A 338149-nucleotide genomic window follows, 5' to 3' on the forward strand; every position below is an offset into this window, starting at 1 on the left:
TACATTATAAAGATTCAAGAGAAAGGCTGTCTGGAAAGACGGCCTTTTTTATTTATTAAGGAATTGTAATAATTCCTGCTCAAATTCAGGGCTACCGAATTGGATGTCTCCCTTAACGATAGTTCCGTTTGAGTTTACCAGGAAGATTTTATTTAAATACTTTCTATAGGTTTCCTTAGATGTGTTACGCCTGGCGATCTGAAATTCATTTTCCTTTTCATAGCCGAATGTTTCAATAGTTCTCAACCATTCTTCCCTTTCATTAAGATCTATATTAACGCCCAGGAAATCTAATTCTGGATATTTCTGCTTTAGCTCTTCGATGATCTTGTGTTGCCATCTGTGATGAGCAGGAGAATATAAGGACCATGCGTAGGTAATAGTCGGTTTACTTATAATATCTCCATATTTTATCTCATTGCCCTGGGTATCTATGGCGCTTAATTCATTTATGGAGTTGCCTACGAAATAGGTTTCCTGTATGTCTGCAAGTTCTTTTGCACTTTCAATTTCGCTATAATCAATTTTTTCAAGCAGCCCTATCACAGAATCCAGCCTGGTTTCTCCTTCAGCCATGGTTATGGCCTGGGCGGCAAGTCTGTCTATGAATTCGTTCTTCAGGGATTGAATTTCAGAGATGGAATCGATCAATAAAATTCTTCTTTCAAGGTTCTTGAAAGTGTTCATATTAAAACACGCTTTATGATCGTTGTGATCTTCAGCGCAATCCTCGATAGATTTAGCCCTTAGGAAATCATCTATAAGATTCGTGTAGACGTAGTAATCCTGAAGTTCTTCATTATTAAAATCTATCTCCTGGCGATATTCGTTGAAGTTCTCCGGTATCTTTTCAGCAAAGGTGTTATAGTATTTTCTAATAAGAAAAGTGTATCGCTCCCTCAGGTCGTAATACTCGTAATCTATACTCGCTCTGGCTGTTTTTAGAAATTCATCTGAAAATTCATTTCTGGACTTGAGTTCTTCTAAATTTTTAAGCCTCTCATTTTTGATGGAATCGGTGATCTTGGCGAATTCTGATGGCTCTATCTTGTAATAGGTAAGTATAAGGTCGTTATTACTCTGGTTGTTCAGGAACATATCCAAAAGGAAGTTGCTTTTTTCAGCACCCTGTCCGCTAAAGTTAAGGGATTCGTCAAAAGACATGGTGTTTAGCCAGATAACGATGCTGTCCCCAGGTTCCATATACATGATCTGGCTTTCTGGTGGATGTTTGAACGTGTAGATGCCGCTTTCAAGATTTTTAAAATCCTTGCCGAATTGATTTTTCTCGTCGAGGAATAAGGTATCAATAGTTTTATTGTCCTTTGATATTACGACATAATCTGTTTCGGGATTGTTGATCTGCCCGCCAATGAACACAGAATCTGCGGTAGACGAGTCATCGTTACAACCCGCTACTAGAAGGATGCAGCATAATAAGAATAAATAATAATTCTTCATTAATGGTATTGGGCGAATGAAACTTTTCGGTTAGCCTCATTTTTTAACAAATATAGAGGGTGGTGCAAACCAGCAATGTTAAGTGTGAGTTAAAACAAATATTTAAAACGTTAATCTTTCTTAGTAAACACGATAATAACTACTTTTGCAAAAAATTAATTTTATCTGTTTATGCTTTCAGTATCAAACCTTTCTGTACAGTTTGGAAAACGTGTTTTGTTCGATGAGGTGAATACAACCTTTACGCAGGGAAACTGCTATGGAATCATCGGTGCCAACGGTGCCGGAAAATCTACCTTTTTAAAGATCCTTTCTGGGAAATCTGAACCTACCTCTGGTCATGTTCATTTAGAGCCTGGTAAGAGAATGTCTGTTCTGGAGCAGGATCACAACCTTTATGATGACTATCCTGTTTTGGAAACGGTAATGAGGGGTAATAAGCCTCTATTCAAGGTTAAAACTGAAATGGATGCTCTATATGCTGATTATTCAGATGAGAATGCAGACAAGATCGGTGAGCTTCAGGTAGCATTTGAAGAGATGGATGGTTGGAACGCAGAAAGCAACGCAGCTTCGATGCTTTCAAACCTAGGGATAAAGACTGAATTGCATTACTCTCAGATGAAAGATCTTGATGGTCAGCAAAAGGTACGTGTACTTTTAGCACAGGCGTTATTCGGAAATCCTGACGTTTTGATCATGGATGAGCCTACTAACGATTTGGATTACGAAACCATCACCTGGTTAGAGAATTTCCTGGCTAATTATGATAATACTGTGATCGTGGTATCTCACGACCGTCACTTCCTTGATGCTGTTTGTACGCATATTTCTGATATAGATTTTGGAAAGATCAATCACTTTAGTGGTAACTATACTTTCTGGTATGAATCTTCACAATTAGCGGCAAGACAAAGAGCACAACAGAATAAGAAAGCAGAAGAGAAGAAGAAAGAACTTCAGGAATTCATTCAGAGATTTAGTGCGAACGTGGCTAAGAGTAAACAGGCTACGTCCAGAAAGAAGATGATCGATAAGCTAAACATCAATGAAATTAAGCCTTCCAGCAGAAGGTATCCAGCGATAATTTTTGAAAGAGAACGTGAAGCCGGAGACCAGATCCTGAATGTTGAAAAACTGGAAGCAAGTATAGAAGGTGAAACTCTTTTTAAGAATGTAGATATTAACCTTGCCAAAGGAGATAAAGTTGTTGTTTTCTCAAAGGATTCCAGAGCAACTTCTGCGTTTTACGAGATCATCAACGGGAAACAGGAGCCTGTAAATGGAAAATATCAATGGGGTGTAACCACTTCACAATCTTATTTACCTGCAGATAACTCAGATTTCTTTGATAACGATCTTACTTTGGTAGACTGGTTGCGCCAGTGGGCAACTTCTGAAGAAGAAAGAGAAGAAGTTTATATCCGTGGGTTCCTTGGTAAAATGTTATTCAGTGGGGAAGAGGCTTTAAAAACCTGTAGAGTGTTATCTGGAGGAGAGAAAGTTCGTTGTATGTTGAGTAGAATGATGATGATTAGAGCGAATGTTCTTATGCTGGATGAACCAACGAATCACCTGGATCTTGAATCTATTACCGCATTCAACAACTCTTTAAAGAATTTCAAGGGAACTGTTCTATTCACAACTCATGACCATGAATTTGCACAAACTGTAGCGAATCGTGTGATCGAGCTTACTCCTGGTGGAGTTATAGATCGTTACCTGAGCTTTGATGAGTATATGAGCGATAAAAGTATTAAGGAGCAAAGAGAAAAAATGTATGCTGTAGAAGCATAATCTTAATTCATAGAATATAAAAAAGCCCCTGCAATTTGCAGGGGCTTTTTTTGGCTAAAATAAATTACAACTAGAATACTCCGCCTCCTCCGTCATCGTCGTTTTCACGACTTTTACGTTTTAAGGCTTTGTTCTTTCCACCTCCAAACCTATATGAGAAACCAAGGTAAACGGTTTGGGTTTCTCCTTTGAATCTTCCTCTTTGTTCAAATGGGCGTCCATCTGTAACCCTGAATTCCTGAGTGTCGAAAACATCATTGAAATTCAGGCTTAAGGTGGCCTTATTATCCTCAAGGAAGGAATATCTCGCTCCCAGGTTCATGAAGTAGAAAGATTTTACGTCTAACTGAAGGTCCTGACTTTTACTTCGGTAAAATCCGAAAAGTGAAAAGGTAAGAGATTCAGTCGCTTTGAAATTATGATTGGTTCTGAAGGTGAAAGCTTTGTTGTCTATTTCTATGAATTCACTTCCCGCAACTCCCTTAAGCGTCTGCCCATATAGTTCCAATCCGGTGTTAGTGCTCCACCAGTCGGTGAATTTATAATTGGCAGAAAATTCAGCTCCATAAGAGTCATTAGAATCAAAGTTGTCAAAAGTCAAGAATATAGATCCCGGATCTCCTTCCTGGTTGTCGAAGACCTGGTTGATCTCATCTACAGTTCTTCGGTAGAAAACTCCACTGGTTAAACTTCCTTTTTTTCCAAGTTTACGAGTATAATTAAACTCAATAGAATTCGTGAATTGCGGCAATAACTCTGGATTTCCAGCAACGGTCAATCTTGGGGAGGCTACTTCACGTATTGGGTTTACCTGCCCAAAGCCTGGTCTGTCCACTCTTCGACTAAAGCTTAACTGATATGAATTCTTTTCACCCGGAGTGTAGCTTACAAATCCTGAAGGATACACTGTGAAATAATCGTCTTCGAAGACCAGTTCTCCATTAAAGGTTGCGTCTGCATTAAAGCTTTCAAGTCTTGCTCCCAATTGATAGGACCATTTTTCAAAATTCTGCCCGAAGGTGGTATAGAAACTATAAATATCTCTTTTGTACTGGTATTCGCTATTATTGAAAAGAGGGTTTGTGGTCTGGTAATCATCATTTGTGTCTAAAAGCCTTACTTCGGCTCCCATTTCCAGTTTTGAAACCTCGCTTAACGGATTCACGTAATCGATGTTTCCGGTGAAATTTTCTCGACTTTGTTCTACAAAGTCTCTATAAGGTACCAGACCTTGATTCGTTTCTTCGAAATCTATTAAGGTATTTTCCTCTTCAGCAAAGTCATTGAAATCTAACTCGAACTGGATATCATGACCGTCCTTTTCAAAATCATGGTCAAAAAGTAAGTTATAAGATGAATTTCTGTTATCCATGTTCATGTTTAGAAGCTGAGTGATATTCATGCTAGCATCGCTTAGGTCTCTTACCGCAATAAATCCATCTGGCCCACCGTCATATAAACTCTGGTTGGTATAAAAAGACAGGGTATTCTTGTCATTTAAGTAGTAGTCTACACCAACTTTGTATAGGTAAGATTCTCTTTCGTTATCGACCTTAAAGGTTTGTTCAATGTTCTGCTCAGGAAGAAAAATAGTTCCACCGTTTTCTCTGGGACCAAAATCGGTACCTAGATTAGTATAGAAATTCAGTTTTCCTGTTCTGTAGTTCATATCCAGCGTCCCGTTAAACCTTGTGTTCTCACCCACGGTAAGTCCTGTGGAAAGATTCCCGTTAAAACCTTTATTCGCATTTTTATGCAAAACGATATTTATGATCCCGCTCATTCCTTCCGGATTGTATTTCGCAGATGGATTCGTGATCAATTCTATGCTTTTAATAGAAGTTGAAGGGATTTGCTTTAGAAGCTGGGCCGGATCCATATTGGTTGGTTTTCCATCCACCAGGATCCTGACATTAGAGTTTCCGCGAAGGGCAATATTTCCATCCTGGTCTACATTTACAGAAGGAATATTATTCATGATCTCAGAAGCGCTGGCTCCCGTGGTCATAAGATCTTTACCCACATTGATAACCTTGCGGTCTACGCGTTGCTCTATGGTTGTTCTTTCAGCGATAACAACCGTTTCATCTAGCATGGCGATATCTGGCGCTAATTTTATGGTTCCTATTTCAATTTTGGTATTGTTGCGGTCTATATGTATTTCTCTCTGGTAGGTTTTGTAGCCTATAAACTGAATTTTGAAGACATAATCTCCAGCCTTAATGTCTTCGATCTGGAAGGTACCATCGCCACTAGAAGTGATCCCAGTCACAAGATTTCCATCCATGTCATTAATAATTATAGTAGCAAAGGGGATAGGTTCATTTAATTCTTCATCTATTACAGATCCTGAAATTTTCCCGGTTGGATCTGTAGATGCCATACTGATGGTTGTGGTAAAAAGAAATAAAAAGCTAAAAAATAACTGTCTCATTTTTTGATTGATTTTTGATGATTATTGTTATACAAGTTACTTGGTATTGCATAATAGATGGTCACAATACCCCGTATTTTAATGACCTTGTACTATAAAGACGAATGCCGAAATAGTTTGTTACAAGATTTTTTAAAAAAAGAACCTGCATCTCTTTTAAGAAATGCAGGTTTTAGCAAGATCATCCTTCTTAACACTAACCATCAAAATTAATAAGATGATCCCGCAAGGCCCGGACCTCATTCTAAAGACTATTCTGAATAATAATTGTTACACCAATTTTTGATTAACTTTGGAATATGAAGAAAAAAACCCTCGTTTTAGGAGCTTCTCTCAATCCTGCCCGTTATTCCAATCTTGCTATTAACAGGCTGGTAAAACATGACCAGCCAACTGTAGCTGTTGGTTTGCGCGAAGGTAAAGTAGAAGGAGTAGAGATAAAGACAGAAAAATATCCTTATGAAGATGTAGATACGGTAACTCTTTACCTAAATGCAAAACGTCAGAAAGAATATTATGATTATATAATATCCCTTCAGCCAGATAGGGTGATCTTTAATCCCGGCACCGAAAATCCTGAACTTTATGATCTTCTTCGGGAAAATGGAATAGACTATGAAAATGCCTGTACCTTAGTGATGCTTTCTTCTCACCAGTATTAATCCCAGGAAGGTTAGGAGTCCGTTGAGGATAAGGATGAAAAATCCAAATTCGAACCCGAACCATTTAAGGCTGTTAATGCTAATGATATAAGATAATACCGGTGCGGCAATAGCGATAACCGGTACCAGTTTATCCTTGATCTTCCACTTTGTAAATAATCCGAAAGCATATAGACCAAGTAGTGGGCCGTAGGTATAACCCGCGAACTGGAATAATTTGTTGATCACACTTTTATCTGCAATGGCGTATTTAAAAGCCAGCATCACCAGGATCAATAATACCGAAATAGCAACGTGAATTTGCTTTCTTATCCTAACCTGTTTCTTTTCATCATATCTTTTTTCTATATCCAGGATATCTATGCTGAATGAAGTGGTCAATGAAGTAAGAGCACTGTCTGCGCTGGAGTAGGCCGCGGCAATAAGCCCAAGAATAAAGAAAATGGCGACTCCCAGTCCCAGGTCTCCACTGGTGGCTATCGCCGGGAAGAGATCATCTCTAACTTCAGTGATTCCATTAATCTCAGCATAATCTGTAAGCAAAACTCCCAGGGTAAGAAACAGGAAGTTTACAAATACGAGCACTATGGTAAACCAGAACATGTTCTTCTGGGCATCTTTTAAAGTACGGCAGGTAAGGTTCTTCTGCATCATATCCTGATCCAGCCCGGTCATAACAATGGCGATGAATGCACCCGAAAGGAATTGTTTTACAAAGTGATCTTTGCTTTTCCAGTCATCAAAAAAGAACATTTTTGAGTGCTCGCTTTCAGCCAGGTAACCCATGAGGTTATTAAGTGAAAATCCTAGATCGTTGGATATAAAATAAATAGTGATCCCTAGGGCCAGTAACATAAAGAATGTCTGCAGGGTATCTGTCCAGATAATGGTCTTAATTCCGCTTTTAAAAGTATACAGCCAGATTAGAAGAATTGTGATAGAAACCGTTACATAATAGGGTACTCCCATGGCGTCAAATACAATTAGCTGAAGCACGTTTGCTACCAGGAATAATCTGAAACTTGCTCCAACAACTCGTGATAACAGGAAAAAAGAAGCACCTGTTTTATAAGAAGAATTTCCGAACCTGCTTTCAAGATAGGTGTAAATAGAAGTAAGGTTCATCTTATAGTATAGAGGAAGCAAAACCTGGCCGATGACGGCATAACCTGCGGTGTAACCAAGTACCACCTGGAAATAACTGAATGAATCAGATTCCACCGTTCCTGGTATGGAGATAAAAGTGATTCCGCTTAAGGAAGCTCCAATCATCCCAAAAGCCACCAGGTACCATGGAGCCTGTTTATTCGCTTTAAAAAATTCGGCATTGCTGCCACCGCGACCGGTAAAATAAGATATAAGGATTAGAACTGCGAAATAAGCAGCAACTAGAATGAGGACCTGGTATGGTTGCATAAGTAGTAATTCTGCGGAGCAATTTACAAATTAAGCTTTAAGTAATTTCATCCATCAAAAAAATCATAAATTCGCATATGGATTTTTCTTCAAAATTACTGGAGCAGGCAGTAGATGAAATGTCACAATTGCCGGGAATTGGAAAGCGAACCGCTCTAAGGCTCGTTTTGCATCTTTTGAAACAACCAGAAGAACAAACTGAACAATTGGCCAAGGCTCTTCAGAATCTTCGATCGAATATTAAACTCTGCAAGAATTGCTTTAATATTAGTGATACAGAGCTTTGCGAGATCTGTGCGAATCCATCCAGGGTTTCAGAGATCGTTTGCGTGGTAGAGGATATCAGGGATGTGATGGCTATAGAAAATACCGGTCAGTACAGAGGACATTATCATGTTCTTGGTGGTAAGATTAGCCCTATGGACGGGATTGGTCCTTCGCAATTGACTATCAAACCTCTGGTCGAAAAGGTGACTTCAGGAAAGATTGAAGAGATCATTTTTGCCTTGAGCAGCACCCTGGAAGGGGATACCACGAATTTCTATATTTTTAAGCAGCTTGAAGGTACCGGCGTGAAAACTTCAACTATCGCCCGCGGAATTTCGGTTGGGGATGAACTTGAGTATGCAGATGAGGTTACTTTAGGCCGAAGTATTACCAACAGGATTCCATTTGAAAATTCTATGAAGGGTTGATCTGGTTAGAGTCTTTCCACGATATAATTTTTTAAAATCTCCCGAAACTTTTTCAATTCCGTAGCTGAAATCGTAATTTTAGCGGGAATTTGAATCCTTAATGCTACTAGAAGAAATTCAGTGAAATCTAATTTTATTGATTTTTTAATATTTAATAAGTGGTATTTTGATTAAATTCGCAACTCAAACAACTAAAATCGCATCTGATTTAACGATATGGCAAAATTTGAATTAAAATTACCCAAAATGGGTGAAAGTGTTGCAGAAGCAACGATAACAAGCTGGCTTAAAGAGGTTGGAGATACAATAGAAATGGATGAGCCTGTGCTGGAGATAGCTACAGATAAAGTTGATAGTGAGGTTCCGAGTGAGGTAGATGGTAAGCTGGTTGAAAAACTTTTTGAGGCCGATGATGTGGTTAAGGTGGGACAAACCATCGCTATTATAGAAACCGATGGTGAAGTTGAAGATTCTTCAGTAGAAGGAGAGGAAGATAATGAACCGGAAGAAGCAGCTGAGGTTGCTGAAACGGTAGAGACTGCAAAATCAACGGCTACAGGAGGTTCAACTGAAGATTTTTCAGATTCTTCAAGATTTTATTCTCCTCTCGTAAAAAATATCGCCAAAGAAGAAAATATCTCTTTAGAAGAGCTTGAAAGTATAGAAGGAACTGGTAAGGAAGGTAGAGTTACCAAGAACGATATTCTGGACTATGTGGAGAACCGTGGTAAGCAATCTAAAAAAGCTTCAGAAGCTAAAAGTAAATCTACTGAGACAAAAGGTATGGCGGCCGGAGTTTCTAAGCAGCCAGAGCCTGTTGTGAGTGGGGAAGATGAAATCGTGGAGATGACGCGTATGGGTAAAATGATCGCTCATCACATGGTGGAGAGTGTTCAGAAATCTGCGCACGTACAGTCCTTTATAGAAGTAGATGTTACCAATATTTGGAACTGGAGAAATAAACATAAGGCGGAATTCCAGAAGAAAGAAGGTGAGAAATTAACCTTTACTCCAATCTTTATGGAAGCTGTCGCTAAAGCGATACGTGATTTCCCGATGATCAACATTTCGGTGAACGAGGATGCTACGAAAGTGATCAAGAAGAAGAACATTAATTTAGGAATGGCTGCAGCATTACCTGACGGTAACCTTATCGTTCCGGTAATTAAGAATGCAGACAGACTTAATCTTGTGGGTATGGCCAAGGCGGTAAACGACCTGGCGAATCGTGCAAGACAAAATAAACTGAAGCCAGATGAGATCCAGGGTGGTACTTATACCGTGACCAACGTGGGTACTTTTGGAAGTATCATGGGAACACCAATTATCAATCAGCCGCAGGTTGGTATCCTGGCGTTGGGTGCAATTAGAAAAATGCCTGCAGTTATAGAAACACCTGAAGGTGATTTTATTGGCATACGTTATAAAATGATCCTTTCTCATAGTTACGACCACAGAGTGGTGAACGGAGCTCTTGGTGGACAATTTGTTCAGCGAGTGGCGCAGTATCTGGAAGGTTTCGATAAGGACAGAGAGATATAATTTCTCCGGAATAAAATAGAAAAAAGCTGTGATTTATGTCACAGCTTTTTTTTGTTAAAGATTATTTACGAAGGAATTGAGCAGTTCCAGGGCATAATGATTTTCCTTTTCATGCTCTTCAGCAAAAACCTTTTTTTGCTCCAATACTTCATAACCCAGGATTTCTTCAGCCTGTTTCTCATTTACCTTTTTAAAGGCCATGGACCATTTAGAAAATTGTCTTTCAGAGATCAATCCTGAACTTAGTTCGATCACGGTATGGTGTCTTGGATCCTTTTTGATCTTTTGGAACAAAAGGTCAATTTGCGCTGGATCTCCTTCAATATATTGTATAAAAAGTCCCAGGTGTGAAATCAGCATCCCGGTAATATTATTCGCAGTGTTGTTTTTACGGCAGTTCGAAAGTAATGTTTCTAGGTCTGCATCTTTCAGAATATGGGATTGCTGGCTGATATAAGAAATGTATTTCAACACGACTTTAGTAGTTGTTTAGTTCCTTAAATATATAAAATGATTTTGTTGTGACCATTTTTTGGTTAGTTTGCCTGATTTCCTTCAAGCTTTTCAAAAATTACCCTGGTAATAAAATGCTTAAACAGGTTTCGGGGTCATGTTCATATTATACTATATTTGCTCTGATAAAATTATTAGAATGGAATTAAATCTTAGCAAGCCTATTTGTTTTTTTGATCTTGAAACTACTGGTACAAACATCTCTAAAGACAGGATTGTAGAGATCGCTATCCTTAAAGTATTTCCTAACGGAAATAAAGAAAGTCATACCTGGCTGGTGAACCCGGAGAGGGATATCCCTGCAGAGGTTGTTGCGATTCACGGTATTTCAAATGAAAAAGTTGCTAACGAACCAACTTTTAAGGAGCTGGCGACTAAGATCCATGATCTAATAAAGGGCTGTGATCTTGGAGGATATAATTCCAACCGTTTTGATATCCCACTTCTTGTAGAGGAATTGCTTAGAGCAGGAATAGATTTTGAGATGAAGAACGTAGTGGCCGTTGATGTACAGACCATTTTTCATAAAAAGGAACAACGAACTTTATCTGCAGCTTACCAATTCTACTGCGGAAAAGAACTTGAAGGCGCACATGGAGCCGAAGCAGATACCGAGGCTACTTATGAAGTTTTAAAATCCCAGCTCGATAAATATGATGATCTGGAGAATGATATGAAGTGGCTGGCCGGTTTCAGTTCCCGTAAGAAATTCGCAGATTTTGCAGGTTTCATCAGTTTCGATAAAAAAGGAAAAGAGGTCTTCGCTTTCGGGAAATATAAAGGTAAACATGTGGAGCAGGTTCTGGAAGATGAACCAGGGTATTTCGGCTGGATACAAAATGCCGACTTTCCATTATATACCAAGAAAGTGCTTACCGCTATTAAACTTCGTAAACTAAATAATAAACTTTCCTAATTGAGGTTCTTTCTTCAGCTCATACTCATTCTATCCTGTTTGCAGCTTTCACAGGCTCAGAACACGAATATAAAGGGTAGGGTTGTAGATGAAAATTCAGAACCTTTGCCCTATGCGCATCTGTTATTTCAGAATTATGCCATAGGTACTACTTCTAATGCCGAAGGATATTTTGCCTTCAGTATTCCCGATAGCCTCAGAAATGAAAAGGTGAGAGTGAGTTATGTAGGTTTTCATTCGAAGATCGCTAGGATAGAAAATATTGCCGGGAGGGATGTTAAACTAATTCCTAAAAAAGAGGACCTGGATGAGGTTCTCCTGAAGCAAATCCTGAAAAATAAAAGTTATACTTATCGCCCAGGGTGGAGGAATGGAACCATAGGCTTTGGAAATCTCAATGCCGGCCTGTATCCTTCGCAGATCGCTGTTTTTTATCCTAAACCTGATAAATTTGATGCATCCTGTTATTTGGAGGAAGTGCGGGTGTATTTCTTTAAGACGACCGAGCAGTGGCAGCGATCTTCAAAATTCAGATTACATATATATAATGTGGATGAAAATGGAAAACCCGGTGAAGATCTATTAAAGAACTTGATCGTTGAAAGAGATCCAGGAGAGTCCAGTATAGATGTGGAACTGCTTAAAGAAAAGATCAGTATTCCTGAAGATGGGATCTTTATTGGTGTAGAGCATTTATTTATCAAGGAAAATCAATTTACCGAAGCCAGGAATTACTACATTAATGATAGCCTGGTAGCTCAGGATTTTGAACTTGTTAAATATGCGCCTGTTTTTAAGGGTGTGCTAATGGACGAAGCTGAAGATGCCTGGTTCTACGGTCCTTTAGGTTGGCAGAAGATCTCTGAGCTAGAATTATCTCATGAAGCATTCGATTCTAAAATTCCTTTACCGGCTTTTAGAGTAAAGATTACAGATTAAAGAAGTTCAACTAAAATGTATCTAAAATTGGCTATATCAGCAGATTTTCTAGTGCTTTAAAATCCTTTAAATTTCTATATTTGAAACCCAATGGGGCCTTGGGACCCGAAATTCAATTTTCAATTTTATATTCAGTTTCAGATGAAGATCATTTGCGTAGGCAGAAATTATACAGACCATATTGCAGAGCTAAAAAATGAGAAGCCAGAGGATCCGGTGCTTTTCCAAAAGCCAGATACTTCAATTCTTCTAAAGAAACAACCCTTTTTTATCCCAGATTTCTCTAATGATGTGCATTATGAAGTAGAAGTGCTGGTAAAGATCAAAAAGATCGGGAAGCATATCCAGGAGAAATTCGCTCACAAGTATTATGATGAAATTGGCCTGGGAATAGACTTTACCGCGAGAGACCTGCAACAAAAATTGAAGGAAAAAGGATTGCCCTGGGAAAAAGCAAAAGCTTTTGACGGAGCCGCGGTGGTAAGCAATAAGTGGCTGGATAAGAAAGACTTGAATGATGTGAACGATCTTAAGTTCAGCCTTCAGAAAAATGATGAGGTGGTACAGGAAGCCAGTACCTCACTTATGCTGTGGAAAATTGATGAATTAATTGCTTATATTTCGACGTATTTCACCTTAAAAATAGGGGATATCATATTTACAGGAACTCCCTCTGGAGTTGGAAAAGTCTCTCCCGAAGATCGTTTGACCGGCTTTCTGGAAGGCAATAAAATGTTTTCAATCAGAGTAAAATAATTACTTAATGAGTAGCTATAATCTAGACGAAGTTAAAGAGATGGCCGGCGGGGATGAGGATTTCATGCTGGTAGTGGTGCAAACCTTTCTTGAAGAAATTCCGCCAGATGTGGCTGCGATGAATGAGGCAATTAGCAATGATAATCCATCTTTGGCTTATCAATATGCCCATAAGATGAAACCAAATCTGCAGCTTTTCGGTCTTAATCTAATGGACCAGATCCTTACCATAGAGGCATGGTCTAAGAAGGGGCAGCGAAAAGAGGAAGTGCCTCAGGCTGCTGAAGCCATTACCAGGAAAGTAGATGTGGCTGCCATAGCCTTGAAACGTGATTTCAACCTGGAATGAAAGCAGAGATAATCACAATTGGGGATGAGATACTTATCGGTCAGATCATCGATACCAATTCTGCATATATCTCCAAAGAACTAAATAAGATAGGCGTAAGCGTTCACCAGATAACTTCTATCCAGGATGAGCGTGAACATATTCTGCAAAGCTTAAAGGAAGCGGCAGAGAGGGTTGATGTGGTTATTATTACAGGAGGGCTTGGTCCTACCAAAGATGATATCACTAAAAAGTGCCTCTGTGAATTCTTCAATGATAAACTTGTCAGGAACCAGAAGGTGCTTAAACACGTTGAAGATCTTTTCGCAAAATATATAGATACTCCAATCTCAGATCTAAACCGGGACCAGGCATTATTGCCTTCCAAAGCGACTGCGCTACATAATGAATATGGTACTGCTCCGGGAATGTGGTTTGAAGAGAATAATAAGGTTTTTGTTTCCATGCCCGGTGTGCCTTATGAAATGCGTGGGCTCATGGAACGCGAGATCATTCCGAGATTGATAAAGAACTATTCCAGGCCGGTCATTTTGCATAAAACGGTGATCACTTATGGCCTCGGTGAAAGTGCGATCGCAGAAAAGATCGAGTCCTGGGAAGATGATCTCCCTAAAAATATCAAGCTGGCATATTTACCTAACCTGGGTAGAGTTAGACTTAGATTAACCGCGAGGGGAGATAATGAGGAGCAACTGATAGATGCGGTGGATAAGGAGATCATGAAGCTGCATGAAATCATTGGAGATATTATCTATGGATATGAGGGGGATGATCCTGTGGAGCTGGTCATAAGTAAATTACTGGTTGAAAAGAATTGGACCCTTTCTACTGCTGAAAGTTGTACCGGGGGAAGGCTGGCCTCAAAATTCACTAAAGCACCTGGTTCTTCAGCTTCTTTTAAGGGAAGCGTAGTTTGTTATTCTTCAGAATCAAAAATTGAACTGCTTGGCGTTTCCAAAGAATTGATAGAAAAGCATTCTGTGGTGAGTGCAGAAGTGGCTAAGGCCATGGCTCTGGGCGCTAAAGAAAAATTCCATACAGATTTTGCGATTTCTACTACCGGTAATGCCGGTCCTACCAAAGGAGATAGCGATGCCGAGCTGGGTACCGTCTTCATTGGGATAGCCACGCCAGATGGTGTTAATACGCATCAATTCAATTTTGGTAATCACCGTGAAAAAGTGGTTGGGAAATCTTTGAATAAAGCGATGGAATTGCTTCAGGAGAGCGTCATCAAACTTAGAGATGATAATTGATTTTCAGTTCTCTACTGAAAATAACTGAAATATTCGCTGTCCATTCCCTTGATTTGTATGTATTAAAAATATTATTTTTGCACCCGGAACAGCGCGAAGGCAAGAGCTTAACGTTTATTCAATAGAATTATTTTCAGCGTAAAATATTTTTTTTGAATTAGTTGCCTGTTAGGTAAAAAAATCGTTAATTTGCAGCCTGTTTTGAAATAACGAGAAAAGTATAGAGCAATGTCAAGAGTTTGTGAACTTACCGGGAAAAGAGCTATGGTTGGGAATAATGTTTCTCACGCCATGAATAAGACTAAACGTAAATTTAACGCCAACCTAGTTAAAAAACGTTTCTTTATTCCTGAAGAAGATAGATGGGTAACGCTTAAAGTGTGTACATCTGCATTAAAAGATATCAATAAAAAAGGCATTTCTGCCGTAATTAAGGAAGCTAAAGCAAAAGGATTTCTTCAAAAATAATCCTAAGCAGCACCTAAAAATATTTCACAATGGCAAAGAAAGGTAACAGAGTTCAGGTAATTCTAGAATGTACAGAGCATAAAGCAACTGGACAACCAGGTACTTCAAGATATATTACTACAAAAAATAAGAAGAATACACCGGATAGAATGGAGTTGAAAAAATTCAACCCTATTCTTAAGAAAATGACGGTTCATAAAGAAATAAAATAATTGAGTCATGGCAAAGAAATCAGTAGCATCTATTCAAACAGGATCTAAAAGATTAACCAAAGCGATAAAAATGGTTAAATCTGAGAAAACCGGTGCCTACACATTTGTAGAACAAATCATGGCTCCGGAAGACGTAAACGACTTTTTGAAAAAGTAAGGATCGTTCACAAACGATTTTAAATAATCTTTAAAAGCCGTCCTGGATTTAATCTGGACGGCTTTTTCTTTTTATGTATATTTATTGCCGCAATAACAGAGGGTTTTAACCTTCTTTTGTTTTAAACCTGCCAGAAAAAAATGAGTTTATTTAAAAAGATATTTTCTAAAGAGAAAAAGGAAAACCTCGATAAGGGACTGGAAAAGTCTAAAGCCAGTTTCTTTGATAAAATGAGTAAGGCTGTCGCCGGTAAGAATAAGGTGGACGATGAGGTGCTGGATGACCTGGAAGACGTGCTTGTAAGCAGTGATGTAGGTGTGGCTACCACGATCAAGATCATTAACAGGATCGAAGAAAGAGTTGCCCGTGATAAATACCTCGGGACAGATGAATTAAATAAGATACTTCGCGAAGAGATCGCAGCTTTGCTTTCTGAAACTAATGTAGGTGAAGGTTCCGATATTCAGATTCCAGAAGGGAAAAAACCATATGTGATCATGGTGGTTGGAGTGAACGGAGTAGGGAAGACCACTACCATAGGTAAACTAGCACATCAATTTAAGAGTAAAGGTAAAAAAGTGGTTCTTGGAGCTGCAGATACCTTTAGGGCTGCCGCAATAGATCAGCTTCAGATCTGGGCAGACCGAACAGATGTGCCGATCATAAAACAAAAAATGGGTAGTGACCCTGCCTCTGTTGCTTTCGATACTGTACAAAGCGCGGTGAAAATGGATGCCGATGTGGTTCTAATAGATACCGCCGGAAGACTTCATAATAAGGTAAACTTGATGAAGGAGCTTACCAAGGTAAAAAGGGTAATGCAGAAAACCATTCCAGATGCTCCACACGAGGTTCTTCTGGTTTTGGATGGTTCTACAGGCCAGAATGCTTTTGAGCAGGCTAAGCAGTTTACAGCAGCTACCGAAGTTACATCCCTTGCCGTTACCAAACTTGATGGTACTGCCAAAGGTGGTGTGGTGATTGGTATCAGTGATCAATTCCAGATCCCGGTAAAATATATCGGCGTTGGTGAAGGCATTGAAGATCTACAGGTATTTAATAAGTACGAATTTGTAGACTCTTTCTTTAAATAAGCCTTTAATAGGCAGTCTGAAAAGAAAGACAAACGTCAATTGAAAGATTTCAATTATTTCCAATAAAAGTTTTCCTGAATGAAAAGACTATTATTTCTTCTTAGCGCGGTTATTATTGTTAGTTGTAAAAATGATAAGAACGAGAATATTACTGAAGCCGAACAAGTACAGTCAGATTCTACAACCAATGTAGAAGAGATAAAGTTTAAACAGGTGGATTCAAAGATGATCAACAACGATAGTCTCTGGAAACCATTTGAAGCAGATCTTTCAGAATTTTCTACAGAAGTTTATGAAGAGGTAAAAGCCCTGGTTTTTGAAAAATCCATTCCAGAAATTCAAGAGGCTATAGCCAGTGATAAGTTAACTTACGAAGAACTAGCTCTTTTCTATCTTACCAGGATCAAGGAATACGACAGGGAAAATGAACTATCTCTAAATTCTGTCATCTCACTGAATCCCGACCTAATTAAAGAAGCTCGTGAAAAAGATGAGCAAAAAGGGAAAACTGAAAACCAACATCCTATCTACGGGATTCCGGTACTTTTAAAGGATAATATAAATACCTCTGCAGTGCCTACAACCGCAGGTTCTGTTGCGCTTAAGGATAACAAGACCAAAGATGCTTTTATCACAGAGAGATTAAAGGAGAATGGTGCTCTTATCCTAGGGAAAGCGAATCTTAGCGAATGGGCTAATTTCTTTTGCGAGGGATGTCCTAATGGTTTTTCAACTATGGGAGGACAGACTCTGAATCCTTACGGAAGAAAAATTCATGATACCGGTGGATCTAGCTCTGGAAGCGGGGTAGCGGTTGCCGCAAACCTTACTCCTGTAGCTGTTGGATCTGAAACTTCAGGCTCTATTCTTTCTCCTTCAAGTTCAAATTCTGTGGTAGGTTTAAAACCGACTATCGGAGTTTTAAGTAGGGGTGGAATTGTGCCTATCTCCAGTACTTTAGACACTCCTGGTCCCATCACAAAATCTGTTATAGATAACGCGATTCTTCTGGATGCAATGACAGGAGTAGATAAGGCAGATCCTGCTTCAACGAATGCAGGAAAACAAAATGCGGTCTATTACGCAAAACTCGGAAAGGGAACTTTAAAGGGTAAGCGCTTTGGTGCCATAAAGTCTTTAATGGAGGACACTCTTTATGTTAGAGCGATAAATGACCTTAAAAATTCCGGAGCTGAGATTGTTGAATTCGAGGCTGAAGAAATAGATCTTCCAAACTTTCTGAGATTGCTAAACCTGGATATGAAAAAAGATCTCCCAGCTTATTTAAAGAATTATGGGGGAGATGTTGCTTATAAAAATGTTCAGGACGTTATAGCCTATAATGAAAAGGATTCTTTAAATCGCGCTCCTTACGGGCAGGCTCTTTTTATTGGGATCGTAAACGATTCGGCTAGCGAAAAGGAATTTTCAGCCATCAAGGATACCCTGAAAAATAATGGAACCATGTTCTTCGAAAAACCTATGCAGGAACATAAACTGGATGCAGTTCTATCGATTAATAATTACCACGCTGGTTATGCCGCGGTTGCGAAATATCCCGCTATAACAGTTCCTATGGGATATACTGCTGAAAACAGGCCTAAAGGATTGACCTTTATTGGAAAACCTTTCTCTGAAGAGCAATTGCTTCAATTCGCATATATTTTTGAAAACACCACTAAAAGAAGAAAAACACCAGAAAATTATAATGAGTAGTAATTCCCAAAGATATCTCGTTCTAATCTCCAAGATCATATTCTTCTATAGTATCTTCTATGTGGTGATGAAGATAATAGCCATGTTTCAGGGTTCCTGGGTGATCCCAAATCTTATTTTATCTCTGCCATATCTTGTTTTCGCTGTGGTTGGCGGATTTATGGTAAAAAGAAACTCCTACCACTGGGCTTATGTTATTGCTGGTGCGATCCTTATTAGTATCGTGCGTTATTACGAAAGGGAATGGATGCTGCAATTACATAATTACTTTCAATAAATGTTACCTCAAGTAAGTGGGAAAACCTATCCAAAGGAAGTTTGCCTGAATAGAATCTGGCAAAAGCCTGAGGAAGCTAAAATTTCGGTTTTCGATCGGGGATTTATGCTGGGGGATTCTCTCTATGAAGTTATCCCGTTTTACGAAGGAAGAGTCTTTGCACTTGAAGAACATCTTTCCCGCCTGAAATATTGCCTCAAGGAGATCTCTCTGGATTTTGATGTTGAAATGCTCATTCCCTATATCGAGGATGCGGTTAGAAGAAGTGATTATGCCAGTAATGATGCAGCGGTATATTTGCAGGTAAGTAGGGGAGCAGCACCAAGAAGTCATTTCTTTCCGGAAAAGTCTGAACCTATCTTTCTTTTGTATTCTTTCCCGGTTAACCTTCGCGGATTTGAAAATAAACATTGGAAACTCCTGATATCTGAAGATATCCGATGGCATCGCTGCGATATAAAAACTACTTCTTATCTGGCTAATACCATGTTGAATGACAAATCCTATAAATTAGGATTAGATGAAACACTCCTGGTTAAGGAAGGAATAATTACTGAAGGTTCGCATTCATCTGCTTTTTTCGTTCAGGATGAAATCATTTATACCCACCCTGAAGGTCACCAGATATTATCTGGGATCACCCGTAAGATAGTTCTGGACCTATGCCGCAATTTGGGATTGGAATTAAGAGAAGAAGCATTTCCTTTTTCTGAAATTGCCTATGCAGATGAAGTATTTTTAACCGGGACTACGACTCAAGTTATGGCAATAAGTGAGATCCAGTTCCAGGATAATATTCTTTTTCAGTCATCTGAACCGGGTCCGATCACCCGAAAAATACAGGAGGCATTCATTCAAAGAACAAGAAATCTCCAGGTTTAGATCATTTATTTATCACCCCATATTTCTTTAAGATCGGCAAAACCTGATCTTTTGGTAAAGCTTTTATTGTTCTTCCCTTGTATCCAGTCATGGTTTCGGCCATAAAGAGGGAGTTTAAGATCGCCTCTTCGGTTGCCTCGATAGCTCCCATAAAAATAGGAGACATCAGGTCGTTGGGAACAACTTCCATTTGCAAAAGATTTGATTCAATTTTATAGGGAATTCTGTTGGATTCGTAAGTAGAAAAAGCGATCACATAGTCTCCGCTGCCATTAGAGGCGATACCTCCGGTTTTTCCCAGCCCTAACACGGCCCTTTTGGCAAGTCTTTTTAAATTTCTGCTGTCCAGAGGCGCATCTGTAGCTACCACGATCATACAGGATCCGTCTGCGCTATCCAGGATCCGGTCCCTGAAACTGAACTGTTGCAATTCTTCTCCAACCGGAGCTCCATCAATTTGCAGGTTTCCGCCGAAATTAGTTTGTACCAGTACTCCAATGGTATAACCGCCCAGACTTTCCGGTAATTTTCTTGACGAAGTTCCTATTCCTCCCTTGAATCCAAAACATATGGTTCCCGTTCCCGCACCAACATTGCCCTCTTCAACCTCAAGATCTGCATTTTCGATGGCAGAATTCACATCATCTATCTGTACGTGCTGACCTCTAATATCGTTCAGGTAACCGTCGTTAGTTTCGCCAACTATCGCATTTATAGACCTAACCTCTTCATTTCCCTGTTGCTTCAGGCTGTATTTTATCACTGCATTTATTCCTGTTGCTACGTTCAAAGTGTTGGTTAGAATTATAGGAGTTTCAATATTACCAAGTTCTTCAATTTGAGTACTGCCGGTAAGCTTTCCGAAGCCATTGCCAATAAAGACAGCTGCAGGAACCTTTTCCTGGAAGATATTACCATTGTGAGGAATAATAGCTGTAACACCAGTTCGAATAGAATCGCCTTTTACTAGGGTAGTGTGGCCAACTTTTACTCCCAGAACATCGGTAATAGAGTTTTGCTTTCCCGGCGCTAAAACCCCAGGTTTAATCCCAAGGTCACGAGCCCTTGTCTGGGCATCGGAATTTTTTATCGAAATAAAAGTGAAAAATAGGAGTAAAAGAAAGTTTCTCATCAGGTCATATTTTAGATTCTGAAGATACAAAACCGGGCCTTTCTTTCCAGAAGACTTTAAGTCTTAAGTCCTAAGCTTCTTGAAATCTATTTTTAGATTGTATCTTTGCACCCGCTTTGGACATTCCTTCGGAATTGATCAGGGCTAAAAAGTATATAATTTTATGAGGACGAAGTCACTAAAAAAGAACAGGATCAACGTGGTAACCCTTGGTTGTAGTAAGAATGTTTACGATTCCGAGGTTTTGATGGGTCAGCTAAAGGCCAATGATAAAGACGTTGTACATGAAGAGGACGGGAATATTGTAGTGATAAATACCTGCGGATTTATAGATAATGCCAAGGAGCAATCTGTAAATACCATTCTTGAATTCGTTGAAAAAAAGCAACAGGGTGATGTAGACAAGGTTTTTGTGACCGGTTGTTTGAGCGAACGATATAAGCCAGACCTGCAAAAGGAAATCCCAGATGTAGACCAGTATTTTGGTACTACAGAATTACCCGGGCTACTTGCGGCCCTGGAAGCAGATTACAAGCATGAACTTATAGGGGAGCGTATGACCACGACTCCTAAGAATTACGCTTATTTAAAGATCGCTGAAGGTTGTGACCGTCCCTGTTCATTTTGTGCGATCCCGTTAATGCGTGGAGGGCATAAATCTACGCCTATCGAAAACCTGGTAACCGAAGCTGAAAAACTTGCCGCTAATGGGGTAAAAGAATTGATTTTGATCGCTCAGGACCTTACCTATTACGGTCTTGATCTCTATAAAAAACGTAATCTGGCCGAATTACTTGAAAACCTGGTAAAGGTTGAAGGTATAGAATGGATAAGATTGCATTACGCGTTTCCAACCGGTTTCCCGATGGATGTTCTGGAAGTGATGAAACGCGAACCTAAGGTTTGTAATTACCTGGATATCCCGCTTCAGCATATTTCAGATGACCTTTTGAAGTCTATGCGTCGTGGAACCACTCATGAAAAAACTACCAAGCTTCTGAAGGAATTCAGGAAAACAGTTCCAGAAATGGCTATTAGAACAACACTTATTGTTGGTTATCCGGGAGAAACTGAAGAACATTTTCAGGAATTAAAAGAATGGGTTAAGGAGATGCGTTTTGAGCGTCTTGGTTGTTTTACCTATTCTCATGAGGAGAACACCCACGCTTATAATCTTGAGGACAATGTGCCACAGGAAGTAAAACAGGAAAGAGCAAACGAAATTATGGAAATTCAGTCTCAGATCTCCTGGGAGCTGAATCAGCAGAAAATAGGGGAGACCTTTAAAGTGGTGATCGATAGAAAAGAAGGTAATTACTTTGTTGGGCGTACTGAATTTGATTCTCCAGATGTGGATAACGAGGTGCTGATCGATGCTACTTCGGTATATCTAAAGACCGGTGACTACTACGAGGTAAAGATTACTGATGCTGCAGATTTCGATCTTTATGGAGAGGCTTTAAATGTTACTTCTGAAAAACCTAAACGTAAAGAAATAAAAGTAAGAACTGAATAAAACTATTCAGTATTGGAATTAAAAAAGGCGGGAAATAGATTTCCCGCCTTTTTTATTTTTGTTACGCTTTCTTAATTATTCGAATTGTCATCATTCAAAAGTATCGGCTTTCCGTAGCCGAGATCTTCCAGTTTATCCATCTGGGTTTCGGCATCACCAACGATCAGGTAATACATACGGTCAGGATCTACATATTTTTTTGCTAAATCCTGTATATCCAGAACGCCTATTTCCTCTACTTTTTGTTCACGCTCCTTGATGTAATCATAGTCATATCCATAATCGCTTATCTCGCGGAGCATATTTAATTTTGCACCAAGGGTTTCAAACCTTCTGGCGTTGCTCTTTATCATATAACTTTTGGTCACCTCAAGATCCTCCTGATCAAAGGTCGTAGCATAATCTTTCACTATATCTCTTACCAGTTCTGCAGCTTCATAGGTAATATTACTTCTCACCCCGCTGGTGATCATAAAAGGGCCTATATAAGACCTGTCTGTAAACCTGGATCGTATCCCGTAAGTGTAACCTTTTCCTTCTCTTAGTTCCTGGGTAAGTCTTGAAGCGAAGCTACCACCACCTAAACGGTAGTTCATTACTTCTGCCGGGTAGAAATCTTCATTTTTTGCAGACAGTGAGGGCGCTCCAAAAGCAAAGACAGATTGTTTCGCTCCCGGTACATCATAAAAATATACCCTGGATTTCTTCGGAAGTTCAAATTCCGGGATCTCGGGGAAGGCAACATTTTTTGGAGCCCAGCTAGCTGAAATAGCTTTTACTGAGTTTACCGCTTCAGATTTATCTACCGCACCCACGGCTAGAAAAGTCGTGGCCAATGGAGATAAGTTATCTTCATAATAATTCTTTAGATCCTCTATACTCAGACTTTTTACAGTTTCAGGAGTTCCCAGTTGATTGTAGGAAAGAATGCTGTTCTCGCCATAAACAAGTTTTTTAAACTCATTTTGTGCGATGGCATTTGGATCACCTTTTTCTTCCTGAAGTTCGCTTAAGGTTTGTTGTTTAAGCAATTCAAACTCTTTTTCATCCCATCTTGGTTCCAGCAAGATCTCCTTAACCAGGACCATGGTTTCTGCATAATTTTTAGCCAAAGTATTCCCGGAAATAGTGATCTTTTCCTCACCGGCATTTACATAGATCTCGGCACCCAGTAATTCGATGGCCTCTTCAAGTTCTGCCGGGGTTCTTTTAGCGGTTCCTTTGGTCATCATACTGGCGAGCATATTTGAAACTCCTGCTTTATCTCTGCTTTCCAGTAACTGACCACCTTTCATTTCCAGGCTGAATCGTACTACCGGTACTTCGTTATTGGTAATTCCCATAACCTGCATTCCCGATGGCATTCTTGCATCCCAGATCTCTGGAATATTCAACTCTGGTTTCCCATGATAGGGAGGTTCTATACTCCGGTCAAAACTCGAGGGAGTCTTCTTATAACTTACTTTTTGATTCGGGTCGAAATCTTCTTCTGCACCTTCCATGATCTTTTCTTCAACGACTTCAGCTTTTTGAGAATTTGTGAGAGCCAGGTCTATTTCTCCTTTCGGAACAAAGCTTGTTGCAACGTAATTCTTGTCTTTTATGTATTTCTTGAATACCCGCATCACGTCTTCTGCGGTAACTGCCAGCATTTTATCAACTTCCTTATTGATGAAGTTAGGATCTTTAGCGAAGATCTCATACTGGGCTAATTGAAACCCTTTCCCGAGAACACTGGATATAGAATTGTAGAAATTCGTTTCCAGTCCCGCTTTGATCCTTTTGAGGTCTTTCTGCGGAATCCCATTTTTTTCAAACTCAGAGAAAGTTTCCTCGATAGCCAATTCAACTGAATCTAGATCCTTACCGTCATAAGCTCTAACCTGAAGCATTAATTGCCCGGCCAGCTCAGAGGTATAATTGAACATGTCTACATCACTGCTAAGTTTTTCTTGTTCTACCAGTTTTTTATAAAGTGGTGCGTTCTTTCCTTCTGCCAAATAATTCGAAAGGATTTCCAGGGCGAAGGAGTCTTCGTGGTAAGAATAGACCGAAGGCCAGGCCAGGGTCAACTCAGGTAGTTTGGCAAAGTTGTCTTCATGATACAGGCTTTTAGATTCCTTAAGGCTCACTAATTGCTTATCCAGTTCCTGCACTTCCGGGCCACGTGGGATCTCATCAAAATATTTATGAACCCATTCACGCGCCTGTTCTTTATCAAAATTTCCCGAAATGGTTAAGATCACATTATTAGGTACATACCATTTATTATAAAAATCCTTTACGTCCTGCAAGGTAGCATTCTGCAGGTCTTCCAGGCTTCCAATTACCTGCCAGTGGTAAGGATGATCTTCAGGGTAAAGATTGCGGTCTACCACATAGAAAGTATGCCCATAAGGACGGTTATCCACTCCCTGGCGCTTTTCATTTTTAACTACCTGCTTTTCCTTTGCCAGCACTGGCTCGGTTACGGTATTAATGAAATAACCAAGTTTATCGGCTTCTGCCCAGATCATTTTTTCCAGGGCATCATTCGGTACGGTCTGGAAATAATTGGTTCTGTCTCTACTGGTAGAACCGTTCGCGCCCGAACCTCCTATACGTGCACTTAATTTATCAAGTCCGCCCTTTCCGAGATTTTCAGACTCAAGGAATAAAAGATGCTCGAATAAATGCGCAAAACCTGTTCTTCCATCTTTTTCCCTGGCAGAACCTACGTGAGCCGTTAATGCCACGGCCACCACTGGATCTGAAGTGTCCTGATGTAGGATCACTTTTAAACCGTTCTCCAGGTTGAAAGTTTCAAAATCTACCGAGAAATTTTCTGTCTTTTCCTGACCGTAAGTAAGGCTTACGACTCCCAGGATAAAAATGATTAGTAATGATCTTTTTAATTTCATTTTATGATGTCTTTTTTAATAGTCGTATCCGGTATTGTTGGTAAAGAAGAGGGCATTAGCAAAGAAAAGCTTTCCGTTTTGCCAGAATGCACGGAATAAAGGATTGTCTACCATATAAATGATACTTCCTTCACCCATTTTTACTTCTCCAAATACCAGTGAATTATCTAAATTTTTAACCGCATCGTTCCCGGCAAATCCTGAAACCACTTCAGGATCCTCAATATAGGAAACATTGTAGCCGTCGCTTAAAAGTGCATAACTGTCGCTGCTTAATTTAAGACTGAAATATTCGTCATCATATCCAAAGGCAAGTGGATGGGTATTATCAAGTTTAGTTCTTATGATACTACCGGTGATAAGGTTTTTGATGCTCTCGCGTTCTCTTTTCGCATAAGGGATAAGATTAGCATCGGTAGCTGTAGAATCTTTTTCTGTTTTCTTATTTTCGGAGATCCCGAAACCTTCTTTTTCGTTAAAGCTGCCCACGGCATTTCCAATTGCGATCAATTTTCCACCATTACTGACCCAGGAGGAGATCTTATCGAATGTTTTTTCATCCAAAAAATCGCTGTACCAGCCTTCAGGCATTATAAGTACATCGAGGTCATTCAGGTCAACTCTGTCAAAATATTCAGTATTTATAGGTGTTACAGGGTAATTAAGATCCTGCTCGAAAAAATACCAGATCTCACCATAGTTCAAGGAAGAAACTTCATTTCCTTTTAATAAACCTATTTTTTGTTCATTGATGATCTTGATATCTGGAGATCCAAAATCTGGACCGTTTTCGGCAAAACTGGTTTCGGTAGTTAATAACTGGCGCTCGTGAGCATCGGCGGTTTCAATCACCTTTGCATCAAAATTTTCCAGTTTCCTATTATCGCTTTTGGTAATGATAAGACTTCCCGGAGCGAATTTCTGTCCGTTGCTTTCAAATGGCACTTCGCTAAACCTAACTTTGATACCATTCTTAATAAGATCTGCCAGGAACTGCGCATCCTGCATGCTGTTCCACTTTGTGATATAGCCAGCCCCGTTTTCATTTGCTGTATTTTGAATAGTATTAGAACTGGTTCTATTTGATCCTGAAATTTTTCTGCTGCTGGCCACGGCATCCAGACCATAGGCATAAGGAAGACTCCAGGCAGTAATATCATAAGTAAGCGAATCCTGTAATTTGGTTTTAGGTTCGAATAAGACCTTTACCATTTTACCTTTCGGTTGATCTGTAGACACGATAAGGGTGTTCTCATCACTACTCAAACTTCCATTATCGTTCTCTTTATAACTATAACCGACTACTTTACCGGAATTGGCATAAGAATATTCAATTTCATGTCTATCCAGCAATTGCTTTAATGACTCTAATTTGTCCTTACTGCCATTTAGCGCATAACTTTTATATTCAAAATCCTCATCGCTGAAGTAATTCTGAAACTCTTTGTTCAATTCTGAAGCGTTCTTTGAAGCTACTTCAACGGTTGAAAGTCCGGTGGTGTAATGATGCTCGAGGCGATCTTTTAAGGTTAATATATAACCTTCGTCTGTTTTAATTCCCAGGCCTGCTCTTCCATGACCCGCCTGCTCATAGGTCATCCCGATTGCTCCCATATAAGTTGGATAAGTATCGCCGTAGCTGGGGTAGAGAAGGTCGAAGCGTTCCCCGGTGAAATATAACCAGCCCTCTTTATCAAAATATCTTGCGTGATTTTTCCCAATCCTGGTCTGGAAATCTCTCTGAAAAGGGGTGATCACCTCGTGAAATGGTTCAGCTGCGGGAGCAAAATAATAAGGCTCATTGATGCCCTGTTCATGGAAATCTACATGAATATGTGGCAACCATTGGTTGTAAACTTTTAATCGTTCCTGGGTCTCTATTTGCGTAGCCCAGGCCCAGTCACGGTTAAGGTCAAAAAGATAATGGTTTGGTCTTCCACCAGGCCAGGGTTCATGATGTTCAGATGCTTCCTGGGAAACGTTATAAGGTTCGGTTTTTACCTGATTGTACCAATTGGCGTAGCGATCTCTTCCATCTGGATTTACACAGGGATCCATGATGACCACAGTATTCTCAAGCCAGTCTTTTTTTTCCGTAACTAGGTTGTATAAAGTTTTCATGGCAGCTTCTGTGCTGGATGCTTCATTCCCGTGCACATTGTAGCTCAGCCAGACCACAGCAATTTCTGAATCTTTTTCACTGGTCTTATCATCGGTACTATTGAGATGGTTTTTCCTGATATTTTCAAGATTAGAAATATTCGCTTCAGAAGAAATTACGGCATAGGTGAGGGGCCGGCGCTCATTGGTTTTTCCGTAGGTATTATATTCGACCATCGGAGAATTTTCTGCGATATGTTCAAAATAATTTACCACATCGGCATGACGGGAAAACTGACTTCCAAGTTCGTATCCAAGAAAATCTGAAGGGGATTTTAATTCCTGTGCGGTTAAAAATTGTCCTATAAAAAGAAAAACGCTTATAAAAGCATACTGATATTTCATTCAATTCAGGGTTTGTGAATAATATCAGTAAATATAAAGCCTGTTTATAATATAAGAATATTGAATGCTGAAAAATTCTGCTGTTCCAGGAGTTTATTTAGTTCCAGACATCATTTTGCAGCCATGTTGCGGCATTCTTCAAATATTGCACATAATTACAGGGTTCATTATGGGTAAGTCCGGGAGCCACTTCCAAAGATACATCGCTGCCAACGCTTTGGGTAGCTTCCACCCATTCCTGGGTTTCTTCCAAAGGGAATAATTCATCCAGTTCACCGTGAATAACATACATGGGAATATTCATTCTTCTCGGATTGCCCTGAGTATTATAGGTGTTATAGGAACTGGCCATGGGGATAGCCGCGCTTAAAAGATCTGGCTGGGTCTCACCATAGAACCAAGCCCCGTTACCTCCATTGCTATAGCCGTTCACCACGATTTTAGAATCATCTACGGGTAAATAGTCCTTAGCAAGGTCAATAAGGCTTAGTACGAGATCCTGATTGGCAAATTGAAGCCAGTCCATAGTTCCGCCATTAGGGCTGATAATTATAGGGTTTATAGCTTCAAAACCGGGTTCAGCATAACAGGCAGTTGTTTTATGTGCATCCGGGCTTCCACCAGCGGCACCATGCAAGGTCATTACTAGGGGTCTTGGATTCGAAGAAAGGTCTCCTTCCGGAATTATCACTCTAAAAAACCACTCTCCACCAAAGGTATTTACTAGGGAAACATCATTAATTCCCGGTTGAAAATCCAGTTCCTGAAAATCTGCCTGCACATCTGCATAGGTCCTTTGCTCTGGCGGCGGATTGGAATCATCTGAGGAACTACATGATAAGAAAACGGCTACTGAAAATATTAATACGATCTTAAGAATATTAGAATTCATAATTCTGAAATTTAGCCTTAGAAAGTTATTAATTAAATACTTGGCTATTTTTCCGGTATTGTTAATAATTTCTTAAAAAAACAGACTTTTAGATAAGAATCCAAAACACCGTATATTTACGCCAAACATCATACGATACAATGTCGGAAGAAACAATTCTCTATCCCGAAACCAATTATTTTTCACCCTTTATTCTCGATTATCTGGCTGAAAAAAGCAGCCTTAAAGATTTCTATAATCGCTATCCAAAAATTGAAAATTTCGGACCTCAAATAGAGGAGAAAAAGAACAGTTATGATCATAGTATCCGCAAAGACCTTATCGAGGTTTTAAATGAACAGTATTCAGGGCTGGAAGTTTCAGAATTGACCAGAGAAAATATAGAGCTTTTCGGTTCAGAAAAAACTTTCACCGTTGTTACCGGGCACCAGTTGAACCTTTTCACTGGCCCGCTTTATTTTCTTTATAAGATCATTTCCACGATCAATCTTACCAGGCAGTTAAAAAATAAGTATCCCGAAAATAATTTTGTTCCTATTTACTGGATGGCGACGGAAGATCATGATTTTGATGAAATAAACTTCTTCAATCTTAATGGCAAGAAATTCAAATGGAACAATGCAGATAAAAGAGCAGGGAAGACCGCGGTTGGAAAACTTTCTACTGAAGGACTGGATGAGGTATTTAAACTTTTTTCAGCTGAAATTGGTGGTGGCGAAAATGCGGAATATCTAAAGAACTTATTCGAAAAGGGCTATCTGGAACATGATAATCTAACCGATGCCACCCGTTATATCGCTAATGAGCTCTTTGGCGAATCTGGACTGGTGATCGTGGCAGCCGGTGACAAGAGGCTGAAAAAGCATTTCATTCCTTTTGTGGAGAATGAACTCACCAAACAGGTGTCGCTAAATAAAACTACCGAAACTGTTGAAAAAATAAATTCCCTGGGATATAATATCCAGGTGAATCCAAGGGAGATCAACCTGTTTTATCTAACCGAGGAACTGCGTGAAAGGATCATTGAAAAAGATGGGAAATACTTTGTTCATGAAACCGAGATCTCCTGGACCAAAGATGAGATCCTTAATGAACTAAAGGAACATCCTGAGCGGTTCAGTCCTAATGTAATGCTAAGGCCGCTATACCAGGAAGTGATCCTGCCTAACCTTTGTTATATAGGAGGTGGGGGTGAGCTGGCGTACTGGCTGGAACTAAAGTCATATTTCGAGACTGAAAACATTACTTTCCCTATGCTATTGTTGCGTAACTCTGCTTTATTGCAAACAGCCAAGCAGAATGAAAAGCGTGAGCGATTGAATATCACTATGCCTGAGCTTTTTCTAAAGCAGCATGAGCTTATAAACAGGAAGGTTAGGAAGATCTCGAATATTGATATCGACTTTTCTCCGCAGAAAGAGCATCTTGTCCAGCAATTCCAGCAAATGTATGACCTGGCCGAGCAAACAGACGAGTCATTCCTGGGAGCCGTAAAAGCACAGGAGGTGAAACAATTAAAAGGACTGGACAATCTTGAAAAAAGGTTACTGAAAGCTCAAAAGAGAAAACTAAAGGATGAAGTGGAGAGGATCGCCAAATTACAGAACGCTCTTTTCCCGAATCGCAGCCTGCAGGAAAGACAAACCAATTTTTCTGAATTTTACGTGGAGTATGGTAAGGATCTAATCTCACATCTGATGGAGAATTTAGACCCTCTGGAATCTAACTTTAAAATTTTGACATTTGGAAAATAATAAAATGCATACCATAGATATGGATCTAGTGGAAATGACCCTGGATGTCATGAAATACACCATAGATCGTATCTCAAACGTTACCCCTGAACTTGGATCTCCCAAAAAAGAGGAAGATCTTTTAAGAATAGTAGGAGAAACCATTACTCCTGAAGGAATTGGAGGTGAGAATGCCTTCCAGTTATTCAGAGATGTACTGGTAAAGGCTACCGTGCCTATAGACCATCCCCGTCACCTGGCCTTTGTACCCGCTGCACCAACCAGGGCAGCGATCATGTTCGACCTTGTTACCTCGGCTTCCAGTATTCATGGAGCTTATTGGATGGAAGGTGCCGGTGGAATTTTCTGTGAAAACCAGGCTATGAAATGGCTTGTTTCCCTAACTAAATTACCTGAAGGCGCTTTTGGTGTTTTTACCAGTGGAGGAACAGCCGCGAATCTTTCGGCTTTAGTGACGGCAAGAGAAGAATGGAGAGAACAAAAGCCAGAACACGCCAGAGACAGAGCGTTATTATTAGCCTCGACAGGAGCGCATAGTTCTATAAAATCCATGGCTAAAGTAATGGATGCCGATATTCAGCTTATAGAATCTGAAGATGAATATCTTTCAGGGAATGAACTTAGGAAAGCGCTGGATGGTTTAGACGAAAATGACAGGAACAGGTTGTTCGCGATTGTAGCTACCGGTGGAACCACCAATGCTGGAATCATTGACGATCTGCAGGGGATAGCAGATATTTGTGAGGAAGAAAATATCTGGTTACATGTAGACTGCGCTTATGGCGGAGGAGCACTGGCGGCAAATTCAGTAAGGCATCTTTTCAACGGCATCGAAAAAGCAGACAGTATCACTATAGATCCTCATAAATGGTTGTTTTCGCCTTATGATTGCGGTGCGGTTATTTATAAGAATCTGGAGCTGGCCAAAAAAGCCCATTCACAAAAGGGCGCTTACCTGGAGATCTTTAAAGATGAAGGTGCCCAGGGATTTAATCCGGCAGATTATCAAATACAACTGACCAGAAGACTACGCGGGATGCCACTATGGTTCTCGCTGGCGATGCATGGCACCAATAAGTATAAGGAAGCGATTGAGCGCGGAATAGAACTGGCTAAAATTGCCGCAGAGAAGATCAAGAATAATGATAACCTGGAGCTGGTAAGACCGGCTAGTCTATCGGTCGTTCTTTTCAAAAGAAAGGGATGGGCGGCAGAAGATTACCGCGACTGGACTTACAAAAACCATAATTCAGGTTTTGCCCTGGTAACTCCCTCACTTTGGAAAGAGGAGAGCGTGGTGCGTTTTTGTTTTATAAATCCAGATACCACAGAGAAGGATATCGACGAGATCCTGGCAACGCTTGCTTAGTTGTAAGTGACTCTTAATTTGATATTTAGCGGCTATTTTTCATATATTAGAATACTTTAGGGAATTAATTAACCAACTAAACCAATTTTAATTATGAAAAAACTAATGTTGCTGCTATTTGCGGCCGTATTGATAAACTTCAGTGTGAAAGCTCAAAATTATTCGGAAGTGAGATCTGTGATCGAAAGGAACTCCAGGATTATGCAGAAAGCCATGGAAGATGGGGATTTTGATAAATTCGGGTCTTTCTTCGCCGATGATGTGATCTTCAAAATGTCTGGACAGGAAGCTTTAAACGGAAGAGATGCCGTTACTGCCGCGCATAAACCTATGGCCGAGCAAAATATGAAATTAGTAATTCATACAGATGAAGTGCTGGATTTTGGAGATTACGCTAACGAACTTGGTACTTACGAGATACATACCAAGGAAGGCCAGAAGGTAGATCATGGGAGATATTCAACTTTATGGAAGAATGTGAATGGTGACTGGAAAATATACCGGGACTTTGTAAGCACATCAGCTGGCGCAGGCCAACCCTAAAAAAAAGATCAATCAATTTCATATTCCAGCCTCATAGTAATTGAGGCTGTTTTATTTTTGTCTGCGGTATTGTAAGCACCACTCCAGCTGTAATCTTCCCCGCTATTCTGCCCGGTAATCTGAAATACACCCATACTCGCGCTTTTAAGATCTCCCAGTGATTCACCACTGTTGGCAGCGATCTTTTCCGCTCTTAATCGTGCGTCTTCTGTGGCTTTAGAGATCATTTCAATTTTAAGATCGGCGATCTTGGTATAGTAATATCTTGGTGGCGAAGAATTGAATTGTACTCCTTTGTTCAGTAATTCGGTGATCTCCCTGGATACACTTTCAATAAGTTCAACTTCGGTAGATTCTATTTTTATCGGTTGGATGAGTTCATAGCCTTTAAATATACTGCCGGTGAAATTCCCATTTTGATATTGGTTTTCCATCTGCTCGATGGTTTGTACCGAGTTAAAGACGATATTTTCAGCTTTGATACCCTGATCTACCAGGTATTTTCTCACGATCTCCTTATCCCGGTTCAACTGTTCATAAGCTTCTTCCAGGTTGGGATTCATTCGGCTAAATCTTCCTTCCCAGACGATGAGGTCTGAAATGAAATTTTCACTGCCAGAACCGGTCACCGAGATGACACCATCTGGATTAGCTCTGGAAACATAAGAATTGCCTAAAAACCAGGCGGCAAGGACTATCGCGATAGAAAAGATGATCGCACTAAGGTATTTCATGTGAAGAGGTTTATGCTTAATTAAATATAGAAAATTTATCAAATCCTTTGCTTTCATTTTTTCTCGTTTTCCTATTTTTGCGCATGCAAAACAACGTACTCATCCTAGACTTTGGCTCGCAGTACACACAGCTTATAGCACGAAGAGTTAGAGAGCTGAATATTTACTGCGAAATTTATCCCTATCACAAAATACCAGAAGATTTATCAGGTTTTAAAGCAGTCATCCTTTCCGGAAGTCCATTTTCGGTAAGAGCTGAAGACGCACCACACCCTGATCTTTCACAAATTCGCGGAAAACTGCCTGTTCTGGCAGTGTGTTACGGTGCACAGTACCTGGCGCATTTCTTCGGAGGAAAAGTAGAACCTTCAGATACCAGGGAATATGGTAGAGCGAATCTTTCTGTGATCAAGGATGCCGAACCTTTATTTGAGAACATTAAAGAGAATTCTCAGGTTTGGATGAGTCATAGTGATTCTATCATAGACCTTCCTGAAAATGCCGTGAGACTGGCCAGTACCTCAGATGTACTTAATGCCGCTTACAGGATAGATGGGGAAGATACTTTTGCAATACAGTTCCATCCTGAGGTTTATCACTCGACAGATGGAAAGCAATTACTGGAGAATTTCCTTGTAAAGATTGCCGGTACCCAGCAATCCTGGACTCCTGGAGCTTTTGTAGATCTTACGGTTTCAGAACTTAAAGAGAAGATCGGTGATGATAAAGTGGTACTTGGTTTAAGTGGTGGAGTAGATTCTACTGTAGCCGCGGTTCTGCTTCATAAAGCTATCGGGAAGAACCTTTATTGCATTTTTGTAAATAATGGTCTTTTGAGAAAGAACGAATTCGAAAGCGTTCTGGATCAATATAAACATATGGGGCTTAACGTAAAGGGAGTTGATGCTTCGGCACGATTTCTGGATGCGCTAAAAGGATTAAGTGATCCTGAAGAAAAGCGTAAAGCCATTGGAAACACATTTATTGAAGTTTTCGACGATGAAGCTCACGAGATAAAGGATGTGGTTTACCTGGCCCAGGGAACCATTTATCCAGATGTTATCGAATCGGTTTCAGTGAACGGACCTTCGGTAACTATCAAATCTCACCATAATGTGGGAGGTTTGCCAGACTTCATGAAACTTAAAGTTGTGGAGCCTCTTAGAATGTTGTTCAAGGATGAGGTGAGAAGAGTTGGTAAGGAACTTGGTATAGATAAGGAACTACTGGGTAGACACCCTTTCCCAGGTCCGGGACTTGCGATAAGGATCCTAGGAGATATCACCGCAGAAAAGGTGCGCATACTTCAGGAAGTAGACCATGTATTTATCCAGGGCTTAAGAGACTGGATGCTGTATGATAAGGTATGGCAGGCAGGAGCGATCCTGTTACCAATTCAGTCTGTTGGAGTAATGGGAGATGAAAGAACCTACGAGCAGGTTGTAGCTTTAAGAGCGGTAGAATCTACCGATGGGATGACTGCAGACTGGGTGAATTTACCTTATGAATTTTTACAAAAAACGTCCAATACAATAATTAACCGGGTAAAGGGCGTTAATAGAGTGGTGTATGATATAAGTTCAAAACCACCAGCAACAATTGAGTGGGAATAAGATAATTTTCATTTCAACCTAAATCGATCATAATGAAGTACCTATTTGTAATATGCTTTCTTTTTCAAATTTATTCGACTTCGGCGAATGCCCAGTCCTATAAATACCATACTGTAAAAAAAGGGGAAACCGTTTTTAGTATTTCTCAAACCTATAGTATAGATGAGGAAGATATTTACAAATATAATCCCGATGCTAAAGAGGGGATAGGCATAAATGAAAAACTCGTGATCCCGATCGATGCATCTACTTCCCAACCTGAAGCTGGAAGTTCAGTCAGTTTTAAAGAGCATACGGTTAAAAAGAAGGAAACTCTTTATAGTCTTTCCAAGGAATATGACGTAAGTGTAGATGAGATAAAAAGGTATAATAAGCAGCTTTACTCAAAAGAATTGCAGATGGGTGAAACCATTAGAATACCTCAGGGTGCTGCACGCAGCAACTCTATGATCGCTGAAAATACTCCTAAGCCGGCTCCTGTTTCTAAGCCAAAGGAATCCCAGATCACCAAGACCCGTGAACATATTGTTCTTCCCAAGGAGACCAAGTATGGTATCGCGAGAAAATACGGGATGACGCTGAAAGAGCTGGAAGCTATTAATCCACGTGTTGAAGAGCTTCAACCGGGAATGATGATTAGAGTGGGGACAGATGTTCTTGAAGACGAGCCGGTGATTATTACCGATGATCGTTTCAGATTTTACGAGGTTAAACCTCAGGAAACACTTTTCAGCCTTACCAGGAGATTTGGAGTTAGCATTGATTCATTAAAACAATTGAATCCGGCTTTAAAAGACGGACTTAAATTCGGGATGGTACTAAAAGTTCCTGAAAATCCTGATGGGAAAAATACAGACGATGAAGATTATACCGGTAGCGGCGAATTAGCCAATACCAAAATGGATCTTAGTAACTCTATAAATAACCGCAGCACCAAGGAGATCGTTCTAATGTTGCCTTATCACCTCAATAAGATCGAAGAGGATTCTATCGAGACCTACCGTAATTCTATTATGAATGAGAGGGTGGTTAGAATTTCCCTTGATTTTTACAGTGGGGTTCTAATGGCGATAGATAAAGCAAAATCTATGGGTATCTCTACGAATTTGAAGGTATATGATACCAGGCAGAGTGCTTCTGATGTGGCAAATGTGATAAATGCCAATGATTTTAGTAATGTAGATGCTGTGATCGGTCCGTTATTACAAACTCCTACTGAAGCTGCCGCAGCTAGGTTGGAAAGCAAGAATATCCCTGTGATCAATCCTTTATCTAACCGAAGTATGAGAGGATACCAGAACCTCTTTCAGTCTGTTCCAACAGAGGAATTCATGAAAAATGCCATGCTGGAGTTTATTTCAAGGAATTCTGCCGGGAAAAACGTGATCATTGTGGCTGATGGAAAGGCCTTCAAAATAAAGAGTGAATTAAGCAGTATTCTTCCTTCTGCAAGAGTGGTAACCCCTACAGATAATTATGTATCTGATGCCGCGCTGGCGGGAACCCTCACCGCTGGAAAAAACCTGGTGATCCTGGAATCTGATAATATAAATGTGGTAAGCAGTACGACCTCTGCACTTAACAGGCTGGCGAGAGAGCATGATATTACTCTTTTAACGACCAATAAGACCAATGCATTTGAAAACGACATCATTTCTAACAATCACCTTGGGAACTTGAAATTTCATTATCCTTCTGTAGATAAGGAATATGATAACACGGCTACAGAGAAGTTCAACGAAAGATATGTGGAGCGTTTTAATATCGAGCCTAACAGGTATGCTCTTCGAGGTTACGACCTAACTTTGGATATTCTTTTAAGACTGGCTTCGGCAGAAGATCTTTATGATTCATTTGAAAGATATCCTGGTTTTACGGAATATTATGAAAGTAAGTTCCATTATATGCCTAATCCAGAAGGAGGTTTTACAAACGATGCGATCTACCTGTTGAAACTGAATAAAGACCTAACCATAAGCGAAGCGAATGACCTCTAAAGTAAAATACCTGGGCAGTTTAAGAACCGAGTCTGAGCATTTGCAAAGCGGAGCAAAGATGATCACAGATGCCCCGGTAGATAATCACGGGAAAGGTGAAGCCTTTTCACCTACAGATACGGTTGCGAATGCGCTTGCTACCTGTATGCTCACGGTAATGGGCATAAAGGCAGAATCTTTAGGAGTAGATATGGATGGAGCTACTGCTGAGGTTACCAAGACCATGGCGGCAGATCCGCGCAGGATCTCCAAGATAGACGTTAATATACTTTTCCCGAGATCTTATGAGGAAAAGGAAACCAGGATCCTTGAAAATACAGGGAGGACCTGTCCTGTCCTACAAAGTTTACATCCCGATATAGAGAAGAATATTTCTTTTAAATATTCATGAAAATTCACGGCCTCTTAATTTGCTGCCTTTTATGCATCGCTAGTTCCTTGTCTCAGGAAGAACAGGAGAAGATCAAATGGCAGGAGGGAAGGCCACTTACCTGGGAAGATTTTAAGGCTGAACCAGATACTACTTTATCCTATTCTGCGAATACAAATTCCGGGATTAGCTATACCTGGAATTATAGCACGGCAACCGGAGTTCCTGTACTGGAACACGAAGTTTTTACCAATTTTTATCCAAATAAGTCATGGGTGCAGAAAGATATTCATGATGAGGATTACCTGCTGAAGCACGAGCAACTGCATTTTGATATTTCAGAATTACATGCCCGTAAGCTTAGAAAGGCTTTGGCTGAATATGAAATTCTCAGAAATATTCGCCAGGATCTAAAACGTATCTATAATCGAATTGAAGCTGAAAGAGTGGAAATGCAGAATAAATTCGACCGGGAAACTTCCCACAGCGAGAATAAAGAAGCTGAAAGGAAGTGGCGTGAATTTGTAAAGCAGGAGCTTAAAAAGCTAGCAAAATATTCCAGTTAAAGCTGAGCAACCTCTTTTTTCGCTGATTCAAATTCGCTTATCATTTCCTTTACAATTTCCGCAGCAGGTTTTATATCGTGAATAAGCCCGGATATTTGCCCTATTTCAAGTTCCCCTTCTTCAAGGTCACCCTCAAACATTCCTTTCTTTGCCCGTGCTCTTCCTAACAATTCTATAAGCTCTTCCTTGCTTGGAGCCTTAGCATAGAGATTCTGCACATCCTCATAGAATTTATTTTTAAGCAAACGTACCGGGGCAAGTTCTTTAAGCGTTAAAACCGTATCTCCTTCTTTAGCTTTCACCACCATTTCCTTAAAGTTCTTATGAGAAGAAGCTTCGGGAGTGGCCACAAAGCGGCTACCCACCTGTACTGCGTCTGCTCCAAGCACCATGGCAGCTAACATTCCCCTTCCGGTAGCTATTCCGCCGGCAGCGATTAGAGGAATGGAAATTTTTTCCTTCACCATCGGGATAAGAGTAAACGTAGTGGTTTCATCCCGGCCGTTATGACCCCCAGCTTCAAAACCTTCAGCTACAACGGCATCTACGCCGGCTTCTTCAGATTTCATAGCGAATTTCACACTGCTCACTACATGAACCACTTTGATACCATGTTCCTGCAGATGTTTGGTCCAGGTTTTGGGATTTCCAGCAGAGGTGAATACGATCTTTACATCTTCTTCAATAATGATCTCCATGATCTTATCGATTTCCGGATAGAGCATAGGAACATTTACCGCGAATGGTTTATCTGTTGCTTTTTTACATTTCTGAATATGCTCTCTAAGAACATCAGGATACATAGAACCAGAGCCAATAATTCCCAGTCCGCCGGCATTTGAAACCGCGCTGGCAAGTTTCCAGCCACTGGCCCAGATCATTCCTGCCTGGATCAAAGGATATTCTATATTAAAAAGTTGGGTGATCTTATTGTTGGTAGCCATTATTTTAAAGGATATAAGTGTTTCCTGAATAATTTTATTCAAACATAATAATATAAATCCCGCCGGAAAAGCCGGCAGGATCTATTTCTATAAGAATTCGATTTTTTTAAAAATGATTACCCGTTGCGGGAAAAGATCATATCAGGAAATAACACCAGATCCTAATAGCTCTTCGTTTTTATACCAGGCCACGAACTGACCTTCGGTAATAGACGCCTGAGGTTCTTCAAAGATGACATACATCCCATTTTCGGTCTGGTAAAGAGTTGCATCCTGTAATGGCTGGCGATACCTGATCCTAGCTTTAATCTTAAGTTCCTCCCCATTCTCAATGGCCAGATCTCGACGTACCCAATGAACTTCGTCCTGGGCGATAAACAGCCCCTGGCGATAGATGCCCGGGTGATCTTTACCCTGACCGGTGTAGATCACGTTCTCATCAACATCTGTATCTATCACGAACAAAGGTTCAGGAGTTCCTCCAACGGCGAGTCCTTTACGCTGCCCTTTGGTGAAATAATGCGCACCCTGGTGTTTTCCAACTACTTTCCCATCTTCCAACTGATAGTTGAACTTTTTAGAAAGATGTTTTAACTGGGCGATCTGGGTGTTGAAATTATTATCCTCTTCAGAATATGTATTATGATCTGCCGGAACTTCAACGATAACTCCTTCTTTTGGCTTTAATTTCTGCTGAAGAAAATCTGGTAGTCTAACTTTACCAATAAAGCATAGCCCCTGTGAATCTTTCTTTTCTGCTGTTACTAGGTTCTGTTCTGCAGCGATCTTTCTAACTTCAGATTTTTGCAATTCACCAATAGGAAAGAGAGTTTTAGAAAGCTGCTCCTGGGTTAACTGGCAAAGAAAATATGACTGGTCCTTATTATTGTCTTGCCCAGATAAAAGTTGGTATACAGTTTCTCCCTCCTTATTAAATTCCGCTTTACGGCAATAATGTCCTGTAGCAACATAATCTGCTCCCAGGGATAAAGCGATCTTCATAAAAACGTCGAACTTGATCTCGCGGTTACAAAGAACATCGGGATTTGGCGTCCGGCCTTTTTCGTATTCATTGAACATATAGTCTACGATACGTTCTTTATATTGTTCGCTAAGATCCACGGTCTGGAAAGGAATTCCCAGTTTATCTGCCACCATCATGGCATCGTTGCTGTCATCAAGCCAGGGACATTCGTCTGAAATGGTAACCGAATCGTCGTGCCAGTTCTTCATAAACAGCCCGATCACTTCATAACCCTGCTCCTTTAAAAGATAGGCTGAAACACTTGAATCTACACCTCCGGACAAACCGACTACAACTTTTTTCATTCTGCTCTATTTATTTTTTTGCTATGACCGATTTAAGAGTCGGATTAGCGGGCACAAAATTACGAAATAAAAAAAGGTGGCGAAAGCCACCTTTATATTCAATATATTAAAAACCTTTAGTTCCTGGCAAAAGTTAGACTTGAAGTTGGAAGATCATTCGGAGTAAAGGTAAATCTGTTCTCGTTACTGAAATTAACTGTTCCGGCTACAGGATCATCGAAACCAGGAATTTTAATGGTATACTGAGAACCCGAGGAATTGCTCCATGTTCCAGAGTCATTACTAGAGACACATTGGTCTTCAACCGTAGCATAGAAAGTCGAAGATGCGGTGTTATCTGCATTAAAGGTGATTGTGGATCTTCCCGTACAATCATCTATGGTAAATCCAGGTACATTGGTCGCTGCTACAAGTGTCCAGGTACCAACAATATTTCCTTCGGCACCAGAATCGTCATCGTCGCTGCATGCGGTAAACAAGCTCATTGCTAAAAATAGGATCAAAAACTTTTTCATAAGTAGATATTTTAGTTGTTCAAATATATTCAATTTTAATAATCTTCTTCACTGTCTATTTTTCCATCTTCGTAATATATCCAATGGCCAGACTTTCTGCCTTCAGAATAAAATCCTTCGATGGTCTTAACACCTTTTACAGTATAATACTCGGCAGTGCCATGTAATTGTCCATTTTTATAGTTCAGTTTTTTGGTGATCTGGCCATTGTCTGCATATATAATACTGAGTCCGTCTTTTTCTCCTTTAGTATATTCAGTCTTTTCTGCCAGGTTCCCGTTTTTGAAATATGTTTTTTGAAGTCCGTGTAGCGTATCATTCTTATATTCTTCGGTCATCATGATGCTATCTGATTCCTGATGGAAATAAACCCATTCACCTTCACGTTTCTTATCGACCATTTTTCCCTTACTAATAGGATAGCCTTTTTGAGTATAATAAGTGACCTGAACCGAATCTTTTCCTTTTTCGAAATCCATGATCGCCGCGGGATGATCATAAAATCCTTTCTTATAGAATTTGAAAGTTCCAATTTCTTCTCCATGTTCAAAATTCCCTTCAAATTTTGGGTTAGAAGTACCTTCAAAATCCACTTTCCAGGCTCCATGACGGCGTCCTTGCTCGTCAAACTGGTTGTTTTGCGATTTACAAATCGCTGAAAAATAGAGTGATACGAATAAAAAAAATAGATGTTTATTCATTTTTAACAAAGATTAAACAGAATTATATCTAATTTGGTTCTACTTTTATAAAAAATCAAAAGCTAATCAATAACTAAAACTTAGAATTATGAATTTTATTTTAAAAAATGCGAAGTTAAGTATTCTTGCACTTATCATTTGCTTCGGATTCACTTCTTGTGACGAGGATGATGATTTTCAATTTGAAGATGATGTCGTAGTGACACCAGATCCAGGTCCAGATCCTATGCCTGTATCTATTATTGACTTTGTAAATAACAACGATGATTATTCTTCTCTTGCTGCTGCCATCGAGGCTGCGGGTTTAACAGCCACTTTAGATGGTGATACAGAATATACTGTATTCGCACCAGATAATGATGCATTCCAGGCATTGCTTGATTCGAATGAAGACTGGAGTGAATTAGGAGATATTCCTGTAGATGTATTAACACTGGTACTTATGAACCATGTTCAGCCAGGAATTGTGATGTCTACCGATCTTGAAACCGGGTACATTCCAAGTTTAGCCGAGGCTGGACCAGATGGAGAGGCAGTTAGCTTATACATCAATGTTGGAGATGTGGTAACATTAAACGGGATGTCTGATGTAGAAACTGCAGATATCGAAGTAGATAACGGAGTGATCCATGCCGTTGATGCTGTAATTGGTTTACCAGATGTGACAACTTTTGCTTTGGCCGATCCTACTTTCTCAATTCTTGTTGAGGCATTGACTTTTGATGATTCTTATACTTTTGTTGAGACATTACAAGATGAAGGGCCATATACTGTTTTCGCTCCAACAGATGATGCTTTCGCAGCGCTACTTGAAGAGCTGGAGATAAGTGGTCTTGGAGATCTTGATTCTGACCTTTTAGCCGATGTTTTATCGTACCACGTTGTTACCGGGGCTAATGTAACTTCAGATGAATTGACCAACGGTATGGCGGTTACTACTTTCCTAGGTGAAGACTTTACAGTTAATCTTGCAGCCGATTCTAATAACGTTTCGATCACAGATGTAAATTCAAGAACTGCTAATGTTGTAGCTGCAAATGTGCAAGCTACTAACGGTGTAATTCACGCTATCGATATGGTACTTTTACCGACTTTAGAATAATAAGGATTATTAATGTTTTGTTTATTTGTTTGAATAGAAAGGCCTCTGAATTTTCAGAGGCTTTTTTCTTTTAGATACTTCCTGCGTGTTTCCCGAACTAGCGAATTACTCTATTGACCTTAATTATTTCACGTTTTTCTCCTTTGGTATTTTCAATTCCTTGCTCTTGTTTTTATTCGGTGCTTATTGCACATGGCTTAACCATCATTTTTGAATGTACTTTTATATGTTCTTCAAATAATTATATACTATCTATTTTGGTTGACGAATAAAACGATCAGAAAGGTATTCCCTAATTGATCTAATATGAATATTTCGATCTTTATTAATCGAAAGAGGTGTATCAAAAAATCTAGATTTACTCTACTATTTCAGTTAAGACATAAAAAAAGGCCTTGTAAATACAAAGCCTTCTTTTTAATAATGAGTGACGCTATTAACGTTTCTGTTTCTTTTGCTGCTCTTCAGCCTGCTCCATCATTTCCTGGAACTTTTTCGTAAACCTGTTCTGTTTCTTAGGTTTCTTTTTATTCTCCTGGATCTTCGCATGTATCTTATCTTCATCGATGATCACATATTTTATTACCAGCATGATACCTATGGTAATCAGGTTTGAGGTAAAATAATACAGAGATAATCCACTCGCATAATTGTTGAAGAATATCAACATAATAAGCGGAGAAAGGTACATAAGGAACTTCATGTTTGGCATTCCAGGTTGCTGACTTGCCTGCATGTTCTGTCCTGTGGTCATCATCATATAGATGAAGATAGCGATAGAGGCAAGGATAGGGAACAAACTAACGTGATCACCATAGAATGGGATATTGAATGGTAGTTCAGCTATCGTATCATAACTTGAAAGGTCATCTGCCCAAAGGAAACTTTTCTGTCTTAGCTGAAAAGCACTTGGGAAGAACTGGAATAATGCATAGAATACCGGGATCTGCATTAGTGCAGGTAAACATCCGCTCATAGGGCTGGCTCCTGCCTTGCTATAAAGCTTCATGGTCTCCTGCTGCTTCTTCATCGCGTTATCCTTATACTTCTCGTTAAGCTCATTGATCTCTGGTCTAAGGATCTTCATCTTGGCCTGAGACAGGTAAGACTTATAAGTTACCGGAGATAATACGATCCTAACCACAATGGTCATGGCGATGATCGCAAGTCCATAGCTTGGTAGTACTCCCGCTAAAAATGCGAAGAATGGAATGAAAAGATATTTGTTTATCCAACCAAAGATTCCCCAGCCAAGCGGAATTATCTCATCCAGGTTGCGATCATAATCGTTCAGGATCTTGTAATCTGAAGGACCATAATACCAATTCATATTATAATTCAACTCACCAGCTTTAAGATCTAATGGGATGGTAGAAGCGAAAGTCTTTGTGAATACAGTATCAACTTCTTCATCTTCCACCAGGTTTTCTACTTCAAATTTTGCCGTTTTAAAAGGAGTGTCTGTTAATAGAATAGAAGTAAAGAAATGTTGTCTGTATGCTATATAACTTACATTTTCATCTTCATCATCACCACTGGATAAATGATCGTCATCACCACCATCATATTCATAGATAAGGTCTGTGTATCTGTTTTCATAGGAAATACTTTTCGCATGGCGATATCCTTTCAGTTTCCAGTCAAGAACCGGAGTTTCAGCCGAGTTAAGGACACCGGTTAGACCCTGGGAACTAATGGTGAAGTCAAGCATATACTCTCCCGAACGTAGCGCATAGCGATATTCCAGGTATTCATCTTCAGAAACTTTAAGCTTCATAGAAAGAACCTGGTTGCCATTATTTTCGGTAAGCGAAGGCTCAAAATATAGATTTTCAGTATTTAAAGTTCTACCATCGGTAGTACTGAAATTCATATTCAATGAGGCATTGCCATCTTTAATAAGATACACCGGGATAGAATCGTAAGTCTTGAAATTTTTAAGCCTGGCTTCCTCAATATAACCTCCTTTGTTAGAGATCTTCAATTCCAGAAGGTCATTGGAGATGGTTGTAGTACCTCCCTGGGCAGAAGCCAGAGTTTCAGAATAACCAAAAGCTCCTAATCTGCGCTGTGCGTCTGCCAGCGAAGTAGAATCATTTTGTGCGGTTCTGGTTTCCGGTAGGTTATCTGGGGTTTGAGATTCCTGGGTATTTTGTTCAACCTGTTCAGTAGTGGTTTCATCTACGGCTTCGGTCTCTTCAGGAGTGTTATTGTAAAGCATCCATAAAAGGATACCACCAATTAGAATAAATCCAATTATAGATTGAATATCTATTTTCTTTTCTTCCATTATTTAATTTTACTTAATCTTCCTTTGTCAAAAAAACGACCAATTCTTATTTCTGTGCCATCTTGGCATTTTTTTGTTTTACAGAATGTTCATGTGCAGCTTTCACAAATGAGACAAAAAGAGGATGTGGATTGGCCACGGTACTTTTATATTCAGGATGATATTGTACCCCAACGAACCATGGATGATCTTTTAGTTCTATGATCTCCACAAGGCCGGTCTCAGGGTTGATCCCGGTACTTAGCATTCCTGCGTTCTCAAGTTGTTCTTTGTATTTGTTGTTATATTCATAACGGTGGCGATGGCGTTCCTTTATCTTATCGGTTCCATAGACCTCATGAATAATAGATCCTTCAGTTAATTCGCAGTCCCATGAACCTAGGCGCATAGTACCTCCTTTATGGGTTACCTCTTTTTGAGCTTCCATAAGGTCGATCACGGGATGCTTGGTATCTGCATCCATTTCAGTAGAATTTGCTCCTTTTAACTGCAGTACATTCCTGGCGAATTCTATCACCGCCATTTGCATACCAAGACAAATTCCAAGGAATGGAAGGTCGTTTTCACGAGCGTATCTTACTGCATCGATCTTACCTTCAATTCCACGTTCACCAAATCCAGGAGCTACAAGAACTCCGTCAAGATGGCTTATTTTGTTATGAATAGTGCTGTCATTAATGAATTCTGAATGAATATATTCTACATTCACATAAACTTCATTTTCGGCGCCAGCATGGATAAATGCTTCCAGGATAGATTTATAAGAATCCTGAAGCTCCACGTATTTCCCGATAAGCCCGATATGAACTTCGGCTTTCGGGTTTTTATGTCTTTTCAGGAATTGGTTCCATCTGTCCAGGTTAGGAGTAGAGTCATCTGGTAAGGCCAGTTTTTTCAATACCACTTTATCCAGGCCTTCTTCCAGCATCATATTTGGTACATCATAAATAGTAGGGGCATCGATGCTCTGGATCACCGCCTCCTGACGTACGTTACAGAATATAGCCAGCTTTCTACGAATATCATCTGATAGTTCGTGTTCGGTACGGCAAACCAGGATATCTGCTTTTATACCACTTTCCATCAAAGTCTTTACACTGTGCTGGGTAGGTTTTGTTTTTAATTCACCGGCTGCAGAAAGATAGGGTACAAGGGTAAGATGAATAACCAAAGCATTGTCATCTCCAAGTTCCCATTTTAATTGTCTTACCGCTTCTATGTATGGTAAAGATTCAATATCACCTACAGTTCCTCCAATTTCAGTGATCACGATATCATAATCACCATTCTTTCCAAGGATCTGGATTCTTTCTTTTATCTCGTTCGTGATATGTGGAACTACCTGAACGGTTTTACCAAGGAATTCTCCGCGTCTTTCTTTTTCAATAACGCTCTGGTAAATTCTTCCCGTGGTAACATTGTTTGCCTGGGAAGTATTTACGTTTAGAAAACGTTCATAATGACCAAGATCCAGGTCTGTTTCAGCGCCATCTTCAGTTACATAACATTCTCCGTGCTCGTAGGGGTTTAGGGTTCCGGGATCTACATTTATATATGGATCCAGTTTCTGAATAGTAGCTTTAAAGCCCCTTGCCTGCAATAACTTTGCTAAAGAAGCAGCAATGATCCCTTTTCCCAGGGAAGATGATACACCTCCTGTAACAAAAATATACTTGGTATCGGCCATTTTAATTCTAGTTTGTTGTGTTGTTTATTCAGGGCGCTAAATTACAAAGAAGAATAGAAAAAGCAGACAATTTAGAAAGCTAATATTAAGAGCTTTTTAACGATAGTAGAAGCTAGGATCTTGGGCGCGGATATCTTTTCCTTATCTGTCTCAGCAGGCCTTCCAGGCTGTTTATTTTAAGCTCAAAAACCTGTTGCATCTGGTCGCCAAGTTTACCAGGAGGGAAACCTTTTTGCCTGAACCATACATAATATGGCTCTGGAATATCTGAAAGATAATAGTCTTTATACTTGCCAAAATGCATTTTAGCATAGGCAAGTTCGAGTAATTTATTTGGATCTGGTTGCACTTATCTCAGGGAGATTTAAGAATTCTGAAAGTTCTAAAAACTTTTTCTTATTCATGGGTTTTACCATGTATTTTATTACAGCGGGGAAATCCTGTGCTCTGTCTATATCCATTTTGCTAGTGCTGGAGGTTAGAAGGATCACTTCATGTTTCACGTTATCGGCCTGCATGGCATTTAAAAAATCCCATCCGTTCATCATAGGCATGTTCAGGTCTAGAAAGATAAGGGCATCTTTATCATTTTTCAGAATTCTAAACGCCTCTTCTGGATCTGTAAAATCTATTATTTCGCCGGTGTAACCTTCAAGTTCAAATAACTTTTTAGTAATAAAATTAGATATAGGCTGGTCATCTACCAAATAGATCTTCTTCATAGTTCAGCGGCCTTTAGTTCAGTTAATTCTTTAGATGCCATCTCCACAACTTCTTTTAGAACCTCGTCCATTTCTCTGGCACTGGAAATTAGTTTCGGCACCAGTTCTTTCCGGCAGGTCTCATCATCCATAAACTCAAAAAGTTCTATAATTCCCTGTATCCTGGAAAGCGGTTCCCGCACATTATGCGCGTTTAATGCTGAAATATGCAGGAGTTTTTCATTCTTTAAAACAATCTCGCTAGTCCTGGCTTTGATAGTTTCTTTTTGATTCAGAACAATTCTCTGGATCTCTTCATTCTTCTCTTTGATCGTAAGGTAGGCATCAGAAAGGTTCTGATTCTGGATGGCAAGTTGCCTTTTCAGATAGATCTCGCTGAATTTTGCCTGGATACAATCAACCATCAGCTTCAGAATATCCACATCTCCAACAGAAAACGCTTTGTTTTGATCGGCGAGCAAAGATACTAATACTTTCCGTTCATTTTTATCAAAACACCAGCCCCAGAGTACGGGGTCATAAAGAGCATTCAGCCCCACCTTGTCTCTAACCAGTTTGTCTGGGATCTCGTTCGTGATAAGTGGAATTCCTCGTTTAAATAGCTCGTCTTCATAGGGGAATAGCTCGGTCTCCCCCTTGAGATCATACCAGATACTATTTCCAAACAATTCAAAAGTGAAAAGTTTATCACCCTGGAATATAGTCATCCTGATAATATGAAAATTAAGCAGATACTTTAAATGGGTCTTACAAACTTCAGCCACCTCTGCAAGATCTGAGCAGCGATTTACCTCATTGGCAAATTTGGAGTAAGCCTCATAAGTGATCCTGTAAAGCTGAGGAGTATTTTGAGATAGATTTTGCATCTAAAAAAGATCGTTCCTATTCAGGAGTTTCCAATAATTCATTATCGATCTTGATACCGGAAACATCAGCAATGGTATTCAGCATATTTACAAGATCTGCCTGAGCCATTAATTCCTGAATTTCTTTAGCCGTGAATCCCGCTTTTTCCAATTCAGAAAAATCTTCATCGGTTATTTGTGAATGTTCCAAAGCTGCTTTGGTAACGATCTGTACTGCGATCCTGTAACTAACAGGCATAGATGGTGAGTTTAAACTCTGGGTTGCGCGGAATCCTTCTTCCTCAGAGATCATCGAGCTCATGCTGTCTGCGAAAATCCCGTGAGCGTGAGAACAGTAATTACAGCCACGTTGCTTGGAAACATTATATATGATCAATTGTTTCAGCACATTGGGCACCTGACCCTCCATCAGGGTGTTCTTTAATTTGCTCCAGTTACCTTTTAATAAAAGGGCATTGTCACCCTGGCATTTGAACCAGTTAAGAACAAATGGTAATTGTAAGGTCTTTTTTGTGTCATCATAAATGGCTTTGACTTCTGCAGTTGCATCGTCATAAGACACCATTTTATATCTTGAATGGGTTTGGGGTATAGATTGATTCATAGCAATTTGTAGGGAATAAGGTTAGATTTTCGTTTTTTCAGACTGTAAATATTACAGTTATTCTTCAGTTTTACATTGGAATGAATAGACTTTAACGAATAATATAGGAATTCTTACGAATAATGGTGATTATGTAGGCTTTTTATTACATTTTACCGGAGTTAAATATTTGATAATCCCTGCTGCTGCTCTAAATGGTATTTCTAGATTTATCCTTTCAAATTCACTAGCATATTATGGCAATTTTCGGATCTATTATAAAAAGTATTATCGACTTAAAAGAAACGCTTACCCCAGAGGGAGAAGCGGTAAAGGACCAGGAGCAGGTACTTGTAAACCTTTTAAAGAAAGCAAAGGACACTTCTTTTGGTAAGCATTATAAGTTCGAGAAAATACTGGAATCTGAAGATGTTAGAAAAGCATTCGCGGAAAAAGTGCCTTATTTCGATTATAATAAAATAGATAAGGAATGGTGGCATAAATATCATGAAGGAGAGGAGAACGTAACCTGGCCGGGAAAACCGCCTTATTTCGCTCTAAGTTCGGGAACTACCGGTAAAACCAGTAAGAGAATTCCCGTTACTGAAGAAATGGTGGAAGCCATTAGAAATGCCGGTATAAAACAGGTAAGTGCTTTAAGTAATTTCGATCTGCCTCCAGATTTCTTTGAAAAGGAGATCATGATGCTGGGAAGCTCAACAGATCTTCATAAGGAAGGAGATCATCAGGAAGGTGAAATTAGCGGGATTAGCGCTAGCAGAATTCCCTTCTGGTTCAGAAGCTATTATAAGCCGGGCGAGGAAATTTCCAAAATTGATGAATGGGATGACCGCGTACAGAAAATAGCCGAAAATGCCGAAGAATGGGATATTGGTGCTTTGAGCGGAATTCCATCCTGGATGGAGCTTATGCTTAAAAAAGTTATTGAACATCACAACCTTAACCACATCCATGAGATTTGGCCAAATCTCCAGGTGTATACTTCTGGTGGTGTAGCCTTCGAACCTTACGAGAAAAGTTTTAACGCGCTTCTGGGTAAACCGATACAGGTGATTGATACTTACTTAGCTTCAGAAGGTTTTCTTGCCTTACAGGATAGGCCAGACACGCACTCGATGCGGTTAATCACAGATAATGGGATCTACTTTGAGTTCGTTCCGTTTAAACCAGATTACATCAACCAGGATGGTTCGTTGACTGAAGATGCTCCGGTAATTCCTTTGGAGGAAGTTGAAGAAGAAAAAGATTATGTTATTCTAATTTCAACGGTAAGTGGAGCATGGAGATATCTGATAGGGGATACGATCAAATTCACAGATAAATCCAGGAATGAGATCAGAATCACTGGAAGGACCAAATTCTTTTTGAATGTAGTTGGCTCACAACTTTCAGTAAATAAAATGAACGATGCGGTTCAGGAACTGGAAAATAAATTCGAGATCAGAATTCCGGAATTTGTGGTGGCAGCGAAAAGGGGGGAAGATGGAGAGTATTATCACTACTGGTATCTAGGAACTGAAGATAAAGCAGAAGACGATAAATTAGCCGAAGCTCTGGATGAGGCCTTAAAGAATGCCAATAAGAATTATAAAGTAGCCAGGTCCAAGGCGCTTAAAGGAGTCAAGGTCACCACCATAGATCCTAACATGTTCCATGAGTGGAATGCGAAAAACAAGAAAAAAGGAGGCCAGGTAAAGATGGAAAAGGTGATGAACGAGGAGAAGTTCGCTGAATGGGAAAAATTCATCAAGGAACAAAGCCCGGCAACTTAATCCTCATGACCGCTGTCTATCAAGACCATGATCTCTTCGGGAGATAGATAAAGGTCCTGGATTCTACTTTTATATGTATCTGAGAGTTTCGAATGATTAATGATAAAATTCTTGGTGGCGATAATTTCCTCGCCAAGGCCATGGTTTACGGCGTAAGTATCTGCAGCCTTTTCAGCTTCTCTTATATAGTTTTTTGAGGTAAGATATTTAACACCGAACCACACCAGGTCTGCGGCAGATCTCTCCCGGTAATCCATAATATGCCCCAATTCGTGGCCTATCCAGCCAATAAGCACTTCAGAAGGCACAGCGGTAATATCGAAAACTTCATCTTCAATAGTGAACTTTTCATTGATGAATACCAGATAACCCCTGTTCTTTTTACTTTTCAGCAAACTATTGACCTTGGGTTGAGCCTGCATAAAAGACTTTTTGATATTCTTCTTAAAGCGAAATTCGATAGGAGTATCCTTTAATTCCGGATAATGCGAGAGGGCGACATAGACTTCTCTCCATATAGTATCTGGAACGATTTTATTGCTAAATTCTAAACTGTCTTTTTGTTGCATGTTTGATTGCTGGGCATAACAAGCGGGAATAAATATTAAAAAAAATATTAGGTAAAAGCCTCTTTTTAATGTGCCTGTCATATAATTCATATTGTTTTCCAAATTACAACAAAATTGATGCCTTGGGAATTTTCAAGTTTTAAAATAGACTTAAATTATGTTGTATTTGATTATTGAAACTAAAAAAGCAGGCTACATAGCCTGCTTTTTTCATTTTAATTCAATTTATCTAGCTCTTCAGGATCTCCTGTAGTCTTTGTTGAAGCTCAACATCAGACCTCAGGGCCATTGCAAGTTGCTGATATCTTTCCATACTAAGATCGCTTTCGGTAATTACTTCCTGCATCTGTTTCTGGTATTTTGGTTGAATTACTTCAATTTCAGCAACCACAGCTTTATATTTTTTATCTTCTTCGCTTGTAGTTTCGATGTCCTTATTAGGATCCATTTCTGCCTGGTGGATCTCATTGAATCTTTGTAATTCAAGATCCTCATTAGTGACTACAGCCATCATTTCCTGTTGAACCTGCTGATTCATCATTCTCATTTTCTGGAAAACATCTGCGAATTTTTCCAGCTCAGCATCACTAACTTCTATTTTTTCCTGCTGTTGTGGCATTGCGGTAGATTGAGCCGTAACTGAGGCGGTTCCTAATGCAAATACGAATAACAGACTACTAAAAAACTTCTTCATTCTAACTTCTTATTTTATGATTTCACTGTTAAAGTTGCGAAAACTATGCCTTAGATCTGGAAATTCCCAGCCTTTAAGAACTCATCGCCAGTTCTTAATAAAATTTTAACAATATCGGCTCCTGTATTTAAGAAAACAGGGGAGTATAGGGGTTTATTTTAATGATTTCTGCATTCATCTGGCCAGGTGTAGCTCTTATATAGCCCCACCTGTCAAATTGTCGAGTACAAAAGTTTGCGTTCTCTGGCGTAATGTTCATCGGAACTGTAGAACTTTGAAGCAATAATTTCATCACAAATCAAAAATCAGAGATTCTGAATTCTATTTCTTTTTTACATTTTTTTCATAGATAGTTATCCATTCCTTAGGCGTTATTTTGCCAGATAATTCGCCAATTAGTTCGTACGGAATATCATCCATTTTCTTAAACCTGATACAGCTTTTACCCATGTCTGGTTTTTTACCAACCCGTTTTTTATATTCTTCGGTAAACCAATCAGATAGATCTTTATCGGCATAGATCCCTGAGTGGTATAATGCGATATAGTTTTTTTGCGAGGCGAGATTCATGAACGGCAGGGGGAGAGAAGTGTCGCAATGGTAACCTTCCGGATATATGGATTGTGGCACCACATAACCGATCATCCCGTAACTCATGGTCTCCTGGAAACCATCGGGAAGGTTTTCCTTGATCACCGCGCGAAGCCTGGACATTACATCCTTTCGTTCTTCAGGTACGTTATCAATATATTCCTGTGGAGAGTCAGCTTCAATTTTCATAATATTAATTTTGATGATACTTTAAATGTAAAGATTAAAACAGGAATAATTTCAGTTCCTTGGGTCTTTTCAATTCTAGGAAACTTTATTCTGAAAGATCAATTTTTGAAAATATGATGAACTAAAGTTTTGACTGAAATTGAATACCTTAGAGTAAATACTTTTAAATGACTAATGCTATGTGTTACCAGAAATCGCTGAACCAGTCTGAAGACAATCTCACCAGGTATATGGATAAACCGCCAATAGAGGAAGGTATCCTGGAGCCTTATTTCTTAAATGATGGTTTTGCGCACAACCATATTTATATTGTGCCTATGGATGAGCCGGGACACTGGTACCAGGCAACATGGGGATTGGTACCTACCTACACCAAACCTGAAGAGTTTTTTAAAAGCGGAAAGTATAATACCCTGAACGCCCGGGATGATAAAGTTTTTGATTCGCGATTATATTCAAAACCCATACGTGAAGGCAGGTGCCTTATCTTCGCTGATGGCTTTTTTGAACCGCATCATTCCGGAAAGGAAAGTCAGCCTTATTTTTGTTATCTCGAAGAAAGTAAGGATTACCGGGAACGCTCTATTTTCACTTTTGCCGGAATTTATACAAATGATGCCGAGGGTAATTATTTTACCTCGCTAATTACGGTTGATGCCAACCCGCTTTTTGAGAAGGTTCATAATAAGGCCAAAAGAATGCCTTTGGTGCTGGACAGGAAATATGAGCAGGAATGGATACAAACCGGGCAATCTGAATCTGTGATCAAAGATATTATGAGCGAAGGTTTTACCAGCAAATCCTTTCATGCCCATCCTGTGATCAATTACCGGCTAAAAAAGAACCGTGAACTAAAGAATACAGCAAAGGTCCTGGAACCTACAGAGCCTATAGATAAATCTCTTACGCTTTAGGAATTGGCGGTTGAAGTATTTCTTCTTCTGAAAAGAGCTATCAATCCAAAAGCTGGGCCTATTGCTAAAACCGTAAAGATCAGGTTTGGTGTAATATGCTTAATGAGCATATTCAATAACTGGATACTGAAAATGGTAATGCTGAAACCTATACAATTAACGATGGTTAAGGCCGTGCCTCTGGAATTGGCAGAGGCAGTTTTCGCGACCAGAGTAGAAAACAACGGAGAATCTGCAATGACTACTAAACCCCAGAAAATTAAAAATCCGATCAAAAGGATTTCAGAATTCGCATAAAAGATCAAAGGAGAAATTAAACAACAGATACCAGATAAAAATAGTGCTCCTCCCGCTGTTCTCCTTACCCCGTTCTTTTCAGAAATATAACCTCCCAGAACGCAGGCTAGTCCGCCTAATCCAATTACCAGGAAAGATATAAAAGGTATACTGAAGTCGGCTGCAGGGTGAATTTGCTTATAGAAACCAAGGATCACCGGGACAAAAGCCCAGAATGCATATAGTTCCCACATATGCCCGAAATACCCAAAAGCAGCTGAACGAAAATCTGCATTTTTAAAGATTTTGAAAATGAGGCTTAGATCTGGTTTTTGTAAACCCGATCGATATGGACCATTGGGCACCAGCCATAGAATTAAGAACCCACCAGAAAAGGCGAGAGCGCAAGTGAAATAAATGACCCATCTCCACTCCAGATCGATATTACCGGAAATCTCTTTTAGCAGATGAGGAAATGCCGTTCCCAGCACTAAAGCACCAACGAGATATCCCAGGGATCTGCCAAGGCCTTTATCAAAATAATCTGAGGCTATTTTCATACCTACCGGATAAATTCCAGCGAGGCTAAAACCAGTGAGGAACCGGAAGCTCATTAAACTGAAAAAGCTATTGTTATCTAGAAGAATTCCTGCATTGAAAACGGCGCCAAGCATGGCACAGAAAAAGAAAACCTTTGAAGGCGAGAACCTGTCTGAGATCGTGAGAAAGGCGAAACTCAAAGTTCCAAGTATAAATCCAAATTGGACCGCCGAGGTAAGATGTCCCAGGGCATCTGCATCTAGACCAAACTCAGATACCAGGTCTGGCATAACCGCGTTGCCGGCAAACCAAAGCGAGGTACAGCAAAACTGAGCTAAAACAATAACAGGTAATATCCTGGCTGCTGGTTTCAAAGAAATTCCTGGTTGTTATTGGTAAGATCGTGTTTCTCTTTCCCGGTATGTTGGGTAGATGCTGGTTCAAAAAGCATCACGTGCACTTCTTCCTCAGCAATTGGTTTGTGTTCAACTCCGCGTGGAACGATAAAAAATTCATTTTCATTCAGCTCTACCATTCGGTCCCGGAATTCGATCTTCAGCTTCCCTTTAACGATCCAGAACATTTCGTCTTCATCTTCATGGGAATGCCAGATGAATTCACCTTTTAGTTTAGCCAGTTTCACCTGCTGGCCATTTAATTCGCCTACGATCCTCGGATTCCAGTGATCGGAGAATTTTTCGAACTTTTCCTTTACATTCACTTTTCTCATAGCTATTCTGGGTTTTTATGATCGTAACTTAAAACTCTTTTCAGTATCCATTCTTCGTTCTTCAAGATCCACACATGGGTGAATTTGGCTGAACTGGTTTTATACATTTCTTTGCCAGGCTCTTTGATATAAAAATCGTGAACTCCCTGTTGTATGGCCCCATATAATTTACCATTTTCAAATAATGGATAAACTTCCAGGGTTCCGGGGGTGAGCAAACGGATTGGTTTCTTCGAAGCATTAGAACAAATATTATTTCTAACATTCCTGAGAAAATCTTCTTTATTCCCGGTTAAACCTCCCTGGTCGTGATAGAATTCAAGGTCTTCACTAATAAATCCTTCGAATTCGCTGATCTTGCATTCATTAAATCCCAGGTCGAATAACAAACTGTCGCGAGCTTTTAAGGCTTTGAAAAGTTCAGAGTCATGGTTAACCTGGGCAGATAGACTGGACCCAAGTAAGAGGACTATGAGAAATGGAATTATTTTTTTCATAAGGTTTAAAGCATCATTGCAATAACCAAAGATATGATTCTGCAAAATGACCGCTCCACATGGCTTCGTTATGCTCACCGTCTTTTACATATTTTACCTGGTAATTCTCAGGTTTCAGGCCGTTTTTAGTTAGTAAAGAGATCATATTTTTGAGATCGGGGACCATTTCTTCAGATTCTGCCGTACCTGCCAGGAAATAGAACCTGGTATTTTGATCGAATTCGGTCTCTTCCGCAAGTTCGTAGATCTTTTTATTAAACCAAAAAGAAGGGGAGAAGACACCTATCATTCCAAAAGTATCTGGATATTTTAAAGCAGCATAAAAAGAAACCAAACCTCCCAGGGAAGATCCGAATATTCCGGTGTTTTCATGATCTGCTAATGTTCTGTAATTGCTGTCTATATGTGGTTTTAGTTCTTTAACTATAAACTCAAGGTAAGTATCTGCTTTACCGCCACCATATTTTTCATGTGAAAAAGGCGTAAGCTCATCTATCCTTTTATTCCCACCATGCTCAATTCCCACAATAATAGCTTCTGGATTCTTTAAACTGTCCAGGCTTTCGTCTACCTGCCATTCTACCACGTAAGAAGTTTCCCGGTCAAAGAGATTCTGACCGTCGTGCATGTAGATGACGGGGTATTTTTTATCTGATTGCTGATAATTCTCAGGCAGGTAGATCCAGATCTTTTTCAGGGTATCCAGTTTTTCCGATTTAAATTCGATGGAAGTTACATTTTGAGATGCTGTGCTTTGGGCATATACGTTAAACGTTAATAGATACAGAAAGCAGATAATTATATTTCGGGTCATTAAGCATGCAGGTTTTAATTCAGTTCAAAATAAAGCTAAGTTTAGACAAAAAGCAATTTTATGAGTTTTCTGCTATTTAAATAATTTTAATAAGTAATAATGCGGCTTTAGCTTCGTTTTAGATTTAGCAAAATTTATTAAAATTCAGACTTATGAAAAATTGGAGAAAATTTGGAATTTTACTCAGCGGCCTTCTCGTTTTAGGGTCTTGTAGCGACGATGATGATGCAACTGGAAATGAAGTTGATCTGGATGCCCGCTATTTTAATGCAGATGTTCATGTTAGCACTTCCAGTCTCCCTCAGGATATTCTCGATTATGTAACGACGAATTACCCGGGTGTTACCATAAGGGAAGCAGAGATCGAGGATAATAACAATTTTGAGATCTATTTAAGTAACGGGCTGGAGCTTAATTTTAACCAGGACGGAGATTTTCTTGGCATCGATGACGATGATAATAATGATTTTGGGGATGAATATCTCCAGATTTCAGAGATCCCTCAAAACATACTTGACTTTATTGCAGCTAATTTTCCCGGGGTGAATATCGATGAGGCAGAGAGGGAGAATAATGGTAACTACGAGATAGAACTGGAAAATGATGTAGAGTTAATATTTGACGCCGACGGAAATTTTCTGGGGCAAGGAGAAGATGAAAACGAAGACGACCAGGATGAAGAGGAAATAAATCCTGCAGATCTGCCGCAGAACATTCTGGATTATATAACTGAAAATTATCCAGATAATACAATAATCGAAGCCGAGAAAGAAGATGACGGAAAGTATGAAGTTACTTTGAATAACGGGGTGGAACTGGAATTTGATTCCGAAGGAAATTTTCTAAGTGCCGAAGATGGTAACGGGGAGGATGAGGATGAAAACGATGGGGATGATGATTAATCCCTTTTAGATACTTGATATAAAAGCCCCATTATAAAGGGGCTTTTTTATTTACACTCAAAACAACGTATCAAAGGAGAATTTTCCAGATCAAGATCTTCAGAACCTTTTAGAGGTTCATTTAAAGCTCCTTTTTCCTGGATGATTGAATGGAAAGCCACGGCATATTCGACTAAGTTATCTCTTCTGCTTTTTAATTTTTCGCTTATTTCAGCCTGGTCCAGTTTAGCGATCTGCTCCGGCAATACCTGGAAAGCATCCTTTATGGCTTCGTTAGTTAGTGACTTTTGAAGTTGTTTTGCCTGTTCCACATATAACTCTTTTGGTGTATCTAGTAAAAAGTAGCGATCAAAAGGATACACCAGGCCGGGCATATAGTCTATTTCCTTTTCATAAGGCCTTACCAGTGGTTCAATTTTTTCATTGGTAATGATAGAAGGGATCACTCCACTTAAGTTAAAGAAGGCATTATCACGATCACCAGCCAGGGGAATGGCTTTCAGCTTATTGTCTTCCTTCACTAGCACCCAACCCCACTGTTCGGCGTGCCGGTCCCAGTCACCGATCAGCAGATCAAATAACCTGGCTTTTATTAAAGCAGCCCTGTCTATGCTCAGGTTATCTCCCTTTTCCTGTTTTAATTCCTGAAGATCCTTGGTTTCCACGATCTCATCAACATTCTTAAAAGAAGTCCAGTTCTTTTCGCTTTCGGTCTCATATTCCAGCAAGTAAAGGCGGTTGCCATATTTTTTATTGTATTCGCCCAGGGCATCCTGTTTCGGAATAAATAACATGTTAGGATGCGTATGAAGCACCCCGGAAATTTCAGCGAGTTTTGCGGCCAGAATCGCGCCAAACGGATGTTGAGCAGAAATTCCGTCTACAATGATATTCTCTAGCCCCAGGTCTTCTGCTACTTCAGGGATCAGTTTCTTTGGATCTTTGGTGACACTTCTAAGGGTGTAGATAGTACCATCCTTGCTTTCCAGTTTTAAGGAATGAGTTTGCTTACCGCCACCTTCTTTTTTGATCTTCAGGCCTCCCTTGAGGGTATCCAGAAAAGCGATGGGAACTTTTACCGGGGTAGACCAGGCTTCCCTATAGTTCTTGCCCTGCATGAATTCCTTCAAAATATTTCCTTCATATAGACTGCTCGGGGCAACCAGAACTGAATCATGATCTTTGAAATCGATCTTTTCCAGATCTTCAAAGTTCTGGATCTCACAGGTTTCAAATTCTTTATCGGTGCTTGAAACCGACCAGTATACGAGTGCCAGGAACACGATGAAAAGAATTGCAACGAAAGCAAGTATTTTTTTCATTTAGGATCTGTTTAAAGATTTTTCGGAAAATAAAACTATGATTTTAGCCAGTGAATAATTGAAATAAAAAGTTATAATATTCAGAAAATAATTCTGAACACCATGTAATAGTGCGTTAAGCGCTAGTCCATTTGTAATTCACTGCGCTTATTTCGAAGATCGGGGCCGTTTTGAAGGATAGATTTAAGGTTCAACATATAGAAGGTCCAGCCGGTCTTACAGCCTACATAGAAATTCATTCTGGATTCTTCGTCCTGCGGAATATTTTCCTGAATAAGGCGTAAAATGGTCTGGCCATGTTCCTGAACAATACTTACTCCCACCTTTCCGGCTTTTCCAAACTGAAATCTTAAAAACTCACCTTGTTCGGGATTAAGCAATTTACCATGCTCCTCTACAGTCTCTGGCCATCCAAACCATTGCCATCTATAAGCATCCCCTGGTTTAATTTGCTCCTGTCTTTTGCGTTTTTCACCATTAGGGGTAGTGAATTCTGCCAGCTTAAGGAACCATTTTTCCAATGCTTCCTGCGTCATCCAGGCGTTAATGATATCCTCTTTCTGTACATCGAGGGGAAGATTCACCGTGAAGCGGCTCCAGTCTAATTTTTTTCTTTCTTCCATAACCTAGAATTTTAAAGATCATCTATTAAATTTAAAGAAAAATAAGATGTCAGGAAAGTATAAAGTACCCGATGAAACCAGAATAGGTCATGTTCATTTGAAAGTTTCTAATCTGGATAAAGCCCTGAAGTTCTACAGGGATATTCTTGGTTTTGAGATCACCGAAAGAATAGGGGAACAGGCAGTTTTTCTTTCGGCAGGAGGTTATCACCATCATATAGCTTTGAATACCTGGCACAGTGAAGGTGCGAACAGGGCAGCTAAATCTGGGGTGGGTCTTTTTCATGCTGCAATACTGTATCCAACCAGGAAAGACCTTTCAGAAATCACCAGAAGATTATTTGAAAATGAATATCCGCTTAGCGGTGCGGCAGACCATGGAGTATCTGAAGCCATTTACTTAGACGATCCAGATGGTAATGGTATTGAACTTTATTGGGATAAACCACGGGAAAAATGGCCCACAAAAACCGATGGAAGTATTAAAATGTATACCAGGAGTTTAGATTTAGAAGATCTGATGAATGTGTAATTTATTGATTGTTAGCAGTCTGGCTTTAAAATCTCGTATTTTACACCTAACCGATAGTTTTTTGCTATTGATTTTCATATCATTGTAGCCTCATAATCATCACTATGCAAAACTTTATCATCACCCTTGTCTTATTTTTACTTTCTCTTTTTGTAAGTGCCCAGGAGGCACCTAAGAAATTTTTAATTGAAAAAGGAACCTGGAGTTTGGGAGGTTCTTTCGCTGTAGGTTCCGCCCACACAAGTAGTGAAAGAGTAGATTATCCCAGAGATTTCAAAACTTTTTCTTTTAATATCAGACCGGATGTAGGATATTTTATTGCTCCTAATTTACAGGCCGGTATTCAATTAGGATATGGTTATTCCAAAAACAAATATGAAGAATCAGTCTTAACAGAATTAAAAAGAAATTCGTTTAGCATAGCACCTTATCTCAGGAAATTTTTCGGTTTAAGTTCAAAATTTTCAGTATCCCTAACTGGTTCTCCTTATTATAATTTTTCTCAAAATGATGAGTATTCTGATAATGAGCAATTTGGCCAGTTAAGATCCGAAAATTATGGCGTTAATATCAGACCTGGAATCTTTTTTATGTTGAGTGAAAAGTTTTCATTGAATGCAGATTTTGGTAGGCTTTATTACTCCCATTTCAGTGATTCCAGGGATGGTGAAGACAGAGAAAAAAGTGATCAATTTGGGCTTAGTTTTAGTACCGATAATATTTGGATTGGGTTGCGATATTATATCAATTGATTTTGGTTTGCATAGAACCTTTTTCTTAACCAAAAAGAGACTCTAACCAGTAATATCAATGCCGGTACTTCTACCAGTGGACCAATAACCCCGGCAAAGGCTTGCCCACTATTGAGTCCGAAAACAGCTATGGCAACAGCAATGGCCAGTTCAAAATTATTTCCAGCCGCTGTGAACGAAATGGAAGCATTTTTATCGTAAGATGCTCCCATGGCTTTACTTAAAAAGAATCCTATAAGGAACATCAGGCTGAAATAGATCAATAGCGGAATGGCGATCCTTACCACGTCCATTGGTATTTCTACGATCAATTCTCCTTTTAGAGAGAACATCAGGATTATGGTAAATAACAACGCAATAAGGGTTAATGGAGAAATAGCCGGGATAAATTTATTTTCATACCAATTCTCTCCCTTTACTTTCACCAGGATCAGGCGACTAAGAATACCAAGAGCAAAAGGGATTCCCAGGTAGATCGCTACACTTTCGGCGATCGTGGCAATTGAAATATCTACGATAGCCCCATCAAAGCCGAAAAGAGGAGGAAGCCAGGTGATGAACAACCAGGCATAAAAACTATAAGCAAAGACCTGGAAAATACTGTTCAATGCAACCAGGCCAGCACCATACTCGCTGCTTCCTTCGGCGAGATCATTCCAAACCAGGACCATAGCGATACAACGGGCAAGACCAATAAGAATAAGACCTACCATATATTCCGGGTGATCCTGCAGAAAGATTATCGCCAGGAAAAACATTAAGAATGGCCCGATGATCCAGTTAAGCACCAGGGAAATACTAAGGATCTTTACATTCTTAAATACCTTTGGCAACAGCCTGTATTTTACCTTGGCCAGTGGCGGATACATCATAAGGATAAGTCCTAAAGCAATAGGAATATTGGTGGTTCCTGAGCTGTAAGAATTGATGCTGTCTGGAATTGATGGGATAAAATATCCTAAACCAACTCCAATACCCATTGCCAGGAAGATCCATAAGGTGAGATTCTTGTCCAGGTAACTTAATTTCTTTGCCATATTATTTTATGTGTTGGAATACATAGATCATTTCTGAAGCGATCTGGTCACTACGTTCTTCATATTTCTCCATTGCCAATGGAGTATCATCAAATTGTTTTGGGTCTTTATAATCTAGTGGGATCCTGGCCTTCGACCCAGGGATGAAGGGACAGTTCTCATCGGCATGGGAGCAGGTCATTACTGCCGCGAAATTTTCTGTTGGATTTTCCGGAGCATCATATACTTTGGAGTAACAAACCAGGGGTTCAGCTTCTTCGGAATAAAATACCTGGAAATGGGGGTTTTCTCCAGAGCCGGATTTTATTATAAAACCGGTTTCTCTTAAAGTTTCTACCGCATTCTTAAAAAAAACTGTTTCTTCTGTACCTCCCGAAAAACATTCGGTTTTGATCCCAAAATGAGCCGAGATCGCCTGCGCCCAAACCTGGGCTAACTGGCTACGCCTCGAATTGTGGGTGCAGATGAAATTCAGTTTAATTGCTTCTCCTGAATTCTTTTGCTGCTGAATAAAATCGATGAGAGGTTGCAGCACCTTTTTCCGGTTTTCGGGAATATCAGTACCTTCTAACTGATCTAGTTTTTTTATAAGGACCGGGAATAATTTTGTTTTGTACATAGAAAAATATTAGCAGCAACCAGATTCGGGAGTACAATAGGAATTCTGAAGTTCAGATAATTTCACTTTTGGTTTTTGTTCCTGGATTCCGCATTGATCTTTAGCCAGGCAGGTAGTTTGAGTATTTACCAGCAGGAAGTTCTTCCCGTCAAAATCAAGCGCAAACTTATTAATGCTTTCTCCCTGGTATTCCACCTCTATCTCTGCATCTGGTAAAGCCAGTTTATCCTTAGCCAGGTCTATGATCTTTACCAGTTTTTCAGGATGCAAACGATGGTTGTAATCGTTCTCTTCCCAAAGTTGAAAGGAGATCTTTTCTTCATTTCTTAAAGTTCCTCCGCAATCAATAAAGTGCTTGCTTATTTTTCCTACTTCGGTTACATGAAAATGTTCCGGTACTAATTGGCCAGAAGGAAGCTCGAAAGCGATCTCTTTTAGGCCAGATAAATGATCTCTAAATTCTGAAAGTTTCATATCATTAATCGTTTTATCGTATTATTACGATGTTTAATAATAAATTTTTTTAACAACATTCGCCAGACCCGCAATCCTGAATCTTATCGAACATGCCGTTGAAGAGCTGTTGCACTTTCTGCCATTTTTCAGGATTAATGCAATAGCTCATGGACACTCCTTCGATATTTCCCTGAATGAGTCCTACATTTTTTAATTCTCTTAAATGCTGACTAATAGTTGCCTGCGCCAGGCCAAGTTCATGTACCAAATCACTGTTAATACATTTATTAGACGCAAGCAAATACTGCAGGATAGCGACCCGGGCAGGATGCGCAAAGGCTTTAGCTAAATTAGCCAGCTCATTCTGCTCTTTGGTAAATAGGTCTGTTTTTGTAAGCCCCATATTATGGTATATTATATTGCAATATTACGATGAATAAGATTATTGGCAAAAATATTACTGAAAAATATTCTTAGATAAGGATTCTCTGGTTGGTTGCGGCTGCCTCGTTTATCTTCTGAACAATATGGATATCTTTCATGCCCTCAGATCCCGGCACTAATACTTGGGTGTCATTAATAATGGCCAGGGCATCATCATCCATTTGCACAGCCTGCTGGTTTTTCTTCATTGGCGGCAACACCAAACCATCGCTGGTCTTACCCTGAACTCCCGAATATGATTGCATAGGTCTTAAATAGTACCAGCCATTTTCTGCGGTGACTTCCAGGTTATTCAGATTTTGCCCGAAACTGGTTTTCCCATCCACTATGATTCCGCCTGGAAATTCCATTTTAAAACTGGTAGTTTCATCCACCTCAGTAAAAATGTCCGGTCTTTGGGTACTTTGTGTAGCCGTTACCGCAATAGGTTCCATGCCTGTGGAATATCGTGCTGCGTTTATAGAATAAACACCCATGTCGTAAATGGCACCACCTCCCATTTCTTTTTTAAGTTTCCATGGATTGATAGTACCGCCATTATAACCAGCTTCAGAAATCACATTTTTTATATTTCCATAGGGCTTGGTTTCAGCCCAGGTCATGATCTTTTGAGTATTGGTCTCATGCTGCATTCTATAACCAATAGAAAGTTTAACCCGGTTCTTATTACAGGTATCAATGATCTGCTGGCATTCCTCGGCAGTTCTGGCCATTGGTTTCTCACACCAAACATGTTTGCCGGCATTAGCGGCTTTAATAGCATATTCGGCATGTAGACCGGTTGGAAGAACAATATAGATCACATCGATATCATCATTGTTTACGATCTCATGCATATTCTGGTAATTATATACATTGGAGTCTTTAATGCCATACTTCTTTTGCCACACAGGAATCTTCTCTGGACTTCCCGTGACAATACCTCGTAATTCGCAATGATCTGTTTGCTGAAGCGCAGGAGCGAGAAGGTCCCGGCTATAATATCCCAGGCCAACCAGGGCTACTCCCAGTTTCCTTTGTGAGGAGGCGATACAGCTGGGAAAGGGTAATAAAGCTGCACCTAATAACAGGCCAGATTTTTTCAGGAAAGTTCTTCTGTTGTCCATATCTTAGAATTTACTATTAAAATAAGTTTTTTTTCAAACTTGACAGAGATCAAAAAAGACTGGAGGTTTTCCAGTCTTTTCAAAATTGTAAGCTTATTTTATCCTGATGTTTTCAATAATATTCGAAGGTCATCACCACATTTTCATTAATTAACTGTTTAATCGGCTTGCCCTCGACATTAAACTCATAAGTATAGTTGTATTCTGCATATCCCCAGCCATCCTGAGATTCTAAAGAGCTGTACAAATTCTTATGTACTGGTATAGTGGGAATGATCTCATTTAATGGGAATGGATTTAATACTTCTAAATAATCGTCATAAATATAAGAGGCTACCAATTCGTTTGCAGGTTTAGTATTTGAAGGGATATAGACCAGGATCTTATGTAAATTTCCATCTTCAAAGTATTCATATTCATAAAGGTATTGCAATACGAATTCGCCCTGCCCATTTTTGCCGGTCTGGGTATTCTTACTGATATTTCCTCTGGGATCATATTCATAGATGGAGTAGAGGATAAGTTCATCTTGAAATCTCTCTTCAGATCTAACAATTTTTTGATCTTCCCAGAAATATAATTTTTCAGAACCCAGATAGTCTTCATTTATTTTTTCTATCAGGCCATCTTCAGAGTAAAAATAATTTTCAGAATAATCCCACATGTCCATAGCTTTATATTCTATTTTTTTGATCTTACCATCTTCCCGGTAATGGTAGATAATATTTTCGTTTAGGGATTTCGGCATTCCTTTGAGCTCGTCATCGATCACTGTAATAGTAAGTCCATTATTATCTGCCTTGCGGAAACCGCTACTCATAGAATCGAAGGTTAAAGAAATGTTCTTCATCCCTTTAATCACATTATCGTCAACCGGTGCAAGCTGAAACGAAATTGATTCATCATCTTCTTTCACCTGAAGTGTGATTATGTTTTCTAATACTTCTGGAATAGTTTGAATTTCAAGGTCTTGCTGATGATGTAATTTTATCCTAATCTCACCAGCAGTGATTGCAGCCTGGTCAAAATCTATAGTTACAGTAGTGAAGCTCCCATTTTCATCAATAGAGTAGTTTTCTCTAAAACTAACTGTGGTTGCAAGGTTCCCGGGCGGGTCATCATCTGCCGCTATCTGCCCTGGACCATCATCTCCTGAGCAGCTAATAACCATAACTGCTAGAAATGAAAAGCAAAGTTTTAAAAATGCTTTCATGGTTATCTATAATTATAAATCTAAAATTGGTAAAACAGTATTCAAAGAATTGAGTTATGTTCCAAAAAATCCCTACTGATAATTAAAAACTGCTGTTTCATCATCTGTGGTTCTTTTAGTTAACTTTCCCTCAACATTAAATTCATAGCTGTAATTTAAAATTACAGCTAAAGCGCCCTCCTCTTCAATTTTCATAAATCCGGGTAGATTCTTTTGGTAAATAACTCCGGGGATTATCTCATTTACAGGGAAGGTACCCTCATACTCTACATACTCCCCGTAGGTGATTTTACTTACTGTTTCATCATCCTGACTATCCCATTCATTGGGATGGTAATAGGTTGTTATGTGTTTTTCGGTGAGATTGTCATTACCGTCATAGCTGTATATCGTTCTATAGGTTAGTATTGGTTCTTCAAGTGGGGATTGTACATAATATTCCTCAGCCATACTTACATTATGATGTGCATCATATTCATAAACCGTATAGTATTGTTTGATCTCGCCTGCCATATAATTTGTTTGAACTACCAGATCATTTTCCCAGATATATATAATTTCATGCACCTGTTGGGGATTGGCATCATCTAATCCAAGCGAATGTTTAGTCTTGATAAGTTTCTTTTCATCATCATAATAATATTTTATGACCTCGTTCAGATCGAACCAGTCGTCGCTGTATAATTGGTTGGTTTTATGTAGCTTTTTATCTGAATTATAAAAAAATTCGATGTTCAGTTCTGAACTTTTGCTGGAAGATTCAAAGTTCCTGGGCATGCCATTTAATTCGTCATCGTAGATACCGATTTCCAGGTTATTCTCGTTGGCTCTTCTAAAATATTCACTGAGCGCGGTGAGAGTGAAACTATAATCATGATAACCATTTATACCTTCATCATTTTGAGGAGTTACTATTAATACTGTATTGGCATCACCTTTTTTCACCTTGAAGCTGATCAATCCGTTGAGCATTTCTGGAATAGTCTCAAAATTGATCTCATCTTCAGTGTGTAGTGAAAGTTTGAATTCTCCATCTGAATATGCGTTGCTTACAAAGGGGATAATGATCTCCTGTGGACCTTGATCTTCAAAGAATCGGAATTCCTTTTCAATTTTTATCAGCGTATATCTTGGAGTTTGCAGGGGAGGTGTTTCGTCATCTTCTGAACAGCCTAAAAATACTATCATCAGAAAAGTGATACTTAGTTTTACAATTGTTTTCATTGGTTTGGTATTGAAAGAAGAGAAACCGGGAGGGGAATAATTAAAAAGAGGAGGTTAGTATTAAAGAGCTGGTGTAGGTTGAAGTTGCACCATGTCTTTAAATTGAATAATTCATGGAAAGAAAAAAGATCTATCACCGTTCTTTTCAGAAAATAACGGACATGAACTTTAAGGTGGGGAGTGTACATGGAAATCGATCTGATTTTCCGGTTACCTACACCATAGATGACTTTTAAATTTGATTTCCCAAAAATTAAAAGCCCGGAAAGATAATTCCTTGTCATTTAGCTTCATATAAAGCTTAAGACTTTAATAATCAGTAAATTACGTGAAAATAAATGATCTAACTGCTGTATGTCGCGTTAAATTATAAGGTGTATTATATTTATTTCTAACGGAACATTTCAACCAATTTGCCGTAAAACCTCTGCGAGTTAAACTTTATCTACGTCTTTTATCTCTCACTTAATGATTTCAAATTCCGACAAATAGAAATAATAATTAAAGGTTAATTTTTCTGAAAATTTTAAGCTAAAGAAAAAAACTTTTGTCTTAAAATCGGTTAATTATCATAAACTCAACAAAGCCTTAACTCTTTATTAGCAGGCATTGAGAGCATTACGGTGTAATTTCATCCTACCTAATCAAAACTACTGTTACGATGATACGCTTAAATGCATTAAGAAGAATTTCTTTATTATTTATATGTAGTGCCTTTTTCTACGCTTGTAATTCCAATACTCAGGTGGTAGAACCAACTGTTCCGCAGCCGGAAAAATTAAGTATGAGAAATCCGGTGATAAAAAAGGAGCCCAAGATCTACCGAAAAGAGATCAGTTATACCATCGATTCCTTAAAAACAAGAAAGCAGATAGATAGTCTGTTCAATGCTTATTCAGAAGAGCAATTACAAACTATACTTGCCTTAAACCGTATAGAGAAGAACCGGTTAAGGCCAGAAAGACCTATCGTGATCCCAGATTGCGCGTCAGAAGACTTTAAGGCCTATAGTCCTTTCCCTGAAACTATTAATTCCCTGCAGTGTATTCCTAAAACTGTTTTGATCTCCCAGAGAGTTCAGGCTTTTGGGTTGTATGAAAACGGGGAGCTCGTAAAATGGGGACCGGTGAGTACCGGGAAGAATTCAACCCGTACCCCAAACGGACTTAATTATGGAAATTATAAGGCTAAACGTAAGGTTAGTACCGTTGATGATTCATGGATCTTACCATACTATTTTAATTTCATGAATTTCGAAGGAGTAGGAGTACATCAATATGCCCTGCCGGGTTATCCTGCCAGCCATGGTTGTGTTAGACTTTATATGGATGACGCGAAGTATATTTTTGAATGGGCAGATATGTGGAATGTTGAAGGATCTAAAATTGCCAGAAACGGAACGCCTTTTATGGTATTCGGGGAATATGATTATTCATCAGATAAACCATGGATTAATCTTTCACAGAATATGAAAGCGAATGACCTTACTCAGGATGAAATTAATACCCTGGAGAATTATATCCAGGAATATCATGAGGACCCAAAGAATTTTCACAATATCGCTTCGAAAAATAAAGAAGGAGAATTAGCCAAAGCTTAATTGATTAAGTTTTAATTAAATTAGCCGGTAAACATTGATACTATGAAAGGTTTTAATTTTTACCGGCTTTTTTTCGTTCTTATTTTTTCTATTTTTTCAGCAAAAGGATTTGCCCAGGAAACTAATATCATGATCAGGGCTAAGGCCAAGGATGCTAAATTTATTGGTTCGTCAATTGGCGGAGCGAGGATATTGGTAAAGGATGCAGTTACAGGTGCGATACTGGATGAAGGAATGACCATTGGTAGTACCGGAGATACAGAAAAGATCATGAAAAATGACTGGAAGCGCTCACAAACGCTTTCAGATGATAAGACCGCGGGCTTCCTGGCAAAAATAGATATCGATGTACCATTGTTTGTAACGGTGGAAGCTCTCGCTCCATTTAATAAAAAACAGGCAAGCGTCTTAAGCAGTACCCAATTATGGGTGATCCCGGGTAAGGATATTACTGGCGATGGAGTAGTGCTGGAAATTCCAGGTTTTGTAGTAGATATTTTATCTCCGCAAACACATGAAAGAATAAAAGCTTCTGAAAAAATAGAGCTAAAGGCAAACGTCGTCATGATGTGCGGCTGCCCGGTTACCGAGGATGGTATCTGGGATGCCAGTCAATACGAGGTGAAAGCAATAGTTACAGATGCAGAAGGGAATTCTACTGAACTTGAACTAAAACCAACTGAAAAGCCAAGTACTTTTGGTACTGAAACTTCCCTGGAAAAAGGTTTATATGAGGTACTTGTTTATGCTTACGATGCTGCCACCGGGAATACCGGTGTAGATAAGACCAATATTATTATTAATTAAGCTTTTAATAATCCCAGAGACTCGATAGTTCTTAAGACCCCGTTATTGTTGTTATCATGGCTGGTCACAAAATTGCTGGCTTCAATGATCTCGGGATGCGCATTTTTCATGGCATAGCTATGTTTAGCAACCTGCATCATTTCAAGGTCATTAAGGTAATCTCCGAATACTAAAGTTTCCTCAGGGGTGATATTCAATTCTTTCTGAATTCCCTTGATAGCATTTCCCTTATTCGCATCCAAAGCGGTAATGTCTATAAATACCTTTGCTGCGATGGCTACTTTATACCGGTCTGTATAATTTACGAAATGCGGGAAAGTGTTGTCTTCCACCCCGTTAAAATTACAAAGAGTAACCTTTAGGTAAGTGTCTTCTACTTTAGTAAGATCATCTACCACTTGCAGGCGTTCGTAGAACTTATTGATCTCTTTTCTGAAATCTTCATCTTTGGTTTCTATATAAGCCGAATCTTTACCGCAAAGCACAAGACTGGTATTTTCTAATTCTCTACCAATTTTTATAAAATCTATAGCAGCACTTTTCTCAATCGGGTTCACATATAACTCCCTGCCTTTGTGCGAAACATAAGTTCCATTCTCTGCAAAGAACATCGTGCGGTCCTTGATCTTCTCAAATTTGGTTTCCAGATTGTAGAACTGGCGACCACTGGCAATAGAGAATAAAATTCCCTTACTGGTTAGTTGTTCTTCTATTTCCCAAAAATCTGGATGTAACTCGTGGTTATCATTCAACAAGGTTCCATCGACATCGGTTACAATTAATTTGATCATAGGATTATTTTTGAAAAATTAAAAGTAAGGGATTGGATCGTCAATTATTTTAAATTGAGATTAAATTTGGCTGTTTTTCTATAGTTAAACTTTATGCTAATAAAGCTTCAGAATGTGTTATATACGGAAAGGCCACCTGTTTCAAAAGTTATGGCAAAATAAAAAGGAAGAAAAAACAGGATGAAACATCTCACCCGGTAATTTTAAATTTTTAGAAAAGGATCGCGTCTACGATTCCGCCAATAATGGCGATAAGCACGGCCAGCCATATGGAAGCCCAGAAACCTTCGGTCTTAAAATCTGAAGTCATTTTATCTGCGATCTCAATAATAATAGCGTAAGCGATCACTCTGGTCACAAAACCAATTCCGAGGAAATAGAAAATTCCCAGAGTAGCAATATTGAGTATAGCGGTTAGCAGCCAGCTTAAAAGAAAGCTAAGTATCCCAATGATTAGAGCCACGATTAGGGCCGATCTAAATCCTTTTAAATGTACCTTATTCAGGAAGTTTGCAGCTATAAGAAGTACCAGGGCGTCTATAAGGATGTGAATGATCCACTGAAGCATATTCTTTAATTTAGAAGTTAGTAGTACTCTAAGATAGCTAAAAAGATATTAACTTATTGATTATTAATGCTTAAGCGTTGCTCCATGGTTTCAGGTTCTTTCCTTAATAAAACCTCCCATAAAGCTTTAAAATTTGCAAGTTTTTCTCTTTGTTTCAACCGGTATTCTGTTTGATAGGCTCTTTGATCTGCAGTAAAACCAATATAATTGAAGCCCAGGTTTGAAGCGATGAACAGGGCTCGGGGTAAATGAAATTCCTGGGTCACTACGATGGCATTTTCAATACCGAATACGTTTCCTGCACGATACATACTATCGTAAGTGTCCAGTCCCGCATGGTCTGAGATAATGAGATCTTTGCCTATTCCATTTTCTTCTAGATAGCCAACCATTGCTGCTACTTCATTGTAATCTTCGGTTCGGTGATCTCCTGTAACCAGGAAATTGTCGACTTTGTCGTTGCGGAATAATTTTATCGCGGTATCCACCCGGTCTTTTAAAATGGGCGATAATTTACCATCGGCATGAACGCTGGCTCCTAATACAATTACTGTTTTCGCATTCGGCACGGCAGATATGTCTCTATAGATAAGATCGTTGGTTTGTCTTTTAAAGATGGCCTCGAGACCAAGAATAGTGAAAATTATCAGTACCAGACCAATGACCGAGAACAGGATGAATTTTTTAAGCCGCCGCATTATAATGGGATAAAAGTCTTATCGAAGATAGCCATAATATTTGGATGTATCAGATTAATCTATGCGCTAACGCCGGCGTTACTTTATACATTGTGTACATTTGTAAAATATTATTTAAACAAATTTATGAGTAATATAAAAGCTTTGAACTGGCGCTATGCGACCAAGAAATTCGATGATTCTAGAATACTTTCTGAAGATAAGATAGAGGTGCTGAAACAGGCCTTTAATCTTACCGCGACTTCTTATGGTTTGCAGCCGCTTAAAATGCTTGTTATTTCTAATAAAAAGCTTCAGGCTGAGCTAAAGAATTTCTCTTTCGGCCAGGAGCAGGTAAATACTGCCTCCCATGTTCTGGTAATCTGTATCGAAAATAAGATCGATGAGGAATTCATTACCAACTACTTCAAAAGGGTAAAACACGTAAGGGAAACTCCCGAAAAAATTCTGAAACCATTTCATGAATTTCTTATCAATGATTTTAAGACCAAGGAAGTTGAAGAAATTGAAGCCTGGGCTATTAATCAGGCCTATTTGGCTTTAGGTACCTTGCTTACGGTTTGCGCAGCAGAAGAGATAGATGCCTGCCCAATGGAAGGTTTTGAGCCCGAAAAGTATGACGAGTTCCTAAATCTTCACGAGAAGAATTTAAGATCTGTGCTGGTACTTCCCGTAGGCTATCGCTCACAGGATGATATGTTCTCTAAATTCAAAAAAGTTAGAAGACCTTTGGACGAGGTCATCATCGAGATCGATTAATAATCTACATATTCGGTGATCTCAAGACCATAACCTATCATTCCCACACGTTTAGTATGCTGGGAATTTGAAAGTAACTTGATCTTATGTATCTCCAGGTCATGGAGTATCTGTGCTCCAATTCCAAAATCTTTATTGTCCATCTTAACTGGTGGAGCTTTTATTTCACCTTTCTTCTGACTTTCCTTTAATTCGGTAAGTCGGTTCAATAGGTTAGGGGACTGGTTGGCGGGATTAATAAAAACTATCGCACCACGACCTTCATCATTGATCGCCTTGAACATTCCGTCCAATTTTTTATCAACGTTATTGGTAAGCGTTCCAAGAAGATCATTATTCACTCGAGTAGAATTCACTCGTACCATGATCTCTTCATTTGGTTTCCATGATCCTTTGGTAAGGGCAATATGTACTTGAGAATTGGTAGTTTGTTTATAAGCACGCAGTCTGAATCTTCCAAACCTGGTATCCAGTTCAAAATCTTCTTTTTTCTCAATAAGAGAATCATGCTGCATTCTGTAAGCCACCAGGTCTTCTATAGAAACGATCTTAAGATCGAATTTCTTAGCTACCTCCATAAGCTGAGGTAGACGAGCCATAGTTCCATCTTCATTCATGATCTCCACGATCACACCAGCAGGTTCAAAACCTGCAAGCCTGGCGAAATCAATAGCCGCCTCCGTATGTCCTGTACGCCTTAGTACTCCACCTTCTTTGGCTTTCAACGGAAAAATATGTCCGGGTCTGTTTAGGTCTTGTGGTTTGGTTTCAGGATCGATCAAAGACTGAATGGTCTTAGCCCTGTCTGATGCTGAAATTCCGGTAGTAACGCCTTTCCCTCTCAGGTCTACAGAAATGGTAAACGCCGTCTCCATGGGGTCGGTATTATTACCCACCATCATTTCCAGCTTAAGTTCATTACATCTTGCTTCGGTAAGAGGGGCGCAAATAAGGCCTCGGCCGTGAGTGGCCATGAAATTGATCATTTCTGGGGTAACCTTTTCTGCTGCCGCAAGAAAGTCTCCTTCATTTTCACGATCAATATCATCTACCACGATAATCACTTTTCCTTCGCGAATATCATCGATAGCTTCCTGAATATTATCCAGTTTTACAGAATATTGATTGTTCTCCACCTGAGCCATAACATCTAGTTTTGTGGCTGCAAAGATATTTATTCTGTTTTACTTTTGTCCTTGAAAAGGCCAGCTTTTTTGAAGAGTTTCTTGATTGGCGCTATAAAATTATCAAAAACAAATAGACCCTGATCTGTGGTTGCCCTATAGGTTAAATAAACTCCTAATGGTAGCATAATCCAGGTAGATAACCAGGTCGCTATAAATGGGGGTATAGTCCCGTTCTCTGCAGAGTTCTTGGCGAAAATTCCTATAAAGTGATAGGTGAGGAATAACAGTATCGCCACGACTATAGGAAGTCCCATACCTCCTTTCCTAATGATCGCTCCTAGAGGTGCTCCCACAAAGAAAAGTACAATACAGGCAATTGCAAGGGCATATTTTTCGTGAAGGGCGATCTCAAATTTGTTGATCTGCTTGATGCTTACCTTGAATTCCTGTTCTTTCATGCCTAGGTGAGCAAGGGAAGAATTCACAGAACCAAGGGCCAAATTGGCGATCTGAGCGCCATCATAAGTATCATAATAAGATAACAGCCCTTCTTCCTGGTTAAAAACCGTATCCTTTCTTTTATAATTCAAATGTAGATTCTTAAAACCACTCCTGGTATACATGGAGTTCCTGAACTCGGCCATCTTTTTGTTATAGGCGACCGAAAAGGAATCTATACTTTCATCGAGCTCAGAGATCTTAAGCATTCCATGAGCAGAATTATAGGTCTCATCCTCCAGATCTACATTGTTGAAATCTGAAAGATCTATATTGATCACGTACCTGTCGAAATAGCTTTTGGTGAAAGGCTTACGCTTTCGTTTTTTATAATCACTGGGTTCAACTTCATCGTAGTAATTACCCTCTTTCAGAATAAGGGACAGTACGTCTGAATCTGTGCTTCCCACCAATTCTCCTTCTTTGGCTTTGATTACAGTGTTATTTCCACCAGTACTTTTTTTCTGGTGAATGATCACATCTGTAAGATACTGGTCGTTCTCACCGCTTTTTTCATCTACCTTGATGTTGAAAGTTCCAATGTCATTAAAGATACCTTCTGAAATCGCCATGGCCGGTTTGAGCTGGGCGATATTTTTCCGAAGGTTTATAGATTTAAATTCCGCTGCCGGAATCACATTATTGGCAAAGAAGAAGGCTATAAGACTAATAAAAACTATAAAAACCGTTAAGCTACGCATAGCCCGGCCCAGGGAAATCCCTGAGGATTTCATCGCTGCAAACTCGTAATTTTCGGCAAAAGCACCAAAGGTCATTATCGAAGTAAGCAGGATGGTGAGCGGTAATACCAGTGGCACCAGTTTCGGGGAGAAGTACAACAAGAATTTAAAGATGACTTCTGCATCCAGGTCTTTACCAGCAAGTTCACCTATGTATAACCAGATCGTCTGGAGAACAAAGATGAACATGAGGATTATAAAGACCGAAAAAAATGTTTTTAAAAAACTGGTTAGTATGTACCGGTCGAGTATTTTCAATTTAGTCTAATCTGTTGATGTAATAATCACTGTATCGCGATTCGTTAAAGGTAAACAGATTTTGCGCCAGTGGCTGATCTGTCTTGAAGCTTTTTACAGTAATGGTCACTTTAGTACCATTTTCCTGGGTCTGGATCAGGTTATAAATATGCTTGGTCTGGCTGTCTATACCCAAAAGGATATTCTTGATCTCTGCATTGCTGTCTTTTGGAGTAAGCTTAACATACTGTATCTCACGTCCTTTTACGTTTTGAGTGATGTCCATTTCATAGTTGTAGCCTTCTTCATAAAAACTGAACATCTTAGAAGGTGTAATGCTATTACTATCTTCCTCTACATAATTTGAAATGTTGATCTCCTCATCTTCAGGAATAATGGTATAGATCTTTTTTCCGTCGAACATTTGGGTAGTACCCATAAGATTCAAAACATATTTTTCTCCTTTGATACTAACATCTCCTCTTGTTTCCTGACTAACATTTTCGGCTTTGTTCTCCAGCGCGTACTTAAATTCGATGACCATATTGTCATAGTTCTTCACCTTGGAAGAAACTTCGTTAAGTAATTTTTCTGCTTTTGGAGAATTCTGTGCCTGAGCATTAAAAGTGAAAATTGCTGCCAGGATAAATACTAATTTTTTCATTTTGATTTTTTAATTGTCTGGTTCATTTAATAGCTGATCTAATGCTGCAAGATCTGTAATTAAAACCTGTCTGGCCTTGCTTCCTTCAAAAGGACCAACAATGCCTGCGGCTTCCAGTTGATCTATAATTCTACCTGCACGGTTGTAGCCAAGTTTCAATTTTCTCTGAAGTAATGAAGCCGATCCTTGCTGGGCGGTTACGATCACTTCTGCAGCTTCGCGGAATAGCTTGTCCCGCTCGCTCACATCTATATCAACTCCTGTGCCACTTTCCTCACTTTCATAGGCTGGTAACTGGTGCGCATCTGGATAAGCTTTTTGTGAACCTATGAATTCTGTTATTTTGTCAACTTCCGGGGTATCTACAAAAGCACACTGCAGTCGTTTTAATTCATTACCCTGGGTGAAAAGCATATCACCGCGCCCAATTAACTGGTCTGCTCCCTGGTTGTCCAGAATGGTCCTGGAATCTATTTTTGAAGTTACTCTAAAGGCAACCCGGGCCGGGAAGTTAGCTTTAATGATACCGGTAATTACGTTAACCGAAGGTCTTTGTGTTGCAATGATAAGGTGGATACCAATCGCACGAGCCAGCTGGGCCAAACGGGCAATAGGTGTTTCTACTTCTTTTCCTGCGGTCATGATAAGATCTGCAAACTCATCTACTACCAGAACAATATATGGCAGGAACTTATGACCGTCATTCGGATTAAGCTTCCTTGCCTTGAACTTGGTGTTGTATTCCTTGATGTTACGACACATGGCATTTTTCAGCAGTTCGTAACGATCATCCATTTCAATACAAAGTGAATTCAGGGTATTTATCACTTTGGTGTTATCTGTAATAATGGCGTCTCCAGAATCTGGCAATTTAGCCAGGTAATGACGCTCGATCTTATTGAATAAAGTTAGTTCAACCTTTTTAGGATCTACCAGCACAAATTTTACTTCCGCCGGATGTTTGGAGTAGAGCAGGGAAGTAAGGATCGCATTTAATCCTACAGATTTACCCTGTCCTGTAGCACCTGCCATTAACATATGCGGCATTTTCGCCAGGTCTACTACAAAAGTCTCATTAGAAATAGTTTTTCCAAGCGCCAGAGGTAATTCCATTTCGGCATTCTGGAATTTCGCTGAAGCGATCACAGAACGCATAGAAACAATGCTGGCGTTTTTATTGGGAACCTCGATACCAATGGTTCCTCTTCCTGGGATAGGAGCGATTATCCTTATCCCGAGTGCCGATAGCGAAAGTGCGATATCGTCTTCCAGGTTCTTGATCTTGGAGATCCTGATGCCGGCTTCGGGTACAATTTCGTAAAGGGTAACTGTAGGTCCTACGGTCGCCTTGATCTGGGCGATCTCAATTTTATAATTCTTAAGTGTATCTACGATACGGTTTTTGTTCTCTTCCAGTTCCTGCTGGTCTATGGTGATCGACCCACCATAGTCTTTAAGCAGTTCTATGGTTGGGAATTTATAATTCTTTAATTCAAGGGTTGGGTCAAACTCTCCAAAGTCCTTTACCAGCTTGGTGCTAAGATTATCTTCCTCTTCCTCTTCAGGAGCAGCTTCAACCTCCATGGCCACTTCGTCTTCTGGCGGGGTGCTTACCTCCATTTTAGGTGAAGGTTCAGGAGCTTTCTTAGGCTCTGGTTTTTCTTCGGAAAGATCTAAGCTTGGAGTTCTTTCTTCTTCTACTTTGGGCTGGATCACCGTTTCTTTCCAGTCTTTTTCTTCATCGGTTTCAGAAATGGTGGATTTATGCTCCTGCATGGCATCCTGTAATTCCTTTTTGCCAGATTTAAAATAACCTCCGACCATTTCAGGAGTAACCTTCAGGCGTATGGTCACATAGGCTATAAATAGGAATAGCATTAAAAGTGCAGTTCCAAAAAAGCCCAGATAATCCTGAATAAAATCATTGGTTTCAAAACCTATTCGTCCTCCCAGTAAGGCATTCTTTTCAGCAAAAAAGCCAAAAAATACAGATAACCAGATCATTACCAGAACTCCCCAGAACCAGAACTTTCTAAGATTAACACTGTTAAATCCAAAGAAAAGATAGATCCCGCTTAATAAGATCAAAAATGCGATAGAGAAGGAGGCAAGTCCAAATCCTTTATAGATAAAAAAGTCGCTTATCGTAGCTCCAAATTTACTAAGCCAGTTCCTGGCTTCGATCTCGCGGTTGGCAAATTCGTTCAGAACACTTTGGTCTGCCTGCCAGTTAAAAAGAAAAGATATAAATGCGACGATTAAGGCCAGGCCAAAAAGCATTAGGAAACTACCTAAAACCACTTTTTGCTGACGGTCCAGCTTCAGTGAAAAATTACGGGTTTTTTTGGCGGTTTTCTTGGTCTTAGCTTTCTTTTTAGCCATATGTAGGTTGAACGGTTTCGGCAAAAATACAAATTAGCCTTTGCCAAATTAAAGAAAAAAATCCTCAATTTTAAAAGTTATGCATTTTATAGGTTTTACCCTATGAACGAAAACTTTTAATTTCGGAATTTATTATAAACCGTGTTGCTAAAAAATGTAGGGAAAGTAAATAAAGCAGGCGATGATCACCGCGATTAGTGCCGCGATAAAAACAGCGCCGGCGGCGACATCCTTAATATGTCCTATCTTATTATGAAAGTCTGGATGTACAAAATCTGCCATTGCTTCCAGCGCAGTATTCAAACCTTCAGCAGCCATGACCAGGCCAATTGCCAGGAACTGAAAGATCCATTCGTACCTGTTGATCCCAAAAAAAAGACCGGCTATACATACAAGGATCGAAATTACGAATTGAACCTGAATGCTTGGCTCATGCTTAAGCAAAAGCCAGGCACCTTTTATGGCATATCCTCCTCCTCTTATTCTTTTACCGAGGAAACTGTCTTTCATTATAATAAGGTTTTCAGGGCGGCAAGATAATCTGGTTCGTCTTCGATCTTTGGAACCTGTTGTGAATGGATCACATGGCCGTTTTCATCTAATACCAGAACTGCTCTGGACAGCAGCCCTTCAAAAGCGCCATCCATCATTTCAACTCCATAGTCCTTACCGAAATTTCTATCTCTGAAATCTGAAAGGTTTACCACCTTGTCTAATCCTTCGTCGCTCACAAATCTTTGCTGAGCGAAAGGAAGATCACGAGAGATACACAAAACTACAGTATTTTTCAATTCTGCGGCTTTCTTGTTGAAGTTTCGAACAGAAGTTGCGCAAACACCGGTATCTACACTCGGAAAAATATTCATGATCACTCGCTTGCCTTTGAAATCTTCAAGGGTGCCTATGCTAAGATCTGCTTTAATAAGTTCAAAATGAGGTGCTTTTTCATCTAATGCAGGAAGGTTGCCATAGGTCGTCACTAATTCATCTCCAAGTTTAATCTTTGCCATGCTATTTTTTTATTTGGTCTATAAATTTATAAGATTGTCTTTCGGGAATTACTAAAATTATCATAAAACAACAAGGGCTGTTTCCCAATGAAAACAGCCCTTGTGAATTGATTTGTAAGAAAATCTATTTGTCTATAGAACCTAAGACTTTCTTTACAAAGTTATTTGCAGCGTCCCTTTCTGGAACACCATCTTCTATCATTTTGTGAACTTCTACAGCTCCGCAAAGATTGGTAAGCAATTCACCAATTACGTCCATTTCTTCTTCAGAAACTGAACGGTGCTCGGTGAAATTTTCAAGAACTTCAATTGTGTTCTCAAGCTTTTCAACCTCATTGTTCTTCTGCAGATGTCTAATTACTGGTAACTTCATCAACTAAGTTTTTTAACTGGTCAAACTTATTTGTCTGAACCTGATTCTTAAAACTTCCATTTTTGAATGTGGCGAAGGTTGGAAGGTTATCCACTTTCGCAAGTTTTCTTGATTCCGGAAACTTTTCGGCATCAACAAATACGAATTGTGCATCTTCATTTTCTGAAGCCAGTTTCTTGAATTTCGGCTTCATTAATCGACAGTTACCACACCATCCGGCCATATACTGAACCACAACGGTATCATTGCTGCTAATTACTTCGCTTAAGTTATCCTGATCTAATTCCTTAATCATAGCAATTTTTTTAGATTCTTAATTTAAGCTCTTTTCTTTTCTTAGTTTAAACTAAGGTAAGATGCAACACCTTCTCTATCGGCATTCATAGCTTCTTTACCTTCTTCCCAGTTTGCAGGACAAACTTCTCCTTTTTCCTGTACGTGGGTATAAGCATCGATCAATCTAAGGAATTCGTTCACGTTTCTACCAAGTGGCATATGGTTTATTCCTTCATGGAATACAGTTCCTTCTTCATCTATAAGGTAAGTAGCTCTGTAAGTTACATTATCACCTTCCAGAGTTACCGCTCCTGTTTCTTCATCGTAGGTTTCGCTCATGATATCAAGGATATCTAGTCTAGAACTCAGATTGCGGTTAGAGTCTGCAAGGATTGGGTATGTTACACCTTCAATACCACCGTTATCTTTTGGGGTATTTAACCATGCAAAATGTACTTCAGGAGTATCGCAAGATGCTCCGATCACCATAACATTTCTCTTTTCAAATTCTTCCATAGCATTTTGAAAAGCATGTAGTTCTGTAGGGCAAACAAAGGTGAAATCTTTCGGGTACCAGAAAAGCAATACTTTCTTATTGTTTTTCTGAGCTTCTTCCAAAACGTTTAATTTGAAAGTATCTCCCATTTCGTTCATAGCGTCTACGCTAAGATTTGGAAATTTTTTTCCTACTAAAGCCATATAATTTTATTGTTTTTAATTAAACTTTCTTCTTTTTCTACGGCACAAATTTAGGAACTAAGACTGCTTTATAAAGCTTGAAAAATTTTAAAATTTTATTGTTTAATAGGGTTTGTCTATGATTATATATAATCGCAATAGCGTGCCTCTATAATTGTCAAATTATCAGGAATTTAACCTTAGAACAGCAGAAATAGCAAGGATTATTTTTCGGTAAGCATTTTAATTTTTATTCCTACCGCCGCGAATAATAATGTCATAAACGGGCTCAGGTAATTAAAAAAGGCATAGCCGGCATAAGAAAGAACCGGTACTCCCAGAACTCCACTATGATAAGCACCACAGGTATTCCACGGAACCAGTACTGAAGTTACTGTTCCAGAATCTTCTAAACTACGGCTTAAGTTCTCCGGGGCAAGTCCTTTGTTTTTATAAGCTTTGGCAAACATTTTGCCGGGAACCACGATGGCCAGGTATTGATCTGAAGCGGTTACGTTCAAAGCCAGGCAGCTAAATACCGTACTGGCAAATAGACCGAATGTCGTATGGAACATATTAAGTAAAGCCTTACTGATCCTAGCCAGGGCGCCAATAGCTTCCATAATTCCTCCAAAGACCATCGCACAGATAATAAGCCATATTGTTCCTAGCATTCCTGCCATTCCGCTTGATGCGAAAAGATCGTTCAGTGCTTCAGAATCTGTTTCTACCGCTGTATCGACGGTGATAGCATTCATAATTCCTTTATACCCGCTAATGAAATTGAGGTTCTCCATTCCGCTTACGGCTAGAACGATATCTGGTTGGGCTATAAGTGCAGCTACAGCACCTAATAAAGTCCCGATTAGTAGCGCGATCAAAGGTGATGTTTTCTTTACGATCAATACGATCACAATAACAGGAACCAGGAATAACCATGGGCTGATGTTGAAAGAAGCCTCGATAGAATTCAATATAGAAGTAGTATCCGTAGAGCCACTGGTATCCAGGTTCAATCCTATGATGATAAAAGCTATTATGGTAATTGTAATGGTAGGTACAGTGGTTAGGGCCATATACCTTATATGGGTAAAAAGATCTGTTCCTGCCATCGCTGGAGCCAGGTTGGTAGTATCACTTAATGGCGACATTTTATCTCCGAAATAAGCTCCGGAAAGGATAGCTCCTGCCGTCATACCAAGAGAAATTCCCAGGGCATCGGCAATCCCGATCAGGGCGATACCAACCGTAGCGGAGGTCGTCCAGCTACTTCCGGTTGCCAGGGAGATCACAGAACATATAATTACACATGCTGCGAGAAAGATCGTAGGATTCAAAATTTGGAGTCCGTAATAGATCATGGTCGGGATAATACCGCTTATAAGCCAGGTTCCGGCAAGCGCTCCAACCATTAATAATATAAGAATGGCGCCAGCGGTACTCTGAATGTTCTTGGCGACCTCGTCTATCATATAGTCGAATTCCACTTTATTGAAATAACCAACGATAGCGGCAACACCACCTCCAAGAAGCAGGATGAATTGATTAGAACCACTTAGGGCATCATCTCCAAAAACAAAAACGTTAAAGGCGAGCATGGCAATAAGTGCGAATACTGGAATTAATGCTTCCCAGATATTCAACTCTTTATTCTCAATTACTGCTTCATTTTCTGGCTTCTCGGTAGAGTTTTCCATTCAGGTTAAGGGCTTTATTTGCGGTAAAAATAAAGCCTCACGGTATACCTGAATATCATCAGATTTACCGTGAGGCTTAGAATTTTAAAACCGGTCGTTAATATAGATCATTTTTTTTCTGATCGTAATTTTACGACTTTCGGCTTAATCCTGCAAAATTTTAGGCCATTTCAGTATCCATCACCCCAACTTTGGTCATACATTCTTTCATCATTTCATAAGTTCTTGCAATATCGTTATCAAGACCAATAGAAAAACGGATCAACCCATCACTTAATCCCATTTCCTTTTGCTCTTCAATTGGGATTTCTGAAGAAGTTGAAGTTCCCGGCGCACTGAATAAAGTTTTGTAGAATCCTAAACTAACCGCGAGGTAGCCCAGGTTGCGCTCCTGCATTAGCTCCATAAGCTCATTCGCTTTATCCAGCGAACCAACATCTATGGTCAGCATTCCACCAAAGCCATAACTTTCATTCATCATTTTACGGAAAGTCTCATGTCCCGGGTGAGATTTAAGACCAGGATAAACGGTTTTAAATCCGTCTTCCTGGAATTTATGAGCCAGGTACATGGCGTTATGACTGTGTTGTTTCATTCGAATATGCAGGGTTCTGAGATTCTTAAGAATGGAAGCCGCTCTCAGGCTATCCATAGTTGGTCCCAGCAACATCGCAGCACCGTCATTCACGTTACGCAGGTCGTTGATGAATTCCTTAGTTCCGCAAACAACTCCACCCACAGTATCACTACTACCATTAATAAACTTGGTAAGACTATGAATAACCACATCTGCTCCTAATTTAGCCGGGCTAATTGAAAGCGGAGAGAAGGTATTATCTACTACCAGTTTAAGTTTGTGCACTTTGGTGATATTCGATAAAGCCTCCAGATCTGCAACCTCCAGTAACGGATTGCTTACAGATTCACAGTAGATAAGCTTTGTGTTTTTTTGTATTGCTTCATTAACCAGAAGCGGATTGGTGATGTCCACAAAAGTTGTTTCTATCCCGAACTTCGGAGCGAAATTCTTAAGAAAAGCATAGGTGCCCCCATAAATGGTTCTGCTGCAAACAATATGATCCCCGGCATTGCATAACTGCATTAATACAGAAGTGATCGCGCCCATTCCAGAAGCGGCAACATTTGCTGCTTCGGTTCCTTCCATTGCGGCAAGAGCTTCACCAAGATAAAGATTTGAAGGAGAGGAATGTCTTGAGTATAAGTAACAACCTTCAGCATTTCCTTCAAATGTATCGAACATCGTTTTGGCTGAAAGGAAGGTATAAGTTGATGAATCGGAAATTGAAGGATTTACTCCTCCAAATTCTCCAAAGTATTGTAGATCCTGAATACGGTCTGCCGGTTTATATTTCATGATGAGTCATTTTATACTATCAAAATTGGTTAGAATATGTACTAAAAACAATGATTCTTATCATATTCAGAAAATAAATCTATGGTTAGTCTTAATTTCAGTTTTAAAATCTATATTTAATTGAAAACTGAGTGACTTTCTGAAAATTTGTAAGAATATGAAAATTGATGAAATAGATAAAAGGATCCTGAGGCATCTCCAGCAGGATAGTAAAAAGACCAATAAAGAGATAGCAAATGATCTGGGACTTTCGGTAACCGCAGTATATGAAAGGATAAGGAAACTGGAAAGGGAAGGGATTATTTCGAAATATGTAGCCTTGCTGAATCCCGAAAAGATCGAAAAAGGATTTATGGTGCTATGCCAGATCAAACTCATTCAGCATAAAAAAGATTTCTTGACTAAATTTGAAAAGGAGATCACCAGCCTCCCTGAAGTTATCGAATGTCTACACGTTAGTGGTGATTACGATTATATACTAAAAGTGCTGGTAAAGGATATGGATGCCTACCGGGAATTCATGGTTACCAAGCTCACCAGCCTTGACCATATTGGGAGCACCAAAAGTATTTTTACGATCAATAAAGTAAAGCAAAGTACGGTGATTAGTTTGTAGGAATTAAGACGATTCAACTATTTCAAAATGTCGGAATAAGAAAATTATAAATAAGAACTCTGCGAATCCTCTAGTCAGTAAAAAATCACCAAACTATTTTCATCGCTATTTTTCCGACCAAATTCTTGCCGTGATTTCTAAATAGCCTTAACCGTAATTTTATTCTTGTTTCTAAAGGAAGGGACCGCCTTCGATTCTTTTTCCATTGATCCTATCCAGGTATCAAAGTACCATAATAATTGAAACTCTTCTGCTTTTTTGAACAGACTCTTTCCTCCGTGAAAACTATTAATTCCGGGATTAATGGAAAATTAAACCAGTAAGACGATAAAAAGCTGTATATTAAGAAAGTAGTAGTAATTACCTTATAAGGACGCATAATTTCATGGTATGCGACGTCCCCTCCCTTCCAAATCCATAAAATAACATTTAAAGCATTAATAATTTGTTTTTCGTATGATCGAACAGAAAAGCCAGTCAGAAGAACTACTGGAAAGAAGAAAGAATATAGTAGCCAACGGAGTTGGAGTTTTTAATACAGCCACAGTAAAAGAAGCAAAAGGAGCAATAATCACAGATGTAGATGGCCGGAAACTTATAGATTTCGCCGGTGGCATAGGAGTAGTAAATGCAGGCCATTGTCCTGAGCCGGTAGTTGAAGCTATTCGGGAACAGGCAGGGAAATACCTGCACACCAGCTTTAATGTGGTGACTTATGAGCCTTATATTAAACTCTGTGAAGAGTTGGCAGAAATACTTCCACATGGTGAGAAAACTAAAGCCATGCTTATTAGTACCGGGGCTGAAGCCGTAGAAAATGCGATCAAGATTGCTAGGCAGGCTACTAAAAGACCGGCGGTATTATGTTATACAGAAGCTTATCATGGCCGTACCCTTATGGCGATGAGTCTTACGAGTAAGGTGAATTATAAGTTTTCTTCGGGACCCTTCGCTCCTGAAGTTTACCGTATTCCTTTTCCTAATTTCTATAAATACAGTGGGACACAGGACATGGATGATTTTGTCGAAACTGAGCTAAACCGCCTCCGGGATAGCGCCCATAGCATAGTTGATATTAATAGTGTAGCTGCGATCATTATAGAGCCTATCCAGGGAGAGGGAGGTTTTAATCCTGTACCTCAGAAATACCTGGAAGGTCTGCGAGCATTTTGTGATGAATATGGCGTGCTGTTGATAATGGATGAGATCCAGAGTGGCTTTTGCCGAACCGGGCAGTGGGCAAGCTGGCAACATTATAATGTACAGCCAGATATAAGTACGTACGCCAAGTCCCTTGGTTCTGGTTTACCCATAGCTGCAGTTCTTGGTAAGGCAGAAATTATGGATGCGGCTGGACCGGGTACTATTGGCGGAACCTATATTGGAAGTCCCGTTTGTTGTGCTGCAGCCCTTGCCACGATTCAGTATATGAAAGATCTGAATCTTAACGAAAAAGCGATTCATATTGGAAAAATCGTCACTGATAGAATGAAAAAACTTCAGAAGGAGTTTTCTGATATAGGTGATGTAAGAGGGGTTGGAGCAATGATAGGAATTGAGTTCGTCAAGGATAACGACCCAGGAAAACCTAACGGAGAACTTTGCGATAAAATAGTAAAAGGTTGCGCCGCCGAAGGTTTAGTGCTTTTAAGTGCGGGAACCTTTAAAAATGTGATAAGGATACTTTCTCCCCTTGTAATTTCAGACGAGCATCTAAATCAAGGTCTCGATATTCTGGAAGATCAGATCAGAAAAAATATAGGATAGGTACACTGGAATGAGTCAATTCTGAAAAAGAATGACGAAAAATTCTGTGTGCAGAAAGCTCATTCAGTTTAAACCCATTAACCATTTAAAATAATAATTATAAGTAATGAATCCATTCGCAATTGCAGGAATACAAATGAAAGTCTCAGCGGTCGCTCCCAATGTGGAGATGATGAAGCTGAAACTTGATATTACCATGAGCCTTTATCCATGGGTAGATATGGTAGTATTTAGTGAGTTATGCGGGTATGGTCCATTAACCCATACCGCGCAGGAAATACCTGGAGATTTTGAACAGGAAATGTGCAAAATGGCCAGAAAACATAAGATCTGGTTATTGCCGGGTTCTATTTTTGAAAAATCTGAAGGTAAGATCTACAACACAGCCACGGTAATAAATCCCGATGGAGAAGTAGTTACGAGATATAGAAAAATGTTTCCTTTTTATCCCTATGAAGTAGGGGTAACTCCCGGATCAGAATTTTGTGTATTTGACGTACCGGGTGTTGCGAAATTTGGTTTATCCATCTGTTACGATATGTGGTTTCCTGAAACCGTGCGTACCCTAACAGTTATGGGAGCAGAGGTAATTCTGCATCCAACGATGACGGGGACCATAGACAGAGAAATTGAATTATCTATAGTCAGGGCCATGGCAGCGGTTAATCAATGCTACTTTTTTGACGTAAACGGATTGGAATCGGGTGGAAGCGGTAGATCTATAGTATGCGGTCCAGATGGACGTGTGATCTATCAGGCAGAAGGGAATGAAGAAATTTTTCCGCTGGAATTAAATATAGACAGAGTAAGAAGAAGCAGGGAGCTTGGAATACTTAGACTAGGCCAACCCTTAAAAAGTTTCAGGGATCACATTGGCCAGTTCGGCATCTATCAACAAGGTGCGCAATTACCTTATCTCAATTCACTGGGGCCACTTATAAAGCCAACCAAACTCGACACCCTGTCAAAATTAAAAATGCAGGAAAATGAATATGAACCACCTGCAAATCCTACAGGTTATAAAGGCTTTAACGAACTATAAAATAAGAAAACTATGGGCGGAACTACATCAAAGAGAAAAAAGAAAGAAACCAATAAAGGCATTATAAGCTGGTTTGAGATCCCGGCTATAAATTTTCAGCAATCTGTTGATTTCTACAATCAGATCTTCGGAATTGATATGGAAAAGAACTTTGATGATAATTATGCCATGGCTTTTTTTCCAGTTGATAACGGTATAGGAGGGGCCATCGTAAAAGGTCCAGGCTCCACGCCAAGTGACACAGGACCACTGTTATATTTAAATGCAGGGCAAGATCTAAATACTATTCTGAAAAGGGTGGAACCTGCAGGAGGAAGGATCGTAATGACGAAAACACTCATTAATGAAGAGTCTGGTTTCTTTGCCATTTTCATTGATTCTGAAGGAAATAAACTGGCCCTACATTCAAACAAATAAAATTTATGCAAGAAAATAAACCGGATAGTTCATATCATTATAATGTCGCCCAACTTCGGCTGGAGTCCTGGAATAATTTAAAGAATGAATCCACAAAACTGGAAAAATGTAACCGCGGTTCTTCAGACGAAAAAAAGCTACAGAACAATCTTCGTCGTTTATTAAACGACATAGAGGTTATTGAGAGCTATTTTGCATTTCCTGGCATTTTACGTTTGCGCACACTGAATGAAATGCTGGAAAGGCAGGAACATACTGCTCTTACCAATAAGATAGCCGAAATTACCAAACATCTGGTAAGCGACAGGTACAGGAGCAATCCAGATTTGATGGAAGATGAAGACCAGGGTGTGGAGATCTCTGATAGAGGAGAATATCCCGAAGCTGTTAAAAAGAACTATTTTGAGGTTTTATTTGTTGAAGATATTTCACTTCAGGAGGAGTGTAAACTTCGTAACGACCTTAAAGATCTTAGGGGAGCTAACGAACAGTTTAATTACGGCATTGTGGTGCAACGCTCTTTTGAGGATGCATTAATCGCTTTGCACTTTAATTATAACATTCAGGCCGTGGTGGTTCGCTATGCGCCGCCTTATCATTCCAAGAAGTTAACTCCAACTTTAAAACCATTTGTTCAGAAAGTTTTGAACCTCGACCTGGCTTCAAAACCTTCCTCTGAACTGGGGCCGGTACTGGGAGATCTCGTAAAAAAGTTCAGACCAGAATTAGATACTTATTATGTTACCGATACAGCTCTGGGAAAACTTAAGGACACAACCTTAAAAAGTTTCAGGAGAATTTTCTACCGTACAGAAGATCTCCAGGAATTACATCTTACCATATTACGCGGAATTAGTGAGCGTTATGAAACCCCATTCTTTTCAGCATTAAAGGAGTACAGTAAAAAACCAACCGGTATATTTCATGCGATGCCTATTTCAAGGGGGAATTCGGTTTTTAAGTCAAGGTGGATCAATGATTTCGGTAATTTCTACGGAAGAAATATGTTCCTGGCCGAAACTTCTTCCACTACGGGTGGGCTGGATTCCTTACTGCAGCCAACCGGATCTTTGAAGAAAGCACAGAAAATGGCCAGCGATGCCTATGGCTCGTTGAATACCTTTTTTGTGACCAATGGAACTTCAACAGCAAACAAGATCGTAGTTCAGGCACTGGTAAAACCTGGGGATGTGATCCTGATTGACCGGGACTGCCATAAATCACATCACTACGGACTGGTCCTTTCCGGAGCCTATCCCGTTTATCTGGATTCTTATCCTATAGAGGAATATTCAATGTATGGAGCGGTGCCACTGGAACAGATTAAAGAAAAACTGCTTCGTTTAAAAAAGGAAGGCAGACTGGACCTGGTAAAAATGTTATTGCTAACCAATTGCACCTTTGATGGCCTTGTTTACAACGTTGAAAAAGTAATGCAGGAAATTCTGGCCATTAAGCCAGATATGGTCTTTTTATGGGATGAGGCATGGTTCGCTTTTGCAGGCTTCACTTACAATTATAAGCAAAGAACAGGAATGTTCGTAGCCAAGAAACTTTATGAAAAATACAATAGCAGCGCCTATAGGGAAGAATATGAAGAACATGTAAAAAACCTGAAGAAGGATGAGATCACGAGACTGCCAGATCCAGATAAAGTAAGGATCAGGGTATATTCAACCCAGAGTACGCACAAAACTTTGAGTAGCTTCCGCCAGGGTTCCATGATACATATCTGGGACGAAGATTTCAGAAGAAAGAGTGAAAATACCTTTATGGAAGCATATATGACGCATACTTCCACCTCACCTAATTATCAAATGCTGGCTTCATTAGACGTTGGCAGAAGACAAGTTCAGTTTGAAGGCTATGAGCTTGTGGAGAAAAGTATAGAGATGGCCATGGTGCTTCGTGCAAAAATAAATGACCATCCAAGACTTAATAAATATTTTGATGTGCTCACCGTAAGTGATTTTATTCCTGCTGAACTTCGTAAATCAGGTCTATCTGAATACTATAGCTCAAAAGAGGGCTGGAACAGGATGGAAACAGCCTGGGAAAAGGATGAATTTGTACTTGATCCTACTAAGATCACGCTGCATATTGGACGTACCGGGGTTGACGGCGATACCTTCAAGAACAAATATTTGATGGATAAATTCAATATCCAGATCAATAAAACCTCAAGGAATACGGTGCTGTTTATGACCAATATCGGTACTACCCGGGGAAGTGTTACCTACCTTACCAATGCGCTGCTCAAGATAGCAGATGAACTGGATAAGGAGTTGCTTTCCCTGAGTTCAAAAGAAAGTAAAATTCGGGAGGAGAAGATATATTCTTTAACCAAAGATTTTCCGCCATTACCTGATTTTAGTTATTTCCATAATTCGTTCCAGGCGGTACCGGGAGTTCCCGGAGGAAACATCAGGGAAGCCTTTTTTCTGGCTTACAATGAAGAAAACTATGAATATATGCCTCTTGAAGAGTGTCTGCCTGCAATGGAAAACGACAGAATTCTGGTAGCATCATCTTTTATTATTCCTTATCCACCTGGATTTCCAGTGCTTGTTCCTGGCCAGGTAGTTAGTAAAGAGATCATTAGATTTTTAACGGCATTAGATGTGTCAGAAATTCACGGTTATCGTGCCGATCTGGGATTGAGAATTTTTAAGGAAAATGTGCTGAACCGGCAAAAAACCGTGACCTCCATGGGAGCGATGGGAAATAATAAAAAGAAGAAATTAATTAAATAATAAAGCATTATGGATAATAAGAAACCAAAAACAACTAAAGATAAAAAGACCAAATCTGCAATTAAAACAGGTTCAGACAGAACTAAAATTCCTATCCGGGGGAAGTCTGATAATTCTAAAAAGCAAGCTCCGAAAGCTAAACCCCAACCTGCGGCGAAAAAATCGAGAGCCAAAGCTAAAACTGCAGCTTCCAAGGAAAAGGACACTAAAAAAACTATAAAAAAAGCTGTTTCGAAGAAGTCTGAATTAAATGGAGTTTCAGATATCAGAAGGTCTTTTCATAAGAACGAGGAACCTCTGTATTTTATCAGCGCCACCAATTTTAATCTGTTAGGAGCAGATGAATGGATCAAAGGTTTCAAATTCATTACTTATATCGAATGTTTTGACGGTTTGCATCCAAATGTATTTTCTCCAAAACAGGAAATTCCTCATGATGATTTTGAAGGAATAGAAGATATCAACAACTATTTGCTTCAGCATCCTGAAGTACAGGACTATCTAAAGACCAGATCTGTAGATGGAAGGCCGGGAAAAGCAATGTTTCTTATGTTCAATGAAGAAACAGAAAGACTTGCTGAGAAACTAGGCCTGGAGATCATGTTCCCAAGTGCCGAAATGAGAACTTTCCTTGATAATAAGGTAAATACTAATAGAATTGCTGAGAGAGCAGGAGTTTCCTGTGTTCCTTATGTACTTTCAAAAGTGAATGATTATGGACACCTTCAGGAAGTATCCAAAGAACTAGGGGAAAAACTCGTAATCCAAACACCTTTTGGGGATTCAGGGCATACTACTTTCTTTATTTCCAATGAGGAAGAATATCAAAAATACGCCGAGGAGATCGAGTCCGAAGATGAGGTAAAGATCATGAAACGTATTCGTTGCAGAGGTTCTGCAATTGAAGCTTGTGTAACCCGTCACGGAACTATCGTAGCCCCGCTAATGACCGAATTGGTGGGCTTTGAAGAACTAACTCCTTATGAAGGTGGTTGGTGTGGAAACGAGATCTATCCCAACGCTTTTACCCCTGAACTAAGGCAGAAGGCAATCGAGAATACCCAGTTATTTGGAGATCAGTTACGTAAAGAAGGTTACAAAGGGTATTTTGAGCTTGATTTTTTAATAGATCAGGATAACGGTGAAATTTACCTGGGTGAACTTAATCCAAGGGTGACCGGAGCGAGTTCTATTACCAACCATGCGGTATTTGCCCTTGCAGATGCGCCATTATTCGTTTTTCATATTCTGGAATGGATGGATATTGAATATGATCTGGACATAGCTGCGATCAACAAGCGCTGGTCCAATCAGGAAAATCTTGATGGCTGGAGCCAGTTAATAGTAAAACATACAGAGGATACTGTAGAGTATGTAACCGGAGCACCAAAATCAGGGATATGGAGAATGTATGATACCGGTCATATCCAGTATGATAGAATGGATACACACCGTAGAGCTGTGGAAAATGAAAATGAAGCATTCTTTTTAAGGATTTCCAAAAAAGGAGATTACCTGTATGAAGGAGCCGATATGGGAATTCTGGTAACCAGAGGTCGAATGATGACAGATGATTTTAAACTGAATAACAGAGCCAAGCACTGGATAAAAGCGATACGTTCACAGTATACATCTGAAATGGTAGAGGATAAGAAGAAGCCTAACCTGTCTGGAACTTTAACTAAATAAAATTTTTATTTAACAGCTAACACAAATAAAAGGAACTACTTTGCTCCACTTGTTTTTAGATTAAAATAAGAGTAAAAACGGGCTTACACAGTTTAATAATAAAAATTCATGCAACTACATTTTAATGCAGTTTCTGAAGCCGGTTTACCGGGGAAGAAGTGGCAAAATTTATATAATACACACTGGTCTGCCTATAAGAACTGGCTACTTTCCAAAGGAAAAGCCTATGAACCAGATCTGAAAACATCCCAGGCGGCACTTAAAAAATATATGCCAGAAATGTGGCCCACCTATAAACGTCTTTGCAAACTGGCAAAGGCAGACGATGTAGCGGCACGCTTTTTAACCGGTTTTCAGCCACCGGCTTATATCAGTGCCTGCTCCAATGCAGTACTTTCTGGTGAAGAGATACAACTGGTGCGAAATTATGATTATCATCCAGATCTTATGGAAGGCACGCAATTGTTGAGTGCCTGGAATGGTAAAAAAGTGATCGCGACCAGTGACTGCCTTATTGGGGTAGTGGATGGGATGAATGAAGATGGCCTCGCCATTTCCCTTACTTTCGGTGGTCGAAAAGAAGTTGGGGTAGGTTTCGGAATTCCATTTATCTTGAGGTATGTCCTTGAATTTTCTAGTAATGTAGAGGAGGCGGTCGCAGCCTTGATCCGTATTCCTTCGCATATGTCTTATAATGTTACCGTCGTAGATAAGACGGGAGCTTTTAAGACCGTTCGTATTGCACCAGACAAAGACGCAGTGGTTACCAATGCCGCCTTTACTACTAATCACCAGGGCGCTGTGGATTGGCCGGAGAATGCGGCTTTCAATAAAACGTTGGAACGATCTGCTTTTTTAGAAAAGGTACTGGCGAAAAAAGGGATAAATGCAACTAAAATTGCAGATGCCTTTCTTAAAAAGCCTTTGTATAACACTCAATTCAAAGAAGGCTTCGGAACCTTATTCACTTCAGTTTACCGCCCTCTTGATGGAGTTGTTGAAATGCGCTGGCCGGGTATAAAGATCAGTCAGACGTTTGAGGATTTCCAGGAGCAGTACAAATTGATCGAACTTGAGCAGCCTTCTGTAAGGCCTGAGAAAGTTTCAGCAGATACCCCTGTGTACAGTCCAGTCTCATTATTGAAGAGTCAGGATGAGGTGAATTGGCAGGAAACTGTCACCGCAGCAATTGCGAATGCTATGGCAACAGCGTATCCAGATTTAGATAAAGAGGAGTTGAAAAATCTTCAGGGAGAATTAATTCATCGTGGAGAAGTGTCCTGGGAGGTTCTGGCCGATTTCTGGTCCAGGGTTGGAACAGACTACGGCAGCAGATGGTATAATTAGAGATTCAAGGAACTCAAATATTTTATTTAAACTGCATAAATTCTTACTGCAGCAAAGTTTTATTGATCAAATCCTGGTATTCCGGATTCGATGTGGAAGCTGCATGAGGTGAAGTATTTTTCAATCCAGATAAGGTTCAATGGCAAGCCTTCAAATACCAAATAAACAGATGGAATTTCATAGTGTTAACCCATATAATGGAGAACAGGTAGGTAAATATAACGCTCAAAACAGCGTGGAACTGGATGAAGCTTTGAACAGATCTTCTGAAGCCTTTAAAACCTGGCATACTAAACCAATATCTTATCGTACGGGTTTGATCAAAAAAGCCGGACAGGTTCTTCGGGATAATCTTGAAGAATATGCTCAGATGATCACTTCTGAAATGGGGAAACCAATTTCAGAATCCCGGGCCGAAGTGAATAAATGTGCGTGGGTTTGTGATTACTATGCAGAAAATGCTGAAACTTTTCTTTCTCCCGAGATCATAAAAACCGATGCTGCTCAGAGTTTTGTAAGACATGATCCCATAGGGGCTGTCTTTGCTATTATGCCATGGAATTTTCCTTTCTGGCAGGTCTTTAGGTTTGCAGCGCCAACTTTAACCGCCGGGAATACTGGATTATTGAAACATGCACCGAATGTTTTTGGTTGTGCCGTGAAAATCGAAGAAGTTTTTACCAAGGCCGGATTTCCTGAAGGCGTATTTCAGAATTTGATAGTTCACCACGATCAAACGGAAAAGATCATAGCACATGATGCTGTAAAAGCAATCACGCTTACGGGAAGTGAGATGGCAGGATCTGCTGTTGCTCAAATAGCCGGAAAATACATTAAAAAAAGTTTGCTGGAACTAGGAGGGAACAACTCCTTTATTGTGTTAGAAGATGCTGATATAGATCTTGCGGTAAAGACCGCGGTTTCTGCGAGAATGCTTAATTGTGGACAAAGTTGTATCGCGGCAAAACGCTTTATTTTAATAGAATCTATACACGATGAGTTCGTATCGAAATTTACCGATGCCATAAAGAACCTGAAAGCAGGAGATACAAAAGATGGCGCTACCCAGGTAGGATCGCTGGCAAGAAAAGATCTGGCAGATCAACTTAACCGTCAGGTAAAAGAGTCTGTTTCGCAGGGAGCAAAGTTACTTCTGGGAGGAAAACAGGATAAGTGTTTTCATGAACCTACTATCCTGGGAAATGTAAAACCCGGAATGACCGCTTTTGAAGAAGAAACCTTTGGCCCTTTAGCTGCGATTATTAAAGCTAAAGATATAGACGAAGCTTTCGAATTATCTGAACAGTCAAAATTTGGACTTGGGGTTAGTGTTTTTACAAAAGACACTGCAAAAGCTGTGGAATATGCTTCCCGGGTTTCTGACGGAGCCTTTTTTGTAAATGAACTGGTGAAGTCTGATCCCAGATTGCCCTTTGGAGGAACAAAACGATCTGGTTACGGACGGGAACTGGCCAAGGATGGCATGATGGAATTTATGAATAGAAAGGTGGTTTACGTGAAATAGTGGAAAGAGAAAATTAAATAGTGAGAAGTGTGAAGTTTTTGATTACTATAGAAGTCAAGGTTTAAATTTTTATTTTCTGCTAACTGCTAACTGCTAACTGCTAACTGCTAACTGCTAACTGCTAACTGCTAACTGCTAACTGCTAACTGCTAACTGCTAACTGCTAATTGAGTATTGGTCATTGCAGAGAATAGTTGTACTTTTACGATCGATTTTTGAAAAACAAAAAAACAAACAATTATGAGTACATATGATGTTGCAGTTATAGGATCAGGACCCGGTGGATATGTAGCCGCCATTCGTTGCGCCCAACTAGGTTTGAAAACTGCAATCATAGAGAAATATTCCACTCTTGGTGGAACCTGTCTTAACGTGGGATGTATCCCAAGTAAGGCACTTTTAGATTCTTCTCACCATTTTCATGATGCAATCACGCATTTTGAAGAGCACGGAATTGAAATTCCGGGTGAAGTAAAACTGAATCTTGAAAAAATGATGGAACGTAAATCTTCTGTAGTGAGCCAGACTTGCGACGGGGTGAAGTTCCTAATGGATAAGAACAAGATCGATGTGATCGAAGGCGTTGGTTCTTTCAAGGATAAGACTCACATCAATATCGAAAAAGATGGTGAAACAAAAACGATCGAAGCGAAAAAGACCATAATCGCAACCGGTTCCAAGCCTGCAAATCTTCCGTTCATTGAACTTGATAAGGAGCGAGTGATCACTTCTACCGAGGCTTTAACGCTGAAGGAAGTTCCAAAACACATGATCGTAATTGGTGGTGGAGTTATTGGTCTTGAGCTTGGTCAGGTTTACCGTCGTCTTGGTGCTGAGGTTACTGTGGTGGAATTCCTTGACAGGATCATCCCAACCATGGATAGCGCCCTTTCAAAAGAACTTCAGAAAGTATTGAAGAAGCAGGGAGTTAAATTCCATACCAGTACTAAAGTGAAGTCGGTTGAGAGAAAAGGAGATGAGATCATCATCAAAGCTGATGATAAGAAGGATAAAGAGATCGAATTCAAAGGTGATTACTGCCTTGTTTCTGTAGGTCGTCGTCCTTACACCGATGGATTGAATGCTGAAGCTGCCGGAGTTGAGCTTGATGATAAAGGAAGAGTAAAAGTGAACGATCATCTTCAAACGAACGTAGATAATATCTATGCGATCGGGGATGTGGTTCGTGGAGCGATGCTTGCGCATAAAGCTGAAGAAGAAGGAACGATGGTGGCAGAATTGATCGCAGGTCAGAAACCTCATATCGATTATAACCTTATTCCTAACGTGGTTTATACCTGGCCAGAAGTTGCTTCAGTAGGGAAAACTGAAGAGCAATTAAAAGAAGCAGGTGTAAAATATAAAGAAGGTAAATTCCCAATGCGTGCACTTGGACGTTCCAGAGCCAGTGGTGATATCGACGGATTGATAAAGATTCTTGCAGATGAAAAGACCGATGAGGTTCTTGGAGTTCATATGATTGGAGCCAGAACAGCAGATCTTATTGCTGAAGCGGTGACTGCGATGGAATTCAGAGCGTCTGCTGAAGATATTTCAAGAATGAGCCATGCTCACCCAACATATGCGGAAGCGGTTAAAGAAGCGGCATTAGCAGCAACAGAGAACAGGCCTTTGCATATCTAATTGCATTGTTTCCAAAATAAATTTTAGACCCGGACGTTATAAAGTCCGGGTTTTTTGTTTTATTGCGTCCCTGCTACCTTAACCAACTTTTATGAAAAAAATATTCCTTCTGTTCCTGCTAATTACGGCCGTAAGTAATGCTCAAAATAAGTACAATCTAAACCTAGATCAATTCGTAAAAGATGGCGATCTGCCAGATGACTGGATTGTGTGGGGTGACTATGAAATTGAGATGGATTCCGTGGAAGTCGTTTCCGGGAATTATTCCGCAAAAATAACTTCAGACGAAAACGGAAATTCATTTGGAAGTATAGCCTATAAAATCCCGGCAAATTACGGTGGAAATTCTCTAATGCTGGAAGGCTACATTAAAACTGAAAATGTCGTTGACGGATTTGCCGGTTTATTGATCAGGGTGGACGGTTCAGCCGGCTCGCTGGCTTTCGATAATATGCAATCTGAAGGTTTGAATGGAACCAACGACTGGAAGAAATACAAGGTGACAGTTAGATTTCCTGATGATGCAAAGAATATCTACGTAGGAGGGATTATTACCGGTAAAGGTGTAGCCTGGTTCGATGATTTTAAACTACTGGTTAATGGGAAAAAAGATATCCAGTTTATGAAGGAAAAACCTATTGAATATAAACCGGCAGATCTGGACTCTACTTATACCAATAATTCTAATTTCAAACTTGAGCATCTAACTAATATTCAGGAAGAACGGTTATACAAACTCGGAAAAGTATGGGGTTTTGTTAAGTACCACCATCCCGAAATAGCCAGGGGAAATATCAACTGGGATAATGAACTGTTCAGCTTTTTACCAAAGATAAATTCGGTTGATTTTGATGCTGAATTAACTTCCTGGATTTCAGCATTGGGAAGTATCGAAACTGGAGAGCATGATTTACCAGATACTAAAGAATATGAGCACATTCCAGATTATAAATGGATCTATGATACCAATTTCATAAGTGCAGGGCTTTCCCAGGAACTTAAAAATATTCTGACCTCAAAACGAGAAAGGAATCATTATTATTTTGGGATTAACCGTGGAGTTAGGAATCCATCTTTTACCAACGAAAAAAGTTATCCCGAAATGGAATGGAATGATACGGGGATGAAACTTCTAGCCTTGTATCGATACTGGAATATGATGGAGTATTTTAATCCAAATAATCATTTAACCGATAAGGACTGGGATGTAGTTCTGAAAGAGTACATTCCAAGATTCGTTAATAATAATGAAGAGCTAGATTATAAACTCAACATGCTCCAGCTAATTGGAGAAGTTAATGATACCCATGCTAATATGTGGTATTATGATGAGGCTCTAAACCGGTTTTTTGGAAAAAGAAGAATACCAGTAAAAGTTGAATTCATTGAAGAAGAACCTGTTGTTTTAAAAGTAGGGGATTCCTTGAATTCGAAAATTCAGGTTGGAGATGTGATCACGCATATCGAAGGCAAAGCAATCGCAGATATAATTGATGAAAATTTGAAATACTTTCCAGCTTCAAATTATCCTACCAAGTTGAGGGATATGGCCAGAAAACTATTATGGACTAATAAAGATAGCCTGGAGATTAAATTTCAAAATAAGAACGGAAAGTTTAAAGAGAAAATAGCTTCAGTAGAGGAATGGAATAATATGGCGGACCCTATTCCAAGCCATAAAATGATCAAGAACGATATTGGTTATATCTATCCAGAATCCCTTAAAAAAGGAGAGATAAAAGATATCTTGAACAAGTTTGAAGACACTAAGGGAATTGTCGTGGATCTCCGTTGCTATCCTTCAGATTTTATTGTTTTCAGCATGGGGAATAAGGTAGTTCCCAAACCTACCGACTTTGTAAAGTTTACCAATACAACCATACAAAATCCGGGATATTTCAGTTTTAGGAACGGTTCGAAGGTAGGTTCTTATTTGCGCAGGAATTATGAAGGGAAATTGACGATCCTTGTAAATGAACAAACTCAAAGTAATGCAGAATATACCACTATGGCACTAAGCGCAGCCCCCGGAGCGGTAGTTATTGGAAGTCAGACAGCCGGTGCTGATGGTAATATTAGCAGGATTATTTTACCAGGAGGAATAAGGACTATGATTTCAGGAATAGGTGTTTATTATCCCGATGGTACCGAAACTCAAAGGATAGGAATAGTTCCTGATATTGAAGTGAAGCCAAGTATAGAAGGATTTAGAAATGGCCGCGATGAATTGCTGGAAAAAGCCATAGAAGTTATAGAGGATTCAAATGCAAGTACAAAATGATTTATCTAAACCTGTAAATTGAAATGCCCATTTCATAAAATTTTATTCAGTTAGTTCTGAGGGCGTTTTTTTAAAAAAAAGAATAGAACTTAACATCTGCGTTTTGATGACTTTACTTAAAACGCCTTGAATATTTCGAAGATGCGTCATGCTCACCCAACATATGCGGAAGCGCTTAAAGAAGCTGCAATACCAGCAACAGAGAACAGGCCTTTGCATATATAATTATTTAAAATAGACAGGTTTATTTTTGCGAATTTCGCAATAAAACAATCACTACATTTAACTGTTAATTCTAATCATAGAAATCATGCCTAAAGAAAAATCTCCTTCCAAGAATTCGGCTAAAAAAGAGCCGGTATTGAGCTTAAAAGAGAAGCGTGCAGCGAAAGCAGCAAAGAAGAAAAATAGAAGTTAGTAGAAGAGGTAAATTAAACCTTATTGCTTCCGTCAAGCTGCCCCGATTCTTCGGGAGTTTCAGCTTCTCATATTAATATCAATTATTTGAGATCCTGAAATGAATTCAGGATGACCATCATACTAAGATTAATAAAACCAAAAGGAGCGCCATAGCGCTCCTTTTTATATTTCTTTATTTTTTCCTTCTTCGGTTAGCGTTCTTGTCGCCACGTGTTTTAGGTTTTTTATACTTTTTGGCGATCTCTCTTCGATAGGATCCACCAAGATTAACCTTTTTATTCTTTTCCTTTTTTTCATGAAAGGCAGGTCCGGCCTCTACAGAATCTGAATGCGGATTATTGATCTCTATAGCTCTCGGCTTTTCTTCATCTATAAGTTCTTCTGAAATAACTACGTTCTCAGGAATTTCATGTTCAGGAATTTCCATGCCCATGAGTACCTCGATCTTATCAAAATTCTCTTCGTCCTTTTCGGTTTTGAAAATGATGGCAACTCCCTTTTTCTCAGCACGGCCGGTTCTACCAATCCGGTGCATGTAATTTTCAGGATAATGTGGAGTGTCCAGGTTTATAACGTGGGAAACATTTTCGATATCCAGACCACGTGCCATCACGTCTGTAGCGATCATGATGCGGGTACGACCTTCAGCAAATTCAGCAACGCTGTTCAGTCTGCTGTTCTGGCTTTTGCCGGTGTGTACCACGCTAATATCCCGGGTGAAAATATCATCCAGTTTTTCATATAGTTTATCGGCAAACCTTTTATCACTGGTAAAAATAAGCACCTTGCGATATTCTTCTTCATCCTGGAAAAGCTCAATCATAAGATTAGCCTTTGTATTGAAGTTTTCAATCTTATAAGCCCGTTGCTCAATATTTTCCAGTGGCGTTCCACTAACGGCAACAGATATCTTTTCTGGCGCCTTAAAATTAGCATCGATCATTTCCTCCACAGTTTCGGTCATGGTCGCAGAGAACATAATACTTTGTCTGTTGGGAGGAAGTAATTCCAGGATGTTGTTCACCTGGAATTTAAAACCAAGATCCAGCATCACGTCTACTTCATCTATCACGAATTTCTGGATAGACTTTAGCTGAACTGCTCTTCTCAGAACCAGGTCATAAAGTCTTCTGGGTGTTGCCACAAGAATGTCCTGTCCCTGCATTAGATCCTGGTGTTGAGTATTGATATTTACCCCACCATATACTCCGGAAACCCGAACATTGATATACTTGGCAACTTTTGCTATCTCCTCAACCACCTGTACGACCAGTTCCCTCGTAGGTACCAGGATTAGAATACGCGGATTCTTTTGTTCGGAATATTTAAGCATTCTTAAAAGCGGAAGTAAGTATGCGAAGGTTTTTCCGGTACCGGTTTGCGCTATTCCTACCACGTCTCTTCCAGACATGATAGATGAAAATGCCTGTTCCTGTATAGGAGTGGGAGTCTGGAAATTCAGATCTTCCAGGGCATTGCGTAACGGGGTGTTTAAATTTAGATCCTGAAAACTCAAAGTGCGTATTTTAATTTCGTGCAAAGGTACGTCATGAAACCCAAAGTATTACCTGCTTTTCCCAAGTAAAACTCAGGCGATGCTTATCGTATAGTCTGCATTGAATTCATTTTCTGCTGCAAGTTTTAAGATCCCTTCTTTTTTCTTAAGGTTCTGGTCTGTTCCTTCAACATCTGCAATTCCCAACCAGGGTTCAATGCAAACATAAGGAGCACCCGGCTTAGCCCATATGCCCAGGTTCCTGAAATCCTTGTATTCGACCGATAGGATCCTGCCATTTTTGGCGCTTACCAGATCCACTTTTTTAGACTTGATATTTTTAAAAATTAGGGCATCTTGATCAAAAATATGTTCAGTGAGCTGGATCTTATGCTCGTTCTTAAGAACACTTTCTGTTTTTGAACTCACCAGGCCTTCATCGTTAAGAAGGTAAGTTTCCAGGTCCATTTTTCTATCGAATTCCAGCGAATAGTCTTCGATCTTTTCATTTTTAAAATGCAGGATATTGAATGCAGGATGTCCTCCTAAAGAGAAATATATAGGTTTTTCGTCGAGATTGATAATGTGATGATTTACTTCCAGAGACTTTCCATTCAGGGTAAAGGCGATCCTGAAATCAAATTTGAAAGGATACATTTCCAGGGTTTCCTGAGAATACAATAATTCAAAAACCAGCTGGTGTTCAGATCTTTCTTTGAGCCTTATCTTTACGTTATGTCTTATAAAACCATGTTTTGGCACACTATACTCTTTACCCTCGAATTTATAAACTCCATCTTTGATCACGCCTATGATCGGGAAAAGGTTAGGAGCATGGCTGGCCCAGATCTCCGGGTCTGCCTGCCAGATATATTCTTTTTTGTTTTCCTTATTCAAAATACTGCAAAGTTCAGCGCCGGTCTCTTTAACAGTGATCTTCAGGAACTCATTTTCAATACTATGCTTTTTCAATACTTATAATTTTAAATAAAGTTACAAAAACAAGTAAGAGCGGGCAGGATTGATATGTATTGCTGATTAATTTTCGGTATTTTTAGCTGAAAATCGACCTGATGAAAAAAATACTGGCCTTCGCAGGCTCTAATAGCAGCACTTCTATAAATCAGCAATTATTGCATAATGTTTTAAGCAGGATCCAGGGTCATGAGATCAAGGAAATTAAACTGACAGATTATCCATTGCCTATTTATAGTGCTGATATTGAAAAAAATGAAGGTTTCCCAATAAACGCTACTATTATCAAGAATTTAATTTTGGAAAGTGATGCCCTGATTATTGCCGTAAATGAGCATAATGGAGGTCCTTCTGCATTTTTTAAAAATATAATCGACTGGGTTTCCCGGGTGAACAGGAATTTTCTGGAAGGTAAAAAGATCCTTTTAATAAGTACTTCTCCTGGAAAACGTGGTGCTGCCAGTTCGTTGGAATACTCTAAGAATATCTTCGGAAGGTTTGGCGGAAATGTTATCGAAAGTTTCAGTCTGCCTTCGTTTAAGGATAATTTTGAAGATGGAAAGGTCATAAACGAAGTTCTGGATATGGGAATTGAGGATGTGCTTACTACCTTTGCGCATCAAATTGAAGATTAAGTGCGCACTTCCAGAGTTTTTTCGGTAAAAGAAACAAAGAAATTTAAAGAACAGTTATTGTCCTGGAGCAGGCAGTTTCAGGAAATTGCCTGGTTGGATAGTAACGAATACGATTCCAAGACCGGCGAATATGAGGCCATTCTTGCCGTAGAAGCTTTTACGGCGATCAAGACCGATTATGTGCAGGCCTTCGATAAACTCAAAGAATACCAGGAAACCACTGCCGACTGGATTTTTGGGTATTTAAGTTATGACCTAAAGAACGATGTGGAGAAATTAAGTTCTAAGAATTTCGACGGACTGCATTTTCCCGACCTCTACTTTTTTCAGCCCCAGAAACTGATCTTTATCAAAGAGGGGCGGGTTGAACTTAGTTACCTGAGAATGGTAGATGATGAGATAGAGGATGACTTTAAGGAGATCCAGGATTATAAAGTGGAATTGGCATCAGACCACACACCGGTAAAAGTTGAAGCCAGGATTTCCCGGGAAGAATACTTGGAGAAAATAAGGTTGATGCTTAACCATATTCATCGCGGAGATATTTATGAAGCTAATTTTTGCCAGGAATATTATTCTGAAAATGTGGACATAGATCCTTTCAATATTTACAGATCATTAAATGAAATTTCTACTCCTCCTTTTGCTGCCTATCTGAAACTCGAGAATTTCAATCTTATCTCGGCTTCTCCTGAAAGATATTTAAAGAAAAAAGGAGATCATTTATTATCCCAACCGATCAAAGGAACTGCACGCCGGGCTGATAATGTTGAGGAAGACCTAAAGATCGCTGCAGAACTTGCTGAAGATCCAAAAGAGCAGTCTGAAAATGTGATGATCGTAGACCTCGTGAGAAATGATCTTTCCAGGATCGCGAAAAAAGGAAGTGTGAAGGTGGATGAACTTTGTAAAGTCTATACTTTTAAACAGGTTCATCAGTTGATTTCCAGTGTGACCACTGAAATTTCTGAAGATATTCCTCCGGTAGAAGCTCTGCGCACCAGTTTCCCCATGGGAAGTATGACCGGGGCCCCAAAGATCTCTGCCATGAAAATTATCGAACAGCTTGAGGAATCAAAACGCGGTCTTTATAGTGGAGCCGTAGGATATTTTACGCCAACCGGTGATTTCGATTTTAACGTGGTGATTCGCAGTATCCTTTATAATTCGGAGAATAAATATCTTTCCTTTTCTGTAGGTGGAGCCATCACCGCCAAATCTGATCCCGAAAAAGAATATGAAGAATGCCTTCTAAAGGCAAAAGCAATGCGTGAGGTACTTACCAATTTATAGGCCTTAACATGTTGTAGTTCTAAATAAATAAGGAGAGCGAAAAAGTACTTCTAACTTGAATTGATTTAGCACCGGCCTTTTGTATCTTTGAGAAACAATGGAAAAAACCTTCAAGAATCTTATAAAAGCAGACTATCCCTATTTATGCGGAAGTAAACTATTGCTGGCAGTAAGCGGTGGAGTAGACAGTGTGGTTTTAGCTCATCTATGTAAGCTGGCTAAACTGGACTTTTCCATGGCACATTGCAATTTTAATTTAAGAGGTGATGAAAGTGATGGCGATGAAAAGTTTGTGGTAGATCTGGCCGATTCTCTCGAAGTGGATGTATATACCGAAAGTTTTGACACCCTTAATTTTGCAGAAAATCATGGAGTTTCTGTCCAGATGGCTGCTCGCGATCTGCGTTATGAATGGTTTTCTGAACTCAGCAGCTCGGCTCAGTTCGAATATACTCTTACGGCACATCATGCTAATGATAACCTCGAAACCTTTCTTATCAATCTTATCCGTGGAACGGGTCCTGAAGGTTTAACCGGGATAAAAAATGAAAGGGATAATATTGTGAGACCCCTTTTGGGTTTTTCACGGTCTGAGATCGAAAGCTTTGCCAGGGAGAAAAAGTATAAATGGAGGGAAGACAGTAGTAATGCGTCAGATAAGTATATGCGCAATAAGATCAGGCACCAGATCATTCCCGTTATGGAAGAGATCAATCCGCAGTTGCTGGACAGCTTTGCCAAAACTCAGCAGCACCTGCAGGAAAGCCTGGATCTGGTCGAGGATTACATGAGCCTTTTATATCCAAAACTGGTGGAAAAGGATAAATATGGCTATACGCTGGATATAGAGTTCCTGAAAAAAGTTCCAAATCAAAAACAGATCTTATATCAGCTACTCAAATCATTTGGGTTTACTGAATGGGATGATGTGTATGATCTTATAGACGCGCAGACTGGGAAAATGGTGCTTTCAGATACTCATCGTTTGATAAAAGACAGAAAGAAATTGCTGCTCACTGAACATAATGAGAAGATCGGGAATAAAGAATATCACCTGGAAAAGGAAGAAGACCTAGTCATGATCCCGGGAATGGGAAGCTTTCATATAAGTGAAGTTGAGAAGATGGGACAGACCTCTCCAAGCTGTATTTACGTGCCTGAGCGAAAATTGAAATTTCCGTTAGTGATCAGGAAATGGAAAAAAGGGGACTTCTTTTATCCTTTCGGGATGAAGGGTAAAAAGAAACTTAGCGATTTCTTTAAGGATGAGAAATTTTCTCTGCCAGAAAAAGAACATACCTGGATCCTATGTTCTGGCGATGAAATAGTCTGGATCATTAATCATCGCGCCGATAATCGTTTTGCCGTTGAAAAATCAGATTCGAAAATTCTGAAGATCTGTATTACCTAAGAATAGTTCTACTACGAGTATAGTAAAAAATCAAAATTCCCATTTCTTTTTAGAGTCTTTGCGAGCGGAGTGCAACAAAGCGAAGCAATTCAGCTTAAAATTCAATTTTCTTTTAGGTTTAAAGAGTGAATTTCTATCTTTAGGAACTTTTAAAAAAATCTTATTGATGAAAATCTTTAAATGCCCACTGTTTACAATACTTTTCCTATTCATTTTACATCCGGTTCTGGCCCAAAACGAAACGGAATATGCTGTAAAAGAACACTATAATAAGATAGAGGTAGATATCCCGATGAGGGATGGTGTGAAACTTCATACTACGATCTACTCTCCTAAAGACACTTCACAGGAATATCCAATTTTAATGCAAAGAACTCCTTATAGCTCCAGGCCATATGGAGAAGATCAGTTTCGTTCCAAAATTGGCCCTAACGAGATCCTTATGAAAGAAGGAAATATCATCGTTTACCAGGATGTGCGTGGTAGATGGATGAGTGAAGGGAAATACGATAATATGCGTGCCTATATTCCAAATAAAAAAGGAAAAGATATAGATGAAGCCAGTGATACTTACGATACTATTGAGTGGCTGGTGAACAACGTTGAAAATAACAATGGAAAGGTTGGAACCTGGGGAATTTCATATCCTGGATTCTATGCGACTTATTCTCTGCTAAGCGGTCACCCGGCTTTAAAAGCTGCTTCGCCGCAAGCGAGTATCGGGGATTTCTTTTTCGATGATTTTCACCATAACGGGGCATACCTTTTAAGTTACTGGAGAGCTACCGCCGTTTTTGGATATCAGCATGATAAACCAACAGATTCTTCCTGGTATGAATTTCCGAAACTAGGAACAGAAGATCAGTACCAGTTCTTCTTAGACAACGGTCCATTAAGTAATCTGGATAAATATTATAAAGAAGACAACGAGTTCTGGCAACAATTGAAGGAACATCCAAATTACGATGATTTCTGGCAAAAAAGGGGAATCGTTCAGCATTTTAAAAACACCAAGATCAAGCCGGCGGTAATGATCGTTGGAGGTTTATTTGATGCTGAAGATCTTTACGGGCCTTTCGCCATATATAAAAACATTGAAGAGAACAGTGATAACTATAACAGCATAGTTTTTGGACCATGGAGCCATGGAGACTGGGCCAGGGAGAATGGTAGACAGGGAGTAGGGAATGTCTATTTTGGCGATAGTATTTCTACTCATTTCCAGAGAGACTATGAAACCGAATTCTTTAATCACTTCTTAAAAGATAAAACTCCAAATGAATTAGATCTTGCTGAAGCTCATATCTATGATACAGGATTAAGACAATGGGATAATTATACAGAATGGCCTCCAAAGGATACTACTTCCAGAACCTGGTACCTTGGAAATGGTCAGGGATTTACTGAAGAGCCAACAGACAATAAGGAGGAATATGTAAGTGATCCGGAAAAACCTGTTTCTTATAATAATGAGATCAAAATGGTTTTTACTCCGCGGGAATATATGACTGGTGATCAGCGTTTTGCCGCCAGAAGGCCAGACGTACTGGTTTTTGAAACTGAAGTTCTGGAGGAAGACATGAAAATAGTGGGACCAATTGAAGCGATGCTCAAGGTAGCGACCACTGGAACTGCGGGAGATTTTGTAGTAAAGGTGATCGATGTGTATCCGCCAGATGCTGAAAACTACGAAGAAACCATGCCGCATCTTAAAATGAGCAATTATCATATGATGGTAAGGAGCGAGGTGATGCGAGGTAGGTTCAGAAACGGTTTTGAAAACCCACAGCCATTCGAACCAAATACCAAGACCGATGTAAACATTACTCTACAGGGAATAAATCATACCTTTAAGAAAGGACATAAACTTCAGGTGCAGGTTCAAAGTACCTGGTTCCCATTGATCGATAGAAATCCTCAAACCTATGTGGATAATATCTTTGAAGCGGAAGAAGAAGATTTTCAGAAACAGACCCATACCGTTTACGGGGAATCTGCCATAAAATTTAATGTTCTAGAAGATAAGAAAGATGAAATTTAAGAAATATATACTGCCAGTTATACTGGGAATAACCATAGTTTCCTGTGGAGACGAAAAAAAGGACGGAGAAATATCTTCCAGTGAAATTCAAAAAGTTTCAGCGGAATTGAACGAATTCTTCGAAAAAGAGTTTCAGAAGGAAATCGAAGAATCCCCGATCATGCAAACCCGTATGGGTATGAAAACCGATTACGGGAAATGGGATGACTTCTCCAGTGAACAATATGCCAAAGACCTGGAACAGGCCAAAAGACGTCTGGATCACCTTAAAAGCATAGACGTTGAAACCTTGAACGATGAGACCAGGTTGAGTTATGAACTGGCCAGAAGGCAGGCAGAGAATGAGATCGATGATTACAAGTATCGTTTTTATAACTATCCGGTAGAGCAGATGCATGGCTGGCATGCAGAATTACCTGCTTTTCTTATCAATATGCACCGAATAGATTCGGTTCCAGATGCCAAGGCCTATATTTCCAGGCTGGTAGGATTGGAAAAAGTGATGAACGATATTATTGAGCAGCTTAAGCTTAGGGAACAGAACGGGATCGTACCACCTAAATTCGTTTTTGACAGGACTTTGGACGCGTCTCGTAATATCATCAAGGGAAAACCATTTACTAAAGCTTCTGAAGCCAGCACGCTTATGGAAGATTTTAGTGCCAAGGTGGATAAGCTGGAAATTACAGAGGATCAAAAAACAGGCCTTTTAAATGAAGCTGAAATGGCCCTGGTAGATCACGTTCAACCGGCTTATAAAAATCTAATTGAATTTCTCGAGAATCAGCAAAAAAGAGCGACAGATGAGGCAGGAGTATGGAAATTCCCTAAAGGTGGTGAGTTTTATGATAACGCTTTAAAAAGAGTTACCACGACCGATCTTACGGCAGAAGAAATCCATGAAATAGGTTTAAGTGAAGTAGCCAGGATACATGGTGAAATGGAAAAGATCATGGAACAGGTTGGTTATGAAGGATCTTTAGATGAGTTCTTCGATTTCATGGAAAGTGACGAACAATTCTATTATGAAAACACTGAAGAAGGCAAGGCTGCTTACCTGAAAAAAGCCAAGGACCTTATTAATACCATGAAAGCGAAACTTCCGGAATTGTTCAATACCATGCCTGAAGCAGATATAGTGGTAAAAGCTGTAGAACCTTTCCGTGAGAAAAGTGCTGGAAAAGCTTTTTATCAGCAACCAGCGATAGACGGTTCCAGACCCGGTACTTATTATGCTAATCTTTATGATATGGATGCGATGCCAAAATATGAAATGGAGGCCCTTGCTTATCACGAAGGGATTCCCGGTCATCATATGCAGATCGCGATCGCGCAGGAACTGGATAGCATTCCTAAATTCAGGAAATTCAGCTTTTTTACCGCTTATGTAGAAGGCTGGGGATTGTATAGCGAATATATTCCGAAGGAAATAGGTTTCTATGAAGATCCTTATTCAGACTTTGGAAGACTGGCCATGGAGCTTTGGAGATCCTGCCGATTGGTGGTTGATACAGGGATCCATGCTAAGAAATGGACCAGGCAGGAAGGAATCGATTATTATAAACAGAATACTCCGGCTGCTGAAAGTGCCTGTGTGAAAATGGTAGAACGTCATATCGTGATGCCGGGACAGGCTACGGCCTACAAAATAGGGATGAATAAGATCCTTGACCTTAGGGAGAAAGCGAAAGAGAAACTAGGTGCTAAATTCGATATCAGGCAGTTCCACGATGTAGTCCTTACAGACGGAGCCCTGCCGCTTAACATTCTGGAATCAAGAGTTGACTCCTGGGTAAAATCAAAAAACCGATAAGCTTGAACGAGATCCAAAAATCTGATCTGAAGATCATAGACCTTGTAAATTCGCATGGTAGCAAGTTGCAGATCCTTAATTTCGGGGCTACGATCTTTAGCTTTAAAATGCACGATAAGAATAATGATCTTATCAACTTGGTTGTAGGTCCGGGAAATTCTGAAGATTATATTTCTGAAGAATACAGGACAGAGAACAGGTGTTTTGGAGCTACGATTGGAAGATTTGCCGGTAGAATTGCTAATGGAAAGTTTAAGATCGAGGATGAAGAATACGAGCTTTACGAGCATGAAGAAGGAGTGCATTTGCATGGGGGAGAATTTGGCTTTCAATACAAATTATGGGAAGTAGAAAAGGTCAAGGAAGGAGAAAACCCTTCAGTAACCTTATCCTACACCAGTGAACACTTGGAAGAAGGATATCCGGGAACTCTGCAGGTAAAAGCAAAATATACACTGACAGAAGAGGATGAGATAAAAATTGCATATTCTGCGAAGACAGATAAAGCGACTATCGTAAACCTTACCAATCATTCTTATTTTAACCTTAATGGTGGCGGAAGTGTAAGCGATCACTTTATGCAGGTTCATGCCTCAAAGATCCTGGAATTAGATGATAATAATCTGCCTACAGGAAACCTAACCAAATTAAAGAATAGTCCTAAAGATTACCGAGAGAATAAATTGCTGGGCAATCGTGAGCTGGACGACGTTTTTGTACTGGATGTAATGGAAAATGAGGTTCAGGCGCAGCTTTTTGCACCCTTAAGTGGTATAAAGATGAGGTTGTCCAGCAATCAGCCGGTTTTAGTGGTGTATTCACCCGAAAATCTTCCTGATACCTGGAATTACCATAGTGAGATCGATAAGAAGTATCCGGCGGTGGCCTTGGAGGTACAGAATTATCCGGATGCGCCTAATTTTAGAAATTTTCCCTCAAGTTTATTAAAGCCTGGTGAGTTATATGAAAACAACATCACTTTTGCTTTTTCTGTAAAATAATAATTCTATATTTAACCGAAATTTTAAGAAATAATTATGATTGGAATTCTATCCTTCGTGGGTTTTACCGCCCTGGTAGCTATAATTGCCTATTTTGCAACCAGATCCACCGATGAAACCACCAGCGATGGCTATTTTCTAGGTGGTAGAAGTTTAACCGCCGGAGTGATCGCTGGATCGGTATTGCTTACCAACCTTTCTACAGAACAGATCGTAGGATTGAACGGGCAGGCCTACAGCGAAGGAATTCTGGTAATGGCCTGGGAAACTCTGGCCGCACTTGCTATAGTAGTTACCGCTTTATTTTTATTACCGCGTTACCTCAAAGGAGGTTTAACTACAGTTCCGCAATTTCTTCAGAATAGATTCGACAGGACGACGAAATCCATAGTTTCTGGTCTTTTCCTATCGGGTTACATGGTCATTTTTCTTCCTATTGTTCTTTATTCAGGAAGTTTAGCGATCAGTACTATGTTCGATGTGCCTGAAATGCTTGGTGTAAGCGATACCGCTGCGCTTTGGATCTGTGTTTGGGGCATTGGTATCATAGGTTCTATTTACGCGATCTTTGGAGGTCTTAAAGCGGTAGCAGTTTCAGATACTATAAACGCGATTGGTCTTCTTATTGGTGGTCTAATGATCCCGGTCTTTGGTTTGATAGCAATTGGTGACGGAGATATGTTTGCCGGTTTGACCACGCTTGTTGATTCCAATCCAGAAAAATTTGATTCTATTGGTGGTCCTGATGCTTCAGTTCCATTTTCTACGATATTTACAGGAATGATGCTGGTACAGTTGTTCTATTGGGGAACCAACCAGGCGATCATTCAAAGAGCGCTAGCCGCCAAGAACCTGAAGGAAGGTCAGAAAGGATTGATGCTGGCAGCTTTTATTAAAATATTAGGTCCAATTATCGTGGTGCTTCCGGGTATCATCGCATGGCATATGTTCCAGGGAGATCTTGATAATGCAGACCAGGCATACCCGGCTTTAGTGAACGAGGTATTGCCTCCGGTTCTTGTTGGATTCTTTGCCGCAGTCCTTTTCGGAGCGATCTTAAGTTCGTTTAACTCAGCTTTGAACTCTTCGGTAACTCTCTTCGGAATCGATATTTATAAGCATCATTTTAACCCGAATGCTTCCGAAAGAGAAGTGGTTAAAAAAGGAAAAACCTTCGGTATTTTTATCGCTATAGCTTCCATGTTTATTGCACCGCTTATCGCGAATGCACCTCAGGGACTTTTCGGTTACCTTCAGGAGGTGAATGGATGTTATAGTATTCCAATTCTTACGATCGTAGTGGTGGGTTACCTGTCCAAGAAAATTCCGGCAATCGCGGCAAAAGTTGCTCTTTTTAGTGGTGTTGGTCTATATCTTGTTTATTTAGGATTAAAATATTTCGTGGTGGGAGAGGATGCTTTACCGCATTACCTACATGTAATGGCCATCCTTTTTGTAATGAACATCGCAATTATGTATATCATTGGTAGAGTGAAACCAAGAAAAGAAGATTACGTACTTGAGCATACCAAGCAGGTTGATATCAGCCCTTGGAAATATGTGCTTCCTGTAGGTCTTGGAATCTGTGCCCTGGTAATATTCGTTTACGTTTATTTCGCACAGTAAGCAGAGACTATCTTAATCTCATAAAAAAAGTCCGCCCTTTTCGAAGGGCGGACTTTTTTTATTTCTATCAATTCATTTCGAATCTTATATCCTATTTGAATAGTGTTCTTCTGGTAGATCATTTAAGCGTGCCGCAGCCTGCTCTGCAGTAATATCGCGCTGAGGTCCTGCGAACATCTCATAACCTACCATGAATTTCTTGACGGTGGCAGATCTAAGTAACGGCGGATAAAAGCTCATATGAAAATGCCATTCGGGATAATATTTGCCATCTGTAGGGATCTGGTGAATTCCTGAAGAGTAGGGGAAAGAAGTCTCGAAAAGGTTATCATATTTGATAGTCAGTTTTTTAATGATCTCAGCAAATGCTTTTTCTTCAGCTTCGTTTAACTGACCAATATGCTGTAATTGTCTTTTCGGGATGATCATCGCTTCAAACGGCCAGACCGCCCAGTAAGGAATAAGGCTTACAAAATGCTCGTTCTCATCCAGGATCCTTTCTCCGGCTTCGAGTTCCTGCTCTAAATAATCTGATAAAATACTGTTCTTGTGCTGCTCCCAGTATTCCCTGAACTTTAAAGATTTTTTAAGGATCTCGGTGGGGATAGATGATTGTGACCAGATCTGCCCGTGTGGATGCGGATTGCTGCAACCCATGATCGCCCCTTTGTTTTCAAAGATCTGCACATAGTTTATATCCTCTGCTGAACCTAATTCCAGATATTCTTTTTTCCAGATCTGTACTACCTTGGTAATGTCTTCCAATTGCATGAGCGGTAACGTAAGCGAATGATCTGGAGAAAAGCAAACCACTTTGCAGATCCCTCTTTCGCTTTCCGCCTGTAGCAAACCTTCCTTGAAGTTTATCTCAGGTGAATCTGGAAGTAAGGATGAAAAATCGTTTTTGAAGGAAAAAGGTTCTTTATAATCTGGATTTGTATCTCCGCTTGCCCGAGTATTTCCAGGGCATAAATAGCAGGAGGGATCATAATTTTCTTTTTTATGAGACTTATTTTCTTCGGTTTTTCCCTGCCAGGGCCTTTTGGTTCTATGCGGGGAAACCAGGATCCATTCGCCGGTAAGTATATTATATCTTCTATGCGGAATATTATTCAGCTCGCTATTCATATCTTAATTTTTCAAAATTTGGGTGCCCTGACCTGGCAGCACACTAATCGCATCCAGTTTGATTTCGAATTCGCGGAAATATGCTTCTGAAACTTCCTGAATATAGGAATCTATTCGATCTTCTTCAATAAGGTTTATGGTACATCCTCCAAAACCACCGCCCATCATACGGGAACCGTAAATGAAATTTTTATTCCTGGAATGATCTACCAGGAAATCCAGTTCTTTACAACTAACTTCGTATAGATTCTGAAGCCCCTCGTGAGAAGCATACATGAGTTCTCCGAAGCTTTTGAGGTTACCAGACTTAAGTTCACTGGCTGCAGCTAAAACACGCTCATTTTCCTTAAGAACGTACAGACATCGATCATACATCCTGGCAGAGAGTTTATTTTTGAAATTCTTTAGTATTTCAAAGCTAAGATCCCTTAGAGATACTATTTTGGGAAATTCCTTCTGAATGATCTTTATGGCTGCTTCACATTCTTCTCGGCGTGAATTATAATCACTATCGGCCAGGTTATGAGAAACATTGGTATTCAGCAATAATAATTTACAGTTCTTGAAATCTGCCGGAATATATTCAGATTCGAGATTAAGGCAATCCAGTTTTATGATCGTTCCTTTCTTACTCATCACCGAGGCGAACTGATCCATGATTCCGCAATTAGATCCCACAAAATCATTTTCAGCCTTCTGAGATAATTTCACGATCTCAAGATCGGTTAATCCCAGATCAAAAAGAGCGTTAATTCCGCTGGCGACACCACATTCCAGTGCAGCGGAAGAGCTTATGCCGGCACCAACCGGCAACTTGCTTTCAATAAGGCAATCAAAACCCTCAGGTTTTAGATCCTTATTTATGATCTCCTGCACCACACCAAGGATATAATTTTCCCAGCCCTTACCTTTTTCTATAGGTTTATCCAGTTGAAATTCGAATCCTGTGTTAAAGATTTCACTATAGAATCGGCAGAAATTTTTAGTTCCATTCCTTTTAAATCTAAGGATGATCTTTTTATCAATGGCAGTTGGCATCACATAGCCGTTATTGTAATCGGTATGTTCCCCAATGAGATTGATCCTTCCCGGAGATTCTACCGTAAGATCAAACTCATCGCTTTTTAATGCTTCCGGTTTTATTGAAAAAGATCTGATGTTGGTCAAGATGTTTCGTTTTTGATTTGATTCAAAGATAATAAACGTAAATAATACATTTATTGTTGTTTCAATAATTTTATGAATTATCTATCTTTATCGAAATTTAATTAAATAATGACTTATAATTCCAAGGATCTGTACCAGGTTAAGGAGAAGATGTATGTGGCTACAGATTGTATAATTTTTGGTTTTCACGAAGGTAAATTAAAATTACTGGTCTTCAAACGAAGGGTAGAACCTTTAAAAGGTGAATGGTCTTTAATTGGAAGCTTTGTAAGACTGGATGAAGATCTTGAATATGCCGGCCAGAGGGTGCTCAGGGAAACTACAGGATTGGAAAATGTGTTTATGCAACAACTTAAAAGTTACGGTAAAAAGGACCGTGATCCTGGATATCGCTGTATTTCCATAGCGCAATATGCCTTGATAAGGATAGATGATTATGATGAGGAACTGGTAGAACAGCATGGTGCGCATTGGTATGAAATAGATCATCTGCCATTATTGATACTGGATCATAACGAAATGGTGCATGATGCTTTGCTGCAGTTGAAACAAAATGCCCGTTATAAACCCATTGGTTTCGAACTTTTACCCGAAAAATTCACCATTCCGCAATTGCAGGCTTTATATGAAGCTATCTACCAGCGGGAGCTGGATGCGCGGAATTTCAGGAAAAAGGTATTATCTCTAAATGTTCTGGAAAAGCTGGATGAAAAAGATAAGTCTACCAGCAAAAGAGGAGCTTTCCTTTATAAATTCAATTACGAGAATTATCAGAAACTTTTAAAATCGGGGTATAACTTCGAGATAGCCTAAAATTCCTTCGGAATGATTTTTCTGATTATTAATTGTAATATTTACATTTATTATTAATTTTAGAAAAATATATTCCATGGCAGATCGAATGAACAGACGAAAATTGCTTAAGAATCTTGGCCTGGGGGCAGGTATCTTAAGTTTTACCGGTATCTCCGGTGTTTTAGCTTCAGAATTAAGTTCCAAAGCTGAGCTTTCGAAGTCTTATTCCTTTTCAGGAAAGATAAAGCATTCGGTTTGCAGATGGTGTTACCAGGATATTCCGCTGGAAGATTTTGCCAAAGCATGTGCGAAATTGGGAATTACGGGCATCGATCTTTTAAAACCATCTGATTGGGATACGGTGGAAAAAGAAGGCCTGGTTTGTTCCATGGCTACAGATGATTTTGCCAGTATAACTGAAGGTTTTAATGATCTCAAAAACCATGCTTCCCTCCAGGAAAAGTATAGCGGTCTTATTAAAAAGGCTTCGGAACATAAAATCAAGAATGTCATTTGCTTTTCGGGAAATAGAAATGGGATGGATGAGGAGACTGGAATTACCAATTGTGTAAAAGGCCTCACTCCGTTACTGGATTATGCCCGGGAACTAAATGTGAACCTGGTTATGGAACTGCTAAACAGTAAAGTGGATCATAAAGATTATATGTGCGATCACACAGATTGGGGAGTGAAACTGGCTAAAAGGCTGAACAAACCTAACTTTAAACTGCTCTACGATATTTATCATATGCAGATCATGGAAGGCGATGTGATTAGAACTATCCAGGAAAACCACGAATACATAAATCATTATCATACCGGGGGAGTGCCGGGTAGGCATGAAATAAACGACTCCCAGGAATTGAATTATCCTGCGATTATGCAAGCAATTTATGCTACCGGTTTTGACGGATTCGTGGCCCAGGAATTTATTCCAACTTATGATGATAAGCTTTCCGCTCTTCGTGAAGGCATTCAGATCTGTGATATTTAATTGAAAATTTACCTCAAATGAAGAAACTAAAATTGATTTTTAGCCTGTTTACTTTTGCCCTGGTCATAGCTTTTACTGGCTTAAACGCACAAAATCAACAAAAGGGAGATGTTTATGTTGATGATTCCGGCATTATGAGATGGGGGCATAACAATGAAGAAGTGCATGGTTTCGGGGTAAATTATTCTGCGCCCTTTGCACATGCCTACAGGTCGGCAGAAAAGAAAGGTTTAGACATCAAAGCTGAAATGGATAGGGATATCTATCATTTTACCCGATTGAACTTTGACCTTTACCGTCTTCATGTCTGGGATACCGAGATAAGTGATGAAAAGGGAAATCTAATTGAAAATGAACATTTAGATGCTTTTGATTATTTACTGAACGAATTAAAGAAGCGCAATATAAATTTTGTGATCACACCCATTGCTTATTGGGGAAATGGCTGGCCCGAGCCCGATGAGGATACGCAGGGATTTTCCAATAAATATGGAAAGGAAAATAGTCTAACCGATCCTGAAGCCATAAAAGCGCAGGAGAATTACCTGAGCCAGTTTCTTGAGCATGTAAACCCGTATACGGGTGTTGCCTATAAGAATGAACCAAATTTGATTGCTTTTGAGGTCAGTAATGAACCGCATCACCGCGGAACTCCACAGGATGTGAAATCGTTCATCAATAAAATGGTTAAGGCGATGAAAAGTACTGGCACTAAAAAGCCGATTTTCTATAACGTGAGCCATAGCGTACATCTAGCCGATACTTATTTCACTTCAGAAATAGACGGAGGAACCTTCCAGTGGTATCCCACCGGACTCGGTTTTCAACAGGAACTGGAAGGTAATCTATTGCCTAATGTGAATGATTATAAAATTCCGTTTGAAGATGTTATCGAAGAAAATAATAAGGCTAAACTGGTGTATGAGTTCGATGCGGCAGATGTGAATAAATCTTATATGTATCCGGCAATTGCGAGGAGTATCAGGGAAGCCGGAATACAGCTGGCAACACATTTTGCCTATGATCCAAGCTTTTTAGCGTATGCCAATACCGAGTATAATACGCATTATATGAACCTGAATTATACTCCCCACAAAGCCCTGGCGCTGATGATCGTTTCAGAGATCTTTCATAGGGTTTCTATGAACAAAGATCTGGGGGTTTACCCTGAAAATCTTGAATTTGGTGATTTTAAGATCAGTTATAAAGGAGATGTCGCTACCTATAATTCTGGCGAAAAGTTCATTTATACCAATTCCAACGAAATTGAACCAAAGCAGGTTTCAAGATTAAAGCAAATCGCCGGGCTTGGGAATTCTGAAATTGTGAAGTATGCAGGGAAAGGTGCTTATTTCCTGGATAAACTGGAAGACGGAGTTTGGAGATTGGAGGTTATGCCAGATCCAATCCTGATTAGAAATCCGTTTGGTAGCAATAGCCTGGATAAAACCGTTTCAGTGATTAGCTGGAAAGAAAATAAGATCGAGCTGGACCTTAAAGATTTAGCCGAAAATTTCAAGGTTTCAGGATTGAATGAAGGAAATAATGCATCTTTTCAAGTGGAAGGAAAACAATTTGAAATCTCACCGGGTACCTATTTGCTGAATGCTCAAGGGAAAGAATTTGATATTTCCACCTACGATAATGATAAGAATTATGAACTGGAAGCCTTCGAGGCTCAGAAAAGTACGGTAGACAAGACTTACCTGGTTCACGAACCTGTGACCACAAGCACTGAAGGTACACCGATCAAGATCAAAGCGACCCTGGTTTCAAAAGATCCTGTCACTAAAGTAGAAGCCTGGTTAGAAAATGGGAACAATTATGAATCTTTAGAATTAAAGGCGGATAATAATTATGATTATTCTGCAGAGGTGCCTGAAAATCTACTGAAGAACGGGTTTCTGAAATACAGGATTATCGTTTCTACTTCAGACGGGAAAATTACTTTTCCAGGCGGGGTAGAAGGCAGTCCGGCCGACTGGGACTTTCATTCCCAAGAGAAATTTGAAACTGCTATTTTAGAAAAAGGCGCACCGGTCTACCTTTTTAATGCGGCTACAGATTCAGAAAAAGTCGTGCGACAATGGAATAAAGCTAATAATGTAGTGCCCGTAGGTTCTAATGAAGCGGAATTTCAAGTAAGGCTGGATAAGTTATTTGAAAAAGATATTGAAAACCTGGATGCAGATCCTATCTACGATTATTCTTTCAGGTATAACTTTTCAGAAAATCTGGGAGCAAGATCAATATCAGCTAAAGATAAGCTGATCATTGAAGCGAGAAGTCTGATAGATAGTCCAGAAAAGATCCAGGTAGCTTTGGTCATGAGCAACGGAGCGGCCTTTGGAAAGACCGTCGAACTTACAGATGAAGTTAAGGAAATAGAGATCGATATTAAGGATCTTAAACCAGTTAGAACAGTCACGCTGCCTAGACCTTACCCGGGATTTCTACCTTATTATTTTGATCATTCCTATCAAGGCGAACTGAAATTGGAGGAGGTTGAAGCGATCCAATTCTCAATAGGTCCGGGGATAGAAGAGGGGGAACTTCAACAACCACATGGGGTTGGTATTAGGAGTGTGAGGATTCAATAAAATCAGTGAACAATTAGCAATTAACAATAACCAATGAGCAATAATCAATTTGTAAAGGATTCTTCGCTTCTCTGCGTTCCGCTCTGAATAACAGATTGCATGTCTTTGGTTTAGGGTTATATTTCTTACCTCCCAGAAAGTTTAGATTGTGATAATTAATAAGATGTTGAAACAAGTTCAGCATGACGAATAAAATCCTCCGTCACCCTGAATTTATTTCAGGGTCTATAGTCGCAGATAGGAATATAGCTTGAGAATTATCAAAACGATCTATCAGTTACCAAAACAAAAAAGGTCCCGCTAAATGCCGGGACCTTTTTTTGCAGTTATAACAGAAAATTAACCACACTTAGAAGAACCACAGTCCTTACAGGTTAAGCATCCTTCCTGGTATATTAGATTTGAGGAATTACAATTGCTGCACTTTTCCTTTTTGGCAACAGTACCGTCAGCGATATAACGCTTAAGAGCTCTTACCACACCATTCTTCCAGGTATTGATAGATTCACTATCAAGCTGAAGGCTGTTAATAAGATCTACCACATTGTCTATAGACATTCCGTGACGAAGCGTACTGGAGATCAGTTTCGCGTAGTTCCAGAATTCCGGATTGAACTTATGTGAAAGACCTTCAATTGTCGTTTTATATCCACGTTTGTTCTCATACTGGAAATCGTAACGGGATGATCCGTCTTCATTTCTGGCCTTGATAATATAACCTTCGGTTACCCATCTTGGGATTAGGATACCTTCTTCATCATCGGCAAAACCGGTGAAGATCTCGTAAGGTCTTCCGTCTACCAGACCAATGAAAGCGATCCATTTGTCTTTATTATTCTGGAAACGAACTACATCTGCAGTTAGAACTTCCGGTCTTTTTAATGGGAAGTTACCCGCTGTAGTTTCAGTTTCCTCTTCTTTTTTCTCTTCATTAGAAATAAGAACTCCAGAACGTGAACCGTCACGATAAACAGTTACTCCTTTACATCCAGCTTCCCATGCTTCCAGGTATAATTTTCCTACCAGCTCCTCATCAACATCATTAGGGAGGTTGATGGTTACACTAATAGAGTGATCTATCCATTTTTGAACAGCTCCCTGCATCTTCACTTTGCTCAACCAATCCACATCGTTGGAAGTCGCCTGGTAGTAAGGTGATAATTTTACCAGTTTGTCAAGATCTTCCTGAGTGTAATTCTTATCGATCTCGTGACCATTGGCTTTCATCCACTCCTTGAAACGATGGTGGAAAACCACGTATTCTTCCCATGAATCTCCAACTTCATCTACAAAATCTACTCTTGCATCTTTATCATTAGGATTCACTTTTCTTCTTCTCTTGTACACTGGAAGGAATACTGGTTCGATACCAGAGGTAGTCTGGGTCATCAAACTTGTAGTTCCGGTAGGAGCGATGGTAAGAAGGGCAATGTTTCTTCTACCATATTCCAGCATATCATAATAAAGCTTTTCATCAGCCTCTTTAAGTCTAAGGATAAACGGGTTGTCTTTTTCTCTTTCTGAATCGAAAATAGAAAAAGCACCTCTTTCTTTAGCTGTATCTACAGAAGCCCTGTAAGCAGCTAAAGCAATATTCTTGTGGATATCTACAGAAAAGTCTATTCCTTCCTTGCTACCGTATTTAATACCAAGACCGGCTAGCATATCACCTTCAGCAGTGATACCAATTCCTGTTCTACGACCTTCATAAGCTTTCTGACGGATATTCAACCATAGGTTCTTTTCAACAGCTTTGATCTCATCACTTTCTGGGTCTGAATCGATCTTGGCCAGGATATTGTCGATCTTCTCCAATTCAAGATCAATGATGTCATCCATTATTCTTTGTGCCGCAGCAACGTGCTTCTTAAATAAATCGAAGTTGAAATGCGCCTTATCTGTAAATGCCTCCTCTACATAAGAAAATAGGTTGATTGCAAGTAAACGACAAGAGTCATAAGGACAAAGCGGGATCTCACCACATGGGTTTGTTGAAACCGTTTTGTATCCAAGATCTGCATAACAATCTGGCACAGATTCGTTGATCACGGTATCCCAGAACAGGATTCCTGGCTCAGCAGATTTCCATGCGTTATGAACGATCTTTTTCCAAAGCTTATTCGCTTCTATATCTTTCTGGAATTTAGGCTTCTCGCTAAATACCGGGTATTTTTGAGTATAATTGCTGTTGTTTTTAACAGCTTTCATAAATTCATCATCAATTCTAACCGAAACATTGGCGCCTGTAACTTTCCCCTGTTCCATTTTAGCATCGATAAAATCTTCAGCATCCGGATGATTAATGGATACTGAAAGCATTAAAGCTCCACGTCTTCCATCCTGGGCAACTTCCCTGGTAGAATTTGAATAACGCTCCATAAAAGGAACAATTCCCGTAGAAGTCAATGCCGAATTCTTTACCGCAGAACTTTTTGGGCGAATGTGAGAAAGGTCATGACCAACTCCACCACGTCTCTTCATTAATTGTACCTGCTCCTGGTCTATCTTCATAATACCACCATAAGAATCTGAATTCCCATCATTCCCAATCACGAAACAGTTAGAAAGTGATCCAACCTGGTATGGGTTTCCAATTCCTGCCATCGGGCTTCCCTGAGGTACGATATATTTGAAATTTTTGATAAGGTCAAAAACTTCATCTTCGCTCATAGGATTAGGATACTTTTTTTCAACTCTGGCGATCTCCTTCGCGATACGTCTGTGCATATCATCTGGAGTAAGTTCATAGATATTTCCATCGGAGTCTTTAAGGGCATATTTATTTACCCAAACTCTGGCGGCAAGATCATCGCCTTTGAAATATTTTAGAGATGCTTCATAAGCCTGTTCCTGGGTATAGGTTTGTGGAACGACTGGTTTTTCTTCTACAGGCATATAAATGAGATTTTTAGGTTAGAATTTCGTTTTACTGCGGTATAAAACTAATCAAAGAAATGAGACAATTAACAAATCGTTTAGAAAAAGTTATCAAGAAAAAACTGTTAATATATTGACTATCAGCAAACTAAAAAATTACTAACAATAGAAAGTTGACAAATAATGAAAATTATAATTTTCATATTTGAAATTGTGTTGGATAGTTCCAATGCAGAAATATTATTGCGGGAACAAACAGAATTCGTGAAAATTTGGTCAGAAATTCTTAAAACTACCCCTAAAAAAAAGAGGCCCCGCTGTGGGCGGAGCCTTCATTGAATTAACACCTATGAAAATTCAAAAATAAAAGGTTATTTGGTGATCGAGTAAATGGCATAACTATTTGCCGGTACTTCGATCTGAACCATCCCATTTTCATCGGAGGTAGGGTTATATGTTGTGTTACCACTATAATCCATCAGGGTAACATTATTCCAGTTTGAACTTACAGACCTTCTCTTGGTGCTGTTGCTGATGCTAATATAGAGAATTAATCCAGGATTTGTGCCTGTTCCGCTTCTTTTCATAATATATTCATCATTATCTGCATAGAGCACTTCCAACTCACCTGTAGCCAGGCTATTATGAATGTTTATAAGGTTCTTAATTTCCTCTTTAAAGGCTTCATCTTCATAATCCAGATAGAAAACAGATGGATATCCCGGGTGGGTAAGGATAAATGAGTAAGCTTTCATCTTGTTAGAACGCTTAATATTGTTATCCTCATTCGTATCTTTTTCGGTGTCGTGATTCGCCGTAAAGGTGATGGCTTTTTCCGGATAGGTCTGCCAAAGCATTTCTCCCTGCAGATTCGTAAGATCCTCGTACCTGTCTAGACTTTCTTCAAGTTTATAGAATGCCGCGAAATCGAAAGCTCCACTTCCAGTTTCTTCAACATATTCTTCCAGTACAGAAGCACGACCATCCCAAAGTTCAGCAACAGAAAAGCCGCCAACTTCATCCAGCCAGGCTTTTACCACCCATGGCTCGAAGCCAAGAACATAATCGAATCTCCAGCCATCAAAGCCCATGACATTCTTGTAATATTTAGCAACAGAATTATCCTCTTTCCAAAGCCAGTTCTGCACTCTTTCCCTGTTATGGTCAAGATTGGTCTCGGCATAGAAAAGACTACCCGGGTCGTAATTGCTTACGCTATTTGGATAAAAATCCTCATAATTACGGTTGAACATTCCAGATGCATTCCCATGTTCCTCATCAAACAAGGTATAGGTTTCCTTGTCTCTGTATGGATTATATTCAAGTCCGCCGCCGCTGTTATGGTTAATTACGATATCTGCGATCACTTCCACATCATTATCATGTGCCGTAGCAATGAAGGTCTCCAGTTCTTCTCTTGAACCAAAGCGAGTCTCAGTAGTACCGTGCTGCTCGTAATTTCCGAAGTCGAAATAATCTGAAACATCATATCCCATGGAGTATCCTCCAGACTGACCTTTCGTGGCTACAGGAACCCAAAGACGATCTATACCTGCATCGGCCCAACCAGGAACTTTTTCGGTAAGATTGGTCCACCATTCAAAACGCGGTTCTACATCCCAGTAGAATGCCTGCATCATTACACGACTCCCATTATCATAATCTGAAAGATTCAAGGGCTGTGGGTCTGGATTAGGGTCTGGATCTGGGTCTATGACCACATCATCTGTAGGATCTACCACATCTCCTGAATCATCGGAAGAACATCCGGTTAATCCTATCATAAGGCTTAAAGCACCGATTATCAAATACTTATTTTTCTTCATTTTTCGAATTTTAGGAAAAAAAAGGCTGCGGGAAGGCAGCCTTTTTCTTAGAAAATTTTGTTTTTATTCTTCAGTTACCTGAGGTACGAAAATATACCTTCCGGTAAGGTCGTTAAACCAGGCTTCGTAAATTCCCTCGGCAGATACGATGATATCATCTCCTGTAGCCTGACCACTAGGGAAGTTTTGACCACCACCCCAGTTTACGTCCCAGGTCTGGTTAGCTCTGAATTTGATCCCTGCTTCAGAAAGTTCAACATCTTTTGCATACCAGATGTGCGGATCAAAAGAAGACTGAGTTAAAAGGATGTCTGGTGTTGGGTTATCGTCACCTGGCCATCCTACAGTAGTACCTTCTCCAACAAGACCAATCATGTTGTATACAGTAGCTCCTGAAGCATCATACGATTCAAGGCTGTAGGTCATTTCATCTATATTGATAGTGAAAGTATAGTAACCTGCAGCATCTACAGGTATTGCCGGTGGATCTGCAACATCTTCGGTTGGTCTGTACATTAGAGTTCCGTTCTCACCACCATATTGTGGAGCCCACGCACCTCTATTCTCGATCACTTTTACACTACCGGCATTTAATTTCCCGGTATAGTAATAGATGTTCTCGTTTTCTGAATCTCTGAACAATGGATAGTTATTACTTGTTGCAGTGTTATCCCATCCAGTAGCGGTAGCATCTCCCACAAGGAAAAGGTCCATTTTCGCTGGAGCTTCTTCTTCACCTTCTTCTGGCAATACTACATTTAAAGAGATCATTTCTGAAATCTCTTCCAGGCTGTTGCTGGCACCGTCACCGGCATAAGCACGAACTCTGAAATATACCTGTCCTGAATTAGGCATTTCGGTATTAGGATCATTGTCAAGACCAGCATCCTCAGCAAGATCCATTAACTGGCTTACTGTTACTGCCAGGTTATTCTGAGAAGTAGTTCCAATTACATCAAACCCTGAAAAATCTGAAGCCGTTGAACCCTGTAGTTCATAAGTAACCGGGGTAGGGGCATTGAAGTCTACCTCGTTCCAAACAAAACGCTCAGCTATGTTGGCAGATGTCTGGTTAGTTAAAGTATAAGATTCTGCAGTTGAATTGGTGAACATGATCCCTTCAGGGTCTGGTTGTGCCACAAATACTACGTCATCATCATGGTCGCAGGAAGTGAATCCCACAAATGCGATTATCGTTAATAAGAAAATTGAAAACTTTTTCATTTTGATTCTATTGTTATATTAATATCCTGGATTTTGGGTTAAGTTGGTGTTCACACCTAGATCTGAAGCCGGAATTGGCATAAGATCCCTGAAAGATTCGGTAGTGGTTCCTTGTGGAACTCCGCCTTTAAATGGCCATACTCCGCCATCAGAGAATTGTCCGAATCTAATAAGATCTGTTCTTCTGTGTGCTTCCCAGTAAAGTTCTCTGGCTCTTTCAGCAAGAATGAAATTAAGGGATAGATCGCCTGAAGAAATGTTATTATCTGAATTTCCATAAGCTCTTTCTCTTAATTCGTTGATGTAAGCTACAGCATCGGCTTCGCTTCCACCTCCACCTCTAAGAACAGCTTCCGCGTACATAAGGTAAGCATCTGCTAAACGGAACATCGGGAAATCTGTATCTGGAAAATCTCCGGTTGGATCTGATCCTGCGTTGCCATCGGTATCGATATTCTTGTATTTAGCTACAGCATAACCATCTGTAAAGCTAGAGATATCCTCAATCTCTTTAGATTGTCCTTCAGTAAAGAAAATAGCTCTTTCATCCTCAACTTCTTCAATTGCATCATCCTCATCATCAAGGAATTTGTTTACCAGGGCAGAGGTAGTTCTTAGACCAGCCCATCCACCGTTGATACCAAATGCATCAGGATCCATTTCTCCACCTACGGCAGCGTGAATAATGAAGGTCATCCCTCCATAAGCCTGAGTGTTGATCCCATCAAAAGTAATTGGGAAAATGATCTCGTTTTGAGCACCGTTAGAATTGTTATCTGCTAGGAATAATTTCTGATAATCATCTACCAGGCTATAGTTGGCATCGATCACCTTATTTGTGTAATTCACTACCTCACTGTATCTGCCTGTACCGGTATATTTCTCGGCATTCAGGTACAACTTTGACAGTAACATCCAGGCAGCGGCCTTGTCTGCACGTCCATATTCATTAGCACCTGCATCAATAAGATCACCTTCAATAGCTAAAAGCTCACTTTCTATATAATCGAAAAGTTCGTTGCTTGAAATTTGTTCCGGAAGGAAAGCTCCAACAGCATCCTCTTCAGTTACGAAAGGAGGATTTCCATAAAGGTCCAGAGCATGCCAGTAACTAAGCGCTCTTAAGAACCTTGCTTCAGCTCTGTAAACAGCGATCTGATCCTGCGTTGCAGCATCTACACCACGGCCTTCCAGCACAGAAGGTTCTGTTTGTCTAAGATATTCGTTAGACTGTGCGATTTGGTACATCACTCTGGAATACATGGTTCTGATGAATTCGTTACCAGAAGTCCAGTTTTGGTTGTGAAGGTCTTTAATAGTACCATCATTCCATCCAATTACAGCCTCATCTGTAGTAAGTTCCTGTAATTTCCAGTATAAACGCATATACTGTGAAAATCCTTCGTCCAGTCCGGAAAGGTCTGGGTCACCGGCCGGTCCATCCTGACCGCTTATAGCAAATCCTGCGTATAGCTTAGCAAGAAATTGTTTGTATGCTTCCGGATCTTCAAATGCAGATTCAGAAGTTTCCCTGTTGTCCTCTGGCTTAAGGTCTAATTCGCTTTCGCAAGACCATAATACAGCCAATCCGAAGAGAACAAGGAAAGTCGATTTTAGTTTATTAAACATGATTCTTGTAATTTTTCTATTATTCATTAAAATGCAATATTCAGCCCAAGTACAAATCTTCTTGATCTAGGGTAGAAGTTGTTGTCTATTCCTCCAAATACTTCAGGATCCAGCCCTTCATAATCTGTGATTACCAATACATTGGTAGCCGTTAATGAAGCTCTGAAATCAACTTTTTCTCCAGGGATTGTATACCCAACACTAATGTTGTCAAGTTTTACGAAATCTGCTGCCTGTAGGTAGTAATCTGAAAAGAACTGGCTGTTTACAAAGCCTGTCTCCAGTACGTTAGAGTTCAGGTTAGAATAGTAATTTGAAGGTGTATTCGTTCCTGCCTCGATAAATCCGTTAGCAGATTGCGTGTTATTATAAATGTAATTCCCGAAGCTTCCTCTAAAGGTAAAGCTAAAATCAAGATTCTTATAATTCATCGTATTGGTTAGACCCATGTAATAATCTGGGGTAGCCTTCTTATAAGGTTGCTTATCTGCTTCAGTGATCTGGTTGTCACCGTTAACATCTACATAAGCACCTTCGATTGGCTGTCCCTGCTCATTATATACCTGTCTGAAAACAAAGAATGTCGTTGGATCATATCCTTCTTTCCATAGCTGAATGTTGTTACCAACACCACCGCTAATTCCTCCTTGAGGAATAAAGAAATTTGGATCGTCTCCAAGAGTTAGTTTTGTGATCTCCAGGTCCTGGAATGAGATATTGTAATTCAGGGTCCAGTTGAAATCTTCAGATCTGGCGATATCACCGCTTAATCCAACTTCGATACCTCTACTTACCGTAGTACCTACGTTAGTTAGCAACTGGTCTGAAAGGTTTGCCCCGGCAGGAACCGGCACGGTAGCGATAAGATCTTCAGTTTCTCTGTAATAAGCATCTACAGATCCGCTTAGTCTATTGCTGAAGAATCCGAAATCGATACCAGCGTTATAGTTGATAAGGCTTTCCCATTTAAGGTCTTCGTCATATTCTTCAGGTCTTAAAGTAGGTACAAAAGTACTTCCAAACTGGTATCTCGCACCTCCCTGGCTAGGAGTATAAAGTCCAAGGTAACCGTAGTTTCTTCCAATTTCGTAGTTACCGGTCTCACCGTATCCACCTCGAAGTTTCAATTCAGAAATAACATTTGAGGCGGCAAGGAAATCTTCATTATGCAATTTCCAACCTACAGAGGCAGCCGGGAAATAACCCCATCTGTTCTGTGGTGCTACTCTTGAAGAACCATCAGCACGAATACTTCCCGAGATAAGGTATTTATCATTAATATCGAAACTTGCTCTGGCGAAATAAGACTCCAGCGCGTTACGATTAATGTCTCTTGGGAAATCGAAAACCTGGTCCTGCTCTGTTCCTGTAACATCAGAAAAAGAATAGAATTCCTGGTAAGAATGTCCTGCCGTAAGGTCTACTTCAGTAGTATTCAGAAAATTTACATCTGTCTTATAGTTTAAATAAGTATCCAGAAGAAGGTTTCTGTTAATATTCTCGTAATTGCTGAACTGGTCTATGTTGGTAGTGTTCGCAGCAGCAACTAAAGGACGAAAAGTACCCCCGCTGGCTTCAGCATAATCGAAACCTGCATTTACAACTGCTTTCAATTCTGGAAGGAAGTGAAATTTATATTCAGCGTTCAGGTTGGTGATAGATCTCCTGGTCTGGTTATCATCTTCATAAAGATCCAGAAGTGCAACCGGGTTTCTCGTTGCAAGATTCTGCTGAACGATATCTCCGCCTGATAGTCTATTGAATTCGAAATAACCTCCAAAAGGAAGTGTATCATCGTATACAGATTGAGTAGGGTCGAAGGCCACAGCAGCACCAATAGCTCCCTGGTCGGCAAACTTATTCTTGTCTAAACTGTTCTTAGAAGTCAAAGACAGTTTCAGTTTATTATCAAAAAGATCCTGGTTCAAAGCTACGTTAAAAGCGTTTCTTTCGTAGTAATCTCCAGTAAGCACACCATTTTCAGCAGTGTGGTTAAAGTTAAGCCTGTAATAGAAATTACCAATACCCTGGGTTGCGGTAAGGTTGTGAATAGCACCAAAAGAAGTTTCATAGATCTCATCCTGCCAGTCTGTATCTGAATCTCCTAAAAGAGAAGGATCTGTTCCCGGGGTATTGTTGATCAAATTTCTGAATTCCTCAGCGTTAAGTACATCCACCTTATCGTTAATGCTTCCGGTAGATACCTTTACATCATAAGAAAACTGGAATGGAGTATCCCTTTTACCTTTTTTGGTAGTGATCAGGATTACCCCGTTTGAAGCTCTGGAACCATAAATAGAAGTTGCCGCAGCATCTTTAAGTACGGTAAAGTCTTCAATTTCATTTGGGTTAATAGAGTTCAGCGCGTTTCTGGAACCGGCAACACCTCTCTGGTCCAATGGCACACCATCTACTACAATTAAAGGGTCGTTGGAAGCAGAAAGCGATGAGCCACCACGAATACGGATGGTTCCTCCCTGTCCCGGAGCACCACCACCAGGGGTGATCTGTACACCGGCAGATTTACCTGCGATAAGTTGTTCCGGGGAAACAACCGCTCCCTGGTTAAACTGGTCTGCAGAAATCTTTTCCACGGCTCCGGTGGCATCCTGTTCTGAGGTCGCACCGTATCCTATTAAAACCACTTCTTCCAGTGTGGCAGAATCTTCATCTAATAAAATATCGATGGTAGACTGGCCACTATAAGTGATCTCTTTGGTTGCGAATCCTAAATAAGAAAAGGTGAGAATATCACCTTCCGCAACATTACTAATGGAATAATTACCATCAAAATCTGTAACAGCACCGTTCGTGGTACCCTGAACAATTACGTTGGCACCTGGAATCGGTAACCCTGTGGCGCTTTCGCTCACATTACCGGTAACGGTGTTTTGGGCAAAAAAGCTCATTGGCAGCATCAACAGCAAAAACAATGTGCTTTTAAATAAAGTTCTCATAAATTTTCTATTGGTTTTAAATAAAAATTAACCTTATATTTTTACTTCCTGAGGTTAAATGTATGTAAAATGATTGCCAATATTCGGGGAATTCCCGTCAGTACTGCGACGAAAACGTTTTCGTGTTGAAAACTTTTCATTGTTATGACATTAATAATTTAAATATGGTAAATTTGAAGGACTGAAAATCAGGGCTGCCCAAAATCAAGAATATCGAAACTAAATGAAGCCAAAACTTACCCTAAAGAAAATTGCGAAAGAATTAGATGTTTCTATATCTACCGTTTCAAAAGCTTTGAGAGATAGCCCCGAAATAGGGGAGGAAACCCGAGAAAAGATCAAGGCTTTTGCTAAACATTATAATTACAAACCAAACAATATTGCCTTAAGTCTTAAGAACAGGAAGACAAAAACCATAGGTATTATTATCCCGGAGATCGTGCACCATTTTTTTACTACCGTGATTAGCGGGGTGGAGAAAGTGGCCAATGAGATGGGATATAATGTTTTTGTGTGTCTTTCAGACAACTCCTTTGATAAGGAAGTACTTAACATGGAGATGCTGGCTAATGGGAGTACCGATGGTTTTATCCTTTCCCTGGCCAAGGAAACCATGCAAAAAGGAGATTATCATCATTTAATTGAAGCTATCAACCAGGGGATGCCCTTGGTGTTGTTCGACAGGGTTGTGGAGAATATTGCCTGTGATAAAGTGATCATAGATGATGTGGCCGGTGCTAAAAAAGCGGTTCAGCATTTATATGATATAGGATGTCGCAAGATCGCGTTGATCTCAACGGTAGATTACGTGAGTGTCGGGAAACTTCGTACCAAGGGATATAAGGAGAGCCTGGAAGAAAATGGACTGGTATATAATGAGGACCTTGTTCTTAAGGTGGAGGAGATGGAAGATTCGGAAGCTGAGATCTCAGAATTTCTGAAAGATAAGGACGTTGATGGTGTTTTTGCGGTAAATGAGCATTTTGCTATTTCAGCGATCAAGGCTATTCAGGAACAGGGTAAAAAAGTTCCTGAAGATGTTTCGGTAATTGGATTTACAGATGGAGAGCTTTCCAAAAGATTCATTCCAAGTTTAACTACCGTAAGTCAGCACGGGATGAGAATCGGGGAAGAGTCGGCAAGGTTGTTAATAGAGAAGCTTGAGCGCACTCCTACAGAAGAGGACTATTATAAAACGATCATAGTAGAAACAGGTTTGGTGGTTAGAAATTCAACAAAATCAAAGAAATAGGCAGGGCGTTTTAAAATTTATATATATTTGCCTCAGTTGAAATTTATCAGAACTTATATTTTTACTTCCTACCTTGTTTAAGTTTTGATAAGTCATTGGCTTATCGTGATCATTAAAATTTACGATATGCGTAAACGTACCTTAAGCTTCTGGGAGATCTGGAACATGAGTTTCGGTTTTCTCGGAATTCAGTTTGGATTCGCCTTGCAGAATGCCAATACTTCAAGAATTTTTGAAACCCTTGGGGCTAGTGTAGAAGAGATCCCGATCTTGTGGATCGCCGCGCCGGTTACCGGTTTAGTGGTACAGCCAATAATAGGATATTTTAGCGACCGCACCTGGACCAAACTGGGCAGGCGTAGACCTTATTTCCTTATTGGTGCCATTTTATCTTCCATAGCCTTATTCATTATGCCTAACTCGCCAACCTTATGGGTTGCCGCGGGAACACTTTGGATCATGGATGCTTCCATAAATATTTCCATGGAACCTTTCAGGGCATTTGTGGGAGATAATTTGCCAGACAGGCAAAGGACTCTCGGTTTTGCTATGCAAAGTTTCTTTATTGGAGTAGGGGCCGTAGTAGGTTCGTTATTACCATATATGTTTACCAATTGGTTCGGGATTAGTAATACTGCGCCAGAAGGGATCATACCAGATTCGGTAAAATGGTCCTTTTATGTAGGTGGTGTCGTCTTTTTACTGGCCGTATTATGGACGGTCATTAAATCTAAAGAATACTCCCCTGCAGAACTGGAAGCCTTTGAAAAAGAAAAATTGAAAGACAAACCTGAGAGGGTTGAGGTTATAGATAAATCAAAAAATATCAGGAACCAGCTTATTATTGGGGTGGTCATGACCGTAATTGGAGCTATTATTTCCTTTTTGATCTATCAGAACGGGCTTACCAAGGAATTATATATCCTATTCGTAGGTCTTATTATTGCGGGAATTCTCTTTATTATCGTTTCTACTTTAAGGAAAAAGAAGATACGAAATGGTTTTACGGTGATCATCACAGATATGCTGAATATGCCCCCAGCTATGAAACAACTGGCGTGGGTGCAATTCTTTTCCTGGTTCGCCTTGTTTTCCATGTGGATCTATACAACTCCTGCAGTTACCGGTCATGTTTTCGGGACTAACGATACCACTTCAGAATTATACAACGATGCCGCAGACTGGGTTACCGTGATGTTCACTGTTTATAATGGAGTTGCGGCAGCCGTAGCATTCTTATTGCCGGTGCTAGCCAGGAGAACAAGTAACAAAGTTACCCACTTACTTGCTTTGACCGTGGGTGGTTTAGGACTTATATCGGTCTATTTCTTAAGTGATAAAGTAGGCTTACTCTTAGCGATGGTTGGAGTAGGTGTGGCCTGGGCCAGTATCCTTTCTATTCCATATGCCATGTTATCTGGTGCGCTGCCTTCAGCAAAAATGGGATATTATATGGGAGTTTTCAATTTCTTTATTGTGATCCCACAGATCGTGGCCGCGACCATATTAGGGTTTTTAGTAAAAGAACTTTTTAATGGAGAACCTATTTATGCCTTGATGGTAGGAGGTTTTTCCATGATCTTATCAGGACTTTTAACTTTAAGAGTTCAAACAAATAAAAGAATAAATATAGATGAGCAATCATAAAGCATTCATATTCGATCTGGATGGTGTAATAGTAGATACTGCCAAATTTCATTTTCTGGCCTGGAGAAAATTGGCGAATGATCTCGGATTTGATTTTACCGAAGAGCAGAATGAGCAGTTAAAAGGAGTAAGCCGGGTAGAATCTTTAAAAAGGATTCTGAAATGGGGAAATATGGAGCTTGCAGACGATGAGTTTGAAAGGCAGATGGCCATGAAAAATGAAAATTACTTATCTTATGTGGATAAAATGGACGAAAAGGAAATTCTTCCCGGAGTTCAGAAGGTGCTGGATTATCTTACAGAAAACAATGTGCCTTTTGCCTTGGGTTCAGCAAGTAAGAACGCCAGACCCATTTTAAAGAAAATAGATCTGTATGATAAATTCGATGCCATAGTGGACGGTACAGATGTAAGCAGGGCAAAGCCAGATCCAGAAGTATTTTTAATTGCGGCAGATAAATTAAAGACAGATCCACAAAATTGTGTGGTATTCGAAGATTCTGTTGCCGGAGTACAGGCAGCGAATATCGGTAAAATGACAAGTATAGGAATTGGAGATAAGGAAGTGCTGAACGAAGCAGATCATGTCTTCCCCGATTTCACAGAGATTAAAATAGAATTTATAGAAAACTTATTGAGAAAATAGAACTAATGAATCAAGATTATATTAAACCTGATGCGTGGTCGATCATAGAAGAAGAGTTTGATACGGGCCGAGTAAAATCTTCTGAAAGTTTATTCAGTATTGGTAACGGTGCCATGGGGCAGCGTGCTAATTTCGAGGAGCATTATTCCGGGCCTAGTTTCCAGGGAAGCTATATTGGAGGTGTTTTCTATCCAGACAAGACCAAAGTTGGCTGGTGGAAAAATGGTTATCCGGAGTATTTCGCCAAAGTACTGAATGCACCTAACTGGATTGGGATCAATGTATTTATCAATGATGAGGCTTTGGATCTTTATACCTGTAAAGAGGTGAAGAATTTCCGCAGGGAATTGAATATGAAAGAAGGTTTCCTGGCCAGGTCTTTTGAAGCGACTTTACCTGGTGGAGCACAGGTGGAAGTGAAGGCGGTTCGTTTTCTTTCTATCGTAAATGATGAACTGGGAGCTATTAAATATGAAGTTACTCCTTTAAGTGGTGATGCCAAGGTTCGTTTTGATCCTTATCTCGACGGAAGCATTACCAATACAGATGCCAATTGGGAAGAGCGTTTCTGGAAAACCCTTGAGGTTAAAACCGAAGCAGATCGTGGGTATATAGTTTCTAAAACCCTTAAAACTGAATTTCATGTAGGTACTTATATGCAATCTGAAGTTCTGAAATCTGGGAAAAAGCTTGACATATCTCCAGAGGTTTGCACAGATGAAGATAGCGTGACCTTTTCTTACGTGGTTGAAGCAGCTAAAGGTGAAACAGCCGTGATCATTAAATATGCCGGTTATGTTACCGATATGAACCATAAGAGAGCAGACCTTATTCATGGAGCTTCTCTGGTACTGGATAAAGCAGTGAGCAAAGGATTTGATCAACTTAAAAATGAACAAAAGGAAGCCTGGGCTTCGATCTGGGAAATGGCAGATATCACCATCTCTGGTGATGTAAAGGCGCAGCAGGGAATACGTTTCAATATTTTTCAGCTGAACCAGACCTATCTTGGGAAGGATGAAAGACTGAATATTGGACCAAAAGGATTTACTGGAGAGAAATACGGTGGTAGTACCTACTGGGATACTGAAGCTTATTGTATTCCATTTTATATGGCTACCAAAGATCAAAAGGTAGCCAGGAAGTTACTTGCCTACAGACATAATCATTTAGAAAAGGCAAAAGAGAATGCCCAGAAATTAGGATTCTCTAATGGTGCTGCACTTTACCCGATGGTTACCATGAACGGCGAGGAAAGTCATAACGAGTGGGAGATCACCTTCGAGGAGATCCACCGTAATGGAGCAATGGTCTTTGCTATCTATAACTATGTTAGATTCACCGGGGATTTCAGCTATATTCCTGAAAAAGGACTGGAAGTGATGATTGCGATCGCCAGGTTCTGGCATCAGCGTGCTAACTTCAGCAAAGCAAAGAATAAATACGTTATCCTTGGGGTAACCGGGCCTAACGAATATGAGAATAACGTAAATAATAACTGGTATACCAACTATATCGCCAAGTGGTGTATAGAATATTGCCTGGAAATGATAGATAAGGTAAAGGATGGTCACCAGGAAGATTATACCAGGGTAATGGGATTAACTTCCCTGAACGAAGGCGAAATGGCCGACTGGAGAGAGGTTGCGGAAGGCATGTATTTCCCATATTCTGAAGATCATGGAGTATACCTGCAACAGGATGGTTTCCTGGATAAGGAAATAATCCCGGTTTCAGAACTCGATAAAAAACAACGTCCTATCAACCAGAAATGGAGTTGGGACAGGATCCTTAGATCATGCTATATCAAACAGGCAGATGTGCTTCAGGGATTCTATTTCTTTGCAGATCATTTCAGCAAGGAAGAGCTTGAAAAGCATTTTGACTTTTACGAGCCGTTAACGGTTCATGAATCTTCACTTTCTCCTTGTGTACACAGTATACAGGCGGCTTTATTAGGAAGAATGGAGCAGGCTTATGAGTTCTATGTTAGAACTTCAAGACTGGACCTGGACGATTATAATAAGGAAGTAGAAGAAGGTTGTCATATTACCAGTATGGCCGGAACATGGATGAGCATTGTAGAAGGATTCGGAGGAATGAGAGTTGAAAACGATCAGCTTTCTTTCAAACCTCAAATCCCCGAACAATGGGATGCTTACTCCTTTAAGATCAATTTCAGGGACAGGATCCTGAAGGTTCATGTTTCTGGCAAGGAAACCAAATTCTCTCTGGAAGGAGAAGATTCACTGGAGATCCTTGTAAACGGTAAAAAGGTTGAAGTTTCACCTGAAGCTCCAGTTAGTATCTAAAACGAATAAAAGCCTGTTCCTGCCTGGAACGGGCTTTTCTTTTAAAAACCTACAATGAAAAGACTTTTATACCTGCTTGCCTTTGTCATGAGTTTTAGTTCTGTTGGTCAAATTGAAAGAATCGAACCGCCCTTCTGGTGGAGCGATATGAATTTGCCGGAACTACAGATCATGTTCTACGGAGAAAATATTGCTGACTTCAATGTTACTGGAGCAGAACCTGTGATCATCAATAATGTTCGCAGAACCGAAAATTCAAATTATCTTTTTGTGACCATCAATTCGGCCGATCTTAAAGCCGGTAACTATACCTTCAGTTTTAATAAAGATGGAAAGAAATCATTTCAGCAACAATATGAAATAAAGAAAAGGGAAGATGGCTCTGCCGAAAGACAGGGATTTGATGCCTCAGACGCCATGTATCTTATCATGCCTGATAGATTCGCCAACGGAAATCCTAACAACGATTCTCATCCCGATATGCAGGAGAAAGCTAATCGCGGAGAACAGGGAGGAAGACATGGAGGTGACCTTCAGGGAGTGATAGATCATCTAGATTATTTGCAAGACCTTGGAATTACTGCACTTTGGAGCACTCCGCTTTTGGCAGATGATGATGAAAATTACTCCTATCATACTTACGCACAAAGTGATGTATATAAAATAGATCCAAGGTACGGTACCAATGAGGATTACCGCAGACTTGCAGATGAAATGCATAAGCGTGATATGAAACTCATAATGGATTATGTGACCAATCACTGGGGAGCAGAACACTGGATGATCAAAGATCTGCCAACCTATGACTGGATAAACCAGTTCCCGGGATATGAGAATTCTAATTACAGGATGACCACGCAATATGATCCACACCGGTCTGGCCGCGATTTTAAATATTGTGTAGATGGCTGGTTCACCAGGACGATGCCAGATCTAAACCAGGGAAATCCATTAGTTCAGAATTACCTGGTGCAAAATGCTATCTGGTGGATAGAATACGCTGGTCTGGATGGTTTCAGGGTAGATACCTATTCTTATAATGACAAGGAAGGGATCGCTAAATGGACAAAAGCGATCATGGATGAATATCCAAATTTCAACATTGTTGGTGAGGTTTGGATGCATGATCAGGCGCAGATCTCTTACTGGCAAAAAGATAGCGAGATCGGAGCGATCCAGAGCTATAATTCTCATTTGCCTTCGGTGATGGATTTCACCCTTCATGATGCTATTGGGGTAATGTTCAATGAAAACGAATCCTCATGGGATCGCGGAATGATCAAAGCTTATGAAAACTTCGTGAATGATTTTTTATATCCAGACATCAATAATCTTCTTGTATTTGCTGAAAATCACGATACCAATAGATTAAATGAGATCTATGATGGTGACCTGGCCAAATATAAAATGGCCATGAGCCTTATCCTGACCACCCGGGGAATTCCTCAATTATATTATGGTAGTGAAATTGGGATGCGTGGCGATAAAGGTAAAGGAGATGGCGATATTAGAAGGGATTTTCCAGGAGGTTGGAAAAATGATAAGAACAATGCTTTTACTGCTGAAGGAAGAAATGAAACCCAGGAAGAATTTCATTCTTTCACCAAAAAACTGTTGAACTTCAGGAAGAATAATGAAGTACTGCACTTCGGTAAATTATTGCAGTTCCTGCCTGTAGATAATGTCTATGTTTATTTCAGGTATAATGAGAATGACCGGGTGATGGTAGTCATCAATAATAGTTTAGAAACTCAGCAACTGGATCTTTCCAGGTATACCGAAGGTTTGAAAACACATGTCAGCGGCACCGATATTATTTCAGAAAAAACCATCGAACTAAAAGATAAACTTAGCGTAGAAGGCCAGACTTCTATGATCATTAAATTAAAATAATCACATTTATATTAAAACAATACGAATTATGAGAAGACTATTATTAGCCTTTTTAACGGTCTCATTGCTTATTTCCTGTAAAAATGAGCCTAAGAAGGACTCCATGGAGGCTACTGGGGAAGATACCTTAAGTATTGCACCTATAGATAATGAAATACTGGAATCTGCAGTGATCTATGAGGCCAACATCCGCCAGTATTCACCTGAGGGCACTTTTGATGCTTTCACTAAAGATATTCCGCAGCTAAAAGAACTGGGGGTAAAGGTGATCTGGTTAATGCCGATGTATCCAATTTCCATGAAGAACAGGAAAGCCACCGGTGGCCGTGATGTTGCCGATATTGAAGATCCTGAGGAGCGCAAAAAATACCTGGGAAGTTATTATGCTATCTCAGACTATTCTGCTGTAAATCCTGAACACGGGAATATGGAAGATTTCGATGAACTTGTTGAAACCGCCCATGAGAACGGTATGTATGTGATCCTGGACTGGGTTGCGAACCATACTGGTTGGGACCATCAATGGCTAACAGACCATAAAGACTGGTATACTCAGAATGAAAAAGGAGAAGTTGTAGACCCAATTAATGATGAAACCGGGGAGTCATGGGGCTGGACAGATGTAGCCGATCTAAACTTTGATAACCAGGAGTTGCGCAAAGCGATGATCGAGGAAATGTTATTCTGGGTTAGAGAGCATGATATTGACGGTTTCAGGGCAGATGCGGCGCATTCGGTTCCGACAGATTTCTGGGAGACAGCTGCTGAAAAGATAAAAGAGGAGAAACCGGTATTCATGCTTGCAGAAGCCGAAAGTCCTAAAGATCTTTTTCATAACGCCTTCGATATGGGATACAACTGGGAAGGTCATCACATCATGAACGAAATCGCACAGGGAAAAAAGACCGCGAAGGACTATGATGCCTATATGCAAAAGATAGACACCACTTTTCAGGATGATGATTATCTTATGAATTTTGTGACCAATCACGATGAGAATTCCTGGGCAGGAACGGTTAAGGAGAGAATGGGAGAAGCTTCAGAAGCTATGCTAGCTCTTACCTATACGCTTCCTGGAATGCCGTTGATCTATAGCGGGCAGGAGTATGATATGGATAAGAGATTATTGTTCTTTGAAAAAGATACCATCCCTAAAACAAAAGGGAAAGTATATCCGCTTTTAGAAAAGCTTGGGGAGTTGAAGAATAATAATACAGCTCTAAATGGTGGGAAGGAAGCCGCAGCTTATGCGAATGTAGAAACTTCAGCTGAAGAGAAGATCTTAGCCTTCAAAAGAGAGAAAGATGCAAAGGTTCTTTATTATGTAGCTAATATGACCGCGAAACCAGTGTCGTTTACTGCAGATCTTTCAGGAGATTTTCAGGATTATATGAGCGATTCTGAAGTACAAATTTCTGAAGGCCAGGAAATTCAATTTGGACCCTGGGAGTATAAAATTTTGATAAATAAGTAATTAAACTCATAAATATTTGCAAAAAGCCACTTAATAGTGGCTTTTTTTATTAGTTATTAACCGAAAACGTTTTAGTTTTTTCCGAAATTAGGTAAATGATTTGAAAGGAGTTAGCTTTGAGCTTAATGGGTGAAAAAATTAAAAACATTGCGGTTTTAACATCAGGAGGAGATGCTCCTGGAATGAATGCTGCAATTAGAGCAGTAGTTCGTGCATGTTCGTTTTACAAACTGGAATGCACCGGCGTTTATAGAGGTTATCAGGGTCTTATCGAAGCTGATTTCGAAACTCTTGATGCGCGTTCTGTAAGAAATATCATCAATAAAGGTGGAACTTTTCTTAAATCCACTCGTTCCGAAGAATTCAAAACCAAGGAAGGTAGAAAGAAAGCCTTTGAAAACCTTAAGGCCAACAACGTTGATGGCCTTGTGGTTATTGGAGGGGATGGTACTTTTACCGGTGGTCAGCTATTTAGCAAGGAATTCAATTTCCCAATTGTGGGAATTCCCGCGACCATAGATAATGACATTAATGGTACCGATTATACCTTAGGTTACGATACTGCATTAAATACGGTGGTGGAAGCGATCGATAAGATTCGCGACACTGCCAGCTCACACAACAGGCTTTTCCTTATCGAAGTAATGGGTAGGGATGCCGGTGATATTGCTTTAAATAGTGGAATTGGAGCCGGAGCCGAAGAGATCCTGATCCCTGAAGAAAGTATGGGGGCGGAAAGACTTATCGAATCTCTGAAAAAAAGTAAAAAAGCAGGTAAAACCTCTAGTATCATCGTAGTAGCTGAAGGTGAAAAAAGCGGTAAGAATATTTTTGAACTGGCGGGCTATATAGAGGAAAACCTTGATGAATACGAAATAAGAGTTTCGGTTTTAGGGCATATTCAGCGTGGTGGATCACCTAGCTGTTTTGATCGTGTCCTGGCCAGTAAACTTGGTGTTGGAGCTGTAGAAGCTCTTATGAAAAACAAGACCGAAATAATGATAGGTATACATCATCAAAAAGTGGTGCATGTAGACCTGGTTACCGCAATTAAAGGTGACGCCAAAATAGATAAAGAATTAAGAAGGGTGGCAGACATCACTTCTGTATAATTAAAAACCAAAGAAATGAGTACAAAAATTGGAATAAACGGATTTGGGCGAATAGGAAGAATTGCTTTTCGTATTGCCGCTCAAAATGAGAATGTTGAGGTTGTAGGTATTAATGATCTTCTGGATGTAGATCACCTGGCATATTTGCTTAAGTATGATTCTGTACACGGGAAGTATAACGGTACAGTAGAGGTTAAAGATGGTCATCTAATCGTAGATGGTAAAAAGATCAGAGTAACTTCAGAAAAGAATCCTGCAGATCTTAAATGGGGAGATATTAATGCTGAAGTAGTTCTTGATTGTACTGGAATTTTTACAGATAAAGACAATGCAAAAGCACATTTAGATGCAGGAGCAAGAAAAGTAGTTATTTCTGCACCTTCTAAAACTGCTCCAATGTTCGTAATGGGAGTAAACCACCAGGATGTGACTGCAGATGACCATATTGTGTCTAACGCATCATGTACTACCAACTGTCTTGCACCACTTGCAAAAGTGATCGATGATGAGTTTGGATTGGTAGAAGGGCTTATGACTACAGTTCATGCGTCTACATCTACTCAGTTCACCGTAGATTCTCCATCTAGAAAGAACTTTAGATTAGGAAGAAGCGCGATGGCTAACATCATCCCAAGTTCAACCGGAGCAGCAGTTGCGGTAACCAAAGTAATTCCTTCGTTAAAAGGAAAACTTACCGGGATGGCTTTTAGAGTTCCAACCACAGATGTTTCTGTAGTAGATCTAACGGTACGTACAGAGAAGAATACCTCTTATGATGAGATCAAAGCTGCTTTCAAAAAAGCTTCAGAAGGAGCCTTTAAAGGAGTGATTTCTTATACTGAAGAAGAAGTAGTAAGCCAGGATTTCGTGTCAGATGCACATACTTGTAACTTTGATGCCGGAGCCGGAATTGCACTAAACGATAATTTCTTCAAGCTAATCGCATGGTATGATAACGAGTATGGTTACTCGGCTAAACTTATCGACCTTGCTGCACACGTAGCTACTCTATAATATTTTAAATCTTAAATAAGCACAGTTCTCAGCAGATTAAATCGTAAATTTAAGTTACGAACTGTGTTTATTTCTGATTTTAATTAATCATAAGAACAAATGATCTTAATTGCTGATGGAGGTTCCACGAAATGTGATTGGATACTTCTAAATAATGAAGGAGAACAGGTTTTTAAAACCAGAACAAAGGGATTAAATCCCGCGGTTTTTAAAGAACCGGTTCTGGAAGAGAGACTTGCCGAGAATCCGGAGCTTGCAGAAGTGAAAGATAAAGTAGAAAAAGTTCATTTCTATGGTGCCGGCTGCGGTACTCCAACTCCACGAGAATTATTAAAAAGTATTATCGCGAACTATTTCACCAATGCAGATGAAGTGCTGGTGATGGAAGATATGGTCGCGGCAGTATATGCTGCTACCACAGAGCCAGGAATCGTTTGTATCCTGGGAACAGGTTCGAACAGTTGCTATTTTGATGGTAAAAACATCCATCAGGCTGTAGATTCTCTAGGTTATATCCTAATGGATGAGGCCAGCGGAAACTATTTTGGAAAGAGACTGATACGCGATTACTATTATAAGCGTATGCCTCCCGAAGTAGCTGAAAAGTTCGAAGAAAAATTCGATCTTAATTCAGATACTATTAAGATGAACCTTTATAGAAAAGAAAACCCGAATACCTATCTGGCTCATTTTGCTGAATTTATTTTCACCAACGAGCGCAATGGGTATTTCTATAAGCTTCTGCATGAAGGATTAACAGATTTTGTTCATTCCAGGGTGCTTTCTTACCCACAGGTAACTTCGGTTCCGGTTCATTTTATTGGGACCATAGCTTTCTTTAGTGAAGATATCATCAGGGCGGTTCTGCAACCATACGGAATTCAACTTGGGAATATAGTAAGAAGACCTATAGATGCCTTAATTGAATATTACAGACAAAATGTGATTAAAGTATCCTAGATATTTTTTCAGATCAAAATATATTGAGACCTGCTTTTAGCAGGTCTTTTTTTTGGTATTGTTTTAAGATTTTTTTTGTAATCATTTAAGATTTAGTGAGTTATGTATTAATAAATCAAAAAAATAAGTTAATTTCATAGGCTCTACACTAATGAAATGAAATTCGCTTCAGAAATATTAAAACGAAACAGTTCTCAAATTATGGAGAACTGGGAATCCCTGGTAAAGGAGGAGATTCCTGCATCTAATATTTCCAGTGATCTTGCTTTAAGAAACCAATTGCCTAATGTCCTTGAGGATATTGCAGATATTATAGATCGATACGACGAATTTTCTGAAATCGAGAAGAATAAGAAATACGAGGCTATCATCAAGAATAGTTTCGATCATGGCCGGCACAGGGCAACCACCTCGCATTATACTTTACAGCAAATACTCAGGGAGTATGTCATTTTTCACAAAGTGCTCACCGAAACGCTTATTAAAAATAAAGTGTATACGAAGAGAATAGGCAATACTTTAAAGTATACTCTGGAAACAGCAATGCTTACCTCGGCCACTTCTTTTAGCGATTCTTTACAGGAGATGCGGGAAAAACTTGTGGGTACCCTGGCACACGATATTAGGAATCCTATCTCTGCAGCATATTTTGCCCTGGACGTGATAAATTTTAATGATGATAAAGAAAGGATAGAAAGCCTAAGAGCCATGGGATTGCGTAGTCTTAAAAAATCGCTGGACCTGCTGGAGGGACTTTTAGATGCGATTAGCGTCAAGGCCGGTGAAGGAATCACCTTGAACTTTGCTGAAATAGATATAGTAAGAGAGATAAGGTGGGTTTTTAAAGAAGCTTCAGAGATCTATAATAACCAAATTATTTTTGAATGTAATGAAGAAGAAATCATAGGGATTTTTGATGGAACGGCTATAAGAAGGGTGATCGAAAACCTGGTTGCGAATGCCGTGAAGTATGGTTCCAGGAATTCCGAGATCAAAATGATCCTGGAAAATTTTGAAGAGGAGGTGGTTATAAAGATCCATAATTTTGGAAAGCCCATAGATAAAAGCAGTCAATCTGAAATTTTTGATTTTCTTAATCGCGGCACAAGATCTGAAAATACAGATATGGAAGGCTGGGGAATGGGGCTTACCCTGGTTAAAAGCGTAGCCCTGGCTCATGGAGGAATGGTTTCTCTTGAAAGCAATAAAGAGGACGGAACTACTTTTTCAATCAGTTTGAAGAAGAATTTCAATCAACCGGGAAAGGTGCGCACAGAACTCAATTATTTTACCGATTAATATTATTCAATAAATACTCAGAATCGAACAATAGATCGTTCGATCAAAATTCAAAGACCCTGCAATTAAATCTTTAAGATATGCTCGTAAAGGTATATGGCAGTGCTGTTTTTGGAGTTGAAGCTACTACCATCACAGTTGAAGTAAACGTAGCTCCAGGTATTGGATATCATTTGGTTGGTCTTCCCGATAATGCCGTAAAGGAATCCAGTTATCGAATAGCGGCTGCTCTGCAAAACAATAATTTAAAATTACCGGGTAAAAAGATCATTATCAATATGGCTCCTGCAGATCTTCGGAAAGAAGGCTCAGCCTATGATCTTACTTTTGCGCTAGGGATTCTTGCCGCGTCCAAACAGATAAAAGCAGATAATATCTCAGATTACTTGATCATGGGGGAGTTATCTCTCGATGGTAGCCTGCAGCCAATTCGCGGTGCTTTACCCATAGCTATACAGGCGAAAAAAGAAGGCTTTAAAGGCTTTATCCTTCCGGAACAGAATGCAAGGGAAGCTGCCATCGTTTCCGGGCTTGAGGTTTACGGGGTGAAAAATATCACCCAGGTAACCGACTTTTTCGATAAGGACCTTGAATTGGAAAGAACAGTTATCAATACCCGGGAAACATTCTACAATAACCTGAATAATTTAGAACACGATTTCGCAGATGTAAAAGGGCAGGAATCTATAAAACGCTGCATGGAGATCGCCGCTGCCGGCGGTCATAATATCATTCTTATAGGTCCTCCCGGTGCCGGCAAAACTATGCTGGCCAAGCGCTTGCCTACGATATTACCTCCCATGACCCTTCAGGAAGCTCTTGAAACTACTAAAATTCACAGTGTAGCCGGTCGAATCAAGGACAATATTGGTTTAATGTCTCAGAGACCTTTCAGGAGTCCACATCATACGATTTCAGACGTAGCCCTGGTTGGAGGCGGAGCATATCCGCAACCCGGTGAAATTTCACTTTCTCATAATGGCGTTTTATTTCTGGATGAACTTCCTGAATTTAAGCGGGGAGTGCTGGAAGTTATGCGTCAGCCTCTGGAAGATAGGGAAGTCACTATTTCCAGGGCTAAATTTACGGTTACCTATCCCTCAAGTTTTATGCTGGTAGCTAGCATGAATCCTAGTCCGGGAGGATATTTCAATGATCCCGGGGCTCCGGTAACTTCCTCTCCTTTTGAGATGCAGCGCTACCTGAGTAAAATAAGCGGGCCACTTCTGGACAGGATAGATATTCATATAGAAGTTACTCCTGTGCCTTTTGACAAATTAAGTGAGGAAAGAAGAGGGGAAAGCAGTGTGCAAATAAGGGAAAGGGTGACCAGGGCCAGGGAGCTTCAGACGAGGCGTTTTGAAGGGGTAGACCACATTCATTATAACGCTCAAATGGGGCCAAAACAGATCAGGGAATTCTGCAAATTAGAGGATAATTCAAAATTACTACTTAAAACGGCTATGGAGCGATTGAATCTTTCAGCGAGGGCTTACGATCGTATTTTAAAGGTTTCCAGAAGTATTGCAGACCTGGAGGGAAGTGAAGCCATTATGGGGGACCACATTAGTGAAGCCATACAGTATAGAAGTTTAGATCGTGAAGGTTGGTTAGCCTGAATATCTTGAGTTTTAATTAACTAAACCTAACCGGCTTTTTTATATTTTTGGGAAGACCGTAAAAACCAATCTGCAATTTCTGAAGGGAATTTCTTCGGAAAAAAACAACCTAAACTAATGAAAAGAATTTTTCTAATTTTTCTCTGTCTTGGGATCTTCTCATGTAAAGGAGATAAATCTAAAGAAGTTGAAAAAAACACAACCAGTAATGATAGTATCGATGTTGAAGGTCTTTTACCAGACGGTCTAATGGCTACTGAACCCGTTATTCTGGATGTGGAAGAAGCAAATAAACTTGTAGAGCTTCCTTTGGCCTGTATAGAAACCGAATATCCCAATAAGCTGGGACAAACTCTCGAAAATAAAGAGGCGATAGGTGAACCACATGAATTACACCCGGCTTTCTATGGTTGTTTCGACTGGCACTCTTCGGTACATGCTCACTGGTCGCTGGTAAGCCTGCTAAAACAATTTCCTAAGATCGAAAGGAAAGAGGAGATCAGGGAAACCCTTACCAAATCTCTGTCGGCTGAAAATATTAAGGGAGAACTTGATTATTTTAAAAGGAATCAGAGTGCTTCTTTTGAAAGAACATACGGATGGGCGTGGTTGCTAAAACTGGCTGAGGAACTAAAGACCTGGGAAGATCCGCTAGGACAGGAACTCGCTGCAAACCTGCAACCCTTAACCGAGCTTATTATTCAGAATTATATAGAATTTCTACCTAAGCTTAATTATCCAATCAGGGTAGGTGAACATACGAATACCGCCTTTGGACTTGCCTTTGCCTACGATTACGCGAAAGCGACCGAGAATCAAAAGTTTCTGGATATCATTAAAAAACGAGCCCAGGACTTTTATTTAAAAGATGATAATTGTCCCGTAACCTGGGAGCCAGGAGGATATGATTTTCTTTCGCCTTGCCTTTCTGAAATTGATATTATGAGGCGTGTACTTCCTAAAAATGCCTTCAGCTTATGGATAGACGATTTTATGCCTCAGCTAAAGAAAGATGATTTCCAGATGGAAGTGGGTGAAGTTTCAGATAGAACCGATGGAAAATTAGTTCATCTGGACGGGCTCAACTTTAGCAGAGCCTGGGTTTTTTATGGCCTCGCCAATGAGTATCCAGAGCAGTTTGGGCATCTAAAAAGCCTTGCCAATGAGCATGTAGCCTATTCTTTTCCAAATGTTGTGGGAGACGATTATGAAGGAGGACACTGGTTAGGATCATTTGCTATATACGCTTTACAGAAATCTCAGGGTAAAGTGAAGGAGTGAGAAACTTTTTAAAGAACTTAGGACCGGGAATACTCGTTTCTGCAGCGTTCATAGGGCCGGGTACGGTTACCATTTGCAGCGTTGCCGGGGTAAACTTTGGTTATTCTTTATTATGGGCTTTATCAATCTCCATTTTTGCCTGCATCATCCTCCAGGAAATGTCGGCCCGGTTAGGCCTGATCTCAGGGAAGGGTTTAAGTGATTGTATTCGCGACGAGTTAAAGAATCCTGCGATCAGGATCTTTATTCTATTCCTTATATTTTCTGCGATCGTCATTGGCAATGCAGCCTATGAGGCAGGTAACATTACCGGCGCCGTCCTTGGTGTGGAGGCTGTTTTTCAGTCAAAAAACTTTGAGGTTGGCGCTTTCAGCTTCAATATCTGGAGTTTACTAATTGGAGGAATAGCATTTTTTCTACTTTACCTAGGGAGCTATAAAAAACTGGAAAAGGTTTTCATTGGCCTGGTTTTGCTTATGAGCGTAGCTTTCATTCTAACCGCCATCATCACCCAACCTGATATTACCGGAATTCTTAGAGGATTTATCCCGGGATCATTTGATGCCGGACTTTTAACCATCATAGCCTTGGTGGGCACTACCGTTGTACCCTATAATCTTTTTCTGCATGCTTCATTAGTCAGTGAAAAATGGAATGGTCCGCAATACCTGGGAGCGGTAAGAAAAGAACTGGTATTCTCATTATTGCTGGGTGGAATGGTCTCTATGGCTATTGTAATATGTGCCGCCGCAGCGAATATAGATAAGATCGAGTCTGCCGCAGATCTGGCTCTGGGCCTTGAGCCTTTATTCGGAAATTCGGCCACCATTTTTATAGCGATAGGGCTTCTGGCAGCAGGAATCACCTCTTCAATTACAGCTCCATTAGCAGCTGCTTATGTTGTTCAGGGCTGTCTGGGATGGAAAGGGGGAATGCAATCCAAAAGGTTTAAGGCGGTGTGGATGATCGTAATTATACTTGGGGTTATATTTTCATCCCTTGGTATTAAACCAGTCGAAATAATACAATTCGCTCAAATCGCCAACGGTTTGGTACTGCCAGTCGTGGCAATTTTCTTATTTTGGATAGTGAACCAAAGTTCTGTCCTTGGAAAACACAAAAACAATCTATGGCAAAACATAATAGGTTTTATCGTAATTGCTTTATCTGTTTTCCTGGGAGTAAAATCTATTTTAAACGTAATTCAAAATTTTTAGATGGAAAGGACCATACATTTAAATTGTGATCTAGGAGAAGGCGGGAAGTATGACGAAGAGATCATGCCTTTGATCTCTGCCTGTAATATTGCTTGTGGAGGTCATGCCGGAAACCTGGAAACCATGCATAGAACTGTTAGGATGGCCATGGAACATGATGTTGAAATAGGAGCGCATCCTTCTTATCCAGACCGGGAAAATTTTGGCCGAAACCATCTCGAGATGTCTGCCCGGGATCTTAAACTTTCTATCGAAGGTCAGATCTTAAGTTTAAAACAGATCGCAGAATCTGAGGGCGGAAAAATGACTCATGTAAAACTTCATGGAGCACTTTATAATGACGCTGCGAAAGATGAAAATATAGCCCGGCTTATCGTAGAATGTCTGGAAGATCTGGAGGAAGATTTCCGGCTTTTTGTACCGCTAAATTCTAAAATTTCTGAACTGGCCATGGGTAAATTCGACCTGTTTTTTGAGGCCTTCGCAGACCGGAATTATGAGCCAGATTACAGCCTGGTTTCACGTTCAAAAAACCATGCTTTGATCACCGAAGATCAACAGGTTTTTGAGCATGTTTTTTTCATGTATAATGACGGGAAAATAAAGACGTTTTCAGGTGAAGAAATCAGCTGCAAAGCAGATACTTTTTGCGTGCATAGCGACACTCCATCTTCCCTTGAGATCATCCATTTTTTACATAAGAAATTTGCTGAAAAAGGAATAGGAGTAAAGAATACTTAATGACAGATTATCCAAAAATAACACCACTAGGAGACCGCTCTATTTTGATAGATTTCGGTGATAAGATCAATGATGAAACTCTGGATAAAGTGCTATTTTACAAGCAAAAGCTTGAAAATGAAAAGTTTAAACAAAGGGTTGAAGTAATAAACACATATAACTCGTTATTAATTAGTTACATGTTCACTATAGAAGATGTCTATAGTGAGTTTTTAAGGCTTAAAGACCTATTGACCGAGGCTAATATACCAAAAAAAACGAACTACAGAATTTTTCACATTCCGGTCTGTTATGATGAAGAATTCGGTCTCGATCTGGAACACATTTCCAGGCAGAAAAATCTTTCAATAAATAGAATAATCGAGTTGCATACGGTTCCAATTTATCAGGTTTATTTTATCGGTTTTCTACCAGGATTTTTATACCTCGGTGGGCTCGATTCCAGGCTTCAGATTTCAAGAAAAGAAACCCCTAGAAGATCGGTCGAAAAAGGCTCGGTTGGGATAGGTGAAAATCAAACCGGGATCTATCCAAAAAACAGTCCGGGAGGATGGCAAATTTTGGGCAGATCTCCACTTCAATTATTCGATAAAAATGAAGACCCACCTTGTCCTTTTTCTGCCGGCGACAAAATAAAATTTGAAGCGGTTTCTAGAGAGGATTATGATCGCATTGAGCAGGATGTAAATGAAGGAAATTATCAACTCAAATTTGAAGATCATCATGGCTGAAATTGAAGTTTTACAACCGGGATTATTTTCAAGTATTCAGGATCTGGGAAGGTTCGGTTATCAAAAATTCGGGGTGCCTCATAGCGGGGTTATGGATAGATATTCTATGCGTATTTGTAATATGATCCTGGGGAATCCTCAGGAAACTGCTGTTATGGAAATTACCATGCAGGGGCCGGAATTAAAATTTTCAGCTTCGGCCTATATTTGTATTTGTGGAGCCGATATTTCTCCTAAAGTAAATTCCGAAGAAATCCCACAAGATGAAATTATTGAAATTAAGGCCGGCGATATATTGAAATTCGGAGGTCTAAGGAATGGCTTTCGCGCTTACCTGGGAATTCGCGGTGGTTTTACCACTAAAGAAGTTCTGGGTAGCAAGAGTTGGTATGAAGGGATAACCGATGAATTCCGGCTTAAAAAAGGAATGCTCCTGGAATATGATAACAGGGATTTTAAAGATCCTGATACTTTTTCTGCACTAAAAACAGAACTGGATTATTTGGACTCCAGGGAGATAGAAGTATATCCGGGTCCGGAATTTGAGAAACTATCCCCAAACCAAAAGGAAGAATTTTTTAATACAGATTATACATTAGACCAAAGCAGTAACCGCATGGCGGTTCAGTTTAACCAGGAATTACCTAATGATCTGGAACCAATCATTACCGCGCCAGTGGTCCCAGGAACCGTTCAGTTAACGCCTTCGGGTAAACTTATCGCTCTTATGAGAGATTGCCAGACTACCGGAGGTTATCCCAGAATTTTACAGCTTTCAGAAAAAGGGATAGAGACGATCGCACAAAAACGACCAGGAGAAAATATCAGGTTTCAGAAGAAAGAATATCCGCAGCTATAATCCTTAATTATTTGAATCTCTTTAGGCAGGTTGAGGTTTATACAAATAAAAAAGTGCCACCTCGGTATGTTTTTATAGAAAAGACCCTACTCAGAACTATATTAACCTCGGTGAGCACTTTTTTGCCCCAAAACACTTTAGTTTTACTAAAATGACTAAGACAAATATAGAGCAGAAGGCTATTCACTGAAAGGGGAAAATTCCCCTTATTTAAAAGATTACTTGAAAAGATTATATATTTATTTCAAATTAGCTTCCTCAATATTAACCTATTAAATCTTATACTATGGCAAAACCTGCAAAATGCATTAGCGTAGAAAAAGCTCGTGAGTTACAGGATAACTGGAAAAAATCTCGTGGTAAAGAAATTGAGAATGCCCAGGGATACCAGGATACCCGCGAATTCTGGTATAGTTTGGAGGAACTTCAGGAATATCTGGATTACGTGAGAGAAGAATCTGCTAAACAGGAAATTAAAAAGCCGGGGATTCGTATCTATTTCGCATCCTATCCAAAATCTAATCAGAAGAAAAGTTATTCTACCGTTTTTCTTGCACCTACCAAAGAATCTTCTTCAGGAGAAGAGGTAGAAGCTGTAGCAAATCAAGAAAATAACTACGAGATAGATCCATTTAATTTGTCAACTGGAGGAGAGCCACCAATCAATTATTAAAACTTTTGTTAGACTATTTAGTTAGTAACCTGCCAATTTTTCTTTTAGAATTTTTGGCTGCGTTGGCAGGAACTCTTTACATCAAAAAAAATGAAAATCCAGGATATGAATTCAGGCTGATTGTCGCATTCTTATGGTTGAGTTTCTTTGTGGAAATTACCGCTCTTTATACGCTCGTTGCTTACTACACGGAATATGAATATTTCGGATTTGTTCAAAACACGAATTTCAGGCGTAATTTCTGGCTGTATAATATTCGGAATATCATTGAATACCTGGTATATATAATTTTCTTTTTTAACCAACTAAAAAGCTCTGGGTTCAAGAAGATCATGAGATATATAGCCTTTCTCTTTATACCGGCAATGATCCTGAATTTAATTTTTTCTGGGGTATACTTTGAAGCCTATTCACAATTTACCAGCCTGGCAAGTACTTTTATGTACGTCACTCTGATTTTAAGGTACTTCTATGAAATGCTTCAAAGTGAGGAGATATTATATTTTTACCGGTCGATGCCTTTTTACATTTCCACAGGAGTTTTATTATGGTATTTGGCGATTACTCCATTTATCATTTATAGTAAGTATTATGAGCGGCCTAACATGGAGTTCGTGGAGATACAAAGACTCACCTTCTTTATCATGAATATTTTCTTTTACAGTTGGTTCATCTTCGGTTTTATCTTTTGTTCTTCCAAACGAGCATCCGACAAGGTTTTAACCGGTTGATTCAAAATTGATGATGGGATCCTGAATTCGAAAATCTGATATTTTTTTAATGAACAGATATATTTTTTTGCATGAAATTACTTGAGTTCCTGGATGAAACTAAGCTTTATGTTGGCAATATATTCGAAATTATAGCTGCCATCGCTGGTATCTGGTATTTACAGAAGTCCCGGTTTACGGTTCAGGAAATAAGATTTTTTGTCTATTATCTGGTATTTATAGTGATTTTAGAAACCTATGCTTACCTTCCTATTTGGGCCTATCTGGAAGATTATAAAATTTTATCTTTTTACAAGGATTCCATTTTTCGTAGAAATATATGGTGGGGTAACTGTCTTAGGATTATAACAACCCTATGCATATCGTGGATATATATTAAAGCCATTGATAATAAGAGTCTAAAAAATAAACTTTCTATAGGTTTTTTAATATATCCGGTTTTTAGCATTATAAGTTTTCTCACAATCGGAGAGTTTTTTAGGTCCTACGATCCTTATGTGAACATAAGTGGAACTTTTCTAATGTTGATTTGCATTGGGTTATATTACCTTGAAATATTAAAGTCTGATCGTATTCTAAATTTTTACGGAGATATTAGATTCTATATTTCGGTTGGGATGGTAATCTGGAATTTAGCATTGATTCCGCTGATTATTTATAGCGGTTTCTTTAGTACACAAAATCCTTTATACATGGCACTGGATACCATTGTATATAGATATGCCAATATTTTTCTCTATTCACTTTTTACTATTGGGTTCTACATGGATTATAAATTCAAACAGAATGGTATAAAGCATGTTTTATCCCGATAATACTGGGGAGAAGGAGATCTAATATGGTTTTACTTATTTTATGTATACTTGTTTCACTAATCTACTGCTAAAACATGCTTCGTAAAGAAGAGATCTTACTCATTGTCTACTTTATCCTGGTAATACTTTTTCTGGCAGGTTTTACGGTGGTATTCTTTGTTACCTACCAGAGAAGAAAGAATAAGATATTAAAGGAAAAATATGAAGCCGAACAGAACTTCAAGGCTGAACTTTCCAATGTTAGGCTTGAGATACAGGAAGCTACACTAAAAAATGTAAGCTGGGAACTTCATGATAATATTGGGCAATTATTGGCTGTGGCGAGCATGCAATTAAATTTACTTAACAAGAAAGTCACCGAAGAAAATAAGAAAGGTTTTCAGGAGGTGAAGGGTCTAGTGGCAAGTTCTCTGGCCGAGATCAGGTCGCTTTCAAGGTCTTTGAATAATGAAGTGATAGATTATGTTGGCCTGGAGGCATCTGTAAAAAATGAAATAGATCGTTTTAACCGCTTGGAAGTAATAGAGGCAGATCTTAAAATTGAAGGAACACCTTTTCAGATAAACCAGGAGGATAGTATCATCCTTTTCAGAATATTGCAGGAGTATTTCTCCAATATCATCAAATATGCTTCGGCCTCAAAATTGGAGGTTAAATTCACTTATGGACCAAATTACCTGGAAATTGCGGCAGAAGAAAATGGAAGAGGTTTTGATGCCGAGGCAGAAAGTTCTGGCTCTGGACTTATAAATATGCGCAGCCGTGCCCAGATCATTAATACTGAATTTGATCTGGATTCTTCAATTGGTAATGGAACTTCGCTATCTTTACGATATCCAACCAAGAAAGCTAAAAATGAATAAAACGATAATAATCGTTGACGATCATAGACTTTTTGCCCAGTCTCTACAAATTCTCGTTAATTCATTCGACGGATTCGAAGTGACAAATGTTTTCAAGAACGGCGAGGAGCTTGTGAATTATCTTACCGCAAATGATCAAAATCCGGATATCATCCTTCTTGATATGCGCATGCCGGTGATGGATGGAATGCAAACCATGAAATGGTTAAAAGAAAATCATCCGGAACAAAAGGTCCTAACCCTTACCGTAGACCAGGAAGATGAAACGATCATAAAAATGCTCAGGTTGGGTAGCAGGGGGTATCTACTCAAAGATATCGATCCCGAAGAGTTTGAGCATGCACTTAATGCCATTGACCGCTCCGGTTACTATTCTAACCAAACAATTTCTGAAGCCCTTAGCCGTGAAGAAAGAAAGCAGAAATATGAGGAGCTTACAGGCCGGGAACTCGAATTCTTAAACCATGCCTGTAGCGAACTTACTTATAAGGCGATCGCGGGCGAGATGAACCTTAGTCCTAAGACAGTGGAGAACTACCGGGAGAGTCTTTTCAATAAGCTGCATGTGAAAAGCAGGGTAGGCTTGGTGATCTTCGCGATCAAAGAAGGAATTTGCGAAGTTTAAGAATACTTTAATTCAAATTTTTTATTTCAAATTCGTTAACTGCTCTTTCTGCAGTATCTTCGTTTATTCAAAAATTAAAGTGCCGTGATAGATTCAGCAAAAATTGAACTAAGAAATTTACAGGTAAAGGATTATGAGGAGTTGAAGATCTCCATGGTCAAAAGTTATCAGGCTATGCCTGATGAATACTGGAGCAAAGGAGAGATCAAGACCCTGGTCAATAAATTTCCCGAAGGTCAGCTTTGCATTGTGATCGATAATCGTATCGCAGGATGCGCGCTATCGATAATTGTAGATTATGATAAGTTTGACGATAATCATAATTATGAAGAGATCATTGGAGGAGAGAATTTCTCGACGCATACCAAGAACGGGAATGTGCTTTACGGAATAGATGTTTTTATTCATCCTGAATTCCGCGGAATGCGACTTGGGCGTCGTCTTTATGAAGCCAGAAAAGAGCTTTGCGAGCACCTTAATCTCAAATCGATCATTTTTGGAGGCAGGATCCCGAATTATTCAAAATTCGCCGAAGAGCTTACTCCAAAGAAATATATTGAAAAAGTAAAACTTCAGGAGATCCACGATCCCGTGCTTTCTTTCCAGTTGAACAATGATTTCCACGTAAAGAAGGTGATCAAGGGATATCTTCCAGGTGACCATGAGAGCAAGGAATTTGCCACACTTATGGAATGGAATAATATCTACTATACCAAACCACAGAAGCTGGTAAATACTACCAAAACGGTGGTGAGACTTGGCCTGGTGCAATGGCAGATGCGATTGTTCAAGGATTATGATGCCCTGGTTTCCCAGATAGAATTCTTTGTAGATGCGGTGAGTAATTACCAGAGTGATTTTATCCTTTTCCCGGAATTGTTCAATGCCCCTTTGATGGCGCAGTTCAATCATCTTTCTGAACCGGAAGCTATCCGCGGACTTTCAGACTACACTGAGCGTTTATTAGAGACTTTTAGAGAATTCGCGATAAACTATAACATTAATATTATTACCGGCAGTATGCCCCAGGCTATTGGCGAACACATGTATAATGTAGGTTTCCTATGTCGCAGGGACGGAAGTTATGAGCGCTATGAAAAATTACACATTACCCCGGCCGAAGAAACTGCCTGGGGGATGAAAGGCGGAAATAAACTGGAAACCTTTGATACAGATTGCGGAAAGGTTGGAGTATTGATCTGTTACGATGTGGAATTCCCGGAGGTTTCAAGGATCCTTGCTGAAGAAGGAATGAATATTCTTTTTGTTCCTTTCATGACCGATACCCAGAATGGTTATTCCAGGGTGAAGATCTGTGCCCAGGCACGCGCGGTAGAAAATGAATGTTACGTGGCCATGGCTGGATCTGTAGGTAACCTTCCGAAAGTTGATAATATGGATATTCAATATGCACAAAGTGCGGTGCTGACTCCTTCAGATTTTGCTTTTCCGGTTAACGGGATCAAAGCTGAAGCTACACCAAATACCGAAAGTACTTTACTGGTAGATGTAGATCTTGATCTTTTAAAGGAGCTACATAACTTCGGAAGCGTTCGAAATATGAAAGACAGGAGAAAGGATCTTTATTCTTTGAAAAAGAAAAAGTAAAGTGTTTAGTTGTCATTCCGACGCAGGAGGAATCTCATGTTGATTTATGTTGGAGAAAAGAGATTATTCGCTTCACTGCGTTTCGCTCTGAATGACAAAAGAAAGTCTTACGTTACCCTGAATGTAATTCAGGTCTCTTATATATTTATGTCAGGCCGAGCGGAGTAGAGGCTTCCTATCTATAATTCGATTGAATCCTAAAATGTCACCCTGCACTCGTTTCAGGGTCTTTTCATTATTAAAAAGGAGGATATTGAAATTAATACATTGATATTTAGCCATTTAAAAATTATTTCTCTACTTTAGGACTATGTTTAAGTCAAACCAGAACATTATTGCATCTTTTATTATTGAGGTCATTTCGATTATCGAAAACCGACCCTGAAAGATGTGCGTTCTATCCAGTATAAATCAAAGCCATCTTTTTAGATGGCTTTTTTTATTCCCGTAACTCAAGTTTTGCTTAAATCAAATCCATTAGCTATCGTAATATTAAATGATTTAAAACACTGGAAAACAATAAGTTATAATTTTCAAATCCAGATTGAAATTAATTGAGCACTTGTAAAGAGTCTTAAACAGTATAGTTAACCAAGTATTTTTAAATCTTATTGAAACCGAAACGAATTAAATGAATACCAAATACAGCAGCAAAATAACACAAAGTGATTCACAACCTGCCTCGCAGGCAATGCTTCACGCCATTGGACTAAATAGAGAAGATTTCAAAAAGCCATTCGTGGGTATAGGAAGTACTGGTTATGAAGGTAATCCCTGTAATATGCACCTGAACGATCTTGCTAAAGAGGTGAAAAAAGGAACTCAGAATGCAGGACTGAATGGGCTTATTTTTAACACTATCGGGGTGAGTGATGGTATTTCTATGGGAACACCGGGAATGCGCTATTCGCTTCCTTCCAGGGATATTATCGCAGATTCTATGGAAACTGTGGTAGCAGGCATGTCTTACGACGGGCTTGTGACTGTTGTTGGTTGCGATAAGAATATGCCCGGAGCTTTGATGGCTATGTTAAGACTGAACCGGCCTTCAGTCCTGGTTTATGGAGGTACGATCGCGTCTGGCTGCCATAATGGAAAGAAACTGGATGTGGTTTCTGCTTTTGAAGCCTGGGGATCTAAGGTTTCCGGTGAAATGCAGGAAGAAGAATACCAGGCGGTGATAGAAAAAGCCTGTCCCGGCGCAGGAGCCTGTGGCGGAATGTATACGGCCAATACCATGGCTTCAGCAATTGAAGCATTGGGGATGAGTCTTCCTTTTAATAGTTCTAATCCGGCGACCGGACCTGAAAAAGTTCAGGAAAGTATCAAGGCAGGAGAGGCCATGGAATATTTACTGGAAAATGATCTGAAACCGAAGGATATCGTTACCGCCAAGTCATTTGAAAATGCCGTGCGTTTACTTACCGTCCTAGGAGGTTCTACCAACGCGGTACTACACTTTTTAGCGATCGCGAAAGCAGCCGATATCAGTTTTGGATTGAAAGATTTTGAAAGAATATGTGAAGAGACGCCATTTCTGGCAGATCTCAAGCCCAGCGGGAAATATCTTATGGAAGACATTCATAGGATAGGAGGAATCCCGGCTGTGATGAAATATATGTTGGAAAAAGGATTACTTCATGGCGAATGTATGACCGTGACCGGTAAAACGATTGCTGAAAACCTTGAAAATGTAGATCCTTTGCCTTTCGACCAGGATGTAATTCATCCTGTGGAAAAACCGATCAAAGCCACCGGACACATCAGAATTCTATACGGTAATCTGGCTTCTGAGGGTTCCGTTGCTAAAATAACGGGTAAGGAAGGATTGAAATTTACAGGAAAGGCCAGAGTTTTTAATGGTGAATTTGAAGCTAACGAAGGAATTTCCTCCGGTAAGGTTCAAAAAGGAGACGTCGTCGTCATTCGCTATGAGGGCCCCAAAGGAGGGCCGGGAATGCCTGAAATGCTGAAACCTACTTCAGCGATAATGGGTGCCGGACTTGGAAAAGAAGTGGCCTTGATTACAGACGGTAGATTCTCAGGAGGAACCCACGGTTTCGTGGTTGGGCATATCACTCCTGAAGCTCAGGAGGGTGGACTCATAGGTCTGCTTAAAGATGGTGACGAGATCAGCATCAATGCTGAAACCAACAGGATCGAGGCTCATTTGAGCGATGAAGAAATTAGTGAAAGAAGAAAAGCCTGGAAAGCGCCTGCTTTCAAGGTTAGCGGAGGTGTACTCTATAAATACGCAAAAACAGTAGCATCAGCTTCACAGGGCTGTGTTACAGATGAATTTTAATACGGTGAATTATGCAGGTTAAAACAGCAAGTTTCGAAAAGGTAAACACAAAAGACACCTTGACTGTTTCGGGAGCCGAAGCGGTTATTAAATGTTTACTTGAAGAAGGTGTGGATACTATTTACGGTTATCCGGGAGGGGCAATTATGCCCGTCTACGATGAACTGTATAAATATCAGAAGGAAATTCACCATGTCCTCACCAGGCATGAACAGGGAGCTACTCACGCTGCCCAGGGTTATGCACGGGTTTCGGGAAAAGTAGGTGTTGCCATTGCCACATCTGGTCCCGGGGCAACCAACCTGGTTACCGGAATTGCTGATGCACAAATAGATTCTACACCAATGGTATGCATTACCGGGCAGGTGGGATCGCATTTACTGGGAAGTGATGCTTTCCAGGAAACCGATATCGTTGGTATTTCCACGCCTATTACCAAATGGAACTACCAGATCACTAAGGCGGAAGAAATTCCGGAAGTGATGGCGAAGGCTTTTTATATCGCTAAATCTGGAAGACCAGGACCTGTTTTGATCGATATCACTAAAGATGCTCAGTTTGCTTCTTTGGAATTCAGTTATAAGAAATGTTCCGGAATTAGAAGTTATAAACCTTATCCTGAGTTAAATCTACTGGAGGTTGAAAGAGCTGCCGAGGTGATCAATAATGCCAAGAAACCTATGATCGTCTGGGGTCAGGGGGTAATTCTTGGTGGCGCAGAAGATCTTTTCAAAAAGGTAGTTGAAAAAGCAGGAATTCCTGCTGCATGGACTATTCTGGGACTTTCCGCATTACCAACAGATCATCCGCTGAATGTGGGAATGGTAGGGATGCATGGAAATTATGGGCCTAATATGCTTACCAATGAATGTGATGTTTTGATCGCTATCGGGATGAGGTTCGATGACCGTGTTACCGGAAATCTTGACAAATACGCTAAACAGGCCAAGGTGATCCATTTCGAGATTGATCCAGCCGAAATAAATAAGAATGTAAAAGCAGATTATCCTGTTCTGGGAGATGTAAAAGAAAGCCTGAAAGCTTTGCTGGAACTTTTAGAGCCTAATTCTCATGAAGAGTGGCACCAGAAGTTCAAGGATATGTATAAGACCGAGTATGAAAAGGTCATTAAAGGAAACCTTGATGTAAATAAAAAGGACCTTGGTATGGCTGAGGTTATTCAGGAGATAAATACCCAGTCTAAGGGAGATGCTATCATCGTTTCAGATGTTGGCCAGCACCAGATGGCAGCTTGTAGATATGCCAAATTCAATGGCACTAGAAGCAATGTCACTTCCGGCGGACTTGGGACTATGGGCTTTGCCCTTCCGGCAGCTATTGGTGCTAAAATGGCCAAGCCAGAAAGGGATGTGGTTGCCGTGATCGGTGATGGTGGTTACCAGATGACCATTCAGGAATTGGGAACTATTTTTCAGACTAAGGTTCCCGTGAAAATTGTGCTATTAAACAATGGATTCCTGGGAATGGTAAGACAGTGGCAGCAATTGTTTTTCGATAAACGCTATGCTTCCACCACCATGGTAAATCCAGATTTTATAACTATCGCTAAAGGATATCACATCAAAGCAAAACAGGTGACCGATAGGAGTCAGTTAGAGGAAGCGGTGAAGGAAATGATGGAATCTAAGGAGGCTTATTTCCTTGAAGTGAAAGTTGAACAGGAAGAAAATGTGTTCCCAATGATTCCAACGGGAGCTGCAGTTTCAGACATATTATTAGAGTAATGGAAAAAAAGAATTATACAGTATCAATATATACAGAGAACAACCTTGGTTTATTGAGCAGGATAGCGGCCATTTTCTTAAAAAGGCACATCAATATAGAGAGTATTACCGCTTCACCTAGCGAGGTGACTGAAGTGATGCGTTTTATCATCATTGTGAATGTGACCGAAGAACAGATCAAAAAGATCGTAGGCCAGATCGAGAAACAAATAGAAGTAATCAAGGCATTTTATCATACCGATGCTGAAACCATCTATCAGGAAACCGCTCTTTATAAGATCAAATCTCAGGACTTTTTAGACGATCATAATATTCAGGACTTCATTAAGGAAACCAATGCCCGCATTGTGACGGTTACCAAGGAGTTTTTCGTCATCGAAAAGACCGGAAAACGAACTGAGGTAGACGCTCTTTACGAAACCCTGAAACCTTATGGATTGATGCAATTCGTAAGATCGGGGACAATCGCGGTAACTAAAAATGAAATGCCGATTTCAGGAATACTAGAAAAATTTAATACAACAAACTCATTATCATGACCAACTATTTTAACAGCCTTTCTACAGCTGAAAAACAAGATCAATTAGGAACCTGTCGTTTCATGGAACTGGACGAATTCAGTAATGGAGCAGAAGCCCTGTATGGTAAGAAAATAGTCATCGTGGGCTGCGGCGCCCAGGGTCTCAACCAGGGACTCAATATGCGCGACAGTGGACTAGATATTTCATACGCTCTAAGAGAAGGAGCGATCAAAGAAAAGCGCCAGTCGTGGAAAAATGCTACTGAAAATGATTTCAATGTGGGAACTTACGAAGAACTGGTTCCCGAAGCAGACCTGGTGATCAATCTAACTCCAGACAAGCAACATACTTCGGTGATCAAAGCTATTCAGCCTCATTTGAAAAAGGGAGCTGTACTTTCTTATTCCCATGGTTTCAATATCGTGGAAGAAGGAATGAAGATCCGTGAGGATGTGACCGTGATCATGGTTGCGCCTAAATGTCCGGGGTCGGAAGTTCGTGAAGAATATAAAAGAGGTTTTGGGGTGCCTACGCTTATCGCCGTGCATCCTGAAAATGATCCTAAAGGTATTGGCCTGGAATGGGCAAAAGCTTATGCTTACGCCACCGGTGGTCATCGTGCTGGTGTTCTTGAATCTTCATTTGTTGCGGAGGTAAAGTCAGACCTCATGGGAGAACAAACCATTCTTTGTGGTGTTCTTCAAACAGGTTCGATCCTTACTTTTGATAAGATGGTTGCTGAAGGAGTAGATCCAAACTACGCCGCGAAATTGATTCAGTATGGCTGGGAAACTATTACCGAAGCGTTGAAACATGGCGGGATCACTCAGATGATGGATTGCCTTTCAGATCCGGCAAAATTGAGAGCTTATGAAATTTCCGAAGATCTTAAGAAAACCATGCGTCCATTATTTCAGAAACATATGGATGATATTATTTCCGGGGAATTCAGTAGCCGAATGATGAAAGACTGGGCGAATGACGATAAAGAATTACATACCTGGCGAGCTGAAACCGAGAACACCGCTTTTGAAAAAACCGAGGCGACTTCTGAAGAGATCAGCGAACAGGAATATTTCGATAAAGGCGTATTGCTGGTCGCATTTGTGAAGTCTGGAGTGGAGCTGGCTTTTGAAACCATGGTAGATGCAGGTATCATTGAAGAATCGGCTTATTATGAGTCCCTTCATGAAACTCCACTTATCGCCAATACTATCGCTAGAAAGAAATTGTATGAGATGAACCGGGTAATTTCAGATACCGCTGAATATGGTTGTTACCTGTTCGATCATGCTGCAAAACCTTTGATCAAGGATTATGTGAATTCTCTTGAGCCTGAAGTTGCCGGGAAGAAATTCGAAGGTGGAAATGTTGATGAGCAGAAACTGGAAAAAGTGAATGAGGAAGTAAAAAATCATCCTGTTGAGGAGGTCGGAGCTAAATTAAGATCTGCGATGACCGCAATGAAGAAAATATACGCGTAATGAATACTTTGCTGGAAAAAGACAAAACATATATACCAAGCCTCGAGGCCGTTAAACAGGCTGCTGAAAGAATTTCCAAAGTTGTTTTAAAAACTCCTTTAGCCGAATCCTTTACTTATAGCAAACGCTTTGAGGCCAATGTCATGCTGAAAAGAGAAGACCTGCAACAGGTTAGATCTTATAAAATTCGGGGTGCATATAACAAGATTTCCAGCTTACCGCAGGAGCAATTAAAGAAAGGAGTGATCTGTGCAAGTGCCGGAAATCACGCCCAGGGAGTTGCTTTTGCCTGCAACAAATTAAAGGTTAAGGGAGTAATTTATATGCCCGGAACTACTCCGAAACAAAAGGTTGAGCAAACCCAGATGTTTGGAGGAGAATGGGTAGATGTCGTCCTTAAGGGAGATACTTATGATGATTCCTTTAAGAGTGCCATGAAACATATGGAAGAGCAGGGCCTTGTATTCATTCATCCATTCGATGATGAAAAAGTAATAGAAGGCCAGGCGACCATAGCTTTGGAAATTCTTGAACAGGCTGATGAGCCTATAGATTATATTTTCGCTCCCCTTGGAGGTGGCGGATTACTTGCCGGGGTTTCTTCTATGTTCAAGGAGTTATCACCTAATACCAAGATCATAGGTATAGAACCTCAAGGTGCGCCTTCGATGAAAACTTCCTTGCGGGAAGGTAAGGTAGTGGAATTAGAGAATATTGAGCGGTTTGTAGATGGTGCGTCTGTTCAGAAAGTTGGTGCCAGGAATTTTGCGATCTGTAAAAAGAATCTTGATGAAATGATCACCGTTCCCGAAGGTAAGATCTGCCAGACCATTCTTGATCTCTATAACCAGGATGCGATGGTAGTAGAGCCGGCGGGTGCAATGGCTATTTCGGCATTAGACCTTTATTCTGAAAAAATTAAAGGTAAGAACGTGGTTTGCATCGTTAGTGGAAGTAATAATGATATCATCAGGATGGCTGAGATCAAGGAAAGAGCCTTGCTATATTCTGGATTGAAGCATTATTTCGTGGTGGTATTTCCTCAAAGAGCGGGAGCTTTAAAGGAGTTTGTAGCTAAAGTTCTTGGACCCAATGATGACATCACTCATTTTGAATATTCCAAAAAACACAACAGGTCTAACGGACCTGCGGTGGTTGGGATCGAGTTAAAAGACCCAAATGACTTTAAACCATTGGTGGATAGGATGAAAAAGAAGAATTTTTATGGAGAGTATTTAAATGATAATCCAAATTTATTTCAATTTTTGATATAAAAAATTCTTTGGGCTAGGCCCTGAGTAACCGATTTACCTCTCCAGAAGGAGAGGTCGAAATTGCTTTTTGCAATTTCGGGAGAGTGAGGACTTAAAATTTTATTTAAAAATTTTAAGTCCTGTAAATGCTTGTCAATTAAAATTTTGCATACATTTGCATTATGATTTCGATCAAACAAATAATATTACCCCGTTTCAATTTCAGGCCCCGCCGCCGCTTCTAGGTCGTGCCACTGAAACCCTTTTCCATTAATATTATTTGATTTTTTCCATTTTGAATTACTTAAACAGCATAGAATACAAACTTTATATCAGCACTTTTACTGATATATCTCCTATGCGCCAACGTTTTCCCCGTCGCACGTAAGTGCGTCTATATATCTATGGAACTTAGGTGAGTCCGGTTCCGCTCTCGAAACCCCCAAATCAAAACATTTTTTCAATTTAATTTCTTAGCAGATGAAAATTATCATTGCTAATAAATCTCATGCTTCTTACGCTGAGATCATTTGTAATACTATCGAAGAGTCGGCAAAGGTCCGTGGGACCGGTATTGCCCGTAGGACTCCTGAATACATCATTAATAAGATGGAAAAAGGAAATGCCGTAATCGCTCTTGAAGGAGAACAATTTGCCGGTTTCTGCTATATAGAAACCTGGAGCCACGATAAGTATGTGGCTAATTCAGGTCTTATTGTTCATCCCGATTTCAGAAATCATGGACTGGCTAAGGAGATCAAAAAGGTGATCTTTAAGCATTCCAGAACTAAATATCCTACTGCCAAGATCTTTGGGATCACAACCGGTTTGGCGGTCATGAAGATCAATTATGAATTGGGATATCAGCCGGTTACCTTTTCTGAATTAACCGATGATGAGACCTTCTGGAAAGGTTGTCAGGGTTGTAAGAATTATGATATTCTAACAAGGACAGAAAGAAAAATGTGTCTTTGTACAGGGATGTTATACGATCCGGAAAAGAAAAAAGAGAAAAAGAAAACTCCCGAGAGCATTAGCAAATTCAACGACAAAGCTTTTCAGAGATTAAAACATATCAAACAAACCCTTTTCTATAAAAAGGAAAAGGCAGAAAAAGAAAACTGACCACCCCGTCCGACAATGTCGGACACCCCTCCTTAAAAAAAAAGGAAATAAAGAATGACGTAAATTATTAGTGCATTCGTGGCAAAAAAGGAATAAATATAAATAACTCGTCATCCAGTCCCGATACTTCGGGAGTTTCAGGATCTATTGAGAAGCTGAATCTCCCGATGCTTTGGGACAGCTTGACGTTTGAAGAATATATACAAATGAAAAAAGTAGTAATAGCATACAGCGGAGGATTGGATACCTCTTATTGCGCGAAATATTTATCTGAAGAAGAAGGATTTGAAGTTCATGCAGTGAGTGTGAATACTGGTGGTTTTTCAGAAGAAGAAATTAAGAAGATTGGCGATAATGCAAAAAAGATCGGTGCCAGCAGTTATAAGAATATCGATGCCATTTCTTCCTTCTATCAAAAAGTAGTGAAGTATCTCATTTTTGGAAATGTTCTTAAAAATGATACTTATCCCCTTTCGGTAAGTGCAGAAAGGATCATCCAGGCGATCGAGATCGTGAACTATGCCAAAAAAGTAGGGGCAAAGTATATCGCTCATGGAAGTACCGGAGCCGGAAATGATCAGGTGAGATTCGATATGATCTTTCAGATTATCGCGCCAGGTATTCAGATCATCACTCCAATCAGAGACAAACAGCTTAGCAGACAGGAAGAGATAGAGTATCTGAAGAGTAAAGGCGTGGAGATGAACTGGGATAAAGCCAAATATTCTGTGAATAAAGGACTTTGGGGCACCAGTGTTGGAGGGGCAGAAACGCTGACTTCAGAAATGCCGTTGCCGGAGGAAGCTTATCCATCTCAGTTAAAAGATAAAGAACCAAAACAGGTAAAACTTAGTTTTACCAAAGGAGAACTGACTGCCGTTAATGGTACTGAAAATTCACCTGAAAAGAATATAGAAATTTTAGAAGGAATTGCTTCTAAATATGCTATTGGCAGGGATATTCACGTGGGTGATACGATCATTGGGATCAAGGGAAGAGTTGGTTTTGAAGCCGCTGCTGCCTTGATCACGATCAAAGCTCATCATTTGTTAGAGAAACATACCTTGAGCAAATGGCAGCTTCAACATAAGGATTATACCTCAAACTGGTATGGTATGCATCTGCACGAAGGATTATATCTGGATCCGGTAATGCGCGATTTTGAAGCACAGCTTGAAAGTTCTCAGGCTAAAGTGACCGGTGATGTGTTCGTTACTCTTCATCCTTACAGATTTACTTTGGATGGAATCAAATCTCCGAATGATCTTATGAACAGCAGTTTCGGGAATTATGGTGAAGAGAATAAAGCATGGACCGCAGATGATGCTAAAGGATTCATCAAGATACTGTCGAATTCCGGCAAGATCTATCAACACGTAAATCAGGAATCATGATCGAAGCAGGAATTATAGGAGGCGCAGGATATACCGCAGGAGAATTGATCAGGATCTTAATTAATCATCCTGAGGTAAACCTGAACTTTATTTTCAGTACTTCTCAGCCCGGGAAACCGATTCATAGCATTCACCAGGATCTTATTGGGGATACCGAAATTCAGTTCACCAATAAGATCAATACAGAAGTTGATGTAGTTTTTCTTTGTCTGGGGCATGGTAATTCAAAAAAGTTTCTTGCTGAAAATCAATTTTCAGAAAATACAAAGATCATTGACCTGAGTACCGATTTCAGACAGAAATCTGATGATCACGCTTTTGTTTATGGCCTTCCGGAATTGAATAAAGCGGAAATTAAGTCAGCAAATTTTATTGCGAATCCCGGATGTTTTGCAACAGCGATCACTCTGGCAATTCTTCCTTTGGCTAAAAACGGACTTATTAAAGATGATGTTCATGTAAATGCAGTTACCGGAGCAACCGGAGCGGGAACTTCACTTTCAGAAACCACTCATTTTTCGTGGAGGGATAATAATTTTTCAGCTTATAAATCATTTGAGCACCAACATCTGAACGAGATCGGCCAGAGTTTAAAGCAGCTGCAGTTAGATCATGAAGCAGAGGTATACTTTATTCCTAACAGAGGTAATTTCTCAAGAGGAATTCATGCTACGGCTTATACCAGATTTTCAGATGATCTGGATGCAGCAGAAAAATTATATAAAGAGTTTTATGCCAACGCAGCTTTCACCTTTGTAACCGATGAGGATTTGCATTTGAAACAGATCGTCAATACAAATAAATGCCTGCTAAGATTACAGAAGTTCGGTGATAAATTGCTGGTGACCAGTATAATTGATAATTTGTTGAAAGGAGCTTCAGGTCAGGCGGTGCAGAATATGAATTTGATGTTCGGCCTGGATGAGAAAATGGGGTTGAATTTAAAAGCGAGTTATTTTTAGAATTGAGTATTGAGAAATGTCCTGCGAAGAATCGGTTTGAGCTTTGTCACAATGAGCGCAGTCGAATTGTGGTAGTTCTTAAACTTAAGATTGCGTCGCTTCGTGAACACTCCGCTCGCTATGACTGTTAAATATAATTAGGGTAGAGAGACCTCACAGGTTTCGAAACCTGTGAGGTCTATAAGCTGGACGATTTAAAAAGAATATTGATATGAAAATAGGAATTATTGGTGCAGGAAATCTGGGAGTCTCCATTGCGAAAGGACTCATTTTTAGTAATGCCTTTACTACATTGTATCTGAGTAAACGCAAACTTGATGACATTCAGGAGTTTTCTGAATATTCAAAAGTGACCGTAACTTCAGATAATCTGGAAGTTGTAAAGAATTCAGACATCCTGATCTTCGCCGTTCAGCCTACTCAACTGGAAAAGATCCTTTACGAGATCAAAGACGAACTCACAGATAAACATGTGTTGATCTCTACCGTTACCGGGTTTAAAATTCCGCGGATGGAAAGCATCGTGGGGGAAGATCATTTTATCATTAGGTCGATGCCTAATACCGCGATTGCTGTTGGAAAGTCGATGACCTGTCTATGCAGTAATGAAAAAGGACAGAAGAGGATCACGATTGCCGAAGCTATTTTCAATCGCTTAGGAAGCAGTATTATCATTCCTGAAAATAAGATGCAGGCTGCCACGGTGATCTGCGCTAGTGGAGTCGCCTTCTGGATGCGTTTGATACGCGCAACCACTCAGGGAGCCGTACAACTCGGTTTTGATGCAAAAGACGCTCAGGAGCTCTCTATGCAAACCTGTTTGGGGGCTGCAAGTCTGTTGATCGAATCTGGGAAACATCCTGAAGAGGAGATCGATAAAGTGACTACTCCCAGAGGATGCACCATTGAAGGTCTTAATGAAATGGAACATAACGGACTTAGTTCCTCGTTGATCAAAGGAATCCAGGCCTCATTCAAAAAAATTAATAATATTTCAGATCAGTAATAATGCAATTATTTGATGTTTACCCACTATATGATATTACGCCGGTAAAAGGTGAAGGCTGCTATGTTTTTGACGAATCCGGGAAAAAATACCTGGATCTTTATGGTGGGCATGCGGTGATCTCTGTTGGGCATGCACATCCGGAATATGTGAAATCTATTCAGGAACAGGCCGCAAAGCTGGGTTTCTATTCGAATTCGATCAAAAACCCCCTTCAACAGGAACTTGCAGATAAGCTGGAAAAAGTTTCGGGAGTTAAGGATTATAGTCTCTTTTTGTGCAGTTCAGGAGCAGAAGCAAATGAAAATGCCTTAAAAGTTGCCTCTTTTGAAACCGGGAAAGACAGGATCATCTATTTTGAAAATGCTTTCCACGGAAGAACCTCAGGGGTAGTTGCCATAACCGATAATGAATCTATTAAAGCGCCTTTTAATCTTGGCCATAAAGCTACAAAACTGGCTTTTAATGATACTAAATCTTTGAAAAAGGAGATCGAAAAAGGTGATGTGGCCGCGGTCATTTTTGAAATCATTCAGGGAGTTGGAGGATTGGATGAAGCTGAATCTGAATTCTATAAATCTGCCGCTGAATTATGTAAAGAGAATCAGGTAATGCTCATTGCAGATGAGGTACAATCTGGTTACGGAAGAACTGGCGATTTTTTCGCATTTCAGAAACATGGCATCAGGCCTGATATTATCACTATGGCTAAAGGAATGGGCAACGGATTTCCGATTGGCGGGATCCTGACCGATAATAATATTCAGCCTAAATACGGAATGCTGGGAACCACTTTTGGTGGAAACCACCTGGCCTGTGCCGCAGGAATTTCTGTATTGGATATAATTAAGGAGGAAAATCTAATGAAAAACGCTGCTGAGGTTTCCAAATTTGTAAAGGCAGAAGCTGTTAAAATTCCGGAGATCAAAAAGATCAAGGGAAGAGGCTTGATGATTGGATTGGAATTCGATTTTGAGATCGCAGCCCTCAGGAAAGAACTTTTATTTGAACACCAGATTTTTACCGGGGCATCTTCTAATAAAAAGTTGCTGCGTATCCTGCCACCATTGAATATTAAAAAAGAACATTTTGAAAGTTTTTTTGAGGCATTAAAGAAGGTTTTAAAAGAGCAACATCATAAAGTTTAAAGTCATCCTGTCCCGATGCTTCTGGAGTTTCAGGATCTAAAGAGAAGCTGAAACAAGTTCAGCTTGACGAAAAAATAAAATAGAAGAATGTCATTTCGAACTAAGTGAGAAATCTAAGATTCCTCAGTCGTAAGCTTCTTCGGAATGACAACTAACTAAATTCTAAAATGAAGAACTACATCACATTATCAGACATCGATCATGTCGAAACTATCATCAGGGAAGCAAGAAGCCTGAAATCTAAAAATGCATCGTCTAAGCCGGGAAAAGGAAAAACCCTGGGAATGCTCTTTTTCAATAACAGTCTGCGTACACGCTTAAGCACTGAAAAAGCTGCGAAGTTATTGGGTATGGAAGTAATGGTGATGAATGCCGATAAAGATGGCTGGGCGCTGGAATTTGAGGATGGTGCGGTCATGAATTCAGATAAAGCCGAGCATATCAAAGAAGCCGCGGCCGTACTTTCTCAATATTGTGATATTATCGCAGTGAGAGCTTTTCCCGGACTAAAGGATAAGGAAAAAGATGAATCTGAACATGTGCTGAATAGTTTTAAAAAATATGCTTCGGTGCCAATTGTGAACCTGGAAAGCGCAACTGGTCACCCATTACAGGCTTTGACGGACGCAATCACCATTCAGGAATTTAATAAAGCGGAAAGGCCAAAAGTTGTTTTAAGCTGGGCGCCACATCCAAAAGCCCTGCCTCAGTCTGTTCCAAATTCGTTCGCCGAAATTATGCAACGCCTGGATGTTGATTTTGTGATCACCAATCCTGAAGGATATGATCTTGCGCCACATATTAGAAATGGAGTGAAAGTGGAGCATGATCAGGATAAGGCATTCAAGGATGCAGATTTTGTCTATGTAAAGAACTGGAGTAGTTATGAGGATTATGGCCAGGTTTTAAATGTAGAAAAGAACTGGACAGTAGATCAGGCTAAATTGAAAAATACTAATAATGCGAAGGTGATGCACTGCCTCCCGGTGAGAAGAAATGTCGTGATTTCTGATGATGTTCTTGATAGTGAAAACTCGATCGTAATTCACCAGGCAAATAACAGGACTTTTGCCACACAGGCGGTTTTGAAGAGAATTTTAGAATGTTCAAAATAGGAGTAAATCACTGTCATCCTGAACTTGGTTCAGGATCTATTGAGAAGCTGAAACAAGTTCAGCTTGACGATAATGAAAAATGATGAAACAAACCCTGAAAGTCATAAAAATAGGAGGGAAGCTCATTGAAAACGAAGCTTCTCTGAATTCCTTTCTGGAAGACTTTGTGCAATTGGAAGGTCCAAAGATCCTTGTTCATGGAGGAGGCAATAAAGCCACCGAAGTCACCGGAAAACTTGGTTTTCAGACTAAAATGGTCGATGGCAGAAGGATCACTGATAAAGACTCCATGGAAGTGATCACCATGGTGTATGGCGGACTTCTGAATAAAAGTATCGTAGCTCAACTTCAGGCCAGGAAACAAAATGCAATCGGACTATGCGGGGCAGATGGTAAGGTACTGATCTCAAAAAGAAGAGAAGTAAAAGAGATCGATTATGGTTTTGTAGGGGATATAGAAAAAGTGAATTCAGATTTTATTAATTCAATTCTTTCTCTGGATATGGTGCCGGTATTTTCAGCAATTTCATGTACTGAGGAAGGTGTTTTGTTGAATACAAATGGAGATTCAGTTGCATCAGAGATTGCGGTTGAGATGAGTAAGTCTTATGAAGTAAAGCTTTATTACTGTTCGGAGAAAAAAGGTGTTTTGACCGATATTGAGGATGAAGACTCGGTAATCCCGGAGTTGAATTCTGATAATTATAAAGAACTGGTAGCTTCAAAAGTGATCACAGACGGAATGTTACCAAAACTTCATAATTGTTTTGAAGCAATAAATAAAGGAGTTTCTGCAGTAATTCTTGGGGATGCTGGGTTATTGAAGAAGAATTCTATCCATACCAAAATTGTAAAATAATGCAGTTAGAAAAACTTCAGCAAGAGGCAATAGAATTACTTAAAAACCTGATCCAGACTCAGTCACTTTCAGGTGAGGAAGAAAAGACAGCCGATCTGCTTGAGAATTGGTTCAAACAGCATGAAATTCCGCATAAGAGGTTTTTAAATAACGTTTGGGCCATTAATCAGCATTTTGAGAAGGACAAGCCTACACTTTTGCTAAACTCTCATCACGACACGGTAAAACCGAATTCAGCCTACACCAGAGATCCCTTCAAAGCAGATATCGAAAATGGTAAATTATATGGATTAGGTAGTAACGATGCCGGCGGATGCCTTGTTTCCCTGTTAGCCACCTTCACCTATTTATATTCAGATGAAAATCTAAGTCATAACATTCTGTTCGCAGGAACGGCTGAAGAGGAGATAAACGGTAAGAATGGAATTGCCGCGTTACTTCCAGAAATTCCTAAAATCGATGTTGCTATTGTAGGAGAACCTACGCTGATGAACCTCGCGGTTGCTGAAAAAGGCCTGGTAGTTTTTGATGCGGTGGTGCAAGGAACTCCCTCGCATGCAGCACATCCAAATAATGATAATTCTATCTATAAAACAGCGAAAGTTCTGGAGTGGTTTGAAAACTTCAAATTGGAAAAGGTTTCTAAAAACCTTGGAGAAGTAAAGGTGACCGTAACCCAGATCAATGCAGGCAGTCAGCATAATGTAGTGCCGGCAAAAACGCATCTGGTCATTGATGTTAGGGTAAATGATAAATACAGCAATAAGGAGATCGAGCAGATCTTAAAAGATGAAGCTCCGGTTGACGAGATCAATGCCCGAAGTTTACGATTAAATTCGTCTTCAATTCCATTGGATCACGAACTGGTTAAAGCCGGGATAAATCTGGGAATGGAAACTTATGGTTCTCCAACTTTGAGTGATCAGGCGATGTTGAGTTGTCCGTCCTTAAAATTAGGACCTGGTGATTCCACCAGATCTCATTCGGCAGATGAATTTATTTATGTAAAGGAGATCGAGGAAGGAATAGAAAAATATATAAAGCTGCTTGAGAAGGCGTTGAAGTAAAACTTGAATTAAACCTGATGCACTGAGCCTTTCGAAGTGCGACAAAGAAATAAATAATGTCATTTCGAACGTAGTGAGAAATCTGAGATTCCTCAGTCGTAAACTCCTTCGGAATGACAAAATTAAAAGACCTCTCGACTGCGCTCGAGGTGACACTTAAAACAAAACAATTATGAAACTCTGGGATAAAGGTATTTCAATAGACAAACAGATAGAAAAATTCACCGTTGGTAATGACCGCGAACTGGATATGCATCTGGCCGAATATGATATTCAGGCTTCCAAAGCCCATGCTAAGATGCTGGGGAAGATTGGTATCCTGACAGAACAGGAAGTAGAGTCACTTGTAGCAGAACTTGATGTTTTAAAAGATCAGCTTGAAAAGGGTGAGTTTCAGATCGAAGAGGATTTTGAAGATGTTCATTCTAAGATAGAACTTGAACTCACCAAAAAACTAGGAGATACCGGAAAAAAGATCCACACCGCCAGATCAAGAAACGACCAGGTTCTGGTAGCCCAGCAGCTATATTTCAAAGAGAACCTGCAACAGATCTCCCAAAAAACAAAAACCTTGATAGATGTTCTCCTAGGCCTGGCCGATGAGCACAAGGAAAAGGTCCTTCCTGGATACACCCATCTTCAGGTAGCAATGCCATCATCTTTTGGGTTGTGGTTTTCAGCTTATGCCGAATTGCTAATTGATGATCTTTATTTATTAGAAGCCGGATTAAAAATCGTGGACCAGAATCCTTTAGGTTCCGCAGCCGGTTATGGTTCCTCATTTCCTATTGATAGAGAATTTACAACAAAGGAATTAGGCTTTTCAACTCAGAAATTTAATGTGGTGGCGGCACAAATGAGCAGAGGAAAATGCGAGAGAACGGTAACTTCCAATATAGCCTCACTGGCAAATACATTATCCAGGTTCGCGATGGATATCTGTTTGTATATGAGTCAGAATTTTGATTTTATTACTTTCCCGGATGAGCTCACCACAGGTTCCAGTATCATGCCCCATAAAAAGAATCCCGATGTGTTTGAACTGGTTCGAGGCAAATGCAATAAGTTGCAGGCTATTGCCAATGAAATGATCCTAATCACCAACAATCTGCCAAGTGGTTACCACAGGGATTTTCAGCTTATCAAAGAGAATAGCATTTATGCCGTTGAAAATATGAAAGAGATCCTGGATATTTCTACGCACTCCATCGCCCAGATCAAGGTCAAGAAAGTAGATCTTAAGGATGAAAAATATAAGTACCTGTTTACTGTAGACAGCATCAACGAACTGGTGATCAATGGTAAATCATTCAGGGATGCTTATAAAATAATAGGGGAGCAGGTTCAAAGTGGTGCTTATGAAGCTTCAGAAGGAATGAAGCACACGCATTCGGGAAGTAAGGATAACCTTTCTTTGAACTTGATCAAGAACAAGTTGCAGCAGCTTTAGGCTATGAATGACATTCGGTTGTCATTCCGAACACGATGTTTCGGGGGAGGAATCTATAGTATGAAGATTCTTCACTACGCTATCGCTATGTTCTGAATGACAAAGATCTTTTCGTAAAAAAGCCTCCTGAAAATCATAACTTTCAGGAGGCAGCTTTTTAAAAACAATTATGAACTAATTCCTAAATAATGGTCATTTGTCCCAGGTTGAGGTTTTCGTTGTTTACGATGTGACCTTCGGTATCGCTGATCACACTTTCAAGAAAATCTCCAACCCGTTCGGTTGAATAATGATTGTCTTTATTGATGTCTATCGTACAAACATTCAATTTTATGCTTAATTCCACGGCCATTCTCACCGTTTCAGCTTCTTTCTTCAGTCCTAAATGATCCAGCATCATCGCTGCTGATAGCACGGAAGCTATAGGATTCGCAATTCCCTGGCCAGCAGCCTGCGGATAGGAACCATGAATAGGCTCGAAAAGGGCATTTTCAGTTCCAATAGAAGCCGACTCTAATAATCCAATACTTCCCCCGATCACACTTGCTTCATCAGAAATAATATCCCCGAACATATTTTCGGTAAGGATCACATCAAATTGCTTTGGGTTAAGTATCATCTGCATGGCAGCATTGTCTACAAATAAATACTCAACTTTTACGCTGGGATAATCCTTAGCGATCTCGGTCACAGTTCTTCTCCACAAACGAGAAGTTTCAAGGACATTGGCTTTATCTATCAGGGTTAATTTTTTTCTTCTTTCCTCGGCAGCTTTAAAAGCCAGGTGTGCAATTCTTTCAATTTCTTCCACAGAATAGGTGCAAAGGTCTGATGCGCTTCTACCATCTTCGGCAGTGCTTTTTTCTCCGAAATATATTCCACCCGTAAGTTCCCGGAAAATGACCATATCTGCACCTTCAATATTTTCAGGTTTTAAAGGAGATTTGTGGATTAGGCTTTCATAAGCTCTAACCGGCCTGATATTAGCGAAAAGTCCAAGTTCCTTTCTAAGTTTAAGCAAACCCTGTTCCGGCCTTACTTTGGCCGATGGATCATTATCATATTTTGGATCTCCTATCGCCCCGAATAGCACAGCGTCAGATTTTTTACATAGTTCCAGTGTGGTTTCAGGCAATGGATCCCCCAATAAATCTATTGCGGCTGCACCCACTACAGCTTCTTCAAAATTGAACTCATGATCAAATCTATCGGCAACAGCTCTCAGCACTTTCACTGACTGCTGCGTTATTTCAGGACCAATCCCGTCTCCAGGAAGTACAGCTATATTAAATTTCATATGTTTTCGGTTTGTAGGGTTTGTTGCGGTTCTGCCTGATTTCCGCTTCTCTTCTCAAATTTCTTTATTGCATCCAGTTTACTGGTTAAAAAATCGATATCGTCATATCCATTAATAAGACAGGTTTTTTTATAAGGATCGATATCAAAACTTTCAGATTCACCGGAACTTTGGATACTTATCTTTTGTTCTTCAAGATCGATAACCACCTTTTCCTCGGAATCTTTTTCTACGGCGGCGAATAATTTATGAAGAAAATCGGGGCTTACCTGTACGGGTAATAACCCATTATTCAAAGCGTTTCCTTTAAAAATATCAGCAAAATAGCTGGATACCACTGCTTTGAATCCGTAAGTTTTTATGGCCCAGGCAGCGTGTTCACGGCTAGAACCACAGCCAAAGTTATTTCCGGCCAGAAGAATGGAACCCGAATATTTATCTTGATTCAGCACAAAATCTTCATTTGGCTCTCCTGATTTATCAAAACGCCAGTCCCGGAAAAGATTCTCTCCGAAACCTTCCTTATCTGTTGCTTTTAGAAAACGGGCCGGAATGATCTGGTCTGTGTCTACATTCTCAGCATCCAACGGCACGACCGTATCTGTTAATTTTATAAACTTTTCCATTTAGTTCAATGTTTGGGTGTAATCTGAAATTTTACCTGAAATAGCGGTGGCAGCGGCAGTTAATGGACTTGCCAGGATAGTCCTAGAACCGGGGCCCTGTCTGCCTTCAAAATTTCTATTACTTGTAGAGACACAATATTCCCCTTCAGGAATTTTATCGTCATTCATGGCCAGGCAAGCTGAGCATCCTGGCTGTCTCAAGGTGAAACCGGCTTCTTCAAAAACTTTATCGAGGCCTTCTGTTTTGATCTGTTCTGCAACCTGACGACTACCCGGTACGATCAAAGCGTTCACATTTTCAGCTTTCTTTTTTCCTTTGATATAGGAGGCAGCAACTCTAAAATCTTCGATTCTGGAGTTAGTACAACTACCAATGAAAATATAATTAATCGGTTTCTCCAGTAAGGTTTCGCCCGGCTTAAAATTCATATAAGCTAATGCCTTAGCATCACTTTTATTTCCTTCTACCGGAATAGATCCTGTTAGCTTGATACCCATTCCCGGATTGGTTCCGTAGGTGATCATAGGTTCTATATCTTCAGCTTCAAAGGAATATTCCTGATCGAATTCTGCATCAGCATCGGTTTTCAATGTTTCCCAATGAGCTTTCATTTTTTCAAACTCAGCTCCTTTTGGAGCGAATTCCCGACCTTCCACGTAATCTATAGTTGTCTGGTCTGGAGCGATCAATCCGCCGCGAGCACCCATTTCAATGCTCATGTTGCAAACGGTCATTCGCCCTTCCATAGACATCTCTTCGAACACATTACCTGCATACTCGCAGAAATATCCTGTACCCGAATTTGTTCCAAGCTTGCTGATGATGTAAAGGATAACATCTTTTGGAAGAACTCCATTTTTCAGTTTTCCATTAACGTTCACCCGAAGTTTCTTAGGCTTTTCAACCAGTAAACACTGGCTGGCAAACACCTGGGTCACCTGGCTGGTTCCAATTCCGAAAGCAATCGTTCCGAATGCACCATGAGTAGAAGTGTGGCTATCTCCACAAACTATGGTCATTCCCGGTTGAGTAATCCCAAGCTCGGGAGCCATCACGTGTACTATTCCATTATAAGGATGACCTAAACCGTAAAGAGTGATATTGTTTTCCTCACAATTCTGGCTGAGTTCCTTCAACTGTTTTCTGGACAAAAGATCCTTCACCGGCAGGTGCTGGTCTTTTGTAGGTGTATTATGATCTGCCGTAGCAACGATCTGGTCCGGACGAAAAACCGGAATATTTCTTTCCTTTAATTCATTAAAAGCCTGTGGGCTGGTCACTTCATGTATCAGATGCTTATCGATATATAAAATGTCCGGCCCATTAGGTATGCTTTCCACAACATGGGAGTCCCATATTTTGTCAAATAAAGTTTTCTTCATAATCTATCAAGCAATTGCTCTGGAGTTCTTTTTGAAAATGTCCATAATAGTGTGAATATCATGATCTGCCACTTCTTTCTTAGCATCGGCGAAATTCAGGAATTCGTGGTATACATGATCTAATTCAAGTTTGGTAAGATCGTATCCCATCTTCTTCGCTTTATAAGCTAAGGCAGCTCTACCACTACGGGCAGTTAAAACAATAGCCGACTCGGTGACCCCGACATCGGCTGGATTTATAATTTCGTATGTTTCTCTGTTTTTGATGACGCCATCCTGGTGGATACCTGAGCTATGCGCGAAAGCATTAGCACCGACGATCGCCTTGTTAGGCTGGACGTACATTCCCATTTCCCTGGAGACCATTTTACTGGTATCATACAACAATTGTGGATTAATATCTGTATTCAATTGTAAATACGGGTGCTGTCTCAAGATCATGACGACCTCTTCCAAGGCAGTATTTCCGGCACGTTCACCGATACCGTTGATGGTACACTCGATTTGTCTCGCGCCATTTGTGATCCCGGCAATCGCATTAGCAGTAGCCAATCCAAGGTCATTGTGGCAATGGCAGGAAATGATCACATTTTCAATTCCGATCACATTCTCCTTCAAATATTTGATCTTTTTTCCATATTCTTCCGGAAGACAATACCCGGTAGTATCAGGAATATTCAATACAGTAGCGCCATTTCTCACCGCTTCTGAACACACTTTTGCAAGGAATTCATTTTCGGTTCTTCCGGCATCTTCCGCATAAAACTCAACATCATCAACGAAAGTTTTAGCATAGGCAACCGCCTCGCCGGCTCTTTCAATGATCTCGGGTCTGCTGGATTTGAATTTATATTTTATATGGGAATCAGAAGTTCCAATTCCAGTATGTATTCTTGGTTTACGGGCATACTTCAGCGCTTCTGCAGCAACCTTGATATCATTCTTAACAGCACGGGTAAGTCCACATACAGTTGCATTCTTCACGAGTTTTGAGATCTCAGTTACCGATTGAAAATCACCAGGACTTGAAACAGGAAAACCGGCTTCTATAACATCCACGCCCAGTTCATCCAGTCGCGCAGCAATTTTTAATTTTTGTTCAGTATTCAGTTTGCAGCCTGGGACCTGTTCGCCGTCCCTCAATGTAGTGTCAAAAATTTCTACCTTTTCAGTACGCATATGAGATTTATTTTACTTTATCTTTATCTAAAGTATCGGAATAAGAATGCCTTGACCATGCAGGATCGAAATGCGTTACGATACTAGAGATGGATATTTAGCCTCATAACCACTTGTTTTACAGTGTTTTGCAAAATAATGATTTACAATGACCAATGACTTAACCGAAAACCTGTTTTCTTTAATAAAATCCCTTTCGGCTTCAGAAAAGAGACAGTTTTCCCTATATGTGGGTAGGATAGGAGTGAATTCAGATTCTAAATTTCTGAATTTATACAAGGTCATGTCACGTCAGAAAAAATATGATGAAGCTGAAATTCTGAAAAGTACCAGTATAAGCAAGCTTCAACTTTCCAATGTAAAAACGCATCTTTATAAGCAGCTATTAATATCTCTTAGACTGAATCCGGCACATCAAAGCATTCCTGTTCAAATAAGAGAACAACTGGATTTCGCCTATATTCTTTATCATAAAGGTCTTTACCAGCAAAGTTTGAAATTGCTGGACAAGGTGAAGAGTCTAGCTTTGAATTACGAGGAAAAGAATGTCGCTTACGAAATTCTGGAACTGGAAAAGATCATAGAATCCCAGTATATCACCCGTAGTATGAACAACCGGGCAGAAAGCCTCATCAGGCAAACTGAAGACCTGAACCGGCTTAATCTAATCTCCAGCAAACTTTCAAATTTATCCCTGGAACTATATTCCATATTTCTTAAAATGGGTTATTGCAGAACAGAGGAGGAGGCTCAGGATATCAAGGATTATTTCAGAAAAAAATTACCGAAATATAATTTTAAGGACCTTGGTTTTAAGGAAAGATTGTGGCTGTGCAAAGCACATCTCTGGTATAGTTTCCTTATTCAGGATTTCCTGGGTTGTTACCGTTATTCCATGAAATGGAAGGATCTTTTTGTAGAGTATGAACATCTTATTCCCATTCACCCGGTTTCTTACTTGAAGGGGAACCATTATTTGCTGGAATCCCTGTTTTATTTGAATCATACCGATCTTTTTGAGGCAACCTTAAAAGAGCTTGAAGATTCCTTGCGCGATCCTAAGATCCCCCATAACGACAATATTTCGGCATTATCGTTTCTGTATGTTTATTCCAATAAGCTTAACCTTCGTTTTATGAAGGGTGAGTTTGGAAATTCAGACGAGCTGGTAGAAAAGATCAACCAGAAGATCACAAAATTTAAGGGACGAATCGACGAACACCATATCATGGTTTTCTATTATAAGATCGCCTGTTTGTATTTTGGAGATGGGGATAACCGAAAGTGTATAGAGTATCTTAAAAAGATCATCAATAATAAATCGCTGGAGATGCGAGAGGACCTCATGTGTTTCGCAAGAATTCTGAATCTTGTAGCGCATTATGAAGCAGGCCTGGATTATCACCTGGATAGCCTGGTAAAATCTACTTATAAGTTCCTGATTAAAATGAACGATATGCATGAGGTGCAGAAGGAAATGATCAAATTCCTAAGGCATCTGCCAGATGTTTCTCCACTTGATATTAAAGATGAGTTCAGAAAACTTCATGCAACCTTAAAAAAATTCGAAGATCATCCTTACGAACGCAGGGCTTTTCTTTACCTGGACATTATTTCCTGGCTTGAAAGCAATATTGAGAACAGGCCGGTAAAAGAGATCATTACCGAGAAATTCAAGGAGCTTTCAAGATAAAAAAAGGGATTTGGCAGATAGACAAAATCATTTAACGAATATCCTACAACTGAATCTGGCAGTTTTACTGATAAGCACTTCCGGGGTTCTTGGACGCTATATTACCTTAGATCCTGTTATAACGATCTTCTACAGGTGTCTTCTCGCGTTGCTGGTCTTTTATCTCTATTGTCGCTGGAAAAAGATCGATCTCAAGATCGAGAATAAACGTGACCTTTCAAAACTTATCCTTGGCGGAATACTTATGGGTGGCCACTGGATCACCTATTTCTATTCCCTGAAATTTTCCAGCGTCGCCATTGCTTTACTATCATTGTTCACCTATCCAGTGATCACGGCATTCCTGGAACCCATACTTTTTAAAACAAAATTCAATAAAGTTCATATTGCTCTTGGACTATTAGTGTTAGCAGGGATCTATTTTTTAAGTCCGAAATTTGATCTTGAAAACAATTATTTTATCGCTATAATTTTCGGGGTTGCCTCAGCTGTTTTTTACGCTTTCAGGAATCTTTTGATGAAGCGGGAAGTTGAAAGGTATAATGGTTCAGCATTGATGTTTTACCAGATTCTGGTAGTTTCAATTGTTCTGATACCCTCTGTCTTCTTCAGCGACTTCACAGAGGTTACCAGCCAATGGAAACCCTTGTTGGTGCTGGCAATTCTTACGACCTGTATCGGGCATACTTTATTCCTGAAAAGCTTTAAGAATTTCACTATAACTACCGCGAGTATTATGAGTAGTATTCAGCCGGTGTACGGAATCATTCTTGGAGCGATTTTCCTAAGTGAGATCCCATCTCTTAAAACCCTTATCGGTGGAACTTTGATAATTAGTGCGGTGATTATCGAAAGCCTGATCTCTGTTAAGAATAATAAGTAGGGGGAAGGAGATTTAAAATTAATTCAGGATCTCGCTGAATGTATCTCCCTGCCTGATGTCTCCGGAATTATAACCTCGCATAAACCATTTCATGCGCTGTTCAGAAGTTCCATGAGTAAAAGAGTCAGGATTTACCCGGCCGGCAGTTTTTCTTTGAATGGCATCATCTCCAACCGCATTCGCTGCGCTTAAGGCTTCTTCAATATCGCCTTCCTGTAAGTATTGTTTATTGTAATAAGCCCATACGCCGGCATAAAAATCTGCCTGAAGTTCCAGGGCGACCGATAGTTCGTTAGCCTCTTCCCGGCTGGTTTGCTGTTGTAGTTGTCTCACTTTTGTGGCCGTGCCTAGTAAATTCTGAACATGATGACCAACTTCATGAGCCATAACATACGCAATGGCAAAATCACCACCCTGAGCACCAAACCTATCACGTAGTTCATTAAAAAAACTCAGATCCATATAAACCTTCTGATCTCCGGGACAGTAAAATGGGCCACTAGCAGCAGAAGCTCCGCCGCAGGCTGTTTGTACGGCATCGGTGAAAAGGACCATTCCCGGTTCCCTGTATTGCATACCGTTTTCAGAAAATATTGAATTCCAGGTGTCTTCGGTATAGGCAAGAACAGTGGCTGTAAATTCTCCCAGTTCTTTTTCTTCCGGGGTAAGTTCTCTAACTTTGGTAGAGCTTCCCGAAGGCTCTTCTAGTTGCTCCAAAACTGAAATATCTCCATCGCTAAGAACAAATTGAGCTATGACAAATATCAATCCTATAATTCCACCGCCTGCGATAAGTTTACCTCTTCCAGAGCTGCCCCTGCGGTCTTCCATATTACCGCTCTGTCTGTTACCACGCCATTTCATATTTTAAACTTTTATCTAAAAATAATGAATTAAGAGGTTGGTAACTTCTAATTATTTCATAATTGCATCCCAAATAGGATCTGATGGGGGAGGAGCAACAATATGTATAAGCTCCTTTTTTACTGGGTGGGTAAATTTTAATTCCCGGGAATGTAAGTGAATACTGGCGTCCTTGTTACTGCGGTCAAAACCGTATTTAAGATCACCTTTTATCGGACAGCCAATAGCCGATAGCTGGCTTCTTATCTGGTGGTGTCTCCCGGTATGAAGATCTACTTCCAGCAAATAGTAATTGTCCAGTTTTTTAAGTAAGCGGTAATCCAGGATCGCTTTTTTACTATCGGGAACCTCATTCTTATGAGCGTAAGATTTATTCTGTTTAGAATTCCTCTTCATATAATGAACCAGCTCACCTTCTTCATTGGGAGGCGGATTTTTTACTACAGCCCAATAGGTCTTTTTTGCCTTTTTATCCTGGAATAATTTATTCAGCCGGGGTAAAGCCTTGGAGGTTTTTGAGAAAACCACAATTCCGCTGGTGGGTCTGTCCAGTCTGTGAACAACGCCCAGGTATACATTTCCGGGTTTGTTGTATTTCTCTTTTAAATAAGACTTTACCACTTCGCTTAAAGGCTTGTCACCGGTCTTATCACCCTGGACAATATCTCCCGCGCGCTTATTCACAATGATAATATGATTATCCTCGTGGAGTACCTTTAAATTATCCTTGTTGGAAAGTGTTTTTTCTGAACCCAATTATGACAAGTTTTTAGAAACCTTTCTTCTGAAATTAAATCTTTTCAGCTTTCTAACTTAGTATTGTTCGTCGTCTGATGGAAATGCCTTGCTCTTTACATCATCTCTATAATTCTGAAAAGCCTTGGTCATTTCTCCGTGTAGATCGGCATAGCGTCTTAAGAATCTTGGGTTGAATTCGTGCGTCATTCCCAGCATATCATGAACAACCAGAACCTGTCCGTCAACACCATTTCCAGCACCAATTCCTATTACAGGAATAGTAAGACTTTCCGCAACTTCTTTAGCTAGTTTTGCCGGAACTTTTTCAAGTACTAAAGCAAAACAGCCCATTTTCTCGAGCATTTTAGCGTCAGATTTCAATTTTTCAGCTTCCTGGTCTTCCTTGGCTCTTACTGTATAGGTTCCGAACTTATAAATAGATTGAGGAGTAAGTCCTAAATGTCCCATCACCGGGATACCGGCGTGAAGGATTCGTTTAATACTTTCCTTGACTTCTTTTCCACCTTCAAGTTTTACCGCATGCCCGCCGCTCTCTTTCATGATCCTGATGGCCGATCTTAAGGCTTCCTTGGGATCACTTTGGTAACTTCCGAAGGGAAGATCCACCACAACCAGCGCACGATTTATCGCTCTCACTACACTCGTAGCATGATAGATCATCTGGTCCAGGGTGATAGGCAGCGTAGTTTCATGTCCTGCCATTACATTACTAGCAGAGTCACCAACAAGGATCACATCTATTCCCGCACCATCAACTATTTGAGCCATGGTAAAATCGTATGCGGTAAGCATACTGATCTTTTCTCCGTTAGATTTCATGTCTACAAGAGACTTTGTGGTGATACGTTTGTATTCCTTTTTGGCAACTGACATTGGGTTGATTTTAAATTTGAGTAAAAGTAGTAAATTCGTGAGCCACATTCAAAACTACTTTTAGCATGAAAAGAATTATTCTAGCCCTTATACTCCTTGTAAATATTAACGGTTTCGCCCAAACACATAATACTGAGTTAACTCCTAAGGAAACAGTTCAAAAATTCTTTGAAGCTTTTCATGCCCAGGACACGGTAAAACTTAAAAATTTTGCTGTTGAAGGGACTAAATTACAATCGGTTTCCAAGGATGCTGAAGGGAATACTAAATTGAGTACAGATGATTACTCCAAATTTGTAAAAAGCATCGCCTCAATTCCCGCGGAAGCAAGTTTTGAAGAGAAATTACACGAATTCAGGATCGAGGAGAATGGTTTGCTGGCAACGGTTACCACACCTTATTCCTTTTATTATAATGGAAATTTAAGCCATTGCGGGGTGAATAGTTTTGAGCTCGTAAAATTCAATAATGAATGGAAGATCACTTATTTGATAGATACGAGAACAAAAGAAAACTGCAACTAGATGTCCTTTACACACCTGAAACCGGTATGTTCCAGGCCGGTATCGGGTGCTGAACTCATCCTGGCGGAATTCCGGTAACCGGTGCAATAAGTTTCGCTGCATAAAAAGGATCCACCACGGATCACTTTTTGCTGTTCCATATTCACGAATTCCTTGAAATATCCATCGGTTCTTTTGTCCAGCCTGGTATAAGCATCTGGATAATAGGTATCCAGGCACCACTCCCAAACATTTCCGGAGGTTTCATATAATCCGAAATTATTGGGCGGAAAAGTTTTTACCGGGGCTTCCTTTTCAAATTGATCTTCAACTGTATTTTTTCTTGGGAAATTACCCTGGAAGAAATTTGACATTTCCGGAGCTATTTCAAATTCATTTCCCCAATGATAAATAAGGGTATCGTTTCCTGCACGGTTAAAGTATTCATATTCAGCTTCTGTAGGAAGTCTTTTCCCGGCCCACTTGGCATAAGCCATAGCATCATACCATGAGACCTGAACCACCGGGTAATTCTCTTTTCCTTCAATATTACTATCTGGTCCTGTGGGATTTTGCCAGTTGGCTCCTTTTACGAATTTCCACCACCATTCAGGATTGTAAGGATCGAAGACCAAAGCTCCAGGTTCATATTTTTTCCCTTTAATTTTAAAGGAACGTTCCGCAGTAGTTACATAACCCGTTTCGTCTACAAATTCCTGAAATTGGGCATTGGTCACTTCGGTCTTATCTACCCAGATAGGTTTAATATTTTCTTTGTGACGGGGGAATTCATCCTGTCGCGCCTGATTGCTGTTGCCGCCCATCATATAGCTTCCACCGGGAAGCTTAACCATATTTGAGGTGGAGGAAGAGTCTGCCCGGGTTTCTATATATGAGATCTCTCTTAAATAATTCTTGTGGTAGTCGCCAAAATCTTTATCGGGCACCTGTTCAATGACCTGGATAGGTTTCGATTTTTCATCCTCTCCGCAGGAGGTAAATATGATAATGCTTAGAAAAACTAGCGTGATGAGCTTAAGTTTCAAGGCTTGTATTTTGAAAATTAAGTCTCAAATATAATGATAAAAAAACCGGAAAATCAATAAACTGATCTTCCGGTTAAATAGGCTAGCATTCGAATTTTTATGGTTTTAAAACCACTCTGAACCTTGCCTTATTGTTCATCATTTTTTCAAAGGCTTCGTTTGCCTTATCGAGTGGAAACTCTTCTATCATTGGCTTAGTGCCTGTCATGGCGCTAAAGTTAAGCGTGTCTTCAGAATCTATCGCGGTTCCACTTGGCCAGCCAGCGGCAGATTTTCTACCCATTAATAGCTGCATTGGAGAAACCTCGATTGGTTCTCCAGTAGCGGCTACCATCAATAGCTTTCCGTCGATACCTAAACCGTCTACAACTGCCGAAATAGCGTCGCTATGCGGAGCCGTGGCTAGGATTAATTTAGCGCCTCCAAGTTTCTGTAATTCTTCAGCGCCATCTTTTTCACCAGTATTAATAAAGTGGTGGGCTCCAAGATCTTCGGCAAGGCTTTTTTTATCATTGCTATGAGAGATCGCGACCGTTCGCATTCCCATTTTGGAAGCATATTGTATGGCCAGGTGTCCTAACCCTCCAATTCCCTGGACGGCGACCACATCACCGGCTCTAATTCCTGAATTTCTAAGGGCGTTATATACGGTTATACCGGCACAAAGTAATGGTGCAGCGTCTGCAGATGATAATTCATCGGGAATGGCGGCGATGGCTTCTTTAGGAGCGGTCATATATTCAGCATAACCACCGTCATAAGATATACCGCTAACTTTTGCATTCTGGCAGTTAATGAAATCGCCACGGCGACAAGGCTCACATTCAAAACAATGTCCTCCATGCCAGCCAACACCAACTCTCTGGCCTTTTTTCCAGTTGGAAACATTTTCACCTACTTCTTCCACGATACCTACAACCTCATGCCCGGGAATCCTTGGATATTCAAGTCCGGGAAATCCGCCTGCCTTTACAAAGTTGTCACTATGGCAAATTCCACAGGCTTCTACTTTTATTAAAACTTCGTTATCTGAAGGGCTTGGTTTGTCAACATCCTTAATGATGAAATCTCCTCCTGCTTTTTCAATTACTGCTGCTTTCATATGTTTTTAATATTTGATTTTAAAAGTCATATGCGATTCGCCTTAAAAGTTTCTGGATAGAAATAAATTTTCAAAAGGCTCATTTCATAATGAATTTTTTGGAAGCAGAAGTTACAAAATGAAGACCGTAAAAAACTTTAAGGCTTTGTTAATTAAGATAATGTAAAGGGTAGGAGGATGATTAGTACCATTGAATTATTCATGCTATGTAATAAAATAGGCCAGATCATGGATTTATTTTCCAGTTTGATCTTACCAAAAAAGAAACCTGCAATAATCCGTGGGAAGATCATCATTATAAGGACCAGGTCTAACTGAAAGCTATCTACATAATTATAAATATGTACAAACCCGAAAATAATGGAACCAGCGATCCAGATGAGGAGGTAATATTTAAACAACCAAAAACAGGCGATCTGATAATATCTTTTAGGGATAAGCTCTCCCAGGGCATAATAACAAAAAAACAAACTCCCGAATACCAGAACATACTTTAGTGCCCAGTGAGCATCTTCCGGAATAAAAAGGCTGCCTATGATATAAAGTATAGCGCAGATGAAAAGTTTTAAGCTGGAAGGAGATGGTTTTAAAACACTCCGGAAAATACTTTCTTCGAGAACAGGGGCGGCAACGGCAGCAAGGAAAATGAACTGTATTGGGTTTTCTTCAAGAATTTTCAGGATCTCGAATTGCTCATATTTCTGAAAATCAAGATCAAAAACCAGTACATCGAGCACCTGAACACCAATAAAAAAAAGGAAATAACACAGGATCATTAAAGTAAAGTTCCTGATAAGGTTCCTTACTTTTAATTCAAGATTATTCTGCCTTAATACATTCAAGATTATCTTTTGTTTTTAGCAGTCACTCAGGCTAACCTTCACCGCGAGCCCGCCTTCAGAAGTTTCTTTATATTTACTATTCATATCTTTGGCAGTTTCCCACATGGTTTCAATAACCTTATCCAGCGGTACTTTCGCTCTGCTGGCATCACTTTCCATAGCGATCTCGGCGGCATTTATGGCCTTGATCGCACCCATGGCGTTTCTTTCTATACATGGTACCTGTACCAGGCCGCCAATAGGATCGCAGGTAAGTCCGAGATGATGTTCCATGGCGATCTCACTGGCCATAAGAACCTGCTCTGGGGTTCCTCCCATAAGTTCTGTAAGACCACCTGCTGCCATTGCCGAAGATACACCGATCTCTGCCTGGCAACCACCCATAGCTGCAGAAATAGTAGCTCCTTTTTTGAATAGACTACCAATTTCGCCGGCTACCAGCATGAATTTTTTGATGTCTTCATAGGTCGCATTATGGTTTTCAATAACCATATAATACATTAAAACAGCAGGAACGGTTCCTGCGCTTCCGTTAGTAGGGGCAGTAACCACACGTCCAAGAGAAGCATTTACTTCATTTACGCTTAAGGCGAAGCAGCTCACCCATTTTAATATCTGACGGAATTTCACCTCGGTTTGTCGAATGGCAGGGATCCAGTCATCAACGGAGCTATACTTCGTTTCGCCTATCAAACGCTGATGCATTTCGAAAGCTCTCCTTTTTACATTGAGGCCTCCCGGTAAAGTACCTTCAGTATGGCAACCTATATACATAGATTCTTGCATCACTTTCCAGATCTCTTTGAAGCCGGCATCAATCTCTTCATCAGTTCTTAGGGAACGCTCATTTTCAAGAACGATCTCTGAAATTGGTTTGTTCTCGGCTTTACAATATTGTAGAAGTTCTGTCGCTTTTTCAACTGGGAAAGGGAAGTCCTGAAAATTCTTCATTTTCTTGCTGGCATTTTTCCTTTCCTTTTTCACTACGAATCCGCCGCCAATTGAATAAAAGGAAGATGATGTTTTCTTCCCATTATAAAGACAGGCTCTAAAGGTCATTCCGTTAGGATGGAATTCTAAGAATTTTCGGTTGAATTTGATATTTTCAGTTATACTGAATTCAATATCTCTTTCACCATTAAGTAAAAGTTTACCCGTTTCCCTGATCCTTTCAATTTCAGATTCAAGAATGGAAATATCCATGGTCACAGGATCGTGACCCAAAAGGCCTAAAAGTGTAGCGATATCTGTAGCGTGTCCTTTACCCGTAAGACTTAGAGATCCATAAAGATCTACATGTATCTTTTCTACATCATCGAATCTATCCTTTTTCTTAAGTTCTCCAATCCATCTTTGAGCAGCTCTCCATGGTCCAAGAGTATGGGAGCTGGAAGGGCCTACGCCAACCTTAAGCATGTCAAAAACGCTAATGCATTCAATTTTTCGCATTCAGAGTAAAAATTTGAAGACAAAAATAAGGATTTGTTAATGCTGCCCATCAAAAATCGAGGAAATTATATCGTTGTAGTTTTCCCTGAAATCTTTGTGATGACAAGCTGTTTTAAAAAAGTGACAGTCTGTCAGAAGAATTGCGCTGGCATAATGATTGACTTCTAGTGACTGTAAAATTGATAAACTAACGTAAAAAACAAGTTATATAGTTATGAGTAAAGTAATTGGAATTGACTTGGGTACCACCAACTCCTGCGTTGCCGTAATGGAAGGTAGCGAGCCAACGGTGATACCTAATGCCGAAGGAAAAAGAACTACACCTTCTGTAATCGCATTTGTAGAAGGTGGCGAGATAAAGGTTGGTGATCCTGCAAAACGTCAGGCAGTAACCAACCCACAGAAAACTATTTCTTCTATAAAGAGATTTATGGGGAATAAGTATTCTGAATCTTCAAAAGAAGCGGGAAGAGTACCTTACACCGTTAAGAAAGGTGATAATGATACTCCACGTGTAGAAATCGACGGTCGTCTTTATACTCCACAGGAACTTTCAGCAATGGTACTTCAAAAAATGAAGAAAACGGCTGAGGATTACCTTGGACAGGATGTGACTGAAGCAGTTATTACCGTTCCTGCATATTTTAATGACTCTCAGCGTCACGCTACAAAAGAAGCTGGTGAGATCGCAGGTCTTAAAGTTAGAAGAATTATTAACGAGCCAACCGCAGCAGCACTTGCTTACGGATTGGATAAAAAATCTCAGGACCAGAAGATCGCTGTGTATGACCTTGGTGGTGGTACTTTCGATATTTCTATTCTTGAGCTAGGTGATGGTGTTTTTGAAGTACTTTCTACTAATGGTGATACTCACCTTGGTGGGGATGACTTTGATGAAGTATTGATCGATTACCTTGCAGATAACTTCCAGAAAGCTGAAGACATAGATCTTAGAAAAGATCCTATGGCGCTTCAGAGATTGAAAGAAGCTGCAGAGAAAGCGAAGATCGAATTATCTTCTTCTTCTCAAACCGAGATCAACCTTCCTTACGTAACCGCAACTGCAAGCGGACCAAAGCACCTTGTAGAGACTATTACTCGTTCTAAGTTCGAGCAATTAGCTTCAGAACTAGTTACAAGATCTATGGAGCCTGTGAAAAAAGCTCTTAGCGATGCAGGTCTTTCTAAAAGTGATATCGACGAGGTAATTCTTGTTGGTGGATCAACCCGTATCCCTAAGATTCAGGAAGAAGTAGAAGCATTCTTTGGTAAGAAGCCTTCTAAAGGTGTAAACCCAGATGAGGTTGTTGCAATTGGTGCAGCTATTCAGGGTGGTGTACTTACAGGAGATGTAAAAGATGTATTGCTTCTAGATGTTACTCCACTTTCTCTAGGTATTGAAACTATGGGAGGAGTTAATACTAAACTTATCGAAGCGAACACTACGATACCAACCAAGAAGTCACAGACCTTCTCTACAGCGGCAGATAATCAGCCATCTGTTGAGATCCACGTACTTCAGGGAGAGCGTCCAATGGCGGCAGATAACAAGACAATTGGTAGATTCCACTTAGACGGAATTCCACCAGCGCCAAGAGGAACTCCTCAAATTGAAGTTACTTTCGATATTGATGCCAACGGTATCATTAAAGTAAGTGCTACAGATAAAGCAACCGGTAAGTCTCAGGATATTCGTATCGAAGCTTCTTCAGGATTAACAGAAGAGGAAATCGAAAAAATGAAGAAAGAGGCTGAAGCGAATGCTGATGCAGATAAGAAAGCGAAAGAGAAAGTTGATAAGCTTAATGAGGCTGATGCAATGATTTTCCAGACTGAAAAGCAGTTGAAAGAATTTGGTGATAAACTCTCTGATGAGAAGAAGAAGCCAATCGAGGAAGCATTGGAAGAGCTTAAGAAAGCTTATGAAACTAAAGAAGTTGAAACTATTCAGCCTGCTCTAGACAAGATCAACGAGGCATGGAAAACTGCTTCAGAAGAAATGTACAAAGCACAGGCAGAAGCTCAGGGTGGAGCAAACGGACAGCCAGGTGGACCACAACAAGGTGCAACCGGAGCTGAAGGTGGAGACGCCAAGAGTGGAGATGATGTAGAAGATGTAGATTTTGAAGAGGTTAAATAATCTTTAAATCACTATTAATTTGAAAGCCCCGCAGCAATGTGGGGCTTTTTCATTTTTATACGCAACCTTTTTTCATGTTTCGTATCTACATAAAAACTACCACGATGAAAAAAATCTTAGTCCCAATTGCCTGTCTCTTATTTTTCTCCTGCTCAGATGACGACTTTCAAGGTTGTACAAATGCTGAAAGTAAAACCTGGTTTAACGAGTTTAAGGCAGAACTTGATGCCGATTGCTCTCTACAGGTTTCCATTTTCAAGGGGAATTATAATGGTGAAACGGTTTATTATCAATTAATAACAGACCCAAGGGTTAATTTCCAGGCTATGCTCGAATTTTACAATTGCGATGGGGTAGTAGTGGCTAATCTAACTGCCGAGGAAAGTAATGAGTACCTTACTGAACAGGCCGAAAATGATGAAAAAATATATACCTGTTCAGAATAAACAGGTTCTATTTCCTGTCTATCTGGTTTGGTAAACTGGCTTTTAATTTTACTCCGCTTATTTTTCTACGGAAAGATTCTTTGATGAAGTATTGTAGTAAATCTGCTGCTTTTTCAATACTCATTCCGTTTTCATGTATATTGGAAATACAGTTGCGGCGTTCATCGGTAGTTTCTGATCTTGGTTCGTATGTGGTATAGATTCCCATGCTTTTTGGCGAAGATAAACCTGGTCTTTCGCCGATAAATACTGCCGTAAATTTTGCATTTAGTTTTTCAGCGATCTCATCGCCAATTGCCACTCTGCCAAATTTTACCAGGCATAAACCAATTTTATAATCATTTAATTTTGGTAGAATTTCTTTAAGTAGCGGAATGGCTCTTTCGTTGATAGCATCTGCGGCGAGTCCGTCAGTTAGAATAAAGAGAATATCAAAATCACCATTTTCAGATTCTGAAGTTTCTGCCAGTTTTTTACCGAGATCAGGACGTTTTAAATATTCTTTTCTATCAGAAACTTTGGTTTGAAATTGATAAACCGGAAGTTTAAAATCCTGAAGATGTTTTAATAATTCCTTTTCTTTTAGATCTGAATAAATAGCGTCTTTAGTAAAGGCATGATCTTCCTGGAAACTCAAAACTTCTCTGGTTGGTAAACTACCACCGGAATTTCCCAAAGCGATACGGGCTTTGGAAAGCGACCTCAGGTTTTCCCAGGGATCTATTTGAAGATAGTTGCTTTTTGAAATTTCCTTTGCCATCATTTTAGTTTTAGCATTTGCTCCTTCAGTTCTTTTCGATTTCCCTGGTCGTCGAAAATTCCCATTTTCAGCAGCCATTCTTCAAATTCGGGAGCAGGTCGTTTATTCAAAACTTTTCGCAGGTACATCGCATCATGAAAAGAAGTTGACTGGTAGTTCAGCATGATGTCATCTGCTCCGGGCACGCCCATGATATAATTACAACCAGCAACCCCTAATAGGGTTAGCAAAGAATCCATGTCATCCTGGTCGGCTTCAGCGTGATTGGTATAGCAAACATCGCAGCCCATAGGTAAGCCAAGTAATTTTCCGCAGAAATGATCTTCCAGGGCGGCACGTATGATCTGTTTTCCATCATACAAATATTCCGGTCCAATAAATCCAACTACTGTATTCACCAGGAAAGGATCAAATTTTCGAGCCACTGCATAAGCCCGGGCTTCAAGGGTTTGTTGATCGACTCCATGATGGGCATCGGCCGACAGGGAAGAACCCTGACCCGTTTCAAAATACATCATCTGGTTTCCGATGGTGCCACGACCTAATTCCTTCCCGGCCTCATAAGCTTCCTGAAGTAATTTCAAATCAATTCCAAAAGAGGAGTTCGTTTTTTCAGTTCCGCCTATAGATTGAAATATAAGATCCACCGGCGCTTTGTCGATAATTTCAAACGTAGTGGTTAGATGACTTAAAATACAATTTTGAGTTGGGATCTCGTATTGCTGCCTGAAGTCGTCCAGTTGCTTGAGAAGCTTTGAAACTTCCTGCGGATTATCTGTGGCCGGATTAATCCCTATCACCGCATCTCCACAGCCATACATGAGTCCGTCGATAATGCTGGCAGCAATTCCTTTTGGATCATCTGAAGGATTATTCGGTTGAAGACGCACCGAAAAATGACCTTTTAAGCCGATGGTATTTCTAAACTTTGTAACCACTTCAATTTTTGAGGCTATCGAGATCAGATCCTGGTTTCGCATAATTTTAGAAACTGCAGCGACCATTTCTGGGATTAATCCAGGAGCTAGACCTTTTAAAGTTTTACCATCTACTTCATAAGAAAGCAGATAATCCCTGAATTCAGCAACCGTAAGGCTTGATATTGGTTTAAAGGCTTCTGTGTCATGATCATCGATAATAAGCCGGGTAACTTCATCCTTTTCATAAGGGATCAGCAGATCGTCCAGGAATGCTTTTAATGGAATTTCACTCAGGCAATACTGGGCGGCAATTCGTTCCTTATTATCTTCAGCAGCGATTCCAGCTAGCGCATCCCCAGATCTCTCAGGAGTTGCTTTAGCCAGAACCGTTTTAAGATCTTTGAAAGAGTATGTTTTTCCGCGAAGAGTAAATTTGTACGCCATAATTGCCGAATCCTGAACTTAATTTACGAAGATTCAGGAACGGTAAGCAATCTATTTTGCGTTTTAAGTTTTATTTAATCCTGGGTGAACCAGTTTAAGCGATTAGGGTGTAAATATAAATTCCTGCAAAAACCACTAATATGGCAAAACAGAAAAGACTGAATATTCTATAGGTTTTTCCGGGTCTGTCGCCTGCAGGCATCTGGTTTCCGGTTACGATCTTATAGTTGAACCAGGCTATTACCGGGGCCGATAAAAAGGAAATTGCCGTAGCAAAGTCGATTAACGCAGTAAAGGAGGTTCCGAAGAAATAGAGAATAAATAGCGCTAATAGCGGGATTAGGAAGACATTGATCCTATAGTTTCTCCATCGTCTCTTTTTGGAATGATCATCTGCAATTTTGTTTTCAGCAAGGATCTCGGAGATCACTCTGGGAAAGGCATCGGTGACGGCTAGGGTAGTGGAGAACATTGCAATAAAGGCAGCTATTCCCACAACTGGTCTGCTCCAATCGCCAAGTGTTTTTCCGTACATATCTATCAGCTGACCAGAAAACTCCACGCCATTGCTTGAAAAACTGAGTCCGCTTCCAAACATGATCAAAGCTCCCATGAGCAGAAAAAGAATTCCGATGAAAGCGGCCGCAAAAAAACCAATATTGAAGTCGGTAAAGGCTTCCTTAACGCTGGTTCTTCGATTGTTTCCTTCAGCTTTTTCCTTGGTCCAGATAGAATGCCATACCGAAGCATCCAATGGGATGGGCATCCAGCCCATAAATGATATGATAAAAGCGATGCCGGCTTTATTCCAGATATCGGGAGCGGTATAGGAAAGAGCATTATCGAGCCTTCCATCGCCAAAAGCGAAAATTACGGCAGATAAAGTAGCGATAGCTAGAAGGCTAATAATTACTTTCATCGTTGTATCTAAAGCCGAATATTTGCCAACCAGAAGTAAAGCGATACAAATTCCAAGAACGATAAAACTCCAGGTGAAGATGGACCAGCCCATACTGAAAAGTTCTTCCGCAAGACCTGCGGAAACAATGGTAACAGCCGCCTGAATGATAAACATGGTGCCCACGGTAACCAGTATAAAAATACGGTAGGGCCATTTGCCCATTTTCCGGTAACCGGTAATTAAATGATCTCCGGTTGCTGCAGCATAGCGCGGTCCGAATTCCAGAAACGGATATTTGGTGGCACAGGCGAGTACTAGAACCCAGATCAAAAGAAATCCATAATCGGCACCTGCACGGGTGGACTGTACCAGGTGAGAAACACCAATGGCTGCACCAGCAAGTAAGAATCCCGGGCCTAAAGTTTTAAGAATGGAGGTTTTTGAGGTTAGTTTATGACTCATGTTTTAGTGTCAAGTCTGATTCAATTCTAATTCAAAAGATTCTGAAACAAGTTCAGAATGACAAGTATTTAAAAGAATTGAAACAAATTAAGCAAATTTTGAGATCAATTCGGTATTTACTTCATGGCCACCTTCAAAAGTCAGGATCTCCAGGTTTTTCGGGAATAATTCTTTCAGCCTTGATTCTTCTACCTTAACTATTCCAGATTTCAGATACTCATCTTTAGTCCCATAAATAAAACTAAAATTTGTCTTATCGAGAAACTTAAAATCATCAGCCGTTAATTCCTGAGGTACTTTTCCAGAATGCATGATAAGGTTCTTACACTTGATCTTTCTTCTGGCAATAAATCTTGCAGCTACAGAAACTCCCTGGGAATATCCCAAAATATTAAGATTGTCAATATTAGAAAGGCCTTCAGCTTTATAAACCGCATCGAGATAATTCAGGACATTTTTTATTTCGGTCTCGGTGTTTTCCCTGGTGAGCCAGGAAGCGCCAATGTGCTTATATTCTCCATTCAAATAATATTTCGAAGAAGCTTGAGGGATGATAATATAATTTTCCTCCTCATTGAGATGTTTGAAATATTTCAGAAAATATTTGCTGAGGTATCCAATTCCATGAAATACAAGCCAGACAGTTTTAGTGTTATCATTTAATTGATTCAGGGTTTGATACGTATTATTTGTGGTATAGGTAACCGTGTTTTCTTTTATCATAGATCATTAATTCTTACGCAATAATATTAAAACTAGGGAAATCACCTAGTGAAATTAGTTTTGAGTTCCTGTAATTTTGTAATTAATTAAGTCCTCGATCAGCATACCTTGTCTTCCTGCTGTGAACTGGCCCCGTATTCCTACAGAGACCTTTAAACAATTAGCACCTCCAAAAGCTAGTTGATTGTCAGTGATTTTTTTAACCATTCAATATTCATAATTATGAAAAATTTCAGAATTCAACAGATTCTTATTGTATTTCTGGCAGGGCTTGTTTTCTCCTGTAGTAAGGATGACCAAGTGGAGCCAGATAATTTGATCAGCGAGAATGTCGCTGTAGTTCATTTAGGGCCAATTTTAAATGAATTTACGAACCAACAAACCAGGCAATCCTCAGATGGGATTCCCCAGTGTAGTGAAGAAGCTCCAGGTTTTGCGCAGATCTCTCTAACCTATGGAGATGCGGAAACCCCAGTGGATGTAATTGTTGAGATATTAGAAGACGAAAATGGATTGTTTACAGCCTATGACGAGGCCCTTGAAATTCCAATCCCAAGTGGATCCACCACAGTTTCAGTGACTTTAAATGAGTTCCTGGTCTGGACCAATGTAGATGATGCACCCGGTGAGATCATATGGGCGGCACCTAAAGACGATAGTGATTTTGCCGACTTTGTAGATAATCCTTTGCCATTTAGCTGGGAATTACGCGCAGGATCTAAAACCTATATTAACGTTGATGTTCTTTGTTTTGATGATAGAATGGTAAACTTATTCGGATATCAATTCTTTGACATTAACCCGGAAGTTATCTATGAACTTTGCTTTTTTGCAAATTATTGTTCAGATGCCGGTAGACATTATACGGCTAATTATAGTCTGGATTTATATTATGGTATTTCTTCGAATGGAACTCCATTATATATGGGTGAAATTCCTGTAACGGGAGAAGATGGTGAATTTTATGCAGATCCACTTTGCCTGGCGATCCCGGGACCTCAAAATGATGAGGCAGATGATGAACCATATTTATACTATGAGGTCACTCTTCTGGACTGGGAAGGTAACTATGGAGATGCCAATGGACAAATGATAAGTGGAACATGGAGCTGGAACGATATATCAGGATTATTGAATGATGATGGTGAAACTTCTGAGTATTTCCATGCCTTCATTAATTGTGATGATGATGGCACAAGTGGTCCGATCGATTCTGATGGAGATGGGGTCCCAGATCCTGAAGATAACTGTCCAAATATAGCCAATCCAGATCAGGCAGATGAAGATGGAAATGGTGTTGGAGATGCCTGTGAACCGGTTGAAGGTGATGACGATGGAGATGGAGTGCCTAATGAAATCGATGAGTGCCCAGATACAGATCCTGGAGTTCTGGTAGATGAGGTAGGTTGTGAAAGCATACAGGTGCCAGGAAGAGATATTGTTGTATTAAATGACATCAACATATTTGATAATAATGCCATGGCAGATCCAGATAACGTGAGGTTTGTGCAGAACCTCGTAAATTATACAACTTCAGGTATTAGAAATGATAGCGACGTTGTACAGATTGACCGGGGCCGAAATTCAAAATGTTTTGGTACTGGAGAATGTAATGAATCCCAATGGGCTACATTAGAATCAGTAATGTCTGGTGAAGGTTTTACCGTAGAAACTATTCTTTCTACCTCAGGATCATTAACAAGTATTCCGGGTAATGTGAAAGTAATATTTTTGGTAAATCCTCTTGTACAATATACGGTTGCAGAAATAAATACTTTAAAACAATTCGCATCTGAAGGTGGAAGGATCGTGTTTGTAGGTGAATATGATACATATTATGGGCCTGGAATTGCGCTGGAAAATCAGTTCCTGTTGAATATGGGAGCCGTTCTATTTAATAGCGGAGGTGCTCTTGACTGTAGTTATACTGTGCTTCCTGAGACCTCGAACAGAAACCATCCAATTATGGCTGGAGTGGGAGATCTAACTATTGCCTGCGCTTCTGTTATAGAGCCGGGAGAAGGAGATTTCCCTCTGTTCTATGATACGACCAATACCTCTGTTCTGGGAGGTGTTGCGAAAATTGATACCGCACCAATAAGTGTATTAAAACGAGTATCGAATTCTAAATATAGAGAAGTAAATTACGATCAGTCGAATTCTGCATCGGCATCAGGTCGTTAAGATCTAAATGATTTTTAAAAGCAAAGCCGCTATTTTAGCGGCTTTGCTAATTTATATGCCTAAGTTCCGTTATAAATATTTTACTCATAAGAGTTATTAAAAATCAGGGTATTCACCTATTATTTTTTTCTATTGATTCTTATACTTTTGGAAATATCTTCGAAGATTTAGCCCTTCCTTAAATCTGCAAATCAGACCTACTTCCTCCCGCATTGGTTTATATACCCTACACTACCCCCTAATAGATCTTTATACAAATTCCTTTAAATAGGAATGGTGTAGTATTAGGTAATAACCAAAAATCAAAAATTTTATTATTATGAAATTCTATTCAAGATACATTGCCCTACTGGCGATGTTCCTGATGTTTTTTAACTCTTGTAGTACAGATGAAAGTACTCCAGTGAGTGAAGTTGATGACAATGTTGGTATAATTTTTTTAGGGCCTATCCTTAAAGATTTTGCTGACAATGAGAATGTAAGGCAGGCATTGGATGATATTCCATCCTGTTCTAATGAAGCTGCGGCTTTTGCACAGATATCCCTAACCTACGGAGAAGATGAAACACCCGTAGATATCGTAGTGGAACTTCTGGAAGACGAAAATGGCCTATTCACAGCTTATGATGAAGCCTTGGAAATCCCAATTCCAACTGGTTTAAATACAGTATCAGTAACTTTAAATGAGTTTTTAGTCTGGACCAATGTAGATGATGCTCCTGGTGAGATTATCTGGGCAGCACCTAAAGCTGACAGCGATTATGCAGGTTATGTTGAAAACCCTTTACCCTTCAGTTGGGATCTTAGGGCAGGTTCTAAAACCTATACCAATGTAGATGTTTTATGTTTTGATGACAGATTGGTTAACCTTTACGGCTACCAGTTTTTCGACATCAATCCAGAAATAATCTATGAAGTATGCTTCTTCGCTAATTATTGTAGTGAATCTGGAAGGCATTATACCGCAAATTATAGTCTGGATATATATTATGGATCAGATGCTCAGGGTGTACCGATCTATACGGATGAAGTTCCCGTTACTGGAGATGACGGTGGATTCTTTGCAGAGCCGGTTTGTCTTGCTATTCCTGGCCCACAAAATGATGAAGATGCCGGCGATCCTTATTTATATTATGAAGCCACTCTTCTGGACTGGGATGATAATTATGGAGAAGCTTCAGGGGAAACCATTAGCGGAACATGGAGCTGGAATGATATCCAGGCTTTAATGAATGAGGATGGTGAAACTTCTGAATATTTTCATGCCTTTATTAATTGTGAGGGCGATGACGGAGGAGAGCCTGTAGATACAGATGAAGACGGGATTGATGATCCAGAGGATAATTGTCCAAATGAAGCGAATGCAGATCAGGCTGATGCTGATGAAGATGGTGTAGGCGATAAATGTGACAATTGTCCTGATAACGCTAATTCAGATCAAGCCGATACAGATCAAGATGGAGTTGGTGATGCTTGTGAGGAGCAGCCGGAAGATACAGATGGGGATGGTGTAAACGATTCAGAAGATAATTGTCCAGATGAAGCCAATGCAGACCAGGCTGATGCTGATGAAGATAGCATAGGCGATGTTTGTGATAATTGTGTTAATACTGCCAACCCAGATCAGGCTGATGCTGATGCGGATGGAGTTGGTGATGCCTGTGAGGAAGAGCCTGAAGATTCAGATGAAGATGGCGTTAGCGATAGCGAGGACAACTGTCCCGAAACCGCTAATGCAGATCAGGCTGATGCCGATGAAGATGGAGTAGGCGATAAATGTGATAATTGTCCAAATACAGCAAATCCAGATCAGACCGATGCTGATGAAGATGGAACCGGCGATGCTTGTGAAGAAGTTGCGCCAGACGATGACGGCGACGGAACTCCAGATGCGGAGGATAATTGTCCTAACACCGCAAATCCTGATCAGGCAGATACCGACGGCGATGGAATAGGGGACGCTTGTGATAACTGTCCTGAAACTTCTAATGCAGATCAGGCTGATGAAGATTCCGATGGAGTTGGTGATGCTTGTGAAGAAGCTCCAGATGCAGATAGCGATGGAGTTCCTGATGACGATGATAACTGTCCCAATCTTTCTAATCCTGATCAGGCAGATAGTGATCAAGATGGAATTGGTGATGCCTGCGATAATGATGGAACTCCAAGCGATGGTGGACCGTTAACAAATGGGGAAAACCATTCAGGGTTTATATCTTTAGGAACTACCGATACCTGGACTTTCTACGCTGACGCAGGAGATTTCGTTCATTTGACTATGGCTAGAACATCTGAAAATTTAACTCCGCAGATAAGACTTGTATCCCCTAGTGGTACCCTAATTGGGAATGCGCAGACTAATTTTGCTTCAGTTGAATTAGTATTGGAAGATGCTCCTGAAAGGGGTACATATAAAGTGATAGCAGGTGACTATGCAGCAAATCATCAGGGAGAATACCTGATTCGACTAGCACAGGCACCAAAAAATTACGTTGTTCCAGAAAATGATGAAGGCGGAGAATTAACTAACGGTTCAGATTATTCAGGAAGTATTCCATTAGGAGATCTTGATCAATGGACCTTTTCGGTAAGTGAAGGTAATTTCATAACAATTTCAATGGGTAGAACTTCTGGGAATCTTACACCTCAAATTCGGTTAATATCACCCAATGGAGATGTTGTAGAAATGGCACAAACCAATTTTGGATCAGTAGATTTAATGGTTGAGGAAGCTCCATTAACAGGTACTTACAGGGTAATTGTAGGAGACTACGCTGTCAATCATCAAGGCTCATACTTACTAACTGTTACATGGTAAATTTATTTTTAGATTAACATATATTCAAATATTAAATTATTTAGGCTGTCCAATTTTTTGGACAGCTTTTTTTATGATCGAAAGAAATATGATAAAGTCGCTAACGGTTTTGTAATTTTACATTCTAACCAATCTTATCAAAAATGACGAAAGAAGAACTTTTGGAGTTATCCAAAAAGGTATGCAAGAACACCCTGATGGAAACTCTCGAAATAGAATTCACTGAAATTGGAGAAGACTACTTGGTAGCAAAAATGCCTGTGAATTCCCGTGTACACCAGCCCGATGGGGTTTTACATGGTGGGGCTAGCGTGGCTCTAGCCGAAAGCGTTGGAAGTCTAGCCAGTTATATTTTCTTGGATACCGAGAATTTTTTTGTTCGCGGGATCGAGATCGCTGCTAACCACTTAAAAAGTATCAAGGAGGGATGGGTCTATGCAAAAGCTACTTTTATTCATAAAGGTAGAACTACCCAATTGTTTGAAATACGAATTACCGATGAGGCGGCGAATCTAATTTCGCTTGTGAAACTTACAACAATCTCACTGCCAAAAGAAAAGAAATGATCGATCAAAAGGATTTTTTTAGAAAGCTAGAGGGAAACTTTGGGGAAAATAAGCCCTGTGTGGCTTATAGCAAACCGGGAGAAAATATTGTGAAGGCATTATTGCAGCTTGATAATGAGAATTACCAGGTTCAGGACCTTTCTGAAAGCGGATTCGTCTTTGCTCCTTTTGATCCTGAAAATGATTCATATTTGATCCCTGCGGAGAAATCTGAAAGATTGGAATTTGATATACAACTGGAAGAGGACGGAGCAATACCTTCCGATGAAGAGAATATCGATTCAGTCGATTTTGAGTACATGGAAGAGGACCAGAAGAGACATGAAAATTTAGTGCAAAAAGGGATTGATGAAGTAAAGGAAGGTAATTTCAAAAAAGTGGTCTTATCCAGGTCTGAGCAAGTTGAGGTCCTGGATCCTGATCCAATTAGGATCTTTAAAAAGCTTCTGAAAAAATATCCCAATGCTATGGTCTATCTGTGGTTTCATCCACAAACCGGATTTTGGTTTGGAGCAACTCCCGAGACACTGTTGCGAGTAGAAAGGACCAAGTTCAATACCATGGCTCTTGCCGGGACTCAATTATACAAAGGAGAAACAGATGTGGAATGGGAAAGTAAGGAGGTAGAGGAGCAGCTTTTCGTGACCGATTATATTCTGGAATCTTTGGAAAACCTTGAAGGGGTTGAGAATATTAAAACTTCCAGGCCTTATTCGGCCAAGGCAGGTAATCTACTTCATATTTGTACAGATATTTTTGGTTATCTTAAAGATCCTGAAAACCTGAAAGACCTCATAGAAACGATTCATCCTACACCTGCGGTTTGTGGCTTGCCCAGACAGGAAGCTCTGGATTTTATTCTTGAAAATGAAGATCATTCCAGGGAATTTTACTCGGGCTACCTAGGAGAATTGAACCTAAAGACAGAACAGAAAAGGAATTCCAATCAAAGGAATCAGGAGAACCAGCAATTCGCATCTATTTCTAAGCAAACAGAACTTTTCGTTAATCTAAGGTGTATGAAATTAAAAGATGGGAATGCCCGGATTTATGTTGGAGGAGGGATCACAAAAGATTCCAATGCAGCCGATGAATGGATGGAAACCGTGAACAAATCGCAAACCATGAAAGCGGTACTTGTTAAATAAGCTCAAAAACGAGCCCTGAAATTACCTGTAAATTGTAATTTTGGGAATCTATGAAGTACTCTAAAATTCCGGTTGCCCGCTCGGTTGTTGCTCTTTGCGTGGCAAAAGATATAAAGCATGTGGTGATCTCTCCAGGATCGAGAAATGCACCTTTAACCATAGGTTTTACGCATCATGATGAAATAAATGCTTACAGCATAGTAGACGAGCGTTGCGCCGCTTTCTTTGCCCTGGGGATGGCCCAGCAGCTAAAGAAGCCTGTGGCCCTGGTTTGTACTTCAGGATCGGCATTGCTTAACTATTATCCTGCCATAGCTGAAGCTTTTTACAGTGATATCCCTTTGGTGGTGATCTCGGCAGACCGACCTGTGGAACGTATAGACATTGGTGACGGACAAACGATAAGGCAGAAAAATGTTTTTGAGAATCATATTTTATATTCCGCAAATCTGTATTCTGAACTGGTTTTAGAGAATGAGGCTTTAGATCCAAAATTGCAACAGAAGCAATTCGAAGCTCAAAAGCATAACGAGAGAGAGGTTAACCTGGCGCTGAATAAAGCAATAGAAGAGAAAGGCCCGGTTCATATAAATGTACCTTTTTATGAGCCATTATATGATACGGTTGAGAATATCGAAGTAAAGCCACTGCAGATTTTTCCGGAGATAAAAGAAAGGCATTATTCTGAAAATCAATTAAGCAATTACGCAGAGGAATGGAGCAGGGCGAAAAGGAAAATGGTAATTGTAGGAGTAGCCCAGCCTGATGCCGTAGAGCAGAAATTTCTTGATCGGCTAGCAAAGGATCCAAGTGTTATTGTTTTAACTGAAACAACTTCAAATCTTCATCAGTCTGAGTTTTTTACCCGTATAGATACGCTTATCGGCCCGATCGAAAAAGATGAAAACCGGGCAGAACTTTTCAAAAAATTACAACCGGACATTCTTCTGACCTTTGGAGGAATGATCGTTTCAAAGAAGATCAAATCCTTTTTAAGGAATCATAATCCTCAGCATCACTGGCATATAGATCCTAAAAAGGCCTACAACACTTTCTTTTGCTTGAACAAGCATTTTGAAACCGATGTGAATGCCTTCTTTTCAGAATTCTTACCACTTACAGAAACCGTTGAAAGTGATTACGGTAAGTTCTGGAAAGAGGTGAAAGGAAAAAGGCAAAAAAGACATGAAGAGTATATGGCCGAGATCCCTTATTCAGATCTCAAGGCTATGCAACAGATCGTACCGGAAGTTCCAAAGAAATCGATCGTGCATTTCGGGAACAGTTCTACGATAAGATATGCGCAGCTCTTCCAGTGGGATCCAAGTCTAAAGACTTTTTGTAATCGCGGAACCAGCGGTATAGACGGCAGTGTTTCTACGGCAGTAGGCGCCGCAGCAATTAGCAATGATCCGGTATTAATGATCACCGGGGACCTAAGCTTTTTCTATGATAGCAATGCTTTATGGAATAATCATATTCCTTCAAATTTCAGAATAGTGGTCCTTAATAATCACGGTGGTGGAATTTTCAGGATACTGCCGGGAAATAAGAATTCAGAGAACTTCGATAAGTACTTTGAAACGGTTCACGATATGAAGGCAAAACCTTTATGTGAACTTTATAATTTTGAATATTCCGAAGCAGATTCAGAGGAAACCCTGAAGGAAAGCCTGAATGGTTTTTTTGAAAGATCTGAGAAACCTAAGCTGCTGGAGATATTTACTCCCAGGAAATTAAATGATGAAGTATTGTTGGAATATTTCAATTTTATGAAATCTTAAACATCGTCTAACACTTCTTAAGAATCATAATTATTATCTTACTTCTCGTTTAACTAAAAAATAGAATTATGAGTAAACTTGATGAAAAAGTAGGACAATATCTGGATGATCTAAGATCTAAGGTCGGAGAATCTAATCCCGATGTAGATCTTTTAAGAAAAATCGCTGAATCGTTAGGACCAAGTATATACAACGCTGATGCTGAAACTGTTTCTTCTTCCAGTGAATCTGAAGTTGAGACCGTGAAAAAGAATTTTGTGATGAAAAAGCTGGGTGTGACTGATGAGGGCAAGGTAAACGAAGCAGTAAACCAGGTGCTTGAAAAATACGGCAAATCAAACAGAAATAAATACAGAGTGGTAGTTTATTACCTGCTTACCAAACATTTTGGCAAGGAAAGCCTGTATAAATAATATATAAATGCTTAATAAGATCCGTTTTTGGGATATTCCCTTAAACGGATTTTTTTATTTGTGATTAAGACTATCTTTGTAAGCTAAAGTTTTTATTATATGATCCAATTAGGAGAGTTCCATAATTTGATAATAATCAGAGAATCTGATCACGGTATTTACCTGGAAAATGAAGAAGGGGATGAGGTGTTATTACCTAATAAGTATGTTCCCGAAACCTGGATGGTCTATGATAAGATCGAAGTTTTTGTTTACCTGGATCATGAAGAGAGACCGGTGGCAACTACTTTAAAGCCAAAGATCAAGCTGGATCAGTTTGGTAAGCTTACCTGTGTGGAGGTGAACAAGTTTGGTGCTTTTCTGGATTGGGGATTGGAAAAACATCTTTTTGTTCCGTTTAAAGAGCAGGTTATCCCGATGGAGCCGGGGAATGAATACCTGGTTTTTTGCTATCTGGACCTGGAAACTGGCAGGCTGGCAGCATCTTCGAAGGTTCATGCCTTTTTAGATAATTCTGAACTTACGGTAAAACCATTTGATGAGGTAGACCTACTGGTAAGTAATCAAACAGATCTTGGATACAATGTTATTGTAAATCAATTACACTTGGGATTGATCTACCAGGATGAAGTTTTTAAACCGTTAAGGATAGGAGATTCTGTTACTGGCTATATCAAGAAGATAAGAGAAGACAATAAAATAGACATCACATTACAAAGACCGGGCTACCGCAGTATTGAACCAAACGCTCAAAAGATCCTAGACAGGCTTAAAGCTGCCGGTGGATTTATGGATATTTCAGATAAGTCTGCTCCAGATGAGATCAAGAACAGGTTACAAATGAGTAAAAAGAGCTTTAAAAAAGCTGCTGGAAATCTTTATAAACAACGTCTTATCGAGATCAAGGAAGACGGGATACATCTTAAAGATCAATAACCGTAACGATAAGGAGAATATATTCTGGTATTAAAGCCTCGTTGGTTGTAATTGTTCATGAAAGGATTGGAATAATAGGGATTCATAAAATTATCATTTGGATCCCTTACTTGAAAATCTCCAGAAATCTCGAATAATTTTTTCTCCCTTTCTTTTCTTTGAGGTAGCGGAGAGCCCAGGTCTATCTTTCTCTGAACCTTATTCCTATTGGTTTTGTCTATTACCGCAAGCATATCGATCTCTTCGCTTTGGAATTGATCCTTTAAATGAAGAAAAGAACCATCGGGTAGATTAAAGCTCGATTGCTGTTGCCAGGTAAAACTGAATTCCCTCCAGGTATTATCTATACTCCGATTACTTATTTCAAAATCCTTTTTATTCCAGAATTCCTGGGCTTGCAAGCCGAAACCTAAAAGGAGAAATAATATGGTTAATCGTAGTTTCATTTATTAACTTTTTCTATAGCTATCAAAAACAATGCAAATCTAAAATGATAAATATGGAAATATAAATTTAACCAAAAAAAATGGTGGGGAAGGATTTTTTAATTGAAACAGTTACTTTAGCATCATAAGTAATCACCTAAAACAGAATAATGAAAAAATTATTTTTTACGATAGCGGTTTTGAGCATTGGTTTCACCACATTCGCACAAGAATTCAGCCCTGTAGAGGCAAAAGCTATTAAATTGATCGAATTAACTACGGGACAGCAATTCGAAATTATGACCGAGCCACTGGTTAAAATGGTCCCTCAACATAACCAGGAAGCATTCAAAAAAGAATTAGCTCAAAGCACTACCAAGCTTTATAAAAAAATGGCCTCAATTTATACTGAAAGTTTTACCGAGGAAGAACTGGATAAGATACTTGCGTTTTACGATACACCGGTTGGGAAGAAAATGGTAGCTGTCACTCCTGAAATTACCAAGAAAGGAATGGAAATCGGCCAGGCCTGGGGAATGGAGCTTCAGCCATTATTAGCTAAATACTCAGAATAAATACAACCTTATTATAATTATGGCCTGCCTGTTAATTAACGGCAGGCTTTTTTATTGTTGCTTTTCTGAAATGGAATGAAAACTCTATTTTTACTACAAAATTATAATCATGTCTAAAATTGACTGGAAAGTAGCAAAGGAATACGAGGATATCACCTATAAAAAATTTAATGGCGTAGCCAGGATCGCATTTAACCGTCCTGATGTGCGCAATGCCTTCAGGCCTAAAACAACTTCAGAACTACTGGATGCGTTTCATGATGCCCATGAAGATACTTCTATTGGAGCAGTGCTTTTATCTGCCGAAGGACCCTCAACAAAAGATGGGAAATGGGCCTTCTGCAGTGGCGGAGATCAAAAAGCTCGTGGACACCAGGGGTATGTTGGGGAAGATGGTTATCACCGTTTGAATATATTGGAAGTTCAGCGATTAATTCGATTCATGCCCAAAGCTGTAATTTGCGTGGTTCCCGGTTGGGCTGTAGGCGGAGGACATAGTCTTCATGTAGTTTGCGATCTTACCCTGGCCAGTAAGGAACACGCCATTTTTAAACAAACAGATGCAGATGTAACCAGTTTTGATGCCGGTTATGGTTCAGCATACCTGGCGAAAATGGTAGGGCAGAAGAAGGCTCGTGAAATATTCTTTCTTGGAAGAAATTACTCGGCTCAGGAAGCTTACGAGATGGGAATGGTAAATGCCGTGATCCCTCACGATGAGCTCGAGGATACCGCTTATGAATGGGCGCAGGAGATCCTTGCCAAATCACCAACTTCTATTAAAATGCTGAAATTTGCGATGAACCTTACAGATGATGGTATGGTAGGGCAGCAGGTATTTGCAGGAGAGGTTACCAGGCTGGCATATATGACAGATGAGGCAAAAGAGGGAAGAGATGCATTCCTGGAAAAACGTAAACCGAATTTTGAGAAGAAGTGGATTCCATAAAATAGCGGTTCCGAGTGAAACTCATATGATCAAGAGTGGATATATTTAATTATGTGGATCATTATATTCCCTCGTAATTAAACAGTTTAAAATATAGGATAATAAAAAAGCCATGATCTCGATATCATGGCTTTTTTTATTTCAATCGGTTTAATAAACTCTATCTAAGCTTTGGATATTTATTAGGATCAGATTCGTGCATTATGGAGTATATCTTTTCGAATATATCTTCTGCAGATGGTTTAGAGAAATAATCTCCATCTGTACCGTATGCCGGTCTGTGTTCTTTAGCTGTAAGTGTTTGTGGTTTGCTATCTAAAAACCTGTAAGCATTCTGCTCATCCAGGATCTTTTGTAAAATAAATGCAGAAGCTCCTCCAGGTACATCTTCATCGATAACCAGTAACCTATTGGTTTTCTCTACACTCTTTACGATATCATGGTTAATATCAAAAGGCAATAGAGATTGTACATCTATAACTTCAGAATTAATGTCTACTTCCTGTAATTCTTTAGCAACTTCCTCTACAATCCTTAAAGTTGAACCATATGAAACCAGGGTAATATCAGTTCCTTCTTTAACAGTTTCGGTTACTCCAATCGGTGTTTTAAATTGCCCCAGGTTCGTTGGTAATTTCTCCTTTAAACGATATCCATTAAGGCATTCTATAACAAGGGCAGGAGTATCCAGATCTAAAAGCGTATTGTAGAATCCTGCTGCCTTGGTCATATTTCTAGGGACAAGTACATACATTCCTCTTAAAAGGTTTAGAAGTCCGCCCATTTGCGAACCACTATGCCAGATCCCTTCCAGCCTGTGACCACGGGTTCTAACGATAAGAGGTGCCTTTTGCTTTCCTTTAGTTCTGTAATGAACGGTAGCCAGATCGTCACTCATTCCCTGAAGACAGTACATTACATAATCAAGGTATTGGATCTCGGCGATTGGTCTAAGACCTCGCATAGACATTCCAATTCCCTGTCCTAAAATGGTAGCTTCTCTAATTCCGGTATCAGAAACTCTGAATTCACCATACTTTTTCTGAAGTCCTTCAAGTCCCTGGTTAACATCTCCGATCTCTCCGGAATCTTCCCCGAAGATCAGGGTCTCAGGCCTGCTGCTGAAAATAGCATCGAAGTTATCTCTTAGAACGATTCTCGCGTCAACTTCTTCAGCTTCCTCATCATAATCAGGTAATACTTCTACTTGTGTGTCCTCTTCTTTATATAAATAAGCGGCATAGTCTTCATGCGCCTGATCGGCAAAATCATTTAGCCAGTTAATAAGAGCAGCTTTTTCAGCAGATTCCTCACCAATCAAATATCTAAGGCATCTTCTACCGGCAGAAACAAGATCCTTTTTAAGAGGTTCTTTATTTCCGGCAACTTCTTTATTTATCGTTTTGATAAAATTCCCATTCGCACTAGCTTTAGCAGCATCGTCCAGTAATTTTACCAGTTCTTTTTGTTTAGCTAGGGTAGGATTTAGATAAGCTGTCCAGGCATTATGCTTGGCTGTTCTTATCTCTTTTTTTATCTCTTTTTCAAGTTCATCAAGTTTCTCTGCGGTAGCGAAATCATTTTCTATGATCCACTCCCTGAACTTAAGATTACAATCGTGCTCTTTCTCCCAGTTAAGTCTTTCTTCAGATTTATATCTCTCGTGAGATCCTGAAGTAGAGTGCCCTTGCGGCTGGGTTAGTTCGATCACATGGATTAACACCGGGCAATGCTCATTTCTGGCAATAGCTGACGCTTTTTCATAGGTATCTACAAGCTTGGGATAATCCCAGCCTTCTACGACCATGATCTCGTAACCTTTATTTTCTTCATCTCTCTGGAATCCTTTAAGAATTTCAGAAATATTTTCTTTTGTGGTTTGATGTCTTGCATGAACAGAGATCCCATATTCATCGTCCCATACGTTCATTACCATAGGTACTTGTAGTACTCCCGCGGCATTGATGGTTTCCCAGAAATGACCTTCACTGGTACTAGCATTTCCTATGGTTCCCCAGGCGATCTCATTTCCTTTATCAGAAAATTTAGTAGCGTCTATTCCGTCTACATTTCGGTAGATCTTCGAAGCCTGAGCAAGCCCAAGTAATCGAGGCATTTGTCCCGCAGTTGGAGAAATATCTGAACTGGAGTTTTTCTGCTCCATTAAATTTTTCCATTCTCCATTTTCATCCAGGCTGTGGGTCATAAAGTGACCTCCCATCTGGCGTCCTGCAGACATTGGTTCGTTTTCTATATTGGTATCGGCATAAAGGCCGGCAAAAAATTGTTCTGGTGTAAGTTCGTTGATCGCCATCATGAAGGTTTGATCACGGTAATATCCAGATCTAAAATCCCCATTCTTAAAAGCTTTGGCCATGGCTAACTGTGGTACTTCCTTTCCGTCACCAAATATTCCGAACTTCGCCTTCCCGGTAAGCACCTCTCTTCGTCCTAAAAGGCTACACTCACGGCTGGTAACAGCAGTTCTGTAATCTTTAAGCACTTGAGACTTAAATTCATCAAATGAAATTGAATTTTCAGTTTGTGTTTCGCTTTGCATGAACATATTTTTGGATGGTAACAAATGTAACGAAAAGTATGATTAAATACAATTCAAATTTTTGAGCTAAAATTGATAATAATGCAATTTTAACCTTTATTTGATATTTATATTAGAATTAAATACTTCATTATTCCGAATTCGTTGATAATACCGAAATTCAGATAGGGATAATTTAATATTTAATTTTTTGCTTAATACCAACGTCTGGTAAACAGCCTTATTAACGTATTCAGATCCAGAGCTACAATAAATCTTACCCTTTGATCATAATCTGGTTGTCCTACTTCCCAACCTAAACTTGAATAAACGGGGAAGAAGAGTTCAAAATAATCCTGAACCAGGCTTACCCTCACTCCAGAATCAAATAATAATTCACCACTTTCTCCCTTGTTCTTTACAACCCCAACGTCACCGTAGGCATAGATCCAGTTCCAGATATTGGTGCTTGCATTTACCGTGGCGATCCACTCGTTAGCATATTCTGGCTGTAACTGGGACTTAAAGCCACCTTCAGCCACAATGATCTGCTGGCTGAACAGTCCGCTGCCCTGGCTACGACCATAATAATTATAATCGAACATATAATCTGTTGGTCGGTCCAGGGCAAAGCTGAAGTAGTCGTTAGACCTGGCATCATTATATAAAAAGGCTCCGGAGAAAAACCTAAGGTTTATCTGGCGGTTGTTGGTAAATAGTTTCCTGTACTCTGCAGTAATAGCTACTTTACTGAACTTATCTGAAAGCTGATAATCGAAAGAAGCGGTTAAATGCTTTAGAAAATTAGGATTGCTGTAGCTATAATTTACATTAAAAACATTGTAGTCTGGCTGAAGAAGCGGCGCTTCTGGATTCTGATCCCTGCGAACGTTCACGTTTCTAAGCAATAATCTTTGACGTTCGTTGCTTCTTAAATAAGAGTTACGAAAAGAAAAGGTTAGAAAAGGCGTGAATTTTTCATAGAACAGGTCATACCCATAGGAAAATCTTGTCCCACCAATCCCGTAATAGATACCATATAGTTCTTTATTTTCGAACTGATGTGCATTATAAATGGAAGCTGAACCAACCAGAGTTTCACTGGTAAAACCATATTTAGGTGAAATAGCGAAATTAAAGGTTCTGCTCAGGATGGTCTTATTATATAATTTAGGTCCAATAGACACCCCATCATAAAGGTTATAATCAAATTCAGGCATAAAGAAGACCTGGTGATATCTTGGATCTTCAACATCCTGCAATAATCTAAACTGAATTGGTTTATCCAAAAGCTTGGTAACCCCGGCATAGTTATTTCGCTGGTTAAATTCAGGGATTTCCTGGTTGTAATTGAGGGCCAGTCTTTCTATGTCATCTTTTGGTATAGTAACGCTCAGGGTATCACGCACGTTTTCAACCCAGGTCTTGTATACTTCCTTCCCGTCCTTAAGGCCGTAAAGGCTTACGGGCATGTTATTGTCACGCCTGTTTTGAATGGTCACCTTCAATGAATCTCCAAGCTTTTCAACATCCTTTATCTTAAAATCGATCTTTTTGTTAGTGTTTACATAGTCATCAAAAAACCATGAAATATCTTTGGTAGCATTTTTCTGAAGAATTTCCGCAAAATCTTCATCGGTAACCCTTTTCAGTTTATATTTTTTATAAAATTCTGAAATAGACTCACTAACCGATTCGTCTCCCAGGAACTCTTCCAGGTACTTTAAACCAACCCCGGCTTTATAAGCATTCGCAATATTCTTATTGAATTTCACCAGCGAGTCCTGGCTTGTTGTAAGAGGCTGGTCCAGGTTTAGCCTGGCCATGTTCATGTAGAGGAACTGGTACTGATCGTTAAATTCCAGGTCTGCCAGATGAAACCACCGAATACCTATGATCTTACTCAGGCTTCCAATAAGTTTCATATTAGGATAATAAGTATCCACATAATCCATCATGAGTGAGACCATAATGGCATCTGTCACCCATTTTTCCTGCCTTGGATTAATGAAAATAGTATTCTTAAGATAATGGGCGGTGATGGTCTTGAATAGTTTTATGTCATATTGAAATCCATCGGGAAATGGTCTTATAAAACTGGGTAATTGATTAAGACCATAAATTGGACTGTTTAGATAATCCTCCTGGGTAATGAAAATATTCTTATGTGGATATTCGCCGAGCCTGTCTTCCAGGAAGCCTACGGTTCTTTCCAGAAGCGTATTCTTTATGTCGAACTGAATATCTTCATCCTTAATGTTGGTAATTACCTGGTTCCCGTTCGTACTAATAGATTCGAAAATAAAGGATCTGGTAATATAGAGTTCGCTATCTACTCTTTGCTCTCCTTCAAAATTAATGGTTTTAAATCCCTGTCTGGTTTGGGTTCTTCGAAGATTCAATGCAGAAGCCGCATAATATTCGGTAGGGATATCTATTTTTAGTTTAATGCTATATGGTTTTACATATTGCATACCCAGGTCTTTGTGGCTGTAAAGTTTCCAGCCATTGTCTAATGGCGCAGGCACCATATACCAGTATCTTAACTTATAGTTGCCTTCATTGTCGCGACCGTATCTGGTAAATTTATCATCAGGAATTTTAAGATCATAGCTTAAATTCAGGTTGATGGAATCCCCTGGTTTTAATGGCTTCTGAAGCTTAATTCTTAGCAGGTCTACTACATTACCGGGCCTGTCCCAGTCAAGATCTGAATTTCCATTCTCCTTAATTGAGTGGATGGTGGTATGTCCTCTTTCATGATCTTTAGCAAAATGAAAACGTCTCGCATAATCTTCTGCGAAACGTTTTGCTAATGCTGATGTTTTAGTGCTGAAAGCGTTGTTCCAGTCATTCAGGTAAATCGTTACTAATTCCCTGTTTTCGGTATTTACGAACTTGATCTTCTGGTCTATACTAATCGTGTGAGTGCTATCAATAAGACGTGCGCTAACATCGATGGCATTCTGAGAAGAAAGACATCCTGAAAAAAATAAAAATATCAGGAAAAACTGAAGGTGTTTCAATTAGCAATAGATTTAGAACTGATAAGCAATCAGGGCTAAATATAATCAATCTTTAATTCCTTCAACCGTCCGTTTAACTAGAAATTAGGACTAAGATTATATTCGCCGTAGAATTGGTCAAGTATTTCAATAACTTCATCTTCGGTATCCACTACCTGAACAAGATCTATGTCTGCAGCACTAATATTTTGAAAGCTATCCAACAGGGTGCTTTTGATCCAATCTACCAGGCCACCCCAGAATTCGCTGCCAACAAGGATGATCGGGAATTTATCGATCTTATGGGTTTGTATAAGGGTGATCGCTTCGAAAAGCTCATCTAAAGTTCCAAATCCTCCAGGCATAACCACAAAGCCCTGAGAGTATTTCACGAACATTACCTTTCTAACAAAGAAGTAATCGAAATCCAGGCTTTTGTCATTATCTATATATGGATTATCGTGTTGTTCAAAAGGAAGCTCAATATTAAGACCTACCGAAGTACCTCCGGCAAGATGTGCACCTTTGTTTCCTGCTTCCATGATCCCGGGACCACCGCCGGTGATCACACCATAACCATGATCTACGATTTTCTTAGCCACCTTTTCTGCCAGCTTATAATATTTCATGTCTGGCTTGGTTCTGGCCGAACCAAATATTGAAACACAGGGACCAATCTGACTTAATTTTTCGTAACCGTTTACGAATTCCCCCATGATCTTAAAGATCGCCCAGGAATCATTTGTTTTTATCTCATTCCAGGCCTTGTTCTTATTATGTGTCTTCATTCTTTTTGATTAGTGTAATTCCTTCTTAAGGAATTTCGCAGTATAACTTTTTGTATTCTTAATAATCTCCTCGGGAGTTCCCGTTGCCACAACTTCACCACCACCTTTTCCACCTTCGTAACCAATGTCTATAATATAGTCTGCCATTTTAATAACATCCATATTATGTTCAATTATTAAAACAGTGTTTCCTTTATTGGTAAGTGTATTTAAAACTTCCATTAAAACCCTGATATCTTCGAAGTGAAGTCCCGTTGTTGGCTCGTCTAATATATAGAAAGTATTTCCGGTATCACGCTTGGAAAGTTCTGTAGCCAGTTTAATTCTTTGAGCCTCTCCACCAGATAAGGTTGTAGATTGCTGACCCAGACTGATATATCCTAGACCAACATCCTGAATTGTTTTTAATTTTCTATAAATTTTAGGAATGTTTTCGAAGAAAGGAGTGGCTTCATCAATGGTCATTTCCAGGATATCTGCAATAGACTTTCCTTTATATCGTATTTCCAGGGTTTCACGATTAAACCTTTTTCCCTGGCAGGTCTCACATTCTACATAAACATCTGGCAGGAAGTTCATTTCTATGACCCTCAATCCACCACCTTTGCAGGTTTCGCATCTACCTCCTTTTACGTTGAAACTGAATCTTCCCGGTTTGTAACCTCTTATAAGGGCCTCCGGAGTTTTTGCAAAAAGATTTCTTATTTCTGAAAATACACCGGTGTAAGTTGCGGGATTAGATCTGGGTGTTCTCCCAATCGGGCTTTGGTTAATGTCTATTACCTTATCTATATGGTCCAATCCCTTTATACTCTTATAGGGTTTTGGTTTTTTTACACCATTAAAATAATGCGCATTCATGATAGGGTAGAGGGTCTCATTGATCAGGGTAGATTTTCCACTTCCTGAAACTCCGGTCACCGCGATCATCTTTCCTAACGGAATACTGATATTTACCTTTTTAAGGTTATTACCGGTAGCTCCCTTCAGTTCTATTTTCTTGCCATTTCCTTTTCGACGTTCCTTAGGGATCTCGATCTCTCTTTTTCCGCTTAGATAATCGGCGGTTAAAGTGTCATGTTCCATAAGTTCAGCAGGAGTGCCTTCACTAATGATCTCTCCTCCATGTTTTCCCGCGCGAGGGCCAATATCTATTACGTGATCTGCCCGCTCGATCATATCTTTATCGTGCTCTACAACGATCACCGTATTCCCTATATCACGCAGAGATTCCAGTGAATTGATAAGTTTCTCGTTGTCTCTTTGATGTAGACCAATACTTGGTTCGTCAAGAATGTAAAGTACACCCACCAATTGTGAACCAATCTGGGTAGCAAGCCTGATTCTTTGTGCTTCACCACCAGAAAGAGATTTTGAACTACGGTTTAGGTTAAGATAAGTTAAACCAACATCCAGTAGAAACTGAAGCCTGGTCCTGATCTCCTTAATAACTTCTTCTGCGATCTGCAGTTGTTTTTCTGAAAGGTTTTTCTCAATATCCTTAAACCATTCGAAAAGATCTGTAATATCGAGATGAGAGAGTTCTGAAATATTCTTGTTGTAGATCTTAAAATATAAAGCCTCCTTTTTAAGTCTGGAACCTTCACATTCGGGACAAATTACCTTGTCCATATATTCTTTAGACCAGCGCCTTAATGATGAGGAATCATTATTTCTATAGGTGGTTTCTATGAAATTAGCTACACCTTCAAAGTCTATCTTGTAATCCCGGGTTATTCCTAAAGCTTTGGATTCACGGGAAAACTTTTCCTTTCCTCCATGCAGGATCATATCGAGAGCTTCCTGTGGAATTTTCTTAATAGGATCTGTTAGTTTGAAATCGAACCTTTCGGCGATCAATTCCAATTGAGAAAATACCCAGTTCTTTTTTTGTGGTCCATGCGGAGCCAGTCCACCGTTTTTAATAGACAAAGAAGTGTCTGGAATTATTTTATCGATATTAACCTGGTAAAGGCTACCAATACCATTACAGTTAGGGCAGGCACCTTTTGGTGAGTTAAAGGAGAAACTGTTCGGCTCTGGATTAGGATAACTTATCCCGGTGGTTGGACACATCAGGTTTCTGCTGAAATACCTGATATTACCAGTATCCTGTTCCAGGATCATTAGCGTATCATCTCCATGATACATTGCCGTTTTGATGCTCTCGGTTAGACGTTTATCTGAATCTGGTTTTTCTTCAATTTTAAGCCGATCAATTACAATCTCAATATCATGGGTTTTATATCGATCCAGCTTCATTCCCTTTTCGATATCTACCACCTCTTCGTCTGTACGAACTTTTATAAAGCCTTGCTTGGCAATTTGCTCAAATAATTCCCTGTAGTGACCTTTCCTGCTTCTTACCACTGGGGCCAGGATGCTTACTTTTTTTCCGTTAAAATTCTCGAGGATCAATTCCTTGATCTGGGAATCTGTATAGCTAACCATCTTTTCACCAGTGTTGTAGCTATAAGCTTCCCCGGCTCTGGCGAAAAGTAAACGCAAAAAGTCATAGATCTCGGTGATGGTCCCAACCGTACTTCTTGGGTTTTTACTGGTAGTTTTTTGTTCTATAGCAATTACAGGGGATAATCCATCGATCTTATCTACGTCTGGTCTTTCCAGGCTTCCCAGGAATTGCCGGGCATAGGCAGAGAATGTTTCAATATAACGCCTTTGTCCTTCGGCATAAATAGTGTCGAATGCCAGAGAGGATTTTCCGGAACCCGAAAGGCCGGTAATCACCACTAGTTTCTCCCGGGGGATGTTGACATCTATATTTTTCAGATTATGGACTCGGGCACCCAGTACTTCAATTCTATCTTCAGTTTTTGCCATAAATTTTTTCAAGGTGGCAAAGTTACTTATTGTAATTATATATAAAAAGCTATTGGCAATCTACTGATGTTAAGGTTGATGTAATTTTTTGCAAGAAGCTTTAATTCTATTATAAGAAAGGATGAAATAAGTTGCAAAGAGCAAAAGTTCCTGAAGGTTTTAAAGTCTTAAAATGAACCATTTGGCTCTCTTTTAACTTATTGAATGTCAGGATAATATTACTTGTTTTTTTTCTCACTAATGGGGGAAATCACCTATATTTGAAACTCCGAGAAACACTTACCCATATCTATTTCCTACGAATGCCAGAGACATAACTTTATGTCCATTACGCATGCCCTGTATTTTTAAAAAAGAATATTAATTAGGTTTTAATGTCGTTGGAAGATGGAAAAAAAACAACTTTTAATTGTTAGCAGGAATCAGGAATTTGTAGAAAAATTGATCGAAGAGTTAAGTGTAAGCTATGAGGTCACTTCAGAGAAATCTATACATGTAGCTTATAATATCGCACTCAATCTTTTACCGGATATTATATTCTTTGATAAGATATCTTATACTAAAGCTTCAGATTTCAGGAATTTAAAGAATTTTAAATCCACCCATTTCCTTACTAAGAGTTTTTTAATGGTGCAGCTTAAAGACAAAGAAAAAGCTAGCCTAAGTAAAAGATATAAGTCTATTATAGACGAATACGTGCCAGAAAAGATGACGGTAGACCAAATAGCGTCAAAAATTCTTAAGAACAACAAATCAAAGAGTTTTAATTACTGGCATGATTGCTTTATGGGGCTCTTTAATCTCATGTCCCAACCAATCGTTCTATTGCAGCAGAATAATATTATCGCCATGAACGATTCTTTCAAGAAGACCTTCAGGCTGGAGAACACCGATGGACTTAAATTGACAGATTTCGTCAATATCGAGAATAAGGCTAAAGTGAAAACCAGTCTTAGAAATTTTGCCAGAGGTAAACATATGAAAGCGGTAACTACTACTTCTCTACTTATTAATGACGATAAGCTTAGGAATGCCAAGATCAGCTTTTCCAAATTGAGCAGGAATATTACAGATCAATTTATCATGATGATAGATTTTTCTGGTGAAGAGCACGTTATGGACGAAAGCATTGGAAGTCATGCAGATCAGGTGGAGAAATGTTTTAAGGAGAATAGTGAGCTAGCCGAATTCAGTTTCACTAAACGGGAGAAGGAGATCATCTCTCTTTTATGTAAAGGTTATAAAACCAAGGAGATATCAGATGCTTTATTCATTTCACCTAAAACCATCGAAAAACATAGATCTAATATTATAAAAAGAACCAATTCTGAAACTATACTGGAGAGTATTATCTATGCCATTAACCATAACCTGGTGGATCTCCCTAAATCCTAGGTAAAACCCAATTATTTGTTAATTAGGGATTTATTGGAATATTATACGGGTTTTCCCCCATGATGATACTAAGACTTGTTTCATACATTTACTTTGATTCTGATAAAAGGTGATAACCTTAAATCTTTTATCTGAAGTTATCCTTACAAACCCCCCAAATCACAAAAGTTTATTGACCTGTTATACTATTTCCTTATAGGGAATAACTGTATGTATATTTATTAACCATTCTAAATATTATTAACCAATACGAACTTAAATGAAAAAATAAATTACTCCCACCAAATCTAGCCTTCCCCGAATCTTTGTTGTTGATCCTAAGATCCTTTTTGACTTCCAGTCGAATAGGGTAGTGACATAGTTTATTAACCATTCTAAATATTTATTAACCAAAACTTTATCATTATGAAAAACATTAAAAGTTTTCTGGCGGTATGCGCGATTTTTACATTGGTGCTCGCTGGATGTAGTAAAGATGAGCCCGGCACTAATGACGGTCCGGCATCATCTGAAACCGCTATATTGCAACTAGGACCAATTTTAAATTCTCCTGAGACCAGAGCGGCGATTAGACAACAAGAGGGACAGGATATTCCAGACTGTTCAGATGAAGCTCCTGGTTTTGCTCAGTTATCCATTATTTATGGACCAGATGACACCGTAAAGGAGAATATTATTATTCCTATTCTTGAAGATGATCAGGGATTATTCACTGCATATTCTGAAGAATTGGAACTTCCAATTCCTGCCGGAGAGACTACTGTTTCAGTAACCTTAACACAATTTGTTGTTTGGACCAATGATGGAGGAAGCCCGGGAGAAGTTATCTGGGTTGCACCTATTGAAGGCAGCGAATATGCAGATTTTGTAGACCAGCCAGTTGGAGAGAATTTCACCTTCGACCTGCGCGCTGGATCTAAGAATTACATAAATGTAGATGTTATCTGTTATGATGACCGTGATGTAAATCTTTATGGTTATCAATTCTTTACCATTACTCCAATCCCGTTAATCAAGTTTTGTATTTTCGGAAACTACTGTACTCCAGAAGGAAGACACTTTGTAGCTTCTTATAGTGTGAATGTATGGGAAAGTAATGATGGACAAAAAGGAGATCCTATATATACAGGTTTACAAAATGTAGTTGAAGGAGAAGGTGGAGATGCCTATTCAGATCCATTATGTTTCTTCTTGCCAGACAGGCTTGATGTAGATGATAATGAAGAAGAATATTATGTAGAGATCACCTTATTATCTGATACCCCTGGTTACAACGGTCCAGACATCGTATTTGCTGAAGGACCAATAACCGTAACAGAGATCAAGTTATTCTTTGGGGAAGATGGTACTTTAGATTATTACCATTTCCAATACGGTTGTGATGATGGTGTGCCACCTCCATTTGGACAGCCAGAAACCAAAAGATATAAAGCCTGTATCAAGTATCTTGATGATTCAGATGAAGTGGCAGGTTTTGCTTACCTATCATTAGAAGGATCTGTGCTTCAGGCTGTGACTTCTGTCTTTGGTCTTAAAGTAGGAGAAATGCATCCACAGCATATTCATGAGAATGCTTCTTGTGGAGACTACGGGCCAGTAGCAGTTTCGCTAGATTATAATGAAGGAGGATTCCCGGTAGCTCAGCTTTTCAATAATGTGTCATTCCTTAATTATGCCGAAACCATTCCAGGATTCTTTTTACAGGATCTAGAAGATAGAACTGTGGTTATTCACGGTAAGGATGTAAACGGAGAATACGTAGCGACTGAACCAGTTGCCTGCGGTGAATTCGAGGAATATTAAAAAAGATCAAGATCCCGAACCCTTCCAAGGGTTTGGGATTTTTAATAATAATTAACCATTCTTAAATATTTAATATGAAAACAATTAAAAGTTATTTGGCCTTTTTTGCCATGTTTCTGTTACTATTTTCTTCCTGTACCAAGGATGAAACTGTTCAGGGAAATGGTGAAATATCCAATGATGTAGCAAGCCTATATCTTGGGCCAGTTTTACAGGATTTATCAAATCAAAACAGACAACAGGAACAGGATATTCCTGAATGCTCAACCGATGATCCGGCTTATGCTCAGATCACATTGACTTATGGAGAGTCTAATACAGAGGTTTCCGTAGTCGTTGAGATCTTACAGGATGATCAGGGACTTTTTACTGCATACGATGATGAGCTAGAAATTCCAATCCCTTCAGGAGAAACAAGCGTTTCTGTAACACTTACAGATTTTGTTGTTTGGAATGAGGTAGATGGTGCGCCTGGAATGCCTATTTGGGTAGCTCCTAAAGAAGGAAGTGAATACGCGAAATTCGTATCAGATCCACTCTCTAATACTTTTAGTTTAAGAGCAGGATCAAAGAATTATGTGAATGTAGACGTAATATGTTTTGATGACAGAGATGTAAACCTTTACGGATACCTATTCTTTGATATTAATCCGGTTCCACTTTCTGAATTATGCATTTTCGCAAACTATTGTATAACTCCGGGTGGTCGTGACTATGTTGCGAATTACAGCCTGGACCTATATGCATACTCTGGTGATGAAGAAGAAGGTGATCCTATTACAGATGCAGGTCTTTATACTGCGTTATATAGCGATAAAATGCCAATGACCGGTCTGGATGGTGAAACATTCTATGCAGATCCACTTTGTGTAGCAATTCCAAAAGGAGATGATGATAATGGTGATGTTCCTTATTTATACTGGGAAGTTACTCTGGAAGACTGGGATGATTATTATGGAGAAGCACCAAACCTTACCCTTTCAGGATATCTTACCTGGAATGAGGTTAAGGCTTACCTGGACAAAGATGGAAATGATTCTACGGTAGATTATATCCACCTGTTCTTCAATTGTGGAGGAGATCCTTGTGAAGAAGGACCAGATACAGATGGAGACGGTGTAAATGATGTTTGTGATAACTGTCCTCTAGCAGAAAATGCAGATCAGGCAGATTCAGATGGTGATGGAGTAGGAGATGCGTGTGATGAATGTGTTGATGAATTCGGATCACCAGACTTCTTTGGTTGCCCAGATGATCCATGTATTCAGGGACCAGACACTGACGGAGATGGTATCAATGATGTTTGTGATGTTTGTGAAGATGGAGATGATACTATAGATACAGACGGAGATGGTGTGCCAGATGCTTGTGACAATTGTCCTCAAGTTGCTAACCCAGACCAGGAAGATACAGATGGAGATGGAGTAGGTGATGCCTGTGACGAATGTGTTGATGAATTTGGTAACCCAGATAATTTCGGTTGTCCAGATGATCCTTGCGTTGGAGAAGACTCAGATGGAGATGGCGTTGCTGATATTTGTGATGTTTGTGAAGATGGAGATGACAATGTAGATGAGGATGGTAATGGAATTCCAGATGATTGTGAAGATCCTGATGGTGAGGGAGCATGTGAAACTGCTTTTATGTTCGGAGATACTCCAATCAACTCTTTTAGTAATGTAAACAGATGGGGTTGGGCTGAATTTTTCGATGACGATGATGGTAACCCTCAAACCTTTAAAATTTGGGCAGGTGCTGGACAAAATGATACTTCTAAAGGTACTCATGTTGGTGATGCAACCATAACCTTAAATGGTGATGGTGATGTAGAACTGGACATAGATATCTTCAGTGGCTATTCATTTGACGAGCTTCATGTAAACCTTTCTGAAGCTCAACCTTCAGGTAACGTTGCTAAGGCTCCAGGACAATACAACAGAAATGGAGAAGTAAGTGCAGATGTAACAGAATACACTTTTGATTTCAACAATTCAGATGGTGATTTCTGGATCATAGTACACGCCGTTACTTGTGGTATAGATGATTAATTAAATATAATAACCGGCTGCTAAGCCAGCCGGTTTAAACTTTTATATCCTCTTGAAAAGAGATATATGAACCATTCTAAATATTAACTAAAACTTTTTACAATGAAAAAATTTAAATTTTATTTGGCGCTAGTCGCCGTGTGCTCTTTACTTCTAACTTCTTGTAGTAAAGACGAGGTCGCACCTCAGGATTCAATTGGAGATAATGTTGCAAGCCTAAGCCTTGGGCCAGTATTGCAATCTATGGATTTAAACAGACAACAGATTACTCCAGATGATACTCCGGAGTGTTCAGACCTGCCACCTGCCTTTGCTCAAATAAGGATAGTATATGGAGATGATGATACAGAGGTAGTTACAATCGTGAGAATTCTTTCTGATGATCAGGGACTGTTTACAGAATATAGTGATGATCTTGAAATCCCAATCCCAAGTGGAGAAACTTCAGTATCTGTAACCTTAACAGACTTCGTAGTATGGAGTGACGATGGTGGAGCTCCTGGAGAAGTAATCTGGGTTGCACCTAAAGATGGTAGCGAATACGATATGTTCGTGGATGATCCTTTAGAAAATACTTTCTCTCTTAGAGCAGGATCTAAAAATTACGTGAACGTAGATGTTATTTGTTTTGATGATCGTGAAGTAAATCTTTATGGATATCAATTCTTCGACATTACACCAGTTCCACTTTATGAGTTCTGTATTTTCGCTAACTACTGTAGCGATGCCGGAAGACACTATACTGCTAACTATACATTCTCTTTATATGAGTATGATGGTAACAGAGAAGATGGAAAAGGAGATATGATTTATTCAAATCTTACTCCTACTACTGGAAATGATGATGGAACTTACTGGGCAGATCCACTTTGTGTAGCTGTACCTGGACCAGGTGACTTAGATTCAGATGTACCTTATTTGGTATTTGAAGCTACTGTAACCGACTGGCCTGGATACTACATTGCAGAAGGAGATGAGATGGTAATTACTACTCTTCTTACCTGGGATGTTATAGAATCTCTATTGGATAGAGATGGTGATGACGAAACCACCAATTACTGGCATATCTTCTTCAATTGTGATGAAGAAGATGGTCCAAGTGGTTTTGTTCCCGCTGTTCCTCTATAGTAATAGTCATAAGATCTAACCCGGAAATCCCGGGTTAGATTCTTTTCTAAGACTATTTACCAATTAATCCAAAACCAAAAATTATGAGATTATTACAAAAATATATGGCATTTTTTGCCCTCATTGCTTTGTTAGTTACCTCTTGTTCTAAAGATGAAACAGCAACAGTTAATAGAGATGTGGCAGATAATGCAGCGAGTATTTATTTTGGGCCTGTTCTGGCAGATCTTGGAAGTCAGTTTAATCGACAACAAGAACAGGACATTCCGGAATGTTCTACAGACGATCCGGCATACGCCCAGATCACACTAACCTATGGGGAAGCTAATACCGAAGTTTCGGTAGTAGTAGAAATTTTACAAGATGACCAGGGGCTTTTCACTGCATATGATGATGAACTGGAAATCCCAATCCCTTCAGGAGAAACTACGGTATCTGTTACTTTAACCGATTTTGTGGTTTGGAATGATGTAGATGGAGCACCAGGTATGCCTATTTGGGTAGCACCAAAAGAAGGTAGTGAATACGCTCAGTTCGTTTCAGATCCACTTTCAAATACATTTTCTTTAAGAGCAGGATCAAAGAATTATGTCAATGTAGATGTGATTTGTTTTGATGACCGCGATGTTAATCTTTACGGATATCAATTCTTCGATATTAATCCTGTTCCTTTATATGAATTCTGTGTATTTGCAAACTATTGTACAGATGCGGGAAGACATTATACTGCAGATTATACGTTTGCATTATATGAATATGATGGAAACAGAGAAGATGGAAAAGGAGATATGATCTATAGCAGTTTAAGTCCTGAAACAGGAATGGATGATGGCACTTATTGGGCAGACCCACTTTGTGTTACTATTCCAGGACCTGGTGACTTAGCTTCAGATGTACCTTACCTTGTATTCGAAGCAACATTATCAGACTGGCCAGGTTACTATACTGCAGAAGATGATGATGAATCTGTAATTACAAAAACCATTTCCTGGGATATGATCCAAATGCTGTTTGACGAGGATGGAAATGATGAAACTACAGAATACTATCATATTTTCTTTAACTGCGCAGATGATGATGGCCCTGTGGAATGTGATCTTAACGATCCTGACGCAGACTGCGATAATGACGGAATCCCTAATGGTGAAGATAATTGTCCACAAGTTTCAAATCAAGATCAGGCAGATTTAGATGGTGATGATATTGGAGACGTGTGTGATGAAGATCGGGATGGAGATGGAATCGATAATGATTCTGATCCTTGCCCAGATGATCCAAACGATGACTGTGTAGATGACTGTGCAGATCGTGGTGGAGATTCAGACAGCGATGGTGTTTGTGACGATGATGATAATTGTCCTAATACTGCAAATCCAGATCAGGCAGATCTAGATGGTGACAATATTGGAGATGCATGTGATGAAGACCGGGATGGAGATGGAGTCGATAATGGCTCAGATCCATGTCCAGATGATCCTAATGACAATTGTGTTGACGAATGTGCAAACAGTGGAGGTGATACCGATGGGGATGGTATTTGTGATGACGATGACAACTGTCCTAGTGTTGCTAACGCAGATCAGGCCGATTTTGATCAAGACGGAATTGGAGATGTTTGTGATCCAGATATAGATAATGATGGAGTTCCTAATGATCAGGACGATTGTGATTTCGAAGTTCCCGTTGTTGATGAGGATGGTGATGGTTGCGAAGATGAAGCGGGAAGTGATTGCGAGTGGACCATATCTGAACCTGGAGCCAATTGCTTTAGAGCTACATTAAATGGCGAAGGAGACTCATTTTTGGAAATTACTCTTGATACAGGTGTTCCTTTATTAGAGGAGGGTGAGATTGTGGCTGCAGGTACCTTTGGAATTACTTTGACCGGTAATGGTCTTGAGTATAACTTCGATACAGGTACTGCTACTGTTCCTCAATATAATATTCAGGTAACAGATTCATCTGGTGGAGTTATCTCTTGTTCAGACCAAGATGATGATAATAATGTAGTAGAAGGATCCTTCACATATCCTATCTATGTGAGAGTTGCGGCCAATATTTGTGAGCCCAACTAAATTTAAAAAATTAACCCGACTGAATTATTTGACCGGGGGGTGACTAATTTTGCGGGTTAAATACTCATTCCATTGTGGAATGTGTGGAGCTGTCCGGATCTTTCCGGACAGCTTTTTTTATTTGATTAAAAAATAGCTGGGAAATATCGAAAAAGTTTTATGTTTAAATCTGTCAGTTAGTGATTTGCGTTCTTTTAAATCTGATAAAACTGCTTCAAGTATTATAAAATATACGGGTTCCAGCAGTTCTTTTAATTTCAAAATCAGGCAATGCTCAATAACCCAAATCTTGAGTTAAGTCATAAGATTATGAAATATGTAAGAAATTGATTGTTAAAATTTTAACTCAATGTTTAGTTAAAATTTTTGGAACAGACTTTGTAAATCACTGACCGAATCAGAAAAACTAAAACAATTTTAATACAAAAAACAAAAGACCTACTTATGAGAAAATTGAAATTATTCTTCTGGCTACCTGTTCTATCAATAATGGCATGTAGCGATGACCCTATATCGGAAGAAGTTCAAGTTGAAAGCGAAAACCAAATCGAAAGCTCAAATGCAAAAGATCCCCTTGTAGAAATAGCATATCCAGATTCTAAAGGTGCAGTTACAGATATCTATTATACCGGTATGAAAATGCCTGTCGAAAATATTGATGGCAAGTATATTTATCAAGGTGATATTATTATTCCCAGAGGGAAGGCCTCAAAAAGTCCAGTAAAACTGGTATATGAAAAAGGTGAAAAGGCTCCTGAAAATAAAAGTGTTGGGCGAACCTCTGCTTACTGGACAGATAACACGGTATATTATGAAATTGATGGTAGTTTACCGGACAAAGATCGAGTTTATGACGCGATAAGTCATTGGGAAGCGAATACAAACCTGGAATTCGTAAAACGTTCCGGACAGTCAAATTATATTTATTTCACTCCAGGTTCAGGTTGTTCTTCTTACGTTGGAATGGTTGGTGGAAAGCAGAATATAACCTTGGCCTCAGCTTGTTCTACAGGTAACACGATCCATGAAATTGGTCACGCCGTTGGTCTATGGCACGAACAAAGTCGTGCAGATAGAGACAATCATGTAACAATTCACTGGAATAACATTCAGAGTGGTAGAGAGTACAATTTTGAAACTTATGTGGAAGCTGGTTATGACGGAAAAGATTTCACTACAAGTCTTGATTTTGGTTCTATTATGATGTATAGTCCTTACTCTTTCTCTAGCAACGGAGAGCCTACAATTACTAGAAAAGATGGTTCACTTTATAGCGCTCAAAGAAGTTCATTATCTAATGGAGATATCCAAGGAGCAAACTCAATGTATTCAGCTAATGGTGGTGGAACTGGTGGTGAGTACATTAACGGTGAATATTACACTATAGAAGGGCTTAGAGTTCTTAGAAACTGGGATAGATGGTACTATTACTCTTCCAGAGGTTGGAGAGAAGTTGAACTGAGAAGTGGAACTTGGTACTACGTATTTGAATAACATTTATGAAAAGGCTCGATATTTATTTATCGAGCCTTTTTTATGTGTAAATAAAATGTTAATACCACAGTAGTTGTGGAATATATACACAGTTAAAATTTTAACAATGCTGATTTAGGTTTTTTCGCTTAACCGATGAAATACCTTTATTATCGATAAATGAATAGCTTTAATTTGCAGTGATAATTAGCCCCGATCTATTTACATCTGCCATGTTCAACTTTAAAACTTACTTATGAAAAATGTAAAGTACCTTTTAGCAATTCCATTATTAGGTCTGCTGGCCTGTAGTGAAGATGAAGTTTCAGGATCTATTGATTCTGAAAATGAATCTCAATCCTTTTTTAAAGATGATTTCACTGAAGTTGCATTTCCAGGTGAGGAAGGTGTAGTTTCAGATATTTACTTTGCCGGTAAAAAACTTGCCGTAGAAGAACTTAATGGAAAATACGTATACCAGGGAGATATTTTTCTGTCTGAAAATAACATTTCCAAAAGTCCGGTAGATTTAGTTCTGGAAGCAGATGCTGATATTAATTCTGTAAATAAAAGTGTTGGCCGCACAAAATTCTTCTGGCCAGACAATACTGTTATTTATGACATCGATCCAGCATTGCCGAATCAACAAAGGGTAACAGATGCCATTAACCACTGGGAATCTAATACCGCGGTAAAATTCGTTAAGAGAACTTCAGAATCCAACTATGTGTATTTCACTCCAGGTGGTGGATGTTCATCCTACGTAGGTATGGTTGGAGGAAGACAACCAATCACTCTGGCAGACGGATGTTCCACAGGGAATACTATTCACGAAATTGGTCACGCTGTTGGTTTATGGCATGAGCAAAGCCGTGCAGATCGTGATGTAACCATTACCGTTCTATTTGAAAATATTATGTCTGGAAGAGAACATAATTTCTATACCTATGAACAAGCTGGCTGGGATGGAGCGGAATATACTGCTGGCCTTGATCTTGGATCTATAATGCTTTATAGTTCATATTCTTTTTCAGCAAATGGTTTGCCTACCATCACTAAAAAGGACGGTTCAACTTATTCCGCACAAAGATCCGGGCTATCTTCTGGAGATATTGAAGGTATTGGAGTAATTTATCCTGGAGCAGTAACAGAACCCACTCCAACAGAGCCAGAGCCGGAGCCAGAACCAACCGAGCCGGAACCAACTAATCCTGAACCAGAATATGTTAATGGTGAATGGTATGTAATTGAAGGTGTGATGGTTCTAAGGAAGGATGATACCTGGTGGGTAGAAAAAGGAAAAAACCTTAAAGAAGTAGAATTAATTGATGGTAGATGGAGATTTGTAAAATAACAGATTTCATCTAATCCAATAAACTTAAAGACCGGCAAGTGCCGGTCTTTTTATTTCGTATTTAATTCATTCAGTTTTTCTTCTGAAAACAGAATGATGTCCTCAAAAAAGTTTTCGAATTCAGCTTTAAATTCAGGATAATATTTTTTCAATTCTCTGGTGCCTTCGTTCATGTTAGATTTTCTTCCCGTTCTTCTATTCATTCCTGAAAGAACTTTTTCTATTCCATCTATACTCGCATAACTCAATAGCCAGTTGTCATTGATCATATAAGGCAGAAAATTTTTAACCCTTCCCGGTAACACTTCAAAATTCTCGTTTAGTAATTTGTAAAAATCTAGAGTGTATTTTTCTAAGGGCACTTCAGAATAATTTTCCCAATTAGCAGCCAGAAAATGATCGTAAAAAATGTCTACTATAATACCGCTATAATGGCTGTAATTTGAAAACAGTCTCTGTGTACTTTGTCTGAAAACAGGATGTGTATCTGTGTAGTAATCGATAGCCCTGTGCAGAACAATCCCTTTCTGCAGATCTTCAGGATATTTTAGGTATTTTTTTCCTTTTATAGAGTCTGCCATAAAATTTCCGATCCTAATTTGATCATTATCACCAGAGAGATAAATATGTGCCAGAAAATTCATTTTGGGAAGATACAAATTAAACTTTTGGAGGGTTAATTTTTGTTAAGTTTTGGAGAGTAGGAGGCTAGCCATGTATATTTGTGAAATCTTGAAATCCCTACATTTTACAGATCAAAACATTGTATAAATATTAAATAGACGAATGACGTTAATAAAATCTATTTCCGGAATAAGAGGAACAATTGGAGGAAAAACAGGAGAGAATTTAACTCCCGTAGATACTGTAAAGTTTGCTGCGGCATATGGTACCTGGCTTAAAGAACATTCAGATAAGAAAAAACTGAAGGTGGTAGTTGGTAGGGATGCCAGAATTTCTGGAAAAATGATACAGGAAATTACTATGAATACGCTTTCAGGTCTTGGGATCGATGTTATAGATCTTGGATTGTCTACCACTCCAACGGTAGAGGTGGCGGTTCCTTTGGAAAAGGCAGATGGGGGAATAATCTTAACGGCAAGTCATAATCCTAAACAATGGAATGCCCTTAAACTATTGAACAGTAAAGGTGAATTTTTAGATGGTGCAGCAGGAGCAAGTATTCTGGAGATCGCAGAAAAAGAAGGATTTAATTTTTCTGAAGTAGATGAACTAGGTAAAATTTCAGTAATTGAAGGTTATATTGAAAAACATATTGATGAGGTCTTAAAACTGAAGCTGGTTGATGCAGATAAAGTGGCCAAAGCCAATTTAAAAGTAGCGGTAGATGCAGTGAATTCTACAGGTGGTATTGCGATCCCGGCTTTACTTAAGCGTATGGGAGTTGAAGTGATTGAACTTTATTGTGAGCCAAATGGTCATTTTCCACACAACCCGGAACCTTTAAAAGAGCATTTAACAGATATCTGCGAATTAGTAAAGAAAGAAAAAGCAGATTTTGGGATTGTTGTAGATCCAGATGTAGACAGGCTGGCCTTTATCGATGAAAATGGCGAAATGTTTGGGGAGGAATATACCCTTGTAGCCTGTGCAGATTATGTGCTTTCTAAAACTCCTGGAAATACGGTAAGTAATTTATCGTCTTCGAGAGCGCTACGCGATATTACCGAAAAGCACAATGGGACTTATTCAGCTAGTGCGGTAGGAGAAGTAAACGTAGTACAGCTTATGAAGGATAATGATGCCATCATAGGAGGTGAAGGGAATGGAGGAATTATCTATCCTGAAGCCCATTATGGAAGGGATAGTCTTGTTGGTTCGGCTCTTTTTCTTACCTATTTAGCTGAAAACGGTAAAAAAGTCTCTGAAATTAGAAAGGAATATCCTTCTTATTTCATGAGTAAAAATAAGATCGAATTAACACCGGATCTTGATGTAGATGGAATTTTAAAGTCGGTTGAAAAAAGACATGCTCAGGAGGAAATTTCAACGGTTGATGGAGTGAAGATCGATTTTCCTGAAAATTGGGTTCATCTAAGAAAATCAAATACAGAACCGATCATTAGAATTTATACCGAAGCGAAATCGCAGCAGGAGGCAGATGATCTTGCTCAAAAAATGATTAAGGAGATACAGGATATAATTTCCTAATCTATAATTTCAGCATTTTTAGGAATGGGCTCATTGCGATGTTTCCATCGTTTATGGGTCCATAAATAATATTCCGGTTTCTTATAGATCTGTTCTTCCAGATATTCAATAAACTTTTTAGTAATCGCATGCTCAGGTTCAGCCGGAGCATTTTCTGTAATCGGCTTAAGGGTTGCTTCGTAATATCCACGGCCAACTTTCTCAACATGTAGATAAACTACCGCCATATCCAGTTTTCGGGCAAGTCTGTCTGAACCTTCAAATACGGGAACTCTTATCCCCATAAAGTGCAGCCAATGTTTGGCCCGACTAAGTTTAGGTGACTGGTCGGCGATCATGGCATAATTTCCAAGAATTCCATTTTCCTGGTTATATCTTATAACTTCCGTCGTTTCACGGGTTGAAATTAAGGTACCCCCAAATCTTCCCCTTATTTTCTTTACCAGAGCATCAAAGCGCTTATTCTTTATTGGCTTGTATACGCCATAGGTCCTATACTTCAGGCCATATAGTTGCAAAGCATTTATCCATTCATAACTGGCATAATGCCCCAGCATTATCACAAGACTCTTATCCAGGCTTTCTAATTTTCGAAGGTATTCCACATTAGTAAAGGTGAAGCGCTTTTCAATTTCCTTTTCAGAGATCGAGATACTTTTGATCATCTCCAGGAACATATCACACATATGACTGTAGAATTCCTTCTGAATTCTCTTTATTTCCTTCTCAGATTTTTCAGGAAAAACCAGCTCCAGGTTTTGGCGTACTGTTTTTCTCCGATATCCAATAATATGATATACAAGAAAAAAGACCGCATCAGAGAACATATAAAATAACCGGAAAGGCAGAATGGAAACAAGCCATAGGATAGGGTAGACCAACCAGAAAACTAATCCTTGCATAAAAAAACTTTCGGCAAATATATGGTATATTTGAAACTAAACTTAAGCAAATATGGGAGAATTAAGCCTTGCAACGCTCGTTGTGATTGCCGTGAACGTTCTGGTTTCATTTAAAGGTTTTAGTGATCAATCTTTTTTCAATAAATACAAATTCAATATTTCAGATATAAAGCAGGGATCTAAATTTCAGATCTTCACTTCTGGATTTTTACACGTAGATACTGGCCATCTATTTGTGAATATGCTGACCCTTTACTTTTTCGCCAATGTACTTATCTACAATTTAGGTGCAATCGCCTTTATTATAATTTACCTGGGAAGCTTGTTACTGGGGAACCTGCTTTCTTATTTTTTTCACAAAGACGACTATAATTATACGGCCGTAGGAGCTAGTGGAGCTGTAATGGGAGTGTTATACTCCGCGATCTTATTACAGCCAGATATGACTCTTGGGTTGTTTTTTGTAATTCCCGTACCGGCCTACGTTTTTGGGATTGGTTACCTGCTATATACCATTTACGGTATGAAGCGTAGAACAGACAATATTGGTCACGACGCACATTTTGGGGGTGCTACCGGCGGTTACCTAATCACGATGCTTTTCGCACCCTGGGTTTTTGAAACACATCTTCTCATGGTCGTGCTTCTGGCGATCCCGATCGTGGTATTATTTTTACTTCAAAGGACCGGCCGAATCTAGTTTGGTATTCTTCTTGGTTAGGTTCAGTGAAACTAAAAACTATTTATATGAAAAAAATGATATTCTTTATCGCTCTCTTTGCTGCTTTGCCATTAGTAGCGCAGCAAAACATGGAAAAACCTGTAGTTAATGTAACGGGGGAGGGCATAGTAAAAGTTGAGCCAGATGAAGTTCTAATAAAATCCAGAATAGAACATGAAGGTGAATCTGCGGCCGAGGTGAAAAAACAGAATGATGCGGTAGTAGATAAGGTTATTAGTTATTTGAAATCACAGGGCTTGGAAGACAAGGATATTCAAACAGATTATATGAATCTTAATAAGCGCTATGATTATAATGATAAAACATACAGCTTTGTAGCAAATCAGGCCATTTCTATTACTCTACATGATATAAAAAGCTATGAGAAGATCATGAAAGGACTTCTTGAAAATGGATTGAACCGAATTGATGGTATCCAGTTTAGATCTTCAGAATTGGAGAAATATGAGAAGGAAGCCAGAAAATTAGCGGTTCTAGATGCTCAAAGCAGGGCTAATGAACTGGCGGAACCACTGGGACAGGAAATTGGAAAAGCCTTATCTATTAGTGAAATGGATTACAATAGTTTTCAACCAGTTTATAGAATGGATGCAGCTGTAGAGATGAGTGCTGCAAAAGGAGGTGAACAATCTATTGCCCCCGGAGAGCTGGAGATCAAGATCAAAGTAAATATTGGATTTGAACTGAAATAAAAAAAGCGCCAAACGGCGCTTTTTTTATTAAATACGATCATCAAAATTACTGAAGTAATTCCCCGATCTTATTAGAAAGAGCTTCGCCTCGAAGGTTTTTTGCAACAATAACTCCGTTCTCATCAAGAATAAATGTAGCCGGGATCGCGCTTACCCTGTATTTCTTAGCTATAGGTTCGTTCCAGAACTTAAGGTTTGACACATGTTGCCATTGCTCCAGGTTATCTTCCTCAATCGCTTGTAACCATCTATCTTTCTGGCCAGGTCTGTCCAGGGAAACACTAATGATATTCAATCCCTGGTCCTTGTATTTGTTGTAGGTTCTTACCAGGTTTGGATTTTCCACTCTACAAGGCTTACACCATGCTGCCCAGAAATCCACTACCGTTACTTTTCCAAGATTATCTTCTAAAGATAATTCGTCTCCATCTGGAGTAGGAGCAGTGAAAGAAGGTGCTTTACTACCAACTTCTGCGGCCATATTATTCTCAAGAGTTTCTTCCAGGGTTTTAGCTAAAGGAGTTTCTTTTAATCTATCTGAAACTTCTGTATACATATCTCTAACTTCTGGAGAAGAATGAGATCTCATATTTAGCATATCCATCAATAACATGACTGAAACATAAGAGTCTTTGTTACGATTGAAAAGTTCTTCCTTGTAATTCTTGGAGTTATCTCTTAACTCAGCCTGTGCTTCTCTTAAGCTGTTTAGTTTTTCTCCGTCTTTATCTCTTGCAGCCTGGCGCATTTCCTGTTGCATCTCCATCATTTTGTCATTTAATTCCTGTAAATGATCAAGATATTCGGCCAGAGCCTTATTCTCCTTACCGCCGGTTACTACGGTATTTCTAATGGTATCTTTATTTATATCGAATTTGATCTCCTGATTCTCCGTGATAAATACGATGTTCCCGTTAATCCCTTCGATTCGAAGAAAACTAATACCAGGTTGCTCCTGGTCTTCCAGGTCAATCTCGAATTTTCCATTTTTTATAGTCGCGGTATCCACTGGCTTAAGACTGTTAGTTGATTCATCCCTTTCAGAGATATAAACCTTTTTACCGTCTTCAACTCCATCGATAGTCCCGCTCAGGTAGTAGCCTTTATCTTCCTGGCACCCCGTTAAAATCAATGCGAAACCAAAAATTAATAATGCTATTTTTCTCATTTTGTTATATTATTTTTCACAAAAATAAAGAACTAAGGTATCATAGTAGTTCATATTTTATAAATTATTGTTAATTCTGTTGCAGTAGTCTTTCCGGGGCTTCCGTAACTTTTAATTTTACCTTAAATTATCAGGTTATGACGCAGCAATTAAAAGAATTTCCTTTAGAGATACAGATCAGCTTTCATAAGGTGATCGAGCAATATCAGGAGGAAGTTAAAGAGATCGAAAGCAGTATATCCAAAAATTATATGGAGGATATGCTTGAGTATATCGCAGACTATCCTGAACTTTCAGAGGGTTTTCAAGATCTGGATCTCCTTGAAAAATATAAGGAGCCTATTAAAATTTTGCTGGACGACCTGTTCCCGAGCATTCTAACCAATAATGAGATCAAGGCTGCTTCAGTGCCTTTCCATGATATTCTTTTCAATAAATCAAAAAGGCTAACCCAGATCTTAAAGAAGGCGGGTGATGATTTTCATCTTTCTTTCAGAAATACAGATGATGAACTTATTTATCTATATGCCTGTATCCAGATCTTAAAGCATTGTTATGGCTATACCATGGATATTTCCAGGCCGCTTTATTACGATATTCCAGATGAAAATGGGATCCGCAGGCATTACAGGGTAGCAATGAATGCTGATTTTGTTGAGATCATCAAAAAAGATTCTGCACCAGAGATTACCCAGAAAGATGTGGATCAGTTGCTGCAAAATGTAGATGACCTTAAGTTATGGAAAGAAAAGATACCTCCAAATAGTTATGTTTTTAAAGGGTTTACCATTGTAAACCTAACAGATGTTACTATCGATGATGCGATCTCTGAGCTAAAAACAACTTTGTTATTCGAGGAGGTAAATGAGACGGAGGAGCTACAGAAACTTCAGGAAATCTTCAGGTCTATTTATAAGATTCCAGATCTGCGTGTAGGTTTCACGGTATTTAATCGTAGGGATATGGTTTTTGAGAGGATGGATGCCAATGAAGCTACAAGTTTTATCCTGGATCAGAAATTAGTGAACGACTGTGAAACTGGAATATGCGAGCGAGGATTTCAAAAGCTGATTGATGAAAATGCCTATTTCACTATATCCAATGTAGATGATTACATAAAGGAGAACAGGAATTTACTTGCCAAGAATCTTAAGAAGAACAATGTAAAAAGCTGTCTTTTAGCCCCGATTGCCAAAAATGGCAAATTGCTCGGAGTTCTGGAATTGGTTTCTCAAAGAAAGAATGAACTCAATAGTATCAATGCGATCAAACTTGATGACATATTACCTTATATAGTCACAACGGTAGAAAGAAACAGGAATGATTTTGAAAATAGGGTAAAGGCTGTTATACAGAGTGAATGTACTTCGATACATCCAAGTGTACTATGGGTTTTTGAAAAAGAGGCTAAAAAATTTATCAGGGATCTGGAAAAGGACGGTCTAGCTTCTTTTAAAGATATCACCTTTAAGGATGTGTTCCCTTTATATGGACAGATAGACATCGTGGCATCTTCTGAAGCTCGTAATAATGCCATTAAGAAGGATCTTCTGGATCAATTAGATATCATTCTCGATATTATTGAAAAGGCTTATCAAATTGAAGAATTACCAATTTATGACCAGGTTAAATACAGGATCTCAGATTTTAGAGAAGAGTTGCTGGATACACTGAATGCAAGCAGTGAACAAAAGGTGTTCAACCTGTTACAGAAGGAAGTGAATCCTTTAATGAGTCATTTGAAAAAACAGTCAGATGAGATCAAAAACCTTGTAGATGACTATTCCAAAATGCTAAATCCAGAAACCGGTCTGGTGTATAACCACAGAAAAAAATACGATGATACAGTTCAGCAGATAAACCGTACCATGTCTCGCTACATCGATAAAAAACAGGTACAGGCTCAGGAGATCTACCCGCATTATTTTGAAAGGTATAAGACAGACGGGGTAGACCATAATATGTATATAGGTGCTTCCATGGCTAATAAAAGGCCATTCAATAAGGTTTATCTATTTAATCTGAGGTTATGGCAATTGAGCACTATGTGTGAAATGGAAAACCGTTTTTATCAGTTGCAGGAAAGTACTCCAATCAAGCTTGAAGCAGCATCACTGATCCTGGTTTACAATAGCACCATGTCTATTCGGTATAGAATGGATGAAAAGAAATTTGATGTAGATGGAACATATAACGCCAGGTATGAGATCATTAAAAAGCGAATCGACAAGGCTTATGTAAAAGGTACCGAGGAGCGAGTTACCCAAAAAGGTAAAATGACCATCGTTTATTCTCAGGGCAGCGACGAGAGAGAGTATCTTCAGTATATTAAATACCTTCAGGCCAAAAGTTACTTTGGAGACGAAGTTGAATTACTCGAACTTGAGGATGTACAGGGAGTAGTAGGATTAAAAGCTATCCGGGTAAATATTCTATATACTCCAGATAGCGATCATCCTGAAAAAGTCATTAATTATGATGATCTAATGGAAGAATTACATTAGATAAAACGATAGGATGTAAGCCAAGACCGAAATAATTATCCCAGACATAAATACCGTATAAGTCAATCTTAGAAGCAGATACTTTCTATGTAGCACTTTACCCAGCAGGTGTAAGTCCAGTGTAAGCATCTCATAAACATAATCCTTATCCTTTATTAATTCGCCCATCGCCCATTTAAACTGGTCGAATGGCATTTTATGGTAGTTACCGAAAAAGAGCAGATTTACTTCTCTTTTCTTAACCTGTTCCCTGGTAAATTCTCCACTGGTCACATTGGGTCTGGTAGACATAATCGAAAGAATGATTGATGCTACACTAAAAAGGATCAATATCAAAGTAGGAACCAGAAGGTGTTTGTTGGAAGCTGCCTCAAGTTTCGGGATCATATCTGCGATGGCAAGCGAGATGATAATAGCGTTAACCGAAAGAAGAATGTTCGCCTTGGTATCGGCAATATCACTAAGTTTTATATGGTTCCTTAAAGTAGTTCGGTAAAGAGTTTGAATACTCCTTTCGGGATTCTCATTTTTATATTTCGCCTTCATCCGGGCTTTATGCTCCTCTTTCTTAAGCTTCTTTTGCTGCTTGTTCTTACTTTCAATAAGTTCAAGCAGATTTTCATCTTTCTTGGGCTTCCACTTTTCTATGGCGTAGTCTGTATAATACTGGTGTTTTTCAGTAAATACAAGGATATTTTCCTCAAGCCATTCTGCATTGGTGAAATGCTTGATGTTATGAAGTTCTAGCTCCTGTCTCAGAAATTCGCTGGTTTCTTCAAAATATTCTTTTCCAAAGTGAGAAGAGTCGGCATCACGTATGATCTTTTCACCTAAACACTCAGGAATATTAGAGAAATTGGTGGCAAGAATGTATTTCTTAACCTTATCGATCAATTCCTGAGTGGCATTATTGTCTTTCAAAAAAGCCTCTGCGATCTCGGCACTTTTCTTTTCATGACCCTTGTATGTATGGATATAACCGGTGTCATGAAGCCATGCCGCTAGCATTAGCGCCTCTTCCTCTTTAACATTAATTTCAGAATTATCGATTAATTCTTTAGTACTTTTAACCACACGCTGCGTATGCTGGTAGTTATGATATATAAAGGTGTTTGGCAGTTTTTCTTTAAATAATTCTTCAACAAATTTATCAGCTTTCTCTATGAGATTATTCATACATGAAGTTCTTAAATGTAACGCCCAAATTACAAAAAAAATTACCCAATATTTTCTATGAAAAAAGTTAAACTTTTAGCCCCAATTTTAACCTTATTCCTTGTATTTTCCTGTGTTACCGTGGCACCAAAATATGGAGAAGAACAAAAAAAGTCTGATTTTGGGTATCCGAAAAATAAAGAAATCGAGAAGTCATTTTATCTCATTGGAGACGCAGGTTACTCACCTCCAGGAGGTACATCTTTAGGACTTATAGCTTTTAAGACATTCCTCGATTCAGTCAATAAAACAGAAAACTATACCATTTTCCTGGGAGATAATATTTATCCCGATGGAATGCCGCCAGAAGAGTCACCTGAACGGGAAGAAGCAGAATATCGTCTGGACGCGCAATTAGATGCGATAGAAAACTATAAAGGGAAAGTTGTTTTTATTCCCGGAAACCATGATTGGTATAATGAAAAACTAGAGGGGCTGGAAAGACAGAAAGATTATCTGAAAAGTAAATTCGAAGAGATTCTTGTGTGGAGCCCGGAAATTGGCTGTGGTTTGGAATCCCTTGAAATCTCTGAAAACATCCAGCTAATTGTAATTGATTCTCAATGGTACCTGGAAGATTGGGATAAAAACCCAAAGATCAATGATAACTGCGAGGAAATAAAGACAAGAGAGGCGATGTTTCTTGAGCTTCAATCTGAGATCAAGAAAAATCAGAATAAAACTGTTCTAATTGCCCTGCACCATCCGGTATACACGAACGGAGTTCACGGTGGGCAATATACTTTTGACAGGCATATTTATCCTTCTCAAAAGAAAATTCCTCTTCCTATATTAGGTTCTTTGGCAACCTTGATCAGGACAACCGGTGGTGTATCTATTCAGGATGCACAGAATAACCGATATAAATCTCTTGCCACCAGGCTTTCTAACATTGCTAGAGGAAATGAAAGATTGATATTCGTTTCCGGGCACGAGCATTCCCTGCAATATATAGAGCATGATAGCGTGAAGCAGATCGTTTCCGGTTCTGGTTCAAAGGCCTCTTACGCAACCTTAAGTAACGATGGTCTTTTTGCATATAATGGACAAGGATTTGCTGTTTTGGACATATTCAAGGATGGATCGGCCTGGGCCAGTTTCTACGGAAATGAGAACAACAAACCTAAACTGCTTTTTCAAAAGGAGGTGATGGAAACACCAATCCCTTTTGAATTAAAGGAATATCCTGAAAGTTTTCCGCAGACGATCACCACTTCGATCTATAAGGATTCTGAAACCGATAAAAGCCCTGTACACAAGACCGTTTGGGGAGAAAGATACCGTGAACTATATGGAACCGAGGTGACCTTGAAAGTTGCAGACCTGGATACTCTTTATGGAGGTTTAGAAGTAGTTCGGGAAGGAGGCGGTCATCAAACCGTATCGCTACGTGTAAAGGACAGTCTTGGCCGTGAGTATAATATTAGAAGGGTAAGAAAAGATGCCCTTAGGTTTTTGCAAACCGTAGCTTTTAAAAACCAACCGGTAGAGGATAAAATGGAAAATACCGTTGCAGAAAATCTTCTTACAGATTTTTATACGGCAGCGCATCCATATGGATTTCTGGCTATACCAACTTTAAGTAAGGCAGCCGGAGTGTATCATACGAATCCTGAAGTTTTCTATTTGCCAAAGCAAAAGGCATTAGGAAAATATAATTCTGTTCACGGAGATGATATTTACATGATCGTGGAAAGACCCGAAGAAGGATGGACGGGATATGAATCCTTCGGAAGTCCAGATCATGATATTGTTAGCACGGCAGATATGATCGAAAGATTAAGAAGAGATGAGAAATATATTCTTGATGAACCTGCTTATGTGCGAGCAAGGGTCTTCGATATGCTTATTGGAGACTGGGACAGACATCAGGATCAATGGCGCTGGTCTGAGATAGAAAATGAAGAAGGACAACATCATTTTGAACCGGTACCAAGAGATCGTGACCAGGTATTTTCAAATTTTGATGGTGCATTTTTCGGAACCTTGAGAGCAATTACCGGCTTTGCCAATCAGTTCGCGGTTTACGGAGACGATATTAAAGATGTAGAGTGGTTTAACATCGCAGCAATGGGATTAGACAGGTCACTGCTGCAGAATGTTGGTAAAGACACCTGGTTAGAGCAAGCCAGGTATATTCAGGAGAATGTTACAGATGAGGCTATAGAAGAAGCTTTTTCGAAATTACCGGAAGAGACCAAAGGAAAGGCTACCCAGGAATTGATAGAAAATGTGAAGGGCAGAAGAAGTAATATTGTAGATATTGCTGAAAGATATTACGACCACCTGGCTAATCTTGCTATAGTTACCGGAACAGATAAAGATGATTTTATTGATATTGTAAGACTTCCAGACAACGAAACCAGGGTCACCATTTCCAGGAATAAGGACGGTGAACGGGCTGAAAAGTTAAGCGATAAGGTTTACAAATTTGAAGAAACAAAAGAGATATGGATCTATGGTCTGGATGACGATGATAAGATCCATGTTAAAGGTGACGGTCCTGCCAAAATATTTTTGAGAGTTATCGGCGGCCAGAATAATGATGTATACACGGTAGATTATGGTAAAAATCTTAAGGTATATGATCACGAATCTTTGCCTAATACTATAAAAAAGATTGATGGAGCAAAACTTCGCTTAACAGATAATTACGAGATCAATACTTATGACAAGGATAAAAAGACCTTTTCTTCAGGATCTATCCTTCCCGGGATAGGCTATAATCCGGACACTGGTTTTTCATTTGGCCTTGAGTACGTAAAATCTATCAATAAATTCAAGAGAAATCCATTTACCTCGCAGCATACTTTTTCTGGTGAGGTTCACTCTTCCACAAATGGTTTCGCGCTAGATTATGAAGCAGAGTTTGCTACGATAGTAGGTAATTATAATTTACAGGTAGGAGCAAATTTCGCCAGTCCGAATTTTTCTGAAAACTTCTTTGGCTTCGGAAATGAAACTGAAAATTTTGAGGATGAGCTTGGATTAAGTTACAATAGAGTAGGACTGAGTGAATATGGCGTTAGGGCGGCCCTGGTTAATAAAACTCCATTTGGTAGCTTCTTTGGTTTTACCGCAAGTTTTGAAGGTATAGAAGTTCAACAGAGAGAAGGAAGGTTTGTTACAGATGATTTTATAAGTAATGATCCAGATTTCTTCGATAGAAAATACTTCGCCGGTCTGGATGCTATGTACCGTTATGAAAGCTACGATGATGTGCTTAATCCTACTCGAGGGATGCTTTTTGAATTGAATCTTGGAGCTAAGATCAATACAGCAGATCCAGACAGGCATTATGGTTATTTCAAACCATATATGGGATTCTATAATGCCCTGACCAATAACCGAAAGCTGGTGATTAAGACCAGGGCCGAGGCTCATATAAACATTGGTACCAAATATGAATTTTATCAGTCGGCTCAATTAGGGGCAGATTCTGGTCTTAGAGGATATAGATTAGAGAGATATTCAGGTAAAAGTTCTTTTGGAACTGGAGCAGATCTCCGTTATTCTTTCAACACGGTTAAGACTAGTTTTCTACCATTCCAACCAGGTATTTATCTTGGGTATGATCTGGGTCGAGTTTGGATGAATACGCAAAATAGCTCTAAATGGCATGATAGCTATGGTGGTGGTGTTTGGATAAATAGTGCAGATGCGATACAGGGAAATTTTAGTGTGTTTGCCGGTGAAGAAGGAGCAAGATTTCAATTCGGTGTAGGCCTGAAATTTTAAAGAAACTATTGATGCATAAAAACAAAAGCCCCTTGGAAATTGCAAGGGGCTTTTTATTTAGTTGTTACAGGATTATTATTTATCCTTCAGATTTATTAATTCCCAGCTTGTTGCTGAAATTGATAGTACGAATAGGGAATGGAATATTAACTCCTTTACCATCGTAAGCTTTCTTGATCGCAATAATCGCTTCGTTCTGAGCTACCAAAATATCCCTGTTTTTGGTGACATCTGTCCAGAATCTAACGGTGAAATTAATAGAACTGTCTCCAAATTCGTTGTACATAAATTCAACTTCTTCATTACCTCTTTGGGGAAATAAGTCTTTAATAACCTGTAATGTTAGGTCTCTTACCATTTCAAGATCTGATTCATAACCAACACCACAATTAACAAAAACTCTGGATCTCGCTGTTCTGGTGAAGTTCTTAAAAGGCTCTTCAATAATTTTGGAATTGGGAATCACAACATAATTATTGTCTGATTGTTTAATTACGATATTCCTGAGGTTAATCTCAGTAACCGTTCCCGCATATCCGTTTGTTTCTACCCAGTCTCCAATTTGCAGCTCCGGGAGAAAACTTAATATTAAACCTGAGAAGGTGTTGTTAAGAGTTCCCTGTAGTGCCAGACCAATAGCTAAACCTACGACACCGGCACCGGCAAGAACAGAGGTAAGAACTTTATCAAGATTCAGCAGACCTAAAGCGATAAAAAATCCTATAAGGACGACGATGGCTTTTATAACCTTAACCGTCATTAGTCGGATAGAATCCTGTTTTATCTGATTTCTGGTGACTCGTTCAAATAACTGACCTACATATTTTGCAATAAATGTAAAGGCTACAAAAACGATAACGGCCAGGAGAAAATTAGGCAGACCTAGAATTAAAGAATCTAGCCATCCGCCTAATTTATCAGTAATACCGCTTAGAGAATCCTGAATGTTGAAATCCTGCATATTTTAAATTTGATTATTATTTTACTGGTTTATGTTGATCATTGGTTTTCATTTTCCAGGCATCTAACATCCAGCTGGTTTTTTCCAACTCACGAATATACGCTCCAATAAGGTCGATAGTTCCTTCGTCATCTGCAGCATCAGCAACTTCTATTACTTTTCTCATCTGTTTTAAGATAGAACCATGGTCGTCGAGGAGAATTTCGATCATCTTCTTATCGGTGATATCTGACGGTGATTCTTTTAAATTGGAATCTTTCAGATATTCGCTAAGATTGCTGGTTGGTTGATACCTTAAAGTAAGAATACGTTCAGCAATTTCATCTACCTTTAATTTAGCATCGTCATATAATTCTTCGAACTTTTCATGCAGATCAAAGAAGTTTTTGCCAATAACATTCCAGTGGAAGTTACGAAGCTTTTGATAATATAGATGATAATCGGCTAAAAGAACATTTAGCTCTTCAACGGTTTTCTTTGTTTTATTTGAATCTAAACCTAAGTAATTCATAGTTTTTATTTATCGTTTTTAAAAATTCAATACAAATTTACAATGGAAGTTCTGTTTTGCAAATCTCCATTCTCACTTTAATAGAAGTTTAACTTAGGTTACCCCAGGGATCTGTGATCTTTAAGATCTAATTTTTCCATCATTTTTTTGGAAACCTGTCCGCTGGAAACACCATATCCGTCAACGAGGACTCCTTTATGGTTATTTGAAGTAGTAATGGCGTAAAGTATCGCATTATCATCAGGGTTACTCATACCTTCAAAACGTAATACTTTATCAACTTCGAATTCCTCAACTCCAAAAGTCTGATTTTTGGATTTAAGTTCGATCTCTTCATCCAGAAGGTTAAAATCTTCTTCGTAACCTTCTTCTAGTTTTAATTTATTTATCGCTTGTGATAATGTACCGTAATCTTTCATTTTAATTCAATTTTATTTCTAAATCAAATTACACTGAAAGCCGCATTTGAGCAAAATCTAAGAAGGGTTTAGGATAAGTTTAACTCCCGGAAGCTTAGCGTTTACGCGCCTATTCATCCCGATCTTTGGATCGAAATAAACCTAAAGGGAAAAGAATGATCAAAAAGAAATACCAACCCGTAACAACGCCTATTATAGTTATAATTGCCGCGATGATATAAAACCAGTAAGATTTAGGGATTTTCATAACAGATTGATGACTAAAAAGATTAATAATAAATATATGATCCAGTAGTGTTTGAATTTCAAAGGATCCTTGCCAAATAATAACTTCGTGAGGCTGAAATAGAAAGATCTGTTTTTCGCAATGTGATTATAAGCATGATCACTAAGCTTTCTAAACAAGGAATTGGAACTGTAAAATTTATGGTAGCTTTTGGTACCGGCATGCCATAAACTTCTGTAAGCGGAGTCCGGACCGCTATAGACCTTTCCGTCAGTTTCTATTAGTCTACTGGCTTTCTTGAATTCTTTGAGGGGAATATCTGGAAAGTTTTCGGCAAATTCCTGGTATGTTTTAAATGAGATTTTGCCTTTGGTCTTTTCCTCCCATCTGGTTTTCCAAAAATTACAGAAACCACATTGACCGTCCCAGATCAAAATATTTTGTTTAGGAGGATAATCTGTATGGTCAAATTTGGCGAACACTTTTGTTTTCTTTTAATAGTAAAGGACTAAAAAAATAGGTCTACTTCAAAACAAAATCTTATTTTGTGCAGAGTCAGTATTTTTTTTGACCTTTACAGCTTATTTTTCCTTTGACCTATGAAAAGCAAAATTACACTTAAAGAATTATCAAAACTGCTGAATGTGAGTATTTCAACAGTTTCTAAAGCTTTACACGACAGCCCGGAAATAAGTCCGAAAACTGCTGAAAGGGTTAAAGAACTGGCGAAACTTCATAATTACAGGCCCAATCCGGTAGCGGTAAATCTGAAAAAAAGTAAGACCGGAACCATTGGAGTGGTGATTCCGAATATTTCCAACAGCTTTTTTGCAAGAGTACTTTCAGGAATGGAAGCCGAAGCTCAGAAACATGAGCAGCAGGTGATCACCTATATTTCTAATGAGTCTCTGGATCGTGAGAAACAGATCTGCGATATGCTTACTTCTGGAATGGTAGATGGAGTATTGATAGCGGTTTCCGAGGAAACCCAGAAGAAACAGGAGTATGATCATTTATTTGCTCTGCTGGATTATGATATCCCGGTAGTAATTTATGATCGAATCAACCTGGGCCTTCCGGCAGACAAAATAGGAGTGGACGACGAAAAAAGCTTTTATGATGCCACTAAGTTCTTTAAGGAAAAAGGATTGGAGAAAATAGGTCTGGCCTCTGCCATACATCATGTTGGTATAGGGCAGCTAAGAATAAAAGGCTATGAAAAAGGTATGCAGGATTTGGATAGCCTTTATATGGCTACCAGTACAAAACCTGCGGAGCTTAAGAGAAAAATTAAAGAGTTAATTACCTCTGAAAAGGTTGAAGCCTTATTATGCACCGACTTCGAGAGCTCAATCATGGCTACACGGATAGCTTATGAGGAAAATATTAAGGTGCCGGAAGAACTAAAGTTAATAGGTTATATAAGTAAAGAAGTGGCAGAATACCTCACACCATCAATAAGCTATATTGAACAACACCCGCAGGAATTAGGGTCTCAGGCTGTAGAGGTATTAAACAACAGGCTGGAAGGTAAATATGAATCTGGACAGTTCGAAGAGAAGATCATCGCAACTACCATGGTTCATTTGGAGTCGACGGGGTTTTAAAAGATTTTGCTTAAAATTTAAAATGACTGAAAGTTATAAATCAATATTGATTACTGGTGGGGCTGGCTTTATAGGCTCACATGTCGTAAGACATTTTGTCAAGAAGTACCCAGGATATACAATTTACAATCTGGACGCTTTAACCTATGCAGGAAATCTTGAAAATTTAAAGGAAATAGAGGACTTTCCGAACTATGAGTTCATTAAGGCTGATATTACAGATGAGAATAAAATAAGTGCACTTTTTGAAACTTATAAATTTGAAAAGATTATTCATTTGGCGGCAGAATCTCATGTAGACCGTTCTATTACCGATCCTCTGGCCTTTGTCAAGACAAATATCATTGGAACCCTTAATTTGTTAAATGCATTCAAATCATTATGGGAGAACGATTTTGAGAATAAGTTATTTTACCATATTAGTACAGATGAGGTATATGGAAGCTTGGGAGAAACAGGTCTTTTTAAAGAATCAACACCTTATTCTCCAAATTCTCCTTATTCTGCTTCAAAAGCCAGTTCAGATCATTTTGTTAGGGCCTATGGTGAAACTTATGGAGTGCCATATATCATTTCTAATTGTTCCAATAACTATGGTCCATTCCAGTTTCCGGAAAAAATGATTCCTTTAATGATAAATAATATTATTCAGGAAAAGGAATTGCCAGTGTATGGAGATGGAAAATATACAAGGGATTGGCTTTATGTTGAGGATCATGTGGAGGCAATAGATTTGATCTTACATAAAGGGAAAAACAAGGAAACATACAATATAGGCGGAGTAAACGAATGGAAAAATATTGATGTAACCAATTTACTTTGTGAGATCCTTGATCAAAAATTAAATAGAAAGGCAGGAACTTCAGCGGGTTTAATCCAATTTGTAAAAGACAGGCCAGGGCATGACAGGCGCTATGCTATTGATGCATCAAAAATTCAGAAAGATTTGAATTGGAAGCCGAAATTTGATTTCAAAGAAGGTCTGGAAATAACTGTTGATTGGTATCTAGAAAATGAAAACTGGTTAAAAAAAATTATTTCGGGAGATTATAGATATTATTATAGAAATCAGTATACTAGATAGTCATGAAGGGAATTGTTTTAGCAGGTGGAACCGGGTCTCGTCTATATCCAATTACTAAAGGTGTATCTAAACAGCTTTTGGCTATTTATGATAAACCTATGATATATTATCCTATATCTGTTTTAATGTTAGCTGGAATTCGAGAGGTTCTTATAATTTCAACTCCGGAAGATCTTCCAAATTTTCAAAAATTACTGGGAGATGGTTCGCAACTTGGATTAGAATTTAGTTATGCAGAACAAACTAAGCCTAATGGTCTTGCTGAAGCTTTTATAATAGGAGAAAAATTTATTGGTAATGAGAACGTTTGCCTAGTTCTAGGTGATAATATTTTTTATGGTCAGGGGATAAGTGGTTTGTTAGAAAATGCGAGAAATTCTTGTTCACAGGAAGGCAATGCGACTGTATTTGGTTATTATGTAAATGAACCGGAAAGATACGGTGTAGTAGATTTTGATGATAATGGTATGGCACTAACTATAACTGAGAAACCACAAAATCCCCGAAGTAATTACGCAGTAACTGGTTTGTATTTTTACCCAAACTCGGTAATTGAAATTGCAAAAAAATGCAAACCAAGTGAGAGAGGGGAATTAGAAATCAGCAGTATAAACCAGTCATACTTAGAGCAAGAAAAATTAAATGTTGAAATTATGGGTAGAGGTTATGCTTGGCTGGATACAGGTACTCATGATTCTTTACTGGAAGCTTCTAATTTTATTCAAACGATAGAAAAAAGACAAGGCCTTAAAATCGCCTGTCTTGAAGAAATAGCATTTAGGAAGGGTTTTATTAATCATAGTGAATTGTTGATTCTAGCCAATAATCTTGTTTCCAGTGATTACGGTAAGTACTTGCTAAACATCTATTCTAAGGAATAGGCGGTTTTTGGCAATTCTTTAAGATTACGTTTGATAAATCCTGAATGATATATTTTATATTTGCCAACTGCGAAATGTTAAAAAAAATATCTTGATTACTGAAAATCAGAAAGAAGTTATTTCTTCTTCCAAAATCCTAGTTACAGGTGGTGCTGGATTCATTGGTTCTAATCTTTGTGAAAAATTAATTGAAATAGGAGCTGAAGTTAAATGCCTCGACAATCTTGCTACGGGCCATTTAAGTAATATTGAAAAACTAATTACTCATCCTAAGTTTGAATTCATAAATGGTGATATTCGTGACTTCGAAACGTGTAATAAAGTATGTGATTCTGTAGATTATGTGCTTCATCAGGCTGCATTAGGATCAGTTCCCAGATCTCTCAAGGATCCAATAACTAGCAATGAGGTAAATGTTTCCGGATTTCTTAATATGCTAGTAGCTTCTAGGGATTCAGGAGTTAAACGGTTTATATATGCAGCTAGCTCTTCTACCTATGGAGATTCTGATAAATTACCTAAAGTAGAAGATGAAATTGGAAAGCCTCTTTCACCATATGCTATTACTAAATATGTGAATGAATTATATGCAGAAAATTTTTATAAATCCTATGGATTAAATACCGTTGGCTTAAGATATTTCAATGTATTTGGGAGAAAGCAGGATCCAAATGGGGCCTACGCCGCAGTAATACCAAAATTTGTGATTCAATTGATGAACCATGAAAGTCCTGTTATTAATGGGGATGGGACTTATTCTCGTGATTTTACATATATTGACAATGTAATACAAATGAATTTATTAGCTATCTCAAGCGAAAATGAGAATGCTTTAAATCAGGTTTTTAATACAGCGGTAGGAGATAGGACAAATTTGTTAGAGCTTACTGAACTTTTGAAAAAATATCTCTCAGAATATGATCCTGAAATTAGCAAGGTTAAAATTAAGCATGGGCCAAATCGTCCAGGTGATATACCTCATTCTCTCGCGTCAGTAGAAAAAGCAAAAGAATTACTTGGTTATAATCCAACCCATAAAATTGAAGATGGTGTAGCAGAGGCAATAGAATGGTATTGGCATAATTTATAAATTTTATAAATCATTTTAATTAAAATTGACCGACAAATCTACTTTATCTGTTGTTATTCCACTTTTTCAAGCGGAAGAGTTATTAGAAGAGCTAATTAATAGGCTGAATAAAAGCTTAAGCTCTTTATCTGATTGGGAGTATGAAATTGTTTTAATTGATGATGGTAGTGAAGATGGAACTTGGAAAAAACTAGTGAATTTATATAAAGAAAGTTCTTATATTAAAGCTTATAAATTTAGTAGAAATTTCGGTCAACATAATGCCATTATTGCGGGTTTGAACCGATGTATTGGAGAATGGGTGATTGTGATGGATTGTGATTTGCAAGATAGGCCAGAGGAAATACCTAATTTATTAAATACAGCATTGAAGGGTTTTGATATTGTTCTGGCTCAGCGAATATCCCGTCAGGATGATTTTTTTAAAGTTATTACATCTAAAGGATTTTATAAGTTTTTTGAATTAATAAGTGGTCTTAAATTTGAAACTGGAGTTGGTAATTTTGGAATTTATAATAGAAAGGTTGTAGAAGCAATTCTCAAGTACAAAGAAAATTTCAGACCGTTTCCAATTATTGTTAAAGTGTTGGGTTTTAAAAGGACAGCAATAGAAGTTAAGCATGGAAAAAGATTTGCTGGCGAATCAAATTATAATAGATTTGGACTATTCAAAGGAGCTCTTAATGTTATTATTTACTATTCTAACAGGCCCATTTGGCTTTTTCTAATTATAGGTTTAGGAATATTAAGTTTTATACTTTTTATATTGTTGGGAATGTATTTTTTAGCGTTTGATATTCAAGTAAAAGAATTGGTGCTCATATTGATACTTTTAATGAGTATTTTAAGTTTGAATACCTCCCTTATAGGGATTTATGTTTCTCGTATATTTATCGAGAGTAAGAATAGGCCTTTATATTTGATAGAGGATAAGCTCGTTAATTAAAATAAATGGACTATAGTTTAATTAATTTGCAATGGGATAGTAATTTTTTTGGATTTCCTGTTTCGCAATTGAAGAAAGACTCAGTTAGAGTTGAGGATTTAAAGGATATTTATTCTAATACAGATGCCAGATTAATATATTATTTCACAAGTCAGCTTATTTCTGACGAAGTTTCAAATAACAATTATTTTAGCACGAAACTGGTAGATACTAAAGTAGCTATCTTTAAGCCTTTAAAGGTAGATGCCAAAATGCATCCTAAAGTTGAAATTTATGAAGACGATAAAGTTGATGAGAGGTTAAGGCATTTAGCTTTAACCGCGGGTACTCATAGTCGTTTTTTTAAGGATGATAATATATCCTATAGCAAGTCTAAAGAATTATATCAGATATGGATTGATAAATCTGTTCAAAGAATTATGGCAGATATAGTTTTAGTTTATCGTGAAAACGATAATATTATAGGCTTCATAACTATTAATACTAAGGGTATTCAGCCTCATGTTTCACTTTTAGCTGTAGATCCTCTTCATGAAGGAAAAGGAGTATCTTTTGCTTTAATGAACTCCATGGAATCGATTTTATTTGAAAAAGGATATAAGATAGTAAAGAGTGAAACTCAAGCCCAAAATAAAAAAGCCCTTTCCATCTACCGAAGACAAGGTGTAGAATTTGGAGAAAAGCATTTCATCTATCATTTTTGGAGAAATAATTAATTAAGTTTATGAAAATTCCCTTTAATAAGCCCTTTCTTACTGGAAGTGAAATTTTTTATATTAATCAATCACTTCAGTCTGGTAAGTTATCGGGAAATTACCATTTTGCTAATAAGGTAAAAAGCTGGATAAATTCTAAATATGGTCTTGAAGGTATATATTTAACGCCCTCCTGTACTGCAGCATTGGAAATGGGAGCACTATTAGTTGATTTGCAGCCGGGGGATGAAGTTATTATGCCTTCTTATACTTTTACCTCTACTGCAAACTCTGTTCTTATTTTCGGTGCTAAGCCAGTTTTTTGTGATATTCATTCAAAAGATATGAATATCGATGTGCAGAAAATAGAGTCATTAATTACTTCTAAAACAAAGATGATTATTCCCATCGATTATGCAGGAGTGCCATGTGATATAGATGAAATTATGTTGATTGCTGAGAAGTATGGGATTACTGTAATGCAAGATTGCGCCCAATCTTATGGAGCTCTGTATAAAGGTGAGATAAGTGGAAAAAGAGCACATTTATCCTGCTATAGTTTCCATGATACTAAAAATTTGACATGTGGTGAAGGTGGTGCATTAATAGTTAATGAAGAATTTAGAAGGGAAAGAGCTTCCTATTTAATGGAAAAGGGCACCGATAGAACCAAAATGCTTAAAGGACTTCAAAAGAAGTATAGCTGGATAGATAAAGGGTCTAGTTATCTTTTATCTGATATTCTGGCTGCGATGCTATTATCTCAATTGGAAAATGAAGAATATATAATAAGTAATAGATTGCATTTAATGAAGACCTATTATAATTGGTTTAATGATTTTAAATTTAGAGATCGTTTAAATACTTGTAAGGTTGATAGTATCAAGAAACCTAATGGTCATAGTTTTTGGTTATTGCTACCCACCAATAATTTAAGAGATAAATTTATTCAGAAAATGAAAGCCTCTGGTGTTACCGTACATATTGGATATATTCCTCTACACTCCTCAAAAATGGGTAGAAAGCTAGGATATCAGGGAAGTGATTTACAGTTAACTGAGGAATTGGCTGGTAGAATAGCCAGGATGCCTATATTTACTGAAATGTCTGATACTGAGATAAATTATACAATTGAAAAAGCAGAAGCTGTTTTATCAGAATTATTAGATTAAAATTTAACCATGTTGAATCAGTTCAAAATAATTACTTTTATTTTTATCCTGATTTTTCTTTTTACTATATATTTCTCAATTTCTAATTCTTATATAAGTAGTGATGCTCCTTACTATTTATCGGTAGCAAGAGATATTTCTAAAGGTTATATTCCTTATAAAGATATTTATCTCTCTTATACACCTTTAATGATGTATATGAATGCTCCAATCTATTATATATTCGAAAAATTCAATTATAAAAATTTTTTGATTTTTCAATATTTTATAATCTTTTTGACGCAGTTAATTTTTTTTAAAATAAGTAGGAATAAAAGCCGAAATTCAGTTACTCTCTCTTTATTCTTAACTGTTTTATTCGGCTTAGCTATTCTTAGTTCAGATGGTAATTATATAAATCTTGAAGTTTATTCTTTGCTATCAGTAATGATTGCAATTTATTTTTACCTAAATAGTCAAATTCTTTTCACCGGTTTTTTTCTGGCGTTGTCTTTTTTATTTAAACAGTACGGTATATTGAATTTCATCCCGTTTATATTTCTTATTTATAACTCAGAAAATGAAATAGTTAAAAGATTAGTATTGCTTGGTTTCGGAGCCGTATTACCTGTATTATTTTTTTTGATATACTTTGTGGTTATTAAAAACTTATCTTTAAACTCTCTGCTTGCTCAATTAAGTGGTGTGGAATATATCAAATATTCCGTCAATAAATTTCCTGGTTTTTTTAATTGGATATTAGGTGCAAAGGTTTTTTTACTGTTGGTAATTCCTGTATTAATTCTAGTAAGGAAAAAAGTTTTTGAAAGGAAAAACATTCCTTGGCTTATTGGAATTATTGTAAGCCTACTTCCAACTTTTTTAAATTCGTTCCAGCATTACTTCATAAATGCCTTGCCATATATTTTTATGTTGATTATGATAAATTGGAAGAAGGATTTTGAGAAAGCCTTAAAACCTTTAATTTTTGGTGGCTTATTGTTTTCTCTTATGTTAATTATTAGAGTTTCTAAATATAGCGAAGTCTATGTTAAACAAATTTCTACTGCGGAGAAAGTTAAACAATTGGTACCTGAAGGGAATACTATTTTTTTAAATGGAGGTATTAGATACCTGTATAGTCTTAACGATTATAATAATCCTTTCAGAAAAAGGATAGGTTATTCTTATATTCATTTTTTGAGTGCTGAAGATTTTGAAGCTGTAAAATTTCTTTCGGATAGCTTAATCAACACTTCTTGTACTGAGCGTATAGAACTGGGTGAAAGGAAATATTATTTGAAGCTTTTAACTAGGAATTAACATCGCCGATAAATAGAATCGTAACTTTGCACGTTTAAATTTTAAATTGAAAATGAATAGAAATATAGCGGTCATTGGTCTGGGATATGTAGGTTTACCGCTTGCCAGATTATTTGCTACCAAATTTCCAGTAGTAGGATTCGATATAAATCAGTCTAGAGTGGATGAACTGATGAGTGGTAAAGATTCAACCTTAGAAGTTGAAGATAAATTATTGCAATCTTCTCTTAAAAAATCTAATTCTGAGCATGTTGGATTATTTTGTAGTACCCTCCTTGACGATATTAAATCCTGTAATTACTATATTATAACCGTTCCTACACCGGTAGACAAGAATAATCGACCTGATCTTACTCCTCTCTATAAATCAAGTGAAACCGTGGGAAAAGTTTTAAAGAGAGGTGATATAGTTGTTTATGAATCTACGGTATATCCTGGAGTTACAGAGGAAGAATGTGTACCTGTTCTTGAGAGAGTTAGTGGTTTGAAATTCAATGAAGATTTTTATGTTGGGTATTCACCTGAGAGAATTAATCCGGGTGATAAAGAGCATACGGTGGAGAAAATATTAAAAGTGACCGCTGGTTCGACCCCGGAAATTGGAAGAAGGGTGAATGAGCTATATTCAGAGGTTATTACGGCAGGAACCCACCTGGCACCAACGATAAAAGTGGCTGAGGCTGCCAAGGTTATAGAAAATTCTCAAAGAGATATTAATATTGCTTTTGTAAATGAACTGGCTAAAATTTTTAATATGATGGGTATTGATACTCATGATGTTTTAGAAGCTGCAGGAACTAAATGGAATTTTCTACCTTTCAAACCTGGACTTGTTGGTGGTCATTGTATAGGAGTTGATCCATATTACCTAGCACAAAAGGCACAGGAAATTGGATACCATCCTGAAATTATTCTTGCTGGAAGGAGAATGAACGATTCAATGGGACAATATGTAGCATCCGAAGTTGTTAAACTGATGTTGCAAAATGATATAAAGGTTAAAGGTGCAAAAATTCTTGTTTTAGGAATTACATTTAAAGAGAACTGTCCAGATGTTCGTAATACAAAGGTGGTAGATGTAATTAAAAGCCTTAAAGAATACGGTGTGGAAATAACTATTTTTGATCCATTGGCTAATCCGTCTGAAGTTCAACATGAATATAATTTGGATACCACAAATGAGATGCCTATTGATAAATTTGATGCAATTGTTTTAACTGTTGCTCATAAAGAATTTATGAATATCGACTTGGATAACTTTAAGAATAACGGTGCGGTAGTTTATGATGTAAAGGGAGTGTTAGGTGATAAATGCGACCGAAAATTATAATTTATGAAAATTAGAAATATTTGCTGTATCGGTGCTGGATACGTCGGTGGTCCAACCATGGCTGTTATTGCGCAGAAATGTCCTGAAATCAATGTTACAGTTGTAGATATCAATAAGGAAAGGATTGCGGCTTGGAATGACAAAAATGTAGAAAATATTCCAATTTATGAACCTGGTCTGTCTGACATTGTAGCTGAAGCCAGGGATCGTAATTTATTTTTTTCTACCGATGTAGATCAGGCGATCGATAAGGCTGACATGATTTTTATCTCTGTAAATACGCCTACCAAAACCTATGGAATTGGAAAAGGTATGGCAGCAGATCTTAAATTTATCGAACTATGTGCTCGTCAGATAGCCAGAGTTGCTAAAGATGATAAAATTGTTGTTGAAAAATCAACTTTACCGGTAAGAACCGCTCAGGCTTTAAAAAACATTTTGGATAATACAGGAAATGGTGTTAATTACCAGATTCTTTCCAACCCTGAATTTTTAGCAGAGGGAACTGCGGTAGATGATCTAATGAATCCAGATCGTGTTTTAATTGGAGGGGATATTGACACGGCAGAAGGGGAGGAAGCTATTCAGGCGTTAGTAGATATTTATGCTCATTGGGTATCTAAAGAGCAGATACTTACTACAAATGTTTGGTCATCAGAATTATCAAAGCTTACTGCAAACGCATTTTTAGCTCAGAGAGTATCCAGTATTAATGCGATGAGCGAATTATGCGAGAAGACAGGCGCAGACGTAAATGAGGTGTCTCGTGCTGTAGGTATGGACTCAAGGATAGGATCAAAATTTCTGAAATCTTCCGTAGGATTTGGAGGAAGTTGTTTTCAAAAAGATATACTCAATCTGGTTTACATAGCGAAATCCTTCGGCTTGGATGAAGTGGCAGATTATTGGCATCAGGTGATCATTATGAATGATCATCAAAAAAAGCGTTTTGCCGCTAAAATAGTTCAAACTTTATTCAATACAGTATCTGGTAAAAAGATAGCTTTATTAGGTTGGGCTTTTAAAAAAGACACTAACGATACAAGAGAATCGGCAGCGATTTATGTAGCAGACTATCTTTTAAATGAACAGGCAGAAATAGTAGTCTATGATCCAAAAGTGACGGAAGAACAAATCTACGCAGATCTGGATTACTTGGGAACAAGATCTGAAAAGGAAAATAGAGAACGTGTTACCGTATTAAAGGATCCGTATAAGGTATGTGATAAGGCTCATGCCATTGCGGTCCTAACAGAGTGGGATGAGTTCATGGAATTGGACTGGCAAAAAGTTTATAAAGCTATGCTCAAACCAGCATTTCTTTTTGATGGTCGTAGATTATTGGACAGGAAAACCAAAGAAGAAATAGGATTTGAATTTTATGCAATTGGGAGTTAAAAGATTATTTTTTTTAGTATGGTAGATATATTGTCTTTAATTGGTAGAAATGAAGAGTTGTTTTCTAAGGATATTTCAGATAACAAAGAAGAGTTATTAAAAAAGGTTCAGGAATCCTCTTTCTTAGTATTAGGGGGTGCTGGCTCTATAGGCCAGGCGGTAACTAAAGAAATTTTTAAAAGAAATCCGCTAAAGCTTCACGTAGTAGACATTAGTGAGAACAATTTAGTAGAGCTTGTTAGAGACGTCCGTAGTTCTTATGGATATATAGATGGTGACTTTCGGACTTTTGCGTTGGATATTGGCTCAATAGAGTACGATGCATTTATAAAAGAAGATGGTAAGTATGATTTTGTTTTAAATCTCTCGGCGCTCAAGCATGTTCGTAGTGAAAAGGATCCATTCACATTAATGCGGATGATTGATGTAAACATTTTTAATACCGAAAAGACTATAAAACAAAGCATTGCGAAGGGGGCAGCAAAGTATTTCTGTGTTTCTACAGATAAAGCGGCTAATCCAGTTAATATGATGGGAGCCTCAAAACGAATTATGGAGATGTTTCTTATGCGTCGAAGCGAACAAATTAAAATTTCCACTGCTCGATTTGCGAATGTTGCTTTTTCTGATGGATCTCTACTTCACGGTTTTAATCAGAGAATTCAAAAAAATCAGCCTATTGTCGCGCCCAATGATGTTAAAAGATATTTCGTTACACCACAGGAAAGTGGAGAACTATGTTTAATGTCTTGTATCTTTGGTGATAATAGAGATATATTTTTCCCAAAACTTAGTGAAAAATTGCATTTAATTTCATTTGCAGATGTTGCTGTGAAATATCTTAATCAGAGAGGGTACGAAGCTTATCTTTGTAAAGATGAACATGAAGCAAGACAGTTAGTCAAAACACTACCAGAAGAAAATAAATGGCCTTGTCTTTTTACTGGGAGTGACACAACTGGTGAAAAGGATTTCGAAGAATTTTTTACAGAGTCTGAAAAATTGGATTTAAATCGTTTTGAGAATCTTGGTATCATCAAGAATGATTTTGATAATCAATCTTCTAATTTAGACTTTTTCAAAAGTTCTATTGATTCGATGAAAAAGGAACAAGCTTGGAATAAGGAAGAAATTGTAAAACTGTTTTTTGAAATGATTCCGGATTTTGGACATAAAGAAACCGGTAAATATTTAGATTCTAAAATGTAATGCAAGAAGCTCAAAATACAATTTCTTTTATCCGGGATTATTATGGGACTAACGATTTTATCCCGTTACATGAACCACGATTTCTCGGTAATGAAAAAAAATATCTCAATGATGCAATAGATTCAACATTTGTTTCTTCAGTAGGTATGTATGTAGATAAATTTGAAGACATGATGACACATATCACAGCAACGAACAAGGCGGTGGCTGTGGTTAATGGTACAGCAGGTATTCAAATAGCTCTGAAATTGGTTGGTGTAGAAAAAGGTGATGAGGTATTGACCCAAGCTTTAACTTTTGTAGCTACAGCAAATGCAATTTCATATAATAATGCCGAGCCTGTTTTTTTGGATGTAGATAGAGATACAATGGGCTTAGCTCCACATGCGATAAGTGAATTTCTTCAAAATTATGGAGAATTGAAGGAAGATGGTTGCTATAATAAACAAACAGGAAAGAAAATAGCGGCCTGTTTACCTATGCACACCTTTGGTTTTCCTGCTAGAATTGACGAAATAGTAAATATTTGCGAAAAATGGAATATTCCTGTAGTTGAAGATGCAGCAGAATCTCTTGGTAGCACCTTCAATGGTAAGCCTACAGGTAGTTTTGGTGATTTAGGTGTTTTTTCATTCAATGGTAATAAAATTGTAACATCTGGTGGTGGTGGGGCCATTGTTACAAATGATGTAGAAATGGGAGTAAAGGCTAAATATCTAACAACAACTGCTAAAAAGCCTCATGCCTATGAGTATTTTCATGATGAGTTGGGGTATAATTTTAGAATGCCTAATTTAAATGCTTCTTTGGCTTGTGCGCAATTAGAGAATCTTGATATGTTTTTACGAAGTAAACGGGAATTAGCCTTGGGATATGCCAATTTTTTCGCTGATACTAATATTAAATTTAGAAGTGAATCTCCAAATACCAAAGCAAACTACTGGTTAATGAGTGTTGAACTTGAAGATAAGCAGGCAAGGGATAATTTTTTAAAAATCACGAATGAATCCGGGATTATGACACGCCCTATCTGGAAACTTATGTACAAATTACCTATGTATGAAAACTGCTATAGGGATGAGCAGAAAAATGCGGAATATTTGGAAGATCGAATAGTAAATATAACTAGTAGTGTTAGATAAATTAGTGACGATTGTTGGATATTCCGGCCATGGCTTGGTGGTAGCAGACGCTGCAGTAGAATCAGGTATTAAGGTTAAATATTACGTTGAAAAAAAAGCTTCAAAATACAATCCTTTTAATTTAGAATATTTAGGAGATGAGAGTAAGCATGATTTTACAGGTTTCAATAAATCTAATCATTACATATTAGGAATTGGTAATAATTATATAAGAAGAAAAGTTGTAGCGTCTTTAATAAAGCGAGATATAAAAATTATTAATGTAATTCATCCTAATTCTAGTTTTTCACGTTATATGAAAATCGGACATGGAAATTTTATTTCTAGAAATGTTTCAGTAAATATTGGTGTGGAGATTGGAGACTATACAATTTTAAACACCTCTTCTATTATAGAGCATGAATGTAGAATTGGAGATTATAGTCATATAGGCCCCGGGGCGACCCTTGCCGGTAACGTAATTGTAGGAGAAAATAGTTTTATTGGAGCTAATAGTGTAATTAAACAAGGGGTTAAAATAGGTGACAATGTTGTTATAGGTGCGGGTACAGTGGTTATTTCCGATGTTATTGATGATAAAACTATAGTTGGTAATCCTGGTAGATACTTAATGAAAAGATGAATACTGTATTAGTAACATATATATATCCGGAGGCTGTAAAATTTTTTCCTGACTTTATTAAGACAGTTAATGAGCAAACCAATCAAAATTTTACTATTCATATTTTCAATGACGGAGTCAAAAATGTAAAAAAGTTTTTTCATGGTTTATCAGGAGGTGTAGAAATAACAAATTTGGAAGGAAGTATTTCTGAGATTAGATTTAAATCACTTGAAATTCTGAAGAACTCCAAATCAGATTTTATTATTTTTCAGGATATTGATGATTTGATGTCGAAAAATAGAATTCAAATAACACTTAAATTGCTTGAAAATAGGGCACTAGTATGTAATGATTTAAGTTTATTCTCTAAAGGTGAAATTAAAGAAACTAATATTTGGCAAAAGCGTCTGGGGAAGATATTTGAGTTTAATTACAAATTTTTGGAAGATAAAAATATTGTAGGTTTCGGAAATACAGCAATTAGAAGAGAACTACTCAACTTTGACCTAAAGATAAGTAATACACCAATTGCGGTTGACTGGTTTGTTTTTTATCAAATTTTACTAAAGCATCAGCAAACTGTGTTATTCACAAGTGAATGCACTACTATTTATAGACAACATGAAGATAATATCATTGGAATTACTGATGACTTATCTACAGAAAGACAATTAACAATTTTAAATGGCAAAATTGCTCACTATAAAGCTTTAAACGAAATTGGAATAAACTTTTCTTCAGATTTAGAAAAGATTGAGGATCTTAATGAAAGATTAAAAATATCTAATAATATCCATAAAAAGCCAAACACTGAGGCTTTTTGGTGGGAACAAATTAATTTTTATGAAACAAATTAAATTCGGAAATAGGGAAATTGGCAATTATAGAGAACCTTACATAATTGCTGAGATAGGAGCAAACCATAATGGAAATATGGATCTTGCAAAAGAAATGATCATATCAGCTAAAGAAGCTGGAGCCGATTGTGTCAAATTCCAGTCCTGGACTCCAAAATCTTTAATATCTAAAGAGGAGTATCAAAATAATCAAGTTTATAATGATTCGAAAAAGAAGCATTTTGGCTCCTTAAAGGAAATGGTAACTAAATATGCTTTAACCGATGAACAGCATAGAGAGCTAAAGTCATTTTGTGATAAAAATAATATCGAATTTGCTTCCTCTCCTTTTTCGGTGGAAGAAGCCAGACTTTTAAATGACATTGGAGTTTCTTTTTTTAAAATTGCTTCGATGGATATAAATTATATCGATTTTCTAAAGGAAGTTGCTTCATTTAAGAAACCGATGATAATATCTACCGGAATGGCAACTATAGCTGAGATTGAAACAGCTGTAAATGCATGTAAGGAAGCAGGAAATGATCAAATAGTTTTACTTCATTGTATTTCTATCTATCCTCCAGAATACGAGGATATTCATTTGAATAATATTTCAATGTTGCGAAATACATTTAATATGCCTATTGGCTTTTCAGATCATACTATTGGGACTGCTATTCCTTTAGCTTCAGCTGCATTGGGAGCATGCGTTATTGAAAAGCATTTTACATTAGATAAGGATTTACCTGGATGGGATCACCAGGTATCAGCAAATCCAATGGAATTAAAAATTATTTGCGAAGAATCAAAAAATATAGCGAAATCTTTAGGTAATTATCAAAGAACCGTTTCTGAAGCGGAGGAGCTTAAAAAAGAAAAGTTTAGAAGGAGTTTAGTTGTTAAGAGAGATTTGAAGAAGGGTGATATATTGAAAAAAGAAGATCTTACGGCAAAACGTCCCGGAACATTTATTGCTCCCGATAAAATGGAGTATGTTTTAGGTAGAGAATTAAATACAGATATTTCTGAAGATGCAATATTAAAATGGGAAAATTTATATTAGAATAATGACCGATTTTCAAGATAAATTGATAGAAGAGAACGAAAGTATTTTAACAGCTTTGAGAAAGCTAAATGATATACGTGATGTAAGTAGACTTATATTATTTGTCAAGGATCAGAGCAATAAAGTGATTGGTTCATTAACAGACGGAGATATTAGGAGGTCTCTGGCGAATGAAGGTGATATTAGCAAGCCTGTTGGCCAGATATGCAATAAAAATTTTTTCTACGAAGAATTCTCAGATTCTTTTATCAATCTTTCGTTTTATAGAAAAAAAAACATCAAGATATTACCATTATTGGATTCAGATAAAAAGCTCGTAAAAATTATTGATCTTGAAAATCAAATTTCGGTTCTCCCTATGTCAGCTATGATAATGGCAGGTGGAAGGGGAAAACGTTTAAGTCCAATGACAGATAAAACACCCAAACCAATGCTCGACTTGGGTGGAAAACCAATTATAGAACATAATATTGATAAATTAATTTCTTTTGGAATTAACAAAATCTATATTTCGGTAAAGTATTTAGGTGAACAAATTGAATCTTATTTCGGGGACGGCAGTAAAAAGGGAATTGAAATAGAATATATTTGGGAAGAAGAACCATTAGGTACAGCTGGAGCTCTATCACTTGTAGATAAATTTGAAAGTGAATATGTGCTTCTTATGAATAGTGATTTATTTACAAATGTTGATTTGGAAGATTTGTATATTGATGCTAAAAACTCAAAAGCAGATATGGCTGTAGCTTCTACCGAATTTAAAATTGATGTTCCATATGCAGTTTTTGAAACTAATGGAAGTTCAGTTACCGCTTTTAAAGAAAAGCCTTCATATGTATATCATAGTAATGCCGGTATCTACATAATGAAGAGAGATCTGATCAAGAGAATTCCAAAAAATGAATTTTATGATATTACCACCTTAATGGAGGAATTAATTGCAGAAGGAGGTAAACTTATACATAATCCTATCAGGGGTTATTGGATTGATATAGGTAAACCTATTGATTATAAACAAGCACAAGAATTTGTAAAACATTCAAAATGATAGCAATAATTCCTGCTAGAGGGGGGTCGAAAGGTTTACCAGGGAAAAATATTCGCTTATTGGATGGTAAACCTTTAATTGCATATACGATTGAAGCTGCTAAAAATTCAAAATATATTTCCAGATTAATTTTAAGTACAGATGATCCGGAGATTGCCGCAGTAGGTAAGCAATATGGGGCAGAAGTTCCTTTTTTAAGGCCTGAATATTTAGCATCAGACACAGCCAAAGCATTAGATGCATATTTATATACCATAGATAAAATTTTCGAATTAGAAGGTTTAGAAATAACTGAATTTATCGTTTTACAGCCAACTAGTCCTTTTCGTATAGGTAGGCATATTGATGAAAGCATTCAAATGTTCAATACTAAAAACGCCGATTCTGTAATAAGTTTTTGTGAGGAACAGCATCCAATAGTTTGGCATAAATATGTGGATGACGAAGGTAAAATTTCATCAATTTTCGATGAGCGTATAAGAAACAGGCAGGACGAAAAGAAAACTTACTTTCCCAACGGTGCAATATTTATTTTTAAAAAATCCATTTTGCAGCAGGGTCAATATTATACAGAGAATACTTACGCGTATGTAATGTCTCGACAATCGTCGATTGATATAGATACTTTGGAAGATTTCAAATATGCTGAGTATTTAATATCTAAACTTTAAGATGAAGATTTCTAAATCCTCTTATCAGTTTTTATATTCGTGGGATTTAACTTTTCGCTTTGTTCCGTAACATTTTATAAATGCGATTTAAATCAAATGTAGCCGTTAATTTTACTATAAGTAGTATTTTCAAAACTATTTCCGGGATGGCTATTAGTTTAATAGCTATAAAAGTTATAGGACCGGAGAAATTAGGATTGTGGCAAGCTGCTTTAATTATTAAACCCTATATAGGTTTCACTCAGTTAGGGCTTACTCAGGGGTTGGGAAGACAACTACCTTTTTATTTGGGTAAAAATGATCAAAAGAAGGTAAAGAAATATGCGGCTAGTGCACAATATGTTACAATATTATATACAATATTTTTTCTAATACTAGCAATCTTCCTGTCTGTTTTTGTAGCCTCCAATGCTGAAGAACAGTTGATTTATTTAACAGCAGGAGTTTTTATTTCTACAATGTTCGTAGATGATTTTCTTTCATCCACTTATAGATCATCAAAAAGTTTTGCAGATTTATCCAGAGTATACATTATTTCTTCTCTTTTTGCTTTTTTGCTATCTCCACTAATCTTTTACCTTGAATTTTCAGGATATTTAATAATGCTTTTAATTCATAGTCTGGCTTCCACAATTCTATTGGTGGTGTATAGACCCATTAGAACAAAATCCAAATTTTTTAAAAAAATCTATATAGAGAATATTAAAATTGGTTTTCCTATGCTTTCATTGAATTATTTGCGAAGTTTACCAGATACCTATCCAAAAATTTTTATTGTATTCTTTATTTCTACTACAGCATTAGGGCTTACCGCGCCGGCTAATGCAGCTTTAACAGCTTTCAGCGTACTTCCTGCAGCCCTGGCAAAGTATATAATGCCAACGATGACCTTTGATTACGCCAAATCAAATGACAAAATTGTTATATGGAATAAGATTAAAAAAATTTCATACTACTTGAGCATTTTTGGACTTGCTGGTCTTTTGTCTTTAATTTTCATACCGTATATCATAGAGAATTATTTTCCAAAATACGAGGAGGCAGTATTTATTACTATAATTGCTGTAATTATTGGTTTTTTTAGAATGTACGCTCTTATATTTCAGGTTTTTAATACATTGAAAAGATATAACGAACAATTTAAAGTTTCTGTAAGTAGAAATCTATTATATATCCTGATACCAGGATTTTTATTTTATGCAGCTCCCAAAGAGAAAGGCTTATCCTATATTTTTATTGGAGTTTTAATAGCAGAATTTATTTCCACTGGTATTACTTTTTACTATGTTCATAAAGTTACCCATGACGAAAAATGAGATAACGATAGGAAATAAACTTTTTACAAAATTTAGTATTTGCTTTTTTAAATAAAATATGAATTTATTCGTCCTATCAACACCTTCCCAAGCATTTTTTCTTTCTAGAGCTCCTGAATTGTTGGAGAATGCTATTGTTATTGCTACTGTTACTGATAAAACAACTGCATCAAAGATATTTGAACATCTTCAGGAATTTGAATTTGAATATACCCTTATAGTCTATATGGTAGATAACAATGATTGGCTTAAGCCTCTCAAAATTCTTTACTTTAGAATTTGGTTATTTCAATTTAAAAAAAAATTTAAAACCTTTCAAAATGTTTATATAGGTAGTTATAGTAATATTTATCACCTTAGTATTATTGGTGAATATGAAAAAAAAAGTAAGATTTCGCTTTTATATGATGGAATGCAGATAATTTCTGTAGCATATAATAGGAAGCTTAATAATAGCGAAGTAAGGAGTTTACCGAGGGTTTTTCGCCAATTGAAATTCAAACAACCAAAAATTCCATCTCTAAATTTTGTTGGTCCGTTTACTCTTGATGTTAATTCCAGAGATACTTCAAAAAGTTTGAACAGAAAAAACCAAAATGAACATCCTAAATTAGACGAAACAGAGGTCATATTTGTAGGGCAACATTTGGTGCAGTTGGAGATCGTCTCGAACGATTTCTATTTAAAGTGTTTGAGAGGTTTGGTTAAAAAATTTCCGAATAAAAAAGTTTTATATATACCTCATCCAAGAGAAAATAAAGTTAATCTTGAGAAGATTTCAGAATTTTTAGAAATAAAAACTTTTAATGGAATATTTGAGGAAGAGTACTTAAATAGTAAAGTTTTTCCAAAGACTGTAGTCTCTTTTTACAGTTCTGTATTGGGGAATTTATGTTATCTGAGAGCAGAAACAGATTTGTATGCTATTGCTATTCCTGAAGCCAATTTTCTTAGAAAAGAGTTATATGATAATTACCAGGTAACCTTTTCTTTTCTAAAACAGCTGGATTCGCCTAAAATAAGTATCATCGATTTTCAATAAAAGTAGATTGATTGGTGGCTTCATTTGAAAACGAATATTTTTCACCAATTCATTTCGCACGTACTTCAAAACCTATATTTAACTAAGTTTTCGCAAATTACATGGTCTTTTTTTTTAAATAAACCAATATTTTTGCATGCTTTAAGATAAAACACACTATGCTAGGAACAAAAGCTGAAACACTACAATATATATCTGAAAATGGATTTCCAGTACCGGACGTACATTTTTTCACTGTTCATGAATGGAATAATTTTAAAGATAATGTTATTTCTAATATTTCTAATAAATATGAAAGCGTCACATATTTAGCAGTACGAAGTAGTTCCAGGGCAGAAGATACAGAAGTTGATTCTATGGCGGGAGCTTTTGAAAGTATCTTAAATGTGAATTATAAAATTAATGGTGAACTTTCAACAGCAATTGATACAGTGATCAATTCTTTTGACAATAATCCGGAGAACCAGGTCTTAATACAACCTATGGTGGAGGATGTTAGGATGAGTGGTGTCATAATGACCAAATCTTTAGATGACGGTTCACCATATTATGTCATTAATTTCGATGATACGACAGGCAAGACAGATACCGTCACTAGCGGGAATTCTATCAACAAAACGGTATATGTCTATAATGGTTTTAAAGATAAAGATTTTGATTCCCCATATTTATTAAAGGTTCTAAAAGTTGTAGAAGAATTAGAATCCCTTTATAAGAATTTGCCTTTAGATATTGAATTTGCATTGAATAATAAAAATGAAGTTTTCATCTTGCAGGTACGACCAATTACTACTTCTACAAATTGGAAGAATAAAGCGAATAAATTGGTTTCAGAAAGGCTTCCATATCTTGAAGATTTTGTACAGCAATTAATGACTAGGAGAGTGGATATTTATGGTGAAAAAACCCTCCTGGGAATTATGCCTGATTGGAATCCTGCAGAAATGATTGGTGTTGTGCCACATCCGCTTGCAATGTCCTTATACCGTGAGCTTATTACTCGAAGGGCTTGGAGTTTGGCTAGGGAAGAAATGGGTTATAAAAAAATGCCAGATGTAGAATTAATGGTTTCGTTATTTGGCCGGGCGTATATAGATGTGCGTAATAGTATGAACTCATTTTTGCCGGAAAAATTAAGCCCAGAAATTTCTGAGAAGCTTATTAACGCTTATATACAAAGGCTGGAAAATAATCCTCATTTGCATGACAAAATCGAATTTGAGGTTGTACCTACTGCTTATGATTTTAAATTTGAAGAAAATCTAAACAATCGGTATCCAAATTTGCTGAACGAAGAAGAAATCAAGGAGTTTAAAAACTTTTTAGTAGAATTGACTCAAAATGCTATTGAAGACACAGAAGGCAATACGTTAAACAAAGCTATTGAATTAATTGAATTATTGAAAACCCTACAAGAGGAAAACTTGAATAAAAAGCTTGTTACTCCTTTTTCAATTTCAGATCACGTAAATACACTCAAAAATCAATGTGTTAAGTATGGAACAATACCTTTTTCAATAACTGCCAGGCATGGCTTTATAGCGGAATCACTATTGAGATCAGCTATAGCTTGTGGAGCTATAGAAGAGGAAAGGGTGAAGGCATTTAAGAGAAGCGTGAAAACTATCTCTACAGAGCTTAGCACTGATTTTTACGAAGTGTGTAACGAAAATCTTGAAAAAGATAAATTCATGCAGAAGTATGGTCATCTTAGGCCAAACAGTTATGATATACTATCACCATGTTACAAGAACAGACCTGATTTATTAGATGGTGATCCTCAAAAACCAGGTGAGCACGAAGTATTTCAGTTAAGTGATCAAGAGCGTAAAAATTTAAATATATTATTGCGAGATCACGGTTTTGACAGAATTAATGCAGATGATATTTTTAAGTATGCGTCTAAGGCCATAAAAGGTAGAGAATATCATAAATTCATCTTTACTAAACACCTGTCTGCTATCATAGAATATATAACAGAATGGGGTGAGTTAATTGGTTTTTCTAAAAAGGATCTAGCAATGCTTACCTTAGATGATGTTCAAAGTGTTTTATTTGAACCGATCACCAAGGATTTAAAAGTTTTCTTTAAACGTAGAATTAAAAAAGCAAAGAAATCTTACAGTGTAGCAAATTCTTTTAAATTAAACTATTTAATACGTTCTCGAAGAGATGTTTATATTGCACCAATGCAAAGAAGTGCACCAAATTTTATTGGCAATAAGAGGGTTGAAGGTAAAATAGTATTTCTTAATCCGTTCATAAAAGAGATCCCAGATTTGGAAGGTAAAATTATATGTATAGAAGGCGCGGACCCTGGATATGATTGGATCTTCTCAAGAAAAATAGGTGGTCTTATTACAAAATTTGGAGGTGCTAATTCACATATGGCTATACGCTGTGCTGAATATGATCTTCCTGCAGCAATTGGATGCGGAGAACAACCTTTTAATAAGCTAATAAAGGCCGGTAAGGTATTGTTAAATTGCCAAGGAAAACGTTTAGAGCCACTTACAATTTAAAACTTTTATGCAAAAGCTCATTATTGGTATAAGTATGAGAGAAGCTAATGCAGCTAGTTACGATGAAAAGCGTGATGCAATAGCACGGGATTGGTATAGGTTTATGAAGGAGATTATGCCAAATGCAAATTGGATACTTTTGCCAAATATTGAAGAAGAAATTATTGAATATATCGAAAATTGGAATATAAATGCATTTATTCTAACCGGAGGTGAAAATCTAAGTATTTCTAAAGAAAGAGACGACACTGAGAAGCTTATTTTTCAATACTCTCAGGCTAATTCTCTTCCTGTTTTAGGTATTTGCAGAGGATTTCAAGCTATTTTTAAATGGTTAGGAGGAGAAATTGAACAACGAAATGATAGGTTTTCGGTATTTCATGTAGCGACCCGACATCAGATAATTATCAATAATAAAGTTGAAGAGGTTAACTCTTACCATTCTAATGCACTAATCGACAGGTCTAAGCCTGAGATGTTAAAGGTTATTGGTAGGTGTAAAGAAGATAATACTATTGAGGCTTTTCAAGGAAATGGTTTACTTGGATTAATGTGGCATCCTGAAAGGGAAGATATATTTAGTAAATGGGAAGCACGAATGATAAAAAAATTATTTAAATATGAATAAATATAAAGGATTAATACTAGCAGCAGGGAGAGGGTCAAGAATGGGTAGTACTACTGAAAGATCGCATAAATGCCTAACAATTTTAGAAGGTAAGACTTTATTAGATTGGCAACTTTCAGCCTTGAGGGCAGCAGATGTCCAGGATATAACCGTGGTTAGAGGTTACAGATCAGAAATGTTACAAGGAGATTTCAAAACAGCAGAAAACCCAAGGTGGTCTGAAACGAACATGGTTGGAACACTGTTCTGTGCACCTAAAATGGAAACAGAGACCATTATATCCTATTCAGATATCGTTTATTCTAGTGATCATATTGAAAAATTGAAAAATCAGGATGGAGATATAGTAATAACTGCCGATAAAAAGTGGCTTGATCTCTGGTCTACCCGATTTGAAAATCCTTTGGACGACGCAGAAAGTTTTAAAACAAACGATGGTGTTTTAACCGAAATAGGAAATGACGAAGATAGTATAGATAATATTCAGGCACAGTATATGGGCTTAATCAAGTTTACTCCAAGAGGTTGGGATATAGCCTTTGGTACTTATAATTCTTTAAATAAGGATGAACAGGATAAACTAGATATGACTTCCTTTTTATCCATGCTAATGGAAAAAACAGACATTAAAGTTGCATTTATAGAAGGCAGATGGTGTGAAGTAGACTCTAACGATGATGTAAAGGCATATGAAATAAAATTGAAGGAGAATAAAAACTGGTCGCATGATTGGAGAAAATAAAATTATATATAAGTATTTAAATGAGGATGTGTTTAATAATAAGATTAACTATTCTTATTCCAAATTTGGCGGAATTGAATTTCTCAAATCCTGGGAAGAAAAAAGGGATAAGTGCCTAGATATTCTGTTGAAAAATAATGCCGGAAGCCATAAAACTGAAGATGATTCTAGAACAAATATTCAATTGGAACGATGGTTAAATAATGATATAGTTTTCTCTGAACTTGATAAGGTTCATTTGTTGATAAAAAGATTTGAGGTAACCAAAAGGATTTATGAATTCTACGATGCTGATTTTCGCCGTATAAATAAAGATGTGACTTATAATAACTTGAATCTTTATATCAATTTTGGGTTAGTAATGGTTAAACTTTTTGACAGATATAAACATTTGCAGTACTTAAATTCTCTTTTAAAATTAGTTGATATTATTTGCAGCAGAATAAACGAATTGAATCAAAATGCAGAAACCTCCAATTACAGAGCTGCATCCAAACTATTATGGGCAGAAAAAAGAATTATTAAAGAATTGTGTGAAAATAAAAACATTGATTTATGAAGATTTTACTTCTAGCAGGAAACACACTTAGATCTAATTCGTATGCGCAATATTTGGCTGCCAGCTCTTGCAAAGTGGAAGGGCTATTTTACGGATTTGAGGAAAGAGAATATAGTGTACCTAAATTAAATCGAGACACTGAGCAATTCTTCGATGATAATAATATTCTTATTCCCGATTTTCAAATAGGTATTGAAAATGTGTTTGAGCGTAATAAATGGAAATATCAGCATATTAATGATTATGACGTTAATTCTCAAAGTGTAGTAGAGCGGGTAAAGTCGATATCTCCAGATTTAATAATTTTTTCAGGTTATGGAGGTCAAATTCTTAGAAAAAATCATTTTGACTTGGATCTACCTTATGTACATATGCACCCGGGAGACATTCCTTTAGAAAGGGGGAGTACAACAATTTATTATAGCATATTAAATAGACAATCCTGTACAGTGACTGCCTTCTTGATGAATGAAAAAATTGATGCAGGGAATATTATTACAAAAAGTCATTTTCCCGCTCCCACTGGAGGGGTAAATATTGACCAATACTATGATAATATTATTAGGGCAAATTGCTTAATAGATGCAATTACCGCATTATCCAAAAAAAATGAAATTACTCCCTTTCCTTCGCACGATAATAGTCTAGAATATTACGTCATTCATCCAATCCTTAAAAATATTGGAATTTTATCTCTCAAAAAATAACTATGTTATTTCTATATATTGATCCCGGTACGGGGAGCTTGTTAATAAGCCTATTAATAGGTTTTATTATGACCATTACATTTTCAATACGTAATTTTTATTATAAAGTAATACATTTTTTTGCGGGAAAAGAATATAAGGGTACAAATGATTTTTCTGGAGAATTGGTGTTTTTTAGTGAGGGGAAAAACTACTGGAACGTTTTTTACCCAGTTTTAGATGTACTCATCAAGCATAATAAAAGATTCGTATATTTAACTGCAGACCGGGAAGATCCCGGACTACAAATCGATTCTGAATATTGTTCTTCCCATTATTTAGGTAATACAAATCAGGCTTTCTTTGTATTAAATAAATTGAAAGCGAAAATGTGTATAACCACTACTCCTCAATTAGATATTCTAAACTGGAAGCGTTCGAAAAACGTAGATCACTATTGTTATCTATCTCACGCCCCCATGGATATCCATGCAAATAAAAAATTTTCATTTGATTATTATGACTCTGCACTTTGTGGAAATGATTTTCATATCGCAAATCTTCGCCAACTGGAACGTGATAGAAATAGCAGAAAAAAAATTCTTATGAAAACTGGTTGTACCTACTATGATTTGAAGAATGAAGGAGCTAACGAACAAAAAGAACACATTTTAATTGCGCCAACCTGGGGTGATAGATCATTTTTTGTAGAACATGGAGAGCTATTATTAGAGAAATTATTAGAGCATAAACATCGTGTTTTATATAGACCTCATCCTCAATCCTGGATTTCTGAAAAAGAGCTCTTGAGTATTATCTCTTCCAAATTTGGTAAAAATGAACTTTTCGAAATTGATAAGAGGGTTGATAATGTACATGCATTATCTAAAGCAAAAGTATTGATAACAGATTCAACTTCCGGGATAATCTATGATGTGGCATTTTTGCAGAAAATACCAATTATAGCTGTTGATTTTGAATGGGACGATGGTGGTTACGAATCATCGGATCTAGAAAATCCTCCATCTACAAAATATCTTTTGGAAGATTTTGGAAGAACAATTACAGAAAATGAAATATATAATATTCATAATATTATTGGAGAAGTATCAAATGTAAAAATGACGGAGGAAATAATAGATAAGCATATTTTTAATTTTCAAAATGCAGGTAGTGTGGCTGCTAAACAGATTCTATCAATTTTTAAAGGATTAAAATAATGTTTTTAATAAACTTTCTTAAAAATATCCTGGAGTTTTTCTACGATATAACTTTTAGTTATGGGTGGTCTATAATTCTATTGAGCCTGGCTACACAAATTATTATGCTTCCTCTTTTCTGGATAGCAGATAAAATTCAGGATTTGGAGAAAGCCAGAAAAGATAGAATGCAGCCTGCTCTGGATTCCATAAAGAATGTTCAAAATAAACAAGAGAAATATCACTATACACGGGAGATATACCGTAAAAATAACTATAGTCCGTTTTATTCATTAACAGGTTTAGTTGGTTTACTAATTCAAATTCCATTTTTTCTTGCGGCTTATTGGTTACTTCTGGATTATTATCCACTTATTGGAATATCTTTTGGGCCAATCAGCGATTTATCTCAGCCTGATGAGTTGCTTTTAATCGCAGGTATATCAATTAATATATTACCCTTCTTAATGACCTTTGCTAATTTATTAGCGGCATATTTTTACACAAAAAACCAAGATAAAAGTGAGAAGATACAGTTGGTAGTTATAGCTATTGTATTTCTCGTTCTACTATATAACTTATCTGCGGCGCTAGTATTATTCTGGACTATGAATAATATTTTTGCAATAGGTAAAAATTGGTTTTTGTTAAGAATCAAATCAACCAAAGCTGATTTAATTCTCTCAAATAGCTTCTCGAAACTTCTTAAGATCCTAACTTCTTTCTGGAAGGAGTATGGTTTTGTGGTTTTTCTATTAATGTTTTCAGTTTTTCCCCTTCTCTCAATTTATTTTGAAAATATAGAAGAGCTTTACTTGACTCAATCTTCTATATTATCACTTATAATTGTCATTTTAATTTTTACCTTAGGAATAACCATTGCAATTAAGTTTCTGGTCAAAAATAATTATAAAACCCAGATCCTAGTGTTTACTGGTTTATCACTGTTTTTTCTCTTTGGTCATTTTAGAAATTTACTTGCAGCAATGGGGCTGGAAGGCAAACTTGCTATATTTTTTCTAGGATTGGTTTTTCTGCTCTTACCAGCAATAATTATCTATCTTACTTTGAAAACTAAAAGGAATCTAAAGGCATTATCTAACGTAATTAGTATCCTATCTCTTTGTTTGTTCTCTATAGTTATTTTGAGAATAATGTCCTTTGGTATAAGTAATAGACAAACCCTTCTACACAACAATTCACAGACAACAAAACTGATTAGCGCAAATAAAGAACAGTTACCTGATATTTATTATATTATTCTTGATGGTTACGCTAGTTCACAAATTTTAGAGGAGGACTTTAATTTTGATAATAGTGAATTTGAAGATTATTTAATCGAAAAAGATTTTTATATAGCTTCAAATAGCAGGTCTAATTATATGAACACCTTTCTTTCACTGGGATCAACCTTTAATATGAATTATATTAACTTTTTAAGTGATTCCTTGCCAAAAGGATCTACCAACAGGAAGATCCCATATGATATGGTATTAAATGGTAATGTAATGAAATATTTGAAAGACAAAGGTTATAAAACTGTTCATTTTGGTAGTGTTTTTGGAGGAACCAAACAAAATATATACGCTGATTATAATTATAAATATTCAAGCTATATGGGTGAATTCACTACTAATTTTTTACACACCACTATACTATCACCCTTAGTAAGCCATTTTGCGGGTAAAGAATATCGAAAAACTATTTTATATACTTTTGATCATCTAACGAAATTAAAAAACATAGAAGATCCCAAATTTATTTTTGCACACATAGTTTCCCCTCATCCTCCCTATGTTTTTGATGAAAATGGTGAAGAAATACCAAAATCTGTAAACCTGGATAACAGCTGGAATAAAAATGAAAAGAGGTTTTACATAGATCAGTTAAAATTTTTAAATAAAAAGGTAAGAATTCTAACAGAGGAGATTCTGAATATATCAGAAAATAGTGTGATAATCATACAATCTGATCATGGTCCGGCATTTTTGGAAGAGGACGATAAAAATGCCAGTCCAGAATTTTTAGAAGAAAGAAGTGAAATATTTAATGCTATTTATATGAATAGCTCTAATAGTAACAATAAGAATTTATATAAAGATATTTCCTCGGTGAATACTTTTCGTGCTGTATTTAATACGATCTTTGACGAGGATTTTAAAATTCTTGAAGATTCTACTTATTATTCCACTTATAAAAATCCTTATGATTTTACTAATATTACAACAACTTTAGATAGTTTAAAAATTTCGAAAAAGGAGTAATTCAAACCTTGATATTCTTATGAAAATTCTCTGTCCAACGCTGGCTTCTATAAATAAATTGAAAATTATTGAATAGGATATTTTTAAAATAAAAATTGGTTGTTGAATCTCCTCCTTTTAGAAATATATAATTATTAATTACCAAGTGTTATCTATAATGTGAATTATTCACCGTCATTTTTTATTTTGGTTTTTAAAATTAGTGATTTTCACATTTTATTATAAGAATTTCTATTTTAAGCCATACACAATTATTTACTTTTGAAAAAAAACAACTGATATTCTGCATTATAAAATAACTGAGCTATTTATTAGGTTTTGAGATTGAAAATTTTCTAAAGTAATTTTAAAATTGAGATAGAGATTTCTAATACTTTAAAAATTTAAAGATGCTAAAAGAAAAATGTTTCAATTTAATCAAAAGCGATCTTGTGCGATATGGTAAAAATAATTTATCAAAATTAAGATTTTTATCTATATTTTTTCGTCAGCCAGAATTTAGATTTTTAGTTAATCATAGATTGGCTAACACTTATTCCAAAAAGCATCCTTTAGGCTTAATCACTAGAGTTTGGTATCATTCAATTAGGGCGAAATATGGCATGCAGATTCAGTTAGGAGCTCAACTAGGGCAAGGCTTTTTTCTTAACCATTGGGGACCTGTGCATATAAATCATGCCGCAATAATTGGTAAAAATTGTAATATTTTGCATGGAGTCACAATAGGGAATGTTAGTAGAGGCAAAAGGAAAGGTTCTCCTACAATTGGGGACGAAGTATGGATAGGGGCAAACGCCGTGGTCGTTGGGAAAATTAGAATTGGTAACAATGTTTTAATTGCACCCTTAACCTTTGTTAATTTTGACGTACCCGATAATAGTGTGGTTGTTGGAAATCCAGGAAAAATTGTAAGTCAAAAAGGTAGTGAAGGCTATATTAAAAATAAAGTTCTTTAACCATTCTCGAAAAGATGAAAATTTAATATGAAAGGACTGAATAAGAGAAATCTAATCTACAAAAGTTTAAATGCCTTTACAGCACCGTTTAAAAGTTATAACGCAGGACGATTAAGAGTGCTTGCCTATCATACCGTTGTTAATACCGAAATTTTTGAAAGTCAACTTCAATTTTTACGCAAAAATTATAATATAATTGACCTTGCATATCTGGAAAGTCATCTGTTTAATGGAAAAGAACTACCAGAAAATGCAATCCTTCTTACTTTTGACGATGGCGATTATTCAGTTCTCGAATTCGGTATGCCATTACTAAAAAAATACGGTATACCTTCTGTTCTGTTTATAATAACTGATTTGATAGAAACTAATAAATCTTTTTGGTGGAATAGGGCTTACACCTTTTATAAAAATTCTAGGTTTTCTGATGAGCAAATTGGAAAAAAAATATCTGAATTAAAAGATTTACCAAATAATATGAGAATAGAAGAACTTGATAAAATGCCTGAAGTTTTTACGCGCCAATTAACTGTAAGAGATTTAAAAGAGCTTGAGTCTTCCGGGATGGTTATCTGCAATCACACTCATACACACCCTATTTTAAATAAATGTAGTAAGGGAGATGTTAAGCTGGAAGTAAGCAGAGCAATGGATATGTTAGAATCCTGGGGATTTCAACATAATCAAATATTTGCCTATCCAAATGGAAACTTTAATTCCAGAGCAGAAAAGATACTAAAGCATAAAGGTATTTCAACGGCATTTTTGTTCGACCATAAGATAAATGTTGAAAACATAAATCCTATGAGAATTTCGCGCATAAGAGTAGATAGCGATACCGAAATAGATGAATTTCAAGTAAAAGTTAGTGGTTTACATCCATTTTTATTTAATAAATTTCTAAAATAGTTAGTTTGAAAATTTTAATAGTTATTGATAGTTTAGGCTCTGGTGGAGCCGAAAGATCTACTGCAGTTCTTTCTGATTATTTATATGAGAAGGAAATTAATTTTGATGTTATCTGTCTGGATCAAAAAACGGTAGGGGTGCAAAGCCAAATGCAAGCAAAAGGTTATAAAATCTATTTTTTTGAAAAAAATAACTTTTTTTCTCAAGTAAAATATTTGGCAAAATTTATCAAAAAAGGGGAATATGACCTGGTTCATAGTATCCTTTTCCGTGCCAATATCAGAACTCGTTTTGCGAAATTATTTCAAAATTTTGTTCATCTTGAAAGTTTAGTAAATACCACGTATTCTAAAGAACGCTTCAATGATAAAAGAGTAAACCAGAAGGCGCTATGGTTCTATAAGAATTTAGATAAAAATAGCGCTTCCTGGGGAGTTGATCATTTCCACAGTATAACGGAAACAGTGAAAGAGCATTATATCAAAGAGGTAAATATAAAGCCTGAGATAATATCGGTTATCCCCCGGGGTCGAAAACCATTGCTAAATGAATATGAACAAAAACCAGCTACTTCTTCTGAGATGGTGAGTTTTATCAATGTGGGAAGACACGAGTTTCAGAAAGGGCAAATTTACTTACTCAAAGCAGTAAAAATTTTAAAAGACAAAGGTTACCTATTGAATCTAACCATATTAGGGCGAGATGGAACCATGACACCTGAAATGAAAAATTACATAAATGAAAATTCTTTGGCTGAGATTGTAAGTATTGAGGGTTTTAAAGAAAATGTTCCGGATTATCTTTTAAAATCGGACGTGTTTGTTTTTCCTTCTCTTTTTGAAGGATTGGGAGGTGCTCTTATAGAGGCTCAAGCGGCAGGTTTGCCAATAGCATGTAATAATATTCCGGTTTTACATGAAGTTGTTAAGGACAATAAAAATGCAAAATTCTTTGATGTTCATAAAATAGATTCTATGGTGGAAACCCTAATTTTCTTTATTGAAAACCCTAAAGAGCGTGTAGCATACGGAAAAGAAAGTTTAAAAAATTATAAGCTTCGTTTTCAGGAGAAGAAAAACAATCAAAAAATGCTTGATTTATTTAAAGGGCTATGCTAAGTTTTCGGGAGATTGACTATAATAAAGATTTAGATCAGATAATAAAATTGATCAATGATAATTTGGATCCCGATTTTACCATTAAGCTTTTTAAGTGGAAACATCTGGAAAATCCTTTCGGTAAATCTTATGGCCTTCTAGCCTTTGATGGGACAGAAATTATAGGCTTGAGAATGTTTATGTTTTGGAAATTCTGGGAACCCTCTGAAGAAAATTTAATTTTAGCTCTACGTCCTGTAGATACGGTCGTGGATAAAAACTATCGGGGCCAGGGTATATTCAAAAGATTGACCTTAATGGGACTCGAAAAATTTAATGGAGATCACAGTTTTATTTTTAATACTCCAAATAAAAATAGTCTTCCAGGATTACTAAAAATGGGCTGGGAAAAATATAATTTTATCAATTGTTTTAAAATAGGTTTGATTAATCCGTATTATGGATTTTCATCATTTGTAGACGTAAAACCGGATGAGATAAAAATAGATGATAAAATAAGTTTCCAGAAAGAAATTCTAAAAACTTACACTCCTTTAACGTACTTTAAATGGAGATACCAGGCTTCCTGCTTTAGAATTGCTTATTTTGAAAAAGAGCAAACTTACATTGTGTATAGTATAAATAAATTTCATATCATAGTCTTTGAAATTACAGGATATAGTCAATTGAACATCAGAATGTTAAATTCTTTAGGGCGAAAATTTAAAAAGGCACTGATATATTTTTATGAAGATGAACAATTTGAAAAAGTAGATTTTTTGCTTACCTTGAAAAGGTATAAGCCTAATATAACTTTAAGAAATTTCGAAGTATTTAAGGATAATCAAATTAAATTTTCATTAGCTGATTTGGATGCTAGCTTTTAATTTGTATTGGATTATTTCTATATGTATAAAGTTAATGAGTTATTAGTTAAGAAACTTTTTCAAGTTCAGGTTTATTCACCAATTCACCTTCTTTAATTTCTTTTACCACTTTTGCAGGATTACCAGTCGCTATTGTCCAGGCAGGTACATCCTTTACTACTAAGGAACCAGCCCCAACAATAGCACCTTCTCCTACTGTAACACCAGGCATGATTGTACTAGCCATCCCAACAACACACCCTCTTTTCAAAACAACAGGAGATTTAATATAGGATAGATCGTTATATCGCGTATTTTTATAATATAATTTTAAATCTCTCTTATGGCAAAGAATTAAACTTCTACTGGCAATCCACACATCATCTTCAATAGTAATTAAGTTAGCGTTATGTACATCATAATATATATCATAGCCGATTGAAACATTTTTTCCAATTTTGCATCCTGTAGCTTTCCAGATTGCAGGTCTCAAACGAATGCTTATTCGATTTAGAATTACCCAATTCTTACTTATTTTAAATAAGAAAAAGTATAAAATTATTCTCGCCTTAAGAAATATGGCTGTAGGTATTTTTCTTATTATTTCAATAGGCTTCATATATAGCTTTTTACAAGGACAAACATATTTAAAATTTTGCTGAGAAAATATAAAAATCAATTTATATAAAATTATTGTTTAAGGAGTTTTTAAATTATAGTTTTGCTAAACTAATTTCAAAATTAAATCTAATCAATTGCTTTTTAATTCCCTGGATTTTGCCCTTTTTCTTCCGATTGTATTTATTTTTTACTGGCTGCTTAATAATAGGTTAAAGTATCAAAATATACTTATACTTTTAGCCAGTTATTTATTTTACGGCTGGTGGGATTGGCGGTTCCTAAGCCTAATTATTTTTAGTACCATAGTAGATTTTAGTATTGGTCTGGCTTTAAAAAAAACTGTAGACTTAAATAAAAGGAAATATCTTTTATGGTCTAGTTTATTCGCAAACCTTGGTGTATTAGCAGTTTTTAAATATTTCAACTTTTTTATAGAAAATGTATCTAATGCATTTAGTTTTTTTGGTGCTGATTGGAGTATGAGTTCATTAAATATTATACTACCCGTTGGAATCAGTTTTTATACTTTTCAAACTCTTAGTTATACTATTGATGTTTATAGGGGAAATTTAAAGCCAACTACTAACATTATAACTTTTGCGACATTTGTTAGTTTTTTTCCTCAACTGGTAGCAGGACCTATTGAACGAGCTACAAATTTACTTCCTCAATTTGAGATAAAGAGAAAATTTAATTATGAGGAAGCTACAGATGGTTTGCGCCAAATCTTATGGGGTTTATTTAAAAAAATAGTTATTGCTGATAATTGTGCTCTTTATGCTAATTATATTTTTGAGAATTCCGAAACTCTATCAGGGAGCACCCAGTTACTAGGGGCACTTTTTTTTACCTTTCAAATTTACGGTGATTTTTCGGGATATTCCGATATAGCTATTGGTACCGCCAGATTGTTTGGATTTAATTTAATGCAGAATTTTGCGTTTCCCTACTTTTCCAGGGATATTGCGGAATTTTGGAGGCGATGGCATATTTCACTTTCTACTTGGTTCAGGGACTATCTTTATATTCCATTGGGAGGAAGTAGAGGCGGCACCTCAATGAAAGTAAGAAACACATTTATCATTTTTATAGTGAGTGGCTTTTGGCATGGTGCAAGTTGGACATTTATAATCTGGGGAGCTCTTAATGCGGCCTATTTCCTACCTTTACTGTTAGCGGGTAAAAACAGGCAAAATTTAGACATTGTAGCGAAGGGAAGATTGTTTCCACATGTAAGGGAGGGAATTAAGATTGTGGCTACCTTTTCTCTTACAGTTTTAGCCTGGATATTTTTTCGTGCTGAGAGTACACCACATGCGATTTCTATAATTGCCGACATCTTCTCTAACTCCCTTTTTAGTACTCCTTATTATGCGGGGCTTGGTATGGCCAAAAGTACAATTCTTCTGGTACTTTTATTTATCATAATAGAATGGTTAGGTAGAGAAAATCAATATGCAATTCAGAAACTAGTAAAGGTAAAGTCTACAGGTTTAAGGTGGTGCTCATATAGTTTCCTGATTTTCATTATAGGCGTTTACATGTTCACAGATAGATCGCAATTTATTTATTTTGATTTTTAACATGACTAAATTTTTAAAACGACTCTTATTTTTTTTTCTTTTTAGTTCCATTTTTTACACCTTGTTTATTGGAATATGGGGATATTTTGTGCCCCCGACTCTAAGAAAAAATTTAATGTTTAATCCAAATGAAGGATACTTAAAGAGAAAATTTTTAGATGTAGAAAAGTATAAAGGAGTTGATATTGTTTTTTTTGGTTCGTCTCATTCCTATCGAGGTTTTGACACCAGGATATTTAAGGAATATGGAATAACTAGTTTTAATTTAGGCTCAAGTGCTCAAACCCATATACAAACTGAATATTTGATGGAAAGATACTTGAAGGATCTAAACCCAAAGTTAGTAATTTATGAGGTTTATCCGGAAATGTTTAGTAATGAAGGGGTTGAATCTACCATCAATATAATTTCTGCAAATGAAAATGTAGATTCGGAGATATTGGATCTGCTTTTTCAAACTCGTGATATAAGGGCTGTAAATACTTTTTTATTTTCTTTCTTTGAACCTAGAAATCCGGAAATTATTAATTCCGGAAATGTAGAAAAAGATACTTATGTCCCAGGGGGATTTGTGGAAAAAAAATTAAGTTATAATACAGATACTGCGGTTAACAGAATTTGGAAACCTTTGCCAAAGCAAAAAGCCGCCTTTCAGGAAAATATTCAATTTTTAAAAGATAATAATATTCCATACTTGCTTGTTCAGGCGCCATATACTTTTACTTATAGTAATCAAGATGAGATAGAAAATTATATTTCGGAAAACGGTAGATATTATGATTTTAACCATCTGATAGACTTCTCTCCTCAAAAGGATTTTTATGATGAGAGTCATTTAAATCAAAATGGAGTAAAAAAATTTAATAATAAACTTATAAAAATTATAGATAGTCTAGAAATTTTAAAAACTAATAAATTAGAACAATTACCTTATTAAATCTTTATAACTCATTGAGAGTATTGAAATCAAAAAATAGAAAGCATGAAAATTCTCCATTTAATTCATAAGCATCAAAATAGAGGAGCTGAGACTTTCACCTGCCAACTATCTAATCATCAGAGTAAAATTGGTCACGAAGTTAAAATTGTTGCTGTTTATAATGGAGAAGCTAATCTAAACTGGAAAGATTCTATAGAAAGCCTAATTGGAGATGAGAATAAATTTATTGATTGGAAAGCTTGGAAAAAACTATCAGAATATGTTAATGATTTTAAGCCCGATATTATACAAGCTAATTCTGGAGATACACTCAAATATGCAGTTCTATCTAAAATAACTTTTGGATGGAAGACCCCCATAATCTTTAGGAATGCCAGTGAAGTTGGTCAATATTTGAATAGTAATTCTCAAAAAATGTTTAATTATCTTCTATATAGAAAGGTTTCTGGTGTAGCTTCAGTTTCAAAAAAATCGAAGAATGACCTAATTGGACATTTTTCGTTTCTAGAAAAGAAAACCACCATTATTCCTATCGGCTTAGAAGAAAAAACTGTCATTTCAAGAATAAAATTTGATTCATCCAGAAGATATAACATTGTACACGTAGGTGGCTTTAGCTTTGAAAAGAATCATGAAGGCCTTATAAGAATTTTCAGGAAAGTCGTTGATCAAAGAAAAGATATTCATCTACACCTTATTGGAGATGGTCCTCTGAAGTCTCAGATTGAAAATTTTTCTAATGAATTTGCTCTCAATGATTACATAAGTTTTTATGGATTCGTAAATAATCCTTTGGATTATATTAAAGCTGCTGATCTTTTAGTTCTACCTAGCATTATAGAAGGTTTACCTGGAGTTCTATTGGAAGCAATGTATTGCAAAACACCTGTCATTGCTTACGATGTTGGAGGCATTAGTGAAATTGTAAAATCTCAAACTGGTACCTTAATGAAAAAGGATGATAAAGAGGGGTTTGCAAATGCTATCCTAGAAAAGATAGACCATCCTGATCTTACACAATTAGAGAATGCTTATAATATGGTTGCTAGAAACTATATGAATAAGAAACTGGCTACAAAGTTTTTAAATTTTTACAAGGAGGTTCTTGAATAATTATGAAGGATAATTTATTATCTATTTTTTATACTCAGCGTGAAATATTACCCTCAATTTTTTATTTGGAACCAAATAACTTTGATAAAACTGAGGTGTGAATTAAATTTTCTGCAATTTTAAATCTTTGATTATTTTTCTTACCTAAGCTAGGTTTCATAAATTATTTTAAAATTCTTGGTGGAGGGATAGATTGCTCTAACTTTGCGCTCTTATTTGAACTTATGCCAAAATTCAAGATACTTCACATTATAAAATCACTCGGTCGGGGTGGTGCAGAAATGCTACTTCCTGAAACTTTAAGACTTCACGACCATGATAGATTTGAATTTCATTATATATATTTTCTTCCATGGAAAAACCAAATGGTAGAAGAAATTAAAGAAGTAGGAGGAAAAGTAACCTGTTTGGCAGCTAATAATAATTTTAAACTATTGTTGAAGTTTAATGAGGTAGCTAATTATTGCAAAGAAAATAAAATAGACCTTATCCATGCTCATTTACCATGGTCAGGTTTTCTTTCCAGGGTTGTTTTTAAAAAGACTGAACTGCCGTTGATTTATACCGAACATAATATTCAGGAACGCTATCACATTGCAACTAGAAAGTTAAATGCACATACATTTAATTGGCAAAGTATAGTTTTAGGGGTTTCAGCAGATGTTACTCGATCTATTGAAGAAAAAATAAAACCTAATATTCCCGTAAAGACTCTTCTAAATGGCGTAAATACGAAAAAGTTTAATCGTGATAATTTCGCTGGTATAAATATAAAAAAGGAATACAATATACCGGAGGAAGCTATAGTTATTGGCAATCTTGCTGTATTTAGAGAACAAAAGGATATTAAGACCTGGGTGAAATCCTTTAAAATAATTAATGATCGGTTTCCTGAAGTATATGCTTTGTTGGTTGGAGCAGGTCCTAAAGAGGAAGAAATAAAACAACTTATTGAAACTTATGGTTTGCAAAACAGAATTATATTACCTGGTTTACAAACTAATACAGTAGCATTTTTTTCCGCTATGGATGTTTTTATGATGAGTTCACAATTTGAGGGATTACCTATAGCCTTACTTGAAGCTATGAGTACTGGATGTGCTATTGTTTCCACCAAAGCTGGAGGCGTAGTGGAAGTGGTAAGAAACCAAATGGATGGACTGTTATGTGAGGTAGGTGACGCCAAATGCCTTGCAAATAATTGCATAGAACTATTGGAAAACCCATTATTAAGGGAAGAGTTTCAGAAGAAAGCCAGGAAAAGAGTTAAGGCTGAATTTAGCCTTGAAAATATGGTAGTTAATTTAGAAAAGTCTTACTTGAGTTTACTGGATAATGTAGTGCAGTAAATTTATAATGATTGATGTAAAAACTGAATTATAATTGATCACTAATCTATTGAAAAGGAGTTTTTGGTTTACTACATTATTTTGGATTTTTTATTCCAAAGTTCTTAAAGTTGATACAACATTCATAGATAGGTATAATAAGATATAGGTTAAATTTAATTATGGAGATAAGACAAGCTTGCGAAAGTGATATTTCAGAAATTGTAGAAGTTTTAAAAGCAAGTCTCGGTGAAGATCAACTGGAACTTTCAGATACAGTATGGAGATATAAACATATTGATAACCCTTTTGGTGAGTCTATAGTACTGGTAGCAATAGAAAACAGTAAAATTATAGGTGTCAGAGCATTTATGTGTTGGAAATGGAGGATGAACGATACCATTTTTAATGCTTATCGTGCAGTAGACACAGCGACACATCCTGAACATCAGGGAAAAGGGATTTTTAAAAAATTGACCATGGCTGCTATTGAAATTGCGGCGAAAAGAGGTGATCATTTTATATTTAATACCCCTAATGAAAAAAGTAGGCCAGGTTATTTAAAGATGGGGTGGGAAATAGTAGATAAAGTAGTAATTGCTATAAAACCTGCTTTTAATTCATTTTTAAAAATAAAATCGAAAAAGATTAAATATAGTATAGATCACCAAGTTTCTGATGAGATAATAAATAATGTTTGTAATGATTGGAATGAGAGACAATTGCACAAAGGAAAGTTGTTTACTCCAAAATCAAGATATTATCTTTCTTGGCGTTATGAGAAGAATCCTCTTCAAAAATACCAGGTAATAACTACTGGTAATATTTATTTGGCTGCATATGTGAAAAAGAGAGGTAGAATTAAAGAATTGCGAGTAGCCGAATGTTTGCACAATGATAATAAAGAAGACAAACGTCAAATTTCCAGAATTCTTCTTCTTTTAAGCAGTAAATTTGGCGTTCAGGTAATAACTTATGCGCCAGATTTGTTGGATTTATGGTCTATTAAGCTTATAGGGAGTTTTGGTCCAATTTTGACTTTGAAGGAGCTTAATTTGAGTACGAAAGATAAACAAGACCTATTAGAGATCAATAATTGGGATAACAGTATTGGTGATTTAGAACTATTTTAATTTTATGATAGGAGTTCTTTTTCTAATTATATTATTTTTTGGTATAAATCAGGCCATTTTTAGTTTCTTTAAGAAAAGGCATTCTTTCTTTTCTGTTAGTAAAATGAACCTGCTTTATCTATACCATACCTTTTTCTATGGTGTGTATACCTGGTATGCCTATAACAATCCATCTGATTCAAAAAATTATTATCAGGAGCTAACAATTCATTCAGGTACATGGTTGGAATTATTTGGAACAGATACGCTATTTATCAACTTCCTATCATATCCTTTTTATTCAATTGGGTTCAATTATGATATGCTCATGTTTACATTTGCGTGGTTAGGATACCTTGGATTTGTTTACGCATACTTATTTTTTAGAGAAAAAATCCCCATTAAAATAAAAGTATTTAAGAAAATTGACTTTCTTACGTTAGTGTTATTTTTCCCAAATATGCATTTCTGGACGGCCTCGTTAGGTAAAGGATCTGCTATATTTCTGGGATTAATGATGTTTACTTATTCTATTGTGCAACCAAGTAAAAGACTTCTATTACTTTTTTTAGGTTCAGCTATCATATTTTATATTAGGCCACATGTTTTTATGTTTGTAGCTGTAGGAGCAGTTTTAGGCTTTATGAGTGGTAGACAGAAAATCCCATTGTGGCAAAAACTTATGATTTTCGTTGTAATGTTGGGATCTTTGGTATTATTACAGGATAAAATATTAGGTGTGATGAATCTTCAAAATTCAGATAACTTAATTGAAGATTTCCAGGCCGCTTCTGAAAAAAATGCGGAAGATCTAAGTAAAGCCGGTTCAGGAGTAGATATGTCTACTTATCCTTTGCCCCTTAAACTATTTACCTTCTGGTTCAGGCCATTATTTGTTGACGCACCAAATCTACTTGGTTTAATAACCTCTGTAGAAAATTTAATTTATTTATTACTTTTCTTAAAAATTATTAGAAAAGATTTTATAAAATTCATAAAAAAGTCACCAGCACTCGTCAAAATGAGTTTTGTAATATTCTTTACTGCTTCATTGGCAATGACTTTTGTAATGTCCAACCTGGGGATTATTATGAGACAAAAAACCATGGTTATGTATTTTATCTTTTTCGTAATCTATTATTACATGGCTGAAAAAAAGTATAAAAAACTAATCAGATTGCGTGATATGAAAAGGAAAAGAGAAGCAGAGCTCGTAGTTCAAACTCCTTAATTTACCAATTCACATACTAAAAAATGAGTAAAAACGGATATCTTATTATTTCTCTAGATTTTGAACTGATTTGGGGTGTTTTTGATGTAATAGATTTGCAGGATAAAAGGAGATATTTTGAAAACACCATTAAGGTAATACCTGAGATTCTTTCCTTATTTAAAGAAAATGATATTCATTGTACCTGGGCCATTGTAGGGATGCTATTCAATAGAAATTGGGAGGAATGGAAAAGAAATATTCCACAAAACAAACCCGATTACTTAAATGAAAAGCTGTCAGCCTATAATTATGGTAGTAACCATAATAGTGAAGAAGATGATTCATTTTTTTTCGCTCCGCAATTAATAAGGAGTATAAAAAATACTAAAGGACAGGAAGTTGGAACTCATACGTATTCCCATTACTATTGTTTAGAGGATTCTCAGAATGAAGTTCAGTTTAGTAATGATCTTGACATCGCGATAAATGTGGCGAAAGATTATGGTATTGAATTAAAATCCTTGGTTTTCCCGAGAAATCAATTGAAAGATAGTTATTTAAAAATTTGTAAATCTAAAGGGATCTTAAATGTACGATCAAATCCGTTGAGCTGGTATTGGGACGATCCTACATCCGAATCAATTCTGGTTAAAGTTGCTCGTACAGGGGATGCTTATTTAAATTTTGGAAAAAAATCCTATTCACTAGAAAATCTAGAAACATCTAATGATTTACCTCTAGAACAACCCGCAAGTAGATTTCTCAGGCCAGTTGAGGGACAAAATTTTATCAGAGATCTAAAAATTGAAAGAATTAAAAGAGAAATGACTTCGGCTGCTAAAGCTGGAGAGATTTATCATCTTTGGTGGCATCCTCATAATTTTGGTGTTGAACCCGAAGAAAGTATGTTGGATATAATGAAGATTATCAACCATTATAAAGAATTAAATGTGAAATTTAATTTCCAGTCTTTGAACATGGATGAGCTAGGAGCTTTAGTATTAAATAAAGTTTAAACCTTAAAGTTGGTCTTTTAGTTTGTATATCTTTGCCATCCTAAAATTGCTAAATAATGTGTGGAATTAATGGTATTATATTAAAGTCTGGTCAGGACTATAAAAAGCTTAGTAATGACCTTTCTAAAATGAACTTTGAAATAGTCCATCGTGGTCCGGATCAGGACGGATTTTTTCTACATAATTCGCATAATTTTCATCTGGGAATGGCCATGCGCCGCCTTTCTATAATAGATTTAAATACAGGTAAACAACCAATTTCTTCAGAAAATAACTCCATCACTATCGTCTTTAACGGAGAAATTTATAATTATTTGGAGTTAAAAAAATCCTTGGAGGAGAAAGGAATAAGATTTAATACAACCTCAGATACCGAAGTAATTTTAAAATTATATGAAATATATGGAACCGAATCATTTTCCATGCTTGATGGGATGTTTGCGTTCAGTATTTATGATGATAATATTAAGAAAACCTTTATAGCCCGAGATTTTTTTGGAGAGAAACCTTTGTATTTTACAAAAGATGAGCATAGAATCATCTGGGCATCTGAATTAAAATCTATAATATCTGTTTTAAATTATAAACCCAACTTGTCAAAAACGGGATTGAGTCTTTATTTTCAGTTAACCTATATTCCAGCACCATATACTATTTACGATAATATCCATAAGCTCGAGGCTAATAACTATTTAGAGATTGATACGGAAAATTTCAACCTCAAAAGTATCGAGGTAAATCAAAAATTTTCAAAAGATGTATCTCCTGATATTACATTCAAAGAAGCAAAGAATCTTACCCATGACCTGGTGGTGGATAGCGTAAGCTCAAGATCTATTGCAGATGTTCCTTTGGGCACTTTTTTATCTGGAGGAGTAGATTCTTCCATTGTATCATGGGCATTGGCAAATCAAACCAATAAAAAAATTGATACTTTTTCAATAGGATTCGATAAAAAATCTTTCGATGAATCTGATAAATCCAGAGCGGTAGCTAAAATAATTAATAGTAACCACCATGAATTTATTGTGTCAGCAGAAGATTTGAAGGATAACGTCGATTCTATTTTATTAAATTTTGATGAACCTTTTGCCGATTCCTCATCCCTTCCAACATATTTAGTAGCAAATAAAACCAGACAGCATGTAAAAGTGGCGCTTACTGGCGATGGAGGAGATGAAGTTTTTGGAGGGTATAATAAATATTATATTGGAAAGTTAAATACCAGATATAGTTCTTTTATACCTGAAAAAGTTCATAATGCTATAAAAAGTTTTTCTGAACCCTTTTTAGCTACTAAAGATGATAAGAGAGGATATCGTTTCAAGGCAAAAAGATTATTGAATGCAATTAATTATGACGGAGATTTTTATTATAATATCGTTTCCCTTGCTTATCAGCCAGAAGAGGTGAATAGATTCTTAAAGGATTACATTCTGGATAATTCTCCGTTGAATTATTTTAAAAATAAAATAGGGTCAAATAACCAAACGTTGACTGATTTCAGAAACATTGATAAATTATTAAGTTTGGAAGGAGATATGTTGGTGAAGGTAGATAGAACAAGCATGTTGACTTCTTTAGAAAGTCGGGCACCTTTTCTGAATAAGAAATTATGGAATTTCACTTCCCAGGTGCCGGAAACATATTTAATGCAAGGTTGGAACAAAAAGTTTTTATTGAAAGAATCATTTAAAGAATATTTCCCAAAAGACTTTTTAGATAAATCAAAAAAAGGTTTTGGGGTGCCCGTTGGTGATTGGTTAAGAGGTCACTTATCTAAAGAGTTGGAATCTTATATCGAACCTGAATTTTTGAAAGTACAGAATATTTTTATAACTGATGAAATTATAGCTTTGATTAGAAATCATCTTTCAGGAAAGGAAGATAATACCTTTAGAGTATGGACATATTACTGTTTTCAAAAATGGTATAAGGAAACTTATTTAAAATTTTAAATTCTATCTACCTAATAACTTTAGAGTTTAAAAATTCATTTAGAAAAATGTAATAACATGCATAATGACAACAGAAAGATTAGACTCTTCTGAATTTTGATTTTTGAAATTTCATCTAAGCAAAAACCTAATTTAACAGCCTGATTAGATCTATAATGCGAATTAATTATATTTTAAAATATTATTACCTCAGATCATTTTTTTTATCCGAATACATATAGTTTTTTGAAAAGCTATCCCACCTATCTTTATTCTTAATTATTTCTATCTGTTGAATAAAAGAACATAACTGGGATTCTGAAAGTGTAATTTCCACAAGTATTATGTGTAAAAAACACACGGTATTCAAAGCCCTATTGTAGTTATGTTTGAATTTTTAGGGTGAAATGAGACAATCTTTACTTTGGCAGACCCTTTGCTTATCGAAGTTCCGAATTATAAAAATTTATGGAACTAAATACCTTATATATTTTAAATGTACTGGAATGTATCTTTTTAATACCTTTTCTATATGAACTGAATCAGGTTATGCTGAAATGGTTTAAAAAGAAATATTCTATTATTTCGGAAAAACGACTGAATATTTTATTCTTTTATCATCTTTTATTTGGTCTCGTATATTATTTATACGCTCTTTCCAATCCTTCAGATTCCAAAAGATATTTTAGAGTTCCCAGTGAATCCAATAAAGCCTGGATTGATTTCTTTGGTACTGAAACTACTTTTATTGATTTTATTTCTTACCCCTTCATTAATTTTATGGGATTCAGTTATGAGATGATGATGTTACTCTTTACCTGGATAGGATATTGGGGGTTTGTTTTTGGTTTCTTGTTTTTTAAAGAAAACATAACTGAAAAAGTAAAGGTTTTTAAAAAGGTAGATTTGCTAACACTAATCTTGTTTTTCCCAAATATGCATTTTTGGTCGGCCAGTTTAGGAAAGGGTGCATTGATATTTTTTGGTTTGATGTTATTTGCTTTTTCAATTACTAAACCGGCTAATAGAAAATCAGGCTTGATTATCTCTTCTATCTTGATTTTTGCTATAAGACCTCATATGTTTTTACTCTTATGTATCGCGAGTTTATATGGTTTGTATTTTGGTAAAAATCTGATATCCAAACGATATAAAATTATTGGCGGAGCAGCAATATTGGCAGGTCTGTTGCTTCTTCAGAATAAAATATTAGGTGTGGTAAATCTTAATGATTCAAATAATTTAATTGCAGATTTTTTAGCATTCACAAGTCAAAGGTCGCAAGATCTCAGTGGCGCTACTTCCGGCGTGAATATGGCTGGTTATAGTTTACCGGAAAAGATATTCACTTTCTGGTTTAGACCTTTGTTTTTGGATGCGCCGGGAATTTTAGGAGTTCTTGTTTCCATAGAAAACTTTATTTATCTCCTGCTATTTGCCAAGATATTCAGGTTTAATTTTTTTAAATTTTGGAAAAATGCGCCTTCTCATGTGAAATCAAGTTTAATGGTATTTATCTTAACTTCATTTGCCATGACATTCGTAATGTCCAATCTTGGAATTATGATCAGGCAAAAAACAATGATCATGTATTTTATGTTTTTTGTAATCTATTATTTTCTGGCTTACGAGAAATCAAATGATATGAAATTAAGATTAGAAAAATTGAACATGGCTGCGAGTAATAAATCTTTAATAAAAATATAATTTCGATAAAGCTCTTTATTCAAACCAAATCGAAAAACTATAGTTTTGCGCCAGACTCATAATTTAATCACGTGGAGAAAATAGTAAGAATCACTACAATTCCTCTTTCATTAGAAAAACTGTTGGAAGGGCAGCTTAGCTTTATGAATAATCATTTTGAAGTTATAGCTGTATCCGCGGAAAAGGATAGGCTGGAAAAATATGGACATGATAATGGAGTGCGCACATTTCCGGTAGATCTTACCCGTGCGATTACACCCGTTCAGGATTTAAAAAGTCTGTTTAAACTATATCAATACTTAAAAAAGGAAAAACCGTTAATCGTCCATACACATACACCTAAAGCTGGAATTATAGGTATGATGGCAGGTAAATTAGCAGGTGTGCCTATAAGGTTACATACCGTTGCGGGTCTTCCTTTACTGGAAACAGAAGGAGCAAAAAGAAAACTTCTTGATTTAGTTGAAAAGTTGACTTATAGCTTAGCTACCAGGGTTTATCCTAATTCATTTAAATTAAAAGAGATAGTATTAGATTTGGGTTATGCTAAAGAATCCAAGCTCAAAGTTTTGGGAGATGGGAGTTCAAATGGTATTGATACAGAATATTTTGATCCGAAGCGATTTAAGGATGAAGATAGATTAAAATTAAAATCTGAATTAGATATTCCTGAAGATCATTTCGTTTACATATTTGTGGGGAGACTAGTGAAGGAAAAGGGAATTAATGAACTCGTAAAATCTTTTGTTCAGGTCAACCAGGAATACTCTAAAACGACTCTTTTATTGGTAGGTCCCTTCGAGCAGGAGTTGGATCCATTGGAAGATGAGGTTTACGAATTGATTAAATCACATCCCAAGATTATTACAACGGGATATCAGACAGATGTAAGGCCATATTTTGCAATTTCCGATGTTTTAACTTTTCCGAGTTATAGAGAAGGCTTTCCGAATGTGGTGATGCAGGCAAATGCCATGAATTTACCAGTAATTGTTAGTGATATTAATGGTTGTAACGAGATAGTATCGCATAAAGAAAATGGCTTGATAATCGCAGTAAAAGACCAGGTAGCACTATATAATGCTATGAAAAAACTTTGTCTCGATGCTAATTTGAGGGTGAAAATGACGGAAAACGCACGAGCATTGATTCAAAGCAAATATGAAAGGAAGCAATTCTGGAAAATTTTGTTAAAAGAATACAAAGAATTAGAAGCCCAATATAAACATGATTAAATTCGCCGCTGCGGAAAGAATCCAATAAATATCTATTATAAGCAATGTATAAGTCCATTATAAAGCCTCTATTAGATTTCCTCGTTGCGCTGATTGGCCTTATTTTTTTAAGCCCATTACTTATAATATTTACTATTTTGCTTTCTATGGTAAATGGGGGGAAGCCATTTTTCTTCCAAAAGAGGCCTGGCAAAAGAGGAAGGAGCTTTCAAATTGTTAAGTTTCGTACAATGACAGATGAAAGAGACGAAGATGGGAATTTATTGCCTGACGCCTCAAGATTGACTTCAGTTGGACAATTTGTAAGAAAGACCTCCATCGACGAGATTCCACAATTGATCAATGTTGTCAAAGGGGATATGAGTATTGTAGGTCCGAGACCCTTATTACCAGAATACCTTGAGCTTTATTCTGAAAGACAGAAAAAGAGACATGAAGTAAAGCCTGGTATTACCGGCTGGGCTCAGGTAAATGGGAGAAATGCGATCAGCTGGACCCAAAAGTTCGAGTATGATGTTTGGTATGTTGAGAACTTATCTTTTAGTTTAGATTTGAAAATCCTGTTCAAGACAATAAAAAAAGTATTGATTTCAGAAGGAATAAATACTCAGAATATGGCTACAACAGAGCCTTTTAACGGAAACAATTAATGATAATATTTGGTGCCAGCGGTCACGCGAAAGTGATTATTGATATCGTAAAATCTACAGGTCAAAAGTCTATCGATTTTATTTTAGATGATGACAGGTCGATCAAAAGTATTGCGGATTTTGAAGTGAAGCATGAATTTGAGGAATCGATGGTATCACAAGATCTTGTTATAGCTGTTGGAAATAATATTACAAGGAAAAAACTGGCAAATCAAATTACCAATAATTTCTGTGAAGCTTTAAAGCATAGAACGGCTGTTGTATCTGAAGATGTTGTGATTGAAGAGGGATCTGTAATAATGCCTAATGCGATTATTAATTCTTCGGTAGTAATTGGAAAACATTGTATAATAAATTCAGGTGCTGTCATCGAGCATGACTGTGAACTTCAAGATTTCGTTCATATTTCTCCAGGATCTACCGTTACCGGTAACGTAAAAATTGGAGAAGGAACCCAAATTGGAGCAGGAGCTACTGTGATTCCTGGAGTTCAGATAGGGAGATGGGCTACAATTGGCGCTGGGGCTGTTATTATTAATGATATACCAGATTTCGCGGTTGTAGTAGGAAATCCAGGAAAAGTTATAAAATTCAATAAATTTGAGAATGAGTAAAGAAAAAATCTGGCTGTCTTCACCGCATATGGGAGGGACAGAATTAAAATATATTCATGATGCATTCGATCAAAATTGGATTGCTCCTCTAGGACCCAATGTCAATGGTTTTGAGAATGACATTAAAAAATATTTAGATCCGGAAGGTTCCGAAGGCATTGAGGTTGCGGCTTTGAGTTCAGGGACTGCGGCTCTTCATTTGTCTTTAATTCAATTAGGGGTTGGTCCAGAAGATGAGGTTATTTGTCAGAGTATGACCTTTGCAGCGTCTGCGAATCCAATTATGTATTTAGGCGCTAAGCCAATTTTTATAGATAGTGAAAGAGATACTTTAAATATTTGCCCTGAGCAACTAGAGATCGCTATTAAAGACAGAATTTCAAAAGGTAAAAAGCCTAAGGCTATAATTGCGGTTCATCTATACGGAATGCCTTATAAAGTTGATGAAATTGAAGCTATTTCTAAAAAATATGAGATTCCAATTATTGAAGATAGTGCAGAGGCTTTAGGGTCAACCTATAAGAACAGGAATTGCGGAACCCTTGGTGACTATTCCGTTCTTTCATTCAATGGAAATAAAATTATTACTACCTCTGGTGGTGGAGCTTTGGTAATAAAATCATTCGAACAAAAACAAAAGACCGTTTTTCTAGCAACGCAGGCTAGAGATGATGCTCCGCATTACCAACATAGTGAGATCGGTTATAATTATAGATTAAGCAATATTTCAGCCGGAATTGGACGCGGCCAAATGGAAGTTTTGGATAAAAGGGTCGAAGCCAGGCGGAATATGTTCCAATTTTATGTAAATTTATTCCATACTGAAGCAGGGGTAGAGGTTCATGAGGAACCTTCTGACGATTTTTTTAGCAATCATTGGCTAACTGTGATTGAAGTTAATGAGGAAAAAACTAACGGAGTAAGTAGAGAAGACTTAAGAAAGTGTTTGGAAGAAGAAAATATTGAAAGTAGGCCTTTATGGAAACCAATGCATATGCAACCGGTTTTCAAGCGTTTCCCATTTTATGGTAAGGGAGTTGCCGAAAATATATTTAAAAATGGTTTATGTTTGCCGAGTGGATCTAATCTAACTGATAATGATAGAGATAGATTAAAAAAAGCAATCTTAAATTGTTTGAAAAAATAGAATTATAACTATGGGTAGATTAGATAAAGCCCTCAAAAACATTCTTTCTGGTCCCGATAATGCTTTAGATATAAGAAATCTGAAATATCTTCCGCGTTGGGCTGTTTTGATGATTGACATAGGTCTCGTTACGATTTCAACCATTTTGACGATTTTTATTTTAATTGACCTATCTCCATTTCAATATACTTTACTTAGCTTTTTTGAAAAGACATTGCTAGTCGTTAGTGTAAATATTTTCTTTTTTTACATTTTCAAAACATATGCAGGGATAATCCGATATTCCTCTAATGTCGATGCATTAAAGCTTTTGCTGGCGACAGTGAGTGTTTTTGCCAGTCTATTGATAATTAATTATGCTACTTATTTTTTAATTGGAGAAAAGATTTTTCTGGTTGGTGGACTGCTTATAAATTTATGGATATCCTTTTCATTACTTTTTCTATTCAGGCTTAGTGTTAAGCAGGCATACGAATATTTTAAAGTGGTTCAAAAAAATGAGTCTCTTATAAAAGCTGTAATTCTAGGTGTAGATGAAAATGCAATCTCTATTGCCGGTGCTTTGGATATTGAGCATCCAAAAAGATTCAAAATCGTTGGTTTCTTGTCACCTAGTGTACAAAAAAGCCTTCGGATTTTGGATAAGCCAGTTTTGCAGCACACTCAAAAAATACATAAGGAAATTAGTTCTTTAGGCGCAGAGGCCATAATTTTTTCTGAAAACTCATTTACTCCAGAAGAGAAGTTCAAGTTGGTAGAAGAGTGCCTTGAGCATGACATAGCTGTTTACAATGCACCTCTTGTTTCTTCATGGGATGATAACCAGCCTATAGCAAAAAATATTAAGACCTTGCAGATTGAAGATCTTCTGGAGCGTGAACCCATTCAGCTAGAGGTTCAAAATAAAATCGATCAGTTAACAGGTAAAACTATTCTGGTTACTGGAGCAGCGGGTTCAATTGGAAGTGAGATCGTAAGGCAGGTTTCAGAATATAATCCTGAGAAACTGATCATTCTTGATCAGGCAGAGACTCCAATTCATAATTTACAGCTCGAAATAGAATCATCATTTCCTGATCTTAATTTTCAGGTAATTGTATGTGATGTTGGGAACCAGAAAAGGTTAGAGTTGATGTTCCAGAATCAGAATATTGATGTGGTTTATCATGCAGCGGCATATAAACACGTTCCCTTAATGGAGAGCAATCCACATGAGGCAGTATTTGTAAATATTCATGGAACAAAGAATTTGGCTGATCTGGCTGTAAAATATAAAGTTGGACATTTCGTGATGGTATCTACAGATAAAGCTGTTAATCCTAGTAATGTAATGGGAGCTTCTAAGCGCGCTGCAGAAATGTATGTTCAGTCGCTTTATCATGAACAATTAAATCATTCTGGTCACATAACAAAGTTTATCACGACGAGATTTGGTAACGTCTTAGGATCAAATGGATCCGTAGTACCACTATTTAAAAAACAAATAGAACAGGGTGGTCCGGTCACCATAACCCATCCTGATATAATTAGGTATTTCATGACTATACCCGAGGCTTGCCAGCTGGTTCTGGAAGCAGGAGCCATGGGTAAAGGTGGGGAAATCTTTGTTTTTGATATGGGAGAACCTGTAAAGATAATGGATTTAGCGATAAAAATGATTAAACTTGCCGGATATCAACCTAACAAGAACATTAAAGTTAGAATAACCGGATTAAGACCAGGGGAAAAGTTATACGAGGAGTTACTGAATGATGAATGCAAAACCCTTCCTACTCACCATAAGAAAATTATGATAGGCCAGGAAGTTGTTAGGAATTATGAGATGATCAATCAAAAAATAAATAAGATTATCAAATCTGCTAATAATTTGAAGAATGATAAAGTTGTTGCAAAATTGAAAGACCTTATCCCGGAATTTAAGAGTAACAATTCATCCTACGAAAGACTTGACAATATTGCTGAACTCAAAAAAGATTAATAATTTATATGCAAAAATTACTTGGGCTATTTGTTTTAGCCTTACTACTAAATAGCTGTGCCACTAAAAAAGAAATTGTCTACTTCTATGAAGGTAAAGAAACTTTAGAAGGCCAACAAAATCTTCTGGATTATGAGCCTAAAATTGAGAAGAATGATGTTCTTAGAATAAATGTATCTTCTTCTTCTATTAACGAAGAAATAGTTGCTCCTTTTCAAATGAGAACCGGAAATCAACCAGCCCAAGGAAACGGAGGTCAAAATCCTTCTTTATCAGGTTATCTAGTTAGCCCCGATGGATTGATAAATTTTCCTGTTCTAGGTGAAATTAAGGTTGAAGGTTTGACGAGGACCCAGGTACAGAAAAAACTTGAGAAGGAAATTGAGACCTTTGTAAAGGATCCAATCGTTGATGTTAGAATTGTAAATTTTAAAATTACCGTTTTAGGTGAAATAGGAAATGGAAGAGTAGAAGTAACCGATGGAAGGGTCACTATTCTTGAACTAATAGCTATGTCTGGTGGTATACCCTATAGTGGACGTCGGGAAAATGTCATGATTATCAGGGAAGAAAATGGAATAAAAAAAATAGGTTATATAGATATGACGGATACCGAATTATTCAAAAGTCCTTATTATTACCTTAAACAAAATGATATAGTATACGTAGAGCCTACTTATAGAACAGTTAAATCTGCCGGCTTTTTTACAAGCTATCAAGGGATAATAAGCTTGGGAACGACCATTATCAGTATGTATTTACTTATTAATAGCCTGTAATAAATGGAAGAACTCACCAATTTTTCTGAAGAGAGTAAGGAATCTAATTTTGATCTAAAGGCAGAGATTTTTAAGTACTTAACCTATTGGAAATGGATTCTTGTCGGCTTTCTTTTAGGAGGCTTGTTAGCGTATTTATATAATCGCTACACAATTCCAAAGTACAGCACATCATCCACAATGATCATGGTAGATGATCAGGAAAATAGCGCGATGAGTGCATTACCCTCGGGCGGGGGTGGAACTATTTTGTCAATAGGAGACGATGGTCTACAAAGTCAGATTGAAAAATTGAAATCAAAGCAATTAGTTTCAAGTGTAATAGACGAGTTGGACCTCAATATTTCTTATTACATCGAGGGGAATGTTATTACTGTAGAAGCATATAAGTCTAGCCCTGCAGTTTTAGAATTTATTTCTGCTGATTCTTTAGTTAATAATGCTGATCTTGATATTCTAATCACCCCTTTATCAGAAACTGAATTCAAATTAAATATTGCAGATTCTGAATATAGTAAAAATCACAAGATTGGAGAAATAATTAATTTGGATGAAATTGAATTTACAGTTTTACCTAAATCTGGTAATTCCAATGGGGCTTTCAATAAATCAAATACCGTAAATGTAATTGTTGAACCACTGAGGGAGACAGCAAATAGGTATATACAGAATTTGTTAATTAAACCAAAGGGTAAAGCTAATGATATTTTGGAGCTCTCGATTGTAAATGAATCAAGTGCAAAATCAGAAGATTTTCTTAATACCTTAATGAAGAGATTTAATGAAGAGGGCGTAGCTAATAAGCAAGAGGTGGCAGAAAATACAACAGCCTTTATTCAGGAAAGACTTGAAATGATTACCACGGAATTAGACTCTGTTGAAGTTGGTATTGCTGAATTTAAGAGAGAAAACAGGATTATGAATGTTCAATCCGGAGCCCAGCAATTTCAGTCAAAATTTTCTGCTGCGGAACAACAAATATTTGATCTGGAAACCCAACTCGAACTTCTACAATCGATTGAGGAATTATTAAGAAAAAAGGACCCTTATGATTTTTTACCTGAAGTAGGTATAAGTGAGGGAGGAATAACTGGACTTATTAACTCATATAACTCTTTGGTGATGGAGAGGAATATGTATTTAAAAGGTTCAACTGTAAATAATCCGGTAGTTGAGGCTTTATCTGACCAGCTGGATGGGTTACGATCTAATTTGTACGAAAATATAGCAAGTACAAGGCAATCTATAAGAGTAAGATTAAATGAATTAAGTACTCGCGGAAATAGAGCTCAAGGACAATTCCAAACTTTTCCAGGCTTGGAAAAAGGAATGCGTAATATTGAGCGCCAACAGCAAATTAAAGAGCAGCTCTATCTCTTTTTACTACAAAGGCGGGAAGAAGCAGCCATTTCTTTTGCGGCTACTGCATCAGTAGCACGAGTAGTAGATTCTGCTTTTACTCTGGATAATCCAGTAGATCCTGAACCCTGGTTAATTTTAGTTGGAGGTTTTCTGGTTGGATTGATTATTCCTATAGGTATAATTTTTATAAAAAATTTATTAGACACCAAGGTGCATCATAAAGGAGATTTACAAACTTTAATAAAAACAGTACCTTTTATTGGAGAAGTTCCTAGAATAGGAGCAGAACAAAATGAAGTTATACATTTAAATGACAGGTCTCCACTTGCGGAATCATTCAGGATATTGCGTACCAACTTGGCTTACTTAATTCAAAATAAAGATAAAGAGCGTGGTGATGTAATTTTTGTAACCTCCACAGTAAAAGGTGAAGGAAAAACTTTTATTTCTTACAATCTATCTAGGACATTAGCCAGTACAGGTAAATCTGTTTTATTAATAGGTGCAGATATTAGAAATCCTAAACTTCATCGATATACAGAATCTACCTTAGGGGCTAAAGAGAAAGGTCTTTCTGACTTTCTTTATGATTTTGATGTAAATTCAGAAGATATTGTTTCTAAAACCAATGACGATGATATTGATGTTGACATAGTTCTCTCAGGACCAATTCCTCCTAACCCCGCTGAATTATTGATGAATGATAGAATGGAGGAATTAATTGAAGATGCTAGAACTCGTTATGATTTTATCATTGTAGATACTGCCCCTGCCATGATTGTGACAGATACTTTACTTATTAGTCAACTTGCTGATTATACACTATATGTTACCAGAGCAGATTTTACTGAGAAAAATTTACTAGAGTTTCCAAAGGATCTTAAAAAACAAAGTAAACTCAAAGGTCTTGCTGTAATTCTTAATGACGTGGATTACTCTAAGTTTTCTTATGGAGCCCAATATGGTTATTCATATGGCTATGGTTATGGCTATGGTGTAGATAAAGAGAGTAGGTGGAAACGCTTAAAAAGAAGATTGTCTAATTAGAGAATAATCTTTTATTTCTTTCAATTAGATTTTCAATGTGAGGTAAGTGCTTTTTCAAAATCTTAATCTCTTTTATTTTCTGAATATGATCTAATTTATGAGCATCACTGCAAATAAAATCCACCATATTACTTTCTAATAAATGATATGCAGTTTTTTGAATGCCTACTCCATAATGTCCCGAAAGCGAAAGCATGTTGAGCTGAAAATCACATCCACGTGTTTTTAATTCTTTATATTTTTTTAGATCTTTTGAATGATAGAAAGCATATCTCTCAGGATGAGCTAAAATTGGAGAATATGAATTGTTTTGAAGCTTGAATAAAATTTCATTAAGATTTAAAGGAGGTTGGAAATAGGACATTTCCACTAAAACCTTATTTTCAGTTATAGTTAGGATTTCTTTTTTATCAATAATATCTATAAAGTTCTGATCCATCATATATTCGGCGGAATAATTCAATTTGATATCATCATCTAGATTTTCTACTACTTTATTATAACCACGAGAAATTGTTTCTGGAGTATTAGGGTAATATTCTCCTATCACGTGAGGAGTCGCTACAAAACTTTTAATTCCAATATCACTAAATGCTTGAATTAACTCCAGTGATTCCTCCGCAGTTTTTGCGCCATCGTCAATTCCAGGTAATATATGGTTATGGAAATCGGTTATACCTTCTAAAAGATCAATTAAATAGATTTTCTTTTTAAATATTGAAAACATGGGGTCTATTTTAGGTCTCAAAATTACATAATTTAAATTCTTATTATTAATATTTGCAGAGTTCCTGGACCTAAAATATGAGACTTACCTTTTTAATTGCTTTATTATTTTCATTTTGCTTCGTTTGTAACGGCCAGATTGAATATCAAATTAATTTCGATGGACAAGGGCAATTATTCACAGGAGATGAATCTCCATTCTGGATGCATACCAATTACAGAGGCAGAATGGATGAAAAATCTCATTTGTTTGGTTTGGTTTCTACGAAAGTTAAGATGGATCTTACTTCTGATAGTTATGCTGAATTTGGAGCTGGAGCCTTCTATAAAGATGGATATAAAGATGGGGCTAAATTAGATCAACTTTACTTTAATTATGTATCGCCTAAATTTGGAGTAGTCATAGGTAAAAAGCAGCGTAAAGATCTTTTTCAAGGTCTTAGTGCAACCAATGAAAATATTATATGGTCTCTTAATGCCGCTCCCATGCCTGGGATGAGATTTTTTATCAGAGATCCACTTTTTATTTTTAAAGAAGATCACGGCATAGGTATTATTGCCAGTTTAGAGGAGTATTTAATGGACGATGATCGTTACATTGAGGATACTCGTCTTCATCATAAAAGTCTTCATTTGGTTTACCGAAACGAGAACAATTTTCAAATTGACATGGGGGTGCAGCATTTCGTGCAATGGGCGGGCTATTCAGAAGAGTTTGGACAACTACCAAATTCATGGGATGATTATTTTAGGATATTTACAGGAATGGCTAGTGAAGGAGATGTTGGTAATGGTGAGGAAGTTAATGCTCTGGGAAACCAGATTGGTAGTTATGAAATAAAAATAAAAACGAAAATCAGGGATGTAGATTTTCAGTTTTTGTACAATCATATTTTCGAAGATGCCTCTGGTATGAAAGGAGGGAATTTTCCTGACGGTCGATATGCGGTTTATTTTGAAGATAACCGTGATACTTTTTGGGGAACTTCCTGGTTAAAGGCCTTTATGTATGAATTTTATTATACAAAGAACCAGAGTAGAACCAGAAAAAGTTCTGAAGAAGATGGAGCAGATAATTATTTCAACAATAATTTATATCGATCTGGATGGACGTATAACAACCAGGTATTGGGAATGCCTTTTATCTTATTGAATGATAATAGGTTTAGAATTGGAACCAATATAACCACTGTTCATCATTTAGGCCTTAAAGGGAAAGCTTTCGAAAAATATCCTTATCGATTTCTGTTAAGTTACCGAAAAAACTACGGTGTAAAAGATTCTTTCTTTGCGGAGACTAGAGAGGTCCTGTCATCCTTAATTGAATTAGATCTAGTAAACGATAATTATAGTCTAAAAGCACAAATTGGAGCAGATATAAGCTCCTATGAGGATGCCAATTTAGGAGTTGGTATAAGTTTCTCAAAAGCAATTTTTTAGATTTCGTCTGATTTATTTTTTGTACTTTCCACACGCCTTAAATCATTTAGACTAACTTGAATCAGGATTCTTCCCCAAATCTGCAGGAAGCCGTTATAACTTATAGTTATACATCGGGTGTACTATCTTATAGTAAACAGCCCGATCATTTGCTGTCTGATTACCTTACAGATGAATTTCAAATAGGGAAAAAGCTTTCAGCGCTTTTTGAGCCGGATTTATCTTCAAAAATTGAAAGATGCCTCTCCTTATGTAAAAAAGGAAAATTTCAATCATTATCTCATACTAATAAGCTTAGCAATCTTCAGCTTTATTTTTTTCCAATTCTTGAGACTAATGGTTGCATTGATAAAGTTTCCATAGTTATTGAAAAAGAGGATTTAAATGCTAAACCTGATCTTTTAAGTACCAGCGTGCATTTTCAGAATAAGGAAGGTTATAATGAGCAGGTTTATTCAAACCTGTTTTATAATAATCCGGACGCCGTTTTCTCATTTGATCTTGACGGTAATTTTGTTAACGCAAACAAAAGTTCTGCTGAACTGGCTGAAACCTCTATTTCCGAACTTTTAAACATGCATTTCCTTCCCTTCATTCCGGAAGAAGATCATTCAATAGTTCTAGATCATTTTGAAAAAGCAAAACAAGGGTTTAATCAGAATTACCAGACTACCTTCCAAAGTTTAAAGGGTACATTCAAGTATCTCGAAATTAATCTTTTTCCAATACATCATAAGTATCAAATAATAGGAGTGTACGGGATTGCAAAAGATATAACTACTCAAAAGCTTGAAGAGAAAAAGGTTCTGGAAGAGCGGCAGATGCTACGGGCAATTATCGATAATATTCCAGATTATATATTTGTCAAAGACCGGGAGCACAAAAGTATTCTGGCTAACCGTAAGTTCTATGAACAGATCCTAGGTAAAACATCTGATGAAAGTAGTTTAGGGTATACTCCTAGGGACTATTTTGATCGAGAAAAAGGAGAGCATATTATTGCAGATAATGAATGGGTAATGAATACCGGTCAATCTGTGATCAATCGTCCTGATACTGTTCATAATATCCAGGGAAAGCAAGAAAAGGTGCTTTTAACCAAAGTTCCTTTAAAAAATCAGAAGGAGGAAATAATAGGGCTTGTAGGGGTTGCTCGTGATATAACCGAAACCTATCTTCATAATAAAAAGCAGGAACTAGTCTTTAAAGTGATCAAAGCATTTGGTGATAAACCTACGCTGCATGAAGCAATGGTAAAGGTTCTTGAAATTTTTTGTACAGAATTGGGCTATGATTATGCAGAAGCCTTCCAGGTTAGCGTGAACAATGAAAAGATCGTAAGAACCGCCTTCTGGCCTTTAGAAAAAGATCTTTCTGAAAGCGTTACCACGTATGAAAAAGGGGAACGGTTACCGGGAAAAGTATGGCAGTCTGGTAAAGTGAAAATCTTAAGACAGAATGACGAGAACCAGCTTCTAAAAGACATGCTCTTAAGTGAAGGAAAAGTTCTGAAATCTGCTGTCGGCTTTCCAATTATATTTCAGGATAGATTGATTTCTATCTTCTGTCTTGGTTCTATCGAGGATTCAAAAAAAATTGAAATAGAATTACTTGAAGATATCACTCTGCAAATTGCTTCGGCTATTGAAAGAAAGCGTAGCCAGGAACAGCTTAATGACTTTTTTAGTTATTCCCCTAATCTAATTGCTGTTATTGGGATGGATGGTTTTGTGAAAAAGATCAATCCATCTTTTGAGGAGAAATTTGGATATTCTGAATGTGAAATTCTTACAAAACCTTTTACGGAATTTATTCATCCAGATGACCTCGCCAAGACCTTTGAAGCTATAGAAAAAGTATATATAGAAGGAACAGATTTCGAAATTAGATGTAAGAGAAAAGATGGAGAATATCTATGGATCTCATGGAGGTTTTCTCGCTTCTTCGAAAAGGAGAATATTGTGTTCATTTATGGAACAGATATTACTCCATTAAAAAGGGCACATGAAGAACTATCAGAAAATATAACTGAACTCACGTTAGTCCAGGAAAAGCTGGAAGAGTCTGAAATGAAATATCGCAGTCTCTTTGACGCAAGCCCTCTGCCAATGTGGGTTTTAGATAGAGTGAACTTAAGATTCCTGAAAGTGAATAAAGCTGCCATAGAGCTATATGGCTACACCGAAGAAGAATTTTCTGAAATGACGGTAAAGGATCTTTGGGTTCCAGGTCAGGATGAAATTATAAACCCGATAATTTCTGAAAACCAGAATGAATTTTTTCAGGTCAAACTAAGCCATTTTAAAAAGAATGGAGACCTTATTCATGTAAATATCAATAGCAACCCGGTTATTTTTGACGGGATTGAAGCAAGAGTATCATTAATCAAGAATGTTACAGACCGTATAAAAGCTGAAGAGAAGCTATTTCAAAGTGAACAGCGATTTAAAGCTCTCGTTCAGGAAGGTTCAGACCTTATATCTATCGTAGATGAGAATTTGAATTATTTTTATAATAGTCCTGCATCTAATTCTGTCTTTGGTCTTGGGCCCTCACAACTTCATAATAAGAATTTTAGAGACTATATTCACGAAGAGGATCTTATAATTCTGGAGGATCATCTGTCTAAATTAGAATCTCAGAAAAGAGTACAATTACCTTCATATAGGGTAAAAGGCGCTGAGAACAATTGGCGCTGGATGGAAACAATCATGACAGATTTAAAGGATGAACCTGCAATTGGTGGGATAGTTATGAACTCCAGGGATATTACAGAATTTGTAGAGCAGGAGAAAGAGCTGCTGGAAAGTTTGACTCGCTATAATATTGTTTCAAAAGCCACCAGTGATATCATTACCGATTACGATATTCAAAAAGATGAAATAAGCGTAAGCGAAGCAACTTTTAAAATTTTTGGATATGAAAAAGGGAATGGAAAATATTCAAGTAAATGGTGGAATAGCAAAATTCATCCTGAAGACCATGATTACGTAAGAGCAGGAGCGAAGGAAATGAAAGAAAATGGAGTTAAGAATCTCACTATAGAATATAGATTCCAGTGTGCCGATGGATCTTATAAATATATTCTGGATAGAAGCTATTTAATGGTTGATGAAAAGGGGAATCCAATTAGAATTATAGGTTCCATGCAGGATATCACTGAAAGAAAACAACATTTAATTGCTATAGAGAATCATAATAAACGTTTAAAAGAAATCGCCTGGACGCAATCCCATACGGTAAGAGCACCTTTAGCCAAGCTTATGGGACTGGTAGATTTACTTCTTAATTATAAAAATGATTTAGAAAACATTGACGAAATACTTGAAATTATTTTAACTTCAGCAAATGAGCTTGATAGTATTATCAGGAAGATTGCAACTCAAACTGAATAGGAATTTTATTGAACCCCAAAATCAACCTATAAGATGTTACGAACTATAATAGTGGATGATGACGAAATAGTTACATTTTTACAAAAGAAAATTGTCTCTAAGTGTGAGCTGGACCCTGACCCTATTTCTTTTAAAGATGCTGGCGAAGCCCTACGTTTTTTGAGCCAGGATTCAGACACGGAGGTTAGTTACTTAATTATGCTGGATATAAACATGCCTAATATGAGTGGCTGGCAGTTCCTGGAAGAAATAAAGAACGTTCCAGATAACGACCGGTTTCATGTAGTAATGGTAACTTCTTCTATAGATAGAAAAGATAAGAGAGACGCTGCCAACGATCCTCACGTGATAGATTTCATAGAAAAACCTGTTTCCGCCAAGCACTGCGCAAAATTAAAAGGTATCTCTAAGCTCGAAAAATACTTTGCAGAGAGTTAAAATCCATTTTCTTCATTAATGGATCGGCATTCTGAATCTTTTCTTCTGCCCAGTTTTCTTCTTCCTGAGCCGGAGCATCTGTATCCTCATTGATGGCCTCTGCTGTAGGTTCATAATTCAGTTTTATATACATAGGGAAATGATCAGAGCCTATATTTCGCTCCCTGGCGATATCAATAAGAGTAAAGTCTTTGGTGTGAAAAACATGATCTAACGGCCATCTAAGCAGAAAATAATTGGAATGAAAAGTATTGAAAAAGCCTCTTCCTTTCCTTGGATCCATTAACCCGCTGAGTTTTTGAAACAACCTCGTAGTTCTGGACCAGGCAACATCATTAAGATCACCAATGACCAGAATGGAATCTTTTTCGGCATCGATATCCCTTCCTACCATTAATAGTTCTGCATCCCTGTTGGTTGAAGTCTCACTTTCTGTAGGACTTGGAGGCATTGGATGAAGACAATGCAACCTTACCTTTTTACCATTTCTTAAGATCACATTTCCGTGGATGGATGGTATATCTTCCTGTACCAGGTTTCTAACCTTAATATCATCCAGTTCCAGTTTCGAATAAAGGTGCATTCCGTATAAATTGTCTTTAGGAATTTTAATGTTGTATTTATAGTCTTTTTCTATTTCTGAAAGTTCTTCTTCCCACCTTTTATCAGTTTCCAAAGTAAGAACCAGGTCTGGCTCCCTCTCTTTAATAAGAGAAATGAGTTTATCACTTCTTTTATTAGGGGTTAGAACATTGCTTACAAGGATTGAAATGGTTGCATTTGGATCGCTTCCCTTGAACTTCATGACTTGCTTTCTAGCCAGGTAGGTATAAGGGAATATTTTCTTGAATTGATAAAAAAGGCTGAAAAGTAAAGCTCCTACCGCAACAAAATGCCAGAGCTCAGAAAATTCGTAAACTACCAGGGAAGCAACAAGCACACAAATAATGAGGAAACTGATTTGTATACGGGGAAAGTCAAAACCTCTTACCCACCAGATATCAAACCTGGTAAGTGAAGCTATTGTCGGGATACACATTATTACTGTGAAAAAGAGGACAAGAATTTCTCCGATGCTCATAAGTAAATGAATCTTTAAAATGTATAGTTTAAGGCAATACCCTTAGTGTCAATTCCGGTTCCCAATACATTCGTCTGTGAAGTAGGATATATATCCAGTTTTTCATTCCCGATCTTGTGAATTTCAGGAACTAAGATACCACAAGCGGCTCCAATTCCAAAACCAATTAAATTATCTGTTAAGAAATGTTTACCTGCTTTGGTTCGCAAGTAACCTACATAAGCAGGTACAGCAACCGCTCCTGCCCAAACATATGGAACAGCCGGGGAATCTGGATTGAAATCCTGAAACACCTTTGCACTGAAAAAAGTAGCTGCAGCCGTTGCCGCAGTATGACCTGCAAAAAAGGATCTTTGGGCATCAGAATCTTTTCTTTCTTCGGCCGAAAGATCTTCATTATAAACTAGCGGTCTGCTTTTTTGAACAGTCCCTGCAGTAATGGTGAAAATAGCTCCTGTTGACGCCATGGTCTCAACGAACATCACTGAAATTTGACCGAAATTTTTTCGTTCATCCTCGCCAAGTAGAAATAACAATGGGCTGGCGAAAGAAGCGTAAAAAGGCACATAACTTAATTCATCTGCTTCTACGGAATAATTTCCAGCTGCCCCGCGGTTTATTTTCCAAATATCACCTCTATCCAGTTCTTCCAGATCAAGATCTGTTAGGTCATCTTTATTCTGGATGGTTATTACTCCAAGCACATTTAATGCCGTTGATCCTGCGATCCATGAACCATCTTTCCAGAATTCAGTTTTATAGGGAGATGAACTTTCCTGTGAAAAAAGTGAATTACACATAAAGATCATTAATAGAAGGGGGGCGATTTTTCTCATATAATTTTTTTCAAATCTCTTATTTCCTTATAAAAAACGGGAACCAATTAAGAAAAGAATAACAGTAAGAGGTGAGATGTACCCATTTTATCTATTAACAAAAGTTTAGTTAGTGTTTACAAAGCATGTTTTTAAATTCTCTTGAAAAAGCTTTAATTTTAGAAATATGGAAAGGAATGCAGATAAAGCGATAAGAGGGTTCATATTCAATAAGTATGATGAACCTGAAGTTTCTCCTTTTGACAAGTTATTCGACATTTTTAAGGAGATCATTACCCATACTTCGGGTGACCTGGATGAAGCCCTGGATTGGATGAAGCAGTTGGATGAGGAGTATCAATTGACGAATGAAGATTATACCCTGGATGATTTTATTGAAGATCTTAAGAAAAAAGGATATATAAGAGAGGAAATAGACCAGGATGGAAATGGCTCCATGGCCATTACCGCCAAGACCGAGCGTGCTATTAGGCAACAGGCCCTAGAGCAGATCTTCGGAAGATTGAAAAAAAGTTCTTCCGGAAATCATCGAACCAATCAAATTGGAAGGGGAGATGAACATACGGGAGATTTTAGAGCCTACCAGTTTGGTGATTCATTAAGCAGAATATCCATGACCGAAAGTCTTCGAAATGCCCAGATTAATCATGGTATTGGAGAATTCACGATGTCTGAAGATGATCTGGTCGTAGAGGAAACACACCATAAATCCCAAATGAGTACGGTCTTAATGATAGATATCAGCCATAGTATGATCCTATATGGAGAAGACAGGATCACCCCGGCTAAAAAAGTAGCCATGGCATTATCAGAATTAATTACCACCAGATATCCAAAGGATACCTTGGACATTCTCGTATTTGGTAATGATGCCTGGCCGATCTCGATTGCCGAATTACCATATTTAAAAGTTGGACCTTATCATACCAATACCGTCGCCGGACTTGAGTTAGCCATGGACCTTTTACGCCGTAAAAGAAATACCAATAAGCAGATTTTCATGATTACCGATGGTAAACCAAGTTGTGTTAGAGAACGTGATGGTAGCTATTATAAAAACAGTTTGGGGCTGGATCCTTACATTGTCGATAAATGCTATAACATGGCGAGGCAGGCCAGGAAATTGAGGATCCCGATAACAACTTTTATGATCGCCCAGGATCCTTATCTAACCAGGTTTGTGCAGGAATTCACCATGGCAAACCAGGGGAAGGCATTTTATACCGGTTTGAAAGGTTTAGGTGAGATGATATTTGAAGATTATGAAATTAACCGAAAAAAAAGAATAAGAGGCTAAGAATAAGAATATGAACAAGGACAATATAAAGAAGTTAGGAGACCTCAAAAAAGCAGGTTACGAGAGTAAAAGCATTAAAGAGGAACTTAGAGATAATCTTAAGGATAAGATCAGAAAAGGCGAAAATGCCTTTGAAGGAATTCATGGTTATGACTATACCGTGATCCCAGAGCTGGAAAGAGCTATTCTTTCCCGGCATAATATTAATTTACTTGGATTACGAGGACAGGCAAAAACGAGACTCGCCAGGTTAATGGTGAACCTTTTAGATGAATGGATCCCAACAATTGAAGGCTCTGAGATCAATGATGATCCTTTAAAACCTATAAGCCGGTTTGCTAAGGATCTAATTATCGCCAAGGGAGACGAAACTCCTATTGAATGGATTCACCGCGAAGACAGGTTCTTTGAGAAGCTGGCGACACCAGATGTTACCGTGGCCGATCTTATTGGAGATGTAGATCCTATAAAAGCAGCTAATTTAAGGTTGAGTTATGCAGATGATCGTGTGATACATTTTGGAATGATCCCGCGTGCTAATCGTAGTATTTTTGTGATTAACGAGTTGCCAGATCTACAGGCGAGAATACAGGTGGCGCTTTTTAATATTTTACAGGAAGGGGATATTCAGATTAGAGGTTTTAAACTCAGGTTGCCCTTAGATATGCAATTCGTCTTTACGGCTAATCCTGAAGATTATACCAATAGAGGTAGTATAGTTACTCCTTTAAAAGACCGTATAGGTTCTCAAATATTAACCCATTATCCTGAAAATATTGAGATCGCAAAAACCATTACTTCCCAGGAAGCGCAATTAGACAAGCGACAACGAGAACTGGTTCATGTTCCTGAAATGGCCAAAGATCTACTGGAGCAGGTAAGTTTTGAAGCGAGGGATAGTGAATTCATAGATCATAAGAGTGGTGTTAGTGCCAGAATGAGTATCACGGCTTTTGAAAACTTACTGAGTACTGCCGAAAGGAGAGCCATCAAAAATGGAGAAGAAAACACATTATTAAGGTTTGGTGATTTTCTAGGGGTTATTCCATCCATTACTGGAAAAGTGGAACTGGTTTATGAAGGAGAACAGGAGGGAGCTGCTTTTGTTGCACAGCAATTAATAGGTGATGCTGTAAAAACATTGTTTCCAGATTATTTCCCAAAAATCGAAAAGTTGCAAAAACCAGACGCAACTACGCCCTATGATGACCTGGTAGAATGGTTCTTCGAAAGTTCAGGTTTCGAATTGCCAGATGATCTGCCAGATTCAGATTACAAGGAAAAACTGGATTCTATTGAACCATTGAATAAGCTAATCGAGAAATACCAACCCGAGCTTAAGGCAGAGGACAAATATTTCATGAAGGAGTTCCTTTTATGGGCGCTTGTAGAGTTTAAAAAACTAAGCAAGCAGAGGTTTTCTAAAGGACTGCAATTCAAGGATCTTTATGGAAGCTACATCAGTGGTTTATAATAATCTTGTTTCGAAATAATTAAAATAAAACCCGATATTTTAAAGTATCGGGTTTTTTAATGCTTTTAAATTATCAAATCGATAATTTTTTTAGACTTTCTAAGAAAAAATTTTGCCGGTAATTTTATTTAAATACCTTTAAAAAAGTTATTAGGATAAATCGTGAAAATACTTCAGCAAAATATCAATAGTACCACCGGAAATATTTCTTTCCGTATGTCTACTATGATTATCACGATCACAGGTATTACCCCTTTTGGGGTCCTTGCTATATAACTTCCGTCCGTACACCTGTATACTTAATATTCATATTAACCTTATAAACAATTTCAGTTATGTATATCCTGAAATTTGGAGGCTCATCTTTAGCCACTTCAGAGCGAATCAAACTAGTAGCTCAAACTATTCAAGAACATTTAAAAAAAGATGCTGTTATTTCAGTGTTTTCGGCATTTGGAGGGGTGACCAATGATCTTCTTCTAATGGCCGAACTCGCATCAAAAGAAGATCTTACTTATAAAGAGATCCTTGAGAGGAATGAAAAAAGACACCTGGAAGTGGTTCGCGAACTTATTCCTGTAACCGCGCAAAGCAGTATTCTCAGTCAGGTTAAAAATCAGTTTAACCGCCTGGAAACATTATATGAAGGAGTGTATCTTCTAAATGAACTTTCAGATAAGACCAAACATGTGATTTCCGGTTTTGGTGAGATCCTTAGCTCTTTGATCATTGCAGAATATTTTAAAAGTCTGAACCTGGATAGCCTGTTCACAGATACCAGGGAACTCATCGTATGTAAGAATACGAATGAAAAAGTGCTTGTAAATTATGAGGTGACCAACCGTAATCTGAAAGATTTTTTCGAAAAGAATAAAGCCGACTTTTATATAGTTCCCGGTTTTGTCGCGAAAAACGACCAGGGAGTTCCCAGTACCTTAGGTAGGGGAGGGTCAGATTTTACCGCAGCTATCATTGCCGGGGCTCTGGACCTGGAAAAAGTATTTATTTATACCGACGTGAACGGAATGTTTACGGCCAATCCAAATCTTGTTCCGCAGGCATATTCGCTTAAGAATATCTCTTATGAAGAAGCAATGGAACTTTCACATTTTGGTGCGAAAGTGCTTTATCCGCCAACTTTACAGCCATTACTGGATAAGAATATAAAGATCCATATTAAGAATACTTTTGAGCCTGATGAACCGGGAACCCTGATCTCAAAATCCAGCAAAAAGAACTTTCGTTGGGTAACCGGGATCACTCATATCGACTCCATTAAATTATTGAATATCGAAGGTAGCGGCATGGTTGGGATTCCAGGATTTTCCAAGCGTTTCTTCGAGATTCTTTTCCAGGAGCATATAAATGTTGTTCTAATTACTCAAGCATCTTCAGAACATAGTATTTGTATTGCGGTGAAAGCCGATGAAGCTGAGAAAGCTAAAGAAGCTCTGGATGAAGCATTCGAAGCGGAGATCGCTTTCAAGAAAATTAAGCCGGTAGAAATTGAGGATAATGTTTCCATTATCGCACTGGTTGGTGACCGGATGAAAAGTCACCATGGCTTAAGCGGTAAAATGTTTAGTGCCCTGGGGAACAACAACATCAATATAAGAGCTATAGCGCAGGGTTCTTCAGAACGGAATATATCTGCCGTGATTGCTAAAAAAGATGTCACCAAGGCGCTGAATACGCTTCATGAGCAGTTTTTCGAGGTTCCCTCCAAAGAACTGAACCTTTTCGTGACCGGAGTTGGGAATGTTGGAAGCAAACTGTTGGACCAGTTAAAAAAACAGGAGAGTTATTTGCTGGAAAAATTGCGATTAAAGGTGAGAGTACTTGCCGTTTCAAATTCCAGGAAAATGCTTTTCAATGAGGATGGAATTGATCTTGACCATTGGAAAGAGGATCTAGATAAAGCTGAAAAAGCCGATAAAAATGAATTTTTTAACCGGGTAAAACAATACAACCTTCGTAACAGCATTTTCGTTGATAACACAGCAAGCGCCGAAATTTCTGAATGGTATAAAGAATACCTCGCAAATTCTATTTCGGTGGTTACCTGTAATAAGATCGCCTGTGCAGATGCTTATGAGAATTATGAAAATCTACAAAACCTGGCCAGGGAATATGGAGCCTCTTTCCACTATGAAACAAATGTAGGAGCGGGATTACCAATTATTGATACTTTACAGAATTTGATGGCATCAGGGGACCGAATCAGGAAGATCCAGGCAGTTCTCTCTGGAAGCCTGAACTTTGTATTCAATAATTATGACGCTTCAGAGCCTTTTTATAAAGTGGTAGAAACAGCTATGAAAGAAGGTTATACCGAACCAGATCCAAAGATCGATCTTAGCGGAGTGGATGTTGCTAGGAAAATTCTGATACTTTCACGAGAAAGCGGACTTAAACTGGAATTGGAAGATATTGAAAGAGATAATTTTTTATCTGAAGAAAGCTTGAACTCAGAGTCAAATGAAAAATTCTTTGAATTACTAAAACGGGATGAACCGGAGTTCGAGAAACTATATAAAAATGCTGAGCAAAATAGTGCTGAATTAAAATATGTCGCGCAACTGGAAAATGGCAAGGCTAAAGTAGGCCTTCAGAAAGTGGATGCGCAGCACCCGTTTGCCAATTTAAGCGGAAGCGATAATATCGTTTTGTTCTTTACAGATCGTTATCCCGAACAGCCTTTGATCGTAAAAGGAGCCGGCGCAGGAGCTGAGGTTACTGCCTCTGGTATATTTGCTGATATCATAAGAATAGGAAAGAAATAATTATGGAAGAATTAAAAATTTTCGCTCCGGCCACGGTGGCCAATCTTTCCTGCGGTTTTGATGTTCTCGGGTGTTGTCTCGATTCAGTTGGTGATGAAATGCTGATTCGAAAAAATGATCTCAATGAAGTTAGGATCACTAAAATTACCGGGCAGGACCTTCCTCTTAATGCAGATGAAAATGTTGCCGGCGTGGCAGTAAAAGCTTTATTGAAAGAATTAGATTCCAATGAAGGTTTTGATATCGAGATCAATAAAAAGATAAAACCGGGTAGTGGAATTGGCAGCAGCGCGGCCAGCTCTGCCGGAGCTGTTTTTGCTGTTAATAAATTACTTGGAGAACCATTTCAAAAAAAGGATCTTATTTCATTTGCGATGCAGGGAGAACTACTTGCCAGCGGAAATGCTCATGCAGATAATGTAGCCCCGGCACTATTAGGTGGTTTTAACCTGGTAAGAAGTTATTGCCCCCTGGAAGTGCTAAGTTTGCCGGTGCCTTCAGATCTCAGGGTGGTGGTTCTACATCCTTTGATCGAGATCAAGACCAAAGATTCCAGATCTATAATCAAACAAAATGTAAGTCTCAAAAGTGCCATTAACCAGTGGGGAAATCTAGGAGCATTTGTAAGCGCACTTTATACTGAAGATTATGAACTTCTCGGGAGAAGTCTGCAGGATGAGATCGTAGAACCGGTGAGGTCTATTCTTATTCCTTACTTCAGGGAACTGGATGAATTGGTGACAGAAAATGGCGCCCTGGGCTTTGGTATCTCCGGTTCGGGACCTTCAGTATATGCCTTGTGTAGAGGAGATGAAAATGCCGAAAAAGTAAAAAAATCGATCCAGGCATTTTATTCAAAAAAAGATATAGATTTTGAATTGCATCTTTCAGCTATTAATGAAAAAGGAGTAAAAATCTTATGAAATATTTCAGTTTAAATAATAGGGAACATACCAGCAATTTCGAGGACGCGGTAGTAAGAGGTCTTGCTCCGGATAAAGGTCTTTATTTTCCGGAGGAAATTGTAAAACTTCCTGCTTCCTTCTTTCAGGAATTGAATAAGCTAGATAAAACCGAGATTGCATTTAATGCGATTCAAAAATATGTTGGAGCCGAAATTCCAGATTCAGAATTGATGGATATTATTGACGAAACCCTTGATTTTGAATTTCCAGTAGTGGATGTTGAAGAAAATATCGGCAGCCTGGAACTTTTTCATGGACCAACGCTAGCATTTAAGGATGTAGGAGCGAGGTTTATGGCGGGAAGTTTAGGCTATTTTATCAAAAAAGGAAATCTTGGTAAAGTGACCGTACTGGTTGCAACTTCCGGAGATACTGGAGGTGCGGTTGCCAATGGGTTTTTAGGAGTTGACGGTATAGACGTGGTGATCCTTTATCCCAAAGGGAAGGTTAGCGATATTCAGGAAAAACAGCTTACCACTTTGGGACAGAATATAACTGCTTTGAAAGTGGATGGTGTTTTTGACGATTGTCAAAAAATGGTAAAACAGGCTTTTCTGGATAAGGATATCACAGAGCAACGCAGGCTGACTTCAGCGAACTCTATTAATCTCGCCAGGTGGTTACCGCAAATGTTCTATTATTTCCTAGCCTACAGGCAACTGGCAGATAAGAATAAGAAACTGGTATTTTCTGTGCCTAGTGGGAATTTTGGAAACATTTGCGCCGGGATGCTGGCCCGGGAAATGGGATTGCCTATAGATCATTTTGTTGCAGCTAATAATGCTAATGATACGGTCACAAATTACCTGGATACCGCGAACTATAAACCTAAACCAAGCGTGGCGACCATTTCTAATGCCATGGATGTTGGAGATCCCAGCAATTTTATCAGGGTGCTAAGGCTGTTCGATGATGAATATTCTTCGGTGAAAAAAGTGCTTTCAGCTTATAGTTTCGATGATGAAGCTACGAGGAAAGTTATGAAAAAAGTATATTCTGAAACTGGTTATATCATGGATCCACATGGTGCTGTGGGATACCTGGGACTTCAGAAATATTTAAAAGATAAGGATGGGTATTACGGCACCTTTTTAGAGACGGCGCATCCGGTTAAATTTCTGGATACTGTGGAAGCAGCAATAGGCGATAAGGTAGAAATCCCGGACGTAATTCAGGCTTTAATGGATGAGCAAAAAAAATCCCTTCAGATCAGCAATTATGAAGATCTAAAGGGATATTTATTAAGCTAAAAATATTAATATTTTGCTGGTTCCTCTCCGGGTAGACTATTCTGAATGAATTCTCTTAGGTCGTCATTGGCCTTTTTCAGGTCTTCATTTCTCAAATACATCATATGGCCGCTTCGGTAACCTTTAAAGCTTAAGCGGTCTTTCATTTTTCCACTTGGGTCCAGTTGCCACATAGAATATTTAGCATTAAAATAGGTGGTGGCACCATCAAAATAACCAGACTGGATCAATACGTCCAGATTTTTGTTTTGTGCCATGGCCTGTCTTAAATTCTCACCAGTATTATTCCCGCTTCTATCCCATGGATGAACCGGCCCAAACATATTATATTTCAAATCTGTTTTAAAATCCAGTTCTTCTCTTAAATAATAATTGATCGCAGGGGTAAAAGAATGCAACCATGAAGTTAGCTCCACGTTATAATCTGGATTATCCCCGGCCTCTTTAGCGTCGATGCCTCTATACCTGGAGTCAAGTCGCCCTACCGTAAACCCTCCTTCTTCACGAAGTAGGTCTTTCCAGAAATACCTGAAAGGCACTTCCAGATTATTCTGAAGGATCACTTTTTTATCGATACCAGAATAATAAGCCATTTTTTCTGCTACCTGTTGTTTTTCAGAATCTTCAATGAATCCTCCTTTTACCAATACCGGTAATAATTCATTGATGGCATAATCTTCCACTTCTGGAAGTAATTCATCAAGATCTTTTTGTTGCAACTCCTGTGGCAATGCCTTATGATACCAGGCAGCCGCAGCAAAATATGGTAACCTGTTTGCGATTTCCACCGGACCTTCGCGATCTAGACCTATTTCTGTTGGAGAAACTAAAATTACTCCGTTAAGATACATCCACTGGCTGTTCTGAAGTTCAAGTGCTAAACCTGAAACTCTTGTAGTTCCATAACTTTCACCGATCAGGTATTTTGGGGACAACCATCTGTTCTTACGGGTTACAAAGGTATTTAACCATTCTGCCAGATATTGAATATCTGCATTTACCCCAAAGAACTTTTCTCTATTAATTTTACCCTCTTCATTTGGGATCGCTCTGGAATACCCAGTATTTACAGGATTTACAAAAACAATATCGGCCACATCAAGAATAGAGTGCGGGTTGTCTTTAATTCCGTAAGGCTGTATCGGGAATCCTTCGTCATCGATCTTGAGTACACGTGGCCCGGTATAGGCAATATGCATCCAGACCGAAGCAGATCCAGGTCCGCCGTTAAATGAAATCACTAAAGGCCTGTTTTCGGTGTTTTTAACTCCGCTGCGTTTATAGTAAGTATAGAACAGACTGGCAATAGGTTCTCTGTCGTCGTTCCATAAAGGCATAAAACCAGTTTCAGCGGTATAATCGATAGATTTACCGTTGATGTTTGCTGAATGTTGTGTGGTTACCGTAGTATCTAAGGGAATCTCAATATTTTGAGCATGGTTTAGTAAAGGAATTAATCCTAGGATCAATAAAAGTGAAAATTTTCGCATTATTCTAATTTAATTCTGAAGGTTAAAAACTAATCTTTATTATTAAGGTTTTCATCTCTGAAAATGATGACATAACTAAGTACGATAGCTCCTGCCGCTGCAAGCAGAAAGAAGATCATAGCGAGCCCGGGATATCCAAATATCCTGAAATCTGAAGGAACCTGCATAAGCATGGAAGCACCAATGATCATGGCGGCGATGATCAAACCTAAAGTGATCCTGTTGGCTACTTTTTGAAATCCATCGGTCACCCTCTTTTCATCTATAGCATCGATCTTTATCTTAAAATCATTGTTGGCCAGGTTTTCGGAAATCAGGTTCATCCGCTCCGGCATCTTCTCCAGGAAATGTTTAGTTTCTATAAGGGTACTGAAAAAGTTTTCCGGCTTTAATTCGCTGATCATTTTCTTGCGCATGATCTCATGCACATTTCTCTGGATGGCTGCTCTAAGGTCGAAATCTGGATCCAGCATAGCCACGATCTGATCTAGATTCAATAATATCTTACCAAGAATATTGATCTCCACGGGTAATTTAATATGCGTGGTTAGTGCAAGCCTGTTTAGCTGGATAAGAATTCTACCTGTTTGCAAATCCTTCGCCCGGCTATTCTCGCTTTCCATGATCACATCGCTCACGGTCTTGGAAAATTGCTTCTTCTGGGAATCTTCACTCAGCTCACTCATTTTTAAAAGGCAATGAGCGGTCTTTTCACCATTACTCTGGCTTATCGCCAGTAATAGTTCTATTAAGTTTTCCTGAAGCTGAGGCGTGAACCGGGCCACCATGCCCAGGTCGATCAAGGCGATCTGATTATTTTCGGTGAATTTTATATTTCCGGGATGTGGATCTGCATGGGCAAATCCGTCATTGATGATCTGCTGTAAATAAGCTTCCACTAACTCTTCAACAAGTCCTGAAAAATCATTTTCCATTTTCCGAAGGGGAGAAAGGGAAGTAATCTTTTTTCCACTTACGAATTCCATGGTAAGCACCCTGGTAGAACTATAATCGTCTACTGGGGCTGGAATGATGAGGTTATCGTATTGTTCTAGATTTTTGCTTAAGGTTTTTAAATTCTGAGCTTCTTTTTTATAATCGAGTTCATTGATCAGGATGCGCCTTAGTTCGGCAAAGACTTCATCTATAGCGTATGTTTTGGCCGTTTCCAGATGTTTTACTGCCAGGGCGGTTAATTCATCAAGGGTTTCGAGGTCATCCATGAACTGTTTGGCGATACCGGGTCTCTGCACTTTTACAGCGACAGGTTTACCTGAGTGAAGTTCTGCCCTGTGCACCTGGCCAATAGAAGCGCTGGCCAATGGCTTTTCATCAAAAGAATTAAATGCCTTGGAGATCTTGGTACCCAGTTCTTTTTCGATGATCTCTTTGACTTCTTCAAATGGCACCGGCGAAACATTATCCTGCAGGTTGGAAAGTGCGTTCAGGTATTCATCTGGCAAAAGATCTGGCCTGGTAGAAAGCAACTGCCCTAATTTTATATAAGTAGGACCCATTTCTTTAAGATCCTCAACAAGTTCTTCGGGTGATTGATCGAATTTATGTTCTTTATCTTCTTCTGAAAGTTCTCCATTCATAGCAACCGAGCTGGTCTGGCGAAATAGATCGCTGTTCCAGTATTTCAGCATAAAACGTATGAACTTATAGTAATTACGGATCTTTTCTGGCGTATTGCTCATTAATCACGATAAATGGTTAGGTGCCTAAATTTAAAAAATAAAGCGAGATTAAAAGGAAAGCAATTTATTTAAATGGTTAATATTATTAGGATGCCCAAATAGGTATAGCAAGTCACCCTGTTTAATAACTGTATCTGGTGATATTTCGGTGAGGTACATGCGGTCCCGATGAATAGCTAGAAGCGTTACCCGGTAATTCTTGCCAATACCAGATTCTTCTATGGTTTTTCCAACGATCTGGTGATTATCACGTTGCACCTTTAGGGTAACGATCTCCTTATTGGGAATGTTCAAATGCTGTAGGGCAGGGGAGTGCGGACTCTTTTTCATGGATGTCAGCATCTCGTAATCTGAAGATCGAATCTGGTTAATAAATTCCTGGATCTCATCAAATGGAACCAGATATTTCTTCAATACCCTGGTAAAGATCTCTATGGAAGTTTCGAATTCTTCGGGCACCACTTCATCTGCACCAAGTCTTATGGCATCTTCAATTTCCTTGACGTATTTAGTTCTTACGATGATAGTCGCGGTTTGAGTGAACTGCCTGATACTGGTAAGCATTTTCCTGGTTGCCCCGGGATCTGATATCGCGATTACGATGACCCTTGCTTCCTGCACGTGAGCATGTTTTAGAATTGTAGCCTGCGTAGCATCTCCAAAAATGATGGGTTCATTATTTTTTTTAGCCTTTTCAAAGCTTTCTGGGCTCGTATCTATTAGAACGTAAGGAATCTCAGCCTTTCTTGCTGCTTTAGATATGTTCGATCCGTTAATTCCGTAGCCTATAACTATCAGGTGATCATGAAGACTTTCCTCTGAGAACTCTTCTTCGGCCTTGGTGCTTTTTTTTATGTTCTCCAATCTCTTCCTAACGCCCGATGGAATTGGTGCTTTAAGCAAGGCATAGGTGATCCTTGGAGCAGAAGTGATTAGGAAAGGGGTTACTCCCATGGTGATGATCGAGATCGCTAGAAAGTACTGATAAATATTTTCCGGAATAAGACCGTTTTCCTTACCTACACCCGAAAGTAGAAGTGAGAATTCCCCAACCTGGAATAAGCTGAATAAAGCCAGGAATACCGTCCTGGCCGGATATTTTAAAATAAGTACGGTTCCGGCCACAACCAGCATCTTCAGGAGTACTACACCAATTACCAAAAGAAAGATTATTACCAGGTTTTCTATGAAAAATTCAAGATTCAGAAGCGTTCCTACAGATATAAAGAAAAAGCTGATAAAGATCTCCCTGAACGGCAGTACGTTCGCGGTTGCCTGGTGGCTGTAATCTGATTCAGAAATAATAAGTCCGGCGAAAAATGCTCCTAATGCCAGTGAAAGACCCACAGTAGAAGTTAGCCAGGCCACTCCAAAGCAGAATACAACTACAGTTAATATGAACAACTCCTGATTCTTGGTCTTTACTACCCATCCAAATATCTTCGGCGCTACATAGCGCGCCAGGATATAAACAATTACCAGCACCAACAGAATCTTGATGGCCATAATTGCTATTGTAGAAAGAATATTGGGCGTTTCACCAGCCAGTAATGGCGTGAAAAGCATCATAGGTACCACGATAATATCCTGGAAAATCAGGATCCCTAAACCAATCCTTCCATGAGGGGTAGACATTTCGCCCCTTTCCTGGAGCAATTTGAGAACTATCGCCGTACTACTCAGGCTAAAAAGGAAGCCCAGAAAAATAGAAGTGTTAAGAGATAAACCCAGGATCGATGAGATTCCCACGGTAATAAGGATCGTGCCTCCAACCTGTAAACCTCCCCCCAGAAAAATGATCTTTTTTATAGAGGCCAGCCCTTTTAGAGAGAGCTCAATACCAATGACAAAAAGCAGGAAAATGATCCCAATTTCAGAAAGTAATTCAACCTCGTGCTGTGAACTTATTAAATTAAAGGCATGAGGTCCGGCAATGATCCCAGCGATTAGAAATCCTAGGATTGCAGGCAGTTTTAACTTATTGAAGGCAAGTATAATAACTATAGATAGTCCTAAAATAATTACTATATCCTGGAGGATTGGAATTTCCATAAAAGGCTGGTTGGTTTTGAATTTAAAGATAATAAGTTAAGAATGCTAAAGCACAAAATATAGCATAAAAAAAGCGGCAGGAAATTCCTGCCGCTTTTAAATCAAATTCAAATGGTGATTAGCCCTTAAGCCATGCGTTACGGAGTTCTATCTGTTCTCCATCTGCATTCTGCATTTCCACGTAAGTCTTATCCATGTCCTTAGGAGTTGAGATCTTACCCTCCAGTTTTATTTCTTCCCCGTCTCTTTTAACCGTCATCGTAATGTCGTTACCTTCACTCCAGTTCTGGCTGGCCATAATAAGGTCGTATACATTCTTAATGTTATATTCGGTTCCATTTACAGATTTCAAGGTATCTCCACCCTCAATTCCAAGATCTTTCAGGAATGTGTTCAATTCCATGTTATCTCTGAAAAGGATCTCCATGGTTTGTTGATTAGCGGTGATATATGGGGTTTGTCCGTTAATGAAATATCCAACCTCGGTCATCATCTCTTTTTCTTCAAGTCCTACTTTTTCAAAGAACTCATCGTAAGGAATCGGAGTTTTTCCACTTACATAAGTATCAAAGAATTCCTGGATCTCAGGATAAGTAAGCTCTACGATCACAGGGATTAATTCATCATCATTAAAAGGTTTGTCCTTACCATATCTTTCATTTAGTTTCTTCATTAGATCCAGGATACCCATTTTTCCTCCGCTCAATTCTCTAAGGCGAATGTCCAGGGTCATTCCTATTAAAGCACCTTTCAGATATACATTGTAATAGCTGTCTTTATATTCATCTTCCAGAATATTCTTGCTCATTACGGTAAATGGCACCGTGTCATCAAACCTTTGAGAGGTAGTGATCTTTTCTACCATTCTATTATAGAATTCCTGGTTATTGATAAGGCCTTGATTCACCTGGAAAAGGTTAGCGAAATATTCGGTCACCCCTTCATACATCCATAAATGCTGAGACATCTTTGGGTCGTTATAATCGAAATAATGCACCTCATTAGAATGTATTCCCAGCGGAGTGATTATGTGAAAGAATTCATGAGAAACAATATCGGTCATGCTTTTATCAAGGGCTTTTGGCTCCATAGATTCTGGCATTACTACCACGGTGGAAGTATGGTGTTCTAAAGCTCCAAAATTACCGGCGTTACCTTCGCCCGGAGAGTCTGATAAATAAACCAGGATGGCGTATTTATCGGTGCTGTTAATATCACCAAGGAATCTCTTTTGAGCACGGATCATTTTCTCCATACCAGGCTTTAAGCTCTGTGCCGAATGTTTTTTATTTGGCGAATAAACGCTCAATAGAACCTGCATATCCTGAACCATGAAACTTGTAGTATCTGGTGCCGAATACATGATAGGATTATCTATAACCTCGAAGTACCTGTCCAGTTTAAAAACGTCTGTTTTGGTATTATTTTCTCCAGAAGTCGTATTGTCTACAGTTAAGGAAGAGGCAGGAATAAGATCTGCCGGGCGTACAATTTCAAGACGAAATTCTTTTTCTTTCATTTTATCGAAATAGCCTACGAAACCGTGAAGGTTAAGCAGGAAATTCTCATCTTTCAGGATGTTTGTTCCCGCCATGGAATAAACTCCGCCTTCATTTTCCCAGTCGAAAGAATCGTTCACCTGATACATTACTTTATCCAGATTCCTGGCGTCGGTAATGCTGTAGCTGTTATCATCGAGTTTAGTAAAGGCTAATTCATTGCCCTTGTAGTCAAGTGCTTTAAAACCTTCAGAGAACTTCCCGTAATTGTCTTCAGAATAAGTTCCAGGAACAGTTTTAGGGATGTTGAAAGTTGTGCTGTCTACAGTGAACCTGTCTGGATCTACGGTTACCCAGACCTTATCATCCTGTACGTCTACAAGATTTATGCTGGCAACTATAGGTTGTTCTGTTTGGGTTTGAGGTACATTTTGAGTCTTGCAGGCAAAAAGCAGGGATGCTGCAGCGACTCCCATTATTATTTTTTTCATAAAAAAAGATCTTTGCAATATAAGACTCTATATTATTAAAAATGTTACAAAGGAAAAAGGCGCCCAATGGCGCCTTTTCTAATTTATATGTTTCGAGTAATTATACTCTTACGTGCCCTTCACCAAGAACATAGTATTTATTAGTCACTAATTGTTTCAATCCTAGTGGACCTCTATGGTGAAGTTTATCTGTAGAGATCGCCAGCTCTGCACCAACTCCCATTTGTCCTCCATCAGTAAATCTTGTGGAAGCATTATGGTATACCGCAGCACTGTCTACCTGTTCCATAAAGGTAAGAGCTTCATCTTTATCTTTTGTGATAATAGAAGCAGAGTGACCTCCAGAATACTGGTTGATCTTTTCGATAGCTGCATCCAGCCCATCGATCGCTCCGATAACAATTTTCATTGCTAGAAACTCCTCGTACCAGGTATCTTCAGAAGGTACTTTTTCAGCATCGGTTAATACTTTAGATACTTCATCATCAACAAGAATATTTACCTTATTATCTCTGAATAATTCTTCAAGTTCTTTCAATTTAGATTCATATCCTTCGATATTCTTATCTACAAGAACTTTATCCAGGGCATTACAACCTGAGATTTTATCTATTTTCGCATTTAACATCACTTTTTTAGCGACATCAAAATCTGCATTTTTAGAGACATATAGGAAATTGTTTCCTCTACCGCTTACCAGTACTGCTCCGGTAGCGTGCTCTTTAACGAATGCGATCAATCTTTCACCACCACGTGGTACGATAAGATCTAATTGTTCTGGTGGATTTTTTAGGAATTCCTGGGTCTCAGTTCTGTCAAGGTGAAGCAACTTGATCCATTCTTTTCCAAGTCCATTTTCTTCAAGGGCTTCATGCCAGCACTCTTCAAGAATCTTATTACTATTAATGGCTTCTTTACCACCTTTTAAGTAGATCTTGTTATTTGCTTTAAAAGCAAGAACCGCAGCCTCGATAGTTACATCTGGTCTGGATTCATAAATGATCATTATATTTCCGAAAGGAGCTGTTTTATTGGTAATATCAAGACCTGTATCCAGCTTACGATGCTCGATCACCTGTCCAACGGGATCTTCCTGTTCCATTACTTCTTTAACAGACTGGATCATTCCGTCAACCTTCTTTTCATCAACGATCAATCTATCATACATTGCCTGATCGTCCTTACTGAAAGCTTCAAGGTCCTTTTTGTTCGCTTCAATAATTTCTTTACGTCTTTTATCCAGGATATTCATCATGGATTTAAGTACGTTATTTTTAGTTTCAGATTTTATCAACTTCATTTCTTCGTTTCTTTTAGTTTAGTTAATCTATTTATTTACGAGGTGAATTTTGTACCAACAGGTTTTCCTGCCATAATATCAAGGATCACATCTTCACGTTTACCGTTGGCAATGTAAGTAGTGATATTTTTGGCGGCAGTACCTTTGGCGATCTTGATCTTGGATTCCATACCGCCACGGCCTTCGCCTTCACCTTTGTCAGATTCCTGAACATATTTTTCAACATTTTCATCAACCTGAACTTTATTCAGTTTTTCGGAATCTTCATCTTCAGGATGCCCGGTATACAATCCGTCAGTATCACTTAATATAATAAGTTTTTCAGCGCCTATTAGTTCAGCAACCAGGCTGGCCAATTCATCATTATCAGAGAACATAGACATGGTTACAGAAACCGCGTCATCTTCATTTGCAATTGGAATAATTCCTTCAGAAAGAAGAGATTCATAACAATTGATCATGTTTTCTCTGTGAATTCCAGGGCTAAAGTCACGTTTGGTGGCCAGAACCTGCGCACATCTCATTCCGTAGTCATGGAAAATGCTATAGTAATGACGCATCATTCTTGGTTGTCCTACAGATGAGTACACCTGTCTACGTTTACTTTCATCTTCTATACTTATTTCTCCAAGAATTTCTTTTCCGGCAATCGCCGAACCTGAAGAAACCAGTACTACCATTATATCTTCTTCATATAAGGTCGCTATTTGTCTTACCAGACTTTTTAATACAGGTCCTAAAATTCTATTGTCTTTGTTGGTCATTACATTGGTACCAACTTTTACAACAATTCTTCTCTTTGTATCCATTTTAGAGTGTTTATCTAACTTTTGAATATTATTTTTTCTCTTCTCCAAGTTCTACGGCGCGATCAAATGCTGCATAGGCTGCATCTTTGATCAGTTCCTTTACGTTATTATCGTCCATGGAATCAAGGGCCGCCCTGGTAGTTCCACCTTTAGAAGCTACACGGTCCATCCAGGTATCTGGAGAAAGGTCGTTTTGGTTGAATAATTCTACTGCGCCTTCGAAGGTCTGGCTTACTAATACCTTGGAATCATTTTTAGAGAATCCCATTTTCTGAGCTGCTTCCAGCATAGAGTTCATGAAATAGAAAACATATGCCGGTCCACTACCAGAAATACCGGTAGAGGCATCTATATAATTTTCGTTTTCTACATGAATTGATTCACCAGTAGTATCTAATAGGTTGCGTACCATTAATAGCTCTACTCTGGATACTTCTTTAGATTCTGTATAAGAAGTAACTCCTTTCCCAACCTGAGCGGGTAGGTTAGGCATTGATCTTACTACTTTTTTTACTCCAAGACCTTCCTGAATCTTATTTATAGTAACTCCGGCCATAAGGGATACAAATATCTGGTCCTTATTAACCATAGGTTTCATTTCCTCAAAAAGTTCATCACAGTGGTAGGGTTTTACAGCTATGAATACCATATCTGCTTTGGGCAGGCATTCTTCCAGTGATTCAAATACGTCGAAATGGTCAAGATCACGTAATCTTGCAATCACATCTGCCGACTTATCAAAAACCATAAGGTTTCTTCTATTCAACATTGCAGATTGCGCCATTCCTTCAGCGTAAGTTAATCCCATGTTTCCTGCTCCAATAACTAATGTCTTCATTTTTGTTTTTTTGGTTCAATTTTTATTGGCTTTCTGCCAATTAGTTCCGCCCTGTATTGGGCAAAGACCGTGCGACAAAGCCAATAATATTGGTTAGCATTAATTTTGAGAGGATAATTTACCCTGATTTTGTGGAAGCTTGCATTAAGAAAAACATAAAATCCTGTAAAAAATCTTAAACAGAGTCTCTGATAAACCTCTATATATTTATGTTTTCGAATTTAATCATGTTGATTTAAAGCTTATCTACCCTGAATTTTAAGGATATGATATTTCCTAATTTTGGTGGAAAAAAAGATCTATAGGCCAAGTCTTAAAAAAATGTTATTTATAATTTAAGTTTCTTAAGAAATCCAAATATTTGCAGAAATGGCAACATTCTGTAATTATGTCAGGTCCTTTTAGTAGGAATTATCCTAATCGACTATTTCAAATAGAAATTCTGGCATGAAATTTCCACAAAGTAACCCTCGAAGAATAGGAATTGCTGAGAAATACAGGCATTTGATACAATAATTGTTTGAATAGTATCATTTGCAGCGAAAAAAATATTTTATAATTACAGATTGCGAATGATCTATTGGATTATTCAAGTAAAAACCTACTACTCAGATTAATGAAAAGTACTAAGACGCGTTCTACAGCTGAGTCTGTAAAAGAAAACAATATTCAAGATACCCGCATTATTGCTGTGGGTGCAAGTGCCGGAGGACTGGAGGCATTGAAAGCTTTTTTCAAGAATATTCCCGCCGGCGATAAGAATGCTTTTGTGGTAATTCAACATTTGTCTCCCGATTATAAAAGTATGATGGGAGAATTATTAAAGAAGAATACGAATCTTCCAATAGTTCAGATTACCGATGATATGGAAGTAAAACCAGGGCATGTTTATTTAATTCCGCCCGCGAATAATTTGGTCCTGGATGGTAATTCCCTGAAACTTACAGATAAACCAAATAATCAGACTCTTAACCTGCCTATAGATATGTTCTTTGAATCTATGGCCAAGCAGCGTAAGGAGAAAAGTATTGGTATTGTATTGAGTGGAACCGGGAGCGATGGTACCAGGGGAGTGAGAGCTATTAAAGAAAATGATGGAATGGTCATGGTACAGGATCCGGCAGAATCCAAATTCGATGGAATGCCTAAGAGTGCCATTAATACTGGCCTTGTAGATTATATATTACCTGTGGAAGAAATGGGACCTGAGTTGAAGGAATTTATTACCGCACCACCAATTTTCCATTTTGAAGATGGTGATGTGCAGTATGACGAAAAGGAGCTAAATAAGATCCTTAATTATATAGATGAGCAGGCAGGCCTGGATTTTAGAGAATATAAATATGCTACGCTTGCACGCAGAGTGGCCCGTAGGGTGAATATCTGTAAGTGTAAGAATCTAAGAGAATATTACGAATACCTGCAGGAGGAAGAAGAGGAAGTAGAGATCCTGTACAGGGAATTTCTTATTGGTGTTACCAAGTTCTTTCGTGATGATAAAGTATGGGAAATTCTAAGAAAAGATGTTTTTCCAAAACTTATCGAGGAAAAGAATGACGGCGACACCCTGAAATTATGGGATGTAGGTTGCAGCACTGGAGAGGAAGCCTATTCTTTTGCCATGTGTCTGCACGAAGAAATGGATAAACAAGGTAAGGATCTTGAGATCAAGATCTTTGCAACCGATATTTCTCAGCCACATCTGGATATAGGTAGTAAAGGAATATATCCTGAAAGTATCGTAGCAGATGTTTCCAAAGATTTTCTTCTGAAATACTTTCTGAGTAAAACAAATGGTTACCAGATCTCAGAGAAGATCAGAAGAACGGTAATCTTTTCAAAACATAACATAATCAAGAACCCTCCATTTAGTAATATGGATATTGTGGTTTGTAGAAATCTTTTGATCTATTTCCAGAATAGCATCCAGAAGAAAGCCATGAATATGCTGCATTATGCTCTTAAAAAGGATGGAGTTCTGGTTCTTGGAACTAGCGAAAGCGTGCATAGCCACAAAGAGAATTTTGCTGAAATAGATCGCAGATGGAAGATCTATAAGAATATAAAACCTAGCACAAGGATAAAGAATGGGATTAGCCATGCTAATGCGAGCGGCGGATTGAATGCCTCCCTTATAGAAAATAAGGCGGAACGCGATAAGAAAAGATTCAGAAATCAATCAAGCAATCCTATCAGGCAGAAGCTTCAGAACGAACTCAACGAAACCATTTTAGAGCAATTCGGTGGAGCTTCGGTATTTGTAGATGCAGAATATAATATCCTTCAGGCGGTAGGTGAATTTAGAAAATATGCCAACCTGCCTTTAACTGGTTTTTCGATAAACCTTCTGGATATGTTAGACAGCGACCTTAAATATATCGTTCAGTCTACATTCAATAAAGCCTTTAAACAAAAGGAAAGAGTTGTTTATCGTGATGTGGTCATCAAACAGAAGAATGGCAATATTGGAGCCGATATCGTAATAAAACCATTTACAGACCATAGCCTGGAAGGTGAAACCAATTACGTGATCACCTTCATTGAAAAAGAATTGAACTTTGAAGAGGTTGAAGAGGTTCAAAAGATAAGTCCTAGCAACCAGACAAAAGAATATGTCGCTAACCTTGAACATGAGCTAAAAAGCACCAAGGAAGATCTGCAAACCTCACTGGAGGAGATCGAAACCAGTAATGAAGAATTACAGGCGGCAAATGAAGAACTACTCGCTTCTAACGAGGAATTGCAGAGCACCAATGAAGAACTGCAAAGTGTTAACGAAGAGATTAACACGGTGAATGCTGAGAATATTCAGAAGATGGACGATCTGGCTGCTTTAAACGCAGACATGAACAACCTTCTTAAAAGTACCGATATTGGGGTTATTTTTCTCGATTCAGATTTCAAGATCAGGAAATTCACCCCGGCTATCAAGAAGCATTTCAGCTTGATAAACGGTGATATAGGTAGACCTATAGATAATTTCACCAACAGCTTTGGGCTTACCAGAAAGCAGAATTTCCTGGACAGGTGTCAGAAAGTTCTTGACAATGGTAAGACCCTGGAAAAACATATAGTATCCAGGGAAGGTAAGAACTATCTGCAACGAATTAGTCCTTATATGGACTCAAATAATGAGGTAAACGGAGTAGTTATTTCATTTATTGATATCGAGACTATCCAGAAATCCAAGGAGAAATTGATCGCCAGTGAAAAAAGGTTCAAGTCATTCTATGAGGATGATCCCGTGTTGCACGTTAGTGTAGATCCAAAAACATCCAAGATCGTTCAGTGCAATAAAAAAGCTGTTCAAAAACTTGGTTATGAATCCAAAGATGACCTTATAGGAATGGCAATTCAAGAGTTGTTTGATAAGGATTCGCAGTTAACGGCGATGAAGCTGAAAACAAGTATTAAGAAATCTGGAGAATTAATTAATCTCGAGCAGAACATGGTTACCAAAAAAGGAGAGATCCTACCGGTAATTCTTAATGCTACTGCAGAGAAGGATGAAAATGAAAACCTGATCACCATCAGGTATACTTGCGTTGATATTTCAGCTCTTAAAATTGCTCAGGAACAATTAAGAGAGCAAAAGGCCGATCTTGAAAGAGCTAACAGGGATCTGGAACAATTCGTTTCTATTTGTTCACATGACCTTCAGGAACCATTGGCGACCATTAAATTTGGTAGTGATGTTCTTGGGAAAATGTATGCCAGTAAGCTGGATGAAAAAGGTGAAAACTATATTAAGTATATCAAGAACGCGTCAGACAGGCTTTCGGCCCAGATTCGCGCTTTGCTGGAACATTCCAGAATTGGTAAGAATGGCGAGAAAACCCTTGTAGATACTAAAGAAATTGTTGAGGTCGTTAAATATGATCTTGGTAAAAGTATCAAGGATGCCAACGCCAAAATTCATACCGGCGCTCTTCCGAAACTTAAGGGATACGAAGTAGAGCTTAGGCTGTTGTTCCAAAACCTTATTAGTAATGCCATAAAATATGTTCCCGAAGACAGGGATCCGGAGATAAGGATCTCTTCTTATAAGGAAAACGATTACTGGGTATTTTCCATTATGGATAATGGATTGGGAATTTCCAAAGAAGATCAGAAGAACATTTTTACCATTTTTAACCGTGTTCCAGGTAACGAGAGTATGGAAGGAACCGGGGTAGGTCTGGCCCATGTTGAAAAGATCGTGCTTTTACATGAAGGTACAATTTGGGTGGATTCGCAGGAAGGTGTAGGAAGTACTTTCTATTTTAAATTAAAAGCATAAAATTATAATGCCCGAGAATGTTCAGTACCCTGAAAAAGTAGATCTCTCAAGTTGCGAAAAAGAACCTATCCATATTATTGGTGCGACCCAGTCTCACGGGGTTCTTGTTTCCTGCAATAAATCTACTGGTGAGATCACCCAGATAGGGGAGAATTGTAAGGATATTTTCGGGATCTCTGCGGAAGACCTTCTGGGTAAGGATCTGGACGTTTTACTGGATGCTAATTCGTCTGAAGAAATTAAAGGCACGGTGTTGGGACACGGTGTCTTTGAGGTTAAGGAAGCGGTGATCAACGACCGGGATTTTGTGGTGATCCCTCATATTTCCGGAGAAAACCTTATCCTTGATATTGAACCTGTAGATACCAAGAAGAACAGTTTTGATTTTCAGAAGAATCTTTCCAGTCTTTTAAATACTTTAAGCGCTTCAGAAACTGCCGATGAACTTTGCGAAGATGCCGCGAAGACCACCAAGTCCATTTTTGGTTATGACAGGGTGATGATCTACAAATTCGATGAAGAGTGGAACGGCAAGGTGATCGCTGAAGAGAAAAATGAAAATATGGAAAGCTGGCTGGGACTGCATTATCCCGCTAGTGATATTCCAAAACAAGCCCGGGAATTGTTCCTTAAGAACAGGGTGCGCATAATTACAGATGTAAACTATTCTCCTGTAGAGATCGTTCCTACGCTTTCTCCAATTGATGGAAAACCACTGGATCTTAGTAATTCAAAATTACGCGCGGTTTCACCTATTCACATAGAATATCTTCAAAATATGCAGGTAGGCGCCTCGCTTACGGCGGCACTTATCAGCAATGGTAAACTATGGGGATTACTGGCCTGTCATCATTCTGAGGCGAAATATATTAATTATTATCAGCGACAAACCTGCGAATTCCTTATACAGATCTTTTCGAATGAATTGTCTTTAAAGAACTCTAATAGTTTTGTGCGGAATGTCGAAAAACTTGACAGGTTCAGTACAAAATTGATCGATCAGGTAAATCAAGTAGAGAATATCAAAAAAGGATTGATCCATTCAACCGTAAAAGTAACCGATCTATTTCCCTGTTCCGGTGCAGCTGTGGTTTTAGGTGGAAAGATCAAACTTGCAGGAAATACTCCCGAAAAGGCCCAGGTTAAAAAGCTTATCAAGAACTTTCTGGCTAAAAAGAAAGACAGTCTTTACTTCAGCCGTAGTTTAATGCAGGAATATCCTGTTGCCGAGACTTTTAAGGACAAAGGTTCTGGTATTCTAAGTATAAGATTAGGACAGGGAGAACGTGATTTTATTATCTGGTTTAGACCAGAGGCGGTACAAACTGTAGATTGGGGTGGAAATCCTGAAAATAAAGCGACCTATGATAAAGAGAAGGACCGTCTAACTCCCAGGAAGTCTTTTGAAAAATGGACCGAAGAATTAACCGGAGTTGCCGATGCCTGGAAGGATTTCGAGATAAACGCTGCCCGCAAGTTAGGTGAAAGTGTAAGTTATATCATTCTGGAAAATCAGAAGAAGGAGATCGATACACTGAATAACCAATTGATTACTGCGCACAACGAACTGGAATTATTCAGCCAGGGTTTATCCCACGATCTTAAAGCTCCATTAAGAGGTATCGATGGGTATGCACATATACTTAAAGAAGATCATTATGCAGATCTGCAAAAGGAAGGGCAATTAGCCGTGGATACCATTCTTAGTTCTGTTGAAGAAATGCAGGATCTTATCGATAACATACTAGATTTTGCAGGAGTATCCAATCAGGATATCAGGAAGATGACTAGTTCTGTGAATAATATGATCCAGGATATTTTTGTTTCTTTCAATGTAAGATCAAATTATCCCCATACCAGTATCGAGGTTGAAGAAAATATGCCCAAAATCGTTGGGGATAAAAGGATGCTCAGCCAGATCTGGTCTAACCTTATTACCAACGCGCTGAAGTATAGCGAAAGGTCTAAGGATCCTAAAATAGAAATAGGGTCGAAGAACATAGACAGGAAAACTGTTTATTATGTTAAGGACAATGGAGTGGGCTTTGATCCTGTTTATAGTGAAAAGATCTTTGACCTGTTCTCCAGATATTCCGGAGACAACTACAAAGGAACCGGCATAGGACTAGCCATCGTTAAAAAGATCATCGAAAAACACGATGGGAAAATATGGGCAGATAGTGAACTGGGCAAAGGAACCACCTTCTACTTCTATGTTTAACAATTCAAAATTGTTAATTATGCCGCTTTGTGATATTTTCGCGTACTTTTTAGACGCAGTGTAATAATGATCAATACATCTCTCAGAATATTACTGGTAGAAGACCAGGAGACCGATGCAGCCTTAATCCAGAGGCAAATAAAAAAGGCAATAAAAAATCCTGAGATAGAAGTCACAGATAATCTGGATGACTGTCATGACCTTCTGGTTAATTTCGCCCCAGATGTTGTGCTTTCAGATTATAACCTTCCAACCTGCACTGGTCTGGACGTAATGGAGCTGGTAAAGGAGTATGATGAGAAAATCGCTTTTATTTTTATTACCGGGACCATCAATGACGAAGAACTCGCTGCGAATACTATTTTAAATGGAGCTTCCGGGTATATTCTCAAGAAGCATATGAATAACCTTGCCGAGAAGCTTGAACCTCTCTTTAAAAAGGTCATTATTAACATGGTGGCGAGAGATGAATTAAGAGAGCGTATCAGGGACAACAAGATCACGGTTAACCAGATCTATGATTTTCTGGATAAGATTAACGAGGATAACGCAGAGCACAGGGAGAATATTGAAAGGATTAGAAAGGCGATAAATCAATTTAAGCTGGATGACGAAGATGTTGAATAGATTGAGGGAAGAAACGGCCGAATTACACCGGGAACTGGAAAAAGAAAATCTTGCCAATAAGATCATGGATCAATCCATAGATCTTGAGGAATATAAAAACCTGCTATTTCAGAATTTTCTGGCTTATGAAAATGCCGAAGCAGAGATCACGAAATTCATATCTGGATATTCCAGCGATAAGTCAATGAGACTTAAAGAGGACCTTCGGGGGATTGGGGTAGAAAACTTCACTTGCTCCCTTGATTTTTCATGTTCTTCTGAAGCTGAAGCCATTGGCGCAGCTTATGTTCTGGAAGGCTCAGCGATGGGAGGGATGCTCATTGGGAAGGAATTGAAAAAATGTTCTTTTTTTGACGAGATCCCGGAACAACTATTTTTTAATGGAAAACGTGACGGTATAAAGGGCTGGAACGAATATTTAAAATTCCTGAGATCACGCGATTTTTCTGATGCTGAAATTGATTCAGCTGCCAGTAAAGCGAAGGAAACTTTCCTGCTATTTGGAGAAGCTTTCAAACTAGACCTTTCCAGCTGCTAGAACTCCTATAATAGCACTATAGGTTAAAGCTTTCCCTTGGGATTACTTCGCCAGCCTGCATGTTTTCCAGTGTTTCTTTGCCTATTCTTACTCTAACCAGTCTTAGGGTTGGGAATCCTACAGCAGCTGTCATTTTTTTGACCTGCCTGAATTTACCTTCGGTCAAAGTAACGCTTATCCAGCTGGTAGGTCCATGGCGTTCATCTCGTATTTTTTTCGCGCGTTCAGGGAAGACAGGTCTTTCTTTCAGGATCTCGGCCTTACATTCTTTAGTTTGATAGGCTTTACCGTAAATACTGATTTCTACTCCGGTCTGCATTTTTGTAATAGCATCTTCGGTGATCTCACCGTCCACCTGTACATAATACTCCTTTTCGCTATTTCCAGCGGTGATCTTAGTGCTCAGTTTACCATTAGTAGTAAGTAATAATAGACCTTCAGAATCCTTATCCAGCCTGCCAATAGACATGGTGCCTTCAGGAAAATCATGCAATTCGCCTAGTAGTTTGAACTTGCCGGCTGTTCTTTGGTTGGTAATGAACTGGCTGAGGTATCCGTAAGGTTTATAAATTTTAAAATGTTTGTGAAAATCCTGATGCATTAATTTCAATATAGATTTTTCATTTAAAATTTATAAAAAATTTAAAAGTTGTTTCCGAGGAATCTGATTAAGTTACGGTGAAGATAAAATAAATTACATAATTATGAATATTGCAATTATATATTACAGCGCAACCGGTACGAATCATCAGATGGCAAAATGGGCTGCTGAAGCTGCTAAATCTGAAGGAACACACGAAGTGAGGTTAAGGAGAATTAGAGAAACTGCTCCTAAGGAAGCTATAGAGTCTAATGATGCCTGGAAAAAGCATCATCAGGCCACCCAGGATATAGAAACAGCCGAATTAGACGATCTGGATTGGGCTGATGCTATTATTTTCAGTATTCCTACGAGATACGGAAATTTACCTTCTCAGGTGCAGGCCTTTTTCGATACCACCGGTGGTCTCTGGAGCCAGGGCAAACTGGTAAATAAAGTAGTTTCTGGTATGACCAGTGCACAAAACCCGCATGGGGGCCAGGAAACCACCTTGCTTTCTCTATACAAAAGCATGTATCACTGGGGGGCTATAGTTGCAGCACCGGGATATACCTCAGAGGAACTTTTTAAAACTGGTGGTAATCCATACGGTTTCAGTACCAACGGGGGAGTAGATAATCTTGATGAAAAGTCTAAAACATCGATTACGCATCAGGTAAAGCGCGCGATTAAAATTGCTGAATGTATAAAGAAAGGAATGAGTTAAAAATACTAATGACTTAGATTTAAAATTAGAAATAAGGCAGAATAGAAACTCTGTTTCACTAATTAAATTAAAAATGCCCTGAGATCTCAGGGCATTTTTAATAAATGGAATTTAAATTATTTATTTTCTGTTTCCGGAACAGGGAAACCACGATCGCGCATTAAAGCATCGATCTTTGCATCTCTGCCTCGAAACTTTTTATAAGCTTCCGCAGGATCCATGGCATTTCTTGGTGCGAACAGGTCCTTCACAAGTTTATTTGCCAATTCCTTATCGTAGAAACCTCCCGGTGCTTCCGCAAAAGCTTCTGCAGCATCAGAGGTAAGCACATCTGCCCATAAATAGCCGTAATAACCGGTGGCATAACCCTCGCCTGAAAAAACATGGCCAAAATGAGGAGTTCGGTGACGCATCACAATCTCTTCAGGCATGTTCAATTCCTTCAGCGTTTCTCTTTCAAAAGTATCTGGATCGATCTCATCTGGATCTGTGGTATGATATTTCATATCCATGATCGCAGATGCAAGGAACTCTGTAGTCGCAAATCCCTGGTTAAAAGTAGAAGCTTTCTTGATCTTTTTCACCAACTCTTCCGGGATCACCTCATTGGTTTCGTGATGTCTCAAAAACTGATTGATCACCTTATCTGTAGATAACCATCTTTCCAGTAACTGGGACTGGAATTCAGTATAATCTCTTACCCCGCTATTTAAGGTTGGATATTTGATGTCTGCCGAAAGGAAATGCAGTGCATGTCCAAATTCATGGAAAAATGTCTCAGCATCATCCCAGGACACTAAAACAGGCTCACCGGGCGCGGGTTCAATAAAGTTAGAATTATTTGAAGCAAGGACTGGTTTTTCACCCATTAATTCGCTGTAACTGCGATAGGTGGTCGCCCATGCCCCAGATCTTTTACCCTGACGAGCATATGGATCCAGGTACCAAAGACCAACGATCTCTCCTGAATCTTTGTCTGTAACTTCCCACACTTTTACATCTTCATGGAATACTGGTACTGAGCCTTCTTCTACAGGAGTAAATTCAAAATTGAATAATTCTCCGGCGGTGAAGAACAATGCCTGGGTAAGATTTCCTAATTCCAGGTATTGTTTTACTTCTTCGCTATCCAGGTCATATTTCTTTTTTCTAACCTTTTCAGCATAAAAGCGGTAATCCCATGGTTTTATGGTAATATCCTTTCCTTCGGCATTTGCAATTTCCTGCATATCCTGAACTTCTTCTTCAACTCTTGCTAGTGCCGCAGGCCATACCTTCATCATAAGGTCCATGGCATTTTCGGGATTTTTTGCCATTCGGTTTTGTAGTCTCCATTCGGCATAATTGTCGTAACCCAGAAGTTCCACCCTTTCATCACGTAGCTTCAGGATCTTCTTTACTATCTCGTTATTATCGTATTCATCTCCATTATCGCCACGGGAATAGTAATTTTTCCACACCTTTTCACGCAATTCCCTTTCGGTAGAATAGGTGAGGAAAGGATCCATTGAGGACCTGGTATTGGTAACGGCATATTTGCCTTTTTCGCCACGCTCTTCTGCAGCCTGGGCAGCAGATTTTATATAGGATTCAGGTAAACCACCTAATTGATCCTTGTCTAGGTAGATAACATAATTCTCTTCATCTGCAAGGACATTATTAGAGAACTGCGTGTATAATCCAGATAATTCTTTATTTATAGCCGCATAGCGTTGCTTATCCTCTTTATTAAGTTCAGCACCCTGCATGGCAAAATCTTCGTAGATAAGGTCTATGACCCTTTGTTCTGCAGGTTCCAGTGGATTCTTCTGTGATTTTTCATAGACGATTTTTATACGTTTGAAAAGTTCTTCATTCTGACTGATCTTAGAAGAGAATTCCGAGATCTCTGGCGCTAGTTCCCTCTGCACCTCTCTGAATTCTGGACTTGAAATATTACTACTGAAGATCCCGTAATAGGTAAAAGCACGATCCAATTCTTCCCCGGCTTTTTCCATAGGAATAATAGTATTCTCAAAAGTAGGTTCTTCTGAATTTGCGGTAATTTTATCAATTTCTGCGAGATGCATTTCCATGCCTTTTCGAACCGCCGGCTTTACAAGGTCAACTTTCATTTTATCGAAGGCCGGAACTCCCTGGTAGGGGCCGGTCCATTCTGCTAGCAAAGGATTACTCATAGATTTTTGTTCATTTTCCTGGCCATTACAATAGCCCATTATTGAAACCAGAGCGAAAACGCTTAGGCCTTTCTTTACTTGTAATTTCATTATAAATTTGGTTTGAAAACAGGCCTGAATATACGAAGTATTGAGCTTTTTCAGGGTATTAAAACGTGGAGATTCTTTGTGTTTATTAGAAGGAAAATGGCGAAAAAACGAAAATCCGTGTTTTTTAAAATGGCTAATTCAAAAAAGGACAGATTTTATTCTGATCTGGGAGCATGATAAGATGTATTTTCAATATTACAGGATCGCAGTTCTAACTTTTGAATGACAATTGATGACCCCAAATTGTCCTGTAACCTCCCTATCCAAACACGGATTTTCGTTTGTTAAATCTTGTCTCTAAGATACTCAAAAACAAGCTTATAAGAAAAGGGGAGAAACACCCTATTTTATTTTTTCGAACTGAAAAACAGGTAGTTAACTGAGCGGACTTAGTTCTCCTTGAGATCTTGAGAACCGATTTTTCTGGAAAGTATTTTTCTGGGGGAAACCCCATATTTTTCCTTAAAGATCTTGGAAAAATAGCTTCTACTGGATAATCCCAGTTCATAAACCACTTCACTAACATTTTTGTTACCGGCCAGAAGAATATTTAAAGCCCTGGTAAGCCTTACATCTCTGATGTATTCATTCACAGTTTTCCCGAATATGGATTGAAAACCCTCCTGAAGTTTATTGATGTTCACACCGGCAACTTTTGAAAGATCGGTTACTGTACCTGTATTGGAAATATTGGCATCTATATATTCTACGGCTTTTTCTATAGCCTTAATATCCTTTTCATTTAAACCGGAATTTCTGGTATTTTGATCATCTCTCTTAATACTGTTCAGCATATAGCTTAAAATCTCAAGAGCTTTGGCACCTATGAAATTGATCCTGGGAAAGCCTGTAATATCAGAGTTTCTGAGTTCCTTGATAGATTCAGCAGTTTTAATGCTGAAACGGGATTTTTCTGAAATTCTATTCTTTGCGCTGCAATCACTGAATAATTCGAAAAAGATTGGTTCCAGTTCCTTTAGATCAAAGGAAATATAATTCTGAAATTTGAGTCGGTCGATCTCTAAATAGCAAAGCTCAATTTCCTGGTCTTTGGGGAAATGGAGATTATGTGTTTCATTTTCCCTGGGGGCAGCGATTAGATATTCATGCTCAATAATAGAGGTGCATGCCTGGTTATGAGCAAAACTGCTATTTAAAGAACCTTCAACACAATAAATAAACCGTATTGGCTTTACCTTTAAATGGTTAAGGTTCAGCTGCAGGTCCTCTTTAAATTTGCAATGATAGGTATACAAACCAATACCGTTGGGAAAGTTGATCACCCTGATCTCGCCTTCACCCTTTGAATTGGGGATTTTTAAAATATATTCACCGAGGTCTTCGTTGTATATAGTACCCAGGTGATTGGCCAGTTCCGGGATGATATCGTCTACATCATTTAGCTCTAAATGGTAGGTATCCATTGGTTTATTTTAGTTAGTTGTAAGAAATACTTCTAAAAATACGGTCTAGTGTAGAATTTCCTGAAAAAACACAGTTAAACTTATACTAAATGATGATCTTTTAATTTATAAGTCTCTGTAAATCAAATTTTTAATGGAAAACCCTTAGTTTTTAAACAGAATAATTCAACTACTTTGTTTAAACTTAAAATTTTATTGTTTTAAACATTATTTCGGATCTCCCTACGATATCGATTTCCTGAATCAAATATTTTGAGCAAACGAATTATCAATTATTAAATCGTAGGGTATGATTTCAATTTACTTTTCATTCAAATTACTTTATCGGAAAATATTATTTTCTGAAAATCAGGGTAAACCCTAATTTTATTGGAATCTATTAATTGGTATTTTATTTCAGTGATTAATTCTTCAATGGCCGTTTCAAATTGTATAGGTATTTGATTTCAGCCAGTTCCCCCCGTGTTTCTTTATTATGCCTCAAAATTTCTGGAACTATACCAGGACACTTTTTTTATCAACCAACCAAAAACTCAGGCATATGAAATTTCTATACTTCTATCGTTTTTTTCTGAAAAAAATAATCTTTTGTTTTTTCCTTTTTTTTGGAGTAGGTCTATTTGCGCAAACTCCAATAAATATAAATGCTCCGGGTTCTCAAATTCTGGATGAAATTAATATTGGGCCACCAAATAATTTACCCATTTTAAAAATGGCCAAAAGGGCTCGTCCTTTTATACTGAATCCTGAAGTAAAAAATCATTCGGGATTATCTATTGGTGATGAAATTCAATTAGGATTGTTTAAAAATAAAAACTTCACTGCTATAATAGAAAGAAAGAGCACAGATATAAATGGTGTTACCAGCCTATCTTTAAAATTAAAAAATTATAAGTATGCCTATTCCATCATTAGCATATCTGAAGATTCATACTTTGTTACTGTTGATATACCTAGCTTGGAAGAAAGATATGCTACGAGAACAAAACGGAATAGTCAGGAGGCATATATGATTGAAATAGATAGTGAAAGTATCGAAGACCAGGGTTGCGGAAATACAGGTTTTGATTATAAGACGTTAAAAAAATCTAATGAAAAAAGTCAGGATTATCAAAAACTGGTAGATCCATTAGAAACCTGCCTCACCTTGCCCAATACTTCCGATCCTGCTATTGTGGATGTTTTGGTTGTTTATACTCCGGCGGCTAAAGCCTGGGCCGATTCTAATGAAGGAAGTATTAATAACACAATCGCTTCTGCCATCGCTCAAGCCAACGAAATTTCCACTAATAATTCACTGGGAATTCTTTTTCAACTGGTTCACTCTGCTCAAGTAGATTATTCAGAAGTTAGTGCAGGTACAGATCTTAATGCTCTGCGCAGTAGTACAGATACAGGTCCAAATTCTATAAATGAAGTACACGATTTACGCAAAACCTATAACGCTGATCTAGTATCTATGTTTACTGATTTAGTAGGGGATGGTATTGGAGGTATTGCCAACCTATGTACTTCACGCTATGGTGAACCTAATAAAGGATTCTCTAATGTTAAAGTTAGAAATGTAAATTCCATATATACTTTTATACATGAACTTTCTCATAATATGGGAGCGAATCATTATTATGATCAAGATTCTGGTCCCGGACCTACCAATTGGGTTGATTGGCCCGAAAATTCCTGGTCTAGTGGCTATAGGGATCAGGAAACTGGTACGGCAGGTGGAGATTTTAGAACCATCATGACGTATTCTGATGGTCTTCCTGGGCCCGTTATTCCCTATTTATCAGATCCATCCATAACTTATATAGGTACTCCAGAAAGTGATGATCCTTTAGGTGACCAGATTGGTGATCCAGCACTAGCAGACAATTCCCGAACACTATTAGAAATGAAACACGAGGTATCTCGTTATTCGGACTATGCCCAATATTGTTTAGCCGGTGAAGACGACCTTGTTGTTCAAAACCTATACTACATTTCTAATGTGTCTATTGGAGATATAAATCATAGTTCTATCGGAAGCTTTTATTCAGATCTTTCTAGTTTGGCAACCTGTATAGATCCTGGGGATACCCAAACCTTAACGACTGTTATAGTCGGGGCTACTTCCTCAGCCTATTTGGCAGTATGGATAGACTGGAACGATGATAAAATTTTCGACTCTAGTGAATTGGAATATCAATCCGTGCCAGGTATATCTGAGCATTCTTTTAATATTACTGCGCCATTAGGTTTCTCTGCCGGGGAAAAACGTATGAGAATCCGCACCTATGATACGGGTGAGAATACGGATCCAGATTGGATTCCGGGTAACTTGGACCCCTGCGGATTTTTTACCATAGGTGAGGTAGAAGATTATACTATTCTGTTAGGAGAAGGAACCCCCTGCGATATTAATTCTATTCCACAAAACTTAACCGCGCATGATATAACTGGAGGTGAAGCTACCATTTCATGGGATCCAGAATCTGGAGTGGACTATTATGAACTTCAATATCGGGAACTAGGTGAAACTAATTGGACTACAATTTCAAATATTTTATACCCTTACCAACAAATAACTGGATTAAATATTACAACAGAATATGAGGTTGAGGTCCGAAGTATTTGTTCTGGAGTTCCTACAGCTTATTCAAGTATTTTGCAATTCACTACAGATACCTATAGTTACTGTGATTCCAGTGGTAATACAACGGATAGCTACATAGCTCGTGTTCAATTAAATGCGTTAGACAACAGCTCCACTAATGAAAATGGGGGATATTCAGATTTTACCAGTTTATCTACGTCCTTAGAACAGAATACCAGTTATACTTTAACCATAACTCCTGGATGGACCGGAACTAATTATTCAATAGGATATGGTGTATGGATAGACTATAATTATGACGGAGACTTCGATGATCCGGAAGAAGAAGTTTTTCTACCCCCGGGTATAACATCAACGACACCTTTTAACGTGAACTTAACAGTTCCATATGGCGTACTACCCGGTCCTACAAGATTGAGAATTGTAGCCCGACAGGGAAATATTCCAAGTTCTTGCGGACTTTATTTTGGTGGAGAAACTGAAGATTACACCGTTATTTTAGGTGAAGGTCCAGAATGTGTTGCAGCAACCATACCAACAGGTTTAACCTTTGAAGATCCAATGTTAAGTTGGGAGGTAGTACCTGGTTCGACCTATGATATCCGTTACAGGGAAACTGGTTCATCAACCTGGATTGAAATAAGCGATATTCTTTATAACAATGTGAATTTACCCAATTTAATTTTTGATAAGGAATACGAAGCCCAGGTGCGAAGTAAATGTAGTGAACAGGATACTTCTGATTATTCTAACTCTCTTCTGTTTACAATTGGATATTGTGAGGCCGGAGCAACCAGCACTCAATTTGAAAAAATTTCTAATATTACTTTTAATACTATTGATAACCCTTCAACTTCTACTGCCGGATTTGAAGATTTTACAAGTATCTCGACAGATGTAGAATTGGACGGGACATATGATTTTTCAGCAACAATTTCCAATTTTGATTCTCGTGATGAACTTTTTGTCTGGATCGATTACAACCAAGATGGAGATTTTTCGGATCCAGGGGAACAGGTATTGACGAATTCTGAAGGAGTTAATCCTATGGTAGGAAGCATTACTATCCCAAATAGTGCTTCAATAGGGATAACACGTATGCGAATACGTTTGATTTTTCCTAGTGGAGCAAATAGAACACCTTGTGGTGATTCAACCTATGGTCAGGTAGAAGATTATTCAGTCAACATTATCGAATCCTGTACATCCCCAACAACATATTATACAGACAGTGATGGAGATAGCTTTGGGGATATTAATGATTTGGGTACTTCTTTCTGCAGCGATCCCGGTGAAGGATGGAGTCTGACAAATGACGACTGCGATGATAATGAGAATACAGTTTTTCCTGGGGCTCCGGAATTATGCGATGGACAGATTAATAATTGTAACACTGCTACATTGCCTTCCAATGAGATAGATGATGATGGCGATGGATATATTGAATGTACGATTGATGTAAATGGATGGGATGGAGTTGGTTCTGTTATAGGTGGTGACGATTGTGATGATGATGATGCCACGGTTTATCCAGGAGCACCTGAACTCTGTGATGGTCAGATCAACGACTGTACAACCACTGATTTAGCTTCTACCGAAGTTGATAACGATGGGGATGGTTATGTGGAATGCGATATTGATGCCGATGGCTGGGATGGTGATCCCTCGGTAATTGGTGGTGGCGATTGTAATGACGATCCAAATAATGGAGGAGCTGCGATCAATCCAGGAGCCACTGAAGTCTGTGATGGTATTGATAATGATTGTGATGGTCTTATCGATGATGATGATCCTGATGTTACCGGTCAATCGACCTGGTATGCAGATGCTGATGGAGATGGATTTGGAGATCCAAATACGACCTTAGAATCTTGTGGACAACCACAGGGATATGTAGCAGACAATACCGACTGTAATGATGATCCGAATAATGGAGGAGCTGCGATCAATCCAGGAGCCACTGAAGTCTGTGATGGTATTGATAATGATTGTGATGGTCTTATCGATGATGATGATCCAGACGTAACCGGTCAATCTACCTGGTATGCAGATGCTGATGGAGATGGATTTGGAGATCCAACCACGACCTTAGAATCCTGTGGACAACCAGAAGGATATGTAGCAGATAATACCGATTGTAATGATGATCCGAATAATGGAGGAGCTGCGATCAACCCAGGAGCCACTGAAATCTGTGATGGCATTGATAATGATTGTGATGGTCTTATCGATGATGACGATCCTGATGTTACCGGTCAGTCCACCTGGTATGCAGATACTGATGGAGATGGATTTGGAGATCCAACTACGACCTTAGAATCCTGTGGCCAACCAGAGGGATATGTAGCAGATAATACCGACTGTAATGATGATCCGAATAATAAAGGAGCTGCGATCAACCCAGGAGCTACTGAAGTCTGTGATGGTATTGATAATGATTGTGATGGTCTTATCGATAATGATGATCCGGATGTTACCGGTCAATCTACCTGGTATGCAGATACTGATGGAGATGGATTTGGAGATCCAAATACAACCTTAGAATCCTGTGGCCAACCACAGGGATATGTAGCAGACAATACCGACTGTAATGATGATCCGAATAATGGAGGAGCTGCGATCAACCCAGGAGCTACTGAAGTCTGTGATGGCATTGATAATGATTGTGATGGTCTTATCGATGATGATGATGATCCAGACGTAACCGGTCAATCTACCTGGTATGCAGATGCTGATGGAGATGGATTTGGAGATCCAACCACGACCTTAGAATCCTGTGGACAACCAGAAGGATATGTAGCAGATAATACCGATTGTAATGATGATCCGAATAATGGAGGAGCTGCGATCAACCCAGGAGCCACTGAAATCTGTGATGGCATCGATAACAACTGTGATGGCCAGATCGACGAAGGAGTCACCACGACCACTTATTATGTAGACAATGATGGTGATGGGTTTGGAGTAGACGATGCTGCCACCAATATTGATGCATGTGAAAATCCTGGAGAGGGTTATGCTACCCAGGCTGGAGATTGTAATGATAATGATCTTTCGATCAATCCAGTAGCCACTGAAGTCTGTGATGGCATTGATAATGATTGTGATGGTCTTATCGATGATGATGATCCAGACGTAACCGGTCAGTCTACCTGGTATGAAGATGCTGATGGAGATGGATTTGGAGATCCAACCACGACCTTAGAATCTTGTGGACAACCAGAGGGATATGTAGCAGATAATACCGACTGTAATGATGATCCGAATAATGGAGGAGCTGCGATCAACCCAGGAGCTACTGAAATCTGTGATGGCATCGATAACAACTGTGATGGCCAGATCGATGAAGGAGTCAGCACGACCACTTATTATGTAGACAATGATGGTGATGGGTTTGGAGTGGATGATGCAGCAACTAATATTGAAACCTGTGAAAATCCTGGAGAGGGTTATGCTACCCAGGCTGGAGATTGTAATGATAATGATCTTTCGATCAACCCAGGAGCCACTGAAGTCTGTGATGGTATTGATAATGATTGTGATGGTCTTATCGATGATGATGATCCGGATGTAACCGGTCAGTCTACCTGGTATGCAGATGCTGATGGAGATGGATTTGGAGATCCAAATACGACCTTAGAATCCTGTGGCCAACCACAGGGATATGTAGCAGATAATACCGACTGTAATGATGATCCGAATAATGGAGGAGCTGCGATCAATCCAGGAGCCACTGAAGTCTGTGATGGTATTGATAATGATTGTGATGGTCTTATCGATGATGATGATCCTGATGTTACCGGTCAATCGACCTGGTATGCAGATGCTGATGGAGATGGATTTGGAGATCCAAATACGACCTTAGAATCCTGTGGCCAACCACAGGGATATGTAGCAGATAATAC

276 protein-coding genes are annotated in these 338149 nt (G+C 38.3%); 176 read left to right on the forward strand and 100 right to left on the reverse strand.

The genetic code is table 11. The annotated features are described in order from the left end of the window. Positions 1 to 48: 48 nt before the first annotated feature. A complete protein-coding gene (locus tag C8P64_RS13920; RefSeq protein ID WP_108172684.1) occupies positions 49 to 1461 on the reverse strand; it encodes a TlpA family protein disulfide reductase in 1413 nt (470 codons plus the stop codon). Positions 1462 to 1632: 171 nt separating this feature from the next. On the opposite strand from C8P64_RS13920, the gene C8P64_RS13925 reads away from it, so the two are divergent. Further along, complete coding sequence (locus C8P64_RS13925) at positions 1633 to 3258, forward strand: ABC-F family ATP-binding cassette domain-containing protein (protein ID WP_108172685.1); 1626 nt, start codon at positions 1633 to 1635, stop codon at positions 3256 to 3258. Between the two features lie 70 nt (positions 3259 to 3328). On the opposite strand, the gene C8P64_RS13930 is transcribed toward C8P64_RS13925, so the two are convergent. After that, positions 3329 to 5692 (reverse strand): TonB-dependent receptor, encoded by a 2364-nt coding sequence (locus C8P64_RS13930; protein ID WP_108172686.1) that lies wholly within the window; start codon positions 5690 to 5692, stop codon positions 3329 to 3331. A 299-nt stretch (positions 5693 to 5991) separates the two neighbouring features. On the opposite strand from C8P64_RS13930, the gene C8P64_RS13935 reads away from it, so the two are divergent. After that, positions 5992 to 6354: a CoA-binding protein gene (locus C8P64_RS13935; RefSeq protein ID WP_108172687.1), complete on the forward strand. Its 363-nt coding sequence runs from the start codon at positions 5992 to 5994 to the stop codon at positions 6352 to 6354. Here C8P64_RS13935 and C8P64_RS13940 read toward each other — a convergent pair. After that, positions 6325 to 7770 (reverse strand): sodium:solute symporter, encoded by a 1446-nt coding sequence (locus C8P64_RS13940; protein ID WP_108172688.1) that lies wholly within the window; start codon positions 7768 to 7770, stop codon positions 6325 to 6327. The genes C8P64_RS13935 and C8P64_RS13940 overlap by 30 nt on opposite strands. Before the next feature lie 77 nt (positions 7771 to 7847). On the opposite strand from C8P64_RS13940, the gene recR reads away from it, so the two are divergent. Together recR and C8P64_RS13950 are read left to right on the forward strand one after the other, a co-directional pair. Then, a complete protein-coding gene (gene recR / locus C8P64_RS13945; RefSeq protein WP_108172689.1) occupies positions 7848 to 8465 on the forward strand; it encodes a recombination mediator RecR in 618 nt (205 codons plus the stop codon). Between the two features lie 216 nt (positions 8466 to 8681). Further along, positions 8682 to 10007, forward strand: a complete 1326-nt coding sequence (locus tag C8P64_RS13950; RefSeq protein ID WP_108172690.1) for a dihydrolipoamide acetyltransferase family protein — start codon at positions 8682 to 8684, stop codon at positions 10005 to 10007. 54 nt (positions 10008 to 10061) lie between these two features. Here the strand turns inward: C8P64_RS13950 and C8P64_RS13955 are convergent, their stop codons facing one another. After that, positions 10062 to 10481, reverse strand: coding sequence for a BLUF domain-containing protein (locus tag C8P64_RS13955; protein WP_108172691.1), 420 nt, complete (start codon positions 10479 to 10481; stop codon positions 10062 to 10064). 178 nt (positions 10482 to 10659) lie between these two features. Between C8P64_RS13955 and C8P64_RS13960 the strand changes: the two genes are divergently transcribed. The 12 genes from C8P64_RS13960 (at position 10660) to C8P64_RS14015 (ending at position 19542) form a co-directional block, all read left to right on the forward strand. Beyond that, positions 10660 to 11436 (forward strand): 3'-5' exonuclease, encoded by a 777-nt coding sequence (locus tag C8P64_RS13960; protein ID WP_108172692.1) that lies wholly within the window; start codon positions 10660 to 10662, stop codon positions 11434 to 11436. Continuing rightward, positions 11437 to 12375: a carboxypeptidase-like regulatory domain-containing protein gene (locus tag C8P64_RS13965; protein WP_108172693.1), complete on the forward strand. Its 939-nt coding sequence runs from the start codon at positions 11437 to 11439 to the stop codon at positions 12373 to 12375. Between the two features lie 141 nt (positions 12376 to 12516). Next, positions 12517 to 13131 carry a fumarylacetoacetate hydrolase family protein gene (locus tag C8P64_RS13970; RefSeq protein WP_108172963.1) on the forward strand — a complete coding sequence of 205 codons (615 nt, stop codon included), beginning with the start codon at positions 12517 to 12519 and terminating at the stop codon, positions 13129 to 13131. Positions 13132 to 13138: 7 nt separating this feature from the next. Beyond that, positions 13139 to 13480 carry an Hpt domain-containing protein gene (locus tag C8P64_RS13975; RefSeq protein ID WP_108172694.1) on the forward strand — a complete coding sequence of 114 codons (342 nt, stop codon included), beginning with the start codon at positions 13139 to 13141 and terminating at the stop codon, positions 13478 to 13480. Beyond that, positions 13477 to 14736, forward strand: a complete 1260-nt coding sequence (locus C8P64_RS13980) for a competence/damage-inducible protein A (protein WP_108172695.1) — start codon at positions 13477 to 13479, stop codon at positions 14734 to 14736. Before C8P64_RS13975 ends, C8P64_RS13980 begins: the two co-directional genes overlap by 4 nt. A gap of 228 nt (positions 14737 to 14964) precedes the next feature. Continuing rightward, entirely contained in the window at positions 14965 to 15204 is a 240-nt protein-coding gene (gene rpmB / locus C8P64_RS13985) for a 50S ribosomal protein L28 (RefSeq protein WP_108172696.1), read from the forward strand. A gap of 29 nt (positions 15205 to 15233) precedes the next feature. Then, on the forward strand, positions 15234 to 15416 hold the full coding sequence (gene rpmG / locus C8P64_RS13990; protein WP_057480125.1) for a 50S ribosomal protein L33: 183 nt from the start codon (positions 15234 to 15236) through the stop codon (positions 15414 to 15416). A 7-nt stretch (positions 15417 to 15423) separates the two neighbouring features. Further along, positions 15424 to 15573 (forward strand): DUF4295 domain-containing protein, encoded by a 150-nt coding sequence (locus tag C8P64_RS13995; protein ID WP_084509775.1) that lies wholly within the window; start codon positions 15424 to 15426, stop codon positions 15571 to 15573. 140 nt (positions 15574 to 15713) lie between these two features. Next, positions 15714 to 16667, forward strand: coding sequence for a signal recognition particle-docking protein FtsY (gene ftsY, locus C8P64_RS14000; RefSeq protein ID WP_108172697.1), 954 nt, complete (start codon positions 15714 to 15716; stop codon positions 16665 to 16667). A gap of 78 nt (positions 16668 to 16745) precedes the next feature. Then, entirely contained in the window at positions 16746 to 18383 is a 1638-nt protein-coding gene (locus tag C8P64_RS14005; RefSeq protein ID WP_108172698.1) for an amidase family protein, read from the forward strand. Beyond that, positions 18376 to 18660 (forward strand): hypothetical protein, encoded by a 285-nt coding sequence (locus tag C8P64_RS14010; protein ID WP_108172699.1) that lies wholly within the window; start codon positions 18376 to 18378, stop codon positions 18658 to 18660. Before C8P64_RS14005 ends, C8P64_RS14010 begins: the two co-directional genes overlap by 8 nt. Beyond that, entirely contained in the window at positions 18661 to 19542 is an 882-nt protein-coding gene (locus C8P64_RS14015) for an aminotransferase class IV (protein ID WP_108172700.1), read from the forward strand. It abuts the gene before it with no gap. 1 nt (position 19543) lies between these two features. On the opposite strand, the gene C8P64_RS14020 is transcribed toward C8P64_RS14015, so the two are convergent. Next, on the reverse strand, positions 19544 to 20674 hold the full coding sequence (locus tag C8P64_RS14020) for a DmpA family aminopeptidase (RefSeq protein WP_108172701.1): 1131 nt from the start codon (positions 20672 to 20674) through the stop codon (positions 19544 to 19546). A 163-nt stretch (positions 20675 to 20837) separates the two neighbouring features. Between C8P64_RS14020 and rimO the strand changes: the two genes are divergently transcribed. After that, entirely contained in the window at positions 20838 to 22190 is a 1353-nt protein-coding gene (rimO, locus tag C8P64_RS14025; protein ID WP_108172702.1) for a 30S ribosomal protein S12 methylthiotransferase RimO, read from the forward strand. A gap of 71 nt (positions 22191 to 22261) precedes the next feature. Here the strand turns inward: rimO and C8P64_RS14030 are convergent, their stop codons facing one another. The 3 genes from C8P64_RS14030 to C8P64_RS14040 all read right to left on the reverse strand — a co-directional run bounded on the left by C8P64_RS14030 (position 22262) and on the right by C8P64_RS14040 (position 28487). Next, positions 22262 to 25090: a M16 family metallopeptidase gene (locus tag C8P64_RS14030; protein ID WP_108172703.1), complete on the reverse strand. Its 2829-nt coding sequence runs from the start codon at positions 25088 to 25090 to the stop codon at positions 22262 to 22264. 15 nt (positions 25091 to 25105) lie between these two features. After that, positions 25106 to 27595 carry a M14 family metallopeptidase gene (locus tag C8P64_RS14035; protein ID WP_108172704.1) on the reverse strand — a complete coding sequence of 830 codons (2490 nt, stop codon included), beginning with the start codon at positions 27593 to 27595 and terminating at the stop codon, positions 25106 to 25108. Positions 27596 to 27692: 97 nt separating this feature from the next. Beyond that, positions 27693 to 28487, reverse strand: coding sequence for a carboxylesterase family protein (locus C8P64_RS14040; protein WP_108172705.1), 795 nt, complete (start codon positions 28485 to 28487; stop codon positions 27693 to 27695). A 140-nt stretch (positions 28488 to 28627) separates the two neighbouring features. Between C8P64_RS14040 and bshC the strand changes: the two genes are divergently transcribed. The 3 genes from bshC to C8P64_RS14055 all read left to right on the forward strand — a co-directional run bounded on the left by bshC (position 28628) and on the right by C8P64_RS14055 (position 32153). Then, the gene (gene bshC / locus C8P64_RS14045) at positions 28628 to 30241 is read left to right on the forward strand and encodes a bacillithiol biosynthesis cysteine-adding enzyme BshC (RefSeq protein WP_108172706.1); all 1614 of its coding nucleotides are present in this window, start codon (positions 28628 to 28630) and stop codon (positions 30239 to 30241) included. Between the two features lie 4 nt (positions 30242 to 30245). Next, complete coding sequence (locus C8P64_RS14050) at positions 30246 to 31610, forward strand: pyridoxal phosphate-dependent decarboxylase family protein (protein ID WP_108172964.1); 1365 nt, start codon at positions 30246 to 30248, stop codon at positions 31608 to 31610. A gap of 93 nt (positions 31611 to 31703) precedes the next feature. Further along, positions 31704 to 32153: a YybH family protein gene (locus C8P64_RS14055; RefSeq protein ID WP_108172707.1), complete on the forward strand. Its 450-nt coding sequence runs from the start codon at positions 31704 to 31706 to the stop codon at positions 32151 to 32153. 8 nt (positions 32154 to 32161) lie between these two features. On the opposite strand, the gene C8P64_RS14060 is transcribed toward C8P64_RS14055, so the two are convergent. Further along, complete coding sequence (locus tag C8P64_RS14060; RefSeq protein WP_108172965.1) at positions 32162 to 32887, reverse strand: SIMPL domain-containing protein; 726 nt, start codon at positions 32885 to 32887, stop codon at positions 32162 to 32164. An 83-nt stretch (positions 32888 to 32970) separates the two neighbouring features. Here C8P64_RS14060 and guaA point away from each other — a divergent pair, with 83 nt between their 5' ends. Genes guaA through C8P64_RS14080 form a run of 4 tightly spaced genes read left to right on the forward strand, consistent with a single transcriptional unit; the run spans position 32971 to position 37433 of the window. Next, the gene (gene guaA / locus C8P64_RS14065; RefSeq protein ID WP_108172708.1) at positions 32971 to 34500 is read left to right on the forward strand and encodes a glutamine-hydrolyzing GMP synthase; all 1530 of its coding nucleotides are present in this window, start codon (positions 32971 to 32973) and stop codon (positions 34498 to 34500) included. A gap of 32 nt (positions 34501 to 34532) precedes the next feature. Further along, the gene (locus tag C8P64_RS14070; RefSeq protein WP_108172709.1) at positions 34533 to 36497 is read left to right on the forward strand and encodes a LysM peptidoglycan-binding domain-containing protein; all 1965 of its coding nucleotides are present in this window, start codon (positions 34533 to 34535) and stop codon (positions 36495 to 36497) included. Next, positions 36487 to 36888: an OsmC family protein gene (locus C8P64_RS14075; RefSeq protein WP_108172710.1), complete on the forward strand. Its 402-nt coding sequence runs from the start codon at positions 36487 to 36489 to the stop codon at positions 36886 to 36888. The genes C8P64_RS14070 and C8P64_RS14075 overlap by 11 nt, the downstream gene beginning before the upstream one ends. Beyond that, a complete protein-coding gene (locus C8P64_RS14080; protein ID WP_108172711.1) occupies positions 36885 to 37433 on the forward strand; it encodes a DUF922 domain-containing protein in 549 nt (182 codons plus the stop codon). The genes C8P64_RS14075 and C8P64_RS14080 overlap by 4 nt, the downstream gene beginning before the upstream one ends. On the opposite strand, the gene C8P64_RS14085 is transcribed toward C8P64_RS14080, so the two are convergent. The 4 genes from C8P64_RS14085 to C8P64_RS14100 form a co-directional block, all read right to left on the reverse strand. Then, positions 37430 to 38377 carry an NAD(P)H-dependent flavin oxidoreductase gene (locus tag C8P64_RS14085; RefSeq protein ID WP_108172712.1) on the reverse strand — a complete coding sequence of 316 codons (948 nt, stop codon included), beginning with the start codon at positions 38375 to 38377 and terminating at the stop codon, positions 37430 to 37432. The genes C8P64_RS14080 and C8P64_RS14085 overlap by 4 nt on opposite strands. Positions 38378 to 38518: 141 nt before the next feature. After that, positions 38519 to 39706 carry a tRNA 2-thiouridine(34) synthase MnmA gene (mnmA, locus tag C8P64_RS14090; RefSeq protein ID WP_108172713.1) on the reverse strand — a complete coding sequence of 396 codons (1188 nt, stop codon included), beginning with the start codon at positions 39704 to 39706 and terminating at the stop codon, positions 38519 to 38521. Between the two features lie 116 nt (positions 39707 to 39822). Beyond that, complete coding sequence (locus C8P64_RS14095; RefSeq protein WP_108172714.1) at positions 39823 to 40221, reverse strand: lipocalin-like domain-containing protein; 399 nt, start codon at positions 40219 to 40221, stop codon at positions 39823 to 39825. A gap of 35 nt (positions 40222 to 40256) precedes the next feature. Continuing rightward, positions 40257 to 40922, reverse strand: a complete 666-nt coding sequence (locus tag C8P64_RS14100) for a toxin-antitoxin system YwqK family antitoxin (protein WP_108172715.1) — start codon at positions 40920 to 40922, stop codon at positions 40257 to 40259. Positions 40923 to 41010: 88 nt separating this feature from the next. Between C8P64_RS14100 and C8P64_RS14105 the strand changes: the two genes are divergently transcribed. Further along, a complete protein-coding gene (locus tag C8P64_RS14105) occupies positions 41011 to 42024 on the forward strand; it encodes a fasciclin domain-containing protein (RefSeq protein ID WP_108172716.1) in 1014 nt (337 codons plus the stop codon). A gap of 436 nt (positions 42025 to 42460) precedes the next feature. Here C8P64_RS14105 and yidC (C8P64_RS14110) read toward each other — a convergent pair whose 3' ends face one another. From yidC (C8P64_RS14110) to C8P64_RS14135, 6 genes are all read right to left on the reverse strand, one after another. Beyond that, complete coding sequence (yidC, locus tag C8P64_RS14110) at positions 42461 to 44314, reverse strand: membrane protein insertase YidC (RefSeq protein WP_108172717.1); 1854 nt, start codon at positions 44312 to 44314, stop codon at positions 42461 to 42463. Between the two features lie 46 nt (positions 44315 to 44360). Then, on the reverse strand, positions 44361 to 46001 hold the full coding sequence (locus C8P64_RS14115) for a CTP synthase (RefSeq protein WP_108172718.1): 1641 nt from the start codon (positions 45999 to 46001) through the stop codon (positions 44361 to 44363). Positions 46002 to 46113: 112 nt separating this feature from the next. Beyond that, entirely contained in the window at positions 46114 to 46305 is a 192-nt protein-coding gene (locus C8P64_RS14120) for a DUF3820 family protein (protein WP_108172966.1), read from the reverse strand. Between the two features lie 25 nt (positions 46306 to 46330). Continuing rightward, positions 46331 to 46723, reverse strand: coding sequence for a response regulator (locus tag C8P64_RS14125; protein ID WP_108172719.1), 393 nt, complete (start codon positions 46721 to 46723; stop codon positions 46331 to 46333). Further along, positions 46720 to 47589, reverse strand: a complete 870-nt coding sequence (locus tag C8P64_RS14130) for a histidine kinase (RefSeq protein ID WP_108172720.1) — start codon at positions 47587 to 47589, stop codon at positions 46720 to 46722. Before C8P64_RS14130 ends, C8P64_RS14125 begins: the two co-directional genes overlap by 4 nt. A 16-nt stretch (positions 47590 to 47605) precedes the next feature. Further along, positions 47606 to 48193: a carboxymuconolactone decarboxylase family protein gene (locus C8P64_RS14135; RefSeq protein WP_108172721.1), complete on the reverse strand. Its 588-nt coding sequence runs from the start codon at positions 48191 to 48193 to the stop codon at positions 47606 to 47608. Between the two features lie 236 nt (positions 48194 to 48429). Between C8P64_RS14135 and C8P64_RS14140 the strand changes: the two genes are divergently transcribed. After that, positions 48430 to 49965 (forward strand): GH3 family acyl-acid amido synthetase, encoded by a 1536-nt coding sequence (locus C8P64_RS14140; protein ID WP_108172722.1) that lies wholly within the window; start codon positions 48430 to 48432, stop codon positions 49963 to 49965. Here C8P64_RS14140 and C8P64_RS14145 read toward each other — a convergent pair. The 3 genes from C8P64_RS14145 to C8P64_RS14155 form a co-directional block, all read right to left on the reverse strand. Then, positions 49962 to 50534, reverse strand: a complete 573-nt coding sequence (locus C8P64_RS14145) for a hypothetical protein (RefSeq protein WP_170106666.1) — start codon at positions 50532 to 50534, stop codon at positions 49962 to 49964. The genes C8P64_RS14140 and C8P64_RS14145 overlap by 4 nt on opposite strands. A gap of 229 nt (positions 50535 to 50763) precedes the next feature. Then, positions 50764 to 51228, reverse strand: coding sequence for a DUF4168 domain-containing protein (locus C8P64_RS14150; RefSeq protein ID WP_108172723.1), 465 nt, complete (start codon positions 51226 to 51228; stop codon positions 50764 to 50766). Between the two features lie 321 nt (positions 51229 to 51549). Then, positions 51550 to 52008, reverse strand: coding sequence for a DUF1801 domain-containing protein (locus tag C8P64_RS14155; protein WP_108172724.1), 459 nt, complete (start codon positions 52006 to 52008; stop codon positions 51550 to 51552). Between the two features lie 179 nt (positions 52009 to 52187). On the opposite strand from C8P64_RS14155, the gene C8P64_RS14160 reads away from it, so the two are divergent. Next, a complete protein-coding gene (locus C8P64_RS14160) occupies positions 52188 to 52922 on the forward strand; it encodes an SOS response-associated peptidase (protein ID WP_170106667.1) in 735 nt (244 codons plus the stop codon). On the opposite strand, the gene C8P64_RS14165 is transcribed toward C8P64_RS14160, so the two are convergent. From C8P64_RS14165 to C8P64_RS14180, 4 genes are read right to left on the reverse strand one after another with little or no spacing between them, the layout of a single operon-like run. Beyond that, positions 52919 to 54112, reverse strand: coding sequence for an MFS transporter (locus C8P64_RS14165; protein ID WP_108172726.1), 1194 nt, complete (start codon positions 54110 to 54112; stop codon positions 52919 to 52921). The two genes, C8P64_RS14160 and C8P64_RS14165, sit on opposite strands and share 4 nt — an antisense overlap. Then, positions 54109 to 54468, reverse strand: coding sequence for a cupin domain-containing protein (locus C8P64_RS14170; protein WP_108172727.1), 360 nt, complete (start codon positions 54466 to 54468; stop codon positions 54109 to 54111). Before C8P64_RS14170 ends, C8P64_RS14165 begins: the two co-directional genes overlap by 4 nt. 2 nt (positions 54469 to 54470) lie before the next feature. Beyond that, a complete protein-coding gene (locus C8P64_RS14175) occupies positions 54471 to 54965 on the reverse strand; it encodes a nuclear transport factor 2 family protein (protein ID WP_108172728.1) in 495 nt (164 codons plus the stop codon). Positions 54966 to 54978: 13 nt separating this feature from the next. Then, on the reverse strand, positions 54979 to 55779 hold the full coding sequence (locus C8P64_RS14180; protein WP_108172729.1) for an alpha/beta hydrolase: 801 nt from the start codon (positions 55777 to 55779) through the stop codon (positions 54979 to 54981). A gap of 152 nt (positions 55780 to 55931) precedes the next feature. Here C8P64_RS14180 and C8P64_RS14185 point away from each other — a divergent pair, with 152 nt between their 5' ends. Then, positions 55932 to 56681, forward strand: a complete 750-nt coding sequence (locus C8P64_RS14185; protein ID WP_108172730.1) for a PepSY-like domain-containing protein — start codon at positions 55932 to 55934, stop codon at positions 56679 to 56681. Between the two features lie 47 nt (positions 56682 to 56728). On the opposite strand, the gene C8P64_RS14190 is transcribed toward C8P64_RS14185, so the two are convergent. Both C8P64_RS14190 and C8P64_RS14195 read right to left on the reverse strand, forming a co-directional pair. Further along, entirely contained in the window at positions 56729 to 58003 is a 1275-nt protein-coding gene (locus tag C8P64_RS14190) for a hypothetical protein (RefSeq protein WP_108172731.1), read from the reverse strand. Between the two features lie 122 nt (positions 58004 to 58125). After that, positions 58126 to 58626: an SRPBCC family protein gene (locus tag C8P64_RS14195; RefSeq protein WP_108172732.1), complete on the reverse strand. Its 501-nt coding sequence runs from the start codon at positions 58624 to 58626 to the stop codon at positions 58126 to 58128. A 46-nt stretch (positions 58627 to 58672) separates the two neighbouring features. Between C8P64_RS14195 and C8P64_RS14200 the strand changes: the two genes are divergently transcribed. Beyond that, on the forward strand, positions 58673 to 59158 hold the full coding sequence (locus C8P64_RS14200; RefSeq protein WP_108172733.1) for a VOC family protein: 486 nt from the start codon (positions 58673 to 58675) through the stop codon (positions 59156 to 59158). A 104-nt stretch (positions 59159 to 59262) separates the two neighbouring features. Beyond that, positions 59263 to 59910 (forward strand): outer membrane beta-barrel protein, encoded by a 648-nt coding sequence (locus tag C8P64_RS14205; protein ID WP_108172734.1) that lies wholly within the window; start codon positions 59263 to 59265, stop codon positions 59908 to 59910. Here C8P64_RS14205 and arsB read toward each other — a convergent pair. The 7 genes from arsB to C8P64_RS14240 all read right to left on the reverse strand — a co-directional run bounded on the left by arsB (position 59898) and on the right by C8P64_RS14240 (position 66009). Then, entirely contained in the window at positions 59898 to 60947 is a 1050-nt protein-coding gene (gene arsB / locus C8P64_RS14210) for an ACR3 family arsenite efflux transporter (RefSeq protein ID WP_108172735.1), read from the reverse strand. The genes C8P64_RS14205 and arsB overlap by 13 nt on opposite strands. Position 60948: 1 nt before the next feature. Beyond that, positions 60949 to 61566: a low molecular weight phosphatase family protein gene (locus tag C8P64_RS14215; RefSeq protein ID WP_108172736.1), complete on the reverse strand. Its 618-nt coding sequence runs from the start codon at positions 61564 to 61566 to the stop codon at positions 60949 to 60951. A 9-nt stretch (positions 61567 to 61575) separates the two neighbouring features. Beyond that, entirely contained in the window at positions 61576 to 62040 is a 465-nt protein-coding gene (locus C8P64_RS14220; protein WP_108172737.1) for a DUF6428 family protein, read from the reverse strand. A 49-nt stretch (positions 62041 to 62089) separates the two neighbouring features. Continuing rightward, positions 62090 to 62425, reverse strand: coding sequence for an ArsR/SmtB family transcription factor (locus C8P64_RS14225; RefSeq protein ID WP_108172738.1), 336 nt, complete (start codon positions 62423 to 62425; stop codon positions 62090 to 62092). Between the two features lie 70 nt (positions 62426 to 62495). Continuing rightward, entirely contained in the window at positions 62496 to 63572 is a 1077-nt protein-coding gene (locus C8P64_RS14230; RefSeq protein ID WP_108172739.1) for a Gfo/Idh/MocA family protein, read from the reverse strand. A 112-nt stretch (positions 63573 to 63684) separates the two neighbouring features. Then, entirely contained in the window at positions 63685 to 64785 is a 1101-nt protein-coding gene (locus C8P64_RS14235; RefSeq protein ID WP_108172740.1) for a hypothetical protein, read from the reverse strand. A gap of 72 nt (positions 64786 to 64857) precedes the next feature. Next, positions 64858 to 66009, reverse strand: a complete 1152-nt coding sequence (locus C8P64_RS14240) for a hypothetical protein (protein WP_146167226.1) — start codon at positions 66007 to 66009, stop codon at positions 64858 to 64860. 113 nt (positions 66010 to 66122) lie between these two features. On the opposite strand from C8P64_RS14240, the gene C8P64_RS16675 reads away from it, so the two are divergent. The 3 genes from C8P64_RS16675 to C8P64_RS14250 all read left to right on the forward strand — a co-directional run bounded on the left by C8P64_RS16675 (position 66123) and on the right by C8P64_RS14250 (position 68416). Beyond that, positions 66123 to 66245 (forward strand): hypothetical protein, encoded by a 123-nt coding sequence (locus C8P64_RS16675; RefSeq protein WP_279324124.1) that lies wholly within the window; start codon positions 66123 to 66125, stop codon positions 66243 to 66245. 425 nt (positions 66246 to 66670) lie between these two features. Then, complete coding sequence (locus C8P64_RS14245) at positions 66671 to 67609, forward strand: L,D-transpeptidase (protein ID WP_108172742.1); 939 nt, start codon at positions 66671 to 66673, stop codon at positions 67607 to 67609. A 42-nt stretch (positions 67610 to 67651) separates the two neighbouring features. Next, positions 67652 to 68416, forward strand: a complete 765-nt coding sequence (locus C8P64_RS14250; protein ID WP_108172743.1) for a hypothetical protein — start codon at positions 67652 to 67654, stop codon at positions 68414 to 68416. Here the strand turns inward: C8P64_RS14250 and C8P64_RS14255 are convergent. The 3 genes from C8P64_RS14255 to C8P64_RS14265 form a co-directional block, all read right to left on the reverse strand. Continuing rightward, on the reverse strand, positions 68413 to 69207 hold the full coding sequence (locus C8P64_RS14255) for an HAD family hydrolase (protein WP_108172744.1): 795 nt from the start codon (positions 69205 to 69207) through the stop codon (positions 68413 to 68415). The genes C8P64_RS14250 and C8P64_RS14255 overlap by 4 nt on opposite strands. A gap of 211 nt (positions 69208 to 69418) precedes the next feature. Then, on the reverse strand, positions 69419 to 69775 hold the full coding sequence (locus C8P64_RS14260) for a phage holin family protein (protein WP_108172745.1): 357 nt from the start codon (positions 69773 to 69775) through the stop codon (positions 69419 to 69421). Between the two features lie 53 nt (positions 69776 to 69828). Then, a complete protein-coding gene (locus tag C8P64_RS14265) occupies positions 69829 to 70473 on the reverse strand; it encodes a SanA/YdcF family protein (RefSeq protein WP_108172746.1) in 645 nt (214 codons plus the stop codon). Positions 70474 to 70599: 126 nt separating this feature from the next. On the opposite strand from C8P64_RS14265, the gene C8P64_RS14270 reads away from it, so the two are divergent. After that, positions 70600 to 71232 carry an NAD(P)H-dependent oxidoreductase gene (locus tag C8P64_RS14270; protein ID WP_108172747.1) on the forward strand — a complete coding sequence of 211 codons (633 nt, stop codon included), beginning with the start codon at positions 70600 to 70602 and terminating at the stop codon, positions 71230 to 71232. Here the strand turns inward: C8P64_RS14270 and ribB are convergent. The 11 genes from ribB to C8P64_RS14325 all read right to left on the reverse strand — a co-directional run bounded on the left by ribB (position 71229) and on the right by C8P64_RS14325 (position 82289). Next, on the reverse strand, positions 71229 to 72377 hold the full coding sequence (gene ribB, locus C8P64_RS14275) for a 3,4-dihydroxy-2-butanone-4-phosphate synthase (protein WP_108172748.1): 1149 nt from the start codon (positions 72375 to 72377) through the stop codon (positions 71229 to 71231). The genes C8P64_RS14270 and ribB overlap by 4 nt on opposite strands. A 29-nt stretch (positions 72378 to 72406) precedes the next feature. Next, positions 72407 to 73786: an LptF/LptG family permease gene (locus tag C8P64_RS14280; RefSeq protein ID WP_245889707.1), complete on the reverse strand. Its 1380-nt coding sequence runs from the start codon at positions 73784 to 73786 to the stop codon at positions 72407 to 72409. Positions 73787 to 73856: 70 nt separating this feature from the next. Next, entirely contained in the window at positions 73857 to 74498 is a 642-nt protein-coding gene (lolA1, locus tag C8P64_RS14285; protein WP_108172750.1) for an outer membrane lipoprotein periplasmic chaperone LolA1, read from the reverse strand. A gap of 9 nt (positions 74499 to 74507) precedes the next feature. After that, positions 74508 to 76880, reverse strand: a complete 2373-nt coding sequence (locus tag C8P64_RS14290) for a DNA translocase FtsK 4TM domain-containing protein (protein ID WP_108172751.1) — start codon at positions 76878 to 76880, stop codon at positions 74508 to 74510. Positions 76881 to 77027: 147 nt separating this feature from the next. Then, a complete protein-coding gene (locus C8P64_RS14295; RefSeq protein WP_108172752.1) occupies positions 77028 to 77390 on the reverse strand; it encodes a diacylglycerol kinase in 363 nt (120 codons plus the stop codon). Then, positions 77390 to 77890: a thiol peroxidase gene (tpx, locus tag C8P64_RS14300; RefSeq protein ID WP_108172753.1), complete on the reverse strand. Its 501-nt coding sequence runs from the start codon at positions 77888 to 77890 to the stop codon at positions 77390 to 77392. Before tpx ends, C8P64_RS14295 begins: the two co-directional genes overlap by 1 nt. 124 nt (positions 77891 to 78014) lie before the next feature. Next, positions 78015 to 78263, reverse strand: a complete 249-nt coding sequence (locus tag C8P64_RS14305; RefSeq protein WP_108172754.1) for a DUF6952 family protein — start codon at positions 78261 to 78263, stop codon at positions 78015 to 78017. Continuing rightward, complete coding sequence (locus C8P64_RS14310; RefSeq protein ID WP_108172755.1) at positions 78244 to 78558, reverse strand: thioredoxin family protein; 315 nt, start codon at positions 78556 to 78558, stop codon at positions 78244 to 78246. Before C8P64_RS14310 ends, C8P64_RS14305 begins: the two co-directional genes overlap by 20 nt. 41 nt (positions 78559 to 78599) lie before the next feature. After that, positions 78600 to 79238 carry a peroxiredoxin gene (locus C8P64_RS14315; RefSeq protein ID WP_108172756.1) on the reverse strand — a complete coding sequence of 213 codons (639 nt, stop codon included), beginning with the start codon at positions 79236 to 79238 and terminating at the stop codon, positions 78600 to 78602. Between the two features lie 203 nt (positions 79239 to 79441). After that, on the reverse strand, positions 79442 to 80914 hold the full coding sequence (gene nhaC, locus C8P64_RS14320; RefSeq protein WP_108172757.1) for a Na+/H+ antiporter NhaC: 1473 nt from the start codon (positions 80912 to 80914) through the stop codon (positions 79442 to 79444). 160 nt (positions 80915 to 81074) lie between these two features. Further along, on the reverse strand, positions 81075 to 82289 hold the full coding sequence (locus tag C8P64_RS14325) for an aminotransferase class I/II-fold pyridoxal phosphate-dependent enzyme (protein WP_108172758.1): 1215 nt from the start codon (positions 82287 to 82289) through the stop codon (positions 81075 to 81077). A 157-nt stretch (positions 82290 to 82446) separates the two neighbouring features. Here C8P64_RS14325 and C8P64_RS14330 point away from each other — a divergent pair, with 157 nt between their 5' ends. The 10 genes from C8P64_RS14330 (at position 82447) to C8P64_RS14375 (ending at position 97370) form a co-directional block, all read left to right on the forward strand. Continuing rightward, positions 82447 to 82905: an Lrp/AsnC family transcriptional regulator gene (locus C8P64_RS14330; RefSeq protein ID WP_108172759.1), complete on the forward strand. Its 459-nt coding sequence runs from the start codon at positions 82447 to 82449 to the stop codon at positions 82903 to 82905. A gap of 456 nt (positions 82906 to 83361) precedes the next feature. Next, positions 83362 to 84672, forward strand: coding sequence for an aspartate aminotransferase family protein (locus tag C8P64_RS14335; protein WP_108172760.1), 1311 nt, complete (start codon positions 83362 to 83364; stop codon positions 84670 to 84672). 106 nt (positions 84673 to 84778) lie between these two features. After that, positions 84779 to 85714 carry a carbon-nitrogen hydrolase family protein gene (locus C8P64_RS14340; protein WP_108172761.1) on the forward strand — a complete coding sequence of 312 codons (936 nt, stop codon included), beginning with the start codon at positions 84779 to 84781 and terminating at the stop codon, positions 85712 to 85714. Between the two features lie 12 nt (positions 85715 to 85726). Then, entirely contained in the window at positions 85727 to 86131 is a 405-nt protein-coding gene (locus C8P64_RS14345; protein ID WP_108172762.1) for a VOC family protein, read from the forward strand. Between the two features lie 5 nt (positions 86132 to 86136). Beyond that, positions 86137 to 88884, forward strand: coding sequence for an aminotransferase class I/II-fold pyridoxal phosphate-dependent enzyme (locus tag C8P64_RS14350; RefSeq protein ID WP_108172763.1), 2748 nt, complete (start codon positions 86137 to 86139; stop codon positions 88882 to 88884). A 9-nt stretch (positions 88885 to 88893) separates the two neighbouring features. Next, positions 88894 to 90573 (forward strand): biotin carboxylase, encoded by a 1680-nt coding sequence (locus C8P64_RS14355; RefSeq protein ID WP_108172764.1) that lies wholly within the window; start codon positions 88894 to 88896, stop codon positions 90571 to 90573. A 108-nt stretch (positions 90574 to 90681) separates the two neighbouring features. Then, entirely contained in the window at positions 90682 to 91920 is a 1239-nt protein-coding gene (locus C8P64_RS14360; RefSeq protein WP_108172765.1) for a C45 family autoproteolytic acyltransferase/hydrolase, read from the forward strand. A 169-nt stretch (positions 91921 to 92089) separates the two neighbouring features. After that, on the forward strand, positions 92090 to 93445 hold the full coding sequence (locus C8P64_RS14365; protein ID WP_108172968.1) for an NAD-dependent succinate-semialdehyde dehydrogenase: 1356 nt from the start codon (positions 92090 to 92092) through the stop codon (positions 93443 to 93445). 240 nt (positions 93446 to 93685) lie between these two features. Continuing rightward, positions 93686 to 95089: a dihydrolipoyl dehydrogenase gene (gene lpdA / locus C8P64_RS14370; protein WP_108172766.1), complete on the forward strand. Its 1404-nt coding sequence runs from the start codon at positions 93686 to 93688 to the stop codon at positions 95087 to 95089. A gap of 91 nt (positions 95090 to 95180) precedes the next feature. Beyond that, on the forward strand, positions 95181 to 97370 hold the full coding sequence (locus tag C8P64_RS14375; protein ID WP_108172767.1) for a S41 family peptidase: 2190 nt from the start codon (positions 95181 to 95183) through the stop codon (positions 97368 to 97370). Between the two features lie 592 nt (positions 97371 to 97962). Here C8P64_RS14375 and C8P64_RS14380 read toward each other — a convergent pair. Both C8P64_RS14380 and C8P64_RS14385 read right to left on the reverse strand, forming a co-directional pair. Further along, positions 97963 to 99306 carry a DEAD/DEAH box helicase gene (locus C8P64_RS14380; RefSeq protein ID WP_108172768.1) on the reverse strand — a complete coding sequence of 448 codons (1344 nt, stop codon included), beginning with the start codon at positions 99304 to 99306 and terminating at the stop codon, positions 97963 to 97965. Positions 99307 to 99378: 72 nt separating this feature from the next. Further along, positions 99379 to 100257, reverse strand: a complete 879-nt coding sequence (locus tag C8P64_RS14385; protein ID WP_108172769.1) for an aldose 1-epimerase family protein — start codon at positions 100255 to 100257, stop codon at positions 99379 to 99381. Positions 100258 to 100358: 101 nt separating this feature from the next. Here C8P64_RS14385 and C8P64_RS14390 point away from each other — a divergent pair, with 101 nt between their 5' ends. The 7 genes from C8P64_RS14390 (at position 100359) to C8P64_RS14420 (ending at position 110080) form a co-directional block, all read left to right on the forward strand. Beyond that, positions 100359 to 100895, forward strand: coding sequence for an NADPH-dependent FMN reductase (locus tag C8P64_RS14390; RefSeq protein WP_108172770.1), 537 nt, complete (start codon positions 100359 to 100361; stop codon positions 100893 to 100895). Then, positions 100896 to 102188, forward strand: coding sequence for an aminodeoxychorismate synthase component I (gene pabB, locus C8P64_RS14395; RefSeq protein ID WP_108172771.1), 1293 nt, complete (start codon positions 100896 to 100898; stop codon positions 102186 to 102188). A 97-nt stretch (positions 102189 to 102285) separates the two neighbouring features. Then, positions 102286 to 103599, forward strand: a complete 1314-nt coding sequence (gene tilS / locus C8P64_RS14400; RefSeq protein ID WP_108172772.1) for a tRNA lysidine(34) synthetase TilS — start codon at positions 102286 to 102288, stop codon at positions 103597 to 103599. Between the two features lie 166 nt (positions 103600 to 103765). Then, complete coding sequence (locus C8P64_RS14405; protein ID WP_108172773.1) at positions 103766 to 105640, forward strand: CocE/NonD family hydrolase; 1875 nt, start codon at positions 103766 to 103768, stop codon at positions 105638 to 105640. Further along, positions 105630 to 107453: a DUF885 domain-containing protein gene (locus tag C8P64_RS14410; protein ID WP_108172774.1), complete on the forward strand. Its 1824-nt coding sequence runs from the start codon at positions 105630 to 105632 to the stop codon at positions 107451 to 107453. The genes C8P64_RS14405 and C8P64_RS14410 overlap by 11 nt, the downstream gene beginning before the upstream one ends. 2 nt (positions 107454 to 107455) lie before the next feature. Next, positions 107456 to 108454, forward strand: a complete 999-nt coding sequence (locus C8P64_RS14415) for an aldose epimerase family protein (RefSeq protein WP_108172775.1) — start codon at positions 107456 to 107458, stop codon at positions 108452 to 108454. Positions 108455 to 108490: 36 nt separating this feature from the next. Next, positions 108491 to 110080, forward strand: coding sequence for a solute:sodium symporter family transporter (locus C8P64_RS14420; RefSeq protein ID WP_108172776.1), 1590 nt, complete (start codon positions 108491 to 108493; stop codon positions 110078 to 110080). 84 nt (positions 110081 to 110164) lie between these two features. Here C8P64_RS14420 and C8P64_RS14425 read toward each other — a convergent pair whose 3' ends face one another. Beyond that, entirely contained in the window at positions 110165 to 111208 is a 1044-nt protein-coding gene (locus C8P64_RS14425; protein WP_108172777.1) for a UDP-glucose--hexose-1-phosphate uridylyltransferase, read from the reverse strand. A 3-nt stretch (positions 111209 to 111211) separates the two neighbouring features. Beyond that, positions 111212 to 112375, reverse strand: a complete 1164-nt coding sequence (galK, locus tag C8P64_RS14430; RefSeq protein WP_245889708.1) for a galactokinase — start codon at positions 112373 to 112375, stop codon at positions 111212 to 111214. Between the two features lie 108 nt (positions 112376 to 112483). On the opposite strand from galK, the gene C8P64_RS14435 reads away from it, so the two are divergent. The 3 genes from C8P64_RS14435 (at position 112484) to C8P64_RS14445 (ending at position 116764) form a co-directional block, all read left to right on the forward strand. Next, entirely contained in the window at positions 112484 to 113188 is a 705-nt protein-coding gene (locus C8P64_RS14435) for an NUDIX hydrolase (RefSeq protein ID WP_108172779.1), read from the forward strand. A 76-nt stretch (positions 113189 to 113264) separates the two neighbouring features. Continuing rightward, entirely contained in the window at positions 113265 to 114164 is a 900-nt protein-coding gene (locus C8P64_RS14440) for a hydroxypyruvate isomerase family protein (protein ID WP_108172780.1), read from the forward strand. Between the two features lie 17 nt (positions 114165 to 114181). Next, on the forward strand, positions 114182 to 116764 hold the full coding sequence (locus C8P64_RS14445; protein ID WP_108172781.1) for a glycoside hydrolase family 5 protein: 2583 nt from the start codon (positions 114182 to 114184) through the stop codon (positions 116762 to 116764). A 339-nt stretch (positions 116765 to 117103) separates the two neighbouring features. On the opposite strand, the gene C8P64_RS14450 is transcribed toward C8P64_RS14445, so the two are convergent. The 5 genes from C8P64_RS14450 to C8P64_RS14470 all read right to left on the reverse strand — a co-directional run bounded on the left by C8P64_RS14450 (position 117104) and on the right by C8P64_RS14470 (position 127277). Beyond that, positions 117104 to 119659, reverse strand: a complete 2556-nt coding sequence (locus tag C8P64_RS14450; RefSeq protein WP_108172782.1) for an adenosylcobalamin-dependent ribonucleoside-diphosphate reductase — start codon at positions 119657 to 119659, stop codon at positions 117104 to 117106. A gap of 353 nt (positions 119660 to 120012) precedes the next feature. Next, positions 120013 to 121467, reverse strand: a complete 1455-nt coding sequence (locus C8P64_RS14455; protein ID WP_108172783.1) for an alpha-amylase — start codon at positions 121465 to 121467, stop codon at positions 120013 to 120015. A gap of 63 nt (positions 121468 to 121530) precedes the next feature. After that, positions 121531 to 122691, reverse strand: coding sequence for a SusE domain-containing protein (locus C8P64_RS14460; RefSeq protein WP_108172784.1), 1161 nt, complete (start codon positions 122689 to 122691; stop codon positions 121531 to 121533). Positions 122692 to 122709: 18 nt separating this feature from the next. Next, positions 122710 to 124320 (reverse strand): RagB/SusD family nutrient uptake outer membrane protein, encoded by a 1611-nt coding sequence (locus C8P64_RS14465; protein WP_108172969.1) that lies wholly within the window; start codon positions 124318 to 124320, stop codon positions 122710 to 122712. A 26-nt stretch (positions 124321 to 124346) separates the two neighbouring features. Further along, positions 124347 to 127277 carry a SusC/RagA family TonB-linked outer membrane protein gene (locus C8P64_RS14470; RefSeq protein ID WP_108172785.1) on the reverse strand — a complete coding sequence of 977 codons (2931 nt, stop codon included), beginning with the start codon at positions 127275 to 127277 and terminating at the stop codon, positions 124347 to 124349. Between the two features lie 223 nt (positions 127278 to 127500). On the opposite strand from C8P64_RS14470, the gene C8P64_RS14475 reads away from it, so the two are divergent. The 36 genes from C8P64_RS14475 (at position 127501) to argH (ending at position 170083) form a co-directional block, all read left to right on the forward strand. Beyond that, a complete protein-coding gene (locus C8P64_RS14475; RefSeq protein ID WP_108172786.1) occupies positions 127501 to 128529 on the forward strand; it encodes a LacI family DNA-binding transcriptional regulator in 1029 nt (342 codons plus the stop codon). A gap of 126 nt (positions 128530 to 128655) precedes the next feature. After that, a complete protein-coding gene (locus C8P64_RS14480; protein ID WP_108172787.1) occupies positions 128656 to 130176 on the forward strand; it encodes an MFS transporter in 1521 nt (506 codons plus the stop codon). Continuing rightward, positions 130163 to 130822 (forward strand): beta-phosphoglucomutase, encoded by a 660-nt coding sequence (pgmB, locus tag C8P64_RS14485; RefSeq protein ID WP_108172788.1) that lies wholly within the window; start codon positions 130163 to 130165, stop codon positions 130820 to 130822. The genes C8P64_RS14480 and pgmB overlap by 14 nt, the downstream gene beginning before the upstream one ends. 5 nt (positions 130823 to 130827) lie before the next feature. Beyond that, positions 130828 to 133134, forward strand: a complete 2307-nt coding sequence (locus C8P64_RS14490) for a glycoside hydrolase family 65 protein (protein WP_108172789.1) — start codon at positions 130828 to 130830, stop codon at positions 133132 to 133134. Between the two features lie 54 nt (positions 133135 to 133188). Further along, entirely contained in the window at positions 133189 to 135027 is a 1839-nt protein-coding gene (locus C8P64_RS14495) for a glycoside hydrolase family 13 protein (RefSeq protein ID WP_108172790.1), read from the forward strand. 28 nt (positions 135028 to 135055) lie between these two features. Next, the gene (locus C8P64_RS14500) at positions 135056 to 136501 is read left to right on the forward strand and encodes an alpha-amylase family glycosyl hydrolase (protein WP_108172791.1); all 1446 of its coding nucleotides are present in this window, start codon (positions 135056 to 135058) and stop codon (positions 136499 to 136501) included. A 125-nt stretch (positions 136502 to 136626) separates the two neighbouring features. Beyond that, the gene (gene pfkA, locus C8P64_RS14505; protein ID WP_108172792.1) at positions 136627 to 137613 is read left to right on the forward strand and encodes a 6-phosphofructokinase; all 987 of its coding nucleotides are present in this window, start codon (positions 136627 to 136629) and stop codon (positions 137611 to 137613) included. Positions 137614 to 137628: 15 nt separating this feature from the next. Next, positions 137629 to 138627, forward strand: a complete 999-nt coding sequence (gap, locus tag C8P64_RS14510; RefSeq protein WP_108172793.1) for a type I glyceraldehyde-3-phosphate dehydrogenase — start codon at positions 137629 to 137631, stop codon at positions 138625 to 138627. Positions 138628 to 138726: 99 nt separating this feature from the next. After that, positions 138727 to 139587: a BadF/BadG/BcrA/BcrD ATPase family protein gene (locus C8P64_RS14515; protein ID WP_108172794.1), complete on the forward strand. Its 861-nt coding sequence runs from the start codon at positions 138727 to 138729 to the stop codon at positions 139585 to 139587. Positions 139588 to 139788: 201 nt separating this feature from the next. Next, positions 139789 to 140886 (forward strand): sensor histidine kinase, encoded by a 1098-nt coding sequence (locus tag C8P64_RS14520; protein WP_170106668.1) that lies wholly within the window; start codon positions 139789 to 139791, stop codon positions 140884 to 140886. A gap of 80 nt (positions 140887 to 140966) precedes the next feature. After that, a complete protein-coding gene (locus tag C8P64_RS14525; protein WP_108172796.1) occupies positions 140967 to 142505 on the forward strand; it encodes a YifB family Mg chelatase-like AAA ATPase in 1539 nt (512 codons plus the stop codon). Positions 142506 to 142622: 117 nt separating this feature from the next. Continuing rightward, positions 142623 to 143786 (forward strand): DUF2891 domain-containing protein, encoded by a 1164-nt coding sequence (locus tag C8P64_RS14530; RefSeq protein ID WP_108172797.1) that lies wholly within the window; start codon positions 142623 to 142625, stop codon positions 143784 to 143786. Beyond that, positions 143783 to 145003, forward strand: coding sequence for an Nramp family divalent metal transporter (locus C8P64_RS14535; RefSeq protein WP_108172798.1), 1221 nt, complete (start codon positions 143783 to 143785; stop codon positions 145001 to 145003). The genes C8P64_RS14530 and C8P64_RS14535 overlap by 4 nt, the downstream gene beginning before the upstream one ends. Continuing rightward, entirely contained in the window at positions 145004 to 145744 is a 741-nt protein-coding gene (gene pxpA, locus C8P64_RS14540) for a 5-oxoprolinase subunit PxpA (protein WP_108172799.1), read from the forward strand. Beyond that, complete coding sequence (gene pxpB, locus C8P64_RS14545; protein ID WP_108172800.1) at positions 145744 to 146475, forward strand: 5-oxoprolinase subunit PxpB; 732 nt, start codon at positions 145744 to 145746, stop codon at positions 146473 to 146475. Before pxpA ends, pxpB begins: the two co-directional genes overlap by 1 nt. Beyond that, positions 146432 to 147334 carry a 5-oxoprolinase subunit C family protein gene (locus C8P64_RS14550; RefSeq protein WP_245889709.1) on the forward strand — a complete coding sequence of 301 codons (903 nt, stop codon included), beginning with the start codon at positions 146432 to 146434 and terminating at the stop codon, positions 147332 to 147334. Before pxpB ends, C8P64_RS14550 begins: the two co-directional genes overlap by 44 nt. 286 nt (positions 147335 to 147620) lie before the next feature. Next, complete coding sequence (locus C8P64_RS14555) at positions 147621 to 148007, forward strand: hypothetical protein (protein ID WP_108172801.1); 387 nt, start codon at positions 147621 to 147623, stop codon at positions 148005 to 148007. 62 nt (positions 148008 to 148069) lie between these two features. Further along, positions 148070 to 148738, forward strand: a complete 669-nt coding sequence (locus C8P64_RS14560; protein WP_108172802.1) for a hypothetical protein — start codon at positions 148070 to 148072, stop codon at positions 148736 to 148738. A gap of 71 nt (positions 148739 to 148809) precedes the next feature. Then, positions 148810 to 149553 carry a hypothetical protein gene (locus tag C8P64_RS14565; RefSeq protein WP_108172803.1) on the forward strand — a complete coding sequence of 248 codons (744 nt, stop codon included), beginning with the start codon at positions 148810 to 148812 and terminating at the stop codon, positions 149551 to 149553. Between the two features lie 74 nt (positions 149554 to 149627). Next, on the forward strand, positions 149628 to 150416 hold the full coding sequence (locus tag C8P64_RS14570) for a sensor histidine kinase (RefSeq protein ID WP_108172804.1): 789 nt from the start codon (positions 149628 to 149630) through the stop codon (positions 150414 to 150416). Next, positions 150409 to 151041, forward strand: a complete 633-nt coding sequence (locus C8P64_RS14575) for a response regulator transcription factor (RefSeq protein WP_108172805.1) — start codon at positions 150409 to 150411, stop codon at positions 151039 to 151041. The genes C8P64_RS14570 and C8P64_RS14575 overlap by 8 nt, the downstream gene beginning before the upstream one ends. A gap of 84 nt (positions 151042 to 151125) precedes the next feature. Further along, complete coding sequence (locus C8P64_RS14580; RefSeq protein WP_108172806.1) at positions 151126 to 152649, forward strand: carbon-nitrogen hydrolase family protein; 1524 nt, start codon at positions 151126 to 151128, stop codon at positions 152647 to 152649. Between the two features lie 631 nt (positions 152650 to 153280). Next, positions 153281 to 154954, forward strand: a complete 1674-nt coding sequence (gene ilvD / locus C8P64_RS14585; RefSeq protein ID WP_108172807.1) for a dihydroxy-acid dehydratase — start codon at positions 153281 to 153283, stop codon at positions 154952 to 154954. 11 nt (positions 154955 to 154965) lie between these two features. Then, positions 154966 to 156699: a biosynthetic-type acetolactate synthase large subunit gene (gene ilvB, locus C8P64_RS14590; protein ID WP_108172808.1), complete on the forward strand. Its 1734-nt coding sequence runs from the start codon at positions 154966 to 154968 to the stop codon at positions 156697 to 156699. Then, positions 156699 to 157238, forward strand: a complete 540-nt coding sequence (gene ilvN / locus C8P64_RS14595) for an acetolactate synthase small subunit (RefSeq protein ID WP_108172809.1) — start codon at positions 156699 to 156701, stop codon at positions 157236 to 157238. Before ilvB ends, ilvN begins: the two co-directional genes overlap by 1 nt. Then, a complete protein-coding gene (ilvC, locus tag C8P64_RS14600; RefSeq protein ID WP_108172810.1) occupies positions 157235 to 158704 on the forward strand; it encodes a ketol-acid reductoisomerase in 1470 nt (489 codons plus the stop codon). The genes ilvN and ilvC overlap by 4 nt, the downstream gene beginning before the upstream one ends. Beyond that, the gene (gene ilvA, locus C8P64_RS14605) at positions 158704 to 159978 is read left to right on the forward strand and encodes a threonine ammonia-lyase IlvA (RefSeq protein WP_108172811.1); all 1275 of its coding nucleotides are present in this window, start codon (positions 158704 to 158706) and stop codon (positions 159976 to 159978) included. The genes ilvC and ilvA overlap by 1 nt, the downstream gene beginning before the upstream one ends. A gap of 459 nt (positions 159979 to 160437) precedes the next feature. Further along, the gene (locus C8P64_RS14615; RefSeq protein ID WP_108172813.1) at positions 160438 to 161082 is read left to right on the forward strand and encodes a GNAT family N-acetyltransferase; all 645 of its coding nucleotides are present in this window, start codon (positions 160438 to 160440) and stop codon (positions 161080 to 161082) included. Between the two features lie 206 nt (positions 161083 to 161288). Continuing rightward, positions 161289 to 162476, forward strand: coding sequence for an argininosuccinate synthase (locus C8P64_RS14620; RefSeq protein WP_108172814.1), 1188 nt, complete (start codon positions 161289 to 161291; stop codon positions 162474 to 162476). Next, positions 162473 to 163438 carry an N-acetyl-gamma-glutamyl-phosphate reductase gene (gene argC, locus C8P64_RS14625; RefSeq protein WP_108172815.1) on the forward strand — a complete coding sequence of 322 codons (966 nt, stop codon included), beginning with the start codon at positions 162473 to 162475 and terminating at the stop codon, positions 163436 to 163438. Before C8P64_RS14620 ends, argC begins: the two co-directional genes overlap by 4 nt. Positions 163439 to 163649: 211 nt before the next feature. Next, positions 163650 to 164444 (forward strand): pyrroline-5-carboxylate reductase, encoded by a 795-nt coding sequence (gene proC, locus C8P64_RS14630; RefSeq protein ID WP_108172816.1) that lies wholly within the window; start codon positions 163650 to 163652, stop codon positions 164442 to 164444. 2 nt (positions 164445 to 164446) lie between these two features. Further along, entirely contained in the window at positions 164447 to 165592 is a 1146-nt protein-coding gene (locus C8P64_RS14635; protein WP_108172817.1) for an aspartate aminotransferase family protein, read from the forward strand. A gap of 167 nt (positions 165593 to 165759) precedes the next feature. Continuing rightward, positions 165760 to 166707 carry an N-acetylornithine carbamoyltransferase gene (locus C8P64_RS14640; protein WP_108172818.1) on the forward strand — a complete coding sequence of 316 codons (948 nt, stop codon included), beginning with the start codon at positions 165760 to 165762 and terminating at the stop codon, positions 166705 to 166707. Between the two features lie 79 nt (positions 166708 to 166786). Next, positions 166787 to 167566 (forward strand): acetylglutamate kinase, encoded by a 780-nt coding sequence (gene argB, locus C8P64_RS14645; protein WP_108172819.1) that lies wholly within the window; start codon positions 166787 to 166789, stop codon positions 167564 to 167566. After that, positions 167566 to 168633 carry a M20 family metallo-hydrolase gene (locus tag C8P64_RS14650; protein WP_108172820.1) on the forward strand — a complete coding sequence of 356 codons (1068 nt, stop codon included), beginning with the start codon at positions 167566 to 167568 and terminating at the stop codon, positions 168631 to 168633. The genes argB and C8P64_RS14650 overlap by 1 nt, the downstream gene beginning before the upstream one ends. Before the next feature lie 172 nt (positions 168634 to 168805). Beyond that, positions 168806 to 170083, forward strand: coding sequence for an argininosuccinate lyase (argH, locus tag C8P64_RS14655; protein ID WP_108172821.1), 1278 nt, complete (start codon positions 168806 to 168808; stop codon positions 170081 to 170083). 181 nt (positions 170084 to 170264) lie between these two features. Here argH and leuB read toward each other — a convergent pair whose 3' ends face one another. The 4 genes from leuB to C8P64_RS14675 are packed head-to-tail and all read right to left on the reverse strand — an operon-like array spanning position 170265 to position 174568. Next, positions 170265 to 171380, reverse strand: a complete 1116-nt coding sequence (gene leuB / locus C8P64_RS14660; RefSeq protein ID WP_108172822.1) for a 3-isopropylmalate dehydrogenase — start codon at positions 171378 to 171380, stop codon at positions 170265 to 170267. Then, positions 171377 to 172006 (reverse strand): 3-isopropylmalate dehydratase small subunit, encoded by a 630-nt coding sequence (gene leuD / locus C8P64_RS14665; protein WP_108172823.1) that lies wholly within the window; start codon positions 172004 to 172006, stop codon positions 171377 to 171379. Before leuD ends, leuB begins: the two co-directional genes overlap by 4 nt. Further along, positions 172007 to 173389, reverse strand: coding sequence for a 3-isopropylmalate dehydratase large subunit (gene leuC / locus C8P64_RS14670; RefSeq protein WP_108172824.1), 1383 nt, complete (start codon positions 173387 to 173389; stop codon positions 172007 to 172009). It abuts the gene before it with no gap. Positions 173390 to 173395: 6 nt separating this feature from the next. Continuing rightward, positions 173396 to 174568, reverse strand: a complete 1173-nt coding sequence (locus tag C8P64_RS14675) for a 2-isopropylmalate synthase (RefSeq protein ID WP_108172825.1) — start codon at positions 174566 to 174568, stop codon at positions 173396 to 173398. A gap of 148 nt (positions 174569 to 174716) precedes the next feature. On the opposite strand from C8P64_RS14675, the gene C8P64_RS14680 reads away from it, so the two are divergent. Both C8P64_RS14680 and C8P64_RS14685 read left to right on the forward strand, forming a co-directional pair. Beyond that, positions 174717 to 176261, forward strand: a complete 1545-nt coding sequence (locus C8P64_RS14680) for a hypothetical protein (protein ID WP_108172826.1) — start codon at positions 174717 to 174719, stop codon at positions 176259 to 176261. A 10-nt stretch (positions 176262 to 176271) separates the two neighbouring features. Next, complete coding sequence (locus C8P64_RS14685) at positions 176272 to 177144, forward strand: DMT family transporter (protein ID WP_108172827.1); 873 nt, start codon at positions 176272 to 176274, stop codon at positions 177142 to 177144. 18 nt (positions 177145 to 177162) lie between these two features. On the opposite strand, the gene ypfJ is transcribed toward C8P64_RS14685, so the two are convergent. From ypfJ to panB, 3 genes are read right to left on the reverse strand one after another with little or no spacing between them, the layout of a single operon-like run. Then, complete coding sequence (gene ypfJ, locus C8P64_RS14690) at positions 177163 to 178008, reverse strand: KPN_02809 family neutral zinc metallopeptidase (protein ID WP_108172828.1); 846 nt, start codon at positions 178006 to 178008, stop codon at positions 177163 to 177165. 51 nt (positions 178009 to 178059) lie between these two features. After that, positions 178060 to 178764 (reverse strand): RluA family pseudouridine synthase, encoded by a 705-nt coding sequence (locus C8P64_RS14695; protein ID WP_108172829.1) that lies wholly within the window; start codon positions 178762 to 178764, stop codon positions 178060 to 178062. A 57-nt stretch (positions 178765 to 178821) separates the two neighbouring features. Then, positions 178822 to 179640 carry a 3-methyl-2-oxobutanoate hydroxymethyltransferase gene (panB, locus tag C8P64_RS14700; RefSeq protein WP_108172830.1) on the reverse strand — a complete coding sequence of 273 codons (819 nt, stop codon included), beginning with the start codon at positions 179638 to 179640 and terminating at the stop codon, positions 178822 to 178824. 65 nt (positions 179641 to 179705) lie between these two features. On the opposite strand from panB, the gene C8P64_RS14705 reads away from it, so the two are divergent. After that, positions 179706 to 180164 carry a 3-methyl-2-oxobutanoate hydroxymethyltransferase gene (locus tag C8P64_RS14705; protein ID WP_108172831.1) on the forward strand — a complete coding sequence of 153 codons (459 nt, stop codon included), beginning with the start codon at positions 179706 to 179708 and terminating at the stop codon, positions 180162 to 180164. Here C8P64_RS14705 and C8P64_RS14710 read toward each other — a convergent pair. From C8P64_RS14710 to C8P64_RS14725, 4 genes are all read right to left on the reverse strand, one after another. Continuing rightward, positions 180161 to 181189 (reverse strand): formylglycine-generating enzyme family protein, encoded by a 1029-nt coding sequence (locus C8P64_RS14710; RefSeq protein WP_108172832.1) that lies wholly within the window; start codon positions 181187 to 181189, stop codon positions 180161 to 180163. The two genes, C8P64_RS14705 and C8P64_RS14710, sit on opposite strands and share 4 nt — an antisense overlap. A 97-nt stretch (positions 181190 to 181286) precedes the next feature. Continuing rightward, positions 181287 to 182291 (reverse strand): alcohol dehydrogenase, encoded by a 1005-nt coding sequence (locus C8P64_RS14715; protein ID WP_108172833.1) that lies wholly within the window; start codon positions 182289 to 182291, stop codon positions 181287 to 181289. A 152-nt stretch (positions 182292 to 182443) separates the two neighbouring features. Next, positions 182444 to 183133 (reverse strand): CPBP family glutamic-type intramembrane protease, encoded by a 690-nt coding sequence (locus C8P64_RS14720; protein ID WP_108172834.1) that lies wholly within the window; start codon positions 183131 to 183133, stop codon positions 182444 to 182446. A 15-nt stretch (positions 183134 to 183148) separates the two neighbouring features. Continuing rightward, complete coding sequence (locus C8P64_RS14725; RefSeq protein WP_108172835.1) at positions 183149 to 184582, reverse strand: L-serine ammonia-lyase; 1434 nt, start codon at positions 184580 to 184582, stop codon at positions 183149 to 183151. A 214-nt stretch (positions 184583 to 184796) separates the two neighbouring features. On the opposite strand from C8P64_RS14725, the gene dnaK reads away from it, so the two are divergent. Next, a complete protein-coding gene (gene dnaK / locus C8P64_RS14730) occupies positions 184797 to 186722 on the forward strand; it encodes a molecular chaperone DnaK (RefSeq protein WP_108172836.1) in 1926 nt (641 codons plus the stop codon). 104 nt (positions 186723 to 186826) lie between these two features. Next, complete coding sequence (locus tag C8P64_RS14735) at positions 186827 to 187168, forward strand: hypothetical protein (protein WP_146167227.1); 342 nt, start codon at positions 186827 to 186829, stop codon at positions 187166 to 187168. A gap of 7 nt (positions 187169 to 187175) precedes the next feature. On the opposite strand, the gene eutC is transcribed toward C8P64_RS14735, so the two are convergent. The 4 genes from eutC to C8P64_RS14755 all read right to left on the reverse strand — a co-directional run bounded on the left by eutC (position 187176) and on the right by C8P64_RS14755 (position 191378). Next, positions 187176 to 187928: an ethanolamine ammonia-lyase subunit EutC gene (eutC, locus tag C8P64_RS14740; protein ID WP_108172971.1), complete on the reverse strand. Its 753-nt coding sequence runs from the start codon at positions 187926 to 187928 to the stop codon at positions 187176 to 187178. After that, positions 187928 to 189292 carry an ethanolamine ammonia-lyase subunit EutB gene (locus tag C8P64_RS14745; RefSeq protein ID WP_108172838.1) on the reverse strand — a complete coding sequence of 455 codons (1365 nt, stop codon included), beginning with the start codon at positions 189290 to 189292 and terminating at the stop codon, positions 187928 to 187930. The genes eutC and C8P64_RS14745 overlap by 1 nt, the downstream gene beginning before the upstream one ends. A gap of 94 nt (positions 189293 to 189386) precedes the next feature. Further along, positions 189387 to 190655 carry an Nramp family divalent metal transporter gene (locus tag C8P64_RS14750; RefSeq protein ID WP_108172839.1) on the reverse strand — a complete coding sequence of 423 codons (1269 nt, stop codon included), beginning with the start codon at positions 190653 to 190655 and terminating at the stop codon, positions 189387 to 189389. 87 nt (positions 190656 to 190742) lie between these two features. Then, positions 190743 to 191378 (reverse strand): alpha/beta hydrolase, encoded by a 636-nt coding sequence (locus C8P64_RS14755; protein ID WP_108172840.1) that lies wholly within the window; start codon positions 191376 to 191378, stop codon positions 190743 to 190745. Positions 191379 to 191600: 222 nt separating this feature from the next. Between C8P64_RS14755 and C8P64_RS16745 the strand changes: the two genes are divergently transcribed. The 7 genes from C8P64_RS16745 (at position 191601) to C8P64_RS14790 (ending at position 201227) form a co-directional block, all read left to right on the forward strand. Then, complete coding sequence (locus C8P64_RS16745; RefSeq protein WP_108172841.1) at positions 191601 to 193562, forward strand: thrombospondin type 3 repeat-containing protein; 1962 nt, start codon at positions 191601 to 191603, stop codon at positions 193560 to 193562. Between the two features lie 319 nt (positions 193563 to 193881). Continuing rightward, positions 193882 to 196380 carry a thrombospondin type 3 repeat-containing protein gene (locus C8P64_RS16595; RefSeq protein ID WP_211307620.1) on the forward strand — a complete coding sequence of 833 codons (2499 nt, stop codon included), beginning with the start codon at positions 193882 to 193884 and terminating at the stop codon, positions 196378 to 196380. A 143-nt stretch (positions 196381 to 196523) separates the two neighbouring features. Next, positions 196524 to 196946: a PaaI family thioesterase gene (locus tag C8P64_RS14770; protein ID WP_108172842.1), complete on the forward strand. Its 423-nt coding sequence runs from the start codon at positions 196524 to 196526 to the stop codon at positions 196944 to 196946. After that, positions 196943 to 198094 carry a chorismate-binding protein gene (locus tag C8P64_RS14775; RefSeq protein WP_108172843.1) on the forward strand — a complete coding sequence of 384 codons (1152 nt, stop codon included), beginning with the start codon at positions 196943 to 196945 and terminating at the stop codon, positions 198092 to 198094. Before C8P64_RS14770 ends, C8P64_RS14775 begins: the two co-directional genes overlap by 4 nt. 50 nt (positions 198095 to 198144) lie before the next feature. Further along, a complete protein-coding gene (gene menD, locus C8P64_RS14780) occupies positions 198145 to 199878 on the forward strand; it encodes a 2-succinyl-5-enolpyruvyl-6-hydroxy-3-cyclohexene-1-carboxylic-acid synthase (RefSeq protein WP_108172844.1) in 1734 nt (577 codons plus the stop codon). Between the two features lie 68 nt (positions 199879 to 199946). Next, positions 199947 to 200291, forward strand: a complete 345-nt coding sequence (locus tag C8P64_RS14785; RefSeq protein WP_108172845.1) for a DUF2853 family protein — start codon at positions 199947 to 199949, stop codon at positions 200289 to 200291. A gap of 99 nt (positions 200292 to 200390) precedes the next feature. Continuing rightward, complete coding sequence (locus C8P64_RS14790; protein ID WP_108172846.1) at positions 200391 to 201227, forward strand: CvfB family protein; 837 nt, start codon at positions 200391 to 200393, stop codon at positions 201225 to 201227. On the opposite strand, the gene C8P64_RS14795 is transcribed toward C8P64_RS14790, so the two are convergent. Beyond that, on the reverse strand, positions 201221 to 201673 hold the full coding sequence (locus C8P64_RS14795) for a hypothetical protein (RefSeq protein WP_108172847.1): 453 nt from the start codon (positions 201671 to 201673) through the stop codon (positions 201221 to 201223). The genes C8P64_RS14790 and C8P64_RS14795 overlap by 7 nt on opposite strands. Before the next feature lie 149 nt (positions 201674 to 201822). Between C8P64_RS14795 and C8P64_RS14800 the strand changes: the two genes are divergently transcribed. Further along, complete coding sequence (locus tag C8P64_RS14800) at positions 201823 to 202227, forward strand: DUF2059 domain-containing protein (RefSeq protein WP_108172848.1); 405 nt, start codon at positions 201823 to 201825, stop codon at positions 202225 to 202227. 109 nt (positions 202228 to 202336) lie between these two features. Beyond that, the gene (locus tag C8P64_RS14805) at positions 202337 to 203176 is read left to right on the forward strand and encodes a 1,4-dihydroxy-2-naphthoyl-CoA synthase (protein WP_108172849.1); all 840 of its coding nucleotides are present in this window, start codon (positions 202337 to 202339) and stop codon (positions 203174 to 203176) included. 160 nt (positions 203177 to 203336) lie between these two features. Here C8P64_RS14805 and C8P64_RS14810 read toward each other — a convergent pair whose 3' ends face one another. From C8P64_RS14810 to uvrA, 4 genes are all read right to left on the reverse strand, one after another. Beyond that, the gene (locus C8P64_RS14810) at positions 203337 to 205736 is read right to left on the reverse strand and encodes an alpha-ketoacid dehydrogenase subunit alpha/beta (RefSeq protein ID WP_108172973.1); all 2400 of its coding nucleotides are present in this window, start codon (positions 205734 to 205736) and stop codon (positions 203337 to 203339) included. A 194-nt stretch (positions 205737 to 205930) separates the two neighbouring features. Next, complete coding sequence (locus C8P64_RS14815) at positions 205931 to 208741, reverse strand: gluzincin family metallopeptidase (RefSeq protein WP_245889710.1); 2811 nt, start codon at positions 208739 to 208741, stop codon at positions 205931 to 205933. Positions 208742 to 208818: 77 nt separating this feature from the next. Then, entirely contained in the window at positions 208819 to 209508 is a 690-nt protein-coding gene (locus tag C8P64_RS14820) for an LOG family protein (protein ID WP_108172850.1), read from the reverse strand. A 9-nt stretch (positions 209509 to 209517) separates the two neighbouring features. Then, the gene (gene uvrA / locus C8P64_RS14825) at positions 209518 to 212349 is read right to left on the reverse strand and encodes an excinuclease ABC subunit UvrA (protein WP_108172851.1); all 2832 of its coding nucleotides are present in this window, start codon (positions 212347 to 212349) and stop codon (positions 209518 to 209520) included. A 387-nt stretch (positions 212350 to 212736) separates the two neighbouring features. On the opposite strand from uvrA, the gene C8P64_RS14830 reads away from it, so the two are divergent. From C8P64_RS14830 to C8P64_RS14860, 7 genes are all read left to right on the forward strand, one after another. After that, positions 212737 to 213744, forward strand: a complete 1008-nt coding sequence (locus C8P64_RS14830; RefSeq protein WP_108172852.1) for a LuxR C-terminal-related transcriptional regulator — start codon at positions 212737 to 212739, stop codon at positions 213742 to 213744. Positions 213745 to 214149: 405 nt separating this feature from the next. Next, a complete protein-coding gene (locus tag C8P64_RS14835) occupies positions 214150 to 215547 on the forward strand; it encodes a hypothetical protein (RefSeq protein WP_108172853.1) in 1398 nt (465 codons plus the stop codon). A 74-nt stretch (positions 215548 to 215621) separates the two neighbouring features. Next, complete coding sequence (locus tag C8P64_RS14840; protein ID WP_108172854.1) at positions 215622 to 217595, forward strand: thrombospondin type 3 repeat-containing protein; 1974 nt, start codon at positions 215622 to 215624, stop codon at positions 217593 to 217595. A 102-nt stretch (positions 217596 to 217697) separates the two neighbouring features. Then, a complete protein-coding gene (locus tag C8P64_RS14845) occupies positions 217698 to 218723 on the forward strand; it encodes a hypothetical protein (protein WP_108172855.1) in 1026 nt (341 codons plus the stop codon). 83 nt (positions 218724 to 218806) lie between these two features. Beyond that, entirely contained in the window at positions 218807 to 220798 is a 1992-nt protein-coding gene (locus C8P64_RS16765; protein ID WP_108172856.1) for a thrombospondin type 3 repeat-containing protein, read from the forward strand. Positions 220799 to 221242: 444 nt separating this feature from the next. Continuing rightward, positions 221243 to 222292, forward strand: coding sequence for a M12 family metallopeptidase (locus C8P64_RS14855; RefSeq protein ID WP_108172857.1), 1050 nt, complete (start codon positions 221243 to 221245; stop codon positions 222290 to 222292). Between the two features lie 235 nt (positions 222293 to 222527). After that, entirely contained in the window at positions 222528 to 223625 is a 1098-nt protein-coding gene (locus C8P64_RS14860) for a M12 family metallopeptidase (RefSeq protein ID WP_108172858.1), read from the forward strand. 50 nt (positions 223626 to 223675) lie between these two features. On the opposite strand, the gene C8P64_RS14865 is transcribed toward C8P64_RS14860, so the two are convergent. Beyond that, complete coding sequence (locus tag C8P64_RS14865; protein ID WP_108172859.1) at positions 223676 to 224269, reverse strand: acyl carrier protein phosphodiesterase; 594 nt, start codon at positions 224267 to 224269, stop codon at positions 223676 to 223678. Between the two features lie 142 nt (positions 224270 to 224411). Between C8P64_RS14865 and glmM the strand changes: the two genes are divergently transcribed. Then, entirely contained in the window at positions 224412 to 225797 is a 1386-nt protein-coding gene (glmM, locus tag C8P64_RS14870) for a phosphoglucosamine mutase (RefSeq protein ID WP_108172860.1), read from the forward strand. On the opposite strand, the gene C8P64_RS14875 is transcribed toward glmM, so the two are convergent. Then, entirely contained in the window at positions 225794 to 226699 is a 906-nt protein-coding gene (locus tag C8P64_RS14875; protein ID WP_108172861.1) for a lysophospholipid acyltransferase family protein, read from the reverse strand. The genes glmM and C8P64_RS14875 overlap by 4 nt on opposite strands. Positions 226700 to 226751: 52 nt before the next feature. On the opposite strand from C8P64_RS14875, the gene C8P64_RS14880 reads away from it, so the two are divergent. After that, positions 226752 to 227399 (forward strand): rhomboid family intramembrane serine protease, encoded by a 648-nt coding sequence (locus tag C8P64_RS14880; protein ID WP_108172862.1) that lies wholly within the window; start codon positions 226752 to 226754, stop codon positions 227397 to 227399. 47 nt (positions 227400 to 227446) lie between these two features. Beyond that, the gene (locus C8P64_RS14885; RefSeq protein ID WP_108172863.1) at positions 227447 to 228133 is read left to right on the forward strand and encodes an SIMPL domain-containing protein; all 687 of its coding nucleotides are present in this window, start codon (positions 227447 to 227449) and stop codon (positions 228131 to 228133) included. 46 nt (positions 228134 to 228179) lie between these two features. Here the strand turns inward: C8P64_RS14885 and C8P64_RS14890 are convergent, their stop codons facing one another. Continuing rightward, positions 228180 to 229301: a TlpA disulfide reductase family protein gene (locus C8P64_RS14890; RefSeq protein WP_108172864.1), complete on the reverse strand. Its 1122-nt coding sequence runs from the start codon at positions 229299 to 229301 to the stop codon at positions 228180 to 228182. Between the two features lie 137 nt (positions 229302 to 229438). Between C8P64_RS14890 and C8P64_RS14895 the strand changes: the two genes are divergently transcribed. After that, positions 229439 to 231805 (forward strand): GAF domain-containing protein, encoded by a 2367-nt coding sequence (locus C8P64_RS14895; protein ID WP_108172865.1) that lies wholly within the window; start codon positions 229439 to 229441, stop codon positions 231803 to 231805. On the opposite strand, the gene C8P64_RS14900 is transcribed toward C8P64_RS14895, so the two are convergent. After that, on the reverse strand, positions 231797 to 232981 hold the full coding sequence (locus C8P64_RS14900) for a Pycsar system effector family protein (RefSeq protein WP_108172866.1): 1185 nt from the start codon (positions 232979 to 232981) through the stop codon (positions 231797 to 231799). The two genes, C8P64_RS14895 and C8P64_RS14900, sit on opposite strands and share 9 nt — an antisense overlap. Positions 232982 to 233038: 57 nt before the next feature. Between C8P64_RS14900 and C8P64_RS14905 the strand changes: the two genes are divergently transcribed. Next, positions 233039 to 236758 carry a metallophosphoesterase gene (locus C8P64_RS14905; protein ID WP_108172867.1) on the forward strand — a complete coding sequence of 1240 codons (3720 nt, stop codon included), beginning with the start codon at positions 233039 to 233041 and terminating at the stop codon, positions 236756 to 236758. A gap of 79 nt (positions 236759 to 236837) precedes the next feature. Here the strand turns inward: C8P64_RS14905 and C8P64_RS14910 are convergent, their stop codons facing one another. The 4 genes from C8P64_RS14910 to C8P64_RS14925 all read right to left on the reverse strand — a co-directional run bounded on the left by C8P64_RS14910 (position 236838) and on the right by C8P64_RS14925 (position 239357). Then, positions 236838 to 237719 carry a mechanosensitive ion channel family protein gene (locus C8P64_RS14910; protein WP_108172868.1) on the reverse strand — a complete coding sequence of 294 codons (882 nt, stop codon included), beginning with the start codon at positions 237717 to 237719 and terminating at the stop codon, positions 236838 to 236840. 16 nt (positions 237720 to 237735) lie between these two features. After that, positions 237736 to 238230, reverse strand: a complete 495-nt coding sequence (locus tag C8P64_RS14915; protein WP_108172869.1) for a Dps family protein — start codon at positions 238228 to 238230, stop codon at positions 237736 to 237738. Between the two features lie 98 nt (positions 238231 to 238328). After that, positions 238329 to 238649, reverse strand: a complete 321-nt coding sequence (locus C8P64_RS14920; RefSeq protein ID WP_108172870.1) for a phosphoribosylpyrophosphate synthetase — start codon at positions 238647 to 238649, stop codon at positions 238329 to 238331. A gap of 243 nt (positions 238650 to 238892) precedes the next feature. Continuing rightward, positions 238893 to 239357: a thiol-disulfide oxidoreductase DCC family protein gene (locus C8P64_RS14925; protein WP_108172871.1), complete on the reverse strand. Its 465-nt coding sequence runs from the start codon at positions 239355 to 239357 to the stop codon at positions 238893 to 238895. 117 nt (positions 239358 to 239474) lie between these two features. Here C8P64_RS14925 and C8P64_RS14930 point away from each other — a divergent pair, with 117 nt between their 5' ends. The 30 genes from C8P64_RS14930 (at position 239475) to C8P64_RS15075 (ending at position 271763) form a co-directional block, all read left to right on the forward strand. Further along, positions 239475 to 240482, forward strand: coding sequence for a LacI family DNA-binding transcriptional regulator (locus C8P64_RS14930; RefSeq protein ID WP_108172872.1), 1008 nt, complete (start codon positions 239475 to 239477; stop codon positions 240480 to 240482). 22 nt (positions 240483 to 240504) lie between these two features. Then, positions 240505 to 241566 (forward strand): dTDP-glucose 4,6-dehydratase, encoded by a 1062-nt coding sequence (rfbB, locus tag C8P64_RS14935; protein WP_108172873.1) that lies wholly within the window; start codon positions 240505 to 240507, stop codon positions 241564 to 241566. Between the two features lie 2 nt (positions 241567 to 241568). Then, a complete protein-coding gene (rfbA, locus tag C8P64_RS14940; protein WP_108172874.1) occupies positions 241569 to 242447 on the forward strand; it encodes a glucose-1-phosphate thymidylyltransferase RfbA in 879 nt (292 codons plus the stop codon). Positions 242448 to 242538: 91 nt separating this feature from the next. Further along, the gene (locus C8P64_RS14945; protein ID WP_108172875.1) at positions 242539 to 243537 is read left to right on the forward strand and encodes an SDR family oxidoreductase; all 999 of its coding nucleotides are present in this window, start codon (positions 242539 to 242541) and stop codon (positions 243535 to 243537) included. 25 nt (positions 243538 to 243562) lie between these two features. Continuing rightward, positions 243563 to 244483: a glycosyltransferase family 2 protein gene (locus C8P64_RS14950; RefSeq protein ID WP_108172876.1), complete on the forward strand. Its 921-nt coding sequence runs from the start codon at positions 243563 to 243565 to the stop codon at positions 244481 to 244483. Positions 244484 to 244488: 5 nt separating this feature from the next. Further along, positions 244489 to 245199, forward strand: a complete 711-nt coding sequence (locus C8P64_RS14955) for a GNAT family N-acetyltransferase (protein WP_108172877.1) — start codon at positions 244489 to 244491, stop codon at positions 245197 to 245199. Positions 245200 to 245207: 8 nt separating this feature from the next. After that, a complete protein-coding gene (rffA, locus tag C8P64_RS14960) occupies positions 245208 to 246350 on the forward strand; it encodes a dTDP-4-amino-4,6-dideoxygalactose transaminase (protein ID WP_108172878.1) in 1143 nt (380 codons plus the stop codon). A gap of 9 nt (positions 246351 to 246359) precedes the next feature. After that, positions 246360 to 247652 (forward strand): hypothetical protein, encoded by a 1293-nt coding sequence (locus tag C8P64_RS14965; RefSeq protein WP_108172879.1) that lies wholly within the window; start codon positions 246360 to 246362, stop codon positions 247650 to 247652. Positions 247653 to 247704: 52 nt separating this feature from the next. Continuing rightward, a complete protein-coding gene (locus tag C8P64_RS14970; protein WP_108172880.1) occupies positions 247705 to 248982 on the forward strand; it encodes a nucleotide sugar dehydrogenase in 1278 nt (425 codons plus the stop codon). Between the two features lie 3 nt (positions 248983 to 248985). Further along, positions 248986 to 250380 (forward strand): UDP-glucose 6-dehydrogenase, encoded by a 1395-nt coding sequence (locus C8P64_RS14975; RefSeq protein WP_108172881.1) that lies wholly within the window; start codon positions 248986 to 248988, stop codon positions 250378 to 250380. Positions 250381 to 250398: 18 nt separating this feature from the next. Continuing rightward, positions 250399 to 251589: a UDP-N-acetylglucosamine 4,6-dehydratase gene (locus C8P64_RS14980; RefSeq protein WP_108172882.1), complete on the forward strand. Its 1191-nt coding sequence runs from the start codon at positions 250399 to 250401 to the stop codon at positions 251587 to 251589. Further along, on the forward strand, positions 251589 to 252731 hold the full coding sequence (locus C8P64_RS14985; protein WP_108172883.1) for a LegC family aminotransferase: 1143 nt from the start codon (positions 251589 to 251591) through the stop codon (positions 252729 to 252731). The genes C8P64_RS14980 and C8P64_RS14985 overlap by 1 nt, the downstream gene beginning before the upstream one ends. Continuing rightward, positions 252721 to 253353, forward strand: coding sequence for an acetyltransferase (locus C8P64_RS14990; protein WP_108172884.1), 633 nt, complete (start codon positions 252721 to 252723; stop codon positions 253351 to 253353). Before C8P64_RS14985 ends, C8P64_RS14990 begins: the two co-directional genes overlap by 11 nt. After that, positions 253350 to 254192, forward strand: a complete 843-nt coding sequence (locus C8P64_RS14995; protein WP_108172885.1) for a glycosyltransferase — start codon at positions 253350 to 253352, stop codon at positions 254190 to 254192. Before C8P64_RS14990 ends, C8P64_RS14995 begins: the two co-directional genes overlap by 4 nt. Beyond that, positions 254179 to 255234, forward strand: a complete 1056-nt coding sequence (locus C8P64_RS15000) for an N-acetylneuraminate synthase family protein (protein WP_108172886.1) — start codon at positions 254179 to 254181, stop codon at positions 255232 to 255234. The genes C8P64_RS14995 and C8P64_RS15000 overlap by 14 nt, the downstream gene beginning before the upstream one ends. Positions 255235 to 255238: 4 nt before the next feature. Next, positions 255239 to 256285: a nucleotidyltransferase family protein gene (locus C8P64_RS15005; RefSeq protein WP_108172887.1), complete on the forward strand. Its 1047-nt coding sequence runs from the start codon at positions 255239 to 255241 to the stop codon at positions 256283 to 256285. Further along, positions 256282 to 256956 (forward strand): acylneuraminate cytidylyltransferase family protein, encoded by a 675-nt coding sequence (locus C8P64_RS15010; RefSeq protein ID WP_108172888.1) that lies wholly within the window; start codon positions 256282 to 256284, stop codon positions 256954 to 256956. The genes C8P64_RS15005 and C8P64_RS15010 overlap by 4 nt, the downstream gene beginning before the upstream one ends. Before the next feature lie 146 nt (positions 256957 to 257102). After that, entirely contained in the window at positions 257103 to 258272 is a 1170-nt protein-coding gene (locus C8P64_RS15015; protein ID WP_146167228.1) for a lipopolysaccharide biosynthesis protein, read from the forward strand. 58 nt (positions 258273 to 258330) lie between these two features. Further along, the gene (locus tag C8P64_RS15020) at positions 258331 to 259314 is read left to right on the forward strand and encodes a polysialyltransferase family glycosyltransferase (protein ID WP_108172890.1); all 984 of its coding nucleotides are present in this window, start codon (positions 258331 to 258333) and stop codon (positions 259312 to 259314) included. A gap of 146 nt (positions 259315 to 259460) precedes the next feature. Further along, positions 259461 to 261836: a PEP/pyruvate-binding domain-containing protein gene (locus tag C8P64_RS15025; RefSeq protein WP_279324125.1), complete on the forward strand. Its 2376-nt coding sequence runs from the start codon at positions 259461 to 259463 to the stop codon at positions 261834 to 261836. Between the two features lie 7 nt (positions 261837 to 261843). Beyond that, positions 261844 to 262464 carry a gamma-glutamyl-gamma-aminobutyrate hydrolase family protein gene (locus tag C8P64_RS15030; protein WP_108172892.1) on the forward strand — a complete coding sequence of 207 codons (621 nt, stop codon included), beginning with the start codon at positions 261844 to 261846 and terminating at the stop codon, positions 262462 to 262464. Beyond that, on the forward strand, positions 262457 to 263206 hold the full coding sequence (locus C8P64_RS15035) for a phosphocholine cytidylyltransferase family protein (protein WP_108172893.1): 750 nt from the start codon (positions 262457 to 262459) through the stop codon (positions 263204 to 263206). The genes C8P64_RS15030 and C8P64_RS15035 overlap by 8 nt, the downstream gene beginning before the upstream one ends. Next, positions 263190 to 263765 carry a hypothetical protein gene (locus C8P64_RS15040; protein WP_108172894.1) on the forward strand — a complete coding sequence of 192 codons (576 nt, stop codon included), beginning with the start codon at positions 263190 to 263192 and terminating at the stop codon, positions 263763 to 263765. Before C8P64_RS15035 ends, C8P64_RS15040 begins: the two co-directional genes overlap by 17 nt. Then, on the forward strand, positions 263762 to 264472 hold the full coding sequence (locus C8P64_RS15045) for a hypothetical protein (protein ID WP_108172895.1): 711 nt from the start codon (positions 263762 to 263764) through the stop codon (positions 264470 to 264472). Before C8P64_RS15040 ends, C8P64_RS15045 begins: the two co-directional genes overlap by 4 nt. 68 nt (positions 264473 to 264540) lie before the next feature. Then, the gene (locus C8P64_RS15050) at positions 264541 to 265671 is read left to right on the forward strand and encodes a CDP-glycerol glycerophosphotransferase family protein (RefSeq protein WP_170106670.1); all 1131 of its coding nucleotides are present in this window, start codon (positions 264541 to 264543) and stop codon (positions 265669 to 265671) included. Continuing rightward, complete coding sequence (gene yidC, locus C8P64_RS15055; RefSeq protein ID WP_108172897.1) at positions 265671 to 267914, forward strand: membrane protein insertase YidC; 2244 nt, start codon at positions 265671 to 265673, stop codon at positions 267912 to 267914. The genes C8P64_RS15050 and yidC (C8P64_RS15055) overlap by 1 nt, the downstream gene beginning before the upstream one ends. Positions 267915 to 268303: 389 nt before the next feature. Further along, positions 268304 to 268870 (forward strand): serine O-acetyltransferase, encoded by a 567-nt coding sequence (locus C8P64_RS15060; RefSeq protein WP_108172898.1) that lies wholly within the window; start codon positions 268304 to 268306, stop codon positions 268868 to 268870. 27 nt (positions 268871 to 268897) lie between these two features. Next, complete coding sequence (locus tag C8P64_RS15065; RefSeq protein ID WP_108172899.1) at positions 268898 to 269779, forward strand: polysaccharide deacetylase family protein; 882 nt, start codon at positions 268898 to 268900, stop codon at positions 269777 to 269779. 5 nt (positions 269780 to 269784) lie between these two features. Beyond that, the gene (locus tag C8P64_RS15070; RefSeq protein WP_108172900.1) at positions 269785 to 270897 is read left to right on the forward strand and encodes a glycosyltransferase; all 1113 of its coding nucleotides are present in this window, start codon (positions 269785 to 269787) and stop codon (positions 270895 to 270897) included. Positions 270898 to 270944: 47 nt separating this feature from the next. Then, a complete protein-coding gene (locus C8P64_RS15075) occupies positions 270945 to 271763 on the forward strand; it encodes a GNAT family N-acetyltransferase (protein ID WP_170106671.1) in 819 nt (272 codons plus the stop codon). A gap of 46 nt (positions 271764 to 271809) precedes the next feature. Here the strand turns inward: C8P64_RS15075 and C8P64_RS15080 are convergent, their stop codons facing one another. Continuing rightward, positions 271810 to 272361 (reverse strand): acyltransferase, encoded by a 552-nt coding sequence (locus C8P64_RS15080; RefSeq protein WP_108172902.1) that lies wholly within the window; start codon positions 272359 to 272361, stop codon positions 271810 to 271812. 136 nt (positions 272362 to 272497) lie between these two features. Here C8P64_RS15080 and C8P64_RS15085 point away from each other — a divergent pair, with 136 nt between their 5' ends. From C8P64_RS15085 to C8P64_RS15160, 16 genes are all read left to right on the forward strand, one after another. Continuing rightward, complete coding sequence (locus tag C8P64_RS15085) at positions 272498 to 273946, forward strand: MBOAT family O-acyltransferase (protein WP_108172903.1); 1449 nt, start codon at positions 272498 to 272500, stop codon at positions 273944 to 273946. A 115-nt stretch (positions 273947 to 274061) separates the two neighbouring features. Beyond that, positions 274062 to 274883 carry a hypothetical protein gene (locus tag C8P64_RS15090; RefSeq protein ID WP_108172904.1) on the forward strand — a complete coding sequence of 274 codons (822 nt, stop codon included), beginning with the start codon at positions 274062 to 274064 and terminating at the stop codon, positions 274881 to 274883. Positions 274884 to 274928: 45 nt separating this feature from the next. Next, entirely contained in the window at positions 274929 to 275999 is a 1071-nt protein-coding gene (locus C8P64_RS15095; protein WP_108172905.1) for a glycosyltransferase, read from the forward strand. Between the two features lie 224 nt (positions 276000 to 276223). Continuing rightward, complete coding sequence (locus C8P64_RS15100; RefSeq protein WP_108172906.1) at positions 276224 to 277348, forward strand: glycosyltransferase; 1125 nt, start codon at positions 276224 to 276226, stop codon at positions 277346 to 277348. Positions 277349 to 277509: 161 nt separating this feature from the next. Beyond that, positions 277510 to 278460 carry a GNAT family N-acetyltransferase gene (locus C8P64_RS15105; RefSeq protein ID WP_108172907.1) on the forward strand — a complete coding sequence of 317 codons (951 nt, stop codon included), beginning with the start codon at positions 277510 to 277512 and terminating at the stop codon, positions 278458 to 278460. Between the two features lie 4 nt (positions 278461 to 278464). Continuing rightward, positions 278465 to 279670: a hypothetical protein gene (locus C8P64_RS15110; RefSeq protein ID WP_108172908.1), complete on the forward strand. Its 1206-nt coding sequence runs from the start codon at positions 278465 to 278467 to the stop codon at positions 279668 to 279670. A gap of 23 nt (positions 279671 to 279693) precedes the next feature. After that, positions 279694 to 280668, forward strand: a complete 975-nt coding sequence (locus C8P64_RS15115; RefSeq protein ID WP_108172909.1) for a polysaccharide deacetylase family protein — start codon at positions 279694 to 279696, stop codon at positions 280666 to 280668. Between the two features lie 56 nt (positions 280669 to 280724). After that, a complete protein-coding gene (asnB, locus tag C8P64_RS15120) occupies positions 280725 to 282626 on the forward strand; it encodes an asparagine synthase (glutamine-hydrolyzing) (protein ID WP_108172910.1) in 1902 nt (633 codons plus the stop codon). Positions 282627 to 283073: 447 nt separating this feature from the next. After that, positions 283074 to 284312 (forward strand): hypothetical protein, encoded by a 1239-nt coding sequence (locus C8P64_RS15125; RefSeq protein ID WP_108172911.1) that lies wholly within the window; start codon positions 283074 to 283076, stop codon positions 284310 to 284312. Between the two features lie 71 nt (positions 284313 to 284383). Then, on the forward strand, positions 284384 to 285547 hold the full coding sequence (locus C8P64_RS15130) for a glycosyltransferase family 4 protein (protein WP_245889713.1): 1164 nt from the start codon (positions 284384 to 284386) through the stop codon (positions 285545 to 285547). Between the two features lie 44 nt (positions 285548 to 285591). After that, positions 285592 to 286197 carry a sugar transferase gene (locus tag C8P64_RS15135; protein WP_108172912.1) on the forward strand — a complete coding sequence of 202 codons (606 nt, stop codon included), beginning with the start codon at positions 285592 to 285594 and terminating at the stop codon, positions 286195 to 286197. Beyond that, complete coding sequence (locus tag C8P64_RS15140) at positions 286197 to 286811, forward strand: acetyltransferase (protein WP_108172913.1); 615 nt, start codon at positions 286197 to 286199, stop codon at positions 286809 to 286811. The genes C8P64_RS15135 and C8P64_RS15140 overlap by 1 nt, the downstream gene beginning before the upstream one ends. After that, positions 286804 to 287958, forward strand: a complete 1155-nt coding sequence (locus C8P64_RS15145; protein WP_108172914.1) for a DegT/DnrJ/EryC1/StrS family aminotransferase — start codon at positions 286804 to 286806, stop codon at positions 287956 to 287958. Before C8P64_RS15140 ends, C8P64_RS15145 begins: the two co-directional genes overlap by 8 nt. Before the next feature lie 10 nt (positions 287959 to 287968). Further along, positions 287969 to 289936: a polysaccharide biosynthesis protein gene (locus tag C8P64_RS15150; protein ID WP_108172915.1), complete on the forward strand. Its 1968-nt coding sequence runs from the start codon at positions 287969 to 287971 to the stop codon at positions 289934 to 289936. Positions 289937 to 289944: 8 nt separating this feature from the next. Further along, on the forward strand, positions 289945 to 290715 hold the full coding sequence (locus tag C8P64_RS15155) for a polysaccharide biosynthesis/export family protein (protein WP_108172916.1): 771 nt from the start codon (positions 289945 to 289947) through the stop codon (positions 290713 to 290715). A gap of 3 nt (positions 290716 to 290718) precedes the next feature. Next, positions 290719 to 293124, forward strand: coding sequence for a GumC family protein (locus tag C8P64_RS15160; protein WP_108172917.1), 2406 nt, complete (start codon positions 290719 to 290721; stop codon positions 293122 to 293124). On the opposite strand, the gene C8P64_RS15165 is transcribed toward C8P64_RS15160, so the two are convergent. Beyond that, the gene (locus C8P64_RS15165; protein WP_108172918.1) at positions 293117 to 293851 is read right to left on the reverse strand and encodes a tyrosine-protein phosphatase; all 735 of its coding nucleotides are present in this window, start codon (positions 293849 to 293851) and stop codon (positions 293117 to 293119) included. The genes C8P64_RS15160 and C8P64_RS15165 overlap by 8 nt on opposite strands. A gap of 77 nt (positions 293852 to 293928) precedes the next feature. Between C8P64_RS15165 and C8P64_RS15170 the strand changes: the two genes are divergently transcribed. From C8P64_RS15170 to C8P64_RS15180, 3 genes are read left to right on the forward strand one after another with little or no spacing between them, the layout of a single operon-like run. After that, positions 293929 to 295290, forward strand: coding sequence for a capsule assembly Wzi family protein (locus tag C8P64_RS15170; protein WP_108172919.1), 1362 nt, complete (start codon positions 293929 to 293931; stop codon positions 295288 to 295290). A 56-nt stretch (positions 295291 to 295346) separates the two neighbouring features. Then, positions 295347 to 298685 (forward strand): PAS domain S-box protein, encoded by a 3339-nt coding sequence (locus C8P64_RS15175; RefSeq protein ID WP_108172920.1) that lies wholly within the window; start codon positions 295347 to 295349, stop codon positions 298683 to 298685. 33 nt (positions 298686 to 298718) lie between these two features. After that, positions 298719 to 299123 carry a response regulator gene (locus C8P64_RS15180; RefSeq protein WP_108172921.1) on the forward strand — a complete coding sequence of 135 codons (405 nt, stop codon included), beginning with the start codon at positions 298719 to 298721 and terminating at the stop codon, positions 299121 to 299123. Here C8P64_RS15180 and C8P64_RS15185 read toward each other — a convergent pair. Next, the gene (locus C8P64_RS15185) at positions 299092 to 300204 is read right to left on the reverse strand and encodes an endonuclease/exonuclease/phosphatase family protein (protein ID WP_108172922.1); all 1113 of its coding nucleotides are present in this window, start codon (positions 300202 to 300204) and stop codon (positions 299092 to 299094) included. The two genes, C8P64_RS15180 and C8P64_RS15185, sit on opposite strands and share 32 nt — an antisense overlap. Positions 300205 to 300218: 14 nt before the next feature. Further along, positions 300219 to 301040, reverse strand: a complete 822-nt coding sequence (locus C8P64_RS15190; RefSeq protein ID WP_108172923.1) for a phosphatase PAP2 family protein — start codon at positions 301038 to 301040, stop codon at positions 300219 to 300221. A gap of 166 nt (positions 301041 to 301206) precedes the next feature. On the opposite strand from C8P64_RS15190, the gene C8P64_RS15195 reads away from it, so the two are divergent. From C8P64_RS15195 to thrC, 5 genes are all read left to right on the forward strand, one after another. After that, on the forward strand, positions 301207 to 302337 hold the full coding sequence (locus C8P64_RS15195; RefSeq protein WP_108172924.1) for a vWA domain-containing protein: 1131 nt from the start codon (positions 301207 to 301209) through the stop codon (positions 302335 to 302337). A 10-nt stretch (positions 302338 to 302347) separates the two neighbouring features. Then, a complete protein-coding gene (locus tag C8P64_RS15200) occupies positions 302348 to 303811 on the forward strand; it encodes a magnesium chelatase (protein ID WP_108172925.1) in 1464 nt (487 codons plus the stop codon). Positions 303812 to 304146: 335 nt separating this feature from the next. Continuing rightward, positions 304147 to 306594 (forward strand): bifunctional aspartate kinase/homoserine dehydrogenase I, encoded by a 2448-nt coding sequence (gene thrA, locus C8P64_RS15205; protein ID WP_108172926.1) that lies wholly within the window; start codon positions 304147 to 304149, stop codon positions 306592 to 306594. Positions 306595 to 306596: 2 nt separating this feature from the next. Further along, positions 306597 to 307517 (forward strand): homoserine kinase, encoded by a 921-nt coding sequence (locus tag C8P64_RS15210; protein WP_108172927.1) that lies wholly within the window; start codon positions 306597 to 306599, stop codon positions 307515 to 307517. Continuing rightward, positions 307514 to 308809 carry a threonine synthase gene (gene thrC, locus C8P64_RS15215; RefSeq protein WP_108172928.1) on the forward strand — a complete coding sequence of 432 codons (1296 nt, stop codon included), beginning with the start codon at positions 307514 to 307516 and terminating at the stop codon, positions 308807 to 308809. The genes C8P64_RS15210 and thrC overlap by 4 nt, the downstream gene beginning before the upstream one ends. A gap of 5 nt (positions 308810 to 308814) precedes the next feature. Here the strand turns inward: thrC and C8P64_RS15220 are convergent, their stop codons facing one another. The 7 genes from C8P64_RS15220 to proC (C8P64_RS15250) form a co-directional block, all read right to left on the reverse strand. Then, on the reverse strand, positions 308815 to 310299 hold the full coding sequence (locus C8P64_RS15220; protein ID WP_108172929.1) for a S10 family peptidase: 1485 nt from the start codon (positions 310297 to 310299) through the stop codon (positions 308815 to 308817). Between the two features lie 29 nt (positions 310300 to 310328). Further along, complete coding sequence (locus C8P64_RS15225) at positions 310329 to 311999, reverse strand: ABC1 kinase family protein (protein WP_108172930.1); 1671 nt, start codon at positions 311997 to 311999, stop codon at positions 310329 to 310331. A gap of 48 nt (positions 312000 to 312047) precedes the next feature. After that, a complete protein-coding gene (locus tag C8P64_RS15230) occupies positions 312048 to 314051 on the reverse strand; it encodes a monovalent cation:proton antiporter family protein (RefSeq protein ID WP_108172931.1) in 2004 nt (667 codons plus the stop codon). A gap of 118 nt (positions 314052 to 314169) precedes the next feature. Further along, on the reverse strand, positions 314170 to 316041 hold the full coding sequence (locus tag C8P64_RS15235; protein WP_108172932.1) for a M61 family metallopeptidase: 1872 nt from the start codon (positions 316039 to 316041) through the stop codon (positions 314170 to 314172). Between the two features lie 100 nt (positions 316042 to 316141). Then, on the reverse strand, positions 316142 to 317341 hold the full coding sequence (locus C8P64_RS15240) for a glutamate-5-semialdehyde dehydrogenase (protein ID WP_108172933.1): 1200 nt from the start codon (positions 317339 to 317341) through the stop codon (positions 316142 to 316144). Positions 317342 to 317376: 35 nt separating this feature from the next. Then, complete coding sequence (gene proB / locus C8P64_RS15245; protein WP_108172976.1) at positions 317377 to 318150, reverse strand: glutamate 5-kinase; 774 nt, start codon at positions 318148 to 318150, stop codon at positions 317377 to 317379. Between the two features lie 28 nt (positions 318151 to 318178). Further along, the gene (proC, locus tag C8P64_RS15250) at positions 318179 to 318988 is read right to left on the reverse strand and encodes a pyrroline-5-carboxylate reductase (RefSeq protein ID WP_108172934.1); all 810 of its coding nucleotides are present in this window, start codon (positions 318986 to 318988) and stop codon (positions 318179 to 318181) included. Between the two features lie 616 nt (positions 318989 to 319604). Between proC (C8P64_RS15250) and C8P64_RS15255 the strand changes: the two genes are divergently transcribed. The 4 genes from C8P64_RS15255 (at position 319605) to C8P64_RS15270 (ending at position 326653) form a co-directional block, all read left to right on the forward strand. Beyond that, positions 319605 to 323267 (forward strand): chemotaxis protein CheB, encoded by a 3663-nt coding sequence (locus tag C8P64_RS15255; RefSeq protein ID WP_108172935.1) that lies wholly within the window; start codon positions 319605 to 319607, stop codon positions 323265 to 323267. A gap of 7 nt (positions 323268 to 323274) precedes the next feature. Then, positions 323275 to 325488 (forward strand): ATP-binding protein, encoded by a 2214-nt coding sequence (locus tag C8P64_RS15260; RefSeq protein ID WP_108172936.1) that lies wholly within the window; start codon positions 323275 to 323277, stop codon positions 325486 to 325488. A gap of 66 nt (positions 325489 to 325554) precedes the next feature. Beyond that, a complete protein-coding gene (locus C8P64_RS15265) occupies positions 325555 to 326115 on the forward strand; it encodes a response regulator (RefSeq protein ID WP_108172937.1) in 561 nt (186 codons plus the stop codon). After that, positions 326096 to 326653 (forward strand): biliverdin-producing heme oxygenase, encoded by a 558-nt coding sequence (locus C8P64_RS15270; RefSeq protein WP_245889714.1) that lies wholly within the window; start codon positions 326096 to 326098, stop codon positions 326651 to 326653. Before C8P64_RS15265 ends, C8P64_RS15270 begins: the two co-directional genes overlap by 20 nt. Before the next feature lie 16 nt (positions 326654 to 326669). Here C8P64_RS15270 and C8P64_RS15275 read toward each other — a convergent pair whose 3' ends face one another. Next, the gene (locus tag C8P64_RS15275) at positions 326670 to 327254 is read right to left on the reverse strand and encodes a pseudouridine synthase (protein ID WP_108172939.1); all 585 of its coding nucleotides are present in this window, start codon (positions 327252 to 327254) and stop codon (positions 326670 to 326672) included. A gap of 103 nt (positions 327255 to 327357) precedes the next feature. On the opposite strand from C8P64_RS15275, the gene wrbA reads away from it, so the two are divergent. Beyond that, a complete protein-coding gene (wrbA, locus tag C8P64_RS15280) occupies positions 327358 to 327960 on the forward strand; it encodes an NAD(P)H:quinone oxidoreductase (protein WP_108172940.1) in 603 nt (200 codons plus the stop codon). A 116-nt stretch (positions 327961 to 328076) separates the two neighbouring features. Here wrbA and C8P64_RS15285 read toward each other — a convergent pair whose 3' ends face one another. Both C8P64_RS15285 and C8P64_RS15290 read right to left on the reverse strand, forming a co-directional pair. After that, positions 328077 to 330227: a M3 family metallopeptidase gene (locus C8P64_RS15285; RefSeq protein WP_108172941.1), complete on the reverse strand. Its 2151-nt coding sequence runs from the start codon at positions 330225 to 330227 to the stop codon at positions 328077 to 328079. Between the two features lie 389 nt (positions 330228 to 330616). Beyond that, on the reverse strand, positions 330617 to 331651 hold the full coding sequence (locus C8P64_RS15290) for a helix-turn-helix transcriptional regulator (RefSeq protein ID WP_108172942.1): 1035 nt from the start codon (positions 331649 to 331651) through the stop codon (positions 330617 to 330619). A gap of 541 nt (positions 331652 to 332192) precedes the next feature. Here C8P64_RS15290 and C8P64_RS15295 point away from each other — a divergent pair. Beyond that, positions 332193 to 338149, forward strand: a 5957-nt coding sequence (locus C8P64_RS15295) for a MopE-related protein (protein WP_211307621.1), incomplete at its 3' end; no start/stop codon positions are given.

The organism is Christiangramia gaetbulicola, from assembly GCF_003054225.1.
Taxonomy (GTDB): domain Bacteria; phylum Bacteroidota; class Bacteroidia; order Flavobacteriales; family Flavobacteriaceae; genus Christiangramia; species Christiangramia gaetbulicola.

Coding starts and splice junctions, on each gene's coding strand:
- C8P64_RS14170 (WP_108172727.1), bottom strand. CDS start 54,468: ATGAGAAAAGTGAATGTAAAGGAAAAGTTCGAAAAATTCTCCGATCAC.
- C8P64_RS14345 (WP_108172762.1), top strand. CDS start 85,727: ATGGGCGGAACTACATCAAAGAGAAAAAAGAAAGAAACCAATAAAGGC.
- C8P64_RS14975 (WP_108172881.1), top strand. CDS start 248,986: ATGAAAATTAGAAATATTTGCTGTATCGGTGCTGGATACGTCGGTGGT.
- C8P64_RS14795 (WP_108172847.1), bottom strand. CDS start 201,673: ATGAAACTACGATTAACCATATTATTTCTCCTTTTAGGTTTCGGCTTG.
- C8P64_RS15150 (WP_108172915.1), top strand. CDS start 287,969: ATGGGTAGATTAGATAAAGCCCTCAAAAACATTCTTTCTGGTCCCGAT.
- C8P64_RS14160 (WP_170106667.1), top strand. CDS start 52,188: ATGTGTTACCAGAAATCGCTGAACCAGTCTGAAGACAATCTCACCAGG.
- wrbA (WP_108172940.1), top strand. CDS start 327,358: ATGAATATTGCAATTATATATTACAGCGCAACCGGTACGAATCATCAG.
- C8P64_RS14475 (WP_108172786.1), top strand. CDS start 127,501: ATGAAGCCAAAACTTACCCTAAAGAAAATTGCGAAAGAATTAGATGTT.
- C8P64_RS14295 (WP_108172752.1), bottom strand. CDS start 77,390: ATGAAAGACAGTTTCCTCGGTAAAAGAATAAGAGGAGGAGGATATGCC.
- C8P64_RS14410 (WP_108172774.1), top strand. CDS start 105,630: ATGAAATTTAAGAAATATATACTGCCAGTTATACTGGGAATAACCATA.
- ypfJ (WP_108172828.1), bottom strand. CDS start 178,008: ATGAAATGGCGTGGTAACAGACAGAGCGGTAATATGGAAGACCGCAGG.
- C8P64_RS14525 (WP_108172796.1), top strand. CDS start 140,967: ATGCTCGTAAAGGTATATGGCAGTGCTGTTTTTGGAGTTGAAGCTACT.
- C8P64_RS14365 (WP_108172968.1), top strand. CDS start 92,090: ATGGAATTTCATAGTGTTAACCCATATAATGGAGAACAGGTAGGTAAA.
- C8P64_RS14620 (WP_108172814.1), top strand. CDS start 161,289: ATGAAAAAAGTAGTAATAGCATACAGCGGAGGATTGGATACCTCTTAT.
- C8P64_RS14890 (WP_108172864.1), bottom strand. CDS start 229,301: ATGAGAAAAATAGCATTATTAATTTTTGGTTTCGCATTGATTTTAACG.
- C8P64_RS14050 (WP_108172964.1), top strand. CDS start 30,246: ATGCATACCATAGATATGGATCTAGTGGAAATGACCCTGGATGTCATG.
- C8P64_RS15015 (WP_146167228.1), top strand. CDS start 257,103: ATGGCTATTAGTTTAATAGCTATAAAAGTTATAGGACCGGAGAAATTA.
- C8P64_RS14435 (WP_108172779.1), top strand. CDS start 112,484: ATGACTTATAATTCCAAGGATCTGTACCAGGTTAAGGAGAAGATGTAT.
- leuB (WP_108172822.1), bottom strand. CDS start 171,380: ATGAAATTTAATATAGCTGTACTTCCTGGAGACGGGATTGGTCCTGAA.
- C8P64_RS15200 (WP_108172925.1), top strand. CDS start 302,348: ATGAACAAGGACAATATAAAGAAGTTAGGAGACCTCAAAAAAGCAGGT.
- C8P64_RS15095 (WP_108172905.1), top strand. CDS start 274,929: ATGAAAATTCTCCATTTAATTCATAAGCATCAAAATAGAGGAGCTGAG.
- C8P64_RS14460 (WP_108172784.1), bottom strand. CDS start 122,691: ATGAAAAAGTTTTCAATTTTCTTATTAACGATAATCGCATTTGTGGGA.
- rpmB (WP_108172696.1), top strand. CDS start 14,965: ATGTCAAGAGTTTGTGAACTTACCGGGAAAAGAGCTATGGTTGGGAAT.
- C8P64_RS15265 (WP_108172937.1), top strand. CDS start 325,555: ATGATCAATACATCTCTCAGAATATTACTGGTAGAAGACCAGGAGACC.
- C8P64_RS15125 (WP_108172911.1), top strand. CDS start 283,074: ATGGAACTAAATACCTTATATATTTTAAATGTACTGGAATGTATCTTT.
- yidC (WP_108172897.1), top strand. CDS start 265,671: ATGTTTTTAATAAACTTTCTTAAAAATATCCTGGAGTTTTTCTACGAT.
- C8P64_RS14280 (WP_245889707.1), bottom strand. CDS start 73,786: ATGTTCATCTTTGTTCTCCAGACGATCTGGTTATACATAGGTGAACTT.
- C8P64_RS14480 (WP_108172787.1), top strand. CDS start 128,656: ATGCGTAAACGTACCTTAAGCTTCTGGGAGATCTGGAACATGAGTTTC.
- C8P64_RS14790 (WP_108172846.1), top strand. CDS start 200,391: ATGATCCAATTAGGAGAGTTCCATAATTTGATAATAATCAGAGAATCT.
- C8P64_RS14465 (WP_108172969.1), bottom strand. CDS start 124,320: ATGTTTAATAAACTAAAATCGACTTTCCTTGTTCTCTTCGGATTGGCT.
- C8P64_RS14640 (WP_108172818.1), top strand. CDS start 165,760: ATGAAGAACTACATCACATTATCAGACATCGATCATGTCGAAACTATC.
- C8P64_RS14035 (WP_108172704.1), bottom strand. CDS start 27,595: ATGAAATATCAGTATGCTTTTATAAGCGTTTTTCTTTTTATAGGACAA.
- C8P64_RS14355 (WP_108172764.1), top strand. CDS start 88,894: ATGGATAATAAGAAACCAAAAACAACTAAAGATAAAAAGACCAAATCT.
- eutC (WP_108172971.1), bottom strand. CDS start 187,928: ATGGCAAAGGAAATTTCAAAAAGCAACTATCTTCAAATAGATCCCTGG.
- rffA (WP_108172878.1), top strand. CDS start 245,208: ATGAAAATTCCCTTTAATAAGCCCTTTCTTACTGGAAGTGAAATTTTT.
- C8P64_RS15155 (WP_108172916.1), top strand. CDS start 289,945: ATGCAAAAATTACTTGGGCTATTTGTTTTAGCCTTACTACTAAATAGC.
- C8P64_RS14650 (WP_108172820.1), top strand. CDS start 167,566: ATGCAGTTAGAAAAACTTCAGCAAGAGGCAATAGAATTACTTAAAAAC.
- C8P64_RS14175 (WP_108172728.1), bottom strand. CDS start 54,965: ATGAAAAAAATAATTCCATTTCTCATAGTCCTCTTACTTGGGTCCAGT.
- C8P64_RS15160 (WP_108172917.1), top strand. CDS start 290,719: ATGGAAGAACTCACCAATTTTTCTGAAGAGAGTAAGGAATCTAATTTT.
- C8P64_RS14865 (WP_108172859.1), bottom strand. CDS start 224,269: ATGAATTTTCTGGCACATATTTATCTCTCTGGTGATAATGATCAAATT.
- C8P64_RS14030 (WP_108172703.1), bottom strand. CDS start 25,090: ATGAAATTAAAAAGATCATTACTAATCATTTTTATCCTGGGAGTCGTA.
- C8P64_RS14895 (WP_108172865.1), top strand. CDS start 229,439: ATGACGCAGCAATTAAAAGAATTTCCTTTAGAGATACAGATCAGCTTT.
- gap (WP_108172793.1), top strand. CDS start 137,629: ATGAGTACAAAAATTGGAATAAACGGATTTGGGCGAATAGGAAGAATT.
- C8P64_RS15045 (WP_108172895.1), top strand. CDS start 263,762: ATGAAGATTTTACTTCTAGCAGGAAACACACTTAGATCTAATTCGTAT.
- lpdA (WP_108172766.1), top strand. CDS start 93,686: ATGAGTACATATGATGTTGCAGTTATAGGATCAGGACCCGGTGGATAT.
- proB (WP_108172976.1), bottom strand. CDS start 318,150: ATGGATACAAAGAGAAGAATTGTTGTAAAAGTTGGTACCAATGTAATG.
- proC (WP_108172934.1), bottom strand. CDS start 318,988: ATGAAGACATTAGTTATTGGAGCAGGAAACATGGGATTAACTTACGCT.
- C8P64_RS14205 (WP_108172734.1), top strand. CDS start 59,263: ATGCAAAACTTTATCATCACCCTTGTCTTATTTTTACTTTCTCTTTTT.
- C8P64_RS13960 (WP_108172692.1), top strand. CDS start 10,660: ATGGAATTAAATCTTAGCAAGCCTATTTGTTTTTTTGATCTTGAAACT.
- C8P64_RS14105 (WP_108172716.1), top strand. CDS start 41,011: ATGAATTTTATTTTAAAAAATGCGAAGTTAAGTATTCTTGCACTTATC.
- lolA1 (WP_108172750.1), bottom strand. CDS start 74,498: ATGAAAAAATTAGTATTTATCCTGGCAGCAATTTTCACTTTTAATGCT.
- C8P64_RS15270 (WP_245889714.1), top strand. CDS start 326,096: ATGACGAAGATGTTGAATAGATTGAGGGAAGAAACGGCCGAATTACAC.
- uvrA (WP_108172851.1), bottom strand. CDS start 212,349: ATGGCAAAAACTGAAGATAGAATTGAAGTACTGGGTGCCCGAGTCCAT.
- C8P64_RS15285 (WP_108172941.1), bottom strand. CDS start 330,227: ATGAAATTACAAGTAAAGAAAGGCCTAAGCGTTTTCGCTCTGGTTTCA.
- C8P64_RS15005 (WP_108172887.1), top strand. CDS start 255,239: ATGACCGATTTTCAAGATAAATTGATAGAAGAGAACGAAAGTATTTTA.
- C8P64_RS13940 (WP_108172688.1), bottom strand. CDS start 7,770: ATGCAACCATACCAGGTCCTCATTCTAGTTGCTGCTTATTTCGCAGTT.
- C8P64_RS15035 (WP_108172893.1), top strand. CDS start 262,457: ATGAATAAATATAAAGGATTAATACTAGCAGCAGGGAGAGGGTCAAGA.
- C8P64_RS14805 (WP_108172849.1), top strand. CDS start 202,337: ATGTCTAAAATTGACTGGAAAGTAGCAAAGGAATACGAGGATATCACC.
- C8P64_RS14565 (WP_108172803.1), top strand. CDS start 148,810: ATGAAATTACTTGAGTTCCTGGATGAAACTAAGCTTTATGTTGGCAAT.
- C8P64_RS14725 (WP_108172835.1), bottom strand. CDS start 184,582: ATGCGAAAAATTGAATGCATTAGCGTTTTTGACATGCTTAAGGTTGGC.
- C8P64_RS14470 (WP_108172785.1), bottom strand. CDS start 127,277: ATGAGAACTTTATTTAAAAGCACATTGTTTTTGCTGTTGATGCTGCCA.
- C8P64_RS14490 (WP_108172789.1), top strand. CDS start 130,828: ATGAATCAAGATTATATTAAACCTGATGCGTGGTCGATCATAGAAGAA.
- C8P64_RS13950 (WP_108172690.1), top strand. CDS start 8,682: ATGGCAAAATTTGAATTAAAATTACCCAAAATGGGTGAAAGTGTTGCA.
- C8P64_RS14215 (WP_108172736.1), bottom strand. CDS start 61,566: ATGTACAAAACAAAATTATTCCCGGTCCTTATAAAAAAACTAGATCAG.
- C8P64_RS14405 (WP_108172773.1), top strand. CDS start 103,766: ATGAAAATCTTTAAATGCCCACTGTTTACAATACTTTTCCTATTCATT.
- C8P64_RS15020 (WP_108172890.1), top strand. CDS start 258,331: ATGAATTTATTCGTCCTATCAACACCTTCCCAAGCATTTTTTCTTTCT.
- C8P64_RS14570 (WP_108172804.1), top strand. CDS start 149,628: ATGCTTCGTAAAGAAGAGATCTTACTCATTGTCTACTTTATCCTGGTA.
- C8P64_RS14155 (WP_108172724.1), bottom strand. CDS start 52,008: ATGAAAATTGAAGCTGACTCTCCACAGGAATATATTGATAACGTACCT.
- tpx (WP_108172753.1), bottom strand. CDS start 77,890: ATGGCAAAGATTAAACTTGGAGATGAATTAGTGACGACCTATGGCAAC.
- C8P64_RS14140 (WP_108172722.1), top strand. CDS start 48,430: ATGGCAATTTTCGGATCTATTATAAAAAGTATTATCGACTTAAAAGAA.
- argC (WP_108172815.1), top strand. CDS start 162,473: ATGATCGAAGCAGGAATTATAGGAGGCGCAGGATATACCGCAGGAGAA.
- C8P64_RS14390 (WP_108172770.1), top strand. CDS start 100,359: ATGAAAAAAATACTGGCCTTCGCAGGCTCTAATAGCAGCACTTCTATA.
- leuD (WP_108172823.1), bottom strand. CDS start 172,006: ATGGAAAAGTTTATAAAATTAACAGATACGGTCGTGCCGTTGGATGCT.
- C8P64_RS14910 (WP_108172868.1), bottom strand. CDS start 237,719: ATGCAGGATTTCAACATTCAGGATTCTCTAAGCGGTATTACTGATAAA.
- C8P64_RS15145 (WP_108172914.1), top strand. CDS start 286,804: ATGAGTAAAGAAAAAATCTGGCTGTCTTCACCGCATATGGGAGGGACA.
- C8P64_RS14520 (WP_170106668.1), top strand. CDS start 139,789: ATGGAGAACTGGGAATCCCTGGTAAAGGAGGAGATTCCTGCATCTAAT.
- C8P64_RS14515 (WP_108172794.1), top strand. CDS start 138,727: ATGATCTTAATTGCTGATGGAGGTTCCACGAAATGTGATTGGATACTT.
- tilS (WP_108172772.1), top strand. CDS start 102,286: ATGGAAAAAACCTTCAAGAATCTTATAAAAGCAGACTATCCCTATTTA.
- C8P64_RS14830 (WP_108172852.1), top strand. CDS start 212,737: ATGGAAAAAAAACAACTTTTAATTGTTAGCAGGAATCAGGAATTTGTA.
- leuC (WP_108172824.1), bottom strand. CDS start 173,389: ATGAAGAAAACTTTATTTGACAAAATATGGGACTCCCATGTTGTGGAA.
- C8P64_RS14440 (WP_108172780.1), top strand. CDS start 113,265: ATGGCAGATCGAATGAACAGACGAAAATTGCTTAAGAATCTTGGCCTG.
- C8P64_RS14680 (WP_108172826.1), top strand. CDS start 174,717: ATGACCAATGACTTAACCGAAAACCTGTTTTCTTTAATAAAATCCCTT.
- rimO (WP_108172702.1), top strand. CDS start 20,838: ATGAGGACGAAGTCACTAAAAAAGAACAGGATCAACGTGGTAACCCTT.
- C8P64_RS13975 (WP_108172694.1), top strand. CDS start 13,139: ATGAGTAGCTATAATCTAGACGAAGTTAAAGAGATGGCCGGCGGGGAT.
- C8P64_RS14125 (WP_108172719.1), bottom strand. CDS start 46,723: ATGAAGAAGATCTATTTGGTAGATGACCAGCCTATATCTAATTTTATT.
- C8P64_RS14195 (WP_108172732.1), bottom strand. CDS start 58,626: ATGGAAGAAAGAAAAAAATTAGACTGGAGCCGCTTCACGGTGAATCTT.
- C8P64_RS14290 (WP_108172751.1), bottom strand. CDS start 76,880: ATGGCTAAAAAGAAAGCTAAGACCAAGAAAACCGCCAAAAAAACCCGT.
- C8P64_RS14085 (WP_108172712.1), bottom strand. CDS start 38,377: ATGGCTACCAACAATAAGATCACCCAACTTTTTAATATAGAATATCCT.
- C8P64_RS14445 (WP_108172781.1), top strand. CDS start 114,182: ATGAAGAAACTAAAATTGATTTTTAGCCTGTTTACTTTTGCCCTGGTC.
- C8P64_RS14420 (WP_108172776.1), top strand. CDS start 108,491: ATGATTGGAATTCTATCCTTCGTGGGTTTTACCGCCCTGGTAGCTATA.
- ilvN (WP_108172809.1), top strand. CDS start 156,699: ATGGAAAAAAAGAATTATACAGTATCAATATATACAGAGAACAACCTT.
- C8P64_RS14920 (WP_108172870.1), bottom strand. CDS start 238,649: ATGAAAGATTACGGTACATTATCACAAGCGATAAATAAATTAAAACTA.
- C8P64_RS15255 (WP_108172935.1), top strand. CDS start 319,605: ATGAAAAGTACTAAGACGCGTTCTACAGCTGAGTCTGTAAAAGAAAAC.
- C8P64_RS15040 (WP_108172894.1), top strand. CDS start 263,190: ATGATTGGAGAAAATAAAATTATATATAAGTATTTAAATGAGGATGTG.
- asnB (WP_108172910.1), top strand. CDS start 280,725: ATGTGTGGAATTAATGGTATTATATTAAAGTCTGGTCAGGACTATAAA.
- rpmG (WP_057480125.1), top strand. CDS start 15,234: ATGGCAAAGAAAGGTAACAGAGTTCAGGTAATTCTAGAATGTACAGAG.
- C8P64_RS14255 (WP_108172744.1), bottom strand. CDS start 69,207: ATGATCAAATTAATTGTAACCGATGTCGATGGAACCTTGTTGAATGAT.
- C8P64_RS14575 (WP_108172805.1), top strand. CDS start 150,409: ATGAATAAAACGATAATAATCGTTGACGATCATAGACTTTTTGCCCAG.
- C8P64_RS13980 (WP_108172695.1), top strand. CDS start 13,477: ATGAAAGCAGAGATAATCACAATTGGGGATGAGATACTTATCGGTCAG.
- C8P64_RS14130 (WP_108172720.1), bottom strand. CDS start 47,589: ATGCAAAATCTATCTCAAAATACTCCTCAGCTTTACAGGATCACTTAT.
- C8P64_RS14900 (WP_108172866.1), bottom strand. CDS start 232,981: ATGAATAATCTCATAGAGAAAGCTGATAAATTTGTTGAAGAATTATTT.
- C8P64_RS14835 (WP_108172853.1), top strand. CDS start 214,150: ATGAAAAACATTAAAAGTTTTCTGGCGGTATGCGCGATTTTTACATTG.
- C8P64_RS14055 (WP_108172707.1), top strand. CDS start 31,704: ATGAAAAAACTAATGTTGCTGCTATTTGCGGCCGTATTGATAAACTTC.
- arsB (WP_108172735.1), bottom strand. CDS start 60,947: ATGGCAAAGAAATTAAGTTACCTGGACAAGAATCTCACCTTATGGATC.
- C8P64_RS14060 (WP_108172965.1), bottom strand. CDS start 32,887: ATGAAATACCTTAGTGCGATCATCTTTTCTATCGCGATAGTCCTTGCC.
- C8P64_RS14095 (WP_108172714.1), bottom strand. CDS start 40,221: ATGAAAAAGTTTTTGATCCTATTTTTAGCAATGAGCTTGTTTACCGCA.
- C8P64_RS14985 (WP_108172883.1), top strand. CDS start 251,589: ATGCAAGAAGCTCAAAATACAATTTCTTTTATCCGGGATTATTATGGG.
- C8P64_RS14455 (WP_108172783.1), bottom strand. CDS start 121,467: ATGAAGAAAAATAAGTATTTGATAATCGGTGCTTTAAGCCTTATGATA.
- C8P64_RS15115 (WP_108172909.1), top strand. CDS start 279,694: ATGAGTAAAAACGGATATCTTATTATTTCTCTAGATTTTGAACTGATT.
- C8P64_RS14820 (WP_108172850.1), bottom strand. CDS start 209,508: ATGAAGACACATAATAAGAACAAGGCCTGGAATGAGATAAAAACAAAT.
- C8P64_RS14675 (WP_108172825.1), bottom strand. CDS start 174,568: ATGCGTACTGAAAAGGTAGAAATTTTTGACACTACATTGAGGGACGGC.
- C8P64_RS14810 (WP_108172973.1), bottom strand. CDS start 205,736: ATGCAAAGCGAAACACAAACTGAAAATTCAATTTCATTTGATGAATTT.
- C8P64_RS14915 (WP_108172869.1), bottom strand. CDS start 238,230: ATGAATTACTTAGGTTTAGATTCAAATAAAACAAAGAAAACCGTTGAA.
- C8P64_RS14755 (WP_108172840.1), bottom strand. CDS start 191,378: ATGATAAAAGAAAACACGGTTACCTATACCACAAATAATACGTATCAA.
- C8P64_RS14100 (WP_108172715.1), bottom strand. CDS start 40,922: ATGAATAAACATCTATTTTTTTTATTCGTATCACTCTATTTTTCAGCG.
- C8P64_RS14800 (WP_108172848.1), top strand. CDS start 201,823: ATGAAAAAATTATTTTTTACGATAGCGGTTTTGAGCATTGGTTTCACC.
- C8P64_RS14180 (WP_108172729.1), bottom strand. CDS start 55,779: ATGACCCGAAATATAATTATCTGCTTTCTGTATCTATTAACGTTTAAC.
- C8P64_RS13970 (WP_108172963.1), top strand. CDS start 12,517: ATGAAGATCATTTGCGTAGGCAGAAATTATACAGACCATATTGCAGAG.
- C8P64_RS14270 (WP_108172747.1), top strand. CDS start 70,600: ATGAGTAATATAAAAGCTTTGAACTGGCGCTATGCGACCAAGAAATTC.
- C8P64_RS15105 (WP_108172907.1), top strand. CDS start 277,510: ATGGAGATAAGACAAGCTTGCGAAAGTGATATTTCAGAAATTGTAGAA.
- argH (WP_108172821.1), top strand. CDS start 168,806: ATGAAACTCTGGGATAAAGGTATTTCAATAGACAAACAGATAGAAAAA.
- C8P64_RS13995 (WP_084509775.1), top strand. CDS start 15,424: ATGGCAAAGAAATCAGTAGCATCTATTCAAACAGGATCTAAAAGATTA.
- yidC (WP_108172717.1), bottom strand. CDS start 44,314: ATGGAAGAAAAGAAAATAGATATTCAATCTATAATTGGATTTATTCTA.
- C8P64_RS14135 (WP_108172721.1), bottom strand. CDS start 48,193: ATGAATCAATCTATACCCCAAACCCATTCAAGATATAAAATGGTGTCT.
- C8P64_RS14840 (WP_108172854.1), top strand. CDS start 215,622: ATGAAAACAATTAAAAGTTATTTGGCCTTTTTTGCCATGTTTCTGTTA.
- C8P64_RS14770 (WP_108172842.1), top strand. CDS start 196,524: ATGACGAAAGAAGAACTTTTGGAGTTATCCAAAAAGGTATGCAAGAAC.
- C8P64_RS14315 (WP_108172756.1), bottom strand. CDS start 79,238: ATGGCTTTAGTAGGAAAAAAATTTCCAAATCTTAGCGTAGACGCTATG.
- C8P64_RS14010 (WP_108172699.1), top strand. CDS start 18,376: ATGAGTAGTAATTCCCAAAGATATCTCGTTCTAATCTCCAAGATCATA.
- mnmA (WP_108172713.1), bottom strand. CDS start 39,706: ATGAAAAAAGTTGTAGTCGGTTTGTCCGGAGGTGTAGATTCAAGTGTT.
- C8P64_RS15090 (WP_108172904.1), top strand. CDS start 274,062: ATGTTTAATCCAAATGAAGGATACTTAAAGAGAAAATTTTTAGATGTA.
- C8P64_RS14325 (WP_108172758.1), bottom strand. CDS start 82,289: ATGAAATATAAACCGGCAGACCGTATTCAGGATCTACAATACTTTGGA.
- C8P64_RS14185 (WP_108172730.1), top strand. CDS start 55,932: ATGAAAAATTGGAGAAAATTTGGAATTTTACTCAGCGGCCTTCTCGTT.
- C8P64_RS14150 (WP_108172723.1), bottom strand. CDS start 51,228: ATGAAGAAGTTTTTTAGTAGTCTGTTATTCGTATTTGCATTAGGAACC.
- C8P64_RS14330 (WP_108172759.1), top strand. CDS start 82,447: ATGAAAATTGATGAAATAGATAAAAGGATCCTGAGGCATCTCCAGCAG.
- C8P64_RS14235 (WP_108172740.1), bottom strand. CDS start 64,785: ATGAAAGCATTTTTAAAACTTTGCTTTTCATTTCTAGCAGTTATGGTT.
- C8P64_RS14190 (WP_108172731.1), bottom strand. CDS start 58,003: ATGAAAAAAATACTTGCTTTCGTTGCAATTCTTTTCATCGTGTTCCTG.
- C8P64_RS13920 (WP_108172684.1), bottom strand. CDS start 1,461: ATGAAGAATTATTATTTATTCTTATTATGCTGCATCCTTCTAGTAGCG.
- C8P64_RS15235 (WP_108172932.1), bottom strand. CDS start 316,041: ATGAAAAAAATAATAATGGGAGTCGCTGCAGCATCCCTGCTTTTTGCC.
- C8P64_RS15030 (WP_108172892.1), top strand. CDS start 261,844: ATGCAAAAGCTCATTATTGGTATAAGTATGAGAGAAGCTAATGCAGCT.
- C8P64_RS14735 (WP_146167227.1), top strand. CDS start 186,827: ATGAAAAAAATCTTAGTCCCAATTGCCTGTCTCTTATTTTTCTCCTGC.
- ilvC (WP_108172810.1), top strand. CDS start 157,235: ATGACCAACTATTTTAACAGCCTTTCTACAGCTGAAAAACAAGATCAA.
- C8P64_RS14310 (WP_108172755.1), bottom strand. CDS start 78,558: ATGATTAAGGAATTAGATCAGGATAACTTAAGCGAAGTAATTAGCAGC.
- C8P64_RS14845 (WP_108172855.1), top strand. CDS start 217,698: ATGAAAAAATTTAAATTTTATTTGGCGCTAGTCGCCGTGTGCTCTTTA.
- C8P64_RS14705 (WP_108172831.1), top strand. CDS start 179,706: ATGAAAAGAATTATTCTAGCCCTTATACTCCTTGTAAATATTAACGGT.
- pgmB (WP_108172788.1), top strand. CDS start 130,163: ATGAGCAATCATAAAGCATTCATATTCGATCTGGATGGTGTAATAGTA.
- C8P64_RS14265 (WP_108172746.1), bottom strand. CDS start 70,473: ATGCGGCGGCTTAAAAAATTCATCCTGTTCTCGGTCATTGGTCTGGTA.
- C8P64_RS14335 (WP_108172760.1), top strand. CDS start 83,362: ATGATCGAACAGAAAAGCCAGTCAGAAGAACTACTGGAAAGAAGAAAG.
- C8P64_RS14785 (WP_108172845.1), top strand. CDS start 199,947: ATGAGTAAACTTGATGAAAAAGTAGGACAATATCTGGATGATCTAAGA.
- C8P64_RS14230 (WP_108172739.1), bottom strand. CDS start 63,572: ATGGACAACAGAAGAACTTTCCTGAAAAAATCTGGCCTGTTATTAGGT.
- C8P64_RS16745 (WP_108172841.1), top strand. CDS start 191,601: ATGAAAAATTTCAGAATTCAACAGATTCTTATTGTATTTCTGGCAGGG.
- C8P64_RS14020 (WP_108172701.1), bottom strand. CDS start 20,674: ATGAGAAACTTTCTTTTACTCCTATTTTTCACTTTTATTTCGATAAAA.
- C8P64_RS15170 (WP_108172919.1), top strand. CDS start 293,929: ATGAGACTTACCTTTTTAATTGCTTTATTATTTTCATTTTGCTTCGTT.
- rfbB (WP_108172873.1), top strand. CDS start 240,505: ATGACTGAAAGTTATAAATCAATATTGATTACTGGTGGGGCTGGCTTT.
- C8P64_RS14965 (WP_108172879.1), top strand. CDS start 246,360: ATGTTGAATCAGTTCAAAATAATTACTTTTATTTTTATCCTGATTTTT.
- C8P64_RS15140 (WP_108172913.1), top strand. CDS start 286,197: ATGATAATATTTGGTGCCAGCGGTCACGCGAAAGTGATTATTGATATC.
- C8P64_RS14250 (WP_108172743.1), top strand. CDS start 67,652: ATGAAAGGTTTTAATTTTTACCGGCTTTTTTTCGTTCTTATTTTTTCT.
- C8P64_RS15185 (WP_108172922.1), bottom strand. CDS start 300,204: ATGAGCATCGGAGAAATTCTTGTCCTCTTTTTCACAGTAATAATGTGT.
- C8P64_RS14115 (WP_108172718.1), bottom strand. CDS start 46,001: ATGGCCGATACCAAGTATATTTTTGTTACAGGAGGTGTATCATCTTCC.
- C8P64_RS14875 (WP_108172861.1), bottom strand. CDS start 226,699: ATGCAAGGATTAGTTTTCTGGTTGGTCTACCCTATCCTATGGCTTGTT.
- C8P64_RS15000 (WP_108172886.1), top strand. CDS start 254,179: ATGAAACAAATTAAATTCGGAAATAGGGAAATTGGCAATTATAGAGAA.
- guaA (WP_108172708.1), top strand. CDS start 32,971: ATGCAAAACAACGTACTCATCCTAGACTTTGGCTCGCAGTACACACAG.
- C8P64_RS14880 (WP_108172862.1), top strand. CDS start 226,752: ATGGGAGAATTAAGCCTTGCAACGCTCGTTGTGATTGCCGTGAACGTT.
- C8P64_RS14240 (WP_146167226.1), bottom strand. CDS start 66,009: ATGAAAACAATTGTAAAACTAAGTATCACTTTTCTGATGATAGTATTT.
- rfbA (WP_108172874.1), top strand. CDS start 241,569: ATGAAGGGAATTGTTTTAGCAGGTGGAACCGGGTCTCGTCTATATCCA.
- C8P64_RS13935 (WP_108172687.1), top strand. CDS start 5,992: ATGAAGAAAAAAACCCTCGTTTTAGGAGCTTCTCTCAATCCTGCCCGT.
- C8P64_RS14425 (WP_108172777.1), bottom strand. CDS start 111,208: ATGAATAGCGAGCTGAATAATATTCCGCATAGAAGATATAATATACTT.
- C8P64_RS15080 (WP_108172902.1), bottom strand. CDS start 272,361: ATGAAGCCTATTGAAATAATAAGAAAAATACCTACAGCCATATTTCTT.
- bshC (WP_108172706.1), top strand. CDS start 28,628: ATGTCGGAAGAAACAATTCTCTATCCCGAAACCAATTATTTTTCACCC.
- C8P64_RS13925 (WP_108172685.1), top strand. CDS start 1,633: ATGCTTTCAGTATCAAACCTTTCTGTACAGTTTGGAAAACGTGTTTTG.
- C8P64_RS14500 (WP_108172791.1), top strand. CDS start 135,056: ATGAGAAGACTATTATTAGCCTTTTTAACGGTCTCATTGCTTATTTCC.
- C8P64_RS15060 (WP_108172898.1), top strand. CDS start 268,304: ATGCTAAAAGAAAAATGTTTCAATTTAATCAAAAGCGATCTTGTGCGA.
- thrA (WP_108172926.1), top strand. CDS start 304,147: ATGTATATCCTGAAATTTGGAGGCTCATCTTTAGCCACTTCAGAGCGA.
- pfkA (WP_108172792.1), top strand. CDS start 136,627: ATGGGTGAAAAAATTAAAAACATTGCGGTTTTAACATCAGGAGGAGAT.
- C8P64_RS14360 (WP_108172765.1), top strand. CDS start 90,682: ATGCAACTACATTTTAATGCAGTTTCTGAAGCCGGTTTACCGGGGAAG.
- C8P64_RS14855 (WP_108172857.1), top strand. CDS start 221,243: ATGAGAAAATTGAAATTATTCTTCTGGCTACCTGTTCTATCAATAATG.
- ilvD (WP_108172807.1), top strand. CDS start 153,281: ATGAATACCAAATACAGCAGCAAAATAACACAAAGTGATTCACAACCT.
- nhaC (WP_108172757.1), bottom strand. CDS start 80,914: ATGGAAAACTCTACCGAGAAGCCAGAAAATGAAGCAGTAATTGAGAAT.
- C8P64_RS14745 (WP_108172838.1), bottom strand. CDS start 189,292: ATGGCGTACAAATTTACTCTTCGCGGAAAAACATACTCTTTCAAAGAT.
- thrC (WP_108172928.1), top strand. CDS start 307,514: ATGAAATATTTCAGTTTAAATAATAGGGAACATACCAGCAATTTCGAG.
- C8P64_RS16675 (WP_279324124.1), top strand. CDS start 66,123: ATGGAAAGAAAAAAGATCTATCACCGTTCTTTTCAGAAAATAACGGAC.
- recR (WP_108172689.1), top strand. CDS start 7,848: ATGGATTTTTCTTCAAAATTACTGGAGCAGGCAGTAGATGAAATGTCA.
- C8P64_RS14635 (WP_108172817.1), top strand. CDS start 164,447: ATGCAATTATTTGATGTTTACCCACTATATGATATTACGCCGGTAAAA.
- C8P64_RS15050 (WP_170106670.1), top strand. CDS start 264,541: ATGACCATTACATTTTCAATACGTAATTTTTATTATAAAGTAATACAT.
- C8P64_RS14615 (WP_108172813.1), top strand. CDS start 160,438: ATGAAAATTATCATTGCTAATAAATCTCATGCTTCTTACGCTGAGATC.
- C8P64_RS15195 (WP_108172924.1), top strand. CDS start 301,207: ATGGAAAGGAATGCAGATAAAGCGATAAGAGGGTTCATATTCAATAAG.
- C8P64_RS15225 (WP_108172930.1), bottom strand. CDS start 311,999: ATGAGCAATACGCCAGAAAAGATCCGTAATTACTATAAGTTCATACGT.
- proC (WP_108172816.1), top strand. CDS start 163,650: ATGAAAATAGGAATTATTGGTGCAGGAAATCTGGGAGTCTCCATTGCG.
- C8P64_RS14070 (WP_108172709.1), top strand. CDS start 34,533: ATGAAGTACCTATTTGTAATATGCTTTCTTTTTCAAATTTATTCGACT.
- ribB (WP_108172748.1), bottom strand. CDS start 72,377: ATGGCTCAGGTGGAGAACAATCAATATTCTGTAAAACTGGATAATATT.
- C8P64_RS14220 (WP_108172737.1), bottom strand. CDS start 62,040: ATGAAACTTTCAGAATTTAGAGATCATTTATCTGGCCTAAAAGAGATC.
- C8P64_RS14970 (WP_108172880.1), top strand. CDS start 247,705: ATGAATAGAAATATAGCGGTCATTGGTCTGGGATATGTAGGTTTACCG.
- pxpB (WP_108172800.1), top strand. CDS start 145,744: ATGACAGATTATCCAAAAATAACACCACTAGGAGACCGCTCTATTTTG.
- C8P64_RS14530 (WP_108172797.1), top strand. CDS start 142,623: ATGAAAAGAATTTTTCTAATTTTTCTCTGTCTTGGGATCTTCTCATGT.
- C8P64_RS15230 (WP_108172931.1), bottom strand. CDS start 314,051: ATGGAAATTCCAATCCTCCAGGATATAGTAATTATTTTAGGACTATCT.
- C8P64_RS14495 (WP_108172790.1), top strand. CDS start 133,189: ATGAAAAGACTTTTATACCTGCTTGCCTTTGTCATGAGTTTTAGTTCT.
- C8P64_RS15065 (WP_108172899.1), top strand. CDS start 268,898: ATGAAAGGACTGAATAAGAGAAATCTAATCTACAAAAGTTTAAATGCC.
- pxpA (WP_108172799.1), top strand. CDS start 145,004: ATGGAAAGGACCATACATTTAAATTGTGATCTAGGAGAAGGCGGGAAG.
- C8P64_RS15180 (WP_108172921.1), top strand. CDS start 298,719: ATGTTACGAACTATAATAGTGGATGATGACGAAATAGTTACATTTTTA.
- C8P64_RS14260 (WP_108172745.1), bottom strand. CDS start 69,775: ATGCTTCAGTGGATCATTCACATCCTTATAGACGCCCTGGTACTTCTT.
- C8P64_RS14980 (WP_108172882.1), top strand. CDS start 250,399: ATGGTAGATATATTGTCTTTAATTGGTAGAAATGAAGAGTTGTTTTCT.
- C8P64_RS14885 (WP_108172863.1), top strand. CDS start 227,447: ATGAAAAAAATGATATTCTTTATCGCTCTCTTTGCTGCTTTGCCATTA.
- C8P64_RS14995 (WP_108172885.1), top strand. CDS start 253,350: ATGAATACTGTATTAGTAACATATATATATCCGGAGGCTGTAAAATTT.
- C8P64_RS14715 (WP_108172833.1), bottom strand. CDS start 182,291: ATGAAAGCAGCAGTAATTGAAAAAGCAGGAGGAGATTTCATCATTAAG.
- C8P64_RS16765 (WP_108172856.1), top strand. CDS start 218,807: ATGAGATTATTACAAAAATATATGGCATTTTTTGCCCTCATTGCTTTG.
- C8P64_RS15275 (WP_108172939.1), bottom strand. CDS start 327,254: ATGCATCAGGATTTTCACAAACATTTTAAAATTTATAAACCTTACGGA.
- C8P64_RS15135 (WP_108172912.1), top strand. CDS start 285,592: ATGTATAAGTCCATTATAAAGCCTCTATTAGATTTCCTCGTTGCGCTG.
- C8P64_RS14340 (WP_108172761.1), top strand. CDS start 84,779: ATGAATCCATTCGCAATTGCAGGAATACAAATGAAAGTCTCAGCGGTC.
- C8P64_RS14145 (WP_170106666.1), bottom strand. CDS start 50,534: ATGCAACAAAAAGACAGTTTAGAATTTAGCAATAAAATCGTTCCAGAT.
- C8P64_RS14005 (WP_108172698.1), top strand. CDS start 16,746: ATGAAAAGACTATTATTTCTTCTTAGCGCGGTTATTATTGTTAGTTGT.
- C8P64_RS14450 (WP_108172782.1), bottom strand. CDS start 119,659: ATGCCTGTAGAAGAAAAACCAGTCGTTCCACAAACCTATACCCAGGAA.
- C8P64_RS16595 (WP_211307620.1), top strand. CDS start 193,882: ATGAAATTCTATTCAAGATACATTGCCCTACTGGCGATGTTCCTGATG.
- C8P64_RS14775 (WP_108172843.1), top strand. CDS start 196,943: ATGATCGATCAAAAGGATTTTTTTAGAAAGCTAGAGGGAAACTTTGGG.
- argB (WP_108172819.1), top strand. CDS start 166,787: ATGATGAAACAAACCCTGAAAGTCATAAAAATAGGAGGGAAGCTCATT.
- C8P64_RS14225 (WP_108172738.1), bottom strand. CDS start 62,425: ATGGGGCTTACAAAAACAGACCTATTTACCAAAGAGCAGAATGAGCTG.
- C8P64_RS14350 (WP_108172763.1), top strand. CDS start 86,137: ATGCAAGAAAATAAACCGGATAGTTCATATCATTATAATGTCGCCCAA.
- C8P64_RS15010 (WP_108172888.1), top strand. CDS start 256,282: ATGATAGCAATAATTCCTGCTAGAGGGGGGTCGAAAGGTTTACCAGGG.
- glmM (WP_108172860.1), top strand. CDS start 224,412: ATGACGTTAATAAAATCTATTTCCGGAATAAGAGGAACAATTGGAGGA.
- C8P64_RS15210 (WP_108172927.1), top strand. CDS start 306,597: ATGGAAGAATTAAAAATTTTCGCTCCGGCCACGGTGGCCAATCTTTCC.
- C8P64_RS14305 (WP_108172754.1), bottom strand. CDS start 78,263: ATGAAGTTACCAGTAATTAGACATCTGCAGAAGAACAATGAGGTTGAA.
- C8P64_RS15240 (WP_108172933.1), bottom strand. CDS start 317,341: ATGAAGTTGATAAAATCTGAAACTAAAAATAACGTACTTAAATCCATG.
- ftsY (WP_108172697.1), top strand. CDS start 15,714: ATGAGTTTATTTAAAAAGATATTTTCTAAAGAGAAAAAGGAAAACCTC.
- ilvB (WP_108172808.1), top strand. CDS start 154,966: ATGCAGGTTAAAACAGCAAGTTTCGAAAAGGTAAACACAAAAGACACC.
- C8P64_RS14245 (WP_108172742.1), top strand. CDS start 66,671: ATGATACGCTTAAATGCATTAAGAAGAATTTCTTTATTATTTATATGT.
- C8P64_RS14555 (WP_108172801.1), top strand. CDS start 147,621: ATGGCAAAACCTGCAAAATGCATTAGCGTAGAAAAAGCTCGTGAGTTA.
- C8P64_RS15260 (WP_108172936.1), top strand. CDS start 323,275: ATGCCCGAGAATGTTCAGTACCCTGAAAAAGTAGATCTCTCAAGTTGC.
- C8P64_RS15165 (WP_108172918.1), bottom strand. CDS start 293,851: ATGTTTTCAATATTTAAAAAGAAAATCTATTTAATTGATCTTTTAGAA.
- C8P64_RS14750 (WP_108172839.1), bottom strand. CDS start 190,655: ATGAGTCATAAACTAACCTCAAAAACCTCCATTCTTAAAACTTTAGGC.
- C8P64_RS15100 (WP_108172906.1), top strand. CDS start 276,224: ATGCCAAAATTCAAGATACTTCACATTATAAAATCACTCGGTCGGGGT.
- C8P64_RS14120 (WP_108172966.1), bottom strand. CDS start 46,305: ATGCATTTTGGCAAGTATAAAGACTATTATCTTTCAGATATTCCAGAG.
- C8P64_RS15190 (WP_108172923.1), bottom strand. CDS start 301,040: ATGAGAAAAATCGCCCCCCTTCTATTAATGATCTTTATGTGTAATTCA.
- menD (WP_108172844.1), top strand. CDS start 198,145: ATGAAGTACTCTAAAATTCCGGTTGCCCGCTCGGTTGTTGCTCTTTGC.
- panB (WP_108172830.1), bottom strand. CDS start 179,640: ATGTCAGTTGCCAAAAAGGAATACAAACGTATCACCACAAAGTCTCTT.
- C8P64_RS14860 (WP_108172858.1), top strand. CDS start 222,528: ATGAAAAATGTAAAGTACCTTTTAGCAATTCCATTATTAGGTCTGCTG.
- C8P64_RS14080 (WP_108172711.1), top strand. CDS start 36,885: ATGAAAATTCACGGCCTCTTAATTTGCTGCCTTTTATGCATCGCTAGT.
- C8P64_RS14550 (WP_245889709.1), top strand. CDS start 146,432: ATGAAGGAAATTATCAACTCAAATTTGAAGATCATCATGGCTGAAATT.
- C8P64_RS14955 (WP_108172877.1), top strand. CDS start 244,489: ATGGACTATAGTTTAATTAATTTGCAATGGGATAGTAATTTTTTTGGA.
- ilvA (WP_108172811.1), top strand. CDS start 158,704: ATGAATACTTTGCTGGAAAAAGACAAAACATATATACCAAGCCTCGAG.
- C8P64_RS14075 (WP_108172710.1), top strand. CDS start 36,487: ATGACCTCTAAAGTAAAATACCTGGGCAGTTTAAGAACCGAGTCTGAG.
- C8P64_RS14040 (WP_108172705.1), bottom strand. CDS start 28,487: ATGAATTCTAATATTCTTAAGATCGTATTAATATTTTCAGTAGCCGTT.
- C8P64_RS14015 (WP_108172700.1), top strand. CDS start 18,661: ATGTTACCTCAAGTAAGTGGGAAAACCTATCCAAAGGAAGTTTGCCTG.
- C8P64_RS14930 (WP_108172872.1), top strand. CDS start 239,475: ATGAAAAGCAAAATTACACTTAAAGAATTATCAAAACTGCTGAATGTG.
- C8P64_RS14200 (WP_108172733.1), top strand. CDS start 58,673: ATGTCAGGAAAGTATAAAGTACCCGATGAAACCAGAATAGGTCATGTT.
- C8P64_RS13930 (WP_108172686.1), bottom strand. CDS start 5,692: ATGAGACAGTTATTTTTTAGCTTTTTATTTCTTTTTACCACAACCATC.
- dnaK (WP_108172836.1), top strand. CDS start 184,797: ATGAGTAAAGTAATTGGAATTGACTTGGGTACCACCAACTCCTGCGTT.
- C8P64_RS15290 (WP_108172942.1), bottom strand. CDS start 331,651: ATGGATACCTACCATTTAGAGCTAAATGATGTAGACGATATCATCCCG.
- C8P64_RS15220 (WP_108172929.1), bottom strand. CDS start 310,299: ATGCGAAAATTTTCACTTTTATTGATCCTAGGATTAATTCCTTTACTA.
- C8P64_RS14375 (WP_108172767.1), top strand. CDS start 95,181: ATGAAAAAAATATTCCTTCTGTTCCTGCTAATTACGGCCGTAAGTAAT.
- C8P64_RS15110 (WP_108172908.1), top strand. CDS start 278,465: ATGATAGGAGTTCTTTTTCTAATTATATTATTTTTTGGTATAAATCAG.
- C8P64_RS14905 (WP_108172867.1), top strand. CDS start 233,039: ATGAAAAAAGTTAAACTTTTAGCCCCAATTTTAACCTTATTCCTTGTA.